414 protein-coding genes, 2 tRNA genes and 11 pseudogenes (2 of these 427 running past the window's edge) are annotated in these 452,176 nt (G+C 64.2%); 205 read left to right on the top strand and 222 right to left on the bottom strand.

Annotated features, from left to right (window positions below; all coding sequences use genetic code 11):
* The 3 genes in view from ACVJ5M_RS08260 to ACVJ5M_RS08250 are tightly spaced (each overlapping or abutting the next) and all read left to right on the top strand, a layout consistent with a single transcriptional unit that may run on beyond the window.
* On the top strand, positions 1-1,104 hold the 3' portion of the coding sequence (locus ACVJ5M_RS08260; RefSeq protein WP_063980906.1) for an ABC transporter permease subunit. The gene continues 1,020 nt to the left of window position 1, outside the view; 1,104 of the gene's 2,124 nt are visible here — the last part of the coding sequence; its start codon lies beyond the left edge, outside the window; the stop codon is at positions 1,102-1,104.
* Positions 1,101-2,198: a hypothetical protein gene (locus ACVJ5M_RS08255; protein WP_063986071.1), complete on the top strand. Its 1,098-nt coding sequence runs from the start codon at positions 1,101-1,103 to the stop codon at positions 2,196-2,198. The genes ACVJ5M_RS08260 and ACVJ5M_RS08255 overlap by 4 nt, the downstream gene beginning before the upstream one ends.
* The gene (locus ACVJ5M_RS08250) at positions 2,195-3,691 is read left to right on the top strand and encodes a sugar ABC transporter ATP-binding protein (RefSeq protein ID WP_283017989.1); all 1,497 of its coding nucleotides are present in this window, start codon (positions 2,195-2,197) and stop codon (positions 3,689-3,691) included. Before ACVJ5M_RS08255 ends, ACVJ5M_RS08250 begins: the two co-directional genes overlap by 4 nt.
* Before the next feature lie 10 nt (positions 3,692-3,701).
* Here ACVJ5M_RS08250 and ACVJ5M_RS08245 read toward each other — a convergent pair whose 3' ends face one another.
* The 3 genes from ACVJ5M_RS08245 to ACVJ5M_RS08235 form a co-directional block, all read right to left on the bottom strand.
* The gene (locus ACVJ5M_RS08245; RefSeq protein ID WP_283017988.1) at positions 3,702-4,190 is read right to left on the bottom strand and encodes a DUF2059 domain-containing protein; all 489 of its coding nucleotides are present in this window, start codon (positions 4,188-4,190) and stop codon (positions 3,702-3,704) included.
* 41 nt (positions 4,191-4,231) lie between these two features.
* Positions 4,232-5,452, bottom strand: coding sequence for an OpgC domain-containing protein (locus ACVJ5M_RS08240; RefSeq protein WP_063980903.1), 1,221 nt, complete (start codon positions 5,450-5,452; stop codon positions 4,232-4,234).
* Positions 5,453-5,799: 347 nt separating this feature from the next.
* Positions 5,800-8,856 (bottom strand): ATP-binding protein, encoded by a 3,057-nt coding sequence (locus ACVJ5M_RS08235; RefSeq protein WP_283017987.1) that lies wholly within the window; start codon positions 8,854-8,856, stop codon positions 5,800-5,802.
* A gap of 283 nt (positions 8,857-9,139) precedes the next feature.
* Between ACVJ5M_RS08235 and ACVJ5M_RS08230 the strand changes: the two genes are divergently transcribed.
* The 5 genes from ACVJ5M_RS08230 (at position 9,140) to ACVJ5M_RS08210 (ending at position 14,133) form a co-directional block, all read left to right on the top strand.
* Positions 9,140-9,634: a hypothetical protein gene (locus ACVJ5M_RS08230; RefSeq protein ID WP_028148879.1), complete on the top strand. Its 495-nt coding sequence runs from the start codon at positions 9,140-9,142 to the stop codon at positions 9,632-9,634.
* 241 nt (positions 9,635-9,875) lie between these two features.
* The gene (locus tag ACVJ5M_RS08225; protein WP_231143851.1) at positions 9,876-10,913 is read left to right on the top strand and encodes a thermonuclease family protein; all 1,038 of its coding nucleotides are present in this window, start codon (positions 9,876-9,878) and stop codon (positions 10,911-10,913) included.
* A 356-nt stretch (positions 10,914-11,269) separates the two neighbouring features.
* Positions 11,270-12,802: a tyrosinase family protein gene (locus ACVJ5M_RS08220; protein WP_247316142.1), complete on the top strand. Its 1,533-nt coding sequence runs from the start codon at positions 11,270-11,272 to the stop codon at positions 12,800-12,802.
* A 9-nt stretch (positions 12,803-12,811) separates the two neighbouring features.
* Positions 12,812-13,591: a DUF2182 domain-containing protein gene (locus ACVJ5M_RS08215; RefSeq protein WP_063980901.1), complete on the top strand. Its 780-nt coding sequence runs from the start codon at positions 12,812-12,814 to the stop codon at positions 13,589-13,591.
* Positions 13,592-13,779: 188 nt separating this feature from the next.
* The gene (locus ACVJ5M_RS08210) at positions 13,780-14,133 is read left to right on the top strand and encodes a hypothetical protein (protein ID WP_063980900.1); all 354 of its coding nucleotides are present in this window, start codon (positions 13,780-13,782) and stop codon (positions 14,131-14,133) included.
* A 10-nt stretch (positions 14,134-14,143) separates the two neighbouring features.
* Here ACVJ5M_RS08210 and ACVJ5M_RS08205 read toward each other — a convergent pair whose 3' ends face one another.
* The 13 genes from ACVJ5M_RS08205 to ACVJ5M_RS08145 all read right to left on the bottom strand — a co-directional run bounded on the left by ACVJ5M_RS08205 (position 14,144) and on the right by ACVJ5M_RS08145 (position 24,698).
* Positions 14,144-14,581, bottom strand: a complete 438-nt coding sequence (locus tag ACVJ5M_RS08205; protein WP_084794956.1) for a VirK family protein — start codon at positions 14,579-14,581, stop codon at positions 14,144-14,146.
* A gap of 75 nt (positions 14,582-14,656) precedes the next feature.
* Complete coding sequence (locus ACVJ5M_RS08200; RefSeq protein WP_354099844.1) at positions 14,657-14,968, bottom strand: chorismate mutase; 312 nt, start codon at positions 14,966-14,968, stop codon at positions 14,657-14,659.
* Positions 14,965-15,654 (bottom strand): urease accessory protein UreG, encoded by a 690-nt coding sequence (ureG, locus tag ACVJ5M_RS08195; RefSeq protein WP_063980898.1) that lies wholly within the window; start codon positions 15,652-15,654, stop codon positions 14,965-14,967. The genes ACVJ5M_RS08200 and ureG overlap by 4 nt, the downstream gene beginning before the upstream one ends.
* Positions 15,651-16,349 (bottom strand): urease accessory protein UreF, encoded by a 699-nt coding sequence (locus ACVJ5M_RS08190; protein WP_063980897.1) that lies wholly within the window; start codon positions 16,347-16,349, stop codon positions 15,651-15,653. Before ACVJ5M_RS08190 ends, ureG begins: the two co-directional genes overlap by 4 nt.
* Before the next feature lie 23 nt (positions 16,350-16,372).
* Entirely contained in the window at positions 16,373-18,076 is a 1,704-nt protein-coding gene (ureC, locus tag ACVJ5M_RS08185; RefSeq protein WP_231143845.1) for an urease subunit alpha, read from the bottom strand.
* Between the two features lie 12 nt (positions 18,077-18,088).
* On the bottom strand, positions 18,089-18,427 hold the full coding sequence (locus tag ACVJ5M_RS08180; protein WP_063980895.1) for an urease subunit beta: 339 nt from the start codon (positions 18,425-18,427) through the stop codon (positions 18,089-18,091).
* Entirely contained in the window at positions 18,424-19,002 is a 579-nt protein-coding gene (locus tag ACVJ5M_RS08175) for a HupE/UreJ family protein (RefSeq protein ID WP_063980894.1), read from the bottom strand. Before ACVJ5M_RS08175 ends, ACVJ5M_RS08180 begins: the two co-directional genes overlap by 4 nt.
* Before the next feature lie 6 nt (positions 19,003-19,008).
* Positions 19,009-19,311 carry an urease subunit gamma gene (locus tag ACVJ5M_RS08170; protein ID WP_028148889.1) on the bottom strand — a complete coding sequence of 101 codons (303 nt, stop codon included), beginning with the start codon at positions 19,309-19,311 and terminating at the stop codon, positions 19,009-19,011.
* A 26-nt stretch (positions 19,312-19,337) separates the two neighbouring features.
* Positions 19,338-20,129, bottom strand: a complete 792-nt coding sequence (locus ACVJ5M_RS08165; RefSeq protein WP_084794955.1) for an urease accessory protein UreD — start codon at positions 20,127-20,129, stop codon at positions 19,338-19,340.
* Positions 20,130-20,360: 231 nt separating this feature from the next.
* A complete protein-coding gene (locus tag ACVJ5M_RS08160; protein WP_063980893.1) occupies positions 20,361-21,635 on the bottom strand; it encodes a beta-propeller fold lactonase family protein in 1,275 nt (424 codons plus the stop codon).
* A 62-nt stretch (positions 21,636-21,697) separates the two neighbouring features.
* Positions 21,698-22,279: a cytochrome P460 family protein gene (locus tag ACVJ5M_RS08155; protein ID WP_063980892.1), complete on the bottom strand. Its 582-nt coding sequence runs from the start codon at positions 22,277-22,279 to the stop codon at positions 21,698-21,700.
* A gap of 24 nt (positions 22,280-22,303) precedes the next feature.
* Complete coding sequence (locus tag ACVJ5M_RS08150; RefSeq protein ID WP_063980891.1) at positions 22,304-22,912, bottom strand: cytochrome P460 family protein; 609 nt, start codon at positions 22,910-22,912, stop codon at positions 22,304-22,306.
* 247 nt (positions 22,913-23,159) lie between these two features.
* The gene (locus ACVJ5M_RS08145) at positions 23,160-24,698 is read right to left on the bottom strand and encodes an amidase (protein WP_063986067.1); all 1,539 of its coding nucleotides are present in this window, start codon (positions 24,696-24,698) and stop codon (positions 23,160-23,162) included.
* A gap of 222 nt (positions 24,699-24,920) precedes the next feature.
* On the opposite strand from ACVJ5M_RS08145, the gene ACVJ5M_RS08140 reads away from it, so the two are divergent.
* The 4 genes from ACVJ5M_RS08140 to ACVJ5M_RS08125 are packed head-to-tail and all read left to right on the top strand — an operon-like array spanning position 24,921 to position 26,817.
* Complete coding sequence (locus tag ACVJ5M_RS08140) at positions 24,921-25,538, top strand: sulfite oxidase-like oxidoreductase (protein WP_063980890.1); 618 nt, start codon at positions 24,921-24,923, stop codon at positions 25,536-25,538.
* A complete protein-coding gene (locus ACVJ5M_RS08135) occupies positions 25,525-26,286 on the top strand; it encodes a ferredoxin reductase (protein ID WP_063980889.1) in 762 nt (253 codons plus the stop codon). The genes ACVJ5M_RS08140 and ACVJ5M_RS08135 overlap by 14 nt, the downstream gene beginning before the upstream one ends.
* A gap of 5 nt (positions 26,287-26,291) precedes the next feature.
* On the top strand, positions 26,292-26,558 hold the full coding sequence (locus tag ACVJ5M_RS08130; protein ID WP_224517587.1) for a DUF6510 family protein: 267 nt from the start codon (positions 26,292-26,294) through the stop codon (positions 26,556-26,558).
* Positions 26,524-26,817: a hypothetical protein gene (locus ACVJ5M_RS08125; protein WP_187387914.1), complete on the top strand. Its 294-nt coding sequence runs from the start codon at positions 26,524-26,526 to the stop codon at positions 26,815-26,817. Before ACVJ5M_RS08130 ends, ACVJ5M_RS08125 begins: the two co-directional genes overlap by 35 nt.
* 29 nt (positions 26,818-26,846) lie before the next feature.
* On the opposite strand, the gene ACVJ5M_RS08120 is transcribed toward ACVJ5M_RS08125, so the two are convergent.
* The 7 genes from ACVJ5M_RS08120 to ACVJ5M_RS08090 form a co-directional block, all read right to left on the bottom strand.
* Positions 26,847-27,257 (bottom strand): DUF2000 family protein, encoded by a 411-nt coding sequence (locus ACVJ5M_RS08120; protein ID WP_063980886.1) that lies wholly within the window; start codon positions 27,255-27,257, stop codon positions 26,847-26,849.
* Between the two features lie 123 nt (positions 27,258-27,380).
* Positions 27,381-28,151, bottom strand: coding sequence for an SDR family oxidoreductase (locus ACVJ5M_RS08115; protein WP_063980885.1), 771 nt, complete (start codon positions 28,149-28,151; stop codon positions 27,381-27,383).
* Between the two features lie 32 nt (positions 28,152-28,183).
* Complete coding sequence (locus ACVJ5M_RS08110; RefSeq protein WP_354099843.1) at positions 28,184-29,074, bottom strand: zinc-binding dehydrogenase; 891 nt, start codon at positions 29,072-29,074, stop codon at positions 28,184-28,186.
* A gap of 41 nt (positions 29,075-29,115) precedes the next feature.
* Positions 29,116-29,985, bottom strand: coding sequence for an alpha/beta fold hydrolase (locus ACVJ5M_RS08105; RefSeq protein ID WP_063980883.1), 870 nt, complete (start codon positions 29,983-29,985; stop codon positions 29,116-29,118).
* A gap of 187 nt (positions 29,986-30,172) precedes the next feature.
* Complete coding sequence (locus ACVJ5M_RS08100; RefSeq protein WP_231143842.1) at positions 30,173-31,075, bottom strand: helix-turn-helix transcriptional regulator; 903 nt, start codon at positions 31,073-31,075, stop codon at positions 30,173-30,175.
* Positions 31,076-31,445: 370 nt separating this feature from the next.
* A complete protein-coding gene (locus ACVJ5M_RS08095) occupies positions 31,446-32,060 on the bottom strand; it encodes a response regulator transcription factor (protein WP_063980882.1) in 615 nt (204 codons plus the stop codon).
* Between the two features lie 2 nt (positions 32,061-32,062).
* Entirely contained in the window at positions 32,063-33,709 is a 1,647-nt protein-coding gene (locus ACVJ5M_RS08090; RefSeq protein WP_063980881.1) for an ATP-binding protein, read from the bottom strand.
* Positions 33,710-33,715: 6 nt separating this feature from the next.
* Here ACVJ5M_RS08090 and ACVJ5M_RS08085 point away from each other — a divergent pair.
* A pseudogene (locus tag ACVJ5M_RS08085) lies at positions 33,716-34,345 on the top strand (TMEM175 family protein); the annotation flags it as partial.
* A 283-nt stretch (positions 34,346-34,628) separates the two neighbouring features.
* Here ACVJ5M_RS08085 and ACVJ5M_RS08080 read toward each other — a convergent pair.
* From ACVJ5M_RS08080 to ACVJ5M_RS08050, 7 genes are all read right to left on the bottom strand, one after another.
* Positions 34,629-35,141, bottom strand: coding sequence for a YkgB family protein (locus ACVJ5M_RS08080; RefSeq protein WP_084794953.1), 513 nt, complete (start codon positions 35,139-35,141; stop codon positions 34,629-34,631).
* Between the two features lie 19 nt (positions 35,142-35,160).
* Positions 35,161-35,583 carry a hypothetical protein gene (locus ACVJ5M_RS08075; RefSeq protein WP_456679278.1) on the bottom strand — a complete coding sequence of 141 codons (423 nt, stop codon included), beginning with the start codon at positions 35,581-35,583 and terminating at the stop codon, positions 35,161-35,163.
* A gap of 3 nt (positions 35,584-35,586) precedes the next feature.
* Positions 35,587-35,847 carry an HWE histidine kinase domain-containing protein gene (locus ACVJ5M_RS08070; RefSeq protein WP_456679277.1) on the bottom strand — a complete coding sequence of 87 codons (261 nt, stop codon included), beginning with the start codon at positions 35,845-35,847 and terminating at the stop codon, positions 35,587-35,589.
* Positions 35,848-35,884: 37 nt separating this feature from the next.
* The gene (locus tag ACVJ5M_RS08065; RefSeq protein WP_063980878.1) at positions 35,885-36,139 is read right to left on the bottom strand and encodes a hypothetical protein; all 255 of its coding nucleotides are present in this window, start codon (positions 36,137-36,139) and stop codon (positions 35,885-35,887) included.
* A 134-nt stretch (positions 36,140-36,273) separates the two neighbouring features.
* The gene (egtD, locus tag ACVJ5M_RS08060; protein ID WP_354097739.1) at positions 36,274-37,254 is read right to left on the bottom strand and encodes an L-histidine N(alpha)-methyltransferase; all 981 of its coding nucleotides are present in this window, start codon (positions 37,252-37,254) and stop codon (positions 36,274-36,276) included.
* A 56-nt stretch (positions 37,255-37,310) separates the two neighbouring features.
* Positions 37,311-37,754, bottom strand: coding sequence for a sigma-70 family RNA polymerase sigma factor (locus ACVJ5M_RS08055; protein ID WP_231143841.1), 444 nt, complete (start codon positions 37,752-37,754; stop codon positions 37,311-37,313).
* A gap of 212 nt (positions 37,755-37,966) precedes the next feature.
* Positions 37,967-38,332: a response regulator transcription factor gene (locus ACVJ5M_RS08050; RefSeq protein ID WP_063980875.1), complete on the bottom strand. Its 366-nt coding sequence runs from the start codon at positions 38,330-38,332 to the stop codon at positions 37,967-37,969.
* A 476-nt stretch (positions 38,333-38,808) separates the two neighbouring features.
* Here ACVJ5M_RS08050 and ACVJ5M_RS08045 point away from each other — a divergent pair, with 476 nt between their 5' ends.
* The 4 genes from ACVJ5M_RS08045 to ACVJ5M_RS08030 all read left to right on the top strand — a co-directional run bounded on the left by ACVJ5M_RS08045 (position 38,809) and on the right by ACVJ5M_RS08030 (position 46,871).
* The gene (locus ACVJ5M_RS08045) at positions 38,809-39,336 is read left to right on the top strand and encodes a YkgB family protein (protein WP_063980874.1); all 528 of its coding nucleotides are present in this window, start codon (positions 38,809-38,811) and stop codon (positions 39,334-39,336) included.
* A gap of 508 nt (positions 39,337-39,844) precedes the next feature.
* The gene (locus ACVJ5M_RS08040; protein ID WP_063980873.1) at positions 39,845-45,364 is read left to right on the top strand and encodes a trifunctional serine/threonine-protein kinase/ATP-binding protein/sensor histidine kinase; all 5,520 of its coding nucleotides are present in this window, start codon (positions 39,845-39,847) and stop codon (positions 45,362-45,364) included.
* 157 nt (positions 45,365-45,521) lie between these two features.
* Positions 45,522-46,442 carry a DUF427 domain-containing protein gene (locus ACVJ5M_RS08035; RefSeq protein WP_063980872.1) on the top strand — a complete coding sequence of 307 codons (921 nt, stop codon included), beginning with the start codon at positions 45,522-45,524 and terminating at the stop codon, positions 46,440-46,442.
* A 111-nt stretch (positions 46,443-46,553) separates the two neighbouring features.
* Positions 46,554-46,871, top strand: a complete 318-nt coding sequence (locus tag ACVJ5M_RS08030) for a hypothetical protein (RefSeq protein ID WP_231143840.1) — start codon at positions 46,554-46,556, stop codon at positions 46,869-46,871.
* 29 nt (positions 46,872-46,900) lie between these two features.
* Here the strand turns inward: ACVJ5M_RS08030 and ACVJ5M_RS08025 are convergent, their stop codons facing one another.
* The gene (locus ACVJ5M_RS08025; protein WP_063980871.1) at positions 46,901-47,896 is read right to left on the bottom strand and encodes an AraC family transcriptional regulator; all 996 of its coding nucleotides are present in this window, start codon (positions 47,894-47,896) and stop codon (positions 46,901-46,903) included.
* Between the two features lie 130 nt (positions 47,897-48,026).
* On the opposite strand from ACVJ5M_RS08025, the gene ACVJ5M_RS08020 reads away from it, so the two are divergent.
* Positions 48,027-48,563 (top strand): carboxymuconolactone decarboxylase family protein, encoded by a 537-nt coding sequence (locus ACVJ5M_RS08020; protein WP_063980870.1) that lies wholly within the window; start codon positions 48,027-48,029, stop codon positions 48,561-48,563.
* 45 nt (positions 48,564-48,608) lie between these two features.
* Positions 48,609-49,118, top strand: coding sequence for a YkgB family protein (locus ACVJ5M_RS08015; RefSeq protein ID WP_063980869.1), 510 nt, complete (start codon positions 48,609-48,611; stop codon positions 49,116-49,118).
* Between the two features lie 72 nt (positions 49,119-49,190).
* On the opposite strand, the gene ACVJ5M_RS08010 is transcribed toward ACVJ5M_RS08015, so the two are convergent.
* Positions 49,191-50,297, bottom strand: a complete 1,107-nt coding sequence (locus ACVJ5M_RS08010; protein ID WP_456679276.1) for a LysR family transcriptional regulator — start codon at positions 50,295-50,297, stop codon at positions 49,191-49,193.
* Here ACVJ5M_RS08010 and ACVJ5M_RS08005 point away from each other — a divergent pair.
* The 5 genes from ACVJ5M_RS08005 to ACVJ5M_RS07985 all read left to right on the top strand — a co-directional run bounded on the left by ACVJ5M_RS08005 (position 50,206) and on the right by ACVJ5M_RS07985 (position 54,708).
* Positions 50,206-51,309 carry an NADH:flavin oxidoreductase gene (locus ACVJ5M_RS08005; RefSeq protein ID WP_425364320.1) on the top strand — a complete coding sequence of 368 codons (1,104 nt, stop codon included), beginning with the start codon at positions 50,206-50,208 and terminating at the stop codon, positions 51,307-51,309. The two genes, ACVJ5M_RS08010 and ACVJ5M_RS08005, sit on opposite strands and share 92 nt — an antisense overlap.
* 593 nt (positions 51,310-51,902) lie before the next feature.
* On the top strand, positions 51,903-52,199 hold the full coding sequence (locus tag ACVJ5M_RS08000) for a putative quinol monooxygenase (protein WP_063980866.1): 297 nt from the start codon (positions 51,903-51,905) through the stop codon (positions 52,197-52,199).
* Between the two features lie 113 nt (positions 52,200-52,312).
* Positions 52,313-53,038, top strand: a complete 726-nt coding sequence (locus tag ACVJ5M_RS07995) for an alpha/beta fold hydrolase (protein WP_063980865.1) — start codon at positions 52,313-52,315, stop codon at positions 53,036-53,038.
* Between the two features lie 53 nt (positions 53,039-53,091).
* The gene (locus tag ACVJ5M_RS07990; protein ID WP_231143837.1) at positions 53,092-54,018 is read left to right on the top strand and encodes an MBL fold metallo-hydrolase; all 927 of its coding nucleotides are present in this window, start codon (positions 53,092-53,094) and stop codon (positions 54,016-54,018) included.
* Positions 54,019-54,339: 321 nt separating this feature from the next.
* Positions 54,340-54,708 (top strand): hypothetical protein, encoded by a 369-nt coding sequence (locus ACVJ5M_RS07985; protein WP_063980863.1) that lies wholly within the window; start codon positions 54,340-54,342, stop codon positions 54,706-54,708.
* Between the two features lie 207 nt (positions 54,709-54,915).
* On the opposite strand, the gene ACVJ5M_RS07980 is transcribed toward ACVJ5M_RS07985, so the two are convergent.
* The gene (locus tag ACVJ5M_RS07980; RefSeq protein ID WP_063986064.1) at positions 54,916-55,668 is read right to left on the bottom strand and encodes an SDR family NAD(P)-dependent oxidoreductase; all 753 of its coding nucleotides are present in this window, start codon (positions 55,666-55,668) and stop codon (positions 54,916-54,918) included.
* 95 nt (positions 55,669-55,763) lie between these two features.
* Here ACVJ5M_RS07980 and ACVJ5M_RS07975 point away from each other — a divergent pair, with 95 nt between their 5' ends.
* Positions 55,764-56,075, top strand: coding sequence for an ArsR/SmtB family transcription factor (locus ACVJ5M_RS07975; protein WP_028148917.1), 312 nt, complete (start codon positions 55,764-55,766; stop codon positions 56,073-56,075).
* A gap of 192 nt (positions 56,076-56,267) precedes the next feature.
* Here the strand turns inward: ACVJ5M_RS07975 and ACVJ5M_RS07970 are convergent, their stop codons facing one another.
* Together ACVJ5M_RS07970 and ACVJ5M_RS07965 are read right to left on the bottom strand one after the other, a co-directional pair.
* On the bottom strand, positions 56,268-56,621 hold the full coding sequence (locus tag ACVJ5M_RS07970) for a PhzF family phenazine biosynthesis protein (protein WP_456679275.1): 354 nt from the start codon (positions 56,619-56,621) through the stop codon (positions 56,268-56,270).
* Positions 56,622-56,713: 92 nt separating this feature from the next.
* Positions 56,714-57,148, bottom strand: a pseudogene (locus ACVJ5M_RS07965) (PhzF family phenazine biosynthesis protein); the annotation flags it as partial.
* Positions 57,149-57,381: 233 nt separating this feature from the next.
* Between ACVJ5M_RS07965 and ACVJ5M_RS07960 the strand changes: the two are divergent.
* The 3 genes and pseudogenes from ACVJ5M_RS07960 to ACVJ5M_RS07950 all read left to right on the top strand — a co-directional run bounded on the left by ACVJ5M_RS07960 (position 57,382) and on the right by ACVJ5M_RS07950 (position 60,532).
* Positions 57,382-58,461, top strand: a complete 1,080-nt coding sequence (locus ACVJ5M_RS07960; RefSeq protein WP_283017981.1) for a type III polyketide synthase — start codon at positions 57,382-57,384, stop codon at positions 58,459-58,461.
* Positions 58,458-58,976 carry an isoprenylcysteine carboxyl methyltransferase family protein gene (locus ACVJ5M_RS07955; RefSeq protein ID WP_354099841.1) on the top strand — a complete coding sequence of 173 codons (519 nt, stop codon included), beginning with the start codon at positions 58,458-58,460 and terminating at the stop codon, positions 58,974-58,976. Before ACVJ5M_RS07960 ends, ACVJ5M_RS07955 begins: the two co-directional genes overlap by 4 nt.
* A 46-nt stretch (positions 58,977-59,022) precedes the next feature.
* Positions 59,023-60,532, top strand: a pseudogene (locus tag ACVJ5M_RS07950) (DHA2 family efflux MFS transporter permease subunit).
* A gap of 200 nt (positions 60,533-60,732) precedes the next feature.
* Here ACVJ5M_RS07950 and ACVJ5M_RS07945 read toward each other — a convergent pair.
* Positions 60,733-60,809, bottom strand: a tRNA-Met gene (locus tag ACVJ5M_RS07945).
* Between the two features lie 312 nt (positions 60,810-61,121).
* Between ACVJ5M_RS07945 and ACVJ5M_RS07940 the strand changes: the two genes are divergently transcribed.
* Positions 61,122-62,567 (top strand): coniferyl aldehyde dehydrogenase, encoded by a 1,446-nt coding sequence (locus tag ACVJ5M_RS07940; protein ID WP_354099840.1) that lies wholly within the window; start codon positions 61,122-61,124, stop codon positions 62,565-62,567.
* 113 nt (positions 62,568-62,680) lie between these two features.
* On the top strand, positions 62,681-64,279 hold the full coding sequence (locus ACVJ5M_RS07935; RefSeq protein ID WP_063980857.1) for a GMC family oxidoreductase: 1,599 nt from the start codon (positions 62,681-62,683) through the stop codon (positions 64,277-64,279).
* A 168-nt stretch (positions 64,280-64,447) separates the two neighbouring features.
* Here the strand turns inward: ACVJ5M_RS07935 and ACVJ5M_RS07930 are convergent, their stop codons facing one another.
* Positions 64,448-65,209 carry an SDR family oxidoreductase gene (locus ACVJ5M_RS07930; protein WP_063980856.1) on the bottom strand — a complete coding sequence of 254 codons (762 nt, stop codon included), beginning with the start codon at positions 65,207-65,209 and terminating at the stop codon, positions 64,448-64,450.
* A gap of 138 nt (positions 65,210-65,347) precedes the next feature.
* Between ACVJ5M_RS07930 and ACVJ5M_RS07925 the strand changes: the two genes are divergently transcribed.
* The 3 genes from ACVJ5M_RS07925 (at position 65,348) to ACVJ5M_RS07915 (ending at position 67,813) form a co-directional block, all read left to right on the top strand.
* Entirely contained in the window at positions 65,348-65,860 is a 513-nt protein-coding gene (locus tag ACVJ5M_RS07925; protein WP_028157265.1) for a CvpA family protein, read from the top strand.
* A 184-nt stretch (positions 65,861-66,044) separates the two neighbouring features.
* Positions 66,045-66,827 carry an SDR family oxidoreductase gene (locus ACVJ5M_RS07920; protein ID WP_231143834.1) on the top strand — a complete coding sequence of 261 codons (783 nt, stop codon included), beginning with the start codon at positions 66,045-66,047 and terminating at the stop codon, positions 66,825-66,827.
* A complete protein-coding gene (locus tag ACVJ5M_RS07915) occupies positions 66,824-67,813 on the top strand; it encodes an NADPH:quinone reductase (RefSeq protein ID WP_283017980.1) in 990 nt (329 codons plus the stop codon). Before ACVJ5M_RS07920 ends, ACVJ5M_RS07915 begins: the two co-directional genes overlap by 4 nt.
* 4 nt (positions 67,814-67,817) lie before the next feature.
* Here ACVJ5M_RS07915 and ACVJ5M_RS07910 read toward each other — a convergent pair whose 3' ends face one another.
* The gene (locus ACVJ5M_RS07910; protein ID WP_038933620.1) at positions 67,818-68,249 is read right to left on the bottom strand and encodes a DUF3775 domain-containing protein; all 432 of its coding nucleotides are present in this window, start codon (positions 68,247-68,249) and stop codon (positions 67,818-67,820) included.
* 119 nt (positions 68,250-68,368) lie between these two features.
* Between ACVJ5M_RS07910 and ACVJ5M_RS07905 the strand changes: the two genes are divergently transcribed.
* The 8 genes from ACVJ5M_RS07905 (at position 68,369) to ACVJ5M_RS07870 (ending at position 76,903) form a co-directional block, all read left to right on the top strand.
* On the top strand, positions 68,369-69,220 hold the full coding sequence (locus ACVJ5M_RS07905; RefSeq protein ID WP_063980853.1) for an MBL fold metallo-hydrolase: 852 nt from the start codon (positions 68,369-68,371) through the stop codon (positions 69,218-69,220).
* Positions 69,221-69,444: 224 nt separating this feature from the next.
* A complete protein-coding gene (locus ACVJ5M_RS07900; RefSeq protein WP_063980852.1) occupies positions 69,445-70,287 on the top strand; it encodes a fumarylacetoacetate hydrolase family protein in 843 nt (280 codons plus the stop codon).
* Between the two features lie 140 nt (positions 70,288-70,427).
* Positions 70,428-71,039, top strand: coding sequence for a glutathione S-transferase family protein (locus ACVJ5M_RS07895; RefSeq protein ID WP_063980851.1), 612 nt, complete (start codon positions 70,428-70,430; stop codon positions 71,037-71,039).
* A 23-nt stretch (positions 71,040-71,062) separates the two neighbouring features.
* Entirely contained in the window at positions 71,063-72,253 is a 1,191-nt protein-coding gene (locus tag ACVJ5M_RS07890) for a serine hydrolase domain-containing protein (RefSeq protein ID WP_063980850.1), read from the top strand.
* A gap of 17 nt (positions 72,254-72,270) precedes the next feature.
* On the top strand, positions 72,271-73,140 hold the full coding sequence (locus tag ACVJ5M_RS07885; protein ID WP_063980849.1) for an MBL fold metallo-hydrolase: 870 nt from the start codon (positions 72,271-72,273) through the stop codon (positions 73,138-73,140).
* Positions 73,141-73,263: 123 nt separating this feature from the next.
* Entirely contained in the window at positions 73,264-74,406 is a 1,143-nt protein-coding gene (locus tag ACVJ5M_RS07880; RefSeq protein WP_063980848.1) for an alpha/beta hydrolase, read from the top strand.
* Positions 74,407-74,472: 66 nt separating this feature from the next.
* A complete protein-coding gene (gene mbfA / locus ACVJ5M_RS07875) occupies positions 74,473-75,444 on the top strand; it encodes an iron exporter MbfA (protein ID WP_063980847.1) in 972 nt (323 codons plus the stop codon).
* A gap of 85 nt (positions 75,445-75,529) precedes the next feature.
* Entirely contained in the window at positions 75,530-76,903 is a 1,374-nt protein-coding gene (locus ACVJ5M_RS07870; RefSeq protein ID WP_456679274.1) for an IS30 family transposase, read from the top strand.
* A 6-nt stretch (positions 76,904-76,909) separates the two neighbouring features.
* Here the strand turns inward: ACVJ5M_RS07870 and ACVJ5M_RS07865 are convergent, their stop codons facing one another.
* Positions 76,910-77,149: a hypothetical protein gene (locus ACVJ5M_RS07865; protein ID WP_456679273.1), complete on the bottom strand. Its 240-nt coding sequence runs from the start codon at positions 77,147-77,149 to the stop codon at positions 76,910-76,912.
* Positions 77,150-77,152: 3 nt separating this feature from the next.
* Between ACVJ5M_RS07865 and ACVJ5M_RS07860 the strand changes: the two genes are divergently transcribed.
* Positions 77,153-78,625, top strand: a complete 1,473-nt coding sequence (locus tag ACVJ5M_RS07860) for an amidase (protein ID WP_063980845.1) — start codon at positions 77,153-77,155, stop codon at positions 78,623-78,625.
* A gap of 126 nt (positions 78,626-78,751) precedes the next feature.
* Positions 78,752-79,105, top strand: coding sequence for a nuclear transport factor 2 family protein (locus tag ACVJ5M_RS07855; protein WP_063980844.1), 354 nt, complete (start codon positions 78,752-78,754; stop codon positions 79,103-79,105).
* A 149-nt stretch (positions 79,106-79,254) separates the two neighbouring features.
* Here ACVJ5M_RS07855 and ACVJ5M_RS07850 read toward each other — a convergent pair whose 3' ends face one another.
* Both ACVJ5M_RS07850 and ACVJ5M_RS07845 read right to left on the bottom strand, forming a co-directional pair.
* Positions 79,255-80,343, bottom strand: coding sequence for a Zn-dependent alcohol dehydrogenase (locus ACVJ5M_RS07850; RefSeq protein ID WP_063980843.1), 1,089 nt, complete (start codon positions 80,341-80,343; stop codon positions 79,255-79,257).
* Between the two features lie 45 nt (positions 80,344-80,388).
* Positions 80,389-82,175, bottom strand: a pseudogene (locus ACVJ5M_RS07845) (acyl-CoA dehydrogenase family protein).
* Between the two features lie 222 nt (positions 82,176-82,397).
* On the opposite strand from ACVJ5M_RS07845, the gene ACVJ5M_RS07840 reads away from it, so the two are divergent.
* From ACVJ5M_RS07840 to ACVJ5M_RS07830, 3 genes are all read left to right on the top strand, one after another.
* On the top strand, positions 82,398-83,099 hold the full coding sequence (locus ACVJ5M_RS07840; protein WP_063980841.1) for an SDR family NAD(P)-dependent oxidoreductase: 702 nt from the start codon (positions 82,398-82,400) through the stop codon (positions 83,097-83,099).
* 111 nt (positions 83,100-83,210) lie between these two features.
* Positions 83,211-84,041 (top strand): enoyl-CoA hydratase, encoded by an 831-nt coding sequence (locus ACVJ5M_RS07835; RefSeq protein ID WP_063980840.1) that lies wholly within the window; start codon positions 83,211-83,213, stop codon positions 84,039-84,041.
* 64 nt (positions 84,042-84,105) lie between these two features.
* A complete protein-coding gene (locus tag ACVJ5M_RS07830) occupies positions 84,106-84,276 on the top strand; it encodes an RNA polymerase sigma factor region1.1 domain-containing protein (RefSeq protein ID WP_063980839.1) in 171 nt (56 codons plus the stop codon).
* A gap of 124 nt (positions 84,277-84,400) precedes the next feature.
* Here the strand turns inward: ACVJ5M_RS07830 and ACVJ5M_RS07825 are convergent, their stop codons facing one another.
* Positions 84,401-85,291 carry a LysR family transcriptional regulator gene (locus tag ACVJ5M_RS07825; protein ID WP_063980838.1) on the bottom strand — a complete coding sequence of 297 codons (891 nt, stop codon included), beginning with the start codon at positions 85,289-85,291 and terminating at the stop codon, positions 84,401-84,403.
* A 121-nt stretch (positions 85,292-85,412) separates the two neighbouring features.
* On the opposite strand from ACVJ5M_RS07825, the gene ACVJ5M_RS07820 reads away from it, so the two are divergent.
* The gene (locus tag ACVJ5M_RS07820; RefSeq protein ID WP_063980837.1) at positions 85,413-86,252 is read left to right on the top strand and encodes an oxidoreductase; all 840 of its coding nucleotides are present in this window, start codon (positions 85,413-85,415) and stop codon (positions 86,250-86,252) included.
* 54 nt (positions 86,253-86,306) lie between these two features.
* Here ACVJ5M_RS07820 and ACVJ5M_RS07815 read toward each other — a convergent pair whose 3' ends face one another.
* Complete coding sequence (locus ACVJ5M_RS07815) at positions 86,307-86,930, bottom strand: GNAT family N-acetyltransferase (protein ID WP_063980836.1); 624 nt, start codon at positions 86,928-86,930, stop codon at positions 86,307-86,309.
* 69 nt (positions 86,931-86,999) lie between these two features.
* On the bottom strand, positions 87,000-87,203 hold the full coding sequence (locus ACVJ5M_RS07810; RefSeq protein WP_063980835.1) for a DUF1127 domain-containing protein: 204 nt from the start codon (positions 87,201-87,203) through the stop codon (positions 87,000-87,002).
* A 110-nt stretch (positions 87,204-87,313) separates the two neighbouring features.
* Here ACVJ5M_RS07810 and ACVJ5M_RS07805 point away from each other — a divergent pair, with 110 nt between their 5' ends.
* Together ACVJ5M_RS07805 and tcuC are read left to right on the top strand one after the other, a co-directional pair.
* A complete protein-coding gene (locus ACVJ5M_RS07805; protein ID WP_456679272.1) occupies positions 87,314-88,213 on the top strand; it encodes a transcriptional regulator GcvA in 900 nt (299 codons plus the stop codon).
* 143 nt (positions 88,214-88,356) lie between these two features.
* On the top strand, positions 88,357-89,688 hold the full coding sequence (gene tcuC, locus ACVJ5M_RS07800; protein ID WP_063980833.1) for an MFS transporter: 1,332 nt from the start codon (positions 88,357-88,359) through the stop codon (positions 89,686-89,688).
* 114 nt (positions 89,689-89,802) lie between these two features.
* Here tcuC and ACVJ5M_RS07795 read toward each other — a convergent pair whose 3' ends face one another.
* Genes ACVJ5M_RS07795 through ACVJ5M_RS07785 form a run of 3 tightly spaced genes read right to left on the bottom strand, consistent with a single transcriptional unit; the run spans position 89,803 to position 92,464 of the window.
* Positions 89,803-90,216 (bottom strand): Rieske (2Fe-2S) protein, encoded by a 414-nt coding sequence (locus ACVJ5M_RS07795; protein WP_028149261.1) that lies wholly within the window; start codon positions 90,214-90,216, stop codon positions 89,803-89,805.
* Between the two features lie 52 nt (positions 90,217-90,268).
* On the bottom strand, positions 90,269-91,381 hold the full coding sequence (locus tag ACVJ5M_RS07790) for an amidohydrolase family protein (RefSeq protein ID WP_063980831.1): 1,113 nt from the start codon (positions 91,379-91,381) through the stop codon (positions 90,269-90,271).
* Positions 91,382-91,405: 24 nt separating this feature from the next.
* On the bottom strand, positions 91,406-92,464 hold the full coding sequence (locus ACVJ5M_RS07785) for an amidohydrolase family protein (protein WP_063980830.1): 1,059 nt from the start codon (positions 92,462-92,464) through the stop codon (positions 91,406-91,408).
* Positions 92,465-92,605: 141 nt separating this feature from the next.
* On the opposite strand from ACVJ5M_RS07785, the gene ACVJ5M_RS07780 reads away from it, so the two are divergent.
* A complete protein-coding gene (locus tag ACVJ5M_RS07780) occupies positions 92,606-93,088 on the top strand; it encodes a CinA family protein (RefSeq protein WP_063980829.1) in 483 nt (160 codons plus the stop codon).
* A 6-nt stretch (positions 93,089-93,094) separates the two neighbouring features.
* On the opposite strand, the gene ACVJ5M_RS07775 is transcribed toward ACVJ5M_RS07780, so the two are convergent.
* The 15 genes from ACVJ5M_RS07775 to ACVJ5M_RS07705 all read right to left on the bottom strand — a co-directional run bounded on the left by ACVJ5M_RS07775 (position 93,095) and on the right by ACVJ5M_RS07705 (position 109,271).
* A complete protein-coding gene (locus tag ACVJ5M_RS07775) occupies positions 93,095-93,904 on the bottom strand; it encodes a hypothetical protein (protein ID WP_456679271.1) in 810 nt (269 codons plus the stop codon).
* Between the two features lie 283 nt (positions 93,905-94,187).
* The gene (locus tag ACVJ5M_RS07770; protein WP_187387913.1) at positions 94,188-95,012 is read right to left on the bottom strand and encodes a hypothetical protein; all 825 of its coding nucleotides are present in this window, start codon (positions 95,010-95,012) and stop codon (positions 94,188-94,190) included.
* Between the two features lie 67 nt (positions 95,013-95,079).
* Positions 95,080-95,355 carry a DUF1488 family protein gene (locus tag ACVJ5M_RS07765; protein WP_063980827.1) on the bottom strand — a complete coding sequence of 92 codons (276 nt, stop codon included), beginning with the start codon at positions 95,353-95,355 and terminating at the stop codon, positions 95,080-95,082.
* Positions 95,356-95,490: 135 nt separating this feature from the next.
* Positions 95,491-96,111, bottom strand: coding sequence for a tetratricopeptide repeat protein (locus ACVJ5M_RS07760; protein WP_063980826.1), 621 nt, complete (start codon positions 96,109-96,111; stop codon positions 95,491-95,493).
* A gap of 120 nt (positions 96,112-96,231) precedes the next feature.
* Positions 96,232-97,701, bottom strand: a complete 1,470-nt coding sequence (locus ACVJ5M_RS07755) for an AMP nucleosidase (protein ID WP_063980825.1) — start codon at positions 97,699-97,701, stop codon at positions 96,232-96,234.
* Positions 97,702-97,941: 240 nt separating this feature from the next.
* A complete protein-coding gene (locus ACVJ5M_RS07750) occupies positions 97,942-99,276 on the bottom strand; it encodes an HlyD family type I secretion periplasmic adaptor subunit (RefSeq protein ID WP_063980824.1) in 1,335 nt (444 codons plus the stop codon).
* A complete protein-coding gene (locus tag ACVJ5M_RS07745; RefSeq protein ID WP_354099834.1) occupies positions 99,273-101,021 on the bottom strand; it encodes a type I secretion system permease/ATPase in 1,749 nt (582 codons plus the stop codon). Before ACVJ5M_RS07745 ends, ACVJ5M_RS07750 begins: the two co-directional genes overlap by 4 nt.
* Before the next feature lie 260 nt (positions 101,022-101,281).
* Positions 101,282-101,551 carry a GlsB/YeaQ/YmgE family stress response membrane protein gene (locus tag ACVJ5M_RS07740; protein ID WP_063980822.1) on the bottom strand — a complete coding sequence of 90 codons (270 nt, stop codon included), beginning with the start codon at positions 101,549-101,551 and terminating at the stop codon, positions 101,282-101,284.
* Positions 101,552-101,912: 361 nt separating this feature from the next.
* Complete coding sequence (locus ACVJ5M_RS07735; protein WP_063980821.1) at positions 101,913-102,887, bottom strand: ABC transporter ATP-binding protein; 975 nt, start codon at positions 102,885-102,887, stop codon at positions 101,913-101,915.
* The gene (locus ACVJ5M_RS07730) at positions 102,884-104,299 is read right to left on the bottom strand and encodes an Asp-tRNA(Asn)/Glu-tRNA(Gln) amidotransferase GatCAB subunit A (RefSeq protein ID WP_063980820.1); all 1,416 of its coding nucleotides are present in this window, start codon (positions 104,297-104,299) and stop codon (positions 102,884-102,886) included. Before ACVJ5M_RS07730 ends, ACVJ5M_RS07735 begins: the two co-directional genes overlap by 4 nt.
* Positions 104,296-104,493: a hypothetical protein gene (locus ACVJ5M_RS07725; RefSeq protein WP_018321359.1), complete on the bottom strand. Its 198-nt coding sequence runs from the start codon at positions 104,491-104,493 to the stop codon at positions 104,296-104,298. The genes ACVJ5M_RS07730 and ACVJ5M_RS07725 overlap by 4 nt, the downstream gene beginning before the upstream one ends.
* Positions 104,490-105,551 carry an ABC transporter ATP-binding protein gene (locus tag ACVJ5M_RS07720; RefSeq protein WP_063980819.1) on the bottom strand — a complete coding sequence of 354 codons (1,062 nt, stop codon included), beginning with the start codon at positions 105,549-105,551 and terminating at the stop codon, positions 104,490-104,492. Before ACVJ5M_RS07720 ends, ACVJ5M_RS07725 begins: the two co-directional genes overlap by 4 nt.
* Before the next feature lie 3 nt (positions 105,552-105,554).
* Positions 105,555-106,457: an ABC transporter permease gene (locus ACVJ5M_RS07715; protein WP_014498429.1), complete on the bottom strand. Its 903-nt coding sequence runs from the start codon at positions 106,455-106,457 to the stop codon at positions 105,555-105,557.
* A 3-nt stretch (positions 106,458-106,460) separates the two neighbouring features.
* The gene (locus tag ACVJ5M_RS07710) at positions 106,461-107,414 is read right to left on the bottom strand and encodes an ABC transporter permease (protein WP_014498430.1); all 954 of its coding nucleotides are present in this window, start codon (positions 107,412-107,414) and stop codon (positions 106,461-106,463) included.
* A gap of 201 nt (positions 107,415-107,615) precedes the next feature.
* Positions 107,616-109,271, bottom strand: a complete 1,656-nt coding sequence (locus tag ACVJ5M_RS07705; RefSeq protein ID WP_063980818.1) for an ABC transporter substrate-binding protein — start codon at positions 109,269-109,271, stop codon at positions 107,616-107,618.
* A 200-nt stretch (positions 109,272-109,471) separates the two neighbouring features.
* On the opposite strand from ACVJ5M_RS07705, the gene ACVJ5M_RS07700 reads away from it, so the two are divergent.
* Positions 109,472-111,067 (top strand): ABC transporter substrate-binding protein, encoded by a 1,596-nt coding sequence (locus tag ACVJ5M_RS07700; protein WP_063980817.1) that lies wholly within the window; start codon positions 109,472-109,474, stop codon positions 111,065-111,067.
* Between the two features lie 102 nt (positions 111,068-111,169).
* Here ACVJ5M_RS07700 and ACVJ5M_RS07695 read toward each other — a convergent pair.
* From ACVJ5M_RS07695 to ACVJ5M_RS07685, 3 genes are all read right to left on the bottom strand, one after another.
* Positions 111,170-112,109, bottom strand: a protein-coding gene (locus ACVJ5M_RS07695) for an IS630 family transposase (RefSeq protein WP_425364243.1) whose coding sequence is annotated in 2 segments (ribosomal slippage) — positions 111,170-111,772 and positions 111,774-112,109 — 939 coding nt in all. Because the reading frame shifts where the segments join, the coding sequence is not laid out codon by codon here.
* A 345-nt stretch (positions 112,110-112,454) separates the two neighbouring features.
* On the bottom strand, positions 112,455-114,686 hold the full coding sequence (locus tag ACVJ5M_RS07690; protein ID WP_063980816.1) for a CHASE2 domain-containing protein: 2,232 nt from the start codon (positions 114,684-114,686) through the stop codon (positions 112,455-112,457).
* Between the two features lie 147 nt (positions 114,687-114,833).
* Positions 114,834-121,646 (bottom strand): VCBS domain-containing protein, encoded by a 6,813-nt coding sequence (locus tag ACVJ5M_RS07685; RefSeq protein WP_354099833.1) that lies wholly within the window; start codon positions 121,644-121,646, stop codon positions 114,834-114,836.
* 622 nt (positions 121,647-122,268) lie between these two features.
* Here ACVJ5M_RS07685 and ACVJ5M_RS07680 point away from each other — a divergent pair.
* Complete coding sequence (locus tag ACVJ5M_RS07680) at positions 122,269-123,000, top strand: transglutaminase-like cysteine peptidase (protein WP_063980814.1); 732 nt, start codon at positions 122,269-122,271, stop codon at positions 122,998-123,000.
* Between the two features lie 176 nt (positions 123,001-123,176).
* Positions 123,177-124,301: a lysozyme inhibitor LprI family protein gene (locus tag ACVJ5M_RS07675; RefSeq protein ID WP_354097747.1), complete on the top strand. Its 1,125-nt coding sequence runs from the start codon at positions 123,177-123,179 to the stop codon at positions 124,299-124,301.
* A gap of 200 nt (positions 124,302-124,501) precedes the next feature.
* Here the strand turns inward: ACVJ5M_RS07675 and ACVJ5M_RS07670 are convergent, their stop codons facing one another.
* From ACVJ5M_RS07670 to ACVJ5M_RS07645, 6 genes are all read right to left on the bottom strand, one after another.
* On the bottom strand, positions 124,502-125,701 hold the full coding sequence (locus tag ACVJ5M_RS07670) for an ABC transporter substrate-binding protein (protein ID WP_063980812.1): 1,200 nt from the start codon (positions 125,699-125,701) through the stop codon (positions 124,502-124,504).
* An 81-nt stretch (positions 125,702-125,782) separates the two neighbouring features.
* On the bottom strand, positions 125,783-127,621 hold the full coding sequence (locus tag ACVJ5M_RS07665; RefSeq protein ID WP_063986061.1) for an AMP-dependent synthetase/ligase: 1,839 nt from the start codon (positions 127,619-127,621) through the stop codon (positions 125,783-125,785).
* A gap of 104 nt (positions 127,622-127,725) precedes the next feature.
* Complete coding sequence (locus tag ACVJ5M_RS07660; RefSeq protein ID WP_063980811.1) at positions 127,726-128,514, bottom strand: ABC transporter ATP-binding protein; 789 nt, start codon at positions 128,512-128,514, stop codon at positions 127,726-127,728.
* Between the two features lie 3 nt (positions 128,515-128,517).
* Positions 128,518-129,276, bottom strand: coding sequence for an ABC transporter ATP-binding protein (locus ACVJ5M_RS07655; protein ID WP_063980810.1), 759 nt, complete (start codon positions 129,274-129,276; stop codon positions 128,518-128,520).
* Positions 129,273-130,424, bottom strand: coding sequence for a branched-chain amino acid ABC transporter permease (locus tag ACVJ5M_RS07650; RefSeq protein ID WP_456679270.1), 1,152 nt, complete (start codon positions 130,422-130,424; stop codon positions 129,273-129,275). The genes ACVJ5M_RS07655 and ACVJ5M_RS07650 overlap by 4 nt, the downstream gene beginning before the upstream one ends.
* A 5-nt stretch (positions 130,425-130,429) precedes the next feature.
* Positions 130,430-131,305 carry a branched-chain amino acid ABC transporter permease gene (locus ACVJ5M_RS07645; RefSeq protein WP_014498442.1) on the bottom strand — a complete coding sequence of 292 codons (876 nt, stop codon included), beginning with the start codon at positions 131,303-131,305 and terminating at the stop codon, positions 130,430-130,432.
* A gap of 262 nt (positions 131,306-131,567) precedes the next feature.
* On the opposite strand from ACVJ5M_RS07645, the gene ACVJ5M_RS07640 reads away from it, so the two are divergent.
* The 5 genes from ACVJ5M_RS07640 (at position 131,568) to ACVJ5M_RS07620 (ending at position 136,512) form a co-directional block, all read left to right on the top strand.
* On the top strand, positions 131,568-132,317 hold the full coding sequence (locus tag ACVJ5M_RS07640; RefSeq protein WP_063986060.1) for an ABC transporter ATP-binding protein: 750 nt from the start codon (positions 131,568-131,570) through the stop codon (positions 132,315-132,317).
* The gene (locus tag ACVJ5M_RS07635) at positions 132,314-133,840 is read left to right on the top strand and encodes a hypothetical protein (RefSeq protein ID WP_063980809.1); all 1,527 of its coding nucleotides are present in this window, start codon (positions 132,314-132,316) and stop codon (positions 133,838-133,840) included. The genes ACVJ5M_RS07640 and ACVJ5M_RS07635 overlap by 4 nt, the downstream gene beginning before the upstream one ends.
* A 105-nt stretch (positions 133,841-133,945) precedes the next feature.
* The gene (locus ACVJ5M_RS07630; protein WP_063980808.1) at positions 133,946-134,761 is read left to right on the top strand and encodes an MBL fold metallo-hydrolase; all 816 of its coding nucleotides are present in this window, start codon (positions 133,946-133,948) and stop codon (positions 134,759-134,761) included.
* 65 nt (positions 134,762-134,826) lie between these two features.
* On the top strand, positions 134,827-135,348 hold the full coding sequence (locus ACVJ5M_RS07625; RefSeq protein WP_063986059.1) for a hypothetical protein: 522 nt from the start codon (positions 134,827-134,829) through the stop codon (positions 135,346-135,348).
* A 111-nt stretch (positions 135,349-135,459) separates the two neighbouring features.
* Positions 135,460-136,512, top strand: a complete 1,053-nt coding sequence (locus ACVJ5M_RS07620) for an amidohydrolase family protein (RefSeq protein ID WP_063980807.1) — start codon at positions 135,460-135,462, stop codon at positions 136,510-136,512.
* Between the two features lie 80 nt (positions 136,513-136,592).
* On the opposite strand, the gene ACVJ5M_RS07615 is transcribed toward ACVJ5M_RS07620, so the two are convergent.
* Positions 136,593-137,048 carry a cupin domain-containing protein gene (locus ACVJ5M_RS07615; RefSeq protein WP_063980806.1) on the bottom strand — a complete coding sequence of 152 codons (456 nt, stop codon included), beginning with the start codon at positions 137,046-137,048 and terminating at the stop codon, positions 136,593-136,595.
* A gap of 240 nt (positions 137,049-137,288) precedes the next feature.
* Here ACVJ5M_RS07615 and ACVJ5M_RS07610 point away from each other — a divergent pair, with 240 nt between their 5' ends.
* On the top strand, positions 137,289-137,843 hold the full coding sequence (locus tag ACVJ5M_RS07610) for a hypothetical protein (RefSeq protein ID WP_063980805.1): 555 nt from the start codon (positions 137,289-137,291) through the stop codon (positions 137,841-137,843).
* Between the two features lie 137 nt (positions 137,844-137,980).
* On the opposite strand, the gene ACVJ5M_RS07605 is transcribed toward ACVJ5M_RS07610, so the two are convergent.
* Entirely contained in the window at positions 137,981-139,237 is a 1,257-nt protein-coding gene (locus ACVJ5M_RS07605) for an aminopeptidase (RefSeq protein WP_063980804.1), read from the bottom strand.
* 112 nt (positions 139,238-139,349) lie between these two features.
* Complete coding sequence (gene pcaB / locus ACVJ5M_RS07600; protein WP_354097748.1) at positions 139,350-140,711, bottom strand: 3-carboxy-cis,cis-muconate cycloisomerase; 1,362 nt, start codon at positions 140,709-140,711, stop codon at positions 139,350-139,352.
* A 484-nt stretch (positions 140,712-141,195) separates the two neighbouring features.
* Here pcaB and ACVJ5M_RS07595 point away from each other — a divergent pair, with 484 nt between their 5' ends.
* Positions 141,196-142,755, top strand: coding sequence for a winged helix-turn-helix domain-containing protein (locus ACVJ5M_RS07595; RefSeq protein WP_063980802.1), 1,560 nt, complete (start codon positions 141,196-141,198; stop codon positions 142,753-142,755).
* Between the two features lie 200 nt (positions 142,756-142,955).
* Here the strand turns inward: ACVJ5M_RS07595 and ACVJ5M_RS07590 are convergent, their stop codons facing one another.
* Together ACVJ5M_RS07590 and mddA are read right to left on the bottom strand one after the other, a co-directional pair.
* On the bottom strand, positions 142,956-143,378 hold the full coding sequence (locus tag ACVJ5M_RS07590; RefSeq protein ID WP_028148676.1) for a GFA family protein: 423 nt from the start codon (positions 143,376-143,378) through the stop codon (positions 142,956-142,958).
* Between the two features lie 207 nt (positions 143,379-143,585).
* On the bottom strand, positions 143,586-144,374 hold the full coding sequence (mddA, locus tag ACVJ5M_RS07585; protein WP_063980801.1) for a methanethiol S-methyltransferase: 789 nt from the start codon (positions 144,372-144,374) through the stop codon (positions 143,586-143,588).
* A gap of 133 nt (positions 144,375-144,507) precedes the next feature.
* Here mddA and ACVJ5M_RS07580 point away from each other — a divergent pair, with 133 nt between their 5' ends.
* Positions 144,508-146,058 carry a winged helix-turn-helix domain-containing tetratricopeptide repeat protein gene (locus ACVJ5M_RS07580; RefSeq protein WP_208089065.1) on the top strand — a complete coding sequence of 517 codons (1,551 nt, stop codon included), beginning with the start codon at positions 144,508-144,510 and terminating at the stop codon, positions 146,056-146,058.
* Positions 146,059-146,114: 56 nt separating this feature from the next.
* Here ACVJ5M_RS07580 and ACVJ5M_RS07575 read toward each other — a convergent pair whose 3' ends face one another.
* The 5 genes from ACVJ5M_RS07575 to ACVJ5M_RS07555 form a co-directional block, all read right to left on the bottom strand.
* Entirely contained in the window at positions 146,115-147,359 is a 1,245-nt protein-coding gene (locus ACVJ5M_RS07575; protein ID WP_063980800.1) for an acyl-CoA dehydrogenase family protein, read from the bottom strand.
* A 95-nt stretch (positions 147,360-147,454) separates the two neighbouring features.
* On the bottom strand, positions 147,455-148,387 hold the full coding sequence (locus ACVJ5M_RS07570) for a helix-turn-helix domain-containing protein (protein WP_354099832.1): 933 nt from the start codon (positions 148,385-148,387) through the stop codon (positions 147,455-147,457).
* 193 nt (positions 148,388-148,580) lie between these two features.
* Complete coding sequence (locus tag ACVJ5M_RS07565) at positions 148,581-149,150, bottom strand: DUF2147 domain-containing protein (RefSeq protein ID WP_063986058.1); 570 nt, start codon at positions 149,148-149,150, stop codon at positions 148,581-148,583.
* Between the two features lie 32 nt (positions 149,151-149,182).
* The gene (locus ACVJ5M_RS07560) at positions 149,183-149,845 is read right to left on the bottom strand and encodes a DUF3313 domain-containing protein (RefSeq protein ID WP_063980798.1); all 663 of its coding nucleotides are present in this window, start codon (positions 149,843-149,845) and stop codon (positions 149,183-149,185) included.
* Positions 149,846-150,098: 253 nt separating this feature from the next.
* A complete protein-coding gene (locus ACVJ5M_RS07555) occupies positions 150,099-150,737 on the bottom strand; it encodes a TetR/AcrR family transcriptional regulator (protein WP_063980797.1) in 639 nt (212 codons plus the stop codon).
* Between the two features lie 215 nt (positions 150,738-150,952).
* Between ACVJ5M_RS07555 and ACVJ5M_RS07550 the strand changes: the two genes are divergently transcribed.
* From ACVJ5M_RS07550 to ACVJ5M_RS07535, 4 genes are all read left to right on the top strand, one after another.
* The gene (locus ACVJ5M_RS07550) at positions 150,953-152,503 is read left to right on the top strand and encodes an ABC transporter substrate-binding protein (protein WP_063980796.1); all 1,551 of its coding nucleotides are present in this window, start codon (positions 150,953-150,955) and stop codon (positions 152,501-152,503) included.
* A gap of 237 nt (positions 152,504-152,740) precedes the next feature.
* Positions 152,741-153,712 carry an ABC transporter permease gene (locus tag ACVJ5M_RS07545; protein WP_063980795.1) on the top strand — a complete coding sequence of 324 codons (972 nt, stop codon included), beginning with the start codon at positions 152,741-152,743 and terminating at the stop codon, positions 153,710-153,712.
* Positions 153,709-154,548 (top strand): ABC transporter permease, encoded by an 840-nt coding sequence (locus ACVJ5M_RS07540; RefSeq protein ID WP_028148686.1) that lies wholly within the window; start codon positions 153,709-153,711, stop codon positions 154,546-154,548. Before ACVJ5M_RS07545 ends, ACVJ5M_RS07540 begins: the two co-directional genes overlap by 4 nt.
* A gap of 2 nt (positions 154,549-154,550) precedes the next feature.
* Entirely contained in the window at positions 154,551-156,170 is a 1,620-nt protein-coding gene (locus ACVJ5M_RS07535) for an ABC transporter ATP-binding protein (RefSeq protein WP_063986057.1), read from the top strand.
* An 18-nt stretch (positions 156,171-156,188) separates the two neighbouring features.
* On the opposite strand, the gene ACVJ5M_RS07530 is transcribed toward ACVJ5M_RS07535, so the two are convergent.
* Positions 156,189-156,461: a hypothetical protein gene (locus ACVJ5M_RS07530; protein ID WP_084794951.1), complete on the bottom strand. Its 273-nt coding sequence runs from the start codon at positions 156,459-156,461 to the stop codon at positions 156,189-156,191.
* Between the two features lie 457 nt (positions 156,462-156,918).
* Between ACVJ5M_RS07530 and ACVJ5M_RS07525 the strand changes: the two genes are divergently transcribed.
* From ACVJ5M_RS07525 to ACVJ5M_RS07515, 3 genes are all read left to right on the top strand, one after another.
* Positions 156,919-157,092, top strand: a complete 174-nt coding sequence (locus ACVJ5M_RS07525) for a hypothetical protein (protein WP_187387912.1) — start codon at positions 156,919-156,921, stop codon at positions 157,090-157,092.
* Positions 157,089-157,298, top strand: a complete 210-nt coding sequence (locus ACVJ5M_RS07520) for a hypothetical protein (protein WP_028148688.1) — start codon at positions 157,089-157,091, stop codon at positions 157,296-157,298. Before ACVJ5M_RS07525 ends, ACVJ5M_RS07520 begins: the two co-directional genes overlap by 4 nt.
* Positions 157,299-157,402: 104 nt before the next feature.
* Entirely contained in the window at positions 157,403-158,338 is a 936-nt protein-coding gene (locus ACVJ5M_RS07515) for an AEC family transporter (RefSeq protein WP_063980792.1), read from the top strand.
* Positions 158,339-158,368: 30 nt separating this feature from the next.
* Here the strand turns inward: ACVJ5M_RS07515 and ACVJ5M_RS07510 are convergent, their stop codons facing one another.
* Both ACVJ5M_RS07510 and ACVJ5M_RS07505 read right to left on the bottom strand, forming a co-directional pair.
* Positions 158,369-158,656 (bottom strand): hypothetical protein, encoded by a 288-nt coding sequence (locus tag ACVJ5M_RS07510; protein ID WP_063986056.1) that lies wholly within the window; start codon positions 158,654-158,656, stop codon positions 158,369-158,371.
* A gap of 126 nt (positions 158,657-158,782) precedes the next feature.
* Entirely contained in the window at positions 158,783-159,124 is a 342-nt protein-coding gene (locus ACVJ5M_RS07505) for a hypothetical protein (protein ID WP_063980791.1), read from the bottom strand.
* Between the two features lie 120 nt (positions 159,125-159,244).
* Between ACVJ5M_RS07505 and ACVJ5M_RS07500 the strand changes: the two genes are divergently transcribed.
* The 4 genes from ACVJ5M_RS07500 to ACVJ5M_RS07485 all read left to right on the top strand — a co-directional run bounded on the left by ACVJ5M_RS07500 (position 159,245) and on the right by ACVJ5M_RS07485 (position 164,035).
* The gene (locus ACVJ5M_RS07500) at positions 159,245-159,565 is read left to right on the top strand and encodes a hypothetical protein (RefSeq protein ID WP_456679269.1); all 321 of its coding nucleotides are present in this window, start codon (positions 159,245-159,247) and stop codon (positions 159,563-159,565) included.
* 224 nt (positions 159,566-159,789) lie between these two features.
* Positions 159,790-160,515 carry an outer membrane protein gene (locus ACVJ5M_RS07495; protein ID WP_063986055.1) on the top strand — a complete coding sequence of 242 codons (726 nt, stop codon included), beginning with the start codon at positions 159,790-159,792 and terminating at the stop codon, positions 160,513-160,515.
* Between the two features lie 166 nt (positions 160,516-160,681).
* A complete protein-coding gene (locus tag ACVJ5M_RS07490) occupies positions 160,682-162,838 on the top strand; it encodes a methyl-accepting chemotaxis protein (RefSeq protein ID WP_063980789.1) in 2,157 nt (718 codons plus the stop codon).
* Between the two features lie 135 nt (positions 162,839-162,973).
* Entirely contained in the window at positions 162,974-164,035 is a 1,062-nt protein-coding gene (locus tag ACVJ5M_RS07485; protein WP_231143827.1) for an MBL fold metallo-hydrolase, read from the top strand.
* Positions 164,036-164,144: 109 nt separating this feature from the next.
* Here ACVJ5M_RS07485 and aroQ read toward each other — a convergent pair whose 3' ends face one another.
* The 4 genes and pseudogenes from aroQ to ACVJ5M_RS07465 form a co-directional block, all read right to left on the bottom strand.
* The gene (gene aroQ / locus ACVJ5M_RS07480; protein WP_063980787.1) at positions 164,145-164,576 is read right to left on the bottom strand and encodes a type II 3-dehydroquinate dehydratase; all 432 of its coding nucleotides are present in this window, start codon (positions 164,574-164,576) and stop codon (positions 164,145-164,147) included.
* Positions 164,577-164,595: 19 nt separating this feature from the next.
* Positions 164,596-165,876: a TRAP transporter large permease gene (locus ACVJ5M_RS07475; RefSeq protein ID WP_063980786.1), complete on the bottom strand. Its 1,281-nt coding sequence runs from the start codon at positions 165,874-165,876 to the stop codon at positions 164,596-164,598.
* Positions 165,877-165,955: 79 nt separating this feature from the next.
* Positions 165,956-166,123: pseudogene (locus ACVJ5M_RS07470) on the bottom strand (TRAP transporter small permease subunit); the annotation flags it as partial.
* Positions 166,124-166,148: 25 nt separating this feature from the next.
* Positions 166,149-167,177, bottom strand: coding sequence for a TRAP transporter substrate-binding protein (locus ACVJ5M_RS07465; RefSeq protein WP_063980785.1), 1,029 nt, complete (start codon positions 167,175-167,177; stop codon positions 166,149-166,151).
* A gap of 157 nt (positions 167,178-167,334) precedes the next feature.
* Here ACVJ5M_RS07465 and ACVJ5M_RS07460 point away from each other — a divergent pair, with 157 nt between their 5' ends.
* The 3 genes from ACVJ5M_RS07460 to ACVJ5M_RS07450 all read left to right on the top strand — a co-directional run bounded on the left by ACVJ5M_RS07460 (position 167,335) and on the right by ACVJ5M_RS07450 (position 173,327).
* Complete coding sequence (locus tag ACVJ5M_RS07460; RefSeq protein WP_063980784.1) at positions 167,335-168,069, top strand: GntR family transcriptional regulator; 735 nt, start codon at positions 167,335-167,337, stop codon at positions 168,067-168,069.
* A gap of 198 nt (positions 168,070-168,267) precedes the next feature.
* Entirely contained in the window at positions 168,268-169,497 is a 1,230-nt protein-coding gene (hemA, locus tag ACVJ5M_RS07455; RefSeq protein WP_028148697.1) for a 5-aminolevulinate synthase, read from the top strand.
* Positions 169,498-169,817: 320 nt separating this feature from the next.
* Entirely contained in the window at positions 169,818-173,327 is a 3,510-nt protein-coding gene (locus ACVJ5M_RS07450) for a PAS domain-containing hybrid sensor histidine kinase/response regulator (RefSeq protein ID WP_231143825.1), read from the top strand.
* A gap of 7 nt (positions 173,328-173,334) precedes the next feature.
* On the opposite strand, the gene ACVJ5M_RS07445 is transcribed toward ACVJ5M_RS07450, so the two are convergent.
* The 4 genes from ACVJ5M_RS07445 to ACVJ5M_RS07430 all read right to left on the bottom strand — a co-directional run bounded on the left by ACVJ5M_RS07445 (position 173,335) and on the right by ACVJ5M_RS07430 (position 176,296).
* Positions 173,335-174,159: an SDR family NAD(P)-dependent oxidoreductase gene (locus ACVJ5M_RS07445; RefSeq protein WP_063986053.1), complete on the bottom strand. Its 825-nt coding sequence runs from the start codon at positions 174,157-174,159 to the stop codon at positions 173,335-173,337.
* Positions 174,160-174,176: 17 nt separating this feature from the next.
* A complete protein-coding gene (locus ACVJ5M_RS07440) occupies positions 174,177-174,740 on the bottom strand; it encodes a cytochrome P460 family protein (protein WP_063980783.1) in 564 nt (187 codons plus the stop codon).
* 72 nt (positions 174,741-174,812) lie between these two features.
* Positions 174,813-175,841, bottom strand: a complete 1,029-nt coding sequence (locus tag ACVJ5M_RS07435; protein WP_063980782.1) for an alpha/beta fold hydrolase — start codon at positions 175,839-175,841, stop codon at positions 174,813-174,815.
* A gap of 35 nt (positions 175,842-175,876) precedes the next feature.
* On the bottom strand, positions 175,877-176,296 hold the full coding sequence (locus ACVJ5M_RS07430; RefSeq protein WP_063980781.1) for an organic hydroperoxide resistance protein: 420 nt from the start codon (positions 176,294-176,296) through the stop codon (positions 175,877-175,879).
* A 199-nt stretch (positions 176,297-176,495) separates the two neighbouring features.
* On the opposite strand from ACVJ5M_RS07430, the gene ACVJ5M_RS07425 reads away from it, so the two are divergent.
* From ACVJ5M_RS07425 to ACVJ5M_RS07415, 3 genes are all read left to right on the top strand, one after another.
* Positions 176,496-179,336, top strand: a complete 2,841-nt coding sequence (locus ACVJ5M_RS07425; RefSeq protein WP_063980780.1) for an ATP-binding protein — start codon at positions 176,496-176,498, stop codon at positions 179,334-179,336.
* A 501-nt stretch (positions 179,337-179,837) separates the two neighbouring features.
* Positions 179,838-180,965, top strand: coding sequence for a S8 family peptidase (locus ACVJ5M_RS07420; RefSeq protein WP_245328527.1), 1,128 nt, complete (start codon positions 179,838-179,840; stop codon positions 180,963-180,965).
* A 94-nt stretch (positions 180,966-181,059) separates the two neighbouring features.
* A complete protein-coding gene (locus tag ACVJ5M_RS07415) occupies positions 181,060-181,419 on the top strand; it encodes a hypothetical protein (protein ID WP_028148705.1) in 360 nt (119 codons plus the stop codon).
* 12 nt (positions 181,420-181,431) lie between these two features.
* On the opposite strand, the gene ACVJ5M_RS07410 is transcribed toward ACVJ5M_RS07415, so the two are convergent.
* Entirely contained in the window at positions 181,432-182,106 is a 675-nt protein-coding gene (locus ACVJ5M_RS07410; protein ID WP_014498490.1) for a response regulator, read from the bottom strand.
* A 343-nt stretch (positions 182,107-182,449) separates the two neighbouring features.
* Between ACVJ5M_RS07410 and ACVJ5M_RS07405 the strand changes: the two genes are divergently transcribed.
* On the top strand, positions 182,450-184,075 hold the full coding sequence (locus ACVJ5M_RS07405; RefSeq protein WP_175627402.1) for an MFS transporter: 1,626 nt from the start codon (positions 182,450-182,452) through the stop codon (positions 184,073-184,075).
* Between the two features lie 63 nt (positions 184,076-184,138).
* Here the strand turns inward: ACVJ5M_RS07405 and ACVJ5M_RS07400 are convergent, their stop codons facing one another.
* The 3 genes from ACVJ5M_RS07400 to ACVJ5M_RS07390 form a co-directional block, all read right to left on the bottom strand.
* Positions 184,139-184,612, bottom strand: coding sequence for a secondary thiamine-phosphate synthase enzyme YjbQ (locus ACVJ5M_RS07400; RefSeq protein WP_063980778.1), 474 nt, complete (start codon positions 184,610-184,612; stop codon positions 184,139-184,141).
* 133 nt (positions 184,613-184,745) lie between these two features.
* Complete coding sequence (locus ACVJ5M_RS07395) at positions 184,746-185,264, bottom strand: hypothetical protein (protein ID WP_063986051.1); 519 nt, start codon at positions 185,262-185,264, stop codon at positions 184,746-184,748.
* 41 nt (positions 185,265-185,305) lie between these two features.
* Positions 185,306-185,548 (bottom strand): hypothetical protein, encoded by a 243-nt coding sequence (locus ACVJ5M_RS07390; RefSeq protein ID WP_166076733.1) that lies wholly within the window; start codon positions 185,546-185,548, stop codon positions 185,306-185,308.
* A 75-nt stretch (positions 185,549-185,623) separates the two neighbouring features.
* Here ACVJ5M_RS07390 and ACVJ5M_RS07385 point away from each other — a divergent pair, with 75 nt between their 5' ends.
* From ACVJ5M_RS07385 to ACVJ5M_RS07365, 5 genes are all read left to right on the top strand, one after another.
* The gene (locus ACVJ5M_RS07385; protein ID WP_063980777.1) at positions 185,624-185,998 is read left to right on the top strand and encodes an AtpZ/AtpI family protein; all 375 of its coding nucleotides are present in this window, start codon (positions 185,624-185,626) and stop codon (positions 185,996-185,998) included.
* A gap of 112 nt (positions 185,999-186,110) precedes the next feature.
* Complete coding sequence (locus ACVJ5M_RS07380) at positions 186,111-186,860, top strand: F0F1 ATP synthase subunit A (RefSeq protein WP_063980776.1); 750 nt, start codon at positions 186,111-186,113, stop codon at positions 186,858-186,860.
* 53 nt (positions 186,861-186,913) lie between these two features.
* Positions 186,914-187,144, top strand: coding sequence for a F0F1 ATP synthase subunit C (locus ACVJ5M_RS07375; protein ID WP_007599451.1), 231 nt, complete (start codon positions 186,914-186,916; stop codon positions 187,142-187,144).
* Positions 187,145-187,204: 60 nt separating this feature from the next.
* A complete protein-coding gene (locus ACVJ5M_RS07370) occupies positions 187,205-187,768 on the top strand; it encodes a F0F1 ATP synthase subunit B family protein (RefSeq protein ID WP_063980775.1) in 564 nt (187 codons plus the stop codon).
* Positions 187,769-187,773: 5 nt separating this feature from the next.
* Positions 187,774-188,259, top strand: coding sequence for a F0F1 ATP synthase subunit B family protein (locus ACVJ5M_RS07365; RefSeq protein ID WP_085402617.1), 486 nt, complete (start codon positions 187,774-187,776; stop codon positions 188,257-188,259).
* Between the two features lie 210 nt (positions 188,260-188,469).
* On the opposite strand, the gene ACVJ5M_RS07360 is transcribed toward ACVJ5M_RS07365, so the two are convergent.
* From ACVJ5M_RS07360 to ACVJ5M_RS07340, 5 genes are all read right to left on the bottom strand, one after another.
* On the bottom strand, positions 188,470-189,126 hold the full coding sequence (locus ACVJ5M_RS07360) for a hypothetical protein (RefSeq protein ID WP_063980773.1): 657 nt from the start codon (positions 189,124-189,126) through the stop codon (positions 188,470-188,472).
* Between the two features lie 119 nt (positions 189,127-189,245).
* Positions 189,246-189,833: a GNAT family N-acetyltransferase gene (locus ACVJ5M_RS07355; protein WP_014498500.1), complete on the bottom strand. Its 588-nt coding sequence runs from the start codon at positions 189,831-189,833 to the stop codon at positions 189,246-189,248.
* A gap of 39 nt (positions 189,834-189,872) precedes the next feature.
* Positions 189,873-191,162: a M16 family metallopeptidase gene (locus ACVJ5M_RS07350; protein WP_063980771.1), complete on the bottom strand. Its 1,290-nt coding sequence runs from the start codon at positions 191,160-191,162 to the stop codon at positions 189,873-189,875.
* On the bottom strand, positions 191,159-192,577 hold the full coding sequence (gene thrC / locus ACVJ5M_RS07345; RefSeq protein ID WP_354099830.1) for a threonine synthase: 1,419 nt from the start codon (positions 192,575-192,577) through the stop codon (positions 191,159-191,161). The genes ACVJ5M_RS07350 and thrC overlap by 4 nt, the downstream gene beginning before the upstream one ends.
* A 591-nt stretch (positions 192,578-193,168) precedes the next feature.
* The gene (locus tag ACVJ5M_RS07340) at positions 193,169-193,813 is read right to left on the bottom strand and encodes a response regulator transcription factor (protein ID WP_014498503.1); all 645 of its coding nucleotides are present in this window, start codon (positions 193,811-193,813) and stop codon (positions 193,169-193,171) included.
* Positions 193,814-193,899: 86 nt separating this feature from the next.
* Between ACVJ5M_RS07340 and ACVJ5M_RS07335 the strand changes: the two genes are divergently transcribed.
* On the top strand, positions 193,900-195,231 hold the full coding sequence (locus tag ACVJ5M_RS07335) for a histidine kinase (RefSeq protein ID WP_354099829.1): 1,332 nt from the start codon (positions 193,900-193,902) through the stop codon (positions 195,229-195,231).
* Here the strand turns inward: ACVJ5M_RS07335 and ACVJ5M_RS07330 are convergent.
* From ACVJ5M_RS07330 to coxB, 9 genes and pseudogenes are all read right to left on the bottom strand, one after another.
* On the bottom strand, positions 195,228-195,593 hold the full coding sequence (locus ACVJ5M_RS07330; protein ID WP_063980769.1) for a nuclear transport factor 2 family protein: 366 nt from the start codon (positions 195,591-195,593) through the stop codon (positions 195,228-195,230). The two genes, ACVJ5M_RS07335 and ACVJ5M_RS07330, sit on opposite strands and share 4 nt — an antisense overlap.
* 118 nt (positions 195,594-195,711) lie before the next feature.
* A pseudogene (locus ACVJ5M_RS07325) lies at positions 195,712-196,468 on the bottom strand (SURF1 family protein).
* Positions 196,465-196,866 (bottom strand): DUF983 domain-containing protein, encoded by a 402-nt coding sequence (locus ACVJ5M_RS07320; protein ID WP_063980767.1) that lies wholly within the window; start codon positions 196,864-196,866, stop codon positions 196,465-196,467. The pseudogene ACVJ5M_RS07325 and the gene ACVJ5M_RS07320 overlap by 4 nt, the downstream one beginning before the upstream one ends.
* A gap of 200 nt (positions 196,867-197,066) precedes the next feature.
* Complete coding sequence (locus ACVJ5M_RS07315; RefSeq protein WP_231143822.1) at positions 197,067-197,963, bottom strand: cytochrome c oxidase subunit 3; 897 nt, start codon at positions 197,961-197,963, stop codon at positions 197,067-197,069.
* A 79-nt stretch (positions 197,964-198,042) separates the two neighbouring features.
* Positions 198,043-198,693 (bottom strand): cytochrome c oxidase assembly protein, encoded by a 651-nt coding sequence (locus ACVJ5M_RS07310; RefSeq protein WP_063980766.1) that lies wholly within the window; start codon positions 198,691-198,693, stop codon positions 198,043-198,045.
* A 5-nt stretch (positions 198,694-198,698) separates the two neighbouring features.
* Positions 198,699-198,875, bottom strand: coding sequence for a hypothetical protein (locus tag ACVJ5M_RS07305; protein WP_014498510.1), 177 nt, complete (start codon positions 198,873-198,875; stop codon positions 198,699-198,701).
* Positions 198,872-199,816 (bottom strand): heme o synthase, encoded by a 945-nt coding sequence (locus ACVJ5M_RS07300; protein ID WP_028151627.1) that lies wholly within the window; start codon positions 199,814-199,816, stop codon positions 198,872-198,874. The genes ACVJ5M_RS07305 and ACVJ5M_RS07300 overlap by 4 nt, the downstream gene beginning before the upstream one ends.
* A 61-nt stretch (positions 199,817-199,877) precedes the next feature.
* Positions 199,878-201,503 carry a cytochrome c oxidase subunit I gene (ctaD, locus tag ACVJ5M_RS07295; protein ID WP_063980765.1) on the bottom strand — a complete coding sequence of 542 codons (1,626 nt, stop codon included), beginning with the start codon at positions 201,501-201,503 and terminating at the stop codon, positions 199,878-199,880.
* An 87-nt stretch (positions 201,504-201,590) separates the two neighbouring features.
* The gene (gene coxB, locus ACVJ5M_RS07290) at positions 201,591-202,430 is read right to left on the bottom strand and encodes a cytochrome c oxidase subunit II (protein ID WP_063980764.1); all 840 of its coding nucleotides are present in this window, start codon (positions 202,428-202,430) and stop codon (positions 201,591-201,593) included.
* 447 nt (positions 202,431-202,877) lie between these two features.
* Between coxB and ACVJ5M_RS07285 the strand changes: the two genes are divergently transcribed.
* The 5 genes from ACVJ5M_RS07285 (at position 202,878) to ACVJ5M_RS07265 (ending at position 206,676) form a co-directional block, all read left to right on the top strand.
* A complete protein-coding gene (locus ACVJ5M_RS07285; RefSeq protein WP_063986050.1) occupies positions 202,878-203,411 on the top strand; it encodes an invasion associated locus B family protein in 534 nt (177 codons plus the stop codon).
* A 120-nt stretch (positions 203,412-203,531) separates the two neighbouring features.
* Positions 203,532-204,959, top strand: a complete 1,428-nt coding sequence (tldD, locus tag ACVJ5M_RS07280) for a metalloprotease TldD (protein ID WP_063986049.1) — start codon at positions 203,532-203,534, stop codon at positions 204,957-204,959.
* A complete protein-coding gene (gene lepB / locus ACVJ5M_RS07275; RefSeq protein ID WP_063980763.1) occupies positions 204,956-205,732 on the top strand; it encodes a signal peptidase I in 777 nt (258 codons plus the stop codon). The genes tldD and lepB overlap by 4 nt, the downstream gene beginning before the upstream one ends.
* 23 nt (positions 205,733-205,755) lie before the next feature.
* Complete coding sequence (locus ACVJ5M_RS07270; RefSeq protein WP_231143820.1) at positions 205,756-206,097, top strand: MmcQ/YjbR family DNA-binding protein; 342 nt, start codon at positions 205,756-205,758, stop codon at positions 206,095-206,097.
* Positions 206,098-206,109: 12 nt separating this feature from the next.
* Entirely contained in the window at positions 206,110-206,676 is a 567-nt protein-coding gene (locus ACVJ5M_RS07265; protein ID WP_063986048.1) for a nucleotidyltransferase family protein, read from the top strand.
* Here the strand turns inward: ACVJ5M_RS07265 and ACVJ5M_RS07260 are convergent, their stop codons facing one another.
* Positions 206,677-207,540: a LysR family transcriptional regulator gene (locus ACVJ5M_RS07260; RefSeq protein ID WP_063986047.1), complete on the bottom strand. Its 864-nt coding sequence runs from the start codon at positions 207,538-207,540 to the stop codon at positions 206,677-206,679.
* Positions 207,541-207,638: 98 nt separating this feature from the next.
* On the opposite strand from ACVJ5M_RS07260, the gene ACVJ5M_RS07255 reads away from it, so the two are divergent.
* Both ACVJ5M_RS07255 and ACVJ5M_RS07250 read left to right on the top strand, forming a co-directional pair.
* A complete protein-coding gene (locus ACVJ5M_RS07255) occupies positions 207,639-208,550 on the top strand; it encodes a DMT family transporter (protein WP_063980761.1) in 912 nt (303 codons plus the stop codon).
* Between the two features lie 13 nt (positions 208,551-208,563).
* On the top strand, positions 208,564-209,337 hold the full coding sequence (locus ACVJ5M_RS07250) for an MBL fold metallo-hydrolase (protein WP_063980760.1): 774 nt from the start codon (positions 208,564-208,566) through the stop codon (positions 209,335-209,337).
* A 159-nt stretch (positions 209,338-209,496) separates the two neighbouring features.
* Here ACVJ5M_RS07250 and ACVJ5M_RS07245 read toward each other — a convergent pair whose 3' ends face one another.
* The 3 genes from ACVJ5M_RS07245 to ACVJ5M_RS07235 all read right to left on the bottom strand — a co-directional run bounded on the left by ACVJ5M_RS07245 (position 209,497) and on the right by ACVJ5M_RS07235 (position 214,993).
* The gene (locus ACVJ5M_RS07245; protein WP_063980759.1) at positions 209,497-210,267 is read right to left on the bottom strand and encodes a TIGR02186 family protein; all 771 of its coding nucleotides are present in this window, start codon (positions 210,265-210,267) and stop codon (positions 209,497-209,499) included.
* Positions 210,264-211,181 (bottom strand): sulfite exporter TauE/SafE family protein, encoded by a 918-nt coding sequence (locus ACVJ5M_RS07240; protein ID WP_063980758.1) that lies wholly within the window; start codon positions 211,179-211,181, stop codon positions 210,264-210,266. The genes ACVJ5M_RS07245 and ACVJ5M_RS07240 overlap by 4 nt, the downstream gene beginning before the upstream one ends.
* A gap of 299 nt (positions 211,182-211,480) precedes the next feature.
* Positions 211,481-214,993, bottom strand: coding sequence for a hypothetical protein (locus ACVJ5M_RS07235; protein WP_456679268.1), 3,513 nt, complete (start codon positions 214,991-214,993; stop codon positions 211,481-211,483).
* A 319-nt stretch (positions 214,994-215,312) separates the two neighbouring features.
* Here ACVJ5M_RS07235 and ACVJ5M_RS07230 point away from each other — a divergent pair, with 319 nt between their 5' ends.
* Positions 215,313-216,062, top strand: a complete 750-nt coding sequence (locus ACVJ5M_RS07230) for an outer membrane protein (protein ID WP_354099828.1) — start codon at positions 215,313-215,315, stop codon at positions 216,060-216,062.
* 13 nt (positions 216,063-216,075) lie between these two features.
* On the opposite strand, the gene ACVJ5M_RS07225 is transcribed toward ACVJ5M_RS07230, so the two are convergent.
* Complete coding sequence (locus tag ACVJ5M_RS07225; RefSeq protein ID WP_063980755.1) at positions 216,076-216,666, bottom strand: PadR family transcriptional regulator; 591 nt, start codon at positions 216,664-216,666, stop codon at positions 216,076-216,078.
* Between the two features lie 195 nt (positions 216,667-216,861).
* Here ACVJ5M_RS07225 and ACVJ5M_RS07220 point away from each other — a divergent pair, with 195 nt between their 5' ends.
* The 4 genes from ACVJ5M_RS07220 to ACVJ5M_RS07205 all read left to right on the top strand — a co-directional run bounded on the left by ACVJ5M_RS07220 (position 216,862) and on the right by ACVJ5M_RS07205 (position 222,726).
* Positions 216,862-217,248, top strand: coding sequence for a nuclear transport factor 2 family protein (locus ACVJ5M_RS07220; RefSeq protein ID WP_063980754.1), 387 nt, complete (start codon positions 216,862-216,864; stop codon positions 217,246-217,248).
* Positions 217,249-217,288: 40 nt separating this feature from the next.
* Entirely contained in the window at positions 217,289-219,079 is a 1,791-nt protein-coding gene (locus tag ACVJ5M_RS07215; RefSeq protein WP_063980753.1) for an acyl-CoA dehydrogenase C-terminal domain-containing protein, read from the top strand.
* 69 nt (positions 219,080-219,148) lie between these two features.
* Complete coding sequence (locus tag ACVJ5M_RS07210; protein ID WP_231143818.1) at positions 219,149-220,357, top strand: acetyl-CoA C-acetyltransferase; 1,209 nt, start codon at positions 219,149-219,151, stop codon at positions 220,355-220,357.
* Between the two features lie 155 nt (positions 220,358-220,512).
* Positions 220,513-222,726 carry an FAD-dependent oxidoreductase gene (locus ACVJ5M_RS07205; RefSeq protein WP_063980752.1) on the top strand — a complete coding sequence of 738 codons (2,214 nt, stop codon included), beginning with the start codon at positions 220,513-220,515 and terminating at the stop codon, positions 222,724-222,726.
* A 450-nt stretch (positions 222,727-223,176) separates the two neighbouring features.
* On the opposite strand, the gene ACVJ5M_RS07200 is transcribed toward ACVJ5M_RS07205, so the two are convergent.
* From ACVJ5M_RS07200 to gstA, 3 genes are all read right to left on the bottom strand, one after another.
* On the bottom strand, positions 223,177-223,485 hold the full coding sequence (locus ACVJ5M_RS07200) for a hypothetical protein (RefSeq protein WP_063980751.1): 309 nt from the start codon (positions 223,483-223,485) through the stop codon (positions 223,177-223,179).
* 199 nt (positions 223,486-223,684) lie between these two features.
* Complete coding sequence (locus ACVJ5M_RS07195) at positions 223,685-224,029, bottom strand: hypothetical protein (protein WP_207794619.1); 345 nt, start codon at positions 224,027-224,029, stop codon at positions 223,685-223,687.
* Between the two features lie 120 nt (positions 224,030-224,149).
* The gene (gene gstA / locus ACVJ5M_RS07190; RefSeq protein WP_063980749.1) at positions 224,150-224,764 is read right to left on the bottom strand and encodes a glutathione transferase GstA; all 615 of its coding nucleotides are present in this window, start codon (positions 224,762-224,764) and stop codon (positions 224,150-224,152) included.
* A gap of 127 nt (positions 224,765-224,891) precedes the next feature.
* On the opposite strand from gstA, the gene ACVJ5M_RS07185 reads away from it, so the two are divergent.
* The 3 genes from ACVJ5M_RS07185 to ACVJ5M_RS07175 all read left to right on the top strand — a co-directional run bounded on the left by ACVJ5M_RS07185 (position 224,892) and on the right by ACVJ5M_RS07175 (position 227,537).
* Positions 224,892-225,386: a MarR family winged helix-turn-helix transcriptional regulator gene (locus ACVJ5M_RS07185; RefSeq protein ID WP_038960026.1), complete on the top strand. Its 495-nt coding sequence runs from the start codon at positions 224,892-224,894 to the stop codon at positions 225,384-225,386.
* Between the two features lie 101 nt (positions 225,387-225,487).
* Positions 225,488-226,858: a glutamate--cysteine ligase gene (locus ACVJ5M_RS07180; RefSeq protein ID WP_038933719.1), complete on the top strand. Its 1,371-nt coding sequence runs from the start codon at positions 225,488-225,490 to the stop codon at positions 226,856-226,858.
* Between the two features lie 112 nt (positions 226,859-226,970).
* Positions 226,971-227,537 (top strand): PAN domain-containing protein, encoded by a 567-nt coding sequence (locus ACVJ5M_RS07175; RefSeq protein ID WP_063980748.1) that lies wholly within the window; start codon positions 226,971-226,973, stop codon positions 227,535-227,537.
* A gap of 42 nt (positions 227,538-227,579) precedes the next feature.
* Here the strand turns inward: ACVJ5M_RS07175 and ACVJ5M_RS07170 are convergent, their stop codons facing one another.
* On the bottom strand, positions 227,580-227,813 hold the full coding sequence (locus tag ACVJ5M_RS07170; RefSeq protein WP_063980747.1) for a hypothetical protein: 234 nt from the start codon (positions 227,811-227,813) through the stop codon (positions 227,580-227,582).
* A 205-nt stretch (positions 227,814-228,018) separates the two neighbouring features.
* Here ACVJ5M_RS07170 and ACVJ5M_RS07165 point away from each other — a divergent pair, with 205 nt between their 5' ends.
* From ACVJ5M_RS07165 to ACVJ5M_RS07150, 4 genes are all read left to right on the top strand, one after another.
* Positions 228,019-230,535: a glycogen/starch/alpha-glucan phosphorylase gene (locus ACVJ5M_RS07165; protein WP_231143816.1), complete on the top strand. Its 2,517-nt coding sequence runs from the start codon at positions 228,019-228,021 to the stop codon at positions 230,533-230,535.
* A 97-nt stretch (positions 230,536-230,632) separates the two neighbouring features.
* Positions 230,633-230,974, top strand: coding sequence for a hypothetical protein (locus ACVJ5M_RS07160; protein WP_063986045.1), 342 nt, complete (start codon positions 230,633-230,635; stop codon positions 230,972-230,974).
* Between the two features lie 4 nt (positions 230,975-230,978).
* Positions 230,979-231,794: an acyl-CoA thioesterase gene (locus ACVJ5M_RS07155; protein ID WP_063980746.1), complete on the top strand. Its 816-nt coding sequence runs from the start codon at positions 230,979-230,981 to the stop codon at positions 231,792-231,794.
* A 210-nt stretch (positions 231,795-232,004) separates the two neighbouring features.
* Positions 232,005-232,964, top strand: coding sequence for an IS5 family transposase (locus ACVJ5M_RS07150; RefSeq protein ID WP_283016890.1), 960 nt, complete (start codon positions 232,005-232,007; stop codon positions 232,962-232,964).
* 178 nt (positions 232,965-233,142) lie between these two features.
* Here ACVJ5M_RS07150 and ACVJ5M_RS07145 read toward each other — a convergent pair whose 3' ends face one another.
* From ACVJ5M_RS07145 to ACVJ5M_RS07135, 3 genes are all read right to left on the bottom strand, one after another.
* A complete protein-coding gene (locus tag ACVJ5M_RS07145; protein WP_063980745.1) occupies positions 233,143-234,759 on the bottom strand; it encodes a phosphoenolpyruvate carboxykinase in 1,617 nt (538 codons plus the stop codon).
* A 283-nt stretch (positions 234,760-235,042) separates the two neighbouring features.
* Positions 235,043-237,634 carry a CHAT domain-containing tetratricopeptide repeat protein gene (locus ACVJ5M_RS07140; protein WP_063980744.1) on the bottom strand — a complete coding sequence of 864 codons (2,592 nt, stop codon included), beginning with the start codon at positions 237,632-237,634 and terminating at the stop codon, positions 235,043-235,045.
* Between the two features lie 78 nt (positions 237,635-237,712).
* A complete protein-coding gene (locus ACVJ5M_RS07135) occupies positions 237,713-238,447 on the bottom strand; it encodes a HugZ family pyridoxamine 5'-phosphate oxidase (protein WP_063980743.1) in 735 nt (244 codons plus the stop codon).
* A 241-nt stretch (positions 238,448-238,688) separates the two neighbouring features.
* Here ACVJ5M_RS07135 and ACVJ5M_RS07130 point away from each other — a divergent pair, with 241 nt between their 5' ends.
* The 5 genes from ACVJ5M_RS07130 (at position 238,689) to ACVJ5M_RS07110 (ending at position 242,689) form a co-directional block, all read left to right on the top strand.
* Positions 238,689-239,390 (top strand): response regulator transcription factor, encoded by a 702-nt coding sequence (locus ACVJ5M_RS07130; RefSeq protein ID WP_038952081.1) that lies wholly within the window; start codon positions 238,689-238,691, stop codon positions 239,388-239,390.
* A gap of 117 nt (positions 239,391-239,507) precedes the next feature.
* Positions 239,508-241,310 carry a sensor histidine kinase gene (locus tag ACVJ5M_RS07125; RefSeq protein WP_063980741.1) on the top strand — a complete coding sequence of 601 codons (1,803 nt, stop codon included), beginning with the start codon at positions 239,508-239,510 and terminating at the stop codon, positions 241,308-241,310.
* Positions 241,307-241,831, top strand: a complete 525-nt coding sequence (locus ACVJ5M_RS07120; protein ID WP_063980740.1) for an HPr kinase/phosphorylase — start codon at positions 241,307-241,309, stop codon at positions 241,829-241,831. The genes ACVJ5M_RS07125 and ACVJ5M_RS07120 overlap by 4 nt, the downstream gene beginning before the upstream one ends.
* Positions 241,832-241,964: 133 nt before the next feature.
* Entirely contained in the window at positions 241,965-242,366 is a 402-nt protein-coding gene (locus ACVJ5M_RS07115) for a PTS sugar transporter subunit IIA (protein ID WP_007597752.1), read from the top strand.
* Positions 242,363-242,689 (top strand): HPr family phosphocarrier protein, encoded by a 327-nt coding sequence (locus tag ACVJ5M_RS07110; protein WP_063980739.1) that lies wholly within the window; start codon positions 242,363-242,365, stop codon positions 242,687-242,689. Before ACVJ5M_RS07115 ends, ACVJ5M_RS07110 begins: the two co-directional genes overlap by 4 nt.
* Positions 242,690-242,849: 160 nt before the next feature.
* Here the strand turns inward: ACVJ5M_RS07110 and ACVJ5M_RS07105 are convergent, their stop codons facing one another.
* Positions 242,850-244,475: a glycosyltransferase family 39 protein gene (locus ACVJ5M_RS07105; protein WP_063986044.1), complete on the bottom strand. Its 1,626-nt coding sequence runs from the start codon at positions 244,473-244,475 to the stop codon at positions 242,850-242,852.
* Between the two features lie 126 nt (positions 244,476-244,601).
* On the opposite strand from ACVJ5M_RS07105, the gene lepA reads away from it, so the two are divergent.
* Positions 244,602-246,413 carry a translation elongation factor 4 gene (gene lepA, locus ACVJ5M_RS07100; protein ID WP_028148267.1) on the top strand — a complete coding sequence of 604 codons (1,812 nt, stop codon included), beginning with the start codon at positions 244,602-244,604 and terminating at the stop codon, positions 246,411-246,413.
* Between the two features lie 951 nt (positions 246,414-247,364).
* Here the strand turns inward: lepA and ACVJ5M_RS07095 are convergent.
* The gene (locus ACVJ5M_RS07095) at positions 247,365-248,945 is read right to left on the bottom strand and encodes a winged helix-turn-helix domain-containing protein (RefSeq protein WP_063986043.1); all 1,581 of its coding nucleotides are present in this window, start codon (positions 248,943-248,945) and stop codon (positions 247,365-247,367) included.
* Positions 248,946-249,466: 521 nt separating this feature from the next.
* Between ACVJ5M_RS07095 and ACVJ5M_RS07090 the strand changes: the two genes are divergently transcribed.
* Positions 249,467-250,288 (top strand): ABC transporter substrate-binding protein, encoded by an 822-nt coding sequence (locus ACVJ5M_RS07090; protein WP_354100018.1) that lies wholly within the window; start codon positions 249,467-249,469, stop codon positions 250,286-250,288.
* Between the two features lie 182 nt (positions 250,289-250,470).
* Here ACVJ5M_RS07090 and ACVJ5M_RS07085 read toward each other — a convergent pair whose 3' ends face one another.
* From ACVJ5M_RS07085 to ACVJ5M_RS07075, 3 genes are all read right to left on the bottom strand, one after another.
* Complete coding sequence (locus tag ACVJ5M_RS07085) at positions 250,471-251,007, bottom strand: hypothetical protein (protein ID WP_063980736.1); 537 nt, start codon at positions 251,005-251,007, stop codon at positions 250,471-250,473.
* Between the two features lie 484 nt (positions 251,008-251,491).
* Complete coding sequence (locus ACVJ5M_RS07080; protein WP_187387910.1) at positions 251,492-252,337, bottom strand: hypothetical protein; 846 nt, start codon at positions 252,335-252,337, stop codon at positions 251,492-251,494.
* 290 nt (positions 252,338-252,627) lie between these two features.
* Positions 252,628-253,518 (bottom strand): hypothetical protein, encoded by an 891-nt coding sequence (locus ACVJ5M_RS07075; RefSeq protein ID WP_063980734.1) that lies wholly within the window; start codon positions 253,516-253,518, stop codon positions 252,628-252,630.
* Positions 253,519-253,880: 362 nt separating this feature from the next.
* Between ACVJ5M_RS07075 and ACVJ5M_RS07070 the strand changes: the two genes are divergently transcribed.
* Positions 253,881-254,417: a hypothetical protein gene (locus tag ACVJ5M_RS07070; RefSeq protein ID WP_187387909.1), complete on the top strand. Its 537-nt coding sequence runs from the start codon at positions 253,881-253,883 to the stop codon at positions 254,415-254,417.
* 141 nt (positions 254,418-254,558) lie between these two features.
* On the opposite strand, the gene ACVJ5M_RS07065 is transcribed toward ACVJ5M_RS07070, so the two are convergent.
* Complete coding sequence (locus ACVJ5M_RS07065; protein WP_084795330.1) at positions 254,559-256,118, bottom strand: glycoside hydrolase family 17 protein; 1,560 nt, start codon at positions 256,116-256,118, stop codon at positions 254,559-254,561.
* Positions 256,119-256,647: 529 nt separating this feature from the next.
* Here ACVJ5M_RS07065 and ACVJ5M_RS07060 point away from each other — a divergent pair.
* On the top strand, positions 256,648-258,021 hold the full coding sequence (locus tag ACVJ5M_RS07060; RefSeq protein WP_063980731.1) for a (Fe-S)-binding protein: 1,374 nt from the start codon (positions 256,648-256,650) through the stop codon (positions 258,019-258,021).
* A 188-nt stretch (positions 258,022-258,209) separates the two neighbouring features.
* Here the strand turns inward: ACVJ5M_RS07060 and ACVJ5M_RS07055 are convergent, their stop codons facing one another.
* A complete protein-coding gene (locus ACVJ5M_RS07055) occupies positions 258,210-258,626 on the bottom strand; it encodes an SRPBCC family protein (protein ID WP_063986042.1) in 417 nt (138 codons plus the stop codon).
* 299 nt (positions 258,627-258,925) lie between these two features.
* Between ACVJ5M_RS07055 and ACVJ5M_RS07050 the strand changes: the two genes are divergently transcribed.
* Positions 258,926-259,135, top strand: coding sequence for a hypothetical protein (locus ACVJ5M_RS07050; RefSeq protein ID WP_063980730.1), 210 nt, complete (start codon positions 258,926-258,928; stop codon positions 259,133-259,135).
* 129 nt (positions 259,136-259,264) lie between these two features.
* A complete protein-coding gene (locus ACVJ5M_RS07045; protein WP_063980729.1) occupies positions 259,265-259,510 on the top strand; it encodes a hypothetical protein in 246 nt (81 codons plus the stop codon).
* Between the two features lie 59 nt (positions 259,511-259,569).
* On the opposite strand, the gene ACVJ5M_RS07040 is transcribed toward ACVJ5M_RS07045, so the two are convergent.
* The 3 genes from ACVJ5M_RS07040 to ACVJ5M_RS07030 are packed head-to-tail and all read right to left on the bottom strand — an operon-like array spanning position 259,570 to position 262,549.
* Positions 259,570-260,586: a methyltransferase gene (locus tag ACVJ5M_RS07040; RefSeq protein WP_063980728.1), complete on the bottom strand. Its 1,017-nt coding sequence runs from the start codon at positions 260,584-260,586 to the stop codon at positions 259,570-259,572.
* A gap of 24 nt (positions 260,587-260,610) precedes the next feature.
* A complete protein-coding gene (locus ACVJ5M_RS07035) occupies positions 260,611-261,585 on the bottom strand; it encodes a Bug family tripartite tricarboxylate transporter substrate binding protein (protein WP_084794947.1) in 975 nt (324 codons plus the stop codon).
* Between the two features lie 46 nt (positions 261,586-261,631).
* Positions 261,632-262,549, bottom strand: coding sequence for a DUF1127 domain-containing protein (locus ACVJ5M_RS07030; RefSeq protein ID WP_063980726.1), 918 nt, complete (start codon positions 262,547-262,549; stop codon positions 261,632-261,634).
* 153 nt (positions 262,550-262,702) lie between these two features.
* Between ACVJ5M_RS07030 and ACVJ5M_RS07025 the strand changes: the two genes are divergently transcribed.
* From ACVJ5M_RS07025 to ACVJ5M_RS07010, 4 genes and pseudogenes are all read left to right on the top strand, one after another.
* Positions 262,703-264,289, top strand: coding sequence for a winged helix-turn-helix domain-containing tetratricopeptide repeat protein (locus ACVJ5M_RS07025; protein WP_063980725.1), 1,587 nt, complete (start codon positions 262,703-262,705; stop codon positions 264,287-264,289).
* A gap of 110 nt (positions 264,290-264,399) precedes the next feature.
* Positions 264,400-265,515: a winged helix-turn-helix domain-containing protein gene (locus tag ACVJ5M_RS07020; RefSeq protein WP_063986041.1), complete on the top strand. Its 1,116-nt coding sequence runs from the start codon at positions 264,400-264,402 to the stop codon at positions 265,513-265,515.
* A 159-nt stretch (positions 265,516-265,674) separates the two neighbouring features.
* Positions 265,675-266,894, top strand: a pseudogene (locus ACVJ5M_RS07015) (MFS transporter).
* An 11-nt stretch (positions 266,895-266,905) separates the two neighbouring features.
* Positions 266,906-268,060: an acyl-CoA dehydrogenase family protein gene (locus ACVJ5M_RS07010; protein WP_063980723.1), complete on the top strand. Its 1,155-nt coding sequence runs from the start codon at positions 266,906-266,908 to the stop codon at positions 268,058-268,060.
* A gap of 204 nt (positions 268,061-268,264) precedes the next feature.
* Here ACVJ5M_RS07010 and ACVJ5M_RS07005 read toward each other — a convergent pair whose 3' ends face one another.
* Positions 268,265-270,430 carry a putative bifunctional diguanylate cyclase/phosphodiesterase gene (locus ACVJ5M_RS07005; RefSeq protein WP_063980722.1) on the bottom strand — a complete coding sequence of 722 codons (2,166 nt, stop codon included), beginning with the start codon at positions 270,428-270,430 and terminating at the stop codon, positions 268,265-268,267.
* Between the two features lie 468 nt (positions 270,431-270,898).
* Between ACVJ5M_RS07005 and mepA the strand changes: the two genes are divergently transcribed.
* The 5 genes from mepA to modC all read left to right on the top strand — a co-directional run bounded on the left by mepA (position 270,899) and on the right by modC (position 275,042).
* Positions 270,899-271,843 carry a penicillin-insensitive murein endopeptidase gene (gene mepA, locus ACVJ5M_RS07000; RefSeq protein WP_063980721.1) on the top strand — a complete coding sequence of 315 codons (945 nt, stop codon included), beginning with the start codon at positions 270,899-270,901 and terminating at the stop codon, positions 271,841-271,843.
* Positions 271,844-272,185: 342 nt separating this feature from the next.
* The gene (locus ACVJ5M_RS06995) at positions 272,186-272,689 is read left to right on the top strand and encodes a hypothetical protein (protein WP_063980720.1); all 504 of its coding nucleotides are present in this window, start codon (positions 272,186-272,188) and stop codon (positions 272,687-272,689) included.
* Positions 272,690-272,882: 193 nt separating this feature from the next.
* The gene (gene modA / locus ACVJ5M_RS06990) at positions 272,883-273,668 is read left to right on the top strand and encodes a molybdate ABC transporter substrate-binding protein (protein ID WP_063980719.1); all 786 of its coding nucleotides are present in this window, start codon (positions 272,883-272,885) and stop codon (positions 273,666-273,668) included.
* 13 nt (positions 273,669-273,681) lie between these two features.
* Entirely contained in the window at positions 273,682-274,377 is a 696-nt protein-coding gene (gene modB / locus ACVJ5M_RS06985; RefSeq protein ID WP_028148288.1) for a molybdate ABC transporter permease subunit, read from the top strand.
* Positions 274,378-274,379: 2 nt separating this feature from the next.
* Positions 274,380-275,042: a molybdenum ABC transporter ATP-binding protein gene (gene modC, locus ACVJ5M_RS06980; protein WP_063986040.1), complete on the top strand. Its 663-nt coding sequence runs from the start codon at positions 274,380-274,382 to the stop codon at positions 275,040-275,042.
* A gap of 202 nt (positions 275,043-275,244) precedes the next feature.
* Here the strand turns inward: modC and ACVJ5M_RS06975 are convergent, their stop codons facing one another.
* Positions 275,245-277,038, bottom strand: coding sequence for a potassium/proton antiporter (locus ACVJ5M_RS06975; RefSeq protein ID WP_063980718.1), 1,794 nt, complete (start codon positions 277,036-277,038; stop codon positions 275,245-275,247).
* Between the two features lie 210 nt (positions 277,039-277,248).
* On the opposite strand from ACVJ5M_RS06975, the gene ACVJ5M_RS06970 reads away from it, so the two are divergent.
* Together ACVJ5M_RS06970 and map are read left to right on the top strand one after the other, a co-directional pair.
* Positions 277,249-278,565, top strand: a complete 1,317-nt coding sequence (locus tag ACVJ5M_RS06970) for a mechanosensitive ion channel family protein (protein WP_063980717.1) — start codon at positions 277,249-277,251, stop codon at positions 278,563-278,565.
* A gap of 107 nt (positions 278,566-278,672) precedes the next feature.
* Positions 278,673-279,491 (top strand): type I methionyl aminopeptidase, encoded by an 819-nt coding sequence (gene map, locus ACVJ5M_RS06965; protein WP_063980716.1) that lies wholly within the window; start codon positions 278,673-278,675, stop codon positions 279,489-279,491.
* 73 nt (positions 279,492-279,564) lie between these two features.
* Here the strand turns inward: map and ACVJ5M_RS06960 are convergent, their stop codons facing one another.
* From ACVJ5M_RS06960 to ACVJ5M_RS06950, 3 genes are all read right to left on the bottom strand, one after another.
* Positions 279,565-280,287, bottom strand: coding sequence for a 3-oxoacyl-ACP reductase family protein (locus ACVJ5M_RS06960; protein WP_187387908.1), 723 nt, complete (start codon positions 280,285-280,287; stop codon positions 279,565-279,567).
* Between the two features lie 49 nt (positions 280,288-280,336).
* The gene (locus tag ACVJ5M_RS06955) at positions 280,337-280,903 is read right to left on the bottom strand and encodes a TetR/AcrR family transcriptional regulator (RefSeq protein ID WP_063980715.1); all 567 of its coding nucleotides are present in this window, start codon (positions 280,901-280,903) and stop codon (positions 280,337-280,339) included.
* Between the two features lie 103 nt (positions 280,904-281,006).
* A complete protein-coding gene (locus tag ACVJ5M_RS06950) occupies positions 281,007-281,603 on the bottom strand; it encodes a bifunctional transcriptional activator/DNA repair enzyme AdaA (RefSeq protein WP_063980714.1) in 597 nt (198 codons plus the stop codon).
* Between the two features lie 133 nt (positions 281,604-281,736).
* Here ACVJ5M_RS06950 and ACVJ5M_RS06945 point away from each other — a divergent pair, with 133 nt between their 5' ends.
* Positions 281,737-282,675 (top strand): DMT family transporter, encoded by a 939-nt coding sequence (locus ACVJ5M_RS06945; protein WP_063980713.1) that lies wholly within the window; start codon positions 281,737-281,739, stop codon positions 282,673-282,675.
* A gap of 50 nt (positions 282,676-282,725) precedes the next feature.
* Here the strand turns inward: ACVJ5M_RS06945 and ACVJ5M_RS06940 are convergent, their stop codons facing one another.
* Complete coding sequence (locus tag ACVJ5M_RS06940) at positions 282,726-283,166, bottom strand: antibiotic biosynthesis monooxygenase family protein (protein WP_084794946.1); 441 nt, start codon at positions 283,164-283,166, stop codon at positions 282,726-282,728.
* A gap of 417 nt (positions 283,167-283,583) precedes the next feature.
* Here ACVJ5M_RS06940 and ACVJ5M_RS06935 point away from each other — a divergent pair, with 417 nt between their 5' ends.
* The 3 genes from ACVJ5M_RS06935 to ACVJ5M_RS06925 all read left to right on the top strand — a co-directional run bounded on the left by ACVJ5M_RS06935 (position 283,584) and on the right by ACVJ5M_RS06925 (position 287,986).
* The gene (locus tag ACVJ5M_RS06935) at positions 283,584-283,970 is read left to right on the top strand and encodes a VOC family protein (RefSeq protein ID WP_231143810.1); all 387 of its coding nucleotides are present in this window, start codon (positions 283,584-283,586) and stop codon (positions 283,968-283,970) included.
* A gap of 99 nt (positions 283,971-284,069) precedes the next feature.
* Positions 284,070-284,783 carry a RadC family protein gene (gene radC / locus ACVJ5M_RS06930; protein WP_063980710.1) on the top strand — a complete coding sequence of 238 codons (714 nt, stop codon included), beginning with the start codon at positions 284,070-284,072 and terminating at the stop codon, positions 284,781-284,783.
* Between the two features lie 278 nt (positions 284,784-285,061).
* Complete coding sequence (locus ACVJ5M_RS06925; RefSeq protein WP_245328525.1) at positions 285,062-287,986, top strand: autotransporter family protein; 2,925 nt, start codon at positions 285,062-285,064, stop codon at positions 287,984-287,986.
* Positions 287,987-288,432: 446 nt separating this feature from the next.
* On the opposite strand, the gene ACVJ5M_RS06920 is transcribed toward ACVJ5M_RS06925, so the two are convergent.
* The gene (locus ACVJ5M_RS06920; RefSeq protein WP_135215889.1) at positions 288,433-288,678 is read right to left on the bottom strand and encodes a hypothetical protein; all 246 of its coding nucleotides are present in this window, start codon (positions 288,676-288,678) and stop codon (positions 288,433-288,435) included.
* Between the two features lie 835 nt (positions 288,679-289,513).
* On the opposite strand from ACVJ5M_RS06920, the pseudogene ACVJ5M_RS06915 reads away from it, so the two are divergent.
* Positions 289,514-289,675 (top strand): annotated as a pseudogene (locus tag ACVJ5M_RS06915) (JAB domain-containing protein); the annotation flags it as partial.
* A gap of 27 nt (positions 289,676-289,702) precedes the next feature.
* Positions 289,703-290,491: a bestrophin-like domain gene (locus tag ACVJ5M_RS06910; protein ID WP_063980707.1), complete on the top strand. Its 789-nt coding sequence runs from the start codon at positions 289,703-289,705 to the stop codon at positions 290,489-290,491.
* Positions 290,492-290,520: 29 nt separating this feature from the next.
* Here ACVJ5M_RS06910 and ACVJ5M_RS06905 read toward each other — a convergent pair whose 3' ends face one another.
* From ACVJ5M_RS06905 to ACVJ5M_RS06895, 3 genes are all read right to left on the bottom strand, one after another.
* Entirely contained in the window at positions 290,521-291,384 is an 864-nt protein-coding gene (locus ACVJ5M_RS06905) for a hypothetical protein (RefSeq protein ID WP_231143808.1), read from the bottom strand.
* Between the two features lie 105 nt (positions 291,385-291,489).
* Positions 291,490-291,810, bottom strand: coding sequence for a hypothetical protein (locus tag ACVJ5M_RS06900; protein ID WP_063980706.1), 321 nt, complete (start codon positions 291,808-291,810; stop codon positions 291,490-291,492).
* Between the two features lie 164 nt (positions 291,811-291,974).
* Positions 291,975-292,349, bottom strand: coding sequence for a hypothetical protein (locus ACVJ5M_RS06895; RefSeq protein ID WP_063980705.1), 375 nt, complete (start codon positions 292,347-292,349; stop codon positions 291,975-291,977).
* 267 nt (positions 292,350-292,616) lie between these two features.
* On the opposite strand from ACVJ5M_RS06895, the gene ACVJ5M_RS06890 reads away from it, so the two are divergent.
* Positions 292,617-294,005: a peptidoglycan-binding protein gene (locus ACVJ5M_RS06890; RefSeq protein ID WP_063980704.1), complete on the top strand. Its 1,389-nt coding sequence runs from the start codon at positions 292,617-292,619 to the stop codon at positions 294,003-294,005.
* 14 nt (positions 294,006-294,019) lie between these two features.
* Here ACVJ5M_RS06890 and ACVJ5M_RS06885 read toward each other — a convergent pair whose 3' ends face one another.
* The 7 genes from ACVJ5M_RS06885 to ACVJ5M_RS06855 form a co-directional block, all read right to left on the bottom strand.
* On the bottom strand, positions 294,020-295,300 hold the full coding sequence (locus ACVJ5M_RS06885; protein ID WP_063980703.1) for an RNA polymerase sigma factor: 1,281 nt from the start codon (positions 295,298-295,300) through the stop codon (positions 294,020-294,022).
* 133 nt (positions 295,301-295,433) lie between these two features.
* Entirely contained in the window at positions 295,434-295,841 is a 408-nt protein-coding gene (locus ACVJ5M_RS06880; RefSeq protein ID WP_063980702.1) for a YciI family protein, read from the bottom strand.
* Between the two features lie 99 nt (positions 295,842-295,940).
* Positions 295,941-296,633: an AprI/Inh family metalloprotease inhibitor gene (locus tag ACVJ5M_RS06875; protein ID WP_063980701.1), complete on the bottom strand. Its 693-nt coding sequence runs from the start codon at positions 296,631-296,633 to the stop codon at positions 295,941-295,943.
* Positions 296,633-297,622, bottom strand: coding sequence for a 2-hydroxyacid dehydrogenase (locus tag ACVJ5M_RS06870; protein WP_063980700.1), 990 nt, complete (start codon positions 297,620-297,622; stop codon positions 296,633-296,635). The genes ACVJ5M_RS06875 and ACVJ5M_RS06870 overlap by 1 nt, the downstream gene beginning before the upstream one ends.
* Positions 297,622-298,440 (bottom strand): ABC transporter permease, encoded by an 819-nt coding sequence (locus ACVJ5M_RS06865; RefSeq protein WP_063980699.1) that lies wholly within the window; start codon positions 298,438-298,440, stop codon positions 297,622-297,624. The genes ACVJ5M_RS06870 and ACVJ5M_RS06865 overlap by 1 nt, the downstream gene beginning before the upstream one ends.
* A complete protein-coding gene (locus ACVJ5M_RS06860) occupies positions 298,437-299,252 on the bottom strand; it encodes an ABC transporter ATP-binding protein (protein ID WP_063980698.1) in 816 nt (271 codons plus the stop codon). The genes ACVJ5M_RS06865 and ACVJ5M_RS06860 overlap by 4 nt, the downstream gene beginning before the upstream one ends.
* Positions 299,253-299,262: 10 nt before the next feature.
* On the bottom strand, positions 299,263-300,285 hold the full coding sequence (locus ACVJ5M_RS06855; protein ID WP_063986037.1) for an ABC transporter substrate-binding protein: 1,023 nt from the start codon (positions 300,283-300,285) through the stop codon (positions 299,263-299,265).
* 139 nt (positions 300,286-300,424) lie between these two features.
* On the opposite strand from ACVJ5M_RS06855, the gene ACVJ5M_RS06850 reads away from it, so the two are divergent.
* From ACVJ5M_RS06850 to ACVJ5M_RS06825, 6 genes are all read left to right on the top strand, one after another.
* Positions 300,425-301,231: a creatininase family protein gene (locus ACVJ5M_RS06850; protein WP_063980697.1), complete on the top strand. Its 807-nt coding sequence runs from the start codon at positions 300,425-300,427 to the stop codon at positions 301,229-301,231.
* A 139-nt stretch (positions 301,232-301,370) separates the two neighbouring features.
* Positions 301,371-301,634, top strand: a complete 264-nt coding sequence (locus ACVJ5M_RS06845) for a hypothetical protein (RefSeq protein WP_063980696.1) — start codon at positions 301,371-301,373, stop codon at positions 301,632-301,634.
* A gap of 396 nt (positions 301,635-302,030) precedes the next feature.
* The gene (locus ACVJ5M_RS06840) at positions 302,031-303,998 is read left to right on the top strand and encodes a carbohydrate porin (protein WP_063980695.1); all 1,968 of its coding nucleotides are present in this window, start codon (positions 302,031-302,033) and stop codon (positions 303,996-303,998) included.
* Positions 303,999-304,026: 28 nt separating this feature from the next.
* Complete coding sequence (locus ACVJ5M_RS06835; protein WP_283017961.1) at positions 304,027-305,760, top strand: ABC transporter permease; 1,734 nt, start codon at positions 304,027-304,029, stop codon at positions 305,758-305,760.
* 13 nt (positions 305,761-305,773) lie between these two features.
* Complete coding sequence (locus tag ACVJ5M_RS06830) at positions 305,774-307,087, top strand: ABC transporter ATP-binding protein (protein ID WP_063986036.1); 1,314 nt, start codon at positions 305,774-305,776, stop codon at positions 307,085-307,087.
* A 110-nt stretch (positions 307,088-307,197) separates the two neighbouring features.
* Positions 307,198-308,493 (top strand): hemolysin family protein, encoded by a 1,296-nt coding sequence (locus tag ACVJ5M_RS06825; protein WP_063980693.1) that lies wholly within the window; start codon positions 307,198-307,200, stop codon positions 308,491-308,493.
* Positions 308,494-308,566: 73 nt separating this feature from the next.
* On the opposite strand, the gene ACVJ5M_RS06820 is transcribed toward ACVJ5M_RS06825, so the two are convergent.
* The 4 genes from ACVJ5M_RS06820 to ACVJ5M_RS06805 form a co-directional block, all read right to left on the bottom strand.
* A complete protein-coding gene (locus tag ACVJ5M_RS06820; protein WP_354100017.1) occupies positions 308,567-308,806 on the bottom strand; it encodes a PilZ domain-containing protein in 240 nt (79 codons plus the stop codon).
* A gap of 101 nt (positions 308,807-308,907) precedes the next feature.
* The gene (locus ACVJ5M_RS06815) at positions 308,908-310,533 is read right to left on the bottom strand and encodes an FMN-binding glutamate synthase family protein (protein WP_063986035.1); all 1,626 of its coding nucleotides are present in this window, start codon (positions 310,531-310,533) and stop codon (positions 308,908-308,910) included.
* 202 nt (positions 310,534-310,735) lie between these two features.
* Complete coding sequence (locus tag ACVJ5M_RS06810; protein WP_187387907.1) at positions 310,736-311,647, bottom strand: patatin-like phospholipase family protein; 912 nt, start codon at positions 311,645-311,647, stop codon at positions 310,736-310,738.
* 340 nt (positions 311,648-311,987) lie between these two features.
* Positions 311,988-312,761, bottom strand: coding sequence for a ferredoxin--NADP reductase (locus ACVJ5M_RS06805; protein WP_354100016.1), 774 nt, complete (start codon positions 312,759-312,761; stop codon positions 311,988-311,990).
* Between the two features lie 374 nt (positions 312,762-313,135).
* Between ACVJ5M_RS06805 and ACVJ5M_RS06800 the strand changes: the two genes are divergently transcribed.
* Positions 313,136-313,933: an ATP-grasp domain-containing protein gene (locus ACVJ5M_RS06800; RefSeq protein WP_354100015.1), complete on the top strand. Its 798-nt coding sequence runs from the start codon at positions 313,136-313,138 to the stop codon at positions 313,931-313,933.
* 188 nt (positions 313,934-314,121) lie between these two features.
* Here the strand turns inward: ACVJ5M_RS06800 and ACVJ5M_RS06795 are convergent, their stop codons facing one another.
* Both ACVJ5M_RS06795 and ACVJ5M_RS06790 read right to left on the bottom strand, forming a co-directional pair.
* The gene (locus ACVJ5M_RS06795) at positions 314,122-315,042 is read right to left on the bottom strand and encodes an amino acid ABC transporter substrate-binding protein (protein WP_063980690.1); all 921 of its coding nucleotides are present in this window, start codon (positions 315,040-315,042) and stop codon (positions 314,122-314,124) included.
* Positions 315,043-315,054: 12 nt separating this feature from the next.
* Positions 315,055-316,350 carry a dicarboxylate/amino acid:cation symporter gene (locus ACVJ5M_RS06790; RefSeq protein ID WP_063980689.1) on the bottom strand — a complete coding sequence of 432 codons (1,296 nt, stop codon included), beginning with the start codon at positions 316,348-316,350 and terminating at the stop codon, positions 315,055-315,057.
* 210 nt (positions 316,351-316,560) lie between these two features.
* Between ACVJ5M_RS06790 and ACVJ5M_RS06785 the strand changes: the two genes are divergently transcribed.
* The 5 genes and pseudogenes from ACVJ5M_RS06785 (at position 316,561) to ACVJ5M_RS06765 (ending at position 321,890) form a co-directional block, all read left to right on the top strand.
* Positions 316,561-317,562, top strand: a complete 1,002-nt coding sequence (locus ACVJ5M_RS06785; RefSeq protein WP_063980688.1) for an NADP-dependent oxidoreductase — start codon at positions 316,561-316,563, stop codon at positions 317,560-317,562.
* 236 nt (positions 317,563-317,798) lie between these two features.
* Positions 317,799-318,608 (top strand): cysteine rich repeat-containing protein, encoded by an 810-nt coding sequence (locus ACVJ5M_RS06780; RefSeq protein ID WP_063980687.1) that lies wholly within the window; start codon positions 317,799-317,801, stop codon positions 318,606-318,608.
* A 127-nt stretch (positions 318,609-318,735) separates the two neighbouring features.
* Positions 318,736-318,951, top strand: coding sequence for a hypothetical protein (locus ACVJ5M_RS06775; RefSeq protein WP_028148322.1), 216 nt, complete (start codon positions 318,736-318,738; stop codon positions 318,949-318,951).
* A 188-nt stretch (positions 318,952-319,139) separates the two neighbouring features.
* Complete coding sequence (locus ACVJ5M_RS06770; protein WP_063980686.1) at positions 319,140-320,279, top strand: FAD-dependent monooxygenase; 1,140 nt, start codon at positions 319,140-319,142, stop codon at positions 320,277-320,279.
* Positions 320,276-321,890 (top strand): annotated as a pseudogene (locus ACVJ5M_RS06765) (benzoate-CoA ligase family protein). Before ACVJ5M_RS06770 ends, ACVJ5M_RS06765 begins: the two are co-directional and overlap by 4 nt.
* 163 nt (positions 321,891-322,053) lie before the next feature.
* Here ACVJ5M_RS06765 and ACVJ5M_RS06760 read toward each other — a convergent pair.
* Together ACVJ5M_RS06760 and maiA are read right to left on the bottom strand one after the other, a co-directional pair.
* Positions 322,054-322,566, bottom strand: a complete 513-nt coding sequence (locus ACVJ5M_RS06760) for a MarR family winged helix-turn-helix transcriptional regulator (protein ID WP_063980684.1) — start codon at positions 322,564-322,566, stop codon at positions 322,054-322,056.
* Positions 322,556-323,188 carry a maleylacetoacetate isomerase gene (maiA, locus tag ACVJ5M_RS06755; protein WP_063980683.1) on the bottom strand — a complete coding sequence of 211 codons (633 nt, stop codon included), beginning with the start codon at positions 323,186-323,188 and terminating at the stop codon, positions 322,556-322,558. Before maiA ends, ACVJ5M_RS06760 begins: the two co-directional genes overlap by 11 nt.
* 209 nt (positions 323,189-323,397) lie before the next feature.
* On the opposite strand from maiA, the gene gtdA reads away from it, so the two are divergent.
* Positions 323,398-324,438, top strand: a complete 1,041-nt coding sequence (gtdA, locus tag ACVJ5M_RS06750; RefSeq protein WP_063980682.1) for a gentisate 1,2-dioxygenase — start codon at positions 323,398-323,400, stop codon at positions 324,436-324,438.
* 122 nt (positions 324,439-324,560) lie between these two features.
* Here gtdA and ACVJ5M_RS06745 read toward each other — a convergent pair whose 3' ends face one another.
* From ACVJ5M_RS06745 to ACVJ5M_RS06730, 4 genes are read right to left on the bottom strand one after another with little or no spacing between them, the layout of a single operon-like run.
* Complete coding sequence (locus tag ACVJ5M_RS06745; RefSeq protein WP_063980681.1) at positions 324,561-325,379, bottom strand: ABC transporter permease; 819 nt, start codon at positions 325,377-325,379, stop codon at positions 324,561-324,563.
* A complete protein-coding gene (locus ACVJ5M_RS06740) occupies positions 325,372-326,145 on the bottom strand; it encodes an ABC transporter ATP-binding protein (protein ID WP_063980680.1) in 774 nt (257 codons plus the stop codon). Before ACVJ5M_RS06740 ends, ACVJ5M_RS06745 begins: the two co-directional genes overlap by 8 nt.
* A 16-nt stretch (positions 326,146-326,161) precedes the next feature.
* Positions 326,162-327,166, bottom strand: coding sequence for an ABC transporter substrate-binding protein (locus ACVJ5M_RS06735; protein ID WP_063980679.1), 1,005 nt, complete (start codon positions 327,164-327,166; stop codon positions 326,162-326,164).
* Between the two features lie 45 nt (positions 327,167-327,211).
* Positions 327,212-328,579, bottom strand: a complete 1,368-nt coding sequence (locus ACVJ5M_RS06730) for an FAD-dependent oxidoreductase (RefSeq protein ID WP_063980678.1) — start codon at positions 328,577-328,579, stop codon at positions 327,212-327,214.
* A 110-nt stretch (positions 328,580-328,689) separates the two neighbouring features.
* Between ACVJ5M_RS06730 and ACVJ5M_RS06725 the strand changes: the two genes are divergently transcribed.
* A complete protein-coding gene (locus tag ACVJ5M_RS06725) occupies positions 328,690-329,574 on the top strand; it encodes a LysR family transcriptional regulator (RefSeq protein WP_063980677.1) in 885 nt (294 codons plus the stop codon).
* Between the two features lie 44 nt (positions 329,575-329,618).
* Here ACVJ5M_RS06725 and ACVJ5M_RS06720 read toward each other — a convergent pair whose 3' ends face one another.
* Both ACVJ5M_RS06720 and ACVJ5M_RS06715 read right to left on the bottom strand, forming a co-directional pair.
* Entirely contained in the window at positions 329,619-331,655 is a 2,037-nt protein-coding gene (locus ACVJ5M_RS06720) for a methyl-accepting chemotaxis protein (RefSeq protein ID WP_231143802.1), read from the bottom strand.
* A gap of 17 nt (positions 331,656-331,672) precedes the next feature.
* Complete coding sequence (locus ACVJ5M_RS06715; protein WP_231145451.1) at positions 331,673-332,662, bottom strand: TRAP transporter substrate-binding protein; 990 nt, start codon at positions 332,660-332,662, stop codon at positions 331,673-331,675.
* Between the two features lie 199 nt (positions 332,663-332,861).
* On the opposite strand from ACVJ5M_RS06715, the gene ACVJ5M_RS06710 reads away from it, so the two are divergent.
* A complete protein-coding gene (locus ACVJ5M_RS06710) occupies positions 332,862-333,110 on the top strand; it encodes a hypothetical protein (RefSeq protein ID WP_231143801.1) in 249 nt (82 codons plus the stop codon).
* Between the two features lie 23 nt (positions 333,111-333,133).
* Here the strand turns inward: ACVJ5M_RS06710 and ACVJ5M_RS06705 are convergent, their stop codons facing one another.
* Together ACVJ5M_RS06705 and ACVJ5M_RS06700 are read right to left on the bottom strand one after the other, a co-directional pair.
* Positions 333,134-334,054, bottom strand: a complete 921-nt coding sequence (locus tag ACVJ5M_RS06705; RefSeq protein ID WP_063980675.1) for a TonB family protein — start codon at positions 334,052-334,054, stop codon at positions 333,134-333,136.
* 61 nt (positions 334,055-334,115) lie between these two features.
* Positions 334,116-334,916 (bottom strand): enoyl-CoA hydratase-related protein, encoded by an 801-nt coding sequence (locus ACVJ5M_RS06700; RefSeq protein ID WP_063980674.1) that lies wholly within the window; start codon positions 334,914-334,916, stop codon positions 334,116-334,118.
* A 159-nt stretch (positions 334,917-335,075) separates the two neighbouring features.
* Between ACVJ5M_RS06700 and ACVJ5M_RS06695 the strand changes: the two genes are divergently transcribed.
* Positions 335,076-336,050, top strand: a complete 975-nt coding sequence (locus ACVJ5M_RS06695; protein WP_063986031.1) for a 2-dehydropantoate 2-reductase — start codon at positions 335,076-335,078, stop codon at positions 336,048-336,050.
* 3 nt (positions 336,051-336,053) lie between these two features.
* Here the strand turns inward: ACVJ5M_RS06695 and ACVJ5M_RS06690 are convergent, their stop codons facing one another.
* Positions 336,054-336,731, bottom strand: coding sequence for an alpha/beta hydrolase family protein (locus ACVJ5M_RS06690; RefSeq protein ID WP_063980673.1), 678 nt, complete (start codon positions 336,729-336,731; stop codon positions 336,054-336,056).
* Between the two features lie 128 nt (positions 336,732-336,859).
* Here ACVJ5M_RS06690 and ACVJ5M_RS06685 point away from each other — a divergent pair, with 128 nt between their 5' ends.
* The gene (locus ACVJ5M_RS06685) at positions 336,860-338,005 is read left to right on the top strand and encodes an acyl-CoA dehydrogenase family protein (RefSeq protein ID WP_063980672.1); all 1,146 of its coding nucleotides are present in this window, start codon (positions 336,860-336,862) and stop codon (positions 338,003-338,005) included.
* A gap of 6 nt (positions 338,006-338,011) precedes the next feature.
* Here the strand turns inward: ACVJ5M_RS06685 and ACVJ5M_RS06680 are convergent, their stop codons facing one another.
* Positions 338,012-338,986, bottom strand: a complete 975-nt coding sequence (locus tag ACVJ5M_RS06680; RefSeq protein ID WP_063980671.1) for a helix-turn-helix domain-containing protein — start codon at positions 338,984-338,986, stop codon at positions 338,012-338,014.
* 158 nt (positions 338,987-339,144) lie between these two features.
* On the opposite strand from ACVJ5M_RS06680, the gene ACVJ5M_RS06675 reads away from it, so the two are divergent.
* Both ACVJ5M_RS06675 and ACVJ5M_RS06670 read left to right on the top strand, forming a co-directional pair.
* The gene (locus ACVJ5M_RS06675) at positions 339,145-339,870 is read left to right on the top strand and encodes an alpha/beta fold hydrolase (protein WP_063980670.1); all 726 of its coding nucleotides are present in this window, start codon (positions 339,145-339,147) and stop codon (positions 339,868-339,870) included.
* Positions 339,871-340,068: 198 nt separating this feature from the next.
* On the top strand, positions 340,069-341,679 hold the full coding sequence (locus ACVJ5M_RS06670) for an ABC transporter substrate-binding protein (RefSeq protein WP_063980669.1): 1,611 nt from the start codon (positions 340,069-340,071) through the stop codon (positions 341,677-341,679).
* Positions 341,680-341,715: 36 nt separating this feature from the next.
* Here ACVJ5M_RS06670 and ACVJ5M_RS06665 read toward each other — a convergent pair whose 3' ends face one another.
* Positions 341,716-342,855, bottom strand: a complete 1,140-nt coding sequence (locus tag ACVJ5M_RS06665; protein ID WP_063980668.1) for an amidohydrolase/deacetylase family metallohydrolase — start codon at positions 342,853-342,855, stop codon at positions 341,716-341,718.
* A 221-nt stretch (positions 342,856-343,076) separates the two neighbouring features.
* On the bottom strand, positions 343,077-343,496 hold the full coding sequence (locus ACVJ5M_RS06660; RefSeq protein WP_231145503.1) for a hypothetical protein: 420 nt from the start codon (positions 343,494-343,496) through the stop codon (positions 343,077-343,079).
* A 72-nt stretch (positions 343,497-343,568) separates the two neighbouring features.
* Here ACVJ5M_RS06660 and ACVJ5M_RS06655 point away from each other — a divergent pair, with 72 nt between their 5' ends.
* Entirely contained in the window at positions 343,569-343,739 is a 171-nt protein-coding gene (locus tag ACVJ5M_RS06655; RefSeq protein ID WP_231145450.1) for a BA14K family protein, read from the top strand.
* A 231-nt stretch (positions 343,740-343,970) separates the two neighbouring features.
* On the opposite strand, the gene ACVJ5M_RS06650 is transcribed toward ACVJ5M_RS06655, so the two are convergent.
* A tRNA-Arg gene (locus tag ACVJ5M_RS06650) sits at positions 343,971-344,047 on the bottom strand.
* Between the two features lie 142 nt (positions 344,048-344,189).
* On the opposite strand from ACVJ5M_RS06650, the gene ACVJ5M_RS06645 reads away from it, so the two are divergent.
* Together ACVJ5M_RS06645 and ACVJ5M_RS06640 are read left to right on the top strand one after the other, a co-directional pair.
* Positions 344,190-344,543: a VOC family protein gene (locus ACVJ5M_RS06645; protein WP_063980666.1), complete on the top strand. Its 354-nt coding sequence runs from the start codon at positions 344,190-344,192 to the stop codon at positions 344,541-344,543.
* A 123-nt stretch (positions 344,544-344,666) separates the two neighbouring features.
* On the top strand, positions 344,667-344,960 hold the full coding sequence (locus ACVJ5M_RS06640) for a GYD domain-containing protein (RefSeq protein ID WP_063980665.1): 294 nt from the start codon (positions 344,667-344,669) through the stop codon (positions 344,958-344,960).
* A gap of 57 nt (positions 344,961-345,017) precedes the next feature.
* Here ACVJ5M_RS06640 and ACVJ5M_RS06635 read toward each other — a convergent pair whose 3' ends face one another.
* The 5 genes from ACVJ5M_RS06635 to ACVJ5M_RS06615 form a co-directional block, all read right to left on the bottom strand.
* Positions 345,018-345,974, bottom strand: a complete 957-nt coding sequence (locus ACVJ5M_RS06635) for a tripartite tricarboxylate transporter substrate-binding protein (RefSeq protein ID WP_063980664.1) — start codon at positions 345,972-345,974, stop codon at positions 345,018-345,020.
* Between the two features lie 47 nt (positions 345,975-346,021).
* A complete protein-coding gene (locus ACVJ5M_RS06630; protein WP_028159929.1) occupies positions 346,022-346,393 on the bottom strand; it encodes a dimethylsulfonioproprionate lyase family protein in 372 nt (123 codons plus the stop codon).
* Between the two features lie 27 nt (positions 346,394-346,420).
* Positions 346,421-347,059, bottom strand: a complete 639-nt coding sequence (locus tag ACVJ5M_RS06625) for an RraA family protein (RefSeq protein WP_354097897.1) — start codon at positions 347,057-347,059, stop codon at positions 346,421-346,423.
* A gap of 23 nt (positions 347,060-347,082) precedes the next feature.
* Positions 347,083-348,600 (bottom strand): AMP-binding protein, encoded by a 1,518-nt coding sequence (locus ACVJ5M_RS06620; RefSeq protein WP_354100013.1) that lies wholly within the window; start codon positions 348,598-348,600, stop codon positions 347,083-347,085.
* 155 nt (positions 348,601-348,755) lie between these two features.
* Positions 348,756-349,784 (bottom strand): alpha/beta hydrolase, encoded by a 1,029-nt coding sequence (locus ACVJ5M_RS06615; protein ID WP_063980661.1) that lies wholly within the window; start codon positions 349,782-349,784, stop codon positions 348,756-348,758.
* A gap of 208 nt (positions 349,785-349,992) precedes the next feature.
* On the opposite strand from ACVJ5M_RS06615, the gene ACVJ5M_RS06610 reads away from it, so the two are divergent.
* The gene (locus tag ACVJ5M_RS06610; RefSeq protein ID WP_063980660.1) at positions 349,993-350,628 is read left to right on the top strand and encodes a hypothetical protein; all 636 of its coding nucleotides are present in this window, start codon (positions 349,993-349,995) and stop codon (positions 350,626-350,628) included.
* 76 nt (positions 350,629-350,704) lie between these two features.
* Here ACVJ5M_RS06610 and ACVJ5M_RS06605 read toward each other — a convergent pair whose 3' ends face one another.
* Both ACVJ5M_RS06605 and ACVJ5M_RS06600 read right to left on the bottom strand, forming a co-directional pair.
* Positions 350,705-350,920, bottom strand: a complete 216-nt coding sequence (locus tag ACVJ5M_RS06605; RefSeq protein WP_063980659.1) for a hypothetical protein — start codon at positions 350,918-350,920, stop codon at positions 350,705-350,707.
* Positions 350,921-350,949: 29 nt separating this feature from the next.
* Positions 350,950-351,957, bottom strand: coding sequence for a 2-dehydropantoate 2-reductase (locus ACVJ5M_RS06600; RefSeq protein WP_063980658.1), 1,008 nt, complete (start codon positions 351,955-351,957; stop codon positions 350,950-350,952).
* A 167-nt stretch (positions 351,958-352,124) separates the two neighbouring features.
* Between ACVJ5M_RS06600 and ACVJ5M_RS06595 the strand changes: the two genes are divergently transcribed.
* Both ACVJ5M_RS06595 and ACVJ5M_RS06590 read left to right on the top strand, forming a co-directional pair.
* On the top strand, positions 352,125-352,727 hold the full coding sequence (locus tag ACVJ5M_RS06595; protein ID WP_063980657.1) for a YidB family protein: 603 nt from the start codon (positions 352,125-352,127) through the stop codon (positions 352,725-352,727).
* Between the two features lie 42 nt (positions 352,728-352,769).
* Positions 352,770-353,042: a GlsB/YeaQ/YmgE family stress response membrane protein gene (locus ACVJ5M_RS06590; protein WP_080586664.1), complete on the top strand. Its 273-nt coding sequence runs from the start codon at positions 352,770-352,772 to the stop codon at positions 353,040-353,042.
* A 126-nt stretch (positions 353,043-353,168) separates the two neighbouring features.
* Here ACVJ5M_RS06590 and ACVJ5M_RS06585 read toward each other — a convergent pair whose 3' ends face one another.
* On the bottom strand, positions 353,169-353,954 hold the full coding sequence (locus ACVJ5M_RS06585) for an SDR family NAD(P)-dependent oxidoreductase (RefSeq protein ID WP_063980656.1): 786 nt from the start codon (positions 353,952-353,954) through the stop codon (positions 353,169-353,171).
* A 260-nt stretch (positions 353,955-354,214) separates the two neighbouring features.
* On the opposite strand from ACVJ5M_RS06585, the gene ACVJ5M_RS06580 reads away from it, so the two are divergent.
* From ACVJ5M_RS06580 to ACVJ5M_RS06570, 3 genes are read left to right on the top strand one after another with little or no spacing between them, the layout of a single operon-like run.
* Entirely contained in the window at positions 354,215-355,276 is a 1,062-nt protein-coding gene (locus ACVJ5M_RS06580) for an acyl-CoA dehydrogenase family protein (protein WP_063980655.1), read from the top strand.
* Positions 355,277-355,294: 18 nt separating this feature from the next.
* A complete protein-coding gene (locus ACVJ5M_RS06575; RefSeq protein WP_008133127.1) occupies positions 355,295-356,455 on the top strand; it encodes an acyl-CoA dehydrogenase family protein in 1,161 nt (386 codons plus the stop codon).
* A 41-nt stretch (positions 356,456-356,496) separates the two neighbouring features.
* Positions 356,497-357,309, top strand: a complete 813-nt coding sequence (locus ACVJ5M_RS06570) for an enoyl-CoA hydratase/isomerase family protein (RefSeq protein WP_063980654.1) — start codon at positions 356,497-356,499, stop codon at positions 357,307-357,309.
* Between the two features lie 201 nt (positions 357,310-357,510).
* Here the strand turns inward: ACVJ5M_RS06570 and ACVJ5M_RS06565 are convergent, their stop codons facing one another.
* From ACVJ5M_RS06565 to ACVJ5M_RS06555, 3 genes are all read right to left on the bottom strand, one after another.
* Positions 357,511-358,263 (bottom strand): hypothetical protein, encoded by a 753-nt coding sequence (locus tag ACVJ5M_RS06565; RefSeq protein WP_063986030.1) that lies wholly within the window; start codon positions 358,261-358,263, stop codon positions 357,511-357,513.
* Positions 358,264-358,265: 2 nt separating this feature from the next.
* Positions 358,266-359,054: an enoyl-CoA hydratase gene (locus tag ACVJ5M_RS06560; RefSeq protein ID WP_063980653.1), complete on the bottom strand. Its 789-nt coding sequence runs from the start codon at positions 359,052-359,054 to the stop codon at positions 358,266-358,268.
* A 136-nt stretch (positions 359,055-359,190) separates the two neighbouring features.
* Positions 359,191-360,399 (bottom strand): ABC transporter substrate-binding protein, encoded by a 1,209-nt coding sequence (locus tag ACVJ5M_RS06555; protein WP_456679267.1) that lies wholly within the window; start codon positions 360,397-360,399, stop codon positions 359,191-359,193.
* A gap of 414 nt (positions 360,400-360,813) precedes the next feature.
* Here ACVJ5M_RS06555 and ACVJ5M_RS06550 point away from each other — a divergent pair, with 414 nt between their 5' ends.
* Positions 360,814-361,584, top strand: coding sequence for a thermonuclease family protein (locus ACVJ5M_RS06550; RefSeq protein WP_084794943.1), 771 nt, complete (start codon positions 360,814-360,816; stop codon positions 361,582-361,584).
* 34 nt (positions 361,585-361,618) lie between these two features.
* Complete coding sequence (locus ACVJ5M_RS06545) at positions 361,619-363,109, top strand: M48 family metalloprotease (protein WP_063980651.1); 1,491 nt, start codon at positions 361,619-361,621, stop codon at positions 363,107-363,109.
* A 180-nt stretch (positions 363,110-363,289) separates the two neighbouring features.
* Here the strand turns inward: ACVJ5M_RS06545 and ACVJ5M_RS06540 are convergent, their stop codons facing one another.
* Entirely contained in the window at positions 363,290-363,700 is a 411-nt protein-coding gene (locus ACVJ5M_RS06540; protein WP_354100012.1) for a c-type cytochrome, read from the bottom strand.
* Positions 363,701-363,772: 72 nt separating this feature from the next.
* Positions 363,773-365,101: an MFS transporter gene (locus ACVJ5M_RS06535; protein ID WP_063980650.1), complete on the bottom strand. Its 1,329-nt coding sequence runs from the start codon at positions 365,099-365,101 to the stop codon at positions 363,773-363,775.
* Positions 365,102-365,283: 182 nt separating this feature from the next.
* On the opposite strand from ACVJ5M_RS06535, the gene cyoA reads away from it, so the two are divergent.
* The 7 genes from cyoA to ACVJ5M_RS06500 are packed head-to-tail and all read left to right on the top strand — an operon-like array spanning position 365,284 to position 372,227.
* A complete protein-coding gene (gene cyoA, locus ACVJ5M_RS06530; protein WP_063980649.1) occupies positions 365,284-366,444 on the top strand; it encodes a ubiquinol oxidase subunit II in 1,161 nt (386 codons plus the stop codon).
* Positions 366,445-366,469: 25 nt separating this feature from the next.
* A complete protein-coding gene (cyoB, locus tag ACVJ5M_RS06525; RefSeq protein WP_063980648.1) occupies positions 366,470-368,467 on the top strand; it encodes a cytochrome o ubiquinol oxidase subunit I in 1,998 nt (665 codons plus the stop codon).
* The gene (gene cyoC / locus ACVJ5M_RS06520) at positions 368,468-369,097 is read left to right on the top strand and encodes a cytochrome o ubiquinol oxidase subunit III (protein WP_063980647.1); all 630 of its coding nucleotides are present in this window, start codon (positions 368,468-368,470) and stop codon (positions 369,095-369,097) included.
* Positions 369,094-369,474: a cytochrome o ubiquinol oxidase subunit IV gene (cyoD, locus tag ACVJ5M_RS06515; protein WP_354100011.1), complete on the top strand. Its 381-nt coding sequence runs from the start codon at positions 369,094-369,096 to the stop codon at positions 369,472-369,474. The genes cyoC and cyoD overlap by 4 nt, the downstream gene beginning before the upstream one ends.
* Before the next feature lie 30 nt (positions 369,475-369,504).
* A complete protein-coding gene (locus ACVJ5M_RS06510) occupies positions 369,505-370,353 on the top strand; it encodes an SURF1 family protein (RefSeq protein ID WP_354100010.1) in 849 nt (282 codons plus the stop codon).
* Positions 370,325-371,704, top strand: coding sequence for an ATP-binding protein (locus ACVJ5M_RS06505; protein WP_063980645.1), 1,380 nt, complete (start codon positions 370,325-370,327; stop codon positions 371,702-371,704). The genes ACVJ5M_RS06510 and ACVJ5M_RS06505 overlap by 29 nt, the downstream gene beginning before the upstream one ends.
* The gene (locus ACVJ5M_RS06500; protein ID WP_456679266.1) at positions 371,694-372,227 is read left to right on the top strand and encodes a response regulator transcription factor; all 534 of its coding nucleotides are present in this window, start codon (positions 371,694-371,696) and stop codon (positions 372,225-372,227) included. The genes ACVJ5M_RS06505 and ACVJ5M_RS06500 overlap by 11 nt, the downstream gene beginning before the upstream one ends.
* Positions 372,228-372,229: 2 nt before the next feature.
* Here ACVJ5M_RS06500 and ACVJ5M_RS06495 read toward each other — a convergent pair whose 3' ends face one another.
* On the bottom strand, positions 372,230-373,120 hold the full coding sequence (locus ACVJ5M_RS06495; RefSeq protein WP_063980644.1) for a LysR substrate-binding domain-containing protein: 891 nt from the start codon (positions 373,118-373,120) through the stop codon (positions 372,230-372,232).
* A 128-nt stretch (positions 373,121-373,248) separates the two neighbouring features.
* Between ACVJ5M_RS06495 and ACVJ5M_RS06490 the strand changes: the two genes are divergently transcribed.
* Positions 373,249-373,920, top strand: a complete 672-nt coding sequence (locus tag ACVJ5M_RS06490; protein WP_210387282.1) for a hypothetical protein — start codon at positions 373,249-373,251, stop codon at positions 373,918-373,920.
* Positions 373,921-374,096: 176 nt separating this feature from the next.
* On the opposite strand, the gene ACVJ5M_RS06485 is transcribed toward ACVJ5M_RS06490, so the two are convergent.
* From ACVJ5M_RS06485 to ACVJ5M_RS06465, 5 genes and pseudogenes are all read right to left on the bottom strand, one after another.
* Positions 374,097-374,891 carry a CarD family transcriptional regulator gene (locus ACVJ5M_RS06485; protein ID WP_084794942.1) on the bottom strand — a complete coding sequence of 265 codons (795 nt, stop codon included), beginning with the start codon at positions 374,889-374,891 and terminating at the stop codon, positions 374,097-374,099.
* A 345-nt stretch (positions 374,892-375,236) separates the two neighbouring features.
* The gene (fdxA, locus tag ACVJ5M_RS06480; protein WP_063980643.1) at positions 375,237-375,575 is read right to left on the bottom strand and encodes a ferredoxin FdxA; all 339 of its coding nucleotides are present in this window, start codon (positions 375,573-375,575) and stop codon (positions 375,237-375,239) included.
* A gap of 132 nt (positions 375,576-375,707) precedes the next feature.
* Positions 375,708-375,989, bottom strand: a pseudogene (locus ACVJ5M_RS06475) (RNA-binding S4 domain-containing protein); the annotation flags it as partial.
* Between the two features lie 10 nt (positions 375,990-375,999).
* A complete protein-coding gene (locus tag ACVJ5M_RS06470) occupies positions 376,000-379,386 on the bottom strand; it encodes a helicase-related protein (RefSeq protein WP_063980642.1) in 3,387 nt (1,128 codons plus the stop codon).
* An 893-nt stretch (positions 379,387-380,279) separates the two neighbouring features.
* Positions 380,280-381,137: a DUF3108 domain-containing protein gene (locus tag ACVJ5M_RS06465; protein ID WP_187387905.1), complete on the bottom strand. Its 858-nt coding sequence runs from the start codon at positions 381,135-381,137 to the stop codon at positions 380,280-380,282.
* Positions 381,138-381,646: 509 nt separating this feature from the next.
* Between ACVJ5M_RS06465 and rpmB the strand changes: the two genes are divergently transcribed.
* The 4 genes from rpmB (at position 381,647) to ftsZ (ending at position 387,467) form a co-directional block, all read left to right on the top strand.
* On the top strand, positions 381,647-381,958 hold the full coding sequence (gene rpmB, locus ACVJ5M_RS06460) for a 50S ribosomal protein L28 (protein WP_063980641.1): 312 nt from the start codon (positions 381,647-381,649) through the stop codon (positions 381,956-381,958).
* Between the two features lie 223 nt (positions 381,959-382,181).
* Complete coding sequence (locus ACVJ5M_RS06455; RefSeq protein WP_283017956.1) at positions 382,182-385,328, top strand: AAA family ATPase; 3,147 nt, start codon at positions 382,182-382,184, stop codon at positions 385,326-385,328.
* A gap of 268 nt (positions 385,329-385,596) precedes the next feature.
* A complete protein-coding gene (locus ACVJ5M_RS06450) occupies positions 385,597-386,154 on the top strand; it encodes a hypothetical protein (RefSeq protein ID WP_354102341.1) in 558 nt (185 codons plus the stop codon).
* Positions 386,155-386,213: 59 nt separating this feature from the next.
* Complete coding sequence (gene ftsZ / locus ACVJ5M_RS06445; RefSeq protein WP_084794938.1) at positions 386,214-387,467, top strand: cell division protein FtsZ; 1,254 nt, start codon at positions 386,214-386,216, stop codon at positions 387,465-387,467.
* A 302-nt stretch (positions 387,468-387,769) separates the two neighbouring features.
* Here the strand turns inward: ftsZ and ACVJ5M_RS06440 are convergent, their stop codons facing one another.
* Entirely contained in the window at positions 387,770-388,318 is a 549-nt protein-coding gene (locus ACVJ5M_RS06440; RefSeq protein WP_225005617.1) for a nucleotide exchange factor GrpE, read from the bottom strand.
* Between the two features lie 276 nt (positions 388,319-388,594).
* Between ACVJ5M_RS06440 and ACVJ5M_RS06435 the strand changes: the two genes are divergently transcribed.
* Positions 388,595-389,971, top strand: a complete 1,377-nt coding sequence (locus ACVJ5M_RS06435) for a DUF2235 domain-containing protein (protein ID WP_063980636.1) — start codon at positions 388,595-388,597, stop codon at positions 389,969-389,971.
* 275 nt (positions 389,972-390,246) lie between these two features.
* Positions 390,247-390,492 carry a PilZ domain-containing protein gene (locus ACVJ5M_RS06430; RefSeq protein ID WP_028149457.1) on the top strand — a complete coding sequence of 82 codons (246 nt, stop codon included), beginning with the start codon at positions 390,247-390,249 and terminating at the stop codon, positions 390,490-390,492.
* A gap of 249 nt (positions 390,493-390,741) precedes the next feature.
* Here the strand turns inward: ACVJ5M_RS06430 and ACVJ5M_RS06425 are convergent, their stop codons facing one another.
* From ACVJ5M_RS06425 to cobS, 7 genes are all read right to left on the bottom strand, one after another.
* Positions 390,742-391,149 (bottom strand): hypothetical protein, encoded by a 408-nt coding sequence (locus ACVJ5M_RS06425; RefSeq protein WP_063980635.1) that lies wholly within the window; start codon positions 391,147-391,149, stop codon positions 390,742-390,744.
* A 268-nt stretch (positions 391,150-391,417) separates the two neighbouring features.
* Positions 391,418-392,530: an NADH:flavin oxidoreductase/NADH oxidase gene (locus ACVJ5M_RS06420; protein WP_063980634.1), complete on the bottom strand. Its 1,113-nt coding sequence runs from the start codon at positions 392,528-392,530 to the stop codon at positions 391,418-391,420.
* Positions 392,531-392,865: 335 nt separating this feature from the next.
* Positions 392,866-393,567 carry a hypothetical protein gene (locus ACVJ5M_RS06415; protein WP_063980633.1) on the bottom strand — a complete coding sequence of 234 codons (702 nt, stop codon included), beginning with the start codon at positions 393,565-393,567 and terminating at the stop codon, positions 392,866-392,868.
* Positions 393,568-393,598: 31 nt separating this feature from the next.
* Positions 393,599-394,669, bottom strand: coding sequence for an esterase-like activity of phytase family protein (locus tag ACVJ5M_RS06410; protein WP_063980632.1), 1,071 nt, complete (start codon positions 394,667-394,669; stop codon positions 393,599-393,601).
* Positions 394,666-396,573: a cobaltochelatase subunit CobT gene (gene cobT, locus ACVJ5M_RS06405; RefSeq protein ID WP_014490393.1), complete on the bottom strand. Its 1,908-nt coding sequence runs from the start codon at positions 396,571-396,573 to the stop codon at positions 394,666-394,668. The genes ACVJ5M_RS06410 and cobT overlap by 4 nt, the downstream gene beginning before the upstream one ends.
* Entirely contained in the window at positions 396,570-396,980 is a 411-nt protein-coding gene (locus tag ACVJ5M_RS06400) for a GNAT family N-acetyltransferase (protein WP_028149462.1), read from the bottom strand. Before ACVJ5M_RS06400 ends, cobT begins: the two co-directional genes overlap by 4 nt.
* Before the next feature lie 3 nt (positions 396,981-396,983).
* A complete protein-coding gene (gene cobS / locus ACVJ5M_RS06395) occupies positions 396,984-397,982 on the bottom strand; it encodes a cobaltochelatase subunit CobS (RefSeq protein WP_063980631.1) in 999 nt (332 codons plus the stop codon).
* Between the two features lie 297 nt (positions 397,983-398,279).
* On the opposite strand from cobS, the gene ACVJ5M_RS06390 reads away from it, so the two are divergent.
* Positions 398,280-398,939 carry a DedA family protein gene (locus tag ACVJ5M_RS06390; protein ID WP_063986024.1) on the top strand — a complete coding sequence of 220 codons (660 nt, stop codon included), beginning with the start codon at positions 398,280-398,282 and terminating at the stop codon, positions 398,937-398,939.
* A gap of 83 nt (positions 398,940-399,022) precedes the next feature.
* Here ACVJ5M_RS06390 and ACVJ5M_RS06385 read toward each other — a convergent pair whose 3' ends face one another.
* The gene (locus ACVJ5M_RS06385) at positions 399,023-400,234 is read right to left on the bottom strand and encodes a citrate synthase family protein (RefSeq protein WP_063980630.1); all 1,212 of its coding nucleotides are present in this window, start codon (positions 400,232-400,234) and stop codon (positions 399,023-399,025) included.
* A gap of 79 nt (positions 400,235-400,313) precedes the next feature.
* Between ACVJ5M_RS06385 and ACVJ5M_RS06380 the strand changes: the two genes are divergently transcribed.
* Positions 400,314-401,417, top strand: a complete 1,104-nt coding sequence (locus tag ACVJ5M_RS06380) for a citrate synthase/methylcitrate synthase (RefSeq protein WP_063980629.1) — start codon at positions 400,314-400,316, stop codon at positions 401,415-401,417.
* 184 nt (positions 401,418-401,601) lie between these two features.
* On the top strand, positions 401,602-402,648 hold the full coding sequence (locus ACVJ5M_RS06375; RefSeq protein WP_063980628.1) for a sensor histidine kinase: 1,047 nt from the start codon (positions 401,602-401,604) through the stop codon (positions 402,646-402,648).
* On the opposite strand, the gene ACVJ5M_RS06370 is transcribed toward ACVJ5M_RS06375, so the two are convergent.
* On the bottom strand, positions 402,645-403,277 hold the full coding sequence (locus ACVJ5M_RS06370; protein ID WP_014490400.1) for a J domain-containing protein: 633 nt from the start codon (positions 403,275-403,277) through the stop codon (positions 402,645-402,647). The genes ACVJ5M_RS06375 and ACVJ5M_RS06370 overlap by 4 nt on opposite strands.
* Before the next feature lie 158 nt (positions 403,278-403,435).
* Here ACVJ5M_RS06370 and ACVJ5M_RS06365 point away from each other — a divergent pair, with 158 nt between their 5' ends.
* On the top strand, positions 403,436-403,705 hold the full coding sequence (locus tag ACVJ5M_RS06365; RefSeq protein WP_063986023.1) for a BolA family protein: 270 nt from the start codon (positions 403,436-403,438) through the stop codon (positions 403,703-403,705).
* Between the two features lie 173 nt (positions 403,706-403,878).
* On the opposite strand, the gene ACVJ5M_RS06360 is transcribed toward ACVJ5M_RS06365, so the two are convergent.
* From ACVJ5M_RS06360 to ACVJ5M_RS06350, 3 genes are read right to left on the bottom strand one after another with little or no spacing between them, the layout of a single operon-like run.
* Positions 403,879-405,183 carry an HlyC/CorC family transporter gene (locus tag ACVJ5M_RS06360; protein ID WP_354100020.1) on the bottom strand — a complete coding sequence of 435 codons (1,305 nt, stop codon included), beginning with the start codon at positions 405,181-405,183 and terminating at the stop codon, positions 403,879-403,881.
* A gap of 29 nt (positions 405,184-405,212) precedes the next feature.
* Entirely contained in the window at positions 405,213-406,361 is a 1,149-nt protein-coding gene (gene aroB, locus ACVJ5M_RS06355) for a 3-dehydroquinate synthase (RefSeq protein ID WP_063980626.1), read from the bottom strand.
* Positions 406,358-406,984, bottom strand: coding sequence for a shikimate kinase (locus tag ACVJ5M_RS06350; protein ID WP_063980625.1), 627 nt, complete (start codon positions 406,982-406,984; stop codon positions 406,358-406,360). Before ACVJ5M_RS06350 ends, aroB begins: the two co-directional genes overlap by 4 nt.
* Positions 406,985-407,154: 170 nt before the next feature.
* On the opposite strand from ACVJ5M_RS06350, the gene ACVJ5M_RS06345 reads away from it, so the two are divergent.
* The 4 genes from ACVJ5M_RS06345 to ACVJ5M_RS06330 all read left to right on the top strand — a co-directional run bounded on the left by ACVJ5M_RS06345 (position 407,155) and on the right by ACVJ5M_RS06330 (position 411,522).
* Complete coding sequence (locus tag ACVJ5M_RS06345) at positions 407,155-407,301, top strand: hypothetical protein (protein ID WP_035730492.1); 147 nt, start codon at positions 407,155-407,157, stop codon at positions 407,299-407,301.
* A gap of 17 nt (positions 407,302-407,318) precedes the next feature.
* Positions 407,319-408,275: a site-specific tyrosine recombinase XerD gene (gene xerD, locus ACVJ5M_RS06340; protein WP_063980624.1), complete on the top strand. Its 957-nt coding sequence runs from the start codon at positions 407,319-407,321 to the stop codon at positions 408,273-408,275.
* Between the two features lie 273 nt (positions 408,276-408,548).
* A complete protein-coding gene (locus ACVJ5M_RS06335) occupies positions 408,549-409,511 on the top strand; it encodes an acetyl-CoA carboxylase carboxyltransferase subunit alpha (protein WP_063986022.1) in 963 nt (320 codons plus the stop codon).
* Positions 409,512-409,962: 451 nt separating this feature from the next.
* Positions 409,963-411,522 carry a L,D-transpeptidase family protein gene (locus tag ACVJ5M_RS06330; RefSeq protein ID WP_225048569.1) on the top strand — a complete coding sequence of 520 codons (1,560 nt, stop codon included), beginning with the start codon at positions 409,963-409,965 and terminating at the stop codon, positions 411,520-411,522.
* A gap of 109 nt (positions 411,523-411,631) precedes the next feature.
* On the opposite strand, the gene ACVJ5M_RS06325 is transcribed toward ACVJ5M_RS06330, so the two are convergent.
* The 7 genes from ACVJ5M_RS06325 to ACVJ5M_RS06295 all read right to left on the bottom strand — a co-directional run bounded on the left by ACVJ5M_RS06325 (position 411,632) and on the right by ACVJ5M_RS06295 (position 419,205).
* The gene (locus ACVJ5M_RS06325) at positions 411,632-412,327 is read right to left on the bottom strand and encodes a branched-chain amino acid ABC transporter ATP-binding protein (RefSeq protein WP_063980622.1); all 696 of its coding nucleotides are present in this window, start codon (positions 412,325-412,327) and stop codon (positions 411,632-411,634) included.
* Entirely contained in the window at positions 412,320-413,054 is a 735-nt protein-coding gene (locus ACVJ5M_RS06320) for an ABC transporter ATP-binding protein (protein ID WP_063980621.1), read from the bottom strand. Before ACVJ5M_RS06320 ends, ACVJ5M_RS06325 begins: the two co-directional genes overlap by 8 nt.
* Entirely contained in the window at positions 413,041-414,174 is a 1,134-nt protein-coding gene (locus ACVJ5M_RS06315) for a branched-chain amino acid ABC transporter permease (protein ID WP_063980620.1), read from the bottom strand. Before ACVJ5M_RS06315 ends, ACVJ5M_RS06320 begins: the two co-directional genes overlap by 14 nt.
* A 6-nt stretch (positions 414,175-414,180) precedes the next feature.
* The gene (locus tag ACVJ5M_RS06310) at positions 414,181-415,398 is read right to left on the bottom strand and encodes a substrate-binding protein (RefSeq protein ID WP_063980619.1); all 1,218 of its coding nucleotides are present in this window, start codon (positions 415,396-415,398) and stop codon (positions 414,181-414,183) included.
* A gap of 2 nt (positions 415,399-415,400) precedes the next feature.
* Positions 415,401-416,258, bottom strand: a complete 858-nt coding sequence (locus ACVJ5M_RS06305) for a branched-chain amino acid ABC transporter permease (RefSeq protein WP_063980618.1) — start codon at positions 416,256-416,258, stop codon at positions 415,401-415,403.
* 96 nt (positions 416,259-416,354) lie between these two features.
* Positions 416,355-417,869, bottom strand: coding sequence for an amidase (locus tag ACVJ5M_RS06300; RefSeq protein WP_354100021.1), 1,515 nt, complete (start codon positions 417,867-417,869; stop codon positions 416,355-416,357).
* A 151-nt stretch (positions 417,870-418,020) separates the two neighbouring features.
* Complete coding sequence (locus ACVJ5M_RS06295) at positions 418,021-419,205, bottom strand: substrate-binding domain-containing protein (protein ID WP_063980616.1); 1,185 nt, start codon at positions 419,203-419,205, stop codon at positions 418,021-418,023.
* 179 nt (positions 419,206-419,384) lie between these two features.
* Here ACVJ5M_RS06295 and ACVJ5M_RS06290 point away from each other — a divergent pair, with 179 nt between their 5' ends.
* Positions 419,385-419,819 (top strand): MarR family winged helix-turn-helix transcriptional regulator, encoded by a 435-nt coding sequence (locus tag ACVJ5M_RS06290; RefSeq protein WP_014490415.1) that lies wholly within the window; start codon positions 419,385-419,387, stop codon positions 419,817-419,819.
* Positions 419,820-420,064: 245 nt separating this feature from the next.
* Here ACVJ5M_RS06290 and secA read toward each other — a convergent pair whose 3' ends face one another.
* On the bottom strand, positions 420,065-422,905 hold the full coding sequence (gene secA / locus ACVJ5M_RS06285; protein WP_231143790.1) for a preprotein translocase subunit SecA: 2,841 nt from the start codon (positions 422,903-422,905) through the stop codon (positions 420,065-420,067).
* A gap of 354 nt (positions 422,906-423,259) precedes the next feature.
* Here secA and ACVJ5M_RS06280 point away from each other — a divergent pair, with 354 nt between their 5' ends.
* From ACVJ5M_RS06280 to ACVJ5M_RS06270, 3 genes are all read left to right on the top strand, one after another.
* A complete protein-coding gene (locus ACVJ5M_RS06280; protein ID WP_063980581.1) occupies positions 423,260-424,180 on the top strand; it encodes a peptidylprolyl isomerase in 921 nt (306 codons plus the stop codon).
* Between the two features lie 100 nt (positions 424,181-424,280).
* Positions 424,281-425,522 carry a bifunctional glutamate N-acetyltransferase/amino-acid acetyltransferase ArgJ gene (argJ, locus tag ACVJ5M_RS06275; protein WP_063980580.1) on the top strand — a complete coding sequence of 414 codons (1,242 nt, stop codon included), beginning with the start codon at positions 424,281-424,283 and terminating at the stop codon, positions 425,520-425,522.
* 10 nt (positions 425,523-425,532) lie between these two features.
* Entirely contained in the window at positions 425,533-425,943 is a 411-nt protein-coding gene (locus ACVJ5M_RS06270) for a (deoxy)nucleoside triphosphate pyrophosphohydrolase (protein ID WP_028159577.1), read from the top strand.
* 139 nt (positions 425,944-426,082) lie between these two features.
* Here the strand turns inward: ACVJ5M_RS06270 and ACVJ5M_RS06265 are convergent, their stop codons facing one another.
* Positions 426,083-426,949, bottom strand: coding sequence for a methyltransferase domain-containing protein (locus ACVJ5M_RS06265; RefSeq protein ID WP_063980579.1), 867 nt, complete (start codon positions 426,947-426,949; stop codon positions 426,083-426,085).
* A 226-nt stretch (positions 426,950-427,175) separates the two neighbouring features.
* Between ACVJ5M_RS06265 and ACVJ5M_RS06260 the strand changes: the two genes are divergently transcribed.
* From ACVJ5M_RS06260 to ACVJ5M_RS06245, 4 genes are read left to right on the top strand one after another with little or no spacing between them, the layout of a single operon-like run.
* Positions 427,176-427,985 (top strand): ComF family protein, encoded by an 810-nt coding sequence (locus ACVJ5M_RS06260; RefSeq protein WP_063980578.1) that lies wholly within the window; start codon positions 427,176-427,178, stop codon positions 427,983-427,985.
* Positions 427,986-428,020: 35 nt separating this feature from the next.
* Positions 428,021-428,296 (top strand): glutaredoxin 3, encoded by a 276-nt coding sequence (grxC, locus tag ACVJ5M_RS06255; protein WP_063980577.1) that lies wholly within the window; start codon positions 428,021-428,023, stop codon positions 428,294-428,296.
* A complete protein-coding gene (locus ACVJ5M_RS06250; RefSeq protein WP_063980576.1) occupies positions 428,293-429,171 on the top strand; it encodes a carbon-nitrogen hydrolase family protein in 879 nt (292 codons plus the stop codon). The genes grxC and ACVJ5M_RS06250 overlap by 4 nt, the downstream gene beginning before the upstream one ends.
* Entirely contained in the window at positions 429,168-429,650 is a 483-nt protein-coding gene (locus ACVJ5M_RS06245; RefSeq protein WP_063980575.1) for a DUF1178 family protein, read from the top strand. The genes ACVJ5M_RS06250 and ACVJ5M_RS06245 overlap by 4 nt, the downstream gene beginning before the upstream one ends.
* On the opposite strand, the gene ACVJ5M_RS06240 is transcribed toward ACVJ5M_RS06245, so the two are convergent.
* The 3 genes from ACVJ5M_RS06240 to ACVJ5M_RS06230 form a co-directional block, all read right to left on the bottom strand.
* Positions 429,647-430,546, bottom strand: a complete 900-nt coding sequence (locus ACVJ5M_RS06240) for an EamA family transporter (protein WP_063980574.1) — start codon at positions 430,544-430,546, stop codon at positions 429,647-429,649. The genes ACVJ5M_RS06245 and ACVJ5M_RS06240 overlap by 4 nt on opposite strands.
* 107 nt (positions 430,547-430,653) lie before the next feature.
* Positions 430,654-431,427, bottom strand: a complete 774-nt coding sequence (ubiG, locus tag ACVJ5M_RS06235; protein WP_063980573.1) for a bifunctional 2-polyprenyl-6-hydroxyphenol methylase/3-demethylubiquinol 3-O-methyltransferase UbiG — start codon at positions 431,425-431,427, stop codon at positions 430,654-430,656.
* Positions 431,428-431,441: 14 nt separating this feature from the next.
* On the bottom strand, positions 431,442-431,909 hold the full coding sequence (locus ACVJ5M_RS06230; protein WP_063980572.1) for a PH domain-containing protein: 468 nt from the start codon (positions 431,907-431,909) through the stop codon (positions 431,442-431,444).
* A gap of 174 nt (positions 431,910-432,083) precedes the next feature.
* Here ACVJ5M_RS06230 and ACVJ5M_RS06225 point away from each other — a divergent pair, with 174 nt between their 5' ends.
* Positions 432,084-433,340 carry an aspartate kinase gene (locus ACVJ5M_RS06225; RefSeq protein WP_063980571.1) on the top strand — a complete coding sequence of 419 codons (1,257 nt, stop codon included), beginning with the start codon at positions 432,084-432,086 and terminating at the stop codon, positions 433,338-433,340.
* Here ACVJ5M_RS06225 and ACVJ5M_RS06220 read toward each other — a convergent pair.
* Positions 433,337-433,630: a hypothetical protein gene (locus ACVJ5M_RS06220; RefSeq protein WP_354100022.1), complete on the bottom strand. Its 294-nt coding sequence runs from the start codon at positions 433,628-433,630 to the stop codon at positions 433,337-433,339. The genes ACVJ5M_RS06225 and ACVJ5M_RS06220 overlap by 4 nt on opposite strands.
* On the opposite strand from ACVJ5M_RS06220, the gene ptsP reads away from it, so the two are divergent.
* Positions 433,629-435,896: a phosphoenolpyruvate--protein phosphotransferase gene (gene ptsP, locus ACVJ5M_RS06215; RefSeq protein WP_354100023.1), complete on the top strand. Its 2,268-nt coding sequence runs from the start codon at positions 433,629-433,631 to the stop codon at positions 435,894-435,896. The genes ACVJ5M_RS06220 and ptsP overlap by 2 nt on opposite strands.
* 57 nt (positions 435,897-435,953) lie before the next feature.
* The gene (gene prfA, locus ACVJ5M_RS06210) at positions 435,954-437,039 is read left to right on the top strand and encodes a peptide chain release factor 1 (protein ID WP_063980569.1); all 1,086 of its coding nucleotides are present in this window, start codon (positions 435,954-435,956) and stop codon (positions 437,037-437,039) included.
* An 8-nt stretch (positions 437,040-437,047) separates the two neighbouring features.
* On the opposite strand, the gene ACVJ5M_RS06205 is transcribed toward prfA, so the two are convergent.
* Both ACVJ5M_RS06205 and ACVJ5M_RS06200 read right to left on the bottom strand, forming a co-directional pair.
* A complete protein-coding gene (locus tag ACVJ5M_RS06205; RefSeq protein ID WP_063980568.1) occupies positions 437,048-437,518 on the bottom strand; it encodes a MarR family winged helix-turn-helix transcriptional regulator in 471 nt (156 codons plus the stop codon).
* Between the two features lie 112 nt (positions 437,519-437,630).
* Positions 437,631-438,260: a hypothetical protein gene (locus ACVJ5M_RS06200; protein ID WP_187387884.1), complete on the bottom strand. Its 630-nt coding sequence runs from the start codon at positions 438,258-438,260 to the stop codon at positions 437,631-437,633.
* Positions 438,261-438,511: 251 nt separating this feature from the next.
* On the opposite strand from ACVJ5M_RS06200, the gene ACVJ5M_RS06195 reads away from it, so the two are divergent.
* The 5 genes from ACVJ5M_RS06195 to ACVJ5M_RS06175 all read left to right on the top strand — a co-directional run bounded on the left by ACVJ5M_RS06195 (position 438,512) and on the right by ACVJ5M_RS06175 (position 444,469).
* Positions 438,512-439,846 carry a substrate-binding protein gene (locus tag ACVJ5M_RS06195; protein ID WP_063980567.1) on the top strand — a complete coding sequence of 445 codons (1,335 nt, stop codon included), beginning with the start codon at positions 438,512-438,514 and terminating at the stop codon, positions 439,844-439,846.
* Between the two features lie 99 nt (positions 439,847-439,945).
* Entirely contained in the window at positions 439,946-440,821 is an 876-nt protein-coding gene (locus ACVJ5M_RS06190) for a branched-chain amino acid ABC transporter permease (RefSeq protein WP_014490434.1), read from the top strand.
* Between the two features lie 11 nt (positions 440,822-440,832).
* Positions 440,833-442,677, top strand: a complete 1,845-nt coding sequence (locus ACVJ5M_RS06185) for a branched-chain amino acid ABC transporter ATP-binding protein/permease (protein ID WP_063980566.1) — start codon at positions 440,833-440,835, stop codon at positions 442,675-442,677.
* A complete protein-coding gene (locus tag ACVJ5M_RS06180) occupies positions 442,674-443,372 on the top strand; it encodes an ABC transporter ATP-binding protein (RefSeq protein ID WP_063980565.1) in 699 nt (232 codons plus the stop codon). The genes ACVJ5M_RS06185 and ACVJ5M_RS06180 overlap by 4 nt, the downstream gene beginning before the upstream one ends.
* Before the next feature lie 155 nt (positions 443,373-443,527).
* Positions 443,528-444,469, top strand: coding sequence for a DUF5996 family protein (locus ACVJ5M_RS06175; protein ID WP_063980564.1), 942 nt, complete (start codon positions 443,528-443,530; stop codon positions 444,467-444,469).
* A gap of 135 nt (positions 444,470-444,604) precedes the next feature.
* Here ACVJ5M_RS06175 and ACVJ5M_RS06170 read toward each other — a convergent pair whose 3' ends face one another.
* Complete coding sequence (locus tag ACVJ5M_RS06170) at positions 444,605-445,030, bottom strand: HIT family protein (RefSeq protein WP_063980563.1); 426 nt, start codon at positions 445,028-445,030, stop codon at positions 444,605-444,607.
* Positions 445,031-445,120: 90 nt separating this feature from the next.
* Here ACVJ5M_RS06170 and prmC point away from each other — a divergent pair, with 90 nt between their 5' ends.
* Together prmC and ACVJ5M_RS06160 are read left to right on the top strand one after the other, a co-directional pair.
* Entirely contained in the window at positions 445,121-446,017 is an 897-nt protein-coding gene (gene prmC / locus ACVJ5M_RS06165) for a peptide chain release factor N(5)-glutamine methyltransferase (RefSeq protein ID WP_187387883.1), read from the top strand.
* 464 nt (positions 446,018-446,481) lie between these two features.
* Positions 446,482-447,276: a DUF4167 domain-containing protein gene (locus ACVJ5M_RS06160; RefSeq protein ID WP_063980561.1), complete on the top strand. Its 795-nt coding sequence runs from the start codon at positions 446,482-446,484 to the stop codon at positions 447,274-447,276.
* A 50-nt stretch (positions 447,277-447,326) separates the two neighbouring features.
* Here the strand turns inward: ACVJ5M_RS06160 and ACVJ5M_RS06155 are convergent, their stop codons facing one another.
* Positions 447,327-448,067 carry a class I SAM-dependent methyltransferase gene (locus tag ACVJ5M_RS06155; RefSeq protein WP_014490441.1) on the bottom strand — a complete coding sequence of 247 codons (741 nt, stop codon included), beginning with the start codon at positions 448,065-448,067 and terminating at the stop codon, positions 447,327-447,329.
* Positions 448,068-448,174: 107 nt separating this feature from the next.
* Here ACVJ5M_RS06155 and gloB point away from each other — a divergent pair.
* Both gloB and ACVJ5M_RS06145 read left to right on the top strand, forming a co-directional pair.
* Positions 448,175-448,944: pseudogene (gene gloB, locus ACVJ5M_RS06150) on the top strand (hydroxyacylglutathione hydrolase).
* A 23-nt stretch (positions 448,945-448,967) separates the two neighbouring features.
* Entirely contained in the window at positions 448,968-449,390 is a 423-nt protein-coding gene (locus ACVJ5M_RS06145; protein ID WP_063980559.1) for a cupin domain-containing protein, read from the top strand.
* A 51-nt stretch (positions 449,391-449,441) separates the two neighbouring features.
* Here ACVJ5M_RS06145 and yddG read toward each other — a convergent pair whose 3' ends face one another.
* The 3 genes from yddG to ACVJ5M_RS06130 form a co-directional block, all read right to left on the bottom strand.
* Positions 449,442-450,311, bottom strand: coding sequence for an aromatic amino acid exporter YddG (gene yddG / locus ACVJ5M_RS06140; protein ID WP_063986018.1), 870 nt, complete (start codon positions 450,309-450,311; stop codon positions 449,442-449,444).
* Between the two features lie 100 nt (positions 450,312-450,411).
* Positions 450,412-451,137 (bottom strand): acetoacetyl-CoA reductase, encoded by a 726-nt coding sequence (phbB, locus tag ACVJ5M_RS06135; protein ID WP_028149509.1) that lies wholly within the window; start codon positions 451,135-451,137, stop codon positions 450,412-450,414.
* Between the two features lie 246 nt (positions 451,138-451,383).
* Positions 451,384-452,176, bottom strand: the 3' portion of a protein-coding gene (locus ACVJ5M_RS06130) for an acetyl-CoA C-acetyltransferase (RefSeq protein WP_063986017.1). It continues 386 nt past the right edge of the window; only the last 793 of its 1,179 coding nucleotides appear in the window; the start codon falls outside the window, past its right edge — the gene reads right to left on this strand; its stop codon occupies positions 451,384-451,386.

Here is a 452,176-nt window from a genome sequence, read left to right as displayed (position 1 = left end):
ATCATCAGCAAGGTCTACGTGGCCCCCACCTATCACGCGCTGCCGCCACCGCCGCCGACCGAGATCGGGCAAGGCGGCCCGTTCGAGCAGAACGACAAGCTGCGCAATGTCGAGTCGATCGGCCTCGGCCGCATCGAGGCGCCGGAGGACGTCATCCTCGACCGCCACGACAATCTCTATGCGGGTTCGCGCCACGGCGACATCATGCGCTTCCTCGCGCCCGACTATCAGAAGATGGAGGTGTTCGCCCATATCGGCGGCCAACCACTCGGCATGGCCTTCGACCGCGAGGACAATCTCTACGTCTGCATCGGCGGCATGGGGCTCTATCGCATCAAGCCTGACGGCACGGTGGAAAAGGCGACCGACGAGACCAATCGCAGCATGCGTTCGGTCAATGACGACAGCCGCCTGCGGCTCGCCGACGATCTCGACATCACCGACGACGGCCTGATCTTCTTCTCGGAAGCCACCGTGCGCTACGAGATGGACGAATGGCCGATCGACGGTCTCGAAGCGCGCGGCAACGGCCGCATCATCTCTTATGACACCAAGACCGGCGTGACGCGCACGGAGCTGCGCGGCCTCAAATTCCCCAACGGCATCTGCGTCGCCAGCGACGGCCAGTCGATCCTGTTCGCCGAAACCTTCGGCTGCTCGATCAAGCGCTATTGGTTCGCAGGGTCAAAGAAGGGCAAGGTCGAGGTCGTCATGGACAATCTGCCGGGCTACCCCGATAACATCAACCTCGCCTCCGACGGCAATTACTGGCTGGCGCTGGTCGGCATGCGCAGCCCCTCGCTCGACCTCGCCTGGAAGATGCCCGGCTTCCGCCGCCGCATGGGCAAGCGCGTGCCGGTGGACGAATGGCTGTTCCCCAACATCAACACCGGCTGCGTGGTCAAGTTCAACGAGCAGGGCAAGATCGTCGAATCGTTCTGGGACCTGCGCGGCGAAAACCATCCGATGATCACCTCGATGCGCGAGCATCGCGGCTATCTCTATCTCGGCGGCATCCTCAACAACCGGATCGGCCGCTACAAGCTCGACAATGCCGATCCGAACTTCGTCCAGTACGACAAGCGATGGGGGAAGCAATCGTGATCGCGGCCGTCAGGGAGTTCGCCAACCGCTTTCTCGGGCGCGGCGACGCCACCATCACCGTACCGTCCTTCGACGGCGCATTGAAGCCCAACCAGAAGCTGGAATCCGCCGAAACCTTGCTGACATGCGAGGCGCCGGAGGATCTCGCCACCGACGGAAGCAACCTCTTCATCGCGGCGGGCCAGCGGCTGATGTCTCTGAATGACGGCACGGCATCGGAGGTCCGCAACTTCGAGCGGCCGATCTCGGCATTGTGTGCCCTCCCCGGCGGCGGCCTTGCGGTTGCGCTCGGGGGACGCGAGGTGCGGCTCTACGCAAGCCCCTCGGCCGAGCAGCCAAGCGTGACGTTTGCAGATAGCGCGTTCAATGCCGTCAACGCACTGACGCTCGCGAGCGACAACACGCTGATCGCGACGGACGGCTCGGCGACATGCGGCGTCGATGACTGGGCACGCGATTTGATGGAGCTCAATCGGAGCGGCCGGGTGTTCAGGCTCGATCCCGGCAGCAGGAGCGTGACGCCCCTCGCGCAAGGGCTGGGCCACGCCTTCGGCGCCTGCGCGTATGGCAATGGCGTGCTGGTCAGCGAGAGTTGGCGCCACCGCCTCGTCCTTGTGGCACCGGGCACATCGCCGCGAACCGTCCTTGCTCACTTGCCCGTCTATCCGTCGCGGCTGTCGAAGGCGGCGGGCGGCGGCTACTGGCTCACCGCCTTCACCGCGCGCACCCAGCTGATCGAGTTCGTGCTGCGCGAACCAGCCTACCGTAAGCGAATGATGGCCGAGATCGATCCGGCGTATTGGGTTGCGCCGCGCCTGCGCTCGGGCTTCTCGTTCAAGGAGCCGATGCAGGGTGCACACATCAAGACCATGGGCGTGATCAAGCCGTGGGCGCCGCCGCGCTCCTATGGCCTCGTCATCCGACTCGATGCAGATGGCCAGCCGCTCTATTCGCTGCACAGCCGGGTCGACGGCGCCAATCACGGTATCGTTGCGGCGATCGAGATGGGCGGCGATCTCGTCCTGATCGCCAAGGGACCGGGCCGCGTGCTGCGACTGCCGCTGTCCGGTCTTGCCGAGGAGTTCCGCTCATGAGCGACATCGCACTCTCGCTGCGCAAGGCCACAAAACTTTACGCCGGCGTGCCCGCCATCGACGGGGTCGACTTCGACCTCCGCCGCGGCGAGATCCACGCGCTGGTCGGCGAGAACGGCGCCGGCAAATCGACACTGACCAAGGTGATGGCCGGCGTGGTGACGCTGACGTCAGGGACCATGACGGTCGACGGCGCCGACGTCGCACCACGGACACCGCTGGAGGCGCGCAATCTCGGCATCGCCATGGTGTTCCAGGAAAACAGCCTGGTACCGACCATGACGGTCGCGCAGAATCTGTTTCTCGGGCAGGAGAAATTCTATAACCGCCTGCGCGGCATCTACATCGCTGCGCAGCAGTTCCTGCAATCGCTCAATTTCGACGTCACGCCGACCGCCACCGTCGGCGGCCTCGGCGCCGCCAAGAAGCAGATGGTGGAGATCGCGCGCGCGGTTTTGCACCGCGCCAAAGTCATCATCTTCGACGAGCCGACGGCGTCGCTGACGCCGGAAGAGAAGAAATACTTCTTTGACCTCGTCCGCGATCTCAAGAAGCGCGGGGTCTCGATCGTCTTCATCTCGCACGCCCTGGAAGAAGCCTTGTTGCTCGCCGACCGCATCACGGTTCTGCGCGACGGCAAGCACGTCGTCACCGACGATGCCACCAACTTCGACCGCGCGGCGATCGTGCAGGCCATGGTCGGGCGCGACCTCTCCAACACGCTCTACGGTGCGCGAAAGAGCAGCGTGCGGCCGCCCGGCGCGCGCGTGCTCACCGTGCAGAACCTGAAGATGGCACCGATGGTGAAGAACAATTCGCTGTCGGTGTTCGCGGGACAGATCACCGGCGTGTTCGGCCTCGTCGGGGCCGGCCGCACCGAAACGTTCAAGATCGTCTCCGGCGTGCTGAAGCGCGACTTCTTCCATGGCGGCGAGATCCTGCTGCACGACAAGCCGGTGCGCTACCGGGTGCCGGCGCCGGCGGTGCAGGCCGGCATCGCCTATGTGACTGAAGACCGCAAGGTCGAAGGCTTCTTCGAGACGTCCTCGATCGCACGCAACATCTATCTCGGCCTTCTGTCGAAATTTCCCAAGGGCCGCATGATGCTGTCGCGGCGAGAGAACGAGGCGATCGGCAGGACCTGGATCGAACGGCTCAAGGTTCGCGCGATCGGCAACGACGGCAAGGTGGTCGAGCTTTCCGGCGGCAATCAGCAGAAGGTCGTGATCGCCAAATCGCTGGTTCAGGAGCCCGATCTGATCATCTTCGACGAACCCACGCGCGGCGTCGACGTCGGCGCCATCGTCGAGATCCACGAGTTGATCAACCAGCTCGCCGACGAGGGCAAGGCGGTCGTGGTCATCTCATCCTACCTGCCCGAGATCATGGCGCTCTCCGACCGCATCCTGGTCTCGCGCCAGGGCAAGGTCGTGGAGGAATTCTCCGCATTGGAGGCGACGGAGGAGAGGATCATGTACGCCGCGATTCACTGAGCATGACGGTCTACGGCTTGTGCGCTTTCTGGCGCAGCGCCTCGATGAGGCGTAGCTTTAGTTCATCTGCGGCCTTCTGGTTGACGTCCTGGCCGATCTGCGCGCTCGCCTGCGCCAGCGCATCGGACTTTTCCATAAACTTCCGGCCAGCAGGCTGGGCATAGAACGCTTCGATCTGGCGCAGCTCGTCGACGGTGAAGTTTTGGGCATAGAGCGCGGCGATCTGGTCGATCATCGAGGCAAAGAACGGCGCGTAGATGTCGGAGCCCGGCGCCGTCATTGCGTCATAATCGCGCTCGATCTCAGGCCGGTCCTGTGCGACCACGGGTCTCAGCTTGAGCAGGAGCTGCGGGAGCGCCGCGCGATACTGATCTGCGATCTTCAGCGTGGCGACGAGTTTTCGTGCAGCATCCATCGCCTCGGGCGACGGCCCTTGCGCCGACGCGTTGCAGACGAGGAGCAGGAGGGCGCCGGCAATCGTCAACAAAAATCTCGACATGCATCTCTCCCGAAAAATCGTCCCGGCGACGCGATGTGCTCTCAGCGGCGAGCCGGAGCCGCGCCGATGATCGTTACCGGCGCGCCTTCGGCGGCGGCCTCCCGCTCGTCGTCGACATCCGTCACCTTGACGAAGAGGCTCGGCACCCGCTCGGCGCGGTCGAGCAGCCACGCCGCCCCGAACATGATGACGAAGCCGGCGAACGAGACGGCGAGTTGCTCCCAGACGCCCCTGGTGAATTGCATCAGGATCCAATGCGCCGAGAACGACAGGAACACGCTGAGGCAAAAGATCGGCAGCGAATGCTGGCCGCAGAGGATGACCGGGTGCACCCATTTCGAATGCAACGCCTTCCAGTGGCGCGGGATAAAATAGATCACCCAGACCGCCAGCGCCAGAAAGTGCGTGAAGCGCAGCATGTCGAGGTCGGTCTTGTCGATCGGGTAGATCGCCTTGATCATCCATTTCGGGATCAGCGCCTCGAGCGCAGGGATGTGCCAGGTCATCACGATCAGGAGCGCGAAGGCGAGCCAGGCCGCCGCCAGCGTCATCGCCGCCTTCGACCACACCCATGTTGCGATCTTGTCGATCTGGCCGACGCCACACCAGGCGGCGAACACGAACATCAGCTGCCAGCAGAACGGGTTGAAGTACCAGGTCGTGCCCGGCGGATAGGAGGCGATGTTCCAGTCGAACCGGCGCGCCAACACATACAACACCACGGAGGCAGCCAGCGTCAGGTTCGGCCGGCGCACCAGGCCCCACACGATGAAGGGCGCGGCGAGCACCAGCGTGATGTAGAGCGGCAGCACGTCGAGATTGACCGGCTTGTAGCGCAGCGAGAGCGCCTGACCTATCAGGATGTCCGGATGGTCGAGAAAATTGTGAACGTTGAACTCGTCTGCATACATCGGGTTGTCGAACCTCCTGACCGTGCGCGCGATCTGCGCCGTGAACAACAGGAACAGCATGATGTGGGCAACGTACATCTCGCCCGCGCGCCGCCACAGCCGCTTCAGCGCGGCGAGAAACCAGCCGCCGGCGACGATCGGCCCGTAGATCCAGCCGACCAGATAGCCGGAGATGAAGACGAAGAACTCGGCGGCGTCACTGAAGCCGTAGTTGCGCAAGGTCAGCCAGGCCACGACGTCGTGCGGGATGTGATCGAGGAAGATCATCCACAACCCGACGCCGCGGAAGAGATCGAGCCGCAAATCGCGCTCGACCGGCGCCAACAAAGCTGACTGGTCCCGTGTGCTCATGGCCCCGCCTCGTCCGGTGGGCGTCGCGCCGTCGCGGCGCCGAAAGATCGGATGCTAAAAAATGTAAATCAAAAGTCACCTGGCCCTGCGGCTAGTGCCGACGGTAGCCGACCTTGGCGTCCGTGCAAGGGGCTTCGTCATCGGGGCGCACAGACCGCGTCCGGCAAGTCATGAGACCTTGAACGGCGCCGGCTGGAGGTGGTGGTCCTCCCTGTAAAATGTCGAAAACAACCCCATGCACAGTAGAGACGGTCTCTTAAGTCCTTGCTTTGCCTGCGAAACTCAAACGGCCCGTCGGGCAAAAAATCAGCCCGGCGGTACGATCGCACGCCAGGGAGGGAGCAGGGTCAGGTCAGCTCGCCGCCCCGGGCAAGCATCTCGGTCAGCATCGCCTCGGCCTTGTGCTGGAGCGGCAGCGCGCCGCTCTCGGAGGCGATCGCGATGGCCGCGCGCAAGGCGACGATGATCGCGGCCTTGTTCGCCGCATCCGTCGGCGGCGTCACCACGGCCTCGCCGAGCAGGGCCTCGGCCTCGAGGCCGGAAAACCCCTGCTGGCGAGCGGTGTTGCGCGCCTCGCGCAGCATGTTCTGCGCGGCCTGGACGTCGCCGAGGCGGAAGGTTGCGAGCGCAAGATAGATCGAGCTGCGCAGCACCGCCGAGGTATAGCCGACCGCCTTCGCCTCCTCGCGCGCCTCGGCCAGCATGCCGCGCGCCCGGTCGAACAGCCCCTGCTCCAGATAGGCGATGCCGAGATGACAGGCGAGCACCGGCACGAACAGCCGGATGCCGTGCTTCTGCGCCAGCACGAACCCGTCTTCGAGAATGGCAGCGGCCGCGGCCGGCTCGTTGCGGCCGAGCATCAGCCAGCCGCCGCTATAGGCGGCGGCGACGCGGTCGTAGGGACGGCCCGTCTCCTCCGCGATCGCGGCGGCTTGTTGCTGGAGCTGGCCGGCGGTGTCGAGTTCGCCCATGACGGTGTGCGTGAAGCTCTTCATCATGCAGCAGAGGAGGAGCGTGTATTTTGGGGGAGTTCCGAAGGGCGCGCTTGCGTCCGGCCCCATGAGATTAGCGCGGCCTTGCGCCAACGTCTGCTCCGCTTCGCGATATCGACCGGCGAGAAAATAGGCCTGTCCCAGATTGTATTGTGCAAGGTTGCGCCAACCCGGGTTGCCTGACTTCTCGGCGAGGCCAACGACCTCCTGGCCGAGCGCAACCGCTTCAGTTGGCGTTCCGTAGAAATTCTGTCCACCCGCCATGACGGTCATGGCGGCGACCTTTCTTCCGATGTCGTCAATTCCACTAGCCCGGCGTTCGGCCTCCTTTCCGAGATCGATCCACTCGGCAACCTGACCGGACCAGATGAATGCCATTCGCGCCTCCATCCGGAGGTCAATTGCATCTGCCTCCCGCGAGAGAGTCATCGGCATCTTGTCGAGCGAACTCATCGCGATCCCGAAATAGTCGACCGCATCGGCATACGCCGAGCGCACAAGACATTTCTGCGCGGCACCTCTCCCGTACCCGAACGCTTTCAGCCAATCCTTCGCGCGCATTGCGTGGTAGCAAAGCGTGTCAGGACCGTCGCTCCATGTCTCGTCGCTTTCGAAGGCCGCAAGTATTCGCCCATGTATATTTTCGCGCACCTTTTCGACCATCGACTCGTAGGTCACTTGGCGGACCATCTCGTGCTGGAACTCGATCGAGTCCTCAAGTTCACTATCGATCCTGACGAGGATCTCGGCTCGGTCGAGCGCTCCGAGGCAATCCTGGAGAATGTCTTCGGGCAGCGCGGCGACGTTCCGCAGCATCATCACGCTTGAGCGCGGCCCCAGCGCCGCCGCTATTTGGAGAACCGAGCGCTCCTGCCTCGAGACACGATCGAGCCGCGCCGCAATCACCCCCTGAATGCTGGTAGGGATGCCGAGCTCGTCAATAGGTCGAACGAGCGCAAGGTCACCCCACTGACCGCGAAGCGTGCCACTATCTTTCAGTCCACGGCAGACTTCCTCGAGAAATAGAGGAACGTTGGCAGTATGAGAAATGATCCGGTTCTTCAAATCGGTGTTCATCGCCGACGGTCCGAGCATATCGGCCAACATGGCCAATCCCGAATCGTCATCCAGAGGGCGCATTGCAATCACTTCCGCATGGCAGCGTGCGATCCACTCGGGCATGCCGTTCGGCCTGCTCGTGAGAAAAACTATCAGGTTGGGACTCTGTAACGACGCAATTGCAGCAACAACCGCATCGCTGGCTCGGTCGATCCAGTGCAGGTCCTCGATGAGAAGAACCGTACGCTGTTGAAAGGCCAGGCTTTGCACGATGGCGCAACTTGCATCGGAAATGGCACGCGCGCGCGCGTAAGGCTCCAGCTCACTCCAGCGATGATCCGCGACCGGAATATCCAATATGGAATCGATCGCGAGCTGATGGATTGCCGGCAACTCCTTTCGGATGTCGACCAGACTATCCGAATCTCTGGCGGCAACTTCGATGATCGAAAGTATGGTGCGCTTGAGCGCGCTGAACGGCACGCCCTGAAGGTTCGGACTACACTCGGCGTCAATCAGCCGCCAGCCATCGGCCTTGAGCTCCTGGGCGAACTCATGCGCGAGCCGCGATTTTCCGATGCCTGCATCGCCGATCAGCAGGACCGTCTGCCGGCTTGCACTGGACCTCTCAGCGGCACGTCCCAACAGGGCCCGCTCAGTCGTGCGATCGACAAACCGCGAAACGCTCCGCGCTCGTCGCACCCGCCAGCTTGAAAGGTCGCTCGCTCCGACGACACGGTAGACCGGCAGCGGCTCGTTGAAACCGCGCAGCACCTTGCGGCCCAAGGCTTCGAATCGGACATGTCCATCCGCGAGTTTCTGGCAGGCTTCCGACACGTAGATCTGATTGGCTTCGGCCGCGGCCTCCAGCCTCGCGGCAAGATGCTGAGCGGCTCCTCCGATCTCGTAGACCTTGGAAAACTCGCTGGCGACCATATAGGCGACGACGTGCCCCGAATGGAGGCCGACCCGAACCTGAAGTCCGGGATCGCCAAGACTGCCGACCCGCCGGACAAGCTCGATGGCCGCATGGCAGGCCAGCGGAGCATGGTTGTCGTCGGCGATCGGGGCACCAAAGACAGCGGCCAAGCCGTCCCCCAACTCCTTGCTGACGATGCCGCCAAACTGGCGTACCGCGCCCCTCATGGCCGCCAGCGCTGGCTCCAGGCGTGAGACGGCCTCCTCCGGCTCCAATTCGGCAACAAGCCCCGTGGAGTCGATGACGTCGGCTCGGAGAATTGTCACAAACCGCCGCTCGCTGTCGGGATCAGCACGCCGACGTACCGCCGCCCCACACTTGGAGCACCAGCTATCGTCCGAATCAATCGCCGACTGGCACGCGAAGCAATGCATTCCTGCGCCTTCAAGGATCGCGGCGTCGCTGTCGTCCAGCGCCCGCGAGCAACTCGTGGTAAGAATACCTATCAAGAACCGCTTAGCAATCGGACTTGCCCATCGCCGTTAGCGGAGCACGGTGCGGTTGGCGATCTGGACGAAACACAGTCCTGAGTGGTAGCCTATGCAATCCCAGCAAAGATGGGGCATATATTCGGCGAAGCCGGGGTGGCAAAACTAACCGGCGTCGCGGAGCTGTATGTATTTTCACAAAGCCAAGGACATATTGAGGGAAAAGACGATGGGGTCGAGAACTTACACCGGGGCTTCATTCAAAGATTTGATGAACGACAATTATTTCCCTCTGGAAAACATGCAGAGGAGCGTGGACATCCTCAAGGCGTCGCCGGACATCCACGTGCCGACCCTGGAGTACGGCCAGTACCATCTGATCCTGACGCCGGCGGACAAATGGCCGGACGGGAGCGCGGCGTACTGGCACAAGGAGAAGGGACGAGCTCGCGTCGACCTCACCACGCAGTTGAATACGGTCCCGCTGTCCAAGGACGAGCCCGGCGTGATCCCGCTGACGCGATGCGCGCTGCTCGATGCCTGCGTGCGGAAGTGCTTCAATTCCGAGCCGCCGATCCCGATGAAGACCAATATCATCACTCACGCGGCGAGCGACGCCTATGCCGACCGGCACGAGATCCGGCTGGAGTGGGAGTACGACAACGGTGAGGACCAGGCGCCGACGCTGCTCCACCTGACGATGGTCTGTCCGTACCGCCCCTGATTCCGAGCGGGAGCAGCAGCGCGGAGGCTTCCGCACCAATCGAAGATGGTCCGTCGTCGCCACAGCATGCGTTGCACGACGGACCAATCATGCCCCGCCCTCTCCGCTCGAAGGCCGCGTTGCATTGTCTCGCGGCCGCGCCCTGTCATGGACCTGTCGCACGAAAATGATCCGCTTCCGCCGTGCGCGTGCGAGTCGCCTGCTTGAAGCAGTCGCCGCGTTCGTTTGACAGGAGCGCCCGATGCCCGTTGGACTGCTAGAGGTCTTAGGCACCATCGATGTCGGCCAGTTCTGGCCGGAGGGCCGGTCGGACGCCGACACCACCAAGGTCGTGGTGAATGTCGCCCCAGACGCGATCCGCTTCCGCAAGAACGACTCGGTGCCTTTCCAGCCGACCCACGTCTTCGAGGGCGCCAAGGTCAAGGGCCGGACCGCGACGGCGCCGATCAAGAACGGCAAGCTCACCATTCGCCTTCAGGGCATCGACGCGCCGGAGCTGCATTATCAGCCCTCGCCGCTCTCGGCCGCCGAGAAGAAGGGCCTGAGCGACGCCAAGCGGCAGGCCTATCACGAGGTCACACACCCCTACCGGCAGTTTCTTGGCGCGACGACGAGCAAGGCGCTGCATGACTTCCTCAGCAGCGCCGGCGAGCCCACGCTCGCCTGCCGGGTGTTCACCCATGTCGATGCGCCGAACGAGGTGTTCGACACCTATGGCCGGCTGGTCGGCGACATCGAGGTGACGGTCGCCGGCAAGACCATCGACATCAATCACTGGCTGGTCGAGCAGGGCTTTGCCTATCCAACCTTCTACTCTTCGATGAACGACGACGAGATCAAGGCCTTCCTCGCGCTCGCGAAGCCCGCACGCGCGCAGAAGCTGCCGGTCTGGAAGCATCTCGCCAAGACGATTCCCGCCTTCGACTTCGACCTGCGCGAACCCAGGAAGAACGAGACCGACGTGCTCGCGACCGACAAGGGCCCCGTGATCCTGCCGAAGCTCTATCGCCGCTACACCAACTGGTCGGCGCGCAAGAAGGCGAAGGTGACGAGCCAGACCTTCCAGAAATTCTTGGGCGAAGGCTCCGGCGGCAAGCCCGACACCTGCTACGAGATCGACGACTTCCTGACCAACGGCGTGCACTCGGCCACGCCGCGCAATTTTGCCGACTTCGTCGAGGGCGGCAAGACGATCAAGTTTCAGCCGGAGGGGCTGGTGTTCGGCGAGGCGCCGTCGAGTCTCGTGGGGGCGGACGGCAAGCCGATCACGACGTTCTGAGGATGCGCGCGCGGCCGACCGGGATCAACGGCGTTTTGTCGCAGATTGCTGCCGGCCGTGAGCTCGCACGTTCATGCGCCGCTATTCTCCTGTCGTTGCAGGCATTTCCGGCGGCCGAGCCTGGCCGATCAAGGACCGCTCGCGCTAACGGTTAGAATTCGCTACTACACAACCATAGATTTTTCGTCTATTTTCCTGGCCGCGGCGATTGCAGGGCGTCCTCGGTCGAAGTCCGAGTGACCCAAGATGCCGGCTCTCAAGGCGAGCTGGTGGATGAGAGGAAGATCAATCCGGCGGAGCCGCCTGCCCGTTCTCTCGGCCGGCCGGCGCCGCAGTCAAGCGACAAGGAGAACGGCATGCTGGTTCGACAGAACGTGTGGGAGCTTGGCGGCGACTGGGCGGATCCGATTCTCTGGTACGCGCGCGCGGTTGGCGCATTGAGGCCGAAGCCGCTCAACGATCGAACCAGCTGGCGCTTCTGGGCCGGCATGCACGGCTATCATCAGGGCCTGTGGGAGTTCTACGGCTACAAGGCGCCTGCCGAGCAAGTTCCTGCCCAGGCCGACTTCGACGAGTTCTGGCAGCAATGTCAGCACGGCAGCTGGTATTTTCTGCCATGGCACCGCGGCTATCTGATCGGGTTTGAGAAGCTCATTCGCTCGACCGTCGTGACGCTCGGTGGGCCGCCTGACTGGACCTTGCCTTACTGGAACTACTTCAAACCCGGTCAGGATGGCTTGCCGCCGGCATTCGGCAGCCCGGACTGGCCGGACGGCACCGGCAACAATCCCCTCTTCATTGAACAGCGGTGGGGACCCGGCGATCCCTCGCAGCCCGGCAAGGTCTTCGTCCCGCTCGACGCCGTGAACCTGGACGCGATGGACGTTCACGAGTTCACCGGTGTGGCAAGTGGCGGCGACCGCGGCTTCGGTGGCATCGACACCGGCTTCGAGCACGGCGGCACCAAGCATGGCGACATCGAAAGTCAACCGCACGACCAGGTTCACGGCCTTGTCGGCGGCGAGAAGATGTTCCCGGAGGCGAGCACGAGGCCATTGCCGGGACTGATGTCGTCACCGGTGACGGCCGGCCTGGATCCCATCTTCTGGCTGCACCACGCGAATATCGATCGGCTGTGGCAAAGCTGGAGGCAGAGCGATTCCCAGAACACGGATCCGGAAGAAGCCAGCTGGAAGAAGGGACCTGCCAGCCTCGGCCAGCATAAATTTGTCGTTCCTCTCCCCGACGGCTCGCCGTGGGAGTACACGCCGGAACAGATGTCGGACTTTGCCGGGGTGGGCTATACTTACAGCGATTTCTCGCCGGCAGGCGCGCCGTTGGCGGCCGTCGCCGGCAGGACAGCGACATCATCCGGAGCGGTCGCGATGGCGAGATCGACTGGAGCAACAGTTGAGGTGCTTGGCGCCAATGCCCAATCGCTTCCCGTCGCAGGGAAAGGTGCCGAGACCTCCGTGCAACTCGATGCGCGTACGCATACGAAAGTTGCCGCCAGGCTGGCTGCCGGCCCCGCGCCCGGGGCGCGCGCGGAGCAGGTCTTTCTCAATCTGGAGAATGTGCGCGGATATTCCGACGCCACCGTGCTGCAGGTCTATCTGCAGTTTGCGGGGAAGGACGGCGCGCCGTCCTTCGAGCGGCAGGTCGGGAGCATCGGGCTCTTCGGCATCACCAAGGCGACGGAGAGCGATACCGGGCACGCGGGAGACGGCTTGTCGTACGCGCTGAACATCACCAAGCCCTATTCGGAGTTCGCCGGTTCGGGCACTGCCGATCTCGCAAAGGTCGGCGTTCGTCTCCAGGCCGTCGCGCCGGTGCAGCAGTCGGCCGACGTGAGTGTCGGCCGCATCAGCATCGTCCGACAGGGCGATTGACGGCCGCTCATGACGCCCGCGGCCTACGAGCGTCTGCAAATCCGTATTCCGCTCACCGTCGCGGCAGCCGCCGCGTGGGCGGCCGTCGTGGCGTTGTCGGACCAGCGCAGGCTCGTCGCCTTCTGCAACAGCGATGTCTGGCCGGCACTGTCGCTCGATCAGCTCGCCCTTGCCATGACGTTCTATTCGCCGACAACACTCACCGGCGAATGGATGCTGATGGTAGCGGCGATGATGACGCCGATGCTCGCGGGCGCTCTTGGGCACGTGCGTGCGCGAAGCCTGCCGCGTCGACGCATGCGGTCGATGGCGCTCTTCATGATCGGATACTGGTCCATCTGGGCTGCCTGTGGCGTTCCCATCGTACTGGCCGTGCTGGCGCTGCAACTGATGCAATCATCATCGATCGTCACGATCGCATTGGCGGGATCGCTCGTCCTAGTCTGGCAATTCTCCCCCGTGAAACAGATCTGCCTGAACCACTGCCACGACCAGCCGCCGCTGGCGGCGTATGGGATCAGGGCCGACCTGGCTGCTCTCGGATATGGCGTCACCCAGGGTATCTGGTGTTGCGGAGCCTGCTGGGCGCTGATGCTCGTTCCGTTGGCGACGCAAGGCGGGCATTTGGCGGCGATGGCCGCGACCAGTGCATTCCTGATTGCCGAGCGCCTGGACAAACCGCGGCGCCCGGCGTGGGAGGTGCGATGGCCATCGACCGCTGCCAGGCTGCTATGGTTCAGGCTCGGCCTTTGGCGACGCACGGAGAGCGCCGGAGTGAAGGCAACCTGATCGGTGCCGACGGCACGCGCGACGACGCGATTCGCGCAGGCGACCGGGCAAACTTTGCCGGCGACACCGCCGCACCGGCAATTTTTTCAAGCTGCCGATGAGCGCGAGCCCGGAAACATCGGGAAATCCAACGAAAACATCTGGCACGCACGTTGCTTGCCCTTCGCGATCGTCTCGAGGGGCCGAACATGCAAGTCACGCCAGGAGCATCAATCTTCGGCTACCAGCCTGCAAAAGCCGGCTCAACGACCGGTGCATCGAAGCCGCCGGTGACCGACAATGGTGGGCCCTCGCAAGCCAACGAAGATGGCGCATCGGGCGACAGCAGCGTCGTGCAGGAATTCCTGAAATACGCGAAGATGAATCCCTTCGACCGTATGCGGGCTGCCATTCTGAAGAGCATGAATCTCAGCGAGGCCGACCTCGCCAACATGACCCCGGACCAGAAAGCGGCGGTGGAGCAGAAGATCCGGGACGCCATCGAAAAGCAGCTGGAGAAGAAGGGCCAGCAGCCCGGCAGCCTGGTCGACCAGTCCGCGTAACGACCGCGCATCACCAGTGGAATGTCGCGCCTTTTCCAATCTCGCAATCGAATGCCGTATCCTTGAGAACGGCGTCATTGACGGCATCCAGGACCATCGTGCGCGCCTCGATCCTGCCGTTTGGGTGCACCCTGAACGACAGGAATTCCCTGACCGCCTTGTCCGGTCTCACCGTGAAATGGGTCGTTGCGAAAGCGATCGTCCCGTCAGGCTGGATCATGTATCCGTCAAACCGCATGCTGGCCTTGACCGGAGGTCCCGCCGCGCCCGTGCCGTGAACTTGACAGGCTGAAAGGTCGACGAGCATGCGAAATTCCTTGCCATCGACGATCGCCTTGTTCAGCGCCGCATAGTCGGCGTTTCCGGGTTCGTCCGCGATCGCGGGGTGCGTCCAGAAGCTCGCTACGATCGCCAGAGCGGCGGCGCAGCTGCGCAGATCATTCGACAAATGTGGCTCCCAGGGATGGCGGCTCTCGGCTGGACCTCGTTTCGCCGGAGCAGGCTTGCGATGATATTCGTCGCTCTAGCCGGCTCCCGACTCGAACTTCACCGCCTCATGATTGGTGATGACTTCTCGAACGACCAGGGCATGCAGCTTCCGGGTAAAATCCGGATCGAGCCCGCTCTGTGCGGCGAGGATGCGAAGCCGTTTCAATTGCCCCGCTTCACGTCTGGGATCCCGGGATTCCAGTCCATGCCTGGCCTTGAGCTCTCCGATCGCGTCCGTACAGCGAAAGCGCTCTGCGAGCAGGTGCACCATCGCCGCATCCAGATTGTCGATGCTGCGGCGCAGCCTGGCCAGATCGCCGGCAAACTCCTGGTCATCATCCGTCATCGATCGGCACCTCCAGACAGCGCCGCGGCGGACAACCCGCCCTTCTGCAGAATGAAGCCCGCAATCTCATCGACACCTTGGCCACTCTTCAGATTGGAGAAGATGAACGGTCGCGCGCCTCGCATCCGCCGCGCGTCCGCTTCCATGATCTCCAGATTCGCGCCCACCATGGGAGCCAGATCGATCTTGTTGATCACCAGCAGATCGGATCGCATGATCCCCGGCCCTCCCTTGCGCGGGATCTTCTCTCCGGCGGCGACGTCGATGACGTAGACGGTCAGGTCCGCAAGCTCCGGGCTGAAGGTGGCGGCGAGATTGTCGCCACCCGACTCGACGAAGCAAAGCTCCGCGTCCGGAAACTTCAGGTTCATGTCGTGGATCGCCGCCAGGTTCATCGAGGCGTCCTCCCGTATGGCCGTATGCGGACAGCCACCCGTCTCCACCCCCATGATGCGCTCCGCCGCCAATGCCTGCGCGCGGGTCAGAATGAGCTGATCCTCCTTGGTGTAGATGTCGTTGGTGATGACGTAGATCTCATAGAAATCGCGCAGGTGCTTGCACAGCGCCTCGACCAGCGCCGTCTTTCCGGAACCGACCGGACCGCCGATTCCGACGCGCAGCGGCCCGTTGGTTGCCGCAATGCCGGGTGTGCGGAGAGACCTGCTCTCGTGTTCAATCGTCTTCATGACCGAAACAACCTCGTATATTGGAGCTCGTGTGCGATGGACGCGAGCTCAACCATCAGGCCCGCCGAACCGAGATCGTCGACCGTCTCACGGCTTGCGACTTCACTGCGCGACAGGATCGGCAGCTCGAGCGCCGCGATGGCAAGCTGACCGTCGGTCTGACCGAGAGGCACCAATCGCACGCCCGCGCTCACCAGATTGGCGACATAGCTGTGCAGGAATGCCGGCAGCGCGATGTCGACGGCAATCCGCTCGCGCGCCGCTCGCGCTCCGAGCAGGACGGCCAGCACCGGCGGACATTTCGGATCTGAGAAGATGTCCAGAATTCGATCCGGCCAGACACTGCGAAGGGTCGTAAGGCACGCAGACGATTGCTGGGCGGATTCGAGCACGAATTCGGATGTGCCGCGGGAAGCGGCTGCGAGTTCGGCCAGATCCGGGAGCTGGTCCTCGGCGCCCTCGGCCACGCATCGGTAGGCTTCGCTGAAGAAGATGGCTTCGTTCCGGCCCGAGCCGTAGCAAAGGTCGGCCTCGAGCCAATCGATCAGGCTGCGCCGATCGGAGACATAGCCGGCCTCCACCGCCCACTCCAGTCCGTGCGAGTAGCTGTAGGCCCCGTTCGGGAACGACGGCGAGAGCCAGCTCTGCAGCCTCAGGAACGCCAGCGCCGTATGTCCATAACTCTGGTCTGTCATCGCACCACCATGCCGGCAACGCGTCAGTACATGAAATAGCGCTGCGCCATCGGGACCACATTCACCGGCGGACACGTGAGCAGCCGTCCGTCGGCCCGCACCTCGTAGGTTTCGGCATCGACCTCCATGCGGGGCAGCGCGTCGTTGAGGATCATGGAATGCTTGCCGATCGATCGCGTGTTCGAGACCGGCAGGAGTTGCTTGGCCAGGCCCAATTGTCTCGTCGTTTCGAGCGAGGCCTGACTGACGAAGGTCACAGAATTTCTGCCGGGAGAACGGCCGAAGGCACCGAACATCGGCCGGTAATATTCCGGCTGAGGCGTCGGTATCGACGCATTGGGGTCGCCCATGATCGCGGCGACGATCATGCCGGATTTCAAGACCATGTCGGGCTTGATCCCGAAGAACGCCGGATCCCAGACGACGATGTCCGCGAGCTTCCCGACCTCGACCGAACCGACATGGCGTGACATTCCCTGCACGATGGCCGGATTGATCGTGTATTTTGCGACGTAGCGCCGCGCCCTGAAATTATCGTTCTGCCCGGTCTCCTCCGGCAACCGCCCGAACTGCTTCTTCATCTTGTCGGCGGTCTGCCACGTCCGCGTGATCACCTCGCCGACGCGCCCCATCGCCTGGCTATCCGACGACACGATCGAGAACGCGCCGAGATCGTGCAGGATATCCTCTGCGGCAATCGTCTCCTTTCGGATGCGGCTTTCCGCGAAGGCGACATCCTCCGGAATGCGACGGTCCAGATGGTGGGTCACCATCAGCATGTCGAGTGCTTCGTCGAGCGTGTTCGCGGTGTAGGGACGCGTCGGATTTGTCGAGGCCGGAATGACGTTGCTCTCGCCGCAGACCTTGATGATATCAGGCGCGTGCCCGCCGCCGGCCCCTTCCGTATGGGCCGCATGGATCGTCCTGCCCTTGAACGCGGCGATCGTGCGCTCGACGAACCCGCCTTCGTTCAGGGAATCGGTGTGGATCATGACTTGCACGTCCATGTCGTCCGCGACAGAGAGGCAGCAGTCGATCGATGCGGGCGTTGCGCCCCAGTCCTCGTGCAGCTTCAGGCCACACGCGCCGGCTTCGATCTGCTCGACCAGGCCCGCGGGTAGGCTCGCATTGCCCTTGCCGAAAATGCCGAAGTTCATCGGGAACCCATCCAGCGCCTCGAGCATCCGATGGATGTGCCATGGCCCCGGCGTACAGGTCGTCGCCGTCGTCCCAGCGGCAGGTCCGGTGCCGCCACCCATCATGGTCGTGACGCCCGAGAAAAGCGCCTCGTCGATCTGCTGAGGGCAGATGAAATGAATGTGCGTATCCATTCCGCCGGCGGTGATGATCTTGCCCTCGCCCGCGATGATTTCCGTCCCCGGCCCAATGATGATCGATACACCCGGCTGTACGTCGGGATTGCCCGCCTTGCCGATGGCGGCAATGAGCCCGTCCCTGATCGCGATGTCGGCCTTGACGATTCCCCAGTGATCGAGGATCAGCGCATTGGTAATGACCGTATCGACCGCGCCCTGCGCGCGCGTGAGCTGCGATTGTCCCATGCCGTCGCGAATGACCTTGCCGCCGCCGAACTTGACCTCCTCGCCATAGATGGTGAGGTCCCTCTCGGGCTCGATGAACAGGTCAGTATCCGCCAGGCGCACCCTGTCGCCGACCGTGGGGCCGAACATCTGCGCATAGGCAGCGCGGCTCATCGTGTGGGACATGTCTTCCTGACCTTATTCGTTGGCGCCGGACGCATCGTTTCCTGATTCCAGAGGTCCCATCACGCCGCCGCTGAAGCCGTAGATGCGCCGCGCTCCGGCAAACGGGATCAATGAGACCTCGCGCGACTGACCCGGCTCGAATCGCACGGCCGTCCCGGCCGGGATATCGAGGCGGCACCCACGGGCAAGGGATCGATCGAACGCGAGTACGGCGTTCACTTCGGCGAAGTGATAATGGCTGCCCACCTGGACCGGCCGGTCGCCGGTGTTGGCTACGGCAATCGATGGTCCGGTCCGGTCCCCGTTCAGGACGATGTCGCCGTCAGCCGGAATGACCTCCCCGGGAATCATGCCACGCCTCCAAGCAGCAGCAGCCCGACAAGGCCAGCGCATACGCCCGCCGCGCGAAGCAAGCTTCGTCTGGTCGCGTTTCCTCCTGAGAACCCGATGACCATGCCGGTCAGGAGAAGAGCGGCGGTCGCCGTCGTGAAGCCGATCACATAGGGGACAAGCATCGCGGCGGCTTCAGTTCCGTGGGCGTGACCATGGAAGAACGCGAACAGGCCGACGGCCGCCGCGCCCAGCATGACGGGCATCCTGAATTCGAACGCAACGAACGCTGCCAGCGCCACCACCGAGAGGCTGATCGCCGCCTCCACAAATCCCAGCTCAAGTCCTGCGCTTGCCGCGGCGAAGCCGCCCAGCATCGCGATCAGAAAGGTCAGCGGCCACACGGCTCTCGCGGATCCGCCCACGAGCGCGCTCCACGTTCCCACCAACGTGACCGCAATCAGATGATCGGCGCCGCTGAACGGATGGACGAGACCGGCGTCGAACGAACTGCCCGCGCCCGGAATGGGATGAGCGAAGGCCGGCGCCGCAAGCAGGCTCAACGCAGCGACGCAAATCGGGATGATGCGCATCATCGGCTCCTATCGGATCGGGTTGTGCACCGGGACAAGCTTGGTCCCGTCCGGAAACGTTGCCTCGACCTGGATCTCGCGGATCATTTCCGGGATGCCCTCCATGACCTGGTCGCGGCGCAGCAGCCGGCCACCTTCGGACATCAGATCCGCGACCGATCGTCCGTCGCGGGCGCCTTCCATGATGGCATCCGAAATCAATGCGATGCTTTCGGGATAATTCAGCTTGACGCCTCGCGCGAGCCGGCCGCGCGCAACGATCGCGGCGAGGGCTATCATCAGCTTGTCTCGTTCCCGTGGCGTCAGATTCAAGATGCTCCTCCCACCTGGCCGCGCTGCTAACAGGACCACATCTTCGGCACTCCGAAGGGACCGGATCCGAGCTCATGGTCGAGTTGATCGAGGAAGCGGCGCAGACCTCGCCTGAGGTCCACGCTTGCAATCGCGGCGACCCGGACCACGATGATCGCGCCCACGATCGTGACGCCGCACGCGCATTCCAGCGAAGCACCGATCTCGCGCAATCTCTCGAGCCGGGCCTCGAGACCCGGACCGAAATAGATCATTGTCGCGATCGCCTTCCAGTTCGAGAGCAGCGCCGTCTTCCGAAGCTGCGGGAGCGCCTGGTCTGAGGCGAGGAAGCCATCCGCCCACACCAGACGGCCGTCGACCCTGACGCGCCAACTGTCCAGGATATGTCCGGCAAGAACCTCCTCGCCGCTTTCGATGCGGCCAAGAACCAGCCACTCGAGGGCAATCAATTCGGTACCCGAGTTCACATCGATCTCGGTCTGCCGCGCGATGCGCGCCTGGTTGAAGACGATCGTCTCTTGCGGAAGCCACGCAAGCCGGGCATTTCCCTCAGCCCTTAACCGCGTCCGGATTCGCGCAGGCCGATCCAGCGCCCGATAGACCTTCTCCGCGGCCTGCGTGGTCACCGCGACCGACGCATTCCCTTGAGCGACCACCTCGATCCTGATCTCGTCGCCGCCTGCGACACCGCCCGAGGTATTGATGAGGACCGCCTCCTTGCGCCGACGATCGTCGACATTCGGGAAGGCAACGGCCATCGGAAACTTCTGATAGACGTTGATGATCTCCGTGCCGTTTGCGGCGCCGGAGAACACCACGCGAGCTTCCCCGGCAGCGCGCTGCAGATCGAATTTTTCCGTGGCGCTCTGCCCTTCTCCCGGTTGGCCGGGATGAGCCGCGGATGTCCCGCGAGAGCGCTCGTGAATTGCTTCAAACATCCGTCTCGGGGCTCATGATTGACCGTGTGTGTCTCGCATATCGGCGAGGGAGAGGCCGGGCGTGGAACGGCAATGCCGACCACGCCCGGACCTCATGTCGCGAAACCGGGATCAGAAACCCGCAAGACCCTGGGAGCCGTTGTACGGGATCTTGACGCTGCCGATCTCCTTCAGCGAACCGTCCGGCTGGGTGCTGTAGCTGACCAGCTTCGAGGCGTTGCCGTAGATCTGATAGAGATAGGCGCCGTCCGGCGAGATCCAGCTATCGCTGGGACCGCTCGTCACGGTCCCGTTCAATCCCCTCGCGGTGCCGTCGCCGGGAACCTTCGGGCACGCCGGATCGCACGCAATCTCCAGGCCGCCACCATTGATGCGGTAGCTGCTGATGTTGCTGTAGCCGAAGTTCGTTGCGTAGATCGTGCGATCATCGGGAGCGACGGCCAGCCAGCACAGCTCGGACGGCAGGCCCGCGCTGGTGTCGATCTTGACGAGCGGGCCGATCTTGATCGAGCCGTTCTTCTCGATGGTGCAGATGGAGCATCCGTCGCCGACGGCATAGCCGATCACGAACGTATTCGGACGCTGATTCAGGAACGCGATGTAGAACGGAGAACCGCCCTTCGCATCGTAGAACCTGGCCGTGCCGAGCGAGCCGTCCTTTTGCAGGGCGAACACGGCAAGGCCGTCCGGATCCGGTGCATTCGACGCAATCGAGTGCAACGCGCCGCCGGCGCGCTGGACCCAGAGAATCGGCGAGCCGTCGGGATACAAGCCGGTGAGCGCGATCGGCTCATCGAAAGTGGTGCCGACAAGCACGAGCTCCTCGTTGGGCGAGACCACGACCATGGTGGAGACACGGTTCCGCTTGCTGTACGTATTCACCGTGTATCGCTCGGGCCGCGTCTTGAGCATGCCTTCGGCATCGACCGACATCAGCCGAAGATGATCCGGTCCGAACGCGTGCAGCACGAAGAGGGTGCGCGTCGACGGAGCGAAAGCCAGCGATTTGGCCGTGCCACTCCTGCCCTCGACCGGGTTGCCGGTCGACTTCACGTCGAGCAGCGTGAGACGACCGTCGCTCTCCAGGCGGAAGCTCGAAACGGAATTGTCTCCGCCATTGGTCGCAAACAGAAAGCGCCGATCGGATGTAATGATGACGCTTCCTGCACCCTCGTAAGAGTTGGGCGCGCTGTCCTGGCCGCTGATCGGCTTGAATTCACCGGAGCCGGCGCCGCCCGTCTTGATACGCGCGACCTCGGCCAGCTTGCCGTCCGCCTGCCGCGTGTAGTGAATAATGGCGTTATCGATCTCATTGGTCTGGATATAGAGATGGCCAGTCTGCCCCTTCGACATTCCCATCTCGCTCGCCGTCGCTTCTTTAGCCATCTCTCGCTCCTTTGATGATTGGCTTTGGTAAATCGAATGACTTTCGGTGACCTGCACCATTGCTATGGCTTCAGCGGAGGGTATCCATCGACGTAAACCCAGTCGGACGCCCGCACGGGTACATGGCACGCCTGGCATTGCGCCCTGTAATTCGTCGTCGTCGTTTTCGAGTGATCGCCCGCGTCGAACCAGGACCATCCCCAGCCGTCGCCCCACAACGCGCTCTCCGGGTGACGGTTCGCGGTGTCCTTCACCATGACGAACCATCCCTTCAAAGCATCGGCGCGGCTGACGGTACCGGTCGTCATTTCAGAGGTTGCCGCCTTGAACACTTCCTTGACCAGCACCGCACCGTCCGGGAAGCGCTTGTCCTTCCGATAGGCGTCGATCACTCCGGGCGAGGCGTACACGACGTGAAGCTCCTTCGAGCCGTGAGTGTCGTCTGCCGCAATCGCCCAGCTTCCGAGGAGCTGATAGGTCGTACGATAGTCATCGGGCACGTGCAGATGCCCGTCGCGGTCGGCGACACTCGCACCGGTCGAAACGCCATCCGCCGCGTTCGCCGGCAGCTGTGACTGCCTGACCGCGGCCGCGATCCCGAGGATCACGACGACGGCGACACAGGCGGCTTTGAGGATTTTCATGCCGATCTTCCGCCGATTACGCGGTCACCGCGCGTCCTTGTTGTCCAGCAGCGGATAGAACTGGGTCCAGACCTCATCCTTCTTGGCGTTGGCGATATGGCAGTAGGCGCACTCGTCCTTCGACTTCACCTTGGCCGTCGGCGCCTTCGGTTCGTGGTGATTGAAGTTGAAATAGCCCCACCCGTTGGTGTCGGCGAAGCGCTTCGAATCCTTGACGGTCACGTCGGCGCCGTTCCACTTGCCCGGGAAGTAGCCCCGTCCCGACGCTTCCGTTCGCGAGCCGTCGGCGTTCTCCTGCGGCAACGTCAGCTGCAGCTCCTTGAACAGGATCGTCCCTTCGGGGAATTCGCTGGTCTTCTTGTAGATCGCGTACGAGCCCGGCTCGATATAGACGTTGTGGAATTCCGGGAAGTTCGCCTGTCCGCCGTTGAGGGCGTTCGGCGTCAGCGGCGAGCCGACATAGACCCACTCGTGGAAATTCTTCGGCAGGAGCAACTGCCCGTCCGCGGTGTATTCCGGCAGATAGCGCGTATTGCTCTGGGCATTGCTATCCCTAAGCGATCCGAAGAACAGAATCGTTGCGACCGCACTGCCTACGATGACCGCCGCTGCTGCCTGGACTCCCACGCGCATTGTCTTCTCCCGCGACTGCGGCCGAACGCGCGAGGCGCCGGCACAATTGACCTGTCGAGAGATGACTTAGCCAGTCGCGGAGGATCCTGCGCGCTGGGGATTGCTTCCGCTTTGGCCATCTTGATGCATTCCGTGCCGAACCTGCGATCGGTGAAGAGGTTGACGCTGCGGAAGCAGGACGCGCGGCCCCAATCGGCGCCGCGATCGCGGCGCGGACGGCCATGGAAGCGACCGAGAGGGTGCAAGGTCAGCGGGTGAGGTCTGAAAGCGGGGCTGTTCTCAGGGGGCGCTCGCGGCAGATCCGGTAGTTGTCCTGCCAGGGACGAAGCCGCTCGAAAGCCGCGCTCGCCGCCAGCACGTCGAAGTCGGCGTTTCGCCGACCTATGATCTGCATCCCGACCGGAAGCCCGTCGGACAGACCTGCTGGAATTGAGGCTGCCGGATGGCCCGTAAAGTTGACGAAGTAGGTCAGGGCCCATCCGATCAGAGGATCTATCTCGACACCATTGATCGACTTCGGCCCAGCCGTGTTGCCGTCGCTGGCGTTGTCGACCGGCGGGCACGCGACGGTCGGCGTGACCAATAGATCGAATCTTTCAAGGACGTTCTGGAAGGCATCGTAGACCTCCGACCGGACAGCCTGGTCGCGGAAGAAATCGAGCCCCGACACGCGATTGGTCTTCTCGACCCAATCCATGTATTCAGGCGGAAAGTCGTCGCGATGCTTGCCGAACAGATCGATGCCGTCGCGCTTCATGTTCTCGATCGCCTGCAGGTTCAGAAGCATGTAGAGACGCGACCAGACGTCGCTCAGCTCCCGTTGCGAGCGAACGATGCCGAGCTTCACTTCCTCCACATGAGCGCCGGCTTCCTCGAACGCCTGTACCGCGCGGCGGACCGTCGCCGCGACTTTTCCGTCGACCGGAAAGACGTCCAGATCCGGACTATAGGCAATCTTGAGGCCACGGATCGAACGACGGGTCGCCGCGGTGAAGTCGACGGGCGGCTCGATCAGGCTGAAGGGATCTCGCGGATCAGGGCCGGCAAGTACGTTCAACGCAATTGCGGCATCTTCGACCGTCCGCGTGATGGGCCCTTCGAACAGGAACGGAGAGTCGGCCACGCCGAACGCGTTGGGACGCACGAGGAACGGCACGCGTCCGAACGACGCCTTGTAGCCATAGACCCCACACCAGGCCGATGGGATTCGTATCGAGCCGCCGGCATCCGTGCCTTCTGCAATGGGTAGCAGTCCATCGGCGACCGCCGCGGCGCTTCCTCCGGATGAGCCGCCCGTGTTCTTGGCAAGATTGAACGGGTTGCGCGTGGGACCAAACAGGTAGTTGTCGCAGGTGCCCCGGAATCCCATGAGAGGGCTGTTGGTCTTGCCGAGGAACACGGCCCCCCCACGCTTCTCCATGCGCTCGCAGAACACGCAGTAACCGTTCACGACGTGGTGCTTGAGCGCGCGGATGCCGCCCAGGCTCGCAGGCCAGCCCGGCTTGAAGTCGAACAGATCCTTGAGCGCCGACGGAATGCCGTGCAGTGGGCCCCACGACTCGCCTGCGACCAACGCGCGCTCGGCCTCTTTCGCCCTCGTGCGGGCGCCGTCGAAATCGAGATAAACCAGCGCATTCAGGCTCGGGTTGCGCGCTTCGATGCGCCGGATGAACGCATCGACCACGTCAACCGGCGACAGATCACGTCGCCGGATGCGAGCTGCCAGTTCGTGCGCGGTGAGGTAAGCGAGTTCGTCGGAATGCAAGGACCGGCTCACGCTCGACATCGTCTCCTCCTTCTGAACCACTTCAGGACGAAGCCGCATTTGACATTGAAACAGTTCTTGCCTGCGCAGCCGTGATTGCTTCGTCTTTCGCAATCTTGATGCATTCACCGCGACGGCCATCGACAAGGCATCGATCAGGGTTCATGTGCGCTGACGTGGGCTGCAGGTTACGCCGACGCGCGTTGGCACATCCCGCGCGTCACCGCACAAGGGCACGCTTCCATGGACCGACCTCCCGTTTCTCGCGGCTTCAAATCCAGGCGACAGGCACCCGAAGCCGCCCGGCTGCCGCCGGGTCAGTATCTGACGACCGACTTCCCGGTGCTGTCCGCCGGACCCACGCCGGATATCCGTGTCGCCGACTGGAAGATTGCGCTTCAACTCGGCGGATCGTTGCTGGGGAAATGGACCTGGGACGAATTCGAGGCACTGCCCCAGACCACGATCGCGGTCGACATTCACTGCGTCACCAAATGGACCAAGCTCAGCACGGTCTGGCAGGGCGTCAGCTTCGACGACCTTCTCAAGGTGGTCGGGCTGAGCGAGCCGCCGAACGCCTATGTCATGGCGCATTGCGACGGCGGATACACGACGAACCTTCCGGTGACCGACCTGGTCGCGGGAAAGGCGATGATCGCGACCCGCTATGAGGGCCTGCCGCTCGCCCCGGCGCACGGCGGCCCCGCGCGACTCCTGGTGCCGCATCTCTACTTCTGGAAGAGCGCAAAGTGGCTGCGAAGGCTCCGCTTCATGCCCAAGGACGAGCCCGGGTTCTGGGAATCGCGTGGTTATCACAATTATGGCGATCCCTGGCGGGAGCAGCGCTATGACGGCGACTGATGCGCCTCTGCAGCAGCCCAGCATCGCGTGGCAGACCGGTCGCGTGCAGGCCATCGTGACTGAGACAAGCCGGGTGAAGAGCATCATCCTGCAGCCGGCCAACTGGTCCGGGCACTGGCCCGGCCAGCACGTCGACATCCGTCTCACCGCCGATGACGGCTATCAGGCCGAACGAAGTTACTCGATCGCATCGCCTCCGGAAGAAAAGCTGCTCGCTCTCACCGTGGAACGGGTCGAGGACGGTGAGGTGTCGTCCTATCTCCTCGACGAATTGCAGGTTGGTGATGCTCTCGAATTTCGGGGGCCCATTGGGCTGCATTTCATCTGGAGTCAAACGCGCGGTGGACCGATTTGCCTGGTCGCGGGCGGTACCGGGATTACGCCTTTGATGGCCATGTTGCGCCACCGCAGGAGGTCGCTCGCACGCATACCGGCATCATTGATCTATTCGGCACGCAGCCTTGCCGAAATCGTGTATCGGGATGAACTCGCTACGATGGCTCGCGGCGATCGCGACCTCCGCCTGGTCTATGCGCTCACCCGCGAGCATCCGAGCGACTGGAACGGACATCGGGGACGGGTCAACGAGGCGCTGCTCGCAGAGAACAGCTTTACGCGCGAGCAGAATCCCACGTTCTTCATTTGCGGTCCCACCGGGTTTGTCGAGGGCATCTCGAGCATGCTCGTGAAGCTCGGCTTCGACCCTCTCGCCATAAGAACCGAGCGTTTCGGGCCAACAGGAGCATGATCGCCATGGCAGACAACATCGCCGACCTCATTCTTGGCGGTGACCCCGGCACACATTTGCTTCAAGAAGCCTTTGCCTTTGACATCACCCTGACGAAGATCCGGTGCGCGGCATGCAACACCGTGTCCTGCCTTGGCTCTCTCGCCGTCGACGGCGGGCCGCTGGAGGCGCTCGTCAAATGCGCCGATTGCGGAAGCGATCTGATGAAGGCGACGCGCACTCAGAGGGGATGTGTCCTTGAAATGCACGGTGCCCGGCACCTGTACTTCTGAATGCCGCGCCCGATCGCCCGCCAAGCCCCGAAATCAAAGACCCGCCATGCACGGTGAAGACATCCACCTCGCTGAAATCGAGCGCCAGATTGCCGCCACGGCGGCGAAGCTTCGCGAGCTGATTGAACAGTCGGCCTCACATGTCGCCGCGATGAGCGAAGAGCTCGTCGGCCAGCGAATTGACGATCAGGCCGCGCGGCTCGAGATTCTGATCAGGCGCCGCGACGAGCTCCTCAGAGCCAGATCTGGCGAAGACTGAAAAGGACGGCCGGGGCAGATCGGGAAGCGTCAGCCGTGAAATTTCAACCCGTCGACGATCTTGTCGATCACCTTGCGCTCGGCGCGCATCGAAATTCCAACCAGATTCAGGTCTGTGCGGGAAACGGCCTTCACGACCTCGCGGTTGGCGGCGTCGTGAGCGGTCCTGAACATGTCCTCGGTATAGAGCCCCGGCGTCACTCCGCGCGTCAGTGCGCGATCGAGCGCGCGAGATAGCGCCGCGCGGTCGGCGCCATAGATCAGGATGGGCTGGCCGATCAACGGCAGATATTTCGTCCCGGAGCCGTCTTCGTAGGGGTCGCCGATGCAGGCCGGAAAAGCCGCCGCGATCCCGCTGGCGAGGAAAGAGGCCACGTTCAGCTTCTGCCACGGCTCAAGGTCGGTGCGGACCACGACCGCGATCTTGGTGTCAAACTGCATGACGGTTTTGCCGCTATTCCTCAGCGCTCGCGAAGAGCGAAAGAGCCCTTACTCCATGCTTGCGCGCATCGAACGCTTTTGCAAGTGGGCCACTTCCGCGGACGGCCTTCGGGTGAAAACCGATTATATCGATTTCACCTCGCCGCCGTCCATCCGCAATGCCGAGCCGGTCATCCAGCGCGCGCCGGGCGATACGAGGAACGCCATCAACTCGGCAATCTCTTCCGGCTCACCGTAACGCGCGATCCCGGCGTCCTTGGGAAACTTCGCCGTGGCTTCCTCGACGGTCATGTTGTGCAGGGGCGCCCAGTGCTCGAGGTAGGAGCGGCGGCGGCCCGTCATCACCGGCCCCGGCAGGACGCTGTTGACCTGGACGCCATCGCTGATTCCCTTGTCGGAGAACGCCTTTGCCAAGGCGACGATTGCAGCGTTGATGGTGCCGACCGCGGCATAGGGCGCCTTGGGGAAAGAGGCCGAGTTTCCCGACATCAACACCACCGCCCCCTGCGCGGCCATGAGCGACGGCCAGGCGGCGATCGTGAGCCGCCGGGCGCCATGCAGCTTCAACGCCAGTCCGGCGTCCCACTGTGCTTCCGTCGTCTCGAACAGATCGACCTGAGGTACCGCGCCTGCGATATTGAGCAGGGCATCGATCCGGCCGAACGCCGCCAAGGTCTGGTCGACGACAGATTGAGCGGCACGAGGTTCGGCCAGATCGGCATCGATCACCAGCACCCCGGCGCCGGCGGCCCGGACCGCCCTTGCGGTGTCCTCGAGATTGGCGCGGTTTCGCGCGACCAGGGCAAGCGCCGAGAAATCGCGCGCCAGGCGTACCGCGGTCGCCCGGCCGATTCCCTGGCTCGCCCCCGTCACGATGGCGACTGATTTCGACATATGAACCCTCCCGAATACCAAGCTTGCAAATATCAGTCGCGAACAACGACCATCTTTCCGACTGCCTCGTTCGCCTCCATGACGCGATGCGCCTCGCGAATCTCGTCGAAGCGAAAGACCCGCGCCGGCTTGACGTCCAGCCGGCCGGCCGCCGCATCGGCGGCGATTTCCCGCAGCGGCACGTCGGAGAGCGGGAACCCGGGCGTGCCGAACACGAAGCTGCCGAAGAAGGTCAGGTAGACGCCGCTCGGCATCTGCAGCAGCGGGTTGAAATCCGGAATCGGATCAAGCCCGCCGAGCCAGCCGGCGAGACAGGAGCGGCCGCCGCGGCGAAGCATGGCGAGAGTGTCGAGCACGACGCTGTTGCCGACGAGGTCCAAGACTGCGTCGACCTGCTTCGCCTCGGGCAGATGCTTCGAGAGATCGCGCCGTTCGATTTCGCAGCGCGCGGCTCCGAGCTTCTCCAGCAGGGCAAAGCGTTCCCGGCTGCGCGTCGTCGCGATGACCCGCGCGCCGGCATTGACCGCAAGCTTGAGTGCGGCCTGACCGAACGAGGACGTCGCTCCGCGAATGACGAGAACCTGACCTTTCGCGAGATCGAGATTTCGGAAGAGACAGGTCCATGCCGTCGCGAAGGTTTCGGGGATCGCTGCGAGCTCGGCCCAGGGCAAATCCGCATCGATCGATGCGACGTTCGAGACCGGCGCACGCGTGTATTCGGCGTAGCTGCCGTTGATGGTTCGACCGAGACCGCCCATCAATGCGGCCACCTTGGCGCCCACCGGAAATTCTCCGCCCGGGCACGACTTGCGGAATCCCTTGACCTCGATGACGGCATGACCGAGCTGCGGCTCCGGCTCCGGAACGTCTCGATAGACGAGGCTGTCCAAGCCACCGAATTTTTCAAGAACGATGGCGCGCATGATGGCTCTCCCGACGTTTCTCGCGGCGAGGGAAGCGGCGGTTACCCATTCGAATTCAGCTGGCCAAGAAAATCACCGATCGAAGCTGCGATCTCCCGCGCGTGAGTCTCGAGCGCAAAGTGCCCTGTGTCGAAGAAGCGCACTTCGGCGCCCGGCATGTCGCGCTGAAACGCCGTCGCGCCCGCCGGCAGGAAAAAGGGATCGTTCTTGCCCCAGACCGCCAGGAAGGGCGGCTTGTGCTTGCGGAAGTAGGCCTGGAATTCCGGATACATGGCGACGTTGGTCCTGTAGTCGCCGAAGAGATCGAGCTGGATCTCGTCCGCGCCTGGGCGCTCGAGATAATGGTTGTCCAGCGTGAAGCCATCAGGGGAGATCAGGGAGGTGTCAGGCACCCCGTAGGTGTATTGCCAGACCGTCGTCTCCGGCGAAAGGAATGATCGCAGCACCGCCCGATTCGCTTGCGATGCATCTTGCCAGTAAGCCCGGATCGGGCTCCAGCCATCGCTCAATCCCTCCTCATAGGCATTGCCATTCTGCGAGATGATGGAAACGATGCGCTCGGGATGCCGAAGAGCCATCCGAAAGCCCGTCGGCGCGCCATAGTCGAAGACGTAGAGCGAGAAACGGGCGAGTCCGATGACTTCTGTGAACCGTTCGATCACCTGCGCCAACGCGGCAAACGTATATGCAAAGCTTTCGCGAGCCGGCATGTCGGACTGGCCGAACCCGGGCAGATCCGGCGCCACCAGTCGGAAGCGATCCGAGAGTGCCGGGATCAACTCGCGGAACATGTGGCCGGCCGTCGGAAATCCGTGCAGCAGCAGCAAGGCGGGCGCGTCAGCCCGGCCAGCCTCCCGGTAAAATACGTTCAGTCCGTCCACGTCCGCCTTGCGGTATCGAATGCTCGTCATCTGCGGTCCCTCCCTCGACACCTGTTGCGCCCGGTGAAATCGATGTTCCGATGGCAGCCGATCCGAGGCGGTCTCACCTGGACATTTCGTGGCTCGGGGCGATCCGGTTACAGACTTCCCGGGGATTTCTGCCCGTACGAGGCTGCCTGTCGCCTGCTCTGCCCGATCTATCGTGCCTCGGATCTATTCATTCGAACCCCCTGCGATAGTCCGTAGGAGTCCAACCCGTCGCTTTGCGAAAGGCGGAGCTGAAGGAGCTCGTTTGCGCATAGCCCAGGCTGAGTGCGATGTCCGTAATCGATACCGCGCGATCCGCCAGCCGCAGCTTGGCGAACTCCATGCGTCGCTGCACCTGATACTGGTAGGCCGGGATTCCGAACGACTTCTTGAAAGCGCGGCAGAAGTGGTGAACGCTGAGCCTGACGAGCTCGGCGAGCTTGAGGAGGCAGACCTGTTCTCCCAGATGCCCCTCGACGTACTCGACCACGACACGCTTCTGCCAACCCGCGAGACCTCCACGACTGACCGCTGCCGGTTCGCGAACAACATCGTGATCAGACCTGGAAAGCTCGTGGGCGAGCACGCCGCAGAGCGCTTCGAGGTAGGGCGCGCAATTCGTCTCGGCGCTCTCGATCGCCTTCTTCAATTTGGAGGCGGTTTCCCAGACCAGCGGATCCTCGAAGTATATTCTCGGCGCGAGCCCGGCCGCGCTGTCGTCGGACTTGTGAAGCGCGGCGGGATCGAAGTAGAGGAAGGTCACCTGCGCAGACGAGGCAGTCTCATGCCATTCCCGATAGGCGCGTCCCGCCGGGACAAAGGTCAGCCTGTGCTCGGAGCCGCGCAGCTTCGACGAGCAGAGGCCATCGATGGAGGTCTCACCGCTTTTCCGCGCTCCCTCGTTGTACAACGCCAGGAGATGTCTCGACCCCTGAAAGCGAAATTCAATCCTGTTGCCGACCGGGAGGTGAACGCTCTCCGAAAACCACCAGCGCCAGCCTATCCCAAGGCGCTTCACCGGCTCGGAAGGCGTTATGCTGACCGTCGGATGAAGCGCTGCGTCGGACGGCCTAGAAGACAGCGTCTCGTCCACCGGCCGGATTGGCGAAGCGGAGACCGCCATCCGTGGCGTGCTCTCACTCGAATTTGATACGTACATCCCCATCGTCGTCGCCCTGTTCTGTGCTCCGGATGGCCGCGTCCAATCGTCAACGAATTTCTGCACGGAGGAGATGCCCTGGTCGCCTGGATACGGGCGTTGAAGCCGCAAGCTGCACGTGACGTTACCTCTCCGGTCAAGACGCGCTGCCAACGCCGGCTGACAGCACCGCACAGGGGCAACATGCTTTTCATCGCCCCCGCGGACAATCTCACGCTTGTGCTGTTCCGGCCCATACTTAGGTATGGGTCGCGTGCATTGAAGGCGCCGAGATGATTCAGCACGAGATGCCAGTCCCGAAGCTTCAGCCCTGGAGTTGGAGCGCTTCTGCCATTCGGACGAGCATTGCCGCGGTTTTTGCCCCGAGCTTCCGCATCACGCTGCCACGATGCATCTTGACTGTCGCTTCGCTGATCGAGAGCTCGCTGGCGACCTGCTTGTTCATCAGACCGGATGCCACCAGCGTCATCACTTGCCGCTCGCGCGTGGTCAGGAGTGCAAACTTCTCCTGCAACTGCGTCAGGTGCGCGCTGTCGTCGCGCCGATCGATGTCCTTTCGGATCGCGGCCGTGATCGCATCGAGAAGGTCCTGATCCCGTATCGGCTTGGTGAGAAAATCGACCGCCCCCAGCTTCATGCCTCTTACCGACATGGGAATGTCGCCAAAGGCGGTCATCAGGATCACCGGGATTCCGACATTGATTTTCGTCAGGTACTCCTGCAGCTCCAAGCCACTCGTGCCGGGCAATCTGACATCGAGCACCAGGCACGCAGGGGCATCCGACAGTTCGACCTTGAGGAAATCCGAGGCTGATCCGTACAGGGCGACCTTGTAGTGCAGGGACTCGAGCAGATCGCCAAGGGACTCGCGAACCGCGCGGTCATCGTCGACGATATGAACAACGCCGGAAGGAGGCATGTCTACCGGCTTTCCGACGTCTGAACCGCCTGGCGAAGCGGGAGAGCGAAGGTGAACTTCGCTCCGCACCTCCCGTTTTCTTCCACCCATAGCTGTCCTCCGTGGAGTTTCACTATCTTGCGGCAGATCGACAGTCCCAGACCGAGTCCCGCTCCCTTCGTCGTGTAGAGCGTCTCGAAGACCCGCTCTCTATCAGCCGGGCTGATGCCGCCCCCCGTATCCGCGATTGCCACGGAAATCATACCATCGGCGACCCCCGAAGAGAGGGCCAAAATGCGGTTCCCGTCCTCGACCCCGGCCATGGCCTCGATCGCGTTGCGCACGAGGTTGAGGGCGACCTGCTGGACCTGAACACGGTCTGCTTCGACACGCGGCGATGATCGATCGAAGTCGGTACGGACGATGACCCCGGCTCGCTCGATTTCCCTGTTCGACAGAAGCAGAACCTCCGCAACCGCATCGTTGATATCGAACTCGGCAAAATGGACCTGCGTGCCCCGCACGAGAGAGCGGACCCCGGTCACAACCTCCGCAGCTCGACGTGCCTGTCTGATGATGCGTGCGACCGATTTGCGGGCCTCCGCGGCCTGAACGGGATCCCGGGCGAGCCACCGGAGGCAAGCTTCCGCGCTCATGATCATGCCCGTCAGCGGCTGGTCGATCTCGTGAATGATCGAGCCGGCGAGCTCGCCAAGGGACGTCAGACCCGTCGCACGCGCAAGCTCGTTTCGCGCGTCGGCGAGAGCCTGCTCCGCCGCCTTCCGTTGCGAGACATCCGTGATGATGCCTTCCAGCTCGAGGTCTCCCGTGGGCCCCTCATCGAATTGCCCAACGGCGACGACATGCAACGTCTTGCCGTCCCGGTGGATCACGCGGTACTCGTGGGTGAATGGCGACTTCGTGCTGATCGCCTCGGTGAGGTCTTGCTCCAGCGCGGGATAATCCTCGGGATGGACCCGGCTCCTGAACACCTCGAAGGGCACGGGGTTCACGTCCAGGTCGATATCCAGGATGCGGTAACATTCGCGCGATCCGCGCGAGAGCAGGGTCCGCGTGTTCCAGCGATAGCTGCCCATCCCGCCGATCTGCTGCCCTCTGACCATCCACATATTGGTCTCGCGCAGCGCCTCGAACAGGCGGACGGATTCGAATGAGACGGCGGCCTGATTGGCCAGCATGGATGTCACCCAGACGCATCGCGGCGTGAAGATCTCCGCATCTCCATCCGCTTCGAGATAGAGAACGCCGATCGCCCAGTGCTGGTGAATCAACGGCAGGCACAGCTGCGCTATCTTTCCAGACGGCGGGTTCGCGGGATCGATCAGTGCGGAGCTCTCCGCGCCGGCTTGCCTCACGACCGTTTGCTTTCGATCGAGCACCTCTTCGGCAAGGTCGCTCGGCAGGCGGAATTCGGCGTGCGGCGGGAAGGAGGCAAGGAAGTTCGCCCTCTCGCGCGGGAAGCTCGCATCGGCCTTGGCAAGCAGCTCTCTTTGCCCGCTGAGCAGGATCGCCCCCCGACTGGCCCCGGAGTAGCTCAGCGCCTCCATGAGGAGAGCCTTGGCCAATCCCTGATAGCTGATTTCTCTCGAGATAATCTGAAACGCCTTTGCGACCAGATCGAGTTCGTGCGTCTCGTTATCAAGCCTCATACTGAGATGTCTCGTCGTGAAAATCATTTCCAGACGTCTCGACGCATCACCCCGCCGCTTGCGTATCGAGGGGTGGGACGAGAGCGCGTCAGTACGCCGCAACATGTAACGGGACTTGCGAACGTTGCCAAGTTTGGTCGCGAGAGCCGCGGTTCACGAGCCCGCGCCGTGCACGTCGTTGCGCATTGCCCCGATTTTTTTCGAAGCAGCTGTAACCGATGCGACGTTTGCTCCGAATGTCTACGAAAGTGCGGAGCAGCGGCAGTGCGCCCCGCTGGCCGTCGGCATGACTCGCCTGCTGTTCAGGCCCGATCGGGGCGTCGAGACACTGCCGCGCAGGCCTGCATCGGCAAGGAAACAGGAATGATGACCGCGGACTCTCCGAAGACAAAACGCCTGAATGCCCTCTCGGACGCGGTTTTTGCAGTCGTTATTACAATTCTCGCCCTGGACCTGCGCCCGCCGCACGCTCCGAGCCTCAATGCTCTGTTCGAACTCTGGCCGACCGTCATCGGCTACGCAGTCAGCTATCTCTTCATCGCCATCGTCTGGGTGAACCATCACCATCTTCTGCACTATGCCAGCGCGGCGACGCCCCGATTGATCTGGGGAAACTTCGCTCATCTGTTTTCCGTATCGCTGCTGCCGTTCTCGACAGCCTGGATCGCGAGCTCAAAGCTGGCGCCGCTGCCCGTCACCGTCTACGCCGGCGTATTCGCCCTGGTGAACGCGACCTATCTGCTGCTGTGCTGGGAAGCCGTCGACCGGCCGGCGATCGAGGCGATCCCGGACAAGGCGCGCATGATGATGCGGATGCGATCCTTGACCACCCTGTTCGGCTTCCTCGCCGCGGCGGCCGTCTCGTTGCACTATCCCATTCTCGCGCTGGCCATGATCTGCATCTGCCTTGCCATGTATCTCAAGCCTCAGGTCTCAGGACACGGGCCGCATCTTGCTTCAGCAGATACAACGATACCGCAAGCAGCACGACATCCTTCATCAGGAACGGAACGTTACCCGTCATCGCCGGAAAGCCGCCTGCAGCAGCGTCCCAACCGTCCGGCATAAACGGAATGATCGTGACTGTTGCGATGAAGGTACCGGTCGATCCAAGGGCGCCCAGAATGCCGAGCCGCTTGCTCCAGAAGCCCGCGAATATCAAAGCACCAAAGGTCCATTCGGCGACGCCGAGGAACCAGCTGGCGCCTTGATGGCCGAACGCGGGATAGAGCCACCAGATCAGCGGACCGTTGCTGATGAAGGGGTCCAGGCGGTCCGCCTCGTACGCCCACCATTTCTGGTAGCCGAAGAAGAAGAACAGGATCACCATCGACGCCCGGACGATGTGGTAATCGAGGTCTCCCGCAAGCAGCCCCGATATCGGCAGCCTGCTTGCGAACGATTTGCGCTGGGCTCTCGCCAATGTACTCATGGTGCCGATCCTCCTGATCCTAACTGACAGGCCCTTGCGCGGTCAGCGCCTGACCGAGATCGATCAGAAGCCGGCAGACAAGGCCGTCGGGTGCGAAGTCGAGATCGACCTGCGCGCCCGGCAGGGCCCTTGCGATCAGTTGCGTGCCAAAGCCCTTGCGTACTGGCTTGGTCACAATCGGTCCGCCGCGCTCGCGCCACTGGATCGCAAGACCTTGTCCGCCGAGATAGGGCGGGCTTTCCCAGATCACCTCGACGGCTCCTGCCGTCGATGTCAGCGCGCCGTACTTGCTCGCGTTGGTAACCAGCTCGTGAATGATGACGTGCAGCGCCAAGGCGATGTGCGGCTCCAGTGTGAGGTCCGGCCCCGCGAGCAGAATGCGGCCTCTGTGAAACATCGCGTGCGGCTTGAGCGTTCGCTCCAGCATCGCCGCGAGAGACACGCGCTACTCTCCCGCGGATTCGATCATCCTGTAGGCGTCGGACAGGGTCGCGATCCGTGCCGAGAGCGCCTCGCGAAAATCGGCGGTCGTATTCGCATCGGTGTTGTTCACGAAGCACAGAACGATGCTGAGGATATTGCGCATGCGATGCTGCAATTCCCTGACGACAAGCTCGAGCTCGTCATCCCGGATCGGGGCGATCCGCTCAAAGTGCGCGCACCCGCTTCCGCCGTCGTGGAACGAACCGGTGACAGTGTGCCTCATGTGCAGACCTATCGCTGTTTGCTGAACCGGATTTCGATCAACATCCGCGGCAGATTTTCAGCTTCTTGTCGAGATCTGCGTCCAGACCTTCCAGTTTCCGGTTGAAGTCGGTAATGCGCTTCTGCAACGCATCCTCGGCGACTGAATTCGGCATGAATTCATTGCCGCGCGGCTGCACCTGGACGGTCTCAGCCGGGCTCGGCGCTTTCGGCGACGGCGCCGGGAGCGGATCTGCCAGGGCGGTTAGAGGAATGGCGGCGAAGCTCAGGATGAGGGATGAACGGAGTTGCATGGTCGCGCCTCAACGCAGTTGATTGCCGTGATGACGCGCACATTATGCAGCATGTGTACGAGCCTCGCTGTTCGTGGATTGCGCCGATTGAGGCGATATTGTTGGAAATGATTCCGTCTGCGCCCCGATTCATCCTAGGGTGCCGCCGGCGCGGGCCTTTGCTCCGCGAGAATGACCGAGAAGAGCCCGCTGTCGTCAGTCCAATCGGCGACGGGATGCCATCCGCCGGCCTGCAGCAGGACGAAGGCATCCCTCCGCCCGTATTTGAGGCTGTTCTCCGTGTGGATGGTCTCGCCCTTCGACAACGAGAAGACGCGACCGTCGACCTCGAAGCGGACGTCGCGCGTGGCTTCCAGATGCATCTCGATACGCGCCTCCGCATCATTCCAGCGCGCCAAATGGCGAAACGCGCCCAGGGGAATCGAGCCGCCCAGCTCGCGGTTGATCCGGTGCAAGAGGTTGAGATTGAATGCGGCCGTCAGCCCTTGCGCGTCGTCATATGCTGGCAGCAGAACATCCTGATCCTTGATACGGTCGATGCCGATCAGCAGCATCGATCCGGCACCCAGGGTCACCGCCATCGCCCGCAACAGGTCGACCGCCACAGGCACAGTGAGGTTTCCGATCGTCGACCCCGGAAAGAAGCCGAGGCGCGCAGTCGAGGCAATCTCGTCCGGCAGCGCAAAGGGATAGGTGAAATCGGCCTCGGTTGGATAGATCGGCAGTCCCGGGAATGCATGCGACAAGCCTACCGCAACCTCCCGGAGGAATTCGCCCGAGATGTCGATCGGCACATAGGCAGAAGGCTCCGTCTCTGCCAGCAACAGTCGCGTCTTTGCCGACGAGCCTGAGCCGAATTCTATGACTGCGCGGCCCGGCCCCGCGAGCGCGGCGATTTCCGATGCTGCGGACGCAAGGATCGATCGCTCGGTTCGTGTCGGGTAGTATTCGGGCAGCAGCGTGATGGCTTCAAACAGAGCCGATCCGCGGCGGTCATAAAGCCATCTCGCCGGAATTGCCTTTGGCGCGAGGCTCAGCCCTTCCATGATGTCATAGCGGAACGCCGCCGTCAGGTCGGCCACCGTAGATCGCATTTCGTTCTGGAGTTGAAGCAATTTCGGCTTTCCTTCGCACGACGTCTCGGTCGGCCCGGCCCGCGGCCGCAATGACGTCAGGATACCAATGTGGACAATTTCTTCAGGCCGCGATGGATATTGATCTTGACCAGGGCCGCCGACTGTCCGGTCGCACCGGCCGCTCGCGCGATGCTCAGACCATTAAGCTTCACGAGGCGGATCACGGTCTCTTGCGCAGGCTTCAATCGGCCAAGCAGCTGGTCCAGCGCAGCAGCGCTGATCGCGGCACCTTCGTGATCCTCGATTGCGATGTCTTCGTCGAGCGCGAGCGCGCTGTAGCGAGACGCATCGCGCACGCGATCGACCCATTTGTAGCGGGCAATCGCCGTAACCCAGGCGCCGAAGGGCTTCGAGGCCGCGAACGTGTGGCGTTTCGCGTGAATGGCCAGGAGCACCTCCTGCCTCGCATCGTCGGCGGCGGGATAGGGAAGCCGGCGCGCGTAGTAAGCCCGAAGCCACAGATCCAGCTCCCGCAGCAATCGCTCATATGCGTCTCCATCCCCTGCTCGCGCCGCAAGCAGAAGCCGGCCCCATCGCTCCGAACAATCGTTCCATCTCTCCCAACGGGCCGCCCTCCGGCGATCATGTCGCGGCGAATCCATATCCCCCCGGGGGCGTGCACGCCCCGGATCGTCGCCGCCAGACGATTGCGTCGCCATAGAGGACGTGATGTCGTCAGCCGAGAGCGCTTTCATCTTCGAAGGCTCCTGTCGAGACACTCAAGCAGCGCGCTCGTTTCGAACGGCTTTCTGAGAAGGCAGAATGCGCCGATCGAGGCCGCTTCGGCGTCCAGCTGCTTGTGAGGAAGCGCGGTAATGAGAATCACCGGCGCTCCGACCTTCTGCTGCTGGAGCTCGCGAACGAGGTTGAGCCCACCCATTCCAGGCATGTGAACGTCGGCAATGATGCAGTCGAAGCTGAACCGGCCGGCGTAGCTCAGCAGCGCTTCGGCCCTGTCAAACGGCTCGGAGCGGTAGCCGATCGATCGCATCAGATCCACCAAAGACAGGCACAGGGCCTCGTCGTCATCGACGACACCTACGTAAGGGACCTTCACCTGACTTACCCTCGCAAGACGCGATCATCATCGAAACGCGATCGCAACACGGGCGATTGAAGCGCAAGCCGCTCTCCAGTTGACCAGGCGGCTGCTGTCGTGACGTTCGATGCTTGTTCGCGAGAGGCACATGTTCGGTCTCCCCAACTGAGGAAAATCCAGTAGCTGCGCCAGGATCGGTTGCGCATGTCGGCCTCGAGCATGCGTTCGGTGGGTGCCTCCGACAATCTCGCGATTGTGATGCACAGACCCATACTTTGGTATGGGTTTGCGGCGCCAAGAGCGAGCCACCGAGGGCGACGCGATGTCAGGCCACGCCGATCCCGGTCGCCTGCGGCCGAACAGCGCAAGTTTGAGAAATGCACGATAACCCGCGCACAGCGCGCCCTTCGAAGCTTGGCTACCGTTCAGATCGCGACAGACGTCGACGCCGCCCTTGGCGCCAATCCGCGACCTCGAGGATGAGACGACATCAGATGGACCATCTCATAAAGAAGCTGTCCGAGCTCGATCTGGTCAGAGGCGATTTTGACTACCATGTCACGCGTGTGGCGATGATCGTCGTCTTCTTCGTCTTCAGCTGCCAGAAATGGTTCGACTACGAAGCGCACGCGTTGATTCCGTTCATCAGCAATGGTCCGCTGATCTTCTGGCTGTATCCGGTGTTTGGCGTGCGCGGCGCGGCCTACTTCCTGGGTTCAGCGGAATTGTTGTTTGGATTGCTTCTTCTGCTCGGCTTCTGGAGCAGAAGAGTGGCGATTTTGGGATCGCTGGGTTCATGCGCGACCTATGTCGCCACCGTGACGATCATTCCGTTTTTCCCCGATGCCTGGCCCGCGCCGGCCGGCGGATTTCCTGCGGCCACGTTGCCGTTCCTCTTCCTCATGAAGGATGTCGTACTGCTTGCGGCTTCCGTCTATCTGCTCAAGCGTGACCTCCTCCGGGCAGCAGCCGACGTGTCACCGGCTCAGAACGGGATTGTTCGACAGGAAGCGATGCAATAGTGCCGGTTGGCACTGGAAGAGCAGGATCAGCGTGCCGGGCCGCCCGATGAACGCAGCTTCCCAGCCGGCCGCCACGGCGCTACGCGTATCCCAGGCGTGGCAGGCGATCATGCAGAGCTGCGAGGGGACGCCAAGTTCATTCTCCATTTGAGCGTAGGTTTGCGGCGACGGCTTACAGATCTTGAAACTGTCCTCGCTGAATGACCTTTCGAAGAATCCCGCAATTCCCCCACGCTCAAAGCTGGAGGGTCTGAACTTCAGCCAGGTTATTCGCAGAGTGAACAGCCTGAAGCCAGCAGCGCGGAGCCGTCTTCCAGTTCACCGTGCCGATCGATGACGGCTTTGCGGTTGGTTGAGCCACGCCCCGAAATCCGAATGTGGCTCATGCCATGGCTCCGATCCCGGCTATTGTTGGGGATTGGCGTTGGGAGTACGTTCCCGGACGGGACAGGTGAGCACCTTTCCCTCCTTTTCAATCGACTGGCCGGCTAGTTCCGGAGTCCGGCAGATGCACGTATCCTCGCGGGTATCCACGAACGGCAATGCCGGTCTCAAAGCGTCATGGGACGACGGCGAGCGCGTCTTTTGTCGCGAATGGCGCCGGGGCGCCGATGGCGATGTCAACAGTGTCCTGACCGTAAGGGCGGCGACGGAACATCCGCCGGCCGCGGTCCTCGACCGGCTCGCCCATGAATACGCCTTGCGCGACGAGCTCGATGGGACCTGGGCCGTACGGCCGCTGGAGCTGATTCGCGACGGTGGTCGAACCTTGCTGATATTGGAAGATCCCGGCAGCGAGCCGCTCGAGCAGTTGCTCGGCGCGCCGATGAAGCTGGACCATTTCTTGCGATTGGCTCTCGGCATCACCACCGCCGTCGACCAGCTGCATCGGCAGGGCCTGGTCCACAAGGATTTGAAGCCGGCCAATCTTCTGGTGACCGGGGCAGACGAGGTCAGGATCACCGGATTCGGCCTCGCATCTCGCCTGCCGCGCGAGCGACAGCAGCTCGAACCACCGGAGACCATGGCGGGCACGCTGGCCTACATGGCGCCCGAGCAGACCGGCCGCATGAATCGGTCCGTCGATTCCCGCAGCGATCTGTACGCAATCGGCGTGACGTTCTACCGGATGCTGACGGGCGCACTGCCGTTCACCGCGGCCAGTCCGATGGAATGGGTGCACAGCCACATCGCGAGACGTGCCGTTCCGCCCGCCGAACGAGTCAATGGCGTGCCTTATGCCGTGTCGGCGATCATCATGAAGCTCCTCGCCAAGACGGCCGAGGACCGCTACCAGACCGCAGCCGGTCTCAAGAGCGACCTGGAACGGTCACTCGCCGAATGGGAAGCGCAGGGACGAATCGATGATTTCGTCCTGGCCCAAACCGATACACCGAACCGCCTGCTGATTCCCGAACGGCTCTACGGCAGGGAGCACGAGATCGAGGCGTTGCTCACCTCGTTCGATCGCGTCACCCGGAGCGGCACGCCCGAGTTGATCCTGGTGTCCGGCCCCTCCGGTATCGGCAAGTCCGCTTTCGTCGACGAAATGCACAAGGCCTTGGTCCCGTTGGGAGGGTTCTTCGCCTCCGGCAAGTTCGATCAGCACAAGCGCGATATGCCTTACGCGACGCTCGCGCATGCGCTCCAAGGCCTTATCCGAGGCCTCCTCGCCAAGAGCGATGCCGATCTGGCACCCTGGCGTAACGCACTGCACGAAGCGCTGGGCCAGCTCGGTCAGCTGATGGTGGATCTCGTACCGGAGCTGCGGCTGGTGATCGGGGATCAACCGCCTGTCCCGGAGGCTCCCCCGCAAGACGCACAGCGACGCTTCCAACTCGTCGTTCGACGCTTCATTGGCATCTTCGCCAAACCTCACCATCCGCTCGTGCTTTTCTTCGACGACCTGCAGTGGCTCGACGTGGCCACACTTGATCTGATCGCGTTTCTTCTGAACAGATCCGACCTGCAAAATCTGCTTCTCATCGCCGCCTTTCGACGCAAGGATGTCGACGTCAAACATCCGCTGGCACAACGGCTCGTCGAAATTCGCGCCTCCCGTAAACGGGTGCGGGAAATCGACCTGGCACCCCTCACCCGCGCTGCCGTCGAGGAACTCACCGCGGATGCACTTCACTGCGAGCCGGCATACGCCATGCCCCTGGCGCAGCTGATATACGAGAAGACGAACGGGAATCCGTTCTTTCTCACGCAGTTTCTGCGGGCACTGGCCGAAGAAAACCTACTGACCTTCGATCATGACAAGCGACAGTGGCGCTGGGATCTCGAACGCATCAAGGAAAAAAGCTACGCCGAAAACGTCGCGCGCCTCATGGTCGGCAAGCTGAGCGGTTTGCGCGACGAGACACGTCGGGCCCTGCTGGAGCTGGCCTGCCTGGGCAACAGCGCCGAGATCGCAACGCTCTGCCTCGTGCACGGAGCATCGGAGCAGACGCTGCACGCGGATCTGCGAGACGCGACGCGTCTCGAACTGGTCCGACGCCTCAAGAGCTCTTACGCGTTCGTCCACGATCGCGTGCAAGAGGCCGCTTATGCGCTTCAACCGGACCAGGACAGGCGAACGGCCCTGCACCTTCGGATCGGTCTGGTCCTGGCAGCGCAGCTGACGCCCGACGAAACCAACGAGCGCGTCTATATCGTTGCCAACCAGCTGAACCGCGGCATCGCCGCTCTGACCAACGGCGCTGAACGCGAACAGGTCATTGCCGTCAATCTCGCCGCGGGCCGGCGCGCGCGAAATGCAACGGCCTACCACGCGGCGGCAACCTACCTTGAAATCGCCCGCGAACTGCTCGGGGAGGAAGGGCATCCGCGGTGCAGCCGGGACGCCTTCGCGATCGGCCTGCTCCACGCCGAATGCAAATTCCTGCTCGGCGAGCTGAACACGGCGGAAGCGGAATTGACGGTCCTGTCGCAGAGCTGTTCGGACATTCAGGCGAGCGCCGAGGTCGCCAGACTCCAGGCGCAGCTATACACCACCGCGGGACAGCTCGAGCGCGCGGTCGACGTTTGCCTCGCATTTTTGCGCAGAACCGGGATTGACTGGTCTCCTCATCCCAGCCGCAGCGAGGTGGACGAGGATCGGCGACGCCTGCGGAGCTTGACCGAAAAGCTGTCCGACGAGCAGCTTCATGCGCTACCGCCGATGACCGATCCGGATCATCGTGCGACCATGGGCGTCCTGGCCGACCTCCTCACGCCTGCGTTTCTCACCGATCGCAACCTCTCCGACACCATGCTCTTGGAGGCCACTCGACTGACGCTCCAGCACGGGACCAGCCCTGAAGCGTGCTACCCGCTGACCGCCATATTCGGCGTGCTCGCGAGCAATTCAACCGATGCTGAACTTGGATTCCGGCTATCGCAATTTGGCGCAGCCCTTGCTGACAGGCAGCCGCAGACAGGGCTGAGCGGCCGGGCGCTTTTGGTATTCGGCCTTCACGTGACCCCATGGATTCTCCCGATCCGATCGGGACGGCCGTTCATTCGGCGCGCTCTTGCGATCTGCTTGACGACCGGAGATCTGGCATTCGCGGCGTATTCGCATCGCGGACTGATATCGGTGGATCTCTTCTGCGGCGATCCGCTCACGGACGTCTGCTCGCGCGCCGAGCGGTCCCTGGCATTCGCCGAGGGTCTGGGCGTCCGATTGGCTGCGGAGGGCCTCATCAGGCAACGAGATCTGGCGCAGAGCCTTATGGGGCGCGATGGCCGGAATGACTTCGAGAGCCCCGCGGCGCTTCAGCCCTCGGATGCGAGCGAACCGATAAGCGCCTTCTTCTACTACGCGACGCAAATTCAGATCGAAGTCATTGCCGGACGTGACGATGTCGCGATTGCCCTCGCCGCACGCGCAGAAGCGCTCTCATGGTGCGTCCGCTCTTATTCGGATTTCACCGAATACCGGTTCTACACGGCACTCGCTCATGCCGGGGCTTATCACGCATCACGCCCCGAGGATCGCGAGCGGCGCCTCGGCGACCTCCGGGAACACCACCGCAAGCTGACAGTCTGGTCCAACCGCTGCCCCGCGAATTACGCTGCCCGGCAGAAGCTCGTCGCGGCGGAACTTGCGCGCATCGAAGGCCGCGAACTCGAGGCGGAACAGCTCTACGAGGAATCGATCCGATTGGCGCAAGAATCCGGATTCGCGCAGATCGAGGCGATCGCTGCGGAACGCGCAGCAGGGTTCTACGAGGCGCGCGGCATTCGAACGGTTGTCTTGTCCTACCTGACAAAAGCGCGCGATTGCTACGCGCGCTGGGGCGCCGAGGCGAAGGTGAGCCAGCTCGAGAAACTCCATCCGAACCTGCGGGAGAGAGGATCCGCGCTCAGCGCCGCAGGGACGATCGGAGCACCTGTCGAGCAGCTGGACCTTGCGACGGTTCTCAAGGTGTCGGAGGCTGTTTCAGGCGAGATCGTGCTGGAGAAGCTCACGGAGACCCTGCTTCGTTCGGCCATCGAGCACGCGGGTGCGGAACGTGGCGTGCTGATTTTACCGAGGGGTTCCGAGCTGAGAATTCGGGCGGACGCGGTGACAGGCGGCGGTTTGATCGCTCTCGATCTCGCCGATTCACCGATCTCCGCCGCTGAAGTCCCGATGTCGATCGTCCTTTACACGGCTCGCACCCAGGAAAGCGTCGTGCTCGACGATGCCTCGACGAGCAGCGCGTTCGGCGGCGACGAATACATCCAGAAGAAGCACGTCCGATCAGCCTTGTGCGTGCCGCTCGTCAAGCAAGGCAGGGCGGTGGCATTTCTGTATCTGGAGAACAATCTCGCCTCGCGCGTCTTCACACCCGCCCGGATCGCGATCCTCAAGTTTCTCGCATCCGAGGCTGCGACCTCGCTCGACAATGCCCGTCTGTACCGGGAGCTTCAGGAGCGGGAGTCGCGGATCCGCCGGCTGGTCGAGGCCAACATCATCGGGATCTTCATCTTCGATCACACCCCCGACATCCTCGATGCCAACGACGCGTTCCTGAAGACCATGGGATATGATCGCGAGGATCTCGCCGCGGGCCGGTTGCGCTGGGCAGATCTGACGCCGCCCGAATGGCAGGAGCGCACCGACCGCGCCCGGGCCGAATTGAAGGCGACGCGGGTTGTCCACCCGTTCGAAAAGGCGTTCTTCCGCAAGGACGGCAGCCGGGTGCCGGTGCTGACCGGCGGAGCCTTGTTCGACGACGAGCAGGAGCAAGGCGTTGCCTTCGTGCTGGATCTCAGCGAGCGCAAGCGCGCCGAAACCGAGGCACGCGAGAACGAGCAGCGTTACCGCGTGGCTCAGATGGAGCTGGCCCACGCCAACCGCGTGGCGGTGATGGGACAGCTGACGGCGTCGATCGCCCACGAGGTCAATCAGCCGAACACCGCCGTCATCGCCAGCGCGCAAGCGGCCTTGAGCTGGCTCGATCACCAACCACCGGCACTGGAGCAGACGCGCAGGGCGCTGACACGCGCCATCGAGAACGGCATCCGCTCCAGCGAGGTCATTGAGCGAATCCGGGATCTCGTCAAAAAATCACCGCCCAAACGGGATTCCCTGGCGATCAACAGCGTCATCGGCCAAGTCATCGAACTCACGCAGGCTGAAGCAGCGCGGCACGATGTGTCGATCCAGACGATATTCGCCGATCGTCTGCCCAAGGTCATCGGGGATCGCGTCGAGCTGCAGCAGGTCACGCTCAACCTGATCCTGAACGCCATCGAGGCCATGAGCGAGACAACGGGGGGCAAGCGCGAGCTGTTGATCCAGACCGCGAGAGCAGATGCCGAGAGCATACGCGTATCGATCACGGATTCGGGACCGGGCTTGTCTGCGGAGAGCCTCGCGCGGCTGTTCGAACCCTTCTACACGACCAAATCGGGCGGCCTCGGTGTCGGACTGTCGATATGCCGTTCGATCATCGTGGCGCATGGCGGCAGGCTCTGGGCGACCGCAAACGAACCGCGCGGCGCCGTCTTCCAGTTCACTGTTCCGATCGATGACGGCTTTACGGTTGGTTGAATCATCTCGGCTGGCGTCATCACGCCGCAAAATTGGTGGGATGACCTGTAACCAAGGCCGGGCCGCGGACGAAATATAGCCATCGGATCGCGCCGGCGAAGCCAAGCACGGGCCGGAACAGATCCGCCATCGACGGCGTGCTGCAGGGAGAGATCAATTGGGACTGTCCTGGCAACAAGGCCCGCTTTCAACGGGAGCAATCGGCCGCTTTCTCGTCCCCGAGCCGCTGCCCAAGCGACTCCTGTACGTCGAACCGTTACGCCGCCGCATCCGCGTGCGCTTTGGGGGAAGCTGGATCGCCGATAGCGAGCGGGTGCTCCTGCTTTTCGAACCGGGCCGTTATCCCGTCGCCTATTTCCCGGAGGCCGATGTTTCCCCACATGTGCTGGAACCCACCGAGCACATCACTCAACACGCCGATCTTGGGCCGACGTCCTGGTACAGCGTTCGGGTCGACGAGCAACACATCGCGGCGCGCGGAGCATGGCGGCACACCGACCTGCCCGCCCATGCAGGCGATTTGCAGGGTCTGATCGCTTTTGCCTGGCGGGCCATGGATGCCTTCTACGAGGAAGACGAACGCATCGTGGGCCATGCCGCCGATCCCTATCACCGCATCGACATCCGCCAGACCTCTCGTAACCTGGTGGTCAACCACCAGGGCCAGGTCATAGCCGATACAAGGCGGCCGCTGGTCCTTTATGAGTCCGGCTTTGCACCGCGTTGGTATGTTCCTCGTGCCGACATCGATGAGTCTGCCCTCACTCCGGTCAAGCTCCAGACCTTCTGCCCGTACAAGGGCCTCTGCAGCTATTACTCCATCGGAGACGCGCGCCAGGCGGCATGGTCGTATCCCGACGCCTATCCCGAAGTCCGGCGCATCTCCAGTTTTGTATCGTTCGAGCCGGACATCGTGACGGTCCATCTCGATGGCACGCAGCTGCGTCTCGAACCCGGCCAATTAGTGGTTCCACACGGCCCCGATCGTAATCTTGACATCGCCGAGGTGGTCGCCGAGCCAACGCCTGGTGGCCAGCCCGCTGAAGCTGCAACCAGTCCCCTCCATCGACGCTCGTGAGACGAACGAGCATATCTTCGAGATCGCGCAGCATTCAGCCTTTCGCGTCCACGACTATTGTGGCCCTCAACGGAGCCGCTCATCCCGAGCCTCCGCTACGGGAGCGCCACAATGTCCCATCGTTCGAACCAGACACGCTCGATCCGCTCCACTTTTGCGGGCCTTCTCCTGATCGGCCTGCTGTCGCCCGCACATGCTTCCGACCGGAACAGCTCTCGCGACGTCCTCCCCGATCTGCCGTCGCGGGCCGCCGCGCGTTTCGCCTCGGTCGAGCCGACGTCGCGCCTGCCCTGGCTCGCTCCGGTCGGCCACCGTCAGCCGAGCCGGGCCGACGCGCCTCAATCAGATGCCCTGTCGGCCTGGGAGCGCGAGCAGCAGCAGCGCGATCAGATGCTGGATCGCAAGCTCATCATCTGCCGCGGATGTTGAGCTAGCCCGGCCACCTCACGCGCGCCGGCCTAGGCATTCTCGACACCCGATGCCGCCTCGGCGCTCTTCGCCAGCTCCAGCTCGTCAATCGTCGCAGGCGACTGCGCAGCCTTTCGCCATTGCGCGGGAGTGATGCCCATGTGGCTCTTGAAAGCCCGCTGGAATGCCGCCTCGGACAGATATCCGACCGCTTCAGCCACCGCTCCGGTCGAGAGCGAGGATTTCCTCAGTTCGTTCGTTGCCAGCGTCATGCGGATGTCGGTCAGCAGCTCGCTCGGCGAACGTCCGACCTTCTCCTGGAATTGACGGGCGAGTGTCGCACGCGACATGTTGGCGAGCTGCGCGAGCTCGGGCAGCGTCCATGCGCGCGCGGGCGCATTGAACATGGCCGCGACGACCGGCGCGAGGCGCGGGTGACCTGCGAGCGCAAGCAGCCCGCGTGGCGCGTCCCCGGTCTCGCTGGCGAGGCGCAGTACGAGCGCGAACATCGCCGTCGACAACGCGTTCAGCATCGCGCGGCCACCCAGCTGATCGTCTGCGGTCTCGCCGCGCATCAAGGCAACGAGGCCTGCGAGCTGCCCCGCCGTATCCCGCTCTCCGGCCTGCGCGCCGGCCCTCACGATCAGCACCGGCGGCAGATAGTTGCGCAGCAGCCGGTCGTGCGGCGGGGCGATCGAAAAATGTCCGCACAGCAGATCGAGCCGCGCGTCCGAGCCGGGATTCTCGCTGATCGTGAAGTTGAGTGAGGCGCGGTTGCGGGCCTTCAGCGGCGCAGCTCCGCTGCCGTCGTGCATCACGTGCCGGGGGTTGCGCGGCAGCAGCAGAATGTCGCCGGCCTCCAGTAGCAACGGCCGGCCTCCCGCCGGATCGTCCAGCACCGCCGAGCCTGCGAGCACCGCATGGTACGGGATCTCGTTGACCTCGCCCGGCCCCTGCTCGATCCGCCAGGGCGCGCCGTAGGAGCAGCGCAGGTCCAGACGGCCGCGCACCGGCATCATCTCGAACAGCCGGCTCAGCCAATCCATCGTATTCCTCTCTCGGTATGTCATTTGAGACGATTGAGCATATATACAGGCATATCAAGCATTCAACATCTCATGCCACGACCCTACTGTCACTCCGCAATCGTTCACCACCCCAACACGGAGTGCCATCATGTCCCGACTTTCCGTCCCGAACCTCGAAACTGACGCCGGCCCCTCCGGCCAGGTCTATGCCCAGATCAAGAAGGCGATCGGCAGCGTGCCGAACACCTTTGCGGCCATCGCCGCCCATGGCCCCGCTGCGCTCAAGGCCGTGCTCGCTGCCGACACTGTGCTCGCCTCCGGCGGACTGACCAAGTCCGACAAGGAGATCATCAAGCTCGTCATCAGCGAAGCCGCCGGCTGTGACTATTGTGTCGCCGCCCACAGCCATCTCGCAAAGCTCGTCGGCCTGGCGCCGGAGATTGTGAAGCAGATCCGCGATGGCCGGCCCACCGGTGATGCCCAGCGCGATGCGCTGGTCGCTTTCGTCGACAAGCTTGCGCGCACCAGCGGCACCGTCAGCCACAAGGATTTCGTCGCGATTAAGGCCGCCGGCTACAGCGACGCGCAGCTCGTCGACATCAGCCTCGCCTTTGCCACCACCGTGTTCACCAACGTCTTCAACCGCATCAACGATACCGAGATCGACTTCCCGGCGGTCGCCTAACGCGACGGCCGCCACGTCGCTCATCTCACATCAGGGATCACGACCATGACCACGCTTGCCAACACCCACACCGCCCAAAATCCTCTCGTCCGCGCCCTGCAGGGATCCGGCCTGCTCGCGGAAGATCTCGACTACCATGTCGTCCGCGCCTCGATGGTGATCATGTTCTTCTTCTTCGGTTACCAGAAGTGGTTTCCGTACGAGTTCGAACGGTTGGTCCCGTTCATCAGCAACGGCCCGTTGATCTGGTGGCTCTATCCCGTGTTCGGCCATGCCGGCGCCAGCTATTTCCTCGGCGTTTCTGAATGGACCTTCGGCGCGCTGCTGCTCTCGGGCTTCTGGAGCCACCGGCTTGGTGTGCTCGGCGCCCTCGGCTCGACCGGCACCTTCATCGCGACCGTCACCATCATTCCCTTCATGCCGGAGGGCTGGGACGTCGCCGCGGGAGGCTTCCCCGCGATGACGGGCAACGTGCCCTTCCTGATGAAGGACGTCGTGCTGCTCGCGGTCTCCTTCTATCTGCTAAGGCAGGATCTGGTTCGCCTGACGCGGTAACAGGTGGCATTCTGCCCAGCGACGCGTCGCCGGCGAGCTTTCCCGCTCGCCGGCGATTGCACGTCGCGACGATCACGGCAGTGTGCCCGCAAGCAGCCGTTTTCGCAGAGCATCAATGAACGCTCTTACCCGGACGGGCATTTGCGCGCGAGTCAGGAAAACCGCCCATATCCCAAGCTCAACCGGCGCGGCATCCGCCAGAACGATGCGCTTCAACTCTCCGCGTTCAATCTGCTCGTAAACATCCCAATAGGTCATCATGGCGACCCCCACGCCCGCAAGACAAGCCGCTCGAACAGCGTCGACTGTGCTGGCCGACAGCGGGCCGGCGATCCGGATCTGCTCCAATTCGCCTCCACGTACGAACGGCCAGGTCTCCATCGCATGAAGCTTGATGCAGGGGTGGCTCACCAGATCGCCCAGCGTTGCCGGCTCGCCGAAGCGAGCGATATAGGCTGGCGATGCGCAGAGGATGTAGGGATTGTCGGCGAGTCTTGTCGCGATCATGTCGGAAGGCTTCATCGGCGCCACGCGGATCGCAACGTCGAGACCCACCGAAGCGATGTCGACGCGATCGTCGCTCAGGACAAGATTGACCCGAAGCGCCGGGTTGTCCGCGATCAGCTTGGCCACGACGGGTACGATGACCGCATGGCCGATGACGTTCGGCGCGGTGACCTTGAGCACACCTGAGAGCCCCGAGCCGGCGGACGACACGGACTCGAATGCTGAATCGCGGGCGGCTATCAGGGCGGCGGCGTGAGGCAAAAAGGCCTCGCCCTCAGGGGTGAGCGATAGCGAGCGCGTCGTCCGATGAAACAGGCGTGCGCCCAGCTCGGCTTCGAGCGCTGCGAGCCTTCGACTGACCAACATTGGCGTCGTGCCCATCTCTCGCGCCGCAGCGGACAGGCTGCCGGCGGTCACGATGCTGCGAAACAGGGCCACATCCGCGAAATCCATTTTATAACGATAATTGATAAAGTGCTTAGCTTCCAGCCGGGCTTCTGTCGGCTCACGGCGAGATTTAAATCGATCTCCAGCAAGGGAGGCCACTCCCGAAGGTAAAGGCTCTGGAGATTCAAAAATGATGGACAGCGAAGCGAAGGCGCTTTTCACGCCGATCGATATAAACGGCCGTACCGCGAAGAACCGTCTTGCTGTTGCGCCAATGACGCGCATCACGGCGACCCAGGACGGCCGGGCCACCGAAACCATGACGCGATACTACGAGCGGTTCGCGCGAGGCGGGTTTGGAACGATCATCACCGAAGGCATCTACACAGACCAGGCGTTCTCGCAGGGCTACGTCCATCAGCCCGGCATGACCGACGAAGTGCAGGCCATGGCCTGGAAGCCGGTCGTCAACGGCATCAAGTCGCACGGAGCGGTGGCCATTGCCCAGATGATGCATGCGGGAGCGATCAGTCAAGGCAATCGCTTTCGCGACAGCACGGTGGGCCCGTCTGCCATTCAGCCAAAGGGCGAGCAGATGACATTCTATCACGGAAAGGACCGCTACGTACTGCCGGCAGCCATCACGGAAGAGCAGATCGCCGACGCCATCGCCGGCTTCGCGGGCTCGGCTGCGCGAGCGATCCAGGTCGCCGGGTTCGACGCCATCGAGATTCACGGCGCCAACGGCTACTTGCTCGACCAGTTCCTGACCGACTACGCCAACAGCAGAACCGATCGCTGGGGCGGCGCCACGGAGAACCGCGTGCGGCTAATCGTGGAAACCTTCAAGGCGGTGCGCGCGAAGGTCGGGAGCGCGGTGCCGGTCGGCGTCCGTATCTCGCAAGGCAAGGTGAACGACTATCATCACAAATGGGCGGGTGCGGAGCGTGACGCCGAAATCATCTTCGGCAGCCTCGGCGATGCCGGCGCCGACTTCGTCCATGTGACCGAGTTTGAGGCGTGGAAGCCTGCTTTCGCCGAGGACGGCCCGTCATTGATGCGCCTCGCCAAGCGCTACGCCCCCAAAGCGACGATTTTCGCCAATGGCAGCCTGCACAACATCGAGCAGGCGGTGGCTGCGCTCGACGATGGCGCCGATGTCGTCACGATAGGCCGCGGGGCCTTGGCGAACCCCGACCTGCCCAAGCGTCTGTTGGACCGCAGCTCTCTGGATGAATTTGACCCTGCGATCCTCGGCCCCATCGCCGACATCAAGGACACCGAACTGATGATGTGAGCGCGTCCCGCGACGTCGATGCCGAGGGCCGACGCTCTGAAGATCGTGCACGCATCGAAAGGAACGATCATGACGGACGCGATCTCCGATGCCTCGGTGGCGTTGTCGCTCATGCTGGAAGCATTGCGCATGCTCGATGGGCCCGAGCATTCGAAGGCTGCGGCCCACCTTCGAGCGGCCATCGAGCAGCTATCGCCTCACACCGCGCAACACTTGCTTCCACCTCTCGGTAAGGCTCCGAGCAGGTCCTAAGTCGTCGTCGGGGGTGTGACCGCAACGATCTCATCATCGCTTCGGCACCGCTCATCTCACCGCACGACCCGTGAAGACGGCAAGGCCGTGATGGTCGAGACCACCGGTGATTTCATAAAAAGACTTCTGATACAGTTCTTATGAATTTTCAAATTCATTCTGGATGACGACTCGCTATCGAAAATATGACTTGCACCAAGTATCTGAAATTACGCGGCTATATTATTTTCTTCGATCACGACAAAGCGAACCAATCCCACGCGTTCTTTGATGTGTTTTTATAAAAACGCATTTTATATAGAGACGCACAATAGTCGGATGCAACCGAAAGGATCAATGGCATGGCCAAGTTCGCCTTCTTCGTCGAGTTGAAAGCCAATCGGGGCAAGGAAGCGGAAGTCGAAGCTTTCCTGAAGCAGGGCGCCGCGATGGCGAAGGCAGAGGCCGGAATAGCGGCGTGGTACGGGCTCAAGGAAGAGGAGCCGGGACGCTACGGAATCATCGACACGTTCAATGACGAAGTTGGACGAGACGCGCATTTGAACGGCGAACTTGCAAAGGCGCTGTTCGCGAAGGCAGGCGAGCTGTTTTCCGAAGCTCCCAAGGTGCACCGGCTTCACGTCATCGCCCAGAAATAGAGCGTCTTACCGAGGCTCTTCGTTGCAAGGCAGATGATGAGCTTGGGCGACGCGACTTAACGAACACTTCAGCGAAGCGACCTCCCCCTAATTCTCCTGAAAAAGGACTCACGATGAACCAGGAATCGCCCAAGCCCACTGTCGTCCTTGTGCACGGGGCCTTCGAAGACGCGTCGATCTGGAATGGAGTGATTGAGAGGCTGCAGCGCGACGGCTACCCGGTCGTCGCCTTCGGCAATCCGCTGCTGGGCCCGGCAATCGACACCGCGTACCTGCGCAGCCTGTTGGACAAGATCCAGGGGCCCGTGATCCTGGCGGCCCACTCCTATGGCGGGGCCGTCATCACGCAGGCCGGGGACGACCCCAAGGTCAAGGGCCTTGTCTACGCGGCCTCCATCATGCCCGCGGTCGGAGAGGCCGCAACCCATTTGCTCGAACGGTACCCCGGCAGCACATTCCCCACGTCCGTCGAGCCGACCACTTACACCCTGCCCGACGGTACCAGCGGCACGTATCTCCTCTACCAGCCCGACAAGTTTCACAGCAACGTTGCCGCCGACGTGCCCGCGAGCGTGGCCGCCCTGATGCTCGCCGGCCAACGCCCCATGAACCTGGCGGCCCTAACCGAACCGCTGACATCCGCGGCATGGACGAGCAAGCCGAGCTGGCAAGTCAGGCCGCTGCAGGATCGCGCCATTCCGGTCGATGAATACAAGTTCGAAGCCGATCGCGCCCACTCCACCGTCATCGAGGTGAACGCTTCGCACGCCGTCCCCGTCTCCAACCCTGAAGTCGTGGCCGACGCAATCGAACAGGCCGCCCGCGCAGCAGCGAAGTAACGGCGTCCGCAAAGGGCGGTTGTCTGGCATCATTCAAACAGGAGGCCCATCCGATGACGCAGGACGGTGAGCAAGAAGCAGCGCCGCCCTGGGATGCGGCTCGGGTGAACCTCACATCGAACGAACTGGCCCCCGGCGTTTTCGCGGTCATGCCTGACGACGTGTTCGAGAAAGACCACGTCGCCACCACGGCCGGCTTCGTGATCGGCGAACGCAGCGTACTCGTCGTCGAGTCAATGCTGAATGGCGATCTCGCCTCGCAGCTTATCGGGCTCGTACGGCAAGTGACGTCGAAGCCGATCCGCTTCCTCGTCAACACCAGCTATCATGGCGACCACGCCTACGGGAATTACCTGTTTCCCGACAGCACTGTCGTGATTCAGCATCCGGCGACCAAGCGCTACATGGAAGAAAGCTTCGAGGACGATCGCCGTTTCATGATCAGCCTCATGGGTAAGGGGAAGGGCATCGAACGCGTGCAGGCACGCGCCGCTGACATCACCGTCCCCGACATGATCAGCGTCGATCTGGGCAGCCGCATCGTCGAGGTCCGTCACTTTGGGTTCGCGCAGACGCCAGGCGATTTGGTCATATGGGCGCCAGACGCGAAGGTGCTTTGGGTCGGTAACATGATCCAAGCACCGTCTCCGGCGCTTCCGTGGCTCCTCGAAGGGCGGCACAAGGAGACGATGACGACCCTTGCGCGCGTGCGCGACTTCCTGCCGGAAGACGCAACCATCATTCCAGGCCACGGCCGGCCGATGCGTCCCGCGGACATCGAATTCCCGCTTCGCTATCTTCGCGAGCTCGACAGCGCCGTGCGCACGGCGATCGCAGAAGGTCGATCGATCGAGGCCACGCTCGAGGCGGTCGCCATGGCGCACTACGGCGAGTACAGCCTGTTCGATTGGGCGCACAACTCCGTCAACGTGCCCGCCGCCTTCCGCCACCTGCAAGAGCCGGGTGGCGGAGTGGCCTAGAGGAAGATGCATCGGGGTCGACCGCGAGCCTGGAGCATCTCGTCGCGTTCGCAACCCTATCGATGTAGCTGATGTTACATCGATTTTTCGTTCGCATCGCCGGGAGAACGTCGATGCCGCCGACGTGTGAATGCAGCAGCGATCGAAGCGCTTGCTGTGCGCGTCACCTCATTGCCGGCTCGCAAGGCAACCCCTTTCGCTGATAGACACAGGGTCGGAGGCAGCTTTCGCCATGGAGCAGTTCGACTCGGTCCGAATCTTCCGGACCGCACGTCGGAAAGCGACTGCGGATTGGTCGGTGCAAGGAAGTCTGCCCCCGTTGTGGTCTTCGTCCTTTGGGCGATCAATTTGCGGGAGCGACCCTTGGCGAAAGGGTTACAGGAAGGGGAAATCAAGCAGGAGCTGCAAAATGGCGGGCACCTGCGCAATGTCCTCATCATCACCAAGACGATCGAGGGTATGGCGGAGCACCTGGCCTATGTTCGGCCGAGCTGGCGACGCGAATTCCTGCCGCTGCGAACCTGGGGCGACAAGGAAGATCGTACCTACAAGGATCTGGATCGGCTGCTCGTGCTTCTCCGCGACGACTTCGGCTATCGGGGCTTCATTGGGCTCTACATGGATGGTGATCCCGATCTCGTGCGCTATCGGGCGCTTTCGGAAAGCGAAGAGGCCGACGACAAGCCGTAAAGCTCGGATCCGACGGCACCGCTGGCTCACTGCGTGGCTCGCGGTGACATCAGGACTCTCACCCGCAGAATAAAAATGGCTCGCTTGATGCGAGCCATTTTCTCATCGGGACCGGTAAAGTCCGAACCTGGTTGCGGGATACACCACCACCGACCATGCCGGGACGACGCCCTTCAGCGATGTCGGGCCGCCAGGGTACGTCACGCGTCAGCGAAGGCCGCCGGTGACGTGGAGTGTCTCGCCCGTGACGTAGGACGCTTCGTCCGAAGCGAAGAAAGCCACCGCGGCAGCGATCTCCTCAACCTTGCCGATGCGGCCAAGCGGGGTGGTGGATTCGATCCAGTTGCGCATGTCGCCCTCGTGCAGGCCGGCGGACACGACGCCTTCGGTGGCGATCATGCCCGGATTGACGGCGTTGACGCGGATCTTGCGCGGCGCGAGTTCCTTCGACAGCACGGAGGAGATCGCATCCACCGAGGCTTTGGTCGCAGTGTAAACGGCGGTGTTCGCCGGCGCGATGGTCGATACGCCCGAGCTGATGTTGATGATGCTGCCCCCATTGGGATTGAAGTGCTGCACCGCTTCCCCCGAGATCAACAGAAGCCCGAGCACATTGAGGTCGAAATGCTTGTGGAAATGCTCAGGCGTGATGGCCTCGAGCGGCGCGAACTCGTAGATGCCCGCATTGTTGACGAGGATGTCGATCGCACCGAACGCCTTCACGGTCTCCGCGACGACGCTTTTCACGTTTTTGGCATCGGCCAGGTTGCCGTGCACGGCGACGGCTTTGCCACCCTTGGCGATGATGGCGGCGACCACGCGGTCGGCGGCCTCTTTGCTGGCGCTGTAATTGACGGCAACCGCCGCACCCTCAGCCGCAAGCCGGGCGGAGATTTCGGCGCCAATGCCTTTGGATGCGCCGGTCACGAGCGCAACTTTGCCTTCGAGTCTCTTGGTCATCGCATGTCTTCCGTTGTTCGGCGGGATGCCGATATTCAATAGTTCAATACTAGTGAACTATTGAATGAATTCAAGGGACGTGCTATATTTTGAGCATGGTGCAGTTCGTTCACCCATCGCGGGACGAGATTACACTCGCCGGGGTGCTTGGAGCTCTCGCGGATCCAATGCGGCTGCGCATCGTCAAAAGCCTGGCCGCGCAAAACGATTGCATGTCGTGCACCGAGGCGGCGCCTTGCCCTGACATGGCGAAGTCGACCCTGTCGAACCATTTTCGGATCCTGCGGGAGGCCGGCCTGATCCGGACGTCAAAGCAAGGCGTCCAGCACCGCAACGTTTTGCGCGAAGAGGATATCAACGCGCGGTTTCCAAAGCTGCTGAAAATGATCCTGAGCTTTCCGGACTGAGGGCATTCGCGCACGACAGATTTGTGGAGCGCGCAAGGTATCCACTGATGTTTCCACCGGGCGTATCCCAAAACAAAAATGGCCCGAGCTTCCGTCCCGGCGCGGCGTGTTGCCCGGCGTTCGCGCCATGATCGATCTTCTGGCTACAGCGCTGAAGGCCCAGGTCTAGCGCGCCGTCTCTGCGCCGACCTGCTAGGGCTGCAAGACATGTTGCTCCGCGCGCGTGACGGAGCCTCCAAGCAGGCACCCCACAGGCCGGCTGTCGGCGAAGCCGAGCCGCACCCGGATCTCGGACAACGACCCCATCGCCCGGCCCTGCATGATGGTGATCCGCGCGCTGTTGCGCTCGACCAGGCCGTTCTTGAGCAGTCCGAACGCGAGCGCCGCGGCGGCAATGCCGGTGGCAGCATCTTCCGGGTAGCCTGATGACTGCGGAAACTGTCGCGCCTCGAAGCGCCGTTCGCCCTGATGTTCGATGGCGTAGGGGTAAAGTCCGGTGGACCCGATCCGCCCGCAGCACGCCTCGATCCGCGCCGGGTCCGGCACCAGCTCGTTGAGCTCGCGGACGCCCTTGATCGGATGAGCGTCTTCACGCGCGACGTGACGGCGTTCTGCACCGGCATATCCAGCAGATCGCGGCGCGACAGCTTGAGCGTCGACAGAACGTCCTCCTCTTCGGCACGCGAGAGATCAACGACCTTGCCGACGGGCTGGCTGATCTCGACGGACGGTTCGCCCGAGTCCACACGATCGACATAACCCGTCACCGATCCGCTGCGCGTCTCGATGCGGACCTGTTCGCCCGGCAAGCGCCCCTTGGTCGCGAGGACCCAGAGCGCGCCGATGGTCGCGTGACCGCACATCTCCATCTCGTGTCGCGGAACCCAGAACCGGAAGGCATAGTCGGCGTCGCCGCTGGGAGCCGGCAGGACGAAGCCCGACTCATGCCCGAAGCGCCGGGCCACCGACTGCATCCCTGCAGCAGTCAGGTTCGATGCATCGATGACAATTGGACAGGGGTTGCCGCCGCGCCCCGTGTGGGTGAACACGTTGACAAGCTCGACCTCGGTCATTGGACAGCTCGCTTCATGGAGTGCGCGACGGCGTCAACGATCGCGTTGGCAACAGTTTGATGGACCATGGTCAGATTCTGATGGCGCTCGAATGCCTCGCTGGGCGGAAGTGACAACCTCTGCATGTCGAATCCAAACCTGGGAAGTCGTAACGCTATTCAAGTTTTAGTGACATGTCCGGCTAGATCATTTCTTACAAGCGTCGAAATATTTGCACCGCGCCGATGTTTCTTATGCTGATGACAGCAACACCAGGATCCCCGATGCCCCCGGCTGCGCTGGTCTCCCTGGCGACGTCGGTGCCTCCCCACGTGTTTTTGCAAGAGGACGTGCTAACGGCGGCATGGGATGTCTTCGGCGCCCGCTTTCCCGAATTCGAACGGTTCTCAAGCATTTTCTCGAATACCGGCATAGTCAAGCGTCACGGCGTCAAGCCGTTCGACTGGTATCTCGAACGACGAGGCTGGCCCGAACGCACCGAGGCCTTTCTCGAGGGAGCTGAAGCGCTATTTGTCGATGTCGCCGAGAAGGCGCTGGCGAGCGCACAACTTGCTGGCGGCGATGTCGACACTGTCGTGACCGTCTCTTCCACGGGAATCGCGACACCAAGTCTCGAGGCGCGCGTTGCTCGCCGGATGGGCTTCCGGTCCGATACGATGCGTGTACCGGTGTTTGGTCTTGGCTGTGCGGGCGGGGTTTCTGGTCTATCGATTGCGTCGCGCCTCGCCCAAGCGCGCCCTGGCACCAACGTGCTGCTGGTCACGATCGAGCTCTGCTCACTCGCACTTCGCCTGGACGAACTTACCAAAGCCAACATCGTCGCCGTCAGCCTGTTTGGCGACGGTGCTGCTGCAATCGTGTTGCGCGCGGGCGATGGCGGTGCGACGCAGATCGAGGCTGCCGGCGAACACCTTTGGCCGGATACGCTTGGCATCATGGGATGGAGTGTCGATCCGGAAGGATTCGGCGTCATCTTTCGCCGCACCATACCTGACTTCGTCACGAGGCATTTCAACTCCGCCGTGACCGAAATTCTCTCCAGAATGCGTCTTTCGGTGGAAGACATTGACCGCTTCATCTGCCATCCCGGCGGCGCGAAAGTTATCTGCGCATTGGAAGGCGCGCTCGCGCTCGACCAAGGAACGCTCTCCCATGAACGACAGATTATCGCCGACTTTGGTAACATGTCGTCACCCACTGTATTGTTCGTGCTTGAGCAGGCTCGCGCGAAAGGGCTGCCGGCGCGCTCACTGTTGACGGCGCTCGGACCCGGCTTCACCGCGAGCTGTGTCACGCTACGGCACACTGCGTGACGTTTGCTGAACTCATTCTCGGCGCCATCACGCTGCGGCGCGTCGGCGAACTCGTCATTTCGCGCGCGAACACTCGAAAGCTCCTGGCCCGCGGCGCCGTCGAGGTGGCACCCCGGCATTATCCGTTGATCATCACGGTTCATGCCGTCTGGCTGTTGTCGCTGTGGGTGTTCGGCCGCGACCAACCGGTGAATGTCGTTGCCCTGGCCGGCTATCTTATCCTTCAGTGCCTTCGCTTCTGGATCATCTGGACGCTCGGCTCACGATGGACGACGCGGATTATTGTTCTGCCCGAACAGCCGCTCGTGTCAGCGGGACCCTATCGATTTCTGTCGCATCCCAACTATGCCGTGGTTGCCGGCGAGATCGCCGTGCTCCCTTTGGTTCTGGGTTTGCCGCTGCTGGCCATCGTCTTCACCATCCTCAACGCCGCGGTTCTCGCGATCCGCATACGGGCCGAAAACCTCGCCCTCGCCGCATCCCGTGAGACATTATGCGTGGCGCATAATGACTGAACGGGTTACCGAGCCGAGTGCAGCTACGTGGCTTGGCTTCGTCCTGATGTGCCTCGGCATGTTCATGGCGATCCTCGACATTCAGGTCGTCGCCACTTCGCTACCCACGATCCAGAGTACACTCGCCATATCGCGAGAGGCGATGAGCTGGATTCAAACCGCGTATCTGATCGCCGAGATCATCGCCATTCCACTGACCGGGTGGCTTACGCGCGTTCTGACGCTGCGATGGCTGTTCGTTATTGCGATCAGCCTCTTTACCCTTGCCTCCATCGGCTGCGCATTCAGCAGCAGTTTTTACGACGCTTGTCAGCTTCCGCGTGCTTCAGGGTTTCGCTGGCGGCGTGCTGATTCCGGCGGTTTTTTCCGCTGTCTTTCTGCTGTTTCCGATCCGTTTGCATCCCGTTGCCACCACCATGGCCGGCATCATGGCCGTGCTGGCGCCCACGGTCGGGCCGGTGGTCGGTGGCTGGATCACCGACACCTGGTCCTGGCATTGGCTGTTTCTGATCAATGTCGCTCCTGGGGTGGTCGCCGCACTCGCCACGCCAATGCTGCTGCCGCGCGAACGACCCCGGCTTTCTGATCTGGCTACACTCGACGTGCCGTCTCTCGGACTTCTTGCGGTTTCGCTTGCATGCCTGGAGATCGGTCTGAAGGAAGGCCCGCAACGCGGGTGGCTTTCTCCATTCTGCTCCATCCTGATCGTCTTGAGTGCTGCCGCGGCAACCGTCTTCGCCATCCGAACACTCAGGGCCGCGCATCCGGTGGTCGAACTGTCAACCTTTAGATCGCGCTCGTTTGCAATCGGTTGCGCATTGAGCTTCTTCCTCGGAGTTGGATTGTTCGGCTCGGTCTATCTCATGCCGGTCTTCCTCGCCTATGTTCGACATCATGACGCATTTGAAATCGGCACGATCATGCTCGTCACCGGCGTTGCGCAGCTTGCCACCGCGCCGATTGCGGGCCTGCTGGAAAGCAGGTTTGATCCCCGCTGGTTGTCGGCGGCGGGGTTTGGTCTGTTCGCGATCGGGCTGGGTTGCAGTGCATTCGAGAGCCGTGTCGCCGACTTTCAAGAAATGTTCTGGCCGCAAGTCTTGCGCGGCGTTGCGATCATGTTTTGCCTGCTGCCTCCGACCCGGCTGGCGTTGGGTTCGCTGACCGCATCACGGGTACCCGACGCAAGCGGCCTGTTCAACCTGATGCGAAACCTTGGGGGCGCAATCGGCATCGCGCTGATCGATACGATCCTTTACGGGCGCACCGGCGGGCACGCCGACGCTTTGCGCGAGCGCCTGATTGCGGGCGATGTGACTGCGGCTCAGGCGATCGGGCTTGACGTCACGCTGTTTACCCACCGCCCTCCGCAGGTCTCCGATGCCACGGTTGAAGCCTATCTGCGTCCCATGGTCGAAAAGGCCGCGTTCGCGCTCAGCGCCAACGAAGCCTGGGCCCTCCTCGCTTGCGTGGCGCTGCTCGGACTGTTGCTCATTCCGTTCGCGGCCGGTCCCCTGGAAGGCACTGATGAGAATTCTGGTGATGGCGCACTCAATTGAGTGGTGAATAGAGATCGCAATTGCCGCGACGCCCGGCCCAACCGGCGAAGTTCGGCGTGGTTCGCTTACCTATCTGAGGAAGGCCGCACTGACCGAGGGACTCGTCGTGACCTGAGACGGTAGGCGCCCGCCCCACCAAAACAAAAATGGCCCGCGTGATGCGGGCCATTTTCGTATCGGAACCGGTAAAAGTCCGAACTTGGTTGCGGGGATAGGATTTGAACCTATGACCTTCAGGTTATGAGCCTGACGAGCTACCGGGCTGCTCCACCCCGCGTTAAACCTTTGCGCGCCTTCGCCGAAATGCCGGGGACGATGAATGAGGGCCGGCGCTATTCGCGTGGCTTGCTCTCGCGTCCCAAAGGCTTCCTTGGAAGGCAACCCCGGGGCAAAGCCCCTCGGGTGCGAGGCGTATGTACCAACCCGGGCTGCCTTTGGAAAGGGCCGCGGGGACGTTTTTTTCGACTTTATGACAGTGAGTTGGGCCGATTTCCGGCCCGTTTGGTGCGCTCTTGCCAGAAGTTCCACAAAGGGCCAGCTTGCGGGCAACAAAACCGGGGGCAAACGTCGTTTTCAGGGGAGACCACCCATGGACCATACCTTGGACCGCCCCTTGGCGAGCGCGCCACTCCCGGCGCTGAAGGATGCCTTCGAGACCATGGTCGCGCGGGCGCGGGCCGAGCCGGCGCCCGACCTGGCCGAGCGGCTCGACCGGCTGGCGCGGCTGCGCACCGTGGTCGCCGACAACGAGGAGCGATTCCGGCAGGCAATCTCGGCCGATTTCGGCCACCGCTCGGCCGTCGAGACCACTATTGCCGAGACGATGCTGGTGTTCTCCGAGATCCGGCATGCGACCAAGCACCTGAAGAGCTGGATGGCGCCGCAGCGAGTGGCCACCGCGCTGCAATTCCTGCCCGCGCGCAACCGGCTGATCCCGCAGCCGCTCGGCGTCGTCGGCATCATCGCGCCCTGGAATTATCCGCTCCAGCTCACGCTTGCGCCCGCGATCGGCGCGATCGCCGCCGGCAACCGTGTCATGATCAAGCCGAGCGAACTCTCGCCGCACTTCTCAGTGCTGCTGAAGGAGTCGGTGGCCGCGAAATTCGATGCCACCGAGCTACTGGTGACAGGCGTCGAGGACGAAATCGCAAAAGCCTTCGCACACCTTCCCTTCGATCATCTGGTGTTCACCGGCTCGACCCGGGTCGGCCGGCTGGTCGCGGAGGCCGCCGGGCGCAATCTCACGCCCGTAACGCTCGAGCTTGGCGGCAAGTCGCCGGCGATCATCGACGCCTCCGCCGATCTCGAGGAGGCGGCCGAGCGCATTGCCTACGGAAAGCTGCTCAATGCCGGGCAGACCTGCATCGCGCCGGACTATGTGCTGGTGCCCGAGCGCTCGTTGCAGGCCTTCGCCGAAAAAGTGCGCGCGCAGATGCGGCGCATGTTCGGCACCGATCCCGCCAACAAGGACTACACCTCCGTCATCTCCGACCGGCATTATGCGCGGCTTGAAGGACTCGTGGCAGATGCTGCGCAGCGCGGCGCAAAAATCCTGCAACCGGCGAAAGCGGACGATCCGAACTGGAAAGCACACCGCAAGTTCCCGCCGACGCTGATCGTCGGCGCGACCGAGGCGATGGCGGTGATGCAGGAAGAGATTTTCGGCCCCGTTCTGCCGGTGCTGGGCTATCGCGATCCGGCGGAGGCGATCGCTTTCGTCAACGCCCGCGACCGGCCGCTCGCGCTCTACTGGTTCGGCAAGGATCGCGCCGCCCGCGACGAGGTGCTGTCGCGCACGATCTCCGGCGGCGTCACCGTCAACGACTGCCTGTTCCACTTCGCGCAAGCCAACCAGCCGATGGGCGGCGTCGGCGCGTCCGGCACCGGCGCCTATCACGGCGAATGGGGTTTTCGCACGTTCAGCAAACTGAAGCCGGTGTTTTATCGCTCCAAGTTCAACCGCCTCGCCGATCTCTATCCGCCCTACGGCGGCAAGATCGCGCGGCTGGAGAAGTTGATGCGGTTCATGTCGTAGCTTTCAGTCATTGCGAGCGAAGCGAAGCAATCCAGAATCCCGCCGCGGGGACAGTCTGGATTGCTTCGCTTCGCTCGCAATGACGAGAAGAAAATGCAGAGGGGGGAACATCAGTGACTGACACATTCGACTTCGTCGTCGTGGGCGCGGGCTCCGGCGGCTGCGCGGTGGCGGGGCGGCTGTCGGAGGATGCGGCGACATCCGTGGCGCTGCTCGATGCCGGCGGACGGAACGACAATTGGCGGATCACCACGCCATTCGGGCTCGCTTTGCCATACAGCGCGGCCAACTGGGCCTTCGATACCGTGCCGCAGAAGGGATTGAACGGCCGCATCGGCTATCAACCGCGCGGCAAAGGCCTCGGCGGCTCCTCGGCGATCAACGCCATGGTCTACATCCGCGGCCACAAATCGGACTACGACCACTGGGCCTCGCTCGGCAATGCCGGCTGGTCGTACGCCCACGTGCTGCCCTATTTCAAGTGCTCGGAGAACAATTCCGATTTCGACGGCGAGTATCACGGCAAGGACGGCCCGCTGCATGTCAACAGACTGCGCTCGGACAATCCGATCCATGACGTCTTCCACCAGGCCGCGCGCGAGGCGCAGTTCCGCATCCGCGAGGACTTCAACGCCGAGGACCATGAAGGGCTCGGCAGCTACCAGGTGACGCAGCACAAGGGCGAGCGCTGGAGCGCGGCGCGCGCCTATGTGCAGCCCTACATGGACAAGCGCGCGAATCTGCGCGTCGAGACCGGGGCGCAGGCCACGAAGATCCTGTTCGAAGGCGGGCGCGCGGTCGGCATCGAATATGTGCAGGGCAAGCAGACCAAGCAGCTGCGCGCCCGCCGCGAGGTGATCCTCGCCGGCGGCGCCTTCCAGTCGCCGCAGCTATTGATGCTGTCGGGTGTCGGCGATGGCGATGCGCTTGCCGCGCACGGCATTGGCGCCGAACATCATTTGCCGGGCGTCGGGCGCAATCTGCAGGACCATCCGGATTTCGTGTTCGTCTACGCCTCCGACTATCCGCATTTCGTTCATTCATCGCTCGGCCGGTTGCCATCCCTGCTCCGCGCCATCCAGCGGTATCGCCGGGAGCGACGCGGCCTGATGACCACCAATTTCGCCGAGTGTGGCGGCTTCCTGAAGACCAGGCCCGACCTCGCCGTGCCAGACATCCAGCTGCACTTCGTCATCGCGATGCTCGACGACCACGGCCGCAAGAAGCACAAGGAAGCGGGCTTCTCGTGCCATGTCTGCCTGCTCAGACCGAAGAGCCGCGGCAGCGTATGGCTGAAAAGCGCCGATCCGCTCGCTGCACCCATGATCGATCCGAACTTTCTGGGCGAGGCGGAAGATCTCGAGTCGATGGTCGCGGGCTTCAAGACCACGCGGCGGCTGATGGAGACGCCCGCGCTGCGCGCGTTGCAGAAGAAGGACATGTTCACGTCCGATGTGAGAACGGACGACGACATCCGCGCCATCCTGCGCAATCGCGTCGACACCGTCTATCACCCCGTCGGCACCTGCAAGATGGGCACCGATGCGATGTCGGTGGTCGATCCGAAGCTGAAGGTGCATGGCATCGAGGGCTTGCGCGTCGTCGACGCCTCGATCATGCCGACCTTGATCGGTGGCAACACCAACGCGCCGACCATCATGATCGGGGAGAAGGCGGCGGATATGATCAGGGCGGAGGTGCGTGCGAGTTAGCGCAACGCCGCCACCCAATTCTCCGCCGTCGTCCCCGCGACCGAGGGGATCCATAATCACAGGGAGATGTTGTGGGGCGAGATGGCAACTCCGAGTCTTCGCCAAACATCTCCCTGGGGATATGGGTCCCGGGCTCGCGCTACGCGCGCCCCGGGACGACGGCGGGGCTCAATTCAGCAGGAAACCACCATCGACGGTGATGACACTCCCCGTCATGTACCGCGACGCCTTCGAGGCCAGCAGCAGGATCGCGCCATCGAGATCGGACTCGGCGCCGACGCGGCGCTGCGGGATGCGTTTGGCCAATCGCTCGCCCGCGGGCGTCGACCAGAAGGCGTGATTCATTTCCGTGTCGATATAGCCGGGCGCCAGCGCGTTGACGCGGATGTTCTGGCCTGCGAGCTCCAGCGCCATCGCCCTGGTCGCCTGGAGGATGCCGGCCTTGGAGATCGCATAGGGCGACACCGCCTTCAGCACACCGGTGCCGAGCACGGAAGCGATGTTGACGATGTTGCCTTCCTGCTTGCGCGCGATCATGCGGCGCGCGACTTCGGTCGCGAGGAAATAAGCGCCTTTCAAATTGGCGCCGATCACGGCGTCCCAATCGGATTCGGTCTGCTCGGTCGCGAGCTTCTCGATGGCGATGCCGGCATTGTTGATCAGCACCGTGATCGGACCGAGCGCGGCTTCCGTGGCATCCACGGCCTTGGCGATCGATGACATGTCCGTGACGTCGAGCGCGACCGCGGCAGCGCGGCCGCCCTTGCCGCGGATCTCCTCCTCCAGGCTCTTCAGCTTGTCGGTCTGCCGCGCGGCGAGCGCGACGGCCGCGCCATGGTCCGCCAGAACCCGGGCAAATTGCCGCCCCAGCCCCTGGCTCGCGCCCGTCACTAGGATGGTTTCTTGACTGACGTCGAATAAGTCTGACATGACGCTTGCCTTGAGTGTTTTCCCTGAGCTTTGGAGCCACCAATACAGACGATTTTAACGATCTGAAACCGGAATGATCGGTCCGGCGTTCATTCGTTCCAACGACGCAAGCGTTCCATCGAGGCAGGCCTGACGCTCATGAACAGTTTCGATCTCGCGGTCTATGCGGCACTCGCCGTCGCGATCGGCTTCGGTTTCAGGACCGGCCTGCTCGGCAGCGCAATGACCATTCTCGCCTATCTCCTGGCCGCTCCCATCGCCGTCGCGCTGATGCCGTTGATCGTGCCGCAGGTCGCGACCAATCCGAACGCGCCGCTGCTGCAAAACTGGATCTGGTTCTTCGGCATCTTCGTGGTCGTCGGCATGCTCCTTGGTTATATCGGCCGCCTCGCGCTGAACGACACGATACGCGAAGCCGGGATCGGCGACCGGCTCGCCGGCGCCGCACTCGGCGCCGTCAGGGTCGGCCTCGTCGCCACCACGCTGGTGCTGGTGTTCGACCAGATCGTGCCGGCCAACCGCCAGCCGCCGTTCCTCGCCGGTTCGCATCTGCGGCCGCTGTTCTCGGCGGCCGGCAAGATGGGCTTCAAGACATTGCCGCCGGAGGCCGCGGCCGCGATCGACCGCCTCAAGCAGGAACGGCGCATCTAGCTTATTGTCTGGGCATGATCTTTTCGGAAAACCGCTGCACACTTTTCGGGATCATGCCCGCACATTTGCATCGCCGCGCGACCGCGCCATGCATTTTGACGCGGCCCCCTCCCTTATCAGCGGCGCCACGATTGGCTAGAGTGCGGCCCGTCTAAAACCTGCCTGACATTACGGGAGTGAAACAGTGGATCTTGGGATCAAAGGTCGCCGCGCCATCGTCTGCGCATCCAGCAAGGGCCTCGGCCGCGCCTGCGCCATCTCGCTGGCGGAAGCCGGCGTTGACATCACGCTGACCGCGCGCGGCGCCGAAGCCCTGAAGAAGACGGCCGACGACATCCGCAAGGCCTATCCGGGCGTGAAGGTCACCGAAATCGTCGGCGACATCACGACGCCTGCCGGCCGCGAGGCCGTGCTGAAGGCCTGCCCAGAGCCGGACATCTTGATCAACAATGCCGGCGGCCCGCCGCCCGGCGATTTCCGCAACTGGACCCGCGACGACTGGATCAAGGCGATCGACGCCAACATGCTCACGCCCATCGAGCTGATCAAGTCGACCGTCGACGGCATGATGGCGCGCAAGTTCGGCCGCATCGTCAACATCACCTCGGCGGCGGTGAAGGCGCCGATCGACATCCTCGGTCTCTCCAACGGCGCGCGCGCCGGCCTCACCGGCTTCATCGCCGGCCTGTCGCGCAAGACCGTGATCAACAACGTCACCATCAACGGCCTGTTGCCGGGCCCGTTCGAGACCGACCGCTTGACCGGCACCGCAAAGGCCGAGGCCGACAAGCGCGGCACGACGCCGGAGCAGATCCTGGCCGAGCGCGCCAAGCTCAACCCCGCCGGCCGCTTCGGCCAGCCCGACGAGTTCGGCTATGCCTGCGCCTTCCTCTGCGGCGCCAAGGCCGGCTTCATCACGGGCCAGAACATCTTGCTCGACGGCGGCGCCTTCCCCGGAACGCTGTGAGAGCAGTCTGGTACGAGCAAACAGGACCGGCGGCGGATGTCCTCACCTATGGTGAGATGGCGACGCCGGTCGCTGGCCCAGGCGAAGTTCGCATTCGCCTGGAGGCCTCCGGCGTCAATCCGGCCGATGTCGGCCGGCGCGGCGGCAGCTATCGCGCGATGGAATTTTCGCGCCTCATTCCGAACAGCGACGGCGCGGGTTTCGTCGACCAGATCGGCGACGGCGTAACGCGCTTCAGGGTCGGCGACCGGGTCTGGCTGTTCAACGGCCAGCGCAACGGCCGCGCCTTCGGCACGGCGGCCGAATATATCGCGCTCGCCGAGCAGCTGGTGACGCCGCTGCCGGATCATCTTTCCTTTGCGGAAGGCGCAACGCTCGGCATCCCCGCGATGACCGCATGGTGCAGCCTGTTTGCGGATGGGCCGATCGTCGGCAAGACCGTGCTTGTCACCGGCGGCGCCGGCGCGGTTGGCCATTATGCCGTGCAGCTCGCCAAATGGGGCGGCGCGCAGGTGATCGCGACAGTCAGCTCGGCGATGAAGGGCGAGCAAGCCCGGCGCGCGGGCGCCGATCTCGTGGTCAATTACAGGGACGAGGACGTCGTCGCCAAGGCTATGGCGTTCACCGGCGGACGTGGTGTCGATCGCGTGGCCGATGTCGATTTCGGCGGCAACGTCGCGACGACGTTGAAGCTGATGGCGCTCAATTCGACGATCGCCGTCTACGCCACCAACGGCAACCGCACACCCACGGTGCCGATGCGCGAACTGATGGAGAAGTGCATCACGCTCCGCTCGCTCGTCTTGTTCGCGCTACCGCCCGCGCTGCTTGCGGCGGCCCAGGCCGATATCACGAAATGGCTGGCGGCAGGGCCGCGCATTCACAACGTCGCGGCGCAGTTCGCGCTGTCGGATACTGCGCAGGCGCATCTCGCGGTCGAGAAGGGTGACAAGCTCGGCACCGTGATCGTCGACTGCGCGCGGTGACGACTTAGGATACCGGCGTGGTCCGCTCGTCGGTCCAGTCGATGCCGAGCTCGTCCATGCCATCGGCGAGCAGATCGCCCAGCATCGGCTCACCCAGCAGGTATTGCACCGTTTCGCGACGCGGGTTCTTGTATTCACCGCGCGCCTCGGCGGCGCGGGCACGCAGATCGTCCCACTCCTCCACTTCGCCATCGCCGCGGCCAAGCCACATCAGCGTGACGAGGTCGAGCTGCTCGTCCTCGTTCAGCGCGCGGATGAAACCGGACAGTTCGGCTGCGACCGGGTCGGAATTGGTGTCCTCGAGCACGTCGATCTCGTCATCATCAGAGGGATTGGACCCCGAGTCGGGGTCGGACGCCGCCTCCTTGACGTCGAATTCGCGGGCCTTCTCGATGATGAAGGCGACCTTCTCGGCGGAAATGGCAAGCTCTGGCATCGTCGCTCTCTCTGGCTGTCTCGGGGTTCCCCCGATAACGCAACATCGCGACAGATGATCCATTGCGTTCGACAGCGGAAGGCCGCATCTTTCGCGAGCAAGAAAATTGGGATCGCCGCATGCCGTGGACCGTGGGCAAGGTCAAAATCACCAAGATCGTGGAAATGGAGACGGTCGGCTCGACCCGCTTCATCCTGCCGGCCGCGACCAATGACGAGATCCAGAAGCTGCCTTGGCTGATCCCGCATTTCGCCACCGAGGAGGGCCGGCTGAAAATGTCGATCCACTCGCTGGTGGTGGAGACGCCGACGCGCCGCATCGTGGTCGACACTGGCCTTGGCAACGACAAGCAGGGCCGCGGTGTCCCGGTCTGGAATAACCGCAGCACGCCGTTTCTGGAGACCATGACGGCGGCGGGCTTTCCCCCTGACAGCATCGACACCGTGCTGTGCACGCATTTGCATGTCGACCATGTCGGCTGGAATACAAAGCTCGTCGATGGCAAATGGGTGCCGACTTTCCCCAGGGCGCGCTACCTGTTCGGCAAGACCGAGTATGAATATTGGCGCGACTATACGGCCGAGCCGGACAAGGTCGCGGTGTTCAACGATTCCGTGAAGCCGGTCGTCGATGCGGGCCTGGCCGAGTTGATCCCGAGCGATCACCGGCTCTGCGAGGAGATCAGCGTGATCCCGACCCCCGGCCACAGCCCCGGGCATATGAGCGTCCTGATCGAGTCCGGCGGCGAACAAGGGTTGCTCAGCGGCGACGTCGCCCATCACCCCTGCCAGATGGCGCATCTCGACTGGTGCTCGGTCGTCGACACCGATACCGCCCAATCGGCCGCGTCGCGGCACAAGGTGTTCTCGCGCTTTGCCGATACCCCGACGCTGGTGATCGGCGGCCATTTCTCGGCCGGGCACATCAAGCGGGACGGGGATGCGTTCAAATTTGTGGCGCTGCAATCGTAGGGTGGGCAAAGCCACCGGGTCGCGCGAATGCGCGCCCGATGACAGGCTCCGCGTGCCCACCATACCGGGCCATCAAAAAGAATTGGTGGGCACGGCGCTCCGCGCCTTTGCCCACCCTACAAAGGAAGGGCTGCAATGCGCCCCGTTTTGAGCGGTTGAATTTCCCGCCGCCCTGTTCCATGAAGCTATTTAACCGATCGGTCCATCTCCAGGGAGAAACGAGAATGAAGCTTGTTCGTTATGGCGAAAAGGGTGTGGAAAAGCCCGGCCTGATCGACAAATCCGGCCAATTGCGCGACCTGTCGGCGCATGTGAAGGACCTGACCGGCGAGGCCTATTCGCCGGAATCCCTGAAGAAGCTGGCGGGCCTTGACCCGGCCTCCCTGCCCGCCGTCTCCGGCAAGCCGCGCTTCGGCGCGCCCGTCACCGGCATCTCGAAATTCGTCGCCATCGGCCTCAACTACAGCGACCACGCCAAGGAAACCGGCGCCGCGATCCCGACCGAGCCGATCATCTTCATGAAGGCCAACACCTCGCTGTCCGGCCCGAACGATGCGGTCGAAAAGCCGCGCGGCTCGACCAAGCTCGACTGGGAAGTCGAGATCGCCGCCATCATCGGCACCCGCGCCAAGTATGTCTCGGAAGCCGATGCGCTGAACTACGTCGCCGGCTATTGCGTCTGCAACGACGTCTCCGAGCGCGCCTTCCAGACCGAGCGCCTGGGCCAGTGGACCAAGGGCAAGTCGCACGACACCTTCGGCCCGGTCGGCCCGTGGCTCGCCACCAAGGACGAGATCAAGGACGTGCAGAACCTGTCGATGTGGCTCGACGTCAACGGCCAGCGCCGCCAGACCGGCTCGACCCAGACCATGATCTTCTCCATGGCCAAATGCGTCTCCTACGTGTCACAGTTCATGACCTTGCTGCCGGGCGACATCATCACCACCGGCACCCCGCCCGGCGTCGGTCTCGGCATGAAGCCGCCGACCTTCCTCAATGTCGGCGATGTCGTCACGCTCGGCATCGAAGGCCTCGGCGAGCAGCGCCAGGAGATTGTGGCGGCGTAAGGCCTCCGCCCTCTCCCCGTCATTGCGAGGAGCGAAGCGACGAAGCAATCCAGACTATTTCCACGGAGACAGGCTGGATTGCTTCGCTTCGCTCGCAATGACGATAACCAACTGCCGGTCACCGCGTAGGACATTTTCCCATGAAACTCTCCTTCTCTGCCGCCTCGCCCTTCGCCCGCAAGGTGCGTATCGCCGCGATCGAGCTCGGGCTGATCGACAAGATCGAGCTCACGCCCGCGACCGTCGCGCCGGGCACGGTCAATGAGGATTATTCGCGCATCACGCCGCTGAAGAAGCTGCCGGTGCTGATCACCAATGACGGCGACGTCATTCTGGATTCCTACGTGATCGTCGAATATCTCAACGAGATGGCCGGCGGCAGCCTGATCCCCGATTACGGCCCGCGGCGCTGGAAGGCCAAGACCGATCACTCCCTGATCAACGGCATGCTCGATTCCATGCTGCTGTGCCGCTACGAGAAGATGGTGCGGCCGCAGGGCCTGCAATGGCAGGCATGGTCGGACGACCATTGGAACCGGGCCTGGACCGGCATGGCGCGCTTCGAGAACATGCCCGAAGTTTTGAACGGCCCGTTCGACATCTCGCAGATCGGCCTCGTCTGCGTGCTCGGCTATGCCGACTTCCGCTTCGCCGATTGCGGCTGGCGCAAGGCCTATCCGAAACTCGACGCCTTCCACCAGAAGATGCTGGAGCGCCCCTCGGTCAAGATCTCGGTGCCTCCAGCGGCGTAAACTAGGCTGCGGGGAGAAGGACGATGCGCGATCGCTTCCCCCGCCTCAGCATTCTCGGCGCGAGCCTCGTGCTCGCGTTGACCGTCTCAGCCACTTCCGTGCAGGCCGACGGCATGGCGACTGGACGACAAAACCTCGCCTGTGGATCGCCGTCGTCAATCGACGACGGGTGGACGACTGCGTCGCCCGACAGCGTTGGCATGGAAGGCATGCGGCTCTGCAGCATCGCTGCACGGCTCGATCAACGCGCGACCTCGGTCCATTCGGTTGTCGTCGTGCGCCACGGCAAGCTCGTCTTCGAGCAGTATTTTCCCGGCTACGACCAACCCTGGGGACAACCGGACGGCCAGCACGAATTTACCGCGACGACGAAGCATGACATGCGTTCGGCATCGAAGAGTGTCGCTTCGCTGCTCGTCGGCATCGCGATCGATCGCAAGCTGATCGAAGGCGTCGACGAGCCCGTGCTCAAATTCTTCCCCGACCATCAGGCGGCGAAGCAGGCGGGCTGGGAGGCCATCACGCTGCGCCATCTGCTAACGATGTCCTCCGGCATTGAATGGGACGAGGCACGGTCCTGGACCGATCCGAAAAACGACGAGCCGCATCTCACCTTTGAGGCCGATCCGATCGGCTATGTGCTCGCAAAGCCAGTCGCTGCGCCGCCCGACGTGCTGTGGACTTATAATGGCGGCGGGACTGAACTGCTCGGCAACATCCTCGAACGCGTCTCGGGCAAGCCGCTGGAGGCATTTGCTCGCGAGGTGCTGTTCCAGCCGCTCGGGATCAGCGATTTGGAGTGGAAAGCCTATAAGAACGGCAAGATTGCAGCGGCCGCGGGCCTTCGCTTGCGGCCGCGCGATGCGACGAAGATCGGCCAGCTCGTGCTCAATCGCGGCCAGTGGAACGGCCGGCAGATCGTCTCGGCCGACTGGATCGCACAATCTACCACGCCGCGCTTCCAGGCGATCGGCTATTTCGGCAGCACGATGTTCTACGGCTATCAATGGTGGATGGGCCGCTCGCTCGCCGGTGACAAGGAAATCAAATGGGTTGCTGCCTTCGGCTGGGGCGGCCAGCGCATCTTCATCGTGCCCGAGCTTGATCTCGTCATGATGACCACCGCTGCCCAATACGGCCAGCCGAAGGAAGGGCTGGCCGCGATCGACATCCTCTCCAACATCGTCATTCCATCCGTGCGCGATGCACGGTGAGTGCAAGGGAAGCGAGCATGAGCCTGAAATTCACCGTCGGCGATCTCACCATCCATCGCGTCATCGAGCAGGAAACCTCGTTCGTGCCGGCGCTGGAGATGCTGCCGGGACTGACGCCTGAGGTCCTAGCCGAGAACCGGGCATGGATGCGGCAGGCCAAGGCGCTGGACGAGCAGGACGTGCTGCTGCTGTGCTTCCAGTCCTATGTTGTGAAGACGCCGCATCACACCATCCTGATCGACAGCTGCATCGGCAACGACAAGCCGCGCCCGCAGCGGCCGAAATGGAACATGAAGACCGACGATACGTACTTGCGCGGACTCAACGCCGCCGGGTTCGCGGTCGACGACATCGATTTCGTGATGTGCACGCATCTGCATGTCGATCACGTCGGCTGGAACACGCGGCTCGAGAACGGCCGCTGGGTGCCGACCTTCCCCAAGGCGCGCTACCTCTTTGCCAAGCAGGAATTCGATCACTGGTCCGAGCAGAACGCGAAGGCGGAGATCCCGCCTTTCGCTGACAGCGTGCTGCCGGTGGTCGAGGCCAGGCGCCACGAGCTGGTCGGCAACGATCACCAGATCGGCGATCACGTCCGCATCCTGCCGACGCCGGGACATACGCCCGGCCATATCGCCATCACGATGGGCCGCGGCAAGGACGACGCCGTGTTCTCCGGCGACCTCATGCATTCGCCGCTGCAGACGCTCTATCCGGAGCTGTCGATCAAGTTCGACGTCGACCCGGCCGCGGCGGCGAAAACGCGCCGCAGCTTTCTCGAGCGCTATTGCGACACCGACACGCTGTGCTGCACCGCGCATTTCCCCTCGCCGTCGGTCGGGAAGATCAGGCGCAAGGGCAGCGCGTTCGTGTGTGCGGCGGTGTAGCGCGCGGCAATCGCCCGGCTTCCGTCATGCCCGGGCTTGTCCCGGGCATCCACGTTCTTACAATCAACGGCAACAAAAACGTGGATGGCCGGGACAAGCCCGGCCATGACGAGGAAACAAAAAATGGCCGACCTCCCCGACGTCCCTCTCCCCGCCGGCATCCGCTCGCGCTATGTCGACGGCATCAACGGCTTGCGCATGCACGTGCTCGAAGCCGGCTTCGAGACCAAGGGGCGGCCCTGCATCCTCTTGCTGCACGGCTTTCCTGAGCTCGCCTTCTCCTGGCGCAAGGTGATGCCGGCGCTGGCCTCGGCCGGTTATCACGTGATCGCGCCGGACCAGCGCGGCTATGGCCGCACCACGGGATGGACCGCGGATTACGACGGCGATCTCACGCCGTTCTCGCTCCTCAACCTCGTGCGCGACGCGCTCGCCCTGGTGTCGGCGTTCGGCTACAGGCAGGTCGATCTCGCCGGGCATGATTTCGGCAGCCCGGTTGCGGCCTGGTGCGCCCTGATCCGGCCCGACGTGTTTCGCTCGGTGACGCTGATGAGCGCGCCGTTCGGCGGAGCGCCGCCGATGCCGTTTGGCACCGTCGACAGTCCGGCAAAGCCGCCAGCAGAAGACCCCGTGCATCGCGAGCTCGCCGCGCTGCCGCGCCCGCGCAAACACTATCAATGGTATTACGCGACGCGCCCGGCCAACGCCGACATGCAGCACGCGCCGCAGGGCGTGCACGATTTCCTGCGCGCCTACTATCACCAGAAGAGTGCGGACTGGACCGACAACAAGCCATATCCGCTGACGTCGTGGTCCGCGGGCGAACTCGCAAAACTGCCGACCTACTACGTGATGGACGCCGGCGAGACGATGGCGGAGACGGTTGCGAAGGAGATGCCCTCGCCGGCCGCGATCGCCGCCAACCAATGGCTGCCGGACAGCGACCTCGCCTATTACAGCGCCGAATACGGCCGCACCGGATTCCAGGGGGGCTTGCAATGGTACCGCTACGGCACCTCGGGCATGCTCAACAGCGAGATGCAGCTGTTTGCGGGCCGCAGCATTGACGTGCCCACCTGCTTCATCTCGGGCAAGCAGGATTGGGGCACCTATCAGCGCCCCGGCGTGTTCGAAGCGATGCAGGGGCGCGGCTGCACGAAGATGCTCGGCTGCCATCTCGTCGACGGCGCCGGCCATTGGGTGCAGCAGGAACAGCCGGCCGAGGTGAGCCGCTTGCTGCTCGAGTTCCTCGCAAAAGTCGCCTGATTTGACCCGGGAACCCCGGCGCCTTATATAGTTTAGAATAATTCTAAACTATTAAACAGGTCCGCCGTGAAGACTTTTGCCGAACTGACCGAGCGCGAGGTGCTTGCGGTCGCGATCTCCTCCGAGGAGGAGGACAGCCGCATTTACATGACCTTCGCCGAGGACTTGCGCGAGCGTTACCCGGACACGTCGAAGATTTTCGAGGAGATGGCCGAGGAGGAACGCGGCCACCGGCATCGGCTGCTGAAACTCTATGAGGAACGCTTCGGCCAGCACCTGCCGCCGATCCGCCGCGAGAACGTCAAAGGCTTTCTGCGCCGGCGGCCGATCTGGCTGACGAAAAACCTGCCGCTCGACACCATCCGGAAAGAGGTCGAGACCATGGAGCTCGAGGCCGAGCGCTTCTACGCGCGGGCCGCCGAGCAGGCCGAGGATGTCGGCGTGCGCCGCCTGCTCGGCGATCTCGCCGAGGAGGAAAAGCATCACGAGAACCGCGCCGTCGCGCTCACCGACGAGATTTTGAAGCCCGACGTGCGCGCCGAGGAAGACCGCACGCGACGGCGCATGTTCGTGCTGCAATATGTGCAGCCGGGCCTCGCCGGCCTGATGGACGGATCGGTCTCGACGCTGGCGCCGCTGTTCGCCGCGGCTTTCGCCACCCACCAGAACTGGCAGACGTTTCTGGTCGGCCTCGCCGCCTCGATCGGCGCCGGCATCAGCATGGGCTTTGCGGAGGCGCTGTCCGATGACGGCTCGCTCACGGGACGCGGCTCGCCATGGCTGCGCGGCATCACCTGCGGCACGATGACGACGCTCGGCGGGCTCGGCCACACCCTGCCTTATCTCGTCCCAGACAGCTGGCCGAACGCATTCTGGATCGCGACGGGAATCGCCGGCGTCGTCGTGTTCTTCGAATTGTGGGCAATCGCCTTCATCCGCGCGCGCTACATGGACACCCCGTTCCTCCAGGCCGTGTTCCAAATCGTGCTCGGCGGCGCCATCGTGCTCGCGGTGGGGATATTGATCGGGGCGGCGTAGCTACCTCGGTGTCATGCCCCGCGAAGGTGGGGCATCCAGGGCGGATTCAATCGGTCGTCGCAACACTCGGAGGTTTGAGGTTGCGATGAACATTGTAAGGCGCCGATCGGCGCAATCAGGACGAGCCCCATTGCCATCGCCAGGACGGCCGTCTGTTGCAGGACGCAATGAACAGAATAAATTTTGGCGGGCGATTGCCGCGGGGCTAAGTAGCGAAGATGCTGCGCTGGAAGCCGGATTGTCACAACCTGTCGGAGGCAGATTATTCCGAAAGGCGGGCGGCATGCCACCAGCGATGTTCAGATCTTCGGCAAAGGTACTCTCCGGGCGGTACCTCTCATTGGTAGAGCGCGAGGAGATCGCACTGCTCAAGGTGCAGGGCCATTCCATACAGGAGATTGGACGTCGCCTGGGGCGGGCTGCTTCGACAGTCTCCCGTGAACTGCGGCGCAACGCGGCCACCCGCGGCGGCGGGTTGGAGTATCGGGCAACAACTGCCCAATGGCATGCGGATCGATCCGCCCGCCGGCCCAAGCCGACCAAGCTTGCGCTCAATGCAACCTTGCGCACTTATGTGCAGGAGAGACTTGCTGGCGACGTCGTAGCCCCGAGCGGCGCTCCCGTTCTTGGTCCCGTCGTTCCGTGGAAGGGGCGCCGGCATGGCCCGCGCAAGGATCGGCGATGGGCCAAAGCCTGGAGCCCCGAGCAGATTGCCCGACGCTTGCCGATCGACTTCCCGGACGACAAGACGATGCGCATCAGCCACGAAGCTATCTATCAAGCTCTCTTCGTCCAGGGCCGTGGCGCGCTACGCCGCGAGCTGACGGCCTGCTTGCGAACAGGGCGTGTATTACGGATGCCCAGAGCGCGCGTACGCAGGCGAGGCAAGGGTTTTGTCTCCCCGGAGATCATGATCAGTGAGCGCCCTGCTGAAGCTGCCGATCGAGCAGTGCCGGGACATTGGGAGGGAGACCTCATCCTCGGTCTTGGCAGCTCGGCAATCGGCACGCTGGTCGAGCGCACGACGCGCTTCACGATGCTATTGCACCTTCCCCGGTTGGCGGGGCATGGCGAAGCTCCGCGCGTGAAGAACGGACCTGCGCTCGCGGGACACGGGGCCGAAGCCGTGCGCGATGCGATCACGCGCACCGTCATCACCTTACCCGAAGAACTGCGTCGATCGCTGACTTGGGATCAGGGAGCCGAAATGGCTCAGCACGATCGTCTCAAGATCGATGCGGGTATCCAGGTCTACTTCTGCGACCCGCAAAGCCCTTGGCAGCGCGGCACTAACGAGAACACCAACGGATTGCTGCGGCAGTACTTTCCGAAAGGCACAGACCTGAGCATCCACAGCGCCGACGAAATATCCGCTGTGGCAGCGGCCCTCAATGCCCGACCGAGAAAGACACTAGGCTGGAAAACGCCAGCGGAGGCGCTTGACGAACTGCTGTCATGAGTGAAATTAATTGGTGTTGCGACGACCGATTGAATCCGCCCAGTACGCCGCGGCGGATGTGGTGAGAGCGAGTTCTCCAATGCGGGTCTCTGGAATACTGGATCGCCCGCCTTCGCGGGCGATGACGGCCGACTTGTTGCTGGACCTTCCCGCGATGACAGCTAGCCACATATCAATCGCGATCAAACGGCGGTTGCGGCATTCGGTCAAACTGCGCATCATCCCATCAGGGAAGCGCAGGAGCATGTCGTGGCGAAAACGGAATGGAGTTACAAGAGCGCGGTCGAGCTGTCGGCCGCGTTGACCGCAAAGAAGGTCTCCGCGGTCGAGCTCACGCAGGATGCGATTGATCGCATCGAACGTCACGACGGCAAGGTCAACGCGATCTGCGTCCGGGATTTCGACCGCGCGCTGAGCGCCGCGCGGGACGCGGACGCGGCGCGGGCGCGCGGCGAGCGGAAGCCGCTGCTCGGCCTCCCAATCACCGTGAAGGAATCCTACAACGTCGCCGGCCTGCCCACGACCTGGGGCATTCCCGCGCAGAAGGATTTTGTCGCGAAGGAAGACGCACTGCCAATCACGCGGGTGAAGGACGCCGGCACCGTCATCGTCGGCAAGACCAACGTGCCGCTCGGGCTCGGCGACTGGCAGAGCTACAATGACATCTACGGCACCACCAACAACCCCTACGATCTCGGCCGCACACCCGGTGGTTCGTCTGGCGGCTCGTCTGCCGCGCTCGCCGCGGGCTATGGCCCGCTGTCGATCGGCTCCGACATCGGCGGCTCGCTGCGTGTGCCGGCCTTCCATTGCGGCATCTATGCGCACAAGCCGACCTTCAGTCTCGTCGCCATGCGCGGCCACACGCCGCCGCCGCTGCCGCCTTTGCCGTTCGAGCGTGACCTCTCGGTGATCGGCCCGATGGCGCGTAGCGCCGCCGATCTTTCGCTTGTGCTCGACGTGATGGCCGGGCCCGATCCGATCGACGCTGGCCTCGCCTACCGGCTCGAGCTGCCGGCGGCGCGGCACACGGCGTTCAGGGATTTCCGCGTGCTGGTGATCGACACCGATCCGGTGATGCCGACCGACACGGCGGTGCGCGGCACCATCAACCGGCTGGCCGACAATCTCGCCAAGGCTGGCGTCAAAATCGAGCGCAACAGCCCGCTGCTGCCGGATTTCGCGGCCTCCACGCGGCTCTATATGCGCATGCTGATGTCGTTCCTCGGCTCGACTTTCGCGCCCGACATCTATGCTGGCGCGAAAGCGGCAGCAGCGGCGTTGCCAGAGGGTGACAACAGCTTGGCCGCGGAACGGCTGCGCGGTATCGCGCTCAACCATCGCGACTGGCAGGCGGCCAACGGCGGGCGCACCCGCCTTCGCGCGCAATGGCGCGAGCTGTTCAAGTCGTTCGACGCGGTGATCTGCCCGGTGATGCCGACGGCGGCCTATCCGCACGACCATTCGCCAGAGCAGGAAAAGCGCCGGATCAAGATCGACGGCAAGGAGCACGTCTATCCCGACCAGCTCGCCTGGCCGGGCATCGCGACGCTCCCCGGTCTGCCCTCGACCGCGATTCCGACGGGCTTTGCGCCTGATGGACTGCCCATCGGCGTGCAGATCGTCGGCCCGTGGCTGGAAGACCGCACGCCGCTCAAGCTCGCCGAGCTGATCGAGCGCGAATTCGGCGGGTTCGTGCCGCCCCCTTTGTTCAATGACTAGTGCCTCCCGTCATTGCGAGGAGCCCTTGCGACGAAGCAATCCAGACTGCATCCGCGGAGACATTTCTGGATTGCTTCGCTACGCTCGCAATGACGGAGTAAAATAACATAGAGGGAGAGAAACGTCATGAGCCAAGACCTCGACCAGCTCACCGCGCTCAACCACGACTATGTCGCGTCCGTGCAAAACTGCGACGTTAAACGCTTCGACGAAATCCTCGCGCCGGAGTTCTTTTGCTCCAATCCCGACAAGACATTGGTCGACCGCGCCGCCTTCCTGGAGCAGACGGCACGGCCGATCGCAATCCGCAATCTGCATGCGCATGATGTCATCATCCGCATCATGGGCGATTTTGCCATCATCCACGCTGCCACCAGCTACACCACCGCCGACGGCCGGCAGGCGACGGGGCGGTACACCGATTGCTGGACGAAGAAGAACGGGACGTGGCTCGCGGTATCAGCGCACGTGTCGCGGTGAGTTGAGGTCAGCCATCCTCACACTCCGCTGTCATGCCCCGGCTTGACCGGGGCATCCAGTACGCCGCGGCAATAGTCGGTTCACACAGCTTCCGCCGCGGAGTACTGGATCGCCCGCTTTCGCGGGCGATGACACCGTCATTGCGGTTGCTAGCTATCAAACACAATCACGCTGCGCAGCGTCTTGCCGGCCTTCATGTTGGCAAAGCCCTCGTTGATCTCGCTGAGCTTCAGCTTGGCCGAGATCCAATCCTCGAGGTGCAGCCGGCCGCGCAGGTAGAAATCAACCAGCCTCGGCATGTCCACGCGAAAATGGTTGGAGCCCATCGACGAGCCCTGGATCCTGCGCTCGCGCAGGAAGTCGAAGCCGTGCAGCTCGATCTTCTGACCGAACGGGATCATGCCGACGATGGTGGCCGTGCCGCCGGACGCCAGCATGCCAAAAGCCTGCTCCGCGGTCTCCTTGCGGCCGAGCACCTCGAAGGAATGATGCACGCCGCCATTGGTGAGGTCGCGCACCTGCTTCACGACGTCGCCGTCGGTGGGATTGATGATGTCGGTCGCGCCCAGCTTGGTCGCAAGCTGCAGCTTTGCCGGATTGGTGTCGATGGCGATGATGCGCCCGGCGCCGGCGATCTGCGCGCCGTTGATCGCGGCCATGCCGACACCGCCACAGCCGATCACGGCCACGGTCTCGCCGGCCGTCACCTTCGCCGTGTTCACGACCGCGCCGTAGCCGGTGATGACGCCGCAGCCGATCAGCGCGGCGAGATCGAGCGGCATCTCCTTGCGGATTTTGACGATGGCGTTCTCGTGCACCAGCATCTGCTCGGCGAACGACGAGAGGTTGAGGAACTGGTGCAACTTCTCGGGCTTCGACCATTGCATCCGGTTGGAGGCGCCCGGCAACAGCTTTACGGTGGTGTCGGTGCAGAGCACGGTGCGGCCCGTGGTACAGTTGTCGCAGGTGCCGCAGAACACCGACAGGCACGTCACGACGTGATCGCCCGGCTTCACATAGGTGACGTCGGAGCCGACCTGCTCGACGATGCCGGCGGACTCGTGCCCGAGCACCGCGGGCAGCGGATGCGGATACAGGCCTTCCATGAAGTGCAGATCGGAGTGACAGAGGCCGGCGACCGCCGTGCGGATCAAAACCTCGCGTGGGCCCGGCTTCGGCAGGCTGACATCCTCGATGACCAGCGGCTGATTGACTTCATAAAGGACGGCGGCCTTCATCGAGCACTCCCTATCGCTTCTTTTGGTTTGAGCGTGGAGTGCAGCCTACGCTGCCAGAACCAGTTCGCCAACCTCGCTCATGCCGGCGTCGCGATCCCCGAGCAGCAGCGCTGCGATCTTCGCTTGCGCGGCATTTTCCGTCAGCCGGAACGGATCGCTCGGCGCCACGCGATGGTCGATCACCAGCCGCGACAGCAGCAGCCGGCGCGCATCGCCGCGCATTTCGTGGATGCGATGCGCTTCCCAGGCGAGCGCGACCGCGCTCGCGACGTGATAGAGCAAGCTCGTCGCGCGGCGCGCATCGGCCTCGTTCTCGGAATTGCGCGCGACCTCGCGCGCGAAGCCGACGGCGCGATCGACGAGACCGCGCAAATTGTCGCGCCAGGCCTGCGGGACCGACACGCTATCATCGAGCCGCGCATGCAGATCGGCTGATAGCGCGGATTCGGCGCCGTGGCGGCCGACCGCGCGCCGGAGCGCATCGATGGCGACGATGTTGCCGGTGCCTTCCCAGACGGAGCCGAGATGGGCGTCGCGCAGCAGGCGGGGCGTGGCAAATTCCTCGATATAACCGATACCGCCGCGCATCTCGAGCGCATCGCCGCAAACCTTGCGCGCATCGCGCGTCGCACGGAATTTCAGCGTCGGCGTGAGGATGCGCAGCAGCGCCGCAGCATCCTGACTGCCAGCCTCGGCGCGGTCGAGTGCGTCGGCGGTCAGAAAACTCATCGACAGCGCCTGCTCGACCGGCAGCATGATCTTCAGCATCTGCCGCCGTCCCAGCGGCAGGTCGATGATGCGCTTGCCGCGAACACCACGCGGTTCTTGGCGACCGTCATCGCATCATGATAGGCGCGGCGCATCAGCGCGGTGGATTTGACGCCATTGGAGAGCCGCGACGAGTTCACCATCTCGGCCATCTGCACGAAGCCGCGGTCGAGCTTGCCGACCGCATAGGCGATCGCGCCTTCGAGCTTGATCTCGCCCGAGGCCATCGAGCGCGTGCCGAGCTTGTCCTTCAGGCGCACGATCCGGTAATGGTTCTGCGAACCGTCGTCGAGGAAGCGCGGCATCAGGAACAGGCCGACGCCGCGCGTGCCGGGGCCAGCGCCTTCGGGGCGCGCCAGCAGCATCACGACCTTGGCATCGGCGTTCGAGCAGAACCATTTTTCGCCATGGAGGCGCCAATGGTCGCCCTCCTGCACGGCGCGCGTGGTCAGTGTACCGACATCGGAGCCACCCTCCTTCTCGGTCATGAACTGGCCGCCCTGGGTCAGCTTGCTCATGTCGGTCTGGGTCAGGCCGTCGAGATATTTCGCCTTCAGCGCCTCGCTGCCGAAATTCGCCAAGAGCTTTGCGCAGCCGTCGGTGACGTTGATCGGGCAGCCCATGCCGAATTCGGTCTGGTTGAACAGGAAGGTGAAGGCGTGCTTGGCCACGACGGGATATTTGTCGGGCCAGCCCATGATGCCCTTGCGGATCGAAAGCGCGTGGATGCCGAACTCGCCGAACGCGGCATTCTCCAGCTCGCGATAGGCCGGGTGATATTCGATCCATTGCATGTCGCGGCCGAACTTGTCGCGCTGGTGCAGCACCGGCGTGTGCCGGTCGGCGAGCCGCGCGCAATCGTCGAGATGGCCACCGGCGAGCTCGCCGAGGCGATTGAGATGCGGCTCGATGTGGCGGAACAGCGTATCCGGCAGATGGATACGCAACAGATCAGTCAGCGCCGGATCGGCGCGATAGAAATTCATGCCTGATGTATCGGGCGCCAGCAGACCGGATGGTGCGGCCGCGACACTTTTTGGCTCACCTGTGACCGGCTTGTGCATGATCGTCCTCTTCGTTCCCGCCCGACGGCAATTCTTATCGCTTGCCGCTTGGGATGATGTCGATCATGCTCCAGTCGCAAAGTCGGATAAAGCCGCAAATTGTCAGGGAGGCATGATCGCCGTGAAGGAGCAATTCGCTCTGCGGAATTATGACCGACCCGGCTGGTTGTCCGCGCGGCGGATGCATAGATCAGCGGCTTCCCGTCTCCGAGAGATCACGCCATGGAACATCCGAAATACAAGATCGCCCTCATCGTTGGCGCGGGCGAAGGCCTGAGCGCCTCGCTTGCTCGGCTGCTGTCTGCGCAAGGCATCCGCGTCGCGCTGGCCGCGCGCAAGATCGAGAAATTAGGCGCGCTCTGTAGCGAGACCGGCGCCAAGGCCTATGCCTGCAACGCCACCGAACCTGAGGAGGTCGAGCGGCTGTTCGGCCTGGTCGAACGCGAGCTCGGCACGCCCGAGCTCGTCGTCTACAACGCCAGCGGCCGCACGCGCGGGCCGTTCGTCGATCTCGTTCCGGCCGATGTCGCGCAGGCGATCGCGATCAGCGCCTATGGCGGCTTCCTGGTGGCGCAGCAGGCGGCCAAGCGCATGCTGCCGAACAAGCACGGCGCGATCCTGTTCACCGGCGCCTCGGCGAGCGTCAAGGGGTATGCACAGTCGGCCTCGTTCGCGATGGGCAAGTTCGCGCTGCGAGGGCTGGCGCAGAGCCTGGCGCGCGAGCTCTCGCCGCAGGGCATCCACATCGCGCATTTCGTGATCGACGGCGGCATCCGCAGCGCGGCGCGGACCGAACCCGCCGACAAGCCGGATTCGATGCTCGATCCCGACGCGATCGCGGAGAGCTACTGGAACGTGCTGCAACAGCCGCGCAGCGCCTGGAGCTGGGAGCTGGAGCTGCGGCCCTGGGTGGAGAAGTTTTGAGTTGAGCTGTCGTAGGGTGGGCAAAGGCGCATAGCGCCGTGCCCACCGCCATGAATGAACAAACAGATGGTGGGCACGCTACGCTTTGCCCACCCGACAAGGGCGGGAAATATGACCACCGAAACCACCATCGATACCGGCACCAACGAACTCCTCTGCGTCATCCGCGACCGCGTCGCGGTGATCACGCTGAACCGGCCGGAGGCGCGCAACGCGCTGTCGGACACCTTGACGCCGGCGCTGCGGACGATGATCCGCACCTGCGGCGAGAGCCCCGAAGTCGGCGCGCTTCTGATCACCGGCGCGGGCGCGGCCTTCTGTGCCGGCGGCAACGTCAAGGGCATGGGCGCGCATCGCGATCCCAAGAAGCTCGAGATGTCGTTTGACGACAAGGTCGCCGACCTCCAGGAGCGGCAGCGGCTGCTCACCGGCGCGCTGGTGTCGGTACGCAAGCCGACCATCGCCGCCCTGCCCGGCCCCGCGGTCGGCGCCGGGCTCGCCATTGCCATGGCCTGCGACATCCGCATCGCCGCGCAATCGGCCTTCGTCGCCACCGGCTACGCCCGCATCGCGCTGAGCGGCGACTACGGCATCGCCTGGCTCTTGACCCGGCTGGTCGGCACCGCGCGGGCCCGCGAACTGCTGTTCACCGGTGATCGCGTCGACGCCGCGCGCGCAGAGGCCATCGGCCTCGTCAACCGCGTCGTACCCGACGACAGGCTGCAAGACGAGGCCTTTGCGCTGGCCAAGTCGCTCGCCGAAGGCCCGCGTCAGGCGCTGCGCTACATGAAGGACAATCTCGACGAGGCGCTGTTGTTCGATTTCGAGACCGCTCGCGACCACGAAGCCGGACGGCTGATCCGCCTGACCACGACTGCTGATCACAGGGAAGCCGTGCAGGCCTTCATCGAGAAGCGCAAGGCGGTGTTTACGGGGAAGTAGGGCTACGCAGCCAAGACCATCAGATCATTCCATAGAGTAGGTACCCCATTTTCAGGAGGGCTGAATGGATTGGTCTGAGATTGTGCGGAAAGCCGCGCTGCTGGCGGAGAAGACTGGGTATGTCACGTTCGATCAACTGAACGAACTGATGCCGTCCACCAGGCTGGAACCGGAAGACATCGAGGCCGTACTGACCGCTTTGAGCGACCGGGGTATCTGGATTGCGGAGGAGTAAGGTTCGCTCCTCCGTCCTCGTAGTAGGTCCGTAGCCCGGATGGAGCGGAGCGTAATCCGGGGCCGCTGGCGCACGTGGCACGAATCCCGGATTGCGCTTCGCTCCATCCGGGCTACGCAGCTCACTACTTGGCGGGCGCCCTCGCAAAATCCACGAATGCGCGCAGCGCTGCGGGCAATTGGCGACGGCTTGGATAGTACAGGAAGAAGCCGGGATAGGCCGGGCACCAGTCGGCGAGCACGCGAACCAGCTTACGCTTGGCGAGCAGCGCTTCGACCTGCGCCTCAAACACGTAGGCAAGCCCAGCGCCGTCGAGCGCCGCATCGACCATCAGATCCTGGTCGTTCATCGTCAGCGGTCCCGCGACGTCGATCGCGAGCTCGATGCCGCCGCGCTCGAATTCCCAATGATAGAGCGCGCCTGAGGTGAAACGGTAGCGGATGCAGGGCAGGCCTTTCAGGTCGCGCGGCGTGGTGGGCGGCTTGCGCGATTTGAAGAACCCGGGCGTGCCGACCACGGCAAAACGGTGCCGCGGGCCGATCGGGACCGCAATCATGTCGGCGGCAATGGTCTCGCCGAAACGCACGCCGGCATCGAAGCCGGCCGCGACCATGTCGATCAGGGCGTCGTTGATGACGATCTCGACGCTGACGTCGGGGAATGATTTCAGGAAACGCGTCACGATCGGCAGCAGTACCAGCTGCGCGGACTGGCGGGCGGCGGTGAAGCGCAGCGTGCCGGCGGGCTTGCCGCGGAAATTGTTGAGGTCCTCGAGCGCGTCGTCGATATCGCGAAAGGCCGGCGTGATGCGGGCAAACAGACGTTCGCCGGCCTCGGTGAGCGCGACGCTCCGGGTGGTGCGGTTGACGAGGCGCAGACCGAGCCGCTCTTCGACATTGCGCAAAGCGTGGGACAGCGCCGATGGCGTCACGCCGAGCTCGGTCGCCGCCGCGCGAAAACTGCGGTGGCGGGCAATGGCGAGGAAGGTCGCGAGGTCGGACGGGTCAATCCGCATTAATGAATTTGGCTCAAGAGCTTGCGGAATATATAGCAGATTATCTCAGCTATGGCGAGCCGCTACACCTTGCCCATCGGCTTCCGCACATCGTCGGGGCCAAAATGGAAAGGGCAACATCATGCGTGTCTGGTTCATCACAGGAGCATCCCGCGGATTTGGCGCTTTGATCGCCGAGGCCGCCTTGAAGGCCGGCGATGCGGTGGTCGCGACCGCGCGCGATCCGTCCACTGTCACCGCGCGCCTCGGCAGCCACGAGCGCCTGCTCGCGACCCGGCTCGACGTCACCAGCGAGGCCGAGGCGCATGAGGCGGCGGGCCAGGCTGTGAAGCGCTTCGGGCGCATCGATATCCTGGTCAACAATGCCGGCTACGGCCTGCTCGGCGCGATCGAGGAGGCCAGCGGCGCTGAGACGCAAAAGCTGTTCGGCACGAATGTATTCGGCCTGCTCGGCGTCACCCGCGCGGTGCTGCCGCATATGCGCCGCCAGCGTTCCGGCCACGTCATCAACATCTCGTCGGTCGGCGGTTACACCGGTTATCCCGGCTGGGGCGTCTATGGCGCGACCAAGTTCGCGGTCGAGGGAATCAGCGAAGCGCTGGCCGGCGAAGTGGCGCCGCTCGGCATCAAGGTCACCGTGGTCGAGCCGGGCTTCTTCCGCACCGACTTCCTCGACGACACCTCGCTGTCGCGCACCGCGCAGGTGATCGACGACTATCACGAGAGTGTCGGCAAGACCCGCGCTCACGCCGCCGAATTCAACCACGGCCAGCGCGGCGATCCGCGCAAGCTGGCGCAGGCCTTCCTGACGCTGGTCGATGCCAAGAACCCGCCGCTGCGCCTGCCGCTCGGCAGCGACACGGTGGAGCGGATCGAGGCAAAGAACCTCTTCGTTGCGCGGGAGCTGGCGGGATGGCGATCGGTCGCGACCTCGACCGACTTCACCAATGACGGCGCTTGAGCGAAGGCAAAAAAAGGCCCGGCTCTGGATGACCAGGCCGGGCTCGGAGTGGTGTCAGGCCGAGGCTGAGGGGCTGTCGGCCTGACGGGAAAGGGCGGCGAGGCGCCAGCTCGCGCAGGGAATATCTTTCGGTGCGACGTTGATCTCCTTATCGAAGCGCACCAGCTTCCAGTCGTCGGGATGATTGACGAAAGCGAAACCGGATTTGCGGGCGAGCGAGATCATGGTCTCGTTGGAGCGTAGCGTGTCGCCGAACATGTGCTCGGCACCGAGCGCAGCCGCGCGGCACTCGAGATTCTTCATCAGCGCAGTGGCGATGCCGTGGCCCTGCCAGCGGTCGTCGACCGACAGGCCGAACTCGAGTGTGGAGGTCTCGGCATGGAAGGCGTAGCGCGCCTCGGCGACGATGGTCTCGAAGCCGTCGACCATCTTCGTCGCGACAACAGTGAAGCGTTCGCGCGCGCCGACATCGAGGAATTCGCTCAGCAGGCCCTTTGGCAATTCGCTGATCGCACCGAAGAAGCGGTTGTAGCGGGAGCGGGTCGAGAGCGAGCGGAAATAGTGCTGAAGCTCCTCGGTGTCGCGCGGCTCGACGAAGCGGATGTTGATCGCCTCACCCTGCCGGGTGCGCAGCACGTCCGAATATTGCTTCAGATCTTCGAGGCGAAGAGTGCTCATGACACGAGCCCTGCGGAAAGAGGGACCGCCGGCGCCCCTGTGATCAGGCGGCGCCGGCCTGGCGGCCAATCAGGCCCGCCAGAAGGGTTTGTCAGCCTCGTAGGCGATGTCGGTCCAGGACAGGCCGACGTCGTGGAGATCGCGGGCCGTCCAGTGGGTCAGTTCGCGGCGGGTCCGGTAGCGCTCGTGCCAGACGTGAAGCGTCTCGCCGATCTGCTGGATCAGGCCGGGTGCATGATGATTTGTCATCGAATTGTGGGTCAAAGTAGACATTTTCAGCTCCTCGAGCTAACTTGACCGCTAATATCTGCTTGCTACCGCGTTGCGACAAACGACAATTTGTACCCCTTCGCATGAAATAACGTCATGCATCCTGCTGCCAGATGACTGCCAGATTGCCCTGCCTGAACGGATTGCGGGCCTTTGAGGCCGCCGCGCGCCATCTCAGCTTCACGCTGGCCGCGTCCGAGCTGAACGTGACCCAGACCGCGATCAGCCATCAGATCCGGCGGCTCGAGGAGGAGCTCGGCATCCGCCTGTTCGTCCGGCAGAACCGCGCGCTGGCGCTGACGCCGGAAGCGCGCGACTATTTGCCGGGCGTCCGCGCCGCCTTCAATGACCTCCGCCTTGCGACCGACCGGCTGCTGCGCAAGGACGACGACAAGGTGCTGACCGTCTCGACGCTGGCATCGCTCGCTGCGAAATGGCTGCTGCCGCGGCTGACCGATTTCCAGGAGCAGCACCCCGGCATCGACGTCCGCATCACCACCTCGACCAGCCTCGTCGATTTCCAGCGCGACAATGTCGATGCCGCGATTCGCTATGGCCGCGGTCAATGGCCGGGCCTGCGCGCCGACTGGCTGATGGCGGACGAGCTGTTTCCGGTGTGCAGTCCGTCGCTGCTGCGCGGCGACAAGCCGCTGCGCCAGCCTGAGGATCTCAAAGGCTATCCGCTGCTGCACACCTCCAATGCCAACAGCGATGACTGGCGGCTATGGCTGACGGCGGCCGGCCTTCCGGGCGACATCGCCAGGCAGCCCGGCATCACCTTCGACATGATCTTCATGACCATCCAGGCCGCAATCGACGGCATCGGCGTGGCGATGGGCCGGACCTCCTACGTCCAGGACGACATCGCCAAGGGCCGGCTCGTGGTGCCCTTCAAGATCGCGCTGCCGGCCGATGCGGGCTTCTACCTGGTCGCGCCGGAGGGCCGGCGCGAGGCGCCGAAGCTGGCCGCGTTCCGCAAGTGGATGATCGCTGCAACGCAGAATAAAGCCTGAAAAATCATCAGCTTCCGCGGTGAAATCGATTGACTCGCCGCGCCCCGCGCGAGAGGGGTAGGACAGATTGTCGCAGCAGGCAATCTGCTGCCTTGCCGTGGAATGAGTTCCGGTCCGGCCGCGCCTTCCAGGGGAGTAACGTCATGGCTGGACCAGCAACCAATCCGCCCGAGATCAAGTCGCGCATCGGCGCGATCCTGCGCGCCACATCAGGCAATTTTCTCGAGCAGTTCGATTTCTTCCTGTTCGGCTTCTATGCCGCCGCGATCGGCAAGGCGTTCTTCCCCTCCACCAACGAGACGGCGTCGCTGCTCAACACTTTCGGCGTGTTCTGGCTCGGCGCCTTGATGCGCCCCGTCGGCGCGATCGTGCTCGGCGCCTACATCGACCGCATCGGCCGCCGCCAGGGCCTGATCGTCACGCTCGGCATCATGGCGATCGGCACCGTCGTGATCGCTTTCTGCCCGAGCTATGCGACCATCGGCATCGCCGCGCCCGTCATCGTGCTGATCGGCCGCCTGCTGCAGGGCTTCTCCGCCGGCGTCGAGCTCGGCGGCGTCTCGGTCTATCTCGCGGAAATCTCCACGCCCGGCAATCGCGGCTTCTACACCTCGTTCCAGTCGTCGAGCCAGCAGGTCGCGATCTTCGTGGCCTCGATCCTCGGCTTCATCCTGTCCGAGGTGATGCCGGCGGACGTCGTGACCGCCTGGGGCTGGCGCATTCCCTTCTTCGTCGGTTGCCTCATCATTCCCCTGATCTTCATGCTGCGGCGGACGCTCGAGGAAACGCCGGCCTTCCTCGCCATGAAGAAGCACCCGACGGCAAACGAGGTGTTCGCCTCCGCGCTCGCCAACTGGCGCATCGTCATCCTCGGCATGATGATCGCGGTCCTGACCACGACGACATTCTACTTCGTCACCGTGTACACGCCGACCTTCGGCAAGACGGTGCTGAAGCTCTCGACGCAGGACGCACTGCTGGTGACGCTGCTCGTCGCCGTGACCAACTTCTTCTGGAATCCCGTCGGCGGCGCGCTGTCCGATCGCATCGGCCGCAAGCCGGTACTGCTCGCCATCGCCGGCCTGGCGCTCGTCACCGCCTACCCGGCACTGTCCTGGCTGGTCGCCGCGCCGACTTTCGGCAAACTGCTCGCGGTCGAGATGTTGTTCTCGTTCTATTTCGGCATGTACAGCGGCACCATGCTCGGTGCTCTCGTCGAGATCGTGCCGGCGCATGTCCGCACCACCTGCTTCTCGCTGGCCTTCGCGCTCGCCGCTGCGCTGTTCGGCACGTTCACGCCATTCGCCTCGACCTTGCTGATCGACTACACCGGCAACAAAGCCTCACCCGGCTTCTGGCTGATGTTCGCCGCTGCGCTTGGCATCATTGCCGCATCCATCGTCTATCGCGGTGGCCGCCAAGCGGTGACGACGTACGATGCGACCGGTGAAGCGGCGCCGGCGGTGAGCCACTGATGGTCATTCCGGGGCGCCTCGAAGAGGCGAACCCGGAATCCATTTCTCCCAACATTCTTGCGGCACGATGGATTCCGGGCTCGATGCTTCGCATCGCCCCGGAATGACAGTAACCTAAAGCTCCACCACCACGTAATCGCTCTCGACCTTCACCGGGATGGTCTCGGCGACATACGGGCCCTTCACCACGCTCGCACCCGGCTCGACATGCGCCGGATAGGCCTTCACGCGGAAGCGGCGGGGGTCGCAATAGGACTGGCCGGTGCGGATGTCGAACTCCCAACCGTGCCAGGGGCAGCGGATGATCTCGCCGAGCTTGGTGTATTCGATCTCGCCGGGATCCTTTGATTGCGCGAGCCCGATCAGCGGGCCCTCGCACAGCGCGGCGCCCTGATGCGGGCAGCGGTTCATCAGGCCGAAATACTCGCCCTTGATGTTGAAGACCGCGATCGGCCGTCCGTCGATCTCCAGAAATTTTCGCGTGCCCGGCGGAAGCTCATCCACCGCCGCAATCACGTGCCGCGCCATGCTTATGTCTTCCGCATGATCTGATCGGAAAACCGCTTCACACTTTTCCGGATCATGCGGCTATCCCATAGAGCTTGCGCGCATTGCCGAGATAGAACGCTTCGCGGTTGGCGTCGCTGACGCCCGCCGGCAGCACGCGCGACGGCTCGTCATAGTCCCAATGCGGATAGTCGGTCGCGAACAGCAGTCGGTCCCAGCCGATCCATTTGATGACGTCGAACAGATCCTCGCGCCGCTCCGGGTCCTCCATCGGCTGCGTGGTCCACCACACCTGCTCGCGGATATATTCCGACGGCGGCCGCTTCACATGCGGCACTTCGCTGCGCAGCCGGTGCCAGACCTTGTCGAGCCGCCAGGCGAGCGACGGGGCCCAGCCGAAGCCGGCCTCGATCATCACCATCTTCAGCTTCGGAAAGCGCTCGAACACACCTTCCAAGACAAGGCTCGCCAGCGCCGATTGCTGGCACTGCGAGTGGCCCACCATCTCCTCGATGTAATAGGAAGGCCAGCCGGACGGCGTGATCGGATTGCCGCCGAAGCCGAAAGCGTGCACGCCGACGGGAAGCCCCGCCTCTTCCGCGGCCTGATAGATCGGCCAGTAACGGCGTTGACCGAGCGGCTCGACATTGCGGCTGAGCAGGAGGACCTGCACGAAATTCTTGTCGCCGGCGCGCTCGCGGATTTCGGCGGCGGCCGACAGGCCGTCCTCATTGCCGACGACAATGGACGCCTTCAGACGCTTGTCCTTGCTGGTCCATTTGTCGATCTGCCAGTCGTTGATCGCCGAGCACAGCGCCGCCGAGAGCTCGTGATTGCGGATGCCCTGCCCGGTGTTGAGCGGATTGAGCACGCCGAGTTCCACGTTGTTGGGATCGAGCAGCTGCTTCCGCATGAAGGACAACGAAGAGCCCTGCGGCCCGCCTTCCGGCGGATAGGCGTCGCGACGCGATGCGTTGGGCTGGGCCTTCGGATAGGGCGGGCCTTCCATCATGCCCTGATAGGCATGGACGCCGTAGACTTCGAGATGATGCTGCCAGCGTTTCGCCAGATAAGGATAGAGCTCGGTGCGGGTGGCGCGTGCCGGATGGATGTCGCAGTCCGCGATTGCGGTTTTGACGGTCAGTGGGGAAGCGGCTTCGGTGCTCTCGCGGAATTGGACATTCATCGCCTTGCCTCCTTTGGCAGCGGGCTAAGTCAGGCGGGGATAGGTCGCATGCGGATTTTCGATCATGATCTTGCGCACGAGATCGGGGGTGAGGCCCTCGGGCAGCGCGTCCTGGCCGTCGAATTGCCAGTGCGGATAGTCCGTGGAGAATAGAACCAATTCGTCGGACTGCATATGATCAAACAGGCGAATTAATGTCTCAGGTTCCGGCGGCGCATCAAATGGCTGTAAAGAGAACCGGATGTTGCTGCGCACAATGTCGAGCGGCGCGCGATCGACCCATGGCGTCTCCATTCGCACCCCGCGCCAGAACTTGTGCAGGCGCCAGAGAAAAGGGGAGATCCAGGAGACGCCGGATTCGAGCATCACCATTTTCAGCCGCGGATATTTGGCGAACACGCCCTCGACGATCAGACTGGTGAGCTGAGTCTGGAACGCTTGGGCCTGACCGACATAATCCTCGATGTGATAGGAACCCCAGCCCACGGCAGTCGGCGGATTGTGATAGGCGGAACCGGCGTGAATCCCGACGGGCAGCTGGAGCCGTTCCGCCGCTTCGTAGATCGGCCACAGCGCGCGCTTGCCGAGCGGCGTGTCGCCCATGACCAGCATCAGCACCTGTACGAAGCGGCGGTCCTGTGCGCAGCGCTCGATCTCGGCGACGGCTTTCTCGACATTTTGCGTGGGGATCACGATCGAACCACGCAGCCGTGAATCGCGATCGAGCCATTCCTTCACCAGCCACTCGTTCAACGCGCGGCAGAAGGCGGCCTGCAAATCTTCCGAAAACACCATCTGCACGCCGTAGAGTGGATTGCAGATGGCGTGCGTAAGCTGGAAGGGATCGAGCAGATGGCGCTGCATGTCCTCCAGGCTTGCGCCGGGCTTGCCGGTTTCCGGCCGCCAATCGGGACGCGCCACGATCGGCGAGTTCTGCGGATAGGATTGTGAGACAAGGTCGACCATGCCGCGCGTCGTCACCTGATCGCGCCAATAGTCGTTGAGGTACGGCAGCAGGCTGGTCAGATGCGGCACGGCCGGATGCACGTCGCAGTCCACCCCGCCGGCGATCAGGGACGCCATCACGTCTCCTTCACGTTTCCTCGTCACGTTTTGTCTTGTCCACCATTCAAGCAGGCCTGCCTGTCGTCCGCAACTCGGCCAAGGCCGCTGTCATATGCTAGGAAGGCACAGCTCCGTTGCGAGGACTGAGAGGTTAAAGGGATGAAAGAGCTCGTCGGCATTGCGGAACAGGTTGCGGCCCGACTAATCGCGCGCAAACAGACCATTGCAGTGGCTGAATCCTCGACCGGCGGCCTGATCTCGGCCAGCCTGCTCGCGGTGCCCGGCGCCTCCGCCTATTTCCTCGGCGGCGCGGTGGTCTACACCCGCGATGCCAGGCGCGTGCTGATGGATATTTCGGACGAAGGAATGAAGGGCTTTCGTTCCTCGTCGGAGCCTTATGCAAAGCTGCTGGCCGAACAGATGCGCAGCCGCTTCGGCTGCGACTGGGGCCTGTCCGAAACCGGCGCCGCCGGCCCCACCGGCAACCGCTATGGCGATGCCGCCGGCCACAGCTGCATGGCGGTTTCGGGACCCGCGGCGGAGGTGATCACGCTGGAGACGGGCAACAACGACCGGTTTGCGAACATGCAGATGTTTGCTGCCACGGCGCTGAAGCTGTTGCTGAGGAAGCTGGAGGGGTGAACGCCCTCACATGGGAACCGCACGCGCTCCCGATCTCCAGCCGGACTGACCGTCGTGCCGGCGCATGAGCAAGCGCGTCACCGCCCAGGCGCGATAGGAGCAATGATGCAACTTCCTGCGTTCGTCTTCGCGACCCTGCTCGTCCTTGGGATAACGACGGCGCAAGCCGCCGGGGTCAGAAACTTCGACATTCCTGCCGGTCCGGCGGGACCGGCAATCCGATTGCTGGTCTGGACTCCGTGTGCAGAGCCACCTCGCGAGATGGATGCGCGTGGCGCCACCTTCTTCGCCGTGCCCGCATGTCCGGTCACCGGAGAAAAGCTTCCACTCATCGTGATGTCGCACGGCCGCCGTGGATGGTTCGGCGGTCACCATGACACCGCCGCGGCTTTGGCCGATGCCGGGTTCGTCGTGGCGGCGCTCAATCATCCCGGCGACACCATGCGTGACACCAGCCGCACCGACAGTCTTTCGGTTCTCGTCGAGCGCCCCACGGACATGAGCCGGCTGATCGACTATATGCTCGACGGGTGGTCGGACACATCCCGCATCGATCCTCAGCGCATCGGGCTCTACGGGTTTTCGTTTGGCGGCTACACCGGCCTTGTCGTCATCGGCGGCGATCCCGATCTGCGCAAGGGATTGCCGAATTGCGAGACCTCCAGCCTGAGGGCGTGCAAGCAACTCGAAAGCGGCGAGCTTCCTGATCAGCCGACGACCCATGATAAGCGCGTCAAGGCCGCGGTCATCATCGATCCCTATCCGGTGTTCGTCTTCCCCGAGGAGAATCTGAAAGCAATAGCAGTGCCGGTTCAATTGTGGAGTTCTGACCCCGCGCAGAATGCCGATGGTCTATCCGGATGCTGTGCGGCAGCGATCAATCAAAGGCTTCCGATCAAGCCGGACTACCATTTCGTGGACAATGCCCGGCATTTTTCCTTCCTCGCGACCTGCACCCCAAAGGACGCCCGGGAGGCGCCCGCCGTCTGCACCGATGCGCCGGATTTCGATCTCACGCAGATGTCGTCGCGTTCTTTCGCAAGCATTTCGCCGAAAGCGCCAAGCCGTAACGCGGCCCTCGGCCCGGCGCCGCGCCGGTCTAAGAGCAGGACAAGCCGTTGCCGGGCTCGCGGCAGAGCTTCGCGCGAACCTCTACGATATCGATATCGTACTCCCCGGCTCTCCGCTTGCGCGAGGCGGAGGCCGAGTCGGCACTGTCCATTGAAAGCAGATTGAGCTGCTTCTTGGTCGCCGCGCTGCACATCAGAGCAGCGTTGCCGCCGAGGTATCTCGACTGGGCGCCAAGCTCCTGCCGGGTGAGCTCCGCGAATGGCCCCAGACGCAATTGCGTTTCGACCGCTGCGATTTCAGCGTCGCTCGCCTGCGTCCGGGCAACACCCTTCATCCTGCGTTCGAAGCCGTTTGCGATCGCCGCCCCATGTGCCGCACCAAGATCCGCAACCTCTTGCGCTGCGTCCGTAAACTCACCGCGCTGGGAACCGGCCAACAGATAGGACTTGCAAGCCAACGGGTTGCTCGCGAGCTTCAGGAGGGTCGCCAGCTCCGCCCGGTCCAGGGCATTGATGTGCTCGTCGTCGGCATAGACTTCCATCTCGCTCGCCAGGATCATGTTGAGTGCACCATTGGCGGCGGGCCATCCGCCCTCGTTGAAGGCCTCTTCGGTCTCCCGAAGGAAGACCGCCCTGAGCGCGGGATCGCTGCGGGCAATCGACGCGGCCAAAGGGAAGCGCGCGATGTTCTGATCGAAATCGCGCGCAAACGCGCTCGGCCCGGAGAGGCTCGCATATGCCAGGTTTCCGGCCAGCAGGGCGACGACGAGGAGCAGCAGGATTGATCTTCTGGTCATGTGAGAGTTTTGGTGTGGGCTACCGCGAGAGATCATCTCACGCCGGGTCACCGTCATCCATTGCAACTACAGGCTGCCCTTAATGAATCCTTTCGCAGCCGTGGCGAGTTGCACGCATGCCCTGCTATCTTGCCAGATGCCGCATGAAGATCCGCACCACATATCCCTGGACCCGCGGCGCTTCGTCATAGATATCCGACGCGAGCCGCTCGATGGTCTCACGCAGGGATAGGAATTGCGCCTGGCGCGCGCTGCTCTCGGTGCCCTGCATGCCCGCGAGCTCGTCCATCGCGGCATCGCTGATCTGGCAATGCACGACCTCATCCTCACGCATCATCGTGAAGCGGAAGGCCAACCGTTCGAGGTCGTGGCCGATGATCCTGTCGCGCGACAGCGGCATCCAATTGTCCCGTTCGCGCCCCCGAACGGGACAATGCTGAAAATCTGACGCTTTGTCACCACCCGCGCCAGGAGGCATCGCTGTCATGCGATGTTCATCAACAGCGAGCTTCCGTCGGTCGGCCCGGCTCCGACGTCAGTAGGCGAGCGCCGTGCCGGTCGGCTTGTCGAGTGCCGCGGCCAGCGATCGATACTCCTCACAATCCGTCCCGCAGATGGCAGCGATCCGGTTGAGATGATAGAGCGCCTGCTCGCGGTTACCCCGCTCGAGCTGCCACAACCCGTAATACTGCCACGTCAATACGTGGTTCGGATCTGCCTTCAACGCGCGCTCGTACCAGACCTGCGACTGCTCGTAGTCGCCGAGCTTGCGGTAGGAATAACCGATGAGGTTGGCGACGTTCGGATGGTCGTCATGGCCGAGCGATTTTAGTTGCTCGATCGCGGTCGCATAGTCGTTTCGCTCGTAGATGGTGTCATAAGCCACGCGGTAGCCGGCCGCGAAGGCGGGATCGCCGATACTGGACTGGTTGTTCGGCTTCCTGCCTTTGTGTGTTGCCTTGGTGCCCCAGCGCTTCGGGTAGACTGGCTGCGGCTGCAGCCTCTGATCCGCGTAGGCTCCGGCATAGGGATCAGTGGAGCTGATGCCGCCCCCGCCACCACCACCACCGCCGCCGCCGGCGGCAAAGGCCGGCGAGCTCAACAGTACTGCCGCAAATGTACCGAGCGTGACGAGCCTGATCATCGCTGTGATCATGTCTGCCTCCTGTCCTGTTCAAGCGACCCCGGACGACGTGATAACCCTGCGTCGGCCGCGATATTCCGGGACACTGTGCTCACAGAGACGTCAGCGTTCGTACGACAGTCACGTTGTCCTTTACTGGAACGCGACCTCGGCGAAGCTTCGCAGCTTTCGCGAATGCAGCCGTTCCGATTCCTGCTGCTTGAGCCGCTCCAGCGCCTTCAGGCCGATCTCGAGATGCTGGCCGACGCGGCGGCGGTAGAATTCGCTGGCCATGCCCGCGAGCTTGATCTCGCCATGCAGCGGCTTGTCGGAGACGCACAGCAGCGTGCCGTAGGGAACGCGGAAGCGGTAGCCGTTGGCGGCGATCGCGGCCGATTCCATGTCGAGCGCGACCGCGCGCGACTGCGACATGCGGCGGATCACCTCGGGCCCCGAGATCTCCCAGTTGCGGTTGTCGACGCTCGCGACGGTGCCCGTGCGCATCAGGCGCTTCAGCTCGAAACCTTCGAGCCCGGTGACGTCCTCGACCGCCTGTTCGAGCGCGACCTGCATCTCGGCCAATGCCGGGATCGGCACCCAGAGCGGCAGCTCGCGGTCGAGCACGTGGTCCTCGCGCACATAGCCGTGGGCGAGCACATAGTCGCCGAGCCGCTGCGTGTTGCGCAGGCCTGCGCAATGGCCGAGCATCAGCCAGGCATGCGGGCGCAGCACAGCAACGTGGTCGGTGACGTTGCGCGCGTTCGACGGGCCGGTGCCGATGTTGATCAGGGTGATGCCGCGATAGCCAGGCGCGACCAGATGGAAAGCCGGCATCTGCGGCGCGCGGGCAGGCGCCACCCCGCTGGTTGCGCCGCCGCTGCCCGTGCTCACATTGCCGGGCGCGACGAAGGCTTCGAGGCCGGCCTCGCCGGACTGCAGCCGCTGCTGGCAGAGCTGCGCGAAGGCATCGACATAGAACTGGTAGTTGGTGAAGATCACGAAATTCTGGAAATGCTCCGGATCGGTTCCGGTGTAGTGGTAGAGCCGCCGCAACGAATAATCGACACGGGCGGCGCGAAACAATGACAACGGCTCGGGCGCGCCCGGCTGAAGCTCGAAAGTGCCGTCGGCGATCGAATCGTCCATGGTGGCGAGATCAGGCACGTCGAACGCATCGCGCAGCGATCGCGTCACAAGGGAATTCTCGCTGGTGGTGATTGCGGCTTCGATATTGATGTCGCGGCGATAGGCGAAGTGGATCGGGATCGACTCGGCGGATTCGCCGATCTCGACGGGAACGCCGTGGTTCTGGATCAACAATCCGATCTGCTCGGTGAGATAGGCGCGGAACAGATCCGGCCGCGTGACGCTGGTCTCGTGCACGCCGGGGCCGGCGACGAAGCCGTAGGCGAGACGCGAGTCCAGCCGCGCATACGTCGCGGTGGTGACGCGGACGAAGGGATAATAGGCCCGCACCCGCGTCGTGATCGCCTCGCCGTTGACATAGGCCTCGAACCGGTCGCGCAGGAATTTCGTGTTGCGCTCGTAGATTTCCTCGAGGCGGGCGACGGCGAGGACGGCGTCGGTGAAGGATTTGGTGGCGATGGAGGGTGGGGACTGCATTGTTCGACCGCCGGGTTGCTGGGCATGAGTCGAACTATAGCAAAGAACGATGGCAATCGTCAGCGAAGGGCGGTTTGCGGACCACACGCTCCACTGTCATGCCCCGGCTTGACCGGGGCATCCAGTACGCCGCGGCGTCCCGGTTCGATCACAGCCGCCTCTGGAATACTGGATCGCCCGGTCAAGCCGGGCGATGACAGCGAGTGTGCGGCGCGCTCCGGGACGACGCGCTTTCGCGCGTCACTTCTCGCGGAAGGCCCGCATCAGCTGGTCGTGCAGCGGCTTCATCAGATAGGACAGCATGGTGCGGTCGCCGGTCTGGACGAAGGCTTCCGCCGGCATGCCGGGGATCAGCTTGGAGTCGCCGAGCTTGGCGACCTCTTCCGCGGGCATCGATACGCGGATGGTGTAGTAGCTCTGCCCGGTGCGCTGGTCGGTGGTGACGTCGGGCGACACGCGGCTGACGACGCCGTTGAGCTCCGGCGTGGTGCGCTGGTTGAACGCAGACAGGCGAAGCAGCGTCTTCTGGCCGATCTGGAGCTTGTCGATATCGACAGGATTGACCTTGGCCTCGACCTGGAGATCGTCGGCCTGCGGCACGATCAGCATCAGCGCGTCGCCGGCGGTGACGACGCCACCGACGGTATGCACGGTCGATTGCAGCACCATGCCGTCCTGCGGCGCGCGGATGTCGACACGGCGGAGCTGGTCTTCGGCGGCGACCTTGCGCTCGATCATTTCACCGATCTTGTCGTTGGTCTCGCGCAGATCCTTGGAGACCTCGCTCACCATGTCCTTGTCGACCTGGATGATCTGTAGCTCGGTCTCGGTGATCTTGCCCTTGGCCTGCGCGCGCGAGGCGATGTATTGCGCGCGCTCGCCGTTGAGGCGGGCGCTGTCGCGTTCCAGCGTGGTGAGGCGGGAGATCTGCACCAGGTGCTTCTCATAGAGATCGCGGACACCGACCAGCTCCTGCTGCACCAGGACGATCTCCCTGTCCTTGGCCTTTTCCTGCGCGGAGAGTCCTTCGATCTCCTCGTTGAGCTGCTGGACACGCTCGCGGAGCTGCGCCTTCTGCCCGGCGCGGCCATTGACGCGGACGTCGAACAACTTGGTTTCGGCGGAGAGCAGGTTCTTGACGTCGGGATCGTTGCCGCGATCGAGGAGCGATTGCGGAAACTCGATCTTGTCGACACCGCGCTGCTCGGCCTGGAGCCGCGCCGTGCGCGCCAGCGCGGCGTCGAGATTCTTGGTGACGATGGCGAGGTTCGCCTTGGTGACCGTGTCGTCGAGCCGCACCACGATATCGCCGGCCTTGACCACGTCGCCGTCGCGGGCACGCAGCTCGCCGACCACGCCGCCGGTCGGATGTTGCACCTTCTTGACGTTGGATTCGACCACGACCTGGCCCGGCGCGATCAGGGCCCCCGAGATCTGCACCGTCGACGCCCAGCCGCCGAGACCGATGACGAGGGCCAGCACGATGGCCAGCCCGAGCATCAGATGAAACCTGATGGAATCCCGCACGGTCCTCTTCGCGGCGGGCTTTCCGCCGCCGATAGCCATCGTGCTCATGACTTGGGCACTCCGCCTTCGCTGACGATCTTGATCGGTGCCGGCGGCGTCACGCGCGGCTGAAGCACCTGGGCAAGCACCTGCTCCTTCGGCCCAAACGCCTGCATACGGCCGTCGCGCAGCACCAGGATCTGGTCGACCGCCTCGACGCCGATCGGGCGATGCGCCACCACGATGACGATGGCGCCGCGCTCGCGCGCGCTGCGGATCGCGCGGGTCAGCGCCTCGTCGCCTTCGGTGTCGAGATTGGAATTGGGCTCGTCGAGCACGATCAGGAACGGGCTGCCGTAGAGCGCACGCGCCAGCGCCACGCGCTGCGCCTGGCCCGCGGAGAGCGCGGTGCCCTGCTCACCGACCTGGGTGTTGTAGCCCTCGCGCATCTTGATGATCATCTCGTGCACGCCGGCTTCCTTCGCCGCGGAAATGATGCCGTCAGAGGTCGCTTCGGGCTCGAAACGGCTGATGTTCTGCGCGATGGTGCCGCCGAACAATTCGACGTCCTGCGGCAGATAGCCGATGTGGCGGCCGAGCATGTCGGAGGCCCACTGGTCGAGCGCCGCGCCGTCGAGCCGCACCTTGCCACGGACCGGATGCCAGACGCCGACCAGCGCGCGGATCAGCGACGATTTGCCGGAGCCGCTCGGCCCGATCACGCCGAGGCCATTGCCGGCGGTGAGCGCGAAGGTGACGTCCTGCACGATGAGGCGCTGATCGCCTGGCGGCACCATGGCGATGCCTTCGACCGACAGACGACTGGTGGGCGCCTGCAACTGGGTCGGCATCGTCTGCGGCGGCATCTGCTCCAGCAGGCGCGTGAGGCGCTGCCAGCTCTGACGTGCCGCGACAAAGGATTTCCAGTGCGCAATGGCGAGATCGACCGGCGCGAGGGCGCGGGCGGAGAGGATCGAGCCGGCGATGATGATGCCTGCGGTCGCCTCCTGGTGGATGACGAGATAGGCGCCGACCGCGAGCACGGCCGATTGCAGCATCATGCGCAGCACTTTTGCGACCGCACCGAGACCGCCGGCGACGTCGCTCGCACGCTGATTGCCGTCGAGGTATTTTTCGTTGGCTTCGCTCCAGCGCTGGTTCATCCGGCCGGTCATGCCCATCGACACCATGACTTCGGCGTTGCGTCGGCTGGAGGCGGCGAGATCGTTGCGCTGGGCGGCAAGGCCCATCGCGTCCTTGGCCGGCTGGCGGGACATGAATTCGGTGACCAGCGTCAGCCCGACCAGGATGATGGCGCCGACCAGAGCGGTGAGGCCGATCATGACGTGGAAGGCGAAGCAGATGGCCAGGTACAGCGGCAGCCAGGGCAGGTCGAAGAACGCGCTCGGACCCATGCCGCCGAGGAACGAGCGGACATTGTCGAGGTCGCGCAGCGGCTGCAGGCCCTCGTTGCGGCTGCCGACCAGGAGCGGCAGGCGCACGACGGTGTCGAACACGCGCTTGTTGAGGGCTTCATCGAGCGCCGTGCCGATCCGCCCCAGGATCCGGTTTCGGATCATGTCGAGCATGCCCTGCGCCATATAGAGGAAGCTGGCGATGATGATCAGGCCGACGAGAGTCGGAACGCTGCGGCTCGGCAGAACCCGGTCGTAGACCTCCAGCATGAAGATCGACCCAGTCAGATAGAGCAGGTTGATCATGCAGCTCATCAAGCCGACGCCGACGAACGCCGTGCGACAAGCACGCAAGGCGTCACCGAGCTCTGAACGGCGGACGCCGGGTACGGCTGCCATCAGTCTGATCTCTTTCGGGTAAGGGGCAACGCCCCTGATTTCCTAGGTCGTTCAGGGGTACGCGACCCGGATTAACATCGTATTCCCCCGCGACGAACGCGGCCGAATTAATCCAGGTCCCTGATAGGCCACCTCTACCCCTGACGGCCTCGCACGCAAGTCCGGTATTTCACAGTCTTTGCGGCTTTTTATAGCAGACATCGCGGCCTCTCCCCAGCGGGGGAGAGGCGAAAGTTCTGGCTCACCGAGCCAATGTGACGCTAGAGCCGGCCGCCGCCGCGCACCAGCCGCACCACCAGGAGCAGGATGATGGCGCCGATGGCGGAATAGATGATCTCGGACACGAGGCCGGTGCCGAGATGGATGCCGAGCTTCGGGAACAGGAAGCTTGCGACAAACGCGCCGGCGATGCCGATCACGATGTCGCCAATGATGCCGAACCCGCTGCCGCGCACCACCTTGCCGGCGAGCCAGCCGGCGACGAGGCCGACGAACAGGATGACGATGAGGCCTTGGCCAGAAATGTACATAAGTTGAAGTCCCTCTCCATGAACGGGGGCATGGAACCGGAACCGGGATGAATGGGGTCTGAATGGTCGGTTCGGATAAAAATGTCGAAAACAACCCCATGCACAGTAGGAGTGCAGTTGGCCGGCGGTGCGAGGTGAACTGTGACAAGTCGGTGTTGTCGTAGAGGGATTCTGAAGAAGTGCGCGATTTGAAGTGAGGGACGCGCCGCTCTCTCATTCCCTCCCCCTTGCGGAGGAGGGCCTGGGAGAGGGGTGGCCACGGGCGAGGTCTGAGTTTGTGGCTACCCCTCTCCCCCGCCCTCCCCCGCAAGGGGGAGGGAGCGCAGTGTTGCGCGGGGATGTAGTACGGCTGGAGAACGAACTACGACGCCGTCACCGGCTCCGCCAGCACGCACCTCGCCGCCCGGCCCGGTCCGACCTCCACATTCGCAGGCAATTGCTCCAGACACCGCGGCTGGGCGACCGTGCAGCGGGGGGCGAAGGAGCAGTTGTTCGGCTTTTCGGCCAGCGAGGGCGGGGTGCCGGGGATGGTCTCCAGCCGGGCGCCGCGCTTGGCGCCGTGGATGGTGGAGGCGAGCAAGCCCTTGGCGTAGGGGTGCACCGGCGTGCGGACGATGTCGCGGAGCGTCCCCTGCTCCACGATCTGGCCAGCATACATCACCGCGACACGGTCGCAGATCTCGATCGCAACACCTATGTCGTGGGTGACGAAGATGACGGACATGCCGAACTCGCGCTGAAGCTCGCGCAGCAACAGCAGGATCTGGATCTGCACGGTGGCATCGAGCGCGGTGGTCGGCTCATCCGCCAGCAAGATCTTGGGACGGCAGGCGAGCGCCAGCGCGATCATCGCGCGCTGGCGCATGCCGCCGGACATCTCGTGCGGATAGGCATCCAGCCGCCGCCTGGCCGAGGGAATGCGCACGACCTCGAGCATTTCGAGCGCCCTCGCCCGCCCTTCCGCAAGGCTCTTGCCTTCGTGGCGCACGACGCTTTCGGCGATCTGCGCGCCGATGGTGTAGACCGGATCGAGCGCGAGCGCGGGCTCCTGAAAGATCATCGACACGGTCTGGCCGCGGAACGACGACAGCTCCTCGTCGTTCATGGCGAGCACGTCGCGGCCCATCACGTTGACCTTGCCCGAAATCTGCGTGCGCTTCTTCGGCAGCAGCCGCATCAGCGCACGCAGGGTCACGCTCTTGCCGGAACCGGACTCGCCGAGCAGGCCCAGCACCTCGCCGTCACCGAGCGAGAGACTGAGATCGTTCACGGCATAGACCGTGCGCTCCCCGGTGAAGCGGATGTTGAGGCCTGAGATGTCGACGAGCTTTGTCATGACGGCAGTTTCGGCAACCTATCGTGATAGTCGGTGACGCGCTGGAAGGCGGCGCCGATGGTGAGCAAGGTCGCTTCATCGAAGGAGCGGCCGATCAGCTGCATGCCAACCGGCAGGCCGCTTTTCGTGAAGCCGGAGGGAATGGTGAGCGACGGCAGGCCCAGAAAATTCACCGGGCGGGTGAACAGCGTCAGCCGCTGCACCATCGCCGGCGCGTTCGGGCCGCCGCCGACGTCGCTCTCCTCGATCGTCGGCGCCGGCACCGGCGATGCCGGCGCGATGACCGCATCGACACCAGCGGTGGCCGCATTGTGCGCGGCGAGTGCGGGGCCGCGCCAGCGCATGGCTTCGAGATAGGTGATGGCGGGAACGGCGAGACCGTTCTGAAGCCGCATCAGGACCTGCGGGCCATAGTCCTGCGGACGCTCGATCATCCAGCGCTTGTGGAAGGCGGCCGCTTCGGCCGCGAGCACGAGCTGGCTTGCCGCAGACAATTGCCGCTGGTCCGGCAGCTCGACTGTGACGATGTCGGCGCCCTCGCGCTTGAGCACCGCGATGGTCTCGTCCAGCACGCGCGCGACCTCGCCGTCGAGATCGTCGACATAGAAGGACGCGGGCACGCCGATCTTCAGGCCCTTGAGCGACCCCTTGGTGGCGCCGACATAGTCGGACAGCGGCTCATGACTGGTGGTCGAATCCGCGGGATCGGGACCGGCCATCAGCGCCAGCAGCAGCGCGCAATCCTCGGCGGTGCGGGCGAGCGGACCGACGGTGTCGAGCGATTGCGACAGCGGCATCGCGCCGGCGCGGCTGACGCGACCGACGGTGGTCTTCAGCCCGGTGACGCCGCAGAAATGCGCGGGCATGCGGATCGAACCACCGGTGTCGGAGCCGAGCGCCGCAAACGTCAGGCGCGCCGCGACCGACGAGCCCGAGCCCGACGAGGAGCCGCCGGTGATGTGCGCGACGTTCCAGGGATTGCGCACCGGGCCATAATGGGCGTTGTGGCCGGTCGGGCCATAGGCGAATTCGGCCAGATGCAGCGTGCCGAGGCGGACCTGGCCGGCATCCTTCAGCCGCTGCAAGGCCGTGGACGTGACGGTCGGCACGAAGTCGCGGCGGATCAGCGAGCCGCAGGTCGAGACGTGGCCTGCGTCGTAATACATGTCCTTGTGCGCGAGCGGCACGCCGTGCAGCGGACCGCGGACATTGCCCTTGGCGAGCTCGGCATCCGCGGCATCGGCAGCCTTCAACGCGGACTCGGCTTCAACCGACATGAAGGCGTTCAGATGCGGCTGCCACTGCGCGATGCGGTGCAGCAGCGCACGCGTCACCTCATGCGAGGACACCTGCTTCATCGCGATCGCGCGCGCGACCTCGGTGAGCGTCATCAATGCAGGCTCACGGCTCATTTCGACACCTTCTGCGTCTGCGCGATCGGATAGAGCGCGGGCTCGAGATCGAACGGCAGCGTGCCGGCGATGGCCGCAAAGCCTTCGAAGGCCGGTCCGATGGAATTGGAGATACGCGTCGCGATCTCGTCATCAACAGGGACGCCGGCGATCTGCGCGATCGGCTTGATCTCTTTGGGTGTCGGTCTTGTCATGCTGTTTCCTCTGCGGGCGCGCGGCTATGGCCTGATCCCGGTATCGCCATGTAGCACGCGGCTTCGTGGCCCATTGTATCGAGCGCGGTGAGCTTTGGTGCTGCATTTGCGCAGAGCGGCTCCGCAAACGCGCAGCGGGTGTGGAAGCGGCAACCCGGCGGCGGATCGATCGGATTGGGCGGATCGCCGGTGATCGGCGGCTTCTCGGTGCGACGATCCGGGTCCGACGACGGCATCGCGGCAAGGAGCGCACGCGTATAGGGATGCGCAGGGTTGTCCCAGACCTGGTCGACCGGGCCGAGCTCGACGACCTCGCCGAGATACATCACCAGCACGCGATCGCTGATGTAGTGGACGACGTTGAGGTCGTGGCTGATGAAGAGATAGGTCAGGCCGAACTCGCGCTTGAGATCGGCGAGCAAATTCAGCACCTGTGCCTCGACGGATTTGTCGAGCGCCGAAACGGCTTCGTCGAGGATCACCAGCCGCGGCGACAGCGCCAGCGCACGCGCGATGTTGACGCGCTGGCGCTGGCCGCCGGAGATCTCGTGCGGATAGCGGTTGGCGAAGTTTTCCGGCCGCAGGCCCACCTTGCCGAGCAGCTCGCGCGCCAGCGCCCGCGCCGTGCCATCGGCCATGCCGTGCACTTTCGGGCCGAACGCGATCGATTCCTCGATCGTCAGGCGCGGATTGAGCGAGGCATAGGAATCCTGGAACACCATCTGCATGCCGCGGCGCAGCTCGCGCAACGACAGCGCCTGGCCGACGGTCATGCCGTCATAGATGATGTCCCCGGTATCGCGCGGCATCAGATGCATCAGCAGCCGCGCGGTGGTCGACTTGCCGCAGCCGGATTCGCCGACGATGCCGACGGTCTCGCCCTTCGCGACCGAGAAGGAGACGTTGTCGACCGCGCGCACGGTGCGTTTCGCGGCGAACAGCCCGCCGCGCACCGGGAAATGCTTGGTCAGGCCGTTGACCTGGAGCAGCGGTTGCGCGACGCCGCCAACGTCCTCGACCGGCTCCAGCATTTCAACGGATGTGTTGCTCTCGCTCATGGCCTAGTTCCTAATGTCCATGGCGCTGCGCAGGCCGTCCGAGAGCAGGTTGAAGCAGATCGAGACCGCAAAGATCATCGCGCCCGGCAATGCCGCGACCCAGGGATTGACGTAGATCGCGGTGCGGAGCGTGTTCAGCATCAGTCCCCATTCCGGCTCCGGCGGTTTTGTGCCGAGGCCGAGGAAGGAGAGACCTGCGGCCAGGATCATCGAGACCGAAATGAGACTGGTCGCATAGACGAAGATCGCGCCCAAGACGTTGCCGAGGATGTGCACACGCATGATGGTGAAGGGCCCCGCGCCGGACGCACGCGCCGCTTCGACGAAGTCCATGTTGCGCACGCCGGTGGTCACGCTTTCGGCAACACGTGTGATCTGCGGCACGAACACAACGGTCAGGGACACGATGGAATTGAGGATGCCGGCACCGAGCGCGCCGGAGATCGCGATGGCGAGCAGCACGGAGGGAAAGGCGTAGAACACGTCGATCGTGCGCATGATCGCGGTGTTGAGCTTGCCGCCGACATAGCCAGCGACGAGGCCGAGCGACGTGCCGATGCAGAAGGCGAGGATCACGGGCAGGATGCCGATAACGAGTGACAGCCGGCCGCCATAGATCAGCCGCGCCAGCATGTCGCGGCCGAGCTCGTCGGTGCCGAGCGGGTAGCCTGCTGTGCCGATGTGGCGGAGGCGGCGGATCATCGAACCCTTGTAGGGATCTTCAAGTCCGAGCCACGGCGCGAGCACCGCGGAGAGGAAAATCAGCAGCAGCACCAGCGCGCAGGCCATGCTGACCTTGTCGCGGGCGATGCGGCGGCCGACGGTCGCCCAATAGCCGCGCGCCTTGGTCGCGGGCGCGGCCTGGAGCGCGGCGTCGGCGGTCGCTGACAACGGAAGCTCGCTCATCGGCTAGCCCCGCTTGATGCGCGGGTCGATCGCGGCTTGCGCGATGTCGACCAGCAGATTGAGGAAGACGAAGAACAGCGCCAGGATCAGGATCGTGCCCTGCAGCAGCGGCAGGTCGCGCTGGAAGATCGCCGAATTGAGCAGGAAGCCCGACCCCGGCCAGGAGAACACGGTCTCGATCAGGATCGAGCCGCCGAGCATGTAGCCGAGCTGAAGCCCCATCACCGCGAGCGCGGTGGGCGCGGCGTTCTTGATGACGTGGCGAAACACGCCGGTTTCGTGCAGGCCCTTTGCGCGCAGCGCCTCGACAAAGTCCTGGCTGAGGATGTCGCCGGTGAGCGCGCGCACGGTGCGGGTGACGATGCCCATCGGAATCACCGAGGTCGTGATCGCCGGCAGCACGAGATATTTCAGATGCGCCCAGTCCCAGGCCCAGGAGTTGGAGCCGTTCGGCCCGGCGCCGACCGCGGGCAGCCAGTTCAGCTGCACCGAGAAGATGATGACGAGCACCATGCCGAGCCAGTAATGCGGCACGGAGACGCCGGCGATGGCGAAGGAGGTCGCGACCTTGTCGATCCAGGTCTCGCGGAAATAGCCGGCGATCAGGCCGAGCAGGATGCCCATCGTGAAGCCGATGATGGCGGCCGCAATCGCGAGCGTGACGGTGTTGCTGACCGCGCGCATGACCTCGGCGAGCACGGGACGCCCCGTCGCGATGGAATTGCCGAGATCGCCATGAAGGGCACGCAGCAGCCACAGGCCGAACTGCACCGGCAGCGGACGGTCGAAACCATAGGCGGCGCGGAGCTGCGCCGCGAGCTCCTGCGAGGCGTCGGCCGGCAGCACGGCGACCAGCGGATCGCCCGGCGTGATGTGCACGAGCAGAAAGCACACCAGCGCCACGCTGATGACGATCGGAATGACATAGACGATGCGGCGAGCGATATAGGCGAGCACTGGTCTTCTTTCTTCCTTCTCCCCTTGTGGGAGAAGGTGGCGCGCGATCAGCGCGCCGGATGAGGGGTATCTATCCGCAGATACAGCGTTATCGAATGAGAGAGAGGGTCGCTCGCGGAGAGAGACCCCTCACCCGGCTTCGCTGCCGCGAAGCCGCCCTCTCCCACAAGGGGAGAGGGTGCACTGAGCGTGTGGCGCGAACTACTGCATCGACACCAGCGAGAAGTCGATGAACCAGCTCTTGGGCTGCACGACGCCCGTCACCTTCGGGCTGATGGCGCGGGGGCCGACGTCGTGGGCGACGTAGAGGAAGGCTGCATCGTCGACGGAGGCCGCGTGCAGCTCGGCGAGCGCAGCGTCGCGCGCGGCTGGATCAAACGTCTGCCGTGCCTTCTTCACCAGCTCGTCGAACTTGGGCTCGTGGATGAAGCCCCAATTGTTCGAGACCGGCGGCGCCATGCCGGACTGGAGGAAGCGCACCAGCGCGAAGAACGGGTCCATCGCCGCGTAGGTGACGTTGGTCGCGTTCGAGCCGTTGGCGCTGGGGTCCTTGGCGCCGCGGCGCCAGTTGGTGAACAGCGTGTTCCACTCGATGACGTCGAGCTTCACGTCGAAATAGCATTCGGCGAGCGCCTGCTGGAGATATTCGTTCATCGGCAGCGGCTGCATCTGGCCGGAGCCCGACGCCGAGGTCTGGATCTTCACCGTCAGCTTCTTTGACGGACCGAAGCCGGCCTCCTGCATCAACTTTTGCGCAGCCGCCTTGTCGTACTTGATCTCGAAGGTCGGCTTGCCGCGCCAGGGATGGCCGGGCTCGAAGGTGCCGGTCGCCGGCACCATCAGGCCCGCGAGCAGGCCGTCCTTGAGACCCTCGCGATCGACGCAGAGGTTGGCGGCCTTGCGGACGCGGATGTCATTCCAGGGCGAGCCTTCGACGCGCGAGAACTGCCACGGCCAGACATGCGGCTGCTCGTTGGCGTAGAGCTTGAAACCGCGCTGCTTGAGCTCGGGCAACGCGTCGGGCGCCGGCGCCTCGACCCAATCGACCTGCCCCGAGAGCAGCGCCGCGGTGCGCGCGTTTGCTTCCGGCATCGGCAGGAGCACCATCTTGTCGACCTTGGGCACGCGCGCCTTGTCCCAATAGGCCGCGTTCTTCACCAGCTCGAGGCGCTCGCGCGGCGTGAAGCTCGCCATCTTCCACGGGCCGGTGCCCGCGGCGTCCTTGGCGAACGCGGTCCACGCGGCCTGCGACTTCGCCTTGGCGTCGGCGCCTTCCGCCTTGTCGTAGAAATGCTGCCACTTCGCCGGGCTCGCCATGAACAGGTTGGTGAGGTTGATCGGCAGGAAGCTGTCGGGCTCCTTGGTGGTGAGCTCGACCGTCATGTCGTCGATCTTCTTCGCGGAGGCCAGCGTCGGCATGCGCGACGCGGTCACGCCGACCTGGCTGGCGTCGAACTGCGGCGCATCCTGCTTCAGCACCTTCTCGACGTTCCACACCACGGCATCGGCGTTGAACGGCGAGCCGTCATGGAAGGTGACGCCGGGGCGCAGCTTGAAGATCCACTTGGTCTTGTCGGCATCGTCGACCTTCCACTCGGTGGCAAGGCCCGGGATTACCACGCTCGCCTTGTCGGCCGAGGACAGGTCCCAGCCCGTGAGCGCGTCGTACATGGTGAGGCCGGTGAAGCGGTTGCCTTCAAAACCCTGATCGGGCTGGCCCAATGTGCGCGGAATATCGGCAGCGGTCATGCCGATGCGCAGCACGGTTTCGGCGCTTGCCACGCTCGGCCACGCGGCCGCAGTCGTCAGAGCCAGCGCAGCAATCAGCGCCGCGCGGGTGGTTGTCTTCATAAGCATCGTCTCAGTCCTCTTCCGGCTTTCAATGACTAATTTTGATGCAAACGTATGCAATGGCTATGCCAATGGGGAAACTTTTTCTGCAAATTGCCCCTGCGACGACAAGTCTGTGTGATCACGTGTCGGCAAAGCCACCGTCCTGCCTATTCTGGCATCAAGATTGCAAGTTTGGCTCTGAAATCTCCTGGGAGCCTTGGGCCATGCGTATCCGACTATCGACCTGTCTCGCCGTGCTTGCGCTGGCGTTATCCGCGATCACGGCACGCGCCGAAACGGTGGTGCGCTACGGCATCTCGATGGCGGACATCCCGCTGACGACGGGCCAGCCCGATCGCGGCGCCGGCGCCTATCAGTTCACGGCGTACACCATCTACGATCCGCTGGTCGCCTGGGAGATGGACGTCGCCGACCGCCCCGGCAAGCTGGTGCCCGGGCTCGCCACCGAATGGAAGGTGGATGATGCCGACAAGACCAAATGGCGGTTTGCTTTGCGCAAGGGCGTGAAGTTTCACGACGGCAGCGAGTTCAACGCCGACGCGGTGATCTGGAATCTGGACAAGGTGCTCAACGACAAGGCGCCGCAATTCGACAAGCGGCAGAGCGCGCAGGTGAAGACCCGCCTGCCTTCGGTCGCGAGCTACGCCAAGATCGACGATTTCACGGTGGAGATCACGACCAAGACGGTCGATTCCTTCTTCCCCTATCAGATGCTGTGGTTCCTGGTCTCGAGCCCGGCGCAGTACGAGAAGCTCGGCAAGGATTGGGACAAGTTCGCGAGCCAGCCTTCCGGCACCGGTCCGTTCAAATTGACCAAGCTGGTGCCGCGCGAGCTTGCCGAGCTCACGAAGAATCCGGACTACTGGAACAAGAAGCGCATTCCAAAGGCCGACAAGATCGTGCTGGTGCCGATGCCGGAAGCGCTGACGCGCACCAATGCGCTGCTCGCAGGCCAAGTCGACCTGATCGAGACGCCGGCGCCGGACGCCGTACCGCAGCTGAAAGCCGCCGGCATGAAGATCGTCGACAACGTCACGCCGCACGTCTGGAACTATCACCTCAGCGTGCTGCCGGGCTCGCCCTGGACCGACATCCGCCTGCGCAAGGCGCTGAATCTCGCGATCAACCGTGACGAAGTCGTTGGTCTGATGAACGGGCTTGCAAAACCCGCCAAGGGCCAGGTCGACCCGTCGAGCCCGTGGTTCGGCAAACCGACCTTCGAGCTGAAATATGATCTGGCCGCGGCCAAGAAGCTGGTCGAAGAGGCCGGCTACTCCAAGGCGAAGCCGCTGAAGGCCACCTTCATCATCGCCCAGGGCGGCACCGGCCAGATGCTGTCCCTGCCGATGAACGAATTCCTGCAGCAAAGCTTCAAGGAAATCGGCATCGACATCGACTTCAAGGTGGTCGAGCTCGAGACATTATATACGCATTGGCGCAAGGGCGCGGCCGACGAGATGAACGCCGGCATCACCGCCAACAACATCGCCTATGTCACCTCGGACCCGCTCTACGCCATCGTCCGCTTCTTCGCCTCCGACCAGATCGCGCCGGTCGGCGTGAACTGGGGCGGCTACAAGAACCCGAAGGTTGACGCGCTGATCAGCGAGGCCAAGCAGACGTTCGACACCGCCAAGCAGGACGATCTGATCGCGCAGGCCCACGCGCTGATCGTCGACGATGCCGTGCTGGTCTGGGTCGTCCACGACACCAACCCGCACGCGCTGTCGCCGAAGATCAAGCAGTTCGTGCAGGCGCAGCACTGGTTCCAGGATCTGACGACGATCGGGACGGAGTGAAGGCGGCAAACGCCGGTGTCGTAGGGTGGGCAAAGCGTAAGCGTGCCCACCACCTCTATACGCGGAGTAAGATGGTGGGCACGGCGCTAAAGCGTGATGGCATTAAGTTCGATAGCCTGAATTTTTCAGGTAATTGGCGCATTCCTCGGGGGTGAAGGCATCGAGTGCGTGGCCGATTGCGGCGCAGACCGCGTCGACGGTTCGCGCGGCAGCTTTGCGGAGCAGATGCTTGAGCTTGGCAAAGACCTGCTCGATCGGGTTCAGGTCGGGTGAGTATTTGGGCAGGAAGAAGAGTTTGGCGCCGACCGAACGGATGAGTTGGCGAACTGCTTTGCTCCTGTGGCTACCGAGGTTATCCAAGACGACGATATCGCCGGGTCGAAGGACAGGCAGAAGAACCTTCTCGACATAGGTGCGGAAGCTCACGCCATCGATCGGCCCCTCGATGAACCATGGTGCATCGATCCGGTCATGGCGCAGCGCCGCCAGGAAGGTCATGGTCTTCCAGCGGCCGTGGGGAACCGTGGCAGGAAGTCTGTGCCCGCGCGGCGCCCATCCCCGCAAAGGCGCCATATCGGTTCTGGTCCATGTCTCGTCGATGAAGACGAGCCGCTCAGCTTCGACGCGTCCTTGATATTTTGTCCACTGGGCTCGCCGCCGCGCGACCGCGGGTCGATCGCGTTCGCCAGCCGCCACGCTTTTTTTTGAAGCTGAGCTTCTCGGCATGCACGAAGTCCCACACCGAGTGATAGTCGACCTTCAGGCCGCGTCCAGCAAGCTCGGCAACGAGCCCCCGTATAGTGAAATCGCCGTCCTTGATCCGTTGCGACAGCCAAACCGCGTGGTCTCCCGAAACCGCCTTCGGCTTATGACCGCCCATCTGACCAGGCTCAACGCTGCCGGTCTCCTCTACCCGTTGCATCCAACCGATTGCTGTGCTGATCGCGACCCCAAACTGCTTGGCTGCCTGATTGCGGGACATCCCGCCCTCGATCGCGGACACGACACGCTTGCGAAGATCCAGAGAATAAGGCTTGCCCATCCATGCTGGCCTCCAACCCAGCCAGCATGGTGAATCAGAAACACACCGATTTGGGAATCCCAAATCGATTCAACCTAACCCCATCCTGCTTTAGCGCGCCTTTGCCCACCCTACGGGAGTTGATGTTGGTGGCGAAGAGCAGACGGACGCTACCGCGCCAAACACCGCTGTCGTCCCGGGGCGCGACGTAGTCGCGAGCCCGGGACCCATAACCGCAGGGAGTGGTTTGGCGAAGACTCGGAGTTACCGGCTCGCGCGATAACATCTCCCTGGGGGTATGGGTCCCCGCGTACGCGGGGACGACACTTTCAGTGCAGCACCAGCGATGGCCACGCACTCACACCGCTACTTCGTCAGCAGCGCATACGCGCCGTTCCATCCTTCCGCCGGCGGATTGATCTGGAATTCCTTGATTCGCGCCTCGTACAGCTTGAACAGCTTTTCCAGCGTGTCGGCATCCTCGCTGCGGCGGCCGCGCTCGATCGCTTCCAGCGCGCCCTGCCAGTCGCGGCCGCGGTAGCAGCCGAGCATCTCGATGGTGACGTTGCGCAGGCGCTGGAAAGCGCCCGAATGCATCACGTCCTCGCGGCCGGCGATGGCGTAGATCACCTCGGGCTCGGTCTTGCCCTTGACCATGATGAAGTCGAGCTCGAGGATCGCGAACTTGTCCTTGGCGGCGAGCGCGGTCCTGGAGCCGACGATGATGGGAAAGCCGTATTCCTTCGACTGGCCTTCCAGGCGCGAGGCGAGGTTCACGCTGTCGCCGAGCACCGAATAGTTCTTCTTTAGGTCGGAGCCCATGTTGCCGACGACGCCGATGCCGGTGTTGAGGCCGATGCCGACATTGAGCGGGATGTAGACGTGACCGCCGTCGGCGGCCTCCTGCTCGCGCTCCTTGTTGACCGCGTCGATCTGCTCCAGCATCTGGATCGCGGCCTCGCAGGCGTTGACCTCGTGCTCGGCATCGTCGAGCGGCGCGTTCCAGAACGCCATGATGGCGTCGCCCATGTACTTGTCGATGTAGCCCTTCTGATCGATGATGACGTCTGTCAACGGCGTCAGGAAGCGGTTCATCAGCGCGATCAGGCCTTGCGGATCCTGCTTGTAGCTCTCCGAGATCGTGGTGAAGCCGCGCACATCGGAAAACATGATCGTCATCTCGCGCTCCTCGCCGCCGAGCACCAGCTTTTCGGGCGACTGCGCGAGCTGCTCGACCAGGACGGGCGACATGTATTGCGCGAACATGCCGCGGATCTGCACGCGCTGACGCTGCTCGCGCACGAAGCTCGCGAAGATCAGTGTCAGATAGATCGCGGTGGTCGAGAGCAGCGGATAGGTGAAGTCGATGAGGTAGCGGTACTGCGCGTAGAAGAACCAGGACACGCCGACCAGGATGGCGGCGAACATCGCGCCCGCGAGCCCCAGACGGACAGGGCCGAGATTGGGCGTGAAGATGATGACGAGCAGGCCGATCACGAGCGCGGCGATCAGCTCGACGCCGAGCGCATAGTTCGGCTGCGAGATCACCGCGCCGCTGAGCACGCTCTCCAGCACCTGGGCATGGATCTCGACACCCGGCATGGTCGATGACACCGGCGTGGTCTTGATGTCGTTCAGCCCGACCGCCGAGGTGCCGACCAGCACCAGCTTGCCGGCGATCTTGTTCGGCGGCGCGGTGTTGTCGAGCACGTCGGCCGCCGAGATGTAGATCGAGGGATCCTGGCGGGCGTAGTGCACCCAGAGCTGGCCGTTCTTGTCGGTCGGAATCTCCACGCCCTTGAGGCGCACGGCCCTGATGCCGGTCTTGTCGGTCCGGACCAGCAGCGTCGGCGTTCCCGTGACGACGCGTAAAATCTCGAGGCTGAGCGAGGGCATGATGTTGCCCTGGGCGCGCATGATCAACGGCACGCGGCGGATCAGGCCGTCGCGCTCGGTCTTGATCGAGAACAGGCCGCGGCCGGCCGCGACCTTCTCGATGACGGACACGTTACGCAACAGGCCGGGGAATTCGAACAGGAAACGTTCGGCATCCGCTTCGCCGACCGTCGCGACGCCGGTGAAGGGCAACGACTTGTCGATCTCGGACGAGATCGCCGGCTGCCCGGTTTCGCCCAGCACCACGTGCGAGCGCTTGATCGCGTCGGCGAGGATCTGGTCGTTGGTCGGGAGCTCGCGCAGCCTGGCGCGGGTGGCGTCGTCGAGATCGCGCATCTGGCTCGCGACCAGATCCGGGTTGAGCCGGTCGGCTTCGGAGAACACCATGTCGAAGCCGATCGTCACCGCGCCGTTACCGGTGAGGTTCTGGATCAGGTCCGCGATCCGCGTGCGCGGCCATGGCCACTGGCCGAGCTTGGCGAGGCTCTTGTCGTCGATGTCGACGATGGTGACCGGCCGCGCCGCCTTGTGGCGGGGATCGATCAGCTGGAACATGTCGAAGGTGCGCAGCCGCAATTCCTGGATCGGCGGCGGATCCCAGACACGAGCGCCGGCAAAGACGACCAGCAGCGCAAGGCACATCAGCCGCGCGAAGCCGAGCTTCCGCGCAAACCACCGCCGCAGGATCTTGAGACGCTTCATTTCAGTCGGACTTCCTGACCTGTATCGCGCCCGGCGCACCGATCATGGAGCGTCCGCGAGCGATTGGCTATTCCCCGGCGGTCGAGGATTAAGGATTTTTTGCCGCGGTCAAGCTGCGAGCCGGCCGCCAGGAGGCCCGGGCGGCGATCAGGTGATGTGGAAGATGAAATCGCTGGCCTTCAGATTTGCCGCGATCACGTTCTTCAGCAGGATCGTCTCGTGGTTGTCCAGCGTGATCAGGGCGTCGCCCGATTGCGGAGCGATATTGACGTCGTGCAGCGAGCTGATGCTGCCGAACTGCCGCAGGTCGATCTTGTCGAGGCCGACCTCGAAATCGTCGACGCTGTGCTGGACCGCGGACTGCGACGACGTCGGCGCGAACACGAACTGGTCCTTGGCGCCGCCGCCGATAAGCGTGTCGCTCGACTCGGTGGCGAAGATCACGTCCTTGCCGTCGGTGCCCTCCAGGCGGATGCCCTGGCTGCTGGCGCCCTCGACGAAGATGAAGTTCACGGTGTCGGAATGACCGGTCGAGTCGGCAACGGTCACCTTGATCTTGTCCGTCGCAGGCGGCTGCGGATACTGCTCGGTGCTGGCGCCTGTCGGGTCGTAGGTGATGCCGGCACCTTCTGCGAGGCCGGTGTTGATCTGCTCGAGCGAGCCCGTCGTCGGATATGCACTGACGCTGCTGGTATCCGGATGCGAGGTCGACACCGTGACGGTGAAAATGTCCGTCGCCGCGCCAGAATCGGTATCGGTGACCACCAGATCGGTGATGATATCGTTGCTGTTCTCGCGGATGTGCTCGACGTGGAAGCTCTCGGTATTGATGACTGGACCGATGGCAGGCGTCACGCTCGTGCCGATGGTGGTGATGTCGTGCGAGATCGACGCGGTGCCGCCGGTGCCCGTCGCCGTGAGATCGATCGTCGCCGTCGAGCCAGCGGTGGTGATGGCGCCTGTATAGGTGTCGTCGAGAGCGTGGACGCCCAGCGCGCCAGGCTCGCCGCTGAATCCGTCTGCAGGCACAAACCGGATCAGCGTAGCGGAGCTCAGCACGAGCGCATTCGCATCACCGACCGAGTCGACATCGACCCAGCAGCCGCCAACCTTGTACTGCCAGACGCCCTGGTCAACGGTCGCGGCGTCCGACGTCACCGCGATGGCCTTGAAGGTCGCGCCAGTGTCGGCGTCATGGAACTTGTTCGTGAAGAGATCGCGGATCTTGCTGCCAGCCGGATCGCTGTCGTTGCCGGCGACGGCGGCCAGCGTCGCGCTGTCGAGCGTCGGCGCGTCGTTCTTGCCGGTGATCGTGATGGTGACGTCGGTCGTGGTGGTCTCGCCCCGGCCATCATCGAGCGTGATGGTGGACACGACCTTCGCCGTCTGGTCCTGGCCGAGGAAATCGAGCGCGTTGTCGGCGATCGAATAGTGCCAGGTGACGGTACCGTTGTTCTTGCCGGTCAGCTGATACGTCAGCGCGTTCTTCAACGCGGCGGTCTCGTCGGGCGTGAGCGACGCGGTGAGGTCGGTGGCGCCGTCGAGCCAGGTCACGTCCTGGTCGACCTTCGTCACCGTCGGACGGTCGGTCAGGTCGATGTCCTTGAAGTCGATCGAGCCGGTCGCGGCCGGCGACGGGTCGATCGTCGAGGACGAACCGGTGGTATCGGGCTGCTCGGAGAAGCTTGCGGTCAGCTGCGCCACATCCGTGGTGGTGAATGTCGGCGCATCGTCGTCCGCATGGATCGTGATCAGCGTGTGGCCACCCTCATCGCTGCCCGCGAAGTGCGCGTCGCGATAGTCTCCGATCAGGGTGAGGCTGATGCTCTTGCCATCGTCGCCGGTGACCGTCAGCACGCCGCCGTTCGCGGGGTGGTCGGCATCCGGGACATAAACCGCGCTGGTGCCAGGCCCCCACTTGATCATCGTCAGGTCGATCTTGTCGTTCGCGGACAGCTCCGCGATCGAGCCGCCGAAATCCTTCGTATCGATCTCCAGCTCGGCGCCGTCACCGGCAAGCGTGATCGTTTGCGATACCGCACCCTTGACCTCGAGCGTCGCGCCGGCATCGACGACGACCGCGCCCGTGGCCGAGCCCGACAGCGAGCCAAACAGCGTCAGCGTCCCGGTGTGAACCTCGATCGAGCCGGTGCCGGTGTTGGTGATGTCGCCCGTGATCGACGCAGTGCCCCAGCTGTCGATGTCGCCATAATTTTCGATGGTCAGATCGGCCCCGGAAATGGAGGCCCCGTGCAGATCGATGTCGCCGTGGTTGACGATCGAGGACGCATCGCCGAACACGCCGCTGCCGGCGACCGTCCAGGTACCGCCCGTCTCGTTATTGAACGTGGCGGTGGCGACCGAGATGTTGCCGTTGATGTGGCCGGCGTTGTTGATCGTGATCTCGCCGCCAGTCTCGACGATCGCATAGGTCGATGAGGTCACGCTGCCGGCATCGGCTGGCCCGATGGTGCCGGAGTTGGTGATAAATGCAGCGCCGGTGCCGTTCTCCTGGATGGAGATCGCAGCAAAACCATCGGCGCCGACCACGGAGCCGGTATTGGTGATGTGCGTCGAGCCGACCGCGCCCGCATCGTCCTGGTCGACATTGATGCCGAACGAGGTCGTGCCGGAGATGTGCCCGTTGCTGGTGACGGTGACTGCGCCGTTGCCATGGGAGACGATGTCGAGGCCGACCGCACCGGAAACGCCGCCGCCGATGGTCGCCGTGATATCGCCTGCACCGTTCGCACCGTCGTGCAGCACGATGCCGTTGCCGGTCTGGCCGGTGATGTCGCCCGATGTCGTCAGCGAGATGTCGCCGATGCCGTTCTGAGTGACGACAATGCCGTTGGTCGCACCGGTCAGCGTACCGCTCGGGGCCAGGACGATGTTGCCGCGACTGCCGATCGTCCCGCCCGAAGCGGTGAAGTCGAGCGCGTCGCCCTTGCCCGAATTGATGCCGGCATCGCCGGTGACCGTGAAAGTACCGCCGGTCGTCGCCTGACCGGCGATAGTGCCGGTAAAGGCATGGCTCGTCTTGTCGAGCTTGAGCGTATTGGTGCCGCCGGCGAAGCTGACGGTCTGCGCATCCGCACCACCGAGCTCCAGCGTCGTGTTATTGTCGATGATCAGCGCGCCGACACCGGTGATGCCGCCGGACAGGTTGAGCGTGCCGCTCTGGACTTCGATGGTGCCGGTGTTGGTGACGCCACCCGTGATCGTGTTGAGGCCGGAGACGCTGTAGAGATTGCCGGCATTGCCGAGGCTGCCGCCGTTGATCGAGACGTCGGACAGATAGAGCTTCGAGGTCCCGTCGACCGAGATCGTGCCGCCGGTGTTGGCGACGGTGACGGTCGTCAGCTTCAGCGTGCCGCCGGTCACTGCCTCGATTAGACCGTGATTGGTGATGCCGTGAAGGATGCCGGGATCGATCGTCAGCGTGCCGCTGGTGACCGAGATCGTGCCGGTATTGCCGACGTCGGCGTTGTCGATCGCGCTCGCGCCGGTCGATTCCAGCGTGCCGGCGATGGTGAGCGTGCCGCCGGCCAGGCTCGCACCGTTCAACGTCAGATTCTTGCTCGCATCGACATTGACGGTGCCGTGATTGACGATCGCGGTGCCCGAAACGGTCGCGTCGTCCAGCGTCAGCGTGGCGCCGCTCTCGACCGTCACCGCGCTGACGCTGAGCGTGGCGGCGTTGTCGATCTTGCTGGCGCCGGTGACGTCGATCGTGCCGGCGCCCCTGATGGCGCCGCCGCTGATCGTGGCATAGTCCAGCGTCAGTGCGGCACTGCCGTCGACGATGACGTCGCCGCTCGAATTGTCGACGGTCGAGCCCTGCTCGATCGCGAGCGCGCCGTTGGCGAGCACTTCGATGATGCCGGCATTGGTGACGGTCTCATCGCTGAGCGCATTGCGCGCACCGCTCACCTTGAAGACGGTATTGTTTTTCAGAATGCCGCCGCTCAGGACGGCATCGCCGGTCAGATCAATCTCACCGTTGTTGGTAATCGTGCCGGCGCCGCGAATGCCGGCGTTGAGGACGGGGCCTCCCTCGTCATCACCGCCACCGGTGTCGATCACCGCACCAGCTCCTCCGATGGTCGCATTGCTGACGATCAGCTTGCCGCTGGCGTCGACCGTGATCTGGCCGGCATTGGTAACGCTGGAGCCCTGATGGATCGTCAGCCAGCCGTTGGCCAGCACCTCGATCACACCGGTCGCGGTGTTGGACACGGTCTCGTGGGCGAACTCGACCGTGCCCTTGACGTTGACTGTGCCGGAATTGTTCAGCGTGCCGTTCTCGATCAGGCTGGTGCCGTCGAGCTCCAGCGTGCCCAAAATGCTGACGGTGCCGCCATCGACCGTCGCGGTGTCGACGATCAGCGTCGAGCCGGCATCGGCCCTCAGCAAGCCGCTGGCGTTGTGGATCGTGGCGAGCGTCTTCAGCGTGCCGCCGGACAGCTCGATCGTGCCGGAATTGGTGATCTTGGTGCCGCTGGCGAAATCGCCGCCGCCCGCGAGCGTCAGATAGCCGGCATTGGTGAGCACGCTCGTGCCCAGAATCTCGGCCTTGCCGCCGACCGACATCGTTCCGGTCGCGGCGGTCGTGAGGATCGAATCGGCACCCATGTTGAGCGCGCCTGATATCGTCAGCGAGCTCTGGACGATCACTTTCGGCGGCGGGCCACCGAAATCGTTCATCGTCAGCGACTTGGCGTAGGCCGCAGTGTCGATCGTCACCGGATAGGACGGCGTCAGGCCGTGCAGCTGATCGGTGATGACGATGACATCGTCATTGATGGTCGGGACCGTGCCGGTTGCCCAGTTCGCCGCGTCCTTCCAGAAGCCGCCGGAGGGAGCGCCGGCCTTGTCGGTCGCGATCCACACCACCGCGGGCGCATCGGTGCCGGTGATCGTGACGGTGATGGTCTGCTTCGAGGTCGCGCCTTGCGAATCCGTCAGCGTCACGGTGTAGACCAGCGTCAGGACCTCACCTTTCGGGATGAAGTCGGCGAGATAGACCGGCAGATCGGCCAGCGACCAGTTGATGGTGCCGGTGCCGTCTCCGGTGCTGTCGGCGCCCGCCGCGATCGCGACCGACATCGCGCTCTGGAACGCCGCGAGCGGGCCCGGCGGAACGGTGCCATCAGGCAGGGTCGCGCTGGTCAGCGCCACCGACACCGTATGCTTGTCGGTGAGATCGACGTCGCCGAAGTTCAGCGTGCCCGTCGTCGGCACATCGCTGGTGAGCGGGCCACCCGGCACGCTGGTGCCGCCTTCAAAGATGATGACCGGAACGCTGGTGGTGATCACCGGCTTGTCGTTGGTGCCGGTGATCGTGATCGTGATGGGGATGAAGGCGGTCTCGGGGCTGACCGAGAAATTGTTGTCGACGCGGACCATGTAGGTCAGCGTCAACGTTTCGCCGGCCGCGAGGAAGTCGAAGACGTGGTCGGGGATCGTGTAGGTCCAGACCGCCGAGCCGTTGTTGTTGTTGCCGCCGTCGGCGACGACGTTGATCTGGATCTGCGTCGCCGCGATGTCCTGCTTCTGGAGCGCGGTGAGCGAGCCGGTGACGTCCTGGCCGGCGCTCTTGTAGACGTAGTTCGGCGCGTCGGCGAGGTTCACGCTCACCGTGGGCCTGTCGCCCAGGTTCTGGTCGATGAAGGTGATGCGGCCGGAGATCGTGTCGGAATGCGTGGTGTCGCCGGTCGTGTCCGCGCGCTCGGTCAGCACAAACGCCGTCTTCACATTGCCGTTGAGATCGAGGCTCTGAGACAGAGGCTTGCCGGGGTAACGGTTGAAAGGCGTCGTGTGATCGCTGGGCCCCTGCGGTCCCTGCTGACCGAGGTTGGTGAAGAGCGCGGTCGCGATGTAGCCGGCCGGCGTCTTGATGACCAGGCCGTCGCTGGTCTGCGTGATCGTGTCGGTGAAGTTCGTGGTCAGCTTGGTGTTGGTGTTGTTGTCGGTGAACTTCAGCGTGAACACGTCTGTGATCAGCCTCTGGACGTCCGGCGACAGCAGCCCGTTGGTGATCGAGACGTTGCCGCCGCTGATCTGGATCATCTGGCCGGCCTGGTTGACCGTCGCGATCGGCAGCAGCGTGACCTTGTCGAACAGGATGTAGGAGCCGGTCGTGCCGTTCGGCTCGACCAGCACCTGGAAGCTCGCCTGCGGCTGCGGATCGCCGCCGCCGGCGGGAACGACGAAGTTGATCTGGGTCAGCACCGCCGTGCCGCGGATGCCCATGGTGGCGACCGGCGTGTCGATCTTCATGTCGCCGTGCTTGGCGGTCTCGCCCGCGACGAAGGTGATGGTGCCCGCAACCAGGCTCAGCAGCGAGGAATTGCTCGACCCGTTGGGGTCGTAGACCATCTCGTTCAGCACCATCCGCGCATTGGAGGACAGGCCGAACACGGTGCCGTCGATGAAGGTGATGCCGAGCGTCGAATCCGCGCCGGTCGAGACCACATCGCCCTTCTCGACGTTATCGCCGTTGTTCAGCGTGACCGAGACGCCGTTGCGAACCGCGGTCGCGCTGCCGGAGAGTTTTGTGACGTGGCCGATGACCTGCGCGGCGGCGATGCCGGGCGCGGCCTGCGCAACCTGCACATGGCCCGTGAGCGCGTTGACGACGTCGCCGGTGAGATGGGCGCCATCGGGCGAGGCGATCGCTGCGCGCTTGTCGCCCTTGAAATAATCGTGAATGACGAACTCATGCCCCTCGTGGGACAGCACGAGGTCGAGACCTGCGCGCTTGAACTCGCCATTGAAGATCAGGTTAGCATCGGGAACAACGAACGTGCCGTCGGGCACGTGACCGTGCGCCTTCGCGACAAAAGGCTTGGCGATAAAAGTCTTGGCCGTAAAGGAATCGATATGAACGTCCGCGGCCGAGCGGGAACCCTCGCCATCAAGGGGAATCGTGGCGTCAAATTTGCCAGCGTAATTCAACCGGGGGGCACCGCAAAAAAGAGTTAAAATCTAAGTAAGTAACGACCGCCTAAGCTTGAATAGCATTACCAAGTCCTTAGCGAAACCATCTATTGCTTGTGTGATTCCCATCACTTGGCTGGAGGAGTCCCCAATAGCGGCGCCTTCACAGAGAAGCCGAAGTAATTCTTCAAATATTCCGAGGTCGGTTTTCGGCTTATTTTCACGCATTCCCAGTCATCCAAAGTAATCAGTCGCCCCTATCGAACGACGGATACTTGTGTCATCTTTTGTTCGTAGTACCCCGCAGCATCCTGCGACAAATACGGGGCAGAATCTGTGACCCAACTAACAGAACCCGTGAAATAACGGGCTGTTAGCCATAAGCGGTAGAATCAGCCCTCCCGCAACTTCTCCCTGCAATTGGTTCCATTTCGCGGCGACGGAGCCCTCCTAGCCGGCGAATCGTAAAATTTTACGCAATTTGCACAGGCCCGTTTCAGCCTGTCCCACGGTTTTGGGACCCCCTGCCGGGCGCGTTAAGCAGAACAAAACGGCCCGTCTCGCACTATCTCCGCGAAAGCAACAAAGCCCGGCACGACCAGGTCGAGGGGGACCTGGCGAAGCCGGAAGGGGATGTCAGATGGAGACCGCTGCTCGCTCGCGCGCCTGGCGCGCTGTCCTTGTGCTGTGCGGATTGATCCTGCTCGGATCGGCCGCCGAGCTCCGCGCCGGCACGCTGCTGTCGCCTGGAGCCGGCGTCCTCGTGCGCAGATCCGCCGAGCCGTTCGGCGTGTTCGCCTTCGCCATCTCGTCCGGCAGCCTCCAGCAGAAATGGTTCGCGCTGAAGCAGAAGCTCGACGACGACATGGTGCAGCTCGCGCTGTGCGACGGCGACCGGGACAATTGCGCGTCGCCCGCGGCGCTCAAGCTGATCGCCATCGTCGACCAGGCCCGCAGCCGCGACGGCCGCGCGAAGCTGGGTGAGACCAATCGCGCCATCAATCTTGCCATCCGGGCCGCCAATGACGGCGCCGACGACGTCTGGAGCTCGCCGCTCGCGACCTTCGCGCGGGGCGCCGGCGATTGCGAAGACTATGCCATCGCCAAGCTGGCCGCGCTGCGGCTCGCCGGCGTTGCCAATGAGGACCTCCGCATCGTCGTGGTGCGTGACGTCAGGGCCGGCGAAGAGCATGCGGTTGCCGCAGCAAAGCTCGGCGGCCACTGGCTGATGCTCGACAACCGCCGCATGGCGATGGTCGAGGACGACGCGGCCCAGACCTACCAGCCGCTGTTCGTGCTCTACCAATCCGCCGTGATGAAATATGTCGACGAACCGGTGCGGTTGTCGATGGCCGCACCCGAGGCGCACTGATTTTCTTGTAGCCCGGATGGAGCGAAGCGAAATCCGGGACTTTCACGACGCGCACCGCTCCCGGATTACGCTTCGCTCCATCCGGGCTACGGGTCTCACGTAAACCGTCACGCCACAAAGCCGTTTCGCCGCGCGATCCGGGGCGCTAGCATGGCGCCTTTGCGGGGGCGACTGGAATGCGGTTCATCGTGCTGTCTGTGCTTGCGCTGCTGGTGTTGCCGGCGGCACCAGGCTCCGCGCAATCGGGCCCGTCCGACCGCTCCATCGCCGACAGGCTGCCGCTATTTGCCCGAAACAACTGCCAGCAGATCCGCGATCCCGGCAATCAATTGATCTGCGGTGACGCCGAGCTGGCCGCCGCCGCCGAGAAGCTCGGCACGGCGATCGAGGCGCGGCTCGCCCGCCTGCCCGATCGCCTGCCCGCGATCGAGGAGAATGCGATTTGGATCCGACAGCGCAACCTCGGCTGCGGCATCGTCGGCCAGACCGCGATCCGCACCGACGATTTCGACCGCGTGAAGGCGTGCCTTCTCAAGGTCACCGAAGAGCGCGCCGCAATCGTGCGTGATCCCGATTTCGACTGTCTCGCGGCCAACACGGCCGCGGGCGCGCTGATCTGCGCGGACCCGTCGCTGGCGCTCACCGAAACCGAGCTCAACAGCCAGGTGCTGGGCCTGATCGGCAGGCTGGATCCGACCGCGGCCCGCTTTGCCTTCGCCGAATACGGCCGATGGACGAGGGAGCGCGATCGCAAGTGCAATCTCGTCGGCAAGGAGAACGTGCCGCTTGCCGAGCTTTCGTCCGCGGAAGATTGTCTCGCCGACCATCTGAAGCGCAAGACCGAGGAGATCGCCGCCGCCAAGGGCGATCCGAAGAAAGTGTTCGGCCGGCAGGTCGCGGCCCTCTCGCCCGACACCGATGCCGTCGATTTCTGCGCCGCCCGGATTCACGCCGCCAATTCGTGCGGCAATTTCCTCCGCATCAACCGCGTCTACGCGCTCGACAGCCAGGTGACCGACCAGGAGGCGCAGGTCACGGGCGAGATCGAGATGGTCGTGCTGGCGCCCTTCACCATGTGCAGCAAGGTCGCATCCACCTGCACCGGCACCTGCTGGGACCCCAGGACGGGCCGTCCACAGCCCGGCCTCGGCAGCAAGGAGCGATCCGGCGAAGCCTTCAACGTCACGCGCCGCCTGAGAATCCAGCGGACCTTCGCTTTCGTCAAAGCCGCCGACGGCTGGCGCTGCCGGGAAGACGAGCTCGCGCCGGTGAATTCGGGGACGGCGGGCGGGGGATCGTAGGTTCTCCCCGTGGCGTGCTTTCTTCCTTCTCCCCTTGTGGGAGAAGGTGGCGCGCACATCGTGCGCGCCGGATGAGGGGTTCTCTCCACTCGCACGACCATTCATGAGGATAGAGACCCCGAACCCGGCTTCGCTCACGCGAAGCCAGCCTCTCCCACAAGGGGAGAGGGTGCACCGTCAGCGCCGCAAGAGCGAAGCCATCAAAACATCAGATTATCCTTCACCAGCACCCAGCGGCCGTTCTTCACTTGCTGCACCTGGGTGACGGTGGTGGCGAGATGGTTGGTCTTCGAGAACACCGTCGGCGGCGAATTAAAGATATCCTGGAACTTGTCGCCGGACTCCAGCGCGTCGAGCATCTTCTGGCCAGTGAGATCCTTGCCAGCCTTGTTGGCATAATGCGCGAACGTCATCACCGCATTGTAGCCGATGATCGCCTGGGTGTTGGCGTCGGCGTTGAACATCTTCTTGTAATTGACGAGCCAGTCCTTCACCTTTCCCTTCGCGGTGTCTTCGTAGGGAATTTCGAAGTTCGAGGCGGAATACAAGCCTTCCACCACTTCCTTGCCGAGCGCCGGCACTTCGAGCACGTTAACGGGCGTGGCGCCGAGGAAGGTGACGTCCCATCCGAGCTTCTTCGCTTCACCCATCGTGCCGATCGGCTCACGGAGGACCGCGCCGAGCACGACGAGGTCGCAACCGTCGGACTTCATCTTGGCGACCTGCGCGCTGAAATCGGAGGCGCCGCGCTTGTAGCTCGTGATCGAGGCCGGCTGCAGCTTCATGGCGGTGAGCTGCTGGTTGAAGCCGTCGAGCACGTTTTTGCCGTACTCGTCGTCCTGATGCAGGATGCACGGCTTCTTGAAATTCTTTGCCTCTATCATGTATTTGAGCGCTGCGCGCGTGCTCTCGACATAGGGCAGGAGGTTGTTGAACTTCAGCCTCTCCTGCGGCTTGGCCGGATCGAACTTGAAGGTGAACTCGGCCGCCGTCAGCGGGAAGAGCTGAAGCACGCCGGCGTCGAGCAAGATATCCTGCGCAGCGAGCACGGTCGGCGATCCCATTGGACCCACCATCGCGAAAATCTTGTCGCGCTCGATCAGCTTTTGCGAAGCCAGCACCGCTTTCTTCGGATCGTAGCCCGAGTCCTCGACGACCAGCTTGATCTTGCGGCCCTGGACACCGCCCGCCGCGTTGATCTCCTCGACCGCCATCTTCATGCCGTTCGAGACCGGCACGCCCCAGCCCTTGATCGGCCCCGACAGGTCCTGATGGGTGCCGATGACGATCTCGGATGCCGAGATGCCATCGTTGGTGACCTTGGTTTGCGCCGCGGCCGGCAGACAGGTGAGCACCACGGCGCTCACAGCAAGGCCGAACGTACTGAACGATTTCGACATTGACGTCTCCTCTCCTTTGGGCCCGTATGGTGCGAAGGGCGGGGGCCACAGCTCCTTCGCTTTCTCGAACTGGCAGGCTCGTCACGCCACCGCGCGCTGGCGATACATCGCCTCGATCTCGGCAGCGTAGCGCTTGTTCACGAAGCCGCGCTTCAGCTTCATGGTCGGCGTCAGCTCCTCGTCCTCCGGGGTCAGCTGGCGCTCGATCAGGTAAAATCTCTTGATGGTCTCGACGCGGGCGAAATTGCCGTTGACCCGTTCGATCTCGCGCCAGATCAGGTCCTGGATCTCCGCCGCGCGGCACAGGCTCGCATAATTGGTGAAGGGGATGTCGTGGTCCTGGGCGAATTTCTCGACATTCTCCTGGTCGATCATCACGAGGCAGGTCAGATAGGGCCGCTTGTCGCCGATCACCACGGCATCCGAGATGTAGGGCGAGAATTTGAGCTGGTTCTCGATCTCGGACGGCGTAACGTTCTTTCCGCCGGAGGTGATGATGATGTCCTTCATCCGGTCGGTGATGCGGACAAAGCCTTCGTTGTCGATGGTGCCGACGTCGCCGGTGTGCAGCCAGCCGCGATGGTCGATGGTCTCGGCGGTCTTCTCGGGCTGATTCAGATAGCCCATGAACAGGAAGTCGCCCTTGATCAGGATCTCGCCATCGGGCGACAGCGCGACCTCGCCCCAGGACACGGCAGTGCCGACCGAGCCGAACTTGATGCGTTCCGCCGGCATCATGGTCGCGACGCCGCAATTCTCGGTCTGGCCGTAGACCTCGTGCATGTCGATGCCGAGCGCGAGATACCAGCGGATCAACTCCGGCGCGATCGGCGCAGCGCCGGTGAACGCGATGCGGCAGCGGTCGAGCCCGATCATGCGGCGGATGTTGCGGAACGCGAGCCGGTAGGCGATGCCGTTGGCGATGCGCAGCGAGAGCGGCGGCGCCCTGCCCTCGATCCGGCAATCGACCATGCGATAGCCGACCTTGATGGCGCGGCGATAGACCCATTGCTGCAGCGGCGTCGCGTCCTTCAGCGCGATGGTGATCGCGGAATAGAACTTCTCCCAGACGCGAGGCACCGCAAAGAAGACGGTCGGCTGCACCTCGCGCAGATTGTCCGGCACCGTCTCCGGGCTCTCGGCGAAATTCATCACCGAGCCGAGTGCGACCGAGATGTAGTAGCCGGCGACCCGCTCGGCGACGTGGCAGAGCGGAAGGAAGATCAGCCGGTCTTCGTCCTCCCGCGCCGAGATGAAATCGTTGGCATGCCGCATCTGATGCGTGACGCTGCGGTTCGCGTGCATCGCGCCCTTGGGCGGACCGGTGGTGCCCGAGGTGTAGACGAGGATGACAAGGTCGTCCGCGCTGCGGCTGTCGATCATCTCCTGCCACAGCTCCTCGCGGCCGACCATGTGGTTGCGGCCGAGCGCACGGAACTCGTCGAGCGACATCACCATGTCGTCGGAGAAGCCGCTGAGGCCCTCCATGTCGAACACGATGATCTTTTGCAGGGACGGACAGCGCGCGCGGCAGGCGAGCACCTTGTCGAGCTGCTCCTCGTCCTCTGCAAAGATCACCCTGGTCCGGGAATCGTTGACCAGATATTCGACCTGGGACGATGCATCGGTCGGATAGATTCCAGAGGAAACACCGCCGGCGCACAAAATCCCCATGTCGGCATGAACCCATTCCGGCACGGCATTGGCGATGATGGAGGCGACGTCGCCGGGCAGAAAGCCGGAGGCGCGAAGCGCGTAGGCGATCTCCTTCGAGATCTCCAGCCACTCGCGCCAGCTGGTCGGCTGCCAGATGCCGAATTTCTTCTCGCGAATAGCCGGCCTGTCGCCCCGCGTCTCGGCGGCGCGCAAGAAGCTCTTCGCGATCGTATCAGCGACCGTCAGCACCGCCGGTCGGGCCATGCGCGTCTCCTCCTTGTCGCTCTCCCCTCCGCTGCCTGCCTTGCCGGCGGTCTGTTGTTGCGGATGGGCCAATCCATTTAACGCCTTCTCCTAGCGCCAAATCTTCAGCGCCAAGTCTTCTTCTTTTTCCAGCGCCGCTCGCCTCGTGCGCCCGCCTCCTTGGCACCAAGGTAGAATTCCTGAATGTCCTGGGAATGCATCAAGCGGTCGCAGGTGTCGTTCATCACGACGCGGCCGATCTCCAGCACGTAGCCGTAATGCGCCGTCTCCAGCGCCACCTTGGCATTCTGCTCGACCAGCAGGATCGACATGCCCTGCTCCTCGTTGACGCGGCGGATGATGGTGAAAATCTCCTTCACCAGCAGCGGCGACAGGCCGAGCGAGGGCTCGTCGAGCAGCAGCAAGGTCGGCCGGTTCATCAGCGCGCGCCCGATCGCGAGCATCTGCTGCTCGCCGCCGGAAAGCTGGCCGGCCGGCTGGTTGATGCGCTCCTTCAGCCGCGGGAAATAGCCGTAGACGCGCTCCAGATCCTCCGCGACGCCATCACGATCCCGGCGCGGATACGCCCCCATCATCAGGTTCTCGCGCACCGAGAGGAACGGGAATACCTCGCGCCCCTCCGGCACATGGCTGAGGCCGAGCCGCACGATCCGGTCCGCCTCCATGCGCTGGATCGACCTGCCCATGAATTCGATCGTGCCCTTCTGCGGATCCAGAATGCCCGAGATCGTCTTCAGCACCGTGGTCTTGCCGGCGCCGTTGGCGCCTAGCAGGGTGACGATGCGGCCGCGCGGCACCTCCAGCGAGATGCCGCGGATCGCCATGATCGGCCCGTAATAGCTCTCGATGTTGGATAGCTTCAGGATGATGTCGGGCGTGACGGCGGCGTCCATGCGTCAGGCTCCCAGATACGCGGCGACGACATCGGGATGCTGCTGCACCTCGGCGGGCGACCCCATCGCCAGCACCCGGCCATAGTTCAGCGCGATGACGCGATCGGAGACGCGGTTGACCAGCGACATGTCGTGCTCGACCATCAGCACGGTGACGCCGAGCTCGTTCTTCATGTCGCGGATCCAGAAAGACATGTCGCCGGTCTCCTCGACATTCAGGCCGGAGGACGGCTCGTCGAGCAGGATCAGTTTCGGCTCCGAGCACAGCGCGCGTGCGAGCTCGATCACCTTGCGCACGCCATAGGGCAGGCCGGAGATCAGCTTGTCGCGATAGGGTTCGAGATCGAGGAACTCGATCACCTGCTCGACCCTGCGGCGATGCACCTTCTCGTTCGCCCGCACGCTCGGCAGGAACAGCAGCTCCTGCCAGAGCCGGGTGGTCGAGTGACGGTGGCGGCCGACCAGGAGGTTGGAGAGCACGGTCGCGTTCTCGAACAGCTCGATGTTCTGGAAGGTTCGCGCGATGCCGAGCCTGGCGATGTCGTAGGGCGGCTGCTCCGTGATGTCCTGGTCTTCGAAGAAGATGCGGCCCGTGGTCGGCCGGTAGATCCGCGAGATCAGGTTGAAGATCGAGCTCTTGCCGGCACCGTTCGGTCCGATGATCGAGAGGATCTCGCCCTTCTCGACCGCGAAGGATACCGCATCGACCGCCTTCAGCCCTCCGAAATGCAGCGACAGGTTCTCCGCGCGAAAGTAGCTCATCGGTTGCGCTCCGACTTCACGTAGATCTTCTGACGCTTGAAGGTGGCGCGCTTGTAGAGCGGAAACAGCTGGAAGAAGAGCTTGATCTTGAGCCAGCGGCCGTAGAGCCCGAACGGCTCGAACAGCACGAACAGCACGATGATGATGCCGTAGATCGCACCCTTCAATCCGTTGAGCGAGGCGAACGCCGCGACTTTCGACTGGATATTGCCCGCAGTCGCCGGACCCGCCCCGAACGTCGCGGCAATGCCGGCGATGATGCCGGGCAGGTCGTCCTTCAGATAGGTCAGGAACGGGTCGATCATCACGATGAAGATCGCGCCCAGCACCGCGCCGTGCAGGCTGAAGGTGCCGCCGATCAGGATCACGATGATGAACTCGATCGAGAGCTGGAGCGTGAACATCTCCGGCGAGATGAAGGAGAGCTTGTGCGCGAACAGCACGCCGGCAAAGCCGGTGATCGCCGCCGAGATCGCAAAGGACTTCACCTTGTACAGCGCGACGTTGACGCCCATGCTGCGCGCCGCGGTCTCGCTGTCGCGGATCGCGACGAAGGCGCGCCCCGTCGGCGAGCGCAGCAGATTGAGCGTGCCGACGATGGTCAACACCAGCACGGCCAGGCAGAGGAAATAGAAAGTCGGGCTGTCGCGCGGGACCGTGACGCCGAGCAGCGACAGGGTCTTGACCCGCATGCCCTCGTTGCCGTTGGTGACGCTCTCCCAGCGGGCCAGGATCTCCTCGACGATCAGGGCAAAGGAGATGGTGGCGATGACGAGGTAGATGCCGGTCAGACGCAGGGCGGGAAAGCCGACCATCGCGCCGATCAACCCGGTCAGGGCACCGGCAGCGAGGAAATAGACCGGGAACGGCACGTTATATTTCTGCAAGTATGCCGCCGTGTAAGCGCCGATCGCGAGGAACGCGGCGTGGCCGAGCGAGGCTTGCCCGGTAAAACCGGTCAGGATCAGAAGGCCGACGCCAACCGTCGCGTAGATGCAGACGAAGACGAGCTGGCTCATCAGATAGCTGGAGAGCACATAGGGCGCGATCAGCAGCAGCGCGAGCAGGATGCCGTAGGAGACGACGTAGCCGGAATGCGGGAACAGCTTGATGTCGTCCTCATAGTCGGTCTTGAACAGGAAGCGCATGGCGTTCAGACCTTCTTGCGGACGTGAAGGCCGAACAGGCCTTCAGGCTTCAAGAGAAGTACGGCGAGCAGCACGAGATAGGGCGCGACGTCCTTCCAGCCCTCCGCCAGATAGAAGCCGGCCATGCTCTCGATCACGCCGATCAGCACGCCGCCGACGACCGCGCCGGGGATCGAGCCAAAGCCGCCGAGGACTGCGGCGGGAAACGCCTTGAGGCCGAGCACGAGGCCGACATTGGAATGGATGAACGTGATCGGCGCCAGCAGCACGCCGGCGCAGGTCGCGACCGCCGCGCTGATCGCCCAGACGACCGACACCACGCGCTTGACCGGGATGCCCATGTAATAGGCCGCCAGCATGTTCTCGGAACTGGCGCGCATCGCGGTGCCGAGCGTGGTCTTGTTGAAAAACAGCCAGAGCAGCGCGCACAGGATCATCGTCGCGGCGATCACCGAGAGCTTGTCATAGGCCAGCACCAGCGAGCCGACGCGCAGCACGCCGTGGCTGAACGGCGTCTCGATCTTCAGATCGTCGGTACCCCAGATCATCCCGGCGACCGAGCGCAGGAAATAGCCGAGGCCGATGGTGGCCATGATGATGGAGAATTGCGGATAGCCGAGGATCGGCCGCACCACCACGCGCTCCGCCAGCATGCCGAACAGCGCCATGGCCGCCACCGCACCGGCAAAGCCGATCCAGTAGTTCAGTCCCATCATGCCGATGAAGGTGAAGGCGAAGAAGCCGCCCAGCATCATCAAATCGCCCTGGGCGAAATTGACGACCTCGGTGGCCTTGTAGACGAGCACGAAGCCGAGCGCGATCAGGCCGTAGACGCAACCGAGCGCAACACCGCTGACCAGCTGCTGAACGAAATCCAGCATCGCCGCGCAACCTCCCGATACAACAGCGGCTCTTCGCGACCGCCTTGCTGCATCTTGTGTCCAGTCGCTACGCGGTCGTTTCGCCGCGTTAGCGCCATTTGTCCCGGCAGCAATTCAGCCTGAACCGTCCAGCGCTGTCAACAAACGGTGACTTGCCATTAGTAGCAACCGGATGGCGGAATTTGGGGGCCGTATATTCACGGTGCCGAAACATCTTGGGATCATGGTCGCGAGCGATGCAAAACCGGATGGTGTGGCCGTCATGAAGCCGGACAGATCGGCGCTGGAAGTCCTGGGGTTAACGAAGCGTTTTGACCGTCTGGCGGTCGACAGCCTCGATCTCACCATTCACGCCGGCGAATTCTATGCGCTGGTCGGCCCCAACGGCGCCGGCAAGACCACCACTTTGCGCATGGTTGCGGGCCTGTTGCGGCCCGATGCCGGCGCGGTCTCGATCTTCGGCATCGATGCGCTCGCAAATCCCGTCGCCGCCAAGCAGCTGATGGCGTGGGTCTCCGACGAGCCCATGATCTACGACAAGCTGACGCCGCTTGAGTACCTCGAATTCGTCGCCGGGCTCTGGGGCATCGCGCCGTCGGCCTCGGAACCGGTCGCGCAGGACCTACTGACCTCGCTCGGGCTCGAGCCGCACCGGCACGAACGCTGCGAAGGCTTTTCCAAGGGCATGCGCCAGAAGGTCGCTCTCGCCGGCGCGCTGGTGCACGATCCCCGCCTCATCATCCTCGACGAACCGCTGACCGGCCTCGACGCCGTTTCCGCCCGCCACGTGAAGGGGCTGCTGAGCGAGCGCGTCCGCGCCGGCTGCACGGTCATCATGACCACGCATATTCTCGAGGTGGCCGAACGCATGGCCGACCGCATCGGCGTGATCGCCTCGGGCCGTCTGGTCGCCGAGGGCACGCTGACCGAGCTGCGCCAGCAGAACGGCCATGCCGACACCAGCCTGGAAGATCTCTTCATCGCGCTGGTGACGCTTCCGGAAGCCGCATGAGCTCGGCAACCGCGCTCTCCTGGTTTGCCCGCCACGAGCTCCGGCTCGCCTGGCGCGAATGGTTCGCCATGATGACCGGCGGGCGGCGCAAGCGGGCGCGCGCTGCAATGATCGGCCTGCTGTTCTTCGCGGCCCTCCTACACGTACCGGCCTGGGCTGTGATCGGCCGTTTCGCCGACCTGCAGCTGCCGCTCGACAAATCCTCGCTGATCGTGATCTCGGCGACGATCTTTCTGGCCTGGACGCTGATGCTGTCTCAGGCGATCGAATCGGTGACGCGGGTGTTTTACGCCCGCGCCGATCTCGACCTGATGATGTCCTCGCCCGCGACGCTGGCCAATCTGTTCTCGGTGCGCATCGCCGCGATCGCACTGGCCGTCACCGTGATGGCGCTGCTGTTCTCGACGCCGTTCATCGACGTGCTGGTGATCGGCGGCGGCGCGCGCTGGCTTGCGGCGTTCGGCGTCGTCATCGCCATGGGCCTCTCGGCCGCGGCGATCGCGATCGCCGTCACCATCCTGCTGTTCCGCCTGATCGGCCCGGCGCGCACGCGCTTCGTCGCCCAGGTCCTCGCCGCGATGATCGGCGCCGGCTTCGTGATCGCGCTCCAGGTCGCCGCGATCATGTCCTATGGCACGCTGTCGCGCTTCACCATCCTGACCTCGAGCAGCTTCGCCGCCTACGCGCCCGACGTCGACAGCATCTGGTGGTGGCCGGCGCGGGCGACCATGGGCGACAGCGAGGCGCTGCTGCTGCTCCTGGCGCTCGGGCTCGTGCTGCTCGGCAGCGTCATGGCGATGTTCTCGCACCGCTTTGCCGACACCGCGATCGATGCCGCCGCTTACGGCGCCTCCGGCAGCAAGGCCGCGAAACAGCGCCCGTTCCGCGGCGGATCGCGGCAACAGGCGCTGCGGCGCAAGGAATTTTCGCTGCTCTGGCGCGATCCCTGGCTGATCTCGCAGACGCTGATGCAGCTGCTCTATCTGGTGCCGCCGGCGCTGCTGCTCTGGCGCAACTTTGCCGACAGCTCCGCTGCGCTGACGCTGATCACACCCGTCATCGTGATGGCGGCAGGACAGCTCGCGGGCGGGCTCGCCTGGCTGACGATCTCGGGCGAGGACGCGCCCGACCTGGTTGCGACCGCACCGCTGACGCCGTCCAGCGTCATCCGCGCCAAGATCGAGGTCGTGCTGATCGCCATCGCCGCCATCTTCTGCCCGCTGATCGCGGCACTCGCTTTCGCCTCACCGTTCCAGGCCGCGGTCAGTGCCGCGGCTGTCATCATCAGCGCGGCGTCCGCGACTGCGATCCAGCTCTGGTTCCGGGTGCAGGCCCGGCGCAGCCAATTCCGCCGCCGCCAGACCTCGTCGCGGCTCGCAACCTTTGCCGAAGCCTTCTCCTCGATCGGCTGGGCCGCCAGCGCGGCGCTGCTGCTCGCGCTGCCGCTTGCCGGCCTCATCAGCGGCCTGATCACCGCGGGCCTCATCGCCATCACCTGGAAGTTCAGCCCAAGGCGCAACTAAACGCCGTGAGTAGGGCTGCGACACTGACGCGCTGTTGATCGCGGCCTATTGGCCACGCGCTGCATTGCACGCTAGACTTCTTCCGAAGTCATCGGGGACGGATTCATGCGGCGACTGGTTTCAGCGGCTCTGGCGCTGTTCGGCGCATTCCTCTCTCCTGCTCTCGCCCAGCAGCCACCTCAGCGGAGCGAATGCCTGGCGATGGCAAACGGCGCGCCCCGCGCAATACCGGCCGCCTTCCGGCAGGCCGCAGGCTCGGCTGAAGTCCAGATCACCTATGCCGGCCATTCCACCTATTTCATCGACACGCCGGGCGGCCTGCGCATCGCGACCGACTACAGCGGCGCCTACCAGGTCGGACGTCTGCCCGATATCGTCACCATGAACCGGGCGCACAGCACCCACTACTCTTTACTTCCCGACAAGCGCATTCCCCATGTGCTGCATGGCTGGGGCGAGGACGGCAAGCCGGCCGTCGTGTCGGAGCGCATCGGCGACACCTTCATCCGCAACGTCACAACCGACATCCGCCGCTATTTCGGTGACGATTCCGGCACCGACATGATCCGCGACGGCAATTCGATCTTCATCTTCGAGGTCGCCGGCCTCTGCATCGGCCATCTCGGCCATCTCCACCACAAGCTCGACGAAACCCATTTCGCCCAGATCGGGCGGCTCGACATCGTGATGGTGCCGATCGACGGCACCTACACCATGTCGCTCGACGGCGTCTCCGAGATCACCAAGCGGCTGCGCGCCTCTGTGGTGCTGCCGATGCATCGCTTCGCCACCCCGCTCGACGAGTTCATGCACCTCATCGGCCGGCAGTTCGAGATCGACCGGCGCAGCGAGCGCTCCTTCCGGATGTCGCGGGACGCGCTGCCGACGACGCCGACGGTGATCATCCTCGACGGCGTGTGACGCGCAATTTTCTCCAAGTCGATTGCCGTTCGGTCGTGCTGATCTCCTCGCGACGGGAGATCGACATGACAGACTTTGCCAGACTTTTGTACGCGGACGGACCGAACCCCGAGCACGCGGCGGCGCTCCAGCTCTATGGCCGCTTCGTCGGCGACTGGGATGCCGGGATCACCGCTCATGGCCCCGATGGAACCACGCACACCGCGCCCGGCGAAATCCATTTCGGCTGGGTGCTGGAAGGCCGCGCCGTTCAGGATGTCTGGATTATCCCTCGCCCAGCGGCTGCGCCGGCGTTTCCGATCGCCGGCAATTGGTACGGCACGACGCTACGGGTCTACGACCCCTCCATTTCCGCATGGCGGATTTCCTGGTTCGATCCCGGTCGTAGCGTGTTCCGCCAGCAGATCGGCCGCCCGCGCGGCGCGGACATCGTGCAGGAAGGTACGACCGATGCGGGCGACCTGACACGCTGGAGTTTCACAAAGATTACCGATGATTCCTTCCATTGGCTCGGCGAAGTGAAGCCGGCAGCCGCCGCCGATTGGCGGCTTGTGGTCGATGTGAGGGCGAAGCGGCGCAAGGGCTAACGACGGCGCCGCTGTGCTCGCGATGACGGGTGCGGTTGCGCAGCACGCGCAGCTGGATGCGAAGACGAGGTGCTAGGCTCCCCCCACAAAAAATAAAGGGAGCGAATGCCGATGGCTGCAAGCGGTGTGCCCGCCAACACGAGCGGGCTATTCGTCGAGCCGCGCGAGGACTGGCTCGCGCAATATCAGGAGGAGATCATCGATCCCTTGCGGCCGATCGTCGATCCTCATCACCATCTCTGGGATCGCGGGCAGCGCTATCTGATCGAGGAGATGGCGGCCGATATCGCCTCCGGGCACAACATCATCGCCACCGTCTATGTCGACTGCCGTTCGATGTATCGCGCGCACGGGCCCGAGGCATTCCGGCCGGTCGGCGAAGTCGAGTTCGCCAACGGCGTCGCCGCCATGAGCGCAAGCGGCGGCTACGGCACGGCCGCGATCTGCGCCGGCATCGTCAGCCACGTGAACCTGTTGCTCGGCGATGCCGCCAAGCCGGTGCTGGAAGCCGAGATCGCGGCGGGCAACGGCCGCTTCCGCGGCATCAGGCATTCCTCGGCCTGGGACGAAGACCCTGTCGTCGCCGGCATGTATGCCAATCGGCCGAAGGGGTTGTTGCGGGATCCTACTTTCCGCAAAGGCTTTGCCTGCCTCGCACCGCTGAACCTGAGCTTCGATGCCTGGCTGTTTCACCCGCAGATCGGCGAGCTGACCGAGCTCGCGCGCGCCTTTCCCGACACCAGGATCGTGCTCGACCATTGCGGCGGCCCGGCCGGCGTCGGTCGCTTCGCCGGGCGGCGCGAAGAGGTGTTTCCGCAATGGCGCGCCTCGATCCAGGAGATCGCGAAGTGCGAGAACGTCTCGGTGAAGCTCGGCGGGCTCGCGATGTGCCTGCTCGGCTATGACTTCCATCTGCGCGCGAAGCCCCCGTCATCCGAGGAGCTTGCCGCGGCCTGGCGGCCCTATGTCGAGACCTGCATCGAGGCGTTCGGCCCCAAGCGCGCGATGTTCGAGAGCAATTTCCCGCCGGACAAGGGCCAGTGCAGCTACCAGGTGATCTTCAACGCGTTCAAGCGTATCGCGGCGCCCTTGAGCGAGGCCGAGAAGACGGCGCTGTTCTCGCAGACGGCGAGCGATGTCTACCGGCTCGAACTGCCGTCATGACGAGAAGAGGGGCCGGGATGTTGGTCCCGGCCCCTCTTCCGTCGTGGCCGCTGGGAAGCGTCCTTGAAAATGCTTGAACTCTAGCCAGCCCCCAACAGCGAGGCGGGGCGGCGCTCGCCGGCGGAGACGAACATCCGCTTGAGCTTGTTGACGACGCGGATCAGGAATCCGATCATCACGGGATTGGTCTTGCGGCAGAAGGCGATCTTCTTGACGTGGCCTTCGACATGCCATTTGGCATGCGCGCCGTCGCGGAAGAAAATGACGTCGCCCGGGCCGTAACGCTTCGGCGGCATGCCGTCGCTTTCGAGCACGATCGATCCTTCCATGATCATGATCGTCTCGTCGATGTCGTAGTACCAGTTGAAGCGCCCTTCGGTGCAGTGCCAGATGATGGTCGAGGCGGTGCCGTCGGCGCTGGTCGACAGGATGTGCGAGCGCGACACCGGATTGCCTTCGATAATCCAGGACGGCTCGATCGGCCGCAGCTCGAGATCCACGTTGCAACTACTGATTTCAATCAATGACGGCGACATCTGCTTCCCCAGGGAATAAAATATGTATGGCCGGGTCTGGGCCCGGATTGTTTCCAAAGATGTTGGAACGCTAGTAGCCGGTTTTTAATTCTTTCTTACGCAGGGCGCCGACAATCAGCCGCAAGTTGCAGGCGCGACGAGGTTAACGTCGGGATTTGCCTGCAAATTCGCGCACATGAACCCATCTTTTCTGGGGTGCGACAAAGTGCGCGAAAGTGACCAGCGAAGGAGCCCGCACCGATGCCCCTCACCCCGGAGGTTCTGACAGCCCAAGGCGAGGTCGTCGCCTGGCTCGGCAGCCTCGATGTTTCCTTCGCAACCGAAGATGAGCCCTGGTTCACCATCGACGGCGTCGAAAACCCCCGGCAGATCGGCAGCGACGGCTGCGGCGGCACCTTCGTGCTGCTGCCATCGCGGAATGTGCTCTACGTCTCATCGGAGGGCCGCGCAGGAATTATCGCCGGCACGTTCGAGGCCTTCATCCAGCTCTTTGTCGCCCACCCCTACTGGCTGGACATCCTCAAATTCTCCGCCGGCGGCGATCTCGCAGAGATGCGGCGCGCGGCGGATGCGCTTGAGGCGACACTCGACCAGGAGGATGACGTCAACGCGGCCCGCGAGGAAATTCGCGGCAGCCTCGACCTGCCCGATGCGGACGATCCCATCGAAGCGCTTTACGAGGCGGTCGCCACGTCCGACGTCATCGTGCGGGCCACCGACGGCAGCCCGTTCACGACGCTGTTCAACCGCTTCAGCATCGACAACAACCGGATGCTGCGCAACGCGGCGGCGTGAGAGCGCGTGACGCCAGCGCTGGGGCTTGAACCTTCCACCATCATCGTCATGGCCGGGCTTGTCCCGGCCATCCACGCCTAGCGGCACAAAGAACGTGGATGCCCGGGACAAGCCCGGGCATGACGAGCAGCGGCGGACTACTTCGCCCACTCGCCCTTGCGGAACACCGGCACCTTGCTGCCGTCGGCGAGAATGCCGTCGATGTCGGTCTCGGCAGAACCGATCATCCAGTCGATATGGATCAGGCTCTGGTTGCCGCCTTGCGCGGCGATCTGCTGCGGCGTCAGCTGCGCGCCGTTGACGAAGCACTTCGAATAGCACTGGCCGAGCGCGATGTGCGAGGCCGCGTTCTCGTCGAACAGCGTGTTGTAGAACAACAGCCCGCTCTGCGAGATCGGCGAGGAATGCGGCACCAGCGCCACCTCGCCGAGACGCCGCGCGCCTTCGTCGGTGTCGAGCACCTTGTTCAGCACCTCCGCGCCGCGCGAGGCCTTTGCGTCGACGATCCTGCCGTCCTCGAAGCGCACCGCGATGTTGTCGATCAGCGTGCCCTGGTAGGACAGCGGCTTCGAGCTCACGACATGGCCAAAGACGCGCCGGCAATGCGGCGTTGTGAAAACCTCTTCGGTCGGGATATTGGCGTTGCAACTGATGCCGTTCTTGGACAGCGAGGCGCCGCCCTCCCATTCATGTCCGTCGGCCAGCCCGATGGAGAGGTCGATGCCGGGACCTGAATATTGCAGCGCGCGAAAGCGCTGGCCGTTGAGCCAGTTGGTGCGCTCGCGCAGCACCGCGTTGTGGCTCGCCCAATTGCCCATCGCATCCTCGCGGTCGACGCGGGAGGCCGCGAAGATCGCGTCTGCCAGCTTGCCGATCGCAATGTCCTCGGGATCATCAGGGAAGACCTGCTTGGCCCATGACGGGCTCGGATAGGCGATGATGTTCCAGTTGGTGTCGAAATTGACGATTTTTTCCAGCGCCGGCTGATAGGCTATCGAATTGGCCTTGCTGGCGCGCGCCACCTTGGAAGGATCTTCGCCGGACAGCAGCATCGGATTGTCGCCGACGATGGCGAGCCGCGCGGTGTTGTCGGAGAACGCCTTGGCCATGCCCTCATAGAGCCAGTTGGCGGCACGATCGAAGCTGTTGTCCTGGCCGTGGCGGTAGCGCGCCAGCGTCATCTCCTCATCCGACAGGATCGGCGTCACGATACCGGCGCCGGCCTTGTAGGCGTGCACGGCGATCCGCCGCACCAGCGGCAGCGCGATCGCGGGCGCCGTCAAGAGCAGATCCTGTCCCGGCCGCAAGCCCAGGCCCACCTTCACCGCCACCTCGGCCAGCCGGTCGAGTTTCACGGGATCGATGGGAACGGCGGAATTGCGGTGATCAATCATGCGGGGTCCTCTGCCGAAGCTCTCTCGTTCAATCTAAGTCTAGCATCGCAAGGCGCAAGTGCGCGAGCGCCTTGCGACACGGAGAGATACGGAGTTTCGCGCATTTTGGTTTTCAACGCGTTGCCGATTTCAGCACCCGGTCGACCATGGCAGGCGCAAGGCCGAGGTAATTTTTCGGTGAAGTCAGCGCTTCGATCGTGGCACGGTCGATCCTGACGGAGACGCGGGGGTCGGACGAGAGCGCGTCCGCCAATGTCAGACCCTTCTCATTGGCGAGCCGGCAGGCATCATAGACCACGTCATGCGCCTCCTGCCGCCCGATCTGCGGCGCCAGCCCCATCATGACCGCTTCGGCCACGATCTGGCCGCGGCTGATGGCGAGATTGTCGTTCATCTTCCTTTCATCGACGATGAGGCCTGCGAGCGCGAACTTCGCCTGGTGCAGCGCGCCGGCGGTCAGCACGAAGCTTTCCGGGATCGCCATCCATTCGGCATGCCAGGGCCCGGTGGCGCGCTCGAAATCCTGCACCATCGCATCCAGCATCAGACCGGCATGCTGGCGCACCGCCTTGGACGCCGCGAGCATCAGCTCCGAGGAGATCGGGTTGCGCTTCTGCGGCATGGTCGAGGAGGCGCCGCGGCCCTTGACGAAGGGCTCGTAGACCTCGGCGAACTCGGTCGAGGCCATGATCATGATGTCGAGCGCGATCTTGCCGAGCGAGCCTGTGACGAGCGCGAGGAAGTTCACGGCCTCGGCAAAGCCGTCGCGCGCGACGTGCCAGGTCGAGGCGGGAACGCCGAGCTCGAGCTCGACGCAGAGCGCCTCCTGCACCTCGAACCCCTTGCCGCCGAGCGAGGCCAGCGTTCCGGCGGCGCCGGCGAACTGTCCGACCAGCACGCGCGGCTTCAATTGCACGAGCCGCTCGGCGTGGCGGTCGAACATCGCGAGCCAGATCGCGGTCTTGTAGCCGAACGTCACCGGCAGCGCCTGCTGGAGATGGGTGCGGCCGGCCATCGGCGTGTCGCGGTAGCGCTTCGAGAGGTCCGCGAGGATGTTTCGCAGCTCGGCGATGTCGCGCTCGACGATCCCGAGCGCGGCGCGCAATTGCAGCACCACCGCGGTATCCATGATGTCCTGCGTGGTTGCGCCCCAATGCACGTAGCGGCCGGCCTCGCCGCACTGTTTCACCATCTGATGCACCAGCGGCAGGATCGGATAGCCGACGATGTCGGTCTCCTGTCGCAGCAGATCGAAATCGAATGCGGCGACGTCGGTCCGCGCCGCGATCTGGTCGGCGGCTTCCTGCGGGATCACGCCGCACTTCGCCTCCGCCTTCGCCAGCGCCACCTCGACCTCGGCATAGCGTCCGACCAGCGCGACATCGGAAAACACTTCGCGCATCTCGGGCGTGCCGAAGGCGTCGCGGAACAGCATGGAATCGAGCATGGTCGTCGAGGCGGGAAAAGCGGGCATGGGCGTTTCTTTATGGTTTGCGTTTGTGTGAGAGCAGCTTACGCGGGCCGCGCTGTTCGGCAATGGACATTCATGGCTCGCCACACATTCGATGCCGTACGACGACATTACGACGGCGCATCGCTCCATCACCCCGTCATCCTGAGATGCGAAGCGTGCGACGCGCGGCGGCGCACGAAGCGCCTCGAAGTGATGAGCGGCCGCGATGCAGCCGGGCCGTCGCCCTTCGAGGGCCGTGACAAGGCGGCCACTTCAGGGGGACGGGATAAATTGTGAGCGCGGCAAGATCGGGCTATGTGCGCAGCCCGCGCACCAGACCCGCCACATTCTCATTCAAGTTGCATTCCTATCCGAAAACGGCATAGCAGCCATCACGCGATCGTGGTGAACCCGGCAGGCCGCTCAGCGGACTCACAGTCTTAGAGTCGAAATCCATTCTGATTTCATCATTGCCTGATGTCATTGCGAGGGTTGAGTTTTCGACGTGCAGTTTATGTTCCGGGACCACCTTCTCGACACCGACCGGCGCGAGCTGAGCCGCGAGCAGGTTCCCGTGGCCGTGGAGCCGCAGGTCTTCGACCTCGTCGTCCACCTCATGGAGAACCGCGACCGGGTGGTCAGCAAGGATGAGCTGATCGACAAGATCTGGCACGGGCGCAGCGTCTCCGAATCCACCCTGACCAGCCGGATCAACGCGGCGCGCAAGGCGATCGGCGACAGCGGAGCCAACCAGGCGCTGATCCGCACCATCGCGCGCAAGGGCTTTCGTTTCGTCGGCGCTGTCCAGACGCAGCGCGGCGCGGCCTTGCCGGAGCCGGGCCGTGTCGCCCAGGCGCCGCAGGCGGCGCTCGCGCTGCCCGACCGTCCCGCGATCGCCGTGCTGCCCTTCACCAATATGAGCGGCGACCGCGAGCAGGACTATTTCTCCGACGGCATCAGCGAGGACATCATCACGGCGCTGTCGAAGCTGCGCTGGTTCTTCGTCGTCGCCCGCAACTCTTCCTTCGTCTACAAGGGCCGCGCCGTTCACATGCACGAAGTCGCGCGCGAGCTCGGCGTACGCTATGTGCTCGAAGGCAGCGTGCGGCGCAGCGGCGATCGCCTGCGCATCTCGGCGCAGCTCAACGACGTCTCGACCGGCAGCCATCTCTGGGCCGAGCGCTACGACCGCGAGCTTGCCGACATCTTCGCCGTGCAGGACGAGATCACCGAGGCGATCGTCGCCGCGATCGAGCCGCAGCTCTATACCGCCGAAAGCTTTCGTGCCCAGCAGAAGCCACCGGGCAGCCTCGACGCCTGGGACCTCGTGATGCGTGCGCTGTCGCATTATTGGCGCATCACGCGCGAGGACAACGCCGCCGCACAAGGACTGCTGGAACAGGCGACCGCGATCGATCCCGCCTATGGCAAGGCGCTGGGCCTGCTCGCGACCAGCCATATCTTCGGCGCGCATATGGGCTGGGCCGACATGGCCATGACCGTGCCGGTCGCCGAACGCGCGGCGCTCGCGGCGGTGGAAGCCGATCGCGAGGACGCCTGGGCCCATCACGGTCTGGCTTATACTTATTTGTTCCGCCGCCGCTTCGACGACGCGCTGGCTGAGTTCGAGCTGACGCTGCAACTCAATCCGAATTTTGCGATGGCGCACGCTTTCTACGGCGTGACGCTGTGCTACGCCGGGAGATGGCGAGACGGCGATGCCGCCGCTCGCCGCGCGCTGCGGCTGAGCCCGCGCGATCCGCTCGCGGCGATCTATTGCGGCGTAGCCGCCTATGCCCAGTTCATCGGCCGCAACTATGAGGGCGCCGTGCAGATGGCGCGGGAATCGATGCGGCAGCGCGCCGATTTCGTCGGCGCCCATCGCGTGCTGACGGCCGCCGCCGGCATGTTGGGCGATCCTCAACTCGCGGCGTACGCGCTGCGGGGCCTGCAACGCACCCAGCCCGGCATCTCGCTGGCCTGGCTCACGCGCGAGCTGCCGATGCGGCGGGCAGAGGATCGCGAGCACTATCTGCAGGGGTTTCGGCGCGCGGGAATGAGGTGATGCTGTTTACCCTCCCCTGGAGGGGTCCGGGACGAGCGTAGCTCGCCCGTGGGTCGGCTCGCATCTGAGCGCAGCGAAGATGAGAGACGGGGTGGGGTGACGGTCTCTCCACAATGAACACTGCCTGCGTGGAGAGATCCCCCACCCCGCTCGCGCTTCGCGCGATCGACCCTCCCCCTCCAGGGGAGGGTAAGTGCACCCTACTCCTGCATCATCTCGCCGCTGCCGCCGAACTCGGCCGGAAAGTCCTTCAGTTTCGGCAGGCCATCGCGCATCGGCAGCACCGTCTCGGCGTAGTTGACGTGAACACCGGGTGTGAATGCGAGCGTGGGGATGGTGGCGGTGAAGACGTCGATCAGGTCGAGCGGCGGGTGGTTGGTCATGAGATGACCGCCGCACTTCTTGCAATATTTGCGCTGGCTGAGCGGCGTCTTGGCAAAGGTCTCGACGTTCTGGGCGCCTTCGGTGATGCGCACGGCTTCCGGCTTCCACAGGCTGAAGGCATTCACCGGTCCGCCCGACCACGAGCGGCAGGAGCGGCAATGACAATAGCCCATCGCCGCCGGCTCGCCTGTGACCTCGATTGTGACCGCGCCACAGAAGCAGTTTCCGACATGTTTCATTGGGTCGTCTCCGTTGGATGAAGGTTGAAATTCCTCTCCCCGCTCCGGCTCGCCGATAAACCGGCAAAGGCGGATGCGGGGAGAGGCGTCGGAGCGGAGGGAATCACCCCGAGGGACGTTGAGGGCTGGAGGCCGGCAACGTCCGTTACGCGCTTCGGTTCCGCCGCGCGTCCTCCTTTCGGTGGACGCGGCGGAAAGATGCTACGGCTATACCGATCTGCGCCAGGGAATAAGCATCGACACCCGTTGTTTGTACTGCCGGTATTCGTCGCCGAAGAGATCGACGAGGTCGTGCTCCTCCAGCGCGATGCCGACGAAGATGTAGAGCGTGGTCACGGCCGCGAACAGCAGATGGCCCGCCGTCATGACCGGCGCCGCCCAGAACGCGATGATGAAGCCGAGATAGATCGGATGACGAACGAACTTGTAGAACAACGGCGTCTTGAAGCGCGGCGGCGCCGCCTCATTGCCCACGAGATGGTTGGTCACCTGGTGCAATCCGAACAATTCGAAGTGATTGATGATGAAGGTCGAGGCGAACACCAGCACCCAGCCCGCGAGGGACAGCGTGACCAGCGTCACGGCGAGATCCGGGTTTCCGACATCCCATACGACCGCAGGCATTGGACGCCACTGCCAGAACAGGAGCAGCAATGACAGGCTCGCGAACAGCACGTAGGTCGAGCGCTCGACCGGCTTGGGGACGAACTGCGTCCACCACGCCTTGAACTGCTTGCGCGCCATCACGCTGTGCTGAACGGCGAACAGCGTCATCAGCAGTAGATTGATGATGACGGCTTCGGCCGTCGGCGTGTCGGTTCCGGTGTCGATGGTCTTCGGCACCACCAGCCCCATGACGAAGCCGATGGCGTAGAGAATGGTGACGAAAAACACGAGATATGCCGCAATTCCGTACAGAAAGCCGATGAATTTGAAAATGCGTGAGCCCGCAACCTCCGGGCCGATGGAATGAAGCTGGTGATCAAGTTGGGTCATAGAACGCTCCGTTGTGCCGAGGCATCGGCACTGTTTAGTGTTCGCACCATGCCGGATCGGACACCCCCTGACTTTCACGGACGGTTGATTTTCGCCTGAGACCACTTTGATTTTTGCTTGAGACGACAGAAACGTGCGATTTCTCTTTGAAAACAACGTGCTCGACGGCGACCTGCGGGAACTGACGTGCAGCGGCGCAGCCGTGCCGCTGCAGCCGCAGGTGTTCGATCTGCTGCTCTATCTGGTCGCGCAACGCGCCCGTGTGGTCAGCAAGGATGACCTGATCAGCCAGATCTGGAGCGACCGCATCGTCTCGGATTCCGCCCTGAACAGCCGAATCAATGCCGCGCGCAAGGCGCTTGGCGACGACGGCGCGACGCAGCGGCTGATCAAGACGATCCCGCGCAAGGGCTTTCGCTTCGTCGGCGAAGTCCGGGAAGATGTGGCAGCGACGCTTGCGCCGGTGGAACCCGGCCCTGCCCCGGTGCGCGCCGTGACGGACCGCCCGGCGATCGCAGTGCTCGCCTTCGAGAACATGAGCGGCGATCCCGCGCAGGAATATTTCGGCGACGGGATCAGCGAGGACATTCTCACCGCGCTGTCGAAGCAGCGCTGGTTCATGGTGATCGCCCGCAATTCGTCCTTCACCTACAAAGGGCGCTCGGTTCATATCAGGCAGATCGCCGAGGAGCTCGGCGTCCGCTACATCGTCGAAGGCAGCGTGCGCAAGGTCGACAACCGTGTGCGCATCACCGCGCAGCTCAACGACGCCACCACCGGCAGCCATCTCTGGGCCGAGCGCTACGACCGCGAGCTTGTCGACGTCTTCGCCGTGCAGGACGACATCACCAACGCGATCGTCGCGGCGATCGAGCCGCAGATCCATGCGGCCGAGAATTTTCGCGCCGACCGCAAGCCGCCCGCGAGCCTCGATGCCTGGGACCTGCTGATGCGCGCGCTGTCGCATTACTGGCGAGTGACGCAGCAGGACCACAAGGCTGCGCAGGCATTGCTCGAACGCGCCATTTCGATCGACTCGAACTACGGTCAGGCGCTGTCGGTGCTGGCGGCAAGCCACATGTTCGGCGTCCATCTCGGCTGGGCGGAGCTTGCCACGACGGTGCCGATCGCGGAGGCCGCCGCGCTCGCCGCGGTGCGTCATGACCACGAGGATGCCTGGGCCCATGCCGCGCTCGGCAGCGTCTTCTTCTCGACGCGCAGGCTTTCCGACGCGCTGTCCGAGTTCGAGCAGGCGCTCGCGCTCAACCCGAACTTCTCGCTGGCGCAGGGCTATTACGCCCTGGCGCTGTCCTACGCCGGTCGTTCCGGGGAATCGTTCGATGCGGCGCAGAGGGCGATCCGGCTCTCGCCGCGCGATCCGTCGCTGGCGATCTATTACGGCATTGCCGGCTATGCGCGCTTCACCGAACGGCATTACGACGAAGCGATCGCGCTGGCGCGCGAGGCGATCCGCCATCGCGGCGACCTCACCGGTGCCTACCGCGTGCTCGCGGTGTCCGCCGGCATGACCGGCGACGGCGCGCTGGCCGAGATGGCGCTGGGCGAACTCCGCCGTACCCAGCCCAACATCTCGCTGCACTGGATCGCAACGCAGCTGCCCTGGGCCAGTGACGCCGATCGCGAGCACTATCTGGAAGGGTTCCGGCGCGCGGGGTTGGGGTAGAGAACTCCCTCTCCCCGCAAATGGGCAAAGGGCGGATGCAGATACGACGCGTCGTCTCAGGCTCCTCCGCACGCGGTCAGTGGATCGTAATCGGGCCGCATCAGCATCGCGTGGAGCTGGCGCCGCCGAATGCCCATGTTGCCACCGTCGAAGATCGGCAGCGCCAACGCGTCCTGCAACAAGCGGCCGAACGGCGCCGCGTGATCATAGCTGTCGATGCCGACCACGCGCATCAGGTCGGTGATGACCCGCACCGCGGCTTCGGAGCCGAAGATCTTGGCCTGGATCGCGAGCTCGTCGGCGCCCGGTGATTGCGTATCGAGCGCATGGCAGGCCCGCCAGCTCAGGTAGCGCGCGGCTTCGATAGTGGTCTTGGCATCGGCGAGTGCATAGCCGACCGCCTGATGCTCGATGATCGCCTGTACCCCGCCGCGTTTCTCGGTGCGGGCAAAATGCAGTGCGAAGTCGAAGGCGGCCCGCATCATGGCGACGCCGAAGATGCCGACCAGCGCCGCCGTGCCGGTGAAGGCGGCGGACGCCAGCATCAAGCCGCCCCCCTCCTGCCCGAGCAGATTGCCGTGCGGCGCGGTGACGGCACGCAGGCTGAATTCCGGCACGAGGTGAGCGCGGTGGCCGATCGAATCAATGGCGCGTTCGAACACGATGCCATGCACCGGGCCTTCGACCGCAATGATGGAGACACCCTGCTCCGGTGGCGCGGCGGGATTGGTCCGGCACACCACGCACAACACGTCGGCGCCATTGCGATCCCACCCGGTGGCGGACGACACCCATTTCTTGCGGCCGTTGATGATCCAATTGCCGAGCTCGCGTTTTGCGGTGGTGCGCACGCCCTCGCCCGGCGGCGGTGCGGCAGCATTGGCGCTGCCGCCGGGTTCCGAGGAGCAGAAGCCCGCAAGCGGAGCGCCGCTCGTCTTCAGGAACGGTGCAAGCAGGCGGGCGCATTGCTCCGCGGTGCCACCAAGCAGAATTGGCAGCAGACCGAGCACCGTGCCGAGCATGGTCAGCGTCACGCTCGGATTCACGGCGTAGAATTCTTCCGCCAGGATCGCCATGTCGATGAGTCCGGCATTGTCGCCGCCCGCCGGCGCCGGAATGCATTTGCGCAGATAACCGGCAGCGACCATCGCCTCATAGGTCGGCTTCGTCGCGAGGAAGCGCTCTTCCGGCGTCGCCAGCAACTCGGCCTTGCCGGCGCCGGCCAAGACCTCCGCCGCGAATTTTCGCGATTGAAGCTGCAACGCGCGCTGCGCAGGTGAAAGCGTGAAATCAATCGCCATCGAACATCTCCCTCGCTCCGGCAGGTCACCAGGGTGAGCCGAGCGAGGGCGGAAAATCTTGGTCGGCAGCGACCTAATTCTTGGCTGGAGGTGAACTACTCGCCCTTCCCCTTCGTCCTGCGAAATTCGCGCGGGGCGAGGCCGTGGCTGCGCTTGAAGAGGCGGTTGAAGTGCGAGATGTCGGAAAAGCCGGCCTCATACGCGATCGTGGAGATGGTCTTGTGACGATGCTGCGCGTCGAGCAGGTCGCGGGCGCAGATCAGGATCCGCCGATCGCCGACATGCTCGCCGACGGAGCGGCCGGTCGCGACGAACAACCGGTGCACATAGCGCTCCGAGCAGCGGAACTTCCGGGCAAGCAATTCGGCATCGAGACCGGGATCGTCGCTGTGGCGGTCGATATGGTCGAGCATCATCGACAGCAGCACGGGCGCATTCACGCGCGCAACCGGCATTTCACCCAGCATCTCCGGTGCATGCGCGATCAGCTCGACCACATGCGTGCCGCTGCTTGCCGCAACGGCGGGTGCTGCCAGGCAAAGCTCGGCATAGCCCGCGAGCGTGCGCGACAACGCGCGGCCATTTTCCGTCCTCGACAACGCAAGCCGCGGAGAATCCGTAAAGCTCTTTGGCAGGTGCCGCCGCGGCACGGCAAAGCAAAAGAGGCGGAAGTCGCGGCCGTTGGCAATCTCGAACGGCTCGGTCGTATCGGCGACCGCGAGGTCGCCGGGCGCACAGACCTGCTCGTGTCCCCGCCGCGTCGTGCGGCCCAGACCCTCGAGCTGGAGATTGACGAAGCAGAGATCGTCCGTGCTTCGCGCAATATGGGGCCGCAGCCGGAGAACGCAGTGCCCTGTGGCTTTCACCAGCGAAATCTGGACCGACGCAGCGTCGGTACGCGCGATCGAACCTTCGAAGGGACGGTCGGCGATTTTACGCGGCTCGAGCCGGACAAAGGCCGCAGCGAGATCGTCGGCCCAACTGCCGAAGGGCCGATCGGCACGAGAGGGCTTGGCTGACCATTCCATAGGTGCGCCCCCGGAACGAGGAATTCGCGCGTGCAAATTCAGATTGGACGACCCAGCGGGACGGAAGGATAGCTTTTGGCGAACAACCGGTCAAATCTCGAAGGCGCGCAATATGCGACCGCCATCACGTCGTCATTGCGAGTGCAGCCGTCGGCGTACCGGAAACCACGTGAATGGTTAGAGAAGCAATCCGCTACTTGGCTTTGGCCTGTATCGGCTTCGGTGCCGGCACGGCGGCCCATTCCTTGTCGGCGCGGGGGCCGTTGAGATCGCCGGTGAGGCCGACGAGCTGGCCGGGCAGCACGTCGAGGGTCTGCTGCCAGGTCTGGGTCTGGCACAGGAACTTGATCAGGCAACCCCTGAGCTTGAGGCGATCGGCGGAGTCGCGCCACAGCGAGACCGAATAGGATTTGCCGTCCTCGGCATTGTAGATCTCGCCGGCAAACTGTCCCTCCGGCGTCGCCTGCAAACCCATGATGAGCTGATGGCCGAGCAGCGCGCGGGCGCGTTTGTCGGGATCGGGATTCTCCTTGTCGCGATAGGGCTGGCCGCGCTTGTCGGCCGGTTCCTTCATCCAGACGATGAAGCCGCAGATGCGGTCGCGCGACGGCCCGCAGCGCTCGAGCCTGATGCGCGCGCGGCCGTCCTGGACGAGCCAGGTGCCGCTGGGGTCGGGCGGCGCCGCGGCGCCGGCGCGGCCGCCAAACACCATCATCAGGATCGTGATCGCAACGCGCAGCACGAAGCGAAGGACAATGTTCATCTGCGGCACCTTTCGTTGGATGGGTCGCGGCGTCAGTTCAATTGCGCCATCAGCGCGTCGGCGCCCTTGTCGAGGCCAGCGGTGGCGGCGGCGAGCGCGCCGGCGGTGGCCTTGATGTCGTAGGCAGCCGGGTATTGCTTGGTGACGTAGGCGGAGAGCAGGCGCGCGGCGGCGGCGTCGAAGATCTCGACGCCGTAGATGACCGAGCCGGTCATGGTGCCTTCGCCGTCGCGCGCGGCCTGCACGCCGTTGTAGACGGCGCCGGCGACGTCGAAGCGGGAGAGCGTGCCGAGCACCGGCGTGTTGGCGACGGCGCCGGTGAGTGTCAGCCTGATCCGCAGCGTCTCCGGCCCACGCTCGCGCACCAGCGCGAAGCGGCCGCGCAGACCCTCGGCGAAACGGTTCTGCATGTAGGCGGCAAGCGTCGCCTTGTCCTTGTCGGACATGTCGCCGAACTGGTGATCCCTGCCGCGATAGACCACGACCGGTTCGAGGATGACTTTGTTATAAGCGCGCCAGTCGACCGGCGTGGAATAGCGGTAGGGCACGCGGCCGGAGGCGTCCGACTTGTCCGGAGCCATGTAGGCTGAGGACGCCATCCCGGAATACGGCACGGGCGCGACGGTGGCGCAGCCCGCGACGGCTGCGCCGAGCAGCAGCGTTCCCAGACCGCGCAGGGCGATCGAGCGATTCATTCCAGACTCCTCTAGCGGCTTGCTGCCCAGGCAGTGGCGACCGCAGCCGCGTACGGGACCAGACGCGGCTGCGGCGCTCACCAGTGCCAACCCAAGGCTTCGTCCGGGGCCATCTCGGAAGCCTTGAGTCGTCTCAGTGTGTCGATTTATAAAACCGACTAGACGGTTTGTAAAGTTCAAAAACGCGGGCATGGCACATTTGGCCGCAGGCGCGGCTTTGGGCAGCGATCGGCGGGAAATCGTTAACGATGAATCAGGCGCGCTTGCGCGGCGTTGCGGCCTTTGCCGCCGAAGGCGCGCCGGATTTGGCGGTGCGCTTGGCGCCCGGCTGCGCGAGGCCGGTCCACTGCGCGTCGTCGAGCAGACGCGCGAACAGCCGCTGGTGCTCGTCCTTGCTGAGCGGTGACATGCCGAACAACGAGCTCAGCAGGAGTCCCATCGCGCCGGCCCAGCGCAGCATCGCGAGATCAGGATCAGTGGCCTCTTCCCTGATCGCCGCCATCCTCTCCATCTCGCGCTCGCGCGGCAGCGCCATCAGGCTCGGATTCTCGACCATGGCCGCAACCAGCGCCAGCGCGGCAGAATTCGGCGAGGTGGCCGCTTCGCGCACGGTCGCGAGCTGGGTCGCCAGATTGGGATTCGCGGAGGTCGCGCTCACCTTTGCCATGGTGCTGGTGGCGAACTCCTCGAAATGCGCCATCTGCCGGTCGAGCAACGCCTTCAGCACCGCTTCTTTGGTGCGGAACTGATGCATCACGCCGCCCTTGCTGAGTCCGCTCTCGCGCGCGATCGCATCCAGCGTCAGCCGGCCCGGCCCGGCGCGCGCGATGATCGCGATGGCCGCTTCGAGTGCGGCGTTACGGGATCGTTCGGAGCGGCTGGCATTGTCCATGGCCGACTTGTCTCCGTGACAAGACAATGAATCAAGTGAAAACAGGACGCGCTGTACATTTTTTGTGCGAACACTGTCGAGACTTTCATCTTGCGGCCCCGAATGAGACTGTGTGAGCCTCGATACCGGATGGGGACTGGGATGGGCCGGCCGGAGCTTTGCGCGCCATGACGTGCGAAGCGTTCTCGGCCGGTCTCGCTTGAGAAAGATACGACATGCCAAAACGAGTGTTGCTTGGTGCCCTCCTGGCTTGCGGCCTCACGGCCTCGGCGCTGGCGCAAGAGCCGAGGACGGGGGGCGTGATCAACGCCGTGATCCAGCCCGAGCCGCCCGGCCTGATGCTTGCGCAGGTCCAGAACGGCCCGACTCAAATGGTCTCGGGCAACATCTTCGAGGGCCTGCTGCGCTACAGCCCCAAGCTCGAGCCGCTGCCGGAGCTTGCCGAAAGCTGGAGCGTCAGCGAGGACGCCAAGACCTACACCTTCAAGCTCAAGAAGGGCGTGACCTGGCATGACGGCAAGCCCTTCACCGCCGCCGACGTCCTGTTCTCGATGGAGATGCTGAAGCAGACGCATGCGCGTGCCCGCACCAATCTGGCGCAGGTCGACAAGATCGAGACGCCGGACGACTATACGGTGGTGTTCACGCTGAAGCAGCCGTTCGGACCGTTCCTCGGCATCTTCGAGGTCGGCTCGATGCCGATGGTGCCGAAGCATCTCTATGAAGGCACCGACTGGAAGACCAACCCCTACAACAACGCGCCGGTCGGCACCGGCCCCTTCATGTTCAAGGAGTGGCAGAAGGGCTCGTTCATCCGCCTGGTCAAGAACCCGAACTACCACGAAAAGGGCAAGCCCTATCTCGACGAGATCTACTGGCAGATCATTCCCGACGCCGCCGCGCGCTCGGTGGCGTACGAGACCGGCAAGGTCGACGTGCTGCCCGGCGGCTCGGTCGAGAATTTCGACGTGCCGCGGCTGTCCAAGCTGAAGGACACCTGCGTCACCGGCGCCGGCTGGGAGTTCTTCTCGCCGCTCGCCTGGCTATGGCTCAACAACCGCCAGGGTCCGCTCGCCGACAAGCGGGTGCGGCAGGCGATCATGTTCGCGATCGACCGCGATTTCGCCAAGGACGTGATCTGGAACGGGCTCGGCAAGGTGGCGACAGGCCCGTCCGCCTCGACCATAAGGTTCTACACCGACGACGTGCCGAAATACCCTTACGATCCGGCCAAGGCCAAGGCGCTGCTGAAGGAAGCCGGCTACAAGGGCGAGAAGATCCGCCTGCTGCCGCTCGCCTATGGCGAAACCTGGCAGCGCTGGGGTGAAGCCGTGAAGCAGAACCTCCAGGACGTCGGCATGAACATCGAGACGATCGCCACCGACGTTGCCGGCGGCAACCAGAAGATCGGCGACTGGGACTACGACATCGCCTTCACCTATCTCTACCAGTATGGCGATCCCGCGCTCGGCGTCGGCCGCAATTATATCTCCAGCAACATCGCCAAGGGGCAGGTCTTCAACAACGTCGAGGGCTACTCCAACCCGGAGATCGACAAGCTGTTCGCCGACGGCGCGACCGCGACGCCGGACTCGAAGCGCAAGGAGATCTACGAGAAGGCGCAAAAAATCCTGGTCGAGGACGTGCCGGTGGCCTGGATGCTCGAACTGCAATTCCCGACCATCACCCGCTGCAAGGTCAAGAACCTGATCACCACGGGGATCGGCGTCAATGACGGCTTCAAGGACGCATGGCTGGACAAGTGATGACTGCCCTCTTCACCTCTCCCCGCTCGCGGGGAGAGGTCGAATGTGCGCATAGCGCACATTCGGGTGAGGGGGAGTCTCCGCGAGTCCAACTATCACCGTCCCCGCGGAGAGTCCCCCTCACCCCAACCCTCTCCCCGCATCCGCCTTCGTCGAGGCTTCGGCGGACAAGAGCGGGGCGAGGGAGCCCAGTGTCTCCGTGGCTCCAGGTCACGCTACAAGAGATGACTCTCTAATATGCTCTCCTTCGTCGCTCAGCGTATCGTGAAGGGCGTGATCGTCCTGCTCGCGATCGTCGTTCTCAATTTCTGCCTGATCCGGCTTGCGCCCGGCGACCCCGCGGTCGTGATGGCGGGCGAGGCCGGTGCCAGTGACCAGGTCTTCGTCAAGCAGCTCCGGGAAAAGTTCGGCCTCGACAAGCCGCTGCCCGAGCAGCTCTTCATCTACGTCAAGGGCGTCGTCACGCTCGACCTCGGCTTCTCCTTCCGCCAGCAGGCGCCGGTCGTGAAGCTGATCGGCGAGCGGCTGCCGGCGACGCTGCTGCTGACACTGACCGCATTCGCGATCTCGCTCATGCTCGGCGTTCTCTTCGGCACCTTCGCCGCGCGCTTTGCCGGAACCTTCCTCGACACGGCCATCACCGTGTTCGCGCTGATCTTCTACGCCATGCCGATCTTCTGGGTGGCGCTGATGGGAATCCTCCTGTTCTCGGTCACCATGGATTGGCTGCCGAGCTTCGGCTACGAGACCGTCGGCGCCAACCTCACCGGCATTGCCCACGCAGTCGACGTCGCAAAGCACCTGATCATGCCGGCGATGACGCTCGGCCTGTTCTTCATGGCGACCTATACCCGCATGACGCGCGCTTCGATGCTGGAGGTGAAGCGCCTCGACTTCGTCAAGACCGCGCGCGCCAAGGGCCTTTCCGATGCCGTGATCCAGCGTCGCCACGTGCTGCGCAACGCGCTGCTGCCGGTCGTGACGCTGGCCGGTGTGCATTCCGGCACGCTGATCGGCGGCGCCGTCATCACCGAGACCGTATTCGCCTGGCCCGGCATCGGGCGTCTGATGTACGACGCGCTGCTCCAGCGCGACTACAACCTCCTGCTCGGCGTCTTCGTGATCTGCTCCGCCATGGTGCTGATCTTCAACCTCATCACCGACCTCGTCTACCGCCTGGTCGACCCGCGCATCGAATTCGCTTCATGAAACAGTTCTGGAAATCGATGCTGAAGAGCCCGAGCGGCGTCGTCGGGCTCGTCATCCTTGTCCTTGCGATCTCGATCGCGGTGTTCGGGCCGATGCTGTTCCCGAATTCACCCTGGCGCATGGTGCAGCGGCCGTTCCTGCCGCCCTTCACGCTCTCGACCGTGCCACTCGGCACCGACGCGCTCGGCCGCGACGTGTTCGCCGGCATGATCTTTGGCGCGCGCGTCTCGCTGCTGGTGGGTCTCGTCTCAACGCTGGTCGCGCTGGTCGTCGGCGTTCCCATTGGCGCCATGGCCGGCTATTTCGGCGGCAAGGTCGACGACGCCCTGATGCGCTTCACCGAGTTCTTCCAGACCATTCCGAGCTTTGCGCTCGCGATCGTGCTGGTCGCGATCCTCCAGCCCTCGATCTATTCGATCGTGGCCTCGATCGCGGTGGTGAGCTGGCCGCCGGTCGCCCGCCTCGTGCGCGGCGAGGTGCTGTCGCTGCGCACGCGCGAATATGTCCAGGCCGCGGTGGTCACGGGCCAGAGCAACACCTGGATCATCCTGCGCGAGATCCTGCCCAACGCGCTGTCGCCGGTGATCGTGCTGGCCTCGCTGATGGTGGCGACCGCCATCCTGCTGGAATCCTCGCTGGCGTTCCTCGGGCTCGGCGATCCCAATCTGATTTCCTGGGGCTACATGGTCGGCGCCGGCCGCACCGTGATCCGCCAGGCCTGGTGGATCACCGTGTTTCCCGGCGTCGCCATTCTGATCTCGGTGCTCGGGCTGAACCTGATCGGCGAAGGCCTCAACGACGCGCTCAATCCGCGCCTGTCGCGGGAGGGCCGCTGATGATGACCGCCCCGCCCGCCGTCTCGATCAAGAATCTGCGGATCGCGCTGCCCAAGGGCGCCGAGCGTCCGTTCGCGGTCGACGGCGTTTCGCTGGATTTGCGGCCCGGCAAGATCGTCTGCGTCGTCGGCGAATCCGGCTCCGGCAAGTCGATGTGCGCGCATGCGCTGATGGGCCTTCTGCCTGATACGGTCACCGTCACCTCCGGCGAGATCCAGTTCGAAGGCCGCGACCTGCTCAAGCTCGACGACGACGGCTGGCGCGATCTGCGCGGCCGCCGCCTCGCGATGATTTTTCAGGAGCCGATGACCGCGCTCAATCCGTTGATGCGGATCGGCGACCAGATGGCGGAGATGTTCGAGGCCCACGGCCTGCTGACGCCGAAGGAGCGGCGCGCCAAGGCCCTATCGCTGGCGCGCGAGGTCGGCCTGCCCGACCCCGAGCGCATTGTCCGCGCCTATCCGCACCAACTCTCCGGCGGCCAGCGCCAGCGCGCCATGATCGCGATGGCGCTCGCGCTCGAGCCCGCAGTGCTGGTCGCGGACGAGCCCACCACCGCGCTCGACGTCACCACGCAGGCGCAGATCCTGAAACTGATCCGCAACCTCCAGCGCAACCGCAACATGGCGGTGATGTTCATCACCCATGATTTCGGCGTGGTCGCCGACATCGCCGACCAGGTCGTGGTGCTCAGGCATGGCAAGGTCGTCGAGGAAGGCCCCGCTAGCTCCGTCTTCAACAATCCGCAGCATGACTACACCAAGGCGCTGCTCGCCGCCGTGCCGTCGATGGACCCGCCGGCGCGCGAGCCGCTCGATGACCAGGCCAGGGCCGTCGAGGTGATCGGGCTGGACAAGACCTACGTCACATCAGGCGGTTGGTTTCGCGACGACCGCCGCGTCGATGCCGCGCGCGAAGTCAACTTCAACATCCTCAAGGGCGAGACGCTCGGCCTCGTCGGCGAATCCGGCTCCGGCAAATCGTCGGTAGCGCGTCTGGTGATGCGACTGATCGAAGCCGACCGCGGCACGGTGCGGATCGGCGAGACCGATCTCACCTCGCTGTCGGGCAAGGCGCTCCGCGCCGAGCGCCATCGCATCCAGATGATCTTTCAGGATCCGTTCGCCTCGCTCAATCCGCGCCGCAAGGTCGGGCACATCATCGCCGACGGTCCGATCGCAGCCGGCATCGATCCGAAAGTGGCGTTCGACCGCGCCCGCGATCTCCTCAAGATGGTCGGACTGGACGCCGGCGCGCTCGACCGCTACCCGCATGAATTCTCCGGCGGCCAGCGTCAGCGCATCGGCATTGCGCGCGCGCTCGCGCTCGAACCCGAGATCATCGTCGCCGACGAAGCCGTCTCCGCGCTCGACGTCTCCGTGCAGGCGCAGGTGTTGCGACTGCTCGAAGACCTCAAGGCGCGCCTTGGCCTCTCGATGCTGTTCATCACCCACGATCTGCGCGTCGCGGCGCAAATCTGCGACCGCATCGCGGTGATGCAGCGCGGCGCCATCGTCGAATTGAAGCCGACCGCACAACTGTTCGCCGCGCCGGAGCACGCCTATACGCGCGAACTGCTGGCGGCGGTGCCCGGGCGGAAAGAGCCCGCGCCGGCGGCGTGAGTCGGCCGATCGCGGTTGCTACTTGCCCGGAGGGTTGGTGTTCTTCCAGGTGGGGACTGAGTTGGTCACGCCGACCGATGGTTGATTAGACGTTCCGACCGACGGCGCCGTGACGGTCCCGACGGTCTGTCCGGAGCTTCCATAGGTCGTGCCTTGCGTTGCTGGCGCTCCGGAAAGACCGCCCGTGTTGCCTTGGGTGCCCGCCGCAGACGTCTGCGCGCCTGCAGCGAATGGCGATGCCGCAAATCCGACCGCGATAAGTACCGCAATCGAGCGTCTCGTTCCTGTCATGGCTAATCCTTTCGGGCGCGGTGTCTCAGTCGCGTCGGCCGTTCGCTCGTCGAACCACTCGTGCACTGAGCAATCTTACAACTCCACGCGCGTGAAAATGTGCCGCAATACGATCACACTGCAGGGCCTGGCGCTCCATCACGATAGCGCGACGAGCAGCTCCAGCCGAACAGGGGCGCACGGGCGCACTCCCGGCGCATTGGCTCGCCGCCGCACGGAGGATGCTCGCATGTCGTGCCTTGCTTGCAGCGGTCCCGGGACGCAAGCAGCGCGCGCCGGCAACGTCAGGCCAGCGCATCAGCCAAGGTATTCCGCTCCTCTTCGGGCGACGGAACACTCACGGGCTTTTTATCCCTCGTGACCGGCCGCACAGATGCGAAACAGAGGCCGACACCCCAGATTCGCATGGAATGATTTCCATCATCTGATGATGGACTTCCGATCCATTGGAGCCGATATGGGCCAGGTTATTCAGTTTATCTCGAAATCCGAGCGCGAGCGCGTTCGCCTCATTCAGGAGGCACGCGCGATCTACGACAGCATTTTTCCGCCGGCTGATCCGAGCGGCGAGCCGCAGGGCAAGGCGACGATCGGTCGCGCGGCCAACGGCGACGCAGGAAATCTGGCGTGATCAAGATCATCGCTGTGCTCTGCAGCCTCTCCTCTCCGGCAAATTGTCACGAGCAGATCGTCACCACCTCGGACTTCGCCAACGTCTCGATGCAGTCCTGCCTGATGGGCGCGCCGCAGCTCGCCGAATGGATGAACCAGCATCCGGCCGAACGCCTGGCTGGATGGCGCTGCGTGTTCGGTCAACAGACCGGCAGGGGCGCCTGAGGCCACAGGCCGTCTGGTCGAGGACGGCGCCATCCAGTTGAACCGTGACGAGCATGCATCGCCAGGCTAGAATGGCGACGCTGCTTGGCAGAGGGGGACGCCGGATGGAGGTCGCCAGCCTCGTTCTTCCCGTGTTCGCAATCATCGTCACCGGCTGGCTTGCCGGCGAACTCGGTTATCTCTCCCGCTCGCTTGCGGACGCGCTGGTGCATTTTGCCTACAACGTGGCGATGCCGGCGCTGCTGATCGTCACGATCGCCCAGGAGCCGGCGCGCAACCTGCTGGAATGGCGCTTCCTGCTCGCGTTCGGCGGCGGCTCCCTCCTCTGCTTCGCGCTGGTCTTCCTGGCGGTCCGTGCGGACGGCAAGCACGACCTCGCCAGCAGCACGATCCATGGCATGGCGGCGGCCATGACCAATACCGGCTTCGTGGCGCTCCCGATCCTGCACGCGATCTACGGCCAGCCCGCCGTCTTGCCCGCCGCGGTGGCGACGGTGTTCGTCGCCGGCGTGATGTTTCCGCTCACGGTCATCCTGCTGGAAAGGGACGTGCGCAGCCCTGCCCATTCCGCCGGGCTGGTGAAGCAGATCCTGCTCAATCCGATGGTGCTGTCGACGCTGATCGGTCTCGTCTGGGCGATCACGGGCTTGCCGATTCCGGCGCCCGTCGCGGCCTATCTGAACATCATTGCCGCCGCGCTCACGCCCTGCGCACTGTTTGCCATCGGGCTTGGCCTGTCGGTCGACGGCCTGCGATCCAACCTGAAAGCATCGTTCGCGCTCGCGACCGTGAAGCTGGTGGTGATGCCGCTGATCGTCTACGGACTTTGCGTGGTCACTGGCCTCAACCCGCTCTACACGGTCGCCGCCGTCATATGCGCGGCCGTGCCGACGGCGAAGACCGTCTATGTGCTGGCGCACGAGCACAAGGTCGAGGAGAAGCTGGTCGCGGCCACCGTCTCGGTCACGACGATGCTGTCGGTCGCGACATTGCTGGTCGCGCTCTACCTGCTCTCAGGCCTCGCGCCGGGTGTGCGTTGACAGTCGCCGGCGCGCCTGGCGGCGTGTTCTCTATCTCGTGGTGTTGCTCCAGGTCGGCACCGAATTGGTCACGCCGACCGACGGCCAATTGTACGATCCGATCGAGGGCGCCGTGACTGTCCCGACCGTCTGTCCGGACGACCCGTAAGAGGTCCTGGGCTGCGCGACCGGCAATGCGGCGGCGCCATAGGTCGGGGCCACCACGCTCGTGCTGTAGTGATGCCGGCTCGGCCGGGCCTTCTTCGCTTCGGCTGCAAAAGGCGCGGCAAGCAGTCCGACAGTGATGAGTGCGGCAATGGCGGGTTTGATGCTTGTCATGGCGGTTCCCTTCATTGGCTGCGAGCCCATTGTGCCATGTGTTCATTCAACGCGGAATTTCCATGGGTACCCGTTCATAACTTCGTGCACGCCCGAATGTGCCTGACCCGGACACCGCTGCCGTGGTCATCGTCGCTTCGGACGACATGCCTTGCGGCCATGTCGCTCCTTGACTGTCGCGACGGAGTGCATCAGCGCCTTGAAGGCGACGATCGCCGGATCGTCAGCGAGCGCGTGGTCGGGCCGCGACTCCAGATGCTCGACCACGGCCAGCAGCGCGTCCGCGATCTGTCCGATCTGCTTGCCGTAACCGGCGACATCCGACAGCACGTCCTTCTCGACATCTGGCGCCGAGGATTGCCCCACCGTGATGTTGACGAGACCGAACTGGCCGCCGGTGGGACTGAAGAACGACGGATAAATGGACTGGACGACATCCCCCGACAGGGGCAGCTTGAACACAGGCATGCGATTTCGCCTCGCTGACGCTCGACCGGCATGGACACACTATCACGACCACTCGCCTTCGGATGGACCCGAATCAGCGCTAGTGCATTGCCTTCAGTGACTTCCCTGGACGCAAGCAGCATGACCGGCCCCGAACTGAAGCAGCTCCGCAACGACCTTTCCGATGCCCTCGAGCGCAAGCTCACCGCGGCCGACATGGCCAAGCTTTGCGGACTGCCGGAGAAGGGCGGCGCCGACACCATCCGGCGCTGGGAAGTGAGCGGGCCGACGCCGTCCGCAACCAAGGTGCTGCGCGTGCTGGCGATGGCGAGCGAGCGCTATCCGATCATGGAGAAGTTCGACGTCTTCGATCGCCACGACGTCCGCGAGGAAGACCGGCCTGCAAGGCGCTCGGCCTTCCGCGCGCAGATGCGCGATGAGGTACGGCGGCGGCTTGGTTAACGAGAGACATGCGCAAGTTACCCGAGACGTGCGACGTTAAGCCTTCCTTCACCACTTCTTAAGCCGCCATTAAGCACGAAAATCATTTACAGCCCAATAAGTTAGGTTGGCTGTCGCTGTGCCACGGATGTGACAGCATTTTCGTCAAAAGCGAGCTATCTGCAAAACCAACGACGGCGCGGACAGCGCGTCTGCCGGGGACCAAAGTGCTGGAGTTCAAGACGATGAAGAAGATTTTGTTTGCGACCGTTGGGCTGCTCGTGGTGGGCGCTGCCGCGCCGGCCGTCGGCGCCGATCTCGGCAACCGCAACTATTACAAGGCGCCTGCGCCGGCCTATGCCGCGCCGATCTACAACTGGACGGGCTTCTATGTCGGCGGCCATGTCGGCGGCGCGTTCTCCAGCGACAACAATTTCAACGGCCTCTCCACCGGCAACAACGGCAACGGCCGTTTCCTCGGCGGCGTGCAGGTCGGTGCTGACTGGCAGTTCAACCCGAACTTCCTGGTCGGCGTCGAAGGCCAGTATTCCTGGCTCTCCGGCAGCGTCGGTGCGGCGTTCCCGGGCGGCGTCGCCTACAGCAACGACCAGCGTGGCCTCGGCTCGATCACCGGCCGCGTCGGCTACACCTGGGGTCCGGGCCTGCTCTACGTGAAGGGCGGCTACGCCTATTCGGACAACAACGAGAAGGTGACGATTGGCGGCGTGCCGACCGGCTTCATCATCGATGGCGATCACCGCAACGGCTACACCGTCGGCGCCGGCCTCGAATACATGTTCGCCCCGAACTGGTCGGCCAAGGCCGAGTACCAGTACTACAATTTCGGCGACGCACACTTCACCGCGGGCCCGCTGGTGGGCACCGGCAACTTCACGACCGACGACCACACCTTCAAGGCGGGCGTCAACTACCGCTTCAACTGGGCCAATTCGGCGGTCGCGCGCTACTGATCGCGCCTCAAAAATCTCTTCGCAATCAAGGGCCGGCAATTCTGCCGGCCCTTTCTTTTTTCGCTGTGCGGAACAGGCGCAACCGATTGTGCAACTTGCGATTTTTTAACCCGACCCAGGGATACTCCGCGGCGAAAATATAAAGATCACGCGTGGGGGAATTTCGATGGCGATCCGTCTGGGTGCTGGCCGTGTCCTTGGCCGTCTCAAGCCTCGTTTCAAGATGCCAAGGTGGGGCGTGCGCGGCAGCCTGTTCGCCGCCTTCGCATTGATCGCCGGCATGGGCCTCGTCATCGCAGCCGGCGCCGGCTTCGTGTTCAATCACCTCGGCGCGACCATGATGGATCTGAGCGGCCGCGACATCCCGCGCCTCTCCGCCAGCCTGCAGCTTGCCTCGCAAAGCGCGACGCTCGCGGCGCAAGGCCCGGGCCTGCTGGCATCGCCCTCCGACGAGGCGCTGAAGGAACGCACCAAGAGCGTGAAGGACATCCAGCAGCTCGCCATGGCCAAGCTCGGCGAGATCATCGAGCTCGGCGCCGACAAGCAGATCGCAACCGCGCTGCGCGACACCGCCAAGAGCATCGACGAGGCGACCCAGAGCCTGGTGTCGGCCGCGCGCGAGCGGCTCGAGACCGGCGCGCTGCATGACAAGCAGTATGAGGCGCTGCGCAACGCGCAGCTCACCTTCGTCGGCGCGGCCGGTCCTGCGATGCTGGACGCACAGACACGCTTGAACGCGATCCTCGGCGCGGCGGAAGTTTCCGCCGATGATGCGACTGAGGCCGCCCGCACCGTCTCCCAGGTCGCGACAATCTCCGCCAACGGCAATCTCATGGCCGCCGACATGATGGCGGCGCTGTCGGCCAACAATAGCGACACGCTGGAAGCGATCGAGAAGGAGTTCAAGGCGACGCGCGACCGCGTCAAGTCGAACCTCGAGGATCTCCCGAACATGCCCTCGATGCAGACGGTGCGCGACGCCGTGCAGAAGCTGTTCGCCTTCGGCGAGGGCAAGACCGGCGTGTTCAAGATCCGCCAGAAGGAGCTCGACGCCATCGACTACGGCCAGACCATTCTGGACGAGACCCGCAAGCTCAATGTCGGTCTCGGCATCAGCGTGCAGCAGCTCGTCGACGGCGTGCAGAAGGAGACCAACGCGTCGACCTTCCAGGCGCGCCAGGAGATCTCGCTCGCCACCACCGCGATGCTGGCGCTGGGCGCGCTGATGCTGGTCGGCTCGGCGCTGTTCGTCTGGCTCTATGTCGGCCGCAACATCCTGCGGCGGATCGGCGCGCTGCATCAGTCGATGCAGCTGCTCGCGAACGGCGACCTCGAGACCGAGATCTACCGCTCGAAGCACCACAATGACGAAATCTCGGTGATGGCGAACACGCTGCAGGTGTTCCGCGAGAGCATGATCGAGGCCCGCGCGATGTCGAGCGAGCAGGACAAGGACCGTGTCGCCAAGGCCGAGCGTGCCGCGCGCATGGAAGCGAAGATCGCCGAGTTCGAGGGCGCGGTACGCAACGCGCTCGACAATCTCGCGCAGTCGGCCAATTCGATGCAGTCCACCGCGCAGAGCATGTCGAACACCGCCGACCAGTCCAACGCACTGGTGAACGCGGTTGCCTCCGCCGCGGAGGAAACCTCGGTCAACGTGCAGACCGTGTCATCAGGCACCGAGCAGCTGTCGTCCTCGATCGAGGAGATCAGCAAGCAGGTCGTCACCTCGGCCGCGATCGCCAGGAAGGCGGTCGACGAGGCCGGCGCCACCGACACCACGGTGCAGAGCCTTGCCGACAGTGCGAGCCGCATCAGCGTCGTGGTCGACCTGATCCAGACGATTGCGTCTCAGACCAACCTGCTCGCGCTCAACGCCACCATCGAGGCGGCGCGCGCGGGCGAAGCCGGCCGCGGCTTCGCAGTGGTCGCCTCCGAGGTGAAGAGCCTCGCGAGCCAGACCGCCAAGGCGACGGAAGAGATCCGCACCCAGATCGCCAGCATGCAACAAGTCACCACCTCGGCGGTCGGCGCCATCCAGGGCATCGGCCGGATCATCGGCGAGATCAACGACGTGACGACGACGATCGCCGCCGCGGTCGAGGAACAGGGCGCAGCCACCCGCGAAATCGCCCGCAACATCCAGCATGCCGCCGGCGGCACCAGCGAGGTCTCGAGCAACATCATCGGCGTCTCCACGGCGTCCGCGGAAGCCGGCGCGGCGGCGAGCCAAGTGCTTGGCGCCTCCGACGCGCTCCGCCGCGAAGCCGACATGCTGCGCGGAGAGATCGACGCGTTCCTCAACAACATGCGGGCGGCGTAAGCCGCCGGCCCGTAGCCCGGATGGCGCGCGGCGTAATCCGGGTTACGGAAAACTGCTGGTATGACCGCCATGCGGAGACCACGGCCCGGCCTTTTTCGGCTGGCGCCCCGCGCCCGGCGGGTTTAAGCCGGTAGCATGAACCCGAAAACCGACACCGTGCAGTCCTCGGCCGAGGCCCTGCGCTATCCCTGGGAACAGCATCCCGGCCCCGAAGAGATCGTCGAGGTGCGTCCCGGCGTGTTGTGGGCGCGGCTGAAACTGCCGTTCCGCCTCAACCACGTGAACATCTACCTGCTCGCCGACGGCGACGGCTATGCCATGATCGATGCCGGCTTCGGCAACGAGGAGACGATCGAGGCCTGGACCAGACTGTTCGAGGGGCCGCTGAAGGGCGTCAACATCACGCGCCTGATCGTCACGCATTCGCACCCCGATCACGTCGGCCTCGCGGGCTGGATCGTCGAGCGGTTCAACTGCCCGCTGGTGATGACGCAGGTCGAATATCTGCAATCGGTCTACCACCAGAACCGCGGCACCGAGGAGCGGCGCGAAGCCCAGCGGCTGTTCTTCCGCCGCCACGGCATGGACGAGTCGCTCACCGAAAAGCTGCTCGGCCGCGGCCAGGATTATCTCAAGCGCGTCTCGGTGCTGCCGCCGTCCTACCGCCGCATCTCGCATGGCGACGAGGTCGTGATCGGCACGCGCCGCTTCAAGGTGATCACCGGCGGCGGGCACGCGCTCGACCAGGCGATGCTGTATTGCGCCGACGACAAGCTGTTCCTCTCCGCCGACCAGGTGCTGAGCAAGATCTCGCCCAATGTCAGCGTCTGGGCGGTCGAGCCCGACCAGAACTCGCTCGGCGAATATCTGGCCTCGCTCGCGAGCCTCACCACCACCCTGCCCTACGATCTGCTGGTGCTGCCCGGCCACGGCGTGCCGTTCTATGGTCTGAAGACCCGCATCAAGCAGCTCGCCGATCACCACGAGGAGCGCTGCCGCCTGATCGCGGAAGCCTGCAGCGAGGTGCCGCAGACCTCGCGCGCCCTGGTGCCTGTCGTGTTCAACAAGCACGTGCTTGACGAGCACCAGATGGGCTTTGCCGCCGGCGAACTCGTTGCGCACGTCAATTACATGATCGTCGAGGGCCGGCTGACGGCGGAGACGAAAGACGGCGTGCTCCAGTTCCGGACGACGTGAGCCACGGCGTCATGGCCGGGCTTGTCCCGGCCATCCACGTTCTTTCGAGAAGAAACGAGTTCGCGGATGCCCGGGACAAGCCCGGGCATGACGAGTTTGTGGAAGCGGCTCACTTCATATTTGCGATCGCGTGCATCGCCGCGACGTAGCCGAACGGGCCGAGCCCGCAGATCACACCGGTTGCCACGAACGAGATCTTCGAATGCCGGTGATATTCGTCGCGGGCATGGATGTTGGAGATGTGGACCTCCAGCACCGGGCCTTCGAATGTCTTGATCGCGTCCATGATCGAGACCGAGGTGAAGGAAAGACCGGCCGGATTGATGACGATCGCATCGGCATCCTGCCGCGCCGACTGGATCAGATCGACCAGCACGCCTTCATGGTTGGACTGGTGGAAGGCGAGCTTGAGCCCGAGCTTGGCAGCCGCTTCCTCGCAGCTTGCGTTGACCTGGTCGAGCGTGGTCGTGCCGTAGATGTGCGGCTCGCGGATGCCGAGCATGTTGAGGTTGGGACCGTTGAGGATCATCACGCGCTTCATGGACAGGTCCTTCTAGAAGTTAGCCACCGAACCATTTGGCCGGGCCGGTGACGAGAACGGGAAACAGCGTCAGCAAGGCTAGCACGACGAGCTGCGCGATCATGAAGGGCCAGACGCCCCGGATCAGATCATCCATCGAGACGCGGGCAACGCCACAGACGACGTTGAGCACGACGCCGACCGGCGGCGTGATCAGGCCGATCGCGTTGTTGATGATGAAGAGCACGCCGAAATAGACGGGGTCGATGCCGGCCTGCTTGACGATCGGCATCAGGATCGGCGTCAGGATCAGGATCGTCGGCGTCATGTCCAGCGCGGTGCCGACGATGACGACGATGATCATCAGAACGAAGGTGAGGAGGGTCTTGTTGCCCGCGAACGGTTGCACGAGCGCCACGATCTGGTCGGAGATCTCGGCAACCGTGATCAGCCAGGACGATACCAGCGCCGCGGCGACGAGGAACATCACGACAGCCGTGGTCTGCGCGGTCGAGACCAGCAGCGCCGGCAATTGTGCCGGCCTGAGCTCGCGATAGACGCCCATCGCCACCACCAGCGAGTAGACGGCGACGACGACGGCCGCTTCCGTCGGCGTGAAGATGCCGAAGCGCAGGCCGAAAATGATGATCATCGGCAGCATCAGGGCCCAGAAGCCGTCGATCAGCGCGCGCCAGATCTCAGTGAAACTCTTGCGCGGCAGGCGCGCCGGATTCTCCTTGCGCACCACCCACCACCAGGCAAAGCACAGGCCGACGCCGAGCAGCAGGCCCGGCACGATGCCGGCCAGAAACAGCTTCGAGATCGAGACATTGGCGGCGACGCCGAAAATGACGAAACCGATCGACGGAGGAATGACGGGCGCGATGATCCCGCCGGCAGCGACGAGGCCAGCCGCACTGGCGCGATTGTGGCCGGCGGCGGCCATCATCGGCACCAGGAGCGCACCGAGCGCCGCGGCGTCCGCGACCGCCGAGCCCGAGAGTGAGGCCAGAATGCATGACGTCAGGATCGCGACATAGCCGAGCCCGCCGCGGAAATGGCCGACCAGCGCGATCGCGAAGTTGAGGATGCGGCGCGCCAGCCCGCCGGTGTTCATGACTTCGCCGGCGAGGATGAAGAACGGCACCGCCATCAGCGGGAAGGAATCGACGCCGTTGATAACGTTCTGCGCGATGATCTGGGAATCGAACATCGCCAGATAGGTCATCAGCGCGATGCCACAGATGATCAGCGCAAACGCAATCGGCATCCCGATCGCCATGGCGCCGAGCAGCGAGAAGGTGAAGACGGCGACAGTCATGCCTGCTGCTTTCCGCTCGCGGCGCCAGGAGAATGCGGGAGCTCCTCGGACTCGCTGATGGCGATCAGATCGGCATCGGCGACATCCACACGAACAGCCAGCGCGACAGCTCTTCCGAGATCGCAATCCCGGAATTGAAGCCGTAGCGCAGCACGACGTTGCCGAACACCAGCACCACCATGGCGGCGAGCAGCACCGCGATCACCGCGCGGAGCAGCCAGAAATAGGCGTCGACCATCGTTTTCATCATGTCCGTCCTGCTGCGCGTCGGCTTACGGCTTCAGCGCGTGCACGCGGTCGAGTTCACTGTTGAACAGCTTGACGATGGCGGGGTCGTAGTCGGCCGAGAATTTTTCCGCGATCGGCTTGGTCTTCTCGCGCATGCGATCGAGCTCGGCGGGTGCGATCTCGTTGACGGCCATGCCCTTGGCCTTGAGCTCGTCGATCGCGGCAGCGGCCTGCTCGCGGCTGACCTTGCGCTGGTAGTCGCGTGCCTCGATCGCCGCGTCCTGCAAAATCTTCTGCTCGTCGGGCGAAAGACCGTCCCAGAATTTCTTGCTGATCAGGATGATATTGGTCGAATAGGTATGATTGGTGACGCTGAGATATTTCTGCACCTCGAAGAACTTGTTCGACAGGATCACGGAGAACGGGTTCTCCTGGCCGTCGACGGTGCCCGTCTCCAGCGCGCTGTAGAGCTCCGAGAAACTCATCGGCACCGGGTTGGCGTTGAAGGCCTTGAAGGTCTCCAGATAGACCGGGTTCGGGATCACACGGATCTTGATGCCGCCGAGGTCCTCGCCCTTGGTGATGGCACGCTTGCTGTTGGTGACGTTGCGGAAGCCGAGATCCCAATAAGCGAGACCAACCAGCCCCTTCTCGGGCAGCTTTGCCAGCAGCGCCGCGCCGAGCGGACCATCGAGCAGGGCGTCGGCCTGCTGCGGCGTCGAGACGATGAAGGGGAAATCGATCAGGCCGTAATCCTTGACGATGCCGACCAGCGACGTCGTCGCCGGCGACTGCATCTCCTGGGTGCCGGCGCGCAGCGCCGATTGCTGCTGCATCTCGCTCCCCAGCTGGTTGGCCGGATATTCGCGCACCCTGAGCTTGCCGCCGCTCTTGGCCGCGACGATCTCGGCGAATTTCTGCACGCCTTTGCTGACGGGATGGTCGGTGTTGTTGAGGTGCCCCCAGCGGATGGTGCGCTCCTGAATGGCCTGCGCCGAGGCCGGCCCCATCGTGCCCAAGGCGACCGCGCCGATCGCCGCCACCAAAGCCAGACCTTTGAACCGAACGGGCATCGCCCCCTCCCTGTTGATCTCGTTCTTAGGGGCGGGAACGTCTTATATGACGAATTATAAATCAACCTATATTTTTGATTTTATATGATGTTACAAGAAACGCTTGATAAAGTTACGAAATTTGGCAAAACGCAAGTCCAAAGCGCTAGGATGAGGCATGGACACCCTTCCCGACACGACCGCCGAGACGGTGGGCGACAGCGCCTATCGCCGCATCCGCACCGACCTGATCTTCGGCAAGCTGACGCCGGGGCAGAAGCTGAAGCTCGAGCGGATGAGCGGCGCCTATGGCACCAGCATCTCGACGCTGCGCGAGACGCTGAACCGGCTGTGCTCGGAAGGTTTTGTCGTCGCCGAAGGCCAGCGCGGCTTCGAGGTCGCGCCGATCTCGGCGACCGAATTCCAGGAGATCGCGGAGCTGCGCGAGCTGCTCGAGAGCCACATGATCGAGAAGTCGTTCGCGGCCGGCGATCTCGACTGGGAAGCGCACATCGTCTCGGCGCATCACAAGCTCGCGGCGATGGAGCGGTTGCTACTGTCAGGCGAGCGATCCGATGCGGAGAGCTGGAAACAGTGCGATTTCCAGTTTCATCGCGCGCTCGTCGCGGCCTGCGGCTCGAAGGTGCTGCTCGATGCGCATGCCGCGGTCTATGACCGCTATCTGCGCTACCAGATGATCGCCGTGGTGTTCCGCGGCGAGATGGCGGCTTCCGAGCATCGCGAGCTGAAAGAGCTGGCGCTGAAGCGCGACGCCAAGGGCGCGAACAAGGTGCTGCACACCCACATCCATGATTGTGTGGCGCATGCCTTGCGCAATTCGGATTGGTTAAAGCCGGTGGCCGCCGTCAAGGACGCGCGGAGCGAGCCGCGCAGGAAGGCCAAGGCCGGGTAGACCCGCACCGCCGCCAATGGTGCAAAGCAACATTGCCTCTCGCGCGAACTTGATCGGGATCAAGTTTCAAATCGCACGATAGGGCATTTTGCCCAAATGCTCCCCATGCCCAAATGTGGGATAGCGCATAGACTCTAGAGCTGGAAAAGCTCTAAGAAGAGGCGCCCTTTTTGGTCAGTTCCGTCTTAGGTTTTGCCGATGGATTACGCCCAGTTCTTCAATACCGCCCTCGATCGTCTCCACACCGAGCGGCGCTACCGCGTGTTCGCCGATCTCGAACGCATCGCCGGCCGGTTCCCGCATGCGCTCTGGCACTCGCCGAAGGGCAAACGCGACGTCGTGATCTGGTGCTCCAACGATTATCTCGGCATGGGCCAGCACCCGAAGGTGGTCGGCGCCATGGTCGAAACCGCGACCCGCGTCGGCACCGGCGCAGGCGGCACCCGCAACATCGCCGGCACCCATCATCCGCTGGTGCAGCTCGAGGCCGAGCTCGCCGATCTCCACGGCAAGGAAGCGTCGCTGCTGTTCACCTCGGGCTATGTCTCGAACCAGACCGGCATCGCGACCATCGCGAAGCTCATTCCGAACTGCCTGATCCTGTCGGACGAGCTCAACCACAATTCGATGATCGAGGGCATCCGCCAGTCCGGCTGCGAGCGCGTCGTGTTCCGCCACAACGACCTCGCCGACCTCGAAGAGAAGTTGAAGGCCGCAGGTCCGAACCGGCCGAAGCTGATCGCCTGCGAAAGCCTCTATTCGATGGACGGCGACGTCGCCCCGCTCGCCAAGATCTGCGATCTCGCCGAGAAATATGGCGCGATGACCTATGTCGACGAGGTCCATGCCGTCGGCATGTACGGCCCGCGCGGCGGCGGCATCGCCGAGCGTGACGGCGTCATGCATCGCATCGACATTCTCGAAGGTACGCTGGCCAAGGCGTTCGGCTGCCTCGGCGGCTATATCGCCGCCAACGGCCAGATCATCGACGCCGTGCGCTCCTACGCGCCGGGCTTCATCTTCACCACCGCGCTGCCGCCGGCGATCTGCTCGGCCGCGACCGCCGCGATCAAGCATCTGAAGACCTCGAACTGGGAGCGCGAGCGCCACCAGGACCGCGCCGCCCGCGTCAAGGCGATCCTCAACGCCGCCGGCCTGCCTGTGATGTCGAGCGACACCCATATCGTGCCGCTGTTCATCGGCGATGCCGAGAAGTGCAAACAGGCATCCGACCTGCTGCTGGAACAGCACGGCATCTACATTCAGCCGATCAACTATCCGACGGTGGCCAAGGGCACCGAACGCCTGCGCATCACGCCCTCGCCCTATCACGACGACGGCTTGATCGATCAGCTCGCCGAAGCGCTCCTGCAGGTGTGGGACCGCCTCGGTCTGCCGCTCAAGCAAAAGTCGCTGGCGGCGGAGTAGGCGTTTCTCCACCCTCCCCTGGAGGGGGAGGGTCGGCTCACATTGAGCGCAGCGAAATGGGAGACGGGGTGGGGTGACAGTCTCTCCACCTCTGACGCTGCTCGTGTGGAAAGATCACCCCACCCCGCTCGCGCTGCGCGCGATCGACCCTCCCCCTCCAGGGGAGGGTAAGCGGGATCCGCGTTCGCCCGCACCTTAACGACAACCCCAATTCCCGCCCCGGTAGGGCATTTCGCTGTCGCTTGCGCCCGCCCAACGCGCTAGATTTGCAGGGAAAATGAGTACGGGCGCCCTCGCGCCCAGGGAGAAGCGCGCTCGCCATGCTGCACGACTGGGGCGTGATCGCTGCCGCCTTCGGCTATATCGGCTTCCTGTTCCTGGTGGCGAGCCACGGCGACCGCCGCTCGCCGGCCGGGCGCGGCCGCGCGTCCGGGCTGATCTATCCGCTGTCGCTCGCGATCTATTGCACCTCCTGGACCTTCTTCGGCTCGGTCGGCTTCGCCACCCGCGCCTCGACCGACTTCCTCGCCATCTATGTCGGCCCGATCCTGATGATCGGGCTCGGCGCGGGCGTCCTGCGCCGCGTGATCCAGCTCGCGAAGGCGCACAACATCACCTCGATCGCCGACTTCATCGGCGCGCGCTACGGCAAGAGCCAGGCGGTGGCGGCAACGGTGGCGCTGATCGCGATCATCGGCTCGGTGCCCTACATCGCGCTCCAGCTCAAGGCGGTCGCCTCCTCGCTCGAAACGATCCTGAGCGAGGACCAGGCGTTCTCCCACATCCCGATCCTCGGCGACATGGCGCTGATGGTGACGCTGGCGATGGCCGCCTTCGCCGTGCTGTTCGGCACGCGGCAGACCGACGCCACCGAGCATCAGCACGGCCTGATGCTGGCGGTCGCAACCGAATCCATCATCAAGCTGATCGCCTTCCTCGCCGCCGGCATCTTCGTCACCTTCTGGATGTTCTCGCCACACGAATTGATCGAGCGCGCGATGAGGACGCCGGAGGCGGTGCGCGCCATCAACTATTCGCCGTCGATCGGCAACTTCCTCACCATGACGCTGCTGTCGCTCTGCGCGATCATGCTGCTGCCCCGCCAGTTCCACGTCAGCGTGGTCGAAAACTCCTCGGATGCCGAGGTCAGCCGCGCGCGCTGGCTGTTCCCGTTCTATCTCGTCGCCATCAATTTGTTCGTGATCCCGATCGCGCTCGCCGGCCTCGTCACCTTTCCGTTCGGCGCGGTCGAACCGGACATGTATGTGCTGGCGCTGCCGATGGAGGGCGGCGCGGGACTTCTCAGCGTCGCCGTCTTCGTCGGGGGGCTGTCGGCGGCGACCGCGATGGTGATCGTCGAATGCGTCGCGCTCTCCATCATGGTCTCGAACGACCTCGTGGTGCCCCTGGTGCTGCAGCGGCGGCCGGAGGGGCGCACCGGCGGCGCCGATTTCAGCGACTTCCTGCTGCGCTCGCGCCGGCTTGCGATCTTCGCCATCATGGTGATGGCCTATTTCTACTACCGCGCGCTCGGCAACACCCAGCTTGCGGCGATCGGCCTGCTCTCCTTTGCCGCCATCGCCCAGCTCGCGCCGAGCTTCTTCGGCGGGCTGTTGTGGCGGCGCGCCACCGCGCGCGGCGCCATCGGCGGCATGCTGGTCGGCTTCGCGGTGTGGCTCTACACCCTGTTCATCCCGAGCTTCATGGATTCCTCGACGGCGGGCATCCTGCTGCTCCAGCACGGCCCGTTCGGCATCGAGGCACTGCGGCCGCAGGCGCTGTTCGGCGCCGACCTGCCGCCGCTGATGCACGGCGTAATCTGGTCGCTGTCGCTCAACATCCTGACCTATGTGCTGCTGTCGCTGGCGCGGCGGCCGTCCTCGATCGAGCTGGTGCAAGCCGATCTGTTCGTACCCAACACGCTCGCGCCGATCTCCCCGAACTTCCGCCGCTGGCGCACCACCGTCACGGTGCAGGACATCCAGACCACGGTCGCGCAATATCTCGGGCCCGACCGCGCCCGGCACTCCTTCGAGGCATTTTCGGTGCGGCGCAATGTGCGCCTGGAATCCGGTGCGCCCGCCGATTTCGAGCTGCTGCAGCACGCCGAGCACCTGATCGCCTCTTCGATCGGCGCGGCCTCCTCGCGGCTCGTGATGTCGCTGCTGCTGCGCAAGCGGACGGTCTCGGCGAAAGCGGCGCTGAAACTGCTCGACGATTCCCACGCGGCGCTGCATTTCAATCGCGAGATCCTCCAGACCGCGCTCAACCATGTCCGCCAGGGCATCGCCGTGTTCGACGCCGATCTGCAGCTGATCTGCTCCAACCGGCAGTTCGGCGATCTCCTGAACGTGCCGCCGCATTTCATCCAGTTCGGCACGCCATTGCGTGAAATCCTGGAATTCATGGGTGTGAGCGAGCCGGACAATCCGGTCGAGCGCGAAGCCATGCTGGAGCGGCGGCTCGCGGCTTACACCACCGACAGCGAGCCTTATCTCGAGCGCCTGCCCGACCGCCACATGGTGATCGAGATCTTGACCAACCGCATGCCCGGCGGCGGCTTCGTCATCACCTTCACCGATGTCACCCCCACGTTCGAGGCCGCCGAAGCGCTGGAGCGCGCCAACGCGACGCTCGAAAAGCGGGTGCGCGACCGCACCGAGGAGCTGACCCGGCTGAATTCCGAGCTGGCGCTGGCCAAGAGCGCGGCCGAGGACGCCAGCATCTCCAAGACGCGCTTCCTGGCGGCAGCCAGCCACGACATCCTCCAGCCGCTGAACGCGGCGCGGCTCTATGTCACCAGCCTGGTCGAGCGCCAGCACAACGGCGAGGAGACGCGGCTGGTCGAGAACATCGACGAATCGCTCCAGGCGATCGAGGAGATCCTCGGCGCACTGCTCGACATATCGCGGCTGGACGCCGGCGCGATGACGACCTCGATCTCGAGCTTCAAGATGGCCGATTTGATGCGCTCGCTGGAGATCGAGTTTGCGCCGATCGCACGCGCCAAGAACCTCGAGCTCGCCTTCGTGCCCTGCTCGCTGCCGGTCGAGTCCGATCGGCTGTTGCTGCGGCGCCTGCTCCAGAACCTGATCTCCAACGCGATCAAATACACCCCGCGCGGACGCGTGCTGGTCGGCTGCCGCCGCCAGGGCCCTTCGCTGAAAATCTGCGTCTACGACACCGGCGTCGGCATCCCGCCGGTCAAGCGCGGCGAGATCTTCAAGGAATTCCACCGCCTCGAACAGGGCGCGCGGATCGCCCGCGGCCTTGGACTCGGCCTCTCGATCGTCGAGCGTCTTGCACGCGTGCTCAAGCACGGCATCGCCATCGACGGCAACAAGAGCGGCGGCTCGGTCTTCTCCGTGACGGTGCCGACAGCCAAGGCGATCACCCACACCGCTGCCGTCACCAGCGCGACGCCGCTGGCGCGGAGGCCGATCTCGGGCGCCCTCATCGTCTGCATCGAGAACGACGCAGCGATCCTCGACGGCATGCGCACGCTGCTCAAGGCCTGGGACGCCGAGGTCATCGCGGTCGCCGACCCCGAGGGCGCGATCGCCGCGATCGAAGGCGCGGGACGCCGCGTCACCGGCCTGCTGGTCGATTATCACCTCGACCGCGGCAACGGCATTGCCGCCATCCGCGACATCCGCCGCCGCTTCGGCGACGGCATCCCTGCGATCCTGATCACCGCCGACCGCAGCCCCGCAGTGCAGGTCGCCGCGCGCGAGGAAAATGTCGCGGTGCTCAACAAGCCGGTGAAGCCGGCCTCGCTCCGCGCCCTGCTGGGACAGTGGCGCACGCAGCAGATGGTGGCGGCGGAGTAAGACGCGGTCAGTAGTCGGTCGAGACGCTGAGCGCGCGCCACCTCTCGAGCTCGTCGAGCCGTTGCCGGTCCGTCGCAGCGATGGCGTTCACGGCGTCGCTGCCGAGCGCGATCCGCAGCGGTGGGCTGTCCATGTCGACCAGCTCCAGCACGGCGGCGGCGGCTTTCGCCGGATCGCCCGGCTGGCGGCCATCATAATCGCGCTGCATCCTGACGGCCGCGCCAACGACGGCATCGTACTCCGCACGCCCTTCGCCGGTCGCATGCGCTGACTGCGCAAAGCCCGTACGGAAGCCGCCGGGTTCGACGATCGTCACGTGCACGCCGATCAACGCCATCTCGCGCGCCAGCGATTCCGAAAAGCCCTCGATGCCCCATTTCGCGGCCGAATAGGCCGCGCGTGCGGGAGCTCCGATCCGTCCGCCGACGGATGAGAATTGCACGATATGCCCGCGGCGCTGCCGGCGCAGCACGGGAATCGCCGCCTTGGTGACGATGATGGTGCCGAGCAGATTGACCTCGATCTGCTGACGGAACGAGGCCAGGCTCGTGTCCTCGACCGATCCGAGATCGCCATAGCCGGCATTGTTCACGACCACATCGACGCCGCCGAACGCCTCCACGGCGAGGCCGATGGCCCCTTGCGCGGCCGCCTCGTCAGTCACGTCGAGCGTTGCGAGCCGCAGTCTTTCCTCAAAGCGTTCCCGCAGCGGTTCGAGCGGACCGAGATTCCTGGCAGTGGCAACCACCCGGTCGCCCGCCGCAAGCGCGGCTTCCGTGATGGCGCGTCCGAGCCCGCGCGAGCTGCCGCTGATGAACCAGATCTTTGACACGGTGGGCTCCTGACCGCTCAAGGCGCAAGCCGGGTGAAAACGTAATCGTGGCTCTTGGCGCGGGCGTCGTGACAGCCGAAGCAGGTGCGGTGCTGTGCCTCGTCGACCGGCTTGCCATTGATGAAACGGCCAAAGCCCCAACCGCCGGTGGACGCATATTTCCTGGAATCCTTGACCATCACCTGCACCGTGGTGGCCGCGCCGGGGATCGTTGCGGATGCGAATTCCGGCGACTGTTTCCGTTTCCAGGCGCGCTTGACCAGAATGGTGCCATCCGGGAACGGAAGTTTTCCGGCCTGATAAGCATCGATCGCGGTCTGGTTGCCGACAACGGCGCGAAGCTCGTCGAGCGGTGCCGCCTCTTCGGCCGGCGCAATCAGCTCCCACTGCTTGTAACCCGCAGGAATCGTGACGCCGAAGATCGGGGAAGCGTCTGCCGTGTTGCCTTGTGTCGGCCCCTCGGCAAGGGCAATCGAGACCAGATAGGGCACGCAAGTCAGGAGAACGACGAGAAGGAGCGCGGCAAGCGTGATAGCCGTCGCATAAGAGCGCTTTTTCTTGTCGGGTTTGATGGACGTCATGACGTTCCTTCATGCTGGGATCGCGGCATAGCCTCGGTCCAGCCGCGCTGGACCGAGGCATCGAATGAACGCTCAGGCGCCGTCGGCGTCGATGACGGCCTTGGCGAAGGCTTGCGGCGCTTCCTGCGGCAGATTGTGGCCGATGCCGCCGGTGATCAGGCGGAAGTCGTACCGGCCTGAGAACCTCTTGGCATAGGCGCTGGGGTCGGGATGCGGCGCACCGTTGGCGTCGCCCTCCATCGTGATCGTCGGGACGCTGATCACCGGAGCTGCGGCGAGCTTCTTCTCGAGCTCCTCGTATTTGGCTTCGCCCTGGGCGAGCCCGAGCCGCCAGCGGTAATTGTGGATCGTGATGGCGACATGATCCTTGTTGTCCAGCGCCGCCGCGCTCCGGTTAAAGGTCGTGTCATCGAACTTCCATTGCGGCGAGGCGAGCTTCCAGATCAGTTTTGCGAAATCATGCGTGTACTTCTCGTATCCGGCGCGGCCGCGCTCGGTCGCGAAATAGAACTGGTACCACCATTGCAGCTCGGCCGACGGCGGCAGCGGCGCGTTGCCCGCGGCCTGGCTGGAGATCAGATAGCCGCTGACCGACACCAGCGCGCGGCAGCGATCCGGCCACAACGCAGCGATGATATCGGCGGTGCGCGCGCCCCAGTCGAAGCCGGCGATAACAGCCTTCTTGATGTCGAGCTTGTCCATCAGCGCGATGATGTCGACGGCCATGGCGGCGGGCTCGCCGTTGCGCAGCGTCTCGCTGGAGAGGAAGTGCGTGGTGCCATAACCGCGCAAGTAAGGGATGATCACGCGATAGCCGGCCTTTGCCAGGATCGGCGCGACATCGACGAACGCGTGAATGTCGTAAGGCCAGCCGTGCAGCAGGATCGCCACGGGGCCGTTCGAGGGACCTGCTTCCGCATAGCCGACATTGAGGACGCCGGCGTCGATCTGCTTGATCGGACCGAACGACGCATTCGATGCGGACGACTTCGGCGCGTCCGTTTCGGCACGGGCGAGGTCGATCACGCCGAAACCGACGGCGACGGTTCCCGCGGCGACGCCGAAAAATTTGCGGCGGTGCTGGTCGATGATCTGTTTCATGGTGGTGCTACCTTGTGGATGGTTGGTGATGTCCGTCAGATCAGCGCGACCGTGACGTCGATATTGCCGCGGACGGCCTTGGAATAGGGGCAGGTCTGGTGCGCCTCATCGACGATGCCGCGCGCGATCTCGCGATCGAGGCCCGGCAGGCTGACGTTGAGGCGTGCGCTGAGCGAATAGGCGCCCTCGTCGAGCACGAGATCGATCTCCGCATCGATCGCGCATTTCCGGGGAAGCTCGATCTTGCGCTTGCGCGCCGCGATCTCCATCGCGCCTTCGAAGCAGGCCGACCAGCCGGCCGCGAACAATTGCTCGGGATTGGTGCCGATGCCAGTGCCGCCCGGCGGCGACAGCTTGACGTCGAGGCGGCCGTCGGAACTGCGCGATATGCCGTCGTGTCGTCCGCCGCTGGTGTGGGTGCTGGCCGTGTAGAGCAGTTTTGCCGCCTGCGTCATGAAGGTCTCCTTGCCGTCGGGAAACTGACTAGCAGCGGCCGCGGCAGGACACCCGTTTGGACTTGTGAGAAGTTGTGAGGCCCCGGCGCGCAGCCCCGCCACGAGGCCTGCATCAGCGGTCTGATGCCGATGCAGGTGCGGCCTTGCCCGATTGCGATCATCTGGCTATCCGGTCCGTTTGAAAGGACAACATTTCGCCATGACCGAGCCGGCCGGCACCGCAACGGGAACCCAATCGTTCGGGCCATTCACCGTGACATCGCATGAAAGGCTCGTGATGCGCGACGGCGTCGCGCTGCCGCTCGGCGCGAAGGCCTTCGACACGCTGATCGCGCTGATGTCGCGGCCGAACGAGGTCGTCAGCAAATGGGACCTGATGGCGCTGGTGTGGCCCGGCCTGACCGTCGAGGAAGCCAATCTGCGCTTTCACGTCGCAGCCCTGCGCAAGGCGCTCGGCGACGGCAAGGACGGCGCCCGCTACATCACCACGCTCTCTGGCCGCGGCTATTGCTTCGTGGCGCCGATCTCCAAGGCGGAAATCGCGGCAGAGCGGCGTCCCGCGCAGCGAACGGAATTACCGCCCGTCAAGCTGCCGAACCGGCTGCAACGGATGGTCGGGCGCGACGATGCGGTCGCCGCCGTCTCCGACAAGCTCATCGGCTCGCACTTCGTCACGATCGTCGGCCCGGGCGGCGTCGGCAAGACCGCCGTTGCGGTGGCGATCGCGCACGACCTGCTCGAGACTTTCTCCGATGCCGCGCATTTCGTCGACCTCGCCGCGCTCAGCGATCCCGATCTCGTGATCACCTCGATCCTGCTGATGCTGGGCTTGCCGGCGCAGACCGACGATCCGCTGCCGGCACTGCTCGCGCATCTCGGCGACAAGCGGATGCTGCTGATCCTGGATAATTGCGAGCATGTCATCGCCGCCGCGGCGCCGCTGGCAGCCGAAATCTTTCACGCCGCACCCCATGTCCATATCCTCGCCACGAGCCGCGAGGCCCTGCGTGTCGAGGGCGAGCAGGTCTACCGGTTGGCGCCGCTCGCCGTTCCGCCTGACAATCCCGGGCTGACCGCGGCTGCCGCGCAGACCTATCCCGCGCTTCAGCTCTTCCTCGAACGTGCCATGGCCGGCGGCGCGCAGATCGCGCTCGATGACGTCAATGCCGCGATCGTCGCAGGGATCTGCCGCAAGCTCGACGGCATGGCGCTGGCGATCGAGCTCGCCGCCGGCCGGATCGAGGCCTACGGACTGGAGCAGACGGCCGCACTGCTCGACGAACGCCTCAATCTGCTCTGGCAGGGCCAGCGCACCGCGCCGCCGCGGCAGAAGACGTTGCAAGCGACGCTGGACTGGAGCTACGGGCTCCTGTCCGACACCGAGCGCCTCGTGCTGCGCCGGCTTGCCGTCTTCGCCGGTCACTTCACCATCGACGCCGCGCTCGAAATCGTGCCGGACGAGCGCGTCGACCGCTCGCGCCTGTTCGATGCCATCGACAGCCTGGTCGCCAAGTCGATGGTCGCGCCGCGACCGGTCGGCGCCATGATGCGCTACCGTCTGCTCGACACGACGCGCGCCTATCTGCTCGAGATCGAGCCGAACGAGACCGCGCTTGCCGCCCGCCACGCAACCCACTACCGGCGATGGCTGGAGCAGGCCGGCACGACATGGGCGACGGTGCCGAGCGCCGACGAACGCGCGATCCATTTCTCCGCGCTTCACAACGTGCGCGCCGCGCTGGACTGGTGCTTCGGCACGGACGGCGATGTCGGCATCGGCATTGCGCTCGCCGCCGCGGCGGCTCCGATCTTTCTCGCGATGTCGCTGCTGATCGAATGCCGGCGCTGGTCGGAACGGGCGCTGCTTGCGATCGATCCGTCCTCGCGCGGCAGCGCTGAGGAAATGCACATCCAGGCCGCCCTCGGATTGACCTTGATGTTCACGCGTGGCGGCAGCGAAGCTGCGCGTGGCGCCCTGAGCAGGAGCCTGGCGATCGCCGAGGCTCGCGGCGACGCGGCGAACCAGCTCCAGCTGCTCGGCCGCATGCACATCTTCCACGAGCGGATGGGACAGTTCGACGCCGCGCTCGGTTATGCGCAGCAGAGCCTCACGGTCGCCGAGACGCTCGGCGACGCCGCCTCCATCGCCCTCGCCCATTCGCTGCTGGGTGTCTCCTTGCATCTGGCCGGCGAGCATCGCGACGCCCTGAGCATGCTGGAGGCCGCCTGGCACGGGCCGGGTACGGAGCGGATCAGCACTGTCCACGGCTTCGATCACCGCAACCGGGCCGGCATCTCGCTCGCGCGCGAGCTTTGGTTGCAGGGCCGGCCGGCGGATGCGCGGCAACTGGCGCAGCAGACGGTCACCGAGGCCGCGCAGATGGACCATCCGATCACGCTCTGCATCGCACTGATCTGGGCGGTCTCGATCGATCTCTGGAGCGGGGATCTCGACGGCGCGGAAGAGAACCTCGACCGCTTCATCGCACATGCCGAAACGCGCTCGATGGGCCCTTATCTCGCGGTCGGCCGCGGCGTCAAAGGCGAGCTGGCGATCCGGCGCGGCGACGCCGCTGGCGGCGTCGAGACGATACGGGCCTGTCTGCGCGAGCTCCACGACGCCGGCTACGAGCTGCTCACCACGACGTTCAACATCGCGCTCGTGCATGGCTTGTTGGCGCTCGGGCAGATCGAGCGGAGTGCGCGCCTGATCGACGACGCGATCGGCCTCGTCGAGCAAGGCGGCGATCATCTCTACATGCCCGAGCTGTTGCGCATGAAGGGTAATGTGTCGCTGACACTGCCGGAGCCGGCCACCGATGAGGCTGAGAACCACTTCAGGCAATCGCTTGACCTGAGCCGCCGCACCGATGCGAAAGCCTGGGAGTTGCGAGCGGCGATCGATCTCGCGAAATTGATCGCCGGGCGCGGCCAGCGCGCGGACGCGAAGAGGTTGCTTCGATCGGCGCTCGGAGGTTTCTCCGACGGGTCACGGACCTCGGATATCGGGATCGCCAGCAAGTTGTTGGAGACTCTCTAGGAAGCGCACCGGCGGCCAGGCGCCGGCCGAAACGGTATCTCAATGTTCGAGGGTCGCGCCGCGTGTCCCTGCGACATCCTCTCTCGTTGCAACTCCCGGGAAATGAACTAGCATCAACCACTGCGAGCATTTTATCGCATGTTGAACCTATTCAGTTGATTGCCTTTAGCACGTCCATTTCAATCATCCGGAGCCACGACAATGGCAGGGTCCAGCCTCGAGGATACACTGGCCGCGATTGGCTATGTCAAAGTGATTGTCACAATGAAGGACAGGGCGTCGGCCGCCGCCACGTCCGAGATCGCGATGCAGGATCATTTCATCGCGCCGGACACTGCCCAGACACAGAGTCTCGTGGCGGCGGCAACGCGCTCCGCCGGCCGCCAAATCAGAGGAGCGGAGAGCCTGGCCGAGCGCCGCGTGCGCATCTACCCCAACCTTGGACTCGCAGTCGGCAGCGTGGATGCCAGCGGCCTCGTTTCGCTCCAGGCTGATCCGCAAGTGGGCAAGGTCGACAAGGCTCCGGAGATCAGCCTGATCAAACCGGTCGAAGCCCGTCCAATCAAGACCGGGGTCGGTCCGACCTGGGGCATCAAGCGCTTGAACGTGGAACGCCTTTGGCAGGCGGGTTTCACCGGCCAAGGCGTGGTGGTTGGTCACCTCGATACCGGCGTCGACGGCAAGCATCCGGCATTGGCCGGAGCCATCAAGAAGTTTGCCGAGTTCGACCTGGCGGGAGATCAGGTTCCGAACGCACCGGCCCGCGACAGCGGCGTACACGGCACTCACACCGCGGGCACGATCGTCGGCCGGCCGGTCAGCAAGGGTCGCTTCGGCGTCGCACCGGATGCCCAGCTCGCGAGCGCGATGGTGATCGAGCGCGGGCAGGTGATCGAACGCATCCTGGCCGGCATGGACTGGGTGATCGGCGAAGGCGCCCGAGTCCTGAGCATGTCGCTCGGACTACGCGGCTTCACGCCGGCATTCCAGAGTGTGATCGATGCCTTGCGCGCCGCCAACGTTCTGCCGGTCATTGCGTCCGGCAATGAGGGCCCCCGGACCAGCCGCTCGCCGGGCAATTACGCGAACGTGTTGTCGATCGGCGCGATCGACGTGCACGACGTCGTGCCTGATTTCTCCAGCAGCCAGAGCTTCAATCGCGCGATCAGCCCATTGTGCCCGGCGATCGTCGCACCGGGGGTCGCGATCACGTCCTGCGTTCCCGGCAAAAAGTACGAGACCATGAATGGGACGTCGATGGCGACGCCCCACGTCGCGGGTCTTGCAGCCCTTCTGCTGCAAGCGAGGCCGACTGCAACGGCGGACCAGCTCGAAGCCGCCATCATCGGATCCTGCGCGCGCCCCGAGGCGATGGAAGAGGCCCGCGCGAACCATGGGGTGCCCGATGCCGTCAGGGCCTACGAGCTCCTGACCGGGTCGCAGCTCCCCGCCGCGCAGGTGAGCGTCGCGCCCCGGCGGCGCACGCCCGCGAAAAAGCGCTCTGCGAGGGGGCGCTCGTCGTCGCATCCACCGCGCAGCGTCGCCAAGAAGATGGCACGCCGGCCGAAGGTTGCCGCATCGCGGCGCCCCGCGCGCAAGAAGAGCCCTTCGAAGCGCCGTCCCGCCTGACTCCACGGCAATTCTTGTTGCGGCCAGCTAAAAGCCGGCCGCAATAAGCGCTATATTGGCCAGGCCGCCAGGGATTCCCGCACAGGAGCCGGCCATGACCGACAAGACAAAGCCTTCGCCCGAATGGGAAGGTAAGGCTGTCGTCAATCGATTGCGCCAAGCCACCAAGCCCGGCCAGCCTTCGTCAGTTCAGGTGTTCCTGAACGATGACGTTGCCGCGAGCGACCTGCCGGAGAAGGCAAGGGAAATCGTCACTGACATGAGCGCTAGCCTCGATCTGCCGGCCAATGCGATCAAGCTCGGCAAGGTGTTTCGCTTGGCCAAGTCGTTTTCGGTGTCGACCGACGTACCCGACGTCTTCGACGCCCTTGCAAGGCACGGCGACGTCAAGAGCATTTTGGAATCGGTACAGCCGGATATCCTGCCCAAGCCGACGCGCGAAAAAGGCGACTGACCCGATCGCGGTTTACGATCCCGTCGGGGTGCCCTGCTTCCACTGCCCGCCGGCGATCTTCGCCGCGGCAATTACCGCCTGGGTGCGGCTCTCGACGCCGAGCTTTTGCAGGATCGCCGAGACATGCGCCTTGATGGTGGCTTCGGAGACGCCGAGCTCGTAGGCGATCTGCTTGTTGAGCAGCCCTTCCGACAGCATCATCAAGACCCGGACCTGTTGCGGCGTCAGCGTCACCAGGCGGTCGCGCAGGCGCGTCATGTCGGGATCGGCGGCGGCCGATAGATCGGTGTCGGTGGGAACCCAGACGTCCCCCTCCATCACCTTGAGGATCGCGTCGCGCAAGGTCTCGACGCCGAATCGCTTCGGGATGAAGCCGGAGGCGCCGAAATCGAGCGAGCGGCGAATCGTGGCGCTGTCGTCGGAGGCCGAGACGATCACCACCGGGATGGCCGGGTACTGCGCGCGCAGATAGATCAGCCCGGAAAAGCCGGAGATCCCGGGCATCGAGAGGTCGAGCAGGACCAGATCGACGTCGGATGTCTGTTCCAGCAGCTTGGTGAGATCCTCGAACGATCCCGCCTCGTCGATCCTGGCCGAGGTCAGGACGCCCGCCACCGCTTGCCGCAACGCGTCGCGGAACAGGGGATGGTCATCGGCAATGACAAGATGGGTCGAAGGAGCGCTCATCGTTCTCTTGCTGGCATTCACACCGGGCCAGTAGGCCGGCCCGGGGCCTTGGTCAATTCTTTCCCGACCGGCCGTGGCATGCAAGTGGGCATTATCCCTTTGCGGGAACGGGGTTAACCCATGGTCGAGCACGATCGTGCCGGATTGAAAGGTCCGCGGCGTCAGGTGCGCGTCAGTGCGCAAGGCCGAAAGTCGTATTGGGGCGGGTTTCACGCCGATGTTACCTTGGAGCCAAGACCTGGGTTGATCCGGCATGACCGGGTATCCGGGGCGCGAGGAAACGCATTTCGGGGAGCGACTCAACATGTCGACAATGGCTGTGTCTCAAGCGGGCGCGGGAGGAATGACGAAGGACGAACGGTTCGTCATTCTCGCCTCCTCGCTCGGTACCGTCTTCGAGTGGTACGACTTCTACCTCTACGGTTCGCTGGCCGGCATCATCGGCGCGCAGTTCTTCTCGGCCTATCCGCCGGCAACCCGCGACATCTTCGCGCTGCTGGCCTTCGCCGCGGGCTTCCTCGTCCGTCCGTTCGGCGCCATCGTGTTCGGGCGCGTCGGCGACATCGTCGGCCGCAAATACACCTTCCTCGTCACCATCCTGATCATGGGTCTGTCGACCTTCATCGTCGGCCTGCTGCCCAATGCGGCGACCATCGGCATCGCGGCCCCGATCATCCTGATCGCGCTGCGCCTCGCCCAGGGCCTGGCGCTCGGCGGTGAATATGGCGGTGCGGCGACCTATGTCGCGGAGCACGCGCCGAACGGCAAGCGCGGCTATTACACCTCGTTCATTCAGACGACGGCCACGCTCGGCCTGTTCCTGTCCCTGCTGGTGATCCTGTTCACCCGCAGCGCGATCGGCGAAGCCGATTTCGCGGCCTGGGGCTGGCGCATCCCGTTCCTGGTCTCGGTGCTGCTGCTCGGCATCTCGGTCTGGATCCGGCTCCGCCTCAGCGAATCCCCGATCTTCCAGAAGATGAAGGACGAGGGGAAGAGCTCGAAGGCGCCGCTGACGGAAGCCTTCGGCAACTGGCAGAACGGCAAGCTCGTTCTGCTCGCGCTGCTCGGCGGCGTGATGGGCCAGGGCGTGGTCTGGTACACCGGCCAGTTCTACGCGCTGTTCTTCCTGCAATCGATCCTGAAGGTCGACGGCTATACCGCCAACCTGCTGATCGCCTGGTCGCTGCTGCTCGGCACCGGCTTCTTCATCGTGTTCGGCGTGCTCTCCGACAAGATCGGCCGCAAGCCGATTATCCTCGGCGGCTGTCTGATCGCGGCGCTGACCTTCTTCCCGATCTTCAAGATGATCACCACCAACGCCAACCCGGCGCTGGAAAAGGCGATCGAGTCGGTCAAGGTCGACGTGGTGGCGGATCCCGCGGGTTGCGGCGACCTGTTCAACCCGGTCGGCACCCGCGTCTTCAGCGCGCCCTGCGACACCGCACGCGCCTACCTGTCGGGCGCGTCGGTCAAGTACTCGACCTCTTCCGGCCCGGCCGGCTCCGGCGTGAAGGTGGTGGTCAACGGCAAGGACATCGCCTACGCCAACGCCAAGGACGGCAATCCCGCGCTGCTCGCCGCAGTGCAGGCAGCCGGCTATCCGAAGCCGGGCGATGCGGGCATCGTGAAGATGTCGCATCCGTTCGACATCTTCCGTCCGCAGGTGGCCGCGACCGTCGGGCTGCTGTTCATCCTGGTGATCTTCGTCACCATGGTGTACGGCCCGATCGCCGCGATGCTGGTCGAACTGTTCCCGACCCGCATTCGCTACACCTCGATGTCGCTGCCCTACCATATTGGTAACGGCTGGTTCGGCGGCCTGCTGCCAGCGACCGCGTTCGCGATCGTGGCCTCGACCGGCGATATCTATGCGGGTCTCTGGTATCCGGTCATCTTCGCATCGATTACCGTCGTGATCGGCTTCTTCTTCCTGCCCGAGACCAAGGACGTCGACATCAAGGCGACCTGATCGACAGCAGCGACCGACAATACGAACCGGCCGCGGTCTCCGCGGCCGGTTTTGTTTTGGGGCCTACTGATTGCTACCGATGAATTGCAGCACGACCTCGCGCCGGTGCGGGCGCTTGCGATGCTCGATCAGGTAGATCGCCTGCCAGGTGCCGAGCGCGACTTTGCCGTTCAGGACCGGGACCTGAAGCGAGGTCTGCGTCAGCATGGTCTTGACGTGCGCCGGCATGTCGTCCGGTCCCTCGGTGTAGTGGGTCCAGCCGGCGTTCTCAGGCGCGAGCCGCGACAGTGCCGTGGTGAGATCGACGAGCACGGACGGATCGGCGTTCTCCTGGATCGTCAGCGACGCCGAGGTGTGCCGGATGAACAGCGTCAGCGCGCCATCGCGCGCCTGAACCTCATTGATGAACTTCGCGGCTTCGCTGGTGAGATCGGTGAAGCCGCGGCCGGGCGTCTGCACGGTCAGCAGTGACGATGCGACGGTGGTGACTTGCACCGACGATGGCGCCGAGCGCGTGACGGATTTGCCTGATGTCATGAAAGATCTCTCAACTCGGAATGCCACCGTAGGGTGGGCAAAGCGAAGCGTGCCCACCAATCGACGCAACGAGGTCAAGGTGGTGGGCACGGCGCTTCGCACCTTTGCCCACCCTACGGCATCTCGTCATGCGCTAGATCTTCCCCGAGACGTCCTTCTGCACGCGGTTGGCCATGTCGATCAGCCGGCGCCAGGCCTTTTCCAGGAACGACATCACCCGATCGACATCCTGGTCGCTGGGCAGCGGAATCTCGATCTTGCGGTCCCCCTCGGCGACCTTCGGGTCCTTCTTGAGCGGATCGGATTTCGGCATCGCCTCGTCGATCTTGCCCGACACGGTCGGCCCCGCCGCGATCTGCCCCTTCAGCTTCTCGACTTCGGCCTGGAGCCGGCCGATCTCGGCGTCGAGCGCGGTGCGTTCGTCGGGCACCGCGTAACAGGCCCAGCCCGCGCCGTTCTTGGTGCAGGTCGATACCGTGCCGGTGCGGGTGTCGAGCCGCAGCACTCCTTCGGGGATGGGCGTCATGCTGTAGCGGCCGTTTTCGCTGTCGGGCGCGGACTGTGCGGCAACGAGGCCGCCGCCGATGGTCATCATCGCGGCGAATACCGCCGCTGCAAGCCATGATGCTGTGGATGAATTTGCTGGTCTCATCGCGCTCTCCGCCATGGCGCTTCTGTGGCTTCTCTTCAATTCTACACCCCGGCGAGGCGATCTGCCGCCCAAAACGCGCCACCGATATCAACGATCGCGGCAATCCCTTTGATCCCGCCGGCAGGACGAAATGGTGGTCGCATTCGCCGATCATGAAGAGAGCTGCTGCGGTGCGGCGTCACGCTGTGTGCAGCGTTGCCGTGCGTGCCAATATCATCAAGTAAATCAGATACATAATAGAACGCGACGCAATCGTGACTTGGCTTGACTTGATTATGGGCCATCAGTATGGTCCGCGCGGCTTTTGAGGGTGGTGGGCGTAATTTCCATTCAGCCGCGGCGTTTCGGGTCTTCGTTGCATGACACAGGGCACGGGACACGGCGAGAATGGGGATCGCGATAGATCGTCCGAGGAAGCTGCGCTTTCCGAACGGCTCGGAAATCTTGATCAGCGGTTGTCCGAATTCCGGGACCGACGAATCAAGACCGAGCAACCCGCAGGTGACGGTGAAGACAGAGCGGCCAGAGCTTCGGCGATGGCGCTTGGTTTCCGGTTATCCTCCGAGTTGGTCGCCGGGGTCGTTGTCGGAGCGGGGATTGGCTGGGGTTTCGACCGCTTGCTGTCGACGTCGCCTTTCGGATTTATCGTGTTCCTGCTGCTGGGCTTCGTGGCCGGCGTGGTGAATGTGGTGAGAACGGCAGGCGCGGGTCAAAACAGGCGCGGTGATTCTTAAGCGATCCGCACCAACAGAGGAATGATCGTGCCGGCCATGCCGGTACGGGCCGGCCCGGCCGGCAGACCGAGACCCGCCGGCATTGCCCGGCAGACCAAGAGATGCCGCGCTGATGAAAATCGATCCGATCCACCAGTTCAACATCGAGCCTCTCTTCACGATCGGCCATATCGGCAATCACACGATCGCCTTCACCAATTCGTCGCTCTACATGCTGGTGGCGGTGGCGATCATCTCGTTCCTGATGCTTGCCAGTGGCACGCAGCTGGTTCCCGGGCGCCTCCAGTCGGTCGCCGAGATCTCCTACGAATTCGTCGCCTCGACCATCCGTTCGACGGCCGGCGCGGAAGGCATGAAGTTCTTCCCGCTGATCTTCTCGCTGTTCATGTTCATCTGCGTCTCGAACCTGGTCGGCATCATCCCCTATACCTTCACGATCTCGAGCCATCTGATCGTGACCGCCGCGCTCGCGCTTTTGGTCTTCTTCACCGTGCTGATCTACGGCGTCGCCAAGAACGGCCTGAAATTCTTCTCGATCTTCGTGCCTCACGGCGTCCCCGGCTACATCCTGCCGCTGGTGATGTTCATCGAGATCCTGTCGTTCTTCCTGCGGCCGGTCTCCCACAGCGTCCGTCTGTTCGCCAACATGCTGGCCGGCCACATCGCGCTCAAGGTTTTCGCGGGCTTCGTCGCCATGCTCGGCTTCTCGCTCGGCGCGCTCGGCTGGGTCGGCGGCGTGCTGCCGCTGGCGCTCACGGTCGCGCTGTACGCTCTCGAGATTCTGGTCGCGTTCCTGCAGGCCTATGTGTTTGCGATCCTGACCTGCATCTACCTGAACGACGCCATTCATCCGGGACACTGAGCGGTCCGGGGAATTTCCACCCACAACCCAATCTTTCTTCCAAGGAGTCTAAAATGGATCCGGCAGCAGCAAAACTTATCGGCGCGGGCATCGCATGCATCGGCATGGGCGGCGCGGGCGTCGGCGTGGGCGTGATCTTCGGCAACTACCTTGCCGCAGCCGTTCGCAATCCGTCGGCCGCTCAGGGCCAGTTCGGCAACCTGATCTTCGGCTTCGCCGTGACCGAAGCGCTTGGCATTTTCTCGCTGCTGATCGCGCTGCTGCTGCTGTTCGTTCCGCTCTGAGGACGATGTTTCGCGCCGCTTCGACCGAAGCGGCGCGCATGACGGCAACAGGAGTAATCCATGGCTGAGAGTCATGGCGGGGCGAAAAGTCCGGCGGCGGGCGCCCACACCGAGTCCGAAGGCGGTCACGGTGGCGGTTTTCCGCCGTTCGAGAGCAGCAACTACGCTTCACAGCTGGTGTCGCTCGCGATCTTCTTCGTCGCGCTTTACGTGATCGTGTCCAAGCTCGCTCTGCCGCGCGTCGGCGGTGCGATCGAGGCACGTCAAAACAAGATCGAGGGTGACCTCGCCGAAGCGCAGAAGCTGAAGGACCAGTCCGACGCGGCGCTGAAGGCCTATGAGGGTGAGCTTGCTTCGGCACGTTCGCGCGCGCAGGCGATCGGCAACGAATCCCGCGACAAGGCGAATGCGCAGGCGGAAGCCGAGCGCAAGGCGCTTGAAGAGCAACTGGCGGTCAAGCTCGCCGAGGCGGAAAAGACCATCGCCTCGACCCGCAAGACGGCCATGAGCAACGTCCGCGGCATCGCGGCCGATGCGGCAGGCCAGATCGTGCAGCAGCTCACCGGTATCGTTCCGGACGCAGCCTCGGTCAGCACTGCCGTTGACGCGTCCTTGAAGGGTTAGTCGATATGTTCTTCGATCCTGAAACCTGGGTCGCCATCGCCTTCGTGATCCTGATGGTCCTGTTCGGCTATCTCGGGGTCTTCAAGAAGGTGACGACTGCGCTCGACCACCGCGCCGACCGCATCAAGGCCGAGCTCGACGACGCGACGCGCCTCAAGCAGGAAGCGGCCAAGGTGCTCGCCGACTACAAGGCGCGCAGTGCCACGGCCGAGCGCGAGGCTGCGGACATCATCGCCAACGCCAAGTCCGAAGCCGAGCGCATCGCGACCGAGGCCAAGGCGAAGATGGAAGACTTCGTCGCCCGCCGCACCAAGACCGCGGAGAGCAAGATCGCGCTCGCCGAGGCCCAGGCGGTGGCCGATGTCCGCGCCGCAGCCGCGGAAGCCGCCGTCCAGGCCGCCTCCACGATCCTGTCGCAGTCGGTCAAGGGCCAGGTCGCCGACGACCTGCTCGCCAAGGGCATCAACGAGGTTCGGCAGAAGCTGAACTGAGGGGCTTTGCCTTTCACCAATCAAAAAGCCGGCGCGCGAGCGCCGGCTTTTTTGTTTGACGATGTCTGTAGCAACACATCGGATGTCATCACCCGCGAAGGCGGGTGATCCAGTACGCCGCGGCATCTCGATTCTAGCCTCGCTGTCTCGGAATACTGGATTGCCCGCCTTCGCGGGCAATGACAGTTGAGATTGCCGCGAGATCTTGCCCTATTTCTTCTTCGGCCTTGCCTTCGGCTCGGGCGAGAGCGCCTGCGGGTCAAAGCCGACATAGAAGATGTAGGAATCGGCGATCTTGGCCGAGGGCACGGGATAGGCCAGATCCTCGGCGATGAAGGTGAAGGGCACGCTGCCGCCCTCCGACATCTCGACCGTGGTCCGGTACGCCTTCGAGGCGATCACCTTCTCGCCGACGCCGCCCTGCACCACGGCAATGCGCAAGGGCACCTCGACGGTCGCAGGCGCACCGGCGGGACCGGCGATGACACGGCCCTGGATGCCGATCCGGGCCGTGATATCGCCGCCATTCCGGGTACATTCACGCGCCATCTTGGTGATCGTGGCCTGGAAGCGGATCTCATTGCCGACGGCCGGCTTGCCGGCGGCGCCGACCGCGTAGGTCGAGGCCCCGGCGCGCACCGTGACCTGCGGACAATCGACGTCGTCATCGGCCGCCGGCTGGCCGGGCGCGGGCGCCGGCTTGGGCTGGGCCGGCTCGTCGGACTTGCCGCCGAACAGGCTCTTGAAGCGGTCGGTGAGCGACTGGGCCGCCACCGGCGAGACGGCGGCGAGCGCAACCGACAACGCCAGCGCGATCCCCGTACCCCGCCGCAACGCATTCCGCGATGACCGAAGCTTCTTCACCATCAACGCCCATACTCCATGACCATCCTCCAGCCGATCGCCGGCCGGCCAGCGGTTTATATCGCCAAAATCGGCGAACCCAAGGCAGCAAACAAGGAGACTTTGGCAGCACGAGCGGCAGCTCAGCCGCGGAAATCCTCGTGCAGCAGGCCGAACAGCAGGTGGTCCTGCCAGACCCCGTTGATGCAGAGATAGCGGCGCGCCAGGCCCTCGCGGGAGAAGCCGCACTTCTCCAGCACCCGGATCGACGGCGCATTGGTTGGGATGCAGGCGGCCTCGACCCGGTGCAGATTGAGCTCGCCGAACAGCGTCGGCAGCAGCACCCGCAGCGCCGCCGTCATGTAGCCGCGATGGGCATGAGGCTTGCCGACCCAGTAGCCGATGGTGCCGGCTTGGACGATACCGCGGCGGACATTGGCGAGCGTGATGCCGCCGACCATGGCGCCATCGAGCTCACGGAAGATCAGGAAGGGATAGGAGCGGTCCGCGGCGATGTCCTCGGAATAGCGCCGCAGGCGGCGGCGGAAGCCGGACCGGGTCAGGTCATCCGACGGCCAGATCGGCTCCCAGGGCGTGAGATAGTCGCGGCTGGACTCGCGCAAATGCGCCCACTGTATGAAGTCCGACATCTGCGGCGCGCGCAGCAACAGGCCGTTGCCGCGCGGCGCGAGGGCGGCGGGTCCACTGGATGGCAGGCGAAACAGGGCCATGGTGATGCTTCCCGGGGCAGATCAGCCCGTGCGCGGCTCCTAGTGCAGCCGCGCCTTGGCACGTGCCCGGGTCAATCCTTCCGCAAAAGATACCGCCGTGTCCAGACCCCTGCCACTGCCCAATGCGACAACTGCAGGGCGGCTCCGCGAAAGCAGCGCACGCGCCGCATCCCGGGTCGATTCGACGCTGACGGCGTCGATCCGGGCCACCAGCTCCTCGACCGTCTGCGGCCGGCCATAGGCCAGCACATGCCGGGCCAGCTGCTCGGCGCGGGACGAGCAGCTCTCCAGCGCCATCAGGAGGCCCGCCTTCATCTGCGCCTTGGCCCGCGCGATCTCGGCCTCGGTCAGCGTCTCCACCGAATCATTCATGATGTCGACCACGACCTCCATCATCTCCGGTGCGTCGGCCGGATCGGTGCCGGTGTACAGGCCGAAGAAGCCCGTGTCGGTATAGGGCGCGTGGAACGAGTAGATGGAGTAGCAGAGGCCGCGCTTCTCGCGCACTTCCTGGAACAGCCGCGACGACATCCCGCCGCCGAGGATGTTGGTGAAGACCTGGAGCGAGAACAACGACAGATCGCTCTGCGGCACGCCTTCCAGCGCCAGCGTCAGATGCGCCTGCTCGAGCTCGCGATGCACCACCTTGGCGCCGCCTTTGCCGAACTGAGCGGCTTGCGGCTTCGGACCCGGCGTCCCCTCGAAACTCGCAAAGCGCCTCTCGACCTCGGCGACGACCTGCTTGTGATTGACCGCGCCGGCTGCCGCCACCACCATGTCGGGGCCGCGATAATGCGTCGACAGATAACCGCGCAGCATGTCGCGGTTGAAGGCGCGCAGGGTCTTGGCGGTGCCGAGCAGCGAGCGGCCCATCGGCTGGTCGGGATAGCAGAGCTCGTTGAGATGCTCGAACACGACGTCGTCGGGCGTGTCCTGCGCGGCACCGATTTCCTGCACGATGACGTTCTTCTCGCGCTCGAGCTCGTCGGGCTCGAATGCGGGATTGGCAAGGATGTCGGCGAGCACGTCGAGCGCGAGCGGCACGTCGGCCTTCAGCACCCGCGCATAATAGGACGTGGTCTCGGTCGAGGTGCCGGCATTGAGGTCGCCGCCGACCGCCTCGATCTCCTCGACGATCTCGCGCGAGGAGCGCTTGGTCGTGCCCTTGAACGCCATGTGCTCGAGCAGATGCGAGATGCCGTGCTCGTTCGGCTTCTCGTCGCGCCCGCCAACGCCGGCCCAGACGCCGAGCGCCGCGGTCTCGAGATGGGGCATCTCGTCGGTGACGACGGTCAGGCCGGAGGCAAGCTTGGACATCTCGACACTCATCCGGCAACTCCCTGTTTTGCGGCCCGCCTTACGGACAGCACGAACCGCTCGACCTCGGCCTGATCGTTCTTCATCACCTTCATGTGTTCGGATTTGGTCATGAGACCGTCGAGCCAGGCGGGCAATTGCGGCCGCTGGCCGCAGGCTGCCTCGACCGCATCGGGGAATTTGGCCGGATGGGCGGTGGAGAGCACGATGCTGGGCACCGTCGTGTCGGTGGTGTCGCGGTCGGCGACCGCGAGTGCGACCGCGGTATGGGGATCGACCAGCTCACCCGCCTCGCGCCAGGCGGCGCGGATCGCGGCTGCGGTTTCGGTCTCGTCGGCCCGGCCGGCGTCGAATTCTTCACGGATTGCGGCCAGCATCGCGTCAGGCAACACGAAGCGCCCCGACTGCTTCAGCGAGTCCATCAGACGGCGCACGCCGGCCGCATCGCGCCGGCCGGCCTCGAACAGCAGCCGCTCGAAATTCGAGGAGATCTGGATGTCCATCGATGGCGACGCGGTGGCGTGCACCTCGCGCACCTCGTAGATCCCGGTCTTGAGCGTGCGCGCCAGGATGTCGTTGACGTTGGCGGCGATGCGCAGCGTGCGCACCGGCAGCCCCATCCGCTTGGCGACATAACCGGCAAAGATGTCGCCGAAATTTCCGGTCGGCACGACGAAATCCACCGTGCGTGCCGGCGCGCCGGCGGCGACGGCGGAGGTGAAGTAGTAGACCACCTGGGCGACGATACGCGCCCAGTTGATGGAGTTGACGCCGGAGAGCGAGGTCGCATCGCGGAAGCGATGGTTGTTGAACATCCCCTTCACGAGCGCCTGGCAGTCGTCGAAATTGCCCTCGATGGCGAGCGCATGGACGTTGGCCGCGCCCGTGGTCGTCATCATCCGCTGCTGCACTTCGGAGATGCGGCCGTGCGGGAACAGCACGATGAGATCGACATTCTCCAGGCCCGCGAACGCGTCGACCGCGGCGCCACCGGTGTCGCCGGAGGTCGCGACCACGATGGTGGTGCGCTGGCCGCGCTTGGCGAGCACGTGGTCCATCAGCCGCGAGATCAGCTGCATCGCCACGTCCTTGAAGGCGAGCGTCGGGCCGTGGAACAGCTCCAGCACGAATTGATGCGGCGTCATCTGGCGCAGCGGCACCACCGCCGGATGGCGGAAGGTGGCATAGGCCTCGTTCGCCATGCGGCCGAGCTCGGCATCCGAAATCTCGCCGCCGGCGAACGGACGGATCACGTCGACCGCGACCTCCCAATAGGGGCGGCCGAAGAAGCCAGCGATGGCCTCGGTCGAGAGCTGCGGCCACGTCACCGGCACATACAGGCCGCCGTCACGGGCAAGCCCAGTCAGCATCACGTCGCAGAAGCCGAGTTCTGGGGCCTCGCCCCGGGTCGAGATATAGCGAGTCAAACTGCCCTCCAAAGGCCGGCCGGCCTTGAGCCAGATCCATAAGCCTTTGATTTCATGAAACTACTTGTTAACGGCCAGAGGCGTTAGGCCACCATAAAGTGTTTTGCGGCATCGGGAAACCGCTTCCCGCCTGTGCCCCGCTCAACGAAAAAGGGCTGCGGCGATGCCGCAGCCCTCTCTTGGAAGGTCTGTCGTTGATATGTGCAGACCCGGTTTGCCTCGTGCGGGTTGCCGGCCCGCCAAAACTGTCGGCCAAGTTCTCGGCGCCCGTCACGAAATCGTCAAGAGCCAAAACGGCGGGGGCAAGAAAATGTTCCTATTTTTCCCGGCGCGGTTCGCGTTTCGCAAAGGCATTCCTGCGAGCGCCCGCACGCCATTGCTTCTTTTTCCCGCAATTTCGGGTGGTTCAGGAACGAATATCACGCCGGCCCATTGTGTCGGCGGATGGTGTCGGCGCTGTCCATGCATTGCCCGGTACGCGCCGAGACCCGATCCGCCCGGCCGGACCGGCTGCATCCTGGAGCAGCCGGTTCGGTGCCGGGCGCCAGTGCGCGGGCCGCCGGTGCCCCCGGGCCGCCAATGCCCCGGGCGTCAGCTCATCCCGATTTCCACCGCGATCCTGATCAGGTCGGAATGGTTCTTGGCGCCGAGCTTCTGCTTGAGCAGGGACGTGGTGTTGGCGACCGTCTTGTAGGAGATGCCGAGCGCCTCGGCGACCTCGACGATCTTGTCGCCACGGCCGAGCAGGCGGAGAATTTCGAGCTCCCGCGGCGTCATCTGCGAGGCCGGATTGGCCTTGATCGCTGCACCGGAGAACGTGACCGCCTCCGCGAGTTGCGGCGAGATGAAATTGTCGCCGGCGACCACCTTGCGCACCGCCTTGAGCAGAATCCGGGGATCGTCGCCCTTGGAGACATATCCCTGCGCGCCAAGCTCGACCGCCCGCACCACGAAGGCCGGATCGTCGTTCATGCTGAACATGATGATCTTGGCATCAGGGTCGTCCTTGCGGATCCGCCGCATCAGCTCGAAGCCGGAGACGTCGGGCAGGCTGATGTCGATGACGGTGACGTCGGGCCGCTTGCTGATATAGGCGCGATGCCCGGATTTGGCGTCGGTCGCCTCGTCGATACGGATCGAGTGGTCGGACGCGAAAAGGGTGCGGCATCCTGACAGCACCACGGGATGGTCGTCGACGATCAGAACTCGGGTCGCCGGCTTGGCGGTATCTTGCATCGCGCGCTCTCTTGTTTTTCGACTCATAGACCGACGGGAACAAATGGAAAGAGCAAATCCCGCCAATGCGCGTTAGAATTGACCTAATGTGGCAGCGGCTCTCATTCAGAACAGAATTGTTTCTTCCGCTCGGCTTGAGCTTCCTTGCCGCGCTGGTCATGGGCGGCGTGCTGCTCCAGAGCTTCGCGGCGGGGCAGCTTGCCGACGAGAATGAGCCGGGCCGACGCTCGACCCGGACGGTCGCCGAGGCACTCAACAACAGCCTGAAGGCCTCGGACGACCCGCGGAAGATACTCGACGCATTTGTCCATTCTTTGGACAACTCCTCGGATATTCAATTCCGTTCAGTGGAAGCAGGTCCCGCCCCCTCTCCAAAGGACAGCCTGCGTGATCTGCATGGCGTGCCGCATTGGTTCGTGGACCTGATCGCCATCCCGGAGATGGACGCCGCATCTCCCGTCATCATCGACGGCAGGCGTGTCGGCGACATCGTGTTCATGCCGGACCTGTCAGCCGATCTGTTCGAGAAATGGATCGGCTTCCTGGCGCTGACGAGCCTCATCGCCGTGCTGATGATGCTGACTGGGACCATTGCCTATCTCTTTGCGGGATCGGTGCTGCGTCCCCTGCAAGATCTCGGCGCAGGCCTCACGCGAATCCGGCGCGGCGATTATGCAACGCCTATCCCGGTCGCAGGACCGCAGGAGATCCGGCAGAGCTGCGAGGAAGCCAATGCGCTGGCGATGACGCTCGCGCAATTGAGTCAGGATAATCGCGACCTGCTGCACCGCCTGGTGTCGCTCCAGGACGACGAGCGGCGCGATCTCGCGCGCGAGCTGCACGACGAGCTCGGACCGCTATTGTTCGGCATCCGCGCCAGCACGATCGCGCTGAGCGAGACCTCGGGAAATCTCGGCAACCCGGCGCAGGAGGTGATGCGCTCTGTCGAGGCGCTCCAGCAGACCAACCGCCGCATCCTCGACCGGCTGCGGCCGCTCTACATCGAGGAATTGGGGCTCGAGACCAGCGTGCAGACGCTGCTCCAGAACTTTCGCAGGCAGGCGCCGCATATCAGCCTGACGGCCACGATCGATCCGGGTCTGAACGAGATCGACCGACCGCTGGCGCAGACCGTCTATCGCCTGATCCAGGAGGCGCTGACCAACGTGCTGCGCCACGCCGGGGCGAACAATGCCCATGTGCTGGCGACCATGGCCGGCGAGGTGCTCACGATTGAGATCTCCGACGACGGCGGCGGCTTTCCCGCCGACAACGTCTTCGGCCGCGGCCTGACGGGCATGCACGAGCGCGTGCGCGCGCTCAGCGGATCGCTGTCGCTGCTGCGCGCGGACCAGCGAACCTATGTGCGCTGTCGCCTGCCGGTCGAGACGGCGCGAGACGTGCCGGCGGCCGGCTAGCACACACCATCGGCATGCGGGGACTGCCGCGCCGGCTCGCACAGGGTACTGTAGATCTTGCCTTCGGGACTGAAGCGAAACGAGGCGTGGATACGCAGCGAGCCCGCGACGGAATATTCGAGATCGATGCCATGCGGCACTGGATTGATCTCCTCAAGACCGAAGCCTGCCGACGAGAAGGTGCTGAGCCGCGGTCCCCAATAGGTTTCGAGCTCGCGCCGCCCGCGATAATGTCGCTTGCCGTTGCACATGCATTCGACCCGGGCGTCGTCCGCATAGAGATCGAGGAGCGTCGCGAGGTCGCCCTTCCGGCAGGCGTCCACCCAGTCGACGACAATTCCCATCTGGTCGAAATCGCTCACACCAAAATCCTGTCTGCCGCGAAAAATTTGCGTGCGGCTTAGGACCACCCTCGTGAATATGTCCTGAATAATAAACCCCGGGCGATACCGGGTTCCCTCCAGGAACCTACGAAAAATTTCAGGTCGGGTGCCGCCGTCCCCTCGCCCAGACGCCGAATGCGATCAGCACCGCGCCGGCGAGCGCGAACCAGGTGATGGCGTATTGCAGATGATCGTCCTTCAGATGCACGTCGAGCGGGCCGGGACGCGGAATGCCGTTCTCCGGCACCGGCCGCTCCAGGTCGATGTAGAACGGCGCGACCGTGCCCCAGCCGAGCGCCCGGGACATGGCGAGATGATCGCGGGTGAACCACAGCCGTTTGTCACGCTCAGCGTCAGGCATCAGCACGCTGGCTGTTTCGGGGAAACGGACGTAGCCGGTCAACATCGCCGGCTTGTTGGTAATGAGTCGCGCGACCGCCCGATCCTGCAGGGCGCGGTCCTGTTGGGTGTTCGGCACGAAGCCCGCGTTGACCGCGACCATATCGCCGCCAGGCAGCCGTGCGGGAAGGAAAGCCCCAGGTGCCGGGGCCGGAAATGTCGGAGCGGATGGCGGAGCCGGAACTGTAGACCATCGCATCCAGACGGGACTCGTAGGTCGCCGAAAATGTGACCCGACGGAATTCGTCCCGCTCCGGCGTCAGCGTGCTCCATTGCGACGGCGGCGGCAACGCAACAGGTGCCGCCGCGAGACGCTCGGTCAATGCGGCGATCAACTGATGTTTCGCGACGCGGCGCTGCAATTGCCAGACGCCGAGCGCGACCAAGACGGCGGCCAGGAAAAGCGTGAACAGCGCGAAGCCGGCCACGCGGGGCTTGCGCGCGGTCTCGTTCATTTCGCGCGGTCGACCAGCCGGCCCGGCGCCGCCTTGTGGTGGAATTGCAGCGCGATCAACAGCGACTTCATCGCGCGCAGCGGCAAGAGCGTGGTCGCGAGGATCAGCGGCAGCCACAGCGCGGCATGCAGCCAGTACGGCGGCTGGTATTTGACCTCGACGATCAGCGCGCACGCAACGACGATCCCGCCGGCCAGCATGATGATGAAGATCGCAGGACCGTCGCCGGTGTCGATGAAGGCATAGTCGAGGCCGCAGCGGTCGCAGCTGGGCGCGAGCGTCAGGAAGCCCGCATAGAGCTTGCCCTTGCCGCAGCGCGGGCACTTGCAGGCAAGCCCGCGCAGCGCGCTTTGCAGGACGGTCGTCTCGGGCTCGGATGGGCCGGTGGTATCGTTCATGATCACGGACTCTAGAACATTATCGGTTCTGATTGAATCAGAACCGAAGCTCTAGATTCTTGTTTTGACGCGTTTTCTTCACGCGAACCGGTATCCGCTTCGCTCGAAAACGCTCAATCACAGTTTCCGCCGAAGCTTCCGGCGGCCCAAAAGCGAAAGGGCGGCCCTGCGGCCGCCCCTTCTGATCGGTCCAATGCGGCTCAGTGCGCGCCGTGGGCCATGGTCTCGGCGCCGTGTCCCCACACATAGATGCAGAGGAACAGGAACAGCCAGACCACGTCGACGAAGTGCCAGTACCAGGCGGCGAACTCGAAGCCGAGGTGCTGTGTCGGGGTGAAGTGGCCGGCATAGGCGCGGAACAGGCAGACCAGCAGGAAGATGGTGCCGACCAGCACATGAAAACCGTGGAAGCCGGTCGCCATGAAGAAGGTCGCGCCATAGACATTGCCGCCGAACGAGAACGCCGCGTGGCTGTACTCATAGGCCTGCACGCAGGTGAAGAGCGCGCCGAGCACGACGGTGAGGATCAGGCCGTATTTCAGGCCCTGGCGATCATTCTCGAGCAACGCGTGGTGCGCCCAGGTCACGGTGGTGCCCGACGTCAGCAGGATCAGCGTGTTCAGGAGCGGCAGATGCCAGGGATCGAAGGTCTCGATGCCATGCGGCGGCCAGGTGCCGGGCACGGCGCAGGCGCCAGCCGCGGTGCCGAGACCGCAGCCGAACACGGCGTCGCGTGTGGCGTGGACGGCGTCGGCCGGGAACAGCGCCGCGTTGAAATAGGCCCAGAACCAGGCGACGAAGAACATCACCTCGGAGGCGATGAACAGGATCATGCCGTAGCGGTGATGCAGCTGCACGACGCGGGTGTGATCGCCCTTGTACTGGGCTTCCCTGATCACATCGCCCCACCAGCTCACCATGGTGTAGATCACGCCGACGGTGCCGGCACCGAAGATGATCGGCGCGGCCGAGAACATGTGGTGCATCCAGGTGATCGCGCCGACCGCCATGATGAAGGCCGAGATGGAGCCGACGACCGGCCACGGGGAGGGATCCACCAGGTGGTAGTCGTGATGCTTGGTGTGCGCCGTTGCCATTTGCGGTCTCTCTCCTCAATCCCGTGCCTGTCCGGCACTTATCCCCTTGTGTCCAACCCCCGCGACGTGAGCCCGGCGGTCAGAGATTTCCCTTGCGTTTGTCGTCTTCACCCGACGCCAGCGGCTTCACCACGGGATCGCGCACCGGATAGAACGTGTAGGACAACGTGATCGTGTTCAGCCCGTCGTTCTCATGATCGTCGGCGATCGACGGATCGACGTAGAATACGACCGGCATCTCGCGCTTCTCGCCGGGCGCCATGGTCTGTTCGGTGAAGCAGAAGCAGTTGATCTTCTGGAAGTAGGAGCCGACCGTCAGGGGCGCGACGTTGTAGGCCGCCTGGCCCGCGGTGGTGCGCGCGGCCTGGTTGGTCACGGTGTAAAAGACCGTCACGACCTGGCCGATATTGACCTCGATCTCGCTCTGCTCCGGCTCGAACTTCCAGGGCAGGCCGGGCGCGACGTTGGAATCGAAGCGCACCGCGATCTTCCGTGCGATCGGCCCGGTGGCCGGCGCCGAGGTCGCAACCTGCGTCGTGCCGTTGAAGCCGGTGGCGCGGCAGAACCAGTTGTAGAACGGCACCGCCGCGTAGGAGGCACCGACCATCAGCGCCACCACGCCTCCGCAGATCGAGGCGACCAGCACGTCGCGGCCAAGACCCTTGGAAGGCCCACGCCCCTGCTTGGCCGTCCGGCTCTGATCCCGCGATATGGTGGGCTCTCGATCCATGTTTCCTACATCGGCCGGACGAGTACTGCCGGTCCCTTGACGATGGTGACGGCGAAGAACAGCACCACGAGCACGCCGAGCGCGAGCGCGATCGCGATCGAGCGCTGGCGGCGGCTCTTCTTCTGCGCCTCCGTGAGGACGATTCCATTCATCTCAGGTTTGTCGGCCATTCCAGCGATCATGCGCCCCCTACCATCGGAGCAAGCGCCCGGAACACGACTTCGGCCAGCAGGGTCGCAAACAGTGCGAACAGATAAAGGATGGAGAAGGCGAACAGCTTGCGGGTCGCGCGCAGCGATTGGCTGCGCTCGCGGCGCATATAGACGTTGATCGCGAGCACAAGCATGCCGGCGCCGAGGATCAGCGAGACGATGCCGTAGATGGCGTCGAAATAGCCGAGCGCCCACGGGGCGGCGGCGACCGCGATCAGCACGATGGTGTAGAGCAGGATCTGAAGCCGCGTCGCGTCGGGACCGGCGACGTTGGGCAGCATCGGAATGCCGGCACGCGCATAGTCGTCGGAGCGGAACAGCGCCAGCGCCCAGAAGTGCGGCGGCGTCCAGAAGAAGATGATGGCGAACAGCAGCAGCGGCTCGACGTCGACGGTGCCCGTGACCGCGGCCCACGCCACCACCGGCGGTAGCGCACCAGCGGCGCCTCCGATTACGATGTTCTGTGCGGTCCGGCGCTTCAGGATCATCGTGTAGATCACGACGTAGAAGAAGATGGTGAAGGCGAGCAGCGCGCCGGCGATCCAGTTGACGAGGATGCCGAGCGTCATCACCGAGAAGAAGGCGAGCGTCATGCCGAACGCCATCGCCTCGGGACGGGTGATGCGGCCGCGCGGAATCGGCCGGTTTGCCGTGCGCGACATCTTGGCGTCGATATCGCCCTCGAGCGCCATGTTGAGCGCTCCGGAAGCGCCGGCACCGACTGCGATGCAGAGCAGCGAGGTGATGGCCAGCACCGGGTGGAAATGCCCGGGCGCCATCGCCAGTCCGACCAGCGCGGTGAAGATCACCAGCGACATCACCCGCGGCTTGAGCAGCGCAATGTAGTCGCCCACCTCCGCTTCCGAGATGCGGGGATCGATGTCGATGGCGTTATGGTCGAGGACGGACACTAGTTTTGACTCGCTTCGCTAAAGAGCCGCGGCGCCCGTCACGGGCGCCGCGAGCGTTGGTTTACTGCACGCGGGGCAGCACTTCAAACTGATGGAAGGGCGGCGGCGAAGGCAGCGTCCATTCCAGCGTGGTCGCGCCCGCACCCCACGGATTGTCGCCGGCCGGCACCTTTTTCGCGAAGGCGTCGAACACGCAGTAGAGGAAGATCAGCACGCCGAAGCCGGAGATGTAGGAGCCGACCGAGGAGACCAGGTTCCAGCCGGCGAACGCGTCGGGATAGTCGACGTAGCGGCGCGGCATGCCCGACAGGCCGAGGAAGTGCTGCGGGAAGAACACAAGGTTCACACCGATGAAGGTGACCCAGAAGTGCGCCTTCGCCAGCGTCTCATTGTACATGTAGCCCGACATCTTCGGGAACCAGTAGTACCAGCCGGCAAAGATCCCGAACACCGCACCGAGCGACAGCACGTAATGGAAGTGCGCAACGACGTAGTAGGTCTCCTGGAGCACGCGGTCGACGCCGGCATTCGCCAGCACGACGCCGGTGACACCGCCGACAGTGAACAGGAAGATGAAGCCCACCGCCCAGATCATCGGCGCACGGAACTCGATCGAGCCGCCCCACATCGTGGCGATCCACGAGAAGATCTTCACGCCGGTCGGAACCGCGATGACCATCGTCGCGGCGACGAAATAGGCCTGCGTCGCCGAGGACATGCCGACCGTGTACATGTGGTGCGCCCAGACCACGAAGCCGATGCCGCCGATCGCGACCATGGCGTAGGCCATGCCGAGATAGCCGAACACGGGCTTGCGCGAGAAGGTCGAGACGATCTGGCTGACCATGCCGAAGGCGGGCAGGATCAGGATGTACACCTCGGGGTGACCGAAGAACCAGAACAGATGCTGGAACAGCACGGGGTCGCCGCCGCCGTCGGGCGCGAAGAACGTCGTGCCGAAATTGCGGTCGGTGAGCAGCATGGTGATCGCACCGGCGAGCACCGGCAGCGACAACAGCAGCAGGAACACCGTCACCAGGATCGACCACACGAACAGCGGCATCTTGTGCAGGGTCATGCCCGGCGCGCGCATGTTGAAGATCGTGGTGATGAAGTTGATGGCGCCGAGGATCGACGAGGCGCCCGCCAGATGCAGCGACAGGATCGCGAAGTCGACGGCCGGGCCCGGATGGCCGGAGCTCGACAGCGGCACATACATGGTCCAGCCGGCGCCGACGCCGTTGGCACCCGGCTCGCCCTCGACGAAGGTCGACATCAGCAGCAGCGCGAAGGAGGCCGGCAGCAGCCAGAACGAGATGTTGTTCATGCGCGGGAACGCCATGTCGGGCGCGCCGATCATCAGCGGCACGAACCAGTTGCCGAAGCCGCCGATCATTGCGGGCATGACCATGAAGAAGATCATGATCAGGCCGTGAGAGGTCACGAACACATTATAGGTGTGCGTCTCGTGGAAGATCTGCACGCCCGGATACATCAGCTCGGCACGGATCGCGATCGACATGGCGGCACCGATGACGCCGGCGATGACCGCGAAGATCAGGTACATCGTACCGATGTCCTTGTGGTTGGTCGAATAGACATAGCGCCGCCATCCGGTCGGATGGGCGTGCTCGTCATGTCCGTGGTCTTGCGCGTGATCGCCGTGTGCCGCTGCGCTCGTTGCCATTTTCAAATCCTGCCTTGCGTCCCGTTCGGACCTTCTGCGGTCCCGCCCTTTATGTCGCTTTCTGTCCCTCGAGCCTTCGCCCGGCGCTTACTGCGTCGGGCCGGCCGCCGAGGCGAAAGTGCTGGTGCCGCCGCTCGCATATTTCTTCTTCGCCGTTTCGACCCAGGAGGCGAAGTCCTTGTCCTCCACGACGCGAATCGCGATCGGCATGAAGGCGTGGTCCTTGCCGCAGAGCTCCGAGCACTGGCCGTAGAACATGCCGGTCTTGGTGGCCTTGAACCAGGTCTCGTTCAGCCGCCCCGGAATGGCGTCGATCTTGACGCCGAAAGCCGGCAGCGCAAAGGCGTGGATGACGTCCGCGCCGGTGACCTGGACACGAATCACCTTGTTGACCGGCACCACCATCTCGTTGTCGACGCCGAGCAGGCGGGGCTGCTTGTCCTGGGCCATCAGCGAGTCGAACTCGAACTTGCCGTTATCAGGATAGGCATAGGACCAGTACCACTGCTTGCCGGTGGCCTTGATGGTCAAATCCGCCTTCGGCACGTCGAGCTCGAGGAACAGCAGGCGGAACGACGGCACCGAGATACCGACCAGGATCAGCACCGGAACGAGCGTCCACGCCACCTCGATCAGCGTGTTGTGCGTGGTCCGCGACGGCACCGGATTGGCCTTCGCGTTGAACTTCATGACCACGATCACCAGCAACGCCAGAACGAACAGCGTGATCAGCGTGATCAGCACGAACAGAAAGTTGTGGAACCAGACGATGTTGTCCATCACCGGCGAGGCGGATTGCTGGAGCGTCCATTCCCACGGCGCCGGCTGCCCGAGCTCGGCATATGCCGCACCGCCCGTCGCCAGCGTCAGACCCGCCACGGCCAATCCCAGCAAGTGCCGGCCCACATGGCCCATCGACATCCTCATGCCGTTCGCGCTCCCCTAACGAAATCACCCCAAGTGCATCCCCCTATTTCCGGGAAACGCTTATTCGATCCGCCCGTCTGACAAACCGCCGCGCAAGAATACCTCTAAGAGGAATTGGGGCCAGATCGCTAGAACGCCGAAATCAAGCCTCTCAAACCATAATTCTTGATCTATCGCAATGCAGTCTTGAGCCCCGCCTGTCAGCCATCACCCGCAAGATATTTCCTAGTAACATCAGAGAAAAATACCGTTTCCCGGGATGCCGCGGCTTGACAGCGGCATTGCCCGCGGTAGGCACTGGCAGACAGCCGCGCAGGAACCTGATTCGTGCGGGCGATGGCGGTGTGGGCGGCGCGGAATTTGCTTGCGAATCGCCTTCAAGACGCCGTCATTCCCGTATCAGTCCGCCAGGCGCGAGCGACCCAGGCGAGCAGAGGGACCGACCCGATGGGGTTTTCGAGAAGCATGGCAAGGCAGGCGAGCGGCCTCACGATGCTGGCGGCCCTGCTGGTGGTGATTGTCGTCATGGCGCTGCCGGGCCTCGCCCATGCGCAGGGCGCGGTGCGCTCCGTCCATGGCGACTGGCAGATCCGCTGCGACACCCCGCCCGGCGCCCAGACCGAGCAATGCGCCCTGATCCAGAGCGTGGTGGCCGAAGACCGCTCCAATGCCGGCCTCACCGTGATCGTGCTCAAGACCGCCGACCAGAAGAGCCGGCTGATGCGGGTGGTCGCCCCACTCGGCGTGCTGCTGCCATCCGGCCTCGGGTTGAAGCTCGACAACCAGGACGTCGGCCGCGCCGGCTTCGTCCGCTGTCTGCCCAATGGCTGCGTCGCCGAGGTCGTCATGGACGACAAGCTGCTCGGCCAGCTCCGCACCGCCAAGACCGCGACCTTCATCATCTTCGAGACCCCGGAAGAAGGCATCGGCTTCCCGCTCAGCCTGAACGGGCTCGGCGAGGGCTATGACAAGCTGCCATAAGGCGGCAGGCGCGTCCGCGCGCGGCGAATCCTATCGTTTCGTAATGTGGCACCTGGCACCCTCGCGGAACCGCCGGGAAACCATTATCTTGCCCTACATCTTCCGATAATGGACGGACGCATGACCAATCCAGCCACCACCTCCCTGCTCGACCGCGCCAATCTCGACCGCGATCAGGTCCGCAACGAGGTCGCACGCGGGCTTGCCGGTGCCGACGACGGCGAATTGTTCCTGGAATACAGCCAGACCGAAGCGCTGATGTTCGACAATGGGCGGCTGAAGCAGGCGACCTATGACACCTCGCAGGGCTTTGGCCTGCGCGCCGTCAAGGACGATGCGGTCGGCTATGCCCATTCCTCCGACGTGTCGCTGCCGGCGCTGATTCGCGCCGCCGACGCGGTCGCTGCCGTCCGCGGCGGCTATTCGGGCAGCTTCGCGGCCCCGCCGGCGCATACCAATGTGCGGCTCTACGCCGACGACAATCCGCTGGATGCGCCGGGCTTCGAGACCAAGGTGAAGCTGCTCGCCGAGATCGACGCTTACTTACGCGACAAGGATCCGCGGGTGCGGCAGGTCAGCGTCAGCCTCGGCGCAACCTGGCAGGTCGTCGAGATCCTGCGGCCCGATGGCGAGAGCTATCGCGACATCCGCCCGCTGGTGCGCGTCAACGTCTCCGTCGTCGCCGGTCAGGGCGACCGCCAGGAGAGCGGCAGCAAGGGTTATGGCGGCCGCGCCGGCTATGCCGAATTCATCGAGAGCAAGAACTGGCGCGACGCCGCCGACGGCGCGCTGCGCGAAGCCCTGGTCAATCTGGAATCGATTCCCGCCCCCGCCGGCGAGATGGACGTCGTGCTTGGGGCCGGCTGGCCCGGCGTGATGCTGCATGAGGCGGTCGGCCATGGCCTCGAAGGCGATTTCAACCGCAAGAAGACGTCGGCCTTTGCCGGCCTGATGGGCCAGCAGGTTGCGGCCAAGGGCGTCACCGTGATCGACGACGGCACCATTGCCTCGCGCCGCGGCTCGCTGTCGATCGACGACGAGGGCACGCCGACCAACCGCACCGTGCTGATCGAGGACGGCATTCTGGTCGGCTACATGCAGGACCGCCAGAACGCGCGCCTGATGAACATGAAGCCGACCGGCAACGGCCGCCGCCAGGGCTACGCCCATGTGCCGATGCCGCGCATGACCAACACCTACATGCTCGCGGGCGACCGCGATCCGGCCGAGATCCTCGCCTCCGTGAAGAACGGCGTCTTCGCCGCGAATTTCGGCGGCGGCCAGGTCGACATCACCTCGGGCAAATACGTGTTCCAGTGCACCGAGGCCTACAAGATCGAGAACGGCAAGATTGGCGCGCCGCTGAAGGGCGCCATGCTGATCGGCAACGGGCCGACCGACCTGCATCGCATCCGCATGATCGGCAACGATCTCGCGCTGGATACCGGCATCGGCACCTGCGGCAAGAACGGTCAGGGCGTGCCCGTCGGCGTCGGCCAGCCGTCGCTTCTGATGGAACGTATTACAGTTGGTGGAACGGGCGCATGAGCGTTGAGAAGGTAACTGTCACCGCCAAGCGGAAGAGCAGCGGCTGGGCTGGTCAGCTGATGCAGCTCGCCGGCATCGTCGCCGCCGTGTTCATCGCCAAGGGCGCACTCGCCGAGCCGTTCTATGTACCGTCGGGTTCGATGGAGCCGACGCTCCTGATCGGCGATGCGCTGCTCGCCTCGAAATTCCCCTATGGCTACGGCACCTCGTCGCTGCCGATCCAGATCAACCTGCCCGAAAGCGGCCGCGTCTTCGCGGAGACGCCGAAGCAGGGCGACGTCGTCGTGTTCCGCTGGCCCGGCGATCGCTCGCAGGCCTGGGTCAAGCGCGTCGTGGGTCTGCCCGGAGACCGCATCCAGATGCGGCAGGGCCAGCTCTTCATCAACGACCGTCCCGCCGAGCTGAAGCCGGATGGCGTCGGCGCCGCCGAAGACGACAATGGCGGCAGCGAGCCGGCCTACCGCTACATCGAGACCCTGCCGAACGGCGTGTCGCATCTGATCTTCAAGATGCGCGACAACGGTCCGCTCGACAACACGCCTGAAGTGACGGTGCCGCCCGGCCACCTCTTCGTGCTCGGCGATAACCGCGACAATTCCGCCGACAGCCGCGTGCCCCTGCGCTCCGGCGGCGTCGGTCTGCTGCCGATCGACAATCTGGTCGGACGCGCGGATGCCGTGCTCGGCTCCTGGGATCTCGGCATGCGCGGCCAGCCGGTGTGGACCTGGCTCTCCGGCTTCCGGCTCGCGCGGTTCTTCACCGCCGTGCACTGAGCTGATCCCAAGGTCTTGATCAAATGACCTTCGACGACGTCAGAAAATTTGCACTGACGTGGCCGGAGGTCGAGGACGGCACCTCCTACGGCACGCCCGCGCTGAAAGTGCGCAAGAAGATGCTGGCGCGGCTGAAGGAGGACGGCGACAGCCTCGTCGTGCCCGACGTTCCAATCGACGAGCGCGCCATGCTGGTCGAGAGCCAGCCAAGAATCTTTTATTTCACCGATCACTACGCCGACTATCCGATCGTGCTGATCCGCCTGTCCAAGGCGAAGCGCGCGATCGTCGAGCCGTTCCTGCGGCGGCGCTGGCGCGGCCTCGCCTCGAAGACCGCACGAGCGGCGTACGATGCCGGCGCGTGAATGATGGCCGCGATGGATCGCGACCGCTTCCTCACGCTGGCGCTGAAGAACCCAGTCAATGTTGCAATCATCGGCGAGCTCGCCTCGCTCGCGCTTCCCGATGCGTGGCTGGTGTCGGGGTGCCTGGTGCAGACGGCGTGGAACGTACTCACGGACCGCGCGGTCGATCATGGCATCGCCGATTACGACGTGTTCTATTTCGATCCAGACACCTCATGGGAGGCGGAGGACACCGTGATCCGCACGCTGCATGCGCGGCTCGCGCATCTCGGCGTCAAGATCGAGACCCGCAACCAGGCGCGCGTGCACCTTTGGTATCCCGGCAAGCACGGCCTGCCCTATCCGCCTCTCACCTGCTCGACCGACGGCATCGACCGTTTCCTCACCCAGAACACGCAAGTCGGTGTGAGGCACGGAGGCGACGGCTACGAGGTCTACGCGCCGCGCGGCTTCGACGACATAGCCGGATTGATCGCGCGGCCCAATCCGGGCCCGAACTTCTCTGCGGCGAGTTACGCGGTGAAGGCCGCGCGATGGAAGGCGTTGTGGCCGGAGCTCACGGTGATTGCCGCGGCGTGATCACGCCGCCTTGGCCTGTACATTGTCGCAGAACTCCGCGAGCCGATCCGCCAGCCGCAGCGTTGCGGGGCTGGCACCGGGCGAGGCCATCAGCGCCACTTCGGTCCGGTTGATCGGCTCAAAGCCGTCCTTGGCGGTCAGCACGCGGTGGTCGGACTGGATCGACATCTCCGACAGGATGCTTAAGCCCATGCCGGCTGCGACCGCAGCCTGGATGCCCGCGAGACTCGATGACGAATAGGACATGTGCCAGGCGCGGCCCGCGCTTTCCAGCGCGTGGATGGCGCCGGCGCGATAGAGACAGCCGAGCGGAAATCCGATCAGCGGCACGGACGAGGCGTTGACGTCGACCGGATGGCTCTTGCTCGTGACCCAGTGCACCCGCTCCGGCCACACCGCGATAGCGCCTTTCGCGCCGGCCTCACGCTTGAACAAGGCGAGGTCGAGCTCGCCGCGTTCGAGGTCGCGGGACAGGTTCTTGCTCTGGTCGGCGCGCACGTCCATTCGCAGACCCGGATGTGAGCGCGAGAAGGCGCCGAGCAGTTTTGCCAGCCGGTACGCCGCAAAATCCTCGGGGATGCCGAGCCGGATCGCGCCCTCGCTGTCGGGCTCGCGCAGCACGTCGCGCGCCTCCTCGGCGAGCGTGAGCAGCCGTCGCGCGTAGGACAGCAGCCGTTCGCCGGCCTCAGTGGGGCGCACGTCCTTGCCGTCACGGTGCAAGAGCACCTGGCCGACGTCCTCCTCCAGCCGCTTGATCTGCTGGCTGACGGTCGATTGCGTGCGGTGGACGCGCTCGCCGGCGCGGGTGAAGCCGCCGGCCTCGACCACCGAGACGAAGCTGCGCAGGAGCTCCAGGTCGAGCATGGCCGCCTCCATTCGAAAATCCACTGATTGGAAGTTAATCATTTAATTTCCAAATGACAAGCCGTCTCCCTAGATCGAGGGCTCAGGAGAATGCCCTCATGTCGCTCGCCACCTCGCTTCCCGCAGCCCCCAGCCGGTTCAACACGCTGCCGCTCGCCATCGGACTGTTTTGCCTGCTCTGGAGCTATGCCTTCGTCGCCGGCAAGATCGGCGTCACCCATTGCCCGCCGCTGATCCTGCTCGCCGCGCGCTTCTCGCTTGCCGGCATTTTGATCCTCGGTGCGACGCTGATCCGCGGTGATGGCTGGTCATTGTCCTGGCGCGATGCCGCGATCTTTGCCGTGCTCGGCATCGCCAACAACGCACTCTATCTCGGGCTCGGCTACACCGGCCTGCAATCGGTCTCCGCCGGCCTCGGCGGCCTGATCGTCTCGGCCAATCCAGTATTCACGGCGGCGCTCGCTGCGTTGCTGCTTGGCGAAGGCATGACTTGGCGCAAGGCGGGCGGTCTCCTGCTCGGCATCACCGGCGTCACCCTGATCGTCTGGCATCGCCTGTCGGTCGGCACAGACTCCCTGCACGGCATCGTCTTCACCCTGGCCTCGCTCGCCTCCATCGTCGCCGGCACGATTCTGTTCAAGCTGCTCGCGCCGAAGGGAAGCCTGTGGATCGGCAACGGCGTGCAGAACCTCGCCGCCGGCATCGTGCTGACGCCGGTCGCGTTCACCTTCGCCGACGTCCACGCAATTGATTTCACCCCGGGCCTGGTCGGCGCCTTCGCGTTCCTCGTGCTCGGCGGCTCGATCCTCGCCTACTGGCTCTGGTTTCATCTCCTGAAAGTGTGTGGCGCAACGGCTGCGAGCGCCTATCATTTCCTGATGCCGCCGCTCGGCATGCTGTTCGCCTACATCGTGCTCGGTGAGCATGTCGAGGCCCGCGACCTGCTCGGCATCATCCCGGTCGCGCTCGGAATTTACCTGGTGACGCGCCCCGCAAAGCCCGTTGCGTAAGAGGAGCTTTCTGATGCCCATTTCCATCACCCTGATCGGCGGCCCTACCGCGCTGATCGAGATCGACGGCTTCCGCCTGCTCACTGACCCGACCTTCGATGCGCCCGGCGCCTACCAGCTGCCGCATGTGACGCTGGAAAAGACGATCGGCCCCGCACTGAAGGCCGACGCGATCGGCCCGATCGATGCCGTCCTGCTCAGCCACGACCAGCACTCGGACAATCTCGACAATTCCGGCCGCGCGTTTCTCAAACACGCAAAGCGCGTGCTGACCACCGAGGCCGGCGCAAAACGCCTGGGCGGCCATGTCGAGGGCCTCGCGCCCTGGGCGACCTCGCATCTGAAGGACCGTGACGGCAACACCCTGACGATCACCGCGACGCCGGCGCGCCACGGCCCGGCCGGCATCGAGCCGCTGTCGGGCGACGTCATCGGCTTCGTGGTGTCCTCGAGCCGGACGGACACGAGCGACGTCTACATCAGCGGCGACACCACCTGGTTCGACGGCGTCGCCGAGGTCGCGCGCCGCTTCAAATGCGGCGTGGTGCTGCCGTTCGCGGGCGCGGCGCAAACGCGTGGGCCGTTCCATCTCACCATGGACACCAACGACACCATCGAGACGGCGCGCGCCTTTCCGGATGCGATGATCGTGCCATTGCATACCGAGGGCTGGGCGCATTTCCGCCAGGACGGCGAGGATCTGCGCAAGACCTTTGATGTGCTCGGCTTCGGGACCCGGTTGCGATTGCTGGAGCCGGGCCTGCCGACGGTGGTTGAGGCGCCGTGAGGCTCAGCTGTCATGCCCCGGCTTGACCGGGGCATCCAGTACGCCGCGGCGGTCGTTGCGAGAGCGAGCTATTCGACGAAGGCCTCTGGAATACTGGATCGCCCGGTCGAGCCGGGCGATGACGGGAGGAGAGAGTGGTGCTCCTCGCAATGACGGACGCTAATCCTTCCGAAACACGATCGACGCCATCCACCCCGTCATCAGCGCCATCGCGGCCGTCGCGAGGCCGTAGATCAGGCCGTGCTGCCGCGCGCTGGTCGCGACGAACTGCTCGAAGCCGACCTTGACGATCTCGAACGCGGTCTCGGTCTTGGTGACCAACGCGCCGTTCGCGAACAGCTTGATTTCCACCTCATAGGTGCCGATCGGCACCTCCTCCGGCAGTGGAATGCCGGTACGAAACAGCGTCGGTGTCAGGAACGTCACCGCGCTCGGGTCCTCGCGATAGAGACCTTTCTGGGTTCGCAGGCGGATGAAGGCCGAGCGGAACGCATCGTTCGGCACCACGTCGGCATAGTCGCCGCTGACCCGTTGGGTCAGCAGCACGTTGTTGAGCCCGATCTGCTGCCGCCGCGCGATCTCGGGCGAGGTGATGACATCGAAGGGGCGGTTGGCGAACAGCGCGAGATAGCTCGGCACCGCCAGGAACTGCCGGTAGTCGGTGTTGATCCAGATGCCGAAGGTACGCTCCTTGCGCCGCGTGACCATGTCGGCGCGCGGGCCCATCACGGTGACGACGAGATCGTAGCTCTTTCGATCCGCGGGCGTGGAGGCGTCCTTCTCGACCGAGCCGAACAGCACCAGTTCCTCGCCGGAATAGTTCGGCGTCACCGTGACGCGATGGTTGGAGACCGACACGATCAGTCGCTCGGCACGCGCGGCTGAGCCCAGCAGCAGGACGAGAAGGACTGCGAGAGCTGCGCGCATCATCCGCTCACTCCCAATTCACGGATGGTGAAGAGATCCTCGGGCCGGATCACCAGCTCGATGGCGAAGCGGACGCCGACCGAAAGGATCAGCAGGCCCAGCAACAGCCGCAGCTGCTCGCCGCGGATCTTCTGGCCGGCGCGGGCGCCGAACTGCGCGCCGGTGACGCCGCCGACCATCAGGATCAGCGCCAGCACCGCGTCGACGAGGTGATTGGTCACCGCGTGCAGCAAGGTCGCGAACAGCATCGTGACCAGCGTCAGGACCATCGAGGTCCCGATCACGGTCGAAGTCGGCACCCGCAGCAGATAGATCATGATCGGCACCAGGATGAAGCCGCCGCCGATGCCCATGATGGCGCCGATGAAGCCGATCACGATGCCGACGATCACGACAGGAATAACCGAGAGGTAGATCTTCGAGCGCTTGAACCGCATTTTCAGCGGCAGGCCGTGGATCCAGCTGTGCGTGCGCCGTGGCGGCACCGCGCCGCGACGGGTCCGCATCAGGGCGCGCAGGCCCTCGGAGAACATCAGGCTGCCGACCGTGGTGAGCAGCACCACGTAGGACAACGCGATCATCAGATCGAGCTGGCCGAGCGCACGAAGCTGCGTGAAGGACCACACCCCGAGCGCCGTGCCGGTGACACCGCCGCATAACAACACGCTCGCGAGCGCCGGGTCGATCGCGCGCCGCCGCCAGTAGGACAACGCACCGGAAAAGGAGGACGCCGCGATGTGGCTCGCAACGGAGGCGACCGCGACCGCCGGAGTGATCCCGATGAAGATCAGAAGCGGCGTCATCAGGAAGCCGCCGCCGATCCCGAACATGCCGGAGACGAAGCCAACCGCCGCACCCATCGCCAGCACCAGGAAGATGTTGACCGGCAGATCGGCGATCGGGAGATAGAGCTGCATCGAAGGACCACACTCCGGCGAAATGGATCGATTGCGCGGGAATGCTCGCCGGACGGTCGGAACGATTGCCGCGCCCTTCAATAGCGGAATTCGTTGTCGGGCGGGACCATGAATTTAGGGCGTGGTGAACGTGGCGCGCGAGCTGTCTCCCCTCACCCTGAGGAGCCTGCGCAGCAGGCGTCTCGAAGGGCGAGGCCCGGATCGGTGGTGGGGGCCTGCATGGTTCTCGCGGCGATGCGAAGCATCGTCCGCTACGCGCGCCAGGGCGCGCTCCTCACCATGAGGAGTGAGAGTGCGCTTTAGTGCGCCGCCGAGGCCGAGCGCTTGGTCGCGACCGGCTTCGGCGCGGGCTTTGCGTTTGCCTGCGGCGCGCTGTCCCAGCCGCCGTTCGGGGCAGGAACATTGACGGCATCGTCAGGCTGCGGCTCGGCGCTGAAAGTCTGGATCGCGAGCTTGGCGGCGGCGAGCGACTGCGGATCGAGCCGCTTGGCGACGTCGTCGCGCTTGCCGGACGCATCCGCGTCACCCTGGGCGGCTGCGAGAGTGAACCATTTGTAGGATTCGGCGAGGTTCTGCTCCACGCCGATACCGCGGGCATAGAGGATGCCGAGGTTGAACTGGCTGTCGGCGACGCCGCGATCGGCGGCCTTGCGGAACCACTGCGCCGCGCTCTTGTAATTGGCGCCGCGTCCGCCGCCATCGGCGTCGAGCACCGCGAGATTGTGCATCGCCTTGGCGTTCCCGCGCTCGGCGGCCTGCGTGTAGTAGCGGCGGGCGATGTCGGCGTCCTTCTTCACCCCGAGGCCCTTCTCATAGAGCGTGCCGAGGCGGAAGGTCGCGGGCACCACGCCGGCCTGCGCCGCGCGGTCGTACCATTTGGCGGCTTCATCGTAATTCGCAGCGACGCCCTTGCCCTCGGCAAAGCGCACGCCGATCTCGTAGGCCGCGGTCGCATCGCCCTTCATCGCGGCGGTGCGCAGCACCGGACCGCCGATGCCGTCAGGGAGCTTCTCGCTCGGCGGCACCTGGATCATACCGAGCCTCGCGCGGCTCGCGCCCGACAGCGCGCCGGTGACGTCGTTGCTCGCCGCAGGCGGTGGTGGCGTCGCGGGGACCGGCGGGATTTCGACCGAAGCCGAGCTGCCCGACCCTGCCACGGGAGCGGGCGCGGGATTATTCAGCGACTGCTTCCCGATCGGCGTCGGCGAGGTCATCGACGGCGTGACCTGCTCGGGCGTGGCAGGCCTGGTCTCGACCGGCGGCGGCGGAGCCTGCGGCGCGGGCGCGCTCGACGAATTCTCCATCGCCTGCGGTGACGGCGGCGGGCTGCCGCCATCGAGCAGATTCATCGCCATCTTGAAGGTGCCGAGCACGATCACGACCACGCTGGCGCCGACCAGCAGCGAGCGGATCTTCGAGGTGATGGTCGAGCCGCCTTCCTGGCCCGTGTCCTTGGCGCGGCCTGCGATGGCCGCCTTGGCAGCTGCCTTTGCACTTGCCTTGGCACCGCGGGCCGGCTTTTCCGGCTGCGCGGCGGCGGCCTGCGCGGCGCGGCGTGCGGCCGCGATAAAGCTCGACGACGACACCGGCTCTTTCGGCGCGGCGGGGATTTCGCTGATCGCGCTTTCGGACGCGGCAATGCGCTCCGAGGGCGTGGCGACGCGGCCGCCCGGCCGTGTGCCCGGCTCGAGCGGATGGTCCGGCGGCAATTCCGGTGCGAGCGCGGCGCGCGCGGGCGCCGTGTGCGGCTCGAGGATCTCGCTGATCGCACGCGGCGGAACGGGCGGTGCGGTTGGCACCGGCGGCGGCGCGGCCGGTGCGGCGGCATGGAATTCGCGCGGCGCGGCGACGAAGGCGCCCTGTGGCGGCTGTTGCGCGGCGGCCGGGTTCTGCAGCTCTGGCTTCGGATCGTATTTCGGCTGCTGCTGTGGCTGCTGCCACGGCTCGCGCGCGACAGGCGGGGGCTCCATGGGCGCGGCCATTGGCATCGACATGGACGTCGAACTGGGCATCGGCTGCGGTGCGGGTGCCGGCGGCGCCGTGCGCACCGCGCGCAGATCACCCTCGATCATCGAGAGGCGATCGACGACATGGCCGAGCGCGCTGTGCACGGCCTCGAGCGAATCCTGGGTGCTGCGGTTGGTCTCGGCCTGGCTGAAGCGGATGTCGGAGAGCTCGCGCTTGACCAGATCGACCATGCCGGGATCGGCAGACGGCGCCGAATTGCGGCTTTCGGCGAGGGCGGAATAGGTCGCCTGCTGCCGCTCCAGATGCCGCAGGATGTCGTGCAGCCCGTCCTCGACGCGGCTTAGATTGCCGTTGCGCGGATCGGAGGCGGCCTCGATCCGCTCCAGCAGATACGAGACCCGCTGTTCGAGATGCGCAAAGGTCGACGCGGAATCGTTGCCGACCTGCATGCGGTCGAAACGGTCCGACAGCGCGCGGATCGCGGCTTCGAGATGCTCGCTGCTCTCGGTGGGCTGCGGCCGCTCGCGCGTTTCCAGCGCGGCGGTGAGGGCCGCGATGCGCTGCTCCAGTACCGCAAAGCTGTCGCTGGGGCCGGACGAGCGGGTGACCTGGTCGACCTTGGAGGACAGCAGCTGCACGTCATCAGAAAGACGCGCCAGGGCTTCGTTGGAGGCGACGTTGGAGACGATGCCGCGCAGCGCCGAGATCGCGCCTTCGAGCTGGCGCACCGTCGACGGGTCGTCATTGGCGCGCAGGATCAGATCGAGCTTGGCGCCGAGGTTGCGGATCGCCTCGTCATAGCCGGTGAGCTGCTCGGCCGGCGTCAGCGTGCGCAGCACCTGCTTGATCTCGGACAACGCGTGCTCGATGCCCGACAGGACCTGGCCGTCCGTCCCGGACGAGCGGGTCTCGTCGATGCGACGGTGCAGCGAGCGGATCTCATTCTCGATAGATTCGATCGCGCGGCGCGGCATCGCCTCGGTGATGGCGTGGCGGATCTCGGCAAGCTCGCTGCGGAAAGCGTTGATCGCCTGCTCGGTGTTGTCAGGGCGCTGAAGCGACTCGATCTGGCTCGTGATCTTGAGCAGATGGCGCTCGAGCGACGAAAAATCCGGCCCCGGCTGCGGGGGCGGCGGCGCATAGGCAGGCGCGGGCGGCGCCATCGGGGGCGCGAAAGGAGCTGCCGTCGGTGCAATCGAGGGCGCGGCGCGTGGCGGCATCTGCCGCGGCGTAAAGCCGTCGAGCTCGCTCTGCCGTGCCGTGATCTTGGCGACGGCAACGTCGAACGACGCGGGGCTCAAGGGAGGTGAATTGCGATAGACCTGTGCGGCCGCGCGCTCGACCATATCGGCCTGGCGCTGGCGCGTCTCGACGGGTGCCGGAGCCGGTGCCGGCCGCTGAGGCTGCTGCGGCTTTGAGATTTGCGACAGCCGCGCATCGAGCCGCGAGATCGCGTCGTTGAGCTGGCGCGCGACGCCCTGCTCGCGCGAGACGTCTGGTCGCGACGCGTCCTGTCGTGAAGCATCTTGGCGCGGCGCGGGCTTTGAAATCCGTTCGATCTGCTGGGTGATCGCGTCGAGCCGCTGGTGGATATCGGCGACGTCGCGGCTCTCCTGGCTCGGCATCTGTTGCGGGCGCTGATCCTGGCGCTGCTCTTGACGCTGGTCTTGACGTTGTTCTTGGCGTTGATCGTAAGGTCCGCGAAAATTCGGCGGGGCCGTCTCGCCGAGCGTGGAGTTCAGCCAATCGTTGAGTGACATGCCGGCACGACGCGCAGCAGCTTCGGCCCGCTCCCTGACGGATGGATCGATGCCGTCAACACTCCACGATACGCGCGAATTCATGACTCTGTCCGGTTCCGACTCCGGCGCCCCACCCGGCGCCTCCAGCCTCCCCACGCGTGCCGGTTGTGAAGACAATCGGATTTGGCGCGGGTCGTCTGCCTCGAAAACCGACTTTTTCCTGTTACGGTAAATAACGGGTTAAGGAACGCGTTGCCGGTGTCTTAAAGTTGGGCGCCGGGAACCCGATTGCCGCCGCTGGCCCCGCCCCAAAGCTGCGTCCCGACAAAGATTTCGCCACGCGCCCGGTCCGCACGTCTCAATGGATAGAGAGCGGCCCGATCCACGGGCGGGTTCTTGCCTGACTGGATTGTTGGCTGACATGAAAAGGTTGCTCGTGGCCGCGATGGCGGCCGGACTGGCATCGCATGCTGTTGCCGCCGATGCCCCGGCGGCAGCGCCTGCGGTGAAGGCACCGGCGCCCGCGGGATACAATTGGACCAGCTGCTATGTCGGCATCCAGGGCGGCGGCAACTGGGGCAAGAGCGAGCATGTCCGGCGCGCCGGCGACGACTCCGGGCCAACGATCACAGGGACTTTCAATCTCAGCGGTGCTGCCGTCGCGGGCGGCGTCTTCGGCTGCGATTTCCAGATCGAAAAGACCGTGCTCGGCTTCGAGAACGACGCGTCATGGACCAACCAGCACGGCAAGGTGCAGGATCTGCCGCCCTTCAACGTCGGGGTGACGAGCGGCACGCGGGAAAAATGGATCGATATGTTCCGCGGCCGTGTCGGTTACGCGCTCGATCAGTTTCTGATCTATGGCACGGCCGGTATCGCCTTCGCCGGTACCGAGGTCACCGTGTCCAACCAAGTGGTGCAGGTCACCAGCTCCCATACCCACACCGGCCTGGCGGCCGGGCTCGGTGGTGAATGGGCGGCCTATGTCGATACCTGGGGCGCCGTGACCCTCAAGCTCGAATATGTGCACGTCGATTTTGGCAGCAAACGATATATCGATCCGCCGATCAGCGCCGCCGTCACGCGCGACGTCAGGCTGACGGACGACATCGTCCGCGCCGGCGTCAATGTCCGGTTCAACTGGGATAGGCCTGTTGTCACGAAGTACTAAGGGCGCTGAAGAGCTAGCCTTTCCCCTCGCGCTTGCCGTCCTCCAGCGGCACGACCGCGCCCTTGCCGCTCATCGCCGATAGCGCCTGGAGCGCCTCTTCGCAGAAATCGGCCACCATCTGCTCGTGGCGGGCACCGAGCTGAAGCAGCAGCAGATTGCCGAGGTCGAGCACGCCCGACGCCGAGCCCTCGGGAAATCGCTTCTTGAGGATCCGCTCGTAATTCTCGTGCCGGTCGCGGTGGTGCTCCAGCCGGGCCATCAGATCGGTGCGCATGGGCTCGATGTCGATGCTGTCGAGCGCGTGCAGCCGCACCAGCAGGTCGTCCTTGATCGAGGGCGGTGTGCTCGGCCGCGCGGCCCAGTGCCGCAGCGCTGTTCGGCCCTCGGGAGTCAGCGTATAAATCAGTTTGTTGGGCTTGCCCGATTGCACGACCTCGCGGCCCTGGATGTAGCCGCGGTCGCGCAGCTTCGAGAGCTCGCGGTAGATTTGCTGGTGGTCGGCTTTCCAGAAGAAGCCGATCGAGGAATCGAATGTCTTGGCGAGCTCGTAGCCCGTCATCGGACGTTCCGTCAGGCATGCGAGGATTGCGTCGCCGAGCGCCATGGCACCAGCTCCATTTCGAGGTCCCGACCAATTGACTTGACTTTATGCGCATCGGTGCATATGCGTCAATGTGCATATGAGGCGGGCTTCAGACCCGCCCTTATCGGCCATCGCGCTACTGTGCATGGGGTTGTTTTCGCGTTTTTGCCAAGGCCTTTGATCAAGAAGGCCTTTGACTAAGGGAGGCACCTGAGAATGACCGGCCTCGATTCCTGGTACGCCTTTATGAAGTCCCACGACCGCGCCGCGCTCTGGGACCTGCTCCATCCTGACGCCGTGTTCGAAAGCCCCGTGGTGCATTCGCCGCAGCGTGGACGCGACATCACCTTCAAATATCTCGCCAGTGCCGAGAAGGTGCTCGGCGGTCCCGGCTTCACCTATGTCGGCGAGTGGAAAAGCGCCAATGGCGCGGTGCTCGAATTCAAGAATGTCATCGACGGCATCGAGATCAACGGTGTCGACATCATCACCTTCGATGCCGAGGGACGCATCACCAATTTCAAGGTGATGGTGCGTCCGCTCAAGGCGATCAACATGCTGCACCGCCTGATGGCGGAGCAGTTGGCCGCCGCTCAATCATAAGTCAACATCATCACTTCAGACCGCCTGCCGGGAGACCATCATGCCGATCTACAAAGCCCCCGTCGAAGACGTGAACTTCCTGCTCAACGACGTCTTCCAGATCGATCGCTACGACAATCTCGCCGGCTTCTCCGACGCGTCGAGCGACGTGCGCGAAGCCATTCTCGGCGAAGCCGCCAAGCTCGCCGAAGAGGTGCTGCAGCCGCTGAATCGTGTGGGCGATCTCGAAGGCTGCAAGCGCGCCGATGACGGCAGCGTCACCACGCCGAAGGGCTTCAAGGACGCCTTCAAGCAAGTGGCAGAGGGCGGTTGGCTTGGCCTGTCGGCGCCGACCGAGTTCGGCGGCCAGGGTCTGCCGGTGACGCTGAGCCAGGCGGTCAACGAATTCCAGATCTCCGCCAACATGGCGTTCTCGATGTATGGCGGCCTCACCATGGGCGCGACCGCGGCGCTGATCGTGCACGGCTCGCCTGAGCAGAAGCAGACCTACGTGCCGAAGATGGTGGCGGGCGAGTGGACCGGCACCATGAACCTGACCGAGCCGCATTGCGGCACCGATCTCGGCATGCTCCGCACCAAGGCGGTCCGCCAGCCCGACGGCAGCTTCAAGATCACGGGCACGAAGATCTTCATCTCGGCCGGTGAGCATGACCTCGCCCCCAACATCATCCACCTCGTGCTCGCCCGCATCGAGGGCGCACCGGCCGGCATCAAGGGCGTGTCGCTGTTCGTGGTGCCGAAATTCATGGTCAATGCCGATGGTTCGGTCGGCGCACGCAACGGCGTGGTGTGCGGCTCGATCGAGCACAAGATGGGCATTCACGGCAATTCCACCTGCGTGATGAACTACGACAGCGCCACCGGCTGGCTGATCGGCGAAGAGAACAAGGGCATGCAGGGCATGTTCGTGATGATGAACGAGGCCCGCCTCGGCGTCGCCGTTCAGGGTCTCGCGCAGTCCGAGGTCGCCTATCAGAACGCGGTCGCCTATGCCCGCGAGCGCATCCAGGGCCGCTCGCTGACCGGCGTGAAGGCGCCGGACAAGCAGGCCGACCCGATCATCGTGCATCCCGACGTGCGCCGCACGCTGCTCTCGATCCGCGCCTTCAACGAGGCGGCGCGCGCCTTCGTGATGTGGACCGCGCTGAAGAGCGACGTCGCCCATCGCTCCGAAGATCCCAAGGACCGCCAGGCCGCCGACGACCACATGGGCCTGATGACGCCCGTGCTGAAGGGCTTCCTCACCGATTACGGCTTTGCCAACGCGGTGCAGGCGCAGCAGATGTATGGCGGCCACGGCTACATTGCCGAGCAGGGCATGGAGCAGTTCGTGCGCGATGCCCGCATCGCCATGATCTATGAAGGCGCCAACGGCATCCAGGCGCTCGACCTCGTCGGCCGCAAGCTGCCGCGCGACGGCGGCCGTGCCATCATGGCCTTCTTCGGCGAGGTCATGGCCTTCGCCAAGGAGAACGGCGGCGACGAGGCGCTCAAGCCATTCATCACCCCGCTCTCGGCCTCGCTCGGCCATCTCCAGCAGGCCACGACCTGGCTGATGCAGAACGCGATGGCGAAGCCGGACAATGCGGGCGCTGCCGCAACCGATTACCTGCATCTCTTCGGCTTCGTCGCGCTCGGCTACATGTGGGCGAAGATGGCCAAGGTGACGCAGGCGAAGATTGCCGCGAGCGGAGCGACGCCCTATCTCTCGACCAAGCTCGTCACCGGCCGCTTCTTCATGGAGCGCATGCTGCCGGAGACCGCCGCCAATCTCGCGCGCATCCAGGCCGGCTGCGCCACCATCATGGAACTGCCGGCGGAAGCTTTCTGAGGCTTCCCGCTTCGCCAATGATCCGACCGCGCCGCGGTCGTAACCAATAACTGCAATCAGGAGGCTCCCATGGCAGATGCCTATATTTACGACCACGTCCGAACCCCGCGCGGCCGCGGCAAGGCAGACGGCGCGCTGCACGAGGTGACGGCGCTCGCGCTCGCCACCGTGCCGCTGAAGGCGCTGAAGGACCGCAACAACTTGCCGGAAGATTCCGTCGACGACGTCGTGCTCGGCGTGGTCGACCCCGTCGGCGAAGCCGGCAGCGATATCGCGCGCTTCGCCGCGCTCAAGGCCGGCCTAGGCGAAGCCGTGCCCGGCGTGCAGATCAGCCGCTTCTGTGCTTCCGGCCTCGACGCCGTGAATTTTGCCGCAGCCCAGGTGATGAGCGGCCAGCATGAGCTGGTGATCGGTGGCGGCGCCGAATCCATGAGCCGCGTCGGCATCGGCGCCTCCGGTGGCGCCTGGCCGATGGACCCGTCGATGGCGGTGCCGGCCTACTTCATGCCGCAGGGCGTCTCGGCCGATCTGATCGCCACGAAGTACGGCTTCTCGCGCGACGACGTCGACGCCTATGCCGTGCAGAGCCAGCAGCGCGCCGGCAAGGCCTGGGACGAGGGCCGGTTCAACAGGTCCATCGTGCCCGTGAAGGACATCAACGGCCTCACCATCCTCGCCAAGGACGAGCACATGCGGCCCTCGACGACGATGCAGTCGCTGGCACAGCTTCAGCCGTCGTTCACGATGATGGCGCAGATGGGCGGCTTTGACGGCGTCGCGGTGCAGTCGCACCCGGAAATCGAGCGCGTGAACTACGTGCACCACGCCGGCAACTCGTCGGGTATCGTCGACGGCGCCGGCGCCGTGCTGCTCGGCAGCAAGGAAGCGGGTAGCAAGTACGGCCTGAAGCCGCGCGCAAAGATCCGCGCCTTCGCCAATGTCGGCTCCGAGCCGGCGATGATGCTGACCGGTCCGGTCGACGTCACCGAGAAGCTGTTCGCGCGTTCGGGCATGAAGAAGTCGGACATCGACCTGTTCGAGCTCAACGAAGCCTTCGCCTCCGTCGTGCTGCGCTACATCCAGGCCTTCGACATCGACAACGCCAAGATCAACGTCAATGGCGGCGCGATCGCACTCGGCCATCCGCTTGGCGCCACCGGCGCGATGATTTTGGGCACCGTGCTCGACGAGCTCGAGCGCACCAACAAGGCGACCGCCTTGGTGACGCTGTGCATCGGCGGCGGCATGGGCACCGCGACCATCATCGAGCGCGTCTAACGAGCTGCCGTAGGGTGGGCAAAGCGAAGCGTGCCCACCATTGCTGTCTCCGCGAAGGATGGTGGGCACGGCGCAAGAGCGCCTTTGCCCATCCTACGAGATCTCAAGTCAACCGCCGCGCCTGAGATCGGCTGCGGCACCGAGGAGCAACCAACATGGCTTACAAGAACTTTAGGGTTGAGACCGATTCCGACGGCATCGCGCTCGTCACCTGGGACATCCCGGGCCGTTCGATGAACGTGCTCGACGAGACCTCGACCAGCGAGCTCGATGCGATCGTCAAGGAAACCACGGCCGACGCCGCCGTGAAGGGCGTCGTCATCACCTCCGCCAAGGAGGCGTTCTGCGCCGGCGCCGACCTGTCGATGCTCGAGGGCATGAACCAGGCCTACGCCAAGGTCTTGAAGGAGCAGGACGAGACCGCCGCAAACCAGATGCTGTTCGACCAGAGCCGGCGCTTCTCGCAGGTGCTGCGTTCGATCGAGACCTCCGGCAAGCCGTGGGCGGCCGCGATCAACGGCCTCGCGCTCGGCGGCGGTTTCGAGATCACGCTGTGCTGCCACTACCGCGTCGCGGCGGAAAATCCCAAGACGCGCCTCGGCCTGCCCGAGGTCAAGGTCGGCCTGTTCCCCGGCGCCGGCGGCACGCAGCGCGTGCCGCGCCTGGTGCCGCCGCAGGACGCGATGACGATCCTGCTCAAGGGCGATCCGGTCACGGTCGAGAAGGCCAAGGCGCTTAATCTGATTCACGCCATCGTTCCCGCAGGCGACCTCGTCAAGGCGGCGAAGGACTGGATCAAGGGTGGCGGCAAGGCGGTCGCGCCCTGGGACGAGAAGGGCTTCAAGCTGCCGGGCGGTCCGGTGTTCTCCAAGGCCGGCATGATGATGTTCCCGGCTGGCAACGCGATCTATCGCCGGGAGACCTACGACAATTATCCGGCCGCGCGCGCGATCATGAGCTGCGTCTATGAAGGCCTGCAGTTGCCGATCGACGCCGCGCTGCGCGTCGAGTCGCGCTACTTCACCTCGGTGCTGCGTTCGAAGGAAGCAGCCGCGATGATCCGCAGCCTGTTCCTGTCGATGCAGGAGCTGAACAAGGGCGCGCGCCGCCCGAAGGACGTAGCCCCGACCAAGGTGAAGAAGATCGCGGTGATCGGCGCCGGCTTCATGGGTGCGAGCGTCGGCTACGTCTCGGCCCGCGCCGGTCTCGACGTCGTCCTGATCGACCGCGACCAGGAGAGTGCCGACAAGGGCAAGGCGCATGCTCAGAAGGTGATCGAGGAGCAGATCAAGAAGGGCCGCGCCAAGCCCGGTGACGCCGACGCGCTGCTCGCGCGCATTACGCCGACTGCCGATTATGCTGCACTCAAGGACGTCGACCTCGTCATCGAGGCCGTGTTCGAGGATCGCAAGGTCAAGGCTGATACCTTCGCGAAGGCGCAGGAGCATATGAAGCCGGACGTGATCTTCGCGTCGAACACCTCGACGCTGCCGATCACCTCGCTGGCCGAGGGCTTCAAGGACCAGGGCAAATTCGTCGGCATCCACTTCTTCTCGCCGGTCGAGAAGATGATGCTGGTCGAGATCATCAAGGGCAAGAACACCGGCGACCTCGCGCTCGCGACCGCGCTCGATTACGTCCGGCAGATCGGCAAGACGCCGATCGTCGTCAACGACAGCCGCGGCTTCTTCGCCAATCGCTGCGTCGGCCGCTACGTCGCCGAAGGCAACGAGATGTTCCTCGAAGGCGTGCCGCCGGCGATGATCGAGAACTGCGCCAAGATGGCCGGCATGCCGGTCGGTCCGCTCTCGCTCTCGGACGAAGTCGCACTCGACCTCGGGCTCAAGATCATGAAGGCGACGGAAGCCGATCTCGGCCCGAACGCCATCAACCCCGATCAGAAGAAGCTGATGGTGGAGATGGTCGAGAAGCAGGGCCGTCTCGGCCGCAAGAACAGCAAGGGCTTCTACGACTACCCCGAGAAGGGCAAGGGCCAGAAGAGCCTGTGGCCGGGCCTCTCGGCGCTGCAGCCGAAGCAGCTCGATCCCGACACGCTCGACATCGAGGAGCTGAAGCAGCGCTTCCTGGTGGTGCAGGCGGTGGAAGCCGCGCGCACGGTCGAGGACCACGTCATCACCGACCCGCGCGAGGCGGATGTCGGCTCGATCCTCGGCTTCGGCTTCGCGCCGTTCACCGGCGGCACGCTGTCCTACATCGACTTCATGGGCACGAAGAAATTTGTCGAGCTCTGCCACACGCTGGAGGCGAAGTACGGCTCGCGCTTCACCCCGCCGAAGCTTCTCGAGGAGATGGCCGCGAAGGGAGAAACCTTCTACGGCCGATTCGCGCCGAAGAAGGCTGCAGCCTGACCACCCAAGATCATTTGAGAAGAAAGGCCGGATCGTCGATCCGGCCTTTTTGTTTGGGGAGACGTCATCACGGTTGCGTCAGATTTGTTCCCGGCTTGTGGAACCAATCACAGAATTCGCGTAGGACCCGTGTCAGAGTCCCCCGCTGCCGTGGTGTCGCGCAATTGTCATAGGCGTGTCGAAGCGGCGCCGTTCTTTTGCTCGGCCCTGGCACTAGTCTTGCTCCGGGTCAGGGTTCCGAATCCGGTTGGGACACTTGCCGAGCCATCGGCAGGTTGAAGACAAAATAAGAAAGTATCCTTGATGAACTCTTTGGTGCTGCGGAAGACCGCGCTCGGTCGCGATCTCACCGCGAAATATGCTGTTGGACCCACAACTGGCCGCCTCTCGCCGCAACAGAAGCCGGCGCGCCTGCGCCGCAAGGGGCCGATGCTTTGGGCCGCTTTGGCGTTACTTGTGCTGGCGGCGGATTTTATGCTGGCTTCCCTCGCCTGGCTCGCCGTCGACTTCGTCATGGGCTGAGACCGCCCGCGCGTGCAGCAGGTAGGCCGCCGCGAAGTAGGCGAGCTGGCAGACGGCAAGACAGATGGCGATGACGGTCACACCCGCCATCATGCCGAATCCGTAAGCGCGAAGAATGATTGCCGAGAAAACTGCGATCGCCGGCGCAATCAATATCAGCGCCCAGATCCTGAAAACATAACCTGTCGCTATTCCCACCAATGCACTTGCGACGATCAGGACCAAGGCAATCGTCAAGTTCGGCTCCGATGAAATAATCCTCTAACAATTCCGCCAAGCTCGCGCGCTTTACGGGTACTGACAAGACAGCACTACTTACATTCGGCGAACAGTAGTTCATAAGTCTAATGATAGGTACGATGATCCGGCGAGATGGGTTCGCGCCCAGCCCGCCCCAGGGCAAATAAAACGGGCCGGATCGACGATCCGGCCCGTTTTATTTGCGGTCTCCGAGCGGCGAGAACGCCCGGCCCGAGACCGCATCGTCGGCAAGACTCGCTCTCCAGCTGCCTTCATCGCCGCGGCCAATGCGAACCTCGAAGCGCCAGCCATTCTGGTTGGTGAAGGCGATGTCCGTTCCGCCCTTCTTCCTGGCATAGCTGCACGGATATTCGGTCGGCCGATCGGGAAAGACGATTTTTCCTTCCTTGCTCTCGAACACGGCCGAGGTGACCTGCGGATGGATCATGAAGATGCAATTGCGCTGCGGCAGGTCCGGCGTCGACAAGCCAAGCATCGCGAGCGGCGCGCCCGCGGCGGTCATAAGGACGATCATGTTCATGGCGGCGGCTGTCCCATGGAGGTGCTCCGCGATTTCGACGTGGCCGCCGATCGAATGGTTCACAAAGAAAAAGGCCGGATCGTCGATCCGGCCTTTCGATTGTTGCATCTTGCGATGCGCTTACTTCGCCTGCGCAAGGCCTTCCTTCTTCAGCGCCTCTTGGACCTGCGGCCGCGCCGCAACGCGAGCCTTGTAGGCGGTCAGGTTCGGCATGGCCGAGAGGTCGAACTCCATCCGATCGCCCCAGGTCAGCATCGTGAAGAGATAGCCGTCGGCCACCGTGAACTGCTTTCCCATGAGGTAGTCGCGGCCGGCGAGCTGGCTGTCGATGTATGTCAGCTTGCCCATGACGCGATCCCTGAAGAAGGCCTTGGCCTCGTCGTTCAGCGCCGGCGCGAACAGCGGTCCGAAGCTCTTGTGCACCTCCGAGGTGAGGAAGTTCAGCCATTCGAGCAGCTTGTAGCGCTCGGAGCTGCCGTGAGCTGGCGCCAGCGCCTTGGCCGAAGCCTGGTCGGCGATCATCTGGACAATGACCGGGCCTTCGGTCACGATCTCGCCGCTGTCGAGGCCCAGCGCAGGGACCTGGCCCTTCGGGTTCAGCTTCAGATAATCCTCACCATTTTCGAGCTTCTTGGCCCGGATATCGACCTTGACCAGCTCATAGGGCAGGCCGGCTTCCAGGAGCGCGATGTGGGGGGACAGGGAGCAGGCGCCGGGCGAGTAATAGAGTTTCATGGAATTTCTTTCTCTTGACGCTTGGTTGGGGCGAAGGAACGCCTACATGCATTTGCATCCAATAGTCAAGATTGATGCAGGTGCATTGAGTGAGGTAAGAGACGGGACGACGAGCTTGAGCGGGACCATGAAACGCAAACCATCGACCGAGGCAACTTCGGCCTGGATCCGCCTGATGCGGGTGCAGAGCCGCGTGCTCGATTGCGTCGAGCAGGACTTGAAGAAGGCGGGGTTCCCGCCGCTGGCCTGGTACGACGCGCTGCTCGAATTGTCGCGAGCGCCCTCGGGAGAGCTGCGGCCGGTGGAACTCGAGCGGCAAATGCTGATCCCGCAATACTCCACTTCGCGCCTGATCGATCGCCTGGTCGACGAGGGGCTCGCCTCCCGGCGCGAATGCAAGATCGACAAGCGCGGCCAGTTCGTGGAGATCACGGAAGCCGGCCGCGAGTTGCAGAAGCGGATGTGGGGCGCCTATTCGGCCGCGATCGAAAAGTATGTCGGCTCGAAACTGTCCGATGCGGATGCCGTCAAGCTCAGCGGTCTGCTCGACCGTCTCGGCTGCTCGTGCGGCGAGATGAAACTGCCGCCCATCCACGTCAACGAAACCACGCCGTCGCGATGATCGTGCGGCACACCAGCTCGTCCGTGCACCCCCTGGGTTCGCGGACCACCCCGTCACCCGCGCGCCTTCGATCGAAGCGCCCTTTTTGATTAGAGTTTGATATGGCGCGAGACCAGATCGATATGACGCCGCTGCAGTCGCGCGACGAGCTCGTCGCGTGGTTCGAGGCCGGCTGCAAGGACCCGTCCGAATTCCGCATGGGCACCGAGCACGAGAAGACGCCGTTCACGCTCGAAGGCCACCGTCCGGTGCCTTACGAGGGTGCGCGGGGCATCGGCGCGCTGCTCGAAGGCATGAAGCTCCTGCTCGGCTGGGAGCCGATCATGGAGAAGGGCAACATCATCGGCCTCTACGACGTCACCGGCGGCGGCGCCATCTCGCTCGAGCCCGGCGGACAGTTCGAGCTCTCCGGCGCGCCGGTCGAGAACGTGCATCAGACCCAGAGCGAGCTGATGGCGCATCTGGCGCAGGTGCGCGAGATCGCGACCCCGCTCGGCATCGGCTTCCTCGGGCTCGGCATGACGCCGTCCTGGTCGCGCGCCGACATCCCGGTGATGCCCAAGGGCCGCTACAAGATCATGACCAATTACATGCCGAAGGTCGGCCAATACGGCCTCGACATGATGTACCGGACCTGCACGGTGCAGACCAATCTCGACTTCTCCTCCGAAGCCGACATGGTCAAGAAGCTGCGCGTCTCGCTCGCGCTGCAGCCGGTCGCGACCGCGCTGTTTGCCAATTCGCCGTTCACCGAGGGCAAGCCGAACGGCTTCCTGTCGTTCCGCTCCGAGATCTGGCGCGACACCGACAATGCGCGTTCGGGCATGATGCCGTGGGCATTCGAGGACGGCATGGGTTTCGAGCGCTATGTCGACTACGCGCTCGACGTGCCCATGTATTTCGTCAAGCGCGACGAGGATTACATCGACGTCTCGGGCTCCTCGTTCCGCGCCTTCTTCGACGGCCGCAACAACAATCTGCCCGGTGAACGCCCGACGCTGTCGGACTGGGCCAATCATCTTTCGACGATCTTCCCGGAGGTGCGCCTCAAGCGCTATCTCGAGATGCGCGGCTCCGATGGTGGCCCGTGGGGCCGCCTGCCGGCGCTGTCGGCTTTCTGGGCCGGGCTGCTCTACGACGATGTGTCGCTCGATGCCGCCTGGGACCTCGTGAAGCACTGGACCGCGCATGAGCGCCAGGCCCTGCGCGACGACGTGCCGCGGTTCGGCTTCAAGGCGCGGATCAAGGACCGCTATCTGTTCGAGATCGCCAAGGAATGCCTCGTTCTGGCCCATGCCGGCCTGCGCCGCCGCGGCCGGATCGACCAGCTCGGCCGCGACGAAACCCGGCATCTGGAGCCGCTCGATCGCATCATCGATTCCGGCCGGACCCCGGCCGAGGAGATGCTGGAGAAGTTCAACGGCGCCTGGAACGGCTCCGTGGAACCGGCCTACGCGGAATACGCGTTCTAGGCCAGAGGCCGACGACCAGGACCTGAGCCGTTCATCGCCCATACAGGTTTGCGGCGATCAAATGACCGGCTGAAAAAACCTGAGCGCCGTCAATAACTCGAAAGCTGTTCCAATGGGGAAGGGCCGCCTGCGTGGGGCCGTCATGGCAAGCGTCGTGGCCTGCGCCACGTTGCTTGCGCTCGTGTTTGCGAGCGCGCCTGCGCGCGCCCAGACGGCGTTCGACCGGCCCGGCGGCGACTATTTCAGCTCGCCGGTGACGTCAGGTGACCCCGAGGATTGCGCGCTGCAGTGTGAGCGTGACCGCCGCTGCCGCTCCTGGAGCTTCAACTATCCCGACGTCGAAGGCGGCTCGGCAGTGTGCTGGCTCAAGAACACGGTGCCGCCGCGTGTCCCGGGCAGCTGCTGCATCTCCGGTGTGCGTGGCGCCGGCGTGATCGAGCCGCGGATCGAAGGCGTTGAAACGTCGATCGACCGCCCCGGCGGCGACTTGCGCAATTTCGAGATCAAGGACGGCGAAGGCGAAGAGGCCTGCAAGGCCGCCTGCATCGCCGACAACAAGTGCCGCGCCTTCACCTATGCCCGTCCCGGCTACACCGGGCGTGAAGCGCGCTGCTTCCTGAAAAAGGAAATCAAGCCGCCGCGCCGCAAGGCGGGCTTCACGTCGGGCGTAGTCAGATAGCGCGCAGCACCTTCACGCGCGGCGAATCCAGCGACCCGCTCCTCAATTCGCTGCCGACACCAGCCTGTCCCCGCACGCATTCGCGTAGAACTTGCCACCGCATTGGCGCTTGATGGCGGCGCAGCGCACCGCGGGAGACGCATTTTCCGGAACGCTGAAGCCGCAGCTCATGCCGTCGGCACTGCGACTCGTCTTGCCGGCGGCAAAGGCGGCGCTGGAGGCGGTGATGCAGACGACGAGGAAGGCCGCGGCGGCGATTTCGATCAGCAGTCTCATGGACGTTTCCTCCACACTGATGGCTGAATCTGCCCTCAATCTAGCACCGAATCCGCATCTCTCCGTACGCTTCCGGGTTCCCAAATCGGCCCGTTCCTTGCATAAATTTACGCCAGCGCAGTGCACGGCCGCGCCAGGGATGGTTCCGGTGCAGGGGCAAGACGCGTAGAGTTAGTGGTGTTCTCGCGACCAGGAAGTGACGGCCTTGCAAGATCAATCGTTCCAGCCAAGTTTTCCGGCCTCCGGCCAGCCCATCGACGAGCTCGCGCTGGCTGACGTCAAGGGCGCGATCCTGGCGAAGCTGCGCCTTGCCATCGGCAAGGATGCGGGCATGGCCACCAAGCACGACTGGTACCAGGCCGCAGCGCTCGCGCTGCGCGACCGCATCGTGCATCGCTGGCTCACGGCCGAGAAGCACAGCTACGATGCGGGACGCAAGCGCGTCTATTATCTCTCGCTCGAATTCCTGATCGGCCGTCTCTTCACCGACGCGCTGAACAACATGGGGCTGCTCAAGATCTTCGAGGTCGCGCTCGGCGATCTCGGCGTGTCGCTGCCTGAGCTCCGCAAATGCGAGCCGGATGCCGCGCTCGGCAATGGCGGCCTGGGGCGGCTCGCCGCCTGCTTCATGGAGAGCATGGCCACGCTCTCGATCCCCGCGATCGGCTACGGCATCCGCTACGATTACGGCCTGTTCCGCCAGATCATCAATCAGGGCTGGCAGCAGGAATATCCGGACGAATGGCTGAGCTTCGGCAATCCCTGGGAATTGCAGCGGCCCGAGGTGATCTATCACGTCCATTTCGGCGGTGGCGTCGAGCATGTCGACGACAAGGGCCGCGACCGCGCGATCTGGCATCCGGCCGAGACCGTGCAGGCGATCGCCTATGACACGCCGATCGTCGGCTGGCGCGGCCAGCACGTCAACGCGCTCCGCCTGTGGTCGGCACGCTCGCCCGATCCGTTGAAGCTCGACGCCTTCAACAAGGGCGACTATGTCAGCGCCAGCGCCGAGCAGTCGCGCGCGGAAGCCATCTGCAAATTCCTCTATCCGAACGACGAGAGCCCGGCGGGACGCGAGCTGCGGCTGCGCCAGGAGTATTTCTTCGTCTCCGCTTCGCTTCAGGACCTGGTCAATCGCCACCTGACCTCCGACGGCCAGCTTCGCAGCCTCGCAATGAAGGTCGCGGTCCAGCTCAACGACACGCATCCGAGCCTCGCCGTCACCGAGCTGATGCGCATCCTGGTCGACCTGCACAATTTCCGCTGGGACGAGGCCTGGAAGATCACGGTCGCGACGCTGTCCTACACCAACCACACGCTGTTGCCCGAGGCGCTGGAGACCTGGCCGGTCGAACTGTTCGAGCAGCTGTTGCCGCGCCATCTCGAGATCATCTACCGCATCAACGTGCAGCATCTCGCGCTGGCCGAAGCGCGCGCGCCCGGCGACATCGATTTCCGGGCCTCGGTTTCGCTGATCGACGAGAGGAGCGGACGCCGCGTGCGCATGGGCCAGCTCGCCTTCGTCGGCTCGCACCGCATCAACGGCGTTTCGGCGATGCATTCGGACCTGATGCGCGAGACCGTGTTCCACGATCTCAACCATCTCTATCCCGGCCGCATCACCAACAAGACGAACGGCATCACCTTCCGCCGCTGGCTGATGTTGGCGAATCCGAAGCTGACCGACCTGCTGCGCGAGACCTGTGGCGAAGTCGTGCTCGACGATCCAACCCAGCTCAGCCTGATCGAAGCCCGCGCCAGCGACGTCGAATTCCAGAAGAAATTCCGCAGCGTCAAGCTTCACAACAAGACCGCGCTGGCGCGCCTGATCGGCGAGCGGCTCGGCATCAAGGTCGATCCGACCGCGCTGTTCGACGTGCAGATCAAGCGCATTCACGAATACAAGCGCCAGCTCCTCAACATCATCGAGACGGTGGCGCTGTACCAGGCGATGAAGGACGATCCCAACGGCAACTGGGTGCCGCGGGTGAAGATCTTCGCCGGCAAGGCGGCGGCGAGCTATCGCTACGCAAAATTGATCATCAAGCTGGTCAACGACGTCGCGGACGTCGTCAACAACGATCCCGCGATCGGCGGCAAGCTCAAGGTCGTCTTCCTGCCCGACTACAATGTCAGCCTTGCGGAGGTGATCATTCCCGCGGCCGATTTGTCCGAGCAGATCTCGACCGCCGGCATGGAGGCCTCCGGCACCGGCAACATGAAGCTGTCGCTGAACGGCGCGCTCACCATCGGCACGCTCGACGGCGCCAACATCGAGATCCGCGACCATGTCGGCGCGGAGAATATCGCGATCTTCGGCATGGAGGCCGGCGACGTGATGATCCGCCGCAAGCAGGGGCTGGATGCCTCCGACGTGATCCGCAATTCGCCAAAGCTCCAGCGCGCCATCAATGCGATCGGCACCGGCGAGTTCTCGCCCGGCGATCCCGGCCGCTTCGAATCGATCGCGCACGCGCTGCGCTATCTCGACCACTACATGGTCAGCGCCGATTTCGATTCCTATTACGAAGCGCAGCGCAGCGTCGACGCACGCTGGCAGGTGGCGCCGGCCTGGACGCGCGCCTCCATTCTCAATGTCGCGCGCATGGCCTGGTTCTCCTCGGACCGCACCATCCGCGAATATGCCGAGGAAATCTGGAACGTGCCGGTCAATCCGACCACGCCGCTGCTGCCAGATCTGCGCGACGTGGCAGGCTGATTTTCCGCAACGTGAAATCGGCGTTACCTGCGAGGTTATTGATTTGGCAGGATAGGCATCATATTACGGCTTGAGCTTTTTCTGGCCGGAGTCGATCGTGCCTGTCGGCGAGTATACGAGCCCGGATGGGCAGCTTCGATTGCTGGTCATATGTCCCGACGGGGACTGGACGCTGGGGTTCGACGGATTCTCCTGGCACACGCACGGCAGCATCCTTGCCAGTCTTTCAGGCAAGGACGAGGAAGCTGCCATCGGCGACTTCGTCGCCGATCTGATCAGCGGCAAGAGTATCATTGCGCTGAAGCGCATAGGAGGCTCCGTCGCGGATGCCTGGGTCACAGATGATCCGGCAGACGATGTTTTGAGTTCGCAGCAATATGGCCCTGGTGATGAGACGATGGAGTTTCGTCGTTGGGACGGAAGCTCAGTAGAGGTCTAATCCCATGCACGCCAAGCTCCCGCACCCGTTCGACGACGCCACCCGCATCAGCGCCGGCGACTCCAGCTGGCAGGGGCATACCAGCGACGACTACTGGGCGTTTGTCGGCCCGTTCGGCGGCGCCACGGCCGCGACCATCCTGCGTGCGCTGATCGACCATCCGCAGCGCGCCGGCGATCCGCTGGCCCTGACCGTCAATTACTGCGCGCCGATCGCCAAGGGGCCGTTCGATCTGGACGTGCGGCTGGTGAAGGCCAATCGCTCCAGCCAGCACTGGAGCGTCGAACTGTCGCAGGGCGGCGGCGAGGTCGCTACGCTCGCCACCGCCGTGTTCGCCGAGCGCCGGCCGTCCTGGGAGCACAGGGTGGCGCAATATCCCGATGCCACGGCGTTCGAGGCGACGCTGCCATTCCCGAAGATATCGGCATCCTGGGCCAACCAGTATGAATTCCGCTTCGTCGAGGGCGAGATGCGGATCGGCCCGCCGCGGACCGAGCTCGCTGGCACCTATTCCAAGCTCTGGATCGGCGACCGCACGCCGCGCAAGCTCGACATGCTGTCGCTGATGTCGATGTCGGACGCCTTCTTCGGCCGCATCTTCCACGCCAGGCGCGAGCTGGTGCCGTTCGGCACGGTGTCGCTGACGACGTATTTCCACACCGGCAGCGAGGAGCTCGCCGCCGAGGACATCACGCGCGTGCTCGCGACGGCCGATTCGAAGATCATGCACAAGAGCTATGCCGATCAGAACGCCGAGCTGTGGTCGCCGAACGGCAGGCTGCTCGCGACCACGACGCAGATCGCGTATTTCAAGGCGTGAGGTGCTCTTCCCCTCTCCCCTTGTGGGAGAGGGTGGCTCGTCGCGAAGCGACGAGACGGGTGAGGGGTCTCTCTCCGCGAGCGCTTCTCTTGCAGTTGAACGCGCGGATACAACCCCTCATCCGGCGCTTCGCGCCACCTTCTCCCACAAGGGGCCTGTTGCGTAATTCGTCAATTGTGATTCCCTAGGGCAAAGCCTTGGAGGGTAGCGATGGCGGTCAAGCGGACGGGACAGCCGAGCTTTGTGGAAGCACTGATGCCGAAGGGAGCCGGCGCCAATGCGGCGCTGGATCGGCTGGCCGGCCTGGTCAAGTGGTACCGGTTCGAGAAGCTGATCGGCCATTTGCGGGATGAAGGGAGCCCCGGTCGTCCAGGCTATCCGGTGCTGGTGCTGTTTCGTGCTGTGCTGTTGCAGTCGCTGTATGGTCTTTCGGAGCGCGAACTCGAGGAAGCGCTGGGCGACCGGTTGTCGTTCAAGCGCTTCGTCGGTTTGAGCCTTGAGGATGCGACGCCCGACCATACGGTCCTGAACCGCTTCCGGAACCAGCTCGTTGAACAAGGCCTGCTGGAGAAGCTGTTTGGCGAATTGGATCGTCAGCTTGAGAATGCTGGCGTGATCCTCAAGCGCGGCACGATGCTGGATGCGACCTTGATCCAGGCAGTCTCGGCTCCGCCCAAGGCGGATCGCCCCTCAAACGACCCTGATGCCCGGTTTGCCAAACGGCAGGGCAAAAGCGGCTCGACCTTCGGTTACAAGGCTCATGTGGGTGTGGACGAAGGATCCGGCTTGATCCGCGCGGTACTGACCACACCGGCCAACATCAACGACACGACACCGGCGGACGCTTTGATTCGCGGCGATGAAGCCGTGGTCTGGGCCGATGCGGCTTACGACACCCATGCCCGACGGGCCCGGCTGAAGGCGGAAGGCAAGAAGCCCCGCATCGCTCGTCGGCCCAACAGACATCACCCGGAACTGCCGCCCAGGCTCAAACGCTACAACCTCCTCATCGCGCGCCGACGAGCCCAGGTCGAAACCACCTTCGCTACTCTCAAACGCCGCATGCGGCTGACCTGCATCCGCTACGTCGGTCTGATCAAGGCGACCGGGCAAGTCCTGCTCGCCTCAATCGCCTTCAACATGAGGCGGTGGGCCACGATCGCCGCGTGAGCTGCCCGCTCAGGGCGACAACTACAGATCTTGGCAGGCAATTGCCGGGACCAGGGCACTCGCTCCTGACGTCTTCAGCCTCAAGAGCCGATAACGCAACAGGCCCACAAGGGGAGAAGGAAGAAACAAAAAGGGCGGCCTCGCGGCCGCCCTTTTGCATTGAAGACAGAGCGAGCGATTACTCCGCCGCGAGCTTCACGTCCGGCGCGGCCGCGCGCACTTCGGCGTCGACCTGGGCTTCGAACTTGGCAAAGTTCTTCTGGAACATGCCGACCAGCGCGCGGGCGGTCTTGTCGAACTCGTCCTTGTCCTTCCAGGTGTTCACCGGGTTCAGGATCTCGGCCGGCACGCCCGGCAGCGCGGTCGGGACCGCGAAGCCGAAATATTTGTCGGTGCGGAATTCGACGTTGCGAAGCGAGCCGTCGAGCGCGGCGGTGAGCAGCGCGCGCGTCACCTTGATCGGCATGCGCGAGCCGGTGCCATACTTGCCGCCGGTCCAGCCGGTGTTGACCAGCCAGCAATCGACATTGTGCTGGGCGATGAGGTCGCGCAGCATGTTGCCATAGACGCTGGGGTCGAGCGGCAGGAAGGGCGAGCCGAAGCAGGTCGAGAATTCCGGCTGCGGCTCGTTGCCGAGACCGCGCTCGGTACCGGCGACCTTGGCGGTGTAGCCGGACAGGAAGTGATACATCGCCTGCGCCGGCGAGAGCTTTGCGATCGGTGGCAGCACGCCGAAGGCGTCGGCGGCGAGCATCACCACGTTCTTCGGCTGCGGCGCGCGGCCGGTGCGCGAAGCGTTCGGGATGAAGTCGAGCGGGTACGCGGAGCGCGTGTTCTCGGTCTTGGAACCGTCGTCGAAATCGACGATTCGGGTGTCCTCGTCGAGTACGCAGTTCTCGAGCACCGCGCCGAAGCGCGTCGAGGCGGCGTAGATCTGAGGCTCGGCCTCCTGCGACAGCTTGATGCACTTGGCATAGCAGCCGCCTTCGAAGTTGAACACGCCGTTCGGGCCCCAGCCGTGCTCGTCGTCGCCGATCAGCGTGCGGTTCGGATCGGCCGACAGCGTGGTCTTGCCGGTGCCTGATAGCCCGAAGAAGATCGCGGTGTCGCCATTAGCGCCGACATTGGCCGAGCAGTGCATCGGCATCACGCCGCGCTCGGGCAGATAGTAGTTCAGCGTGGTGAAGACCGACTTCTTCATCTCGCCGGCATAATAAGACCCGCCGATCAGGACGATCTTGCGGGCGAAATCGATCGCGACGACATTCTCCGACTTGCAGCCGTGGCGTTTCGGATCGGCGCGGAAGCTCGGCATGTCGATGATGGTGAGCTCCGGCGTGAAGCTCGGCAGCTCGACCGCCTCGGGGCGGATCAGCAGCGTACGGATGAACAGCGAGTGCCAGGCGAGCTCGGTGAAGACGCGGGTCTTGATCCGGTAGGCCGGATCGGCGCCGCCATAGAGGTCCTGCGCGAACAGGCTCTTGCCTTCGGCGTGCTTGAGGAAATCCTGGTAGAGCGTCTCGAACTGCTCTGCGGTGATCGACTGGTTGCCGGCCCACCACATCTTCTTGTCGGTGGTGGCGTCACGCACCGTGAACTTGTCCTTCGGGCTGCGACCGGTGAACTCACCGGTGTCGGCGCAAAGCGAACCGTCTGCCGACAGCACCGCCTCGCCCGCAGAAAGTGAGTATTGATAGAGTTGCGGCGCGCCGAGGTTCCAGTGAACCCGTTTGAGATTCTTTAAGCCGAATTTGTCGGCACCGAAGGCACCGTTGCGCACGCCCGTCTCTTGCACGAAAAATCCTCCTAGAACCCGCGACACTCAGCGCGACCAAGCTTTGGCGCCATCGCAGTCACCGTGAATTATAGGCCGTCCGGCCTCGGTTGAACGACGTAATAATGGTGAACGCTGGCGTTGCCAAGCCGATCTCGCAGGATTTGGTTTATTCAAGGACCGCGCCAAATGCCGCGCATGTCAGCTCTGAGCGAGCGTATCAAAAAAATACGAATGATCGCGCAACCAAATGCGCAATTCCGCGTTTCCTGTGGTTATTGCGACGCACAATCGCAGGACCGTCCTATCGTACCTCGCCTTCGCCGATGAGCGCGAACGGCCCCCACATCGCGGGATAGGCGTTGCGCGGTGACGAGGTGTCATCAACGTACGTCAACATCGCGCGGCGCAAAGCTTCGGCACGGCCGATTTTTGGTTCGTTCTTGAGCAGTTCGAAAGTCGACGTGGTCAAGCGGGTGGCAGCTTCCGAATCCACTGCCCAATGCGAGACCAGCAGCGCACGTGCACCCGCGTAGAAGAACGAGCGCGCCAGCCCCGACAGGGCCTCGGCGCCGGGCTTGTCGCCGGCGATGGTGTTGCAGGCCGACAGCACAACCCAATCCGCGTTAAGCTTGAGCTGAGCGACTTCACTTGCCGTGAGCAAGCCGTCATCCAGCTCCGTCGGCCGATCGGGAATGGAGAGTGCAAGCGAGGGCTCGCCCAATCCCTTGATATCGCCGGCCACGAGACCGTGGGTGGCAAAGTAGATGATGCTGTATTGAGCAAGCGCTGCACGCTTCAGCGTCGTTTCGCTGGCATCGCGGCCGAGATGGATGTCGGCCTCGGCCGCGCCGACATCCTTTGCTACCGCGTTCAACTCGTCCGCGGTATCCGGCAGTTGCGGCAGCGCCTGCGCAAGCCGCGCGCGATCGACGCCGGCCCCGCGCCAAAAATCGCTATAGGCAATTGTTGCAATGTTGCGTGCGGCGACCTTGCCGCTTGCAGCGCGACGATCGGCCGGCCCTTCCAGCGCAGGATTGAACACGGGATCGCCAAAGCCGGTCATCGGCTTCACGCCCTGCTCCCGACGCGCGACGGCACGCAACGATTTCAGACTGACCACCGAGGGCAGCACCGACACCGCCTGACGCCGCAACAGCCAGGCGGCGCTGCGATAGCCTTCGAGCGTGTCCGGGATCGCAGCTTGCGGCGTCTCCGTGACGAGCAGATGAAACGGCAACGCCGTCAGCGCGGCCGACGGCACCACCAGCAGGTTGCGCTTGTCCTTCGTCAGCCCTTCGACCGGGCCGAGCAGCGCGACATAAAGCTCGTTGGCGAGCCCGAGGTCGAACAACCCTGATTTGCCGGAGGCATCACGCGCCTTGCCGACATCGAGCCCCTTGCGGAAGGCAGTCACCTTCTGCGTCAGCGCGTCCGCGCCGAGCGGAATCTCCTTCCAGTCGACGCCTTCGCGCGTGATCGCGACGACATAGCTCTGCTTGTCGACGACGGAGTAGAGCACCATCGCCTCGTCGGGCGACAGCAAGGGCTGGATATCCTTGACCGCCAGCGGCAGGGGGTTGGAGAGCGACGCATAATCGGGAAACTCGACCGCGAGCGTCTTCTGCAAGCCTGTGCGCTCGTTCGCTATCGCCGCGATCCGCACCTGGCTGCGCTGCTCGGCCGCGACGTCGCGCTGGGCCGACTGCTTCGACACCGCGGCGATGATCGCCTTGTCGAGCGCCTCGGACTCGGCCGCAAGATCCTGGTCCCGGCGCACGAGCTCAGCGAGCCTGTCGCTGCCCGCAGCAAGGCGCACGGCCAGCTTGTTCACGGCGGAGGCAGCGGAGGATTGCGTGCCGCGCTGAATCGCGGCAAGCGCCTCGTCCAGCGCCCTGTCGTCAGGCAGCAGATATTGCTGTCGCGCGGCGAACAGGACCGGCAGCACGACGCGCAACTGCGCGCGATTGGTCGCAAGCGTCTTTTCCGCGAGCGGCAGCGCGTCGGCGTTCCGGCCGGAGACGTAGAGGAAATAAGCGAGATTGCTGGTCGAGGTCGTGACGTCCGGATGATCGGGACCGAGCGCACGTTCGCGGATCGACAGCGCACGGCGATAGAGCGGCTCCGCATCGGCATAGCGCTGCTGGTGCTCGTAGAGACCGGCGAGATTGTTCAGCGAGCGCGCGACGTCGGGATGGTCCGGTCCCAGCACTTTTTCGCGGATCGCGAGCGAGCGCCTGATCGGCGCCTCGGCATCCGCATCGCGGTTGAGGTCGCGATCGAGCTGGCCGAGATTGTTCAGGAGCGTCGCGACCGCCGGATGCTCGGGGCCACCGGCCTTCTGGTAGATCGCGAGCGCGCGCTGAAACAACGGCTCGGCTTCGGCCTGACGCTGCTGCTTGACGTAGTATGTGGCGAGATTGTTGAGGGACTGACCGACGTCGGGATGCTCGCGCGACAGCGCCTTCTCGCGCACGGCGAGCGCACGCTTGAACAGCGGCTCGGCCTCCGCAAAGCGGCTCTGCCTCTGATAGAGCGCGGCGAGGTTGTTCAGCACCGGCGCGACCTCGACGCTGTCGAGACCGGTCCCCTTCTCCATCAGTGCGATGGCGCGCTTGTAGAGCGGCTCGGCCTGGTCGTCGTGACCCTGGTCGGCGTAGATCTGCGCGAGGTTGTTGAGCGCGCCCGCGAGATCACGATTGTTGGTGGTCTTCTCGAGAGACGCCACCATGGCCTGCGCCAGCGGCAGCGCCTCCGAATATTTGCCGGCGCTTCGGAGTGCGTTGATCCGCGCGCTCTCCGCGGCGAGACCTTTCTGGGCAAAGCTGGGCGTGGCAAGCGATGCGATGATCGCGAGCGCCAAACCCGCAACCAGCGTCAAACGACGGCGTGTCATGAACCCTCTCGCTGCCGACTTCGAACCATTACGGTCTTGGGTCGCAGCGATGGGGGGCAGCGTTCAAATTGTTGCGCGCTAGTCCACCTTCGCGCGCGCTTTGCCAGCAAGGCGGACCAGCATCTTGCGCAGCGCCGTGCCGTCAGTCACCCGCTCCGGGAAGTCCAGCCGCAGCGCAGTCTGGCCATCCTGCATGTCGAGGCCTTCGGGGTCGCAGCCGGTGCAGCGCCAGTCGCCCTCCGCCGCGCCGAGGAGTTTTGTTGCATAGAGACCCATGGCGTCGCGGTGGTCGGCATTCATGTGCGCGACCGCCCCCTCCTCCGCCGCCAGCAGATCCTCGGCACCGGTAAGGTCCGTCAGGAACTGCTCGGGCTTGAGATCGACGATGCGGCCGAAGCCGGCGACCAGATGGGTTCCCGTGGGCCGAATTCTGAAGAAAGAGAAATCCTTAAACGAAACAAACGCTTCGGCCGATGGATGGGCATTGAGATACCGCCGCTGGAGCAGATCCTTGTCGGCATCGGCCTGTTCCGCCCGGCCGGACAGCATGATTCGGGCACCCTCCAGCGGATCGCCGGCCGCGCGTTCGTCCAGCATCAGGGAGACCCGGTGATCCGCCAGGATGTTCCTGGTGTGCACGGCCAGGCCCGAGATCAGCAGGATCGGCGAGCCGTCGGGGTGGCTCGCCAGATTGACCAGGGAGCAATAGGGATCGCCGCTGCCGGCCATCAGCGTTGCCAGCGCCCCCTGGCGCGAGCGCCTGAGCAGCGATTTGGCGAGCTTTCCAGGGTCGAAGTCGGGGGTCGGGTGCATCGGCTTTCTCGGGTCAGGTGGTTGCAAGGGAGGTCTTTTTTCGGGTAAACGGGGGTCAGGTTATGGGTCGAAACGCGGCGAATCTGCTGCGCTTCGTGGAACTTGGTCACACTTCAGCCCAGCTTGCATTGCTCGGTGACAAGGTTCGACCGCCGACTTCGGCACCCGTGTATGCGGCGCATCAGTGAATTGCTCGCCGTTTCAAGCCACGACCCAAACGGAAAGCAGAAAGCAGAGGCTCATGCCCACAATCGCTTTGGTCGACGACGACCGCAACATTCTCACATCCGTCTCGATCGCGCTGGAGGCCGAAGGCTATCGCATCATGACTTACACCGACGGCGCCTCCGCGCTCGACGGCTTCCGCACCACCCAGCCCGATCTTGCCATCCTCGACATCAAGATGCCGCGCATGGACGGCATGGAAACGCTGCGCCGGCTGCGGCAGAAATCCGACCTGCCGGTGATCTTCCTGACCTCCAAGGACGAAGAGATCGACGAGCTGTTCGGCCTCAAGATGGGCGCCGACGACTTCATCCGCAAACCGTTCTCGCAGCGCCTGTTGGTCGAGCGCGTCAAGGCCGTGCTGCGCCGCTCTGCACCGAAGGACCCGACCGTCGCGCCGAAGGAGAACGATGCCAAGGCGCTCGACCGCGGCCTGCTGCGCATGGACCCCGAACGGCACACCTGCACCTGGAAGAACGAGCCGGTGACGCTGACCGTCACCGAATTCCTGATCCTCCAGGCGCTGGCAACCCGGCCCGGCGTGGTGAAGAGCCGCAACGCGCTGATGGACGCCGCCTATGACGACCAGGTCTATGTCGACGACCGCACCATCGACAGCCACATCAAGCGGCTGCGCAAGAAGTTCAAGGTGACCGACAACGAGTTCGAGATGATCGAGACGCTCTACGGCGTCGGCTACCGCTTCAAGGAAGCCTGAGGCTCACGCGCCTTCACGAAAGACTGAGAGCATCGCCGGTTCTCGTTCCATCGGGACCGGGATGGCTCTAGGATGCGGGGACCCTTCGCACGAGATGTCCTAACGCGGGCGTAAGCATTGCTTGACCGAACGCAGCCTGACGAGAACCAGAATGCCGGGGATATCGCATCCGACGGCGTACCGGAGCACGTCGCCGACGACAAGCCGGCCGCGCAAGGTTGGCGACCGTTCTCCTGGCTGACGCGTGCCGGTCAGTATTTCTTCGCGCTCTCCTTCTCGAGCCTGACCCGCCGCATCGTCTCGCTCAACCTCGCCGGCCTCGTCGCGCTGGTCGCGAGCATTCTCTATCTCTCGCAGTTCCGCGCCGGCCTGATCGACGCGCGTGCGCAGAGCCTGCTGGTGCAGGCCGAGATCATCGCCGGTGCCATCGGAGCGTCGGCGACCGTGCAGACCAACGCGATCACGGTCGATCCTGACCGCCTGCTCGATCTGAAGCTCGGCGACAGCTACGGCGAATCCGACGATTATTCGGCGCTGAACTTCCCGATCAGCCCGGAGCGCGTGGCCCCCGTGCTGCGCACACTGATCTCGCCGACCAAGACCCGCGCGCGGATATTCGATCCCAACGGGACGGTGCTGCTCGACAGCCGCGACCTCGAGAACGTGCTGATCTTCCCGTTGCCGCCGCCATCGCAGAAGCCCGGCGTGATCGAGCGCGGCCTGACTTCGGTGCGCCTCTGGATCAACCGCGGTGACCTGCCGCTGTATCGCGAGCTCGGGCGAGAGAACGGCAATGGCTATTCGGAAGTGAGCGACGCGCTCCAGGGCCAGAAGCGTTCGATGGTGCGGGTCAATTCGCGCGGCGAGGTGATCGTCTCGGTCGCAGTCCCCGTGCTGCGCTCGCGCGCCATCCACGGCGCCCTGATGCTGTCGACGCAGGGCGACGACATCGACCAGATGGTCACCGCCGAGCGCCTGGCGATCCTGAAGGTCGGCGGCGTCGCTGCCGCGGTCATGATCATGCTGTCGCTGCTGCTCGCCAGCACGATCGCAGGTCCGGTGCGCCGGCTCGCCGACAGCGCCGAGCGCGTCCGCCGCCGCATCAAGGCCCGCATCGAGATTCCCGACTTCACCCGGCGCCGCGACGAGATCGGTCACCTGTCCGGCGCGCTGCGCGACATGACCAGCGCGCTCTACAGCCGCATCGAGGCGATCGAGATGTTCGCCGCCGATGTCGCGCATGAACTGAAGAACCCGCTGACCTCGCTGCGCTCCGCGGTCGAGACGCTGCCGCTGGCGCGCAACGAGACCAGCCGCGCGCGCCTGCTCGAGGTGATCGAGCATGACGTCAAGCGGCTCGACCGCCTCATCTCCGACATCTCCGACGCCAGCCGCCTAGACGCCGAATTGCAGCGCCAGGATGCGGTCCGGGTCGACCTGCGCCGCCTGCTGACGACGCTCGTGTCCGTCGCCAATGAAACCAAGCTCGGCCATGACGTCGCGGTCGAAACGCGCTTCGAGGGCCGCGGCGCGACCGACGCGTTCTCCGTGACGGGCCACGATTCACGGCTCGGGCAGGTGGTCTCCAACCTGCTCTCCAACGCGCAATCGTTCTCCGAGCCCGGCAGCAAGGTGCGCCTCACCTGCCGCCGCGTCCGCTCCGAGATCGAGATCGTGGTCGACGACGACGGTCCCGGCATCCGCGACGACGCGCTGGAGCGCATCTTCGAGCGCTTCTACACCGACCGTCCGCACCAGGGCTTTGGCCAGAACTCCGGCCTCGGCCTGTCGATCTCCAAGCAGATCGTCGATGCCCATGGCGGACGCATCTGGGCCGAGAACCGCCCGGGCCCTGTGGACGAGGACGGAGCGCCTACGGTTGTCGGCGCGCGGTTCGTGGTGAGGCTGCCGGCGCTATGAGCGACGGTGGCCCCAGCGTTCACGCCTCCGCAGTCAAGGTCGGGACTCTGGCGGTGCTGATCCGCGGGCCCTCAGGCTCCGGCAAGTCGCGCCTTGCCTTCGATTTGATCATGGCGGGACGCGCTGGCGTGGTCGAAAGGGCCGTTCTGGTCGGCGATGACCGTGTCCATCTGGCGACAGTCGGCGACGAAATTGAAGTCCGCCCCGCGCCGCTGCTGGCCGGCCTGATCGAGATTCGGGGACTGGGAATCCGCCGCTGCGACTTCGTGGAGCATGCGACCGTCGGCCTCGTGGTCGATCTGGACGCCGCCGACGCAGAACGGCTGCCTGCGGCGGAATCGCTGAAAACAAGCATTTTCGGTGTCGAAATACCGCGAATCCCCGTCGGGCGCGACTATTCGCCCCTCCCTTTGGTTGTTGCGGCCTTGACCACTACCAAGAGTTCATCTTCCGTTAACCCTTCAGGCGATTGTTTGAAGGGAAATGGTAACCATATGAACCCCACTATCGCGACCGAATAGACCGGCGCAGCTCCCCTCATCCATCCGTCTAGTTTCAGGGAGATACGCAACATCCCCTCTTGCGCGGGGGCTCTGGATGGTCAAAGTGGCGCGTTCGTGCGGTGCACCAAAAGCGCCCGCGAGGAGTTTTCCGATGATTGGTCTAGTACTTGTGACCCACGGGCGCCTTGCCGACGAATTCAAGGCAGCGCTTGAGCATGTCATGGGCCCACAAAAGCAAATCGAAGCGATCACGATCGGTGCCGAAGATGATTCCGATCTCTGCCGAAGCGACATCATCGAGGCGGTCAACCGCGTCGATTCCGGCGACGGCGTCGCGATCCTCACCGACATGTTCGGCGGCACGCCGTCGAACCTTGCAATATCCTGCATGAGCCGGCCGAAGGTCGAAGTGCTCGCGGGCATCAACCTTCCCATGCTGGTGAAGCTTGCCAAGGTGCGCGAGGAGCGTCCGTTGCCCGACGCGATCGCGATGGCCCAGGAAGCGGGTCGCAAATACGTCACCATTGCCAGCCGCGTGCTCGCCGGCAAATGAGCGACGACGCGCCGCTCGGAAACCAGGCCGGGACAGGCGTGCCGGCGGGAGCCATTTCCAAAGACCTCCTGATCATCAACAAGCGCGGCCTGCACGCCCGCGCCTCGGCGAAGTTCGTCCAGGCGGTGGAGCGCTTCAACGCGCAGGTGTGGGTGACGCGCGGCGGCGAGACCGTCGGCGGCACCTCGATCATGGGCCTGATGATGCTGGCCGCAGGACCGGGCACGACGATCACGGTCGCCGCCGCCGGTGATGATGCCCAGGCTGCGCTTGCGGCGATTACCGAGCTCGTTGAAAGCAAGTTCAACGAGGAAGGGATCTGAGCCACGCGCTCGGCGCCGTAGGGTGGGCAAAGGCGCGAAGCGCCGTGCCCACCATCTCGCGACAATCGCCACAGAAGTGGTGGGCACGCTTCCGCCGTCGCTCTTCGAGCTATGGCGGACAAGTCGCTTTGCCCACCCTACGGGACCGACAACGCCGCAATCACTTCGCCGGCGGGGCGATGTAGATATTCCAGCTCATCGCCGGGCCGGCCTTGCCGTGGGTGAAGCGGCGCGTCGTCATCACGATGCGCTCGGCGTTCGGCGCGATCTCCGAGACCCATTTCTCGAACGCCGGGAGGCGGCCATCGGTCGGATCGAACACGCCGATGAAACCATACTTCTTGGCATCCTCGCGCGATGTCAGCCCGGAATCCCAGGCTTCGAGCGGCATCAACGCGGCCGGATGGTCGGGGCTGTAGAACACCATCGGCTGGATCGACTCCATGGTGCCGGCAACGACCGCCCAGCGCGAGCCGAAACGCGTGTGCCAGGCCTGCGTCAATTCATGCGCTAGCTCCGAGCGCGCGCCGTAGGTCGCCGTGTTGCCGGCATTAGCGGCCATCTCGCGCGCGGCGATCCAGGGCGAGGCGGCGAGCGTGGCGACGCTGAGCAGGAGCCAGATCACGGCGATGTTGAACAGGGCCGCGCTCTGCACCCGCAGCGCCGGGATCGCGACCAGCGCCAAGGGTACCAGGAAGAACAGCGAGATGCCCCAATCGGTCTTCATGTAGATGCTGAAGGCCAGCGCGCCGAGCGGCGGGCCGACCGCGACGATGATCTGGATGATCCAGACGTTCAACGCCTGCGCAACATTGACGCCGGGATTGGCGCCGCGCCCCCAGGCACGCGTGACGATGCGTAACGGTGCGCGCAACAGCAACGTGAACCAATGCGGCACCAGCGCCATTGCGAGCGCGGCCAGCGCCACCGGCAACGCCAGCAGCGCCAGATTATGCAGGGCGTAGCCCGCCACGAGCTGATGGACCTGGCGGCTGTCATCGAGGCTGTAGGTATCGCCGGCATAGGTCAGCGGCACGAAATGCACGCCGGCAAGCCAGACGATGTGCGGGATCATCGCCACGACCATTGTCGCGATCGCCACCCACGGCGCCGGCGACAGCAGGAATCGCAGCCGGTCGGGATGGATCAGCGCGGCAAGGCCAATGGCGCCGATCATGGTCAGCACCCAGTATTTGGTCATCAGCGCCAGCGCGCCGGCGAGCCCGAACCAGATACCGGACTGCCAGGTCCGCTTCTCGAAGGCGTTGAGATAGGCGAGCACGAGCAGCGGCAGCGTGACGAGTTGGAGCAGGTCGGGGTTGTACTTGAAACCCTTGAAATTGAAGATCGGGTAGAGCGCGACCATCACCACGACCAGGAACGCACGCCGCGCGTCCACGACGCGCAAGCTCAGCAGCCAGCAGATCACCATGCCGACGCCGACGGTCGCCATCGCCAGCGCATAGGTCGCCCAGTCCGCCGCCGGGAACACCTTGAACCAGAGGCCGGCGACCCAGCCCGACAGCGGCGGGTGCTTGCCGTAGCCCCACAGGAACTCCTGGCCCCAGCCATAGGCTTCTGCGACGTCCATGTGAACGTCCTGCGCTGCCTTGAGATTGATCAGGATGAAGGTCCAGATCACGGCATGCAGGATGGCGAGCTGGATCACCAGCCAGAGCCGCGCTTCGGGCCGGATCGCGCAGGCAACCAGCCAGGCCCGGAAGCGGTTAAAGCTCACCCGGGCTTTTACGCGTGTTCGGGCGGAGGGGATCGAGGTCGTGGACATGAGCCTGGACATGGGCCGTTGCGTAGCGCGTTTTGGGCCCTCGTGGAATCAGCTTGGCGTGAAGAAAGGCCCTGAAAATACAGCAATATGGTTGCCGCACGGGGATGTGAGTGGTATCCCGCGCCCATGACGACCGTCCCCATTTCCAACATCCGCAACTTCTCCATCGTCGCCCATATCGACCATGGCAAGTCGACGCTGGCCGACCGCCTGATCCAGATGACCGGCGGCCTCACCGACCGCGAAATGGCGGGCAAGGAGCAGGTGCTCGATTCCATGGACATCGAGCGCGAGCGCGGCATCACCATCAAGGCGCAGACGGTCCGCCTCGCCTACCACGCCAAGGACGGCAAGGACTACATCTTCAACCTGATGGACACGCCCGGCCATGTCGACTTCGCCTACGAAGTCTCGCGGTCGCTGGCGGCCTGCGAGGGTTCCCTGCTGGTGGTCGACGCCAGCCAGGGCGTCGAAGCGCAGACGCTCGCCAACGTCTACCAGGCGCTCGACAACAATCACGAGATCGTCCCGGTCCTGAACAAGGTCGACCTTCCCGCGGCCGAACCCGAGAAGATCAAGCAGCAGATCGAGGACGTCATCGGCATCGATGCCTCCGACGCCGTGATGATCTCGGCCAAGACCGGCCTCGGCGTCCCCGACGTGCTGGAAGCCATCGTCACCCGCCTGCCGCCGCCGAAGGGCGACCGCGAGGCGACCTTGAAGGCGCTCTTGGTCGACAGCTGGTACGACGTCTATCTCGGCGTAGTCGTGCTGATCCGCGTGGTCGACGGCGTCATGAAGAAGAACCAGCGCATCCGCATGATGGGCACAGGCGCGGCGTATGACGTCGAGCGCGTCGGCTTCTTCACCCCGAAGATGGAGCAGGTCGACGAGCTCGGCCCCGGCGAGATCGGCTTCATCACCGCGGCGATCAAGGAAGTCGCCGACACCCGCGTCGGCGACACCATCACCGACGACAGGAAGCCGGTCACCGAAATGCTGCCGGGCTTCAAGCCGGCGATCCCGGTGGTGTTCTGCGGCCTGTTCCCGGCCGACGCCAATGACTTCGAAACGCTGCGCGGGGCGATGGGCAAGTTGCGCCTCAACGACGCGAGCTTCTCCTACGAGATGGAAACCTCGGCTGCGCTGGGCTTCGGCTTCCGCTGCGGCTTCCTCGGGCTATTGCACCTCGAGATCATCCAGGAGCGGCTGTCGCGCGAGTTCGACCTCAACCTGATCGCGACCGCGCCAAGCGTGATCTACAAGATGCACCTGACCGACGGCCAGGAGATCTCGATCCACAATCCCGTCGACATGCCCGACGTGGTCAAGATCGCCGATATCGAGGAGCCCTGGATCGAGGCCACCATCCTCACTCCCGACGAATATCTCGGCAGCGTGTTGAAGCTGTGCCAGGATCGCCGCGGCGCGCAGAAGGAGCTGACCTATGTCGGCTCCCGCGCCATGGTGAAGTACGATCTGCCGCTCAACGAAGTCGTGTTCGACTTCTACGACCGCCTGAAATCGGTCTCGAAAGGCTACGCCTCGTTCGACTATCACCTGACCGACTACAAGGTGGCCGATCTCGTCAAGATGCAGATCCTGGTCAACAACGAGCCGGTCGACGCGCTGTCGATGCTGGTGCATCGCACCCGCGCGGAGGGGCGCGGCCGCGCGATGGTCGAGAAGATGAAGGAGCTGATCCCGCCGCACATGTTCCAGATCCCGATCCAGGCGGCGATCGGCGGCAAGGTGATCGCGCGCGAGACGGTGCGCGCGCTGCGCAAGGACGTCACCGCAAAGTGCTACGGCGGCGACATCACGCGTAAGCGGAAACTTCTGGAGAAGCAGAAGGAAGGCAAGAAGAAGATGCGGCAGTTCGGCAAGGTCGACATCCCGCAGGAAGCCTTCATTGCCGCGCTGAAGGTCGATAGCTGAGGCCAGTGCTCGGGCCACACCGGACCTGACGAGATTGGGGTCCGGCCCGGATATCGGGACCGACAAACAAAATTCGCGAAAACAACCCCATGCACAGTAGCCGGCCCTTGTCGGCATTGGGCTTTTTCGATTTTACGAAATCGATTTGACCCGTCGGGCAAAACAGGGGCATGATGTCATCATGGCAGCGGGTGTGCAGCAGGCGTCCATCAGGACACGCCATCTCGGCCGCCGACCGATTGGCAACCTCTGAATTCGATATCCTGGCGCCACGTCGATGACGGCTTGCGTCGGCTTCTGGCCCATAAACCGACCTGCCAAGCACTGCTCCTCGAAGACCGCTTTTGACCCGTGGCGACATTGGAGCAACTCCGTCCATTGCCCTTCGGGAATAAGGTTGTTATGTTTAATCGACGCCACCACTGCTTGTAGCTCTCTTGAATAGTCGCCCACTTCGAGGTGGAGTTGTGGAGGACATTACTATGAGATTTTCCTCGCTGTTCCTTGTGGGCTTAGCTGTCGCCATTTTGTCGAATGCACCCGCCAACGCCGTGAAGAAAACTACGAGGCCGAACACTCCATCGACAGAGATATTTTACTCGGGTGCGCATGCCAAAGTGCTTGACCCGGATATAAGGGCGTTTGCGCCAGCCAAGGCCAGGACGTACGTGGAATGCAAACAAGGGTTATGGGCGCAAGGTGCAAACCCCAACTATCAATACGCGGTCTGTAGCAGTATGGGGTACAAGAACTGACCAATTCACGCACGCAGCAGAGGCCGCCCTCAGATGGTGGCCTCTCTGTCATATCGGGTCTTATGAGGCCAGCAGGGAACGTCGCCTCCTGGCCCGTGTGAGACATGGCGGTGCAGTCCGACGATTTCCGTTCACAGGGGTAAACCGGAAGAGAGCGGCACGCGGCCATAGTAACGCGATAGACCGATCGCCGGCATCACCCCTCCGGTACTCCGGCGATGTACAATCCCCTAACCAAGCGCCTGGCTCCTGCAACGAAATTCGCGTCGCCGCGCACTGGAACGTTTCTGACGCGACGGATCGTAAATGTTGGATCAAGTGCAAGTCCGGTTTTGGCGGCCACTTGCGCCTCGTCCAGCCTCCCAAGAAGCGCGAGCGCTGCAGCGTACCCGAAATGCAGCAGCGGATAGTTTCGGTTGGCCTCGATTCCTCGGGCACACCAAGCGGCCGCTTCAGCGTCTGCTGCGATCTGGAGCTTGGCAAAGCCCGCCGTATTCATCCATCGGAAGGCGGAGATATCGCGAGGGGAAAGGCGCAGTGCTTCGTTGACGTGGAACTCGGTATCCGCACCGCAACCCATATAAAATTTGGCCTGACCCATCATCTCGTGAGCGTCAGCCAGATTGCGATCCAGGGCCAAGGCTCGCTCGCACTCAGCCACGCCTTGGGCCGTCCGGTTCGTATAGATGAGCACCATTGCCAAGGTGAAATGAGCCCAGGCATGGTCCGGAGCAAGGCGGAGCGCCTTTAGCACCATGGTCTCTGCCGCTGCCAGATGCGGAGGCTCGTTGTCTTTCAAGAACGCCGCGACAAGCACTGTCTCGACCAACGCGCTCCAGCTCATGGCGTCGACATTTTGCGGATCAGTCGCCAGAGCCCGTTCAAAGGAATTGCGAGCTTCTGTCAAATTCTCGAGTGTCACCCCCCTATTGCAAGAATGGCGGCCCTGGAAATAGAGATCCATGGCATCGGGATTCAACGTTCTTGCCGCGCGACGCGCCTCGGCCACGATGAGCTGGTTGTCTAAGGTCCGCGCAATCCTTGCTACGATTTCGTCCTGCATATCGAGCAGATCGGCGAAGGGCTTGTCGAAGCGGTCGGCCCACAAATGATTGCCCGTCGTCGCGTCGATCAATTGAACATTCACCCGGAGACGATTATCGCAACGCTGCACCGAGCCTTCAAGCGCGTAGCGAACATTCAACTCACGACCAATCTGCCTGACATCGACCGATTTGCCTTTGTAGGTGAACGCGGTGTGTTGGCCGATAACAAATGAGCCACTGATGCGTGATAAATCCGTGGTGAGGCTCCCGGTCACACCATCGACAAAGTAGTCCTGCTCGGGGGCGCTGCTGAGATTGACGAAGGGCAACACAACGATGGAAAGGCGAGGTGGTGAAAGCGACCTCTGCGCCGTATCATCGTTCTGCGCCACTTGGCCAAGGGGGACGGTTGTGGGCCTTTGCGCCTCCTGCACCGCGCCAACGAAGCGGAAACCCTTGCGGGGCATCGTCTTGATCAGGCGCTGTTTCTCGCCCGTGTCGCCAATTGCGCTGCGAGCTGCATTCATGCGCGTCGTGAGCGCGGCATCTGAGACGATGCGACCACTCCAGACCGCACCGAGGAGATCGTCCTTGCTGACAACCCGCTCCCTGTTGCGAATGAGGTAAAGGAGCAAGTCAAACGTTTGCGGCGCAGTAGCAATCAGCTCGGCTCCGCAGCGCAGCTCGCGCTGGTCCGTGTCCAATACATAGTCTTCGAAGAGATAGCGCAACGCCGTCTTCTCCGCCCGATAGACCACATTTCTTCCCAAACGCGCTCATCGCAGAAGGACACCAAGAATAGGCCGGAGACGAGAGAAAAGTAAGCTGTTCGTTCAGGGATGACCGACGGCGGCCGATATGGAGCGGCTAGGCACTTCCGCTCGTGCCCCATCGCTTCCGTTGACGCGGTGCAGCTATGTCGGGTGATGGCGGCAGAGCGGAAGTTTGCCCCTGAGCGCCAAACCGACGCTTTTGACCCAACCCGGACATCGCAGAGCCACCTTTGATTTTCAGTATGGCCTTTTAGACGCTAAGATGCGTTGACCTAGACTCTGGCTAGGGGGCGAACATGAGGCGGCGTGCTTTTCTCTGTGCCGTTTGTGGTGCGGTAGCATCGCCGCAGCTGGCTGCGGCCGCGGGGAGCACCAAGAAGAAACGTCTTGCTATTTTCGTCCCATCAGAGCCGAGCGCGGACTGGCACGATCAGAGCGGGAAAAGATATCCTCGAGCCCTCTTCGCGGAACTGCGACGGTTGGGACAGATCGAGGGACAAAACCTCACAGTCGAAAGTTATGGTCGAGAGCAAAATACGTCCGGCCTCGAAGCCTCGGCGACGGAAATCGTTAGCAGCAACCCGGATGTCATTCTCCTCGGTGGTCCTGGCGCACTCATATTCAAGAAACTGACATCGCGTATTCCAATCGTAACGATAACTGCCGACCCCGTTAGATTGGGGATTGCCGAAAGTCTGGCTCACCCGGGCAGCAATTTCACGGGAGCCAGCATCGATGCCGGTCCATCGATTCATGGAAAACGGATTGCACTGCTGCGCGAAATCTTTCCTTCAATATCAAAACTTGGCTTGCTCGCTCTTCACATCCAATACAGCGGGCTCGTCAAGGGTTCGCCTATCCCCGCAGCGGCCCAGGAGGCTGGCCTACCTATCGCGGTGTCGCTACTGGATGTTGGTGCTCAAGAAAATGACTGGCGGGCAGCGGTAGAGAGCCTTTCCGGCGAAGGCGCAAATGCAGTCATGGTGGTCGACTCCCCTGAAACTTTTCAAAACAGCGCTTTGATCGCCAAGTTGCTGACCGACGCGAGACTTCCGGCGATTTTCGCGTTCACCGAATCCGTCGAAGCCGGGGGCCTAATGGCCTACTCCTTTGATCTAGTCGAATTGTATCAGCGCGCTGCCAACAACATCGACGCAATTCTCCGCGGAGCAAAAGCTGGCGATATTCCATTCTACCAAGTGACCAAATTCGATCTGTCCATCAACTTGAAGACGGCCAGGCAGCTGGGCCTTTCCGTCTCTCCTGCACTCGCGGCCAGTGCCGACAAGGTCATCGAGTGAACAGGTCCGGTTATGGCCCGCGGGTGACATGCCCGCGCAGTCTGACGATTTCCGTTCACAGCGGCAGACCGGAAGGGAGCGGCACGCGGCCATATTGACGCGATTGACCCGAAGGCGACATACAGCAAGCTTCAACTTCGGGACGTCAACCTTATTGGCCAATCGTAGTTCGACCGCGGAGATTACTGAGCCTGCTTCAAGTAGGCTTCAACCTCGCGCAGGTCGTTCTGCGGAGGAAATGACAGGAGAGCCTGAGACGGACTGCACCACGGATAGGGAAGCGAAGATAGCCAGCGCATCACGCCATCGAGTTCGGCGCCAGATAAGACTTTCATGACTTCAATGGTGATCACCAGCCTCACCACTTTTCCGTGCTCATTGAAATGCCAGTCGTAACGTCCACATCCAACTCGCAGCGGTTGCCCGCTGGCCTTGGCGGACATCCCCACCAACCAATGGCACTGAAAGCGCGCTCGGTCCGTTTCGGAAGGCCGGGATAGGCAGAACGTGTAGATGTTCTCGTATTCGACACCAAAACGACGCACCAAGATTTCTTCCACGGCGTTCAAGCCGGAAGCCGTGTTGGGGAATGAAATGGCGTCGGTCTTGACCACCATTTCGAGTGCAATGTCTTCAGAGAACGCCTGCCTCATCAAGAACGGTCGGTTGCCGTCCTTGGCCAAGATGTAGGTTCTTACTGCTTCGGCAGGTGTGGGCATGGTGCCTCAGGCTAGCACACTCAGGCTCCAAACGGGAATGTCCGCTTCTCGCCATCAGCGAAGTGGCGACACCTTTCATTGGGGCCCGCTTGGTGGGGTGGAGCGGACTGACTTTGCTCACTCTGCGTTCTTCGCATTTTGACCCGATTGAGACATCGGTCGCGTTCCAGCGTACCCAATATGAAGGGCTACAACCCGCCTATTCAGGCGCCGACCAAATTCGATTGGTGATCAACTTCAAGACCGCCAAAAAAAGCGCTCGACCTCGACGTGTCGTTGCATCTCCAGCGGCCCACCGACGAGGTGATCAAACTAAATGTGAGATGCTGTTTGCCGCCGGTTCCAGCCAGCCGATGATCTCTTTGTTGAAGTGGTGAATTGCGAGTGCGAGGTACGTGTCGGTGGACTTAACGCCGCCGAAGCAGATGACTCCGCAATCGTTGAAGCGGTGGGGATTGGTGCAGTCATCCGCCCAGGGAACTGGCTACGCGCCAGTTGTCACGATGCAGTTGATCACAGACGGGTAATCACTTTGCTCCTGTAAGCGAATAAATTCTTTGATTGCGCGATAACACGTCGGCATCGACGCACTTCCACCCATGCTTTGGTTCGCCCAACGATCCAACATGACATGCGTCTTGACAATTTCTGCGTTCGCCGCGCGCAGTATGCCGACGGAAGGCGAAGCCGTTTCAAACAGATACTTGTGGAAGCTGATCACGAAAGTATCGCTTCTCGGTAATCCGTTGCCATACGGAAGAAGGTCCACATCCCGCACAGTCTTTATATTTTTATAGAGCCACTGCGAATCGATCAACGCTTTCCCAATCCCTCTTCCCTCAACGCCAAGCGGAGCAACCCACTCGGGGCCCGGGGCTATGGTGGACCAAAAGATCACGCGATCATCACGGCGGTTCTCCATCGCCTTGAGCATGCAGAGGAACCGTTCCTTTTGTGGATCGTTCGAATGCTCCACCTCGTACTGGAGCTTCTTGAGTTTGTCGGGCCAGGGTATGGGTGCAGGTGGGGGCGGAGGCGGCATAGCGGGAAGATAGATTTTGCGCAGCTTCGGGTCAGCCCCGATAAACGCGTAATTGCGCCCCCCGTCACGGCTGTGGCGGCAACCCACGAGCTCTCGCAAATACCAATTCACCTCCTCAGGAACGTGCGTTTGGAAATTGAACTCGATTAACGCCCACGCATCTATGTGCTCGCGCGCCGCAATTTTCCACCAGTCGTCCGTATCCAAGACCGGATATTCGCGCCCGCCTTTGGGCGGCCACAAGCCGCGTTTCTGCACTGGATTAAGAGGAACTTTGATATTGACCATTCAACGCCTCCCGCACAGTCCGAACCGTAGCGCGATACGCACCGGCCACGGTGGCGAAAGAAATGAAGTTTCGCCGGAAACATCGGAATGGCAACACGTCGGCGACGCGCCCGATATGAACTATCTCACATTTGTTCTGGCGCCAGCCGCTCGCGGACAATGTCGCCCCTTGGCCCATCGCGCCACTTTCCGCGCGGCGAGAGAACTTCCGAAGCTGGTGCCAGACCGGAAGTCGTCGGCTAAAGGTCCAGGCTGGTGCTTCTGACCCAAAGCGGAAAATCAATGCGCTATCACCTTACCTCGTCAGCGCGGGGCGGGAACAATACGGGACTTTTCTCTGGCATGTCTCCTCTTCGATTTGTGGCGCAATCGAACAGCCACCGCGGTGGCAAATCCGTGAGTAGCGCCACCAAGTGACATGCAGCCTGTTCCTTTGAGACGCCCGGCGGGTAGTAGATTGAGGAGTCGCGATCGATTCCGGCATAGAACTGAGCCCGTTTGGCGATGATTTCGCGCGTCTTCTCGTCCGCGAGCTTGAAGCACAAATCTATCAGCCCCCCGTCCGCCGTGCCTCGCGACAAATCGGTTGAGAACGCCTTTTGAACGGCCTCGATGGCCAAGGATCTCTTTTCCTCATCGACCTCTTTCTTCTTACGCTTGATCCACGTCCTCGCCCACCAGGTCGCAATGACTGCGAGCCCAAAAGCAGCCAGCGTAGCCAATACCGAGGCCTCCGGAGCCAGCCAAGCCGACAACGACGCCAAGACCAGGAAAAGCCAAACAGCGATGGACGCAAGGTAAATCGTGCCGATACCTACTCGGTGGTCGACTTTCCATGGGATGCCGAAAAGACGAAACTTGAGCGACGCGCGCGGGCGGTTGGCAAATGCTCCATCCGCGAGACCAAGGCTTCGTTCAATGTATGCGGCACGTCTCACGAGTTCATCATACAGCTCGTCATTTCTCGTATTGTAGGTCACGAGCCCGATCGTTGCGATCAGGCCAAACAACGAGAACACAAAGCTCCGGCCATCAATGTGGTCGACTTTGAGCGCAATGGCTACGGCGGTCGCGATCGGCAGTAGACCCAGCAACTTGAACCGGATGTCGGTCAGCGTCCGAAAGTTGCTGCAGACCTCGCCGTATTCCGTGGAAAGTGCGTTTCGACGATTTTCGTCCATGGCCTACTCCGCGAAACGTCCAGTTCTTGTCGAACCGAAGTTAGTTGGCGCGCACAGTGCAGTTTAGCACGCGCACGGGTCTCCCAATGTGGGCTAGTTCACGCTTGCGCTCCGGCATACTGAAGTCAGTCCGCCCCCCAACGACGTTGGTGAAGTTGGGTTTTCGTCTCTGATCAATGTCTGCTGCTGGCCCATCAGCGAAGTGGCGACACCTTTCATTGAGGTCCGCTTGGCGGAGTAGAGCGGGCTGACTTTGCTCACTCTGAGTTCTTCGCATTTTGACCCAAAGCAGACCTAATCTGTTCAACTTCTCAAAACTGGATTATAGTGCCACTACAACCATTCGGTGCGCAGTGCTGTAGATGAAATCGGTCAAGCGAAGCCTAGCTCTTGTCGCTGCGATGATGAGCGCAATCATTGTCGGTCCGCCGCGTTCCTCGGCGATGGAGAACAAGACGCCCATTGCGTATTTTTCAGAAGGCGCGCCAGACAATCTCGTAGAGGCACTGAACAATTTGTCTCCCGACGCTAGGGATGTCGTCGTTGCGAGAGTTCGCTTGCAGCAACCCGTAATATGGATGGGTGGCCGTCACTGCGAGCTTTGTACCAACGATGTATGGTTCGCCCGTCTGAGAATCACGGAGACTCTCAAAGGCAAAGCTGAAGTCGGCCAAGTGCTCGATGTTTTCCTAGGCCAGCGTAGCGAACACCGAAGGTACATCGCCATTCCCCGCACACCGGATCAACGGGGCCGAGAGTACACGGTGGCGATCTATTCTATGGGAGATGGCATTCAGCGGCTCGCTTCATTTCCAATAAGTAAACCTCAATACGACAGATTATCCTCTGATTGGCTTGCATATGAAGGCGAGCGATCGAGGGCAGGATTTCGGGATTAGGTCGTGGGTCCGCTTCTGGCCCGTGTGAGACGTGCCGGTGCAGTCTGACGATTTCCGTTCACAGAGGTAGACCGGAAGAGATCGGCACGCGGCCATAGTGACGCGATTGACCCACAACGGAAGTCGGCTGGCCAGGTTTACTCAAGCGCGCGCCCGCCACAGCGTAACCGCAAGCAGCATATAGGCAGCACAAGTCCATAGCGACTGCCAATTGTCCGGTCCTTCGCTAAGCGCCGCATAGATGGCTGCCACCAGGAATACGACGGCAAACATCGCTTCCGCCATGGGGCGGATTCCCTTCTTCGGGCGATTGAGCTGCGTCATCGCCGCGAAAGGGACCGCCGCCATAGTGAGGGCCGCAAAGGGAAAATCCTTTTCGCGCGGGTCAAACACCAGGCCCAGCGCCGTCTCAGTGCCGATCACGATGGTTACGATCAAGATCAATCCGTGCATGATCGCCAGTCCCGATGGGGTCCGGTAGTGCTCCGGACCCAGCAATTCCAAAAATGTGGGCGGTGCGCGCCCGGACATCAGGGCGTTGGCGCCGAACAGCGGCGAGGCAGTTGCCGCCACCAGAAGTGCGCCCCACAGATGCCAGCTGCCCGCGCCGTAGCTTTCATAGAACATCTTTTGAGCGGCCACCCCAAACAAGACTCCGGCGGTGGTTGCCGATATTCCGACCGCAAACCATGAGATGAGCCGGGGCTGCGAGGGCTTCTGGCGCAAGGTCAGCCATGCAGCGCCGAACACCAGGATCGCCAGCGCCATTCCGCTGCTCATTTGCAGTTTCCAGAGCGGATAATTGCTGACGGGGATGCCGGGCGGATATTTCAGCGTGCGCTGCGTGGAATCGAATAAGCCCCACGATCCGCCGACGGTGCCCTCGAACTCATGCTTCCACAATTCATCATACGCCTCGAACAGGTTGACGCGGAAATTCTCGCGCCGGGCAAGATCGAGGACCTCCGAGATCACCCGCGCCTGATTGGTGCGCGATGGTAGCGCCGACTCGCGCATCCGCCCTTCGCTCGGCCAACCTGTTTCTCCAATCAGGATTTCCTTACCCGGAAACGCCGACGCCACCTGCTTTCGGACGGCGTCGACGTGAGCAGCGGCAGATTTCGCCGCGACCGGGACATTTTCCCAATATGGCAGGATATGAAGGGTGACGAAATCGACGGCGTCACCGAGTTCCCGATAGCGCAGCCAGTACTCCCAGACGTCGGAATAGGTGACGGGGACCGGCACCTGTGCCTTGACCGAGCGGATCAAGGCAGCAAGATCGGAAGGTGTCATCTTCCGATGCAACAGAACCTCATTGCCGACCACGAGTGCGGTGATGGTTTCCGGATATTGCCGGGCGAGGCGTATGCCCGTGGATATCTGCGTCGCGCTCTTCCGTCGGTCCCTATCGAGCCAAATTCCCTGAATGACTTTCAGCCCCACCTTGGACGCAAGTTCGGGGATCTGATCGAGACCAAGATCAGTCGCATAGGTACGAATACAGTCGGTTATTTTGGCAAGCTGGGCGAGATCTTCCGCGATCTGGTCCCGCGGCACTGGTGTCGGCGACTCCGACGTTTGGTTGTTGCGGAAGGGCGCGTAGGATATGCATTGCAGCTTGGCATTCGGATCGATCGGCGCGCGCGCCAAGTTGATCGGTATGGCCAGCCACCACCACACCGCGGCGATCGCACCCAGGGATATGATGAGAAGCGCCAGAGGCGTGCGGGGCGAAATAGTTGACCCTCCAACGTAGAGATCGTCGGTCAACCGGCATGTTGTCGTGACCCGACAACAACGGAGATCATCGTCCGCCGGTCCCTACTTGACCTGTGAAAGCTGGTGCCGGATCGTCCGTGCCGCAAGAGGCGAGTCAACATCCAACAAAGGCCTTAAGGGCTACCGCAGGGCGGGTAGAAATAATCCTCCCCATCTCCCGAGATGGCCTTCGGGGACCGGAGCAGAGCGGCCTTGCTCTGACGGTCGCCGTGCCGGCTAACGAACGTCGCCTGTTGACCCGAATGCGAAGTCCAGATCGGTCACGGGTGGTCCGGTAGTAAGAGCACGCCGGCAGCGGGCTCACCCAGCGCGCAGCAGACGCGATTGACCCGAAGGCGACAAATCCCCATTGCGGCCTGCTCGTGTACAGCTCGCCAATTGTGAGTTAGGTTCCGGCGCTGTCGTATGCCGCACGTAGCCGATCCTCCAGCAGGCCTGGGAGTTGGTCATGCAGCCGATGAACGAGGTCCCCTTCGAGACGTCCCTGGCTGAATATGCCGAAGACATGCTCGACGCCTGTACGCGATGTGGGAAATGCGTCGAGGCCTGTCCGAGTGTCGAGCCGGCCGGCATCTCGCGGACGACAAAGTCCGAAGACATCATCGGCGGCATTCTCGAGCTGGTGCGTACCGGCAACGGCCCGGAAGCGTCGCGCAAATGGGCGCTGTCCTGCATGCGAAGCGGGGCATGCATCAAGGCGTGCAGCTATGGCGTCAATCCGCGTTTCCTGCTGAGCATGGCGCGGCTTGGCATCGCGAAGTCGGACAATGAGCTTGCGGAACGGCGCCGGCGGGGTGTCGAGAGGTACCGCGACGGCAGTCGTGGCGTGAACGTGCTTTCGCGCCTGCAACTCGATGCGGACGTGCTCGAACGACTGGGTCAGAGATCGGCGTCGGTCGCCACGCCCGTTGAAACGCCGGATTTCGTGTTTTACACTGGCTGCAATGTGCTCAAGACGCCGCACATCGCCTTGCTTGCCCTCGATATCATGGACGCGCTCGGCGTCAGTTACCAGGTGATGGGCGGACCGAGCCATTGTTGCGGCATTCTCCAGCTCAAGTCTGGCGACGCAGAGATGGCCGGTCGTATGGGATCGAGTACGATGGAAAAGCTGTCGCACTCGAACTCGGGGCAGGTGATCTCCTGGTGCCCGTCGTGCTACGTCCAGTACACGGAGACCATCCTGCCAACGGTGGAGCGACAACACGGGTCCCGCCCGTTCGAGATGAACCCGTTCATGCGCTTTCTCGGCGACCGGCTGGCGCAGCTAAAGCCGCACCTTCAACGCAGGGTCGAAATGCGGGTCGCGCTGCACAGGCATCCCGGCGTGGCCGGCGTCGTGGAATCCGCCGCTGAAATCTTGACGGCGGTACCCGGTATCGAACTCGTCGATCTGAACCAGCCGGCGGTGGGTTTGCAGAGCGTGGATGTCGGCGCGCTTCCAAAGTACAAGCGCGAATTGCAACTCATGGAGCTTGAGGCGGCGCGCGATGCAGGTGTCGATGCACTGGTCGCGGTCTATCATTCCGATCATCGCGAACTGTGCGCGCACGAGCGCGACTGGCCATTTCGTATCATGAATATCCTTGAAGTGGTCGGCGAAAGCATGGGCCTGCATCGGCACGATCGCTACAAGGAGCTCAAGATCATGCAGGACGCCGACCAGATCGTCGCCGACTGTAGCGACCTGATCGCCAAGCACTCGCTTGATCCCGGCAATGCGCGTGACGTGGTGGTGAAGGTGTTGCTTGGCGACCAGCCGCTTCCCCTGAGGCGTGGCGCGCCCCCGGAGACGCGCGCGGGGGGCGTGGAGCCGTCGTAGCAGCTTGACGTCACCTGTTGGCCCACCGCGCCGGTGAGCCCGGCGCAAACCGGAGGTCGCCGGCTGAGGGGGCAACCGACGCGACTGCCCCCGAAGCCGGCTATTCCTCGACTGATCAATTTCCGTCAGGTACTCTGCGCGGAAAGCCGACGGCGCCCGTCAGGGACATCTCCTGCCCCCGCACGGCTTCACGACTTCTTCTGCTTCGCTTGCACGTGTCGCGCGAAGTTGTCGAGGATCGCCTGCCAGCCGCCCTGCTGCTGCTCAACCGAGTGTGTCGGCTCGCTATCGAAGACAACGCGGACGACGACGCCCTTCGCCCCGGGCACGAACTCGACTTCGGCCTTGCGATCGCCGAATGAATATTCGATCAGCTTGTGTTCGACGATCGTCGTGTAAGTCCCGGCGAAGTCAAAGCCCATGCTGCCGTCCTTGGCTTCCATGCGCGACGAGAAGACCCCGCCTTCCCGCAGGTCGACCGTAGCCTTGGTCGTATGCCAGTCGTCGGACGCGGCGTTCCACGCCATGATGTCAGCAGGTGTCGTATAGGCACGCCAGACCTGATCGATGGGGGCTGCTACGGTGGTTTCTACGGTGATCCTCATGAACATAAGCTCCTGGTTCGATTTTCTAGGTGACGGCATCACTGACGTGTGCGGAGTCCATCCAAGGACGATCGAGACTGGTCCATGCCGACAGGGTCGAGCCGTCAAAGCGTTGAAAACACAAAAAAGTCAAAACATCTGTTGGCCACCCACCAGCGGCCGCGAACAAATTGGGGATGAGGGTCACATTTGTTCGATGCGGCTCGTGGCCATTGAACCCGACCCGGGCTCGACGACACTATCTCCCTGCGTCCTAAACGGCCCCGCCCATCTGTGGGCGATACGGGGGAGTGTCTGTCATGCGAAAGCGAAACTGGCGATTGATTGCCGTTGGCTCGGTCCTGCTGGTGCTCGCCGTCCTGTTCTTCCTCTCGATGCGGGACATGACGCCGTGGTCCAATGATCCTGCCGCCCTGATGCGCACGGTCGGAGAGGTCTCGGGTGCTGTCCGCGGCATCAGCCTCGTCATGATCGTCTTCGGTCTGATCGGCAGGAAAGCGCCGGCCTGACAAACGTCGTTCCGGAAGGCCGGACCACGGCGGTATCACGCCTCCGCGATGACAGGGAATAGCGGGTCTTCGATGCAAATCTGAATGTCTGAACCGCACATGCAGGGCGGGATGCATTTGGAGACACCTATGATCACCTCAAAGATGCTGATTGTGGTCACGATCGTATCGACGATGGGCACAGCTTCGGCGCAACCTTTCCACCCGTCGCTGCCCGGAAAGGAAACGACCACCAGGCCGTGGACGGCCCCGGTCGGTCACCGCCAGCCCCACGCCTCCGACGTGCCCTCGGCAAGTTCGGGATCGCTGGATTTCCTCGACCAAGAGGATGCCAACGTCGATCGCAAGATCTCCGGCGTCTGCCGGGGCTGCTGATCGATCCTGCGCCAAGGCCTGATGGGATGAGACTCGACTGGCGTCCCAACGGACGGCAGTCAGTGCCCGACCTTTCGGAATTGGACCAGGCTGAACGAGCCGACACCGCTGGTGCCGACGAAGGCGAAGCCGGCGAGGACGCCAAGCCTGCGGTACTCGGCTTCCGTCCGCTCGCGGCCACCAGGTCCCCGCAGCATATTGAGGTCGCTCATGGCACAGGAGCGGTCCTGGGTCTCAGTCGTCGCAGGCTCCGGCATGATCCGTTCGATCACGATCAACGTTCCGCTGGCCGGCAGCGCGTCCCGGCAGTTGCGCAGAATGACCTCGCAACGATCGTCTCTCCAATTGTGCAGGATGCTCTTCATCAGGATCGTGTCGGCGCCGCCCAGGACCTTCTCGAAGAAACTGCCGGCGACGAACCGGCAGCGATTGGCGATGCCAAGCCGGGCAAAATGCGCCCGCGCTCCCGCCTCGCAGCGCGCGAGATCGAAGGCGATGCCCTCAAGATGCGGGTTGCGCTGGAGCACGCCGCCGATCAATTCGCCGGTGCCGCCACCGAGGTCCATGACAACGCGCGCGGTCGCGAAGTCGTGGGCCGCAACGATCCTTGGAACGATGCTCCGCGTCAGGCTGACCATCGCGGCGTTGAAGCGGCGGGTGAATTCCGGCGCATTGCTCGTCGCGGCATAGCGATCGTCGCCATCGCCGCGCAGCTCGCCCGCGCTCTTGCCCGAGCGAACCGATTCGACCAGTCCGAGCCAGGATTGCGCGAGCATCTCGCCCTCGAAGAGAACCCAGTCCTTGAAGGAGGGGTCGGCGGTCTCGTCGAGCTGCCGGCCGAGCTCGGTCATGGCAAACCGGTCGCGGTCGGCCTGCCTGCACAGGCCAAGTGTCGTCAGGCCAACGAGCAATCGGCGCAGCGCACTTTCATCGGCGGACACCAGCCGGGCGAGCTCGGTCACCGATTTCGCCTCATCGCCGATGGCCTCGGCGAGATTGAGCTTCGCCGCCGCATAGATCACCGCGGTGATGCGATGCGACTGCACGAGATCATGCACGGATGCCGGCCCGCTCATGTGTTGCCTCCTGTCAATGCCGCTTCAATCGGTCGGGACGAACCCCGTTGCCTGAACGATCGCCTTCCACCGGTCGGATTCGGATGCGATCAGCCGGGCGAAGTCTTCCATGGCGATCGCGTCGGGCTCGACGGCCAGCTTTGCCATGCCGGCCTTGACCTCGTCGGTGCGCAAGGCCGCCTGGATCGCGGTGTTGAGCTTATCGACGATCGGCGCCGGCGTCTTGGCCGGAACGAAGAACGCAAACCATGTGAGGTCCTCGAGCGACGGATATCCGGCCTCCCGCATCGTCGGTACCGCCGGAACAAACAGGCTGCGGCGCGGTCCGGTGGTCGCCAGCGCGCGAAGATCTCCGGACTGGACGAGTCCGAGCGAGCTGCCGATCGGCATGACGGTCGCGGCAATCACGCCCTTGACCAGATCCTGAATCGCACCGCCGCCCTGATAGGGCACGTGAAGAAAATCGAAGCCGGCGCTGCGGCCCAGCATCGCACCGAGAAAATGCAGCGAGGTTCCGGCGCCCGGCGAACCAAAGGTGGCGTGCTTCGGATTGGCGCGGCACCAGGCCACGAAGTCCGCCAGCGTCTTGACGTCGGCCGGCACGCTGGGACCGACCGTCAGCAATGTCGGGGTCGAGGCGACGGTCGACACAGGCGTGAAATCCCGCGGATGGTATCTCAGTGTCTTGTAGACGTGCGGAAAGAACATCATGAAGCCGAGCGGCGCGAACAGCATGACCGATCCGTCGGCGTCGGCGCTCTTCACCGCCTCCACCGCGATGCGACCGGCCGCGCCCGGACGGGTCTCGACCACAATGGTTTCCGCATAGCCGCTCATCTGGCCCGCCACGAGCCGCGCCAACCCATCCTGCAGCCCCGGCGTGAAGCCCGTCAGGATATGCGCGGTTCTCGCGATCGGCTGTGCAAGAGCCCGCGGTGAAATATGCGTAGCGGCGAACGCCGCAGCGGCCGCCGACAACACATCACGACGCGTGATCATCACCCGTTTCCCTGATCGAGCCCAGACCAAATGAGATCGCAGCATGCTACCTGGCCATCGCTGCGGTCTCTGGAGCCATGGATGAGCCGGGTCGCACGAACACAAAACGGGATATCGCAGATATCTGCGCGTCCTCACGGCCATCCTGGCCGATCAGGATGAGGCCTGCTCCGCCATTCGCCACCGTCAGGACGACCGCTTCGCCCGCCCACGTTCCGATAGGCTCCATCCCGATGGTGAGAAACTCACCGATCGGCTGGTCCAAATACTGAAGTCTCAGCTGCGGCGCGATTTCGGCGGGCGCCAGAGCAAGACCGAGCTGTTGTGCACGCGCATAGATTTCCCGCAGCGAAGCCTCGCCTTGAAAGCCGAGCTCCGCAACCGACACGGCAACAAGCTCAACCTCCGCCTTCTTGCGACTTAGGGTAAAGGCCGGTCGAGCGAGTATCTCATCAGCCGCGTTTCCGACGCCGCAGCCCATTGCGCTCATCGCGCTGCGAAGAGCGAACGTATCCGTGAATGTTCCTATCCGGATCGTCTTCCACGCCAGGACATCTGCAGCCGAGCTGACCGGAATCTCCGATCTGGGAGCCGGCGGGTCGACCTTGACCGCCAGCTGCCTCCGCAAACCATCCTGCGCAGTGCATTGAGCCTCGGCGCGATCTACGGAAATCAAGCTGAACAGGTTGACGACCAACAGGATCGCAAGCGCACTGCCAATGCGCCAGGGTGCCGGACGATCGGGCCTTGCGCGGCCTTGCTGCAAGGCAATGTAGTCCATATCGGCGCGCGTCGCGCCGATATCCATCAACTCCCGATCGCTGAGGGCACAGAGAGCGGTTTGTACCTTCAGCCGTCTTCGGCGCTTCTGCCATGCGCTCCAGACCCGCAGGAAAAGGCTGGTCACTTGCTGCACGGGTGTGGCAGTCCGTCGCACCTGTGCAACGCCGTTGATGGTACTCATCGGCGATATCCCTTGGCGATACCTTTACCGAGGGCAGGATGTCAGGACTTCGCCGGGCACGCTTGACGTGCAGCTTACATTTTCCTGACCGGCGCCTTACTTTACGCCCCAGCAGGTGCAGAGGCGGCTTCATCCAACGACGGGAGTGGCAACTTGCGCTATCTCTTCGATGAATACGTGCTCGACACGGATCGGCGCGAGCTGCATCGCGGGGCCGATGCTGTTTCCGTTGCGCCACAGGTCTTCGACATTCTCGACTACTTGATCGGCAACAGGGAGCGTGTCGTCAGCAAAGACGACCTCATGAACGCGATCTGGAAGGGGCGCATCGTATCGGAGGCCGCGCTTGCGACCCGCATCAATGGCGTCCGCACGGCAGTCGGCGATTGCGGGGAAGCGCAGCGCCTGATCAAGACGATCCCGCGCAAGGGCTTCCGTTTCGTCGGAGCCGTTCGGGAAGTACGGGAGCCGGATCCTTCAACCGTCCCTCACCGGTCAGAAGCGAGAACAGCGGCCCTCCCGCTACCGGATAAGCCCTCGATTGCCGTACTCCCTTTCGTCAGCCTCAGCTCCGATCCCGAACAGGAGTATTTCGCAGATGGCATCGTGGAGGAAATCACGATGGCTCTGGCTCATTTTCGCTGGCTGTTCGTGATCGCACGCAATTCGAGCTTTGCGTATAAGGGCCGGGTCGTTGATGTAAAGCAGGTCGGCCGCGAGCTTGGTGTCCGCTATGTACTCGAAGGCAGCGTGCGCAAAGCCGGAAATCGCATTCGAATCGCGGGGCAGCTGATCGATGCCGAAACTGGAACGCATCTCTGGGCAGACCGCTTTGAGGGCCCGATCGAGGACATGTTCGATCTGCAGGACAATCTGACGTCCAGTGTCATAGGCGCAATCGCCCCGAGGCTGCAGCGTGAGGAAATCAAGCGGGCAAGGCGGAAGCCGCCCGAAAATCTGGATGCGTATGATCATTATCTGCGCGGGCTGGCGAAATCCCGTTGGTCCAACAACGCAAACACCGAGGCGCTGCAGCTCTTTTGCAAGGCGACCGAACTCGACCCTCGACTGGCTTGTGGCTATGCGATGGCCGCCTGGTGCTATACCCGGCGCAAGGCGAACGGCTGGATCAGCGATCCCGCGAAGGAAATTGCGGAAGCCACCCGGCTGGCCCGGAAGGCGGTAGAACTGGGGGCAAATGATCCGGTTGCACTGTCCGTGGGTGGATATGCACTCGCCTTCATAGCCCATGAGTTCGACGACGCGGCTGCTTTCGTGGATCGAGCTTTGGCTGACAACCCTAACTTCGCGCAAGCCTGGGCCACCAGTGCCTGGCTGAGAGTTTGGAGGGGAGAGCCGGATCTCGCCCTCGAGCACGCCGCACATGCCGTGAGACTTAGCCCGCTCGATCCGCCCATGTACTACGACGCGCAGGGAGCCATGGCCTATGCGCATTTTCTGGCGGGCCGCTATGACGCGGCGGTATCATGCGCCGAGACCGCATTGCGTGGTCAGACGAGTTTCCTGCTCGTGACCTGCATTGCCGCAGCCAGCAACGCATTCGCTGGGCGGCGTGAACGAGCGCAACGATCCCTCCTGCAAGCCCTTGAATGCAATCCAGATCTTCGTGCCAATCTCGAGAATCTGGCACCGTTTCGCCGGGCAGATGACTTCGCGATCTTCGAGAAGGGTCTCTGCGAAGCGGGCCTTCCGGAAAAGCACGACCTTGGCACCCCCTGACGGGGTGGACCAATGTTCGCGGCTTAGTTTTCGGGAGCGAAGGCCTATTCTCCACGGATTATTGCTCCCGCGCCCTCGGAGAATAGAGGGCAGGCTTGGAGAATGGTGCCATGCGCTATTTCTTCGAGGACTGTGCGTTGGACACCGAGCGGCGCGAATTGCGGCGCGGGCTCGATGTGGTGCCCACGACACCCCAGGTTCTCGATCTGCTCGAACATCTGATCCGCAGCAGGGATCGCGTCGTCAGCAAGGACGATCTCGTCAACGCGATTTGGAATGGCCGGATCGTATCCGATGCGGCGCTGACGACCCGGCTGAACGCCGTCCGGCGCGCGATCGGTGACTCCGGTCAGCAACAACGTCTTATCAAGACATTTCCACGCAAGGGCTTTCGTTTCGTGGGCGCCGTGCACGATGAGGATCGGCAACCAGGAACCACGGCAGCGGTTACGATCCCGGTTGCCTCTGCACACGCTGTTGGCGAACGGCGATCCGCAGGCTGGCTGGAGGACCTCAGAGGCCGTTTGAAGCTCGTCGGCAGCGTGCTGGCGTCGGTCGCCGCCATCGGCGCAATTGCCGGTGGCGTTGCCGGATACTGGAATGCCTGGAAGACAGTCCGTACCGACGCACAACGGGAAGCTCAAAATATCCAGCCACAGCCGACAGTCAGGCCCGAGATCGCGCCTCGCCTCTCTCTCGTCGTGTTGCCCTTCGCCAGCCTCAACGACGGTCCGGCGCAGGACTCCTTTGCCGACTTGATCTCGACAGGCTTGACGACCGATCTCGCGCGAACGCCCGCCACTCTCGTTGTTGGACGCGACACCGCCTTGACCTACAAGAAGAAGGTGGTCGATCTGCAGCAGCTCGGGACGGATCTCCGCGTCCGCTGGGCCGTGCGGGGCGCGGTGAGACGCAACGGAGACCAGGTGCGGGTCAACGTATCTCTGACCGACCTTCAGACCGCCCGCGACATCTGGTCGGATAGGTTCGACGGCGACCTCGCAAACCTGGCCGTCTTGCAGGATACCATCGCAGCGCGGCTTCTCTGCGTCGCACACTTGCACCTCCGTCAATATGAAGAAGCCCTCCAACAGTGCAGCCGCTCCCTCAATATGACCGGCACGGATTCTGAGGCCTACATGAGCCTGATCTCGGCGTACGGGTGGCCGGGGCAAATGGAACGGGCACGCGGGGGCAGCGAAACCGCGGCACAAGACACATCCTAAGTCGGTGTTGCGGTGGCCCATGGCGCATGCCGACGCTCAAGGCGCTGCAAGGTAACGAGCTCTGTACCCGCGCATTGCGCGTAATCTTGCCCTCGGCCGACAGATGGGCCACCATCCCCGCGCGCACCATCAACAAGAGCAAAAGCGCAGAGGAAACGGATGAGCAAGCCGTCAGGGTTCGACTATGGCTGGGTCGTGGTCGCTGCGGGAGCGCTGATGACCTGTGTCGGCTTCGGCACGATGCTGTCGCTTGCGGTCTTCCTGCAGCCGATCTCCGAAGCGATGGGCTGGTCGCGCGCGGGCGTGTCGGCGGCGGCGACGCTGGATTTCCTCTGCATGGGCGTTGCCGCGTTCTTCTGGGGCACGCTGTCGGACCGGTTTGGCACCCGCATCGTGGTGCTTGCCGGAAGCCTGCTGCTGGGCCTCGGTCTCGTGACTGCGAGCCAGGCAACCAGCCTATGGCAATTCCAGCTTTTCTTCGGCGTGCTGATCGGCGTCGCCGCCGGCAGCTTTTACGCGCCGATGATGGCGCTCGCGAGCGCCTGGATCGAAAAGAACCGCAGCCTCGCGGTGGCGCTGGTCTCTGCCGGCATGGGCGTGTCGCCGGTGACGATCGCGCCGACCGCAAGCTGGCTGATCACGGCCTATGACTGGCGCACCGCGATGCTGGTGATCGGCTGTGCGGCGTGGGCGCTGCTGATCCCGGCCTGCTTCCTGGTGCGGCCGGCGCCGCAGGCGGCTGGCCCGGCGAGCACCGACGCGGCACCGGAGATCGAGCTGACCGCGGCGCAGGCGCTGCGCACGCCGCAATTCATCGCGCTCGCAGCCGCGCATTTCGCCTGCGCGCGGCGCATTCCGGTCCGATCTTTCACATGGTGTCCTATGCGATGGTGTGCGGCATCGCCCCGCTCACCGCGGTGACGGTCTACAGCGTCGCCGGCGTCTCCGGGCTCGGCGGACGCCTGCTGCTCGGCGCGGCAGCCGATCGCATCGGCGCCAAGCCCGTGCTGGTCGGCGGCCTGTTCGTGCAGGCGATGTGCATCGTGACCTATCTCGCGGTGGCGCAGCTCGGCGAATTCTACGCGCTCTCGGTCGTGTTCGGCCTCGCCTATGGCGGGGTGATGCCGCTCTATGCCGTGCTGGTCCGCGAGTACTTCGGCGCGCGCATCATGGGCACCGTGTTCGGCGCGGTGTCGGCCTTTGCCAGCCTCGGCATGGCGCTGGGTCCGTGGGCCGGCGGGCTCGTGTTCGACAATTTCCAACGCTACACATGGCTGCACGCCGGCTCCTTCGCGATCGGGCTCGCCGCCGTCGCGGTGGCGCTGAGTTTTCCGACAAGACGCAGGCAATCGCTCGACCTCGGCCGCGCTGCGGCCTGACGAGGTGACGCATGAACAGGCCGCAAGGCTTCGATCTCGTTGAACGTGCCCGGGCAATCGCGCCACTGATTGCGCGCGAAGCGGACGAGATCGAGCGCTCCCGTCGGCTGACGCCGACCGTCGTCTCGGCTTTGATCGAGAGCGGGCTCTATCGCGCGCTTTTGCCGCAGAGTCTCGGCGGTGCGGAAGCCCCCATCGAAACCTTCATGCAGATGCAGGAGGAGATCGCGAAGGCGGATGCCTCGACCGCATGGTGTCTCGGCCAATGCAGCGTCTGCGCGATGATCGCGGCTTCGCTCGACCACGACATTGCGCGCGAGATCTTCGACAGGCCGCCCGGCATCCTCGCCTGGGGCGCGATCGCGCATGAGGCGCGTGCGGTCGAGGGCGGCTATCGCGTCACAGCGCGCTGGGATTTTGCCTCGGGCTCGCGGCAGGCGAGCTGGCTGGGGGCGCATGTCCGCATCGTCGGAGCCGACGGGACGCCGCGGAAAAATGCCGACGGCTCGCCAGAGGTTCGCACCATCCTGTTTCCGGTTGCGAGCGCGGTGCTGCACGACGTCTGGCAGGCGATCGGGCTCGCCGGCACCGGCACGGATTCCTATGAAGTGAGCGACCTCTTCATCCCCGAGCGTTTCACGGCGTTCCGTGACGTGCCGTCCGCGCTGCGTGAGACGGGTCCGCTCTACAGGATCGGCACCGGCTCGACCTTCAGCCTCGGCTTTGCCGCGGTCTCGCTGGGCGTCGCGCGCGCGACGCTGGATGCCGCCATTGCTTTGTCGCGGGCAAAGCACCAGTCGCTGGCAGCGAGCGCCATGCGCGACAACCAGGCTGTCCAGGGCCTGATCGGCCGCACCGAGGGCGACTTACGCGCTGCGCGCACCTATCTCTATGCGACGGCGAATGCGATGTGGCACGACCTCTGCGCGACCGGCCAATTCAGCCCGGCGCATCGCAGCGCCGTTCGCCTCGCCGCGACCTGGACCATCCATCAATCGGCCAAGGTAGTCGACGCCGCCTATCACATGGCCGGCGCGACTGCGGTGTTCCGCAGCAATCCGTTCGAGCGGCGCTTTCGCGACATGCACGCGATCGCGCAGCAGATCCAGGCGCGGGATACGCATTATGAGGATGTGGGGAAGGCGATTTTGGCGGAGGGACGCTGAACTACAGCCGCAATGACGCTGCGCTCCCTCGCCCCGTTCTTACGGGGCCGCGACGAGCTTCGCTCGCGCTGAGAGGGTTGGGGTGAGGGGCATCTCTCCACACGGGCGGTCGTTGAAGGACCTGTACCCCCTCACCGGAATCCGCGCTACGCGCGCATTCCGACCTCTCCCCGCAAGCGGGGCGAGGTAAGGGGCAGCCCCGCCTTACGCCACCATCGCAGCCTTCTCGTCACCATCGATGCCGCGCTGGGCGGCGAGCAGGCTGATGATCTCGGCGTTGGGCCGGGCCTTGCTGAACAGAAAGCCCTGGCCCTCGTCGCAGCCCTCGGCCCGCAGGCAGCTCAGCTCGGCTTCGGTCTCGACGCCCTCGGCGGTGATGGTAACGCCAAGGCCTTTGCCGAGGCTGACGATGGAGCGGATGATCGCCTGGGCCTCGCGGTTGGCGCCGAGATCGCGCACAAAGGACTGGTCGATCTTGATCTTGTCGAAGGGGAAGCTGCGCAGATAGCTGAGGCTGGAATAGCCGGTGCCGAAATCGTCCATCGAGATGCGGACGCCGAGCGCGCGCAGCGCATGCAGCGTCGCCAGCACCTGCGCGCTCTTTTCGAGCAGCAACGTCTCGGTGATCTCGAGCTCCAGCCGCCGCGCCGGCAGGCCGGAATGTTTCAGCGCGTCCGTGACGACCGAAAGCAGATTGCCGCTGCGGAACTGGAGCGGCGACAGGTTGACGGCGACGCGGACATCGTCAGGCCAGGTCGCGGCGTCCAGGCACGCCCGGCGCAGCATCAAGCCGCCGAGCGGATTGATCAGGCCGGTTTCCTCGGCGACCGGAATGAACTCGGCCGGCGAGACCATGCCGCGCTCGGCATGCGGCCAGCGCACCAGCGCCTCGAAGCCGGTGATGCGGCCGCTCTGGAGGTCGATCAGCGGCTGATAGTAGGGCCGCAGCACGTCGTTCTGGATCGCGTCGCGCAGCTCGACCTCGATCTTGCGCCGGCTCTGCGCCTTGGCATCGAGCGCGGCCTCGAAGAACGCAAAGGTGCCGCGGGCATCGGCCTTGGCGCGCGACAGTGCCATGTCGGCGCTCTTGAGCAGCTTTTCGGAATCATCGCCGTCGCCGGGCGCCATCGCGATGCCGATGGAGGCGCCGATCACTACGGAATGGCCGTCGAGCAGATAGGGATCGGCGATGGCTTCCAACAGGCGTTTTGCCAGCATCACCGCGTCCTCGGGACGCGTCAGCCCGCTCTGCACGATCGCGAACTCGTCGGAGTTCAGCCGCGCCAGCGCGTCCTCCTCGCGCAAGGTCGAACGCAGCCGCTTGGCGACGCCGCGCAGCAGCTTGTCGCCGACCGCGTGTCCCAGCGTGTCGTTGACCGCCTTAAAATTGTCCAGCCCCAGCATCAGCAGCGCGACCTTGTCGGAGCTGCGCCGCATATGCAGCAGCATCTCGTCCACCTGCTGGCGCAGCAGATTGCGGTTCGGCAGGCCGGTCAGCCCGTCATGCTGGGCCATGAAGGCGAGCCGCGCCTCGGCGCGCTTGCGTTCGGTGATGTCCATCAGTGCGAGCAGCACCGCGGGCCGGTCGGCATAGGTCAATTCGCGGGAATAGATCGCAAGGTCGATCAGCGCGCCGTTGGCCTTGACGTGCTTCCAGGTGCGTGCGGCCTGCTCCTCGCTGGAGCGATCGGTGGTCCAGGGCGGCTCGCTGTCGAAAGCCTGCAACGAGCGGATCTTCAGCTTCTCGAATTCGGCACGGCTATAGCCGTAATGGGAAATCGCGGCATCGTTGACGCCGAGGATGCGCTCGTCGTCGAGCGCACAGACGATCATGGGGACGGGATTGCCGTCGAACAGCAGGCGGAACGAGGCCTCGCGCTGCTTCAGCTCGGTGATGTCGACGCGCAGGCCGACCACGCCGCCGTCGTCGGTCAGCCGCTCGTCGATCAGGATGACGCGGCCGTCCGCGAGCATCTGCTCGTGGCGCGCGCCGGGCTGATAGAGCTTTTGCAGCCGCTCGGCGATCCACTCGTCCTCGTGGCCGGCCGCCTCGGGATAGTCGCCACGCGCGACGCCGATGCGCAGCGTGTCCTCGAGGCGCGCGCCTTCCTCGAACAGATCGGCGGTCTTGCTGTAGATCTCGGCGTATTTCCTGTTCCAGAGCACGTAACGGCCTTCGGCATCGAGAAACACGATGCCTTGCGGCAGGAGGTCGATGGCCTGGCGCAGGCGCTCATGGGATTTGCGGGCCTCGGCAATCGCCGCCTCCGCCTCGGCGCGGCGGCGCAGGAGTTCGTCGCGTTCGGAAACGGATTGAGGCGCGCGCGCGAAGCGCGGCTTGCGCGGCTGTCGGCGAGCCCGGGCGAGCACGCCTCCCTTTCGCTTTGTTGTTTTTCGAAACCCCAAACTCAACTTGATGCGTCCCAGTCGCGCCCAGTGGCCGCAAGTTTTGGGGCAAGTGTCTGAAAAAAAAGTAATCTTGGGTGGCTTGTCGGTCGGTCGCACAGTCTGGTGGCCGCAGAAAAGCAGCCCTCATTGCCGCTTTGCGCGGCGCGGCAGCGCCGCCGGGCGCGCCAAGCCCATCACATCGTCGTCATCGGAGAACGCGATGGCGCAAAATTGCGCGCTGCCTTGAATCATTTCCGAGATCGCGCGCGAATGCATACAGAGGGCTGGGAGCACGCCTCCCACGCACGAATTTTGGTCAATGCACGAGAGGGTTATCGCGTCGTTAAAAATCGGCCGGCCGCGCGTAGGGAACTGCGACTTTCGGACAATATTTCGGCCGAAGGACTGTTTCTTAACCCTGACGCCGCGTTGCGTTATAAGGATGACAGCATGAGTCCCCGCCGCCTCACCCCTCTCCTGCTTGTCATGACGTTCCTGACCGCCGGCGCCGCGCCGGCCCAGGACAAGGGCAGCGTCAACCCAAAACCGCTACCGCCGCTCGCCAACCCAAACGATCCCAGCATCGGCGCCAAGGAGCTGTTCGCGCGAAAGCTGCTGCCGTCGAAGGGAACGGCTCATGTCATCGGCTCCTACACCAAGGGCTGTATCGGCGGCGCCATGCAGATGCCGCTCAACGGCGACAATTGGCAGGTGATGCGGCTGTCGCGTAACCGCAATTACGGTCATCCCGACATGATCGCGCTGATCAAGCGGCTCGCGGCCAGGGCGAATAAGGACGCGGGATGGCCGGGCATTCTGGTCGGCGACATCGCCCAGCCGCGCGGCGGGCCGGCACTGTCAGGCCATGCCAGCCATCAAATTGGCCTGGATGCCGACATCTGGCTGACGCCGATGCCGGACCGTCGTTTGTCACGCGAGGAGCGCGAGGACTTGTCGGCGGTGATGATGGTGCGCCAGGACCGGCTCGACATCGACCCCAAGGTGTTCACGCCTGCTCATGTGCTGGTGCTGCGCGACGCAGCGCAGGAGCCGGCAGTGCAGCGCATCTTCGTCAATCCCGCGATCAAGAAGGCGCTGTGCCGCGAGGCCAAGGGGGACCGCTCATGGCTGTCGAAAATCCGGCCGTGGTGGGGCCACGACTATCACTTCCACATCCGCATGCGCTGCCCGGCGGGCTCGAGCGAATGCGAAGGCCAGTCGTCGCAATCCGAGGACGAAGGCTGCAAGCCGTCCGACCTCGCCTACTGGTTCAGCGACGCCGTGCTGCATCCGAAGCCTCCGCCGGAGCCGCCGAAGCCAAAGCCGCCGATGACGCTGGCGCAGATGCCGGCGGCCTGCAAGGCGGTGCTGCACGCGGTGGATGCGAAGCAATAGGCGGCTGGCTGGGCAAGCTGCCGCCTCACCCACCGGTGTCGTCCCGGGGCGCGCGAAGCGCGAGCCCGGGATCCATAACCACAGGGAGCGGTGGTTGAGCGAAGCGGTAACTCCGAGTCTTCGTCAAATTCCTCCCTGGGGCTATGGATCCCGGATCTGCGCTCCGCTTCGCTGCGCTTATCCGGGATGACAGAGTCATTACTGGCTCCCATCCTCTGAAATGCGCTAGGATCGCCTTGCCGCTCTGCCGTAAGCTGAGCGGCCCTGTCGGGACGCGCATCCCGCCTTTCAGCAATGACCGCAAGCCCCGCATTGTTCGCGTGGCCAACGATGAGATTTGACATGCGCGTCCTCACCTTCCTCGCTGCGCTTTCGCTCAGTGCGACCTCCGCTCTGGCTGCCGAAGAGCCCAGCGGCTGCGACAAGTTCAAATGGCCGATCGAGCGTGAGCGCGCCGCGCTCACCGCGCCGGTCCGCGCGAAGCTCGCCTCGGGGAGCGAGCAGGCGGCCTTGCCGTCGTCGGCCATCACGCTGGGGCTGGTGGCCCCAGCGGACGCGAAGCTGCCGACGCCGCCGGAAAGGGCGCCGAAGGACGGCACCTTCGCGGGCTTCACCAGCATCAAGGCGCCGAAGGCCGGGCTCTACACCGTCAGCCTGTCCTCCGGGGCCTGGGTCGACGTGGTCCAGGACGGGCATTTCCTCAAGCCCGTGGCCTTCAGCGGCGCGACCGATTGCGACGGCATCCGCAAGACCATGAAATACGAGCTGTCGGCACAGCCTTTCGTGCTCCAGGTCAGCGGCGCCAAGGACAATTCCCTGTCGATCGCGATCCTGCCGGCACAATAAGTCGCTTGGTTGGACAAACGGCCGCCTTTGACCTGAAGGCTTAGCCTGCTATCTTCGCAGCTGCGATATCCCCGCCGGCCGTAAGTCGTTGCGGGGACACGTGGAACAGCGCTTCCGCCCGTCGCACGCCAACCCACCCAACGCCAGATTTGCGCGTACGTTCGCGCGCGCGAACTCGCACGGAGCGCATTCCATGATTCGTATTGCCGGACTTTTCACCGCTTTCGTCCTCCTCGCGAGCGCGAGCCTTTCGCCTGCCGCCGCTGAGGACAAGACCATCACCGTGTTCGCCGCCGCCTCGATGAAGAACGCGCTCGACGAGATCGACGCCGCCTACACCGCCAAGACCGGCGTCAAGTTCAGCGTCAGCTATGCCGCAAGCTCGGTTCTCGCCAAGCAGATCGAGCAGGGCGCGCCGGCCGACGTGTTCGTTTCCGCCGACACCGACTGGATGGACTACGCGATCTCCAAGAAGACCATCAACGAGCCGACCCGCGTCAATTTGCTCGGCAACAGCATCGTCCTGATCGCGCCGAAGGACTCCAAGATCGACAACGTCACGATCGCGCAGGGTTTCGACCTCGCAAAGCTCGCGGGCGACGGCAAGATCGCGACCGGCGACGTCAAGTCCGTGCCGGTCGGCAAATACGCCAAGGCGGCGCTGGAGAAGCTGGGCGCATGGCAGGCTGCGGAGCCGAAATTCGCCATGGCCGAGAGCGTGCGCGCCGCGCTGACGCTGGTGGCGCGTGGTGAGGCCAATCTCGGCATCGTCTATTCGACCGACGCCAAGGTCGAGCCCGGCGTGAAGGTCGTCGGCACCTTCCCGGCGGATTCGCATCCCGCGATCATCTATCCGGTTGCCGCGACCACCACCGCGAAGCCCGAGACCAACGACTATCTCGCCTTTCTGCGCTCGACCGCTGCCAAGACCATTCTGGAAAAATACGGCTTCAAGTTCCTGATCAGCCCGACGACTTGATATCTACGACTTGATGCTCGAGATCTCTCCCGCCGAATGGACGGCGATCCTGCTCTCGCTCAGGGTCGCCGTCATCGCCACGCTGGTCGCAACGCCGTTCGGCATTGCGCTGGCATGGCTGCTTGCCCGCCATGATTTCTGGGGCAAATCGGTGCTCGATGCGCTCGTGCATCTGCCGCTGGTGCTGCCGCCTGTCGTTACGGGCTATCTCCTGCTCCTCACCTTTGGTCGCAAGGGACTCGTCGGCGGATTTCTGGCCGACTATCTCGGTATCGTCTTCGCGTTTCGCTGGACCGGGGCGGCGCTCGCCTGCGGCCTGATGTCGTTTCCGCTGCTGGTGCGCCCGATGCGGCTGTCGATCGAGGCGATCGATCGCCGGCTCGAGCAGGCGGCCGAGACGCTGGGAGCGGCGCCCTGGAAAGTGTTCTTCACGGTGACGCTACCCCTGGCGCTGCCCGGCGTGCTCGCCGGCATGGTGCTGGGCTTTGCCAAGGCGATCGGCGAGTTCGGCGCGACCATCACCTTCGTCTCCAACATTCCCGGCGAAACCCAGACGATTTCGTCGGCGATCTACTCGCTGATCCAGACGCCCGATGGCGACGCGGCCGCGGGACGACTCGTGATCATCTCGATCGTGCTCGCGCTCGGCGCGCTGATCGCCGCCGAATGGTTCGCCCGCCGCGCCACGCAACGCCTGCACGGGAACTGACCATGCTGCGCGTCGACATCGAAAAACAGCTCGGCGAATTCTCGCTCTCCGCAACCTTCACCAGCGAAGGCCGCGTCATCGGCCTGTTCGGCGCGTCCGGTGCCGGCAAGAGCTCGCTGGTCAACATGATCGCGGGCCTGCTGCGGCCCGACCGCGGCACCATCGTGATCGACGGCGAGACCGTCGACGACACTGCCGCCGGCATCCATGTCCCGACCTGGCGCCGCCGCATCGGCTACGTATTCCAGGACGCGCGGCTGTTTCCGCATCTCAACGTCGCGCAAAATCTCGACTACGGCCGGCGGATGAACAGCCTCGCGCCCGATCCTGCCCAGCACAGGCGCATCATCGAGCTGCTCGACATCGGCGCGCTCCTTGATCGCCGTCCAGGAAAGCTCTCCGGCGGCGAACGCCAGCGCGTCGCGCTCGGGCGCGCGCTGCTGTCGAGGCCGCGCCTGCTGCTGCTCGACGAACCGCTCGGCGCGCTCGACGAGGGCCGCAAGCTGGAGATCCTGCCGTATCTGGTGCGGCTGCGCGATGAAGCCAATGTTCCCATGGTCTATGTCAGCCACGACGTCGCAGAATTGCGCCAGCTCGCGACGCAGATCGTGATGCTGAAGCAGGGGCGGGTGACATCGTTCGGCGGGGTGAAGGTGCTGACGTGAGGGGCGCTGACGACTTGCCGAGACACCTCGCCCCACCATCGCTGTCATGCCCCGCCTAGTGCGCAATTGCGCACGGGGGCGGGGCATCCAGTACGCCGCGGCTTCTCGGTTCAATCACAATCGTCTCGGATTACTGGATCGCCCGGTCAAGCCGGGCGATGACAGCGAGGTTGTGGCGGCGGCGCGCAAGCAATGGTGAGCGCTAAACCCCCGCCACCGACGTCCACAAATCCGCGAGCTTGCGCCGCAGCGCTTGCCGGCGCGTCAGCGGCGCGGGCGTCTCCTCGTCCTCCGGCAGACGCAGGCCGACGACGTTGACGCGGCCGCCGGAGATGCTGCGCGCAACCAGCACGATCTCGTCCAGCGGCAGCTCGGCGCCTTCCTTCGGCGCGCGATCGAGATGGACGTCGAAATAGTCGGCGAGGGTCAGCTTGCCGTCATCCTCGCCGACCTTGACGCCGTAGATCTCGGCAAGCTCGGCCAGCGTGTGCTCGCCGGAGACCATGAAGTCGCCGAGCAGATGCGGATCCGGCGCCGAGCTCGGCTGCATGTCGACGAAGAAGCGGTCGAGCGACTCGGCCTTTTCCGGCGGGGCCAGCAGATAGATGTAGTCGCCGGGCGCGATCGGATCGGCTTCTGTCGGGGTCAAAATGTTCTCGTTGCGGATGACCAGCGTCGGCTTGGACCAGGACGGGATCAGACCGCGGCGGAAATACAGGCTCTTGGGCCGCACCGGATAGCCGACGAGTTGCTGCTCGAGCTGGCCGGGCAGATCCAGCTCGACGCGGCGTGGACCACGCTCGGCGCGCGGCAGCGCCACGTGCAGCTTGCGCGCTGCCGGCGCTAGCGTCCAGCCCTGCAGCAGGAGCGAGATGATGACGACGACGAAGGCGACGTCGAAATAGAGATAGGCCTTCGACAGGCCGACCAGCATCGGGATCGACGCCAGGAAGATCGCGACCGCACCGCGCAGGCCGGTCCAGGCGATGAAGATCTTTTCGCGCCAGTTGAAGCGGAACGGCGCCAGGCACACGAACACCGCGATCGGCCGCGCGACCAGCATCAGGACGAACGCAACCCCGACCGCCGGCAGCACGCTCGTGCCGAGCCGGCTCGGCGAAACCAGCAGGCCCAGCAGCACGAACATCACGATCTGCGCCAGCCACGTCGCGGCATCCAGGAATGCCACCACGGAATTATGCGCGCGGGTCGGGCGGTTGCCGATGATGATGCCGGCGAGATAGACCGCGAGGAATCCGGAGGCGTGCATGATCTGCGAGCCGCCGAAGATCACGAGCGCCGCGGTCGTGACAAACGGCGCATGCAGGCCCTGCGGCAGCGCAACCCGGTTGAGCGCAACGACGACGAGACGTCCCCCGAGGAAGCCGACGACGGCGCCCAGCACCGCCTCCTGGATGAACTCCATCGCCACATGGCCCGCCGAGCTCGATCCCAGCGAGATGTATTCGACCAGCATCAGGGTGAGGAAGATCGCGAAGGGATCGTTGGTGCCGGATTCGGCCTCCAGCGTCGCGCCGACGCGCGGACGCAGGCGCAGGCCCTGGGTGTGCACCAGCAGGAACACCGCAGCCGCGTCGGTCGAGGCCACGACGGCACCGACCAGCAGCGATTCCGTCCAGTTGAGGTCGAGCGCGTATTTGGCGAACGGCGCCGTGATCAGCGCGGTCAGAAGCACCCCGACGGTCGCGAGCACAACGGACGGCGCGAGCACGGTGCGGATGCTGGCAAAGCGCGTCTTCAGGCCGCCGTCGAACAGGATCAGGGCCAGCGCCACCGAGCCGACCAGATAGGTGGTGCGGACGTCGTCGAACTGAAGCTGCCCGGGGCCAGAATCGCCCGCGAGCATGCCGATGGCAAGGAAGACGAGCAGCAGGGGCGCGCCGAAGCGCAGAGCAAGCAGGCTCGACAGGATACCGGCCATGACGAGGACGGCGCCGAGCAATATGGCGAGGCTGACAGAGTCGAGGGAAGCCATCCACCTTCCGGGTACAAATCGCTGGAATTGCATCCTTATCGTCGGCAGACTCCCACGCCAACCCATTTTCTCCCACTCGCGGCAATCTGCCCGTATTTTGCGGCCTTAACGCACCTCACTTAGCGGTGTATCGATGGCCGGGCCGCTCCCTTTGTGGGAATCTGCGGCGCCCTCGAATCAATCCCTGCCGCCCGCTTCCCGACGAGACTGATGGACATGGACCTCAAAGACTTCATGGAGTTCGTGCAGACCACCGCGCGCAGCGTCGGGGCGGAAATCTCCTCGCCCTGGTTCTACCTGCAATTCGGCCTGATCCTGGCCGCGGCCGGCATCGCCTATGCCGCGGAAGCCGGGGTTCGCAACCGCATCGACTTGACATCGCTGGCGATACACTGGCCGCTGCCGCTCCGGCACTTCGCCCGGGTGATGGTCTCGAGCGCCTCGACGGCGGTGTTCACCCTGATGGTGATCCTCTCCCGCGTGGTGATGTATCACGCGACCTGGCCGAGCCGCAGCTATCTCCTGATGGTCGCCGCCAAGCTGGGACTGGCCTGGCTTGCGATCCGGCTCGTGACCTCGGTGCTGCGCAACGCCTTCATCGTCAAGCTGGTATCGATCTCGGCGTGGTTCGTCGCGGCGCTGTCCATCATCGGACAGCTCGACACGACGGTCGACCTGCTCGATTCCTTTGCGATCGTGCTCGGCGGCCTGCGGCTGACGCCGCTGCTGGTGATCAAGGCCGGCGCGCTCCTGCTCATCGCGCTCTGGGCCACCAACATCGCCAGCAATTTCGCCGAGAGCCGGATCAACTCGACCACCGATCTGACCCCGTCGGTGCAGGTGCTGCTGGTCAAGATCATCCGGATCGGGCTGCTGGCCATCGCAATCGTCATCGCGCTCGGCGCGGTCGGTATCGATCTCTCGGCGCTTGCGGTGTTCTCCGGCGCGGTCGGCGTCGGCATCGGTATCGGCCTACAGAAGATCGTCGCCAACTTCATCTCGGGCATCATCCTGCTTGCGGACAAGTCGGTGAAGCCGGGCGACCTCGTCACCATCGGCGACAATACCGGGCGCATCAGCGCGATGAAGACGCGCTATATTTCCGTCGCCGCCGGCGATGGCCGCGAATTCCTGGTGCCGAACGAGGACCTGGTGACGCAGAAGGTCGTCAACTGGACCTACACCGACAAGAACACGCTGGTGAAGATCGCCTTCGGCACCAATTACGACGCCGACCCGCGGCTGGTTTGCAAGCTCGCCGCGGAGACCGCGGCCGCCCATCCCCGCGCGCAGAAGGGCAAGCCGCCGAACAGCATCCTGACCGAGTTCGCAGAAGCCGGGATGAAGTTCTCGCTGACCTTCTGGATCGCGGACCCCGACGGCATGGATGGCGTCAAGAGTGACGTGATGCTGGCGCTATGGGAGGCCTTCAAGCGCGAGGGCATCCGGGTTCCCTATCCCGTCCGCGAGATTCGCGTCCGGGGCGGCGCCCTGCCGGTGGAAACCACCGTAGAAGTCCCGAATTAGGCCCTGTTTCGGGCGCAAGAGCCACGCCTGACTTGCATGAAGGCCCCTGATCATTAGATTATGGCCTTGAAATCAAGCCCTTCCGCCGACATCGAGACCAGCCCCGCATGAGCTACGTCGAAGCCTCCGATACCTCCCTGCGCAAGACCGGACAGATCAAGCTGCACGGGCCGAGCGCCTTTGCCGGCATGCACAAGGCGGGCGCGCTGGTGGCGAAGTGCCTCGACGAGCTCACCGATATCGTCGGGCCCGGCGTGCCGACCGAGCGCATCGACCAGTTCGTCCGCGACTTCGCTTTCAGCCACGGCGCCTATCCGGCGACGCTGATGTATCGCGGCTACCGCTACTCGACCTGCACCTCGCTCAACCACGTGGTCTGCCACGGCATGCCTGGTGACCGTCCGTTGAAGGAAGGCGACATCGTCAACATCGACGTCACCTTCATCGTCGACGGCTGGTACGGCGATTCCAGCCGGATGTATGCGGTCGGCCCGATCGCCCGCAAGGCCGAGCGGCTGATCGAGGTGACGTATGAGGCGATGATGCGCGGCATCGCAGCGGTCAAGCCGGGCGCTACCACCGGCGACATCGGCCACGCCATCCAGAGCTTCGTCGAGCCGCAGGGCATGAGCGTGGTGCGCGATTTCTGCGGCCATGGCCTGGGGCGCATGTTCCACGACGAGCCGAACATCATCCATATCGGCCGGCCCGGCGAAGGCGTTCAGCTCAAGCCCGGCATGTTCTTCACCATCGAGCCGATGATCAATCTCGGCAAGCCGCATGTGAAGATCCTCTCCGACGGCTGGACCGCGGTGACCCGCGACCGCTCGCTGTCGGCGCAGTTCGAGCACTCAGTCGGGGTGACCGCGACGGGCGTCGAGATCTTCACGCTGTCGAAGCGGCACGGCGAGACGCAGATCGGGTGATGGCCCGGCAGGACCGCGATGCGATCCTGCCATCCTGTTCGCCGGCGACGATCTGTCGTCAGAGGCGGACCTCTTACAGCACGTAGCCACCATCGATGGTGAGGCTGGCGCCGGTCATATAGCCGGATTCCGGGCCCGCCACATATGACACCAGCGCGGCGATCTCGCCGGGCTCACCGACGCGCTTCAACGGAACGATCTCTTTCAGCCGCGACACCATCGTGGCCGTCATGTCGGTCTCGGTCGGGCCCGGCTGGACGTTGTTGACCGTGATCCGGCGAGGCGCCAGGTCGAGCGCAACGCCGCGGACCAAGGAGGCAACGGCGGCCTTGGTCATGGCATAGACGCTGCCTCCCGGCGTCCCTGTCCGGATCGCCGTGTTGCTCCCGATCGTGATGATGCGGCCGCCGTCACGCATCTGCCCGGCTGCCGCCTGGATGGCCAGAAAGACGCCGCGGATATTCACATCGAGAATGAGGTCGAGGTCTTCCAGGCTGAACTGCTCGACGGGACCGAGGCGGAGAATGCCCGCGTTGACGACGACCGCATCAAGCACCCCAAGCCGGCTCACGGTCTCGGCGACGGCCGCGCGGATCGCGGCGGGATCGGCGCTATCGGCCTTGATCGCGACGGCCTTGCGGCCAGCGTTCTCGATCGCGGACACGATTTCGGCGGCACTGTCCGGTCGCGACACGTAGGTTAGCGCGATATCGAACCCGTCCCGTGCGAGACGGACCGCGATCGCGGCGCCAATGCCGCGCGCTCCACCAAACACCAACGCGACTTTGCTGCTCATTTTCTCTCTCCTTATTTTGAACGATCGTTCCAAATTTGACCAAAAAAAATTACCCGAGGGCGCGCAATGCGATGGCGCCGAGCGCCCGTAATTGGCGCGGCCTGGCGCCACCGCGCGCGGCGATTCGAATACCGGCAACATTCGCCAGCAGAAACTCGGCTGCGTCGTCGGCGTCGAGATCCCGCGTCACGTCGCCGTCGGCCTGCGCTTCGCGCAAGCGTTTCGAAACGGCGCCCTGGAGCGCGCGGCCTGACGCCGCATGGATGCTGGTGAGGTCATCCCGCGAGCGGCCGAACTCGCTGATCGAGCCGATGCCCAGGCAAGCCTCGTTCGCGTCGCGAACGACGCGGTCGATCATCGCCCTGAGGCCGTCAATCGCGCGCGGCGGCGCCCGCAGCGCGGCAAGATGGGCTTCGACCTCGCTGGCCGCGTAGCGGCGCACCGCGGCGCAATAGAGTTGCCATTTGTCGCCAAACGTATCGTAGATGCTCTGGCGGCCGATCCCCATGGCGTCAACAAGCATCGGCGTCGAGGTTCCCTCGAAACCGTGCTCGCGAAACGCACCGATCGCGGCATCGAGCGCCTCGTCCTGATCGAATTCCTTGGTCCTTGCCATGACACGACAATAGTTATTCTGGAACGAATAGTCAATTATCAAATGCGGCGGCATTGCCCGCGACATGGCGGGAAGCAGATCGGGTGATGCCTGGCTCGGCGGCCTAGTGGCGGCGCCGGAATGACGACGGCGGCCGCTTGTAGGTCGCGACAAATGCATCGTTGAATCTGCGAACGCTGCCGAAACCGGCGGCGAAGGCGATCTCCGCCAATGTCATGCTGGTCTGGTCGATCAGACGCTTGGCTTCCTGCACACGGCGGGTCGTGGCGATCTCGCTCGGGCTCGCACCGGCGTGGCGCATGAACAGGCGGAGCAGATGGCGCGGCCCGACTCCCAGGACTTCCGCAAGGTCCATCATCGACGCGCGATCCAGGAATCCGTCATTGATCAGGCGCATCCCGCACGCGACGGTGGTGGCCGTTCCCATCCAGGCCGGCGATCCGGGCGCGGTTTCCGGCCGGCAGCGCAGGCACGGGCGAAAGCCGGCGCGCTCGGCGGCAGCGGCGGTCGCATAAAAGGTGACGTTCTCGGAGCGAGCGGGGCGAACCGGGCAGACCGGCCGGCAGTAGATCCTCGTCGAGCGAACGCCGGAGAAGAACAGCCCGTCGAACGCGCGTGCCCGCGCCAGCCGCGCCCGATCGCAGGTGTCCCAGTCGAGATGCGGCGGCAGCGTTTGCCGATGTGCCGAGCCTGTTGCCATGGCGGAAGAATAGTTTCATCGCAGCCCGCCGAGTAGCTGGAATCGGACTCGATCGGGCGATGAGGTCCGAATCCAGCCAGCCTGCGCCACCACGCCGGATCATGGTCCCGGTCCATCCCGGAGCAGATTCGCAATGCACACGCAGGCGCAACAAACGACGTCAGGACAAACCACGCTCACGTTCGAGATCGGGCTCCTGCTCCTCCTCTCACTAATCTGGGGCAGCTCGTTCACGCTGATCAAGGTCGCAATCCCGACGATCCCGCCGTTCACGATGGTCGCCGCGCGCGTGACGATCGCGGCCATTCTCCTGATCGCGATCGCTCGCGCTCAGGGGCACGCTCTTCCCGCCCGGGGACCGGTGTGGGCGGCTTTCTTCGTGCAGGGACTGCTACAGAGCGCGCTGCCGTTTACCCTGATCAGCTGGGGCGAGCTGCATATCGCAAGCGGTCTCGCCGGCGTGCTCAATGCGACCCCGCCGATGTTCGTGCTCGCGATCGCGATGATGACCGGACGAGGGCGGCGGGCGATCAGCAGCTGGAAGATCATCGGCGTCGCGCTCGGTCTTGCGGGCGTCGCGGTGACGATCGGCATCGATGCGCTGTCCGCCTTGGGCACGACGGCCCCGCTGGCGCAGGCCGCCGTGCTCGGCGCAAGCCTCTGCTACGCGCTCGCACCGATATGGGGGCAGCGGTTCTCCGGCTTTCCCGCCACCGTCACGGCGGCCAGCGCCATGAGCTGTGCCGCGATCCTCATGGTCCCTGCCGCACTCGTCCTCGAGCGACCCTGGACGCTGGCACCGACTTCGCACGCGGTCGCGGCCGTCGTCAGCCTCGCGGTGATCTGCACGGCGCTCGCGATGGTGATCTATTTCCGCCTGATCCGCACGCTCGGCCCACTCGGCACGACCAGCGGCAGCTATCTGCGCGCCGGCTTCGCGGTGGCGCTCGGCACGGCATGGCTCGGCGAACGCTTCACCTGGTCGGCCCTTGCAGGCATGACGCTCATTCTCGCCGGGGTCATCGCCATCACGATGCCCCTGCCGGCGCGGCACCGTGGTCTCGAACCGTAAGAGCGTCCGCGGGGCGATCTTTTGGACCGCCCCCGAGCCGCCGTTACAGATCAGGCATGATTGACCTCGACGACCTCGCACAGGATCGTCTCGGCCTTCGACAGCGCCGCAAGGCTCTGGATGTACGGCGCAAATCGCGGATCCTTGCGAAAATTCTCGATGTCCCCCGCGCTTGCCCATTGCGAGTAGTTGATCGCGCGCCGGCCCTCCTTGCTGGCGTGGACGCTGGACGAGATGAACCCGGGCTGCTTGCTGAAGAAGGTCTCGGTGCCCCCCTTCAGCAACTGAACCAGCTTTTGCTGGTTGTCCGGCTCGACCGTGAAGACGTTGACGAGGGTCGTGACGTCGCTACCGGTGCGAATGGTCGCTTCCATTTTCGAACTCCTGTTCTGGCTGTGGGACGGCGCCGCTTGCGCGACGAGCAAGACGCCCGCTCCGAGGCCGGTGGCAACGAAGGCACGACGCGACGGCTCAGGTCTGGTCCGGGACATTGATATTCTCCTGTTGCGGAAGATCGGCTGGCCACTCGACCGGCCAACAGCGCTGAGACGAACGAGGCAGGAGAACGAAGACAGCTGGTGTGAAATTTTTTCTCGACGGCTCAATCGCCCCGAGCGTAGGCGGCGCCGGGAATCCGGGCCGGCAACATCCTGACCGGCTCCCGGCGTTGCCGATGCGCGCGAACTCTGCTACCCGGAGCGCGCCGAAAAAGGCATGGCCGGATTGGTAAGCCCGGCCTGTTCCTGACTTGCCAGGAATTCTGCCACCGTCTCCACGGTAGGACCCACGGCCGGACAGAGTGACGCGATCGTCACGATGATCGGCGGGTCATGTCATCGTGTCAACTCGGCCGCCGCTCAGTGTGGAAGCTCGTTCCGTCCGTTCCTTCACCTGAACGGAGAGCACCTATGCGACTGCAACATCTCAACCTCGCGACCTCGGACGTCACCGCGCTTGCCGCCTTCTTCGAGCGCTTCTTCGGCTTTGCACCCTATGCCTCGCGTGGCGAAGCCCTCGTCGTCCTGCGCAACAAGGAGGATTTCATCCTGACCGTGATGCGCGGCAGGACGGGCGAGCCGGCCGACTATCCCGCCAATTTCCATATCGGCTTCTACTACGACGAGGCAGCCGACGTGGAAGCCAAGCACGCCGAGCTAAAGGCCGCGGGCCTCGACCCGAGCAGGATCGCCTCCATGGATCGTGGCGGCGGCGTCCGCGTCCCGCACTTCTATGTCACCGCGCCGGGCAATGTCCTGGTCGAGGTCTGCACCCCGCCGGGAGGGCTTTCGTCGTAGGTAGACGACGAGGCCCCGGCGGCCGCGCCAATGAGCGAGCCGCCGGGGCCGGACACTTCCCGGTTGCAAAACGCGCGCCGTACGGCATGGTTAGGCCTGATGCCCGCCAAGACCGACCACGACAAGGCCAAGCCCGAGGACGCGCCGCACTATCACGGCCATCGCGAACGGCTGCGCGAGCGCTTCTACAGCGCGGGCGCAGATGCGCTCAGCGATTACGAGCTGCTGGAGATGGCGCTGTTTCCGGCGCTGCCGCGGCGCGACACCAAACCGCTGGCAAAGACGCTGATCAAGACCTTTGGCTCGTTCGCCGAGGTCGTCCATGCCCCGGTGGCGCGTCTGCGCGAGGTCGGCGGCATCGGCGAAGCCGCGATCCACCAGCTCAAGCTGATCGCCGCGGCAACGCATCGCGTCGCCAAGGGCGAGGTCAACAGCCGCAACGCGCTGTCGTCCTGGAACGAAGTGATCGACTATTGCCGCTCCAGCATGGCGTTTTCAGACAAGGAGCAATTCCGCCTGCTCTTCCTCGACAAGCGGAACCAGCTGATCGCCGACGAGGTGCAGCAGACCGGCACCGTCGACCACACCCCGGTCTATCCACGCGAGGTGATCAAGCGCGCGCTGGAGCTGTCGGCGACCGCGCTGATCCTGGTGCACAACCACCCCTCAGGCGATCCCTCGCCGTCACAGGCCGACATCCAGATGACCAAGGCCATCATCGACATCGCAAAACCGCTCGGTATCGCCGTGCACGACCACATCATCGTCGGCAAACGAGGTCACGCCAGTCTGAAGGGACTGAAGCTGATCTAAACGACGTCGCCTCTTGGGGGCTAAAGCGGACCTTACCGCGAACCTCGCAAAACGACGCGATTGCCCCAGAGCAGTCATCAGTCCCGCTGGCAACTCGAGGTTGTCCAGAGAGCACGGCGTGGATCCGTTGGATCAGCATTGTTGTCCCATGCGTGACTCGTAAGCGACAGTGGTCGGGATAATGGATTGCTGCCGCGATCGCCACAGATGCGGCGTCTTCGCACAACAATTCTGGTGCTCGTTGCCTTTCGCGATCGCGTGTGATCGGGCGCAACAAAATGGAACTGCGCAAGCCTTTGCGATTACGTGCCGGTCAGGCGCCGCGTCGGCACCCTCTGCGAGCACGGGTGCTTTCCGTTGTTCTGCCTTGCGTGATTATCATCGCCGCACCGCAAGCGGCCCGCGCTCAATGTACAACTGATCCTGTCAACGGCGGCATCCTTCAGAACGGCGGAACCTGCGTAGCCAATAATCCGGTGAGCACCGGTTTCAACATCGCGGTCAGCGCGTTGAACGGCGCAAACGTGACGACCAATGGCACGGTGACGGCCAATGGTGGTGGAACAGGAATCCAGGCCACCACCAACGCCACGGTCACCGCAAACGCAAATGTAACCGCCGCCAGCACTGGCCTGATTGCGAACACCGGCGGCACGATCATCATTAATGCGATCACCCTGGCGAATTCTGGCGGCGGCGGCGCGGCCATGATCGCCACCACCGGCACGATCATCGCGAATAGCACGACCGTGAATTGGAACGGCGGCGCCGCGGTCGGGGTGGGCGGGGTAGTGCAGGCCACGGCGGGAGGTCTGATTCAATTCACACCTGGCTCGTCGATCAATCTCAGCGGTGGCTTCGGCAAGTTGATGACCGCCGACGGTGCGACAAGCCAAATCATCGCCAATGGTCTTTCCGTGAACATGGGTGCTTCGGGCGGCATGACCGCCGCTACGGCGCAGAACGGGGGGAGTATCCAGCTTGCGAGCGGCAGCAGCATCACGTTCGCCGGAGGCGGCGGGAATACCGGCTTATCGGCAACAGGGACCAACAGTTCGATCACGGCGACCGATCTGAGCTTGTCGGTAGGTAATGGCGGTGGTGATGTCGGTGTGAACGCCGCGTCCGGGGGCCAGGTGACGTTGACGCGCGGCTCCGTTACCGTTCCGGGCATTGGCGGCGGGGAGATAGGACTTCGGGCGACGGGGGCGAACAGCCTGGTTACCGCAAACGATGTGGTCGTCAGCGTGACGGGAGGCGGTGGAAACGCTGGAGTGAATGCGACGACTGGCGGCACCGTTACGACGAGTGGTGGCTCGGTGTCCGTCGTCAACGGCGCGGGCGGGCTGCTGCAGAACGGCGGCAACGCAACCATGACCGGAACCGACGCGACCGCGTCAGGAAATGGCGGCTTCGGCTTTCTGTTCAACGGTAGCGGAAACACGTTGCAGTACAGCAACGCCACCATCGTGGCCAGCGCCGCCTCCTTCTCGGTGCAGGGCGCCGCGGCCAACATCAGTCTTAGTAATGCCGTCGCAGTAACAAATAACAACACCCTGCTCGAAACGGTGTCTGGAGCCAGCACGACGTTCAACGCACAGGCATCGACCTTGCGAGGGGTGATCACGACGGCGGCCGGCGGCATCAGCACAGTCACCCTTGCGCAGAATACCGTCTGGACGATGACGGGCAATTCGAACGCAACCAACCTGACCAACAACGGCAGTGAGATCATCTTCACCCCGCCGACCGCGGACCCCACACAACTGTCGAGCTACAAGACGCTGATTGCGAATAACTATGGGGGCGCAGGCGGCTTGATCACGCTCAATACTTTTCTCGGCAACGACACTTCGCCATCCGACAGGCTGGTCATTAACGGCGGCGCAGCGACGGGCTCGACAACGCTAAGAGTATTGAACACGACCGGTCCCGGCGATCAGACCGTTGCGAACGGCATCCTTTTGGTGCAGACCGTCAACAACGCCACCACGGCGCCCGGCGCTTTCTCGCTCGCCGGCGAGGTGCGCGGCGGCGCCTATGATTACTTCCTGTTTCGCGGCGGCATTAACGGCAATGCGCCCCAGGATTGGTTCCTGCGCTCGACTTTCGATTCGGGGCCGACACCCCCGGACCCGCCGATTATCCCGCCGCCGATCCTGCCGCCCGATCCGCCTCCGGACGGGCTGCCGCCCGGCTCCTACCCAATCATCGGGCCTGGACTTGCAACCTACGGGTCCGTTCAACCTATGGCCCGGCAAATCGGCCTCGCCACGCTTGGTACGCTCAACCAGCGAGTCGGCGACACGATGACATTGTTGAATGCGGGTACCGACCCTGATGGCTGGGGCCGGTCGGACTGGGCGCGCGTTTTCGGTCAGCAGATCAACGGCCACTACCAGGCCTTCGCCGACCCGCGCACCGATGGCTGGCTGGCGGGCTTCCAAGGCGGAATCGATCTCTGGCGCGGCAGCACCATCCCCGGTCACCGCGACTCTGCTGGACTTTACTTCGCCTATACCCAGGCGCGGGCCGACGTGACCGGGCTGGTCACAAACCCGGCCGCCACTGGCTACATGCTCACCCACACCGGGACCAACGACATCCAGGCTTACTCGGCCGGCGGCTACTGGACGCACTACGGTCCGACCGGCTGGTACCTCGACGCGATCCTGCAGGGGACGCTCTATCGCGGCAACGCGACGACGCAATTCACGCAATTGCCGCTCACGGGCGCCGGCTTCGTTGCCTCGCTGGAGACGGGCTATCCAATCCCGCTGCCGCTTGGCCCAGGCTTCGTGCTCGAGCCGCAGGCCCAGATCATCTGGCAACGGGTCTCGTTCGACGAAGCCAATGACGGTCTGGGCCCGGTCGGGCTGGGCACGACGTCGGGTCCGATCGGACGGCTCGGCCTGCGCGGGCAGTGGAATACCACGAGCAGCAACGGGATGCTCTGGCAGCCTTATGCAGGCGTCAATTACTGGCGCAGCTGGGGCGCGGGAGCGGACACCACTTTTGGCATCGATCAAGTGCTGCTGCTGCAGAAGATGCAGACGGTCGAAACCTTCGTCGGCTTCACCGGCAAGCTCGACAAGAGCTATAGCGTCTATGCTCAATTCGGTTATCAATTCGACGTCGGCAGCACGGTCAACGCGGGCCCGCAAGGCGCCAAAGGCACCGCGGGCATACGCTACAGCTGGTGAATAGGGTTCCATCAAGCTGCTTGCGATCTCTACGCGCAGCGAGGCCCGCATTCCGCGGCCTGCCGTATACACTATGTGCATGTCCGGATGCGGCCCTGTTTGAGACATGCCGACCGACCTTGAGAATGTCCGCGAACCGAGGAAGACCGGAAGTGGCCAGCGCACAAGGCAGGCCGCTTCCATGCGGCCGTCTTCGCTTGGTCACGAATGACCCGGATTGGCAGCCTACAACGCGCCGATCGCCTCGGCTAAAGCATGATCCGGAAAAGTGCGCAGCGGTTTTCCCTCGCGACAAACGCGGAGCGCGTTTGAGCGGAGATCATGCTCAAACAACAACCTAAAGCGCGATGACGATTCATCCCAATCTCATCGCGCTTTAGGCAAGATGACTGGCCAGCCGAAAAGTCTCTCGGCGAGCTCGGCAGGGCGGGCCGATGATCACTTCCTTACGGCAGCGACCCTCTAAGGTCCGCGACACCAAAATCTACCGTGGCCCCGCCACCGTTCTCAGAAGTCGTCTGGGTGCGGGCCTCGCTGTGCGCTGACACAGCGATGACCCGGTCGCCTTTCTTCTCCGCCAGTCCGACATTTCGAGCGAGGATCGCGCCAAGCAAAAGCATCGTGACCATCAGCCCGCTCACGGACGCAGTCACATAAACATTGGACCAATTGCGCATCACTACACCACCCATGCGCATCGCCCCGGCCCGATGCAACATGCGTCGTTGAGTCGTTAGGCGATTTGGTGGCGCGGCAGTGGCGTTCTGGAGTTCACCTCACTTGTTACGCGGTGGCGGCACTCGTTGCAGGTTCGTGGCGAGCGGATTGCTTTGAGCAGCCTTTCCTGTGGACCGCCGCACTTCCATCACAGGAGGCAGCATGGACTCAGGCATACTCCGAAATTGCGCGGCTTGCTCTCCCGGCCGCGCGGATCTCGCCTGGAGCCCCGGCTGGTACGGTCGGGGCTCTCTTTGGAGCGGCTCTCCGAGACCGTTCAGCTTGGCCTCGGGCGGCGGTCTTCGTGCTGCCAGTCGCCTAAGCACTAACCCGATCACTAGCTCCGTCAGAACTGCTGACGTTGCTATCCGCTTCCGGGATTTCAGCGCTGTTCGTCCGGATCAGAATAGCTGTTTCTGCATCTCGACGAGGCGCGCGCGGCTATATTGCCACCGGATAAAGCCGCAGCCGCGCCGTGCTAATTGTTGCGCGCAGCTCAAATGACGACCATTCCGGGCTGCATCGTGCGCGTCGGACTGAAGCATCACTTGCGCTGATCTGTTTACGGCGACTTCCGCTTCTGGCCCGTCTCGGACCTCACGACGCCGAAGCAGAATGTCCGCCACTGAGGTCAGAGCTGAAGTCCGCTGATGGTCCCTGGTGAGTGAAATGGCTTATAAAGGCGCTTCCACGTGTTAACGTGATCATCACGAACGATCACTGCTTACAGTCCCCTGTCTACGTCCCCTGCTACTACCCCACCTAAAAAATCTATTGTGTGTTCAACGCATTACGTGAAGCGATAGATTCATCCACAACCACCCCTCGGGCGATCCCTCGCCCTCGCAGGCGGACATCCAGATGACGAAAGCCATCATCGACATCGCAAAGCCGCTCGGCATCGCCGTGCACGACCACATCATCGTCGGCAAGAGCAGGCATGCCAGGCTGCGCGGGATGCGGTTGATCTAGAGCCTCAAATCAGATGACAAGGACACGATGAGCGACTGGCTGCACAATCTGCCGGTGCCTGCAATGGCGCTGGTGATCTTTGGATTCACGTACCTGCTCGCCGCGGCCATCTTCGCAGGCATCGCGAGGGCCGCGACGGAGGAGCGCGCGAAGTCGCTGAAGGCGATCTCGCCGGGCATGCTGCCGGTGCTCGGAATCATCTTCGGCCTGTTCGTCGCCTTCATCGCCGCGCAGGTCTGGGGCGACAGCGACCGCGCCAGCGCCGCGGTGAGCCGCGAGGCCAGTGCGCTACGCAGCGCCGTGCTGCTGGCCGCCGGCCTGCCGGCGGAGCAGGAGACGAAGCTCCGCGGCCTGGTGCGCGACTATGTCGGCCAGGCCGTCGCGGTGGAATGGCCGATGATGGCGCATCAGGAAGTGTCGCTGAAGGTCACGCCGCCGGCCCTCGCCGAAGCCCTGCAGTTCGTCGTCGCGATGACGCCGCAAGGCCCGGGGCAGGCGAATGTGCAGCGCGAGCTCATCGCCGCGCTGGAGCAGGCGCTGGACGCGCGGCGGCAGCGGATCATCGTCAGCCTCGCCGCGGTGAACCCGGTCAAATGGTGGTGCCTGTATCTCCAGGCGGCCTGCGCGCTGCTGGTGATCGGCCTCGTTCATTGCGACAACCGGCTGGGATCGGCGATCGCGATGGGCCTGTTCGCCACCGGCGTCGCCACCTCCGTCCTGCTCATCGCCGCGCATGACCGGCCGTTCGCCGGCCAGATCTCGATCCAACCGGAGCCGCTGCTCCAGATCATGCCGGCAGACCCCGGCAAGAGTTGAGCAGAGCGGCCGCCCCGCGTGAGAGCATCTCACCGGACGAGCTGCCACCCCTTCGGCGTCCAGCGCAGCAGCGTGCCGGACAGCGGCTTCGGCGCGCGCGCCATCATGTTCCTGGCCAGCGTCCGCAGCGCGTCGATCGCGGCACTGCTGTCTTCGCTTGCATAGAGCACGAGATCGGCCGACGGCGCCGCGACGATCAGGACACCGCCCTGGGCCTGCGCGAGCGGCGCCCAGCTGTCGATCAGCGCGAGCCGGCTGGTCTGATAATAGTCTCCCGTCAACGTGCCGAACTGTCCTGATGGGACCGCTTTTGCGACGGTCGTGAACGGCTTCACGCTGCTGCGCAGATTGGCGATGGCGATGTCGAAGACCTGGTCCTGCGTCAAGCCGAGCGCGGCACGATCCTTGTCGTTGAACACCCTGACCGCCCGCGGCGAATCCAGCACCGGGACGATCACCAGCCCCTCCGCCAGCGGCCGCGTCAGCGCCGGGCCGCGCGCGTCGACCTCCCGAAGCGCCTGCCGCATGTAGTCAGCCGAGCGCACGACCACGCGAAGGGCTGCTCGGGTCGGCGGATCATTCCGGCTGCTCGCCGTTGCCTTGACGCCGCTGACATAGGCGCCGATCTCCCTGGCGCAGCCGCCGGTGTTGGCCTTGCAGAAGGCGTAGATGCGGTCGAGGTTGGTTTGCAGAGGGCCGACCGACAGCGTCAGCGGTCCCTTGATCACGACCGGGGTGTCACGAATCTCGGCGCGGATGCGCTCGGCCACGAAAGCCGTAAACGCGGGTTCGTCGGTTGGAATCTGTTGCGCCCGGGCAGCCCCGGCTCCGACGAGATCGCCGGCCACGATCGCGGCGATCAGCCACCGGCATATGCGAGATCGGATGCTCATGCGAACCACCAGCTCGGGAGAGCGGCTCGCCGGCCGATACTCACCCCTCCGCGTCCAATCTACTGCCGGGCGCCGTCAATCCTGTGGGCGCCGGCGGTTGATCGATCAATAGCAATAGCGTTGGCTGACCCGGACGTAATAGCCGTCGGGACGCTGCACATAACAGCCGCGCTGATAGGCGTAGTAACCGGAGCGGCGGCGCTCGCCCTCGGAAGCGATCGCAGCGCCCGTGCCGGCACCGACGACGGCGCCGATTGCGGCGCCGCGGCCTCCGCCGAGCGCACCACCGAGGATCGCCCCGCCGACACCGCCGATGATCGCACCGCCGATGGCATCCTGGGCTGCAGCCTCATGCGCCGGCATCGCCATCGCGACCGTCAGACATGCCGCGATTCCAAAACTTCCAATGCGAAGACCTCGAAGCATGCTCGCCCTCCCTGTGATGAGCCAGTCATAGCGCCGGAAGCGGATTCGGACCAGACAAATAGCCGGCAGCGCGGCTCGCGACGCCTACGCGATGGCGCCGGAGGCGCAGCGCGAAGACGGCTCAAACCATGCCGCGAGCGACGCACAGGCCGGCCAATCGGACGTCAGGGATAGATCCAGCGCTGCACGGCCTCGGCGGTGTCGGCCGGCGTGGAGTTGAAGCAGATCGCGGCGTCAGGCGCCAGTTGATGGACGAGGTTGAGCACCTTCTCGAACAGCAGCGGGCGCTCTTTCGGCTCGCGCAGCCCCGCGCCGATCACGATGCAGTCGAAGCGCTCGTCGCGCAGTGCGGCCGTGACGCCGGCTTCGGCGGTCGCGTCGAGATCGATCAGGCAGCTCGTGACCTCGTAGCCGAGATCACGCAGGCGCAGCAATTGCGCTTCGATATAATGGCGCATGAGCTCCGGCGTGAGCTGCGGAAATGCGCTGTAATCCGCATTGCCGGGTTCGATGCCGATCGCGAGGACGCGCTTGGCCATGCAGGGCTCCCTACCGCATCGTCTAAAATGCTAACGGACGAACGACCATGCCGGTTCCCCCACTGGCGGGTCGCGCTGCCGGCGAAGGCGCGGGTCCGGCCCTGCGGCGCATTTTCGCGCCCAGGCTGTAAGCCATTTCACATGCGCCGCGCCGGCAACCTGCCACATTTGCCGGAGATCACGTTGGAGTCACACCCGATCACGGCACCTGGTCCATATCTGACTTGCACGAAATTTCGATAATTCATCAATTTTCGGGAGCGGAAGATGGTCTCATTCGAGAGTCTGAAAAGCGAGTACGAGCGGAATTGGGCCGATCTTGAGATCCGGCCTTCCCGCCTCGGCGACGCGAATGGCGTCGCGCGCAAGGCGATCAACGGCAAGGCGACCTATCAGCAGATCGAGCGGTTGACCGGAGTCCCCTGGTATTTTGCCGCGCTCTGCCACTACCGCGAATCCAACTTCGATTTCGACACCTATCTCGGCAACGGCGAAACGCTTCATCGCGTGACGACCATCGTTCCGAAGGGGCGCGGCCCCTTTACCACGTTCGTGGACGGCGCCGTGGACGCGTTCAGAATCGAGAATTTCATCGGCGCCCACGACTGGGGCATCGCGCGGATGCTGTTCCGGCTCGAGGCGTTCAACGGCTTCGGCTATCACTCGAAGGGCTGCAATTCGCCCTACCTCTATGGCGGTTCGACACTGTACGGCCCGCCCGAGGCGAGGGCCGGCAAATTCGTCCGCGACCACGTGTTCGACTCGAACCACGTCGATTCCCAGCTCGGCACGGCGGTGATCCTGCATGCGATGATGTCGCTCGATTCCTCGATCACCCTCGACGGCAGCCCGCAATTCGCCGGCCGCACCGAGCCCGAGGACGATGCGGCGTCGACGATTGTTCTTATGCAGCAGGCGCTCAACAAGCTCGGCGCCAATCCGCCGCTCGCCGAGGACGGCATCAGCGGACCGAAGACCGGGGCCGCGGTCTCGCAGTTTCAGCAGCAGAACGGCCTGAGGGATACCGGGCTTCTCGACGGGGCCACGGTCGCGGCGCTCACGCGTGCAACGCAGGCGGGAGGTTCCGTGCAGAGCGGCGATCTGTCCAAGATCCTGAAGCGGCTGGAGGACCTCGCACACTTGCTGCGACCGTCAGCCGGCGGCGTAACACCGGGAACGACGACACCGGGCAACACGCTGCCCGCCACCAACGATCCGATCAACCTGTTCGAACGGCTCTTCTCCCTCATCAACAAGACGGCGCCCGTGCCAGGACCGGTCAGCCCGACCAATCCAGCCCCCGTCGATCAGTTGAAGCAGGTCGTCGACCTGCTCAGCACGCTGCTCAACAAGGACGGCAAGCCGGTGCTCGGCCAGGTCAACGGCGCGCTCGGCGAGACCATCGGCAAGCTGCTCGACGGCAAGAAGACGGCACTCGGCATCGGCGGCTCGGTGCTCACTGCGCTGCTCTCTTCGGTGACCGCGAGCCCGAATGCAGGCGGTATTGCCGGACTGCTCGGAACGATCGTATCGGCGGTGCCGGGCCTCGGCCAGTTCGCGATGCCGATCTCGCTGGCGCTCACGGCCTGGGGCGTGCTCGGCAAGTTCGAGAAGTGGGCGCAAGGCACCGCGCCGCCGCCGAAGCCGACGACGTAAAGCCGTTTGCGTCTTCAGCCGTCGGCATCGGCAATGGCTGCCGCTCGCCGCTCCATCAACACGCGCTCGCGCGCATTGTTCGTGAGACGCGCTGCGGTCTCGAACGATCGTCGCGCCTCGGCGAAGCGACCGAGCTTCTCCAGGAGGTCGCCGCGGACAGAATGGAGATGGTGGTAAGTCCCGAGCGCCGGTTCGTCCGCGATCATGTCCACGAGATCGAGACCGGCCTGCGGCCCTTCGGCCATGCCAAGCGCGACCGCCCGGTTGAGCTCGATCACCGGCGAGCGCACCAGCGCCGCGAGCTGGCCATAGAGCTCCGCGATGCGGCGCCAGTCGGTGGCAACGGCCGTCTCCGCCGTCGCGTGGCACGCGACGATCGCGGCCTGCAGCGTGTAGAACCGTCCGGCACCGCCGAGCTCGCGCGCGCGATCGAGCGCGCGAAGGCCGCTGCCAATCTGGCGCCGGTCCCAGAGCCTGCGGTCCTGGTCCATGAGCAGGATGGGCTCGCCATCGATGCCCGTGCGCGCCTGCTTCCGCGCAGCATTCAGCTCCATCAGTGCCATGAGACCGTGGACCTCGGGCTCGAGAGGCGCGAGCCCGACCAGCACCCGCCCCATGCGCAGGGCCTCGTCGCAGAGCTGCGGCCGCAGCCACTCCTCGCCGCCTGAGGCCGAATAGCCCTCGTTAAAGATGAGATAAACGACCTCGAGCACCGAGGCGAGACGCTCCGAAAGCGCCTCGCCGCTCGGGATCTCGTAGCTCAGGCCCGACCGCGACAGCGTGCGCTTGGCGCGGACGATGCGCTGGGCGATGGTTGCCTCCGTGACCAGGAAGGCGCGCGCGATCTCGTCGGTGGTCAGGCCGCAGATCATACGCAAGGCCAGCGCCGCGCGGGCCTGCCGCGGCAGCAGCGGGTGACAGGCCGTAAAGATCAGCCGCAACCATTCGTCACCGATATCGTCGTCGAGGGCGGCGTCGAAATCCGGCATCGCGTCCTGCTCCTGCATCAGCTCGTACGTCAGCAGGTCCTGCTTGCGGGTGAGCATCTTTGCCCGGCGCAGATGATCGAGCCCACGGCGCTTGGCCGTCGCAACCAGCCAGGCGCCGGGATTGTCCGGCACCCCGCTGTGCGGCCAGGCTTCCAGCGCTGCGACCAGTGCGTCCTGGGTCAATTCCTCCGCCAGCGGCACGTCCCGCAGCATACGCGACAGCGTGGCGATCAGCCGTGGCTGCGCGACGCGCCAGGTTGCGTGAATCGCGGCGCGGATCTCGCGATCGATGTCGGCGGTCGTCATCGCCGCCGACCAGAGCCCTTTCCGTTCCGATGGAATCGGAACGGGGCTCTAGATTCTTGTTTTGACGCGTTTTCTTTGCGCGAACCGGTATCCACTTCGCTCGAAAACGCTCCAGGACGAGCGGTGGTGTCCATCAGGCGTGGGCAGCCACCCTGGACTGCGCGTCGACCTGGCAGGCGATCTCCACGCCCGGCGTGGCGAATGCCCGTAATTCGCAGGTACCCTCCCAGCCCGGCATGTGATCGAGGTGCAGCTGCATGAATTCCTTCGCCATGGCCACGGCTTCCGCCTTGTCGCGCAGCTCGAAAATGGCATAGCCGCCGATCACTTCCTTGGCCTCGACGAAGGGGCCGTCGATGACGCTGAGCTCGCCGTCCACGATTCGCACCCGTGCGCCGGTCGCAAGCGGCATCAGGCCGCCATTGTCGATCATTCGACCGGCCTTGATCTCCCGCTCGGATATGTTCTGCATGGCCTCCATCAGCGCCGGGCTCGGGGCAGCCATCGGCTGGCTGGAGGTGACGATGTACATGAAACGCATGAAAAACTCCCTTGGCGAGCAGCAACCGCTCCGGCTGCAAACCGGCTCGCTATGGATGTGACGATTGAGCCTTGGCTAAATCGACATCGACCGGAAGATTTATTGCCGCAGCATGATCAGGGGATCGGCGGTATCGGGGACGCGCCGCCATTGCGCGTTGTCATCGGCCTCGAACTGCCAGGCCTCGCCTGATTTCGACATCAGGACGATCTGGCCGCGCTCGAGCCGCCATTGCGCCAGATTGAACTGAGCAATCGCCGGATCGCATTTCGGCTTGACGAAGACCTGGAAATTGTCCGGGCCGGCTTCCGTGTTGGTCAGCGTCAGCCCGCACACCGGCTGGCCGTTGCCGCGCACCATCGACCAATCGCCGATCATCTGGTCCATCGACTTGGCCATCGAGCGGGCTGCGGCGAGGTCCTGGAGGATGTAGACGCCCTCGCCCTGCCGCAGGCCTTCGAAGATGCCGGCCTCGACCTCGGTGAAGTCGATCACGGCTTCACCGGTCGCGTCCTGCAAACGAACGATGTCGAGGCCCCTGACGCTCCAGGCGACGATGTCCTTCGTAAAGGGCAGCGTGGTCTTGCAGGCCGGCTCCAGCTCCAGCTTGAACCCCTGCGCCGCGGCATCGCCCTTCATCGTGACGACGCAGGTCTTGCTGCGCTCGGTGGTCGAGAGCTCCCACTGCCCGGGCATCGTCTTCTTCAGGGTCGTCGCATCCTGCGCATGCGCGATGCCGATCGCGGCCACAAAGGCCGCGACGGCGAATGCAACGAACCGAAGACCTCTCATCAGCGCCCCTTGAACGGCGTTTCCGCAACCGGCGTCAACGGCGCCTTGCCGGCGAACCAGGACTTGAGGTTGTCGACCACGAGCTGATCCATCGCGTTGCGCGTCACCACCGACGCCGAGCCGATATGCGGCAGCAGCACGACGTTCTGCATGGTCTTGAGCTCGTCCGGCACGCTCGGCTCGGCCGCGAACACGTCGAGACCGGCGGCGAGGATGGTGCCTGATTTCAGCGCCTGGACCAGCGCCGCCTCGTCGACCACCGAGCCGCGGGCCACGTTGACCAGCACGCCGCGCGGACCGAGCGCCTTCAGCACCTCGGCATTGATCATCTTGTTGGTCGAGGCGCCGCCGGGCACGATCACCATCAGCGTGTCCACCGCCTTCGCCATCTCGATCAGATCGGGATAGTGCTTGTAGGAGACGTCCTTCGACGGATTGCGGGAGTGGTAGACCACCGGCACCAGCGAGGCATCGAGCCGGCGCGCGATGGCCTGGCCGATCCGGCCCATGCCGACGATGCCGACCTTGCGGTCGCGCAGCGAGCCGACGCTGAGCGGATAGTTCTGCGTCTGCCAGAGGCCGGAGCGGACGTAGCGGTCGGCCTTGATGAACTCACGCACGGTGGAGATCAGAAGGCCCATCGCGACGTCGGCGACCTCCTCGGTCAGCACGTCGGGCGTGTTGGTGACGATGATGTTGTGCTCGGCCGCGTATTTGGCGTCGATATGGTCGTAGCCGACGCCGAAGCTCGCCACCATCTCGATCTTGGGCAATTGCGACAGCGAGTCCCTGTCGGCACGCACCGTGTGATAGGTCACCGCCACGCCGCGGATCTTTTCGCGGATCGCCGGTGTCAGCCGCTCGAGATCGCCCCGGGTCTCCGCCTTGTGCACGACGAAATGATCGGAAAAACCGTTGTCGAGAATTGGCCGCACCGGCCCATAGATCAGAAGGTCGATCTTTTCGGACGAAATCGAACCGGTAGTCATCAGTTTTCCTTTCCAAGCGCGCTCTCGTGCCAGCGCCGTAAAACGAGGTGGGAAACTAGCGCCAGCACCCCATAGATGACAATCCCGGCCAGCGACAACAGCAGCAGCGCTGCGAACATGCGGGGTATGTTCAATCGATAGCCGGATTCGGCGATCCTGTAGGCGAGCCCGGAGCCCGCGCCGGCGGTGCCGGCCGCGATTTCGGCCACAACCGCGCCGATCAGCGACAGGCCGCCGGCAATGCGCAGGCCGCCGAGGATATAGGGCAGCGCCGCCGGCAGCTTCAGGAAGCGCAGGGTTTGCGGCGGCGAGGCGCCATAGAGCTGGAACAGGCCGGCAAGGTTGCGATCGACCGAATTCAGCCCGAGCGTGGTGTTGGACAGCACCGGGAAAAAGGCAACGATGAAGGCGCAGACCACGACCGCGGTTTGCTGCTCCAGATAGATCAGAAGCAGCGGTGCAATCGCGATGACAGGAGTCACCTGGAGCACGATTGCATAGGGGAATAGCGAATATTCCACCCATTTCGACTGGTTGAACAGCAGTGCCAGCGCGATGCCGCCGATGCTGGCGGCGACAAAACCTTCGAGCGTGGTCAGCAGCGTGGTCGCGAGCGATTGTGACAGCACCGCCCAGTCCTTGATCAGCGTCAGGAAGATGACGGAGGGCGCTGGCAGAACGTAAGGCGGGATGTCCTTGATGCGGACGACCAGTTCCCAGGCCGCGAGTCCGGCTGCGAACACGATGACGGGAAGCACCAAGCGCATCGCGCGTTGCGCGCCGGATGGCTTTGCGGTGACGGTAGCTTGCGCGTTCATAGCATCGATTGCCCCGAATAGGACGGCGCCAGCGCGGCCGACACTTTCCGGCAATAATTGGAATAGGCGGCCGAGGTCCGAAACTCCTCACCGCGCGGCTCGACCGTCTCGATGCGGATATCGGCCTGGATGCGGCCGGGCCGCGCGGTCATGACCACGACCCGCTGCGACAGGTAGACGGATTCGAACACCGAATGGGTGACGAAGATGACGGTCTTGCCCAGGGCTCGCCACAGCGCGAGCAGGTCGTTGTTGAGGCGAAAGCGCGTGATCTCGTCGAGCGCGGCGAACGGCTCATCCATCAGGAGGATATCAGGGTCGGTGACGAGCGCACGCGCCAGCGACACCCGCATCTTCATGCCGCCGGAGAGCTCGCGTGGGAAAGCATCGGCGAAATCGGCAAGACCCACGCTGGCCAATGCCTCATCGGCCCGCGCGCGCGCCTCCGCCTTCGGAACGCCTGCGAGCCTCAAGGGCAGCCGCACATTCTCGCGCACGCTGGTCCAGGGCATCAGCGTCGGCTCCTGGAACACGAAGCCGATGCCATGACCCGGCAGCACATCGCCCTCGTGGCGCGCCACCCGCACGATGCCGGACGATGGCGCGCTGAGCTCTGCGATCAGGCGCAGCGCAGTGGACTTGCCGCAACCGGACGGGCCCAGCAGCGAGATGAACTCGCCCTTGCGAACGGCAAGGTCGAGCGGACCGAGCGCCATGACGCCATTGTCATACGCCTTCGTCACGCCGCGCAGGCTGACGGCGAGAGCCGTCAGTCCGGCCTCGACCCCGGACGAGCTTTTGACGGATGACATGGACCTTGCGCTACGGCTTGCTCGGGCGCAGCTCGACGCCGACGCCCTTGTTGACGAAGCGCAGCGTATAGGACTTGCGGAAGTCGAGATCCGCCTTCACGACGCCGGCCTTCACCATCTTGTTGAAGAAGGAGGTGTAGCGATCGTCGCTCATCGCGCCGATACCGTTCTTCAAGGACTCGCCGGAATCGACGATGCCGTATTCCTTCATCTTGGCGACGGAATAGGCGAGCAGCTCGTCAGTCATCTCCGGGTTGAGCTTCCTGATCATGGCATTGCCCGCGGAATTGTCGCGGTAGATGTAATTGTACCAGCCGACCATGGAGGCATCGACGAAGCGCTGCACCAGGTCCGGCTTTTTCTCGACCATGTCGCGGCGCGTCTCGATCAGGGTCGAATAGGTGTTGAAGCCGTAATCGGCAAGCAGCAGCACATTCGGCTTGAAGCCGGCGGCCTTCTCGACCGCGAAGGGCTCGGAGGTGACGTAGCCCTGCATCGCGCTCTTGGGGTTGGCGATGAAGGGCTGCGGATTGAAATTGTAGGGACGAACGTTCTTCTCGTTGAAGCCGTATTCGGACTTCAGCCACTGGAAGTAGCTGGTCATGCCCTCCTTGGAGACGAACAAGGTCAGCGGCTTGAGATCCTCGATCTTGGCGACCTTGGCGTCCGGCTGCGTCAGCATCACCTGCGGATCCTTCTGGAAGACCGCTGCGATGGTGACGACGGGGACGTTATTCGCCACCGCGTCGAACGACATCAGCGTGTTCGCGGCCATGAAGAAATCGATCTTGCCGGCGATCAGCAGCATCCGGTTGTTCTCGTTCGGACCGCCGGGAACGATGGTGACGTCGAGGCCGTATTTCTTGTAGGTGCCGTCGGCGACCGCCTGGAAGAAACCGCCATGCTCGGCCTCGGCGACCCAGTTGGTGCCGAAGGTGACCTTGTCCAGCGTCTCTGCACGCACCGGCGCGAGAGAGACGCAAGCGGCCATCAAGCCCGCCGTTAACGCTCGCCGCAGATGAGAGGGGGTCATGATGGCACTCCGTCGATCGTGGCTGGCCGATGTGAAGGCAACGCGATAGAACCGCATGAAGTTCGGGGACGCGAGCCGGCCAGGCCCGCGTCCCCTGATAACCCCAAAATACGCGACAAATTCGGGCAAAGAAACCACGATGACGCCGTCCCGCGACTGGATCGACATCAACTGGGCCGATGGGAGCCTTGCAGACGTGTCGCGCCGGATCGCGGTGCTGCCGCTGGCGGCGACCGAGCAGCACGGCCCGCATCTGCCGCTCGAGACCGACGTGCTGATCGCGGACGCGTATCTCGCGCGCGTGCGCGAGCTGTTGCCCGCAAATGTTCCGGCGACGTTCCTGCCCGTTGAACCGGTCGGGATTTCCACCGAGCATATCGACTTTCCGGGCACGCAGACGCTGCCGACCGAGGTGGCGCTGAAGCGATGGACCGCAATCGGCGAGGACGTCGCGCGGCGCGGCTTGAAGAAGCTCGTCATCATCACCAGCCATGGCGGCAACAGCGCGGCAATGATGCTGGTCGCGCAGGATCTTCGCGCGCATCGCAAGCTCTTTGTGGTGACGACGTCGTGGTCGCGGCTGTCGGGCGCGGAGAAACTGTTCCCGGCGGATGAAGTGCGCCACGGCATCCATGGCGGCGCGGTCGAGACCTCGATCATGCTGGCGCGCTATCCCGATCAGGTGCGCAAGGATGCGATCGCGGATTTTCCCGCGAGCAGCATCGCCATGGAAAAGCAGTATCGCTGGCTGTCGACGCAGCGGCCCGCACCGTTCGCCTGGCAGGCGCAGGATCTCCACACGAGCGGCGCGATCGGCAATGCGACGCTGGCTGTCCCCGAGAAGGGTGTGCAGCTCGTCGATCAGGGTGCGCGCGCCTTTTGCGAGCTGCTGGCCGAGGTCGATAACTTCGACGTGAAGAGGCTCGCCAAAGGGCCTCTCGGCTAGCTCGCATCCGACTGGAATCATTCGGGAAACAGCCGATCTGCACGCTCACTTTTGCTGGATTCGAACCGGACGCGGCAAGCCTCCGTCCAACTGGGCACGCGGGCCACAACGGACCGCCTCAACCCGGATGGAGTTTCACATGTCGATCAAGACCAGGATTGCCGCCGTCGCACTCGCTGCCCTCGCCGTCACCGGCAGCATCGTGTCCACCACCTCTTCGGCCGAAGCCAAGCAGCCCGGCTGGGTCTGGGGTGTGGGTGCCGGCATCGCCACCGCCGCCGTCGTCGGCTCCGCGATCGCCGCCAGCAACGACCCCTATTACTACGGCTATCACCGCTGCGGCTGGGTCGCCCAGTACAACGCCTTCGGCCAGTACGTCGGCCGCGTTCGTACTTGCTACTGATTTGAGTACCTGAGGCCGATCTCACGTGGATCCCGCGTTCGACACGGGCGCCTCATCCACCCCGTGTCGTGCCCCCGACCCGCCCGGCTGTCCCCCCGGGCGGGTCATTCATTTTGGACCTGAGAATTTGTTGCAGCTCCGTCACACAAGAGTGCGAACCATCCCCTGCGGCAATCCGTGCCAGTTGCTATTGCGAATTAATCGCAATAAGGTTTGTAACAAGCACAGGGGCTTGGGAAGAAATCGCGTCGAATCGGGATCGTCTGGTCCGATCGCGTGAACAACCAAGACTTCGTGACAGGGTCGCCGCGAATCTGCAGGGATATCGCGGCGAATAGGACACATTCGCGTTTGGGGGCGTGCGTTTTGAAGTTGAGAGGTCACCGGCACCGGTATTTGCGAACGGCCGCGGCGATTGCCTCGGGCGTGCTGGCTTTTCCCGCCGCCGTACACGCGGCCGATCTGCCGCTGAAGGCGCCGGCGCTGAAAGCGGTCTATGACTGGACCGGCCTCTATATCGGCGCGCATGCCGGCTACAGCCGTGGCTCGTCCAGCTTCGCGCTGAACGACGGCACCGCGATCAACGGCAGCGGCGTCTTCAGCGGCATGATCGGCGGCGTGCAGGCCGGCTACAACTACCGGCTCAACTCCGGCTGGCTCGTCGGCGTCGAAGGCGATTTTTCGTTTCCCAATTACATCACCTCCAACTCGATCGTTTCCTTCCTCGCGACACCTGCCAACACGGTCATCCAGCAGTGGGACTACACCGCCAGCCTGCGCGGCCGCGTCGGCTACACCAGCGGTCCATGGCTCGTCTATGCCACCGGCGGCTTTGCGTGGATGGGCGAGCGCTATTTCGACACGCCGGCCGCGGGCGACGTCCCGAAAATCCTGAACACGCGGCCCGGCTGGATCGCGGGTGCCGGCATCGAATACGGCTTCGCGCCGCATTGGAGCGCACGGCTCGAATATCTCTATAGCCGCTTCGACGGCGCCAACGTCGCCTTCTCCACGGGGGCCCAATACACCTCCTCGTCGCTCGACTTCCAGTCGATCAGGCTCGGGCTCAACCGCAAGGTCGATTGGCCGGGCATGCCGAGCTACAATCCGAAGAGCTCCCTGATCGACACGGAATCGGATCGCTGGGAGATTCACGGTCAGAGCACTTATCTGCCGCAAGGCTATCCGTCGTTCCCCGCTCTCTACAGCGGAACAAACTCGCTCTCGCCTTCAACCCAGGCCAAGGCGACCTGGAGCAACAGCCTGTTCCTGAACGCGCGGCTGTGGGACGGCGGCGAGGTCTATTACAATCCCGAACTGCTCCAGGGATTTGGACTGAACGACACGGTGGGCGCGGCAGGCTTTCCCAACGGCGAAGCGCAGAAATCGAACTTCCCCTATCCGCATTACAACACCTCGCGGCTGTTCGTGCGCCAGACGTTCGGCTTTGGCGGCGAGCAGGAAGAGCTCGCGAGCGGCCAGTTGCAGCTTGGGCAAAAGGTCGACGTGTCCAGGCTCACGGTGCAGGCCGGCAAGTTCGCGGTGATCGACGTGTTCGACGGCAATGCCTTTGCCAAGGACACCCGCAAGGATTTCATGAACTGGTCGCTGTGGGCGCCGGGCGCCTTCGACTATTCCGCCGACAAGGTCGGTCTCACCTATGGCGTCACCGCCGAGCTCAACCAGAAGCAATGGGCGCTGCGCGGCGGCTATTTCCTGATGGTCGCGGAGTCCAATTCGAATCATTTCGACACCAGGGTCGGGGAACGCGGTCAGTACGCGATCGAGCTGGAGACGCGGTTCTCGCTGCTCGGCCAACCTGGCAAGCTCAGGACCATGGGCTGGGTCGACAGCGCCAACATGGGCAGCTTCCGCGAGACGCTGGACAATCCTGCGCTCAATCTCGACATCGCGCAGACCCGCCGCGGCCGCCTCAAGGTCGGCTACGTCGTCAACCTCGAGCAGGCGATCACAGAAGATATCGGGCTGTTCGGCCGCTGGAGCTGGAACGACGGCAAGACCGAAACACTCGCCTTCACCGACATCAACAGCAGCCTGGCCGGCGGACTGTCGATCAAGGGCACGAAATGGGGCCGGCCTGACGACGTCGTCGGCATCGGCGGCGCGGTCAATGCCATCTCGCAGGATTATCGCGACTTCCTGGCCGCCGGCGGCCTCGGTGTTCTCATCGGCGACGGCGCTCTCAACTACCGCAAGGAGCGCATCCTTGAGGCCTACTATGCCTATTCGGTGAACAAGAACGTCACGCTGACCGCGGACTATCAATTGATCACAAACCCGGCCTATAACGCCGACCGCGGGCCGGTCTCGATCTTCTCGGGCCGCCTGCACGCAGAGTTCTAGCCCAAAATTCCAGCCCAAGGGCGGGCCTATGAAGCCGAGAGATATCCGCACGGCCGCGATCGGCCGGGCGCTACTCCCCAATGTCTGGGATGTCGCGGCGCTGATCCTCGTGATCGGCGCCATGGTCCTGATCGTCTATGGCGGCGAGCAGACCACGGCGCCGCTGTCCGAGCTCGAGCGCGCACCGGTCACGCTCGATCCGGCAAACCTTCCGCTTTATGCCTTGCGCACCGTCTTGCGGATGCTGCTCGCCATCGTCTGTTCGACGGTCTTCACCTTCATCTACGCGGCGATCGCAGCCAAGAGCCGGCGAACCGAATTGGTGATGATCCCGCTGCTGGATATTTTGCAATCCGTCCCGATCCTGGGCTTCCTCACCTTCACCGTCGTGTTCTTCATGAATTTGTTTCCGGGGCAGGTGCTCGGCGCCGAGCTCGCCTCGGTGTTCGCGATCTTCACCAGCCAGGCCTGGAACATGACGTTCAGCCTGTACCAGTCGATCCGCAACGTTCCGAAGGATCTGGAAGAGGCCACGCAAAGCTTCCATTTGTCCGGCTGGCAGCGCTTCTGGCGCCTCGACGTCCCCTTCGCGATGCCCGGCCTGATCTGGAACGCGATGATGTCGATGTCGGGCGGCTGGTTCTTCGTGGTGGCCTCGGAGGCGATCACGGTCGGCAACACCACGGTGACGCTGCCGGGCATCGGCTCCTATGTCGCGATGGCAATTCAGCAGCAGGATTTGCCGGCGATCCTCTACGCCATGCTGGCGATGCTGCTCGTGATCATCGCCTATGATCAGCTGCTGTTCCGCCCCATCGTCGCCTGGGCCGACAAATTCCGCTTCGAGCAGACCGCCTCAGGCGAGGCGCCGGCCTCCTGGATGCTCGACCTGTTCCGCCGGACTCGGGCGCTGCGTGCGCTGACCCTTCCTTTCGCGGCGCTGAACCGCGCGATCTCGAACTTGCGCATTCCGCTGCCAAAGCTGCCGCCCGCGGCACCAGGTAAAGACCAGACGTCACGCCTCGTCGATACGGTCTGGATCGCATTGATCCTCGCCGGCACGGCATATGCCGCCTGGCTGACCTATCGCTATCTCTCGGCCAGTCTCGGAATGTCCGACGTTCTCGTCGTCATCAGGGACGGGCTCATCACGTTGTTGCGCGTCGCCATCCTGATCACCCTCGCCACACTGATCTGGGTGCCGGTTGGCGTGTGGATCGGGCTTCGCCCGAAGCTCGCCGAACGAATCCAGCCGCTGGCCCAGTTTCTGGCGGCCTTCCCGGCCAATCTCGCCTTCCCCGTCTTTGTCGTCGCCATTGTCAGCTTCAAGCTCAATCCAGACATCTGGCTGAGCCCGCTGATGATCCTGGGCACGCAGTGGTACATCCTGTTCAACGTGATCGCGGGCGCGAGCGCCTTTCCGACCGATCTGCGCGAAGCCGCCGGCAGCTTCCATCTCGGGGGATGGCGATGGTGGTTCAAGGTGATACTGCCCGGCGTCTTTCCTTATTACATCACCGGCGCGATCACCGCGTCCGGCGGCTCCTGGAATGCGTCGATCGTCGCGGAGGTCGCAAGCTGGGGCGACACGCATCTGAAGGCCACCGGGCTCGGTGCCTATATTGCTTCCGCCACGGAAGCCGGTGACTTCCCGCGCGTCGTGCTCGGAATTGCCACGATGTGCATTCTGGTGACGTTGTTCAATCGTCTGGTCTGGCGGCCGCTCTATGCCTTCGGCGAGCGTCGCCTGCGGCTCGGCTGACGAGGAGACCATCATGCTCGATCAACCCTCTGCGCTCATCGACATCCGCGGTGTCTGCCGATCCTTCCCGAAAGGCAGCGGCGAACAGCTCCTGGTGCTGGACAAGGTCGACCTGACGATCCGCTCGGGCGAGATCGTCGGCCTGCTCGGCCGCTCCGGCTCCGGCAAGTCCACCTTGCTGCGGATCATCGCCGGTCTGGTCAGCCCGTCTGCGGGACAGGCGACCTGTCGCGGCGAGATCATCGTCGGGCCGCCGAACGGCGTCGCCATGGTGTTCCAGTCATTCGCGTTGTTTCCCTGGTTGACCGTGCTCCAGAACGTCGAGCTCGGGCTCGAAGCGCTGGGCGTCGATGCCACCGAGCGCCACAAGCGCGCTCTTGCTGCGATCGACCTGATCGGCCTTGACGGGTTTGAGTCCGCCTTCCCGAAGGAACTGTCGGGAGGCATGCGCCAGCGCGTCGGCTTCGCCCGCGCGCTGGTGGTGCATCCCGACCTCCTGCTGATGGACGAGCCGTTCTCGGCACTCGACGTCCTCACGGCCGAGACGCTGCGCACGGACCTGATCGACCTCTGGATCGAGGGCCGGTTGCCGATCAAATCGATCCTGATGGTGACGCACAATATCGAGGAGGCGGTCCTGATGTGCGATCGCATCCTGGTGTTCTCATCCAATCCAGGGCGTGTCGCCGCCGAGATCAAGGTCGACATGCCGCATCCGCGCAACCGGCTCGACCCCCATTTCCGGCAGCTCGTCGACAACATCTACGCGCGCATGACCCAACGCGCCGAACCGAAGGCGCCCCCCGTCGAAGGCATCCTGGGCTCCGGTGTCGGCATGACCCTGCACCACGTATCGTCCAACGTGCTGTCGGGCCTGATCGAGACGCTGGCGGGGCCGCCCTATCACGGACACGCCGACCTGCCCGTGCTCGCAAGCCAGCTCCAGCTCGAGGCCGACGAGATCCTCCACCTCGGTGAGTCCCTGCAACTGCTGCGCTTCGCCCAGCTGAGCGAAGGCGACCTGATGCTCACCGACACGGGCAAGCGTTTTGCCCATCTCGAAACCGACGCACGCAAGAAGCTGTTCGCCGAACATCTCGTCACTTACGTGCCGGTGATGGGATTGATTCGCCGCGTGCTCGACGAACGTCCCTCCCATACCGCCCCCGCGGCACGGTTCCGCAACGAGCTCGAGGACTACATGTCCGAGGACTATGCGGACGAGACGCTCAGGACCGTGGTGTCCTGGGGACGTTATGGCGAGCTGTTCGCATATGACGAGCAGTCGGAGACGTTCAGCCTCGAAAACCCGGGCGAGAGCGCTTGATCCCGCCTGCGGCAATTTGGTCGGGAACCGGACAAATTGTGCATCGAGTTCATATATAAGGGGCTTGGTCCGGCGTTCGCCGGGTCAAGTATCCCTTCTCTTTGCGCACAATGTTGTCCGTCGAAATCATCATCGTCGTCGTCCTGATCGTCATTAACGGCCTGTTATCCATGTCCGAGCTGGCGGTGGTCTCGTCCCGCCCGGCCCGGCTGTCGCTGCTCGCGGCCAAGGGGGTGCGCGGCGCCGAGCGGGCGCTGACGCTGGCGGCCGATCCCGGAAAGTTCCTCTCGACGGTGCAGATCGGCATCACGCTGGTCGGCGTGCTCTCGGGCGCGTTCTCCGGCGCGACGCTCGGACAGCGGCTGACGCAATGGCTGGTCGAGCTCGGCCTGTCCTCAGGGATTGCCGACATCGTCGGCGTCGGCATCGTCGTCACGCTCATCACCTACACCACCCTGATCGTCGGCGAGCTGGTGCCGAAGCAGGTGGCGCTGCGCGACCCCGAGAGCATCGCGGTCAAGGTCGCGCCCGCGATGCACGTTCTGGCGCGGATCTCGCTGCCGCTCGTCTTCCTGCTCGATCTCTCCGGCAAGCTGATCCTCACGCTGCTCGGCCGCGGCGGCAAGGCCGAGGAGAAGGTCTCGGAGGACGAGATCCATCACCTCGTCAGCGAAGCCGAGAACGCGGGCGTGCTGGAGTCGGGCGAAAAAGAGATGATCGCGGGCGTCATGCGGCTCGGCGACCGGCCGGTCGGCGCGATCATGACGCCGCGCACGGAGGTCAACGAGATCGATCTGAACGATGCGCCGGAGGCCATTCAAGCGATCATCGCGAAGAGCCCGCATTCGCGCTTTCCCGTCTCGGACGGCGATCGCGACAAGCCGATCGGCGTGCTCCAGGCCAAAGACCTGCTGGTCGCCTACATGAACGAGCGCACGCCGGATCTGCGAGCGCTGGTGCGCGAGGCGCCCGGCATTCCGGCATCAGCCGACGCCCGCGACGTGCTGGCGATCCTGAAAGCCGCTCCGGTTCATGTCGGCCTGGTCTACGACGAATACGGCGCCTTCGAGGGCATCGTGACGACGGCTGACATTCTGGAATCGATCGTCGGCGCCTTCCATTCCGAGGAGGGACCGCCGGAGCCGGCCTATGTCAGGCGCGATGACGGCTCGCTGCTGGTCTCCGGCTGGATGCCGGTCGACGAGTTCGGCGAGTTGCTCGGCGTCGAGCTGCCGCCGCACCGCTACAACACGGTGGCGGGCCTGGTGCTGCAACAGTTCAACGTGCTGCCCAATGTCGGCGATGCCTTCGACTTCGCCGGCTGGCATATCGAGGTGGTCGATCTCGACGGACGCAGGATCGACAAGATTCTGGCGGGCCGGTTGAGTGAGGTCGAGACGGGGTGATTGCGCACCCAACCCTCCACCCGTCGTCCCGGACAAGCGCGCCCTAAGCGCGCGCCGATCAAACGCAGACCGCTCACCCGAACCGCACGCCGATCCGCTTCTCCTCGCGCCAGACGACCGTGCAGGCGAGATGCGTTCCGTCGGCCTGGATGACCAGGGTGAAGCGCTCCGGGATACCGACCGGACTGGTGACATCGAGCGCGGCACCCGTATCGGAGAAATTGCGGATGGTGCAGTCGATCGCGCCGCCGCCGAACTCGATGGTTCCGGCTTTCAGCACGCGGTGCCTGGTTTTGTCGCGTCGCTCGTCCATGGGGCCAATTTACACCCCAAGCTGACACAGACGTTAAAACACAACCACAATCCCCGATGAATTTTCACCGCCGCAGGATCCGGCGGATCATGCGGTGGCCCCTACGGCGCCGGCTGGAACGTCTCCGCCCGCGCCATCTGCCAGGCTTCACGGAAGCGCGGATCTTCGGTGCCTTCGAGCAGCTCGCCCGGACGCAGCGACGGATAGAGCTGCGCAAAGGATCGCACCTGGGTGGTCGATGTCCGCTGGCTGAAGTGGATCGGGCGCAGCTGCTGCGGATGTTCGAGACCGGCCGCGGCGATCAGCTCGGTGAGCGAGTGCAGCGTGGCGTGGTGATAATTATGCACGCGGTCGATCTTGAGCGGCACGTAGAGCGCACGCGCACGCGTCGGGTCCTGGGTCGCAACCCCGGTCGGGCAGCGGTCGGTGTGGCAGCTCAGCGACTGGATGCAGCCGAGCGAGAACATGAAGCCGCGCGCCGAGTTGCAATAGTCGGCGCCAATCGCCATCGCCCGCGCCATGTCGAAGGCGGTCGCGATCTTGCCGGACGCGCCGATCCTGATGCGGTCGCGCGCATTGATGCCGACCAGCGCGTTGTGGACGAAATTGACGCCCTCGCGCATCGGCATGCCCAGATGGTCCATGAACTCCAGCGGCGCGGCGCCGGTGCCACCTTCATTGCCGTCGACGACGATGAAATCAGGATAGATGCCGGTCTCCAGCATCGCCTTGCAGATCGCGAGGAATTCCCAGGGGTGGCCGATGCACAGCTTGAAGCCGGCCGGCTTGCCGCCGGACAAGCGTCGCATCTCGGCGATGAACTGCATCATGCCAACCGGCGTGGAGAAGGCGCGGTGCGAGGCCGGCGAGATGCAGTCCTCGCCCATCGTGACGCCGCGGATTTTTGAGATCTCCTCCGACACCTTCGCAGCCGGCAGCACGCCGCCATGGCCGGGCTTGGCGCCCTGGCTGATCTTGAGCTCGACCATCTTGATCTGGTCCTGGCTCGCGACGCGCGCGAACGCCTCGGGATCGAACGTGCCGTCGAGATGACGGCAACCGAAATAGCCGGAGCCGATCTCCCAGATGATGTCGCCGCCCATCTCGCGATGGTAGGGGCTGAAGCCGCCCTCGCCGGTGTCATGCGCGAAGCCGCCCTTCCTGGCGCCGGCATTGAGCGCGCGCACGGCGTTCGGGCTGAGCGCGCCGAAGCTCATCGCGGAGATGTTGAACACCGATGCCGAATATGGCTTTGCGCAATCGGGGCCGCCAATGGTGACGCGAAACTTCTCCTCGGCGTGCGTCTTCGGCGAGACCGAGTGATGCATCCACTCGTAGCCCTCGCGGTAGACGTCCTCCTGGGTGCCGAACGGGCGCTTGTCGAGCTCCATCTTGGCGCGCTGATAGACCAGCGAGCGGGTATCGCGCGAGAACGGCATGCCGTCCTTCTCGCTCTCGAAGAAATACTGCCGCATCTCGGGGCGTATCTCTTCGAGCAGAAAACGGATATGCGCCGAGATCGGATAGTTGCGCAGCACCGCGTGACTCTTCTGCATGAGATCGCGGACGCCGAGCAGCGTGAGAGCGCCGAAGATCGCGATCGGGATCAGCAGGATGTCGAAGATCTTGCCATCGGCGAGGCCGATGCCAATCAACAGCGCGGTGACGACCGCGCAGATGGTCAGCACGATGAAACGCGGCGAGAACGGCAGCAGCAGGGTTTCCATCAGCCCTTCGGGCGAAGCTTGCGTCTTGTTATCGTTGGCCACGACCACATCCCTCTCGTCAGTCTGACAGGGCATGATACGCCCGCGCCACGTCCATGGTTATGACGCGGACCCCGCCTTGAGGCTACCGAATCCGGATGCCGCAAATCAATCCATCCCGCGGCGGGCTTCGCAGTGCAATAGATTCAAATGAAATGACAAATCAGTGACCATGAGGCTGCGCCTCGTGCGGAATGACGCCGTGCTGCTCGAGGCCGCCTCGCGCCAGCCAGGCATCGGTGCTCGCGACCGCACGCTCGATATGGTCGTCGGTCCGCGAAAAATCGTAGGGCGATCCCACCAGCGGACAGAGCGGCGGCACCACGACATATTCGATGTCGGACGCCACCCCCTCGAGCTCCGCCACCAATTGCCGGGCGATCAGCAGCGTCAGCGCATGCAGGGCATTGGCAACCGCGCCCACCGGCGGATCCTTCACCGCGCAGGCGTGCCCGGTCGGCAGCACGACCAGCCGTTTTGCGCCTTTCTTGATCGCGACCCGGACCGGGGTGTTTGAGGAGATCGCACCGTCGGCGAGGAACCGATTGCGGTAGTAGACCGGCGAGAACGCGCCGGGGATCGCAGTGGACGCCAGGATCGCGTCCACCGTCGCCCCCTCCGACAACACCACGCTCTCTCCGGAGACGAAATCGGTGGTGACGATGTGCACCGGAAGCGCGGCATCCTCGAGGTTGCGATAGGGGATGTGGTCCTCGACCAGCTTGCGGATGCCGTCATGGGGAATCAGGAAATCGCGCCGCCACATGAATCCGGCGAGGCTCTTCCAGGTGACCGGGAAGACATCATGACGCTTCAGGCCGCGCCAGACCGCTTCCAGCCCCAGCACGCCCTTGAGCGAGGGATCGCCGGCATAATAGGCGCCGTTGATCGCGCCGACACTGGAGCCGACCACGAGATCGGCGACGACCCCGTGGCTCGCCAGCGAATGCATCATCCCGACCTGGATCGCCCCGAAGCTGCCGCCGCCCGCCAGCACGAAGGCGGTCGGTTTCGGCGAACCATGGTCGATCACAGACAAGATTTGCGCAGCTCCCCAGCTCTCGCATTGCAACATCGCGGCGAGATTTTGGCGCGAGCTTATAACAAGGGGCGCGCGAGACGCGCCAATAACAAAGTCGGGGGAGGAGGGTGAGGGACGTGGATGGCCTAGCGAGTGTGAGGCGAGATGCCAGCCAAACTCTCAACTGTCGTCCCCGCGCACGCGGGGACCCATAACCACAGGGAGAGGTTATGGAGCGAGCTGATAGCCACTAGCCGTCGCCAAACCACGTCCTGTGGTTATGGGTCCCGGGCTCGCGCTTACGCCTTCGCTCTTCGAGCTACGGCGGACAAGTCGCGCGCCCCGGGACGACACCGATGTTGTGGCTAAAGGCGTCGCTCAGAAAACGAGCGGCTTACCGCTCGACGAACGCCTTCTCGATCCCGAAATGGCCGGGCTTGTTGCCGCTTCCCTCGATGAAATCGCGGCCTTCGAACATCACCTTCAGCTCTTCCAGCATCGCCGGGCTGCCGCACATCATGATGCGGTCGGTTTCGATGTCGAGCGGGCCCTGTCCGATATCGTTGAAGATCTGCTCGGAGTTGATGAGGTCGGTGATGCGGCCGCGGTTCTTGAACGGCTCGCGGGTCACGGTCGGATAGTAGATCAGCTTGTCCGCCAGCAGCTCCCCGAACAGCTCGTCCTCGCGCAAGGAAGCAACCAGCTTCTCGCCATAGGCAAGCTCGGAGACCTGGCGGCAGCCATGCACCAGCACGATGCTGTCGAACTGGTCGTAGACCTCGGGGTCCTTGATCAGGCTGGCGAAGGGCGCGAGACCGGTGCCGGTCGAGAGCAGCATCAGCCGCTTGCCGGGAATGAGGTTGTCGGTGATCAGCGTGCCGGTCGCCTTGCGGCCGACCAGGATGGTGTCGCCTTCCTTGATCTTCTGCAGGCGCGAGGTCAGCGGACCGTCCTGAACCTTGATCGAGAAGAACTCGAGCTCTTCCTCGTGGTTGGCGCTCGCCATGCTGTAGGCGCGCAGCAGCGGACGGCCATCGACCTCGAGGCCGATCATGGCGAACTGGCCGTTCTGGAAGCGAAAGCCGGTGTCGCGCGTGGCGCGGAAGCTGAACAGCGTGTCGGTCCAGTGCTGGACGGAAAGAACCTTCTCTCGGTAAAACGCGCTCATGATTTTCGATATTCCGAATAATTGCGGTTTTAGGGCAAAAGCATTGCCCGGCCCCTGAAAGCGGGGCGGACACCATTGCCATGGCGGAGGATTTCGCGTGTGTGATCTACGCCATTGAGGCCAATAATCAACCTCGTTCCGGATGCAATTGATGCCGCTCAAACCGGCATTTGCGGCGGAAATGGCCACATCATTAATGAATCTGCTGCCGGGCATGCGCGGCGGGCAATTTCTTTTCCCTTCAGGGCCTGATTGCAGCACTTAATTTCCGTCGCGCTCGCGAGAATTTCATTAAGAATAGCTCTGACTTTCACCCCGGTTTGGCGCCGTTTCCCGCATTTTTGCGGCTTTTGGCGACAGGAACGACTGAACACATGGCAAGCGGCGAGCGGATCTTCGTCCAGGCGATCAGGCGCTATTGCGCGACCCATGGCATCGCGCTCGATGTCCGCGCCGGCGGCTGGCTGCTCGCGATGCGCAGCCGCGCGAAGCGCCACTTCGCGTTCGGCTACGACATCGGTCTCAACAGCGCCATCGCGCACCGTCTCGCCAACGACAAATCGGCCACTGCCGAGGTGCTGGCGCTTGAGGGCGTACGATGCGTTCCCCATCGCCTCTTCCTCAACCCAAAGCTGGGCAAGAACGTTGTTGGTCCCAATTGGCGAGACGCAATGCTCGAGCTGCTTCACGACCATCCGCAAGGCGTGGTGGTGAAGCCGAACGAGGGAACATCGGGGCGCGCGGTGTTCAAGGTGACGACAGAGGCGGAACTCGACCAAGCGGCCGCCGAGGTCTTTTCGATGAGCGCCGGACTCGTGATCTCGCCCTATGTCGCGATCGAGCAAGAGGTGCGCGTGATCCTGCTCGATGATGTGCCACTCGTCGTCTACAGCAAGCAGCGTGGGTCGGATTGGCGACACAACCTCGATGCCGGCGCAAAGCCGGTGCTGCTGGAGGACGACAAGGTTCGAACGGCCTGCGTGAAGCTCGCGACCGATGCCGCGAGCGCCATCGACATCGCCTTCGCATCGATTGACGTGGTCCGTGTCGATGGCGAGTGGCGGGTGCTGGAAATCAATTCCGGCGTGATGATGGAAGCGCTGGCGAAGCTGCATCCGGAGCTGGTGCAGGCGACGTACGATGCGGCGCTGGATCGGGTGTTTGGGGCATAACGTTGATCGAACTCTTGCGACAAAGTGCGCTGCGTCCCCTCTCCCCTTGTGGGAGAGGGTGGCTCGCCGCGTAGCGGCGAGACGGGTGAGGGGTCTCTCTCCTCAACGTAGATTTAACGTGCGGATAGAGCCCCCTCATCCGGCGCTTCGCGCCACCTTCTCCCACAAGGGGAGAAGGAAGTAAGCGCTCAATTATTCGCGCTCGCGGAATCGTCCATCGCCTTGAAGGCTTCCTCCAGCTGCAGGGAGATCGGCACGTTCAGGCGTTCGCCGGTGGGCAGCCGCGCGGTGAACCATTTGTTGTAGAGAGGAACGAGATCGCGATTGGAGCCGAGCTTGCGGAAGGTGCGGTCGACCACCGCCGTCAGCTGAGGCTCACCCTTCCTGAACATGATGCCGTAGGGGTCATAGGACAGGTAATCGCCGGTGACGCGGAACTTGTCCTGCGCCTTATGGCGAGCGATCAGGCCGGAGAGCAGGATGTCGTCGGTTGCAAACGCGTCGGCCTTGCCGTCGACGAGCATCTGGTAGGACTGCTCGTGATCCGGCGAGGTGACGATGTTGAGGCCGAGCGAGGACTTCTTGTCGGCCGCCTGGATCGCCTGCTCGTTGGTGGTGCCCTTCGTCACCACCACGGTCTTGCCCTTCAGGTCGGTCAACGACTGGACCTTTGATGCCTTCGGCACCATCAGCTTGGTGCCGGCGACGAACATCAAAGGCGAGAACGCGACGCGCTTGCCCCGCTCGGCATTGGCCGTGGTCGAACCGCATTCCAGGTCGATCTTGTTCTGGAGCACGGCGTCGATGCGGTCGTCCGAGGTGACCTTGACGTAGTCGATCTTCAGATCGGGATCGTCGACCTCGACGCCGATCTCCTCGACGATGGCCTCGCAGAGTTCGAGGCTGTAGCCGATCGGGCGGCCTGACTGGTCGAGGAAGGAGAACGGCGGCGAGCTCTCGCGATAGCCGAGCCGCACGGTGTGCCTGTTCTTGATGGCCGACAGCGTCGGGCTAAGCCCTTCGCTGCCGCCGGTCTGGGCGGAGGCGCCGGTTGCCAGCAGGCACGCCGCCAGCAACAGGCCACCCGATATCGCCGTTGAAAGGCGCATGATGCACTCCCGTCAATGGCCGGCCATCGCGGGCAGTTCGCCCGGAACCATGTCCGGCGTCGTCGCTTCGCCGGGTCCGAGCTCGTGCTCGGGCCCGAGCTCACCTTCCCACTTCGCGACCACGGCGGTCGCGAGCGAATTGCCGATGACATTGGTGGCGCTGCGTCCCATGTCGAGGAACGTGTCAATGCCCATGATCATCAGCAGGCCTGCCTCGGGGATGCCGAACTGCGACAGCGTCGAGGCGATCACCACGAGGGATGCGCGCGGTACGCCGGCAACGCCCTTGGAGGTGATCATCAACGTCGCGAGCATCGCCAGCTGCGTCGCGAGCGACATCTCGATGTGGTAGGTCTGCGCGATGAAGATGCTCGCGAAGGTGCAGTACATCATCGTGCCGTCGAGATTGAAGGAGTAACCGAGCGGCAGCACGAAGCTCGAGATCCGCGACGACGCGCCGAACTTGGTCAGCCCCTCCAGCGTCTTCGGATAGGCCGCTTCCGAGCTCGCGGTGGAGAACGCGATCATCAGGGGTTCGCGGATCAGCTTCAGCAGATGGCTGTATCGCGGCCCGATCACCACAAAGCCGACGATCATCAGGATGACCCACAGGATCCCAAGCGCGAGATAGAAGCCACCCATGAAGACGATGAGCTTCCACAGCACGCCGAGGCCGTTCTTGGCGACAGTGGCCGTGATGGCGGCCCATACCGCGAGCGGGGCGAACAGCATCACATAGCTCGTCACCTTGAGCATGATGTGAGCGACGTCGTCGATCATTGCCAGGATCGGCTTCGACCGTTCGGGCATCGAGCCCATCGCCACCGAGAAGAACACGGCGAAGATCACGATCTGCAGGATCTCGTTCTGCGCCATGGCGTCGGCGATCGAGGTCGGGATCAGATGGGTCAGGAATTTTTCGATCGAGAAGGCCGAGACCGGCAAGCCGGTCGATTGCCCCGCCTGCGGCAGCGTGCCGGGGAAGTTCGCGCCGGGCTGGAGCAGATTGACCATGACGAGGCCGAGCAGCAGCGACACGAAGGACGCGCTGACGAACCAGCCCATGGTCTTGGCGAAGATGCGCCCGAGCCGCGAGCCGCTGCCCATATGCGCGATGCCACCGACCAGCGTCGCAAACACCAGCGGCGCGATGATCATCTTGATCAGGCGCAGGAACATCATGGCGATCAGGTTGATGGAGGAAGCCCATTCGGCTCTGGTGTCAGGCAGGAAGTTGAAGATCGCCGCCCCCATGACGATGCCCAGCACCATCGCGGCCAGAATGTATTGCGTAAACTTGTTCGACATCGCTTACCCCCACCTACACCGGCGCTTCATGATGTCGCAGATATGACGACGACGCAACACGCTTGGCGTGCTCGCGCGATGGCCTGATGTTCCCGTTGCGAAACGGGTCGGCGCGATCTAGCCTTCATGCAGCGCACAACGAATGCGGCTTGCACGTTTTCTTTGCGGCGGCTGCATCCATAATCGTCAAGCAAACGAAGAGGAAACGCCATGAGCAGCAGCATCAATCGCCAGATTCTTCTGGTCGAAAAGCCCAGCGGCAAGCTCGGTGCCGAGCACTTCAAGATGGTCGAGGGTGCGATGCCGGAGCCGAAGGACGGCGAGGCCTTGCTGCAGGTGCGTTACATCTCGCTCGACGCCGCCAACCGCGCCTGGATGCATGGCGCGACCTATCGTTCCGCGGTCGAGGCCAACAGCGTGATGGCCGGCGGCGGCATCGCTGAGGTCGTCAGCTCGAAGGCGCCGGGGCTGGCTGCCGGCGACATCGTGTTCGGCGACACCGGCTGGCAGGAGTTTGCCGCGGTGCCGGCAAAGCATCTCACGAAAATGCCGAAGCTCGAACCGATGACGCATCTGCTCAGCGTGTTCGGCATCGCCGGCCTCACCGCCTATTTCGGCCTGCTGGAGATCGGCAAGCCCAAAGAGGGCGAGACCGTCGTGGTGTCCGCGGCGGCCGGCTCCGTCGGCTCGATCGTCGGGCAGATCGCCAAGATCAGGGGATGTCGCGTGGTCGGCATCGCCGGCGGCGCAGACAAGTGCAACTGGCTGACCTCCGAGCTCGGCTTCGATGCCGCCGTCGACTACAAGGACGGCGCGGTGTTCAAGGCCCTGCGCGCGGCGGCGCCAAAAGGCATCGACGTCTATTTCGACAATGTCGGCGGCGACATTCTGGAAGCCTGCCTGCCGCAGATGAACAATTACGGCCGCATCGCCTGCTGCGGCGCGATCTCGCAATATGACGGCGCACCTGCCGCGCACGGCCCGCGCGGCGTGCCCGGCCTGATCGTGGTGAAGCGGCTCGTCATGCAGGGCTTCATCGTGATGGACTACATGAAGGAGAGCCAGCGCGCGCTCGCCGACCTCCAGGGCTGGGTCGCATCCGGCAAGCTGAAGGTGCAGGAGGACATCATCGACGGATTGGAGAATACGCCGAAGGCGCTGATCGGATTGCTGGCGGGAGAGAACCGCGGCAAGCGCATGGTCAAGCTCTGACGCCGTATTGTTTGAGCATGATCTCCGCGCCAACGCGTTCCGCGTTTGTCGCGAGGGAAAGCCGCGGCACACTTTTCCGGATCATGCTCTGGTTACGTCGCAATTGCGCCCGTATAATCTACTTGCGGTAGAGGCCGAGGCAGCCAATGATGCTGCACGCGGCATCACCCGCAATGATTGCTTGCATTACATTTAAAAATCGTCGGCGTGACCGACAGGGCAGGGAATTTACCCAAATGTTCAACACGTTGAAACACGCGTCAACGCGTCGCGCGCTGCTGGCGGCAACGCTCTTCGCAACTGCAACAGGCGCATTCGCGCAAGCGCCGACCGAGGCTCAGAAGAGCGCCATCCGTTCCGCATGCCGCTCGGACTTCATGGCACACTGCGCGAGCGTCACGCCCGGTGGCGCGGAGGCGTATCAATGTCTCCAGAAGAACATGTCCAGCCTGTCATCGGGATGCCAGACCGCGGTTCGCGCGGTCGAGCCCGCTGCGGCGCCGAAGACTGAAGCTGCGCCCGCCAAATCTGAACCGGCAAAGACCGAAGCGGCCCCCGCCGCCGGGGCGAAGCCCGCCGCCGCAGCCGCTCCGAAAGCGGCAGCGTCAAAGCAGCCGAGCAGCACGCAGATTGCCGCGGTCAAGAGCGCGTGCCGCGCCGATTATCCCAAGGTGTGCGCCAGCGTGCCGCCGGGCGGCGCCCCCGCCCTCGAATGCCTCGAGAAGAACAAGGCCAAGGTTTCGCCGGCCTGTGAGAAGGCGGTGAGCGCCGCAACCGGTGGCGGCAGCGCTGCTGCGACAGCAGCACCTGCGGGCGCAGCTCCTGCGGCAGCAGCACCGGCGGCGGCGCCGGCCGTGATCGTTCTGCGCCCGCTACGGCCGCGCGAAGAACTGTTCATCGTGCGCTCGGCCTGCGGTGCCGACATCCGCACGCTCTGCGCCGGCGTCGCGCCGGGCGGGGGCCGCATCGTGCAATGCATCTCCAGCAATGCCGCATCACTGTCGCCCGCCTGCAAGGAAGTGCTGGCGCCATTCGCGGCGCGATAAGCGGCGCGGGATTGCGCGCCAAGCGCGCGACCACGATCGGGCGCGCGCGAATGAATTTTCGCGCGCCGGCCGCGACAAACCCTTTGCAAGTAACCGATTTCGATCACGACAAGACCGGGAGAAAGACATGCGTTCATTTCTGCTTATTGCTGCCGCGCTCCTCGCCTTCGGCGCGAGCATGACCTTTGAGTCTACCGATGCCAACGCGGTGGTGTGCGCCCGGGGCGTCTACCGCGCCGGCTGTGCCGGGCCGAATGCGGCCGTCGTGGTGCGCAAGCCGGTTCCCGCGGTCCGCTGTACCAGGGTGCTGGTGAACGGCGTCTACGTGAAGCGCTGCGTCTGACCCCGGATGGCCAAGCCCGCGCGGTTTGGTTATGGTTCGCAACGTCACTGCTTCGGACACGCGCCAGACGCGTGTCCGGGAGTAAGCTTCGGCGCGCCTCGCCTTCGATAATTCCGCTGGCGTGGAAAGCCGGAGCACATTAGTCTACCCCTAGATAGTAAGTATACTGTCAATTAGGGAGGCAGACGTTGCGGATCGCCGTGATTGGCGGGGGGCCCGGTGGGCTCTATTTCGCCTATCTCTGGAAGAAGCGTCATCCCGAGGATCAAGTCGACCTGTTCGAACAGAACCCGGCCGACGCGACCTGGGGCTTTGGCGTCGTGTTCTCCGATCAGGCCCTGGAATTCCTGCGCGCCGACGACCCCGAAACGGTCGATGCGATCGCGCCGCATATGGAGAGCTGGGAGAACATCACGCTGAACCTTCACGGCGACAGCGTCGCCATCGACGGCGTCGGCTTCTCCTCGATCGGCAGGCTGGAGCTCCTGCAGTTCCTCCAGCAGCGCGCGCTCGACGCCGGCGTCACGCCGCGCTTCGACACGCAGATCCACGCCATCGACCAGCTCAACGGCCACGACCTGATCGTCGCGGCCGACGGGCTGAATTCGCTGGTGCGGCGCGCCTATGAGGGCGATTTCGGCACGTCGCTGTCCTACTCCTCCAACAAGTTCGTCTGGTACGGGACCTCGAAACGCTTCGACACGCTGTCGCAGACCTTCGTGAAGACGGACCGCGGCGCCTTCAATGCCCATCACTATCGCTACTCCCCGACCATGAGCACCTTCCTGGTCGAATGCGACCACGCGACATGGCAGGCCTATGGCTTCGCCTACAAGGATGCCGAGCAGTGCAAGGGCGTCTGCGAGGAGGTCTTTGCCGACACGCTGGGCGGCCACTGCCTGGTCTCCAACAAGTCGGTCTGGCGCAACTTTCCCTGGGTCTGGAACGAGCACTGGTCGTTCAAGAACATGGTGCTGCTCGGCGACGCCCTGCACTCGGCGCATTTCTCCATCGGCTCGGGGACGCGGCTCGCGATCGAGGACGCCATTGCGCTGGTCAAGGCGCTGGAGTCGGATGCGCATCTGTCGACCGCGCTGCACCGTTATCAGGCCGCGCGAAAACCGGTGGTGCAGAAGCTCGTCAATGCCGCGCGCACCTCGGCCTTCTGGTACGAGCACTTCGCCCAGCACATGCAGCTCGGCCTGATGGACTTCGCCTACAGCTACATCACCCGCTCCGGCCGTATCGACGACCCCCGGCTGCGCGCGATGTCGCCCGCCTTCATGACGCGCTACGAGGCCGAGAAGAACGGCGGAGATGCCGCATGAGCAGCGAGATCCGCGACCAGGTGCCCGCTGACGGCCCGGGCGCCCGTGAAATCGGCTTTGCCATTCCGCAAACCTACAATGCCAGCCGCGTGCTGTTCGACCAGCTCGCCAAGGGCCGCGGCGACAAGCCTGCGCTGATCGGACCCGCGGGGACCCGCAGCTATTCCGAGCTTTGCGCGGAAACTTGCCGCTGGGGCAACGGTTTCGCGTCGCTTGGCCTGAAGCGCGGCGACCGCGTGCTGCTGTTCCTCGACGATACCCCGGCCTATCCGGCCGCATTCTTCGGCGCGGTGCGCGCCGGCTTCGTGCCGCTCCTGATCAACACGCTGACGCCGCCGGACCTGCTGCAATTCTATCTCGCCGATTCCGGCGCCGCGGTCGCGGTGGCGGATGCCGAATTCGCGACGCGCTTCGATGCGGAGGCCTGCGCGGCGACCTGCCTGCGCACGCTGATCGTCGTCAACGGCGAAGCGCGCGCCCACGCCGCGCCTGCTGCGATCGCGGCGCCAGGCTGGCTCGCGCAGTTCCCGGCCGAGCTCGCGGAAGCGGACACCCATCGCGACGAGATGGCGTTCTGGATGTACTCCTCCGGCTCGACCGGCCGGCCCAAGGGCATCGTGCATCTCCAGCACGACATGGCCTACAGCGATGCCGCCTTTGCGCAGAACGTGCTGAAGCTGACGCCCGGCGACATCTGCTTCTCGGTGCCGAAGATCTTCTTCGCCTACGGTTTCGGCAACTCCGTCACCTTCCCGTTCTCCGCGGGTGCCGCGACGCTGCTGCTGCCGGGCCAGCCGAAGCCTGCATCGATCTTTGCCGCGATCGAGCAATACAAGCCGACGGTCTTCTTCGGCCTGCCGACGCTGTACACCTCACTGACCAAGGCGGAGGGGGCAGACAAGACCAACTTCTCGTCGCTGCGCATGTCGCTTTCGGCGGCCGAGGTCCTGTCTGCGGACGTCTTCAACGGCTGGAAGACGCTCACCGGCCTCGAAATCGTCGAAGGCCTCGGCTCGACCGAGGTGCTGCACATCTACCTCTCCAACCGCCCCGAACAGAAGAAGCTCGGCGCCGCCGGCCTGCGCGTGCCAGGCTACGAGGTCGCACTGCGCGACAAGGACGGCCGCGACGTCGCCGACGACGAGGAAGGCATCTTGTGGGTGCGCGGCGGTTCCAACACGCCGCTGTACTGGAACCGGCCGGACAAATCCGCCGAGACCATCCGCGAGGGCGGCTGGATCTACACCGGCGACCGTTTCGTGCGCGATGCCGACGGCTTCCACTTCTTCCGCGGCCGTGCCGACGACCTCATCAAGATCTCAGGCCAGTGGGTCTACCCGCTCGAAGTCGAGCTGTGCCTCGCCGACCACACCCGACATCCGCGAATGCGCCGTGTTCGCCGCCGAGCTGCCGGACCGGCGCATGACGCTGAAGGCGGTCGTGGTGATGAACAACCGCGCGACCGATCAGAATGAGGCGACGCGGCGGCTGCAGGATTACGTCAAGGGCAAGCTGCTTCCCTACAAGTATCCGCGCGAGGTGATCTTCATCGACGAGCTGCCGAAGACGGGGACTGGGAAGATTGACCGGCAGGCGTTGTTGCGGATGTAGCAATCCCAAACTCGCTGTCATCGCCCGCGAAAGCGGGCGATCCAGTATTCCGAGGCGGTTGTGATTGAACCGAGAAGCCGCGGCGTACTGGATTCCCCGCTTTCGCGGGGAATGACAGCGGAGATAAAGGCGACAGCGTCACCGCATCCGCCGACCATCCCGCTCACCCCGCCTTCCCCATATGCTCCAGCGCGTCCTCCGCGCGCAGCGGCACGCGCGAGGCCTCGTTGTTGAGGTCGACGAGCTGCACCAAAAGCCCCATCAGCGCCTTGCGGTCGGCGGGTTTCAGCGGCTCCAGCATCCGCGCCTGGGCGCGCTCGACGGCGGGGATGATCTCGCGCAGGATCGCGGCGCCCGATTTCGTCAGATAGAGCAGCTTGATCCGCTTGTCTTCGGGTGCCGGCTTGCGTTCGATAAAATCCTTGGCCTGCAGCCGCTCGATCACGCTGCCGAGGGTGGAGCGGTCGAAGGCGATCACCGCCGACAGCCGTGTCGCGTCGATGCCGGGGTGGGTGTGAATCGCGATCAGCGCCGCATATTGCACCGGCGTGAGATCGAACGCCTTGCACTCCTCCATGAAGATCGAGACTGCGATCTGCTGCATGCGCCGGAACAGATAGCCCGGCGCGGCATAGACCGCGTCGATCGTGATCGGAGGGGCGGGCTTACTCGGCATCGGGCTGCTTCTCCGGCGCGGCGTTTGCGAAGGCCGGCAGCGCCTTTGCCGCAGCCTCCGCCTTCAGCAGCCGCGGATAGGTCGACACATCGACGCCGAAGCGGCGGGCATTGGCGAGCTGCGGCACCAGGCAGAGATCGGCGAGCGTCGGCGCATCGCCGAAGCAGAACGGCCCCGGCTCGTCCCTGATCAGCGTCTCGCAGGCCGACAGCCCCTCGCGGTTGACCCACGCCGCCCAGTCCTGGACCTTCTCCTCGGCGAGCCCAAGCTCGCGCAGCCGCGCCAGCACCTTCAAATTCTGCACCGGGTGGGTGTCGCAGGCGATCGCCAGCGCGAACGCCCTCACCTTCGCGCGCCGCAGCGGATCCTTCGGCAGCAGCGGCGGATTGGGATGCGTCTCGTCGAGCCATTCGATGATGGCGACCGATTGGGTCAGCACCGCTCCCGCATCGTTCTCCAGCGTCGGCACCAGCCCTTGCGGATTGATGGCGAGATAGGCGGGCGCACATTGCTCGCCCTTGCGAAGATGATGCGGCAGGTGCTGGGCGCCGAGGCCCTTGAGGTTCAGCGCGATCCGCACCCGATAGGCGGCGCTGGAGCGGAAATAGCCGTGCAGCTTCATCGGAACCCTCCCTGTATTTTGTTCGTCATTCCGGGGCGACGCGTTAGCGTCGAGCCCGGAATCCATAACCACGATCGGGAGTATGGATTCAGGCCTCGCGCCTTTCGGCGCGCCCCGGAATGACAGCGGCTTTGTAGGCCGTTCGTCACGTTGACGCTACCTAGATCGTCAGTATACTGTCAATCAACAAAACGAACGGGAGCCGCACCATGGAAGCCGTGACCAAGACGCCGGAACGCGAGGCCTTCTACAAGAAGATTGACGGCGAAAACCTCACCGCGCTGTGGACGGTGATGAGCGATTTGATCACGCCGGAGCCGAGGAGCGCCTGCCGGCCGCATCTGTGGAAATTCGACGTCATCCGCGACTACATGACGGAAGCAGGCCGACTGATCACGGCCAAGGAAGCCGAGCGGCGCGTGCTGGTGCTGGAGAACCCCGGCCTGCGCGGCCAGTCGAAAATCACGACCTCGCTCTATGCCGGCGTGCAGATGGTGGTGCCCGGCGACGTCGCGCCCGCACACCGCCACAGCCAGTCGGCGCTGCGCTTCGTGCTCGAAGGCAAGGGCGCTCACACCGCGGTCGACGGCGAGCGCACCGCGATGGAGCCCGGCGATTTCATCATCACGCCGTCGATGACCTGGCACGATCATTCCAACGAGACCGACCAGCCGATGTTCTGGCTCGACGGCCTCGACATCCCGCTGGTGCAGTTCTTCGACTGCTCCTTTGCGGAAGGTTCCAAGGACGACCAGCAGAGGATCACAAAGCCCGCCGGCGACAGCTTTGCGCGCTACGGCCACAATCTGCTACCGGTCGACGTGAAGCGATCGTCCAAGACCTCTCCGATCTTCAGCTATCCCTATGCCTACACCCGCGAGGCGCTGGAGAAGGCACGCGCGAGCCAGGAGTGGGACGCCTGCCACGGATTGAAGCTGAAATTCAGCAATCCCGAGACCGGCGATTTCGCAATGCCGACCATCGGCACCTTCATCCAGTTGCTGCCGAAGGGTTTCAAGACCGCACGCTACCGCGCGACCGATGCGACGGTGTTCTGTCCGATCGAGGGCAAAGGACGCAGCCGGATTGGCGATGCCGTTTTCGAATGGGGCCCGCGCGATCTGTTCGTGGTGCCGAGCTGGCAGTGGGTGACGCACGAAGCCGAAGACGACGCCGTGCTGTTCAGCTTCTCGGATCGCCCGGTGCAGCAGAAGCTGGATCTGTTTCGGGAAGATCGCGGGAATGCGTGAGCCGCCGGTTTCGTAGGGTGGGCAAAGGCGCCCTTGCGCCGTGCCCACCACACTTCAGCGACTGATGAAGAGATGGTGGGTACGCTTACGCTTTGCCCACCCTGCAGTCGCGCGGGTTGCGGCTACCGCCAGTGCAGCAACCGCGTCTCCAGCCAGCCGATCACCTTCCCCACCACAAGCCCGAACACCGACAGGATCACCACGCCCGCGAGCAGCTGGTCCGTCTGCATCAGATTGCCGGCCTGAAGCACGAAGGCGCCGATGCCATACTGGGCGCCGATCATCTCGGCACTGACGACGAGCAGCAGTGCGACAGACGCGGTGATGCGGAAGCCGGCGAGGATGGCGGGCAGCGCGCCGGGCCAGATCACCTTGCGCACGATGGTGGCGAAGGGAACGTTGAAACTCTGCGCCATGCGGATGAGGTTGCGCGGCACCGCATCGACGCCGCTATAGACCGAGATTGCGGTCGAGAAGAACACGCCGAGCGCAATGGTCGCGATCTTCGGCTCTTCGCCGATGCCGAGCCAGAGAATGAGCAATGGCAGAAGTGCGATCTTCGGGATCGGGAACAGCGCCGAGATGAAGGTGATGCCGACGCTGCGCGCAAGCCGCGACAGGCCGATGGCGAAGCCGACCGCGACGCCGGCCGCCGTTCCCAGCACCCAGCCGACGCCGATGCGCAGGATCGAGGCCGACAGATGCTGCCACAGCGCGCCTGACATCGCGAGCTCGTAGATCGCGCGCGCGATCGCAGCCGGCGCCGGCAGGAACAGCGGATTGACGAGCCCGGCGCTGCCGGCCGCCTGCCAGATCGCGATGACGAGGGCGAGCGCGATCCAGCCGCCGAAGCGGCTGCTGGCGGGCACGAAGCCGGCGCCGCGAAAACGGACGCGCCGCGTCGTGTCGTCCTTCGCAGACGTCCCCGCGCGATCAAGCATGCTGGACCTCGCGCTCGGCGTCGATCGCCTCGTTGCGGATCAGCGACCAGATCTGGTTCTGAAGCGCCAGCAGCTTTTCACGCGCAGCGATCTCGCCGCGCTCGGTGCGCGTCATCGGTACGGCCACGACTTCGCGAATACGGCCCGGCCGCCGCGACAGCACCACGATGCGGTCGGCGAGCCGTGCGGCTTCCTCGAGATTGTGGGTGACATAGACTGCGCCCATGCCGCCATCGGCGAGCAGGCGGACGAAGTCTTCCATCAAAAGTTCGCGGGTCTGCGAATCCAGCGCCGACAGCGGCTCGTCCATCAGCAGGATGGCGGGCTTGACCGCAAGCGCGCGCGAAATGCCGACGCGCTGGCGCATGCCGCCGGAAAGCTGCTTCGGATAGGTTGTGCGAAAATCGGTCAAGCCGGTGCGGCGCAGGGCATCGTCGACCAGCGCGCGGCGCTGCACGGCCGAGAGCTGGGTATGCAGCAGCGGGAATTCGACATTCTCCTCCACCGTCGCCCAGGGCAGCAGCGCGAAATCCTGGAACACGAAGGTCAGCGGATTGAGACTGTCCGCCGGCGGCGATCCGCGCAGCTCGGGCGCGCCCGACGATGGCTGCAACAGTCCGCCGAGAATCGACAGCAGCGTGCTTTTGCCACATCCCGAAGGCCCGACGATCGCCACCACCTCGCCGGCACCGACGGTGAAGGAAACGTCGTCGAGCACGGCGAGGTCACCGAAGCGATGGCTGATGTGGTTGGCGATCAGGTCCATAAGCTGCGTTCTACTCTCAATCCGCCTTCACAAAATCCTTGGCAATGATCGTGTTCACATCAAAGCCCTTGTCCGCGAATCCCTGCTCTTGGAGCCATTTGATCTGGTTGTCGACGTTCTTGACGTCCAGCTTGCCGTCGGGATCGATATAGGCGCAATTGCCGACCACCTGCTCGACCGGCAAATTGGTGTATTTGGCGATGATCTCCAGCAGCGGCCTGGTCTTGTCGTTGATGGGGGCGACGCCGTCCTTCATGGCTGCGAGGATGACGTCGTGATATTCGCGGTCGGCTTTCGCGAGCACGCCGAGAAATTTCGTCACCAGCACCTTGTTGGTCAGCGTCTTCGGCGAAGCGAACACTGCGCCGAGCTGCCACGGCGTCTCGTCGCCGACCCATCCCAAAAACTTCGCGCCGCCTTCGTCCATCAGCTTTCGCGCGGTGGAGATCGGCAGCAGCGCCGCATCGACCGTCTCGCCCTTCAAGGCGGCGGCCGCGTTCGACAGCGATTGCAGCGGCACGATCTTCACGTCGGCGAGCTTGAAACCGTATTTGTCGGCGAGCAGCCCCAGCGAATAGTGGAAGGACGAGCCAACCTGCGTCACGGCTACGCGCTTGCCCGCGAGGTCCTTCGGCGTCTTCAGCCCGGCGGCATAGGCGTTGTTGCTGGCGAAATAGCCGATCAGGGGATAACCGGCCTTCTCTCGGCTCATGCCGCCGATCACTTTCAGCGTGCCCTTGCCGGCGAGATTGTAGAGACCGGCGGTGAATGCGGTGACGCCGAAATCGACGTCGCCCGATGTGGTCGCCACCGCGATCGGCTGCGCCGCATCGAAGAACTTCAGCTCGACGTCGAGACCGGCCTCGCGGAAATAGCCCTTGTCCTGCGCAATGAAGACGGGCGCGGACGACGACAGGCGGAGCACGCCGACCCTGGCCTTCAGCGCGTCTTCGGCCCGGGCCGTGCCCATCGCTGTGATCGCCATCAGGCCAGCCAGTGCGAGCCGCGCAATCCCGATCATTCCGTCTCCTCCGTCGTCGTTCTCTCGGTCGTAATGTTACAACCGTCACAAACCTTCAGGCACGGGCTGGTCCCGCCCGATGAAGGCGCCCTGTTGTTTCAACGTTTCCTGTAATTTTTCAATGGGGATATCGCGCGGGATGCGGTTTCCTGAGAGCGCGAGCGCCGCGGCGGAACCGGCGGCCTCCCCCATCACGAAACAGGCACCGGACACCCGCGCCGCCGACTGGCCCTCATGGGTCATCGAGGCGCAGCGGCCGGCGACGAGGAGATTGTCGACGCCCTCGGGCACCAGCATCCGGTAAGGCAGCTCGTTATAGCCGCGCGATTCCGGGATTGGCGGGAACGTGAAGACGACGTCGCCGGGAACATGGGCCTCGATCGGCCAGCCATTGACGCCGATGGAATCCGCGAACGAGGCGCAGCCGAGCACATCCTCGCCGCTGAGCTGGTAGCCGCCCTTGATGCGGCGGGTCTCGCGGATACCGAGCTGCGGCGGCAAATCGACGATGTAGGACTTTTCGAAGCCCGGCACGGTGCTGCGCAGGAACTCGAATGCGGCCAGCGCCTGCTTGCGGCCCTCGATCTCGCCGCGGGTGAGGTCGTCGGGCTCGATGCCGTTGATGGCATGGCCGTCCTCACGCGCCACTTGGGTGAAATTCACCCGCCATTCGATGCCTGATTTCTGCGGCCGCACGATTGCGCTCTTGCGCGGGAATGTGTGGGTGCCGGCGGCGATCGCCTTCTCCATCAATTGCGGGATGGTGCGCCAGGCATCGCCAGCCTTCTCGGGATCGATGCCGTTGAGGCGGAGCATCATCGAGGGGTACATCGGATGGCCGTGCTCGTCACCGAGCTCGAAGGGCGCCCCGGCCCAGACCGCGAGGTCGCCGTCGCCGGAGCAGTCGATAAAGATCTCGGCGCGGACGGCCTGCCGTCCGGCCTTGGTCTCGACCATCAGCGCATCGATGCGGCAGTTGTCGCCCATCACGACGCCGGCACCGAGCGCATGGAAGAGGATGTGCACCTTGTGGCTGGCGAGCAGCTCGTCGGCCGCGATCTTGTAGGCCGCGGTGTCATAGGCCTGGGCGAAGACCTTGCCGAGGATCAGGTGCGGTGCGTTGAGGCCGTTCAAATGATCGATCCGCGCCAGCAGATCGGACGCCATGCCCTGTACCAGCCGGTGGGCCTGGCCGTAGACATTGCCATGCAGGCCGCAGAAATTGGTGACGCCGGCAGCCGTGCCCATGCCGCCGAGGAAGCCGTAGCGCTCGATCAGCAGCGTCTTTCGTCCCGCGCGCGCCGCTGACGCCGCCGCCACGATGCCGGCGGGTCCGCCGCCGAGAACGACGACTTCATATTCGCCGTAGAGCGGCACCTGGCGTGCCGGTTCTTCGATCATCATGGCCCGCATGCGCGTCCGCTCCCAAAATCTCTTGCTTGAAGCCGACTATGAATTAACGCAGGGCGAGCTACAATCCACCAAAATACGCGATCAGCTTTCTCGAATCGAGAAAGGTCGACATGGACATCCTGGTGAACCTTCAGGCCTTCCTCGCCACCGCGGATACGGCCGGATTCTCCGCCGCCGCGCGCAAGCTCAATGTCTCGACCTCGGTCGTGGCCAAGCGCGTCACGCAACTGGAGGCGCGGATCGGCGCGCCGCTGTTCCATCGCTCGACCCGGCAATTACGCCTGACGGAAGCCGGCCAGCGCTATGTGCATCGCGCCCGCAGTGTCGTCGCCGATGCCACCGACCTGCTCTCGCGGATGGGCGAGAAGGGACACGATCTCGTCGATCACCTCCGCATCAAGGCGCCGACCTCGCTCACCGTGGCGCGCCTTGCCGACGCCTTCAGCGCCTTCCAGACGCAGAACCCGCGATTGAAACTCGAGATCGTGCTGATCGACCGCCCGGTCGATCCCGTCACCGAAGGCTTTGACATCGCCATCGGCGCCTTCCCTCATTCCTTCGGCGGTGTGGTCGACGAGCCGCTGTGTCCGCTGAAGCGGCTGCTCTGCGCCTCACCGGCCTATTTGAAGAAGCACGGCGCGCCAAAGCACCCGCGCGACCTTGTCGACCATCGCTGCCTCAGCTTCCTGCCGACGGGACCGGAGTGGATCTTCGACGGCCCGCGCGGGCGCATCAGCATCCAGGTCAGCCCGCTGCTCTCCTCCAACGAGGGCCATGTGCTGGCGCGCAGCGCGATCGCCGGCAACGGCATCGCGCTGATCTCCCATTATCTCGTGGCGGATGCCCTGCGCGACGGTACGCTCAAGCCGGTGCTGCGCGACTTTCCAATTCCCGAGCTGTGGGTCAAGGCCGCGATCCCCGAGCGGCGGCGCAACGCCGCCGCGGTGCAGGCGCTCTTGCGCGAATTGAAGAGCGCGCTGCTACCGGTGCTGTAAGGCCGCCTCGTTCGCCCCCGTGGCGTCCCCGGTTTTCCCGGGGTTCAGGCCGCCGAGCGGATGGTGTGGAGGAAATCGTCGACGTTCGACCTCATCGAATCCGCCTGCTGCTTCAGGGCGGCTGCGACCGTCAGGGCGGCTTCGGCGCCGGCGTCGGTCTCGCCTGCCACGGCGCGCACCTGCCCGATTTCCTGCGTCACCGCCGAGGTGCCGTTGGCCGCCTCTTCGACGTTGCGCGCGATTTCGCCCGTGGCCGCGCCCTGCTCTTCGACGGCCGCGGCAATCGCCGTGGCGATGTCGGCCATTTCCTTGACGGTGGAGCCGAACTGCCTGATCGCCTGAACCGATTGGCCGGTCGCACTCTGGATCGTCGCGATCTGGCTGGCGATCTGCTCGGTCGCCTGCGCCGTTTGGGTGGCGAGACTCTTGACCTCGCTGGCGACGATCGCGAAGCCCCGGCCGGCGTCGCCGGCGCGCGCCGCTTCGATGGTCGCGTTCAGCGCCAGCAAATTGGTCTGGCTGGCGATGGCCTGAATCAGCTGAATGATGGTGCCGATCTTCTCAGCCGCATCCGACAGCCCATGCATCAATTCTGAGGTGCGGTTGGTCTCGTCGGTCGCCCTGTTCGAGACCGCGACGGAGCGGTGCACCTGGCTCGAGATTTCACGGATCGAGGCCGCGAGTTGCTGGGTGGCGGAGGCGACGGTCTGCACATTCATCGATGCCTGCTCGGCGCGGGTCGCGACCGCTTCGGCGAGCCCGCGTCCGCGTTCGGCGACCTTTGCCAACTCCTCGGCGCTGCGCCCCATGTCGTCGGCACGGCCGCCGACACCGGAAATGACTCCCTGCATGCCCTGCTCGAAGCGGCCGGCAAGATCCGACATCATGCGGGCGCGGTCAGCCTCGCTGGCTTCGCGCTGTGCCGTCGCCTCGCCTTCCATGCGGCGAACCGCCAGCGCGTTTTCGCGGAACACCTCGACGGCGCGCGCCATGCGGCCGATTTCGTCGCGCGAGTCGCCGCCGGGGATCGGCTCATCGAGCTCGCCCGCCGCCAGCGATTGCATCCGGTCGGTCATGCTGCGAATCGGACCGGACACGCTGGCGCCGATCAACCACGCCAGCACCGCTCCCAGCAGCAGCGCGCCGGTCGCGGTCGCGATGACGGTCTGCTTGGTCTGATCGACCGCTGCCGCGGTCTTGTCGCCCTGCTCGGCGCGCACAGTGCCGAGCTTCGCGTTGATCTTGTTGACGTGGTCGTCGATGGCCGCACTGGCCTTCTTCAATTCGGCCTGCCTGGCGCGCAGATCGGCGGCCACCTTGATGACCTCGTCCAGCGCGGCCGCGTCGGCAGTGATCGCGGTCTTGAGCGCGGCGACCAGCGCCTTCAGTTTGGCGTCGTTCGCCCCCGCCAGCTCAGCCTCGGTGTCCGCGATCGCCAGCTGGGCGTAGGACAAGGCCTGCTTGGCGTCGTCGGCATCGCCCGTCGACAAAGTGGAGCCATAGCGCATCACGGTGATCCGCAGTGCGTCAACGACGCCGGCCAGACGCATCGGGTTGACCAGCCGTTCCGCGTCTTCGGACCGGTTGGCGAGCGCAACCTGAATGCCGCTGACATTGAGGCCGGCGGCTGCACCCTGGGCGTCGGTTTTCGTGGTCGCGGCGCGCAGCCGATCCGCCGCCTCCGCTGCCGCGGTGAACGACGAGCGATAGGTTTCCAGCGCGGTCTTGACCGGGCCGATGCCTTCCGCGATCGCTTGCAGCTTGCCGAACTGCCGGTCGACCTGATCGGCCAGTTTGCCGACGCCGTCGATCGCCTTGGCCGCGGCATCCTTGTCGCCGACATTCCAGGTTCGGATGAATTTCTCGACCGCCGAGTTCGCCTCCAGAAGCGCGGCCCGCGCCTGTGACATGCCGGCGTCGCCGGCAGCGCTGGTCACGAGCTCATTGACCGTTCCGCCGATCCGCTCGACCTGGACCATGGCGAAGCCCCCGAGCAGGACCAGAAAGCTGAGAACCAGCGCGAAGCCGCCGAACACGCGCGGACGAACGCCGACGCGGGACATCATGTGCGATAATTTCATGGCAAATCCGAAATTCTTCAACGGGTGGAGCGGATGGCGGCGAGCAGATCCTTGCCGAACCGCTTCTCGAATTCCTGATCGAGCGGTTTGACCGCGTCGACGAACGGCTGGCGATCGAATGTCTCGATGACGTCCATGCCGCCGCTACGCACCTGCTCGAGCGACGCGGCATCGAGCTTCGCCTGCCAGGTCGCCTCCGCTCCCTCCTTCGCCAGCGCGATCAGCATGGCCTGGTCGGCCGGCGGAAGCTGTTCGAACATGGCACGGTTGGCGACGAATGCGATCGGCGCGAAGAAGTGACCGGTCAGCGTGAGGTATTTCTGGACTTCGTAGAGCCGGGAGCCGGCGATGGTCGGCACCGGATTTTCCTGCCCATCGAGCCGGCCGTCCTTCAGCGCGGTATAGACCAGCGGAAATTCCATCGGGACCACTTCGGCGCCGAGCGCCTTGAACGTCATCTGGTAGATCTCGTTCGGAATGACGCGAATCTTGAGCCCTTTGATATCCTCGGGCGAGCGAACCGGCCGTTTGGAATTCGTGACGTTGCGAAATCCCTGTCGGCCGATCGCCAGCAGCGTCAGCCCCTTGTCGGCGAATTTAGTGGCGATCGCCGCGCCGGCCGGACCTTGCGCCACGGCCTTCGCGTGGGCTGTGTCGCGGAACAGGAAGGGAATGTCGAACACGCCAAGTTCGGGGACGACCGAACTGACCACAGACCCCGACAGCACCGCCATATCGACCGAGCCGGCCCGGGTCGCCGCCAGGATGGCGTTCTCGCTGCCGAGCGCGTTGGTGGCCCGCTCGTCGATCACGATGCGCTTGCCGGCCGACGCCACCAGCTTCTGGCGAAACTCATCGGCTCCGATTTGCTGCGGGCTCCCCAGCTGGGAATTGAACGCCAGAGAGATCAATCGCGGTGAAGCGGCAGCCGATTGCAGAACCAGCAGCCCCGCCGCCGCGGCGACGATCGATCCGGCTTTCCAAAGTCCCAAAACTTGTCTGTGCATTCGACACCATGGCGTGACAATTGTCGTAACCCTAATGGCGGGGAATGATTGAACCCTTAAGGAAGGCCCCGCGGAATTACGGAGATTCGCCTCGATCCGCCGCCGACGAGATTTGGGACAGAGGTCCGATGCAGATGGTATCGGATTGCTATGTGATAATGAGTGGTTCGGGGGAATGACGATGGGATCAAGGATAAACGTGGCCGCCGCCATCGCGATCGGCATCATGGGCGGTACGGCCCCGGCCCGCGCCGAGGTCGCGCAATGCCGGCTCATACAGGCCAAGCCGGAGCGCGAAGCGTGTTACCAACGTCAGGAAGCCGCGCTGGCCGCCAAGCGCAAGCCGGAGCCGAGCGCGGAAAGCAAGACGCTCGAATCGATGCGCCAGATGCGGCAGGACGACGATGCCGTCTATCGCAGCATCAACAACATCTGCCGCGGCTGCTGAGATCGCAACCGAGCTCAAGGCGCCTAACGTTCCGACTGATTTCGATAGATCAGTGAGATCACGAAGGCCTCGATCGACCTGCTGCCGGGAGGCAATGGCGGGAACGGTTGTGCCTGCCTAAGGGTATTGAGCGCCGCCTCATCCAGCATGGCCGAGCCTGAGCTGGTTTTCACGCTGCTCGCCGCGAGCAATCCCCAGCGGGTGATGCTGAATGCAAGCTCCGCCACCCCTTCGACCCTGTCGCTGACGGCCTGCCGCGGATAGGACTTTTCGATTTGCAGCCGCGCAACCAACATGCGGCCGTATTCATCGATGGATTTCACACCGGCGCCCTTCGCCGCGCGCACATTGTCACGCGCCAGCGTGCTGCGGCCGTCGCTCGGGTCACGCTTGAGCAACCGGTCATAGTCCGCGATCGCGAGATCGAATGCCTTTTTCCGGCTGTAAGCCCATGCGCGATCCGCATAGGCGTCCCCGGAACGAGGATCGAGCTTGATCGCCCGTGTCATGTCGGCGATCCCAGCATCGAACTGTCGCAGCAAAACGTATCTCCGCCCCCGGGACAACAGGCGCGATGGCGCCGGATCAAGCCGGAGCGCCGCATCGAAATCCTTGAACGCGGCGTCATCTTCGAGACGGTACCAGTGCAGGAAACCGCGATGCATGAAGGCGTCAGCATTCCCCGGATGATTTGCAATCGCTTCGTCGAAATCGGTCAAGGCATGTGCGAAGTCGTCCTTGTCAAAATAGGCATCGGCGCGGCGGGCCAGCAGTCGGGATCGGCTCTCCTTGTTCTTCTCCTGATCGAGCAGTCTTGTGCAGATCTCGATGCGTATGTTGGAGGCAACCTTCTCGTCATTGCAGACGACGCTGTCATCGGAGCTTGCATGACCGGGCCAGATTGCGACGAGCAACGGCAGTGCAAGAATGAACTTCCGACGCATGACCTCTCAGCCCCCACACTCTCGATAGTGGTGGCCATCCAGCACATCGCCGGAGCAAAATCTACCCTTGGTTGCTCCAACGCCCCGCGCGCTTTTCGGCGAACGACGCTAGGCCCTCCGCCGCCTCCGCGCTCTGACGCTTGACCGAATGCAGGTGCACGAGCCGCTTGTACGCGGCATCGTCCACCGCCATCCCGCCAAACGAGCTCTCCAGCGCGAGCCGCTTGGTCTCGGCCATCGCCTCCGGTCCGTTGGCAAGGAGCTGCTCGACCACCTTGGCGCCGGCAGCCTCCAGCTCGGCGAGCGGGACGACCTCGTGGACGAGGCCGATGCGGCGGGCGTCTTCGGCGCCGAAGCGTTCGCCTGTCAGCGCGTAACGGCGGACTTGCCGTACACTAATGGCATCGCAAAGCTGCGGGATGATGATCGCGGCGGTCAGCCCCCAGCGCACCTCCGTGATCGAAAACAGCGCATTGTCCGCCGCGATCACGACGTCGCAAGCGGCAATCACGCCGGTGCCGCCGCCAAAACAGCCGCCCTGTACCAGCGCGATGGTCGGGATTGGCAAGGTATTGAGCCGCTGCACGGCCTCGAAGGTCGCCCGCGACGCCGCCTCGTTCGCCTCAGCCGATTGCGGCCGCACGCCGTTGATCCATTTGAGGTCGGCGCCGGCCTGGAAATGCTTGCCATTGCCCCGGAGCACGACGACGCGAAGGTTGGACTTCCTGCCGAGATCGTCCATGGCCGCGAGCACGCCTGCGATCAATGCGCCGTCATAGGCATTGTTCACTTCAGGCCGGTTCAACGTGACGGTCGCAACCCCACGCTCATCGAGGGTCCACAGGACGGGGTTGGCAGTCATCGGCGATCCTCCGGTCATCTTGTTTGCCGCCCACTATGGCTGAGGCAACTCATCCCGATCCATATCTTTCCGGCGTAGGGCGGCCGCGTCCATCGCATGGCGGCTTGTGTCATGCTGCTGCCGGGCGACATCACGGGATCAGGGACGGGACATCACACCATGCGCATCTGCATTTTCGGCGCGGGCGCCGTCGGCAGCCATATCGCGGTCAGGCTGGCCCGCGCCGGCCATGAGGTCTCGTGCGTGATGCGCGGCGCCCATCTGGAGGCGGTCCGCGCCAATGGCCTGAAGCTGCGCGTCGGCGATTCCGAGGTCACCGCCAAGGTGAACGCCTCCGGCGATGCGGCCCAGCTCGGCCCGCAGGACGTCGTGATCAGCACGCTCAAGGCGACCGCGCTGACGGGCCTGGTCGCCAGCATAAAACCGCTGCTCCATGACGACACCGCGATCGTCTTTGCGCAGAACGGTATTCCCTGGTGGTACGGCATCGGCCTGCCGCCGCGGCATCCGACGCCGCCCGACATTTCCTTCCTCGACCCCGGCGGGCGCTTGCGCGCTTGCATCCCGAAAGAGCGGATCGTCGGCGGCGTCGTCTTCTCCTCCAACGAGGTGACCGCGCCCGGTGTGGTGCAGAACCTGACGCCGGACCGCAACCGCCTGCTGATCGGCGAATGCGACGACCGCAATTGCGAGCGCATCACCAGGCTTCGCGGCGTTCTCAACGATGCTCGGCTGGAATCGCCGCCGGTGGCGGAGATCCGCGAGGCGATCTGGTCAAAGCTCCTGACCAACATGTCACTGTCGGTGCTGTGCCTGCTCACCGGCCAGACCGCGCGCGGAGTGCGCGACGACCCGGCCTTTGCCGAGGTCATTCCGCGCATGCTGAACGAGGCTAACGACATCGCGCAGCACTTCATCCCCGAGGTCAAGCGCGTGACGCGCAGCGGCCCCGCCCCCAACCACAAGCCGTCGCTGCTCCAGGATTACGAGCTCGGCCGCGCCATGGAGATCGACGTGCTGGTGAAGGCGCCCGCCGCCTTCGCCCGCACCGCCGGCCTGTCGACGCCGACGCTCGACCTGATCGCCGCGCTCGCGATCCAGAAGGCGCGGGACAAGGGGCTTTATTCCGCTTGAGCCTTAAGCGAGCTCATCGATCCAGGCCGCCAGCGTATCGAGCACCTCTGTGAGGGCCTCTTCATTCGTCCGGCCGGACTTCTTCAGCACCGCGAAGGAATGATCGCCGCCGGCGACCTCGTGCAGCGTCGCCTTCGGGCCGAGCTGCGCGATCACGGGCTTGAGGAGGCCGAGATCGGCAAGCCCGTCACGCGTGCCTTGCAGGAACAGCATCGGGATCTCGACATGGACCAGGTGCTCGGCGCGCTCCGTCGACGGCTTTTTGTCGGCGTGCAGGGGAAAGCCGAGGAAGGCGAGCCCTTTGACGTCAGGTAGCGGCGCCTTGGACTGCGCCTGCGAGGTCATGCGCCCGCCGAACGACTTTCCGCCGGCAACGAGCTTCAAGCCGGGGCAGAGCCGCGCTGCCTCCTCGACGGCCGCACGGATGGCGGCATGCGCGACCGCAGGCTGATCGGGACGCCCCAGCCTCTTCTCCATGTAGGGGAAATTGAAGCGAAGCGTCGCAATGCCTCGACCGGCGAGCCCCTCCGCAATCTTGTCCATCGATGCATGGCGCATGTCGGTACCGGCGCCGTGCGCAAGGACGTAGCAGGCGCGCGCATTGTCCGGCTGCGTCAGGATCGCCGAGACCGTGCCGATGCGCTCGATGTCGAGCTTGAGCTCCTGCATTTTGACAGCCAAGATCAGACACCCCGACAGACGCGTTTTCCGGCCGCCTTGGTAGCGTCACCGGCGCAGCCTGAAAACACAATAATTGCCGCCGCCGACCAGCCTACCAAGGCCGGAAAGCCGCATTGACCGAGGTGACCATGTCCTACCGCTCCTCCTGGATGACCGAAGAGCTCGAAATCTTCCGCGACCAGTTCCGGAAATATCTGGCCAAGGATCTGGCGCCGCATGCCGAGAAATGGCGCGAGCAGAAGATGGTCGACCGCTTCGCCTGGCGCGGGCTCGGCGAGATGGGCGCCCTGCTGGCGAGCGTGCCGGAGGAATATGGCGGCCTCGGCGCCACCTTCGCCTATGACGCCGCCGTGCTCGACGATCTCGAAAGCACGGTGCCGGAGCTCACCACCGGCGTCTCCGTGCACAGCGCCATCGTCGCGCACTACATCCTCAACTACGGCTCGGAGGAGCAAAGGAAGCGCTGGCTGCCGAAGATGGCTTCCGGCGAGATGGTCGGTGCCATCGCCATGACCGAGCCCGGCACCGGCTCGGACCTGCAGGCCGTCAAGACCACCGCGAAGAAGCAGGGCAATTCCTACGTCATCAACGGCCAGAAGACTTTTATTACCAACGGCCAGGCCGCCGATCTCGTCGTCGTGGTCGCGCGCACCGGCGATGTGGGTGCCAAGGGCATTTCGCTGATCGTGGTCGAGACCGCGGGCGCGGACGGCTACAAGCGCGGGCGCAACCTCGACAAGATCGGCCTGCATGCCTCCGACACGTCAGAACTGTTCTTCGACAACGTCACGGTGCCGCCGGAAAACCTGCTCGGCAAGGAGGAAGGCCAGGGTTTTGTCCAGCTGATGCAGCAATTGCCGCAGGAGCGCCTCGCGCTTGCGGTTGGCGCGGTCGCCTCGATGGAGCGCGCGGTCAAGCTCACCACCGAATACACCAAGGAACGGAAGGCGTTCGGCAAGCCGCTGATGGATTTCCAGAACACCGCCTTCACGCTCGCCGAGCGCAAGACCGAAGCGATGATTGCGCGCGTCTTCGTCGACTGGTGCATTGAGCGCCTCGTCGCCGGGGATCTCGACACCGTCACGGCGTCGATGGCGAAATACTGGTGCTCGGACAAGCAGGTCCAGACCGCCGACGAATGCCTCCAGCTGTTCGGCGGCTACGGTTACATGCAGGAATACCCGATCTCCCGCATCTTCATCGATTCCCGCATCCAGAAGATCTATGGCGGCACCAACGAGATCATGAAGCTGCTGATCGCGAGGTCGCTGTAGCTCTGTTCATCGCGCACGCCAATCGCGTGGGCGGCAGCCGAAGCGCTGCTTGAAGCGCCGCGCGAAGTGGGAGAGATCGGAGAACCCCCAGTCGAAGGCGATAGCGCCGATCGCGCGGCCGCCCGATGCCGGATCCTTCAGGTCGGCCGCCGCGCCCACGAGGCGGCGATCGATCACGTAGTCCGAAAATGTCGTGCCGGAGCGTTCGAACAGCTTGTGGACATAGCGCTCGCTGATGCCGACGGAGCCGGCGACCGCCGCGACCGTCAGTCCCGGCTCGCGCAGCCGCTCGTGAATGGCGCGGCGCAGCGCCAGCACGGTCGCGTCTGCAAAGCTTGCGGCTTCCGCCGTCTGCGCCCGCGAGCGGCGCGACAGGCTGAGCGCAACGAGATCGAGCAGCACGTCGAACAGCCGAATGCTGTCCTCTTCCGCCATCCGCAATGCGCCGGCGTTGAGGGAGCGCGCGGTCTCGACGATGAGGTGACCGACATGGGGATCGTCGGAGACGCGCTCGGCCCTGAAATCGAACGACGGCGGCAGCCGGTCGCGCAGGGCGCGCGACGGCACCCAGAACGAAGCGACCCCCAGCATCGGACCGCGATCGTGCAGCAGCGTCACCTCGCGGTCGCTGTCGACGATGCCGACCTGGCCGCGCGACAGGCTGACCTCGCTGTCGCCCTGGAGCATGCGGCAGCGCCCGGCCAGCTTGAAGTTGAGATAGAAGCAGCTCTCGGTCGATGCTGCGATATCGGCGCGCGAGCGATTGACGGTATGCTCGGGAAACATCACCCGGTTGATTGCGCCGGCGCCGAGCCCGATCGTCTCCACCTTCGCAGGGAAGCGCGACGTCGTCGCCGATTCCGGCGTCAGGTTCATGAATGCCTGGCAGATCGCCTCGCGGTAATAGGAAAACTGCTCGTCCGGCCGCGTCACTGCGGTGTTCCAGACGACGTGCCGCGGCCGGCTTGTGACCTGCTCCATCAGTTCGCTCCGAGACCAATCCGGTTCAGCGCCAGCCAAGCGGAAAATGGCCGGCCGGTTCACACTTCGCACAACAAGAATTGTCCGCTGCGCCTCGCGAGCGCCGCAAAGGACCCACGTCATGCCGATCTAACCACACCCTCGGGAGCAGCTACAACATGTCGACCTACGTTCTCGTCCATGGCGCCTGGCACACCGGTGCCGAGTTCGAACCCGTCGCGGCCCCGATCCGCGCCGCCGGCCACAAGGTCTATACGCCGACAATCAAGGGCAATCGCCCCGGCGATGCCAAGACGACCGGGCTGAAGGACGCGATCCAGTCGATCGCCGACTATCTCGCCGAAAACAATCTGAAGGACATCGTCCTGCTCGGCCATTCCTATGGCGGCATGATCATCACCGGCGTCGCCGACCTCGCGCCCGAGCGCATTCGCCGCCTGGTGTATTGGAATGCCTTCGTGCCCAACAACGGCGAATGCCTCAACGACATGGTGCCGCCGCACTTTATCGGGCTGTTCGAAGCGATCGCGGCCGAACGCGGCGACAGCTCTGTGGTGTTGCCCTTCCCGATCTGGCGCGAAGCCTTCATCAACGATGCCGATCTCGAGACCGCGCAGCGCGCCTATGACGTGCTCAACCCGCATCCGTTCGCGACTTTCACCGACAAGATCGCGCTCAAGACCAATCCGGCGGAGATGCCGCTGGCAAAGTCCTACATCAACTGCACCGAGGACGTCGCGATGCCGCACAGCCATCCCTGGCATCCGCGGCTCTCGGAGAAGCTCGGCCTGTTCCGTCTGGTGCAGGTGCCGGGAAGCCACGAGCTGTGCTTCTCCGATCCGGCGCGGCTGGCCAAGGCGATCATGGAGGCGGGGCGCGACTGACGCGCGTCCGTCAAGAGCGCGACGACTTTCGACGATTGCTCCTACCGCCGGCTTCGGCGGCACAGCCCTTGCTTGTCCGCTAACGAATCCAGATCGGTAGAAGCAACCCCTGCTTGTCACGTGTGGCTCCCCGCCATACGCTGCCCGTGTTCGGCAACCGCCATCTGGTTTCGTTTTGCGTCAAGTCAGGAGAAGCGAATGGTTCACGTCTCGCGACGGAAACTGCTTCAGCTTGCGGCTGTTGCGCCATCGGCACTTCCTCTGGCCTGGACGTCGGTTGTATCTGCCGCGACCGGAAAGAAGACCCTGAGCGCGGTGATGCAATCGGACCTTCGCGTCACCGACCCTGGCTTCACGACAGCCATCATCACCCGCGACCATGGCTACATGGTCTACGATACGCTGCTCGGCATCGATTCCAGCTTCAAGGTGCAGCCGCAGATGGCCGACTGGACAGTGTCCGCGGACAAGCTGACCTACACCTTCACCTTGCGCGACGGCCTGAAGTGGCATGACGGTGCACCGGTGACGGCCGAGGATTGCGTGGCCTCCCTGAAGCGCTGGGGTACGAGCGTCGACGGCATGGCGCGCAAGCTGATGGACTTCACGGCCGGTATCGAAGCCGCGGACGCCAAAACAATCGTCTTCAAGCTGAAGGAGCCCTATGGCCTGGTGCTGGAGACGATCGCCAAGCCATCGTCGGTCTGCGCCTTCATGATGCCCAAGCGGCTTGCTGAAACCCCGATCACCAAGCAGATTCCCGAGCAGATCGGCTCCGGCCCGTTCAGATTCGTCGCGGCCGAATTCCAGCCCGGCGTGAAGGCCGTCTACGAAAAGAACACCGACTATGTGCCGCGCAAGGAGCCGGCCGAATGGACCTCGGGCGGCAAGGTGGCCAAGGTTGACCGGGTCGAGTGGATCACGATGCCGGACGCGCAGACCGCGCTCAACGCGCTGCAGTCAGGCGATGTCGATTTCGTCGAGACGCCGCCATTCGACATGCTGCCCGCGCTCGAGTCCAATCCGGACATCAACGTATCCATCCTGAACAAGTTCGGCTTCCAGTCGTTCGGCCGGATGAATTTTCTGCATCCGCCATTCGACAATGTGAAGATCCGCCGCGCCGCGATGCTGGCGATCAACCAGAAGGACGTGCTCGACGCGCAGATCGGCAATCCCAAATACTACAAGCTGTGCGGCGCGTTCTTCATCTGCGACACGCCGCTCGCCAGCGACGCCGGCGGCGAGACCCTGATAAAGGGCAACGGCATGGCGGACGCCAGGAAGGCGTTGGCCGAGGCCGGTTATGACGGCACGCCCGTGGTGATCCTGGCGCCGACCGATCAGATCCTGCTGAAGGCGCAGCCGGTCGTGGTCGCACAGCTGTTGCGCGACGCCGGCTTCAAGGTCGATCTGCAGGCGATGGACTGGCAGACCGTGGTCACCCGCCGGGCAATCCAGAAGCCGCCGAAGGAAGGTGGCTGGAACATGTTCTTTACCTACCAGGGCGCCGCCGACTCCTTGAACCCGCTGGTCAACGTCCCGATGGTCGGCAAGGGCACGAGTGGCGGCTGGTACGGCTGGTCCGAGGACCCCAAGCTCGAGGAGTTGCGCGATTCCTTTGCCCGCGCGACCTCGCCCGAGGAGCGCAAGAAGATCGCGCTTGAGGTGCAGAAGGAAGCCTACGACCAGGTGATCTACGTCCCGCTCGGCCAGTTCCAGGCGCCGAGCGCCTGGCGCAAATCGCTCACCGGCGTGATCGACGGCCCGGCGACGCCGATGTTCTGGAATGTAGACAAGAACGAGTAGCTTCCTCTCCCCGTTCTCACGGGAAGAGGCAAAGCCCTAATTCGGATGCCACCAGCGGCCGCCGATCACGACGCCCTCGGAGACGATCTTGCGATCCCCGATCAGGTGCTCGCCGACGACGTCCTCATAGTCGAACTGGCCCTGCCTGACCGTAACAAGCGTGGCGTCGCCGACGCTACCGGGCTTGAGGCTGCCGAGCTCGGGACGCCGCAGCGCCATGGCCGCGTTCACCGTCGAGGCGGCGACGACGTCCGACAGCTCCATGCCCATGCACAGGAATTTCGACATGGTCGTGACCTGGTCGAACGCCGGGCCGTCGATGCAGAGCTGATGGATGTCGGAAGAGATCGTGTCGGGATAGAAGCCGTTGGCGAGCATCGCGCGCGCGGTCTTGAAGGCGAACGAGCCCTTGCCGTGGCCGATATCGAACAGCACGCCGCGCTCGCGCGCGTCCAGCACCGCCCTCTTCACTGTGCCTTGCGCGGTCGCCGGCGTGTTGGGGAAGGGGCGGAACGCATGGGTCAGCACGTCGCCCGGACGCAGGCGGCCCAGCACCTCCTCGTAGCTCGGCGGCGGATGGTCGATATGCGCCATCAGCGGCATGCCGACCTCGTTCGCGACCTCGAGCGCGATGTCGAGCGGCACGATCCCCGACGTGCCCGAGGAGTGCAGCCCCACGCGCACCTTGATGCCGACGATGAGGTCGCGGTTGGCATCGGCCACCTTGGCCGCCTCGATCGGGTTCATCAGCCGCAACTCCTCGCTCTCGCCGACCATGATCCGGTGCGAGAAGCCGAAGATGCCGGCATGCGAGACGTGCAGATAGGCGAGGATGCGGACCTGGCTCGGCTCGATCACATGCTTGCGGAAGCCCGCGAAATTGCCGGGACCGGCACTGCCGGTATCGACCGCAGTGGTGACGCCGGAGAGGCGGCAGAATTCCTCGGCATCGATGCCGAGCGAGGTGCCGCCCCAATAGACATGGGTGTGCAGATCGATCAACCCCGGCGTCACGATGTAACGCGAGACGTCGCGCACATCGGTGCCCGGATCGGCCTTGAGCCCGGTCCCGACGGCGGCGACCTTGCCGCCGGCAAAGGCGATGTCCGTCACGGCATCGAGCTTCTGGGACGGGTCGACCACACGGCCGCCGCGCAGGATCAAGTCGAAAGGCATTGTTGTCTCCGGATGGGGTAGCGAGGCGTGGCCGGCACGTCGGCAAGGCCAGGAAGGACGTCTTTCGCTTCTAGCAAATTTTGCGCCGACGAGCGTGGCAAACTGCGACGATTGCCCATGACAAAATGGCGATCCCGGGACGACTCGAACTTTCAACCCATGTTTTACGAAACCGCTCTCAGGTCAACAATATCAGCGGCCTGTTCGCTCGGATTCCGGCTTCACGTGCGAAGCTGAAACATCCGCGGCCTATTGAAAAGACGGCGAGCGCGCATCCGGCAAACATGGAGTCGTCGGCAGGTCTCGGGCCAATGAGTGTCCGGCAAAGGTCGAGACGTGGCCGACATCATGTAGCTGGAGAAAAAACGATGGAACGACTGAAATTGCTTGGCGTGATCGCTCTTTGCGCAACCTTGGCGCCGGGAGCGGCCGCCTCTGCGCGCGGCGGCGGACATGGGGGCGGTGGACATGGGGGCGGTGGCGGACATTTCGGAGGCGGCGGCGGATTTCACGGTGGTGGGCACTTCGGAGGCGGCGGAGGCTTCCACGGCGGAGTTGGTCACTTCCGGGCCGCCGGCGGCTTCCATGCGCCACGTCCCGTCGCGGCCGGCGCCGGCTTCCATGGCGGTCAATTCCATCATGCCGGATTCCGGCATCGCTACCGCCACGCATTTGCTTACGGCGGGGGTCTTGGCCTTGGCGGCGCCTTAGCGCTGGGCGCCTATTCGGGCTGGCCTTACTATGGCGGCTACGACGACGGCTACTACGGCGATTACGACGACTCCGCTGATGGCTCGTCCTATTGCGAACAAAAATATCGGTCGTACGACCCGGCTTCGGGAACGTATCTCGGCTACGATGGCAAGCGACACCCCTGCCCATAGCTCGATGTGGTGATGTCTTCGAGCCGTGCTCGCCGGCACCTTGGGAATCCCTGAGATCGCTGACGACGCACGGCTCGAATTGCCGGCGCGTTGCTGTTGCCAGTCTCCCCAAAGCAATATGGTTGTGACGAATGTCGTTGGGAGGCTGCTGATCAATCAGCTCATGATGCGTAGCGTTGCGAAACCACCACGCTCCGCCCCTGGCGGCATCAAGCTAAGTCATCGAAAAGCTGGCGATCCCGGCATGACTCGAACATGCGACCTACGGTTTAGGAAACCGCCGCTCTATCCGGCTGAGCTACGGGACCGCGGAACCCGCTGGTATGGGTTCGATCCCGTCATAGCAGAGCAAAATGCGGTTCGCCAGCCGCAAGGCGGGCCGGATCATCGTCAACCTGAACGGGGCGGCTATACAATCGCTTCCAGGCCCCTCTCGGCGGAGCAGCTCACATGATCGAAAGCATCAGTGCCATCACGCTCGGCACGCATGACATGGGGCGCGCCGTGCACTTCTACCGTTCGCTGGGGTTCGAGCTCCTGTATGGCGGCGAAGCCGCCGCATTCACCAGCTTTCGCGCCGGCACCGGCTATCTCAACCTGACGGCGCAGCCGGACGACAAGCGCTGGTCCTGGTGGGGCCGCATCATCTTCTACGTCGCCGATGTCGACGGGACCTACGAGCGCGCACGCGCCGCCGGATGGCAGCCGTCGACCACGCCGCGCGATGCAGAATGGGGTGAGCGCTACTTCCATCTCACCGACCCCGACGGCCATGAGCTCAGTTTCGCGCGGCCGTTGTCCTGACCGAATAAGTCACATCCGCTGACGTTCCCAACGCGCAGTAGCGCTGTCTCAGCCGCCGTGGCAAGCTCGGCGCGGTTGCCTCAAGCGAGAATTGGATCTGGGTTCTAACCAGGGAGGACGACCATGGTAACCTATGTCGTGCTGGGAAGCTTCACTGATCAGGGAGTCCGCAACGTCAAGGACTCGCCGAAGCGGGCCGACGCCTTCAAGGAGATGGCCAAAACGTTCGGCGTGACCGTGAAAGAGATCGTCTGGACGCAGGGACGATATGACGTTGTAACCGTTCTCGAGGCTCCAGATGAGGCTGCCGCGATGTCGCTCAGCCTTAGTCTCAGCGCACTCGGCAATGTCCGCACCGAAACGCTGCGCGCGTTTTCGGCGGCAGATATGACAAAGATCGTCGGCAAGATGCTCTGACGCTCAAGCCCGCGCGAGCGCACTGAACCCGGGATGGCAATCCCGGGAATAGGCCTCTCATGCCCTGATATTGTTCTCGCGCACCACCTTGCCCCAATAGGCGACCTGCTTGTCGAAGAAGCTCTTGAAGGCGGCGCCGTCCTGGAGCAGCAGCGTCATCTGCTGGGTCTCCTTGAGCTGGGCGGCGGTCGCGGGCTCGCTCAGGATCTCCCTGGACGCCGTCGCCATGGCCGCGACGATATCCGGCGGCGTGCCCGCGGGCGCGAAAACGCCCCACCACGCCAGCGTCTCAAAGTCCGGAAAGCCGGCCTCGATCGCGGTCGGCGTATCCGGTAAGCCCGGCAGCCGCTCGCGGCCGAGTTGCAGGATCGGCCGCAGCATGTTGGTGCCGAGTTGGGCCGAGACCAGCGCCGCCGATCCCGCGATCAGATCGACATGGCCGCCGAGCACGTCGTTCATCGCCGGGCCGCCGCCGCGATAGGGCACGTGCATGATCTCGACGCCGGCCTTGGTGCCGAGCACCGTCATGGCGAGATGGCCGAGCGTGCCGATGCCGACGGAGGCATATTTCACCGCGCCGGGCGTCGCCTTGCAGGCGGCGACCACGTCGGCAAAGCTCTTGTAGGGACGGCCGGCGCCGGCGGCGATCACGTAGGGCGCGGTGCCCACCAGCAGCACCGGCATCAGCTCGCGCTCGACATCGACCGGCGGCTTGTCGAGGATGGACGGGATCACCGCGTGGGAATCGAAGGTGACCAGGAACGTCGAGCCGTCCGGCGGGCTCTTGGCAACCTGCGCCGCGCCGAGCGCGCCGGCGGCGCCCGACTTGTTCTCGACCACGACGATGCGGTTGAGTTTTGTCTGTAGATTGGCCTGCAACAGCCGCGCCATCGCATCGGTCGATCCGCCCGGCGGAAACGGCACCACCAGAGTAATCTTGCCGGCCTGCGCCACCGCTGGCGCGATTGCGAGAATAGCGGGCGCTGCCAGCAGCGTGCGTCGTGTGATCGTCATAGTCCCCTCCCCTTTGGTTTTGCGCCTGGCTTTTTGCTCTTTGGCGCTTAAGTCGTGCCGAAGCCCGACCCCGCTTTTTTGTATTCTGGCCGTGGTGGACTGAAAATGTCCAGCACGCGGGCCCCATCGGGGCCGGCGCGCATCGTGTGCGGCACATTGCCGGGCGTGCGCCAGAAATCGCCCTTCTTTACCGGAATTTCCTCATCGCCCTGGACGCGGATGGCGGAGCCGTCGAGCAGCACGCCCCATTGCTCCTCGGGATGATGATGCAGCGTGCCCTGCGCATGCGGGGCCAGCGTCACCACCGACAGCATCGCCTGCTCGCCGGAAAAGATGCGCGTGGTCACCCCCGCCGCGAGCTCGCGGAAGAGGCCATCGCTGGGATCGTCGATGTTGTGAAATTCGTCCTTCTGGCTCAAGCCGCCCTCCCCTTCATTCTGATCCGATCAGGATTTGCCATAGGAGCCCTGGTAGCGGCCCTCGCGGATCGCCTTCATGGTCTCCTCCTCACGCGCGACCTGGGCGCGGACGGCTTCCAGCAGCGCCGCGGCGCCGGCGGCGGGGAACGACACCACGCCGTCCTCATCGCCGACGACGATGTCGCCGGGCGAGATGACGCTGCCGCCGATCGTAACAGGCACGTTGATCTCGCCGGGGCCGTTCTTGTAGGGGCCGCGATGGATCACCGCGCGGGCGTAGCAGGGAAAGTCGTCAGCGGCGAAGGCCGCGACATCTCGGATCGCGCCGTCGATGACATAGCCTTCGGCTTTGCGCCACTGCGCGATGTTCTTCATGATCTCGCCGACCAGCGCGCGCGTCTCGTCGCCACCGCCATCGACCACGATGACGTCGCCGGGACCGACCAGTTCAAGTGCGCGGTGGATGGCGAGATTGTCGCCGGGGCGGGTGCGCACGGTGAAGGCCGTCCCCACCAGCTTGCCGCCGCGATGATAGGGTTTCAGCCCGACCGCGCCCGCCAACCGGGCGAGATTGTCTGAAATGACCGAGGTCGGCGCGCCGCGAAAACCCTCGATGATCTCGGCCGGCGGCCTCGGCACGCTGTTCGCTGCGATGGTGATCGTCATGTCTCAATCCTTCTGTATTCTTCTTATTCGGCGTGCGCCCGCGCCTTCGCCGGCCGAATCCGGAAGGCGCGCCCTTCCTTCATCCACGCCGCGCGCTCGTCGCGCAACAGGGTGCGGCGAACTTTTCCGGAATCATCGCGCGGCGGGGCGCTGACGATCTCGAAACTCTCGGGGTGCTTGTAGCGGCTCAGCCTGTCTTTCAAGAAGTCCGCCATGCCGTCGGCGATGGCCTGGCCGTCCGCGCCAGGTTCGGGCTCGACGATGGCATGCACGCGCTGGCCCAATTCCGGATCGGGCAATCCCACCACCACGCAGGACCGCACACCGGGGCATTCGGAGACCGCGGCCTCGACCTCGGCCGGATAGATGTTGGCGCCGCCGCGCAGCACCATGTCGGCGAGACGGTCGCCGAGATAGAGATAGCCTTCGGCGTCCAGCCGGCCGATGTCGCCGAGCGACTCCCAGCCGTCCGCGCGGCGCTTCGGCTCGGCGCCGAGATAATGATAGGTGGCATCCCTGCCGTCATTGTTGAGGAAATAGATCTCGCCGGTCTCGCCGGGCGCGACGTCGTTGCCGTCCTTGCCGACGATGCGCAAGCGCGCCATCTCCCCGATCTTGCCGACCGAGCCCTTGTGGGTCAGCCATTCCGTGCCTGATATGATGCAGGAGCCCTGGCGCTCGGTGCCGCCATAGAGCTCCCAGACGCGCTCAGGGCCGAGCCAGGCGATCCAGTTCTCCTTCAGCCAGGGCGGCATCGGAGCCGCCATGTGGAAGACGGTCTGAAGGCTCGACATGTCGTAAGAGTTCCGCACGTTCTCCGGCAGCGCCCAGATTCGGTGCATCATGGTCGGCACGAAATTGACCCATTGCACGCGCTCGCGTGCGATCTGCCGCAACGTCTCCTCGGCGTCGAACTTGACGAGGCCGGTAAGCTGGCCGCTGGTGAACAGCGCGTAGTGCGACACGATGAACGGCGCATTGTGGTAGAGCGGACCGGGATTGAGCAGCGAAACCCCGAATGGAATGTTGAGCGGCGGCGCGGCGACGGTGTCGGTCACGGCCGGCTGATGATCGAGGATCACTTTCGGCCGGCCGGTCGAGCCGCCGCTGGTCATGGCTTTCCAGTAGCGAGCCACCGGCGGATCGAGCGGCTCGTCCGAAAAACCTTCCGGCACGAAATCCGCCGGCAGGCGGTTCGGCGCGTTCCAGTCGGCCTCGCCGCCGACCACCAGCGCGGGCTTCAGGATGTCGAGCACCGCGGCGGCTTCGCCGCGCGGCAGCCGCCACGACAGTGACGTCGGCGTCGCTCCGCACTTCCAGACCGCAAACGAGGTCTCGAAGAACGCGTTGCCGTTAGGCAAACCGATTGCGACAAAGTCGCCGGGCTTGACGCCCTTGGCCATGAACGCCCGTGCGCGCCGATTGGCGCCGCGTTCGAGCTCGTCCCATGTCAGCGTATCCTGCCCGTGACGGACGGCGATCGTGCCTTGCGGTTTGCGTTGAGCGTACCAGCGAGGCACGTCGGACAGGGGCAGCAGCATCAGGTGTTTCCACTTCGTCTTCTTGGCGTCGTCTCAGGATGAGGCGTCGCGAGACGAAGTGTAACAGCCGGAGCCAACGCTTCAAGGGATCTGCCTTCAAGGGATCTGGCTTCAAGGCATCTGCCTTCAAGAGATCTGCCTTCAAGACGTCCGCATCAGCGCTCCGCCCCGCAGCCCGGAATATCGAACAGCGCTGCGAGGCCGCATTTCGAGGTCAGCATCTTGTCGCCGTCGTGGCCGACCCCGGCGACGTCCCAGACCCGGTGATTGGGCGTGCCGCGGTCGCGCTTGGCCATCGCATCCGCATAAGCGTGGCCGCGGGCGTAGCGCGTGGGACCTTGCGCCTCGGCCATGCAGCTCTTGTCCAGCGCAGAATGCTTCGGATTGGTGTCGAGCGTGCCGAGCAGATAGATCACCTCGCGCTCGACATAGCGCTGCTCCAGCGCTACCGGCGTTGCGTTCGCAAGATAGGGCGGACGCCCGTCCATGCCGTATTTCCAATTGTTGTAGCCCGGGCAGGATGCGGCGATCGCCGGCACGGGCCGCGTGTTGCTGAAATAAGCGTAGGAGGAGGGATTGGCGACAACGTAGCGGACATCGATATGCTGGCGCGACAGCGCCGCCTCGCCTTTGCCGGCGATGGCATAGCGTTGCGCGACCTGGCCACCGCCGGAATGGCCGGCGACGACGACCTGCTTCAGATTCGGGAAGATGCGCCGGTCCGAGAGTTTTACGAGGATCGCATCGAGCGCATCGAAGGACGACACCGGATTCGGCGCCAGCGCGGCGTCGCCGCCCTCCCATCCCTCCAGCGACCAGCGCAACGTATCCGCGGGCAGCCTGTGCGCGTCGATATCGATCTCCGCCAGAAACTGCGGGACGATCATGAGCGCGCTCTTGCCGTCGTCGCCCGCGGCAACCTGCGCAGTATGGGCCGACATGTAATATTCGTCGGCATTGCGCAGGCGTCCGTGCAGCACGATGATGGCGCGCGAGATCGCCGGCAGCGGCAGCGACCAGTCGCTGGAGAGATAGAGCGGCAGCATTCCCTGGCCGCCGACCGAAAGCCGCGCGTCGGCGATCGCCCTCACCGGCTTGCGGTTGGGCGCTTCTTCGTCCGCCGCGAACGCATAGCTGGAAATGAACGCCAATGTGATTGCGGCGAGGCGGGCCAACGCTCTCATGACGGATATTCCCCTTCGAATTCAAACCAATAAAGTCTAAGCCGATCATGTGCCGCGCGGCTGTGACTCCCGCGCCACGTCAAGCAAAAAATGTCAGCATTGCAGCCATGAAATTCCCGAGTTCCACGGGTGACAAGCCGGCGATAAAGGGGCAAAAATCGGACCCGACTCAGTTCGGGTTGAGTTTTGCAAGGAATGCTCTCGTAGAATGTCGGACGTAGTTGCATCGCGTCGTGCGGCGCTAGTCGTTGCCGCAGCAGGATTTCTTCTGCTGACGCCGTTGCATGCCCACGCCCAATGGTGGAAGCGCGCGCCGGTCGATTTCGAGGAATGCGCCGACGCCGCCGAGAAGGCCGCGAACAAGACCGAGAAGACGGCTGCGCTTGCCGATTGCAACGCCAAGTTCGCGGGCCGCCGCAAGCCAGGCGGCGGCTATTCCTATTACGATTTCCTCCAGGACCGCACCTTCGACATCGCAGGTCCCAATCCGACACCGGAGGAGCAGAAGAGGATCGACGAATCCTACACCTCCTACCTCGCCAATCAGCGCCGCAGCAATGAAGCCGCCCAAGCCGCCGCGCGTCAGCAGCGCGAGCAGCAGGAACAAGCGCGGCAACAGCAGGTCGCACTGCGAACCGAGGTCGAGCGCGTGTCCGTCCCGGTCGCGCGCGTGCCTGTCCCGGTCGAGCGGCCGAAGGTGCAGCAGTCCGTCAGCCCGCGACCGAAGGGCGCGCCCTGCACCAAGGGCTCGTTCTCCTGCGAATGGCCGCGGCTATCGGAAAGCTTGAGCGATCTGAAGAAGCTGTTCACCCCCGCGCCAAGCAAGCCGGCGAAGAAGGGGTAAGCTCATCGCGCGGCAAACTCCGCTGTCGTCCCGGACAAGCGGAGCGCTGATCCGGGACGACAGCGAGCGTGTGGCGTCAGTTCGGCTGCTTCTTCTTGCCGCGCTTCGGTTTGACCACCGGCGCACGCGTGGGCTCTGTTGTCGTTGGCGAATTGCCCAACTGCGACCTGCTCTCTTGCAACCGCCTGTCATAGCCGGGCGAGCTCACGACCGTTGGCGGCCTTGCGTAGGCCAGCGTCGACGTGCCGCAGAGCGCGGCCAGCGCGAGCCCAATCATCAAACAACGCCTCATCGTTGCTCCTCCCGCCGCCCGGCTCGCACTCAGGCCGCTCCGCGGATCTGCTGCGGCGTCAGCCGCGGCGGACCATTGCCTGCCGTCTCGGCCTGCTTGATCAGCGCAACAATACGGCGCATCAGCGGCACGTCGACGTTGTTCTGCTCGGCGAGCGCGATGACTGCGCCCTGGAGATAGTCGATCTCGGTCTTGCGGCCCTGCTTCAGGTCCTGCCACATCGAGGAGCGCGCCTCGGGATCGATCTTCATCGTGCGCCCCAGGATCGCATTGAAGATCACATCAGGCAGCCTCAGCAGGGTCGGCGTCCACCTCAGCGGGATCGGCGTCGCCGAGACCGGCGTGATGCCGGCGGCCTTCATCGCAGTCACGCCTTCGGCCATCTGGTCGGCGAACAGTCTTCGCCAGTCGCGGTTCGCCAGTTGCGCGGCGAGCGGCATGTCGGACAGCGCACTGAGCGCATTGTTCAAATTGATGATCAGCTTGCCCCATTGCACGCCGGTGATGTCGCGGCTTGCGCGCATGGCGAGGCCGGGCACCGACAGCGCTACGGCCGTATTCGCCTCATCCGCGCCGACATGGATGTCGCCGGACGTCGAGCGGTGGAAGCGTCCCTCGCCCATCGCGATCACGTTGAACGGCACCATGCCGGCGAGCACGTGCCGGCCGCCGAGCCGCTCGCGCAGAACCGCGACATTGCCGACGCCGTTCTGCAGGGAGACGATGACGGCGTCCTGCGGCGCGTGCCGGGCAATCTGGTCCGCGACATCGGCGGTGTCGGCGCTCTTCACCGTGACCAGCACGATGCCGGCGTTGTGAAAGATCGCGGGATCCTCCGACAGCGCCAGCTGGCCCGCGCCGAGCTTCTGCTCGGAGCCGTCGAAATCGGTCAGCCGCAGGCCGAACCGCTCGATCTCGGTTTTGACCCGCGGCCGCACCAGCAGCGCGACGCGGCGCCCTCCGGCCGCCAGCTGGCCTCCGACGAAACAGCCGATGGCGCCCGCGCCGGCCACCACGATCGGTCGATCCGCAACCACCTGACCTTGCTCCCTTGAATGACCTGCCCTCGATAGCAGAGGCAACGCCGGCTGCCCATTGGTTGCGGTGCATTCGCCTTGTAACCGTCATGAGAGCCTCATATGTTTTTGCCCCGGGGGCTGTCACCGGCGAGAACTCGCCGACGAGAACGCCAAAGGAGAGCACCATGGGTCTACTCGACGTCCTCAACGGCATGCAGAACGGCCCCCGCGGCCCGAGCACGCCCAGCTCTGAGCAATCCTCCGGCGGCATGTCGCCAATGACCATGGCGCTGCTCGGCCTGATCGCCTGGAAGGCCTTCAAGCATCTGACGGCTGGCCAGCCCGACGCGGCGCCGGCGCCGCAGCAGCGCTCGCCGCTGCCGCCTCCGACGCCTGTCAATACGGGCAGCAGCGCTGTTCCCGGCGGCCCCGGTGGTAGCGGCGGCCTCAGCGATCTGCTCAAGGGTGGCCTCGGCGGCCTGCTCGCGGGCGGCGCGGCCGGCAGCGTGCTCAGCGGCGGCCTCGGCGATCTCCTCAACCAGCTCCAGCAGGGTGGCCACGGCGAGACCGCGAGCACCTGGGTCGGCAAGGGCGAGAACAAGGCGATCGCGCCCGGCGATCTCGCCAGCGCCCTCGGCGCCGACCAGATCCAAAGCCTGTCCGCCCAGAGCGGCCTGTCGCGCGACGAGCTGCTCTCCGGCCTCAGCCAGTATCTGCCACAGGTGATCGACCACCTGACGCCGGACGGACGGCTGCCGACCGAGAACGAGCTCTCGGGCAGACTTTAATCGAACTTTGATCTACGCATTCTCGGGAAGGGGAGCACTGACATGAGCATGGGCGGCCTGTTGTGGATCATCGTCGTCGGCTTCATCGCCGGCCTCATCGCGCGCTGGCTGGCGCCGGGACCGAACAACCCGAGCGGCTTTATCCTCACCACCATCCTCGGCATCGCCGGTGCGTTTCTTGCGACCTTCATCGGACAGGCGATCGGGCACTACAGCCCAGACCAGGGCGCCGGCTTCATCATGGCCACGATCGGCGCGGTGGTGGTGCTGTTCATCTGGCACCGGCTGGTCGCGAGCGGCGTGATAAAAGGGTAGTGGTGCCGGACGTCGGGCACGACGCCGCCCTCGCACTCCATCATCGCGAGGAGCCCTTGCGACGAAGCAATCCAGACTGTCCGCGCGGACGCTCTCTGGATTGCTCGCTTCGCTCGCAATGACGAATTAAGTTATCAGATGCATCCCCGCATCCATCCGCACGACCTCGCCGGTCATGTTGCTCGACGCCGGCGTTGCCAGGAAGCAGACGAGCTGCGCGATGTCATTGGCGGATGAAGCGACCTTCAGCGGCACCTTCGCCACCACGCTGTCGCGCACCTGCTTGGCGCCGGCCTCGCCGCGGCCCTTGGTGAACCAGGGCGTGTCGATATAGCCGGGGCACACCGTGTTGACGCGGATCAGCGGCGCCAGTGCACGGGACAGCGACAACGTCATCGTGTTGAGCGCGCCCTTGCTCGCAGCATAGGCGATCGACGAGCCGACGCCGCTGATGCCGGCAACCGAGGACACGTTGACCACGGCGGACGGCCGTTCCGAAGCCTTCGCGCCGGCCTCGAGCAGGCTGCGTGCTGCGCGCACCATCTGGAACGGGCCGATCGTGTTGACGCCGTACAAGCGCTGGAAATCTTCAGCCGACAATCCATCGAGATCGGCATGCGCAACATGCTTGGTGATGCCGGCATTGTTGACGAGCACGTCGAGCCGGCCCCAGCCGCTGGCTGCCGCAACGATCTTGCGGCAATCGTCATCTTTTGAAACGTCGCCCTGCGCGACCAGCACTTCCGCCGCCCCCGCCTTGCGGCAGAGTTCGGCCGTGGCCTCGGCTTCCTTCTGGCTCGAGGAATAGTTGATGACGAGCCGCGCCCCGCTCCGCGCGAGAATTTCCGCAGTCGCTGCACCAAGTCCGGATGCGGACCCCGTCACGATTGCGCACAAGCCATCTTTTGCCATCCGGATTTCCTTCCCCTTGATTGAATACAAGCCTTAAGCAGCTGGCCCTGTTTAGCGAGTTTGCCGCGCCCTGCAAATCGACCAAACTCCGCTAAGCGGAATTAGTCCATAGCAGCTCTTGCGCCCATGCCGGAGCCGCAGATGGGCCTGCGGTCAACGCTTGTCAGGGCCATGGCTTTTTCGGATCATCGGGCGCAAGAAGAGACCGCGCGCCGCGCCGACCGGACGGAACGCGCCAATGGCAAAACACGGGGAACGCTGTGGCGGAGAGTGACAATATCGTCGTCGAGACCGCGGAGAAAATCTTCGCCGATCTCGCCGATCCGCAGACCATCAACAACGACAAGAAGGGTTCGTGGCAGGCGCCGCTGTGGCAGGCGCTGAGCGAAGCCGGCTTGCCATTGTCCTGGGTGCCTGACGATCTCGGCGGCTCCGGCGCCAGCCTTGCCGACGGTTTTGCGCTGCTGAACGCCGCCGGCCGCTTCGCAGTCGCGGTTCCTCTGGCCGAGACCATGCTGGCGGGCTGGCTGCTTGCGCAGGCGAAAATCGCCTCACCGGAAGGTGAGATGACGGTGCTGCCGGCCTCGCCGAAGGATCGCATTACCCTCGATGCCGACGGCGCGCTCTCCGGCCGCGCCCGCGGCGTGCCCTTTGCCAAGGCGGCGAAGCACTTTGCGGTGCTGGCGCACGGCAAGGATGGTATCTCGATTGCCTTGGTCGAAGCGAGCAAGGGCCGGATCGAATCCGGACTCAACGTCGGCTACGACCACAGCGATACCGTGACGCTCGACAAGGTCCAGCCCGTCACCGTCAAGCCCGCGAAGGGCTTTGACCAGACCACGCTCATGCTGATGGGCGGCGTCGCGCGCAGCCTTCAGATCGCGGGCGCGCTGGAAGCGATGCTCGACATCTCCGTGCGCTATTCCAACGAGCGCGTCGCGTTCGAGAAGAAGATCTCGAAGTTTCAGGCCGTGCAGCACAACCTCGCCCGTCTCGCCGGCGAATCCGCCGCGGCGCTTGCGGCCGCGACGTCGGCGGCCGACGCCATCGCGAACGCAAAGTCATTCGACGACGAGGTCTATCTCGAGGCTGCCTCGGCAAAGATCCGCTGCGCGGAAGCCGCGGAAAAAGGCGGCGCCATCGCGCATCAGGTGCACGGCGCCATCGGCTTCACCAGCGAGCACATCCTGCACCGCTTTTCGCTGCGGGCTCTGGCCTGGCGCGATGATTTCGGTTCGGAGAGCCATTGGGCCGTCGAGCTCGGCAAGCTGGTGGCAAACCGCGGCGCCGACGAATTGTGGCCGCTCGTGGCTTCGCGCTGATCAGAGGACGAGACAACAATGACCGCTGCCCTCCGTTTCGATCCGATCCGCCTGCCCGAGAAGTGCGAGCAATTGCGCAAGGAAGTGCGCGCCTTCCTCGCCGAGGAAATCGCGGCCGGCACCTTCGATCCGCACAAGCCCAACCGCGAAGACACCGACGCGCCGGAATTCTCCCGCCGGGTCGGCGCCAAGGGCTGGCTCGGCATGACCTGGCCGAAAAAATATGGCGGCCAGGAGCGCTCCTTCCTCGAGCGCTACGTGGTGACCGAGGAAATGCGCGTCGCCAACGCGCCGACGCGGCGTTTCTTCGTCGCCGACCGCCAGAGCGGGCCGGTGCTGATCAAATACGCGCCCGAGCATATCAAGATGGATATCCTGCCGCGCATCTGCCGCGGCGAGATCTGCTTTGCCATCGGCATGAGCGAGCCGAACTCCGGCTCCGACCTGTTCGCGGCCAAGACGCGCGCGACCAAGACCGACGGCGGCTACCTCATCAACGGCACAAAGATCTGGACCTCGTCGGCGCACATCGCCGACTACATGATCGCGATCTTCCGGACCTCGCAGCCGACCAAGGAAAACCGCCGTCACGGCCTGACGCAGTTTCTGGTCAAGATGAAGCAGCCGGGCATCCAGGTGAACCCGATCGGCCAGATCACCGGCCAGTACGAGTTCAACGAGGTCGTCTTCACCGATTTCTTCGTGCCCGATGATCACGTGCTCGGCGAAGTCGACGGCGCCTGGAAGCAGGCGACGAGCGAGCTCGCCTATGAGCGTTCGGGCCCTGAGCGTTTCCTCGAGACCTATTATGTGTTGACCGAGCTGGTGCGCGCGGTCGGCCCCAACCCGGATACCCGCAGCGCCGAAGGCATCGGCCGTCTCGTGGCGCAGCTCCACACCATGCGGCGCATGTCGGTCTCGGTTGCGGGCATGCTGCAGGCCGGCAAGGAGCCGGTGGTGGAAGCCTCCATCGTCAAGGACATCGGCACGGTCTGGGAGCAGCAGCTTCCGCACCGCGTGCGCGATCTCGCCGCCTTCGTCGAGGAGACCGCGACCAACCGCGAGACGCTGGAGCGGCAACTCGACTTCGCCATCAAGACCGCACCGAAACTCACCATCCAGGGCGGCACCACCGAGGTGCTGCGCGGCATCATCGCGCGCGGACTTGGCCTGCGCTAGTCGCGCGGACTTGGTTTGCGCTAATTCAATCGAGGATCGTCATGAGCACCTATAAAGATATCGGCGTCGAAAAAGTTGGCCACGTCGGCACCATCGAGATCCGCCGCCCGCCGCTGAACTTCTTCGATATCTCGCTGATCAACCAGATCGCGGATGCACTCGACGAGTTCGATCGCGACATCGAGATCCGCGCATCCGTGCTGTCGGCACAAGGCAAGGCATTCTGTGCCGGCGCCAATTTCGGCGATCCGGCGCGCCAGGCGCAGGAAGCGCGCGAGGCCGAGAAGAAGGGCGACCCGGCCGACAACCTCGGCCCGATCAACCATCTCTACATCCAGGCCGTGCGTATCTTCCGCGCCAAGAAGCCGATCGTCGCGGCCGTGCAGGGCGCAGCCATCGGCGGCGGGCTCGGTCTCGCAGTGTCGGCCGACTTCCGCGTCACCTGCCCGGAAGCGCGCTTCTCCGCCAATTTCACGAAGCTCGGTTTCCATCCCGGCTTCGGCCTGACCGTGACGCTGCCCGAGCTGATCGGCAAGAACAACGCTGAGCTGATGTTCTACACCAGCCGCCGCGTCACCGGCGAGGAGGCAGTGAAGTGGGGCCTCGCCAACGAGCTGGTGCCGCAGGACCAGGTGAAGGCCGGCGCGATGAAGCTCGCCGCCGAGATCGCCGAATGCTCGCCGCTCGGCCTCCTCTCCACCCGCGCCACGATGCGCGCCAACCTCGCCGACCGCGTGATGGCCGCGACCAACCACGAGCTCGCCGAGCAGACGCGGCTGCGTGCGACGGAAGACTTCAAGGAGGGCGTCAAGGCGACGGAAGAGCGCCGCGCGGCGAATTTTAAGGGAAGGTGATTGCGGCGACGTCTCGCCGTATCACACCAGCGTCACCATAATCTCCCTGTCGTCCCTGCGAAAGCAGGGACCCATAACCACAGGAAGGGGTTTGGCGGAGACGCGGAGTTATCATCCCGCATCATAACCACTCCCTGTGGTTATGGGTCCCGGATCTGCGCTTCGCTTGTCCGGGACGACAGCGGTGTGTGAGGCAACCGCTCAAGCCGCAAGCCGGAACGTCACCCCGCCGAGCAAAAACTCGTTCCCCGCAATCGCGAGCCCCTTCGCCTTCGCGGCATGCAGCACGCTTGCGGCATCCGCCACCTGAAACTCCAGCGCGCTCATGATCTCGCTGGCGCCCTTCACGAAATGGAAGGTGGCATTGGGCAGTTTCAATTCGGCGCCGCCACTCGGTACGACCCCGATGATCTTCCCCCAATGTTCCGCGAGCCCCTGAGGATCCGGGCTCTGCATCTCCACGCCCGTCAGCGCCTGCGTCACATCCTTGCGGATGAACTTTTGCCAGTCCGGCCCTGCGGGCGGGTACGGCCCCAGAATATCGTCGCTGCCTTTGGTATGGTTGAATTCGATGAAGGCGGCGCGGCAGTCGCGGGGGTGGAGCTGCACGCCGTGATAGGGCGCGTGGTCGATCACGTTGGCGGTGCGCACGCCCATCGCATTGGCGTTGCGGCCGCGTTCGTCCGGATCGTTGCAGCAGAAGATCGCCATATAGCCGCCGCGGCCGCCGGTCTTCTCGATGAAGCGGCCGGCGGTGGTGCCGCCCTTGAACGGCGCGACCACCTCCAGCAGGATCGTGTCGACCGGGAGCAGCGCGTTCTCCAGGCCGTATTTGGCGACATTGCCATCGCGGTAGCAGACGTCGAGGCCCATGATCCCGGCGATGTCGGAGACCACAGGCACGAGCTGCGGCGCGACGAGGCAGATCTGCCGGAGCCGCATATAGGGCGCCATCGTCATGCGCCCTTGAAGGTCGGCTTGCGCTTCTCGACAAAGGCCTTCGCGGCTTCCTTGTGATCCTCGGTGTCGCTGCAACGGGTGTGATGGATCGCCTCGCCGTCGAAGCAATCTTCCAGCGCCAGATGCTCGGCGTTGTTGATGTTGCGCTTGATGAAGCCGAGCGCGATCGATGGCCCCTGCGCCAGCGACAGCGCGAGCTCGTGTGCGGCGGCATCGATCTCGGCGTCGGGAACGACTTTCGTCACCATGCCGATCGCATACGCCTCCTTCGCCGAGAGCACCGGCGACATCAGATAAAGCTCGCGCGCCCGCGCGCTGCCGAGCAGCTGCGTCAGGAAATAGGTGCCGCCATAATCGCCTGAGAAGCCGACCTTGGCGAAGGCGGTCGTGATCTTGCAGGATTCGCTCGCGATGCGCAGGTCGCAGGACAGTGCCATCGAAAGGCCGGCGCCGGCTGCCGCGCCGTCGAGCTGCGCCACCACGGGCTTTGGCATCTGGTGCAGGATGCGCGACACTTCCATGCCGCGGCGCAGGTTCGCCATTTTCACTTCGAACGGCAGCGGCGCACGGCCTGCCGCCATCGACTTGACGTCCCCGCCGACGCAGAACGAGCCGCCTGCGCCTTTGAACAGCACCGCGCGCACCTCGGGATCGTCGGCCGCGCGCCGCGCGGCCTCGACCAGCCCCGCGACCATGTCGGGGTTGAGCGCGTTCTTCCGCTCCGGGCGATTCATCGTGATGGTGAGCAGCCCGCCTTCGAGCTTTTGCAGGACCATGTCGTTCATGGGACGTCTCCCTTGTTGTTGTTTTGCTCGGGCCTCAGCCACACCCGTCATTGCGAGGAGCGAAGCGACGAAGCAATCCAGACCGTCTCTGCGGAAACATCTCTGGATTGCTTCGCTTCGCTCGCAATGACGATCTCTATTTCTTCACCAGGGGGCAGCGCGACTGCTCCAGCGACTGGAACGCCTCGTTGCCGGACACGGTGGCGAGCAGCTTGTAGTCGTCCCAGCGGCCCTTGGACTCCGACGGCTTCTTGACGTCGAACAGGTACATGTCGTGGATCATGCGGCCGTCCTCGCGGATCTTGCCGTTCTTGGCGAAGAAGTCGTTGATCGGTGTCTCTTTCATCACCTTGATGACCGCGGCCGAGTCGGTCGTGCCCGCCGCCTTCACAGCCTTCAGGTAATGCGTGACCGACGAATAGACGCCGGCCTGCGCCGAGGTCGGTACGCGCTTGGTGCGCTCCATGAATCGCTTCGAGAACGCGCGCGTGTCGTCGTTGAGGTCCCAGTAGAAGGCTTCGGCGAGCAGCAGGCCCTGCGCGGTCTCCAGCCCGATCGAATCGATGTCGGAGACGAAGGCGAGCAGCGGCGAGACCTTCTGGCCGCCCTTGGTGATGCCGAACTCGGCCGCCTGCTTGATGGCGTTGACGGTATCGCCGCCGGCGTTGGCAAGGCCAATCACCTTGGCCTTGGACGCTTGCGCCTGGAGCAGGAACGACGAAAAATCCGAGGTGTTGAGCGGATGGCGCACGGCTCCGAGCACCTTGCCGCCGGTCTTGGTGACGACGGCGCTGGTGTCCTTCTCCAGGTCCTGGCCGAAGGCGTAGTCGGCGGTGAGGAAGAACCAGCTGTCGAGGCCGGACTTCACGGCGGCAAGACCGGTCACGTTGGCCTGGCCGTAAGTGTCGAACACGTAGTGGATGGTGTAGGGACCGCAGGCCTCGTTGGTGAGACGGATCGAGCCCGGGCCGTTGAACATGATGATCTTGTTGCGCGCTTTCGCGATCTCGCCGGCGGCGAGTGCAGTGGCCGAGGCCGCGACGTCGTAGATCATCTCGACGCCCTGGTTGTCGAGCATGTCGCGGGCGATGTTGGCGGACAGGTCAGCCTTGTTGAGATGGTCGGCCGCCAGCACCTGGATCTTGCGTCCCAGCACCTCGCCGCCAAAATCTTCGACGGCCATCTTGGCCGCGGTCTCGCTGCCGGGGCCGGTGATGTCGGCATAGAGGCTCGACATGTCGAGGATGCCGCCGATCTTCAGCGGCGGCTTGTCCTGGGCCTGCGCGGCGGCGCTCGCACTCAGCGCAAACGCTGCGGCAAAAATGCCCGACAAAATATGCTTCATAGAAAAAGACCTCCCTTATCGCGCCGTACTCTGATGGCGGCTTGGTTATTGCTCTTGGTTGAAGCTGTTGCCGCAATCATGCCGCATGCGCAAGTGCGCAGCAAGCGCGAGGGCGTTGCGGGCGCATGATTGCCGCACATGTTTTCCGCAAAGCGGAATGGCATGTTGCGGCGAAATGTTTCCACCGTCATTGCTGTGCAAGTTCATTAATTCGCTGATCGAGTGTGAGGCAATGGCGACGCGTCACGCGAACTGCCGTAGGGTGGGCAAAGGCGCGCTCTTCGCGCCGTGCCCACGAGCCCGCGCGACAAATCAAAGACGTGGGCACGCTTCGCTTTGCCCACCCTACGATAGCCTTCGCGGTTCGCCACGTTTGCGTTAGAACTAGAACACAACGCAACCTTTCCGGGCACCGTGACGCGACTGCTTCATCTCATCCTCGCACTTCCTCTCGTCGCCGGTCACACCGCGTTCGCCGCACCGTGTCAGTTCGAGTCCCAAGGCGACGGCCGCGTCGCCGCAATCGTCGATGCGCGTGGCGTGCGTCTCGACGACGGCCGCGAGGTGCGCCTCGCCGGGATCGAGCCAACCGCAACGACGAAGCAGGCGCTGACGTCGCTGCTCACCGGACGCGACGTCACGCTGCGCGGCACCGACGACACGCCCGACCGCTACGGCCGTCAGGGCGCACTCATCTTCGTCGGCGAAAGCGAGGCCCCCATCCAGGCGACGCTGCTCGCCCAGGGCGACGCCCTCGTCTCCGCCGAGATCGCGGACAAGGACTGCGCGGCGGCCCTGATGGCGGCGGAGACCGAGGCACGGCGCCAAAAAAAGGGCAACTGGGCTGACCCGTCGGCCATAAAAAACGCGGAAAGTCCGGACGATATTTTGGCGGGGATCGGGCGCTTTATGGTGGTCGAGGGCAAAGTCCTGTCGGTCCGGCAAGCTGGGGCAATGACCTACCTCAACTTCGGACGAAACTGGACACGCGGCTTTGCCGTCACTATTTCAAAGCGTACGCAACCCGCGCTCGAAAACGCCGGGATCACTCTTAAGTCCCTGGAAAATAGACGGATTCGCGTCCGGGGCTGGGTCGAGGGGAATTCAGGGCCGCGCATCGATGTGCGCCTTGCGGGGCAGGTCGAGTTGCTGGGTGCAAACGAGCCGACAGGGGTAAGGCCCTAAAAGGGCCAGGCACGGGTTAAGCGACGTGGATGGGGTGCTAGAACGGCACGTATCGAGTGAACGCCGCCGCCTGCGGGCTGCGCCGGCGGCGCTGTGCCTCGTGCTGGGCGCAGCCCTTGCCGGTTGCGGCGACATGAACCGGTTCCAGACCGCGGCGGCCCCGCCGACCGTGGCGATGCCCAAGCCGAAACCGGCCGTCGCGCAGACCCCCGCCACCGAAAAGGAGCACGAGCGCATCCTGGCGAGCTATGGCGGCACCTATGACGACCCCAGGCTCGAATCGCTGGTCAGCAAGACCGTCGACCGGCTCGTCGCGGCGTCCGACCGCCCCGACCAGGGCTATAAGGTCACCATCCTCAATTCCGGCGCGGTGAACGCGTTCGCGCTGCCGAACGGCCAGCTCTATGTCACCCGCGGCCTGCTCGCGCTCGCCAGCGACACTTCGGAATTGTCCTCCGTGCTCAGCCACGAGATGGCGCATGTGCTGTCCAAGCACGCCGCGATGCGCGAGGACCAGGCGCGCCAGGCTGCGATCGTCACCCGCGTCGTCACCGACATGAGCAACGATCCCGATCTCACCGCGCTTGCACTGGCCAAGACCAAGCTCACCATGGCGAGCTTTTCGCGCAACCAGGAGTTCGAGGCCGACGGCATCGGCGTCGGCCTTTCCGCCAAGGCACATTTCGATCCCTATGGCGCCGCGCGCTTCCTGTCGGCGATGGAGCGCAATGCCGAGCTCAAGGTCGGCAAGACCTCGCTCGATCCGCGCGCGCAGGATTTCACCTCGTCGCATCCGGCCACCCCCGAGCGCGTGCAGAATGCGCAGACCATCGCACGGCAATATGCGGCGCCCGAGGGCGCCGAGCGCGACCGCGAGACCTATCTCGCCGCGATCGACAACCTCGTCTATGGCGAAGATCCCAGCGAAGGTTTTGTCCGCGGCCGGCGTTTCCTGCACCCGAAACTCGGCTTCACCTTCCAGGCGCCGGACAATTTCACGCTCGACAACACCGCGCAGGCGGTGATCGGCGTGCGCGACGGCGGCTCTCAGGCGATGCGCTTCGACGTCGTGCGGGTGCCGGCCGAGCAGTCACTCGGCGATTACCTGAATTCCGGCTGGATGGAGGGCGTCGAGAAGGCCTCCACCGAAGACATCACCATCAACGGTTTTCCGGCTGCGTCCGCCACCGCCAAGGGCGATCAGTGGCAGTTCAAGGTCTATGCGTTGCGCTTCGGCAGCGACGTCTATCGCTTCATCTTCGCGACACGGCAGAAATCGACCGAGAGCGAGCGCAACGCGCGGGAGACCGTCAATTCATTCCGCCGCCTGACGCTCGACGAAATCCAGGCCGCGCGCCCCCTGCGCATCAAGGTCATCACCGTGCAGCCCGGCGACACCGTGGAATCGCTCTCCCACCGCATGGCCGGCGTCGATCATCCCGCCGAACGCTTCCGCGTGCTCAACGGGCTCGATCGCAACGCGCAGGTGAAGGTGCGGGATCGCGTGAAGGTCGTGGCGGATTGACGCGCGCTAAGCGCGCGTCAATCCCGCGGCGCGCTTAGCGCGAACCCGGGATCTCGGGCCACAAAGACAGTGCCGTAGGGTGGGCAAAGGCGCGTAGCGCCGTGCCCACGATCCGTAATGATAGCGACAGATGGTGGGCACGCTTCGCTTTGCCCACCCTACGAGACCTGCTCTGCCGACCTACCGCGCCTTTTCCTTCAGAAACGCGATGATGTCAGCACGATCCCGCGCGTCCGGGACGTCGAAGAACATCTTGGTTTCCGGCACCATGGCCTGCGGTCCGGCCAGCCATTTGTCGAGATTGTCCTTGGTCCAGACGATCCCTGAGTTCTTCAGATCGGCCGAATAGTCATAGCCGGGCACGCTGCCCGCCTTGCGACCGACCACGCCCTTGTGCATCGGGCCGACAGCGTTCTCATTGATGGAGTGACAATCTGCGCAGCCCTTGTAGAGCGTTTGGCCGCGCGCGACGTTGCCGGTGGCGTGGGCAAGCCCGGTCGAGAAAACGACCGCGACGATGGTGAGGACCAGGCTTACGGTGAGGAGGCTTGCAAAACTTTGCGGGTGGACGGGATTGGACCGGACGTTCATGGGATCTCCTGCTTGCGTCGCCGCAAACAGGATCGTCCAGCCCGAGTTTTATTCCCGTCCGCTGGACGCGGCTTAACCGCCCGCGTCCATGTCGCCCGCCTCGCGCTGGCCGCTGAGCCAGAGTGCGAGCAGCGTCCAGAACGCGCCTGACAGCAGATACGCACCCGACGCGATGACGCCGAGATTGGTGGCGAGCAGAAGCGCCACCAACGGCGCGAAGCCCGCCCCGAACAGCCAGGCCATATCCGAGGTCAGCGCGGAAGCCGTGTAGCGGTACGCCTGCCGGAAGTTCGAGGCGATCGCGCCCGAGGACTGGCCGAAGGAGAGACCCAGCAGGATGAAACCGATCACCATGTAGATGGTCTCACCGAACGCGCCGGCATCGAGCAGCTGCGGAGCAAAACCGCTGTAGATGGCGATCGCGATTGCCGATCCCATCAGCAGCGATTTGCGGCCGACGCGGTCGGCGATGATGCCGGAGGCCACGATGGCCGCGACGCCGAACACGGCGGCGACGATCTCGATGATCAGGAAGCGCACCGGGCTTTCGCGGGTGAACAGGAACACCCAGGACAGCGGAAACACCGTGACCATGTGGAACAGCGCGAAGCTTGCGAGCGGCGCGAATGCACCGAGCATGATGTTCTGGCCTTCGCGCGCGACGGTCTCGGAGATACGCGCGGGCTGCAATTCGCGGGTCTCGAACAACGAAGCATATTCTTCCGTCGTCACCATGCGCAGGCGCGCGAACAGCGCCACGACGTTGATGGCGAAGGCGACGAAGAACGGATAGCGCCAGCCCCAGTCGAAGAAGTCGTCGGCCGAGAGGTTACCGGCGAAATAGGCGAACAGCGCGCTCGCCACGATCAGGCCGAGCGGGGCGCCGAGCTGCGGCACCATCGCGTACCAGCCGCGCTTGGAGGGCGGCGCGTTCAGCGCCAGCAGCGAAGCCATGCCGTCCCAGGCGCCGCCCCAGGCCAGACCCTGCGCGATACGCGCCAGCGCCAGCAGCCAGATCGCGGCGCTGCCGATGTCGTGATAGCCGGGCAGGAACGCGAGCGCGACTGTGGCGGTGCCGAGCAGAAACAGCGCCGAGACCAGCTTGGCGGTTTTGCCGTACTCGCGATCGACCGTCATGAAAATGACGGTTCCGATCGGCCGGGCCACGAAGGCCAGCGCGAAGATCATGAAGGAATAGAGGGTGCCGGTCAGCTCGCTGGTGAACGGGAACACCAGGCGCGGAAACACGATCACCGAGGCGATCGCGTAGACGAAGAAGTCGAAGAATTCCGAGGTGCGGCCGATGATGACGCCGATGGCGATCTCGCCGGGACTGGCCTGGTCGTGGCCGTGCTCGCCCGAGTGGAGGTCTGCCATTGCGGGGGTCTGTGCCGTCGCCATTCGTGCGCCCTTAACGTCCTGAAAACCAAAGCCGACCGCCCGGCGGGGCGCCAGGCAATCTGCCCTTGTCTGACCCAACATTCCGCACTGCAACATTGGACAAATTGTCCAATGTCCGGATTGCTGCGCCGCAGCTACCCCTTGGGCCCGCAAAGGAAACTCATTCTCATAAGGCTCGGCCCGTGTCCCGTCTCAAGATCCTGGCGCTGCTACCCCTGGCAGCTGCGCTCAGCGGCTGCAACTACGTCGTGCTGTCGCCGGCCGGCGACATCGCCGCCCAACAGCGCGACCTCGTCATCATCTCCACCGTCCTGATGCTCCTGATCGTCGTCCCCGTGATGGCGCTGACGGTGCTGTTCGCCTGGCGCTACCGCCAGTCCAACACCTCGGCCCGCTACGAGCCGGATTGGGACCACTCGACCAAGCTCGAGCTGGTGATCTGGTCGGCGCCGCTGCTGATCATCATCTGCCTGGGCGCGCTGACCTGGATGGGCACGCATCTGCTCGACCCCTATCGCAACATCGGCCGCATCCATGCGGAACGCGCCGTGGACCAGTCCAAGGCTCCGCTCGTCGTCGATGTCGTCGCGCTCGACTGGAAGTGGCTCTTTATCTACCCCGATTACGGCATCGCCACCGTCAACGAGCTCGCCGCGCCGGTCGACCGCCCGATCAACTTCCACATCACCGCCTCCTCGGTGATGAACTCGTTCTACATCCCCGCACTCGCCGGTCAGATCTACGCGATGCCGGGCATGGAGACGTCGCTCCACGCCGTGATCAACCACGCCGGTACATACAAGGGTTTTTCGGCGAACTACAGCGGCGCCGGCTTCTCTGGCATGCACTTCAACTTCCAGGGCCTCGACGACAAGGGCTTTGACGCCTGGATCGCGCAGGCCAAATCGGCCGGCGGCTCGCTCGGCCGCGCCGAATATCTCCAGCTCGAAAAGCCGAGCGAGAACGAGCCGGTGCGCCGCTGGGGCACCGTCGATTCCGACCTCTACCGCCTGATCCTCAACATGTGCGTCGAGACCGGCAAGATGTGCCAGAGCGAGATGATGGCGATCGACGCCAAGGGCGGTCTCGGCCATGAGGGCCTGAACAACACCCTGCCGCTGGCCTACGACAAGTACGCACGCCGCGGCACCGCGCTCGGACCCGAGCCGACCTTCGTCGCCGGCACCTGCACGCCGGATGCGCCCCAGGGCAGGACCACCGCCTCCATCACGGCACCCGCCGACACCGCGCCGCTGCTCGGTGCCGGCCTGAAGCGGCCGATCTTCACGCCGCTGAAGTCCTCGTCCTTCTTCCTCGGACAACGTCCCAAGTCAGACTCCTGAAGTCAGACTCCTAAAGAGAGCTCGCATGTCTCCTGATCTTCTCAAGCTCATCTTCGGCCGTCTCGGCCTCGATTCGCTGCCGCTGCACGAGCCGATCCTGGTCGGCACCTTCGTGATGGTCGCGCTCGGCGGCGGCGCACTGTTCGCCGGCATCACCTATTTCCGCCTCTGGGGCTATCTGTGGCGCGAGTGGTTCACCACCGTGGACCACAAGCGCATCGGCATCATGTACATGATCCTCGGCATCGTGATGCTGCTGCGCGGCTTCGCAGACGCGCTGATGATGCGCGCACAACAAGCACTCGCGTTCGGCGGCTCCGAAGGCTTCCTCCCCGCCCATCACTATGACCAGGTCTTCACTGCCCATGGCGTGATCATGATCTTCTTCGTGGCGATGCCGCTGGTCACCGGCCTAATGAACTACGTGGTGCCGCTGCAGATCGGCGCGCGCGACGTGTCGTTCCCGTTCCTGAACAATTTCAGCTTCTGGATGACGGTCGGCGGCGCAGTGCTGGTGATGGCTTCGCTGTTCATCGGCGAATTCGCCCGCACCGGCTGGCTGGCCTATCCGCCGCTGTCGAACATCGGCTACAGTCCTGACGTCGGCGTCGACTATTATATCTGGGCGCTGCAGGTCGCGGGCGTCGGCACGACCTTATCCGGCATCAACCTGATCTGCACCATCGTCAAGCTGCGCTGTCCCGGCATGACCATGATGAAGATGCCGGTGTTCACCTGGACCGCGCTCTGCACCAACATCCTGATCGTCGCCTCCTTCCCCGTCCTGACCGTCGTGCTCGCGCTGCTCTCGCTTGACCGCTACGTCGGCACCAACTTCTTCACGAACGATTTCGGCGGCAGCCCGATGATGTACGTGAACCTGATCTGGATCTGGGGTCATCCCGAGGTCTACATTCTGGTTCTCCCCGCCTTCGGCATCTTCTCGGAAGTGACCTCGACCTTCTCCGGCAAGCGGCTGTTCGGCTACACCTCGATGGTTTACGCCACGGTGGTCATCACCATCCTGTCGTACCTGGTCTGGCTGCACCACTTCTTCACGATGGGCTCGGGCGCCAGCGTCAACTCGTTCTTCGGCATCACCACGATGATCATCTCGATCCCGACGGGCGCGAAGATGTTCAACTGGTTGTTCACGATGTATCGCGGCCGCATCCGCTTCGAGCTGCCGATGCTGTGGACGATCGCCTTCATGCTGACCTTCGTGCTCGGCGGCATGACCGGCGTGCTGCTCGCAGTGCCACCGGCCGACTTCGTCCTGCACAACAGCCTGTTCCTGATCGCGCACTTTCACAACGTGATCATCGGCGGCGTGGTGTTCGGCGCGTTCGCCGGCATCAACTACTGGTTCCCGAAGGCGTTCGGCTTCAAGCTCGATCCGTTCTGGGGCAAGCTGTCGTTCTGGTTCTGGGTCACCGGCTTCTACATGGCCTTCATGCCGCTCTATGTGCTCGGCCTGATGGGCGTGACCCGCCGCCTGCGCGTGTTCGACGATCCGTCCTTGCAGATCTGGTTCGTCATCGCCGCGATCGGCGCCGGCCTCGTCTTCCTTGGCATCCTCTCGATGCTGATGCAGTTCGCGGTCTCCTTCCTCAAGCGCGAGCAGCTCAAGGACGTCACCGGCGATCCCTGGGATGCACGCACGCTGGAATGGGCGACCTCCTCGCCCCCGCCGGACTACAACTTCGCCTTCACCCCCGTCGTTCACGACAATGACGCGTGGTGGGACATGAAGAAGCGCGGCTACCAGCGTCCGCTCACCGGGTTCAAGCCGATCCACATGCCCTCCAGCACCGGCACCGGTGTCATCCTCGCCGGCCTCGCCACCGCGATGGGATTCGGCCTGATCTGGTACATCTGGTGGCTGGCGGCCGTGAGCTTCATCGCGATGCTCGCCGTCGGGATCGGTCACACCTTCAACTATCACCGCGACTTCGACATTCCGGCTGACGACGTCATCCGGACCGAGGACGCGCGTACCAAACTGCTCGCCGGAGCCAAGTAAATGACTGTCGCTGTCAATCCCGCCCAGACCGGCGAGCCGATGTTCTACCTCGCCGACGAACACCCGCATCCGGAAGGCTACAGCACCCCGCTCGGCTTCTGGATCTACCTGATGAGCGACTGCCTCATCTTTGCGATGCTGTTCGCCACCTTCGGCGTGCTCGGCGCCAACTACGCCGCCGGCCCCGCCCCGAAGGACCTGTTCGAGCTGCCGCTGGTCGCGGTGAACACCTCGATGCTGCTGCTGTCGTCGATCACATATGGCTTTGCCATGCTGACGATGCAGCAGAACAAGATCGCCCAGACCCAGATGTGGCTGGCGATCACCGGCCTGTTCGGCCTCGCCTTCATCGGCATCGAGCTCTCCGAGTTCGCCCACATGATCCATGAAGGGGCGACCCCGCAGCGCAGCGCCTTCCTGTCCTCCTTCTTCACGCTGGTCGGCACCCACGGCCTGCACGTCTCCTGCGGCCTGATCTGGCTGGTGACCCTGATGGTGCAGGTCTGGAAGTTCGGCCTGATCGAAGCCAACCGCCGCCGCCTGATGTGCCTGTCGATGTTCTGGCACTTCCTGGACGTGGTCTGGATCGGCGTCTTCACCTTCGTCTATCTCCTGGGAGTTCTGCGATGAACACCGATACCCACGCCGCCCACGCGGACGGCCATCACCACGGCGACGACCACGCCCACGGCACGTTCTCGACCTATATGCTCGGCTTCGTGCTCTCGGTCGTGCTCACCGCGATCCCGTTCTGGCTGGTGATGAGCGGCGCGCTGCCGAGCAAGCAGATCACCGCGCTGGTCATCATGGCCTTCGCGGTCGTGCAGATCGTCGTGCACATGATCTACTTCCTGCACATGAGCACCAAGTCCGAGAACGGCTGGAGCATGATGGCGCTGATCTTCACCATCGTCATGGTGGTGATCGCGCTGTCCGGCTCGCTGTGGGTGATGAACCATCTCAACAGCAACATGATGCCGATGCACCAGATGACGGGAGTGAAGTGAGCGAGACTTCGAAGTGAGCAAGGCTTGGAAGTGAGCAAGGCTTGGACCGTGACAGGCAAGGATAAGGACGCGCGTCGCAAGGCTGCGCGTCCGCGCCTGTGGCTCACGGTCCTCTCGCTCGCGGCCTTTGCACTTCTGATCGCACTCGGCGTCTGGCAGATCGAGCGACGCGCCTGGAAGCTGGCGCTGATCGACCGCGTCGAGCAGCGCGTCCATGCCCCGGCCCAACCGATCCCGTCGCCCGCGGCCTGGCCGACCGTCTCCACCGCAAACGACGAATACAGGCACGTCAGCCTCACCGGCCTCTTCCTGCATGACCGCGAGACGCTGGTTCAGGCGGTCACCGAGGAAGGCCCCGGCTATTGGGTGGTGACGCCGCTTCAGCGCGGCGACGGCACGCTGGTCTTGGTCAATCGCGGCTTCGTGCCGTCCGAGCGGCGCGACGCATCGACGCGCCAGAGCGGCAATCGGGACGGGCAGGTCGAGATCACGGGCCTGCTCCGCATGACCGAGCCGAAAGGCGGGTTCTTGCGGAACAACGTCCCCCAGCACAACCGCTGGTACTCGCGGGATGTCGCCGCGATTGCGGCAGCGCGCGGCCTCGACCATGTCGCACCCTTTTTCGTCGATGCTGACGCCGGATTACAAACCACCAGCGGCCCGATCGGCGGATTGACCGTGATCAGCTTTCCCAATAACCACCTGATCTACGCGCTGACGTGGTTTGCCCTGGCTTTCATGCTGGCGGGTAAACTTTTCGTCACATTCGGCGGCGGGCTGTTCCGCCGCAAGCGCTTCGTCCACGAACCGGCCGGCTGCTCCGATGCAACCGCCCGCAGGACGGGATCAGATGCTGGAACGATCGTCGAATCTACCTGACGACGGAATGACGCATGACGCCGTCACGCTGCAATCGCAGGCGGACGCGCGCAGCGAGCTGATCGGCGTTGCGCCGACCGACGACGAGACCAACCGCAAGAACATGGCGCTGCTGATCCAGCTGCGCTGGACCGCGGTGGTCGGGCAGATCGTGACCATCGGCGGCGTGCATTTCGGCCTGGGTATTCCCCTGCCATTGGAACGGATGGGCGCGGTGATCGGCGCGCTGCTGCTGCTCAACGTCTCCAGCCTCGTCTGGGTGCGCCATCGCGCCGCGATCACCAACAACGAGCTGCTGGTCGCCTTGATGCTCGATGTCGCCGCGCTGACCGCTCAGCTCTACCTCAGCGGCGGCGCCACCAATCCCTTCACCTCGCTGTTCCTGCTCCAGGTGACGCTGGGCGCGGTGCTGCTTAATGCCCGCTCGACCTGGTCGCTGGTCGCACTGACCTGCGCGAGTTTCATCTGGCTGACCATGGCCTACCGGCCGCTCGACCTGCCGCCGAACCCGATCAGCGAGGCCTACAGTCTCACCGTGACAGGCATGCTGCTGGGCTTCGTCCTCAACGCCGTGCTGCTGGTCGTGTTCGTCACCCGGATCAACAGGAATTTGCGCGAGCGCGATGCGCATCTGGCGGCATTGCGCCAGCATGCGGCCGAGCAGGACCACATCGTCCGCATGGGCCTGCTCGCCTCCGGCGCTGCGCATGAGCTCGGCACGCCGCTCGCCTCGCTGTCGGTCATCCTCAGCGACTGGCGCCGCATGCCCGATCTCGCCGCCGATCAGGAACTTGCCGAGGATCTCGCGGAGATGGAAACCTCTCTGCAACGCTGCAAGACCATCGTGACGGGCATCCTGGTGTCGGCGGGCGAAGCGCGCGGCGAAGGCTCCTCGCCGACGACGGTGACGGCCTTCGTCACCGCGCTGGTGAACGAGTGGCGCGACGCACGCTCGGCCCGCACGCTCTATTTCGTCAACACGTTCGGCGAGGACGTCGCGATCGTCTCCGACATCGCGCTGAAGCAAGTGATCTTCAACGTGCTCGACAATGCCTATGAGGTCTCGCGCGAATGGGTGGAGCTGCTGGCCGAGCGCGAGGGCGACAATCTCGTGCTGTCGATCAGCGATCGCGGCCCGGGCTTTGCGCCGGAGATGCTGGCGCAGCTGGGAAAACCCTATCACTCGAGCAAGGGCCGCGCCGGCGGCGGGCTCGGCCTGTTCCTGGTGGTGAACGTCGTGCGCAAGCTCGGCGGCAGCGTGACCGCCGAGAACCACAGGAAGCGTGGCGCCACCGTCCGCCTGACGCTGCCGCTCGCAACGCTCGCGATCGGAGGAACTTTTGACGCCTAACCGTTCGCTCATCGTCGTCGAGGACGATGCCGGCTTCGCGCGCACGCTGAAACGCTCGTTCGAGCGCCGCGGCTACGACGTCGTCCTCGCAGCTTCGATCGAAGAGGTGCGGAAGGTGCTGGAGGAGCGATCCTTTGGACACGCGGTGGTCGATCTCAAGCTCGGCGGCGCCTCGGGCCTCGCCTGCGTCGAGCTGCTGCACACGCACGATCCGGAGATGCTGATCGTGGTGCTGACCGGCTTTGCCAGCATCTCCACCGCCGTCGAGGCGATCAAGCTCGGCGCCTGCCACTACCTGGCAAAGCCGTCGAACACCGACGATATCGAAGCCGCCTTCAACAAGGCCGAAGGCAACGCCGAAGTCGCCCTCGATGCACGGCCGACCTCGATCAAGACGCTGGAATGGGAGCGCATCCACCAGACGCTGATCGAGACCGATTTCAACATCTCGGAAGCGGCGAGACGATTGGGCATGCACCGGCGCACGCTGGCAAGAAAGCTCGAGAAGCGGCCGGTGAAGTGAGCCTAGGACGACGCCGTCGCGAGCTTGCCGACCTCGGAGAGAAGCAACTTCAGGATCGGGGATTGATTCGCCTTGTGATAGGCGACAACGAGATCAAGCTTGGGTGCTTCTCCCCGCACCGGCCGGGTGGTGATGGTCTCCGGCAAATATCGCTTCGTGTAGGCCGGCAGCATCATGACGCCGCGCGTCGACGCAATCATCGAGATCGCGTGGACGACGTTGTGCACTTCGCGATCGGGCTTGAGGTCGATTCCGGTCCGGCTGAAATAATCCAGAACGATACGGCGAACCGCGGGAGCGGATTTGGACGGTAGGTAGAAGGTCTCGTCCCTGATCTCCTCGGGCGCCACCGCGGCTTGCGATGCCAGCCGATGGTCGCTCGGAAAGACGAAGACCAGCGGATCGGTGCGCACGCGCCGGCAGACCAGATCTTCCATGTGCTCTTCCGACCGGATGAAGGCAGCATCGAGCTTTCGCCGCATCAGGGCCTTGGCAAGCGAGGGCGAATAATCGCTCGACAGGCGGATATCGATGCCGGGAAATGCGTCGCGCAGAATGCGATCCACCTCGGGCAGCAGGTCGATTTCGGCGCCCGACAGAAAGCCCAACGAGAAAGCGGGCTGCGGGGGCTGCGCGGCACGGAGCGCCGCTTCCTTGGCAGCCTCCGCCTGAAGCAGCGCCATTCTGGCGTGCTCGAGAAAGGCCTTGCCGGCCGCCGTCAGCGCGATGCCTTGGGCGCTGCGGTTCATCAAGGGAACGCCGACCTCCCGTTCGAGATCCCGGATTTGCCGGCTGAGCGACGGTTGCGACGTGTGCAGCTTCTGCTCGGCCGCAACAGTCAAACTGCCCGCATCGGCAACGGCGACGAAATAGCGGAGATGCCGAAGCTCCATCGCGATCTCCCATATCTCGCAGGCATGGGGCCAGCTTACAAAGTCTTTTTCCAAGCGGCCAGCTGCCCGTATAGCCGGCGTGAACGAAGTCTGCCTGGCAGGCAGAGGCGCACGGGAGCGAGCTTCACATGCTCAAGAGCATTCAAACGTCTCTGCTGATCCTCACGCTGGCGGGATCTGGCGAAGTGGCTGCGCAATCCTCCAACACGCAGGCAAAGGCAAACAACATGGAACTGGATGTGACAGGATTGAAGCAGGCGTTGCTCGGCGACTGGGAAAGCATCGCACCGGAGGTGCGCCCGAGCGCGGCGAAGAACGCCGATGGCACGCTCAAGCCGTTCTATCTCAAGCGGGCCTTCAAATATCTCCCCTCCGACCGTTTCGAGCTCGAGATCGTCAACTCGGCCGATCCCTACAGCGCCGTGCCGCTCGCGCGGATCAGGATTGGCGGCCATATGCTGTGGAGGGGTGCGCATCCCATCGCTCCGGGCGCGCAGAAGGTCGACTTCGTTGCCGACGAGACCTACGAGGTTACGCCGCTGGCACAGGGATTTGCCGATGTGCTCAACAAGGTCGCCGCGGTCGGATATGCACCGTGGGACGTTGGCGCGCCCCAGAGCATCTTCGGCAAGACCTTCGCTCCCTTCGGTCTCGCCGAGGCCACGAACTTCATGGAATATGATCTCGTCTATCTCAGGGGCGACCTCCTGTTCTGGGGCGCCCGCAACATCGACGGCCGTGGCTTTGACACCGAGCAGAACCGGCCGACCAATTTGCAGATTCCGCTGATCAGGAAGTGACTCGGGTCAAGTTCGTCACACTCTCCCTCGACGCGATGCCCTCAACACGGGGCCTGAACACCCGTGGCCGTGCGAACGCATGGATTGCACCGTCACAAAGCCTGATCCGCTCAAAACAAAAAAGCCCGGCCAACCGGCCGGGCTTTTGATTGCTTGCAATCGACGCTGCGAGACGCTTACGCGGCCTCGTCGGCGACGGCGGTGTCGTCGCCATCGGTATCGCCGTCGGCATCCGCCTCGCCCTCGCCGTCGGCGGCTTCCGCCTTGGCGTTGGTGCGGCGCGGGCTCTTGGCGAGCTGGGCCTCGATCTCCTTGACCGCTTCGGTCTCGGTCGAGTGCTGCACAACCGCGATCTCGCGGGAGAGACGATCGAGCGCCGCTTCATAGAGCTGGCGTTCAGAGTACGACTGCTCGGGCTGCGACTCGGAACGGTAGAGGTCGCGCACGACTTCCGCGATCGCGACGATGTCGCCCGAATTGATCTTTGCTTCGTATTCCTGGGCGCGGCGCGACCACATGGTGCGCTTGACGCGGGCGCGGCCCTTCAGCGTCTCCAGCGCCTTCTTCACCAGCGCGGGGTCGGACAGCTTGCGCATGCCGACGTTCGCGACCTTGGCGGTCGGCACGCGCAGCGTCATCTTGTCCTTGATGAAATTGATGACGAACAGCTCGAGCTTCGCACCGGCGATCTCCTGCTCCTCGATGGCCAGGATCTGGCCAACGCCGTGAGCGGGATAGACGACGAATTCGTTGGCCTTGAAGCCCTGGCGCTGGGTCACGACCTTCTTTTCCTCGACCTTCGGCGCGGGTGCAGCAGCCTTCACGGCCGGCTTCGCAGCAGCAACGGGGGCTTTGGCAGGGGCGGCAGCAACAGGAGCCTTCGGAGCAACGGGCTTGGCAGCGGAAGCCTTGGCAGCAGCAGGCTTGGCAACGGTCGCTTTCGCGGCCGGTTTGGCAGTCTTGTGAGGCATTGCGCTTCTTTTGTTCTTCGAGGACTTTGCAGCCGGTGCCTTAGTCGCGGTCCGACCCTTGGATGCGCTACGGCTGGCCGCGGCGACTTTTTTGGCCTCCTTATGGGAAGCCCTCGCTGAAGTACTCTTTTTACGCGTTTTCTGTGACACAGCCTGCGCGCGGAAACTGCCACGCCCCTGTTCGACATTTGGTTTCACGGGAACCCAACGGGGCCAACTGGGCTGACGGGGGTTCAGCTTAATGTGCTCAATATAGCACATTTCCCGCAAAAATCAATGATTTAGGGGTCTTGAGGGCTGGTTTTCGGCGCTGACGAAGGTATTAGGGTTAAGTTTGGGCGAGAATTAGTCTCCCGAGCCCGGGTTCGGAGAAAAATATTTCTCGAACTTTCCTTCCTGGCCGTCGAATTCCTTCGCGTCGGGGGGTGATTCTTTCTTCTGGGTGATGTTCGGCCAGCTTTTGGCGTAGTCGGCGTTGACCTGGAGCCACTTTTCGAGGCCCGGTTCCGTGTCCGGCTTGATCGCGTCAGCGGGGCATTCCGGCTCGCACACGCCGCAGTCGATGCACTCGTCAGGATGGATGACGAGCATGTTCTCGCCCTCGTAGAAACAGTCGACCGGGCAGACCTCGACGCAATCGGTATACTTGCACTTGATGCAGGCTTCAGTGACGACGTAAGTCATCCAACGCTCCGAAAAGCTCTTTTAAAAGTCGCGGCTTGCGTAGCGCGGATGGCCCGGCGCCGCAAGGTCGGGAACGGCCGATCATGACGGCTTTACGCGTTTGATCGACCAAGAAATGAATTCAGAGCGCAATTAATTGCGCCGAGAACTTTGATTGCCTTCGCTCAGCTCCTCGTAGAGCACGCGGGCCGAGGCGGCATCGCCGCGGCGCTCGTTGAAAGCGGTTACTTTCAGCACGCGCACAGTGCGATCGAGCGCGATGGTGATCACGTCGCCGATCTTGATCGCATGGCCCGGCGACTTCTCGCGTGTGCCGTTGATGCGAACGTGGCCGGACTCAACGAGCTCGGCCGCGGAGGTGCGCGCCTTCACCACCCGCGCGTGCCACAGCCATTTGTCGAGACGCTGCCGCTCGGTCGTGGGATCACTCCTTGCGACCGGACAGCTGCTCTTTCAGCGCAGCAAGCTTTGCGAAGGGCGAGTTCGGATCGGCCGGACGATCGCGCTCGCGCGGGTTCGCGCTCGAGGCGTAGGGGCGCAGCGACGGCCCGCCCTGACGGTCGCGGCCCTTGTCGCGGTCACGACCGCGATTGTCGCGGCCCTTGTCGCGATCGCCGCCGAACTTGCCCTTGTTGCGATCGCGATCCTTGTTGTCGCGATCCTTGCCCTCGAAGCGGCGGTTCTTGTCGTCGCGCCCCTCTTGGCGCGGTGCACCTTCGGCGCCACCTTCGCGCGGCTTGCGGAAATCCTTTGCCCCATCTCTGCGATGACCGCCGTGACGATGGCGCTCATTGCGCTTCTCGCCGTCGGCTGACTGCGCGGCCGCGCCTTCGGCGGGGGCGGCGCCAGCTTCAGCACCGGCCTGCTGCGGGCGCTGATTGTGGTGACGCTGGTGGCGATGACGCTCGTGGCGGGGCTTGCGATCGTCGTGGCGGCCGCCGGGACGCCAGACCTCGACGAGCTCGGGCTCGGCAGGCACAGCGGCAGCCTCGACCGGCGCGGCGGCATCGGCGGATGCAGCGGCTTCCGTTGCAGCGGCCTCGGCGGGAGCGGCTTCCACCGCCTCGCTGGGCGCAGCAGCCTCTTCCGCCGGCGGCGCGATGCCGGGGGCATCCTCGGGCGTGACGGGGGCATCAGGCGATGCTTCGAGCGCCGGCTCTTCGTGTGCGGGCTCGTCGTGCTGCTCCATGCCGGGCGCGTCTTCGACGGTGACGGGCTCGGCGGCGGCTTCGATTGCGGTGTCCGCGCTTGCGGTGGCATCATCGGTCGCCGTCGGTTCAGTCGGAGCCTCTGCGCTTGCTTCGGCCGCCGGCGTCTCCACGGCAGCAGCCACCGGCTTCGGCGGCAGCGGCGCACGCTTCTCCATGCGATAGCCGAGCGCGCGCAGCACCGAGGCGAAATCCTCGCCGGCCGAGCCGGTGAGCGAGGTCATCGCCTGCGTCACCACAAAGCTGCGGCCGTCGAACGCGCCGGCAGGCTTTTCGCCGGGCGAGTTCTCGCGCCAGGCCAGCGCCGGCCGGATCAGATCGGCAAGGCGCTCCAGAATGTCGACGCGCACCGCTCGCTCACCGGCCTGCTTGTAGCCGAGCACGCGATAGGCATCGCGCGGCAGCTGCTTGTCGACCGGGAACGAGGTGCGGCCCGAAGATGCCAGATGCTGCGCGCCGGACAGCGACGACAGATCGACATTGTCCTGCTTCAGCGCCCACAGCAGTGCGGCCAGCGCACGGCCGGCGGGCTTGAGCAGGCCGGGGAAATAGATATGATAAGCACCGAAACGGACGCCGTATTTGCGCAACACGGCGCGCGAGGGCTGGTCGAGGTCCTTCAGCTCGTTGGCGATCTTGGGACGCTCGAGCACGCCGAGCGCCTCGACCAGCTGATAGGCGATGCCGCGGGCAATGCCGGTGACGTCCTCGGCCTTCGACAGCTCGAACATCGGCCCAAGCAGCTTTTCGATATGGGTCTTGAGCCAGAGCTCGAGCCGGGCCTGCACCTTCTCACGCGGCGCACCGGTGAGGCGCTCGTCGGAGATGATGCGGATGCGCGGATGCAGCGCCTCCTCCGCGGCAGACAGGCGCGCCACGGCATCGCCGGTCCAGCGGATGGTGCCTTCCGAGGTCAGCACGAACTGATCGTCCGGCGCATTGCCCAGTTTTTCGGCGCGCGCGTTGATCTCGCCGGCGAGCACCGCTTGCGCTGCAGCCTGCAAGGCTTTCGCATCGGAGCCTGCTTCCGCCGCATCCGGTGCAAAGGTGAAGCCATCGAGGCGGCCGATGACATGGCCTTCGACGATGACTTCGCCGGTCTTGCCGATTTCAGTATTCAAGCTCGTGTTCTCCCGCAGGCGGCGCATCAATACACTGGTCCGGCGATCAACGAAACGCTCAGTCAAGCGTTCATGGAGCGCATCCGATAATTTATTTTCGACCTCGCGGGCGATCCCCTGCCAGCGTTCGGGGTCTTTCAGCCAGTCCGGGCGGTTGGCGACGAAGGTCCAGGTGCGGATCTGGGCGATCCGGGCCGACAGCGTGTCGATGTCGCCGTCGATGCGGTCGGCCTGGTCGACCTGGGCCGCGAACCAGGAATCGGGGATGCAGCCCTTCTGCATCAGGAAGCCGTACAGCGTGGTCACGAGCTCGGCATGGGCGGCCGGCGACAGTTTTCGGTAATCGGGGACCTGGCAGGCCTCCCACAGCCGTTCCACGGCCGCCTTGCCATGCGCGATATCGCGCACCTCGACGTCGCGGGCGGCGTGGTCGAGCACGCGCATGTCCTCGGCGATCGGCGCGCGCGTCAGCGCCTCATGGCCGGGCGACTGGTTCAGGGACACCTGGAGCGCGCCGAGGGAGGCGAAATCCAGCTTCGAATTGCGCCATTGCAGCATCTTCACGTTGTCGAAGGTGTGGTTCTGCAGCGCGTTGACGAGCTCGGGCTCGAACGGCCCGCAGCGGCCCGTCGTCCCGAAAGTACCGTTGCGCGTGGCGCGGCCCGCGCGGCCTGCGATCTGCGCGAATTCGGCCGGCGTCAGGCGGCGGAACTGGTAGCCGTCGAACTTGCGGTCGGAGGCGAAGGCGACGTGGTCGACGTCGAGATTGAGGCCCATGCCGACGGCGTCGGTGGCGACGAGATAGTCGACGTCGCCGTTCTGGAACATCTCCACCTGCGCATTGCGCGTGCGGGGCGAGAGCGATCCCAGCACCACGGCCGCGCCGCCATGCTGGCGGCGGATCAGCTCGGCGATGGCGTAGACCTCGTCGGCCGAGAAGGCGACGATGGCGGTGCGGCGCGGCTGGCGCGTGATCTTGCGGTCGCCGGCGAATTCGAGCTGCGACAGGCGCGGCCGCGTGATCATGGACACGCCCGGCAGCAGCCGCTCGATGATCGGGCGCATCGTGGCCGCGCCCAACAGCAGCGTCTCGTCGCGGCCGCGGCGGTTGAGGATGCGGTCGGTGAAGACGTGGCCGCGTTCGAGATCGGAAGCGATCTGGACCTCGTCGACGGCGAGGAAGGAGACGTCGAGATCGCGCGGCATCGCCTCGACGGTCGACACCCAATAGCGCGGGTTCTTCGGCTTGATCTTCTCTTCGCCGGTCACAAGCGCGACGGCCTCGCTGCCGACCCGTGCGGCGATCTTGTTATAGACCTCGCGCGCGAGCAGCCGCAGCGGCAGCCCGATCAGCCCAGAGGGATGCGCGAGCATCCGCTCGATGGCGAGATGGGTCTTGCCGGTGTTGGTCGGCCCGAGCACCGCAGTGACGCCCGCGCCGGGTGCGCGCTCGGAGGCGAAGAGGGAGGAGGAGAAGGCCATGTCTGGGGATTAGGTAGTGGCGATTTGGGCGAATGTCAGTGCTGCTTTGGGGTGTGTTGAGGGCTGGGAGGTGTCGGCCATGTCTCCGAACGCTACGCTGCAGCCAAGCATTCCGCTGTCATGCCCCGGCCTGCCGCCTTCGCCAAGGCTTCGGCGGGCCGAGCACCCCCCTGAGCCCCGGCGTAGCCTTGGCGGAGCCGGGACCGGGGCATCCAGTACGCCGCGGCCTGTCCGCTCAACCACAACGGCCTCGGCGTACTGGATCGCCCGGTCAAGCCGGGCGATGACACCGAGCGTGTGGGAGCGCACTCCCCAAACCTCGCGCAACTGTCTCACTTTGCGACGCTTTTCCCGTTGGCCTTAAGCTTCGGAACGACTCTAGAACGAATCGCGGCCGAATCGCTGACTCCCGCTGAAGCCTGTTCCGTTCACGCCACATGTCGCGGGACTCTTATTGGTTGTGCACTAGATGGAGTTTTGCCCTGCCGCACAAGCGGCGTTTCGATGACCGGTTCCTTAAAATTGGGGACGGCGCGGAGTCGAATCAGAATCGGGCAGGAGTCAAATGGATTCCCGGGATCACGACCCCCAAACTCATTTTCGCGAAAACAACCCCATGCACAGTAGAAATGCCATTGAAAGGATTACATTTCTTTCCAGCCAAATTGCCTCCCCGTCATTCCGGCGCGCGACGCGGTCTTTCCGTCATCCTGAGGTGCGAGTGGCGCGTTGCGCAGCATCGCGCCGGGAGCCTCGAAGGATGGACGGCCCGGATGCGGCGGCACGCACGGATATTCCCTGCGGGAACAGCCGGGCTGTCGCCCTTCGAGGGCCGCTGAAGAAGCGGCCACCTCAGGGTGACGGTCTCTAAGGGGGAATGCGCAGCTAAAGCCCTACTGCGTCTTGGCGACCTTTGGCGGCTGGGCTGAGGTGATGAAGCTGGTGGCTTCCAGCATGGCCGGGCCGAGCGGCGTCGGCACTTTCAGCCAGAACGGGACCAGGATGCGCGTGCCCGCGACGGGGGCGAAGGCGATCTCGATGTTGCGCTGGGCGGCGAGGTATTTGATCACGGGACGGTCGGGAATGTAGCCCGCCACGGGCACGAAATAGAGCGCGCAGACCACGACCGGGCCCCTGTAGCCCTTCTCCGCCTTCACGCTCTCCATGCGCTTGAAATCGAGTTTCAGCTCGTAGCGCATGCGGCCGTCGAACACCGGCGCGGCGTTGTGGCAGGCGTCGGGCGTAACAGGGTCGCCGGTGCCGGGCACGCGCAGCAGCGAGGCCGTCATCGGGTCCCAGACGCCGCGGCGATGCGCATCGGTGACGACGATGCGGTCGGCATCGACAGGCGGCTCCGGCACGATGCCGAACTCCTTCACATTGCCCTTGTCGAGCGTGATGCGGATCTCTTCGGTCTTCTTCGAGGTGGTGGTGGAGGCCTGGTAGCCGGTCGCGACCAGCGCGCCGTTCACCACCCTACCTTGCGAGGCGCCGGTGCCGGACCCGCCCGCGAAGGATTTCAGCAGCCCCGTGGTGCCGCCGCTTGCCGCGGCCGCGAACACGTCGTCGCCGATGTCGATGTTCCAGGCGCCCTTGCCGACGGGAATGCCCGCCAGCGTCGCCTCATACTGCGCCTCGAGCTTGCCCTGTGCCGCCACGGGCTCCGCGCCCCAGGCCACGACGAGCCCGCAAAGGGCTGCGAAGGCCAGCCGGCCGGCAGAGCGCGGACTGGCTGAGCCGTGACTGACCAAGCCTTGGAGCCAAAGTCGGGGGGATGCGAGCACGAAACAATCCAATCGGGGCGCGAACGGTTGTTACTTAAGCCAAAAACCGCGGCAAACAATGTGTCCGGGCGCGGAGGCTTGCGGAACTCCATTTGATACTTCGGGTGCGAATACGCCCTTTATGTGATGGTAAGGCACTTCAATCATTGCCGTTTTGGTGATCGGGGGTGTGTCAGGGACGCGCACCTCGCCCCGCCCATTCCGCCGTCATGCCCCGGCTTGACCGGGGCATCCAGTACGCCGTAGCCCCTCGGCTCCAGCCGCACCGCCTCGGCGTACTGGATCGCCCGGTCAAGCCGGGCGATGACACCTGTTGTGGGGGATGCCGCGGAGCATGAATCCCCGCCCAAAACCTTGACGTCCCGTCCCTTCCCCCCTATACGTCCGCCCGCTCCCTACAAGGACACAGAATTAGCCCCCGTGGCGCCCAGAATGGCGGCCGCAAATCGTTTGGGGGACAGAAGAGGATTTCTACCATGTCTCGCCGCTGCGAACTGACGGCCAAGGGCCCCCTCGTCGGCCACAAGGTCAGCCACTCCAACATCAAGACCAAGCGCCGCTTCCTGCCGAACCTCGTCAACGTGACGTTCATCAGCGAAGCGCTCGGCCGCAACGTGCGCCTGCGCGTCTCCACCAACGCGGTCAAGAGCGTCGACCACAATGGCGGCCTCGACCCCTTCCTGCTCAAGGCCAAGGCCGACGTCCTGTCGCCGCGCGCCCTCGAGCTGAAGCGCGCCATCCAGAAGAAGGTCGGCCCGACGGCCGCGCCGGCGAAGAAGGCCAGCTAATCCAATTTTGAAATCGGGCGGGGGCTAAGTTGCGTCGCGTGGCGTAGTCTTAGCCAGTAGAGTTTTGCGTCGCGGCCGGATCGAAAGATCCGGCCGTTTTTGTTGTTGCCGGTAGGCCAGTAGCGAATTTGGAGTGACATCAGCAAAAGGGAGTACACAAGATCGTACAGCCCTTAGTTGCAGGTTCAATGTGAATCTGTTTGTGTCGGTCAGAGGATAACCGATGCATATTGATTCAGTTGAAATTGCTAACTTTCGCAAGCTTCGTTCTACTCGGGTGAGTTTTGCACGAGACAAGACAGTCTTCGTCGGCGCGAACAACAGTGGCAAAACTTCCGCCATGGTCGCACTACGATATTTCCTCGTAGCTCATGAACGAAGTAGCTTCACACTAAACGACTTCACCGTCTCTCACTGGCCCTCACTCGTGGCGATGGGCGCGAGTTGGGAAAAGGCCGCCGCTGCCGACGAGACACTCCCTGAACCCGACTGGGACGACTTTCTTCCAACACTCGACGTCTGGCTCCACGTTGAGAGTGACGAAGTCCACTATGTCCAAAAGATCTTGCCCACGTTGGATTGGGAGGGCGGTCAGCTCGGCGTGCGGCTACGCTTTGAACCCAAGGACATGACAGAATTACAGCGCGAGTATCTCTCCGCTCGTGCAGATGCGGAGAACGCAAAAAAGGGTGAAACTATCAGCGAGGCGGATAAGGCGAGCGAGACCATCGTCGTCTCACTTTGGCCGGATGACCTTGTTGATTTTCTCCGCCGCCGCCTTGCACGGCTATTCGTCATCAGAGCATACGTCCTCGATCCCACAAAACGTCAAGAGCCGGAACATGGTACGGCGAAACCGCAAGATCTGCCGCCTGATGCCGTTGCACTAGAGGAAGACCCCTTTAGGGGTCTCATCAAAATTAGTGAGATCAGTGCGCAACGCGGCTTCGGGCAAGAAGCTGAAGTCGCATTCGACGAAGATGAGGCCGGCGCCGTTACTGACACCGCCAATGCGCGGAAGCTCTCCGAGCAACTCCGGGGGTACTACAGCCGCCACTTGGACCCTTACGACAACCCGGACACGAGGGATATAAAAGCGCTGCAAGCGATCGAACAAGCACAAAAGGCTTTCGATATCCGGCTCAACGAGGGTTTCGAACCCGCGCTGAAGGAATTGGAAGAGCTTGGATACCCAGGAGTCACTGACCCTAAGCTCGAAATTTCAACAAGACTACGTCCTGTTGAAGGCCTCAACCACGAAGCCGCTGTGCGTTACGTCATCCAAATGACTGACGGCACTAAGAACACTCGGTTGCATTTACCGGAGGACTCGAACGGTCTCGGCTACCAGAATCTGATTTCGATGGTATTCCGGCTTATGAGTTATCGTGATGCATGGATGCTAGTTGGCAAAGCTGAAACAAGAGCCGTCGCGAAAAAGGCATTCAGGCCACCCCTGCACCTTGTGCTCGTAGAAGAGCCTGAGGCACATCTCCACACTCAGGTTCAGCAAGTCTTCATCAGGCAGGCATACAATATCCTACGCAAACACCGCGATTTGGGAGACAGCAAGACTTTCACCACACAACTAGTTGTCAGCACACATTCAAGTCACATTGCGCATGAGTGCGACTTCGCTTCACTGCGATACTTTCGACGAGTTGCTGGCGCGAGGATGGAAATTCCGAGTTCCTGCGTTGTGGACGTCTCTACCGCGTTTGGATCGAACGAGGAAACTCGCCGATTTGTCACTCGCTATCTCAAGGTTACTCACTGCGATTTGTTCTTTGCAGATGCGGCTGTATTGATAGAAGGCCCAGCCGAGCGAATTCTGACTCCTCATTTTGTAAGAGAGCACGCGCAATTTAAAGATTTGCGGGAGTGCTATATTACGTGGCTTGAGATCGGCGGCAGCCACGCGCATCGATTGCGCGGCCTCATTGAATGCCTTGCGCTACCCACCTTGATCATAACTGACCTCGACGCGGTAGGAGAAGGTAACAAATCCGCAAACCCAAAGAGAGGCGCCGGCCAAACTTCGCGCAACCAAACGCTGAACACATGGTGCCCAAAACGAATCTCTCTTGACGAATTCCTTGACGAGCCCGAGCAAAACAAGATTTTGAAGTACGAAGCACAGCGGTTTTCTATTCGCGTGGCGTATCAATCCCCGGTCCGAATTGATTTCCGCGGCCGCACAGTTGAAGCGCTCGCCAACACCTTTGAAGACGCTATACTATTTGAGAATATCGGCCTCTTTCTTCAACAAGAAGGAACGGGCCTCGTGGCCAAGTTCAAGGCTGCAATAGAGGCTAGCGCTACCGTGGAGGAACTGAGTGGGAAGCTTGCAGAGAACCTGAAGACTGGCAGCAAAGCTGAGCTCGCTCTTGATCTGCTCGAGTTTAGGGACGCAAACAAACTTAAGCCTCCAACCTATATGCGTGAGGGCCTTCTCTGGCTTTCCGATCAGGTGCGCGAACGACAGAAAGAGTTGGGGCTCGCAGTATCGTCGTACAGACGCATGGGATTCGAGACGATCTTCGAAGCGCTTGCTAGCGTTGACACCTTCAGAACAGGACTTCTTGACGGGTCTTTGCCGGTCACACGTTTGTTTACGGCCAACGTCCTGCCTCTCGTCTCCGCTCTCCAGAACAATGACAAATTTGCTACCGCAAGAATTGTGCGTGAGTCCTCGCCACTGCTGAGCGCTGAAAGACTCAAGAATGCGACCGACCAGCGCAATCAATTGCGCAATGCCAAGATCGCAGCTGAGGGCCTATTGAAACTGTGGCAGCAGGGGACACCTACCTGCGGCGAAGTCCTGGCTTATGTCGCCGAGCAACATCTCTTTGATCTCCCAGAAGCTTTGAAGCCATTTGCCATTCACCGATCGGACGATGAAGCCCAATCTAGCTCTGACGACGAGTCTCGTGATCCTTTAGATGAGGCAGACGCGGCAATTGAGAAATTTCTGCTCGCATCATTTTCGGAAATCGCGCCATATGCTCAGTACATCTCGAATACGGCCGAGTTCGGCACACACCAGGGGGTTAAGGGGCTAGAGTTCGATCGCGTTATGGTGTTGATGGACGATACCGAGGCGCGCGGCTTCATGTTCGGATATGAAAAGTTCTTCGGCGCCAAAGAACTTTCAGCGAGCGATTTGTCAAATGAATCTGAGGGCCGCGACAACTCGGTTAGCAGGACGCGTCGCCTATTTTATGTCACCTGCAGTAGAGCCAAGAAGAGCCTTGCGTTGGTGCTCTACACTTCCGCTCCCGAGGCGGTGAAAATGCAGATGCTTAGAAACGAGTGGTTCGACGAGCATGAAATTTTATTAGCGGTGCCCGACCATCCGATTCCAGCGTGACCGACTCGCACATGAGTTCCAGGGCTACTTGAACCATGTCATCTGCTCCACTTTCCGCTCTGCTCGCCCCCTAGCCTCACCGGGAGGGGCCTTCCGTGAGCACGAACCCCAATCCGAGCCGCGAAACCTCGTCATCTGCTGTGACGGCACCCTAAACAACGCCCCACGCGCGTTAACCGTCCGTTAACCAACGCAGCCTAGCCTGCGGTAATCGTCCAGCCATCATTAGCTCGAAATGCCTTCCCGGTTCGCTCCAGGAGAAGCGCCAATGTGCGTTGCGTTGTTGACGTATGCCGATCTCAGTGCCCGCCTCAATATCTCGCGCGAGGCCGCGCGTGCCCTGGCGAGACGTCGCCGTTTGCCGCGCTCGCGGTCGGAGGACGGCAAGGCCCTGGTGAGCGTCGATCTCGCCGAGCTCCGCTACACGCCCCGCCCGCGAATTGGCCGCAAGGCAGCCCCCATCGCTGCCCCCATGGCTGAGATCGAGGCCTTCAAGGTCGAGGCCTTCAAGGTCGAGGCCTTCAAGATCGAGGCCTTCAAGATCGAGGCATTCAAGGCGGAGATCGCGCGGCTCGAAGCCCTCGCAGCCGGCGCCAGGTTAGTTTTCGAGCGTGAGCGCGAGCGCGCCGATCGCCTGGCCGTCGAGTTGCTGCAGGCGGCCGCCGAGACGGCGGCAGCCAATGCGTGGGCGGCACGACTGGAAGACGAAGTGGCGGACTTACGGACCGGTCGCCAGGCTGGCGGCGCGACCGCGGGACAAGCCGCGCGTCGATTGGGACATCTGGCCGCGGCCATCGTGGGCGCAGACCGCGCGGCTCGCAGATAGCACTCGAACCCTTCTCCATCCCGGCCTGCCGGAGCAATCGCGAGGACAGAATGACTGGCATGACCGATATTCACGAGATGAAGGCGCGCATTGTCGTATTCGGGGTCGGCGGCGCCGGCGGCAATGCCGTCAACAACATGATCACATCCGGGCTGCAGGGGGTCGACTTCGTCGTCGCCAATACCGACGCTCAGGCGCTTGCCATGTCGAAGGCGCCGCGCCTGATCCAGCTGGGCACCCAGGTCACCGCAGGCCTCGGCGCCGGCTCTCAGCCCGAATTGGGACGCGCCGCAGCCGAGGAGGTCATCGATACGATCCGCGATCAGTTGACCGGCGCGCACATGGTGTTCGTGACCGCCGGCATGGGCGGCGGCACCGGCACCGGGGCCGCCCCCATCATCGCCAGGACCGCGCGCGAACTCGGCATCCTCACGATCGGCGTCGTCACCAAGCCATTCTACTTCGAGGGCCAGCGCCGCATGCGCTTTGCCGAAGCCGGCATCGAGGAGCTGCTGAAGACGGTCGACACCCTGCTGATCATCCCGAACCAGAACCTGTTCCGGGTGGCCAGCGCCAAGACCACATTCGCCGATGCCTTTGCCCTTGCCGACCAGGTGCTCTATTCGGGCGTGGCCTGCATCAGCGACCTCATCGTCAAGGAAGGCCTGATCAATCTCGATTTTGCCGACGTTCTCTCCGTGATGCGGGAGAAGGGCAAGGCCATGATGGGACGGGGCGAGGCGTCCGGCGAGAAGCGCGTGCTCGCCGCCGCCGTGGCCGCCATTTCCAATCCGTTGATCGAGAACCCCTCGATCAAGCGCGCCAGCGGCCTCATCATCTCCATCACCGGCGGCAAGGATCTCATGCTGTACGAGGTCGACGAAGCCGCGACGCGGATTCGCGACGAGGCCGACCCGGACGCCAACATCATCGTCGGCGCCTCGTTCGACGAAAGCCTCGAAGGCATCGTCCGCGTCTCGGTGGTGGCGACCGGGATCGACAATGTCGACCCGGCGCAGCTGGCGGCGCCGGTGGAAACCGCACTCACGCAGCTCGCCGGCAGGCTGCGCGACGACAGCCGCCGCATCGCCGATCGCATCGAGCAGCGCAGTGCGCCGCTTCCGCACGTGGAAAGCCCGCCGCTCCGCCCGGCGGCCGGCCGACCCGCAGTGCAACCGGCAAGGCCCGATCCGGAATATGCGCGCCGCGCGGCGCCTCAGCCGCTCGATCCCTACGGACGCACCGCTCCGCGCAATATAGCCGACGAAGACCTTCTCGACATCCCGGCCTTCCTGCGCCGCTCCGCTAATTGAGCGGGCGCGGGGGAAGCGCGGGGCGATCGCATTTGGTCTTAGTGAGCTCGCGTGCGATGCCCCACAGCGTCATGGCCGGGCTTGTCCCGGCCATCCACGCCTTTCCCACGGCACGAAGAACGTGGATGCCCGGGACAAGCCCGGGCATGACGAGTTTGTGGCCCCGGCTGTGCCGAACCACTGTGATATGAGGCTCTGATATCTCGCCGCGCACTCCGCCCTCATCCTGAGGGCCCGCCGTAGGCGGGCGTCTCGAAGGATAGCCGCAGGCGAGCTTCCGATCTGCGCAGCGCGCCGATCGTTCACGCTGCCGTGCTGCGCGGGGTCTCCGCCGTTTCCCTTTTTTCCGGCTCCTTGTCGCGAGACAGCCATGCCGGGAAGCGAAGCAGGCGATCGTTGCCGTCTTTTGGCGGCTCGATGGGCGGTGCTTCATTGGCCGAACGCGGGAGGTCCAGCACGGCCTGCCCTGCCCGCACCGCATCCGCGCGCTGATCCAGTTCGCGCATCAGGGGATCGAGCACGCTGTCGATTTCGGTCGCCACCGACACGATGAAACTGTTGAGCTCGCGAGCCTCGGGCACAACGGCCGAGGCCGACTCGATCGCCCTGGAGAGACCGTCGACGACCGGTGCGAACGCGCCGGCGGCTTGTTTGATTCGCGTTCTTATCGCTTCGATCTCGGCCAAGACGCGATCACGCTCCCGCCTGGTCTTCTCTTCCGAAAGGCGGGCTTCGATTTCGGCGATCTGAGCCGTGAGAGTCGTGGCTTCGGATGCGAGTGCATCGCGGCGCAGGCGCGCACGATCGAGATCGCGACTGAGATTGTCCACTAGATCGTCCTTCCCGAACATGGCTTTGCTCCGTAGGACAGCCGTGACGCGAACCGCCAGCCGGTTAAGCGAACCAAAGGCTGGATCGGCCGAAAAAGGCATCAACTTCGGTCGCGTCATATGGGCCGACATGGTGACCCCCACCGTCCTCATTAGGCGACGACATGGTTAACAGGTGGTTAATGTCAACAGATGATGGGGCAATGAGGCACCATGCCGCCGATGCCGACTTCGTCTCCTCGCTGCCATCCATTTTCGCTATACTCGCCCCGGTAGCATCACCGGGAGGGGCATACCGTGGAGCACGACGACCAGCACAAACCCAAAACCGAGCCGAAAAACCTCGTCATCTGCTGTGACGGCACCGGCAACGAGATCTCGGAGAACATCTCCAACGTCCTGAAGCTCTATCGCTGCCTGCGCAAGACCGACAAGACGAAGCCGCGGCAGATGGTGTTTTACGATCCGGGCGTCGGCACGGTGACGGAGCCTTCGACGTGGCACCGGCTCAAGGCCAACGTCAATCTGGTGCTGGGGCTCGCCACCGGCTACGGGCTCGATGACAACGTGCTGTCAGCCTATTGCTTCCTGGTCGAGCATTACGCGCCGGGCGACCGCATCTACCTGTTCGGCTTCTCGCGCGGCGCCTACACCGTGCGGGTGCTGGCGGGGCTGATCCACAAGATCGGGCTGATCTCGCCGGAGCAGGCGAACCTCGCGGGCTCGGGCCTCGTCGCCTACAAGCAATATTCCGGCACCGGGCGCGGCAACGACATCGAGGACCTCAAGGATGTCGCCTTCGACGAGAGCGGGCCGCTGCCGAAGGACGAATTCGACCTCGCCGCCCAGTTCGCGCGCATCACCTCGACGCGCTGGCCGACCATCCACTTCATCGGCGTCTGGGACACGGTGGCGAGCGTGATCGTGCCGCGGCGCGACAATTTCTTCTTCGTATTCAGCCTGGAGGAGCTCGCCTTCACGCTGCGCAATCCGAGCGTAAAAATCTTCCGGCAGGCGATCGCGATCGACGAGCGGCGCTGCATGTTCCGCCTCAAGGCGTACAAGGAGCCGCAGGAATATTGGAGTAACCGCTATGTGCCCGACGAGAAGAAGGTGCCGCAGGACATCATGCAGGTGTGGTTCGCCGGCGTTCATTGCGACGTCGGCGGCGGCTATCCGGAAGCCGAGAGCGGCGAGTCCAAATATCCGCTGATCTGGATGATCGAGGAAGCGGCGAAGGCCGGGCTGAACTTCAACCCGCGCACCGTGAACCAGCTCGCCTGGGGCATCCAGCGCAAGAACTCGCCGTTCCAGTATGTCGAGCCTGCCTACACCGGCAAGGTGGGCGAGCTGCACAATTCGATGACGGCGCTCTGGCGCGTGCTGGAATTTGTGCCGAAGAGCGCAAAGTACAAGGAATGGCCGCAGCGAAAGGTTTTTCTGGGCTTCTACATCCCCGATTGCGAGCCGCGCGTGATCCCCGAAGGCGCCCATGTGCACGAGAGCGTGCTGAAGCGGATGGCGGTGGAGCCGGGCTACCGGCCGGTGAACTTGCCGAGGGATTATGTGACCGTGCCGATGCCGGTGCGGCCGCATGCTGAAGCCGCTCCGGACTCGCTGCCACCCTCCCCTGAAGGGGGAGGGTCGGCTCATATTGAGCACAGCGAAATATGAGACGGGGTGGGGTGAAGGTCTCTCCACCTCCAACAGTGCCCGTGTTGAGAGATCACCCCACCCCGCTCGCGCTACGCGCGATCGACCCACGAGCGAGCTTCGCTCGTCTCGGACCCCTCCAGGGGAGGGTGGGCATCCCGCTACCGGCGTTTTCTCCGTTCGCTGCTACTTTTCATTAAAATTCTCGGGCCGCCCTTAGTCGGATCGCATCAACTCTTTTCCATCATGCCTCCCAAGACCACCCGCGCCGTCCGCGGAATTGGAGGAGAGTGCCAATGCATCCGCGCCGACATGCCCGCGTGAAACCGTCCGGGCTGGTATCCCGCCAGGCCAAGATCATCACTGACCCGCGCGCGCCGGTGATTCCCTGCACGCTGATCGACTACTCGCCCGGCGGCGCCTGCGTCGATCTCGGCGGGCAGGTGAATATCCCCGACAGGTTCGAGCTGCTCCACGTCAACACCAAGAAGCGCTGCCGCATCGCCTGGAAGCGCGGCTCGCGGATCGGCGTGGTGTTTTAGGGGGACGCTCTCTCCGTAACTGAATAATTCCGCCGAGCACTCCGCTCTTCCCCCTCCCCCTTGCGGGGGAGGGTTGGGGAGAGGGGTGGCCCGGCAATAGGTGTTAGCTGCGTGCGAGGTGATGCAACACAGGCGCGCTTCATTCGATAGCGCGTGCCGTGTGGCTACCCCTCTCCCAAGCCCTCCCCCGCAAGGGGGGAGGGAACGCAGCGGTGATGCGGCACGACCTTTTTCCAACAGCTGTCGTAGCTACGCCCGCATCCTGGCTTTCGTGCCGGCGACGATCTGCATGGCGACGCCGGCGATCCAGCCGAACAAAGCGAGCCAGGTCCACGCCAGGTGCGGCTCGAGGCGGAGCACGATGACGCCGACGGAGGCGAGCGCGGTGAGCGTGGCGCAGAGCGTGCCGGCGGCGCTGAGGAATTCCGCGGCGTCGATCGCGCTGTGGGCGTCGTCGAAGGGCAGCTGCGGCGTGTCGATGCCGAGATAGAAGCCGACGAAGCCGAGCAGCATCATCAGCAGCAGGAAGCCCTGCGTGGTCAGCGGGGCGATCGAAGATCCCACATAGGCGCCGACGAACAGCCCGCACGCCGCGCCTGCCATCGCGAGGCCCACGCGCTCGAAAACGTGGGCAGTCTTGCGAACACGAAACCGCATGGCGGGCCTCCCTGAGGAGTTGGGTGCGCGGGAGGGTAGGCCAGTTTTGCGGTGCGTGGAAGGTGAGGAGAGTTACGGATGCGTGAGGGCGCGGGATAGTGAGGGCACGATCGCCCGCGCTGCCCCCACCGCTGTCGCCCCGGACAAGCGAAGCACAGATCCGGGATCACCACAGGGAGAGATTTGGCGAAGACTTTAAGTTGTGCAGTGGCAACTCATACCGCGCATCATCGTGAGATCACGCGGTATGGCAGCGCCCTCTCGCGCCCTACCTTGCCCCGAACGTGGTCTTGCCGAACAGCGCCTTTTGCGTCGACGGCTGCGAGCGCCAGTATTGCGGCGGGGCTTCGACTTCGCCGCCGAGTTCGGCCGCGGCGTGCCAGCCCCAGCGGGGATCGTAGAGCAAGCTGCGGCCGAGCGCGACCATGTCGGCCTTGCCGGATGCCACGATCTCCTCGGCGTGTTTGGCTTCGGTGATCAGGCCGACGGCGATGGTGGGCAATCCGGTCTCGCGCTTGATGGCCTCGGCAAACTGCACCTGATAGCCGGGGCCGAGCGGGATCTTCTGCAGCGGCGAGACGCCGCCGGAGGAGGCATCGATCCAGTCGACGCCGCGCGCCTTCAGCGCGTTTGCGAACGTGATGGTCTGCGCCAGGTCCCAGCCGCCCTCGACCCAGTCGGTCGACGACACCCGCATGCCGACCGGCTTGTCGTGCGGGAAGACCGCGCGCACCGCGTCGTAGATCTCGAGCGGAAAGCGCATGCGGTTTTCGAGCGAACCGCCATATTCGTCGGTGCGCCTGTTGGAGATCGGCGACAGGAACTGATGCATGAGATAGCCGTGCGCGCCGTGCAGCTCGATCGCGTCGATGCCGAGCCGGGCAGCGCGCTTGGCGCTGTCGACGAAGGCCTCGCGGATGCGCTTCAGGCCGGCGGCATCGAGCGCCAGCGGCGCGGCCTCGCCTTCCTTGTGCGGCAGCGCCGACGGCGCCACCGTCTGCCAGCCGCCTTCACTCTGCGGAATGAGCTGGCCGCCGTCCCAAGGCCGCGCGCTGGAGGCCTTGCGGCCGGCATGGGCGAGCTGCATCGCGACGGCCGTGGTGGAATGCTTGCGCACGGAGGAGAGGATCTGCTTCAGCGCGGCTTCGCAGGCGTCGCTGTAGAGCCCGAGACAGCCCGGCGTGATGCGGCCGATCGCCTCCACATGGGTCGCCTCGATGCAGAACATCGACGCGCCCGACAGCGCGAGGTTGTTGATATGGGTGAAGTGCCAGTCGGTGGCGACGCCGTCGTCGGCCGAATACTGGCACATCGGCGACACCACGACGCGGTTCTTCAGCGTCAGGCCGCGCAGCTTGATCGGGGAAAACAGGGCGCTCATGCGGGGAGTTCCGGGGGATGGAGGAATGGAAGCGATTGCATGAAGTTTAGTAGCCCTACGGCGAATTGCCAGCTGCGCGGCGGACATGCCCGCCCGCGGCGCCATGCATTGCGCGCGTCATATGATCACAAGGCGGAGATAACCCTCGGCCGCTTGCCAGGAACTCCACTGTCATCCCGGGGCACGCGAAGCGCGAGCCCGGGATCCATAACCACGGGATTGGGTTTTACGAAGATCGACAACAGCTGGTCTTCGCCAAACGTCTCTCTCCCTGTGCCTATGGGTCCCGGGCTCGCGCTTCGCGCGCCCCGGGACGACGATCGAATTTGAGGCCCCTACTCCAGCTCCTCGAACCTGCCCGGCACGGGCTTGCCCATGCGGATGCGGCCGTCGGGCAACAGCTCGCCGTCGGCTTCGGCCGAGAACTGGATCGTGTTGCCGCCGCCGTCGCGCTTGCTGACCTTGCCGAGCGGGCCGAGCTTGTCGGCAAGCGCGGTGTCGTCGAGCACGAACACGCGGTACTCGGTGAGGTGAAAGCGGCGCGGCGCCTGCCATGTCAGCGCGGGCACGGATGTGCGCATGTCGCCGTCGGTCTTGATGTCGACGCTGCGGCCGGTCACGTCGCGGAACAGATCCGGCCCGGCGACCAGCCGCGCGCGGCCGCCGTCGATGGCGTAGAGATTCAGCGTGACGATATGGCGCTCGCTGCGGAACGAGACCGCGACGGTGCGTGAGTCCTGCGACCAGGCGGCGTGGAAGGCATCCGGCGCCGAGTCCAGAATGTTGTCGTCGTTGACATTGTCGAGCGTCATCAGCCGGCGATGGCCGGGCTCGGCCATCAGGTAGATGCGAAAGCCTTCGCTTCCAGACTCGCCGCCGCCATGGGCTGCGACCGACAGCTTCCCATTCGGCGCGCGGCCGCCCTGGATGATGGCGTATTCGTTCTTTCCGTACCGGTGCTCGGCCGTGGCGAAGGCCGGCGACAGCGCGGCGAGCGTGAAAATGAGGGCGAGGGCGAGGATGGCGCGGCAGGGCATGACGGTTTGTCGGAGAAGGGCGGGCGGACGTTCACTCCACCAGCGTGAACTGCAGCAGCAGCGTGCGCTGGAGCATCGAGAAATTGTCGTCCGACACCAGCGTCAGCACGGTCTCACCCTCGGGCGTGACGTGGGCGTCGATGCCTTCCATGTTGTCGACCTCGTGGCCGAGATCGGCGGCGAACAGCGCAGGGCCGTCGACCAGCGCGTTGGGCGCGATGGATTTCAGGGGGATCGACCGGATGCGGATGTTGATGCCAGTGAACCAGGAGAATTTGCGTTCGAGGATGAGAAGCTCGCCGGACGGCAGCAGCACGGCATCGCTGATGTCGAATTTTTCGGTGCGGCGGACGCTGAACTGGCCGGGCGACGGACCGCCGATCAGGAACGCGACCAGATTGCCGTCGGCGTCCAGTCCGCGTTCGGAGAAGGCGATCAGGGTGCCTGCCAGCGGCTGGCCTTTCGGCACGACGACCATCGCTTCGAGCCCCTTGTTGGAGGGCAGCTTCCGCACGGCGGGCGGCGTCGGCAACACCTCGCCGCGGGCGCGCGTGCCGCCTTTCGCGAAATCGAAGCGCAGGACCTGGTTGACGCGCTCGAGCCCGACGTAAACGACATTGCCGTCGCGCGCGAGCGACTCGGTGTCGTACCAGAACCGCCTCTCCGTGATCGGCCGGCCCTCGGAATTGAGCATCGGGGACGCCTCGACATCGTCGAGCCCGATCATCTTGCCGCCGGAATAGCGGATGCTGCCGGTGAACCAGCCGCCCTGGTCGGAGATCGCGAGGAAGCGCTCGCCCTTCGCATCGAGCCGGATGCCGGACAGGCCACCGAAGCCGCGATAGGGCGAAGTCAGCACCAGGCCGCTGCGATATTGCAGCTGACCGAAGCGCACGCGCGAGCGGTCGCGCGGCTCGAAATTGGGAATCGGCCGCGCGTTCACCTCGACGCTGACAGCCTCGGTGACGGCGTGCTCGATCTGCGCGGTGCGCGGCGGCGGCTCGGTCGTCGGCTGCGCCTGCGCCAGTCGGGAGAGTGCGAGAGTGGAAAATCCCGCCGCCGCGTGGCCAAGAAAGCTGCGGCGGGACGATTGCGTGCTCACGAATGCAGTTTGCGTCGCGGGCGACCGGCCTGATGCGTGGGCGCGGTATTGGTCTCGCTGAACAGTTCGGCGAGCTTCTCGGTGATGGCACCGCCGAGCTCTTCGGCATCCACGATCGTTACCGCGCGGCGATAGTAGCGCGTCACGTCATGGCCGATGCCGATCGCGATCAGCTCGACCGGCGAGCGGGTCTCGATCTCCTCGATGATGTGGCGCAGGTGCCGCTCGAGATAGTTGCCGGGATTGACCGACAGCGTGGAATCGTCGACCGGCGCACCGTCGGAGATCATCATCAGGATCTTGCGCTGCTCGGGCCGGCCGAGCAGGCGCTTGTGCGCCCAGTCCAGCGCCTCGCCGTCGATGTTCTCCTTCAGCAGACCCTCGCGCATCATCAGGCCCAGATTCTTCCGCGCGCGGCGCCAGGGGGCGTCGGCGGACTTGTAGATGATGTGGCGGAGATCGTTGAGGCGGCCGGGATTGGCCGGCTTGCCGGCGGCAAGCCACGCCTCGCGCGATTGCCCGCCCTTCCAGGCGCGCGTGGTGAAGCCGAGGATCTCGACCTTGACGCCGCAACGCTCCAGCGTGCGCGCCAGGATGTCGGCGCAGGTCGCGGCGACCGTGATCGGGCGGCCGCGCATCGAGCCGGAATTGTCGAGCAGCAGCGTCACCACGGTGTCGCGGAACGTCGCCTCCTTCTCGTGCATGAAGGACAGCGGGTGATAGGGATCGGTCACCACGCGCGACAGCCGCGCCGGATCCAGAATGCCCTCTTCGAGGTCGAAGTCCCAAGCGCGGTTCTGCTGCGCCATCAAGCGTCTCTGAAGGCGGTTGGCGAGGCGCGCGACGATGCCCTGCAGATGCGCGAGCTGCTTGTCGAGATAGGCGCGCAGGCGCTCCAGCTCGTCATGGTCGCAGAGGTCTTCGGCCGCGATGACCTCGTCGAATTTCGGCGCGAAGGCGTGATATTCCGGCCCGCGCGGCTCGTTCTTGCCGTGAGCGTTCGGACGCGTCGCCTCGCCCGGCGTCTCGTCGTCGCCGAGTTCGCCGTCGTCGAACGTGTCGGAGGTCGAGGCCTGCGCGCTTTCCATCGCGCTCTCGCTCATCTCCTCGCTGGAGGCCTGCGCCTGGTCGGCGCTCATCTCCTGCGCGGCATCGGAATCGGGCGAGCCTTCGGCGCCGGACTGGTCGTTGTCGCCGTCGCGGTTTTCCTCGTCGTCGTCGTTGTCTTCGCTGTCGGCGCTGCGCTCGTCGCCGAGCTCGAGCGCGGTCAGCAGGTCATGCACGGCGTCGCCGAACCTGGTCTGGTCCTCGACCAGGCCATCGAGCCGGTCGAGCCGCTTGCCGATCTTGTCCTCGAGAATGGGCCGCCAGAGATCGACCATCTTCTTCGCCGCCGTGGGCGGCGCCATGCCGGTCAGGCGCTCGCGCACCAGCATCGCCAGCGCATCCGCCAGCGGCGCATCGGCACGGTCGGTGATTTCGTCGAACTTGCCGCGATGGAAATGGTCGTCGAGCATCGCGCTGAGGTTTTTCGCAACGCCCGCCATGCGGCGCGCGCCGATCGCCTCGACGCGGGCCTGCTCGACCGCCTCGAACACGCCGCGCGCCTGCGGATTGCCGGGCATCAGCTTGCGATGCAGCTTTGCATCGTGACAGGCGATCTTGAGCGCGATGGAATCGGCGTGGCCGCGCACGATCGCAGCGTCACGCTTGGTCATCTTGCGCGCGGGCTCGGGCAGCCGCGCTTTGCCCGGCGCCAGACCAGGGCGCTCGGCAGCAAAACTGACCTCGAGCTCCGGCGACTTCGCGATCGCCTTCAGGCAGGAGGCCACCGAGCGCTTGAACGGCTCGGTCGGGGCTTCCTTGGTGTTACGGAATTTGGAGTTGGATGATGATGTGCTCATAGCGACTTCGTAAACGAGTGGCGCGTCACGCCGCCGGGATAGCCCTTGAGGGTGCCGAACTCCTCGTACCCGCAGGAACGATAGAAGCCCGGCGCCTGGAAACTCATCGTGTCGACATGGGCCTGGATCGCGCCCTGCCGTCTTGCCTCGTCCTCGATCGCCGCGATCAGCTTCGTGCCAAGACCCTTGCCGCGCTGCTTCTGGTCGATCCAGAAGTACTGGATGAACAGAACCGTGGCCCACAGGTGTCCGACGATGCCGCCGACGATCTTGCCGCGGTCTTTCAGCGAGACCGCGATGCTCCTGACCTTCTGCTTCCCGAACTGCTCGTCGTTATAGGCGCCGAGCCCGGCGAGCACAGCCTTCTTGGTGGTCCCAATGGTGCGCTCGACGGTGATGTTTGGCATGGTCTAGCTGAGCGCCACGTTGACCGCCGATTCCGGCAGCTCCGCGTTGAAGCAGCGCTGGTAGAACTCGGCGACCAGGGGACGCTCGAGCTCGTCGCACTTGTTGAGGAAGGTGACCCGGAACGCGAAGCCGATATCGCCGAAGATATCGGCGTTCTCGGCCCAGGTGATCACCGTGCGCGGGCTCATCACCGTCGACAGATCGCCATTGGCGAAGGCGTTACGGGTGAGATCGGCAAGGCGGACCATCTTGTTGACGATGTCGCGGCCTTCCTGCGTGCGATAGTGCTTGGCCTTGGCCAGCACGATCTCCACTTCCTCGTCATGGGCGAGATAGTTCAGCGTGGTGACGATCGACCAGCGGTCCATCTGGCCCTGGTTGATCTGCTGGGTGCCGTGATAGAGGCCCGAGGTGTCGCCGAGGCCGACCGTGTTGGCGGTCGAGAACATGCGGAAGGCCGGATGCGGCTTGATCACCTTGTTCTGGTCGAGCAGCGTCAGGCGTCCGGAGACTTCCAGCACGCGCTGGATCACGAACATCACGTCGGGGCGGCCGGCGTCGTATTCGTCGAACACCAGCGCGATGTTGTGCTGGAGCGCCCAGGGCAGGATGCCGTCGCGGAATTCGGTGACCTGCTTGCCGTCGCGGACCACGATGGAGTCCTTGCCGACGAGGTCGATACGGCTGATGTGGCTGTCGAGGTTGACGCGCACGCAGGGCCAGTTCAGGCGGGCAGCGACCTGCTCGATATGGGTGGATTTGCCGGTGCCGTGATAGCCGGTCACCATCACGCGGCGGTTGCGGGCAAAGCCGGCGAGAATGGCAAGCGTGGTGGCACGGTCGAAGCGGTAATCAGAATCGACTTCGGGCACATGAGGATCGACTTCGGAATAGGCCGGGACTTCAAGATCGCTATCGATCCCGAACACCTGGCGCACCGACACCTTCATGTCGGGCAGACCGGAAATTTCCTCAACTTTGGACAGAGCGGCGGTCGTCATCAATCCTCCGAGGCCCCGGGCGATCCCGAGACCAGTTATTTGCACGTTGGCTGCGGCTGGGTGCGGTTGCGAACTTATCAGAGACAACGTGCCGGCAGAAGCCCGCGCCCCAATCAAAGTTCCATTGTCTTTTCATTTAGATAGGCAAGGAACGCGATTTTTGGAGGGCTGCCTTGCGAATCACGCTCAAATTTCAAGCGGGCCAGCGGCCCTGCCCGCGCGAATGGCACTTTTACCGCGTGCACCTACTTATGTAGGGTCCGAACCCCGGTGCTCCAGCCCCCCACGAAAGACGACGTGACGTCCTTTCTCGATCCCCTCATATCCTTCGTTTCAGCCCATGTGTGGCTGGCCTATCTGACCCTGTTCCTGGCGGCGCTGCTCGAAGCCGTTCCGGTGGTGGGATCGGTGATCCCCGGCTCGACCATCATTCTGGCGCTGAGCGCGCTGGTTCCAGGCGGGGAATTGAAGCTGCAATGGGTGCTGCTGGCGGCGGCAATCGGCGCCGTGCTGGGCGACGGCTCGGCCTACTGGATCGGGCACCGGCGGCAGCGCGAAATCCTCAACACCTGGCCGCTGACCAACTATCCGCGCGTGGTTGCCGAGAGCGAAAGCTTCTTCCACCGCTTCGGCACCTGGGCCGTGTTCTTCGCCCGTTTCGTACCGCCGATCCGCGCCTTCGTGCCCGTCACCGCCGGCGCGCTGGGGATGACCCCCGCGAAGTTTTATGCCGTGAATATCCCGGCGATCCTGGTCTGGGCCCCCGCGCATGTGCTGCCGGGCGTGCTGGCGGTATCGGCCTTCCACCAATATTTCGGCGTGCCGCACCATGGGCATCCGTTCAAGCACATCTGGATCTTGATGGTGGTGGCCGTGGCGATCATCGGCGGCCTTGGCATCTGGTACTACCGCCGCCGGCAGAACGGCCTCGTCGCGACGTCCAAGCCGCGGGCTTAGTGCGCCGGTGTCGTCCCTGCCTAGTGCGCAATTGCGCACTAGGCAGGGACGACAGCGGAGGACGACGCGCTCGCAGAGAGATTTTAACTAGCCCTTCTTCCCGGCGCCGGTCCGACATAGCGCGCCCGCGGGCGGATCAGCTTGCCGAACTGCAATTGCTCGCTGGCGTGCGCGATCCAGCCGACGCTGCGGGCCATCGCGAACAGCGCGAGCTCGCTGCCTAAGGGCAGGCGCAGCGCGTGCACGAGGACGGCCAGTGCATAGTCGATGTTGACGAGCTCGCCGGTCGCCTCGACGATCCGCTCCGGCACTTCGCGCGTGAATTTGCGCGGCGCGCCGGCACGCGCCAGCGCGTTCAGCAGCGACTGCGCGCGGGGATCGCCGCGCTTGTAGACGCCGTGGCCGAAGCCGGCAAAGCGCTCACCCAAGGCGACGCGCTCGCGAACCATCGGGGCGACATCGCGATCGACCAGCGCCTTGACGAGCTGCGAGGCCAGCACGCCGGCGCCGCCATGCTTCGGCCCTTTCAACGCGGCGAGGCCGGCGATGACGGAGTCATAGAGGTTGAGGCCGGTCGATGCCGCACAGCGCGCGGTGAAGGTCGAGGCGTTCAATTCGTGATCGGCGAGCAGCACCAGCGCGCGGCGGATGAGGTCGGGCGCGTGCTTGTTGTCGGGCGCCCAGGCCTTCGCGATCTGCTGGTGCAGCGGCTCGGACGACGGCTCGGCGTTGAGCATGGTCGCAACCAGGAGCCGGACAATGCGCCCGCCGACCATCGCGCGGCCGTCGGGCGCGCGGGTGAAGGCACGCGCGTCCGCGCTGGTCGCGAGCGCCAGCACTGCGATGGCACGGTCGATCGGCGCGGCGCGGCGCGCGGCCTCTGCGATCGCGCGCATCTCGTCGGATATCTGGGGCTGATTGTCCGGCGTGAAGGGATCGACGTCGGAGACGTCCCACAGCAGCGTCGCCGTGTGCTCCAGCGTATCGTTCTCGGCGAGATCGACGCAATTGACGCCGCGGTAGATCGCGCCCTCCTCGGTGATGGTCGAGATCTCCGTGTCCATGACAGGCAGGTCGGCATCGAAGCTGCGCAGGCCGCGCGGCTCCGGCGACGGCACCCGGCGCTCCTTGAGCGCGCGGACGTCCTCCGCCCGATAGCGGTTCTTGCGCGAATCCGGCGTCGGCTCGGAGCGGATCAGGCCGCGGCTGACATAGGCGTAGAGCGTGGCCGGCGAGATCGCGAGCTCGGCGGCAGCTTCCCGGGCCGACAGATAGAGTTCCTCGGAATTATTCATATTGATTTATGTAATCAAGATTGATCAATCTGTCGAGAGGCCTGATTTTCTCCTGGTGCAGTGCAAAGGAGATTGGGTCATGAACATCCACCTCACCAAAAGCCAGATCGGGCTGGACGGCGTTCCCGCGGCCGAGACCGTGCTGAGCCATGTCGACGGCGAGCGCGGCGAGTTGATCATCGCCGGCGAGCATGTCGGCACCCTCGCAAGCCAGTCGAGCTTCGAGGGCGTCACCGCCCGGCTCTGGAACGGCGCGAGCAAGACCACGCTGAGCGAAGCCAATGTGCGGGCGAGCCTGGGCGCGGCGCGCGAGCGTGCGTTCGCGCGTTTGCCGGAGCTGTTGCCGGCGACACGCGGCATGAGCATCGTCGACGAGTTCCGCGCGGCGGTCGCGGGCCTGCGCGCGGAAAACGGGCTGGAACATGAGGCGACGATCGTCGGCGCGTTTCCGGTGATCGCAGGCGCGCTGGTCCGTCGCGCCAAGGGATTGGAGCTGCTCGCGCCCGATCCGAATGCGAGCCATGCCGCCGATACGCTGCGGATGCTGCGTGGCGCCTCACCGAAGCCGCGTGAGGTCGCGGCGCTGGACGCCTATCTCGTCACGGTCTGCGACCACGGCATGAACGCTTCGACCTTCACGACGCGCGTGGTGGCCTCGACGCAGGCCGATCTGTTTGCCGCCGTCACCGCCGGATACTGCGCGCTGACCGGCCCCTTGCACGGCGGCGCGCCGGAGCCGGTGCTGGAAATGCTCGATGCGATCGGCTCCAGCGAACGCATCAAGCCATGGGTCGATGCGGCCCTCGCCCGCGGCGAGCGGCTGATGGGCTTTGGCCATCGCGTCTATCGCGTGCGCGATCCGCGCGCCGACGTGCTCAAGGCCGCGATCAGGCGGCTTTCGGCGGATGGCGCCGACCTGCCCTTTGCCGGCGAGGTCGAGGCCTATATCCGCAGCGCGCTGCGCAAGAAGAATCCTGACCGGCCGCTGGAGACGAACGTGGAGTTCTTCACGGCGATTCTGCTCGATGCCCTCGCCATTCCACGCCAGGCCTTCACGCCGATCTTCGCAGTGGCGCGTGCAGCGGGGTGGACCGCCCATGCGCGCGAGCAACAGCGGACGGGGCGGTTGATCCGGCCGAGTTCGTCATATGTGGGGGAAATGCCGAAGGCTTCCGGCGAATAGAGCACAAGGGCACGACAGCCGGGCCGTTCACTGCGCTGTCGTGCCTCGCCCGGACGAACAATGACACGGCAGAGCCGTCGCGCGAGATCGTGATTGCGGGAACGCGCGCACGGTCCGGGCGACGAACTTGGAACATCTCCGGGTCTGGGGACTTAACTGTGAGCCCCCTCGGATCAAGATTCCAATGCTGGACCTGTTTGGACAAGCGGACGAGGCCAGGATCGGCGAGATCGCCGCCGGCTATGCCGCCAACCGGACCGAGGCCGGCACGGATTCTGAAAGACGATTCCGCGACTTGCTGCAGGCTCTGCCTGCCGCGATCTACACAACCGACGCGGAAGGCTGCATCACCTTCTTCAATCGCGCCTGCATCGATTTTGCCGGACGCATGCCGAAGATCGGCGAGATGTGGTGCGTGACCTGGAAGCTCTATCTGCCCGACGGCACGGCGCTTCCCCACGATGAATGCCCGATGGCAATCGCGCTCAAGCAGAACCGGCCAGTGCGCGACGTCGAGGCCGTGGCCGAGCGGCCGGACGGCTCCCGGATCTGCTTCATGCCATATCCGACGCCGCTGCGCGACGAACGGGGGCGTTTGGTTGGTGCGGTGAACATGCTGGTCGACATCACGGCTCGCAAGGAGGCCGAGCAGAGGATGATGCTCCTCACCTCCGAGGTCGATCACCGTTCCAACAACCTGCTCGCGGTGGCTCAGGCGATGCTGCGGCTGACGAAGGCGGATACCGCGGAAGAGTTCCAGACCGTGTTTGCAGGCCGGCTCAGCGCGCTTGCCAACGTGCAGAGGCTGTTCTCGGCTTCGCGTTGGACCGGCGCGAATCTGAAGACCATCGTCGAAGAGGAACTCCGGCCGTACGCAAGCCGGGACGGCGAGCGGATCAGGATCGCGGGAGACGACGTCCGCCTGCCGCCCACGCTGGCCCAGTCGATCGCCGTCGCGCTGCATGAGCTCGCCACCAACGCCGCCAAGTATGGCGCGCTGTCGAGGCCTTCGGGCAGGCTGGAGATCAGCTGGGAGACCAATGGTGCAGAGCCTCTCGTGCTGCACTGGTCGGAGAGCGGCGGTCCTCGGGTCAACGAGGCGCCGACGCGCAAGGGCTTTGGAATCGGCGCGGTCGACGGCATCATCCGGACCTTGCGCGGAACCATTACCCGACAGTGGAGGCCGGAAGGACTGGTTTGCGAACTGTCCTTCCCGGAAGGCGTAGCCTAGGCCTCGCGGACCACCGTCTTCAGATAATTGTAGGCCTTGATGATCTCGATCAGGCGGTCTTCGGTCGACCGGTCGCCACCGTTGGCGTCAGGGTGATGCTGCTTGACCAGCGCCTTGTACTTGCTCTTGACGTCGGCGAGCGTGGAATCGGGGCCGAGGCCCATGACCTGGAGCGCCTTGCGCTCGGCGTTCATCACCTTGCGCGTCTCGGCCTTGGGCTCGGCCTGCGGACCCTTCCGCCAGCCCGCACGGCCGTTGATCTCACTGAACATGCTGAACGGATCGGACGCCATGTCGATCTCGGCTTCCGCACCCTTCTTGCCGCCATTGGCGCCCATCTTCCAGGTCGGGCGGTGACCGGTCAGCGCATCCTTCTGGTAGCGCGCGACGGCATCGGCATTCATGCCGGAGAAGAAATTGTAGTTCTGGTTGTACTCGCGCACGTGGTTCAAGCAGAAGTGCCAGTACTCGCGCTGGTTCTCGCGGCCCTTCGGCGCACGGTGCGCGCCCTTGTTCTGACACCCGGCCCATTCGCAATTGACCACGGCGTCGCGCGGCTTCACTTCCGGCTGCTTGCCTTTCGGCTTGACCCGGATGGAGTCGAAGAACTTTGATGAATCGATCGGCATGACTGACTTTGACTACGCAATGCAAAAACCTTCAAGTCTTGACATTGCAATTAGCTGGGAACCCGCAGCCGAAGTTTCACTCCGGCGTCTTCGAGGTACGGCCGCCGCAGGCGGCCTATGCAATTGACGGAGTGCGGCTGCGCGCTTTAATGGCACTCATGGTTATGAAAGACACTATCAGCAACAAGTTGAAGGAAGCTTTCACGCCGGAAAGCCTGCAGGTCGTCGACGAGTCACATTTGCATGAGGGCCACGCCGGCCATCGGCCGAGCGGCGAAACACATTTTCGCGTTTATATTGTGTCTCAGGCCTTCAAAGGGAAGAGCCGGGTCGATCGCCACCGCATGATAAATTCGGCGCTGGCCGCGGAACTTGCCGGCAGCGTGCACGCGCTCGCGATCCACGCGCAGGCACCGGGGGAAGGTTGATCTTCGCTTACCCTCCCCTGGAGGGGGAGGGTCGGCTCATATTGAGCGCAGCGAAATTTGAGACGGGGTGGGGTGATCTCTCCACACGCGACACTGCCCGAGTGGAGAGATCACCCCACCCCGCTCGCGCTGCGCGCGATCGACCCTCCCCCTCCAGGGGAGGGTAAGAGAAATCAAAACGACGTTCCCGCCCGCCTGGGCTTGGCCTCTTCCATCTCCGCGTCACGCGGCACCGGTGAAATACGGAGCGCGGTGATGCGGTTGCGTTCGCGGCGGAGGACGCGGAAACGGAAGCCGTGGAACGTGAAACTCTGGCCGCGGTCGGGGATCGAGCGCGCCTCGTGAATGACGAGACCGGCGACTGTCGTTGCCTCCTCATCGGGCAGGTGCCAGTCCATGGCGCGGTTGAGATCGCGGATCGGCACCGAGCCGTCGACCACGACCGAGCCGTCCGGCTGGGCGCGCACGCCGGCGACCACGACGTCGTGCTCGTCGGAGATGTCGCCGACGATTTCTTCCAAAATGTCTTCCAACGTCACGAGACCTTCAACCTCGCCGTACTCGTCGACGACGAGCGCGAAATGGGCTTTTCGGCGCCGGAACGCCTTGAGCTGCTCGGAGACCGGGCGCATTTCCGGCACGAACCAGGGCGGCAGCGCGATGGTGGAGACGTCGATGCGCGAGGTATCGCCGTCGGATGCGCGGATTGCGCGCAACAAATCCTTGGCGTGAAGCACGCCGATGATGTTTTCCGGCTTCTCGCGCCACAGCGGAATGCGGGTGTACTCGGTCGCCAGCACCTCGCGCACCAGTTCCTCCGGCGGCAGGTCGGCATTGATCATCATCATCTCGGTGCGATGGATCATGACGTCGGAGACCTGGAGCTCGCGCAGATCGAGCAGGCCGCCGAGCATGTCGCGGTCCTGCTTCTCGACCTTGCCCTCGTGGTGCAACAGGTCGACCGCGCCGCGCAGGCGCTCGGTCGGCGACAGGATCGCCTGGTGCTCGCCGGCCAGACCAAACAAGCGCATCAGCAGACGGACGATGACCTCGACGATCCGCAGCAACGGTCCCAGCACATACATCGTCAGCCGCATCGGGCGGGCGACCGCAAGGGCCATGCGGTCGGGCGCGTTGATCGCGATGGTCTTCGGCAGCACCTCCGCGAAGATCACGACCAGCGCCGTCATCACGCCGGTGGCATAGAGCACGCCGACATCGCCGAACCAGGCCGTGAAGATGCTGGTGGCGAGCGCGGACGCGCTGATATTGGCGATATTGTTGCCGAGCAGCAGCGCGCCGATCAGGCGCTCGCGCATGTCGAGCAGCTGCGAGACGACATCGGCGTCGTGGTTACCCTGCTTGGAGAGCCGCAGCATGCTGGCGCGCGAGGCGCCGGTCAGCGCGGTCTCGCTCGCGGCGAAGAAGCCCGAGACGAGCAGGCAGAGAATGACGATGGTGAATCCGAGCCAGTCCATGCACCACTCAAAAACCGGTTAGCCGCGCATCAAGCCTTTTGCGCGAGCTTCTCTTTGAGGAAATCGCGCACCGGCGCCGGCTCGACGTCCTTCGCGATCACGGCACGCCCGACCGCCTCCAGCAGGATGAAGGTGAGCTTGCCGCGCTTGACCTTCTTGTCCTGCGCCATCAACGCCATCAGCGCGTCGGCGTCGGCGAGCCCTTCCTGCGCGAAACCGGCGATGTCCTGCAGGCGCGTCGGCAGGCCAGCCTCGATGAGGTGACGCTCGACGCGCGCGGCATCGGCCTCGCCGATCATGCCAAGCTTCGCCGAGAACTGCGCCGCCAGCGTCATGCCGATCGAAACACCCTCGCCATGGAAGAGGCGATCGGAGAAACCGGTCGCGGCCTCCAGCGCGTGACCAAAGGTATGGCCGAGATTGAGCAGCGCGCGCTCGCCGGTCTCGCGCTCATCGCGCGAGACGACGCCGGCCTTGGCGCGGCAGGAGGTCGCGATCGCGTGCTCGCGCGCCGAGCCGCCTTTGAAGATATCGGAATGGTTCTTCTCCAGCCAGGTGAAGAAGGCTTCGTCGCCGAGCACGCCGTATTTGGCGACTTCGGCATAGCCGGCGCGGAATTGCCGCGGCGACAGCGTGTCGAGCACGGCGGTGTCGGCAATCACCAGCACGGGCTGGTGGAAGGCGCCGAGCAGATTCTTGCCCTGCGGCGAATTGATGCCGGTCTTGCCGCCGACGGAGGAATCGACCTGCGCCAGCAGCGAGGTCGGCACCTGCACGAAATCGACGCCGCGGCGCAGGATCGCGGCCGCAAAGCCGGCGAGATCGCCGACCACGCCGCCGCCGAGCGCGATGACGAGATCGTTGCGCTCGATCTTCGCGGCGATCAGGGCCTCGCTGACCTTTTCGAGGCCGGCATAGGTTTTGGAGATCTCGCCTTCCTCGACCACGATGCGCGAGGTCGGAATGCCGGCAGAAGCGAGCGACGCTTCGGTCGGCTCGAGCCAGTATTTTGCGACGGTGCGATCGGTGATGATTGCCGTACGCACGCCGGGCCGCAAGCGCGCGACACGTTCGCCGAGCGAGGCCAGCACGCCGCGGCCGATGACGATGTCATAGGCGCGATCGCCGAGCGCGACGTCGACGTTGACAGGATCTGAATGTTTCAACGGCGCAGTCATCGTACGGCACTCGCAACGTCGGCAGGTGATTGGGCGGCTTGTTCGCCGCGGAAATGGGCGCGCAGCGTCTCGATGCATTCCTCGACGATCTTGTCGTGCGGCACGTCGCGCGAGGCGATGGTGAGGTCGGCATGGCGATAGATCGGCTCGCGCTCGGTGAGGAGGCGCGTCACGGTTCCTTCGGGATCGGCGGTCTGGAGCAGCGGGCGGTCGGCGCGGCGGCGCACCCGGCGCATGATGACGTCAGGGTCGGCTTTGAGCCAGATCGAGACCGCCTTGGCCGCAATGCGGTTGCGCGTCTCCTCGCGCATGAAGGCACCGCCGCCGGTCGCCAGCACGATCGGTTCGCCGTCGAGCAGGCGCGCGATCACCCGCGCCTCGCCATCCCGGAAATACGGCTCGCCATGGCGCTCGAAAATCTCCGGTATGGTCATGCCGGCATGAGCGACCTCGATCTCGGTGTCGGCGTCAACGAAGGGCAGCTTGAGCCGGGCCGCCATGCGGCGGCCGATGGTGGATTTGCCCACCCCCATCATGCCGACGAGCACGATCGAGCGCGTCCCGAGCGCCGACAGGATGTCGGCCTCAGGGGCAGCTTGTATCGGCAACGCGGCGTCGGGCATAAATCTCGCTCTGGGTCTCGCTCGATCTGCCGCCGGAGGCGGCATGCTTTGGCCACCTATACGACCCCCTCGGGGCCCTCGCCAGAGGACTCTTGCCACGAAACGGCGAACATGTTGGATGATTCCATTGGTTAATTTGGACGCCTGAGACCCTCCCGAGACCTTGCCCGATGCCCAGCCTGTTCCGCTTCCTGACGGTCGTCGCCGTGCTCGCCGGCATCGTCTATGGCGTGGTCTTCGCGCTGGCGAACTTTGTGAGCCCGAAGTCGCGAGAAATGACGGTGACGATCCCGCCGGATAAGTTTCTCAAGAAATAGGAGCTAGCCTCCAGGGCATGCGCGTACAGCCCTCAGACAGCAAGCTCACCGGCCTGTTCCTCGACATGCTCGCGGCGGAACAGGGCGCCGGCCCCAATACGCTCGACGCCTACCGCCGCGACCTCACCGATTTCTCGGAATTTTTGGGCCGCGTCGGGCACAGCTTTGCCGACGCCGAGACGCAGATCCTGCGCGATTATCTCGCCGATCTCGACAGCCGCGGCTTCAAGTCCACCAGCGTCGCGCGGCGGCTGTCGGCGATGCGGCATCTCTACCGCTTTCTCCTGAACGAGCGCATCCGCACCGAGGATCCCGCGGCGATCCTGTCCGGCCCCAAGCGCGGCCGCGGCCTGCCGAAGGTGCTGTCGATCGCGCATGTCGACCGCATGCTCAGCCGCGCCAAGGAATTGAGCGAGGCGGAGGACGCTTCTCCCTCGAAACGGCTGCGCGCGTTGCGGCTCTATTGCCTGCTCGAGGTGCTCTACGCCACCGGCCTGCGCGTCTCCGAGCTGGTGGCGCTGCCGCGCTCCGCGGCAAAACGCGACGCCCGCATGATCGTGGTGCGCGGCAAGGGCAACAAGGAACGCCTGGTGCCGCTCAACGAGGCCTCGCGGCAGGCGATGGCCGACTATCTCGCGGCGACGGAAGCGGCAAAAGCCGACAAGAAGAACAGCGTGGCCGCCTCGAAATGGCTATTCCCATCGTTCGGCGAGAGCGGGCATCTGACGCGGCAGCATTTCGCCCGCGACCTGAAAGAGCTTGCTGTCGCCTCGGGGCTGCAGGCCCGGCTGGTCTCCCCGCACGTGTTGCGCCACGCCTTTGCCAGCCACCTCCTGCACAACGGCGCGGATTTGCGCATCGTGCAGACCCTGCTCGGCCACACCGATATCTCCACGACCCAGATCTACACCCATGTGGTCGAGGAGCGCCTGAAGAGCCTGGTGCGCGACCTGCACCCGCTGGCGGAGAAATAGTTCTCTTGTAGCCCGGATGGAGCGCAGCGAAATCCGGGGCCGCCCGCCTCGCGGAAAGACCCTCCCGGATTGCGCTTCGCTCCATCCGGGCTACAGGCAACCCATGAAACCGCCTTGACTTCGGCCACATCTCCGCAGAAAGAGCCGTGGCCTCACGCATGATTTGGCGGGCTGCTTTAGAGCGCACAAGCCAACTCATTGAAGAAGCTACATTTCTTTCCGCCGGTCCAAACCTGCTTCGACGCCCCGCCCCGTCCTCGCTATATTGAGTTGATGCCAGATCACATGCGCAGCTATCTCGACTTCGAAAAGCCGGTCGCCGAGCTCGACTCCAAGGTCGACGAGCTGCGGACGCTTGCGGCCTCGGGCACCGATATCTCCGAGGAGATCGGGAAGATCGAGGACAAGGCGGCGCAGGCGCTGGCCGACCTCTATCTGAACCTGACGCCGTGGCAGAAGACGCTGGTCGCGCGGCATCCGCAGCGGCCGCATTTCAACGACTTCATCAAGGGCCTGATCACCGAATTCACCCCGCTCGCGGGCGACCGCAAGTTCGGCGAGGACGAGGCGCTGGTTGCCGGCTTCGGCCGCTTCCGCGGTGAGGCCATCTGCGTGATGGGCCAGGAAAAGGGCGATTCCACCGAGAGTCGCATCCGGCACAATTTCGGCATGGCGCGGCCCGAGGGCTATCGCAAATGCGTGCGGCTGATGGAGATGGCCGAGCGGTTCGGCCTGCCCGTGCTGTCGCTCGCCGATTCCGCCGGCGCCTATCCCGGCATCGGCGCCGAGGAGCGCGGCCAGGCCGAGGCGATCGCGCGCTCGACCGATGCCTGCATGGCGCTGACCGTGCCCAACGTCGCCATCATCACCGGCGAGGGCATGTCGGGCGGCGCCATCGCCATCACCACCGCCAACAGGGTCCTGATGCTGGAGCACGCGATCTACAGCGTGATCTCGCCCGAGGCCGCCTCCTCGATCCTGTGGCGCGACGGCTCCAAGGCGCAGGAAGCCGCCAACAACATGAAGATCACCGCGCAGGACATGCTGCGCTTCGGGGTGATCGACAGCATCTTGAAGGAGCCGGTCGGCGGCGCCCACCGCGACCCCACCGCCATGATCGCCACCACGGGCGATGCCATCGCCAAGGCTTTTGACGAGCTCCGCGGCCTGGACGGCGACACCATCCGCAAGCAGCGGCGGCAGAAATTCCTCGATATCGGCCGGAAGCTGGGCTGATTCGGCCGTTTTCGGTGCCGTAGAGTGGGCAAAGCGAAGCGTGCCCACCATTCCAAACAGTATGGGGAGCGAGATGGTGGGCACGGCGCTTTGCGCCTTTGCCCACCCTACAAGACCTTTCGGGCGGCCCCCGACGCCCCGGTAACTCCCCGTTAACCCTTTTTTGCCCAAATCAGCGATCTCTGTGCGGATTGGGCCGGAAGGCCCAAGTACGGCCCAAAGTCGCGTCCATTTAGTCTTCGTTGACCATGCCACTGGGCCAACGGGCTCGTGATCCCAGCTCGGGTTGCGACCACATGACCCAGAGGTTAGAATTTTAATCAATGGCTTCAGGGCACAAGCGCTGGAGCGTGGTTCGAAAACGCCCGTCACGACGGGTCCGGATCTCCGGTCGGATCATGCTTCGAGATTGGGGTTCGCGCTCTCTGCCCGGCACGGTGTGGGGTCCATCTTGATTTCTCGTTCGCTTGCTCGCGCGCTTTTGGCTTCGGTTGCGCTGCTGACAGCCAGTGTTCTGCTGGCCGGCTGCGACACCGACCAGGTCTCGCTCGCGACCAACGCCAAGGCCAACCAGCCGGTGCCGCCAAAGCTTCTCGCCGCGATGGTCGAGAAGGACATGGACCTGCAATCGCCGATCCTGGTCCGCCTGTTCAAGCAGGAGGCCGAGCTCGAGGTCTGGAAGCAGGCCCGCAACGGCCAGTTCGCGCTGCTCAAGACCTATCCGATCTGCCGCTGGTCGGGCGATCTCGGTCCGAAGGTGCGCGAAGGCGACCGCCAGGCGCCGGAAGGATTCTACTCGATCAATCCGGGCCAGATGAATCCGCAGTCGGCCTACTATCTCTCGTTCAACACGGGCTATCCGAACGCGTTCGACAAGGCTCTGGGGCGCACCGGCTCGCAGCTGATGGTGCATGGCGATTGTTCGTCGCGCGGCTGCTACGCGATGACGGACGAGCAGATCGCGGAGATTTATTCGCTTGGCCGCGAGTCGTTCTTCGGCGGCCAGAAGGCGTTCCAGCTGCAGGCCTATCCGTTCAAGATGACGCCGGTGAACATGGCCAAGCACCGGAACAACCCGAACATGCCGTTCTGGAAGATGATCAAGGAAGGCTATGATCATTTCGAGGTGACGCGGCAGGAGCCGAAGGTCGATTTCTGCGAGCGCAAATACGTGTTCGACGCAACGAAGACGCCTGACGCGAAGCGCGATCCGGTGTTCGACGCGTCCGCGAAGTGCCCGGCCTATGTGATCCCCGAGAACATCGCCAGCGCGGTGCGCGACAAGGATGCGCGCGACCAGGTCGAATACAACAAGCTCGTCGCCAAGGGCACGCCGATCGCGCGCATGAACACCGGCATCGACGGCGGCATGAACAAGATTTTTGCCTCGAAGATTCCGGAGGGATCGACCGGACTCTCGGAGAACGCCGAAGGCTCGACCCTGGAGATGCTGGCGATGGCGAAGGCGCCGGGCACGATCCCCGGACACGTCAATCCGCCCAAGCCCAATCTCGATGCGGTCGCCGCCGCTCCCGTGAACCAGGAGCCGGTCGTCGCCGTCAGCGCGCCCGCCGCCACCACCCGCGTCGCCGCGGCCGCGCCGGCCAGCGAGAAATCCCAAGAGAAATCGTCAGGCGGCTTCTTCTCCAACCTCGGCCGCAAGATGGGCCTCGGCACCGCCGACACGACGGCGACCACGCCTCCCCCGCAAGCGACCGCGTCCGTGGCCCCTGCCGCTGCGCCCGCAACGCCACCCACCGCGACATCGAGGCTGAAGGCCGCAGTGACCCGGTTCGTGCCCGGCCGCGATACGTCCAAGGACGCGCCTAAGCCGGCCGTCGCCGCCGCCAAGCCGGCCGAACCGGTGAAGCCGGACACGCGCCTCGCCGCGACGCGGCCGGCGCTGAAGCCGTCGGTGTCGGATGGCGCGAGTGAAGCGACGCAGATCATGGGCGCCGCGCCGGTGGTGTCGTCGAACTCGTTCGACAGCCGCTTTGGGGCGGTGAAGTAAGGGCGGCGCTCCGCTTAATCTCTCCGATCCATCTCAGCCTGACGCCGTCATTCCCCTTGATGAGGTACAGTGAGAGCGCTGCGCCTCACTCAAAGACGGGCAGCGCGACCTACGGCGCCAGGTACCGCATCAGCTCCGGATTGACGCGCACATCGTTCGCCTGCCCTTGCAGCGCGACCCTGCCGCGGTCCAGTACATAGGCGTAATCGGCGACGCGCAGCGCGAGGTCGAGGTGCTGCTCGACGATGATGACGGCGATGCTCTTCGCGAGCTCGATCAGGCGCTCGGTGATCTCCTCAATCACTCCGATCCAGACGCCTTCGGTCGGCTCGTCCAGCAACAACAGCTTCGGATCGCCCAGCATCGCGCGGCCGATGGCGAGCATCTTGCGCTCACCGCCGGAGAGGGTGCCGGCGGGCTGGTCGAGGCGCTGGCCGAGTTTCGGGAAGATAGTCAGCACATGGTCGACCGCGTCGTCCTTCTTGCTGGCGAGCGAGCCGACCGCGAGATTGTCGCGCACCGACAGGCGCGCGAATACCGAATGCTCCTGCGGCACGTAGCCGATGCCGGCGCGCACGCGCTCCTGGGTCGCGCGGCGGCTGATGTCGCGCCCGTCGAAGGCGACCTCGCCCTTCCACGCCGGCAGCTCGCCGACGATGGTCTTCATCAGCGTGGTCTTGCCTGCGCCGTTGCGGCCGAGCACGGCGACGCCGCCGCGCCAGGGAATGCCGAGGGTGACGTCGAACAGGACCTGGCTGCGGCCATAGCCCGCGTCGAGATGCTTGATGTCCAAAAATTCAGGCACGGCGCAGATAGATCTCCTGAACGGATTTGTTGGCCTGGATCTCCGACACGGTGCCTGATGCCAGCACCTTGCCCTGGTCGAGCACGGTCAACCGATCGCAAATGTCGCGGATGAAATCGAGGTCGTGCTCGACGATGACGAGCGAGCAATGTTTTTTGATCGGCTGAAGCAATTCACCGGTGACGCGGCGCTCCTCCAGGCTCATGCCGCCGGTCGGCTCGTCCAGCAGCAGCAGCTTCGGCTTGCCCGCGAGCGCCATCGCGATCTCCAGCCATTGCTGCTGGCCGTGCGACAGTGCGGCCGCCGCGTCGAAGGCGCGATCGGCGAGGCGGAACTGCGTCAGCATGGTCATGACCTGGTCGTGCAGCGCGTCCCGCGTGCGCGAGAATACGAGATCGAACAGCGAGGACTGCGCCTGCAGCGCGAGCAGGATGTTGTCGTAGAGCGTCAGCGTCGGCAGCACGCTGGTGATCTGGAATTTCAGGCTCATGCCGGCCCGGGCCCGTTCGGTCGGCGTGAACGCGGTGATGTCGGTGTTGATGAAACTCACTTTGCCTTGGGTCGGCACTTCGGCCCCCGCAATGCACTTCATCAGCGTGCTCTTGCCGGAGCCGTTCGGTCCGATCAGGCCGTGAAACTCGTTCTCGCCGACGGTCAGCGCGGCGCCGTCGAGCGCGGTGAGCTTGCCAAAGATCTTCTTGATATCGGCAGCTTCAAGGAGCGGCATTGCGCTTCTCCTTCTCAGTCTGCTTCTCAGTCCGCTTCACGGTCTCCTTGGGCTTGGCACCAAAGCTGCCGACCCGTTCGCGCTCGCCGAGCACAAAGCTGATCAGGCCAAGTGGCCGGAACAGGATCACGAGCAGCAGCAGCAGACCGAGGATGATCGGCCAGATCTCGCGATAATTGTCAGAGAGCCAGAAGCTGACGCCCTCGACGATCACGGCGCCGATGACGGCGCCGATCAACGTGCCGGAGCCGCCGAACAGCACATAGAGCACGACCTGCGTCGAGACGACGACGCCGACCATGTTGGGCCAGACGAAACCTTCATGGAAGGCATAAAGGCTGCCGGCAAGACCTGCGATGGCGCCGCCGATCGCGAAGATGATCGCCTTCAGGTGCTGTACCTTGTAGCCGAAGAAGGCGATGCGCTGCTCGTTCTCGCGCAGGCCCGCAAGCGCCAGGCCGAATTGCGAGCGTACCAGGAAGCGGCAGAGCAGGTAGACCACGACGAGGATACCGAGCACGAGATAGTAGAAGGCCGGGCCCTCAGTAAATTCGTAGCCGCCGAGCGACATCGGCGCGATCGAGGGGATGCCGTTCTGGCCGCCGAGATAGTACCAGCCGCGCGCGAGGCGATCGGCGGCGTAGGAGCCGGTCAGCGTGCCCAGCGACACGAAGATGACGCTGGAGGGGTGCCGTCCAAGCAGCAGGAAGCCGCCGAGCAGCAGCGCGAAGGTGAGGCCGATCAGCGTTCCCGCCGGCAGCACCACGAAGATGTTGGTGATGTCGAGGTCGCGCGCGAGCAGCGCGACGCCATAGCCGGCCGAGCCGAAGAACAGGGCCTGGCCGAAGCTCATGATGCCGGCATAACCCCAGACCAGATCGAACGACAACGCGAACAGCGCGAGGATGATCACGCGGGTCGCGAACACGGTGAGGTAGTCCTGCAGCACCAGCGGCGCGAGCAGCGCCGCGACGAGCACGACGCCCTCCACGATCGGCAGGACCTTTCGTCCTGCCTTGACCTGTTCCTTGGCCTGTCCCGCGGCCACGCGTTCAGCCATCGCACCGTCCGCTTCGTCGCCGGCGATGGCTTCTCTTACCACAGTCATCGACTTCGGCATTCCGCCTCAGCATTCCTTGGGATCGACGAGCCCGTCGCTGCGTCCGACGATCTCGTAGTTCCCACCCTTGGCGACCGCGGTGTACATCTTCATCTTGCAGTGCCGCTTGCCCGGCACCATCTCGGCCGGGCCGCCCGGGCCTTCGGCGATCTTGGCGTGATCGAGAGTGGCGGCAACCGAGTCGCGATCGACCTTGCCGGCTTCCTTCACGGCCGCTTCCCACAGCTTGAGGCCGCGATAGGTACCGGTCGCGGCACTGCCGGCCGCGAACAGGAAGTTGCCGGGAAAGTCCTTCTCGTACGCCGCCTGGATTTTTGCGTCGAACGGGTTCTCCTTGGTCAGCACCTTGAAATAGTCGAGGCAGCTTGCGAGCCCTTCGATCTCGGCGGCCTGGTTGATGTTGAGCGTGTTCTCGTCATAGTAGACGCAGGCTAGGCGCCCGCCGTTCTTGAGGAAGCCCGCTTCATAGAGCTGCTTGAAGAACGGGCCGACGCCCGGCGGAATGACAGTGTTGAAGACGACGTCGACCTTGTTGGAGATGATCCGGTTGACGGTCGATGAGAAGTCGATCTGGTCGAGCGGGTAATATTCCTCGAACACGACCTCGCCGCCGTTCGCCTCAATGACCTTGCGGGCGTAGACGTTGAGCGTGTGCGGCCAGACATAGTTGGCGCTCGGCAGCGCGAACTTCTTGCCGCCGTTCTTGATCAGCCAGGGGATGAACTCGTCACACTGCTGCGCCGGCGTCGGCCCGGTGCAGAACAGATAGGGTGTGCACTCCTTGCCTTCGTAGAGCTGCGGATAGATGTAGAGCGTCTTGCCGCGCGCCACGATCGGGTCCTTGATCGCGTTGCGCATCGACGAGGTGATGCCGCCCAGCACCATGTCGACCTTGTCGCGCTGGATCAGTTTTCGGACGTTGCCGACGGCGACGGATTCGTTCGACGCAGTGTCCTCGATATAGAGCTCGAGCGGACGGCCGAGCAGGCCACCGGCCGTATTGATCTCCTTGATCACCATCTTGGCGACATTGGCGTCGGCATTGCCGGCATAAGCGATCGGGCCGGTGAGATCGGTCGCGATACCGACCTTGATCGGGCCTTCCGCCGCGTTCGCCCACGGCGCCGGGATCACCCAGCTTCCGACGCCGGTCGCGACCGCGCCGGTGGTAAAGGCAAGATTGGAGAGGAAGCGGCGACGCGAAAGCTGAGTACGATCGAACATGACTAAACCCCTTTTCCAGCGATGAGGCCCTGTGGCCGAAATTTGATGAAGACAATGGCGAGCACGAAGACGAGGACGTCGGCGACGACGGGCGCCATCACCCATGGCAGCGCGGCACTGAGGGTGCCGATCACGCCGGCGCCCGCCACCGGTCCGATGAAGGAGCCGACGCCGCCGACCATCACCGCGACAAAACCCTGGATCAGGAAACGCAGGCCGAGATCGGCGTACAGGCTGAACACCGGCACGATCAGCGCACCGGCAAGGCCGGCGAGCGCGGAGCCAAACGCAAACGTGGCGCCGTACATCAGGGGCGTGGAGATGCCTGAGGCCCGCGCCAGCGAGGGATTTTCCAGGGTGGCGCGCATGCGCAGGCCAAAACTCGTGCGCGACAGCAGGAGGTAACAGCCCGCCATCACCAGGAGCGTGATGACGATGATGGTGAAGCGCCAGGCCGAGATATGCATGGCGCCGATATCGATCGAGCCGCCGATCGGCTCGGGCACGGTCAGATAGAAGCCACCGATCAGGCCGCGCACGGATTCGCGGATGATCAGGCCGAGCGCATAGGTGCCGAGCATCGCCACGATCGGCGCGGCGTAGAAGCGGCGGATGATCAGCGCCTCCAGCACGAAGCCGAGCGCACCGACCACGAAGGGCGCCGCGACCATGCCGGCCCAGATCGGCAGGCCCTTGGCGTAGGCGAGATAGGTGATGTAGGCCCCGAGCAGGACGAACTCTCCTTGCGCGAAGTTGAAGATGCCCATCATGCTGGCGATGATGCCGAGCCCCAGCACGATCAGGACGATGATCGCGCCGAAGCTCAGGATTTCGAACGCCGCGACGAACGCGTTAGCCATGCGCTGGATTCTTATTTTTACGCGTTTTCTTGACGCGAACCGGTATCCACTTCGCTTGAAAACGCTCTGGTCCGTCCGTCTGCATCGATGCCTCGCTCACATCTTCTTCCAGTCGCCGATCTGCTCGAAGGCATGCGCGGCGCGGTAGATCGTGGATTCCTCGAACATGCGGCCGACCAGCATCAGTCCGACGGGCAGGCCGTCGACCATGCCGCAGGGCAGCGACATCGCGGGATGATGGGTGATGTCGAACGGCGCTGTGTTGGAGATCATCTCGAGCGCGCGGGCGACGTAGTCTTCGCGGCTCGCGGTGGGCTCCGGCAGCTTCGTCGCCTTCATTGGCGTCGTCGGCAGCAGCAGCAGGTCGTATTCGCCGAACGCCTTGTCATAGGCCGCGGTCAGGCGACGCGAGATGTTGAGTGCCTTGCCGTAATAGCGGGGACCGAAGCTGTTGTTGATGTAGGTCCCGAGCATCAGGAACAGTTTTGTCGTCTCCGATAGCGAATCCGCCTGCCGGCGCCAGCCGCGATGGAAGTCCATCAGCGAGGTCGAGTAGAGGTCGGAGCGGCTGAGGCCATAGCCATCGCCATACATCATGGTCTGGGTCATGCCCTCCGTGCCGATCGGCGTCCAGATCGCGGGACCGACAAGATGCATCGGGATCGAGACGATCTCGACCGTGGCGCCAAGGTCCTTGAAGCGCTTGGCGGCCTCGCGGACGCTTTCGTTGACGGCGGCCTCCGCGTTCGCCTGCTCGAAGCCTTCCTTGAGGATGCCGATCTTCATGCCCTTGACGCCCTGGCCGAGCGCCTTGGTGTACTCCTCGACCTTCGGCGCCTTGATGCGGGGATCGTAGCCGTCGTCGCCGGCGAGCACTTCGAGCAGCAGCGCATTGTCGGCGACGGTCGCGGTCATCGGACCGGTGTGGTCGACGAAGACCTCGATCGGCATGATGCCGGTGTAGGGGACGAGGCCCCAGGTCGGCTTCATGCCGTAGGTGCCGCAGAACGAGGACGGCATGCGGATCGAGCCGCCCTGGTCGCCGCCGATCGCCATGTCGACCTCGCCGAGCGCGACCACGACGCCGGAACCGGAGGACGAGCCGCCGGCCGAATAGCCCATCTTGTGCGGATTGTGCACGGCACCGACCGCACCGGTGTGGCTGCCGCCGGACATGCAGAAGGATTCGCAATGCACCTTGCCGGCGATCTCGGCGCCGGCATCGAGCATGCGCGTGACGATGGTGGCGTCGAAATCGGGAACATAGCCTTCCAGCGTCGCCGAGCCGTTCATCATGGGCACGCTGGCGAGCATGATGTTGTCCTTCAGCGCGACGGTCTTGCCCTTGAGCTTGCCGCTCGCCGCACCCTTCACGGTCGACTTGCGATACCAGGCGTTGCGCGGGTTCTCCTCGGGTGAGGGCCGGTAGCCCGGCGTGCGCGGATATTTCACCTCCGGCACTTCGTCCGGCATCGCGCCGACGAGATTATAGGCCTCGATCGAGCCCTGCATCAGGCCGCGGAACGAGGCGACATCGGCATCGGTCAGCGAAAGGCCGCACTGCTTGGCGACGTCAAGAAGTTGGGCAGGCGTGGGAAGGACAACTGTCACGGCGCTCTCCTGAAGTTTCTTGGTACGGTCCCTGCGCGCGGCCGCGATTGGCGCGACGCGCGCAGCGGCCCTGCTGAAACATTCAAAGCGGAAATATTTTCCTTTTCAAGTATTATTTTAAGATGGGGCTGTCCGGATTGCCGCAGCAGGCTCAGACCGGCTTGATCAGCTTGAAGTCGAGGCCGTCGGCCTCCGCGAGATACATCTGCATGCGGGCGTGGCCGTTGCGAACGACGACCGGGCCGCGCGCGCCGCCGTAAACGATGTTGCGGCCCGCCGCGAGCATGGGCGCCATCGACAGCGAACCTGCCTTTTTCGCCACGGCTTCGAGGAAACGCAGGCCTTCATAGCTGGACTGGCCGAGCGATCCGATCGGCGGGGCGTTCGGCCCGAACATCGCGCGATAGCGGATCTGGAAGTCGTCATTGGCCCGCGAGCCGATGCCGGAGAAATAGCCGGATGCGCAGAACATGTTCTCGCTGTTGTCGGCGCCGATGCCGAGCAGCACCGTCTCGTCCATGGCTCCCGCCAGCCGCAGCGTCGTGGCGCCGAGGCCGCATTCGCCGAAAGCACGATTGAAGGTGACGCTGTCGGTGCCGATCAGCGAGATCAGCACGACATCGGGCCGCGCGGCGCGGATGCGCGCCAGGTGCGGCTCGTGATTGTCCTCGCCGAGGGGGACGAACTCCTCGCCAACGACGTGGCCTCCGGTTTCCTTGATGTAGTTCTTCACGGCGCGGTGCGATTGCCAGGGCCAGACGTAATCGCTGCCGATCAGGTACCAGCGCGACGCCTTCTTGACGTCGGCAAGCCAGTGGATCGACGGCCGGCTCTGCCAGCGCGGCGTCTCGCCGATCGCCATCACGCCGGGCGTGCGCTCGCCGCCTTCGTAGACCGGCGTATAGATGTAGGGGATGCGGTGACGCGTGGTGACGTCGCGCAAGCCGACGCGGACCGCGCTGGTGTGCAGCCCGACGATGAGATCGACCTCGTCGAACGCGATCGCCTGTTCGGCGCGGTTCAGCACCTCGTCGAGCGGCCCGCCGGCGTCGTAGATCGACAGCTCGATCTCGCGGCCGAGGATGCCGCCGCGCTTGTTGATCTCGGCAACGGCGAGTTGCGCGCTGTTGGTCGCGCAGGGGCCCCACACACCCGGCGATCCCGTGCAGCAGATGAAACCGCCGATGCGCAGCTTGTTCGCGCCACGCCGCCTGAGGAAAGCATGATCGCCCGGCGACAGCGAGCTATCGGCGCCCGACGACGACAGATTCCTCAGCAGCAAGGACGGCGGCATCGCCGGACTGCCGTGAGCCGGGAAGTTTACCGTCGCGTGCACGCCAACTCCTGTCTGGCACCAGACCTGAAAGCACAATGAGCAGGCGGCCGCGGCATCCGCCCTTTTGTTAGGCAATCATCCTATTTTGAAAATATTGAATATTCAACAATTGAAGTGCATATAGAAGCAGCATTGATTGCAAGACATTCACTCATTTGGGTCAAGACGAAGTCTTAGCCGTGGCAAAACCGAACTCCCCGATCACCGAACACCTCGCCTACCTGCTCGCGCAAGCCAACCGGGAGATCAACCGGCAGCTGGAACTGCGGCTGAGCAAGGAAGGCGTTCCCGTCGAGCAGTGGCGCATCCTTAAGGTGTTGTCGGACGGCGATGGCCACTCGATGGGCGAACTCGCGGACGCGGTGCTGCTCAATCATCCGACGCTGACCAAGATGATCGACCGCATGGTCTCCGACACGCTGGTCTATCGCGTGCAGGACCCGAATGATCGCCGCAAGGTTTTGATGTTCATCTCCGACCGCGGCAAGGTGCTGTGCAAGAAGCTCAACTCGCTCGCGGTCGACCAGGAGGAGCACATCCTGGAGAGCTACGGCGACAAATCGACGAGCGAACTGAAGCGGCTGCTGGAGAGCTTGATCGACAGCTCGAATTGAGCGGCGTCGATTTCAATCTCATCGTCGTCCTGGACAAGCGAAGCGGAGCGCCAGGACGACGATGTGGTGCGAGTTGCACGCCACACACTCGGCTGTCATCGCCCGATTTAATCGGGCGATCCAGTATTCCAGAGACAGTTTTGATTGAACCGAGAAGCCGCGGCGTACTGGGTCGCCCGGTCAAGCCGGGCGACGACAGTGGAGAGTGAGGCGCCGACGTCGCGCCTCACAGCGGAGCTTAGCGGCTAGCCGTACCGCCCGTGGCAGTGCTTGTACTTCTTGCCTGAGCCGCACGGGCAATCCTCGTTGCGGCCGACCTTGCCCCAGCTTGCGGGGTTCTTCGGATCGCGAAGAGCTGCGTCGGAAGCCTGCGCACCGAGCGTGACGCTGGCGAGCGCCATTTCGTCCTCGCCGGTGTTCGGGTCGAACTTGTGCGCTTCCATCGGCGGCAGCACGGGGGCTTCCTGCTCCGGCGGGACGATCTCGACCCGCATCAGCTGCGCCGTGACGGCCTCGCGCAGATGCGCGCTCATCTCCTGGAAGAGATTGAAGGCCTCGGTCTTGTACTCCTGCAACGGATCGCGCTGGCCGTAGCCACGCAGGCCGATGACCTGGCGCAGATGGTCGAGCATGATCAGATGCTCGCGCCAGAGATGGTCGAGCGTCTGGAGCAGAATGGTCTTCTCGACGTAACGCATCACGTCGGGACCCCATTGCCCGACCTTGGCCGCCATGTGCTCGTCGGCTTTGGTCTCGATGCGGGTGAGCAGCTCCTCGTCGGCGATGCCCTCTTCCTTGGCCCATTCGTCGACCGGCAGGTCGAGATCGAGCACGCGCTTCAGCTCTTCCTTCAGGCCGGCCACATCCCACTGCTCGGCATAGGCATGCTCGGGCACGTGCTTGGCGACGAGGTCGTCGATGAAGGCGTGGCGCATGTCGGTAACGGTCTCGGCGACGCTGTCGTCCTTCATCAGGTCGACGCGCTGATCGAAGATCACCTTGCGCTGGTCGTTCTGGACGTTGTCGAACTTGAGCAGGTTCTTGCGGATGTCGAAGTTGCGCGCCTCGACCTTCTGCTGCGCCTTCTCGAGCGCCTTGTTGATCCAGGGATGGATGATCGCCTCGCCTTCCTTGAGGCCGAGACGCTGCAGCATGCTGTCGAGGCGATCCGAGCCGAAGATGCGCATCAGATCGTCTTCCAGCGACAGGAAGAACTTCGAGCGGCCGGGGTCGCCCTGACGGCCGGAACGGCCGCGCAGCTGGTTGTCGATGCGGCGGGATTCGTGACGCTCGGATCCCATGATGTAGAGGCCGCCGGGCTTCTTCACGGTCTTGGCGGGCTTCGAACCCTTCGCCGGCTCGATCTCGACCTCTTCCTCGGCCTTCAGCACGATCTCGCGGAAGTGCTCGATGTCGGCCTTGATCTGCTCGATCTTCTTCGCCTTCTCCGCCTCGTCCTCGATGCCGGCAGTCTCCTGCTGGATCCGCATCTCGAGCGAGCCGCCGAGCTTGATGTCGGTACCGCGGCCGGCCATGTTGGTGGCGATCGTGATCGCGCCAGGCACGCCGGCTTCCGCGACGATATAGGCTTCCTGCTCGTGGAAGCGCGCGTTCAGCACCGCAAACAGTTTTGCCGGCTTGCCGGCGCGGGCCGCGGCGTACAGCTTCTGCATCGAATTCTCGTTGCCGAAATCGATCTGCCGGTAGCCGTGCTTCTTGAGGTATTCGGCGATCACTTCCGATTTTTCGATCGAGGCGGTGCCGACCAGCACCGGCTGCAGCCGCGCATTGGCACGCTCGATCTCGGCCAGGATCGCGGCGTATTTCTCGTTCTGGGTACGATAGACCTCGTCGTCCTCGTCGAGGCGGCCGACCGGCACGTTGGTCGGGATCTCCACGACTTCGAGCTTGTAGATGTCGAAGAGTTCGTCGGCTTCGGTCAGCGCCGTGCCGGTCATGCCGGCGAGCTTTTCGTACATCCGGAAATAGTTCTGGAAGGTGATCGAGGCCAGCGTCTGGTTTTCCGGCTGAACCTGGACATGCTCCTTGGCTTCAAGCGCCTGATGCAGGCCTTCCGAATAACGTCGGCCGGCCATCATGCGTCCCGTGAACTCGTCGATGATGACGACCTCGTCGTCGCGGACGATGTAGTCCTTGTCGCGCGTGAAAAGCGTGTGGGCGCGCAGCGCCTGGTTGATGTGGTGCACGACGGAAACGTTCTCGACGTCGTAGAGCGACTCGCCCTTGAGCTGGCCGGCGTCGCGCAGCAACGTCTCGATCTTCTCCATGCCACCTTCGGTCAGCGTCACCGTACGCTGCTTCTCGTCGACCTCGTAATCGGTCTTGTCGAGCTTGGGCAGGAAGCCGTCGATGGTGTTGTAGAAATCGGAACGGTCGTCGAGCGGGCCGGAGATGATCAGCGGCGTGCGCGCTTCGTCGATCAGGATCGAGTCGACTTCGTCGACGATGGCGTAGAAGTGCGGGCGCTGGACCATGTCCTCGAGCCGGTACTTCATGTTGTCGCGCAGATAGTCGAAGCCGTATTCGTTGTTGGTGCCGTAGGTGATGTCGCAGGCATAGGCCGCCTTGCGTTCGGCATCGTCCAGGCCGTGCACGATCACGCCAGTGGTCAGGCCGAGGAAGCCGTAGATCTGGCCCATCCAGCCGGAGTCGCGGCGGGCGAGGTAGTCGTTGACGGTGACGACGTGAATGCCCTTGCCGGCGAGCGCGTTGAGATAGACCGCGAGCGTTGCGACCAGCGTCTTGCCTTCGCCGGTCTTCATCTCGGCGATGTCGCCCTCGTGCAGCACGATGCCGCCGATCAGCTGCACGTCGAAATGACGCTGGCCGAGCGTGCGCTTGGCGGCTTCGCGCACGGTGGCGAAGGCCGGCACCAGCAGATCGTCGAGCGTTTTGCCCTCGGCGAGCTGTTTCTTGAACTCGACGGTGCGGGCCTTCAGTGCCTCGTCGGAGAGTTTCGAAACCTCCGGCTCCAGCGCGTTGATCGCGTTGACGCGGGACTGGTATCCCTTCACCCGCCGGTCGTTGGCGGAGCCGAAAAACTTGCGGGCGAGCGCGCCGATCATGCCTAGTTCCTGTGTTCGCGATTCAACCGCGTTGCAGCCAAGAAGTTGTCACCCCCCTGCCTATCAACTCACCGTGACGCCTGATGGCGACAGAGCCCGGACTGCGGGGGGTCATCCGCCATATGGGTGGGAATTGGGCAAGTCTGGGTTCAACGGCCAAAAACGCAGCAAAATAAACGCCATCGCCATGGTCGCGACCGGGCAGAGATATGGCCCGGTCAGGGCCTTGTCAACGGCGGGCGCATTGCGGCTAATTCATCATTTTGACAGACTTTTCGCGTTGCCAAGCCCCCCTGAATTGGGCGAGTGTCCGCCCCGCTAGAGCAGCCCCCTGCTTCAACAAAAGGATTTTCCATGACCACCTCGTTCCCGGTAACCAAAACCGGCCTGCGCTTCGGCCTCGCCACCGCCCTCGTGGGCTGCCTTGCGTTGGCGCTGATCGCGGGTCCCGGCCGGGCTGCCGACGATCCGGTGCTGGCGAAGGTCAATGGCGCGGAAATCAAGAAGAGCGACGTTGCCATGGCCGAGGAGGAACTCGGGGCGAGCCTCGCCCAGATGGACCCGGCGACCAAGGACGAGAACGTGCTGTCCTTCCTGATCGACATGAAGATCGTCAGCAAGGCTGCCGAGGACAAGAAGGTCGCCGACGGCGACGAGTTCAAGAAGCGCCTGGCGTTCGCCCGGAACCGCCTGCTGATGGACAGCCTGCTCGCCAACGAGGGCAAGGCCGCCACCACCCCCGACGCCATGAAGAAGGTCTATGAGGAGGCCTCCAAGCAGATCACCGGCGAGCAGGAGGTCCGCGCCCGCCACATCCTGGTCGAGACCGAGGACGAGGCCAAGGCGGTGAAGGCCGAGCTCGACAAGGGCGCCGATTTCGCCGAACTCGCCAAGAAGAAGTCCAAGGATCCGGGCTCCGCCGATGGCGGCGACCTCGGCTTCTTCACCAAGGAGCAGATGGTGCCGGAGTTCTCGGCCGTGGCCTTCACGCTGGAGCCGGGCAAGATCTCCGATCCCGTGAAGTCGCAGTTCGGCTGGCACATCATCAAGGTCGAGGAAAAGCGCAACCGCAAGGCGCCGGACTTCGAGCAGGTCAAGGCCCAGATCGAGCAGTACGTCACCCGCAAGGCCCAGGCCGACTACGTCGCCAAACTCCGCGCGGAAGCCAAGGTCGAGCGGACGGACCAGCCGGCAGCGGATGCCAAACCGGATGCCAAGCCGGCCGACCCTGCCAAGCCGTCCGACAGCAAGATGGCGCCCCCCGCGAAGAAGTAAGAATTCGCTGTCACTTCGCGGACGCCAATAGTATCTAACGTCGCAATGGCCGGGCAAATGCCCGGCCATCTGCATATCCAGACCTCACCAAGGCGCCCCGATGTCCTCCTCCGTCTCCCCGCTCGCCCCCAAAACTGTCCCCGACATGCCCGTGATCGCGGGCGTCCGCCTTGCGACGGCCGAAGCCGGCATCCGCTACAAGAACCGCACCGACGTGCTGCTGGCGGTAATGGACAAGGGCACCGCGGTCGCGGGCGTCTTCACCAAGTCGAAATGCCCCTCCGCGCCGGTGGAATGGTGCCGCGCCAAGCTGAAGGGCGGCAAGGCGCGCGCGCTGGTGGTGAATTCCGGCAACGCCAATGCCTTCACCGGCAAGACCGGACGCAGCTCCACCGCGCTGACCGCGAAGATCGCGGCCAAGGCGGTCGGATGCAGCGAGGGTGAGATCTTCCTGGCCTCGACCGGCGTGATCGGCGAGCCGCTGGACGCGACCAAGTTCGACGGTGTGCTCGGCCGGCTGGCCGAGACTGCCGAGCCCGGCGACTATCTCGCCGCGGCCAAGGCGATCATGACCACCGATACCTTCCCCAAGGTCGCGACCGCGACCGTCAAGCTCGGCAAGGCCAAGGTCACCATCAATGGCATGGCCAAGGGCGCCGGCATGATCGCCCCCGACATGGCGACGATGCTGTCCTTCATCTTCACCGACGCGCCGATCGCGCCGGCCGCCCTGCAAGCCCTGCTCAAGAGCGGCGTCGAGGACACCTTCAACGCGGTGACGATCGACGGCGACACCTCGACCTCGGACACGCTGCTGGCCTTCGCCACCGGCGCCGCCGCAGAGCACGGCGCACCAAAAATCAGCCGGGCCAGCGATCCCCGCCTGAAGGCCTTCGTGAAAGCCTTCAACCAGGTGCTCGCCAATCTCTCCGAGCAGGTCGCCCGCGACGGCGAAGGCGCGCGCAAGCTGGTCGAGATCACCGTGGAAGGCGCCAAGACCAAGGCGTCGGCGCGCAAGATCGCGATGTCGATTGCGAACTCGCCGCTGGTCAAGACCGCAATCGCCGGCGAGGACGCCAATTGGGGCCGCGTGGTGATGGCGGTCGGCAAGGCCGGCGAGCCGGCCGATCGCGACAAGCTCTCGATCTCCTTCAACGGCATCCGCGTCGCCAAGAGCGGCGCGCGCGATCCGTCCTATGACGAGGCGCAGGTGTCGGAAGCGATGAAGGCCCCGGAAATCGCGATCAAGGTCTCGCTCGGCCTCGGCAAGGGTCGCGACCGCGTGCTGACCTGCGACCTGACGAAGGAGTATGTCGCGATCAACGGGGATTACAGGTCTTAAGCGAACGCCGATGGCCGATCTCAAACTGACATTGGTGGTGGCCTGCGCGCTCGTCGACGCCGACAAGCGCGTCCTGATCGCGCAGCGCCCGGAGGGCAAGACGCTTGCGGGCCTCTGGGAATTCCCCGGCGGCAAGTGTGAGCCCGGCGAGCGGCCGGAGCAGAGCCTGATCCGCGAGCTGCACGAAGAGCTCGGCATCACCGTCGCCGAACCGTGCCTGGCGCCGCTGACCTTTGCGAGCTACGGCTACGAGACCTTTCACCTGCTGATGCCGCTTTACATCTGCCGGCGCTGGGAGGGGCTGGTCACCCCGCGCGAAGGCCAGACCCTGGCCTGGGTCCGCGCCAACAAGCTGCGCGACTACCCGATGCCGCCCGCCGACATCCCGCTGATCCCGCATCTGATCGACTTGCTGATGTGAGTACGGACCTCATCCCGAGGAGCGCGGCACGCGCGTCTCGAAGGATGGCCACACGGCAAGAGCGGGGCCTGTATGGTTCTCGCGGCGATGCGAAGCATCGTCCGCTAAGCGCGCCTTACGCGCCTCCTCACCATGAGGATCACTCCTTCCCCGCCTTCTTCACCGCCTCCGCCAGGCTCGCCTTGGCCGACCCCGGCTTCAGCGGCTGCTGCTGGCTCGCATGCGGGGCCCAGCCGGAGAGCCAGATGATGTCGAATGTCGCACGGATGCGGCCGTCGGCATCCGCAAAGCGTTCGGCGTAGATTTCGGCCATCCGCAGCAGCGTCGCGCGGGGCGTCGGCGTGCGCCGCCGCTCGATCAGCACATTGGCCGCGCCCATGCGGCGGAGATCCTGCATCAGCGCAAACGCATTGGCGTAGCGCACCACCACGCGGTCAACATCGGTGACCGGAAGTGCAAAGCCCGCCCGCTGCAACAGCGCGCCGATGTCGCGCAAATCCGCGAACGGGGCCACGCGCGGCGACACGCCGCCGTCGCATTCGGCCTCCGCCGCGGCAAATGCCTGCCGCAGCTCCGTTAAACTGTCGCCGCCGATCATCGCTGCGAGCAGCAATCCGTCCGGCTTCAGCGCACGCCGCACCTGCGCAAGCACCCCCGGCAGGTCGTTGACGAATTGCAGCGCCAGCGCCGAGACGACGAGGTCGAGACTTTCCGGGGCAAAGGGCAGTTTTTCCGCGCCCGCTTCGTCGAGCGCGATCCGCCGAAGTGATGGCGGCCCCGTGAGCCCCTCTCCGGGCGTCCAGAGATCGGCCGCAGCGTGAAACTCCCGCATCACGGCGGCCAGCCGGTCGGTCATGTCCTCTGCAACACGATCGAGCAGGAATGTCACCTCGCCCTGCGCATGTGCGCGCCGCTGCCGCGCATGCAGCAATGCGCGATCGAACAGAGCGGGCGGGGTTTGCGGGTTCTGGGCCATGCCGCTGGTTACGCCGATCACGACCGCCATGGCAATCTCCTCTCTCGTGTCCCGGACGCGCAGCAGCGCTCTTAGCGCTGCTGCGCAGAGCCGGGACCCAGAAGGCACCACCGCACGATGCGGTGAGATGGGCCCCGGCTCTGCAGCGCACCGCACCGGACGATGCTTCGCATCGCCGGGAGCGCTGCGCTGCGTCCGGGGCACGAGACCGATTCAGTCGCTTGAGCGGCTCTTCCCATAACGCTAGCCTGCCCCCATGGAAGCCGACGCCGCCCCCACCCGCTCCATCGCCGCGCCGTTGCGTGCCGCGTGGACGGCCGGCCGCCACGTGCTGTCACGCGCCGCACGGCTCGCGCTCGACATTGCGCTGCCTACGCTGTGCGTGTCCTGCCGGGAGCCGGTCGATGGCGAGGGCGTCTGCGCGGCCTGCTGGGCGCGGCTGTCGTTCATCGAACGGCCCTATTGCCCGCGCCTCGGCATTCCCTTCGTCTACGATCCCGGCCCCGAGATGCTGTCGATGGAGGCGATCGCCAGCCCGCCGGCGTACACGCGCGCACGCGCGGCGGTGCGCTATGACGACGTCGCGCGCACCCTGGTGCATGCGCTGAAATACCAGGACCGCACCGATCTGGCACCGGCCATGGGCCGCTGGATGGCGCGCGCGGGCGCCGAACTGCTCACCGGAGCCGACATGCTGGTGCCCGTTCCCCTGCATTGGCGCCGGGCGTGGCGGCGCCGCTACAACCAGTCCGGGGCGCTGGCGCACGTCATCGCGCGGCAGAGCGGTGTCAGGGTGCGCGGCGAAGTGCTGCGCCGGGTGCGCGCCACCGAGCAGCAGATCGGCCTGTCGCGGACCCAGCGCGCCACCAATGTGCAGGGCGCATTCCAGGTATCCCCCGACCGCCAGGCGGAAATCCAGGGCCGCCGCATCGTCCTGATCGACGATGTCCTGACCTCGGGGGCGACGCTGGACGCCTGCGCGCGGGCCTTGTTGCGCGCCAAGGCGGCCCAGGTGGACGTGCTGGTCTTCGCCCGGGTTGTCGAGAGCGGCCCCCGTCCCATATAATTCAATGACTTCATGACATGAGAGCGCCACACGACATGACCGACGCTGTCGAAATCTACACCAGGCCGGGCTGTGGCTATTGTTCCGCCGCCAAATCGCTGCTGACCCGCAAGAAGGCAACCTTCACGGAGTTCGACATCGCCAGGAACCCGTCCTGGCGCGAAGAGATGTACGACCGCGCCGGCGGGGGCTCGACTTTCCCGCAGATCTGGATCGGCGGAACCCATGTCGGCGGTTGCGACGAGCTCTATGCGCTCGACCGCGAGGGCAAGCTCGACGGCCTGCTCGAAAGCGTAAAGGCGGTGTCATGAGCCAGGATCGCACCTTCACCGCCGCGATGATCCAGATGCGCACCGGCCTGATGCCCGAGCCGAGCCTCGCGCAGGCCACCAGGCTGATCCGGCAGGCTGCCGCCAACGGCGCCGACTACGTGCAGACGCCCGAAGTCAGCAACATGATGCAGCTCAACCGAAAGGCGTTGTTCGAGCACCTCCAGAGCGAAGAGGACGACACCTCGCTGAAGGCCTATCGCGCGCTCGCGGCGGAACTCGGAATTCACATTCATGTCGGATCGCTGGCGCTGCGCTACTCGGACGAAAAAGCGGTCAACCGCTCTTTCCTGATCGGGCCCGAGGGCAGTGTGCTCGCGAGCTACGACAAGATCCACATGTTCGACATCGAGTTGCCGGACGGCGAGAGCTATCGCGAATCCGCCAACTACCAGCCGGGCGAGACTGCCGTGATCTCCGACCTGCCCTGGGGCCGGGTCGGGTTGACGATCTGCTACGACGTGCGCTTCCCCGCGCTCTACCGCGCGCTGGCCGAGAGCGGTGCGTATTTCATCACCGTGCCCTCGGCCTTCACCCGCAAGACCGGTGAGGCGCACTGGCACATCCTGCTGCGCTCGCGCGCAATCGAGACCGGCTGCTTCATCTTCGCTGCCGCGCAGGCCGGCCTGCACGAGAACAAGCGCGAGACGTATGGCCACTCGCTGATCATCGACCCCTGGGGCGAGATCCTCGCCGAGGGTGACGTCGAGCCCGGGATCATCATGGCCAAGATCGACCCGGCCAAGGTCGAGACCGCCCGCCGCGCGATCCCCTCGCTCCAGCACGGCCGCCGCTTCGGCGTCGCCGATCCCAAGGCCGGGCCGGACCATCTCCACCTCGTGCGGGGATCGGCATGATCCGCTACGCGCTCCACTGCGACCGAAGCCACGCATTCGAAAGCTGGTTCCAGAGCTCGTCGGCTTATGATTCGCAGGTGAAGCGCAAGCTCGTGACTTGCCCGATCTGCGGCTCGGCCAAGGTCGAGAAGGCGATCATGGCCCCGCGGATCATCGGCAAGAAGGGCCGCGGACGGGCGACGCCGCCGCCGGAGCCGGCTTCAACGCCTGCGCCCGAGGCCGCGCCGTCGGGACCGACCTCGCTGATGATGGCGCAGGAGCGCGAGTTGCGCGCCAAGCTCAAGGAGCTGCGCGATCACATCGTCAAGAACGCCGACAATGTCGGCGAGCGTTTTGCGAACGAAGCCCGCGCGATGCATTACGGCGACAAGGAGCACCGTCCGATCTATGGCGAGGCTTCGCCCGACGAGGCAAAGTCGTTGATCGACGAAGGCATCGAGGTGTCGCCGCTGCCGACGCTGCCGGAAGATAGGAACTAGGCCCCCACCAGCACCGCAACGCCAACGACGATCAACGCGATACCAAAAATCTCGCGCGGCGCGATCGGCTGATTGAACGAGTAATACGCCACGCCTTGCGCGAACAGCACCTCGATCAAAGCGAGCGTGCGGACATTGGCGGCGGCCGTCAGCGCGAAGGCCAGGAACCAGAATTGCGAGGCGAACGCGCCCATGAAGCCGGCGAGCAGCGACGGCTTCCACAATCCCAGGATCGACTGGAGCACCTTTGGCGCGCGCCAGAGCAGATAGATCGTCAGCACCAGCGTCTGCACGAACAGACCGAGCACCAGCGTGAACGACGCCGCCGTCACGAAGGAGACATCAGGCACGTTGATGATCGCGCCGCGAAAACCGACCGCTGACAACGCGAACGCCGCAGCCGCGACGAGACCGGTGATGGTCGGCTTCAGCTCGGCAAAGCTCTTCTCGCCGCCGGGCCGCAGGGCCGTGATGACAACGCCGACAGTCGCGATCACGATCGCCAGCACCTTCAGCCAGGTCAGGTGATCGCCGAGGAAGACGAAGCCGAAAATCGCGGTCTGGATCGCCTCGGTCTTCAGGTACGCCGTCGTCACCACGAAGGAGCGATCGTTCATCGCGAGCAGCATCAGCCCGGTGGCGACGATCTGGCTGAGCGCCCCGAGCAGCAGCCACGGCCAGAACACGGTCGGCGGCATGCCGAGGTGATCGCCGGTAGCGATCAGCACCACTCCCAGAAACAGCAGCGAGAACGGGAAACCGAACAGGAAGCGGATATTGGTCGCGCCCCAGGTCCCCAGCGGCTTCGTCAGCGACCGCTGCATCGCATTGCGCGCGACCTGGCCTAGCGCAGCAATGACGGTGAAGGGAATCCAGAGGCTGGCGATGGTGAACATGCGGGTGGGAGCGGTAGGAGGGGAAGCCGTGGCCAACCTGCCGCTAGCGGCGAAGCAGGTCAATCACGCCCACGTCATGGGTGCGATGCTCGCGCCTCGCGTACCCCTCACACCATCCCTTCCGCCACGACCATGTAGTTCACGTCCATGTCGGAGGAGAGGGTCCATTTGTCGGCGAAGGGTGAGTAGACGACGCCGGTCTGCTCGGTGATGACGAGACGGTTGTCCAAAAGATACTTCGTCAGCTCGTCGGGGGTGACGAACTTGTTCCATTCGTGGGTGCCGCGCGGCAGCCAGCGCAGGACGTATTCGGCGCCGACGATGGCGAGCGCAAAGCTCTTCCAGTTCCGGTTCAGCGTCGAGACCACCATCAGCCCGTTCGGCTTCAGCAGCGCCGCGCAGCGCTTGAGGAAAACGCCGACATCGACGACGTGCTCGACCACTTCCATCGCCAGCACGATGTCGAAGCGCTCGCGCGGGTCGATCTCCTCGACCGTGGTGCAGCGGTAATCAATCGACAGATGGCTCTTGTCGGCATGCAGCTTCGCGGCGGCGATGTTGCTGACCGAGGGATCGACGCCGATGACCTGGGCACCGAGGCGCGACAGCGGCTCGCACAACAGGCCGGCACCGCAGCCGATGTCGAGCACGCGCAGGCCGCCGAGGCAGTTGAGGCTGCGCACGTTGCGCTCGAACTTGCGGCAGGCGGCGTCGCGGATATAGCCGAGCCGCAGCGGGTTGATCCGGTGCAGCGGGGCCATCTTGCCGTTGGGGTCCCACCACTCGGCCGAAAGTTTCGAGAATTTCGCGATCTCGGCGGCGTCGGCGGTCGAGCCCGGCTGCGGGCTTGCGGTTGCGGAAGTATTTTGCTGCATGCTCATGGTTAGGCGCGGTCCTACCGCGTGGTGATCGAACTACGGAAGGCGAGCGGCGAGGCGATTGTATCAATGATCTCGCGACCTTCACCCACACCGCGGATCGTCACGTTTCCATAGTTGAGAATACGTCCAAGAATCGACTGATCAACGTCGACGCTCTCTACCTTGTCGAGGCTCATCTCGAAGGTCTTCCGGGTAATGAACCCGGTCTTGTGCACAACCCGCAGATTGGTCACGTCGATCTCGGTGGTCCAGCGATGGAACCAAGCCTTGACTGTCGAGTAAAGGGCAACCAGCGCCACCAGACCGGAGCCGAACAGGCACAGAATCATCACGCTGTAGACGTCGATCAGGCGGGAGGCCACGTACAGGGCCAGAGCCGCGATCCAGGCCATCATCGCCGGGACATGGAAGATCCAGTGCGCATTGGTCGAATACAGCACCCGCTCGCCCGGTTGCAGGATCTCGTCGATATAACGCGCCATGATCTCGGTTAACCCATACCCCCAAGCCCGACCTTAGGTCGGACCTTACCCTGCCCCCGCAGGAACCCGCTTGCCCCCGGCCCCGCCGCTATGTATACGCGCGGTCGGTGTCCGCCCGCACCCGTCCGGTGCGGGTCACCATACTGATCCTTATGAGGGAATGCACGCGTCGTCATGAGCCGCCTCGTGATGAAATTCGGCGGCACGTCCGTCGCCAATATCGAACGTATCCGCAACGTCGCACGCCATGTGAAGCGTGAGGTCGACGCCGGCCATGAAGTGGCCGTGGTCGTCTCGGCGATGTCCGGTAAAACCAACGAGCTGGTGGCCTGGTGCACCGAGGCCTCGCCGATGCACGACGCGCGCGAATACGACGCCGTCGTCGCCTCCGGCGAACAGGTGACGTCGGGCCTGCTCGCCATCGTGCTTCAGGGCATGGGCATCCAGGCCCGCTCCTGGCAGGGCTGGCAGATCCCGATCAAGACCAGCGACGCCCATGCCTCGGCCCGGATCGAGGACATCGACGGCAGCGAGATCATCAAGCGCTTCCGGGAGCGCAAGGAGGTCGCGGTCATCGCCGGCTTCCAGGGCATCAATCCCGAGACCAATCGCATCACCACGCTCGGCCGCGGCGGCTCCGATACCTCGGCCGTGGCGATCGCCGCCGCCGTCAAGGCCGACCGCTGCGACATCTACACCGACGTCGACGGCGTCTACACCACCGACCCGCGAATCGTGCCGAAGGCCCGCCGCCTCGACAAGATCGCGTTCGAAGACATGCTGGAACTGGCCTCCCAGGGCGCAAAAGTGCTCCAGGTCCGCTCGGTGGAACTCGGCATGGTCCACAACATGCCGATCTTCGTCCGCTCGAGCTTCGACAAGCCCGAGGATATCGACCCGCATGCCAACCAGCCGCCCGGCACGCTGATCTGCAGCGAGGAGGAGATCATGGAAAGCCACGTCGTCACCGGCATTGCCTTTTCGAAGGACGAGGCCCAGATCTCGGTACGCCAGATCGAGGACAAGCCCGGCGTGGCAGCGTCGATCTTCGGCCCGCTGGCGGATGCCAACATCAACGTCGACATGATCGTGCAGAACGTCTCCGAGGACGGCAAGACCACCGATCTCACCTTCACGGTGCCGGCGGCCGACTACACCCGTGCCAAGGACACGATCACGGCCGCCAAAGGCAAGATCGGCTATGCCCGGCTCGATACCGCCACCGACGTCGCCAAGATATCGGTAATCGGCAGCGGCATGCGCAGCCATGCCGGCGTCGCCGCCCAGGCGTTTTCGGCCCTCGCCGGACGGAATATCAACATCCGGGCCATCACAACCTCCGAGATCAAATTCTCGGTTTTGATCGACACCGCCTATACCGAGCTCGCAGTACGCACCCTGCACACGCTCTACGGTCTCGATCAGGCCTAGACGAATTTTCTCTTAGCGGTCGCAGCAAACGCGAAGGTGTACACACCTTCGCGTTTGGCAGGCGTTTTGCTTGGCAAAACAAGCCTCAATTCGCTATACGGCGAACAGGGTGGGCTGCCGCAGACTGTGTCCCAGTTCAGGCGGCGCTGATTCGGTGCAAGCGCTAAATCTTGAGTAGATTTGTGTTTGTGCCTGCGCCGGACGAACAATTTGGTTGTTTTTCTGGAATTTTGGGCCAGCCGCCGGCCGATACCGCCGGGCCAGGCAGACGGAGGAGATTGACGGTTCATGCGGAGCTCGTCGGGAGGTCCCCGCGTCTTGTTGAGACGGCTCCGCGAAACCATGGCGGAGCAGGTCTCGGCCCAGGAGCGGCTGGACAAGATCGTGGTGCTGATCGCCGCCAATATGGTGGCCGAGGTGTGCTCGGTCTATGTGCTGCGCATTGACAACACGCTCGAGCTCTACGCCACCGAAGGCCTCAACCGCGAGGCGGTGCACCACACCGTGCTGAGCGCCCATGAGGGCCTGGTCGGCCTCGTCGCCAGCGAGGCGACCCCGCTCAATCTCAGCGACGCGCAAAGCCACCCGGCCTTCTCGTTCCGCCCGGAGACCGGCGAAGAAATCTATCACTCCTTCCTCGGCGTGCCGATCCTGCGCGCCGGCAACACGCTCGGCGTGCTGGTGGTGCAGAACCGCGCCAAGCGCAATTATGTCGAGGAGGAGCTCGAGGCGCTCCAGACCACCGCGATGGTGCTGGCGGAGCTGATCGCCTCCGGCGAATTGTCTGCGCTGGCCCAGCCGGGCCAGGAGCCGGCCGCGCGCCATTCGGCGCAGAAGGTCGGCGCCATCCTCTCGGAAGGCATCGCGCTCGGCCATGTCGTGCTGCACGAGCCGCGCGTCGTCATCAAGGACTACATCGCCGAGGATCTGCCGAAGGAGATCAAGCGGCTCGACACCGCGCTCGCCAAGCTGCGCGCCGATCTCGACCGCATGCTGGAGCGTGGCGACGTTGCCGAGGGCGGCGAGCACCGCGAGGTGCTGGAAGCCTACCGCATGTTCGCCAACGACCAGGGCTGGTCGCACAAGCTGCATGAGGCGGTCGCCACCGGCCTCACGGCGGAAGCCGCCGTCGAGCGCGTGCAGTCCGACACCCGCGCGCGGATGCTGCGCTCCACCGATCCCTATTTGCGTGACCGGCTGCACGATCTCGAGGATCTCGGCTACCGCCTGATGCGGCAGCTGGTCGGCCAGGACCACGCGCCCTCACGCGAGCAACTGCCCGACAATGCCATTGTCATCGCGCGCGCAATGGGCCCGGCGGCGCTGCTCGACTACGACCGCAAGCGCCTGCGCGGCATCGTGCTGGAGGAAGGCACCGCCAACTCCCACGTCTCGATCGTGGCCCGCGCGCTCGGCATCCCCGCGGTCGGCGAAGTCCCGAACGCGCCGGGCATCGCCGATCCCGGCGACGCCATCATCGTCGACGGCACCTCGGGCTCGATCTATGTGCGCCCGTCGCAGGAGGTCGAAGCCGCCTTCGCCGAACGCGTGCGCTTCCGCGCCCGCCGCCAGGCGCAATACCTCGCGCTGCGCGACCGTCCCTGCGTCACCAAGGACGGGCAGAAGGTCGAGCTGATGATCAACGCAGGTCTTGCGATCGACCTGCCGCATATCGAGGACACCGGCAGCGCCGGCATCGGCCTGTTCCGCACCGAGCTGCAATTCATGGTGGGGCAGAGCCTGCCGCGCACCAGCGACCAGCTCGCGCTCTATCGCACGGTGCTGGATGCCGCGGGCACCAAGCCCGTCACCTTCCGCACCCTCGACATCGGTGGCGACAAGGCACTGCCTTACATGGAAGCGGTGATCGAGGAGAATCCCGCACTCGGCTGGCGCGCGATCCGGCTCGGCCTCGATCGCCCCGGCCTGCTGCGCGGCCAGATCCGCGCGCTGCTGCGCGCCGGCGGCGGCCGCGCGCTGCGCATCATGTTCCCGATGATCTCGGAGGTCGCCGAATTCGATTCGGCGAAGGCGCTGGTCGAGCGCGAGCTGACTTATCTGCGCCAGCACGGCCACACCCTGCCGGAGCGGATCGACATCGGCACCATGGTCGAGGTGCCCGCCCTGCTCTACCAGCTCGACGAGCTCCTGAAGAAGGTCGACTTCATCTCGGTCGGCTCCAACGATCTGTTCCAGTTCCTGTTCGCGGTCGATCGCGGCAATGCGAAAGTCTCCGAGCGCTTCGACACGATGTCGGCGCCGATCCTGCGCGTGCTGCGCGAGATCGCGCGGAAGTCGAACGATGCAAAGAAGTCGTTATCGCTCTGCGGCGAGATGGCCTCCAAGCCGATCGGCGCACTGGCGCTGATCGCGATGGGCTATCGTTCGCTGTCGCTCTCGGCGACCGCGCTCGGTCCGGTCAAGGCGATGGTCATCGATCTCGACGCGAAGAAGGCCGAAGCGATGCTCGGCCCGCTGCTGGACGCGCCCTCCGGCAGCGTCTCGATCCGGCAGAAGCTGACGGAATTTGCCGAGGCCGAAGGCCTGGCGTTGTAGCGGGCCTGTCGCCCCCTCCCGCCGCCTCGCCCTCTTCCGCCATTTGAGACTGAACCGATGTCGTCACTCCCCGAAGCCAAACTGGACGTCCTGCTCGCGCATCACGCCTCGCTCGAGGCCGAATCGCTCGGCCAGCTCGCCTCCGAACGCTACGTGCAGATCACCCGCGAGCTCGCCGAGCTCACCCCGCTGATCGAGGCGGTGAAGGCGTATCGTTCTGCGGTCAAAGAACTCGCCGACACCGAGGCGCTGATCGCCGATCCCGCGACGGATTCCGAGATGCGCGGCATGGCTGAAGCCGAGCGCGACGAGCTGACGCCTAAAATCGAAGAGCTGGTCCAGAAGATTCGCGTCGCGCTGCTGCCCAAGGACGCCATGGACGACCGCAACGTGGTGCTGGAAATCCGCGCCGGCACCGGCGGCGACGAGGCCTCGCTGTTCGCCGGCGATCTGTTCCGGATGTACGAGCGCTTCGCGGCCTTGCAGGGCTGGAAGGTCGAGGTGATCTCGGCCAGCGAAGGCACCGTCGGCGGCTACAAGGAAATCATCGCGGAGGTGCAGGGCCGCGGCGCGTTCTCGAAGCTGAAATTCGAATCCGGTGTGCACCGGGTGCAGCGCGTGCCGGACACCGAAACGCAGGGACGCATCCACACCTCCGCCGCTACCGTCGCCGTGATGCCGGAGGTCGAGGAGGTCGACGTCGACATCAAGAACGACGATCTGCGGATCGAGACCATGCGGGCGCAGGGCGCCGGCGGCCAGCACGTCAACAAGACCGAATCGGCGATCCGCATCACCCACATCCCGACCGGCATCGTGGTGATGATGCAGGACAGCCGCTCACAGCATAAGAACCGCGCCTCCGCCATGAACATTCTGCGCTCGCGCATCTACGATGCCGAACAGCAGCGCCTCGACGCCGCACGCTCGGCCGAACGCAAGGAGAAGGTCGGCTCCGGCGACCGCAGCGAGCGCATCCGCACCTACAATTTCCCGCAAGGACGCGTCACCGATCATCGCATCAACCTGACGCTCTACAAGCTGCCGCAGGTGATCGCCGGCGAAGCGCTCGGCGAATTGACCGACGCGCTGACCACCGAGCATCAGGCCGCACAGCTCGCCGCGCAAGGCGCAGCCGCCTGAACCGCGCCTCAGCGCGCTTTGGCCCGGAACGATCGCAGGATCCTGGCCAGGGCGGGCGCGGCGGCACCCAGCTCGTCCAGGTGAATGCGCGAGAGCGATCGCAGCTTCTGCTCGCCCTTGGCCGTCAGCCTGACCAGGACGCGTCTTGCGTCCTGCGGATCGGCTTCCCGGCCGATCAGCTTCAGCTTCGCCATGCGATCCACCAGCTCCACCGCGGTATGGTGCCGGATCAGGAGGAAGCGCGCGATGTCGCCGACGCTTGCGCCGTCAGGGGCGGCCAGCCCCTTGATCGCCAGCAGCGCCTGATGCTGCTGCGGCGTCAAGCCGGCACTCTGGGCCGCGGCTTCGCTGAACGCCAGGAAGGTCCGGAGCTGATAGCGGAACTGTGCGAGCGCCGCATAGTCGGCCTCGCGCATCGCGCCGCCCTTTGAGGGCGCCGCGGACGCGGGACGCGTCGTCTTCCGCTTCGATTGAGTCATTCCTGCCTGCGACGTCGAGCCCACCGATGAAGCGGGCGGGCGCTGCCGAGACTAGCAAGGAAGGACCGGCGGAACCAACCGAGCGGCGCCGCGGATGCACAAATATCGGGGGCTATTCGAAACTGGAGAGCAGGATCTTCACCAGGATGACCTGAAACGCGATCGGGATGCGAACGCTCTTTCGCCTGATCGAGCGCTGGAGCGCGCTGGCGATCTCGGCGCTGGTCAAGGCCCCGGCCGACGCATTGGCAATCAACTCCGCCCACATCTGCGACAGCGAGCCGCCGGGCGGTATCACCGGCTTGATGGTCACGCCGCAGCCCTGGGCCCAATCCACGATCTCCCGCATCGTGTGAGGACCGCAGTTGCGCGTGGTCGCAAGGCGCTCGGCCGTCAGCGCGAGCAGCAACTCGCGCGACGGCAGCCAATTCCCCTTCGGCGGCTGTTCGCCGGTGAGCTCCACCGCAAGCTCCTTCAGAACATTCTGCGCGCGCACGCTCAGCTTCTGCATCGGGCCGGGCGCGCGCTTGGCCTGGACCTTGGCCTGGACGGAGCCGACGACGGGTCCGCGCCGGCCGGCTGACCGGCTGCACGGCTCGGACACGCGGGAGGCATCGCCCGACTGCGGCGCCGCGCGCTGGTCGCTGCCCTCCCCCGCGGGCCACGCGGCCTCCGGCCGCTCCGCCTCCTGCGGCCAGGATCGTCGCTTCCGGGCACTCGCCACTGTCGTCTGCCGCGCCATTTCTCTCGCCGAACCCGCCAGCCTCGTACTCACAAAGACTAATATATATCGTGATCCGATATGTTTTCACGTGATAATTTTCGTCGTTCGACCAAAGACGAAATTGACAGAAGGACTTCACGAGCAATGCTTAGGGCCAAGAGCTACACGCGGATGTGACGTGCCCGGCGCAGCAGGCCAGCGAGGCCGGCTGGCGCCGGACAGGTCGTGCTTGCGCCTGCAAACAAGAACGATGTTCGGAGGAAACGACCATGACTGACGATCTCATCCGCCGCGGCCTCTCGCGCCGTGGCCTGCTCCAGACCACAGCTAGCCTCATCGGCGGTTCGATGCTGCCCGCGACGCCGGCCTTTGCCGAGGACAAGCCGGCGATCGGCTCGTATCCCGCCGGCGTTTCGGGTTCCACCGCGTTCATCGGAATCTCGGTCCCGCGCACCGGCACCTATGCCGTGCAGGGCGAGGACGAGCTCAAGGGCTACCAGCTCGCGATCGAGCACATCAACAGCGGCCACGACCTGATCAAGAAGATTTCGCCGAAGACCAGCAAGGGCGTGCTCGGCAAGGAGCTGAAGTTCGGCGTCGCGGATTCCGCGGCCAAGCCGAACGAGGCGGTGCAGGCGCAGCAGCGCTTCATCAGCGAGAACAAGGCGATCATGATCACCGGCGGCACGTCGAGCGCCGTCGCGGTCGCGCTCAACAAGCTCGCGCAGCGCGAACACGTGCTGTTCGTGTGCGGCATTTCCGGCTCGAACGACACCACCGGCAAGGACTGCGTTCGCTACGGCTTCCGCCAGAATTTCTTCGGCCAGACCGCCGCCGCGGCGATCGGCCCGGTGATGGTGAGGGAGTTCGGCAAGAACAAGAAGGCCGCCTACCTGACGCCCGATTACACCTACGGCCACACCGTCACCAAGTCGATGCAGGACTTCCTCGCGACCGCGGGCTGGACGACGGTGACCAACCAGGTCGCACCGCTCGGCGCGCCCGACTACTCCTCATATCTGCTGAACGTCGCGAATTCCGGCGCCGACGTGCTCATCAACGTCAACTGGGGCCACGACGCGGTACTGTCGACCCAGCAGGCCAAGCAGTTCGGCGTGCTCGACAAGATGAAGCTGGTCGTCCCCTACCAGGTGCCCTTCATCGCACGCGAGACCGGCGGCCTGATGCAGGGCGTGTACGCCGCCACCGACTATTGGTGGACGATCGAGGACAAGTTCCCGCTCGCCAAGATGTTCAACGAGGCCTTCGAGAAGAAGTACGGCTACAAGCCCGAATGGGGCGCCGAGAACGCCTATGTCAGCTTCGCGCACTGGGCCCACATGTGCGAGCAGGCCGGCAGCTTCAATCCGCCCGACGTGATCAAGGCCTACGAGAAGGGCGAGACGATCCCCTCCCTGGTCGGCGACGTGCATTACCGCCCCGAGGATCACCAATGCGTCCGCCCGGTGATCATCGTGAAGGGCAAGCAGCAGAAGGACATGAAGAGCAAGGAAGACTGGTACGACGTCGTCGAGATCGTCCCCGGTGAAGGCCTGATGCAGAAGCCGGACGCGTTCGGCTGCCATCCCGGCGATTACAGCTGAGCCCGCGCTAACCCCTGTGACGCCGCGGGCTGCACTCTGGTCCTGCGGCGTCACCTTTTTCTGACGCGCACCATCGCGCGTCACAACGGCGATTGTCGCATGATCAGTTGGCCCAACCTCGTTTCGCAGCTTTTCAACGGGCTCGCGCTCGGCGCCCTGCTCGCGCTGATCAGCTCCGGCCTGACCATCATCTACGGCACGCTCGGCGTGCTCAACCTCGCGCATGGCGCGATGTTCATGATCGGCGGCTATGCCGGCTTCGTCGCCTACCAGTACACGGAGTCCTTCATCATCGCCGTCATCGCGGGCTCGCTGTTCGTGATGCTGCTCGGCGTCGCGATGGAACGCGTCATCATCCGCCATTTCTATCATCGCCCGCACGAGGATCAGCTGCTCGTGACCTTCGGGCTCGGCATCTGTTTCGTCGAGCTCGTGCGCCTGATCTTCTCGAGCCAGTCGCAGCTGGTGCCGCCGCCGGCCCTGTTCCAGGGCATCACCAATCTCGGCTTCATGTTCTATCCGACCTATCGCCTCGCCGTCGTCGGCATCGTCGCGGTCGCCCTCGGCGCACTGTTCATCGTCCTGTACCGGACCCGGCTCGGCATGATCGTGCGCGCCGGCATCGAGGATTCGGTGATGGTCGATTCGCTCGGCATCAACGTCTACCGCGTCTTCATGGTCGTGTTCGGCATCGGCGCGATGGCCGCCGGATTTGCCGGCATCGTCAATGCGCCGGTGGTGTCGCTGACACCGGGCATCGGTGACGACATCCTGGTCCAGACCTTCGTGGTGGTGGTGATCGGCGGCGTCGGCTCGTTTCCGGGCGCGATCCTCGGCGGCCTGATCGCCGGCGAGATCATCAGCGTCACCTCCATGTTCAACCCCGGCTACGCCTATGTGATGCTGTTTGCGGCGATGACGCTCGTGCTCGTGGTGCGACCGCATGGCCTGCTCGGCGTCCAGGGCCGCGAGTAAGCGATTTCCTGATGCTCAAGCAACGCCCGTTCCTGATCGAGACCCTGACCGCGATCGGTTTGATCGCAGCCCCTTTCGTGCTGCCTCATCTCGGCTTCGCCCCGAACACCGTGAACCGGATTCTGGTCTGGGGCCTGTTCGGTCTCGGCTTCGACATCCTGTTCGGATTCACCGGCCTGCTGTCGTTCGGCCAGTCCGCCTTCTACGGCACCGGCGGCTTTGTCGCGGCCTACCTCCTGACCCGCGCGGGCTTCGGCAACGTGCTGGGCGCGCTGATCATCGGCATGATCGCGGCGGCGGCGACCGGCTACCTGATCGGCCTGATCGCGCTGCGCCGCACCGGCATCTATTTCGCCATGATCACGGTGGCGATCGCGGAGGTGTTCTTCTTCGTCGAGTTCAATCCGCTCTCGGATTTCACCGGCGGCGAGAACGGCCTGCCGGGCGTGCCGACACCGAGCTTCAATCTCGGTTTCACCACCATCCACTTCACCAATGGCTGGTCGCTCTATCAGTTCATCGCGCTGTGCTACTTCATCGGCGTCATCATCGCGCTCAGGATCGTCCGCTCGCCGGTCGGCGCCATCTTCAGCGCGATCCGGGACAATCCGCTGCGCGCCACCGCCGTCGGCCACAACATCCACGGCTACAAGTTGACCGCCTTCGTGATCGCTGCGGCCTATGCGGGCTTCGCCGGCGGCCTGCTCGGCGTATTGCAGGCCTTCATGCCGCCTGACGCCTTCACTTTCGACACCTCGGGCCAGCTCGTGATGCAGACCGCCATTGGCGGCCGCGGCACGCTGTTCGGACCGCTGGTCGGCGCAACAGTTTGGCTCTTCCTTCAGGATTTCCTCCAGTCCGCGCTGGGCCTCGGGGCGGCCTGGAAGCTCGTGCTGGGCGTCGTGTTCGTGGTGCTGGTCTGCTTCCTGCGCGGCGGCATTGTGGGCGGCCTCGTCGATCTCTACGGCCTCGTGTCCGGCAAGCGAGCGCGGAAGGCTGCGGAGACGGAGGTGGAGGCCGAGATCGAGACGCCACAGCAAGCTCCGCCTGCACCGATGCAGGCCAGGGAGGTCGCGCATCCCGCCTATTCCGGGCCGATCCTGAAAGCCACCGGCCTGACCAAGCGCTATGGCGGTCTCGTCGCCAACAGCGACATCGATTTCAGCGTCAATCAGGGCGAGCTGCGCGGCATCATCGGGCCCAACGGCGCCGGCAAATCGACCTTCTTCAAGATGCTGACCTGCGAGATCGCGCCGACCTCCGGCCGGATCGTGTTCGAGGGCCGCGACATCACGGGATTGAAGGTCACCGAGGTTTGCCAGCTCGGACTCACCAAGAGCTACCAAGTCAACCAGCTCTTCACGGGCCTCACGGTGCGGCAGAACCTGACGATCGCAGCACTCGCCGAGCTGCGCGGCAAATTTCGGCTCGACCTGTTCCGCAAGCTCTCGGGCGTGAAGGGCCTGACGGAGCAGGTCGAGCACACGCTTGCCCTGGTCAATTTGACCCGCCGCGCCGATACGCCGGTATCCGAGCTCGCCTATGGCGAGAAGCGCCGGCTGGAGATCGGGCTTGCGCTCGCCACCTCGCCGCGCCTGCTGCTGCTCGACGAGCCGCTCGCGGGCATGAGCCCGCGCGAACGGGTCGAGACCGTCAAGCTGCTCAAATCGATCGCGCGCGGGCGCACCATGATCATCATCGACCACGACATGGATTCGCTGTTCGAGCTGGTCGAGCGCGTGACGGTGCTCCAGGAGGGCAAGGTGCTGCTGGACGGCACACCGGAGGAAATCAGGACCAACGCCGCGGTGCAGGAAGCCTATCTCGGCGGCGTTCACGGAGAGATCGCCGCATGAGCCTGATCGAGGTCAACGGCCTGAACAGCTACTACGGGGACTCCCACATCCTGTTCGACGTCGCCATGCGCGTCGAGCGGCACGAGGTGGTGGCGCTGCTCGGGAGGAACGGCGCCGGCAAGAGCACGACGCTCAAGAGCCTGATGGGCGTCGTGACGCCCCGCAGCGGCAGCGTGAAGTTCGACGGCATCGATATCGCCGGACGCAAGAGCCACAGAATCGCGCAGGCCGGCATGCAGCTCGTGCACGAGGAGCGCCGGATCTTCGGCAGCTTGTCGGTGGAGGAGAACATCGTCCTCGCCGGGATCACCGCACCGAAGCGCTGGCCGCTCGAGCGCGTCTACGAGATGTTTCCGCGGCTGAAGGAGCGGCGCAACAACCGCGGCACCGAGCTCTCCGGCGGCGAACAGCAGATGCTCGCGATCGCCCGGGCGCTGGTGCGCGATCCCAAGATCGTGCTGCTGGACGAGCCGTTCGAGGGGCTCGCGCCCGTCATCGTCCACGATCTGGTCAAGGCCTGCCGCGAGCTCGCGGCCGCCGGCCAGACCATCGTGCTGGTCGAGCAGAATCTGGCAGCGACGCTGGCGCTGGCGACGCGGATCTACATCATCAACAACGGCCACATCGTGCACGAGGGACCGGCGCAGGAGCTCAAGGTCCAGCCGGAGCTGCTGCAGCGATACCTTGGCGTCTAGGTCGAGTCCCCCTAAACTCCGGGATATCTGCTTTCGAGGGCGCAGCATGCGGCCTCGCCCCCGGAATGTCGCCTTGGGCCCAAAGCGGACACAGGGTCGCCTTTAGCCGAGGTGAGGTCTTGCCAAGCCGAACCGAACCTGAGGGAGGAGACGCTATGAGCGCGATCTGGCCGGAGATTCCCTTCGAGGCATGGCGCGAAACCTGTTCCGCGCTTCATCTGTATTGCCAGATTGTCGGCAAGTATCGGCTCGCGAGAACGCCGTGGGTCAACCATTCCTGGCACGCGACCTTCTACGTGAATGCACGCGGGCTCACGACTTCGCTGATTCCAGACGCATCAGGTATCGAGATCGTCTTCGATCTCTCCCGTCACGTCCTGATCGGAGAAGCAGCTGATGGGCGCAGGGCGGAAATGCCGCTCGGGCGAATGTCCGTCGCCGAATTTCACGCCCGGTTCTGTGATTTGGTAGAACATCTCGGCGGAACACCAGAATTTGACGGTCGGCCCAGTGAGGTCCCGGATCCGATCCCGTTCACGGAGGACCGCCAGATCAGGCCCTATGACGCAGACGCCGTGACGCGGTTCTTCCGCGCCCTCGTCGCGATCAGCGGAGTGTTCTATCGGTTTCGGACGGGATTCATCGGGAAAGTCAGTCCGGTCCATCTCTTCTGGGGCAGCTTCGATCTCGCGGTGACGCGCTTCTCTGGGCGTTCCGCTCCGCTTCACCCGGGTGGCGTCCCGGGTTTGCCGGACGTCGTGACACGCGAGGCCTATAGCGATGAGGTCTCGTCCGCCGGCTTTTGGCCGGGCGGAGGTGGCACAGACTTTGCGGCTTTCTACTCCTATGCCTACCCCACCCCGAATGGCTTTGCTGACGGACAGGTCATGCCGGCGGGCGCATACTTCGATCGGAAGCTCGGCGAATATCTCCTGCCCTACGACCTTGTGCGAAAATCCAGCGAGCCAGAGGCCACGCTCATGGCGTTTCTGCAAACCACCTATCAGGCAGCAGCTGATGTCGGACGCTGGGATCGTGCCGCGCTCGAATGTCCGATTGGCTCTCCCCTTCGACCCCGCCCGCTGAACAGGAACTGATGAAGGTTCGATGAAAGATCGCTGGCTCGCAGTTTCGGTGGAGCGAAGCTGCGCCAGTCGATTTCGAGTTTGTCTCGATGATGGGTTTCGCAACAGCTCTACCCGTCCTACGGTCTTGCTGCAGCGCTATCTCGATCAACTGCCAAGCGCCGCAATCATCCGCTTGGCGTGAGCCGCGAGCACGGCCATGTCTTCCTTGCGCGTCTGCGCCGGCAGCAGCTCGATTCCGGCCCTGACCGGCATGACGTGCATGTGCAGGTGGAAGACCACCTGCCCGCTCGCCGGTTCACTGAACTGCTGCAGGATGATACCCTCGGCGTCGAACGCCTTCATCGCTGCAATCGCGATCCGTTTGCCGGTTCGGGCGACCGCGGCGAGATCGTCATCCGCGATGTCGAGGATGCCACGCGCCGGCGCCCGGGGGATGACCAGCGTGTGTCCGGGCGAGCGCGGCATGATGTCGAGGAAGGCGAGGCTGCGGTCGTCGCTGAAAACCTCGAAGCAGGGAATCTCGCCGCGCAGGATCTTTGCGAAGACGTTCTGATCGTCGTAAGCCGCCATGGATCCCTCGCTGGCTGCGAGATGCGATCAGACGCGCTCCTTTCCGTTGACGCAAGCAATGCCGCCGATCTATCCACGATACCAGGCAGGATGGCTCCATTGGCGACAGGTTTCGATTCCGGACACAGCATCGAGAGTGCGCGGCGCGCGCTTGCGGCGCGGCTGCAATCGGCCGGCATCGAAGAGCCCGCCCTCGACGCGCGCCTGCTCGTCGGAGCCGCGCTGAGGCTTGATTTGACCGGCATCGTCACGCAGGCGGCGCGCCAGCTCACGCCCGAAGAGGCCGCGCGGCTCGAAGCCTATGCGCAGCGCCGGCTCGCGCATGAGCCGGTCGCCCGCATTCTCGGCGCGCGCGAATTCTGGGGCCTGCCGTTCCAACTGTCCGAAGCGACGCTGGTGCCGCGGCCGGACACCGAGACCGTGGTCGAACTGGCACTGGAAATCTTTCGGGAGGCCGCGATATCGGGGCAGCGCCCGCGAATCGCGGATATCGGCACTGGATCCGGCGCGATCCTGCTCGCGCTGCTGCACGAAATTCCCGATGCCTTCGGTGTCGGAACCGATCTCAGCCTCTCCGCGCTCGACACCGCGCGGAGCAATGCCGCAGCACTGGGCCTCGCCGATCGTTCCGGCTTCGTCGCCTGCTCCTATGCGGCGGCGCTGCGCGGCCCGTTCGATCTCATCGTGTCGAATCCGCCCTATATTCCCTCAGGGGAAATTCCGAAACTGAGCCTCGATGTGCGCGAGCACGATCCGCATCTGGCGCTCGACGGCGGCAATGACGGCTATGACGCCTACCGCGCCCTGATCCCGCAGGCGGCCGAGCGGCTCGCCCCCGGCGGGGCGTTGATCGTCGAGGCGGGGCAAGGGCAGGCCCGCGATATTGAAACCTTGATGACGGCCGCCGCGTTGTCTGTGGACAGGCCGCCCAAGGCCGATTTGGCGGGCATCCCGCGGGCGGTTTCGGCCCGAAAAATGCCCCCATAAAAGCCGGATTGGGTTGCAAAAAACCTCTTGGAATATCCCTTGGGAACGACTACGTTCCGGTCAACACATCGGTGCCGGCCCCGTAGACCTACGGGCAAAAGCCGGGCTCTCGGGCGAGAGCTTTACTGATTTAAAGGTTCCAAGCCGCAGGTCCTGTTGAGCGCGATGGCCATTGGAGCTGCGCTGCTCTCCGACCGCAAAGTGAACGAAAGCCTGATATTGCGCTTGAAGACTTACGCAACAAAGCTGGGCTTGTTTCGGCAGGCGATATGAATGGGTTCGCTGGCAATGGATGCTGGCGGGTGGGGAACGCGTCTTTGTTGAACGCGACGGTCGACGGACATCGGCAGGGTTCAAGCCGCTCTTGCGCGCGGTGCGCATGAGAGATGTGAACCGCTGTCATCAGGTCACTCCGAGCAATCAGTAATGCGTGCAACCTTTAGGGCTGGAATTAAAGGCAGGACATGAGAAACGGTCAGAACAAGCAGCGGATGCGCAACCGCAATAACAATAATAATAACAACAACAACAACCGGCGCGGCCAGAACCCGATGACCCGGGTTTACGAATCGAACGGACCCGACATCAAGATCCGCGGCACGGCTTCGCACATCGCCGAAAAATATCTTCAGCTCGCGCGCGATGCGCGCTCTTCCGGCGACCCGGTCGCCGCCGAGAACTACTACCAGCACGCCGAGCATTATTTCCGCCTGATCGCGGCAGCCCAGGAACAGTTCCGCCAGAACCAGCAGCCGCGCGGCGACGAGCCCGTCAGCAACAGCGGCGACGACAGCGAGGACGACGGCGAGAATTTCTCGAATTTCGGCCAGGAGCCGGGCTTCGTCCCGCAGCCGCCGCAGCAGCAACAGCCCTTCATGCGCGACCGCGACGGCCAGCGCGATCACCAGCGTGATCATCAGCCGCGTGACGGCCAGCAGCCCTATCAGCGCGACAACCAGCAGCCCCGCGAACATCGCGAACGCGACCATCGTGCGCAGCCGCAATATCAGCCGCAGCCGCTGCCGCTGAACCAGCCGCAGCCCGTCGTTGCCGACGCCGGCAGCGTCGATCGCCTGCCCTCCTTCATCACCGGCGCACAGCCGCAAGTGAATAGTGCCGCGAATGGCGGTCAGGGCGGCCTGGAAGGCGGCGGTGGCGGCGAACGCTTTCCGCGGCGGCGCCGCCGGCCGCACGGCCCGCGCCCCGAGCGCGAGGCGGCTCCGGCCGGCTCCAGCGACGAAGTCGCCTCCGGCGAGTAAGCTTCTTCTGATCTGCAATCGTCCCGGCCTCGCGCCGGGACGATTTGTTTTCAAGTGCGCGTCACCGTCGAGGACGGCACCAGCACCGGCTTCAACGAGGGAATCAGCCGCGCGCGCTCGCGCTTGGCGGGGATCGCGCGATAGACCTGCTTGGTCGCCTCGACAATGTGCACGCCGGCAAAGGGCAGCGACAGCGCCGCGCCCGCACGCTCCCACACCTGCGCCGATTTCAGCACCCAGCCGCCGGCATAGGGCGGCATGAACAGCGCCTCGCCCCAGGCGGTCGGCGTGAACCAGGTCTGGCGCAACAGGTCGGTGATCTGCGAGCGCGAATAGGGCCGGCCGTGACCGAACGGCGTGCTGTCGGTGCGGGTCCATACCCCGCGCCGGTTCGGGATCACCGCGATCACGCGGCCGGAGGGCGACAGCACCCGCCACACCTCGCGCAAGAGCGCGGCCGGATCGTCCGACATCTCCAGCGCATGAATTAGCAGGATCCGGTCGACCGCGGCGTCAGGAAGCGGCAGCGAGAATTCATCGACCAGCGAGGCCAGCGCCGGCCGGCCCGTCGGCCATTTCAAGACGCCCTGCGCCGACGGCATGAAGGCGATGCAGCGCTCCGCGTCCTCGCGGAACAGGCCGAGATAAGGGGTGGGATAGCCGATGCCGAGCACACGCTGGCCCGCGGCGGTCGGCCAGCGCTCCCTGATGCCGCGATTGATCATTTGCCGCGCCACAATCCCGAGGCGACGGGAGTAGAACTCGCGGAGGTCGACGACATCAATGGTCATGACGGCAATGTAACATGCACGAGGCGGCTCCCGCGCCCGGAATATTGCATTGCCTGCGCAACGTTAACGCCATATTTGTCTGCGGGGCTGAGCGCGATGGAGATGACATGGCCGCCGAAATTCGTACTTTCACCTGTTTAAACGACAATTTCGGTTATCTGATCCACGATGTGGAAACCAAGGCGACGGCGTCGATCGACGCGCCGGAGGCCGGCCCCATCCTGAAGGCGCTTGAGCGCGAGGGCTGGCAGCTCACCGACATCCTGATCACCCATCATCATGGCGATCATGTCGGCGGGGTCGCCGAACTCAAGCAGAAATACAATTGCCGCGTCGTCGCGCCGCATGACAAGACGACTGAGATCGCCAACGTCGACCTGCGCGTCGCCAATGCCGACATCGTCAAGGTCGGCAGCTTGCTGGGGCGCGTTCTGGAGACGCCCGGCCACACGCTCGACCACATCTCCTACGTGTTCGACAATGAGAAGACGCTGTTCGCGGCCGACACGTTGTTCTCGATCGGCTGCGGCCGCGTGTTCGAAGGCGACTACCCGATGATGTGGGACTCGCTTCTGAAGCTGCGCGGGCGCTGCCTGACGACTTCAAGCTCTATTGCGGGCACGAATACACCGCGTCCAACGTCAAGTTCGCGCTCACCATCGACCCCGACAATGTGGCGCTCCAGGCACGCGCGGCGGAAGTGGCGAAGCTGCGGGCCGAGAATAGGCCAACCATTCCATCACTGCTTGGTGACGAGAAGCGAGCAAACGTGTTCCTGCGTGCTGATGAACCATCGGTCGCAACCAGGCTACACATGAAGGGCGCGGACGCTGCCGCGGTGTTTGGCGAACTGCGCGAGCGCAAGAACAAATCCTGAAGAAGAAATCCTGACGGGGATCGATGCCGACCGCAGCCGAGATCATCGCACGCCTCGAACTCCGCCCGCATCCCGAAGGCGGCCACTACCGCGAGACGTTTCGCGACCAGACCACGGACCCTAACGGCCGGTCGCGCTCGACCCTCATTTATTTCCTGCTCGCGCGCGGCGAACGCTCGCATTGGCATCGCATCGACGCCGTGGAGACCTGGCACTACTACGCCGGCAGCCCGCTGACGCTGCGCATCGCGCATGAAGGCTGCTCGCAACACGAGGTGCGGCTCGGCACGGACCTTGTGAGCGGCGAACGGCCGCAGGGAATCGTGCCGGCGAATGCCTGGCAGACGGCGGAGAGCATGGGAGAGTGGACGCTGGTCGGTTGCACCGTGGCGCCCGCATTCGAGTTCGCAAAATTCGAGCTCGCGCCGAAGGACTGGGAGCCGTAAGGCGCACTGTCATTCCCTGGCGCCGCATGGCAGCGAGCCCGACAACAACTGTCACCGCTTCCGCAGCACCATATCCTTCGCCGCGATCAGGCCGCCGCCGGCGATCAGGATCGCGGCGATGGCGATGTTCGCGCTGGCTTTTGCAAAACCGGCGGCGATGAGGAATCCGGTCGAGAGCAGCGGCGTCGCATAGGATGCGGCGCCGAGCACGCGGATGTCGCCGCGCTTCATACCGATGTCCCAGGCGTAGAACGCGGCGCCGACGGGGCCGATGCCGAGAGCGGCCACGGAGAGCCATTGCAGCGTCGTCTCCGGCCACACCGTGGTTTCAAGCAGACCATGCATCAGCGCGGCAAGCGCGGCGGTGGCAAGGCAGAAGCCCGCGACCGCATCGGTCGGCACCGCCTTCAATCGCCGCGACAACACCGAATAGGCCGCCCAGACGAACGCCGCGATGAACGCCGCAATCAATCCCGGCAGCTGGCCCGGCGCGAAGCCGGAGGTGCTCCCGGCGAACAGCAGCACGGTGCCGACGAGGCCGAGCACGGCACCAATGATGTGATGCACCGCAAGCCGCTCGCCCGGCAGGAACGACGAGAACAGCACGATCAGGAGCGGCCACATGTAATTCAAAAGACCGGCTTCGGCCGGCGGCGCAAAGCGCAGCGCCAGGAAATACAGTGCGTGATAGCCGAACAGGCCACCGACGCCGACGACCCACACGACCAGCGGCTGACGCAAGCTCCTCGCCGCATCGCCACGGCCGACCCAGGTGAGGAGGCCGACGAGACCGCCGATCGCGAACGTCATGGCGGCGAGCTGGAACGCCGGAATCTTTCCGGTCGCCACCGTCATCACGGATAGCAGCGACCACATCAGGATCGCGGTCAATCCGATCAGTGTGGCTGTGCGCGGGGTCATCAATCGAAAGGCCCTGAGGACGATGATGCCCGGCACGAGGCCGGGCATTTCGTCTTCACTATCGCCTTGTCGCGCCTGAATCTACAGGCTTGACGCCATATCAGGCGTGATACTGGCCGCCATTGATGGTCAGCGTCGAGCCGGTGATGAAGCCGGCCTCGTCGGCGGCGAGGAACACCACCGCGCGGGCGATCTCCTCCGGTTCGCCAAGACGATTGACCGGGATCTGCGGAATGACATTCTTCTCCAGCACGTCCTTCGGCACCGCCTGCACCATCTCGGTGTTGATGTAGCCCGGTGCGATCGCGTTGACGGTAATGCCGCCCTTGGCGTTCTCGATCGCGAGCGCCTTGGTGAAGCCGATGTCGCCGGCCTTTGCTGCAGAATAGTTGACCTGGCCGAACTGCCCCTTCTGGCCGTTGATCGACGAGATCGAGATGACGCGGCCGAACTTGCGCGCGCGCATGCCCTCGATGACCTGGCGCGTCATGTTGAACAGCGAGCCGAGATTGGTGTTGATGACGGCGTTCCACTGCTCGAGCGTCATCTTGTGGAAGGCGGTGTCGCGGGTGATGCCGGCGTTGTTGACGAGCACGTCGACGGGGCCGAGCTCGGCCTCGACCTTCTTCACGCCTTCGGCGCAGGCATCGAAATTGCTGACGTCCCATTTGTAGACGGCGATGCCGGTCTCGGCCTTGAACTTCTCCGCCGCCGCATCATTGCCGGCATAGCTCGCCGCGACCTTGTAGCCGGCCGCTTTCAGCGCCTTGCTGATCGCAGCTCCGATGCCCCGCGTACCACCCGTCACCAGTGCAACACGTGCCATATCGTATTCCTTCCCTTGGACTCTGCGGACGTTTCTGAGTGATCGTTTTAGATGCGGATTATGCGGTTGGTTTGACGGACATCAAGAACAAAACGCCCGGCGTCGAGCCGGGCGTTTGTATTTAGTCGAGGCTGGCGCTGTTGCGAAGAATATTTGATTTGCAACCGCCGCCTTTTTAGTCGCGTGCGATGCACTCATCTATGTGTGCAGCGCACGCGCAAGTGACACGTAAGTTAGATGTCAGCTTCAGTCGCGCGCCAGGCACATCGCGATACCCATGCCGCCGCCGATGCACAGCGTGGCGAGGCCCTTCTTCGAATCGCGCTTCTGCATCTCGTGCAGCAGCGTCACCAGCACGCGTGCGCCGGAAGCGCCGACCGGATGGCCGATCGCGATCGCACCGCCGTTGACGTTGACCTTCGAGGTGTCCCAGCCGAGATCCTTGTTGACGGCGCAGGCCTGCGCCGCGAAGGCCTCGTTGGCCTCGATCAGGTCGAGATCGCCGACGCTCCAGCCAGCCTTCTTCAGCGCGGCGCGCGAGGCCGGGATCGGGCCCGAGCCCATGATCTTCGGATCGACGCCGGCCTGCGCCCAGGACACGATGCGCGCGATCGGCTTCTTGCCTTCCTTGGCGGCCTGCTTCGCCGTCATCAGCACAACAGCAGCGGCGCCGTCGTTGATGCCGGAGGCCGAACCCGCGGTGACCGTGCCTTCCTTCTCGAAGGCGGGCTTGAGCTTCGCCATCCCGTCGAGCGTTGCGCCATGACGCGGATATTCGTCGGCGCTGACGACGATGTCGCCCTTGCGGGTCTTGATGGTGACGGGAACGATCTCGTCGTTGAACTTGCCGGCCTTCTGCGCCGCCTCGGCCTTCTGCTGCGAGTGGACCGCGAATTCGTCCTGCTGGGCGCGGGTAATCTGCCACTGGCGCGCGACGTTCTCGGCCGTATTCCCCATGTGATAGCCGTTGAAGGCATCCCACAGGCCGTCCTTGATCATGGTGTCGACGAACTCGACCGGGCCCATCTTGACGCCGCCG

The organism is Bradyrhizobium sp. S3.7.6 (genome assembly GCF_054061875.1).
The sequence above is the reverse complement of the archived record's forward strand: the minus strand, read 5'-3'. Positions and strand labels throughout refer to the sequence as shown.

Excerpts from the sequence above, each read along its gene's own strand:
- ACVJ5M_RS08250 (WP_283017989.1), top strand. The coding sequence starts at position 2,195 with ATGAGCGACATCGCACTCTCGCTGCGCAAGGCCACAAAACTTTACGCC.
- ACVJ5M_RS08245 (WP_283017988.1), bottom strand. The coding sequence starts at position 4,190 with ATGTCGAGATTTTTGTTGACGATTGCCGGCGCCCTCCTGCTCCTCGTC.
- ACVJ5M_RS08240 (WP_063980903.1), bottom strand. The coding sequence starts at position 5,452 with ATGAGCACACGGGACCAGTCAGCTTTGTTGGCGCCGGTCGAGCGCGAT.
- ACVJ5M_RS08235 (WP_283017987.1), bottom strand. The coding sequence starts at position 8,856 with ATGCATTGCTTCGCGTGCCAGTCGGCGATTGATTCGGACGATAGCTGG.
- ACVJ5M_RS08230 (WP_028148879.1), top strand. The coding sequence starts at position 9,140 with ATGGGGTCGAGAACTTACACCGGGGCTTCATTCAAAGATTTGATGAAC.
- ACVJ5M_RS08225 (WP_231143851.1), top strand. The coding sequence starts at position 9,876 with ATGCCCGTTGGACTGCTAGAGGTCTTAGGCACCATCGATGTCGGCCAG.
- ACVJ5M_RS08220 (WP_247316142.1), top strand. The coding sequence starts at position 11,270 with ATGCTGGTTCGACAGAACGTGTGGGAGCTTGGCGGCGACTGGGCGGAT.
- ACVJ5M_RS08215 (WP_063980901.1), top strand. The coding sequence starts at position 12,812 with ATGACGCCCGCGGCCTACGAGCGTCTGCAAATCCGTATTCCGCTCACC.
- ACVJ5M_RS08210 (WP_063980900.1), top strand. The coding sequence starts at position 13,780 with ATGCAAGTCACGCCAGGAGCATCAATCTTCGGCTACCAGCCTGCAAAA.
- ACVJ5M_RS08200 (WP_354099844.1), bottom strand. The coding sequence starts at position 14,968 with ATGACGGATGATGACCAGGAGTTTGCCGGCGATCTGGCCAGGCTGCGC.
- ureG (WP_063980898.1), bottom strand. The coding sequence starts at position 15,654 with ATGAAGACGATTGAACACGAGAGCAGGTCTCTCCGCACACCCGGCATT.
- ACVJ5M_RS08190 (WP_063980897.1), bottom strand. The coding sequence starts at position 16,349 with ATGACAGACCAGAGTTATGGACATACGGCGCTGGCGTTCCTGAGGCTG.
- ureC (WP_231143845.1), bottom strand. The coding sequence starts at position 18,076 with ATGTCCCACACGATGAGCCGCGCTGCCTATGCGCAGATGTTCGGCCCC.
- ACVJ5M_RS08180 (WP_063980895.1), bottom strand. The coding sequence starts at position 18,427 with ATGATTCCCGGGGAGGTCATTCCGGCTGACGGCGACATCGTCCTGAAC.
- ACVJ5M_RS08175 (WP_063980894.1), bottom strand. The coding sequence starts at position 19,002 with ATGATGCGCATCATCCCGATTTGCGTCGCTGCGTTGAGCCTGCTTGCG.
- ACVJ5M_RS08160 (WP_063980893.1), bottom strand. The coding sequence starts at position 21,635 with ATGGCTAAAGAAGCGACGGCGAGCGAGATGGGAATGTCGAAGGGGCAG.
- ACVJ5M_RS08155 (WP_063980892.1), bottom strand. The coding sequence starts at position 22,279 with ATGAAAATCCTCAAAGCCGCCTGTGTCGCCGTCGTCGTGATCCTCGGG.
- ACVJ5M_RS08150 (WP_063980891.1), bottom strand. The coding sequence starts at position 22,912 with ATGCGCGTGGGAGTCCAGGCAGCAGCGGCGGTCATCGTAGGCAGTGCG.
- ACVJ5M_RS08145 (WP_063986067.1), bottom strand. The coding sequence starts at position 24,698 with ATGTCGAGCGTGAGCCGGTCCTTGCATTCCGACGAACTCGCTTACCTC.
- ACVJ5M_RS08140 (WP_063980890.1), top strand. The coding sequence starts at position 24,921 with ATGGACCGACCTCCCGTTTCTCGCGGCTTCAAATCCAGGCGACAGGCA.
- ACVJ5M_RS08135 (WP_063980889.1), top strand. The coding sequence starts at position 25,525 with ATGACGGCGACTGATGCGCCTCTGCAGCAGCCCAGCATCGCGTGGCAG.
- ACVJ5M_RS08130 (WP_224517587.1), top strand. The coding sequence starts at position 26,292 with ATGGCAGACAACATCGCCGACCTCATTCTTGGCGGTGACCCCGGCACA.
- ACVJ5M_RS08120 (WP_063980886.1), bottom strand. The coding sequence starts at position 27,257 with ATGCAGTTTGACACCAAGATCGCGGTCGTGGTCCGCACCGACCTTGAG.
- ACVJ5M_RS08115 (WP_063980885.1), bottom strand. The coding sequence starts at position 28,151 with ATGTCGAAATCAGTCGCCATCGTGACGGGGGCGAGCCAGGGAATCGGC.
- ACVJ5M_RS08110 (WP_354099843.1), bottom strand. The coding sequence starts at position 29,074 with ATGCGCGCCATCGTTCTTGAAAAATTCGGTGGCTTGGACAGCCTCGTC.
- ACVJ5M_RS08105 (WP_063980883.1), bottom strand. The coding sequence starts at position 29,985 with ATGACGAGCATTCGATACCGCAAGGCGGACGTGGACGGACTGAACGTA.
- ACVJ5M_RS08095 (WP_063980882.1), bottom strand. The coding sequence starts at position 32,060 with ATGCCTCCTTCCGGCGTTGTTCATATCGTCGACGATGACCGCGCGGTT.
- ACVJ5M_RS08090 (WP_063980881.1), bottom strand. The coding sequence starts at position 33,709 with ATGAGGCTTGATAACGAGACGCACGAACTCGATCTGGTCGCAAAGGCG.
- ACVJ5M_RS08080 (WP_084794953.1), bottom strand. The coding sequence starts at position 35,141 with ATGAGTACATTGGCGAGAGCCCAGCGCAAATCGTTCGCAAGCAGGCTG.
- ACVJ5M_RS08070 (WP_456679277.1), bottom strand. The coding sequence starts at position 35,847 with ATGAGGCACACTGTCACCGGTTCGTTCCACGACGGCGGAAGCGGGTGC.
- ACVJ5M_RS08065 (WP_063980878.1), bottom strand. The coding sequence starts at position 36,139 with ATGCAACTCCGTTCATCCCTCATCCTGAGCTTCGCCGCCATTCCTCTA.
- ACVJ5M_RS08045 (WP_063980874.1), top strand. The coding sequence starts at position 38,809 with ATGGACCATCTCATAAAGAAGCTGTCCGAGCTCGATCTGGTCAGAGGC.
- ACVJ5M_RS08040 (WP_063980873.1), top strand. The coding sequence starts at position 39,845 with ATGCACGTATCCTCGCGGGTATCCACGAACGGCAATGCCGGTCTCAAA.
- ACVJ5M_RS08030 (WP_231143840.1), top strand. The coding sequence starts at position 46,554 with ATGTCCCATCGTTCGAACCAGACACGCTCGATCCGCTCCACTTTTGCG.
- ACVJ5M_RS08025 (WP_063980871.1), bottom strand. The coding sequence starts at position 47,896 with ATGGATTGGCTGAGCCGGCTGTTCGAGATGATGCCGGTGCGCGGCCGT.
- ACVJ5M_RS08020 (WP_063980870.1), top strand. The coding sequence starts at position 48,027 with ATGTCCCGACTTTCCGTCCCGAACCTCGAAACTGACGCCGGCCCCTCC.
- ACVJ5M_RS08015 (WP_063980869.1), top strand. The coding sequence starts at position 48,609 with ATGACCACGCTTGCCAACACCCACACCGCCCAAAATCCTCTCGTCCGC.
- ACVJ5M_RS08005 (WP_425364320.1), top strand. The coding sequence starts at position 50,206 with ATGGACAGCGAAGCGAAGGCGCTTTTCACGCCGATCGATATAAACGGC.
- ACVJ5M_RS08010 (WP_456679276.1), bottom strand. The coding sequence starts at position 50,297 with ATGCGCGTCATTGGCGCAACAGCAAGACGGTTCTTCGCGGTACGGCCG.
- ACVJ5M_RS08000 (WP_063980866.1), top strand. The coding sequence starts at position 51,903 with ATGGCCAAGTTCGCCTTCTTCGTCGAGTTGAAAGCCAATCGGGGCAAG.
- ACVJ5M_RS07995 (WP_063980865.1), top strand. The coding sequence starts at position 52,313 with ATGAACCAGGAATCGCCCAAGCCCACTGTCGTCCTTGTGCACGGGGCC.
- ACVJ5M_RS07990 (WP_231143837.1), top strand. The coding sequence starts at position 53,092 with ATGACGCAGGACGGTGAGCAAGAAGCAGCGCCGCCCTGGGATGCGGCT.
- ACVJ5M_RS07980 (WP_063986064.1), bottom strand. The coding sequence starts at position 55,668 with ATGACCAAGAGACTCGAAGGCAAAGTTGCGCTCGTGACCGGCGCATCC.
- ACVJ5M_RS07975 (WP_028148917.1), top strand. The coding sequence starts at position 55,764 with ATGGTGCAGTTCGTTCACCCATCGCGGGACGAGATTACACTCGCCGGG.
- ACVJ5M_RS07960 (WP_283017981.1), top strand. The coding sequence starts at position 57,382 with ATGCTGATGACAGCAACACCAGGATCCCCGATGCCCCCGGCTGCGCTG.
- ACVJ5M_RS07940 (WP_354099840.1), top strand. The coding sequence starts at position 61,122 with ATGGACCATACCTTGGACCGCCCCTTGGCGAGCGCGCCACTCCCGGCG.
- ACVJ5M_RS07930 (WP_063980856.1), bottom strand. The coding sequence starts at position 65,209 with ATGTCAGACTTATTCGACGTCAGTCAAGAAACCATCCTAGTGACGGGC.
- ACVJ5M_RS07925 (WP_028157265.1), top strand. The coding sequence starts at position 65,348 with ATGAACAGTTTCGATCTCGCGGTCTATGCGGCACTCGCCGTCGCGATC.
- ACVJ5M_RS07910 (WP_038933620.1), bottom strand. The coding sequence starts at position 68,249 with ATGCCAGAGCTTGCCATTTCCGCCGAGAAGGTCGCCTTCATCATCGAG.
- ACVJ5M_RS07905 (WP_063980853.1), top strand. The coding sequence starts at position 68,369 with ATGCCGTGGACCGTGGGCAAGGTCAAAATCACCAAGATCGTGGAAATG.
- ACVJ5M_RS07900 (WP_063980852.1), top strand. The coding sequence starts at position 69,445 with ATGAAGCTTGTTCGTTATGGCGAAAAGGGTGTGGAAAAGCCCGGCCTG.
- ACVJ5M_RS07895 (WP_063980851.1), top strand. The coding sequence starts at position 70,428 with ATGAAACTCTCCTTCTCTGCCGCCTCGCCCTTCGCCCGCAAGGTGCGT.
- ACVJ5M_RS07890 (WP_063980850.1), top strand. The coding sequence starts at position 71,063 with ATGCGCGATCGCTTCCCCCGCCTCAGCATTCTCGGCGCGAGCCTCGTG.
- ACVJ5M_RS07885 (WP_063980849.1), top strand. The coding sequence starts at position 72,271 with ATGAGCCTGAAATTCACCGTCGGCGATCTCACCATCCATCGCGTCATC.
- ACVJ5M_RS07880 (WP_063980848.1), top strand. The coding sequence starts at position 73,264 with ATGGCCGACCTCCCCGACGTCCCTCTCCCCGCCGGCATCCGCTCGCGC.
- ACVJ5M_RS07870 (WP_456679274.1), top strand. The coding sequence starts at position 75,530 with ATGAACATTGTAAGGCGCCGATCGGCGCAATCAGGACGAGCCCCATTG.
- ACVJ5M_RS07865 (WP_456679273.1), bottom strand. The coding sequence starts at position 77,149 with ATGCTCCTGCGCTTCCCTGATGGGATGATGCGCAGTTTGACCGAATGC.
- ACVJ5M_RS07855 (WP_063980844.1), top strand. The coding sequence starts at position 78,752 with ATGAGCCAAGACCTCGACCAGCTCACCGCGCTCAACCACGACTATGTC.
- ACVJ5M_RS07850 (WP_063980843.1), bottom strand. The coding sequence starts at position 80,343 with ATGAAGGCCGCCGTCCTTTATGAAGTCAATCAGCCGCTGGTCATCGAG.
- ACVJ5M_RS07840 (WP_063980841.1), top strand. The coding sequence starts at position 82,398 with ATGGAACATCCGAAATACAAGATCGCCCTCATCGTTGGCGCGGGCGAA.
- ACVJ5M_RS07835 (WP_063980840.1), top strand. The coding sequence starts at position 83,211 with ATGACCACCGAAACCACCATCGATACCGGCACCAACGAACTCCTCTGC.
- ACVJ5M_RS07830 (WP_063980839.1), top strand. The coding sequence starts at position 84,106 with ATGGATTGGTCTGAGATTGTGCGGAAAGCCGCGCTGCTGGCGGAGAAG.
- ACVJ5M_RS07825 (WP_063980838.1), bottom strand. The coding sequence starts at position 85,291 with ATGCGGATTGACCCGTCCGACCTCGCGACCTTCCTCGCCATTGCCCGC.
- ACVJ5M_RS07820 (WP_063980837.1), top strand. The coding sequence starts at position 85,413 with ATGCGTGTCTGGTTCATCACAGGAGCATCCCGCGGATTTGGCGCTTTG.
- ACVJ5M_RS07815 (WP_063980836.1), bottom strand. The coding sequence starts at position 86,930 with ATGAGCACTCTTCGCCTCGAAGATCTGAAGCAATATTCGGACGTGCTG.
- ACVJ5M_RS07810 (WP_063980835.1), bottom strand. The coding sequence starts at position 87,203 with ATGTCTACTTTGACCCACAATTCGATGACAAATCATCATGCACCCGGC.
- ACVJ5M_RS07805 (WP_456679272.1), top strand. The coding sequence starts at position 87,314 with ATGACTGCCAGATTGCCCTGCCTGAACGGATTGCGGGCCTTTGAGGCC.
- tcuC (WP_063980833.1), top strand. The coding sequence starts at position 88,357 with ATGGCTGGACCAGCAACCAATCCGCCCGAGATCAAGTCGCGCATCGGC.
- ACVJ5M_RS07795 (WP_028149261.1), bottom strand. The coding sequence starts at position 90,216 with ATGGCGCGGCACGTGATTGCGGCGGTGGATGAGCTTCCGCCGGGCACG.
- ACVJ5M_RS07790 (WP_063980831.1), bottom strand. The coding sequence starts at position 91,381 with ATGAATGTCCAATTCCGCGAGAGCACCGAAGCCGCTTCCCCACTGACC.
- ACVJ5M_RS07785 (WP_063980830.1), bottom strand. The coding sequence starts at position 92,464 with ATGGCGTCCCTGATCGCCGGCGGGGTGGACTGCGACGTGCATCCGGCC.
- ACVJ5M_RS07780 (WP_063980829.1), top strand. The coding sequence starts at position 92,606 with ATGAAAGAGCTCGTCGGCATTGCGGAACAGGTTGCGGCCCGACTAATC.
- ACVJ5M_RS07770 (WP_187387913.1), bottom strand. The coding sequence starts at position 95,012 with ATGACGGTGACCCGGCGTGAGATGATCTCTCGCGGTAGCCCACACCAA.
- ACVJ5M_RS07765 (WP_063980827.1), bottom strand. The coding sequence starts at position 95,355 with ATGCCGCTGTCGCGCGACAGGATCATCGGCCACGACCTCGAACGGTTG.
- ACVJ5M_RS07760 (WP_063980826.1), bottom strand. The coding sequence starts at position 96,111 with ATGATCACAGCGATGATCAGGCTCGTCACGCTCGGTACATTTGCGGCA.
- ACVJ5M_RS07755 (WP_063980825.1), bottom strand. The coding sequence starts at position 97,701 with ATGCAGTCCCCACCCTCCATCGCCACCAAATCCTTCACCGACGCCGTC.
- ACVJ5M_RS07750 (WP_063980824.1), bottom strand. The coding sequence starts at position 99,276 with ATGAGCACGATGGCTATCGGCGGCGGAAAGCCCGCCGCGAAGAGGACC.
- ACVJ5M_RS07745 (WP_354099834.1), bottom strand. The coding sequence starts at position 101,021 with ATGGCAGCCGTACCCGGCGTCCGCCGTTCAGAGCTCGGTGACGCCTTG.
- ACVJ5M_RS07740 (WP_063980822.1), bottom strand. The coding sequence starts at position 101,551 with ATGTACATTTCTGGCCAAGGCCTCATCGTCATCCTGTTCGTCGGCCTC.
- ACVJ5M_RS07735 (WP_063980821.1), bottom strand. The coding sequence starts at position 102,887 with ATGACAAAGCTCGTCGACATCTCAGGCCTCAACATCCGCTTCACCGGG.
- ACVJ5M_RS07730 (WP_063980820.1), bottom strand. The coding sequence starts at position 104,299 with ATGAGCCGTGAGCCTGCATTGATGACGCTCACCGAGGTCGCGCGCGCG.
- ACVJ5M_RS07725 (WP_018321359.1), bottom strand. The coding sequence starts at position 104,493 with ATGACAAGACCGACACCCAAAGAGATCAAGCCGATCGCGCAGATCGCC.
- ACVJ5M_RS07720 (WP_063980819.1), bottom strand. The coding sequence starts at position 105,551 with ATGAGCGAGAGCAACACATCCGTTGAAATGCTGGAGCCGGTCGAGGAC.
- ACVJ5M_RS07715 (WP_014498429.1), bottom strand. The coding sequence starts at position 106,457 with ATGAGCGAGCTTCCGTTGTCAGCGACCGCCGACGCCGCGCTCCAGGCC.
- ACVJ5M_RS07705 (WP_063980818.1), bottom strand. The coding sequence starts at position 109,271 with ATGCTTATGAAGACAACCACCCGCGCGGCGCTGATTGCTGCGCTGGCT.
- ACVJ5M_RS07700 (WP_063980817.1), top strand. The coding sequence starts at position 109,472 with ATGCGTATCCGACTATCGACCTGTCTCGCCGTGCTTGCGCTGGCGTTA.
- ACVJ5M_RS07690 (WP_063980816.1), bottom strand. The coding sequence starts at position 114,686 with ATGAAGCGTCTCAAGATCCTGCGGCGGTGGTTTGCGCGGAAGCTCGGC.
- ACVJ5M_RS07680 (WP_063980814.1), top strand. The coding sequence starts at position 122,269 with ATGGAGACCGCTGCTCGCTCGCGCGCCTGGCGCGCTGTCCTTGTGCTG.
- ACVJ5M_RS07675 (WP_354097747.1), top strand. The coding sequence starts at position 123,177 with ATGCGGTTCATCGTGCTGTCTGTGCTTGCGCTGCTGGTGTTGCCGGCG.
- ACVJ5M_RS07670 (WP_063980812.1), bottom strand. The coding sequence starts at position 125,701 with ATGTCGAAATCGTTCAGTACGTTCGGCCTTGCTGTGAGCGCCGTGGTG.
- ACVJ5M_RS07665 (WP_063986061.1), bottom strand. The coding sequence starts at position 127,621 with ATGGCCCGACCGGCGGTGCTGACGGTCGCTGATACGATCGCGAAGAGC.
- ACVJ5M_RS07660 (WP_063980811.1), bottom strand. The coding sequence starts at position 128,514 with ATGGACGCCGCCGTCACGCCCGACATCATCCTGAAGCTATCCAACATC.
- ACVJ5M_RS07655 (WP_063980810.1), bottom strand. The coding sequence starts at position 129,276 with ATGAGCTACTTTCGCGCGGAGAACCTGTCGCTGCATTTCGGAGGGCTG.
- ACVJ5M_RS07650 (WP_456679270.1), bottom strand. The coding sequence starts at position 130,424 with ATGCGCTTCCTGTTCAAGACCGACTATGAGGACGACATCAAGCTGTTC.
- ACVJ5M_RS07645 (WP_014498442.1), bottom strand. The coding sequence starts at position 131,305 with ATGCTGGATTTCGTTCAGCAGCTGGTCAGCGGTGTTGCGCTCGGTTGC.
- ACVJ5M_RS07640 (WP_063986060.1), top strand. The coding sequence starts at position 131,568 with ATGAAGCCGGACAGATCGGCGCTGGAAGTCCTGGGGTTAACGAAGCGT.
- ACVJ5M_RS07635 (WP_063980809.1), top strand. The coding sequence starts at position 132,314 with ATGAGCTCGGCAACCGCGCTCTCCTGGTTTGCCCGCCACGAGCTCCGG.
- ACVJ5M_RS07630 (WP_063980808.1), top strand. The coding sequence starts at position 133,946 with ATGCGGCGACTGGTTTCAGCGGCTCTGGCGCTGTTCGGCGCATTCCTC.
- ACVJ5M_RS07625 (WP_063986059.1), top strand. The coding sequence starts at position 134,827 with ATGACAGACTTTGCCAGACTTTTGTACGCGGACGGACCGAACCCCGAG.
- ACVJ5M_RS07620 (WP_063980807.1), top strand. The coding sequence starts at position 135,460 with ATGGCTGCAAGCGGTGTGCCCGCCAACACGAGCGGGCTATTCGTCGAG.
- ACVJ5M_RS07615 (WP_063980806.1), bottom strand. The coding sequence starts at position 137,048 with ATGTCGCCGTCATTGATTGAAATCAGTAGTTGCAACGTGGATCTCGAG.
- ACVJ5M_RS07610 (WP_063980805.1), top strand. The coding sequence starts at position 137,289 with ATGCCCCTCACCCCGGAGGTTCTGACAGCCCAAGGCGAGGTCGTCGCC.
- ACVJ5M_RS07605 (WP_063980804.1), bottom strand. The coding sequence starts at position 139,237 with ATGATTGATCACCGCAATTCCGCCGTTCCCATCGATCCCGTGAAACTC.
- pcaB (WP_354097748.1), bottom strand. The coding sequence starts at position 140,711 with ATGCCCGCTTTTCCCGCCTCGACGACCATGCTCGATTCCATGCTGTTC.
- ACVJ5M_RS07590 (WP_028148676.1), bottom strand. The coding sequence starts at position 143,378 with ATGAAACATGTCGGAAACTGCTTCTGTGGCGCGGTCACAATCGAGGTC.
- mddA (WP_063980801.1), bottom strand. The coding sequence starts at position 144,374 with ATGACCCAACTTGATCACCAGCTTCATTCCATCGGCCCGGAGGTTGCG.
- ACVJ5M_RS07575 (WP_063980800.1), bottom strand. The coding sequence starts at position 147,359 with ATGGCGATTGATTTCACGCTTTCACCTGCGCAGCGCGCGTTGCAGCTT.
- ACVJ5M_RS07570 (WP_354099832.1), bottom strand. The coding sequence starts at position 148,387 with ATGGAATGGTCAGCCAAGCCCTCTCGTGCCGATCGGCCCTTCGGCAGT.
- ACVJ5M_RS07565 (WP_063986058.1), bottom strand. The coding sequence starts at position 149,150 with ATGAACATTGTCCTTCGCTTCGTGCTGCGCGTTGCGATCACGATCCTG.
- ACVJ5M_RS07560 (WP_063980798.1), bottom strand. The coding sequence starts at position 149,845 with ATGAATCGCTCGATCGCCCTGCGCGGTCTGGGAACGCTGCTGCTCGGC.
- ACVJ5M_RS07555 (WP_063980797.1), bottom strand. The coding sequence starts at position 150,737 with ATGGACAATGCCAGCCGCTCCGAACGATCCCGTAACGCCGCACTCGAA.
- ACVJ5M_RS07550 (WP_063980796.1), top strand. The coding sequence starts at position 150,953 with ATGCCAAAACGAGTGTTGCTTGGTGCCCTCCTGGCTTGCGGCCTCACG.
- ACVJ5M_RS07545 (WP_063980795.1), top strand. The coding sequence starts at position 152,741 with ATGCTCTCCTTCGTCGCTCAGCGTATCGTGAAGGGCGTGATCGTCCTG.
- ACVJ5M_RS07540 (WP_028148686.1), top strand. The coding sequence starts at position 153,709 with ATGAAACAGTTCTGGAAATCGATGCTGAAGAGCCCGAGCGGCGTCGTC.
- ACVJ5M_RS07535 (WP_063986057.1), top strand. The coding sequence starts at position 154,551 with ATGACCGCCCCGCCCGCCGTCTCGATCAAGAATCTGCGGATCGCGCTG.
- ACVJ5M_RS07530 (WP_084794951.1), bottom strand. The coding sequence starts at position 156,461 with ATGACAGGAACGAGACGCTCGATTGCGGTACTTATCGCGGTCGGATTT.
- ACVJ5M_RS07525 (WP_187387912.1), top strand. The coding sequence starts at position 156,919 with ATGGGCCAGGTTATTCAGTTTATCTCGAAATCCGAGCGCGAGCGCGTT.
- ACVJ5M_RS07515 (WP_063980792.1), top strand. The coding sequence starts at position 157,403 with ATGGAGGTCGCCAGCCTCGTTCTTCCCGTGTTCGCAATCATCGTCACC.
- ACVJ5M_RS07510 (WP_063986056.1), bottom strand. The coding sequence starts at position 158,656 with ATGACAAGCATCAAACCCGCCATTGCCGCACTCATCACTGTCGGACTG.
- ACVJ5M_RS07505 (WP_063980791.1), bottom strand. The coding sequence starts at position 159,124 with ATGCCTGTGTTCAAGCTGCCCCTGTCGGGGGATGTCGTCCAGTCCATT.
- ACVJ5M_RS07500 (WP_456679269.1), top strand. The coding sequence starts at position 159,245 with ATGACCGGCCCCGAACTGAAGCAGCTCCGCAACGACCTTTCCGATGCC.
- ACVJ5M_RS07495 (WP_063986055.1), top strand. The coding sequence starts at position 159,790 with ATGAAGAAGATTTTGTTTGCGACCGTTGGGCTGCTCGTGGTGGGCGCT.
- ACVJ5M_RS07490 (WP_063980789.1), top strand. The coding sequence starts at position 160,682 with ATGGCGATCCGTCTGGGTGCTGGCCGTGTCCTTGGCCGTCTCAAGCCT.
- ACVJ5M_RS07485 (WP_231143827.1), top strand. The coding sequence starts at position 162,974 with ATGAACCCGAAAACCGACACCGTGCAGTCCTCGGCCGAGGCCCTGCGC.
- aroQ (WP_063980787.1), bottom strand. The coding sequence starts at position 164,576 with ATGAAGCGCGTGATGATCCTCAACGGTCCCAACCTCAACATGCTCGGC.
- ACVJ5M_RS07475 (WP_063980786.1), bottom strand. The coding sequence starts at position 165,876 with ATGACTGTCGCCGTCTTCACCTTCTCGCTGCTCGGCGCCATGGCGATC.
- ACVJ5M_RS07465 (WP_063980785.1), bottom strand. The coding sequence starts at position 167,177 with ATGCCCGTTCGGTTCAAAGGTCTGGCTTTGGTGGCGGCGATCGGCGCG.
- ACVJ5M_RS07460 (WP_063980784.1), top strand. The coding sequence starts at position 167,335 with ATGGACACCCTTCCCGACACGACCGCCGAGACGGTGGGCGACAGCGCC.
- hemA (WP_028148697.1), top strand. The coding sequence starts at position 168,268 with ATGGATTACGCCCAGTTCTTCAATACCGCCCTCGATCGTCTCCACACC.
- ACVJ5M_RS07450 (WP_231143825.1), top strand. The coding sequence starts at position 169,818 with ATGCTGCACGACTGGGGCGTGATCGCTGCCGCCTTCGGCTATATCGGC.
- ACVJ5M_RS07440 (WP_063980783.1), bottom strand. The coding sequence starts at position 174,740 with ATGACGTCCATCAAACCCGACAAGAAAAAGCGCTCTTATGCGACGGCT.
- ACVJ5M_RS07435 (WP_063980782.1), bottom strand. The coding sequence starts at position 175,841 with ATGAAACAGATCATCGACCAGCACCGCCGCAAATTTTTCGGCGTCGCC.
- ACVJ5M_RS07430 (WP_063980781.1), bottom strand. The coding sequence starts at position 176,296 with ATGACGCAGGCGGCAAAACTGCTCTACACGGCCAGCACCCACACCAGC.
- ACVJ5M_RS07425 (WP_063980780.1), top strand. The coding sequence starts at position 176,496 with ATGACCGAGCCGGCCGGCACCGCAACGGGAACCCAATCGTTCGGGCCA.
- ACVJ5M_RS07415 (WP_028148705.1), top strand. The coding sequence starts at position 181,060 with ATGACCGACAAGACAAAGCCTTCGCCCGAATGGGAAGGTAAGGCTGTC.
- ACVJ5M_RS07410 (WP_014498490.1), bottom strand. The coding sequence starts at position 182,106 with ATGAGCGCTCCTTCGACCCATCTTGTCATTGCCGATGACCATCCCCTG.
- ACVJ5M_RS07405 (WP_175627402.1), top strand. The coding sequence starts at position 182,450 with ATGACGAAGGACGAACGGTTCGTCATTCTCGCCTCCTCGCTCGGTACC.
- ACVJ5M_RS07400 (WP_063980778.1), bottom strand. The coding sequence starts at position 184,612 with ATGACATCAGGCAAATCCGTCACGCGCTCGGCGCCATCGTCGGTGCAA.
- ACVJ5M_RS07395 (WP_063986051.1), bottom strand. The coding sequence starts at position 185,264 with ATGAGACCAGCAAATTCATCCACAGCATCATGGCTTGCAGCGGCGGTA.
- ACVJ5M_RS07390 (WP_166076733.1), bottom strand. The coding sequence starts at position 185,548 with ATGGCCCATAATCAAGTCAAGCCAAGTCACGATTGCGTCGCGTTCTAT.
- ACVJ5M_RS07385 (WP_063980777.1), top strand. The coding sequence starts at position 185,624 with ATGACACAGGGCACGGGACACGGCGAGAATGGGGATCGCGATAGATCG.
- ACVJ5M_RS07380 (WP_063980776.1), top strand. The coding sequence starts at position 186,111 with ATGAAAATCGATCCGATCCACCAGTTCAACATCGAGCCTCTCTTCACG.
- ACVJ5M_RS07375 (WP_007599451.1), top strand. The coding sequence starts at position 186,914 with ATGGATCCGGCAGCAGCAAAACTTATCGGCGCGGGCATCGCATGCATC.
- ACVJ5M_RS07370 (WP_063980775.1), top strand. The coding sequence starts at position 187,205 with ATGGCTGAGAGTCATGGCGGGGCGAAAAGTCCGGCGGCGGGCGCCCAC.
- ACVJ5M_RS07365 (WP_085402617.1), top strand. The coding sequence starts at position 187,774 with ATGTTCTTCGATCCTGAAACCTGGGTCGCCATCGCCTTCGTGATCCTG.
- ACVJ5M_RS07360 (WP_063980773.1), bottom strand. The coding sequence starts at position 189,126 with ATGGTGAAGAAGCTTCGGTCATCGCGGAATGCGTTGCGGCGGGGTACG.
- ACVJ5M_RS07355 (WP_014498500.1), bottom strand. The coding sequence starts at position 189,833 with ATGGCCCTGTTTCGCCTGCCATCCAGTGGACCCGCCGCCCTCGCGCCG.
- ACVJ5M_RS07350 (WP_063980771.1), bottom strand. The coding sequence starts at position 191,162 with ATGAGTGTCGAGATGTCCAAGCTTGCCTCCGGCCTGACCGTCGTCACC.
- ACVJ5M_RS07340 (WP_014498503.1), bottom strand. The coding sequence starts at position 193,813 with ATGCAAGATACCGCCAAGCCGGCGACCCGAGTTCTGATCGTCGACGAC.
- ACVJ5M_RS07335 (WP_354099829.1), top strand. The coding sequence starts at position 193,900 with ATGTGGCAGCGGCTCTCATTCAGAACAGAATTGTTTCTTCCGCTCGGC.
- ACVJ5M_RS07320 (WP_063980767.1), bottom strand. The coding sequence starts at position 196,866 with ATGAACGATACCACCGGCCCATCCGAGCCCGAGACGACCGTCCTGCAA.
- ACVJ5M_RS07315 (WP_231143822.1), bottom strand. The coding sequence starts at position 197,963 with ATGGCAACGGCGCACACCAAGCATCACGACTACCACCTGGTGGATCCC.
- ACVJ5M_RS07310 (WP_063980766.1), bottom strand. The coding sequence starts at position 198,693 with ATGGATCGAGAGCCCACCATATCGCGGGATCAGAGCCGGACGGCCAAG.
- ACVJ5M_RS07305 (WP_014498510.1), bottom strand. The coding sequence starts at position 198,875 with ATGATCGCTGGAATGGCCGACAAACCTGAGATGAATGGAATCGTCCTC.
- ctaD (WP_063980765.1), bottom strand. The coding sequence starts at position 201,503 with ATGGCAACGAGCGCAGCGGCACACGGCGATCACGCGCAAGACCACGGA.
- coxB (WP_063980764.1), bottom strand. The coding sequence starts at position 202,430 with ATGAGGATGTCGATGGGCCATGTGGGCCGGCACTTGCTGGGATTGGCC.
- ACVJ5M_RS07285 (WP_063986050.1), top strand. The coding sequence starts at position 202,878 with ATGGGGTTTTCGAGAAGCATGGCAAGGCAGGCGAGCGGCCTCACGATG.
- tldD (WP_063986049.1), top strand. The coding sequence starts at position 203,532 with ATGACCAATCCAGCCACCACCTCCCTGCTCGACCGCGCCAATCTCGAC.
- lepB (WP_063980763.1), top strand. The coding sequence starts at position 204,956 with ATGAGCGTTGAGAAGGTAACTGTCACCGCCAAGCGGAAGAGCAGCGGC.
- ACVJ5M_RS07270 (WP_231143820.1), top strand. The coding sequence starts at position 205,756 with ATGACCTTCGACGACGTCAGAAAATTTGCACTGACGTGGCCGGAGGTC.
- ACVJ5M_RS07265 (WP_063986048.1), top strand. The coding sequence starts at position 206,110 with ATGGATCGCGACCGCTTCCTCACGCTGGCGCTGAAGAACCCAGTCAAT.
- ACVJ5M_RS07260 (WP_063986047.1), bottom strand. The coding sequence starts at position 207,540 with ATGCTCGACCTGGAGCTCCTGCGCAGCTTCGTCTCGGTGGTCGAGGCC.
- ACVJ5M_RS07255 (WP_063980761.1), top strand. The coding sequence starts at position 207,639 with ATGTCGCTCGCCACCTCGCTTCCCGCAGCCCCCAGCCGGTTCAACACG.
- ACVJ5M_RS07250 (WP_063980760.1), top strand. The coding sequence starts at position 208,564 with ATGCCCATTTCCATCACCCTGATCGGCGGCCCTACCGCGCTGATCGAG.
- ACVJ5M_RS07245 (WP_063980759.1), bottom strand. The coding sequence starts at position 210,267 with ATGATGCGCGCAGCTCTCGCAGTCCTTCTCGTCCTGCTGCTGGGCTCA.
- ACVJ5M_RS07240 (WP_063980758.1), bottom strand. The coding sequence starts at position 211,181 with ATGCAGCTCTATCTCCCGATCGCCGATCTGCCGGTCAACATCTTCCTG.
- ACVJ5M_RS07235 (WP_456679268.1), bottom strand. The coding sequence starts at position 214,993 with ATGAATTCGCGCGTATCGTGGAGTGTTGACGGCATCGATCCATCCGTC.
- ACVJ5M_RS07230 (WP_354099828.1), top strand. The coding sequence starts at position 215,313 with ATGAAAAGGTTGCTCGTGGCCGCGATGGCGGCCGGACTGGCATCGCAT.
- ACVJ5M_RS07225 (WP_063980755.1), bottom strand. The coding sequence starts at position 216,666 with ATGGCGCTCGGCGACGCAATCCTCGCATGCCTGACGGAACGTCCGATG.
- ACVJ5M_RS07220 (WP_063980754.1), top strand. The coding sequence starts at position 216,862 with ATGACCGGCCTCGATTCCTGGTACGCCTTTATGAAGTCCCACGACCGC.
- ACVJ5M_RS07215 (WP_063980753.1), top strand. The coding sequence starts at position 217,289 with ATGCCGATCTACAAAGCCCCCGTCGAAGACGTGAACTTCCTGCTCAAC.
- ACVJ5M_RS07210 (WP_231143818.1), top strand. The coding sequence starts at position 219,149 with ATGGCAGATGCCTATATTTACGACCACGTCCGAACCCCGCGCGGCCGC.
- ACVJ5M_RS07205 (WP_063980752.1), top strand. The coding sequence starts at position 220,513 with ATGGCTTACAAGAACTTTAGGGTTGAGACCGATTCCGACGGCATCGCG.
- ACVJ5M_RS07195 (WP_207794619.1), bottom strand. The coding sequence starts at position 224,029 with ATGAACATGATCGTCCTTATGACCGCCGCGGGCGCGCCGCTCGCGATG.
- gstA (WP_063980749.1), bottom strand. The coding sequence starts at position 224,764 with ATGAAACTCTATTACTCGCCCGGCGCCTGCTCCCTGTCCCCCCACATC.
- ACVJ5M_RS07185 (WP_038960026.1), top strand. The coding sequence starts at position 224,892 with ATGAAACGCAAACCATCGACCGAGGCAACTTCGGCCTGGATCCGCCTG.
- ACVJ5M_RS07180 (WP_038933719.1), top strand. The coding sequence starts at position 225,488 with ATGGCGCGAGACCAGATCGATATGACGCCGCTGCAGTCGCGCGACGAG.
- ACVJ5M_RS07175 (WP_063980748.1), top strand. The coding sequence starts at position 226,971 with ATGGGGAAGGGCCGCCTGCGTGGGGCCGTCATGGCAAGCGTCGTGGCC.
- ACVJ5M_RS07170 (WP_063980747.1), bottom strand. The coding sequence starts at position 227,813 with ATGAGACTGCTGATCGAAATCGCCGCCGCGGCCTTCCTCGTCGTCTGC.
- ACVJ5M_RS07155 (WP_063980746.1), top strand. The coding sequence starts at position 230,979 with ATGCACGCCAAGCTCCCGCACCCGTTCGACGACGCCACCCGCATCAGC.
- ACVJ5M_RS07150 (WP_283016890.1), top strand. The coding sequence starts at position 232,005 with ATGGCGGTCAAGCGGACGGGACAGCCGAGCTTTGTGGAAGCACTGATG.
- ACVJ5M_RS07140 (WP_063980744.1), bottom strand. The coding sequence starts at position 237,634 with ATGACACGCCGTCGTTTGACGCTGGTTGCGGGTTTGGCGCTCGCGATC.
- ACVJ5M_RS07135 (WP_063980743.1), bottom strand. The coding sequence starts at position 238,447 with ATGCACCCGACCCCCGACTTCGACCCTGGAAAGCTCGCCAAATCGCTG.
- ACVJ5M_RS07130 (WP_038952081.1), top strand. The coding sequence starts at position 238,689 with ATGCCCACAATCGCTTTGGTCGACGACGACCGCAACATTCTCACATCC.
- ACVJ5M_RS07120 (WP_063980740.1), top strand. The coding sequence starts at position 241,307 with ATGAGCGACGGTGGCCCCAGCGTTCACGCCTCCGCAGTCAAGGTCGGG.
- ACVJ5M_RS07115 (WP_007597752.1), top strand. The coding sequence starts at position 241,965 with ATGATTGGTCTAGTACTTGTGACCCACGGGCGCCTTGCCGACGAATTC.
- ACVJ5M_RS07110 (WP_063980739.1), top strand. The coding sequence starts at position 242,363 with ATGAGCGACGACGCGCCGCTCGGAAACCAGGCCGGGACAGGCGTGCCG.
- ACVJ5M_RS07105 (WP_063986044.1), bottom strand. The coding sequence starts at position 244,475 with ATGTCCACGACCTCGATCCCCTCCGCCCGAACACGCGTAAAAGCCCGG.
- lepA (WP_028148267.1), top strand. The coding sequence starts at position 244,602 with ATGACGACCGTCCCCATTTCCAACATCCGCAACTTCTCCATCGTCGCC.
- ACVJ5M_RS07085 (WP_063980736.1), bottom strand. The coding sequence starts at position 251,007 with ATGCCCACACCTGCCGAAGCAGTAAGAACCTACATCTTGGCCAAGGAC.
- ACVJ5M_RS07080 (WP_187387910.1), bottom strand. The coding sequence starts at position 252,337 with ATGGTCAATATCAAAGTTCCTCTTAATCCAGTGCAGAAACGCGGCTTG.
- ACVJ5M_RS07075 (WP_063980734.1), bottom strand. The coding sequence starts at position 253,518 with ATGGACGAAAATCGTCGAAACGCACTTTCCACGGAATACGGCGAGGTC.
- ACVJ5M_RS07070 (WP_187387909.1), top strand. The coding sequence starts at position 253,881 with ATGAAATCGGTCAAGCGAAGCCTAGCTCTTGTCGCTGCGATGATGAGC.
- ACVJ5M_RS07060 (WP_063980731.1), top strand. The coding sequence starts at position 256,648 with ATGCAGCCGATGAACGAGGTCCCCTTCGAGACGTCCCTGGCTGAATAT.
- ACVJ5M_RS07055 (WP_063986042.1), bottom strand. The coding sequence starts at position 258,626 with ATGAGGATCACCGTAGAAACCACCGTAGCAGCCCCCATCGATCAGGTC.
- ACVJ5M_RS07050 (WP_063980730.1), top strand. The coding sequence starts at position 258,926 with ATGCGAAAGCGAAACTGGCGATTGATTGCCGTTGGCTCGGTCCTGCTG.
- ACVJ5M_RS07045 (WP_063980729.1), top strand. The coding sequence starts at position 259,265 with ATGATCACCTCAAAGATGCTGATTGTGGTCACGATCGTATCGACGATG.
- ACVJ5M_RS07040 (WP_063980728.1), bottom strand. The coding sequence starts at position 260,586 with ATGAGCGGGCCGGCATCCGTGCATGATCTCGTGCAGTCGCATCGCATC.
- ACVJ5M_RS07035 (WP_084794947.1), bottom strand. The coding sequence starts at position 261,585 with ATGATCACGCGTCGTGATGTGTTGTCGGCGGCCGCTGCGGCGTTCGCC.
- ACVJ5M_RS07030 (WP_063980726.1), bottom strand. The coding sequence starts at position 262,549 with ATGAGTACCATCAACGGCGTTGCACAGGTGCGACGGACTGCCACACCC.
- ACVJ5M_RS07020 (WP_063986041.1), top strand. The coding sequence starts at position 264,400 with ATGCGCTATTTCTTCGAGGACTGTGCGTTGGACACCGAGCGGCGCGAA.
- ACVJ5M_RS07010 (WP_063980723.1), top strand. The coding sequence starts at position 266,906 with ATGAACAGGCCGCAAGGCTTCGATCTCGTTGAACGTGCCCGGGCAATC.
- mepA (WP_063980721.1), top strand. The coding sequence starts at position 270,899 with ATGAGTCCCCGCCGCCTCACCCCTCTCCTGCTTGTCATGACGTTCCTG.
- ACVJ5M_RS06995 (WP_063980720.1), top strand. The coding sequence starts at position 272,186 with ATGCGCGTCCTCACCTTCCTCGCTGCGCTTTCGCTCAGTGCGACCTCC.
- modA (WP_063980719.1), top strand. The coding sequence starts at position 272,883 with ATGATTCGTATTGCCGGACTTTTCACCGCTTTCGTCCTCCTCGCGAGC.
- modB (WP_028148288.1), top strand. The coding sequence starts at position 273,682 with ATGCTCGAGATCTCTCCCGCCGAATGGACGGCGATCCTGCTCTCGCTC.
- modC (WP_063986040.1), top strand. The coding sequence starts at position 274,380 with ATGCTGCGCGTCGACATCGAAAAACAGCTCGGCGAATTCTCGCTCTCC.
- ACVJ5M_RS06975 (WP_063980718.1), bottom strand. The coding sequence starts at position 277,038 with ATGGCTTCCCTCGACTCTGTCAGCCTCGCCATATTGCTCGGCGCCGTC.
- ACVJ5M_RS06970 (WP_063980717.1), top strand. The coding sequence starts at position 277,249 with ATGGACATGGACCTCAAAGACTTCATGGAGTTCGTGCAGACCACCGCG.
- map (WP_063980716.1), top strand. The coding sequence starts at position 278,673 with ATGAGCTACGTCGAAGCCTCCGATACCTCCCTGCGCAAGACCGGACAG.
- ACVJ5M_RS06960 (WP_187387908.1), bottom strand. The coding sequence starts at position 280,287 with ATGAGCAGCAAAGTCGCGTTGGTGTTTGGTGGAGCGCGCGGCATTGGC.
- ACVJ5M_RS06955 (WP_063980715.1), bottom strand. The coding sequence starts at position 280,903 with ATGGCAAGGACCAAGGAATTCGATCAGGACGAGGCGCTCGATGCCGCG.
- ACVJ5M_RS06950 (WP_063980714.1), bottom strand. The coding sequence starts at position 281,603 with ATGGCAACAGGCTCGGCACATCGGCAAACGCTGCCGCCGCATCTCGAC.
- ACVJ5M_RS06945 (WP_063980713.1), top strand. The coding sequence starts at position 281,737 with ATGCACACGCAGGCGCAACAAACGACGTCAGGACAAACCACGCTCACG.
- ACVJ5M_RS06940 (WP_084794946.1), bottom strand. The coding sequence starts at position 283,166 with ATGTCCCGGACCAGACCTGAGCCGTCGCGTCGTGCCTTCGTTGCCACC.
- ACVJ5M_RS06935 (WP_231143810.1), top strand. The coding sequence starts at position 283,584 with ATGCGACTGCAACATCTCAACCTCGCGACCTCGGACGTCACCGCGCTT.
- radC (WP_063980710.1), top strand. The coding sequence starts at position 284,070 with ATGCCCGCCAAGACCGACCACGACAAGGCCAAGCCCGAGGACGCGCCG.
- ACVJ5M_RS06925 (WP_245328525.1), top strand. The coding sequence starts at position 285,062 with ATGGAACTGCGCAAGCCTTTGCGATTACGTGCCGGTCAGGCGCCGCGT.
- ACVJ5M_RS06920 (WP_135215889.1), bottom strand. The coding sequence starts at position 288,678 with ATGGGTGGTGTAGTGATGCGCAATTGGTCCAATGTTTATGTGACTGCG.
- ACVJ5M_RS06910 (WP_063980707.1), top strand. The coding sequence starts at position 289,703 with ATGAGCGACTGGCTGCACAATCTGCCGGTGCCTGCAATGGCGCTGGTG.
- ACVJ5M_RS06905 (WP_231143808.1), bottom strand. The coding sequence starts at position 291,384 with ATGAGCATCCGATCTCGCATATGCCGGTGGCTGATCGCCGCGATCGTG.
- ACVJ5M_RS06900 (WP_063980706.1), bottom strand. The coding sequence starts at position 291,810 with ATGCTTCGAGGTCTTCGCATTGGAAGTTTTGGAATCGCGGCATGTCTG.
- ACVJ5M_RS06895 (WP_063980705.1), bottom strand. The coding sequence starts at position 292,349 with ATGGCCAAGCGCGTCCTCGCGATCGGCATCGAACCCGGCAATGCGGAT.
- ACVJ5M_RS06890 (WP_063980704.1), top strand. The coding sequence starts at position 292,617 with ATGGTCTCATTCGAGAGTCTGAAAAGCGAGTACGAGCGGAATTGGGCC.
- ACVJ5M_RS06885 (WP_063980703.1), bottom strand. The coding sequence starts at position 295,300 with ATGACGACCGCCGACATCGATCGCGAGATCCGCGCCGCGATTCACGCA.
- ACVJ5M_RS06880 (WP_063980702.1), bottom strand. The coding sequence starts at position 295,841 with ATGCGTTTCATGTACATCGTCACCTCCAGCCAGCCGATGGCTGCCCCG.
- ACVJ5M_RS06875 (WP_063980701.1), bottom strand. The coding sequence starts at position 296,633 with ATGAGAGGTCTTCGGTTCGTTGCATTCGCCGTCGCGGCCTTTGTGGCC.
- ACVJ5M_RS06870 (WP_063980700.1), bottom strand. The coding sequence starts at position 297,622 with ATGACTACCGGTTCGATTTCGTCCGAAAAGATCGACCTTCTGATCTAT.
- ACVJ5M_RS06865 (WP_063980699.1), bottom strand. The coding sequence starts at position 298,440 with ATGAACGCGCAAGCTACCGTCACCGCAAAGCCATCCGGCGCGCAACGC.
- ACVJ5M_RS06860 (WP_063980698.1), bottom strand. The coding sequence starts at position 299,252 with ATGTCATCCGTCAAAAGCTCGTCCGGGGTCGAGGCCGGACTGACGGCT.
- ACVJ5M_RS06855 (WP_063986037.1), bottom strand. The coding sequence starts at position 300,285 with ATGACCCCCTCTCATCTGCGGCGAGCGTTAACGGCGGGCTTGATGGCC.
- ACVJ5M_RS06850 (WP_063980697.1), top strand. The coding sequence starts at position 300,425 with ATGACGCCGTCCCGCGACTGGATCGACATCAACTGGGCCGATGGGAGC.
- ACVJ5M_RS06845 (WP_063980696.1), top strand. The coding sequence starts at position 301,371 with ATGTCGATCAAGACCAGGATTGCCGCCGTCGCACTCGCTGCCCTCGCC.
- ACVJ5M_RS06835 (WP_283017961.1), top strand. The coding sequence starts at position 304,027 with ATGAAGCCGAGAGATATCCGCACGGCCGCGATCGGCCGGGCGCTACTC.
- ACVJ5M_RS06830 (WP_063986036.1), top strand. The coding sequence starts at position 305,774 with ATGCTCGATCAACCCTCTGCGCTCATCGACATCCGCGGTGTCTGCCGA.
- ACVJ5M_RS06825 (WP_063980693.1), top strand. The coding sequence starts at position 307,198 with ATGTTGTCCGTCGAAATCATCATCGTCGTCGTCCTGATCGTCATTAAC.
- ACVJ5M_RS06820 (WP_354100017.1), bottom strand. The coding sequence starts at position 308,806 with ATGGACGAGCGACGCGACAAAACCAGGCACCGCGTGCTGAAAGCCGGA.
- ACVJ5M_RS06815 (WP_063986035.1), bottom strand. The coding sequence starts at position 310,533 with ATGGAAACCCTGCTGCTGCCGTTCTCGCCGCGTTTCATCGTGCTGACC.
- ACVJ5M_RS06810 (WP_187387907.1), bottom strand. The coding sequence starts at position 311,647 with ATGTTGCAATGCGAGAGCTGGGGAGCTGCGCAAATCTTGTCTGTGATC.
- ACVJ5M_RS06805 (WP_354100016.1), bottom strand. The coding sequence starts at position 312,761 with ATGAGCGCGTTTTACCGAGAGAAGGTTCTTTCCGTCCAGCACTGGACC.
- ACVJ5M_RS06800 (WP_354100015.1), top strand. The coding sequence starts at position 313,136 with ATGGCAAGCGGCGAGCGGATCTTCGTCCAGGCGATCAGGCGCTATTGC.
- ACVJ5M_RS06795 (WP_063980690.1), bottom strand. The coding sequence starts at position 315,042 with ATGCGCCTTTCAACGGCGATATCGGGTGGCCTGTTGCTGGCGGCGTGC.
- ACVJ5M_RS06790 (WP_063980689.1), bottom strand. The coding sequence starts at position 316,350 with ATGTCGAACAAGTTTACGCAATACATTCTGGCCGCGATGGTGCTGGGC.
- ACVJ5M_RS06785 (WP_063980688.1), top strand. The coding sequence starts at position 316,561 with ATGAGCAGCAGCATCAATCGCCAGATTCTTCTGGTCGAAAAGCCCAGC.
- ACVJ5M_RS06780 (WP_063980687.1), top strand. The coding sequence starts at position 317,799 with ATGTTCAACACGTTGAAACACGCGTCAACGCGTCGCGCGCTGCTGGCG.
- ACVJ5M_RS06775 (WP_028148322.1), top strand. The coding sequence starts at position 318,736 with ATGCGTTCATTTCTGCTTATTGCTGCCGCGCTCCTCGCCTTCGGCGCG.
- ACVJ5M_RS06760 (WP_063980684.1), bottom strand. The coding sequence starts at position 322,566 with ATGCCGAGTAAGCCCGCCCCTCCGATCACGATCGACGCGGTCTATGCC.
- maiA (WP_063980683.1), bottom strand. The coding sequence starts at position 323,188 with ATGAAGCTGCACGGCTATTTCCGCTCCAGCGCCGCCTATCGGGTGCGG.
- gtdA (WP_063980682.1), top strand. The coding sequence starts at position 323,398 with ATGGAAGCCGTGACCAAGACGCCGGAACGCGAGGCCTTCTACAAGAAG.
- ACVJ5M_RS06745 (WP_063980681.1), bottom strand. The coding sequence starts at position 325,379 with ATGCTTGATCGCGCGGGGACGTCTGCGAAGGACGACACGACGCGGCGC.
- ACVJ5M_RS06740 (WP_063980680.1), bottom strand. The coding sequence starts at position 326,145 with ATGGACCTGATCGCCAACCACATCAGCCATCGCTTCGGTGACCTCGCC.
- ACVJ5M_RS06735 (WP_063980679.1), bottom strand. The coding sequence starts at position 327,166 with ATGATCGGGATTGCGCGGCTCGCACTGGCTGGCCTGATGGCGATCACA.
- ACVJ5M_RS06730 (WP_063980678.1), bottom strand. The coding sequence starts at position 328,579 with ATGCGGGCCATGATGATCGAAGAACCGGCACGCCAGGTGCCGCTCTAC.
- ACVJ5M_RS06725 (WP_063980677.1), top strand. The coding sequence starts at position 328,690 with ATGGACATCCTGGTGAACCTTCAGGCCTTCCTCGCCACCGCGGATACG.
- ACVJ5M_RS06720 (WP_231143802.1), bottom strand. The coding sequence starts at position 331,655 with ATGAAATTATCGCACATGATGTCCCGCGTCGGCGTTCGTCCGCGCGTG.
- ACVJ5M_RS06715 (WP_231145451.1), bottom strand. The coding sequence starts at position 332,662 with ATGCACAGACAAGTTTTGGGACTTTGGAAAGCCGGATCGATCGTCGCC.
- ACVJ5M_RS06705 (WP_063980675.1), bottom strand. The coding sequence starts at position 334,054 with ATGCGTCGGAAGTTCATTCTTGCACTGCCGTTGCTCGTCGCAATCTGG.
- ACVJ5M_RS06700 (WP_063980674.1), bottom strand. The coding sequence starts at position 334,916 with ATGACTGCCAACCCCGTCCTGTGGACCCTCGATGAGCGTGGGGTTGCG.
- ACVJ5M_RS06695 (WP_063986031.1), top strand. The coding sequence starts at position 335,076 with ATGCGCATCTGCATTTTCGGCGCGGGCGCCGTCGGCAGCCATATCGCG.
- ACVJ5M_RS06685 (WP_063980672.1), top strand. The coding sequence starts at position 336,860 with ATGTCCTACCGCTCCTCCTGGATGACCGAAGAGCTCGAAATCTTCCGC.
- ACVJ5M_RS06680 (WP_063980671.1), bottom strand. The coding sequence starts at position 338,986 with ATGGAGCAGGTCACAAGCCGGCCGCGGCACGTCGTCTGGAACACCGCA.
- ACVJ5M_RS06675 (WP_063980670.1), top strand. The coding sequence starts at position 339,145 with ATGTCGACCTACGTTCTCGTCCATGGCGCCTGGCACACCGGTGCCGAG.
- ACVJ5M_RS06670 (WP_063980669.1), top strand. The coding sequence starts at position 340,069 with ATGGTTCACGTCTCGCGACGGAAACTGCTTCAGCTTGCGGCTGTTGCG.
- ACVJ5M_RS06665 (WP_063980668.1), bottom strand. The coding sequence starts at position 342,855 with ATGCCTTTCGACTTGATCCTGCGCGGCGGCCGTGTGGTCGACCCGTCC.
- ACVJ5M_RS06660 (WP_231145503.1), bottom strand. The coding sequence starts at position 343,496 with ATGATGGAATTGACCGCCATGGAAGCCGGCGCCGGCCGCGACGGGACG.
- ACVJ5M_RS06645 (WP_063980666.1), top strand. The coding sequence starts at position 344,190 with ATGATCGAAAGCATCAGTGCCATCACGCTCGGCACGCATGACATGGGG.
- ACVJ5M_RS06640 (WP_063980665.1), top strand. The coding sequence starts at position 344,667 with ATGGTAACCTATGTCGTGCTGGGAAGCTTCACTGATCAGGGAGTCCGC.
- ACVJ5M_RS06635 (WP_063980664.1), bottom strand. The coding sequence starts at position 345,974 with ATGACGATCACACGACGCACGCTGCTGGCAGCGCCCGCTATTCTCGCA.
- ACVJ5M_RS06625 (WP_354097897.1), bottom strand. The coding sequence starts at position 347,059 with ATGACGATCACCATCGCAGCGAACAGCGTGCCGAGGCCGCCGGCCGAG.
- ACVJ5M_RS06620 (WP_354100013.1), bottom strand. The coding sequence starts at position 348,600 with ATGCTGCTGCCCCTGTCCGACGTGCCTCGCTGGTACGCTCAACGCAAA.
- ACVJ5M_RS06615 (WP_063980661.1), bottom strand. The coding sequence starts at position 349,784 with ATGAGAGCGTTGGCCCGCCTCGCCGCAATCACATTGGCGTTCATTTCC.
- ACVJ5M_RS06610 (WP_063980660.1), top strand. The coding sequence starts at position 349,993 with ATGTCGGACGTAGTTGCATCGCGTCGTGCGGCGCTAGTCGTTGCCGCA.
- ACVJ5M_RS06605 (WP_063980659.1), bottom strand. The coding sequence starts at position 350,920 with ATGAGGCGTTGTTTGATGATTGGGCTCGCGCTGGCCGCGCTCTGCGGC.
- ACVJ5M_RS06595 (WP_063980657.1), top strand. The coding sequence starts at position 352,125 with ATGGGTCTACTCGACGTCCTCAACGGCATGCAGAACGGCCCCCGCGGC.
- ACVJ5M_RS06590 (WP_080586664.1), top strand. The coding sequence starts at position 352,770 with ATGAGCATGGGCGGCCTGTTGTGGATCATCGTCGTCGGCTTCATCGCC.
- ACVJ5M_RS06585 (WP_063980656.1), bottom strand. The coding sequence starts at position 353,954 with ATGGCAAAAGATGGCTTGTGCGCAATCGTGACGGGGTCCGCATCCGGA.
- ACVJ5M_RS06575 (WP_008133127.1), top strand. The coding sequence starts at position 355,295 with ATGACCGCTGCCCTCCGTTTCGATCCGATCCGCCTGCCCGAGAAGTGC.
- ACVJ5M_RS06570 (WP_063980654.1), top strand. The coding sequence starts at position 356,497 with ATGAGCACCTATAAAGATATCGGCGTCGAAAAAGTTGGCCACGTCGGC.
- ACVJ5M_RS06565 (WP_063986030.1), bottom strand. The coding sequence starts at position 358,263 with ATGGCGCCCTATATGCGGCTCCGGCAGATCTGCCTCGTCGCGCCGCAG.
- ACVJ5M_RS06560 (WP_063980653.1), bottom strand. The coding sequence starts at position 359,054 with ATGAACGACATGGTCCTGCAAAAGCTCGAAGGCGGGCTGCTCACCATC.
- ACVJ5M_RS06555 (WP_456679267.1), bottom strand. The coding sequence starts at position 360,399 with ATGAAGCATATTTTGTCGGGCATTTTTGCCGCAGCGTTTGCGCTGAGT.
- ACVJ5M_RS06540 (WP_354100012.1), bottom strand. The coding sequence starts at position 363,700 with ATGAACGTCCGGTCCAATCCCGTCCACCCGCAAAGTTTTGCAAGCCTC.
- ACVJ5M_RS06535 (WP_063980650.1), bottom strand. The coding sequence starts at position 365,101 with ATGGCGACGGCACAGACCCCCGCAATGGCAGACCTCCACTCGGGCGAG.
- cyoB (WP_063980648.1), top strand. The coding sequence starts at position 366,470 with ATGTCTCCTGATCTTCTCAAGCTCATCTTCGGCCGTCTCGGCCTCGAT.
- cyoC (WP_063980647.1), top strand. The coding sequence starts at position 368,468 with ATGACTGTCGCTGTCAATCCCGCCCAGACCGGCGAGCCGATGTTCTAC.
- cyoD (WP_354100011.1), top strand. The coding sequence starts at position 369,094 with ATGAACACCGATACCCACGCCGCCCACGCGGACGGCCATCACCACGGC.
- ACVJ5M_RS06505 (WP_063980645.1), top strand. The coding sequence starts at position 370,325 with ATGCTGGAACGATCGTCGAATCTACCTGACGACGGAATGACGCATGAC.
- ACVJ5M_RS06495 (WP_063980644.1), bottom strand. The coding sequence starts at position 373,120 with ATGGAGCTTCGGCATCTCCGCTATTTCGTCGCCGTTGCCGATGCGGGC.
- ACVJ5M_RS06490 (WP_210387282.1), top strand. The coding sequence starts at position 373,249 with ATGCTCAAGAGCATTCAAACGTCTCTGCTGATCCTCACGCTGGCGGGA.
- ACVJ5M_RS06485 (WP_084794942.1), bottom strand. The coding sequence starts at position 374,891 with ATGCCTCACAAGACTGCCAAACCGGCCGCGAAAGCGACCGTTGCCAAG.
- fdxA (WP_063980643.1), bottom strand. The coding sequence starts at position 375,575 with ATGACTTACGTCGTCACTGAAGCCTGCATCAAGTGCAAGTATACCGAT.
- ACVJ5M_RS06470 (WP_063980642.1), bottom strand. The coding sequence starts at position 379,386 with ATGGCCTTCTCCTCCTCCCTCTTCGCCTCCGAGCGCGCACCCGGCGCG.
- rpmB (WP_063980641.1), top strand. The coding sequence starts at position 381,647 with ATGTCTCGCCGCTGCGAACTGACGGCCAAGGGCCCCCTCGTCGGCCAC.
- ACVJ5M_RS06455 (WP_283017956.1), top strand. The coding sequence starts at position 382,182 with ATGCATATTGATTCAGTTGAAATTGCTAACTTTCGCAAGCTTCGTTCT.
- ACVJ5M_RS06450 (WP_354102341.1), top strand. The coding sequence starts at position 385,597 with ATGTGCGTTGCGTTGTTGACGTATGCCGATCTCAGTGCCCGCCTCAAT.
- ftsZ (WP_084794938.1), top strand. The coding sequence starts at position 386,214 with ATGACCGATATTCACGAGATGAAGGCGCGCATTGTCGTATTCGGGGTC.
- ACVJ5M_RS06440 (WP_225005617.1), bottom strand. The coding sequence starts at position 388,318 with ATGTTCGGGAAGGACGATCTAGTGGACAATCTCAGTCGCGATCTCGAT.
- ACVJ5M_RS06430 (WP_028149457.1), top strand. The coding sequence starts at position 390,247 with ATGCATCCGCGCCGACATGCCCGCGTGAAACCGTCCGGGCTGGTATCC.
- ACVJ5M_RS06425 (WP_063980635.1), bottom strand. The coding sequence starts at position 391,149 with ATGCGGTTTCGTGTTCGCAAGACTGCCCACGTTTTCGAGCGCGTGGGC.
- ACVJ5M_RS06420 (WP_063980634.1), bottom strand. The coding sequence starts at position 392,530 with ATGAGCGCCCTGTTTTCCCCGATCAAGCTGCGCGGCCTGACGCTGAAG.
- ACVJ5M_RS06415 (WP_063980633.1), bottom strand. The coding sequence starts at position 393,567 with ATGCCCTGCCGCGCCATCCTCGCCCTCGCCCTCATTTTCACGCTCGCC.
- cobT (WP_014490393.1), bottom strand. The coding sequence starts at position 396,573 with ATGAGCACATCATCATCCAACTCCAAATTCCGTAACACCAAGGAAGCC.
- ACVJ5M_RS06400 (WP_028149462.1), bottom strand. The coding sequence starts at position 396,980 with ATGCCAAACATCACCGTCGAGCGCACCATTGGGACCACCAAGAAGGCT.
- cobS (WP_063980631.1), bottom strand. The coding sequence starts at position 397,982 with ATGACGACCGCCGCTCTGTCCAAAGTTGAGGAAATTTCCGGTCTGCCC.
- ACVJ5M_RS06385 (WP_063980630.1), bottom strand. The coding sequence starts at position 400,234 with ATGAATAATTCCGAGGAACTCTATCTGTCGGCCCGGGAAGCTGCCGCC.
- ACVJ5M_RS06380 (WP_063980629.1), top strand. The coding sequence starts at position 400,314 with ATGAACATCCACCTCACCAAAAGCCAGATCGGGCTGGACGGCGTTCCC.
- ACVJ5M_RS06375 (WP_063980628.1), top strand. The coding sequence starts at position 401,602 with ATGCTGGACCTGTTTGGACAAGCGGACGAGGCCAGGATCGGCGAGATC.
- ACVJ5M_RS06370 (WP_014490400.1), bottom strand. The coding sequence starts at position 403,277 with ATGCCGATCGATTCATCAAAGTTCTTCGACTCCATCCGGGTCAAGCCG.
- ACVJ5M_RS06365 (WP_063986023.1), top strand. The coding sequence starts at position 403,436 with ATGGTTATGAAAGACACTATCAGCAACAAGTTGAAGGAAGCTTTCACG.
- ACVJ5M_RS06360 (WP_354100020.1), bottom strand. The coding sequence starts at position 405,183 with ATGGACTGGCTCGGATTCACCATCGTCATTCTCTGCCTGCTCGTCTCG.
- aroB (WP_063980626.1), bottom strand. The coding sequence starts at position 406,361 with ATGACTGCGCCGTTGAAACATTCAGATCCTGTCAACGTCGACGTCGCG.
- ACVJ5M_RS06350 (WP_063980625.1), bottom strand. The coding sequence starts at position 406,984 with ATGCCCGACGCCGCGTTGCCGATACAAGCTGCCCCTGAGGCCGACATC.
- ACVJ5M_RS06345 (WP_035730492.1), top strand. The coding sequence starts at position 407,155 with ATGCCCAGCCTGTTCCGCTTCCTGACGGTCGTCGCCGTGCTCGCCGGC.
- xerD (WP_063980624.1), top strand. The coding sequence starts at position 407,319 with ATGCGCGTACAGCCCTCAGACAGCAAGCTCACCGGCCTGTTCCTCGAC.
- ACVJ5M_RS06335 (WP_063986022.1), top strand. The coding sequence starts at position 408,549 with ATGCCAGATCACATGCGCAGCTATCTCGACTTCGAAAAGCCGGTCGCC.
- ACVJ5M_RS06320 (WP_063980621.1), bottom strand. The coding sequence starts at position 413,054 with ATGCCGCTCCTTGAAGCTGCCGATATCAAGAAGATCTTTGGCAAGCTC.
- ACVJ5M_RS06315 (WP_063980620.1), bottom strand. The coding sequence starts at position 414,174 with ATGCCGAAGTCGATGACTGTGGTAAGAGAAGCCATCGCCGGCGACGAA.
- ACVJ5M_RS06310 (WP_063980619.1), bottom strand. The coding sequence starts at position 415,398 with ATGTTCGATCGTACTCAGCTTTCGCGTCGCCGCTTCCTCTCCAATCTT.
- ACVJ5M_RS06305 (WP_063980618.1), bottom strand. The coding sequence starts at position 416,258 with ATGGCTAACGCGTTCGTCGCGGCGTTCGAAATCCTGAGCTTCGGCGCG.
- secA (WP_231143790.1), bottom strand. The coding sequence starts at position 422,905 with ATGATCGGCGCGCTCGCCCGCAAGTTTTTCGGCTCCGCCAACGACCGG.
- ACVJ5M_RS06280 (WP_063980581.1), top strand. The coding sequence starts at position 423,260 with ATGACCACCTCGTTCCCGGTAACCAAAACCGGCCTGCGCTTCGGCCTC.
- argJ (WP_063980580.1), top strand. The coding sequence starts at position 424,281 with ATGTCCTCCTCCGTCTCCCCGCTCGCCCCCAAAACTGTCCCCGACATG.
- ACVJ5M_RS06270 (WP_028159577.1), top strand. The coding sequence starts at position 425,533 with ATGGCCGATCTCAAACTGACATTGGTGGTGGCCTGCGCGCTCGTCGAC.
- ACVJ5M_RS06265 (WP_063980579.1), bottom strand. The coding sequence starts at position 426,949 with ATGGCGGTCGTGATCGGCGTAACCAGCGGCATGGCCCAGAACCCGCAA.
- ACVJ5M_RS06260 (WP_063980578.1), top strand. The coding sequence starts at position 427,176 with ATGGAAGCCGACGCCGCCCCCACCCGCTCCATCGCCGCGCCGTTGCGT.
- grxC (WP_063980577.1), top strand. The coding sequence starts at position 428,021 with ATGACCGACGCTGTCGAAATCTACACCAGGCCGGGCTGTGGCTATTGT.
- ACVJ5M_RS06250 (WP_063980576.1), top strand. The coding sequence starts at position 428,293 with ATGAGCCAGGATCGCACCTTCACCGCCGCGATGATCCAGATGCGCACC.
- ACVJ5M_RS06245 (WP_063980575.1), top strand. The coding sequence starts at position 429,168 with ATGATCCGCTACGCGCTCCACTGCGACCGAAGCCACGCATTCGAAAGC.
- ACVJ5M_RS06240 (WP_063980574.1), bottom strand. The coding sequence starts at position 430,546 with ATGTTCACCATCGCCAGCCTCTGGATTCCCTTCACCGTCATTGCTGCG.
- ubiG (WP_063980573.1), bottom strand. The coding sequence starts at position 431,427 with ATGAGCATGCAGCAAAATACTTCCGCAACCGCAAGCCCGCAGCCGGGC.
- ACVJ5M_RS06230 (WP_063980572.1), bottom strand. The coding sequence starts at position 431,909 with ATGGCGCGTTATATCGACGAGATCCTGCAACCGGGCGAGCGGGTGCTG.
- ACVJ5M_RS06225 (WP_063980571.1), top strand. The coding sequence starts at position 432,084 with ATGAGCCGCCTCGTGATGAAATTCGGCGGCACGTCCGTCGCCAATATC.
- ptsP (WP_354100023.1), top strand. The coding sequence starts at position 433,629 with ATGCGGAGCTCGTCGGGAGGTCCCCGCGTCTTGTTGAGACGGCTCCGC.
- ACVJ5M_RS06220 (WP_354100022.1), bottom strand. The coding sequence starts at position 433,630 with ATGAACCGTCAATCTCCTCCGTCTGCCTGGCCCGGCGGTATCGGCCGG.
- prfA (WP_063980569.1), top strand. The coding sequence starts at position 435,954 with ATGTCGTCACTCCCCGAAGCCAAACTGGACGTCCTGCTCGCGCATCAC.
- ACVJ5M_RS06205 (WP_063980568.1), bottom strand. The coding sequence starts at position 437,518 with ATGACTCAATCGAAGCGGAAGACGACGCGTCCCGCGTCCGCGGCGCCC.
- ACVJ5M_RS06200 (WP_187387884.1), bottom strand. The coding sequence starts at position 438,260 with ATGGCGCGGCAGACGACAGTGGCGAGTGCCCGGAAGCGACGATCCTGG.
- ACVJ5M_RS06195 (WP_063980567.1), top strand. The coding sequence starts at position 438,512 with ATGACTGACGATCTCATCCGCCGCGGCCTCTCGCGCCGTGGCCTGCTC.
- ACVJ5M_RS06190 (WP_014490434.1), top strand. The coding sequence starts at position 439,946 with ATGATCAGTTGGCCCAACCTCGTTTCGCAGCTTTTCAACGGGCTCGCG.
- ACVJ5M_RS06185 (WP_063980566.1), top strand. The coding sequence starts at position 440,833 with ATGCTCAAGCAACGCCCGTTCCTGATCGAGACCCTGACCGCGATCGGT.
- ACVJ5M_RS06180 (WP_063980565.1), top strand. The coding sequence starts at position 442,674 with ATGAGCCTGATCGAGGTCAACGGCCTGAACAGCTACTACGGGGACTCC.
- ACVJ5M_RS06175 (WP_063980564.1), top strand. The coding sequence starts at position 443,528 with ATGAGCGCGATCTGGCCGGAGATTCCCTTCGAGGCATGGCGCGAAACC.
- ACVJ5M_RS06170 (WP_063980563.1), bottom strand. The coding sequence starts at position 445,030 with ATGGCGGCTTACGACGATCAGAACGTCTTCGCAAAGATCCTGCGCGGC.
- prmC (WP_187387883.1), top strand. The coding sequence starts at position 445,121 with ATGGCTCCATTGGCGACAGGTTTCGATTCCGGACACAGCATCGAGAGT.
- ACVJ5M_RS06160 (WP_063980561.1), top strand. The coding sequence starts at position 446,482 with ATGAGAAACGGTCAGAACAAGCAGCGGATGCGCAACCGCAATAACAAT.
- ACVJ5M_RS06155 (WP_014490441.1), bottom strand. The coding sequence starts at position 448,067 with ATGACCATTGATGTCGTCGACCTCCGCGAGTTCTACTCCCGTCGCCTC.
- ACVJ5M_RS06145 (WP_063980559.1), top strand. The coding sequence starts at position 448,968 with ATGCCGACCGCAGCCGAGATCATCGCACGCCTCGAACTCCGCCCGCAT.
- yddG (WP_063986018.1), bottom strand. The coding sequence starts at position 450,311 with ATGACCCCGCGCACAGCCACACTGATCGGATTGACCGCGATCCTGATG.
- phbB (WP_028149509.1), bottom strand. The coding sequence starts at position 451,137 with ATGGCACGTGTTGCACTGGTGACGGGTGGTACGCGGGGCATCGGAGCT.